Annotated in this window: 394 protein-coding genes, 1 tRNA gene, 3 rRNA genes, 4 pseudogenes and 2 riboswitches (2 of these 404 cut by a window edge); of the genes and pseudogenes, 259 read left to right on the top strand and 143 right to left on the bottom strand. The window is 73.5% G+C overall.

Features of this window, described 5'->3' with window-relative positions:
• Positions 1 to 858: the 5' portion of a benzoate/H(+) symporter BenE family transporter gene (locus GXW83_RS26885; RefSeq protein ID WP_182445646.1), read on the bottom strand. The gene continues 402 nt to the left of window position 1, outside the view; only the first 858 of its 1260 coding nucleotides appear in the window; it begins with the start codon at positions 856 to 858; its stop codon lies beyond the left edge, outside the window.
• A 71-nt stretch (positions 859 to 929) separates the two neighbouring features.
• On the opposite strand from GXW83_RS26885, the gene GXW83_RS26880 reads away from it, so the two are divergent.
• Both GXW83_RS26880 and GXW83_RS26875 read left to right on the top strand, forming a co-directional pair.
• The gene (locus GXW83_RS26880) at positions 930 to 1487 is read left to right on the top strand and encodes a helix-turn-helix domain-containing protein (RefSeq protein ID WP_182445645.1); all 558 of its coding nucleotides are present in this window, start codon (positions 930 to 932) and stop codon (positions 1485 to 1487) included.
• 126 nt (positions 1488 to 1613) lie between these two features.
• Entirely contained in the window at positions 1614 to 2465 is an 852-nt protein-coding gene (locus GXW83_RS26875; protein WP_182445644.1) for a phosphatase PAP2 family protein, read from the top strand.
• Positions 2466 to 2498: 33 nt separating this feature from the next.
• Here GXW83_RS26875 and GXW83_RS26870 read toward each other — a convergent pair whose 3' ends face one another.
• Positions 2499 to 5213: a SpoIIE family protein phosphatase gene (locus GXW83_RS26870; protein WP_182445643.1), complete on the bottom strand. Its 2715-nt coding sequence runs from the start codon at positions 5211 to 5213 to the stop codon at positions 2499 to 2501.
• A 326-nt stretch (positions 5214 to 5539) separates the two neighbouring features.
• Here GXW83_RS26870 and GXW83_RS26865 point away from each other — a divergent pair, with 326 nt between their 5' ends.
• The 9 genes from GXW83_RS26865 (at position 5540) to GXW83_RS26825 (ending at position 19306) form a co-directional block, all read left to right on the top strand.
• Positions 5540 to 10069, top strand: coding sequence for a HAMP domain-containing protein (locus tag GXW83_RS26865; RefSeq protein WP_182447587.1), 4530 nt, complete (start codon positions 5540 to 5542; stop codon positions 10067 to 10069).
• Between the two features lie 499 nt (positions 10070 to 10568).
• Positions 10569 to 11255, top strand: a complete 687-nt coding sequence (locus GXW83_RS26860; protein ID WP_182445642.1) for a two-component system response regulator — start codon at positions 10569 to 10571, stop codon at positions 11253 to 11255.
• Positions 11256 to 11348: 93 nt separating this feature from the next.
• The gene (locus GXW83_RS26855; protein WP_182445641.1) at positions 11349 to 14201 is read left to right on the top strand and encodes a DNA translocase FtsK; all 2853 of its coding nucleotides are present in this window, start codon (positions 11349 to 11351) and stop codon (positions 14199 to 14201) included.
• 235 nt (positions 14202 to 14436) lie between these two features.
• Positions 14437 to 15291 (top strand): helix-turn-helix domain-containing protein, encoded by an 855-nt coding sequence (locus tag GXW83_RS26850; RefSeq protein ID WP_182445640.1) that lies wholly within the window; start codon positions 14437 to 14439, stop codon positions 15289 to 15291.
• A 315-nt stretch (positions 15292 to 15606) separates the two neighbouring features.
• Positions 15607 to 17097, top strand: coding sequence for a 30S ribosomal protein S12 methylthiotransferase RimO (rimO, locus tag GXW83_RS26845; protein ID WP_182445639.1), 1491 nt, complete (start codon positions 15607 to 15609; stop codon positions 17095 to 17097).
• An 80-nt stretch (positions 17098 to 17177) separates the two neighbouring features.
• Positions 17178 to 17795, top strand: coding sequence for a CDP-diacylglycerol--glycerol-3-phosphate 3-phosphatidyltransferase (pgsA, locus tag GXW83_RS26840; RefSeq protein WP_225447556.1), 618 nt, complete (start codon positions 17178 to 17180; stop codon positions 17793 to 17795).
• A 17-nt stretch (positions 17796 to 17812) separates the two neighbouring features.
• Positions 17813 to 18397: a CinA family protein gene (locus tag GXW83_RS26835; RefSeq protein WP_370466897.1), complete on the top strand. Its 585-nt coding sequence runs from the start codon at positions 17813 to 17815 to the stop codon at positions 18395 to 18397.
• A gap of 64 nt (positions 18398 to 18461) precedes the next feature.
• Positions 18462 to 18818 (top strand): helix-turn-helix domain-containing protein, encoded by a 357-nt coding sequence (locus tag GXW83_RS26830; RefSeq protein WP_182445636.1) that lies wholly within the window; start codon positions 18462 to 18464, stop codon positions 18816 to 18818.
• A gap of 242 nt (positions 18819 to 19060) precedes the next feature.
• Entirely contained in the window at positions 19061 to 19306 is a 246-nt protein-coding gene (locus tag GXW83_RS26825) for a hypothetical protein (protein ID WP_182445635.1), read from the top strand.
• Here the strand turns inward: GXW83_RS26825 and GXW83_RS26820 are convergent.
• A pseudogene (locus GXW83_RS26820) lies at positions 19235 to 24033 on the bottom strand (ATP-dependent helicase). The gene GXW83_RS26825 and the pseudogene GXW83_RS26820 sit on opposite strands and share 72 nt — an antisense overlap.
• A 231-nt stretch (positions 24034 to 24264) precedes the next feature.
• On the opposite strand from GXW83_RS26820, the gene GXW83_RS26815 reads away from it, so the two are divergent.
• A complete protein-coding gene (locus GXW83_RS26815) occupies positions 24265 to 25740 on the top strand; it encodes a S8 family serine peptidase (RefSeq protein WP_182445634.1) in 1476 nt (491 codons plus the stop codon).
• 33 nt (positions 25741 to 25773) lie between these two features.
• Here the strand turns inward: GXW83_RS26815 and GXW83_RS26810 are convergent, their stop codons facing one another.
• The gene (locus GXW83_RS26810) at positions 25774 to 26427 is read right to left on the bottom strand and encodes a TetR/AcrR family transcriptional regulator (RefSeq protein ID WP_182445633.1); all 654 of its coding nucleotides are present in this window, start codon (positions 26425 to 26427) and stop codon (positions 25774 to 25776) included.
• Between the two features lie 171 nt (positions 26428 to 26598).
• Between GXW83_RS26810 and GXW83_RS26805 the strand changes: the two genes are divergently transcribed.
• From GXW83_RS26805 to rny, 6 genes are all read left to right on the top strand, one after another.
• On the top strand, positions 26599 to 28221 hold the full coding sequence (locus GXW83_RS26805) for an MFS transporter (RefSeq protein ID WP_182445632.1): 1623 nt from the start codon (positions 26599 to 26601) through the stop codon (positions 28219 to 28221).
• A 43-nt stretch (positions 28222 to 28264) separates the two neighbouring features.
• Positions 28265 to 28387 (top strand): hypothetical protein, encoded by a 123-nt coding sequence (locus GXW83_RS26800; protein ID WP_370466776.1) that lies wholly within the window; start codon positions 28265 to 28267, stop codon positions 28385 to 28387.
• A 37-nt stretch (positions 28388 to 28424) separates the two neighbouring features.
• Entirely contained in the window at positions 28425 to 28619 is a 195-nt protein-coding gene (locus GXW83_RS26795; RefSeq protein WP_182445631.1) for a DUF3046 domain-containing protein, read from the top strand.
• Between the two features lie 188 nt (positions 28620 to 28807).
• Positions 28808 to 29983: a recombinase RecA gene (gene recA, locus GXW83_RS26790; protein ID WP_182445630.1), complete on the top strand. Its 1176-nt coding sequence runs from the start codon at positions 28808 to 28810 to the stop codon at positions 29981 to 29983.
• 2 nt (positions 29984 to 29985) lie between these two features.
• Entirely contained in the window at positions 29986 to 30738 is a 753-nt protein-coding gene (recX, locus tag GXW83_RS26785) for a recombination regulator RecX (RefSeq protein ID WP_182445629.1), read from the top strand.
• A 152-nt stretch (positions 30739 to 30890) separates the two neighbouring features.
• Complete coding sequence (rny, locus tag GXW83_RS26780; RefSeq protein WP_182445628.1) at positions 30891 to 32291, top strand: ribonuclease Y; 1401 nt, start codon at positions 30891 to 30893, stop codon at positions 32289 to 32291.
• Positions 32292 to 32354: 63 nt separating this feature from the next.
• On the opposite strand, the gene GXW83_RS26775 is transcribed toward rny, so the two are convergent.
• From GXW83_RS26775 to GXW83_RS26760, 4 genes are all read right to left on the bottom strand, one after another.
• On the bottom strand, positions 32355 to 32858 hold the full coding sequence (locus tag GXW83_RS26775) for a rhodanese-like domain-containing protein (protein ID WP_182445627.1): 504 nt from the start codon (positions 32856 to 32858) through the stop codon (positions 32355 to 32357).
• A gap of 2 nt (positions 32859 to 32860) precedes the next feature.
• The gene (locus GXW83_RS26770) at positions 32861 to 33430 is read right to left on the bottom strand and encodes a cysteine dioxygenase (protein ID WP_225447275.1); all 570 of its coding nucleotides are present in this window, start codon (positions 33428 to 33430) and stop codon (positions 32861 to 32863) included.
• Positions 33431 to 33867: 437 nt separating this feature from the next.
• Positions 33868 to 35469: an FAD-dependent monooxygenase gene (locus GXW83_RS26765; RefSeq protein WP_182445626.1), complete on the bottom strand. Its 1602-nt coding sequence runs from the start codon at positions 35467 to 35469 to the stop codon at positions 33868 to 33870.
• A 158-nt stretch (positions 35470 to 35627) separates the two neighbouring features.
• On the bottom strand, positions 35628 to 36368 hold the full coding sequence (locus GXW83_RS26760) for an amino acid ABC transporter ATP-binding protein (protein ID WP_182445625.1): 741 nt from the start codon (positions 36366 to 36368) through the stop codon (positions 35628 to 35630).
• 262 nt (positions 36369 to 36630) lie between these two features.
• On the opposite strand from GXW83_RS26760, the gene GXW83_RS26755 reads away from it, so the two are divergent.
• Positions 36631 to 37425 carry a response regulator transcription factor gene (locus GXW83_RS26755; protein ID WP_182445624.1) on the top strand — a complete coding sequence of 265 codons (795 nt, stop codon included), beginning with the start codon at positions 36631 to 36633 and terminating at the stop codon, positions 37423 to 37425.
• On the top strand, positions 37425 to 38840 hold the full coding sequence (locus GXW83_RS26750; RefSeq protein ID WP_182445623.1) for a HAMP domain-containing sensor histidine kinase: 1416 nt from the start codon (positions 37425 to 37427) through the stop codon (positions 38838 to 38840). Before GXW83_RS26755 ends, GXW83_RS26750 begins: the two co-directional genes overlap by 1 nt.
• Here the strand turns inward: GXW83_RS26750 and GXW83_RS26745 are convergent.
• The 3 genes from GXW83_RS26745 to GXW83_RS26735 form a co-directional block, all read right to left on the bottom strand.
• On the bottom strand, positions 38815 to 40056 hold the full coding sequence (locus GXW83_RS26745; RefSeq protein ID WP_225447273.1) for a homoserine O-acetyltransferase: 1242 nt from the start codon (positions 40054 to 40056) through the stop codon (positions 38815 to 38817). The genes GXW83_RS26750 and GXW83_RS26745 overlap by 26 nt on opposite strands.
• Positions 40053 to 41435, bottom strand: a complete 1383-nt coding sequence (locus GXW83_RS26740; RefSeq protein ID WP_182445622.1) for a bifunctional o-acetylhomoserine/o-acetylserine sulfhydrylase — start codon at positions 41433 to 41435, stop codon at positions 40053 to 40055. The genes GXW83_RS26745 and GXW83_RS26740 overlap by 4 nt, the downstream gene beginning before the upstream one ends.
• 379 nt (positions 41436 to 41814) lie before the next feature.
• Positions 41815 to 42624, bottom strand: a complete 810-nt coding sequence (locus GXW83_RS26735; RefSeq protein ID WP_182445621.1) for a methyltransferase domain-containing protein — start codon at positions 42622 to 42624, stop codon at positions 41815 to 41817.
• Between the two features lie 209 nt (positions 42625 to 42833).
• Here GXW83_RS26735 and GXW83_RS26730 point away from each other — a divergent pair, with 209 nt between their 5' ends.
• Entirely contained in the window at positions 42834 to 43790 is a 957-nt protein-coding gene (locus GXW83_RS26730) for an alpha/beta fold hydrolase (protein WP_182445620.1), read from the top strand.
• A gap of 32 nt (positions 43791 to 43822) precedes the next feature.
• On the top strand, positions 43823 to 44671 hold the full coding sequence (locus GXW83_RS26725; protein WP_182445619.1) for a MerR family transcriptional regulator: 849 nt from the start codon (positions 43823 to 43825) through the stop codon (positions 44669 to 44671).
• On the opposite strand, the gene GXW83_RS26720 is transcribed toward GXW83_RS26725, so the two are convergent.
• The gene (locus tag GXW83_RS26720) at positions 44650 to 45675 is read right to left on the bottom strand and encodes a TAXI family TRAP transporter solute-binding subunit (protein WP_182445618.1); all 1026 of its coding nucleotides are present in this window, start codon (positions 45673 to 45675) and stop codon (positions 44650 to 44652) included. The genes GXW83_RS26725 and GXW83_RS26720 overlap by 22 nt on opposite strands.
• A gap of 95 nt (positions 45676 to 45770) precedes the next feature.
• Here GXW83_RS26720 and GXW83_RS26715 point away from each other — a divergent pair, with 95 nt between their 5' ends.
• Entirely contained in the window at positions 45771 to 46334 is a 564-nt protein-coding gene (locus GXW83_RS26715; RefSeq protein ID WP_182445617.1) for a PadR family transcriptional regulator, read from the top strand.
• On the opposite strand, the gene GXW83_RS26710 is transcribed toward GXW83_RS26715, so the two are convergent.
• The 3 genes from GXW83_RS26710 to GXW83_RS26700 form a co-directional block, all read right to left on the bottom strand.
• On the bottom strand, positions 46316 to 47227 hold the full coding sequence (locus tag GXW83_RS26710; RefSeq protein WP_182445616.1) for a DUF2797 domain-containing protein: 912 nt from the start codon (positions 47225 to 47227) through the stop codon (positions 46316 to 46318). The genes GXW83_RS26715 and GXW83_RS26710 overlap by 19 nt on opposite strands.
• 58 nt (positions 47228 to 47285) lie before the next feature.
• Positions 47286 to 47501, bottom strand: a complete 216-nt coding sequence (locus tag GXW83_RS26705) for a DUF397 domain-containing protein (RefSeq protein ID WP_182447584.1) — start codon at positions 47499 to 47501, stop codon at positions 47286 to 47288.
• Between the two features lie 116 nt (positions 47502 to 47617).
• Positions 47618 to 48673: a Scr1 family TA system antitoxin-like transcriptional regulator gene (locus GXW83_RS26700; protein WP_225447272.1), complete on the bottom strand. Its 1056-nt coding sequence runs from the start codon at positions 48671 to 48673 to the stop codon at positions 47618 to 47620.
• A gap of 173 nt (positions 48674 to 48846) precedes the next feature.
• Between GXW83_RS26700 and GXW83_RS26695 the strand changes: the two genes are divergently transcribed.
• The 5 genes from GXW83_RS26695 (at position 48847) to GXW83_RS26675 (ending at position 51856) form a co-directional block, all read left to right on the top strand.
• On the top strand, positions 48847 to 49077 hold the full coding sequence (locus GXW83_RS26695) for a hypothetical protein (RefSeq protein ID WP_182445615.1): 231 nt from the start codon (positions 48847 to 48849) through the stop codon (positions 49075 to 49077).
• Complete coding sequence (locus GXW83_RS26690) at positions 49074 to 49262, top strand: hypothetical protein (protein WP_182445614.1); 189 nt, start codon at positions 49074 to 49076, stop codon at positions 49260 to 49262. The genes GXW83_RS26695 and GXW83_RS26690 overlap by 4 nt, the downstream gene beginning before the upstream one ends.
• Before the next feature lie 41 nt (positions 49263 to 49303).
• Complete coding sequence (locus tag GXW83_RS26685; RefSeq protein ID WP_182445613.1) at positions 49304 to 49507, top strand: hypothetical protein; 204 nt, start codon at positions 49304 to 49306, stop codon at positions 49505 to 49507.
• Between the two features lie 97 nt (positions 49508 to 49604).
• Positions 49605 to 51098 (top strand): tRNA (N6-isopentenyl adenosine(37)-C2)-methylthiotransferase MiaB, encoded by a 1494-nt coding sequence (gene miaB / locus GXW83_RS26680; RefSeq protein ID WP_182445612.1) that lies wholly within the window; start codon positions 49605 to 49607, stop codon positions 51096 to 51098.
• A gap of 20 nt (positions 51099 to 51118) precedes the next feature.
• The gene (locus tag GXW83_RS26675) at positions 51119 to 51856 is read left to right on the top strand and encodes a class III extradiol dioxygenase subunit B-like domain-containing protein (protein ID WP_182445611.1); all 738 of its coding nucleotides are present in this window, start codon (positions 51119 to 51121) and stop codon (positions 51854 to 51856) included.
• A gap of 73 nt (positions 51857 to 51929) precedes the next feature.
• Here GXW83_RS26675 and GXW83_RS26670 read toward each other — a convergent pair whose 3' ends face one another.
• Entirely contained in the window at positions 51930 to 52184 is a 255-nt protein-coding gene (locus tag GXW83_RS26670; RefSeq protein WP_182445610.1) for an antitoxin, read from the bottom strand.
• A 126-nt stretch (positions 52185 to 52310) separates the two neighbouring features.
• Here GXW83_RS26670 and miaA point away from each other — a divergent pair, with 126 nt between their 5' ends.
• The 12 genes from miaA to GXW83_RS26610 all read left to right on the top strand — a co-directional run bounded on the left by miaA (position 52311) and on the right by GXW83_RS26610 (position 69165).
• Complete coding sequence (gene miaA, locus GXW83_RS26665) at positions 52311 to 53246, top strand: tRNA (adenosine(37)-N6)-dimethylallyltransferase MiaA (RefSeq protein ID WP_182445609.1); 936 nt, start codon at positions 52311 to 52313, stop codon at positions 53244 to 53246.
• Between the two features lie 160 nt (positions 53247 to 53406).
• The gene (locus tag GXW83_RS26660) at positions 53407 to 53847 is read left to right on the top strand and encodes a hypothetical protein (RefSeq protein WP_182445608.1); all 441 of its coding nucleotides are present in this window, start codon (positions 53407 to 53409) and stop codon (positions 53845 to 53847) included.
• Between the two features lie 48 nt (positions 53848 to 53895).
• Positions 53896 to 54777, top strand: coding sequence for a diaminopimelate epimerase (gene dapF / locus GXW83_RS26655; RefSeq protein ID WP_182447583.1), 882 nt, complete (start codon positions 53896 to 53898; stop codon positions 54775 to 54777).
• Positions 54778 to 54939: 162 nt separating this feature from the next.
• Complete coding sequence (locus tag GXW83_RS26650) at positions 54940 to 57372, top strand: bifunctional (p)ppGpp synthetase/guanosine-3',5'-bis(diphosphate) 3'-pyrophosphohydrolase (protein WP_182445607.1); 2433 nt, start codon at positions 54940 to 54942, stop codon at positions 57370 to 57372.
• Complete coding sequence (hflX, locus tag GXW83_RS26645; RefSeq protein ID WP_182445606.1) at positions 57369 to 58880, top strand: GTPase HflX; 1512 nt, start codon at positions 57369 to 57371, stop codon at positions 58878 to 58880. The genes GXW83_RS26650 and hflX overlap by 4 nt, the downstream gene beginning before the upstream one ends.
• A gap of 233 nt (positions 58881 to 59113) precedes the next feature.
• Positions 59114 to 60532: a diaminobutyrate--2-oxoglutarate transaminase family protein gene (locus GXW83_RS26640; RefSeq protein WP_370466896.1), complete on the top strand. Its 1419-nt coding sequence runs from the start codon at positions 59114 to 59116 to the stop codon at positions 60530 to 60532.
• Positions 60529 to 62004, top strand: coding sequence for a pyridoxal-dependent decarboxylase (locus tag GXW83_RS26635; protein WP_182445604.1), 1476 nt, complete (start codon positions 60529 to 60531; stop codon positions 62002 to 62004). The genes GXW83_RS26640 and GXW83_RS26635 overlap by 4 nt, the downstream gene beginning before the upstream one ends.
• Positions 62005 to 63873: an IucA/IucC family siderophore biosynthesis protein gene (locus GXW83_RS26630; protein ID WP_182445603.1), complete on the top strand. Its 1869-nt coding sequence runs from the start codon at positions 62005 to 62007 to the stop codon at positions 63871 to 63873. It begins immediately after the preceding gene.
• A complete protein-coding gene (locus GXW83_RS26625) occupies positions 63870 to 64547 on the top strand; it encodes a GNAT family N-acetyltransferase (RefSeq protein WP_225447271.1) in 678 nt (225 codons plus the stop codon). The genes GXW83_RS26630 and GXW83_RS26625 overlap by 4 nt, the downstream gene beginning before the upstream one ends.
• A gap of 106 nt (positions 64548 to 64653) precedes the next feature.
• Positions 64654 to 66072 (top strand): lysine N(6)-hydroxylase/L-ornithine N(5)-oxygenase family protein, encoded by a 1419-nt coding sequence (locus GXW83_RS26620; RefSeq protein ID WP_182445602.1) that lies wholly within the window; start codon positions 64654 to 64656, stop codon positions 66070 to 66072.
• Positions 66073 to 66078: 6 nt separating this feature from the next.
• Complete coding sequence (locus tag GXW83_RS26615; RefSeq protein WP_182445601.1) at positions 66079 to 66912, top strand: carbon-nitrogen hydrolase family protein; 834 nt, start codon at positions 66079 to 66081, stop codon at positions 66910 to 66912.
• Positions 66913 to 66951: 39 nt separating this feature from the next.
• A complete protein-coding gene (locus tag GXW83_RS26610; RefSeq protein WP_182445600.1) occupies positions 66952 to 69165 on the top strand; it encodes an ATP-dependent DNA helicase in 2214 nt (737 codons plus the stop codon).
• 77 nt (positions 69166 to 69242) lie between these two features.
• Here the strand turns inward: GXW83_RS26610 and lexA are convergent, their stop codons facing one another.
• Positions 69243 to 69980, bottom strand: coding sequence for a transcriptional repressor LexA (gene lexA / locus GXW83_RS26605; protein ID WP_370466895.1), 738 nt, complete (start codon positions 69978 to 69980; stop codon positions 69243 to 69245).
• Positions 69981 to 70639: 659 nt separating this feature from the next.
• On the opposite strand from lexA, the gene nrdR reads away from it, so the two are divergent.
• From nrdR to GXW83_RS26590, 3 genes are all read left to right on the top strand, one after another.
• Entirely contained in the window at positions 70640 to 71134 is a 495-nt protein-coding gene (nrdR, locus tag GXW83_RS26600) for a transcriptional regulator NrdR (RefSeq protein ID WP_182445599.1), read from the top strand.
• Between the two features lie 163 nt (positions 71135 to 71297).
• Complete coding sequence (locus tag GXW83_RS26595) at positions 71298 to 74219, top strand: vitamin B12-dependent ribonucleotide reductase (protein WP_182445598.1); 2922 nt, start codon at positions 71298 to 71300, stop codon at positions 74217 to 74219.
• A gap of 131 nt (positions 74220 to 74350) precedes the next feature.
• A complete protein-coding gene (locus tag GXW83_RS26590; protein ID WP_182445597.1) occupies positions 74351 to 74989 on the top strand; it encodes a histidine phosphatase family protein in 639 nt (212 codons plus the stop codon).
• Positions 74990 to 74998: 9 nt separating this feature from the next.
• Here the strand turns inward: GXW83_RS26590 and dapA are convergent, their stop codons facing one another.
• Positions 74999 to 75922, bottom strand: a complete 924-nt coding sequence (gene dapA / locus GXW83_RS26585) for a 4-hydroxy-tetrahydrodipicolinate synthase (protein WP_182445596.1) — start codon at positions 75920 to 75922, stop codon at positions 74999 to 75001.
• A gap of 125 nt (positions 75923 to 76047) precedes the next feature.
• Here dapA and GXW83_RS26580 point away from each other — a divergent pair, with 125 nt between their 5' ends.
• The 3 genes from GXW83_RS26580 (at position 76048) to GXW83_RS26570 (ending at position 78053) form a co-directional block, all read left to right on the top strand.
• Positions 76048 to 76527: a pyridoxamine 5'-phosphate oxidase family protein gene (locus GXW83_RS26580; protein ID WP_182445595.1), complete on the top strand. Its 480-nt coding sequence runs from the start codon at positions 76048 to 76050 to the stop codon at positions 76525 to 76527.
• A gap of 27 nt (positions 76528 to 76554) precedes the next feature.
• Positions 76555 to 77235 (top strand): ribonuclease HII, encoded by a 681-nt coding sequence (locus GXW83_RS26575; RefSeq protein WP_182445594.1) that lies wholly within the window; start codon positions 76555 to 76557, stop codon positions 77233 to 77235.
• Positions 77236 to 77564: 329 nt separating this feature from the next.
• Complete coding sequence (locus tag GXW83_RS26570) at positions 77565 to 78053, top strand: hypothetical protein (protein ID WP_225447269.1); 489 nt, start codon at positions 77565 to 77567, stop codon at positions 78051 to 78053.
• Positions 78054 to 78092: 39 nt separating this feature from the next.
• Here GXW83_RS26570 and GXW83_RS26565 read toward each other — a convergent pair whose 3' ends face one another.
• Positions 78093 to 78677 carry a hypothetical protein gene (locus tag GXW83_RS26565; protein WP_225447553.1) on the bottom strand — a complete coding sequence of 195 codons (585 nt, stop codon included), beginning with the start codon at positions 78675 to 78677 and terminating at the stop codon, positions 78093 to 78095.
• 423 nt (positions 78678 to 79100) lie between these two features.
• On the opposite strand from GXW83_RS26565, the gene GXW83_RS26560 reads away from it, so the two are divergent.
• The 8 genes from GXW83_RS26560 (at position 79101) to GXW83_RS26525 (ending at position 89440) form a co-directional block, all read left to right on the top strand.
• Positions 79101 to 81260: a RecQ family ATP-dependent DNA helicase gene (locus GXW83_RS26560; protein ID WP_182445592.1), complete on the top strand. Its 2160-nt coding sequence runs from the start codon at positions 79101 to 79103 to the stop codon at positions 81258 to 81260.
• Between the two features lie 125 nt (positions 81261 to 81385).
• Complete coding sequence (locus GXW83_RS26555) at positions 81386 to 82543, top strand: DUF4192 domain-containing protein (RefSeq protein ID WP_182445591.1); 1158 nt, start codon at positions 81386 to 81388, stop codon at positions 82541 to 82543.
• A 68-nt stretch (positions 82544 to 82611) separates the two neighbouring features.
• A complete protein-coding gene (locus tag GXW83_RS26550) occupies positions 82612 to 83358 on the top strand; it encodes an NUDIX domain-containing protein (protein ID WP_182445590.1) in 747 nt (248 codons plus the stop codon).
• A 131-nt stretch (positions 83359 to 83489) separates the two neighbouring features.
• Positions 83490 to 84578, top strand: coding sequence for an ATP-binding cassette domain-containing protein (locus GXW83_RS26545; RefSeq protein WP_182445589.1), 1089 nt, complete (start codon positions 83490 to 83492; stop codon positions 84576 to 84578).
• A complete protein-coding gene (locus GXW83_RS26540) occupies positions 84575 to 85372 on the top strand; it encodes an ABC transporter permease (RefSeq protein ID WP_182445588.1) in 798 nt (265 codons plus the stop codon). Before GXW83_RS26545 ends, GXW83_RS26540 begins: the two co-directional genes overlap by 4 nt.
• Before the next feature lie 87 nt (positions 85373 to 85459).
• Positions 85460 to 86422 carry a FadR/GntR family transcriptional regulator gene (locus GXW83_RS26535; protein ID WP_304940974.1) on the top strand — a complete coding sequence of 321 codons (963 nt, stop codon included), beginning with the start codon at positions 85460 to 85462 and terminating at the stop codon, positions 86420 to 86422.
• Positions 86423 to 86795: 373 nt separating this feature from the next.
• Positions 86796 to 88424 (top strand): RNA polymerase sigma factor, encoded by a 1629-nt coding sequence (locus GXW83_RS26530; RefSeq protein ID WP_182445586.1) that lies wholly within the window; start codon positions 86796 to 86798, stop codon positions 88422 to 88424.
• 179 nt (positions 88425 to 88603) lie between these two features.
• Positions 88604 to 89440 carry a trypsin-like serine protease gene (locus GXW83_RS26525; RefSeq protein WP_182447579.1) on the top strand — a complete coding sequence of 279 codons (837 nt, stop codon included), beginning with the start codon at positions 88604 to 88606 and terminating at the stop codon, positions 89438 to 89440.
• A 195-nt stretch (positions 89441 to 89635) separates the two neighbouring features.
• Here the strand turns inward: GXW83_RS26525 and GXW83_RS26520 are convergent, their stop codons facing one another.
• Entirely contained in the window at positions 89636 to 89866 is a 231-nt protein-coding gene (locus GXW83_RS26520; RefSeq protein WP_182445585.1) for a hypothetical protein, read from the bottom strand.
• 484 nt (positions 89867 to 90350) lie between these two features.
• On the opposite strand from GXW83_RS26520, the gene GXW83_RS26515 reads away from it, so the two are divergent.
• From GXW83_RS26515 to GXW83_RS26490, 6 genes are all read left to right on the top strand, one after another.
• The gene (locus tag GXW83_RS26515; RefSeq protein ID WP_182445584.1) at positions 90351 to 92492 is read left to right on the top strand and encodes a type IIA DNA topoisomerase subunit B; all 2142 of its coding nucleotides are present in this window, start codon (positions 90351 to 90353) and stop codon (positions 92490 to 92492) included.
• Positions 92493 to 92668: 176 nt separating this feature from the next.
• Positions 92669 to 93157, top strand: coding sequence for a CcdC protein domain-containing protein (locus tag GXW83_RS26510; protein ID WP_182445583.1), 489 nt, complete (start codon positions 92669 to 92671; stop codon positions 93155 to 93157).
• Positions 93158 to 93229: 72 nt separating this feature from the next.
• Positions 93230 to 94390 (top strand): sensor histidine kinase, encoded by a 1161-nt coding sequence (locus tag GXW83_RS26505; protein ID WP_182447578.1) that lies wholly within the window; start codon positions 93230 to 93232, stop codon positions 94388 to 94390.
• Positions 94391 to 94399: 9 nt separating this feature from the next.
• Complete coding sequence (locus tag GXW83_RS26500; RefSeq protein WP_182445582.1) at positions 94400 to 95110, top strand: response regulator transcription factor; 711 nt, start codon at positions 94400 to 94402, stop codon at positions 95108 to 95110.
• Between the two features lie 319 nt (positions 95111 to 95429).
• Entirely contained in the window at positions 95430 to 95906 is a 477-nt protein-coding gene (locus GXW83_RS26495; RefSeq protein WP_370466894.1) for a DUF485 domain-containing protein, read from the top strand.
• Positions 95907 to 95942: 36 nt separating this feature from the next.
• Entirely contained in the window at positions 95943 to 97547 is a 1605-nt protein-coding gene (locus tag GXW83_RS26490) for a cation acetate symporter (RefSeq protein ID WP_182445580.1), read from the top strand.
• Between the two features lie 151 nt (positions 97548 to 97698).
• Here GXW83_RS26490 and GXW83_RS26485 read toward each other — a convergent pair whose 3' ends face one another.
• From GXW83_RS26485 to GXW83_RS26480, 3 genes are read right to left on the bottom strand one after another with little or no spacing between them, the layout of a single operon-like run.
• Positions 97699 to 98610 (bottom strand): sucrase ferredoxin, encoded by a 912-nt coding sequence (locus GXW83_RS26485; protein ID WP_182445579.1) that lies wholly within the window; start codon positions 98608 to 98610, stop codon positions 97699 to 97701.
• Between the two features lie 25 nt (positions 98611 to 98635).
• Positions 98636 to 99097 (bottom strand): IucA/IucC family C-terminal-domain containing protein, encoded by a 462-nt coding sequence (locus GXW83_RS35450; RefSeq protein WP_370466775.1) that lies wholly within the window; start codon positions 99095 to 99097, stop codon positions 98636 to 98638.
• On the bottom strand, positions 99034 to 100275 hold the full coding sequence (locus GXW83_RS26480; RefSeq protein WP_370466774.1) for an IucA/IucC family protein: 1242 nt from the start codon (positions 100273 to 100275) through the stop codon (positions 99034 to 99036). The genes GXW83_RS35450 and GXW83_RS26480 overlap by 64 nt, the downstream gene beginning before the upstream one ends.
• 90 nt (positions 100276 to 100365) lie before the next feature.
• On the opposite strand from GXW83_RS26480, the gene GXW83_RS26475 reads away from it, so the two are divergent.
• Positions 100366 to 101913, top strand: a complete 1548-nt coding sequence (locus tag GXW83_RS26475) for an IucA/IucC family siderophore biosynthesis protein (protein ID WP_225447267.1) — start codon at positions 100366 to 100368, stop codon at positions 101911 to 101913.
• 108 nt (positions 101914 to 102021) lie between these two features.
• On the opposite strand, the gene GXW83_RS26470 is transcribed toward GXW83_RS26475, so the two are convergent.
• The gene (locus tag GXW83_RS26470; protein WP_182445578.1) at positions 102022 to 104472 is read right to left on the bottom strand and encodes a DNA topoisomerase (ATP-hydrolyzing) subunit A; all 2451 of its coding nucleotides are present in this window, start codon (positions 104470 to 104472) and stop codon (positions 102022 to 102024) included.
• Positions 104473 to 104752: 280 nt separating this feature from the next.
• Between GXW83_RS26470 and GXW83_RS26465 the strand changes: the two genes are divergently transcribed.
• From GXW83_RS26465 to GXW83_RS26445, 5 genes are all read left to right on the top strand, one after another.
• The gene (locus GXW83_RS26465) at positions 104753 to 106126 is read left to right on the top strand and encodes a pitrilysin family protein (protein ID WP_182445577.1); all 1374 of its coding nucleotides are present in this window, start codon (positions 104753 to 104755) and stop codon (positions 106124 to 106126) included.
• Positions 106123 to 107508 (top strand): pitrilysin family protein, encoded by a 1386-nt coding sequence (locus GXW83_RS26460; protein WP_182445576.1) that lies wholly within the window; start codon positions 106123 to 106125, stop codon positions 107506 to 107508. The genes GXW83_RS26465 and GXW83_RS26460 overlap by 4 nt, the downstream gene beginning before the upstream one ends.
• Before the next feature lie 326 nt (positions 107509 to 107834).
• Entirely contained in the window at positions 107835 to 108497 is a 663-nt protein-coding gene (locus GXW83_RS26455) for a TetR/AcrR family transcriptional regulator (protein ID WP_182445575.1), read from the top strand.
• Positions 108498 to 108606: 109 nt separating this feature from the next.
• The gene (locus tag GXW83_RS26450) at positions 108607 to 110115 is read left to right on the top strand and encodes an MFS transporter (RefSeq protein WP_182445574.1); all 1509 of its coding nucleotides are present in this window, start codon (positions 108607 to 108609) and stop codon (positions 110113 to 110115) included.
• Between the two features lie 372 nt (positions 110116 to 110487).
• On the top strand, positions 110488 to 111681 hold the full coding sequence (locus GXW83_RS26445) for an RtcB family protein (RefSeq protein ID WP_182445573.1): 1194 nt from the start codon (positions 110488 to 110490) through the stop codon (positions 111679 to 111681).
• Between the two features lie 88 nt (positions 111682 to 111769).
• Here the strand turns inward: GXW83_RS26445 and GXW83_RS26440 are convergent, their stop codons facing one another.
• From GXW83_RS26440 to GXW83_RS26430, 3 genes are all read right to left on the bottom strand, one after another.
• Positions 111770 to 112192 (bottom strand): DUF6299 family protein, encoded by a 423-nt coding sequence (locus tag GXW83_RS26440; protein WP_182445572.1) that lies wholly within the window; start codon positions 112190 to 112192, stop codon positions 111770 to 111772.
• Between the two features lie 111 nt (positions 112193 to 112303).
• On the bottom strand, positions 112304 to 113497 hold the full coding sequence (locus GXW83_RS26435) for a DUF6745 domain-containing protein (protein ID WP_182445571.1): 1194 nt from the start codon (positions 113495 to 113497) through the stop codon (positions 112304 to 112306).
• Positions 113498 to 113545: 48 nt separating this feature from the next.
• Positions 113546 to 113872 carry a hypothetical protein gene (locus GXW83_RS26430; protein ID WP_182445570.1) on the bottom strand — a complete coding sequence of 109 codons (327 nt, stop codon included), beginning with the start codon at positions 113870 to 113872 and terminating at the stop codon, positions 113546 to 113548.
• A gap of 186 nt (positions 113873 to 114058) precedes the next feature.
• Here GXW83_RS26430 and GXW83_RS26425 point away from each other — a divergent pair, with 186 nt between their 5' ends.
• The 5 genes from GXW83_RS26425 to GXW83_RS26405 all read left to right on the top strand — a co-directional run bounded on the left by GXW83_RS26425 (position 114059) and on the right by GXW83_RS26405 (position 119464).
• Positions 114059 to 115003, top strand: a complete 945-nt coding sequence (locus tag GXW83_RS26425; protein WP_182445569.1) for an STM4015 family protein — start codon at positions 114059 to 114061, stop codon at positions 115001 to 115003.
• Between the two features lie 8 nt (positions 115004 to 115011).
• Positions 115012 to 116151: an STM4014 family protein gene (locus tag GXW83_RS26420; RefSeq protein WP_225447266.1), complete on the top strand. Its 1140-nt coding sequence runs from the start codon at positions 115012 to 115014 to the stop codon at positions 116149 to 116151.
• Positions 116152 to 116242: 91 nt separating this feature from the next.
• Positions 116243 to 117064: an STM4013/SEN3800 family hydrolase gene (locus GXW83_RS26415; RefSeq protein ID WP_182447574.1), complete on the top strand. Its 822-nt coding sequence runs from the start codon at positions 116243 to 116245 to the stop codon at positions 117062 to 117064.
• Positions 117061 to 118539, top strand: a complete 1479-nt coding sequence (locus tag GXW83_RS26410; protein WP_225447265.1) for an STM4012 family radical SAM protein — start codon at positions 117061 to 117063, stop codon at positions 118537 to 118539. The genes GXW83_RS26415 and GXW83_RS26410 overlap by 4 nt, the downstream gene beginning before the upstream one ends.
• A 10-nt stretch (positions 118540 to 118549) precedes the next feature.
• Positions 118550 to 119464, top strand: a complete 915-nt coding sequence (locus GXW83_RS26405; RefSeq protein ID WP_182445568.1) for an STM4011 family radical SAM protein — start codon at positions 118550 to 118552, stop codon at positions 119462 to 119464.
• Here GXW83_RS26405 and GXW83_RS26400 read toward each other — a convergent pair.
• Positions 119424 to 120257: an SAM-dependent methyltransferase gene (locus GXW83_RS26400; RefSeq protein WP_182445567.1), complete on the bottom strand. Its 834-nt coding sequence runs from the start codon at positions 120255 to 120257 to the stop codon at positions 119424 to 119426. The genes GXW83_RS26405 and GXW83_RS26400 overlap by 41 nt on opposite strands.
• A gap of 178 nt (positions 120258 to 120435) precedes the next feature.
• Positions 120436 to 121254 (bottom strand): G1 family glutamic endopeptidase, encoded by an 819-nt coding sequence (locus GXW83_RS26395; protein WP_182445566.1) that lies wholly within the window; start codon positions 121252 to 121254, stop codon positions 120436 to 120438.
• Between the two features lie 310 nt (positions 121255 to 121564).
• On the opposite strand from GXW83_RS26395, the gene GXW83_RS26390 reads away from it, so the two are divergent.
• A complete protein-coding gene (locus tag GXW83_RS26390; protein WP_225447264.1) occupies positions 121565 to 122290 on the top strand; it encodes an alpha/beta hydrolase in 726 nt (241 codons plus the stop codon).
• Positions 122291 to 122357: 67 nt separating this feature from the next.
• Here GXW83_RS26390 and GXW83_RS26385 read toward each other — a convergent pair whose 3' ends face one another.
• Positions 122358 to 123527 (bottom strand): ATP-grasp domain-containing protein, encoded by a 1170-nt coding sequence (locus GXW83_RS26385; protein WP_182445565.1) that lies wholly within the window; start codon positions 123525 to 123527, stop codon positions 122358 to 122360.
• 314 nt (positions 123528 to 123841) lie between these two features.
• Positions 123842 to 124318, bottom strand: a complete 477-nt coding sequence (locus GXW83_RS26380) for a MarR family winged helix-turn-helix transcriptional regulator (protein WP_182445564.1) — start codon at positions 124316 to 124318, stop codon at positions 123842 to 123844.
• A 69-nt stretch (positions 124319 to 124387) separates the two neighbouring features.
• Here GXW83_RS26380 and GXW83_RS26375 point away from each other — a divergent pair, with 69 nt between their 5' ends.
• Positions 124388 to 125314, top strand: a complete 927-nt coding sequence (locus GXW83_RS26375; protein ID WP_182445563.1) for an alpha/beta hydrolase — start codon at positions 124388 to 124390, stop codon at positions 125312 to 125314.
• On the opposite strand, the gene GXW83_RS26370 is transcribed toward GXW83_RS26375, so the two are convergent.
• The gene (locus GXW83_RS26370) at positions 125301 to 127109 is read right to left on the bottom strand and encodes an AMP-binding protein (protein WP_182445562.1); all 1809 of its coding nucleotides are present in this window, start codon (positions 127107 to 127109) and stop codon (positions 125301 to 125303) included. The two genes, GXW83_RS26375 and GXW83_RS26370, sit on opposite strands and share 14 nt — an antisense overlap.
• Positions 127110 to 127432: 323 nt before the next feature.
• On the opposite strand from GXW83_RS26370, the gene GXW83_RS26365 reads away from it, so the two are divergent.
• Together GXW83_RS26365 and GXW83_RS26360 are read left to right on the top strand one after the other, a co-directional pair.
• Positions 127433 to 127606 (top strand): CsbD family protein, encoded by a 174-nt coding sequence (locus tag GXW83_RS26365; protein WP_182445561.1) that lies wholly within the window; start codon positions 127433 to 127435, stop codon positions 127604 to 127606.
• A 230-nt stretch (positions 127607 to 127836) separates the two neighbouring features.
• Positions 127837 to 129195 (top strand): aldehyde dehydrogenase family protein, encoded by a 1359-nt coding sequence (locus tag GXW83_RS26360; protein WP_182447572.1) that lies wholly within the window; start codon positions 127837 to 127839, stop codon positions 129193 to 129195.
• Between the two features lie 51 nt (positions 129196 to 129246).
• Here the strand turns inward: GXW83_RS26360 and GXW83_RS26355 are convergent, their stop codons facing one another.
• On the bottom strand, positions 129247 to 129525 hold the full coding sequence (locus GXW83_RS26355; RefSeq protein WP_182445560.1) for an HPr family phosphocarrier protein: 279 nt from the start codon (positions 129523 to 129525) through the stop codon (positions 129247 to 129249).
• 252 nt (positions 129526 to 129777) lie between these two features.
• Between GXW83_RS26355 and GXW83_RS26350 the strand changes: the two genes are divergently transcribed.
• From GXW83_RS26350 to GXW83_RS26335, 4 genes are all read left to right on the top strand, one after another.
• Positions 129778 to 132630, top strand: a complete 2853-nt coding sequence (locus GXW83_RS26350; RefSeq protein ID WP_225447263.1) for a GNAT family N-acetyltransferase — start codon at positions 129778 to 129780, stop codon at positions 132628 to 132630.
• Positions 132631 to 132724: 94 nt separating this feature from the next.
• Positions 132725 to 133315 carry a DUF5998 family protein gene (locus GXW83_RS26345; RefSeq protein ID WP_182445558.1) on the top strand — a complete coding sequence of 197 codons (591 nt, stop codon included), beginning with the start codon at positions 132725 to 132727 and terminating at the stop codon, positions 133313 to 133315.
• A 96-nt stretch (positions 133316 to 133411) separates the two neighbouring features.
• Positions 133412 to 134581 (top strand): alkaline phosphatase family protein, encoded by a 1170-nt coding sequence (locus tag GXW83_RS26340; RefSeq protein WP_182445557.1) that lies wholly within the window; start codon positions 133412 to 133414, stop codon positions 134579 to 134581.
• A gap of 38 nt (positions 134582 to 134619) precedes the next feature.
• The gene (locus GXW83_RS26335) at positions 134620 to 135459 is read left to right on the top strand and encodes a sulfurtransferase (protein ID WP_182445556.1); all 840 of its coding nucleotides are present in this window, start codon (positions 134620 to 134622) and stop codon (positions 135457 to 135459) included.
• A gap of 93 nt (positions 135460 to 135552) precedes the next feature.
• Here the strand turns inward: GXW83_RS26335 and sepH are convergent, their stop codons facing one another.
• Positions 135553 to 136770 (bottom strand): septation protein SepH, encoded by a 1218-nt coding sequence (gene sepH / locus GXW83_RS26330; RefSeq protein ID WP_182445555.1) that lies wholly within the window; start codon positions 136768 to 136770, stop codon positions 135553 to 135555.
• A gap of 496 nt (positions 136771 to 137266) precedes the next feature.
• Between sepH and GXW83_RS34480 the strand changes: the two genes are divergently transcribed.
• Positions 137267 to 138262: a hypothetical protein gene (locus GXW83_RS34480; RefSeq protein WP_225447262.1), complete on the top strand. Its 996-nt coding sequence runs from the start codon at positions 137267 to 137269 to the stop codon at positions 138260 to 138262.
• 45 nt (positions 138263 to 138307) lie between these two features.
• On the opposite strand, the gene GXW83_RS26320 is transcribed toward GXW83_RS34480, so the two are convergent.
• A complete protein-coding gene (locus tag GXW83_RS26320) occupies positions 138308 to 139654 on the bottom strand; it encodes a D-arabinono-1,4-lactone oxidase (RefSeq protein WP_182445554.1) in 1347 nt (448 codons plus the stop codon).
• Positions 139617 to 140852 carry an MFS transporter gene (locus GXW83_RS26315; protein WP_182445553.1) on the bottom strand — a complete coding sequence of 412 codons (1236 nt, stop codon included), beginning with the start codon at positions 140850 to 140852 and terminating at the stop codon, positions 139617 to 139619. Before GXW83_RS26315 ends, GXW83_RS26320 begins: the two co-directional genes overlap by 38 nt.
• A gap of 115 nt (positions 140853 to 140967) precedes the next feature.
• Between GXW83_RS26315 and GXW83_RS26310 the strand changes: the two genes are divergently transcribed.
• Both GXW83_RS26310 and GXW83_RS26305 read left to right on the top strand, forming a co-directional pair.
• A complete protein-coding gene (locus tag GXW83_RS26310; RefSeq protein WP_182445552.1) occupies positions 140968 to 142122 on the top strand; it encodes a ferrochelatase in 1155 nt (384 codons plus the stop codon).
• Between the two features lie 93 nt (positions 142123 to 142215).
• Positions 142216 to 143028 (top strand): inositol monophosphatase family protein, encoded by an 813-nt coding sequence (locus GXW83_RS26305; RefSeq protein WP_182445551.1) that lies wholly within the window; start codon positions 142216 to 142218, stop codon positions 143026 to 143028.
• A 314-nt stretch (positions 143029 to 143342) separates the two neighbouring features.
• On the opposite strand, the gene GXW83_RS26300 is transcribed toward GXW83_RS26305, so the two are convergent.
• A complete protein-coding gene (locus GXW83_RS26300) occupies positions 143343 to 143531 on the bottom strand; it encodes a hypothetical protein (protein ID WP_182445550.1) in 189 nt (62 codons plus the stop codon).
• A gap of 392 nt (positions 143532 to 143923) precedes the next feature.
• Between GXW83_RS26300 and GXW83_RS26295 the strand changes: the two genes are divergently transcribed.
• From GXW83_RS26295 to GXW83_RS26275, 5 genes are all read left to right on the top strand, one after another.
• Complete coding sequence (locus GXW83_RS26295; RefSeq protein ID WP_182445549.1) at positions 143924 to 144577, top strand: response regulator transcription factor; 654 nt, start codon at positions 143924 to 143926, stop codon at positions 144575 to 144577.
• A 3-nt stretch (positions 144578 to 144580) separates the two neighbouring features.
• Positions 144581 to 145810 (top strand): cell wall metabolism sensor histidine kinase WalK, encoded by a 1230-nt coding sequence (locus GXW83_RS26290; RefSeq protein WP_182445548.1) that lies wholly within the window; start codon positions 144581 to 144583, stop codon positions 145808 to 145810.
• Between the two features lie 271 nt (positions 145811 to 146081).
• Entirely contained in the window at positions 146082 to 147047 is a 966-nt protein-coding gene (locus tag GXW83_RS26285) for an acyl-ACP desaturase (RefSeq protein WP_182445547.1), read from the top strand.
• 456 nt (positions 147048 to 147503) lie between these two features.
• Positions 147504 to 147803, top strand: a complete 300-nt coding sequence (locus tag GXW83_RS26280; protein ID WP_030258984.1) for a DUF4193 domain-containing protein — start codon at positions 147504 to 147506, stop codon at positions 147801 to 147803.
• Between the two features lie 22 nt (positions 147804 to 147825).
• Entirely contained in the window at positions 147826 to 148587 is a 762-nt protein-coding gene (locus GXW83_RS26275; protein ID WP_182445546.1) for a hypothetical protein, read from the top strand.
• A 66-nt stretch (positions 148588 to 148653) separates the two neighbouring features.
• Here GXW83_RS26275 and GXW83_RS26270 read toward each other — a convergent pair whose 3' ends face one another.
• Positions 148654 to 149193, bottom strand: coding sequence for a DUF3093 domain-containing protein (locus GXW83_RS26270; protein WP_370466772.1), 540 nt, complete (start codon positions 149191 to 149193; stop codon positions 148654 to 148656).
• 129 nt (positions 149194 to 149322) lie between these two features.
• Between GXW83_RS26270 and GXW83_RS26265 the strand changes: the two genes are divergently transcribed.
• From GXW83_RS26265 to GXW83_RS26255, 3 genes are read left to right on the top strand one after another with little or no spacing between them, the layout of a single operon-like run.
• Entirely contained in the window at positions 149323 to 149907 is a 585-nt protein-coding gene (locus GXW83_RS26265; protein WP_182445544.1) for a PaaI family thioesterase, read from the top strand.
• A 20-nt stretch (positions 149908 to 149927) separates the two neighbouring features.
• Positions 149928 to 150425 (top strand): dUTP diphosphatase, encoded by a 498-nt coding sequence (dut, locus tag GXW83_RS26260; RefSeq protein ID WP_182445543.1) that lies wholly within the window; start codon positions 149928 to 149930, stop codon positions 150423 to 150425.
• Between the two features lie 2 nt (positions 150426 to 150427).
• Complete coding sequence (locus tag GXW83_RS26255; RefSeq protein WP_182445542.1) at positions 150428 to 151243, top strand: DUF3710 domain-containing protein; 816 nt, start codon at positions 150428 to 150430, stop codon at positions 151241 to 151243.
• Positions 151244 to 151353: 110 nt separating this feature from the next.
• Here GXW83_RS26255 and GXW83_RS26250 read toward each other — a convergent pair whose 3' ends face one another.
• Positions 151354 to 152784 carry an amidase gene (locus tag GXW83_RS26250; RefSeq protein ID WP_182445541.1) on the bottom strand — a complete coding sequence of 477 codons (1431 nt, stop codon included), beginning with the start codon at positions 152782 to 152784 and terminating at the stop codon, positions 151354 to 151356.
• A 249-nt stretch (positions 152785 to 153033) separates the two neighbouring features.
• Here GXW83_RS26250 and GXW83_RS26245 point away from each other — a divergent pair, with 249 nt between their 5' ends.
• The 4 genes from GXW83_RS26245 (at position 153034) to GXW83_RS26230 (ending at position 157570) form a co-directional block, all read left to right on the top strand.
• Positions 153034 to 155646, top strand: a complete 2613-nt coding sequence (locus GXW83_RS26245; protein WP_182445540.1) for a sensor histidine kinase KdpD — start codon at positions 153034 to 153036, stop codon at positions 155644 to 155646.
• Positions 155643 to 156326 carry a response regulator gene (locus GXW83_RS26240; protein ID WP_182445539.1) on the top strand — a complete coding sequence of 228 codons (684 nt, stop codon included), beginning with the start codon at positions 155643 to 155645 and terminating at the stop codon, positions 156324 to 156326. Before GXW83_RS26245 ends, GXW83_RS26240 begins: the two co-directional genes overlap by 4 nt.
• Before the next feature lie 65 nt (positions 156327 to 156391).
• Entirely contained in the window at positions 156392 to 156787 is a 396-nt protein-coding gene (locus tag GXW83_RS26235) for an OB-fold nucleic acid binding domain-containing protein (RefSeq protein ID WP_182445538.1), read from the top strand.
• Positions 156788 to 156793: 6 nt separating this feature from the next.
• Entirely contained in the window at positions 156794 to 157570 is a 777-nt protein-coding gene (locus tag GXW83_RS26230; protein ID WP_225447260.1) for a DUF3159 domain-containing protein, read from the top strand.
• 79 nt (positions 157571 to 157649) lie between these two features.
• Here GXW83_RS26230 and GXW83_RS26225 read toward each other — a convergent pair whose 3' ends face one another.
• Positions 157650 to 158342, bottom strand: coding sequence for a TrkA family potassium uptake protein (locus tag GXW83_RS26225; protein ID WP_182445537.1), 693 nt, complete (start codon positions 158340 to 158342; stop codon positions 157650 to 157652).
• Positions 158342 to 159004: a TrkA family potassium uptake protein gene (locus GXW83_RS26220; protein WP_182445536.1), complete on the bottom strand. Its 663-nt coding sequence runs from the start codon at positions 159002 to 159004 to the stop codon at positions 158342 to 158344. Before GXW83_RS26220 ends, GXW83_RS26225 begins: the two co-directional genes overlap by 1 nt.
• Positions 159005 to 159393: 389 nt before the next feature.
• On the opposite strand from GXW83_RS26220, the gene GXW83_RS26215 reads away from it, so the two are divergent.
• The 8 genes and pseudogenes from GXW83_RS26215 to GXW83_RS26180 all read left to right on the top strand — a co-directional run bounded on the left by GXW83_RS26215 (position 159394) and on the right by GXW83_RS26180 (position 167021).
• Positions 159394 to 161505, top strand: coding sequence for an APC family permease (locus GXW83_RS26215; RefSeq protein WP_182445535.1), 2112 nt, complete (start codon positions 159394 to 159396; stop codon positions 161503 to 161505).
• An 83-nt stretch (positions 161506 to 161588) separates the two neighbouring features.
• Positions 161589 to 162893, top strand: a complete 1305-nt coding sequence (locus GXW83_RS26210) for a class I SAM-dependent RNA methyltransferase (protein ID WP_225447552.1) — start codon at positions 161589 to 161591, stop codon at positions 162891 to 162893.
• A 148-nt stretch (positions 162894 to 163041) separates the two neighbouring features.
• Positions 163042 to 163275 (top strand): toxin-antitoxin system HicB family antitoxin, encoded by a 234-nt coding sequence (locus GXW83_RS26205; RefSeq protein ID WP_182445533.1) that lies wholly within the window; start codon positions 163042 to 163044, stop codon positions 163273 to 163275.
• Positions 163272 to 163634 (top strand): annotated as a pseudogene (locus tag GXW83_RS26200) (fic family toxin-antitoxin system, toxin component); the annotation flags it as partial. The gene GXW83_RS26205 and the pseudogene GXW83_RS26200, both read left to right, overlap by 4 nt.
• Before the next feature lie 211 nt (positions 163635 to 163845).
• Positions 163846 to 164679: a putative RNA methyltransferase gene (locus tag GXW83_RS26195; protein ID WP_182445532.1), complete on the top strand. Its 834-nt coding sequence runs from the start codon at positions 163846 to 163848 to the stop codon at positions 164677 to 164679.
• Between the two features lie 55 nt (positions 164680 to 164734).
• Positions 164735 to 165922: an AAA family ATPase gene (locus GXW83_RS26190; protein ID WP_182445531.1), complete on the top strand. Its 1188-nt coding sequence runs from the start codon at positions 164735 to 164737 to the stop codon at positions 165920 to 165922.
• Entirely contained in the window at positions 165919 to 166287 is a 369-nt protein-coding gene (locus tag GXW83_RS26185) for a nucleotide pyrophosphohydrolase (protein ID WP_182445530.1), read from the top strand. Before GXW83_RS26190 ends, GXW83_RS26185 begins: the two co-directional genes overlap by 4 nt.
• A gap of 149 nt (positions 166288 to 166436) precedes the next feature.
• A complete protein-coding gene (locus GXW83_RS26180; RefSeq protein WP_182445529.1) occupies positions 166437 to 167021 on the top strand; it encodes a DUF6099 family protein in 585 nt (194 codons plus the stop codon).
• Between the two features lie 23 nt (positions 167022 to 167044).
• On the opposite strand, the pseudogene dapD reads toward GXW83_RS26180, so the two are convergent.
• A pseudogene (gene dapD, locus GXW83_RS26175) lies at positions 167045 to 168045 on the bottom strand (2,3,4,5-tetrahydropyridine-2,6-dicarboxylate N-succinyltransferase).
• 151 nt (positions 168046 to 168196) lie between these two features.
• On the opposite strand from dapD, the gene GXW83_RS26170 reads away from it, so the two are divergent.
• Both GXW83_RS26170 and GXW83_RS26165 read left to right on the top strand, forming a co-directional pair.
• On the top strand, positions 168197 to 168757 hold the full coding sequence (locus GXW83_RS26170; RefSeq protein WP_182445528.1) for an isochorismatase family protein: 561 nt from the start codon (positions 168197 to 168199) through the stop codon (positions 168755 to 168757).
• Between the two features lie 7 nt (positions 168758 to 168764).
• A complete protein-coding gene (locus GXW83_RS26165; protein WP_182445527.1) occupies positions 168765 to 169688 on the top strand; it encodes a GlxA family transcriptional regulator in 924 nt (307 codons plus the stop codon).
• Here GXW83_RS26165 and GXW83_RS26160 read toward each other — a convergent pair.
• The gene (locus GXW83_RS26160; protein ID WP_182445526.1) at positions 169682 to 170779 is read right to left on the bottom strand and encodes a chemotaxis protein; all 1098 of its coding nucleotides are present in this window, start codon (positions 170777 to 170779) and stop codon (positions 169682 to 169684) included. The genes GXW83_RS26165 and GXW83_RS26160 overlap by 7 nt on opposite strands.
• 180 nt (positions 170780 to 170959) lie before the next feature.
• Here GXW83_RS26160 and argF point away from each other — a divergent pair, with 180 nt between their 5' ends.
• Both argF and acnA read left to right on the top strand, forming a co-directional pair.
• Positions 170960 to 171961 (top strand): ornithine carbamoyltransferase, encoded by a 1002-nt coding sequence (argF, locus tag GXW83_RS26155; RefSeq protein WP_182445525.1) that lies wholly within the window; start codon positions 170960 to 170962, stop codon positions 171959 to 171961.
• Positions 171962 to 172136: 175 nt separating this feature from the next.
• Entirely contained in the window at positions 172137 to 174845 is a 2709-nt protein-coding gene (gene acnA / locus GXW83_RS26150; RefSeq protein ID WP_182445524.1) for an aconitate hydratase AcnA, read from the top strand.
• Positions 174846 to 174902: 57 nt separating this feature from the next.
• On the opposite strand, the gene GXW83_RS26145 is transcribed toward acnA, so the two are convergent.
• Positions 174903 to 175655, bottom strand: coding sequence for a GNAT family N-acetyltransferase (locus GXW83_RS26145; RefSeq protein WP_182445523.1), 753 nt, complete (start codon positions 175653 to 175655; stop codon positions 174903 to 174905).
• 39 nt (positions 175656 to 175694) lie between these two features.
• Positions 175695 to 176348, bottom strand: a complete 654-nt coding sequence (locus tag GXW83_RS26140) for a TetR/AcrR family transcriptional regulator (RefSeq protein WP_182445522.1) — start codon at positions 176346 to 176348, stop codon at positions 175695 to 175697.
• Positions 176349 to 176455: 107 nt separating this feature from the next.
• Here GXW83_RS26140 and GXW83_RS26135 point away from each other — a divergent pair, with 107 nt between their 5' ends.
• The 9 genes from GXW83_RS26135 to GXW83_RS26095 all read left to right on the top strand — a co-directional run bounded on the left by GXW83_RS26135 (position 176456) and on the right by GXW83_RS26095 (position 188385).
• Positions 176456 to 177835 carry a GH1 family beta-glucosidase gene (locus tag GXW83_RS26135; RefSeq protein ID WP_182445521.1) on the top strand — a complete coding sequence of 460 codons (1380 nt, stop codon included), beginning with the start codon at positions 176456 to 176458 and terminating at the stop codon, positions 177833 to 177835.
• Between the two features lie 192 nt (positions 177836 to 178027).
• Complete coding sequence (locus tag GXW83_RS26130) at positions 178028 to 179248, top strand: ROK family transcriptional regulator (protein WP_304940989.1); 1221 nt, start codon at positions 178028 to 178030, stop codon at positions 179246 to 179248.
• A gap of 121 nt (positions 179249 to 179369) precedes the next feature.
• The gene (locus GXW83_RS26125; RefSeq protein WP_182445519.1) at positions 179370 to 180494 is read left to right on the top strand and encodes a sugar ABC transporter substrate-binding protein; all 1125 of its coding nucleotides are present in this window, start codon (positions 179370 to 179372) and stop codon (positions 180492 to 180494) included.
• A gap of 213 nt (positions 180495 to 180707) precedes the next feature.
• On the top strand, positions 180708 to 181496 hold the full coding sequence (locus GXW83_RS26120; protein WP_182445518.1) for an ATP-binding cassette domain-containing protein: 789 nt from the start codon (positions 180708 to 180710) through the stop codon (positions 181494 to 181496).
• Positions 181493 to 182782, top strand: a complete 1290-nt coding sequence (locus GXW83_RS26115) for a sugar ABC transporter permease (protein ID WP_182445517.1) — start codon at positions 181493 to 181495, stop codon at positions 182780 to 182782. The genes GXW83_RS26120 and GXW83_RS26115 overlap by 4 nt, the downstream gene beginning before the upstream one ends.
• A gap of 237 nt (positions 182783 to 183019) precedes the next feature.
• Complete coding sequence (gene dxs / locus GXW83_RS26110; protein ID WP_182447570.1) at positions 183020 to 184930, top strand: 1-deoxy-D-xylulose-5-phosphate synthase; 1911 nt, start codon at positions 183020 to 183022, stop codon at positions 184928 to 184930.
• 50 nt (positions 184931 to 184980) lie between these two features.
• A complete protein-coding gene (locus tag GXW83_RS26105; protein ID WP_225447259.1) occupies positions 184981 to 186579 on the top strand; it encodes a glycosyltransferase family 39 protein in 1599 nt (532 codons plus the stop codon).
• 90 nt (positions 186580 to 186669) lie between these two features.
• Positions 186670 to 187500, top strand: a complete 831-nt coding sequence (locus GXW83_RS26100; RefSeq protein ID WP_182445516.1) for a thioredoxin domain-containing protein — start codon at positions 186670 to 186672, stop codon at positions 187498 to 187500.
• 54 nt (positions 187501 to 187554) lie between these two features.
• Complete coding sequence (locus tag GXW83_RS26095; RefSeq protein WP_182445515.1) at positions 187555 to 188385, top strand: SAM-dependent methyltransferase; 831 nt, start codon at positions 187555 to 187557, stop codon at positions 188383 to 188385.
• 111 nt (positions 188386 to 188496) lie between these two features.
• On the opposite strand, the gene GXW83_RS26090 is transcribed toward GXW83_RS26095, so the two are convergent.
• The 5 genes from GXW83_RS26090 to GXW83_RS26070 form a co-directional block, all read right to left on the bottom strand.
• The gene (locus tag GXW83_RS26090; protein ID WP_182445514.1) at positions 188497 to 190626 is read right to left on the bottom strand and encodes a 3-hydroxyacyl-CoA dehydrogenase NAD-binding domain-containing protein; all 2130 of its coding nucleotides are present in this window, start codon (positions 190624 to 190626) and stop codon (positions 188497 to 188499) included.
• The gene (locus GXW83_RS26085; RefSeq protein ID WP_182445513.1) at positions 190626 to 191843 is read right to left on the bottom strand and encodes an acetyl-CoA C-acyltransferase; all 1218 of its coding nucleotides are present in this window, start codon (positions 191841 to 191843) and stop codon (positions 190626 to 190628) included. Before GXW83_RS26085 ends, GXW83_RS26090 begins: the two co-directional genes overlap by 1 nt.
• Before the next feature lie 157 nt (positions 191844 to 192000).
• On the bottom strand, positions 192001 to 193320 hold the full coding sequence (locus tag GXW83_RS26080; RefSeq protein ID WP_182445512.1) for an HRDC domain-containing protein: 1320 nt from the start codon (positions 193318 to 193320) through the stop codon (positions 192001 to 192003).
• Between the two features lie 115 nt (positions 193321 to 193435).
• Positions 193436 to 194152, bottom strand: coding sequence for a response regulator transcription factor (locus tag GXW83_RS26075; protein ID WP_182445511.1), 717 nt, complete (start codon positions 194150 to 194152; stop codon positions 193436 to 193438).
• Positions 194153 to 194521: 369 nt separating this feature from the next.
• Positions 194522 to 195148 carry a DUF3000 domain-containing protein gene (locus GXW83_RS26070; RefSeq protein ID WP_182445510.1) on the bottom strand — a complete coding sequence of 209 codons (627 nt, stop codon included), beginning with the start codon at positions 195146 to 195148 and terminating at the stop codon, positions 194522 to 194524.
• Between the two features lie 131 nt (positions 195149 to 195279).
• Between GXW83_RS26070 and hemE the strand changes: the two genes are divergently transcribed.
• Positions 195280 to 196323, top strand: coding sequence for a uroporphyrinogen decarboxylase (hemE, locus tag GXW83_RS26065; protein ID WP_225447551.1), 1044 nt, complete (start codon positions 195280 to 195282; stop codon positions 196321 to 196323).
• A 314-nt stretch (positions 196324 to 196637) separates the two neighbouring features.
• Here the strand turns inward: hemE and GXW83_RS26060 are convergent, their stop codons facing one another.
• Positions 196638 to 197708 carry a DUF4349 domain-containing protein gene (locus GXW83_RS26060; protein WP_182445508.1) on the bottom strand — a complete coding sequence of 357 codons (1071 nt, stop codon included), beginning with the start codon at positions 197706 to 197708 and terminating at the stop codon, positions 196638 to 196640.
• A 146-nt stretch (positions 197709 to 197854) separates the two neighbouring features.
• On the opposite strand from GXW83_RS26060, the gene hemG reads away from it, so the two are divergent.
• Together hemG and hemQ are read left to right on the top strand one after the other, a co-directional pair.
• A complete protein-coding gene (gene hemG / locus GXW83_RS26055; RefSeq protein WP_182445507.1) occupies positions 197855 to 199303 on the top strand; it encodes a protoporphyrinogen oxidase in 1449 nt (482 codons plus the stop codon).
• Positions 199300 to 200004, top strand: a complete 705-nt coding sequence (gene hemQ, locus GXW83_RS26050; RefSeq protein WP_182445506.1) for a hydrogen peroxide-dependent heme synthase — start codon at positions 199300 to 199302, stop codon at positions 200002 to 200004. Before hemG ends, hemQ begins: the two co-directional genes overlap by 4 nt.
• Here hemQ and GXW83_RS26045 read toward each other — a convergent pair.
• A complete protein-coding gene (locus GXW83_RS26045) occupies positions 199976 to 200506 on the bottom strand; it encodes a hypothetical protein (RefSeq protein ID WP_182445505.1) in 531 nt (176 codons plus the stop codon). The genes hemQ and GXW83_RS26045 overlap by 29 nt on opposite strands.
• A gap of 539 nt (positions 200507 to 201045) precedes the next feature.
• Here GXW83_RS26045 and GXW83_RS26040 point away from each other — a divergent pair.
• A complete protein-coding gene (locus tag GXW83_RS26040) occupies positions 201046 to 204180 on the top strand; it encodes a glycoside hydrolase family 15 protein (RefSeq protein WP_182445504.1) in 3135 nt (1044 codons plus the stop codon).
• A 91-nt stretch (positions 204181 to 204271) separates the two neighbouring features.
• Here GXW83_RS26040 and GXW83_RS26035 read toward each other — a convergent pair whose 3' ends face one another.
• Positions 204272 to 205345 (bottom strand): helix-turn-helix transcriptional regulator, encoded by a 1074-nt coding sequence (locus GXW83_RS26035; protein WP_182445503.1) that lies wholly within the window; start codon positions 205343 to 205345, stop codon positions 204272 to 204274.
• A 290-nt stretch (positions 205346 to 205635) separates the two neighbouring features.
• Here GXW83_RS26035 and GXW83_RS26030 point away from each other — a divergent pair, with 290 nt between their 5' ends.
• Positions 205636 to 206598 (top strand): radical SAM/SPASM domain-containing protein, encoded by a 963-nt coding sequence (locus GXW83_RS26030; protein ID WP_225447258.1) that lies wholly within the window; start codon positions 205636 to 205638, stop codon positions 206596 to 206598.
• Positions 206599 to 206611: 13 nt separating this feature from the next.
• Positions 206612 to 207760: a protein-L-isoaspartate O-methyltransferase gene (locus GXW83_RS26025; RefSeq protein WP_225447257.1), complete on the top strand. Its 1149-nt coding sequence runs from the start codon at positions 206612 to 206614 to the stop codon at positions 207758 to 207760.
• 20 nt (positions 207761 to 207780) lie between these two features.
• Here the strand turns inward: GXW83_RS26025 and GXW83_RS26020 are convergent, their stop codons facing one another.
• Complete coding sequence (locus GXW83_RS26020; RefSeq protein WP_182445501.1) at positions 207781 to 208770, bottom strand: YafY family protein; 990 nt, start codon at positions 208768 to 208770, stop codon at positions 207781 to 207783.
• A gap of 94 nt (positions 208771 to 208864) precedes the next feature.
• Between GXW83_RS26020 and GXW83_RS26015 the strand changes: the two genes are divergently transcribed.
• Positions 208865 to 209263, top strand: a complete 399-nt coding sequence (locus tag GXW83_RS26015; protein ID WP_182445500.1) for a VOC family protein — start codon at positions 208865 to 208867, stop codon at positions 209261 to 209263.
• Between the two features lie 69 nt (positions 209264 to 209332).
• Here the strand turns inward: GXW83_RS26015 and msrB are convergent, their stop codons facing one another.
• The 4 genes from msrB to GXW83_RS25995 form a co-directional block, all read right to left on the bottom strand.
• Positions 209333 to 209740, bottom strand: coding sequence for a peptide-methionine (R)-S-oxide reductase MsrB (gene msrB / locus GXW83_RS26010; protein ID WP_182445499.1), 408 nt, complete (start codon positions 209738 to 209740; stop codon positions 209333 to 209335).
• A gap of 52 nt (positions 209741 to 209792) precedes the next feature.
• On the bottom strand, positions 209793 to 211175 hold the full coding sequence (gene murC, locus GXW83_RS26005; protein WP_225447256.1) for a UDP-N-acetylmuramate--L-alanine ligase: 1383 nt from the start codon (positions 211173 to 211175) through the stop codon (positions 209793 to 209795).
• A gap of 154 nt (positions 211176 to 211329) precedes the next feature.
• Positions 211330 to 211797, bottom strand: a complete 468-nt coding sequence (locus GXW83_RS26000; protein ID WP_182445498.1) for an indole-3-glycerol phosphate synthase — start codon at positions 211795 to 211797, stop codon at positions 211330 to 211332.
• 102 nt (positions 211798 to 211899) lie between these two features.
• Complete coding sequence (locus tag GXW83_RS25995) at positions 211900 to 212712, bottom strand: pyrimidine reductase family protein (protein ID WP_182445497.1); 813 nt, start codon at positions 212710 to 212712, stop codon at positions 211900 to 211902.
• An 87-nt stretch (positions 212713 to 212799) separates the two neighbouring features.
• On the opposite strand from GXW83_RS25995, the gene zapE reads away from it, so the two are divergent.
• From zapE to GXW83_RS25970, 5 genes are all read left to right on the top strand, one after another.
• Positions 212800 to 213846 carry a cell division protein ZapE gene (gene zapE / locus GXW83_RS25990; protein ID WP_225447549.1) on the top strand — a complete coding sequence of 349 codons (1047 nt, stop codon included), beginning with the start codon at positions 212800 to 212802 and terminating at the stop codon, positions 213844 to 213846.
• Positions 213847 to 213972: 126 nt separating this feature from the next.
• The gene (uvrB, locus tag GXW83_RS25985; protein ID WP_182445496.1) at positions 213973 to 216081 is read left to right on the top strand and encodes an excinuclease ABC subunit UvrB; all 2109 of its coding nucleotides are present in this window, start codon (positions 213973 to 213975) and stop codon (positions 216079 to 216081) included.
• Between the two features lie 109 nt (positions 216082 to 216190).
• Complete coding sequence (locus GXW83_RS25980) at positions 216191 to 216769, top strand: TerD family protein (protein WP_182445495.1); 579 nt, start codon at positions 216191 to 216193, stop codon at positions 216767 to 216769.
• A 219-nt stretch (positions 216770 to 216988) separates the two neighbouring features.
• Entirely contained in the window at positions 216989 to 217972 is a 984-nt protein-coding gene (locus GXW83_RS25975) for a TerC family protein (RefSeq protein ID WP_182445494.1), read from the top strand.
• Between the two features lie 72 nt (positions 217973 to 218044).
• The gene (locus GXW83_RS25970) at positions 218045 to 218353 is read left to right on the top strand and encodes a putative quinol monooxygenase (RefSeq protein WP_182445493.1); all 309 of its coding nucleotides are present in this window, start codon (positions 218045 to 218047) and stop codon (positions 218351 to 218353) included.
• Positions 218354 to 218388: 35 nt separating this feature from the next.
• Here GXW83_RS25970 and GXW83_RS25965 read toward each other — a convergent pair whose 3' ends face one another.
• On the bottom strand, positions 218389 to 219339 hold the full coding sequence (locus GXW83_RS25965; RefSeq protein WP_182445492.1) for a LysR family transcriptional regulator: 951 nt from the start codon (positions 219337 to 219339) through the stop codon (positions 218389 to 218391).
• A gap of 142 nt (positions 219340 to 219481) precedes the next feature.
• Here GXW83_RS25965 and GXW83_RS25960 point away from each other — a divergent pair, with 142 nt between their 5' ends.
• Entirely contained in the window at positions 219482 to 220915 is a 1434-nt protein-coding gene (locus tag GXW83_RS25960; protein ID WP_182445491.1) for an MFS transporter, read from the top strand.
• A gap of 260 nt (positions 220916 to 221175) precedes the next feature.
• Here the strand turns inward: GXW83_RS25960 and GXW83_RS25955 are convergent, their stop codons facing one another.
• The gene (locus tag GXW83_RS25955; protein ID WP_034090356.1) at positions 221176 to 221379 is read right to left on the bottom strand and encodes a cold-shock protein; all 204 of its coding nucleotides are present in this window, start codon (positions 221377 to 221379) and stop codon (positions 221176 to 221178) included.
• A gap of 453 nt (positions 221380 to 221832) precedes the next feature.
• Here GXW83_RS25955 and GXW83_RS25950 point away from each other — a divergent pair, with 453 nt between their 5' ends.
• From GXW83_RS25950 to GXW83_RS25925, 6 genes are all read left to right on the top strand, one after another.
• A complete protein-coding gene (locus GXW83_RS25950; protein ID WP_034090357.1) occupies positions 221833 to 222036 on the top strand; it encodes a cold-shock protein in 204 nt (67 codons plus the stop codon).
• Between the two features lie 145 nt (positions 222037 to 222181).
• Positions 222182 to 222388: a hypothetical protein gene (locus GXW83_RS25945; protein WP_182445490.1), complete on the top strand. Its 207-nt coding sequence runs from the start codon at positions 222182 to 222184 to the stop codon at positions 222386 to 222388.
• A gap of 31 nt (positions 222389 to 222419) precedes the next feature.
• On the top strand, positions 222420 to 222665 hold the full coding sequence (locus GXW83_RS25940; RefSeq protein WP_182445489.1) for a hypothetical protein: 246 nt from the start codon (positions 222420 to 222422) through the stop codon (positions 222663 to 222665).
• A gap of 221 nt (positions 222666 to 222886) precedes the next feature.
• Entirely contained in the window at positions 222887 to 223090 is a 204-nt protein-coding gene (locus tag GXW83_RS25935; protein ID WP_182445488.1) for a cold-shock protein, read from the top strand.
• Positions 223091 to 223179: 89 nt separating this feature from the next.
• Positions 223180 to 223449 (top strand): antitoxin, encoded by a 270-nt coding sequence (locus GXW83_RS25930; RefSeq protein WP_370466770.1) that lies wholly within the window; start codon positions 223180 to 223182, stop codon positions 223447 to 223449.
• 110 nt (positions 223450 to 223559) lie between these two features.
• Positions 223560 to 223793: a hypothetical protein gene (locus GXW83_RS25925; protein ID WP_182445487.1), complete on the top strand. Its 234-nt coding sequence runs from the start codon at positions 223560 to 223562 to the stop codon at positions 223791 to 223793.
• Between the two features lie 131 nt (positions 223794 to 223924).
• Here GXW83_RS25925 and GXW83_RS25920 read toward each other — a convergent pair whose 3' ends face one another.
• Entirely contained in the window at positions 223925 to 225370 is a 1446-nt protein-coding gene (locus GXW83_RS25920; RefSeq protein ID WP_182445486.1) for a DUF2079 domain-containing protein, read from the bottom strand.
• Positions 225371 to 225501: 131 nt separating this feature from the next.
• Between GXW83_RS25920 and GXW83_RS25915 the strand changes: the two genes are divergently transcribed.
• Entirely contained in the window at positions 225502 to 225825 is a 324-nt protein-coding gene (locus GXW83_RS25915) for a hypothetical protein (RefSeq protein ID WP_182445485.1), read from the top strand.
• A 45-nt stretch (positions 225826 to 225870) separates the two neighbouring features.
• On the opposite strand, the gene GXW83_RS25910 is transcribed toward GXW83_RS25915, so the two are convergent.
• A complete protein-coding gene (locus GXW83_RS25910) occupies positions 225871 to 226524 on the bottom strand; it encodes an MBL fold metallo-hydrolase (RefSeq protein WP_182445484.1) in 654 nt (217 codons plus the stop codon).
• 5 nt (positions 226525 to 226529) lie between these two features.
• Positions 226530 to 227189 carry a maleylpyruvate isomerase N-terminal domain-containing protein gene (locus tag GXW83_RS25905; RefSeq protein ID WP_182445483.1) on the bottom strand — a complete coding sequence of 220 codons (660 nt, stop codon included), beginning with the start codon at positions 227187 to 227189 and terminating at the stop codon, positions 226530 to 226532.
• Positions 227190 to 227568: 379 nt separating this feature from the next.
• Here GXW83_RS25905 and uvrA point away from each other — a divergent pair, with 379 nt between their 5' ends.
• From uvrA to GXW83_RS25845, 12 genes and pseudogenes are all read left to right on the top strand, one after another.
• Positions 227569 to 230637 carry an excinuclease ABC subunit UvrA gene (uvrA, locus tag GXW83_RS25900; protein ID WP_182445482.1) on the top strand — a complete coding sequence of 1023 codons (3069 nt, stop codon included), beginning with the start codon at positions 227569 to 227571 and terminating at the stop codon, positions 230635 to 230637.
• Positions 230638 to 230784: 147 nt separating this feature from the next.
• A complete protein-coding gene (locus GXW83_RS25895) occupies positions 230785 to 231294 on the top strand; it encodes a Rieske (2Fe-2S) protein (protein WP_182445481.1) in 510 nt (169 codons plus the stop codon).
• Positions 231295 to 231337: 43 nt separating this feature from the next.
• The gene (locus GXW83_RS25890) at positions 231338 to 232420 is read left to right on the top strand and encodes a nitronate monooxygenase (protein ID WP_182445480.1); all 1083 of its coding nucleotides are present in this window, start codon (positions 231338 to 231340) and stop codon (positions 232418 to 232420) included.
• A gap of 152 nt (positions 232421 to 232572) precedes the next feature.
• Positions 232573 to 234582, top strand: a complete 2010-nt coding sequence (gene uvrC, locus GXW83_RS25885) for an excinuclease ABC subunit UvrC (RefSeq protein ID WP_182445479.1) — start codon at positions 232573 to 232575, stop codon at positions 234580 to 234582.
• 104 nt (positions 234583 to 234686) lie between these two features.
• Positions 234687 to 235517, top strand: coding sequence for an RNase adapter RapZ (gene rapZ / locus GXW83_RS25880; protein WP_182447564.1), 831 nt, complete (start codon positions 234687 to 234689; stop codon positions 235515 to 235517).
• 44 nt (positions 235518 to 235561) lie between these two features.
• The gene (gene yvcK / locus GXW83_RS25875; RefSeq protein ID WP_182447563.1) at positions 235562 to 236566 is read left to right on the top strand and encodes a uridine diphosphate-N-acetylglucosamine-binding protein YvcK; all 1005 of its coding nucleotides are present in this window, start codon (positions 235562 to 235564) and stop codon (positions 236564 to 236566) included.
• Positions 236557 to 237542: pseudogene (whiA, locus tag GXW83_RS25870) on the top strand (DNA-binding protein WhiA). Before yvcK ends, whiA begins: the two are co-directional and overlap by 10 nt.
• A gap of 236 nt (positions 237543 to 237778) precedes the next feature.
• Positions 237779 to 238783, top strand: a complete 1005-nt coding sequence (gene gap, locus GXW83_RS25865) for a type I glyceraldehyde-3-phosphate dehydrogenase (RefSeq protein ID WP_182445478.1) — start codon at positions 237779 to 237781, stop codon at positions 238781 to 238783.
• Positions 238784 to 238894: 111 nt separating this feature from the next.
• Positions 238895 to 240100, top strand: a complete 1206-nt coding sequence (gene pgk, locus GXW83_RS34470; RefSeq protein ID WP_182445477.1) for a phosphoglycerate kinase — start codon at positions 238895 to 238897, stop codon at positions 240098 to 240100.
• A gap of 3 nt (positions 240101 to 240103) precedes the next feature.
• Positions 240104 to 240907, top strand: a complete 804-nt coding sequence (gene tpiA, locus GXW83_RS34465) for a triose-phosphate isomerase (RefSeq protein WP_182445476.1) — start codon at positions 240104 to 240106, stop codon at positions 240905 to 240907.
• Between the two features lie 142 nt (positions 240908 to 241049).
• Positions 241050 to 241289 carry a preprotein translocase subunit SecG gene (secG, locus tag GXW83_RS25850; protein ID WP_182447562.1) on the top strand — a complete coding sequence of 80 codons (240 nt, stop codon included), beginning with the start codon at positions 241050 to 241052 and terminating at the stop codon, positions 241287 to 241289.
• Between the two features lie 355 nt (positions 241290 to 241644).
• Positions 241645 to 241932 (top strand): RNA polymerase-binding protein RbpA, encoded by a 288-nt coding sequence (locus GXW83_RS25845; protein ID WP_255431329.1) that lies wholly within the window; start codon positions 241645 to 241647, stop codon positions 241930 to 241932.
• Positions 241933 to 242008: 76 nt separating this feature from the next.
• On the opposite strand, the gene pgl is transcribed toward GXW83_RS25845, so the two are convergent.
• From pgl to tkt, 5 genes are read right to left on the bottom strand one after another with little or no spacing between them, the layout of a single operon-like run.
• A complete protein-coding gene (pgl, locus tag GXW83_RS25840) occupies positions 242009 to 242791 on the bottom strand; it encodes a 6-phosphogluconolactonase (protein WP_182445474.1) in 783 nt (260 codons plus the stop codon).
• Positions 242788 to 243918: a glucose-6-phosphate dehydrogenase assembly protein OpcA gene (gene opcA / locus GXW83_RS25835; RefSeq protein WP_182445473.1), complete on the bottom strand. Its 1131-nt coding sequence runs from the start codon at positions 243916 to 243918 to the stop codon at positions 242788 to 242790. Before opcA ends, pgl begins: the two co-directional genes overlap by 4 nt.
• Positions 243915 to 245462: a glucose-6-phosphate dehydrogenase gene (gene zwf, locus GXW83_RS25830; RefSeq protein WP_182447561.1), complete on the bottom strand. Its 1548-nt coding sequence runs from the start codon at positions 245460 to 245462 to the stop codon at positions 243915 to 243917. Before zwf ends, opcA begins: the two co-directional genes overlap by 4 nt.
• A 20-nt stretch (positions 245463 to 245482) precedes the next feature.
• Positions 245483 to 246613 (bottom strand): transaldolase, encoded by a 1131-nt coding sequence (gene tal, locus GXW83_RS25825; RefSeq protein WP_182445472.1) that lies wholly within the window; start codon positions 246611 to 246613, stop codon positions 245483 to 245485.
• Between the two features lie 31 nt (positions 246614 to 246644).
• Positions 246645 to 248720 carry a transketolase gene (gene tkt / locus GXW83_RS25820; RefSeq protein WP_182445471.1) on the bottom strand — a complete coding sequence of 692 codons (2076 nt, stop codon included), beginning with the start codon at positions 248718 to 248720 and terminating at the stop codon, positions 246645 to 246647.
• 371 nt (positions 248721 to 249091) lie between these two features.
• On the opposite strand from tkt, the gene GXW83_RS25815 reads away from it, so the two are divergent.
• Both GXW83_RS25815 and GXW83_RS25810 read left to right on the top strand, forming a co-directional pair.
• Entirely contained in the window at positions 249092 to 250033 is a 942-nt protein-coding gene (locus GXW83_RS25815; protein WP_225447253.1) for a heme o synthase, read from the top strand.
• Between the two features lie 88 nt (positions 250034 to 250121).
• Positions 250122 to 250490, top strand: a complete 369-nt coding sequence (locus tag GXW83_RS25810; protein WP_182445469.1) for a hypothetical protein — start codon at positions 250122 to 250124, stop codon at positions 250488 to 250490.
• Between the two features lie 72 nt (positions 250491 to 250562).
• Here GXW83_RS25810 and GXW83_RS25805 read toward each other — a convergent pair whose 3' ends face one another.
• From GXW83_RS25805 to GXW83_RS25775, 7 genes are all read right to left on the bottom strand, one after another.
• The gene (locus tag GXW83_RS25805; RefSeq protein ID WP_182445468.1) at positions 250563 to 251234 is read right to left on the bottom strand and encodes a TMEM175 family protein; all 672 of its coding nucleotides are present in this window, start codon (positions 251232 to 251234) and stop codon (positions 250563 to 250565) included.
• Between the two features lie 56 nt (positions 251235 to 251290).
• Positions 251291 to 252259, bottom strand: a complete 969-nt coding sequence (locus tag GXW83_RS25800; protein WP_225447252.1) for a heme A synthase — start codon at positions 252257 to 252259, stop codon at positions 251291 to 251293.
• A 101-nt stretch (positions 252260 to 252360) separates the two neighbouring features.
• Complete coding sequence (locus GXW83_RS25795; RefSeq protein ID WP_182445467.1) at positions 252361 to 253740, bottom strand: glycosyltransferase; 1380 nt, start codon at positions 253738 to 253740, stop codon at positions 252361 to 252363.
• A gap of 154 nt (positions 253741 to 253894) precedes the next feature.
• Entirely contained in the window at positions 253895 to 254071 is a 177-nt protein-coding gene (locus GXW83_RS25790) for a hypothetical protein (protein WP_182445466.1), read from the bottom strand.
• A 36-nt stretch (positions 254072 to 254107) separates the two neighbouring features.
• Positions 254108 to 255262: a non-hydrolyzing UDP-N-acetylglucosamine 2-epimerase gene (gene wecB, locus GXW83_RS25785; protein ID WP_225447251.1), complete on the bottom strand. Its 1155-nt coding sequence runs from the start codon at positions 255260 to 255262 to the stop codon at positions 254108 to 254110.
• A 203-nt stretch (positions 255263 to 255465) separates the two neighbouring features.
• Positions 255466 to 256230: an ABC transporter permease gene (locus GXW83_RS25780; protein WP_182445465.1), complete on the bottom strand. Its 765-nt coding sequence runs from the start codon at positions 256228 to 256230 to the stop codon at positions 255466 to 255468.
• On the bottom strand, positions 256227 to 257162 hold the full coding sequence (locus tag GXW83_RS25775; RefSeq protein ID WP_182445464.1) for an ABC transporter ATP-binding protein: 936 nt from the start codon (positions 257160 to 257162) through the stop codon (positions 256227 to 256229). The genes GXW83_RS25780 and GXW83_RS25775 overlap by 4 nt, the downstream gene beginning before the upstream one ends.
• A gap of 181 nt (positions 257163 to 257343) precedes the next feature.
• Here GXW83_RS25775 and GXW83_RS25770 point away from each other — a divergent pair, with 181 nt between their 5' ends.
• The 10 genes from GXW83_RS25770 to GXW83_RS25725 all read left to right on the top strand — a co-directional run bounded on the left by GXW83_RS25770 (position 257344) and on the right by GXW83_RS25725 (position 267567).
• Complete coding sequence (locus tag GXW83_RS25770; RefSeq protein WP_182445463.1) at positions 257344 to 258093, top strand: metalloregulator ArsR/SmtB family transcription factor; 750 nt, start codon at positions 257344 to 257346, stop codon at positions 258091 to 258093.
• The gene (gene sufB / locus GXW83_RS25765) at positions 258090 to 259502 is read left to right on the top strand and encodes a Fe-S cluster assembly protein SufB (protein ID WP_182445462.1); all 1413 of its coding nucleotides are present in this window, start codon (positions 258090 to 258092) and stop codon (positions 259500 to 259502) included. The genes GXW83_RS25770 and sufB overlap by 4 nt, the downstream gene beginning before the upstream one ends.
• 59 nt (positions 259503 to 259561) lie before the next feature.
• On the top strand, positions 259562 to 260800 hold the full coding sequence (sufD, locus tag GXW83_RS25760; RefSeq protein ID WP_182445461.1) for a Fe-S cluster assembly protein SufD: 1239 nt from the start codon (positions 259562 to 259564) through the stop codon (positions 260798 to 260800).
• The gene (locus GXW83_RS25755; RefSeq protein WP_182445460.1) at positions 260797 to 261132 is read left to right on the top strand and encodes a non-heme iron oxygenase ferredoxin subunit; all 336 of its coding nucleotides are present in this window, start codon (positions 260797 to 260799) and stop codon (positions 261130 to 261132) included. Before sufD ends, GXW83_RS25755 begins: the two co-directional genes overlap by 4 nt.
• A gap of 4 nt (positions 261133 to 261136) precedes the next feature.
• A complete protein-coding gene (gene sufC, locus GXW83_RS25750; protein ID WP_182445459.1) occupies positions 261137 to 261901 on the top strand; it encodes a Fe-S cluster assembly ATPase SufC in 765 nt (254 codons plus the stop codon).
• 20 nt (positions 261902 to 261921) lie between these two features.
• Positions 261922 to 263175, top strand: coding sequence for a cysteine desulfurase (locus GXW83_RS25745; RefSeq protein ID WP_304940987.1), 1254 nt, complete (start codon positions 261922 to 261924; stop codon positions 263173 to 263175).
• A 34-nt stretch (positions 263176 to 263209) separates the two neighbouring features.
• Positions 263210 to 263665, top strand: coding sequence for a Fe-S cluster assembly sulfur transfer protein SufU (gene sufU / locus GXW83_RS25740; RefSeq protein WP_182445458.1), 456 nt, complete (start codon positions 263210 to 263212; stop codon positions 263663 to 263665).
• A gap of 113 nt (positions 263666 to 263778) precedes the next feature.
• Positions 263779 to 264066 (top strand): metal-sulfur cluster assembly factor, encoded by a 288-nt coding sequence (locus GXW83_RS25735; protein ID WP_225447548.1) that lies wholly within the window; start codon positions 263779 to 263781, stop codon positions 264064 to 264066.
• Between the two features lie 222 nt (positions 264067 to 264288).
• On the top strand, positions 264289 to 265959 hold the full coding sequence (locus GXW83_RS25730) for a hypothetical protein (protein WP_182445456.1): 1671 nt from the start codon (positions 264289 to 264291) through the stop codon (positions 265957 to 265959).
• A gap of 447 nt (positions 265960 to 266406) precedes the next feature.
• Positions 266407 to 267567 carry a hypothetical protein gene (locus tag GXW83_RS25725; RefSeq protein WP_182445455.1) on the top strand — a complete coding sequence of 387 codons (1161 nt, stop codon included), beginning with the start codon at positions 266407 to 266409 and terminating at the stop codon, positions 267565 to 267567.
• Between the two features lie 7 nt (positions 267568 to 267574).
• On the opposite strand, the gene GXW83_RS25720 is transcribed toward GXW83_RS25725, so the two are convergent.
• A complete protein-coding gene (locus tag GXW83_RS25720) occupies positions 267575 to 269188 on the bottom strand; it encodes a helix-turn-helix domain-containing protein (protein WP_225447250.1) in 1614 nt (537 codons plus the stop codon).
• 184 nt (positions 269189 to 269372) lie between these two features.
• Between GXW83_RS25720 and pruA the strand changes: the two genes are divergently transcribed.
• The 9 genes from pruA (at position 269373) to GXW83_RS25675 (ending at position 274619) form a co-directional block, all read left to right on the top strand.
• Complete coding sequence (gene pruA, locus GXW83_RS25715) at positions 269373 to 271001, top strand: L-glutamate gamma-semialdehyde dehydrogenase (protein ID WP_182447556.1); 1629 nt, start codon at positions 269373 to 269375, stop codon at positions 270999 to 271001.
• Between the two features lie 118 nt (positions 271002 to 271119).
• A complete protein-coding gene (locus tag GXW83_RS25710) occupies positions 271120 to 272049 on the top strand; it encodes a proline dehydrogenase family protein (RefSeq protein ID WP_182445454.1) in 930 nt (309 codons plus the stop codon).
• Positions 272050 to 272186: 137 nt separating this feature from the next.
• Positions 272187 to 272387, top strand: coding sequence for a hypothetical protein (locus GXW83_RS25705; RefSeq protein ID WP_182445453.1), 201 nt, complete (start codon positions 272187 to 272189; stop codon positions 272385 to 272387).
• Positions 272388 to 272392: 5 nt separating this feature from the next.
• Entirely contained in the window at positions 272393 to 272926 is a 534-nt protein-coding gene (locus GXW83_RS25700; RefSeq protein WP_182445452.1) for a DUF6879 family protein, read from the top strand.
• The gene (locus GXW83_RS25695; RefSeq protein ID WP_182445451.1) at positions 272923 to 273765 is read left to right on the top strand and encodes a helix-turn-helix transcriptional regulator; all 843 of its coding nucleotides are present in this window, start codon (positions 272923 to 272925) and stop codon (positions 273763 to 273765) included. The genes GXW83_RS25700 and GXW83_RS25695 overlap by 4 nt, the downstream gene beginning before the upstream one ends.
• An 87-nt stretch (positions 273766 to 273852) precedes the next feature.
• Positions 273853 to 274056 carry a hypothetical protein gene (locus GXW83_RS25690; protein WP_182445450.1) on the top strand — a complete coding sequence of 68 codons (204 nt, stop codon included), beginning with the start codon at positions 273853 to 273855 and terminating at the stop codon, positions 274054 to 274056.
• Positions 274053 to 274262: a hypothetical protein gene (locus GXW83_RS25685; RefSeq protein ID WP_182445449.1), complete on the top strand. Its 210-nt coding sequence runs from the start codon at positions 274053 to 274055 to the stop codon at positions 274260 to 274262. Before GXW83_RS25690 ends, GXW83_RS25685 begins: the two co-directional genes overlap by 4 nt.
• Entirely contained in the window at positions 274243 to 274422 is a 180-nt protein-coding gene (locus GXW83_RS25680) for a hypothetical protein (RefSeq protein WP_182445448.1), read from the top strand. The genes GXW83_RS25685 and GXW83_RS25680 overlap by 20 nt, the downstream gene beginning before the upstream one ends.
• Positions 274419 to 274619, top strand: a complete 201-nt coding sequence (locus tag GXW83_RS25675; RefSeq protein ID WP_182445447.1) for a hypothetical protein — start codon at positions 274419 to 274421, stop codon at positions 274617 to 274619. The genes GXW83_RS25680 and GXW83_RS25675 overlap by 4 nt, the downstream gene beginning before the upstream one ends.
• Positions 274620 to 274975: 356 nt before the next feature.
• On the opposite strand, the gene GXW83_RS25670 is transcribed toward GXW83_RS25675, so the two are convergent.
• The 6 genes from GXW83_RS25670 to GXW83_RS25645 form a co-directional block, all read right to left on the bottom strand.
• Positions 274976 to 276100: a polysaccharide deacetylase family protein gene (locus GXW83_RS25670; RefSeq protein WP_225447249.1), complete on the bottom strand. Its 1125-nt coding sequence runs from the start codon at positions 276098 to 276100 to the stop codon at positions 274976 to 274978.
• Positions 276101 to 276342: 242 nt separating this feature from the next.
• Positions 276343 to 276597 (bottom strand): hypothetical protein, encoded by a 255-nt coding sequence (locus tag GXW83_RS25665; RefSeq protein WP_225447248.1) that lies wholly within the window; start codon positions 276595 to 276597, stop codon positions 276343 to 276345.
• Positions 276598 to 276777 carry a DUF1508 domain-containing protein gene (locus GXW83_RS25660; RefSeq protein ID WP_182445446.1) on the bottom strand — a complete coding sequence of 60 codons (180 nt, stop codon included), beginning with the start codon at positions 276775 to 276777 and terminating at the stop codon, positions 276598 to 276600.
• 121 nt (positions 276778 to 276898) lie between these two features.
• Positions 276899 to 277168, bottom strand: a complete 270-nt coding sequence (locus tag GXW83_RS25655; protein WP_182445445.1) for a hypothetical protein — start codon at positions 277166 to 277168, stop codon at positions 276899 to 276901.
• A 144-nt stretch (positions 277169 to 277312) separates the two neighbouring features.
• A complete protein-coding gene (locus GXW83_RS25650; RefSeq protein ID WP_182445444.1) occupies positions 277313 to 278806 on the bottom strand; it encodes a TerD family protein in 1494 nt (497 codons plus the stop codon).
• A 131-nt stretch (positions 278807 to 278937) separates the two neighbouring features.
• Positions 278938 to 279798 carry an NAD(P)-dependent oxidoreductase gene (locus GXW83_RS25645; protein ID WP_182445443.1) on the bottom strand — a complete coding sequence of 287 codons (861 nt, stop codon included), beginning with the start codon at positions 279796 to 279798 and terminating at the stop codon, positions 278938 to 278940.
• Between the two features lie 121 nt (positions 279799 to 279919).
• On the opposite strand from GXW83_RS25645, the gene GXW83_RS25640 reads away from it, so the two are divergent.
• Positions 279920 to 281173 carry a hypothetical protein gene (locus GXW83_RS25640; protein WP_182445442.1) on the top strand — a complete coding sequence of 418 codons (1254 nt, stop codon included), beginning with the start codon at positions 279920 to 279922 and terminating at the stop codon, positions 281171 to 281173.
• Positions 281174 to 281202: 29 nt separating this feature from the next.
• On the opposite strand, the gene GXW83_RS25635 is transcribed toward GXW83_RS25640, so the two are convergent.
• Complete coding sequence (locus GXW83_RS25635) at positions 281203 to 282018, bottom strand: IclR family transcriptional regulator (protein WP_182445441.1); 816 nt, start codon at positions 282016 to 282018, stop codon at positions 281203 to 281205.
• A gap of 100 nt (positions 282019 to 282118) precedes the next feature.
• Between GXW83_RS25635 and GXW83_RS25630 the strand changes: the two genes are divergently transcribed.
• From GXW83_RS25630 to GXW83_RS25620, 3 genes are all read left to right on the top strand, one after another.
• On the top strand, positions 282119 to 283648 hold the full coding sequence (locus tag GXW83_RS25630) for an aldehyde dehydrogenase family protein (protein ID WP_182445440.1): 1530 nt from the start codon (positions 282119 to 282121) through the stop codon (positions 283646 to 283648).
• Positions 283649 to 283722: 74 nt separating this feature from the next.
• Positions 283723 to 286221, top strand: coding sequence for an aminopeptidase N (gene pepN / locus GXW83_RS25625; RefSeq protein ID WP_182445439.1), 2499 nt, complete (start codon positions 283723 to 283725; stop codon positions 286219 to 286221).
• The gene (locus GXW83_RS25620; protein WP_182445438.1) at positions 286218 to 287306 is read left to right on the top strand and encodes an amidohydrolase family protein; all 1089 of its coding nucleotides are present in this window, start codon (positions 286218 to 286220) and stop codon (positions 287304 to 287306) included. Before pepN ends, GXW83_RS25620 begins: the two co-directional genes overlap by 4 nt.
• A 64-nt stretch (positions 287307 to 287370) precedes the next feature.
• Here GXW83_RS25620 and GXW83_RS25615 read toward each other — a convergent pair whose 3' ends face one another.
• Positions 287371 to 288114 carry a rhomboid-like protein gene (locus GXW83_RS25615; RefSeq protein WP_182445437.1) on the bottom strand — a complete coding sequence of 248 codons (744 nt, stop codon included), beginning with the start codon at positions 288112 to 288114 and terminating at the stop codon, positions 287371 to 287373.
• Positions 288115 to 288189: 75 nt separating this feature from the next.
• On the opposite strand from GXW83_RS25615, the gene GXW83_RS25610 reads away from it, so the two are divergent.
• Entirely contained in the window at positions 288190 to 288867 is a 678-nt protein-coding gene (locus tag GXW83_RS25610) for a uracil-DNA glycosylase (RefSeq protein ID WP_182445436.1), read from the top strand.
• A 241-nt stretch (positions 288868 to 289108) separates the two neighbouring features.
• On the top strand, positions 289109 to 290164 hold the full coding sequence (locus tag GXW83_RS25605) for an SCO1860 family LAETG-anchored protein (protein ID WP_182445435.1): 1056 nt from the start codon (positions 289109 to 289111) through the stop codon (positions 290162 to 290164).
• Between the two features lie 216 nt (positions 290165 to 290380).
• On the opposite strand, the gene cobC is transcribed toward GXW83_RS25605, so the two are convergent.
• From cobC to GXW83_RS25570, 7 genes are all read right to left on the bottom strand, one after another.
• Complete coding sequence (cobC, locus tag GXW83_RS25600) at positions 290381 to 291469, bottom strand: Rv2231c family pyridoxal phosphate-dependent protein CobC (protein ID WP_182445434.1); 1089 nt, start codon at positions 291467 to 291469, stop codon at positions 290381 to 290383.
• 2 nt (positions 291470 to 291471) lie between these two features.
• A complete protein-coding gene (locus GXW83_RS25595) occupies positions 291472 to 292380 on the bottom strand; it encodes a sirohydrochlorin chelatase (RefSeq protein ID WP_182445433.1) in 909 nt (302 codons plus the stop codon).
• 89 nt (positions 292381 to 292469) lie between these two features.
• Positions 292470 to 294224, bottom strand: coding sequence for a precorrin-3B C(17)-methyltransferase (gene cobJ / locus GXW83_RS25590; protein WP_182445432.1), 1755 nt, complete (start codon positions 294222 to 294224; stop codon positions 292470 to 292472).
• A complete protein-coding gene (gene cbiE / locus GXW83_RS25585) occupies positions 294221 to 295531 on the bottom strand; it encodes a precorrin-6y C5,15-methyltransferase (decarboxylating) subunit CbiE (RefSeq protein WP_370466768.1) in 1311 nt (436 codons plus the stop codon). Before cbiE ends, cobJ begins: the two co-directional genes overlap by 4 nt.
• Entirely contained in the window at positions 295528 to 296361 is an 834-nt protein-coding gene (cobM, locus tag GXW83_RS25580; protein WP_182445431.1) for a precorrin-4 C(11)-methyltransferase, read from the bottom strand. Before cobM ends, cbiE begins: the two co-directional genes overlap by 4 nt.
• Positions 296358 to 297086 (bottom strand): precorrin-2 C(20)-methyltransferase, encoded by a 729-nt coding sequence (gene cobI, locus GXW83_RS25575; protein WP_182447553.1) that lies wholly within the window; start codon positions 297084 to 297086, stop codon positions 296358 to 296360. The genes cobM and cobI overlap by 4 nt, the downstream gene beginning before the upstream one ends.
• Positions 297087 to 297218: 132 nt before the next feature.
• Positions 297219 to 297310: riboswitch (cobalamin riboswitch) on the bottom strand.
• Positions 297311 to 297361: 51 nt separating this feature from the next.
• Positions 297362 to 298744 carry an ATP-grasp domain-containing protein gene (locus tag GXW83_RS25570; RefSeq protein ID WP_225447247.1) on the bottom strand — a complete coding sequence of 461 codons (1383 nt, stop codon included), beginning with the start codon at positions 298742 to 298744 and terminating at the stop codon, positions 297362 to 297364.
• 703 nt (positions 298745 to 299447) lie between these two features.
• Between GXW83_RS25570 and GXW83_RS25565 the strand changes: the two genes are divergently transcribed.
• The 5 genes from GXW83_RS25565 to GXW83_RS25545 all read left to right on the top strand — a co-directional run bounded on the left by GXW83_RS25565 (position 299448) and on the right by GXW83_RS25545 (position 305349).
• Entirely contained in the window at positions 299448 to 300293 is an 846-nt protein-coding gene (locus GXW83_RS25565) for a glycosyltransferase family 2 protein (RefSeq protein WP_182445429.1), read from the top strand.
• Positions 300290 to 301714: a glycosyltransferase family 2 protein gene (locus GXW83_RS25560; RefSeq protein WP_225447246.1), complete on the top strand. Its 1425-nt coding sequence runs from the start codon at positions 300290 to 300292 to the stop codon at positions 301712 to 301714. Before GXW83_RS25565 ends, GXW83_RS25560 begins: the two co-directional genes overlap by 4 nt.
• The gene (locus GXW83_RS25555; protein WP_182445428.1) at positions 301704 to 302936 is read left to right on the top strand and encodes a hypothetical protein; all 1233 of its coding nucleotides are present in this window, start codon (positions 301704 to 301706) and stop codon (positions 302934 to 302936) included. The genes GXW83_RS25560 and GXW83_RS25555 overlap by 11 nt, the downstream gene beginning before the upstream one ends.
• Before the next feature lie 98 nt (positions 302937 to 303034).
• On the top strand, positions 303035 to 304498 hold the full coding sequence (locus tag GXW83_RS25550) for a lipopolysaccharide biosynthesis protein (protein WP_182445427.1): 1464 nt from the start codon (positions 303035 to 303037) through the stop codon (positions 304496 to 304498).
• Between the two features lie 29 nt (positions 304499 to 304527).
• Positions 304528 to 305349 (top strand): polysaccharide deacetylase family protein, encoded by an 822-nt coding sequence (locus GXW83_RS25545; protein ID WP_182445426.1) that lies wholly within the window; start codon positions 304528 to 304530, stop codon positions 305347 to 305349.
• 49 nt (positions 305350 to 305398) lie between these two features.
• Here the strand turns inward: GXW83_RS25545 and GXW83_RS25540 are convergent, their stop codons facing one another.
• The 11 genes from GXW83_RS25540 to GXW83_RS25490 form a co-directional block, all read right to left on the bottom strand.
• Entirely contained in the window at positions 305399 to 306481 is a 1083-nt protein-coding gene (locus tag GXW83_RS25540) for a glycoside hydrolase family 26 protein (protein WP_182445425.1), read from the bottom strand.
• Positions 306478 to 306885 (bottom strand): hypothetical protein, encoded by a 408-nt coding sequence (locus GXW83_RS25535; RefSeq protein ID WP_182445424.1) that lies wholly within the window; start codon positions 306883 to 306885, stop codon positions 306478 to 306480. The genes GXW83_RS25540 and GXW83_RS25535 overlap by 4 nt, the downstream gene beginning before the upstream one ends.
• Entirely contained in the window at positions 306882 to 309764 is a 2883-nt protein-coding gene (locus tag GXW83_RS34460) for a glycosyltransferase family 2 protein (RefSeq protein WP_225447245.1), read from the bottom strand. Before GXW83_RS34460 ends, GXW83_RS25535 begins: the two co-directional genes overlap by 4 nt.
• Positions 309765 to 309970: 206 nt before the next feature.
• Positions 309971 to 311374, bottom strand: coding sequence for a cobyrinate a,c-diamide synthase (locus GXW83_RS25525; protein ID WP_182445423.1), 1404 nt, complete (start codon positions 311372 to 311374; stop codon positions 309971 to 309973).
• Positions 311371 to 311967 (bottom strand): cob(I)yrinic acid a,c-diamide adenosyltransferase, encoded by a 597-nt coding sequence (gene cobO, locus GXW83_RS25520; protein WP_182445422.1) that lies wholly within the window; start codon positions 311965 to 311967, stop codon positions 311371 to 311373. Before cobO ends, GXW83_RS25525 begins: the two co-directional genes overlap by 4 nt.
• A gap of 2 nt (positions 311968 to 311969) precedes the next feature.
• The gene (locus tag GXW83_RS25515) at positions 311970 to 314042 is read right to left on the bottom strand and encodes a putative cobaltochelatase (protein ID WP_182445421.1); all 2073 of its coding nucleotides are present in this window, start codon (positions 314040 to 314042) and stop codon (positions 311970 to 311972) included.
• A 43-nt stretch (positions 314043 to 314085) separates the two neighbouring features.
• Positions 314086 to 317718 carry a cobaltochelatase subunit CobN gene (gene cobN / locus GXW83_RS25510; RefSeq protein WP_255431367.1) on the bottom strand — a complete coding sequence of 1211 codons (3633 nt, stop codon included), beginning with the start codon at positions 317716 to 317718 and terminating at the stop codon, positions 314086 to 314088.
• A gap of 161 nt (positions 317719 to 317879) precedes the next feature.
• On the bottom strand, positions 317880 to 319376 hold the full coding sequence (locus tag GXW83_RS25505) for a cobyric acid synthase (protein ID WP_182445419.1): 1497 nt from the start codon (positions 319374 to 319376) through the stop codon (positions 317880 to 317882).
• On the bottom strand, positions 319373 to 320380 hold the full coding sequence (locus tag GXW83_RS25500) for a cobalamin biosynthesis protein (protein ID WP_182447551.1): 1008 nt from the start codon (positions 320378 to 320380) through the stop codon (positions 319373 to 319375). Before GXW83_RS25500 ends, GXW83_RS25505 begins: the two co-directional genes overlap by 4 nt.
• A gap of 114 nt (positions 320381 to 320494) precedes the next feature.
• Positions 320495 to 320625: riboswitch (cobalamin riboswitch) on the bottom strand.
• 165 nt (positions 320626 to 320790) lie between these two features.
• Positions 320791 to 321141: a hypothetical protein gene (locus tag GXW83_RS25495; RefSeq protein WP_182445418.1), complete on the bottom strand. Its 351-nt coding sequence runs from the start codon at positions 321139 to 321141 to the stop codon at positions 320791 to 320793.
• A gap of 149 nt (positions 321142 to 321290) precedes the next feature.
• Positions 321291 to 322694, bottom strand: a complete 1404-nt coding sequence (locus tag GXW83_RS25490) for an FAD-binding oxidoreductase (RefSeq protein WP_182445417.1) — start codon at positions 322692 to 322694, stop codon at positions 321291 to 321293.
• Between the two features lie 231 nt (positions 322695 to 322925).
• Between GXW83_RS25490 and GXW83_RS25485 the strand changes: the two genes are divergently transcribed.
• The 6 genes from GXW83_RS25485 (at position 322926) to GXW83_RS25460 (ending at position 329638) form a co-directional block, all read left to right on the top strand.
• Complete coding sequence (locus GXW83_RS25485; RefSeq protein WP_182445416.1) at positions 322926 to 324110, top strand: S9 family peptidase; 1185 nt, start codon at positions 322926 to 322928, stop codon at positions 324108 to 324110.
• Between the two features lie 165 nt (positions 324111 to 324275).
• Positions 324276 to 325682: a hypothetical protein gene (locus tag GXW83_RS25480; RefSeq protein WP_225447243.1), complete on the top strand. Its 1407-nt coding sequence runs from the start codon at positions 324276 to 324278 to the stop codon at positions 325680 to 325682.
• Positions 325683 to 325735: 53 nt separating this feature from the next.
• Entirely contained in the window at positions 325736 to 327103 is a 1368-nt protein-coding gene (locus GXW83_RS25475; protein ID WP_182445415.1) for a glutamine synthetase family protein, read from the top strand.
• Positions 327103 to 328281, top strand: coding sequence for an amidohydrolase family protein (locus GXW83_RS25470; RefSeq protein WP_182445414.1), 1179 nt, complete (start codon positions 327103 to 327105; stop codon positions 328279 to 328281). The genes GXW83_RS25475 and GXW83_RS25470 overlap by 1 nt, the downstream gene beginning before the upstream one ends.
• 144 nt (positions 328282 to 328425) lie before the next feature.
• Positions 328426 to 329076 (top strand): NAD(P)-dependent oxidoreductase, encoded by a 651-nt coding sequence (locus GXW83_RS25465; RefSeq protein WP_182445413.1) that lies wholly within the window; start codon positions 328426 to 328428, stop codon positions 329074 to 329076.
• 70 nt (positions 329077 to 329146) lie between these two features.
• Positions 329147 to 329638: a MarR family winged helix-turn-helix transcriptional regulator gene (locus GXW83_RS25460; RefSeq protein ID WP_182445412.1), complete on the top strand. Its 492-nt coding sequence runs from the start codon at positions 329147 to 329149 to the stop codon at positions 329636 to 329638.
• Here the strand turns inward: GXW83_RS25460 and GXW83_RS25455 are convergent.
• Complete coding sequence (locus GXW83_RS25455) at positions 329610 to 330632, bottom strand: Lrp/AsnC family transcriptional regulator (RefSeq protein ID WP_182445411.1); 1023 nt, start codon at positions 330630 to 330632, stop codon at positions 329610 to 329612. The two genes, GXW83_RS25460 and GXW83_RS25455, sit on opposite strands and share 29 nt — an antisense overlap.
• A gap of 161 nt (positions 330633 to 330793) precedes the next feature.
• Between GXW83_RS25455 and GXW83_RS25450 the strand changes: the two genes are divergently transcribed.
• Positions 330794 to 332365, top strand: a complete 1572-nt coding sequence (locus tag GXW83_RS25450) for an MFS transporter (RefSeq protein WP_225447242.1) — start codon at positions 330794 to 330796, stop codon at positions 332363 to 332365.
• Between the two features lie 107 nt (positions 332366 to 332472).
• Here GXW83_RS25450 and GXW83_RS25445 read toward each other — a convergent pair whose 3' ends face one another.
• The 10 genes from GXW83_RS25445 to GXW83_RS25400 form a co-directional block, all read right to left on the bottom strand.
• Positions 332473 to 333345 carry a phosphatidylcholine/phosphatidylserine synthase gene (locus GXW83_RS25445; protein ID WP_370466767.1) on the bottom strand — a complete coding sequence of 291 codons (873 nt, stop codon included), beginning with the start codon at positions 333343 to 333345 and terminating at the stop codon, positions 332473 to 332475.
• Complete coding sequence (locus GXW83_RS25440) at positions 333332 to 333985, bottom strand: phosphatidylserine decarboxylase (protein WP_182445410.1); 654 nt, start codon at positions 333983 to 333985, stop codon at positions 333332 to 333334. Before GXW83_RS25440 ends, GXW83_RS25445 begins: the two co-directional genes overlap by 14 nt.
• A gap of 432 nt (positions 333986 to 334417) precedes the next feature.
• On the bottom strand, positions 334418 to 335629 hold the full coding sequence (locus tag GXW83_RS25435) for an acyl-CoA dehydrogenase family protein (RefSeq protein WP_182445409.1): 1212 nt from the start codon (positions 335627 to 335629) through the stop codon (positions 334418 to 334420).
• Between the two features lie 109 nt (positions 335630 to 335738).
• Positions 335739 to 336242, bottom strand: coding sequence for a MaoC family dehydratase (locus tag GXW83_RS25430; protein ID WP_182445408.1), 504 nt, complete (start codon positions 336240 to 336242; stop codon positions 335739 to 335741).
• A 2-nt stretch (positions 336243 to 336244) separates the two neighbouring features.
• Positions 336245 to 337204 carry a CoA ester lyase gene (locus GXW83_RS25425; protein WP_182445407.1) on the bottom strand — a complete coding sequence of 320 codons (960 nt, stop codon included), beginning with the start codon at positions 337202 to 337204 and terminating at the stop codon, positions 336245 to 336247.
• Positions 337205 to 337253: 49 nt separating this feature from the next.
• Positions 337254 to 339278 (bottom strand): protein meaA, encoded by a 2025-nt coding sequence (locus GXW83_RS25420; RefSeq protein ID WP_182445406.1) that lies wholly within the window; start codon positions 339276 to 339278, stop codon positions 337254 to 337256.
• Positions 339279 to 339282: 4 nt separating this feature from the next.
• Positions 339283 to 340620, bottom strand: coding sequence for a crotonyl-CoA carboxylase/reductase (gene ccrA, locus GXW83_RS25415; protein WP_182445405.1), 1338 nt, complete (start codon positions 340618 to 340620; stop codon positions 339283 to 339285).
• Between the two features lie 363 nt (positions 340621 to 340983).
• A complete protein-coding gene (locus GXW83_RS25410; RefSeq protein ID WP_182445404.1) occupies positions 340984 to 341865 on the bottom strand; it encodes a TetR family transcriptional regulator in 882 nt (293 codons plus the stop codon).
• Between the two features lie 53 nt (positions 341866 to 341918).
• Positions 341919 to 343706 carry a 3-hydroxyacyl-CoA dehydrogenase family protein gene (locus GXW83_RS25405; protein WP_182445403.1) on the bottom strand — a complete coding sequence of 596 codons (1788 nt, stop codon included), beginning with the start codon at positions 343704 to 343706 and terminating at the stop codon, positions 341919 to 341921.
• Positions 343707 to 344021: 315 nt separating this feature from the next.
• Positions 344022 to 344573, bottom strand: a complete 552-nt coding sequence (locus GXW83_RS25400) for an NUDIX hydrolase (RefSeq protein ID WP_370466766.1) — start codon at positions 344571 to 344573, stop codon at positions 344022 to 344024.
• Positions 344574 to 344756: 183 nt separating this feature from the next.
• Between GXW83_RS25400 and GXW83_RS25395 the strand changes: the two genes are divergently transcribed.
• The 10 genes from GXW83_RS25395 to GXW83_RS25350 all read left to right on the top strand — a co-directional run bounded on the left by GXW83_RS25395 (position 344757) and on the right by GXW83_RS25350 (position 357947).
• The gene (locus tag GXW83_RS25395) at positions 344757 to 345212 is read left to right on the top strand and encodes an SRPBCC family protein (RefSeq protein WP_182445401.1); all 456 of its coding nucleotides are present in this window, start codon (positions 344757 to 344759) and stop codon (positions 345210 to 345212) included.
• A gap of 209 nt (positions 345213 to 345421) precedes the next feature.
• The gene (locus tag GXW83_RS25390) at positions 345422 to 347941 is read left to right on the top strand and encodes an MFS transporter (RefSeq protein WP_225447241.1); all 2520 of its coding nucleotides are present in this window, start codon (positions 345422 to 345424) and stop codon (positions 347939 to 347941) included.
• Positions 347942 to 348108: 167 nt separating this feature from the next.
• Positions 348109 to 349284 (top strand): glycosyltransferase, encoded by a 1176-nt coding sequence (locus GXW83_RS25385; RefSeq protein ID WP_370466765.1) that lies wholly within the window; start codon positions 348109 to 348111, stop codon positions 349282 to 349284.
• Between the two features lie 187 nt (positions 349285 to 349471).
• Positions 349472 to 351025 (top strand): sugar transferase, encoded by a 1554-nt coding sequence (locus GXW83_RS25380; protein ID WP_182445400.1) that lies wholly within the window; start codon positions 349472 to 349474, stop codon positions 351023 to 351025.
• A 4-nt stretch (positions 351026 to 351029) separates the two neighbouring features.
• Complete coding sequence (locus tag GXW83_RS25375; RefSeq protein WP_182445399.1) at positions 351030 to 352412, top strand: O-antigen ligase; 1383 nt, start codon at positions 351030 to 351032, stop codon at positions 352410 to 352412.
• Positions 352409 to 354097 (top strand): lipid II flippase MurJ, encoded by a 1689-nt coding sequence (locus GXW83_RS25370; RefSeq protein WP_225447240.1) that lies wholly within the window; start codon positions 352409 to 352411, stop codon positions 354095 to 354097. The genes GXW83_RS25375 and GXW83_RS25370 overlap by 4 nt, the downstream gene beginning before the upstream one ends.
• Complete coding sequence (locus tag GXW83_RS25365) at positions 354094 to 354849, top strand: polysaccharide deacetylase family protein (RefSeq protein WP_182445398.1); 756 nt, start codon at positions 354094 to 354096, stop codon at positions 354847 to 354849. Before GXW83_RS25370 ends, GXW83_RS25365 begins: the two co-directional genes overlap by 4 nt.
• Positions 354846 to 356090 (top strand): glycosyltransferase, encoded by a 1245-nt coding sequence (locus GXW83_RS25360; RefSeq protein WP_182445397.1) that lies wholly within the window; start codon positions 354846 to 354848, stop codon positions 356088 to 356090. Before GXW83_RS25365 ends, GXW83_RS25360 begins: the two co-directional genes overlap by 4 nt.
• Entirely contained in the window at positions 356077 to 356817 is a 741-nt protein-coding gene (locus GXW83_RS25355; RefSeq protein WP_182445396.1) for a YveK family protein, read from the top strand. The genes GXW83_RS25360 and GXW83_RS25355 overlap by 14 nt, the downstream gene beginning before the upstream one ends.
• Positions 356814 to 357947 carry a GNAT family N-acetyltransferase gene (locus GXW83_RS25350; RefSeq protein ID WP_182445395.1) on the top strand — a complete coding sequence of 378 codons (1134 nt, stop codon included), beginning with the start codon at positions 356814 to 356816 and terminating at the stop codon, positions 357945 to 357947. The genes GXW83_RS25355 and GXW83_RS25350 overlap by 4 nt, the downstream gene beginning before the upstream one ends.
• On the opposite strand, the gene GXW83_RS25345 is transcribed toward GXW83_RS25350, so the two are convergent.
• On the bottom strand, positions 357936 to 359216 hold the full coding sequence (locus tag GXW83_RS25345) for a glycoside hydrolase family 26 protein (RefSeq protein WP_225447239.1): 1281 nt from the start codon (positions 359214 to 359216) through the stop codon (positions 357936 to 357938). The two genes, GXW83_RS25350 and GXW83_RS25345, sit on opposite strands and share 12 nt — an antisense overlap.
• 133 nt (positions 359217 to 359349) lie before the next feature.
• Here GXW83_RS25345 and GXW83_RS25340 point away from each other — a divergent pair, with 133 nt between their 5' ends.
• From GXW83_RS25340 to GXW83_RS25295, 10 genes are all read left to right on the top strand, one after another.
• Positions 359350 to 359682, top strand: coding sequence for a YnfA family protein (locus GXW83_RS25340; RefSeq protein WP_182445394.1), 333 nt, complete (start codon positions 359350 to 359352; stop codon positions 359680 to 359682).
• A 115-nt stretch (positions 359683 to 359797) separates the two neighbouring features.
• Positions 359798 to 360556 carry a hypothetical protein gene (locus GXW83_RS25335; protein WP_182445393.1) on the top strand — a complete coding sequence of 253 codons (759 nt, stop codon included), beginning with the start codon at positions 359798 to 359800 and terminating at the stop codon, positions 360554 to 360556.
• 54 nt (positions 360557 to 360610) lie between these two features.
• Positions 360611 to 362209: an ABC-F family ATP-binding cassette domain-containing protein gene (locus tag GXW83_RS25330; protein WP_182445392.1), complete on the top strand. Its 1599-nt coding sequence runs from the start codon at positions 360611 to 360613 to the stop codon at positions 362207 to 362209.
• Positions 362210 to 362572: 363 nt separating this feature from the next.
• On the top strand, positions 362573 to 362806 hold the full coding sequence (locus tag GXW83_RS25325; protein WP_182445391.1) for a helix-turn-helix domain-containing protein: 234 nt from the start codon (positions 362573 to 362575) through the stop codon (positions 362804 to 362806).
• 143 nt (positions 362807 to 362949) lie between these two features.
• Positions 362950 to 363765, top strand: coding sequence for an enoyl-CoA hydratase/isomerase family protein (locus GXW83_RS25320; protein ID WP_182445390.1), 816 nt, complete (start codon positions 362950 to 362952; stop codon positions 363763 to 363765).
• A 174-nt stretch (positions 363766 to 363939) separates the two neighbouring features.
• Positions 363940 to 364395: an Asp23/Gls24 family envelope stress response protein gene (locus GXW83_RS25315; protein ID WP_182445389.1), complete on the top strand. Its 456-nt coding sequence runs from the start codon at positions 363940 to 363942 to the stop codon at positions 364393 to 364395.
• Positions 364395 to 364574, top strand: coding sequence for a hypothetical protein (locus GXW83_RS25310; RefSeq protein ID WP_182445388.1), 180 nt, complete (start codon positions 364395 to 364397; stop codon positions 364572 to 364574). The genes GXW83_RS25315 and GXW83_RS25310 overlap by 1 nt, the downstream gene beginning before the upstream one ends.
• On the top strand, positions 364571 to 364945 hold the full coding sequence (locus GXW83_RS25305) for an Asp23/Gls24 family envelope stress response protein (RefSeq protein ID WP_225447238.1): 375 nt from the start codon (positions 364571 to 364573) through the stop codon (positions 364943 to 364945). The genes GXW83_RS25310 and GXW83_RS25305 overlap by 4 nt, the downstream gene beginning before the upstream one ends.
• On the top strand, positions 364942 to 365553 hold the full coding sequence (locus GXW83_RS25300; RefSeq protein ID WP_182445387.1) for a DUF6286 domain-containing protein: 612 nt from the start codon (positions 364942 to 364944) through the stop codon (positions 365551 to 365553). Before GXW83_RS25305 ends, GXW83_RS25300 begins: the two co-directional genes overlap by 4 nt.
• Positions 365550 to 366176, top strand: a complete 627-nt coding sequence (locus GXW83_RS25295) for an alkaline shock response membrane anchor protein AmaP (protein ID WP_182445386.1) — start codon at positions 365550 to 365552, stop codon at positions 366174 to 366176. The genes GXW83_RS25300 and GXW83_RS25295 overlap by 4 nt, the downstream gene beginning before the upstream one ends.
• Before the next feature lie 6 nt (positions 366177 to 366182).
• Here the strand turns inward: GXW83_RS25295 and GXW83_RS25290 are convergent, their stop codons facing one another.
• Genes GXW83_RS25290 through GXW83_RS25280 form a run of 3 tightly spaced genes read right to left on the bottom strand, consistent with a single transcriptional unit; the run spans position 366183 to position 370050 of the window.
• Positions 366183 to 367964, bottom strand: a complete 1782-nt coding sequence (locus tag GXW83_RS25290) for a glycoside hydrolase family 15 protein (RefSeq protein WP_182445385.1) — start codon at positions 367962 to 367964, stop codon at positions 366183 to 366185.
• A gap of 48 nt (positions 367965 to 368012) precedes the next feature.
• On the bottom strand, positions 368013 to 369002 hold the full coding sequence (locus tag GXW83_RS25285) for an SURF1 family protein (protein WP_182445384.1): 990 nt from the start codon (positions 369000 to 369002) through the stop codon (positions 368013 to 368015).
• 58 nt (positions 369003 to 369060) lie between these two features.
• A complete protein-coding gene (locus GXW83_RS25280; protein ID WP_182445383.1) occupies positions 369061 to 370050 on the bottom strand; it encodes a DEDDh family exonuclease in 990 nt (329 codons plus the stop codon).
• 101 nt (positions 370051 to 370151) lie between these two features.
• Here GXW83_RS25280 and GXW83_RS25275 point away from each other — a divergent pair, with 101 nt between their 5' ends.
• Positions 370152 to 371195: a zinc-dependent alcohol dehydrogenase family protein gene (locus tag GXW83_RS25275; protein WP_182445382.1), complete on the top strand. Its 1044-nt coding sequence runs from the start codon at positions 370152 to 370154 to the stop codon at positions 371193 to 371195.
• 82 nt (positions 371196 to 371277) lie between these two features.
• Here the strand turns inward: GXW83_RS25275 and GXW83_RS25270 are convergent, their stop codons facing one another.
• Together GXW83_RS25270 and GXW83_RS25265 are read right to left on the bottom strand one after the other, a co-directional pair.
• Positions 371278 to 372456, bottom strand: coding sequence for an acyl-CoA dehydrogenase family protein (locus GXW83_RS25270; RefSeq protein ID WP_182445381.1), 1179 nt, complete (start codon positions 372454 to 372456; stop codon positions 371278 to 371280).
• A 129-nt stretch (positions 372457 to 372585) separates the two neighbouring features.
• Positions 372586 to 372762 (bottom strand): hypothetical protein, encoded by a 177-nt coding sequence (locus GXW83_RS25265; protein WP_182445380.1) that lies wholly within the window; start codon positions 372760 to 372762, stop codon positions 372586 to 372588.
• A gap of 156 nt (positions 372763 to 372918) precedes the next feature.
• Between GXW83_RS25265 and moaA the strand changes: the two genes are divergently transcribed.
• Complete coding sequence (gene moaA / locus GXW83_RS25260) at positions 372919 to 373926, top strand: GTP 3',8-cyclase MoaA (protein ID WP_182445379.1); 1008 nt, start codon at positions 372919 to 372921, stop codon at positions 373924 to 373926.
• 9 nt (positions 373927 to 373935) lie between these two features.
• Here moaA and GXW83_RS25255 read toward each other — a convergent pair whose 3' ends face one another.
• From GXW83_RS25255 to GXW83_RS25240, 4 genes are all read right to left on the bottom strand, one after another.
• Positions 373936 to 374172: a hypothetical protein gene (locus GXW83_RS25255; RefSeq protein ID WP_182445378.1), complete on the bottom strand. Its 237-nt coding sequence runs from the start codon at positions 374170 to 374172 to the stop codon at positions 373936 to 373938.
• 223 nt (positions 374173 to 374395) lie between these two features.
• Positions 374396 to 374764, bottom strand: coding sequence for a DUF3099 domain-containing protein (locus GXW83_RS25250; protein ID WP_182445377.1), 369 nt, complete (start codon positions 374762 to 374764; stop codon positions 374396 to 374398).
• Between the two features lie 116 nt (positions 374765 to 374880).
• Positions 374881 to 376287 (bottom strand): metallopeptidase TldD-related protein, encoded by a 1407-nt coding sequence (locus GXW83_RS25245; RefSeq protein ID WP_182445376.1) that lies wholly within the window; start codon positions 376285 to 376287, stop codon positions 374881 to 374883.
• Positions 376287 to 377834, bottom strand: a complete 1548-nt coding sequence (locus GXW83_RS25240; RefSeq protein WP_182445375.1) for a TldD/PmbA family protein — start codon at positions 377832 to 377834, stop codon at positions 376287 to 376289. Before GXW83_RS25240 ends, GXW83_RS25245 begins: the two co-directional genes overlap by 1 nt.
• 159 nt (positions 377835 to 377993) lie before the next feature.
• Here GXW83_RS25240 and GXW83_RS25235 point away from each other — a divergent pair.
• The 3 genes from GXW83_RS25235 (at position 377994) to fabI (ending at position 379771) form a co-directional block, all read left to right on the top strand.
• Positions 377994 to 378067: transfer RNA gene (locus tag GXW83_RS25235), tRNA-Met, on the top strand.
• A gap of 226 nt (positions 378068 to 378293) precedes the next feature.
• Positions 378294 to 378998, top strand: coding sequence for a 3-oxoacyl-[acyl-carrier-protein] reductase (fabG, locus tag GXW83_RS25230; protein WP_182445374.1), 705 nt, complete (start codon positions 378294 to 378296; stop codon positions 378996 to 378998).
• A 5-nt stretch (positions 378999 to 379003) separates the two neighbouring features.
• Positions 379004 to 379771 carry an enoyl-ACP reductase FabI gene (gene fabI, locus GXW83_RS25225; RefSeq protein ID WP_182445373.1) on the top strand — a complete coding sequence of 256 codons (768 nt, stop codon included), beginning with the start codon at positions 379004 to 379006 and terminating at the stop codon, positions 379769 to 379771.
• 101 nt (positions 379772 to 379872) lie between these two features.
• Here fabI and GXW83_RS25220 read toward each other — a convergent pair whose 3' ends face one another.
• Entirely contained in the window at positions 379873 to 380538 is a 666-nt protein-coding gene (locus tag GXW83_RS25220) for a FadR/GntR family transcriptional regulator (protein ID WP_182445372.1), read from the bottom strand.
• 103 nt (positions 380539 to 380641) lie between these two features.
• On the opposite strand from GXW83_RS25220, the gene GXW83_RS25215 reads away from it, so the two are divergent.
• Genes GXW83_RS25215 through GXW83_RS25210 form a run of 3 tightly spaced genes read left to right on the top strand, consistent with a single transcriptional unit; the run spans position 380642 to position 382636 of the window.
• Complete coding sequence (locus GXW83_RS25215; RefSeq protein WP_182445371.1) at positions 380642 to 381913, top strand: MFS transporter; 1272 nt, start codon at positions 380642 to 380644, stop codon at positions 381911 to 381913.
• A gap of 43 nt (positions 381914 to 381956) precedes the next feature.
• Entirely contained in the window at positions 381957 to 382079 is a 123-nt protein-coding gene (locus GXW83_RS34950; RefSeq protein ID WP_255431328.1) for an SGM_5486 family transporter-associated protein, read from the top strand.
• 38 nt (positions 382080 to 382117) lie between these two features.
• Entirely contained in the window at positions 382118 to 382636 is a 519-nt protein-coding gene (locus GXW83_RS25210) for a histidine phosphatase family protein (protein ID WP_182445370.1), read from the top strand.
• Between the two features lie 140 nt (positions 382637 to 382776).
• Here the strand turns inward: GXW83_RS25210 and serB are convergent, their stop codons facing one another.
• Entirely contained in the window at positions 382777 to 384081 is a 1305-nt protein-coding gene (gene serB, locus GXW83_RS25205) for a phosphoserine phosphatase SerB (protein ID WP_182445369.1), read from the bottom strand.
• Positions 384082 to 384383: 302 nt separating this feature from the next.
• Positions 384384 to 385928: a streptophobe family protein gene (locus GXW83_RS25200; RefSeq protein ID WP_182445368.1), complete on the bottom strand. Its 1545-nt coding sequence runs from the start codon at positions 385926 to 385928 to the stop codon at positions 384384 to 384386.
• 187 nt (positions 385929 to 386115) lie between these two features.
• Here GXW83_RS25200 and GXW83_RS25195 point away from each other — a divergent pair, with 187 nt between their 5' ends.
• The 4 genes from GXW83_RS25195 to GXW83_RS25180 all read left to right on the top strand — a co-directional run bounded on the left by GXW83_RS25195 (position 386116) and on the right by GXW83_RS25180 (position 391854).
• A complete protein-coding gene (locus GXW83_RS25195; RefSeq protein ID WP_182445367.1) occupies positions 386116 to 388767 on the top strand; it encodes an FHA domain-containing protein in 2652 nt (883 codons plus the stop codon).
• A 272-nt stretch (positions 388768 to 389039) separates the two neighbouring features.
• On the top strand, positions 389040 to 389828 hold the full coding sequence (locus GXW83_RS25190) for an MHYT domain-containing protein (protein ID WP_182445366.1): 789 nt from the start codon (positions 389040 to 389042) through the stop codon (positions 389826 to 389828).
• Positions 389829 to 390077: 249 nt separating this feature from the next.
• Positions 390078 to 391202 (top strand): GAF domain-containing sensor histidine kinase, encoded by a 1125-nt coding sequence (locus GXW83_RS25185; protein ID WP_225447545.1) that lies wholly within the window; start codon positions 390078 to 390080, stop codon positions 391200 to 391202.
• A 7-nt stretch (positions 391203 to 391209) separates the two neighbouring features.
• Positions 391210 to 391854, top strand: a complete 645-nt coding sequence (locus GXW83_RS25180) for a response regulator transcription factor (RefSeq protein WP_182447542.1) — start codon at positions 391210 to 391212, stop codon at positions 391852 to 391854.
• 14 nt (positions 391855 to 391868) lie between these two features.
• Here the strand turns inward: GXW83_RS25180 and GXW83_RS25175 are convergent, their stop codons facing one another.
• A complete protein-coding gene (locus GXW83_RS25175; protein ID WP_182445364.1) occupies positions 391869 to 392678 on the bottom strand; it encodes a hypothetical protein in 810 nt (269 codons plus the stop codon).
• A 140-nt stretch (positions 392679 to 392818) separates the two neighbouring features.
• On the opposite strand from GXW83_RS25175, the gene GXW83_RS25170 reads away from it, so the two are divergent.
• The 6 genes from GXW83_RS25170 to GXW83_RS25145 all read left to right on the top strand — a co-directional run bounded on the left by GXW83_RS25170 (position 392819) and on the right by GXW83_RS25145 (position 398610).
• Positions 392819 to 393610 carry an ABC transporter ATP-binding protein gene (locus GXW83_RS25170; protein WP_182445363.1) on the top strand — a complete coding sequence of 264 codons (792 nt, stop codon included), beginning with the start codon at positions 392819 to 392821 and terminating at the stop codon, positions 393608 to 393610.
• Positions 393611 to 393671: 61 nt separating this feature from the next.
• Positions 393672 to 394103 carry an NfeD family protein gene (locus GXW83_RS25165; RefSeq protein WP_182445362.1) on the top strand — a complete coding sequence of 144 codons (432 nt, stop codon included), beginning with the start codon at positions 393672 to 393674 and terminating at the stop codon, positions 394101 to 394103.
• A gap of 69 nt (positions 394104 to 394172) precedes the next feature.
• Positions 394173 to 395141: an SPFH domain-containing protein gene (locus GXW83_RS25160; RefSeq protein ID WP_182445361.1), complete on the top strand. Its 969-nt coding sequence runs from the start codon at positions 394173 to 394175 to the stop codon at positions 395139 to 395141.
• 105 nt (positions 395142 to 395246) lie between these two features.
• The gene (locus GXW83_RS25155; protein ID WP_182445360.1) at positions 395247 to 396005 is read left to right on the top strand and encodes a sulfite exporter TauE/SafE family protein; all 759 of its coding nucleotides are present in this window, start codon (positions 395247 to 395249) and stop codon (positions 396003 to 396005) included.
• A 48-nt stretch (positions 396006 to 396053) separates the two neighbouring features.
• Positions 396054 to 396347 (top strand): 4a-hydroxytetrahydrobiopterin dehydratase, encoded by a 294-nt coding sequence (locus GXW83_RS25150; RefSeq protein ID WP_182445359.1) that lies wholly within the window; start codon positions 396054 to 396056, stop codon positions 396345 to 396347.
• A gap of 118 nt (positions 396348 to 396465) precedes the next feature.
• On the top strand, positions 396466 to 398610 hold the full coding sequence (locus GXW83_RS25145) for a PQQ-binding-like beta-propeller repeat protein (RefSeq protein ID WP_182445358.1): 2145 nt from the start codon (positions 396466 to 396468) through the stop codon (positions 398608 to 398610).
• 48 nt (positions 398611 to 398658) lie between these two features.
• Here the strand turns inward: GXW83_RS25145 and GXW83_RS25140 are convergent, their stop codons facing one another.
• Both GXW83_RS25140 and GXW83_RS25135 read right to left on the bottom strand, forming a co-directional pair.
• A complete protein-coding gene (locus GXW83_RS25140) occupies positions 398659 to 399159 on the bottom strand; it encodes an HNH endonuclease (RefSeq protein ID WP_182445357.1) in 501 nt (166 codons plus the stop codon).
• Positions 399160 to 399289: 130 nt separating this feature from the next.
• The gene (locus tag GXW83_RS25135) at positions 399290 to 399823 is read right to left on the bottom strand and encodes a YbhB/YbcL family Raf kinase inhibitor-like protein (RefSeq protein ID WP_182445356.1); all 534 of its coding nucleotides are present in this window, start codon (positions 399821 to 399823) and stop codon (positions 399290 to 399292) included.
• Positions 399824 to 399996: 173 nt separating this feature from the next.
• Here GXW83_RS25135 and GXW83_RS25130 point away from each other — a divergent pair, with 173 nt between their 5' ends.
• From GXW83_RS25130 to GXW83_RS25100, 7 genes are all read left to right on the top strand, one after another.
• Complete coding sequence (locus GXW83_RS25130) at positions 399997 to 400635, top strand: DNA-3-methyladenine glycosylase (RefSeq protein WP_182445355.1); 639 nt, start codon at positions 399997 to 399999, stop codon at positions 400633 to 400635.
• A 170-nt stretch (positions 400636 to 400805) separates the two neighbouring features.
• Complete coding sequence (gene tyrS, locus GXW83_RS25125; protein WP_182445354.1) at positions 400806 to 402068, top strand: tyrosine--tRNA ligase; 1263 nt, start codon at positions 400806 to 400808, stop codon at positions 402066 to 402068.
• A 650-nt stretch (positions 402069 to 402718) separates the two neighbouring features.
• Positions 402719 to 404237 (top strand): 16S ribosomal RNA (locus tag GXW83_RS25120).
• A gap of 312 nt (positions 404238 to 404549) precedes the next feature.
• Positions 404550 to 407673, top strand: a 23S ribosomal RNA gene (locus GXW83_RS25115).
• Between the two features lie 112 nt (positions 407674 to 407785).
• Positions 407786 to 407902, top strand: a 5S ribosomal RNA gene (gene rrf, locus GXW83_RS25110).
• The 16S, 23S and 5S rRNA genes sit together here, the layout of an rRNA operon.
• A 494-nt stretch (positions 407903 to 408396) precedes the next feature.
• On the top strand, positions 408397 to 409653 hold the full coding sequence (locus tag GXW83_RS25105; protein WP_370466764.1) for a hypothetical protein: 1257 nt from the start codon (positions 408397 to 408399) through the stop codon (positions 409651 to 409653).
• Positions 409653 to 410534 (top strand): hypothetical protein, encoded by an 882-nt coding sequence (locus tag GXW83_RS25100; protein ID WP_225447544.1) that lies wholly within the window; start codon positions 409653 to 409655, stop codon positions 410532 to 410534. Before GXW83_RS25105 ends, GXW83_RS25100 begins: the two co-directional genes overlap by 1 nt.
• Positions 410535 to 410664: 130 nt before the next feature.
• On the opposite strand, the gene GXW83_RS25095 is transcribed toward GXW83_RS25100, so the two are convergent.
• Complete coding sequence (locus GXW83_RS25095; RefSeq protein WP_182445353.1) at positions 410665 to 412014, bottom strand: DUF1015 family protein; 1350 nt, start codon at positions 412012 to 412014, stop codon at positions 410665 to 410667.
• Positions 412015 to 412079: 65 nt separating this feature from the next.
• Between GXW83_RS25095 and GXW83_RS35140 the strand changes: the two genes are divergently transcribed.
• Together GXW83_RS35140 and GXW83_RS25085 are read left to right on the top strand one after the other, a co-directional pair.
• Positions 412080 to 412529 carry a tetratricopeptide repeat protein gene (locus GXW83_RS35140; RefSeq protein WP_182445352.1) on the top strand — a complete coding sequence of 150 codons (450 nt, stop codon included), beginning with the start codon at positions 412080 to 412082 and terminating at the stop codon, positions 412527 to 412529.
• 13 nt (positions 412530 to 412542) lie between these two features.
• Positions 412543 to 413595: an HAD-IIA family hydrolase gene (locus tag GXW83_RS25085; protein WP_182445351.1), complete on the top strand. Its 1053-nt coding sequence runs from the start codon at positions 412543 to 412545 to the stop codon at positions 413593 to 413595.
• Between the two features lie 65 nt (positions 413596 to 413660).
• On the opposite strand, the gene GXW83_RS25080 is transcribed toward GXW83_RS25085, so the two are convergent.
• Positions 413661 to 414008 carry a sterol-binding protein gene (locus GXW83_RS25080; protein ID WP_182445350.1) on the bottom strand — a complete coding sequence of 116 codons (348 nt, stop codon included), beginning with the start codon at positions 414006 to 414008 and terminating at the stop codon, positions 413661 to 413663.
• Between the two features lie 180 nt (positions 414009 to 414188).
• Here GXW83_RS25080 and GXW83_RS35135 point away from each other — a divergent pair, with 180 nt between their 5' ends.
• From GXW83_RS35135 to GXW83_RS25050, 6 genes are all read left to right on the top strand, one after another.
• Positions 414189 to 415412 carry a hypothetical protein gene (locus tag GXW83_RS35135; protein ID WP_182447752.1) on the top strand — a complete coding sequence of 408 codons (1224 nt, stop codon included), beginning with the start codon at positions 414189 to 414191 and terminating at the stop codon, positions 415410 to 415412.
• Positions 415405 to 415713, top strand: a complete 309-nt coding sequence (locus GXW83_RS25070) for a hypothetical protein (protein WP_225447237.1) — start codon at positions 415405 to 415407, stop codon at positions 415711 to 415713. Before GXW83_RS35135 ends, GXW83_RS25070 begins: the two co-directional genes overlap by 8 nt.
• Before the next feature lie 170 nt (positions 415714 to 415883).
• Positions 415884 to 416696, top strand: coding sequence for a TlyA family RNA methyltransferase (locus tag GXW83_RS25065; protein WP_182445348.1), 813 nt, complete (start codon positions 415884 to 415886; stop codon positions 416694 to 416696).
• A 95-nt stretch (positions 416697 to 416791) separates the two neighbouring features.
• Positions 416792 to 417691 carry an NAD kinase gene (locus GXW83_RS25060; protein ID WP_182445347.1) on the top strand — a complete coding sequence of 300 codons (900 nt, stop codon included), beginning with the start codon at positions 416792 to 416794 and terminating at the stop codon, positions 417689 to 417691.
• Between the two features lie 286 nt (positions 417692 to 417977).
• Positions 417978 to 419696, top strand: coding sequence for a DNA repair protein RecN (recN, locus tag GXW83_RS25055; RefSeq protein ID WP_182445345.1), 1719 nt, complete (start codon positions 417978 to 417980; stop codon positions 419694 to 419696).
• 187 nt (positions 419697 to 419883) lie between these two features.
• Positions 419884 to 421080 carry a glycosyltransferase family 4 protein gene (locus GXW83_RS25050; RefSeq protein WP_182445343.1) on the top strand — a complete coding sequence of 399 codons (1197 nt, stop codon included), beginning with the start codon at positions 419884 to 419886 and terminating at the stop codon, positions 421078 to 421080.
• A gap of 25 nt (positions 421081 to 421105) precedes the next feature.
• On the opposite strand, the gene GXW83_RS25045 is transcribed toward GXW83_RS25050, so the two are convergent.
• Together GXW83_RS25045 and GXW83_RS25040 are read right to left on the bottom strand one after the other, a co-directional pair.
• Entirely contained in the window at positions 421106 to 421777 is a 672-nt protein-coding gene (locus GXW83_RS25045) for an HAD-IA family hydrolase (protein WP_182445341.1), read from the bottom strand.
• A gap of 77 nt (positions 421778 to 421854) precedes the next feature.
• Positions 421855 to 423849, bottom strand: coding sequence for a glycoside hydrolase family 15 protein (locus GXW83_RS25040; RefSeq protein WP_225447236.1), 1995 nt, complete (start codon positions 423847 to 423849; stop codon positions 421855 to 421857).
• Positions 423850 to 424216: 367 nt separating this feature from the next.
• Here GXW83_RS25040 and GXW83_RS25035 point away from each other — a divergent pair, with 367 nt between their 5' ends.
• The 11 genes from GXW83_RS25035 to GXW83_RS24985 all read left to right on the top strand — a co-directional run bounded on the left by GXW83_RS25035 (position 424217) and on the right by GXW83_RS24985 (position 438064).
• A complete protein-coding gene (locus tag GXW83_RS25035) occupies positions 424217 to 425947 on the top strand; it encodes a CTP synthase (protein ID WP_182445339.1) in 1731 nt (576 codons plus the stop codon).
• A gap of 96 nt (positions 425948 to 426043) precedes the next feature.
• Positions 426044 to 426709, top strand: a complete 666-nt coding sequence (locus GXW83_RS25030) for an NUDIX hydrolase (RefSeq protein WP_182445338.1) — start codon at positions 426044 to 426046, stop codon at positions 426707 to 426709.
• Between the two features lie 168 nt (positions 426710 to 426877).
• A complete protein-coding gene (locus GXW83_RS25025; protein ID WP_182445336.1) occupies positions 426878 to 429121 on the top strand; it encodes a tetratricopeptide repeat protein in 2244 nt (747 codons plus the stop codon).
• A gap of 221 nt (positions 429122 to 429342) precedes the next feature.
• Positions 429343 to 430458, top strand: a complete 1116-nt coding sequence (ald, locus tag GXW83_RS25020; RefSeq protein WP_182445334.1) for an alanine dehydrogenase — start codon at positions 429343 to 429345, stop codon at positions 430456 to 430458.
• Positions 430459 to 431125: 667 nt separating this feature from the next.
• The gene (locus tag GXW83_RS25015; protein WP_225447542.1) at positions 431126 to 432091 is read left to right on the top strand and encodes a ParA family protein; all 966 of its coding nucleotides are present in this window, start codon (positions 431126 to 431128) and stop codon (positions 432089 to 432091) included.
• Positions 432076 to 432672 (top strand): hypothetical protein, encoded by a 597-nt coding sequence (locus GXW83_RS25010; protein WP_225447235.1) that lies wholly within the window; start codon positions 432076 to 432078, stop codon positions 432670 to 432672. Before GXW83_RS25015 ends, GXW83_RS25010 begins: the two co-directional genes overlap by 16 nt.
• Before the next feature lie 162 nt (positions 432673 to 432834).
• Positions 432835 to 433722, top strand: a complete 888-nt coding sequence (locus tag GXW83_RS25005) for a ScpA family protein (protein WP_225447234.1) — start codon at positions 432835 to 432837, stop codon at positions 433720 to 433722.
• 62 nt (positions 433723 to 433784) lie between these two features.
• Complete coding sequence (gene scpB / locus GXW83_RS25000) at positions 433785 to 434582, top strand: SMC-Scp complex subunit ScpB (RefSeq protein ID WP_182447539.1); 798 nt, start codon at positions 433785 to 433787, stop codon at positions 434580 to 434582.
• 116 nt (positions 434583 to 434698) lie between these two features.
• The gene (locus GXW83_RS24995) at positions 434699 to 435865 is read left to right on the top strand and encodes a pseudouridine synthase (RefSeq protein WP_182445328.1); all 1167 of its coding nucleotides are present in this window, start codon (positions 434699 to 434701) and stop codon (positions 435863 to 435865) included.
• Positions 435866 to 435869: 4 nt separating this feature from the next.
• Positions 435870 to 436454, top strand: a complete 585-nt coding sequence (locus GXW83_RS24990) for a TetR/AcrR family transcriptional regulator (protein ID WP_182445326.1) — start codon at positions 435870 to 435872, stop codon at positions 436452 to 436454.
• A 116-nt stretch (positions 436455 to 436570) separates the two neighbouring features.
• Positions 436571 to 438064, top strand: a complete 1494-nt coding sequence (locus GXW83_RS24985) for a DHA2 family efflux MFS transporter permease subunit (RefSeq protein ID WP_182445324.1) — start codon at positions 436571 to 436573, stop codon at positions 438062 to 438064.
• A gap of 55 nt (positions 438065 to 438119) precedes the next feature.
• On the opposite strand, the gene GXW83_RS24980 is transcribed toward GXW83_RS24985, so the two are convergent.
• The gene (locus tag GXW83_RS24980; RefSeq protein WP_182445322.1) at positions 438120 to 438461 is read right to left on the bottom strand and encodes a DUF952 domain-containing protein; all 342 of its coding nucleotides are present in this window, start codon (positions 438459 to 438461) and stop codon (positions 438120 to 438122) included.
• A gap of 165 nt (positions 438462 to 438626) precedes the next feature.
• On the opposite strand from GXW83_RS24980, the gene GXW83_RS24975 reads away from it, so the two are divergent.
• On the top strand, positions 438627 to 439166 hold the full coding sequence (locus GXW83_RS24975) for a GNAT family N-acetyltransferase (protein WP_182445320.1): 540 nt from the start codon (positions 438627 to 438629) through the stop codon (positions 439164 to 439166).
• A 53-nt stretch (positions 439167 to 439219) separates the two neighbouring features.
• Complete coding sequence (locus GXW83_RS24970; protein ID WP_182445318.1) at positions 439220 to 440338, top strand: Xaa-Pro peptidase family protein; 1119 nt, start codon at positions 439220 to 439222, stop codon at positions 440336 to 440338.
• 128 nt (positions 440339 to 440466) lie between these two features.
• Here the strand turns inward: GXW83_RS24970 and GXW83_RS24965 are convergent, their stop codons facing one another.
• Complete coding sequence (locus tag GXW83_RS24965) at positions 440467 to 442482, bottom strand: glycosyl hydrolase family 18 protein (RefSeq protein WP_182445316.1); 2016 nt, start codon at positions 442480 to 442482, stop codon at positions 440467 to 440469.
• 166 nt (positions 442483 to 442648) lie between these two features.
• The gene (locus tag GXW83_RS24960; RefSeq protein ID WP_182445314.1) at positions 442649 to 444103 is read right to left on the bottom strand and encodes a PLP-dependent aminotransferase family protein; all 1455 of its coding nucleotides are present in this window, start codon (positions 444101 to 444103) and stop codon (positions 442649 to 442651) included.
• On the opposite strand from GXW83_RS24960, the gene GXW83_RS24955 reads away from it, so the two are divergent.
• The 4 genes from GXW83_RS24955 to der all read left to right on the top strand — a co-directional run bounded on the left by GXW83_RS24955 (position 444102) and on the right by der (position 448737).
• A complete protein-coding gene (locus GXW83_RS24955) occupies positions 444102 to 445202 on the top strand; it encodes a DMT family transporter (RefSeq protein WP_182445312.1) in 1101 nt (366 codons plus the stop codon). The genes GXW83_RS24960 and GXW83_RS24955 overlap by 2 nt on opposite strands.
• 139 nt (positions 445203 to 445341) lie before the next feature.
• Positions 445342 to 446433 (top strand): prephenate dehydrogenase, encoded by a 1092-nt coding sequence (locus tag GXW83_RS24950; protein WP_182445310.1) that lies wholly within the window; start codon positions 445342 to 445344, stop codon positions 446431 to 446433.
• A gap of 47 nt (positions 446434 to 446480) precedes the next feature.
• Positions 446481 to 447188 carry a (d)CMP kinase gene (gene cmk / locus GXW83_RS24945; RefSeq protein WP_225447233.1) on the top strand — a complete coding sequence of 236 codons (708 nt, stop codon included), beginning with the start codon at positions 446481 to 446483 and terminating at the stop codon, positions 447186 to 447188.
• A 94-nt stretch (positions 447189 to 447282) separates the two neighbouring features.
• Positions 447283 to 448737: a ribosome biogenesis GTPase Der gene (der, locus tag GXW83_RS24940; RefSeq protein ID WP_182445306.1), complete on the top strand. Its 1455-nt coding sequence runs from the start codon at positions 447283 to 447285 to the stop codon at positions 448735 to 448737.
• A gap of 73 nt (positions 448738 to 448810) precedes the next feature.
• Here the strand turns inward: der and GXW83_RS24935 are convergent, their stop codons facing one another.
• Together GXW83_RS24935 and GXW83_RS24930 are read right to left on the bottom strand one after the other, a co-directional pair.
• Entirely contained in the window at positions 448811 to 449143 is a 333-nt protein-coding gene (locus GXW83_RS24935) for a hypothetical protein (RefSeq protein ID WP_182447751.1), read from the bottom strand.
• A gap of 272 nt (positions 449144 to 449415) precedes the next feature.
• A complete protein-coding gene (locus GXW83_RS24930) occupies positions 449416 to 450276 on the bottom strand; it encodes a hypothetical protein (RefSeq protein ID WP_182445304.1) in 861 nt (286 codons plus the stop codon).
• A 576-nt stretch (positions 450277 to 450852) separates the two neighbouring features.
• Here GXW83_RS24930 and GXW83_RS24925 point away from each other — a divergent pair.
• Positions 450853 to 451596, top strand: a complete 744-nt coding sequence (locus tag GXW83_RS24925) for a transglycosylase family protein (RefSeq protein WP_182445302.1) — start codon at positions 450853 to 450855, stop codon at positions 451594 to 451596.
• A gap of 36 nt (positions 451597 to 451632) precedes the next feature.
• On the opposite strand, the gene GXW83_RS24920 is transcribed toward GXW83_RS24925, so the two are convergent.
• The 4 genes from GXW83_RS24920 to GXW83_RS24905 are packed head-to-tail and all read right to left on the bottom strand — an operon-like array spanning position 451633 to position 455657.
• Positions 451633 to 452376: an ATP-binding cassette domain-containing protein gene (locus tag GXW83_RS24920; RefSeq protein WP_182445300.1), complete on the bottom strand. Its 744-nt coding sequence runs from the start codon at positions 452374 to 452376 to the stop codon at positions 451633 to 451635.
• The gene (locus GXW83_RS24915) at positions 452366 to 453067 is read right to left on the bottom strand and encodes an ABC transporter ATP-binding protein (protein ID WP_182445298.1); all 702 of its coding nucleotides are present in this window, start codon (positions 453065 to 453067) and stop codon (positions 452366 to 452368) included. Before GXW83_RS24915 ends, GXW83_RS24920 begins: the two co-directional genes overlap by 11 nt.
• 13 nt (positions 453068 to 453080) lie before the next feature.
• Complete coding sequence (locus GXW83_RS24910) at positions 453081 to 455033, bottom strand: ABC transporter permease (protein WP_225447232.1); 1953 nt, start codon at positions 455031 to 455033, stop codon at positions 453081 to 453083.
• 3 nt (positions 455034 to 455036) lie between these two features.
• On the bottom strand, positions 455037 to 455657 hold the full coding sequence (locus GXW83_RS24905) for a hypothetical protein (RefSeq protein WP_182445296.1): 621 nt from the start codon (positions 455655 to 455657) through the stop codon (positions 455037 to 455039).
• 219 nt (positions 455658 to 455876) lie between these two features.
• Here GXW83_RS24905 and GXW83_RS24900 point away from each other — a divergent pair, with 219 nt between their 5' ends.
• Both GXW83_RS24900 and GXW83_RS24895 read left to right on the top strand, forming a co-directional pair.
• Positions 455877 to 456542, top strand: coding sequence for a hypothetical protein (locus GXW83_RS24900; protein ID WP_182445294.1), 666 nt, complete (start codon positions 455877 to 455879; stop codon positions 456540 to 456542).
• Positions 456533 to 457927, top strand: coding sequence for an ABC transporter substrate-binding protein (locus GXW83_RS24895; RefSeq protein WP_182445292.1), 1395 nt, complete (start codon positions 456533 to 456535; stop codon positions 457925 to 457927). Before GXW83_RS24900 ends, GXW83_RS24895 begins: the two co-directional genes overlap by 10 nt.
• Positions 457928 to 458053: 126 nt before the next feature.
• Here the strand turns inward: GXW83_RS24895 and GXW83_RS24890 are convergent, their stop codons facing one another.
• On the bottom strand, positions 458054 to 459181 hold the 3' portion of the coding sequence (locus tag GXW83_RS24890) for a hypothetical protein (protein WP_182445291.1). It continues 195 nt past the right edge of the window; only the last 1128 of its 1323 coding nucleotides appear in the window; its start codon lies off the right edge, out of view; its stop codon occupies positions 458054 to 458056.

Genomic DNA, 459181 nt, shown 5'->3' with positions numbered 1-459181 from the left:
CAGACCGGTGCCGAGCAGGATCGGGCGGGTCCTGGGCCGGTAGCCGAAGTGGGTGAGCACGGCCACGCCGGGGATGTTCTGCGACGCCATGGTGATCACGTACAGCGGCAGAGCGATGCTGACGACCGCGCCGACGCTGAACGCGGGCGCGGTCCAGGTCGGTGCGGGGAGCAGGCTGTCGGCGTGGCCCAGGTGCAGCGAGTGGTGGAGCAGGAGTGCGCAGAAGGCGGTGAGCAGGGCGCCGGGTGTGGCCCAGCGCCGGGCGGAGCGGGTCAGGACGGCCCAGGCGGCGATGGAGGGCAGGGCGAGCGCCGGCAGCTGGTCGGCGGCCCGTACCGGCGCGAGGCAGAGCGGCAGCAGGACGCCGGAGAGGAGCGCGGTGGCCAGGGGTGCGGGGATGGCCGCGACCCAGCGGCCGAGCCGCTGCCAGAGGCCGGTGAGGGTGATCAGCAGCCCGCTGATCAGGAACGCCCCGATCGCGTAGCGGTAGCCGCCGTGCTGGTGCCCGGCGTTGACGAGGAGTGCGGCGCCCGGGGTGGACCAGGCGATACTGACCGGCTGCCGGTGGCGCAGGCCGAACCAGATGGCGAGGCCGCCCATGGCCAGGCAGAGCAGGAGCAGGCCGGAGACGGCCTGGCGCGGGTCGGCGCCGACCGCCCGCAGGCCGCTCAGCACCAGCACGAAGGAGCTGCTGAAGCCCACGACGGCGGTGACCAGCCCGGCGGCGAGCGGCTGCGAGAGCCGTGCCTCCGGCAGCGGGTCCGGCGGATGGCCGGAGTCGGGCACATGCGCCGGGTCCGGCACATGTCCGGGGTCCGGCCCGGACGGGTGCGCGGTGGCGGGTTCGGTAGTGGACATGGCTCCCCCTGCGTGCTGCTGTTCGGGTGTTCCGTTTATGGAACGATAGCCGCTGGGGAATACTGGGCGCCATGGCTCAGGGATGGTCGGACGGCTCGGCTGCGGAGACAGGGCTGCGCATCCGCCGTCTCCGCAGTCAGCGCGGGCTCAGCCTCTCGGAGCTGGCCCGCCGGGCGGGCATCGGCAAGGCGACGCTCTCCGGTCTGGAGACCGGCACCCGCAATCCCACGGCCGGGACGCTGTACGCCATCGCCGGGCAGCTCGGGGTGCCGCTCGCGGCGCTGCTGACGACCCCCGGAGCCGCCCCGCCCGCCGTGCCCGACCTGCACGGGGACGCGATCACGGCGACGCTGCTGGAGGCGTTCACCGACGGCGGCGTCAGCACCGAGCTGTACCGGCTGCGGATCCGGCCCGGCCCGGCGCAGACCTCGCCCGCGCACGGGCCGGGGGTGGTCGAGTACCTCACCGTGTTCAGCGGTACCGCGCTGGTCGGTCCGGTGGGCGCGCCGGTCGTGGTCCGGGCCGGCGAGCACGCCTCCTGGCTCGCGGAGGGGCCGCACACCTATGCGGCGCTGGACGAGTCCGTGGTCGAGGCCGGCCTGCTGATCAGGCATCCGCTGGCGGAGTGAGCCGGGCCGAGGCCGGATGGTCGCCCTGGAGTGTCTCCTGTCAGTGGCGGACGCTACGGTGTGCCACAACGGCATGCCTGACGGTGTGCCCGCAGGCTGTGTCCGCACGGGGAGAGGCGGTTTGCCGTGCAGAATCTCACACTGTCCTGGCAGTCCGCCGGGGCGTTGAGCGTCGCGGTGTACGCGGGCTCGGTGCTGGTGCGCCGCAGCGGGCGGGCCCGTGCCGGTCTGGTGCTGCGCGAGGCCGCCACGGTGGTGGCGCTGTTCGCGGTGTGGCAGTTCGCGGGCCAGCTGTCGGTGATGGGGACGGACGACGCGGTCGCGCGCGGCCAGTGGATCTGGGACACCGAGCGAAGACTGGGCCTGCCCAGCGAGGCGGCGCTGCAACGATGGGTGCTGCCGCATCCGTTGCTGGTGGAGTCCGCCAACTACTACTACGCCGTCATGCACTTCGGTGTGATGATCGCGCTGCTGGTCTGGCTGTTCCTGTGGCACCGGGAGTCCTATCCCTGGGTCCGGGGCACGCTGGTGCTGGTCACCGCCATGTCGCTGGCGGTGCAGCTGATACCGGTGGCGCCGCCGCGCCTGCTGCCCAACTCGGGGATGGTGGACACGGCGGCCCAGTACGGGCAGTCGGTGTACGGGGCCACCATCGGCGGCCTGCAGGCCGACTCGTTCTCGGCCATGCCGTCGGTGCATGTGGCGTGGTGCGTGCTGGTGGCCGTGGCGGTGGTCCGGGTGGGCCGGAGCCGGTGGCGCTGGCTGATCCTGCTGCATCCGCTGATCACCGTGTCGGTGGTGCTGGTGACGGCCAACCACTACTGGTTCGACGGCCTGGCGGCGGTGGCGCTGCTGCTGCTCAGCTACCTGCTGCAGTGGGCGGCCGGGCGCGCGGCGGCCCACTGGCGGGCGCGGGCGGGGCGGCCGCTGCCGGCCCCGGCCGAACAGCCCGACGACATACCGGTCTCGACGGCATGAGCCGGAACCGGATGAGCCGGAACCGGGCGGGGGCTACTGCTCCGGCACGCGCAGCGCGAGGATCGCCATGTCGTCGGAGGCCGGCTCCGGCGCGAAGCGCTCGACTGCGCGCAGTACCCGGGCCGCGACCGCTCCCGCGGTGAGCCCGGTGCAGCCGGCCAGGACGTCCGCCAAGCCGTCGTCGCCGAGCATGCGGGTGCCCTCGCGGCGCTCGGTGACGCCGTCGGTGACGCAGAGCAGGACGTCCCCGGGGGCCAGCACGAAGCTCTCCTCGGTCAGCTCGAGGTCGTCCATGACGCCCAGCAGCGGCTGCGGTTCGGCGGCCGCGGTGACCGTGCCGTCCGGGCGCAGCCGGAGCGGCAGCGGGTGCCCGGCGCAGACCGAGCGGACCTCCACCGAGCCGTCCTCGTGCGGGGTCAGCTCGCCGTACAGCAGGGTCAGGAAGCGGCTGCGGGCGCCCTCGTCGAGGATGGCGGCGTTGAGCCGCTGGAGCACCTCGGGCGCGGAGAAGCCCTCGCGGGCGAGCAGTCGCAGCGAGTGCCGGGCCAGGCCGGTAACGGCGGCGGCCTCGGGGCCGGTGCCGCAGACGTCGCCGATGGCGAAGCCGTAGGTGCCGGGCCGGATCGGGAAGACGTCGTAGAAGTCGCCGCCGACCTCGTTGCCCTCGCCCGCCGCGCGGTAGATCACCTCGACCTCCAGGCCGGGGATCCGGGGCATCTCCGGCGGCAGCAGGCTGCGCTGCAGGGCCCGGCTGATGGCGGTGCGCTCGGAGTAGAGCCGGGCGTTGTCCAGGGCCAGCGCCGCTCGGCGGGAGAGGTCCTCGGCGAGTTCCAGGATCTCCCGGCGGAACTTCTCCTCGGCGGCCTTGCCCAGGGTGAGCATGCCGATGACCCGGTTGCGGGCGACCAGCGGCAGCACGACCGTCTCGCCGCCGACGGCGGTGGCGGTGGCGAGGGCGACGGCGGGCCCCGAGCCGGGCGTGGGGCTGGTGGTGCCCTCGCGGCCCAGGCTGCGCAGGGAGACCCGCATGGCGCCGTCGTGGGCCGCCAGCGCGGGCGCGCGCCAGCTGCGCGCTCCGGGCAGGTTCAGCGGCTCCGGCGGCGGGATCTGGGCGAGCAGCGCCCGCAGGCCGTCGATCCGGTCCTCGTCCTCGTGCAGGACGAAGGCGAGCTCCGGGGCGGACTGGTCGCTGATGGTGTAGACGGCGCACCAGGAGGCCAGGGTCGGCACGGTCATCTGGGCCATGAGCGCCAGCGTCTGGTCGCGTTCCAGCGTCCCGGCGAGCAGGTCGGAGGCCTCGACCAGGAACGACAGCGAGCCCCGGCGCAGCCGCTCCAGCTCGGTCAGCCGGGCGCTCTCCACCGCCAGCGCGATCCGATCGGCGGCGAACTGCAGCCGCAGCGCGTCCTCGTTGCGGTACTGGTCGGCGGCCTGCGCGGCGACGCCGAGGGAGCCGGTCAGCCGGCCCTCGACCTTCAGCGGCACGGTGACCACCGAGCGCAGGCCGGTGCCGGTGAGCAGCGGCACGGTTCCGGGCTGGGCGGTGAGGTCGTCGTGGACGGCGGGCAGTCGCGCGGAGCCGTAGCGTCCGCTCCCGGCCTCGACCGGGACGCGGGCGAAGCGCTGGCGGCCTGAGGGCAGGCCGCAGCTGGCCCGGACCTCCAGCTCGGTCTCGTCGTCGGTGGCCAGCAGCAGGTAGGCGGCGTCGCCGTCGAGCATGTCGCGGGCGCGTTCGACGGTGCGCTGCAGCAGGCCGTCGAGGTCGTCCGGGGCGGGGGAGCCGATGAAGGCGTCGAAGGAGCGGGCGAAGCCGTGCAGGTCGGCGCTGTGGCTGTCGGCGGGGACGGTGTCGCCGTGCTGGCTGCGGAACGGCGACTGGAGCACGGCGCGCTCGTGCTCGCGGACCAGCAGGCACACCGTGGAAGGCACGCCCTCGGCGTCCCGGACCCGCAGGTGCGAGCCGTAGACGGGCAGGACCCGTCCGTCGCCGCAGCGCAGCCCGTAGCTGCCCTCCCAGCGGGAGAGCCGCAGCGCCTCGTCCAGGCCGAGGCCGGTGCCGGGGGTCTGCGGCCAGGCCGCGTAGGCGCCCAGCGGCTGGCCGATGGTGCGGGCGGCGGGCACCGAGAACAGCTGTTCGGCGTCGGAGTTCCAGCTGCTGACCCGGCCGCCGCCGTCGACCTGGATGACGGCGACCCGCACTGCGGAGTCGGTGGCGGGCAGCTGGGCGTCCGGGGTCACCGGCCCGGCGAAGCGGGTACCGGCGGCGCGGGCGGGCAGGTCCAGCTGGAACCAGACGCGTTTGCGGGTGGCGGTGTAGTCGACGCCCCAGCTGGCGGCGAGGGCGGCGCACAGCAGCAGTCCGCGCCCTCCCTCGCGCTCCTGGTCGGCCCGGGAGGGGTCGGCGCGCACCGGGTCGTGGCCAGCGCCCGCGGGAGCCTCCGCGCCCGCGCACGGGTCGTCCTCGAGCGCCGGGTCGTACAGCGCGGTGTCGAAGACCGGCAGGGCGCGCTTGGGGTAGCGGTCGGCCACCTCGACCCGGACCGAGTGCTCGCGCCGCAGGCAGAGCACCTCGGCGGCGGTTCCGGCGTGCACCACGGCGTTGGTGACCAGCTCGCTGGCGAGGACCACCGCGTCGTCCACGACCTCGGAGAAGCCCCAGCCCTGGAGGGTGTCGCGGACGAAGGCGCGTGCGGACGCCACCGAGCGGCCGACCGGCTCGAACGTGGCGGTTGCCCGCGCGGTGACCACGAGGCGGCTCCTCTTCTCTGTGTTGGTGTCAACGTGTCGGTGTCAACGGGTGTCAGTCAACGGGTGTCAACGGTCGTACCGCCGCCAGGTTACTTTCCGCGGACCGCTGCTCGCGCCCGATCGGCAAGGCGATACCCAGCGCCAGCCCTCCCGCAACCACGTATGGTCGCTAGATTGTTTGTCGACAGCCGGTCCGCAACTCTGGAGGGACCCCGGTGGATTCGAGCAGGGCGACAGCGACGACGGCGGTGCGGGGCGGCAGAAGCCGCCACAACAGGGGCGCGGATGCGGCGGACCTGCGCAAGCTGCTGTCCGCGTTGACGGCGATGCGCGACGGGAACTTCCGCAGGCGGCTGACGGTCCCCGGGGATTCGGTGCTGGCCGAGATCGCCGCGGTCTTCAACGAGATCGCCGAGCGCAACCAGCACCTCACCGGGGAGATGGCGCGGGTCCGGCGGCTGGTGGGCCGCGAGGGGCGGCTGTCCGAGCGGCTGGAGACCGGCGCGGGCGAGGGCGCCTGGAGCGCGGCGATCGACAACTGCAACGCGCTGATCGACGACCTGGCCCGGCCGATGGCCGAGGTCGGCCGGGTGCTGGGCTCCATCGCCGAGGGCGATCTCGAGCAGCGGATGGAGCTGCGCGCCATCGGCTCGGACGGCGGCACGCACCCGCTGCGCGGCGAGTTCCTCAAGGTCGGGCGCACCGTGAACGGCCTGGTGGACTCGCTGTCGGAGTTCACCGACGAGGTGACCAGAGTCGCCATCGAGGTCGGCACCGAGGGCAAGCTGGGCGGCCAGGCCCGGGTGCGCGGCGTCTCCGGCAGCTGGAAGGACCTCACCGACTCGGTCAACATGATGGCCGGGCGGCTGACCGCGCAGGTCCGCGACATCGCCTGGGTGACCACCGCGGTCGCCAAGGGCGACCTGTCGCGCAAGGTGACCGTGCATGTCGCCGGCGAGATGCTGGAGCTGAAGAACACCGTCAACACCATGGTCGACCAGCTGTCGGGCTTCGCGTCCGAGGTGACCCGGGTGGCGCGCGAGGTCGGCACCGAGGGGCGGCTGGGCGGCCAGGCGACCGTGCCCGGCGTCGCCGGGACCTGGAAGGACCTCACCGACAACGTCAACCTGATGGCGACCAACCTGACCGACCAGGTCCGCAACATCGCCCAGGTGACGACCGCGGTGGCCAAGGGCGACCTGTCGCAGACCATCGGCGTGGACGCCCGCGGCGAGATCCTCGAACTGAAGAACACCATCAACACCATGGTGTACCAGCTGTCCGGCTTCGCCGACCAGGTCACCCGGGTGGCCCGGGAGGTCGGTACGGACGGCATCCTCGGCGGCCAGGCGGTGGTGCCGGGCGCGGCCGGGGTGTGGCGGAACCTCACCGACAATGTGAACTTCATGGCCGGGAACCTGACCGGCCAGGTGCGCAACATCGCCCAGGTGGCGACGGCGGTCGCCCGGGGCGACCTGTCGCAGAAGATCACGGTCGACGCCCGCGGCGAGATCCTGGAACTGAAGACGACCCTGAACACCATGGTCGACCAGCTCTCCGGCTTCGCCGACGAGGTGACCCGCGTCGCCCGCGAGGTCGGCACCGAGGGCACCCTGGGCGGCCAGGCGCTCGTCCCGGGGGTGTCGGGGACCTGGAAGGACCTCACCGACAACGTCAACTTCATGGCCAACAACCTGACCGGGCAGGTCCGCAACATCGCCGAGGTGACCACGGCGGTGGCGCGCGGCGACCTGTCCAAGAAGATCACCGTGGACGCGCGCGGCGAGATCCTGGAGCTGGTCACCACCGTCAACACCATGGTGGACCAGCTGTCGGTGTTCGCGGACGAGGTGACCCGGGTGGCCCGCGAGGTGGGTACCGAGGGCATCCTCGGCGGCCAGGCCCGGGTCAAGGGCGTCTCCGGGATCTGGCGCGACCTGGCCGAGAACGTGAACTTCATGGCGAGCAACCTGACCTTCCAGGTGCGCAACATCGCGCAGGTCGCCACGGCCGTGGCCGGCGGCGACCTGTCCAAGAAGATCACCATCGAGGCGCAGGGCGAGGTCGCGGCGCTCGCGGACACCCTGAACACCATGGTGGACCAGCTGTCCGCGTTCGCCGACGAGGTGACCCGGGTGGCCCGCGAGGTGGGCACGGACGGCACCCTGGGCGGTCAGGCCCGGGTCGCCGGGGTGGCCGGCATCTGGAAGGACCTGACCGACAACGTCAACCAGATGGCCAACAACCTCACCGGCCAGGTGCGGAACATCGCCCAGGTGACCACGGCCGTCGCCAAGGGCGACCTGTCGAAGAAGATCGACGTGGACGCCCGGGGCGAGATCCTGGAGCTGAAGACCACCATCAACACCATGGTCGACCAGCTGTCGGCCTTCGCCGACGAGGTCACCCGGGTCGCCCGCGAGGTCGGCACCGACGGCCGCCTCGGCGGCCAGGCCCGGGTGCCCGGCGTCGCCGGGACCTGGCAGGACCTCACCGAGTCGGTGAACGAACTGGCCGGGAACCTGACCCGGCAGGTCCGCGCCATCGCCCAGGTCGCCACCGCGGTCACCAGGGGCGACCTTTCGCTGCGGATCGACGTGGACGCGTCCGGGGAGCTCGACGAGCTCAAGGACAACATCAACCAGATGATCGCCAACCTGCGCGAGACCACTCGCACCAACCAGGAGCAGGACTGGCTCAAGACCAACCTGGCGCGGATCTCCGGCCTGATGCAGGGCCGCCGCGACCTGGAGGCCGTCGCCGCGCTGATCATGAGCGAGCTGACGCCGGTGGTCTCCGCCCAGCACGGCGCGTTCTTCCTGGCCCAGCCCGGGATGCGGCCGCCGGACCTGGTGCCGGACGAGGAGGCCGACGGCGATCTGGTGCTGCGGCTGATCGGCTCGTACGGCTACCAGCGGCGCGCCATGCCGACGACGTTCCGCCCCGGCGAGTCGCTGATCGGGCAGGCGGCGGTGGAGAAGCGGCCGATCCTGCTCACCTCCGCGCCGCCCGGCTACCTGAAGATCGCCTCCGGCCTGGGCGAGGCCGCGCCGATCAACGTCATCGTGATGCCGGTGCTGTTCGAGGGCCGGCTGCTCGGCATCATCGAACTGGCCTCGTTCAACGCCTTCACCAAGGTCAGCCTGGACTTCCTGGACCAGATCGCCGAGATGATCGGGGTCACCGTCAACACCATCTCGGTCAACACCAAGACCGAGGGGCTGCTGCTGGAGTCGCAGCGGCTCACCGCCGAACTCTCCATGCGCTCGGCCGAACTGGAAGCCCGGCAGGAGGAACTCCAGCGCTCCAACGCCGAGTTGGAGGAGAAGGCGGAGCTGCTCGCCACCCAGAACCGCGACATCGAGATCAAGAACTCCGAGATCGAGGAGGCGCGCCAGGTCCTGGAGGAGCGCGCGGAGCAGCTCGCGCTCTCCTCGCGCTACAAGTCGGAGTTCCTCGCCAACATGTCGCACGAGCTGCGCACCCCGCTCAACTCGCTGCTGATCCTGGCCAAACTGCTGTCCGACAACGCGGAGGGCAACCTCAGCCCCAAGCAGGTCGAGTTCTCCGAGACCATCCACGGCGCGGGCTCCGACCTGCTCCAGCTGATCAACGACATCCTGGACCTGTCCAAGGTCGAGGCCGGGAAGATGGACGTGCGCCCGGCCCGGATCGCCCTGGTGCAGCTGGTGGACTACGTCGAGGCGACGTTCCGGCCGCTGACCGCCGACAAGGGCCTGGACTTCGCGGTCCAGGTCTCGCCGGACCTCCCGGTGACCCTGCACACCGACGAGCAGCGGCTCCAGCAGGTGCTGCGCAACCTGCTGTCCAACGCGGTGAAGTTCACCGACTCCGGCGCGGTCGAGCTGCTGATCCAGCCGGCCGGGGGCAGCGGCTCGGAGCACCCGGTGCCGCAGCACATCCGCGAGCAGCTGCTGGAGAGCGGCGCCATCGGCGACCCCGACCAGCCGCTGATCGCCTTCTCGGTCACCGACACCGGCATCGGCATCCCGCAGAACAAGCTCCGGGAGATCTTCGAGGCGTTCAAGCAGGCGGACGGCACCACCAGCCGCAAGTACGGCGGCACCGGCCTGGGCCTGTCCATCAGCCGGGAGATCGCGCGGCTGCTCGGCGGCGAGATCCACCCGGAGAGCGAGCTGGAGCGCGGCTCCACCTTCACGCTGTACCTGCCGCTGGACTCCGGCGCCGACCCGATGGCGTCGCTGCCCGCCAACCCGGCGCAGGCGTGGGCCGACGAGGTCCGCGAGGCGGCCCAGGAGCGCCGCCGGGAGGCCGCCGCGCTGGCCTCCGTGCCCCGGCCCGCCGTGGACTACGCCGTGCCCGCCCCGGGCTCGCTGAACGGCGCGACCGGCAACAACAACAGCACGGTCGCCGACGGGCCCGGCAGCGGCCCGATCCAGCGCCCGGCCGGCGACCCCGGGCAGTTCGCCGCGGCGCCGTTCGGCGGCCAGTTCGACGGGCAGAAGGTGCTGATCGTCGACGACGACATCCGCAACGTCTTCGCGCTCACCAGCGTCCTGGAGCAGTACGGCCTGACCGTGCTGTACGCGGAGAACGGCCGCGAGGGCATCGAGGTGCTGGAGCAGCACGAGGACGTGTCGCTGGTGCTGATGGACATCATGATGCCGGAGATGGACGGCTACGCCACCACCGAGGCGATCCGCCGGATGCCGCAGTTCGCCGGGCTGCCGATCATCGCGCTCACCGCCAAGGCGATGAAGGGCGACAAGGAGAAGAGTCTGGCCGCGGGGGCGTCCGACCACGTCACCAAGCCGGTGGACACCAACTACCTGCTCGGGGTGATGGACCACTGGCTGCGGGCCCGGGAGGGATGATCGGCCGCGCGGCGGCCCCGGGGGAGGTCATCCGTCCAGATCCCCGGTCCGCCTGCGGTGATCCGTCCGCGATACGCTCCGGCGGCGGGCCCCGGAGGCGTTCCGGGGGCCCGCCCGGGTTGGCGGACGCTCCGGGCGGGCATCTGTCCGAAACCTGCTGTTGCTCGTGGTCCGCGCCGTGACCTCCCCGAGACTTGTAACCACTCGCAGGGGTGGTGGCCCTGTCGGAGGGGAACCGGATAGTGTCACTCGGCGTTGCTATGGGTACCGGCTGGGTCACCAGAGCGCCGTGTTCCAGACACGGATCGCCGGTGGCGTGGGTAGCGGGCAGTGAGGTGCGGCTAGCATGACCGTGACGGGTACGACCAGGACCGGCGGAACCGCCGGGATCGTGACAAGGCCGGACGGCGTGGGCGGAACCGTGGCAGGGGCGGTCGGGACACGAGTCCCGGCCGACGGGACGTCGACCGGAGCAGCTCCGGGGCGAGGAGGGCAGGCCATGGTGCAGAAGGCCAAGATCCTCCTGGTCGACGACCGGGCGGAGAATCTGTTGGCCCTGGAGGCCATCCTCTCCGCGCTGGACCAGACCCTGGTGCGCGCCGCCTCCGGCGAGGAGGCACTGAAGGCACTGCTCACCGACGACTTCGCGGTGATCCTGCTGGACGTGCAGATGCCCGGCATGGACGGCTTCGAGACGGCCGCCCACATCAAGCGCCGGGAGCGCACCCGCGACATCCCGATCATCTTCCTCACCGCGATCAACCACGGGCCGCACCACACCTTCCGCGGCTACGCGGCCGGTGCGGTCGACTACATCTCCAAGCCCTTCGACCCGTGGGTGCTGCGGGCCAAGGTCTCGGTCTTCGTCGAGCTGTACATGAAGAACTGTCAGCTCAAGGAGCAGGCGGCGCTGTTGCGGCTGCAGCTGGAGGCCGGCGCCTCCCGGGCGGCCAACGGCGAGGCCCTGCGCGGCGGTCCGGCCGGCGGCCTGCTGGCCGAGCTCTCGGCCCGGCTCGCCGCCGTCGAGGAGCAGGCCGAGGCGCTGACCAAGCAGCTGGACGACTCCTCGGACGCGGCGGCCGCGGCCACCGCCACGCACCTGGAGCGACGGCTCTCCGGTCTGCGCCGCGCCCTGGACGCGCTGGAGCCGGGGACGTCCGGCCCGGCGCACCCCGCCGAGAACTGACGCCCCGCCACCACCGCTCCGGCCGTCGACACGGCCGGAGCAACCGGGCCCACCGCATGTTGCGCCTCCGCTCACACCGGTAACCTGGGCCGCATGGCCACACGCACGTCCGGAAGCGGTTCGCGTACCCGAAGCGCCGGGACGGCGAAGAAGGCCGCCCCGGCCAAGAAGGCGGCGCCGGCGAAGAAGGCCGCCCCCGGGGCCAAGGCCCCGGCCAAGGCCGCCGCCAAGGCACCCGCAGCGGCGAAGAAGGCCGCGCCGCCAGCCAAGCCGCCCGCGCCGCCCAGGCCGATCGCCTACCGCGCGGTGCGCGGCAGTTGGCTCGGCATCGCGCACGGCGTGGGCGCGATGGCCCGAGGCGTCGGCAACGGCGCCAAGGGGCTGCACCCCGCGCACCGCAAGGACGGCCTGGCGCTGCTGCTGGTCGCGGTGGCGCTGCTGGTGGCGGCCGGCTCGTGGTCGGACCCGGAGGGCTGGCTGGGCATCGCGGTCACCAACGTGGTCAAGGGCGCCTTCGGGCGGCTCACGGTGGTGGTGCCGATACTGCTGGTCGGCATGGCGGTGCGGCTGATGCGCCATCCGGAGCGGCCCGAGGCCAACGGACGGATCGTCATCGGCCTGAGCGCGCTCAGCGTCGGGCTGCTCGGGCTGATCCACATCGGCTGCGGCGCGCCGGCCCTGCACGCCGGTGCGGCCCGCATCCGCGAGGCCGGCGGTCTGATCGGCCTGGTCGCCTCCCGGCCGCTGATGGCGGCGGCCGGACCGGCCCTGGCCGTGCCGCTGCTGCTGCTGGTCACCTTCTTCGGCCTGCTGGTGGTCACCGCCACCCCGGTCAACCAGATCATGCCGCGGCTGCGCCAGCTCGGGGTGCGGCTCTCGCTGATCGAGCCCGACCCGGCCGAGGTCGGCCACGAGGGCTTCGGCAGCCCCGAGGAGGACTACGAGGAGACCGACCTCGACGGCCTCGGCTTCGGCGAGTTCGAGGGCGAGCCGGGCACCCCCGCCGAGCGCGCGGTGCTGCTGAAGAAGCGCGAGCAGCTGACCCAGGAGGGCGCCGCCGTCCCGGCGCGCCGCCGTCGCCCGCGCGGACGCCAGGCCGCCGAGGCCGATCCGGCCGACCTGTCGCAGCTGGCGCCGGGCGGGCTGGACGCCATCGACGTCGCCGCCGCGGCCGCCGCCGCGCTGGACGGCGCGGTGATGCACGGCGTCCAGCCGACGCCGACCCTGGTCAACATGCTCAGCAAGGTCAAGGACCGCACCCCGCCGTCGGACGCGCTCCCGGCCGACGCCGTCGCCGCCCCGGCGCTCCCGGACGCCGCCGAGGACGCCGCTGAGAGCGCCGCCGGGAACGCCGCTGACGGGCCGTCCGCCGGGCCCGTCGCGGTCCCCGGCGCCCCGGAGGCGGCCGACGGCGCGGTCCCGCCCGCCCGGCAGGAGGACGGCGCGCCGCTGCGCTCCGAGCAGCTGCGGCTGTCCGCCGACAGCACCTACCAGCTGCCCTCGCCCGACCTGCTCACCCGGGGCGGCCCCGGCAAGTCCCGCTCCAAGGCCAACGACGACGTCGTCGCCGCGCTCACCAACGTCTTCGCCGAGTTCAAGGTGGACGCCGCGGTCACCGGCTTCACCCGGGGCCCGACGGTCACCCGCTACGAGGTGGAGCTGGGCCTGGCGGTGAAGGTCGAGCGGATCACCGCGCTCGCCCGCAACATCGCCTACGCCGTCGCCAGCCCCGACGTCCGGATCATCAGCCCGATCCCGGGCAAGTCCGCGGTGGGCATCGAGATCCCCAACACCGACCGGGAGATGGTCAACCTCGGCGACCTGCTGCGCTCGCCGATCGCCACCAACGACCCGCACCCGATGATCGTCGGCATGGGCAAGGACGTCGAGGGCCAGACCGCCGTGGCCAACCTCGCCAAGATGCCGCACATCCTGGTCGCCGGCGCCACCGGCGCGGGCAAGTCGTCCTGCATCAACTGCCTGATCACCTCGATCCTGATGCGAGCCACCCCGGAGGAGGTCCGGCTGGTCCTGGTCGACCCCAAGCGGGTGGAGCTGACCGCCTACGAGGGCGTCCCGCACCTGATCACGCCGATCATCACCAACCCCAAGAAGGCCGCCGAGGCGCTGCAGTGGGTCGTCCGCGAGATGGACCTGCGCTACGACGACCTCGCCGCCTTCGGCTTCCGCCATGTGGACGACTTCAACCGGGCGGTGCGCTCCGGCAAGCTCCAGCCGCCGCTCGGCAGCGAGCGGGTGCTCGCGCCCTACCCGTACCTGCTGGTCATCGTGGACGAGCTGGCCGACCTGATGATGGTCGCCCCGCGCGACGTCGAGGACTCCATCGTCCGCATCACCCAGCTCGCCCGCGCCGCCGGCATCCACCTGGTGCTCGCCACCCAGCGGCCCAGCGTGGACGTCGTCACCGGCCTGATCAAGGCCAACGTTCCCTCCCGGCTGGCCTTTGCGACCTCCTCGCTGGCCGACAGCCGGGTCATCCTGGACCAGCCCGGCGCGGAGAAGCTGATCGGCAAGGGCGACGCGCTGTTCCTGCCGATGGGCGCGGGCAAGCCGGTCCGGATGCAGGGCGCCTTCGTCACCGAGGAGGAGATCGCCGCCGTCGTCGACCACTGCAAGGCGCAGCTGGAGGCGGAGTACCGCAACGACGTCACGGTCGGCAGCGGCCCCAAGAAGGAGATCGACGAGGAGATCGGCGACGACATGGACCTGTTGGTCCAGGCGGCCGAACTGGTCGTCTCCACCCAGTTCGGCTCCACCTCGATGCTGCAGCGCAAGCTGCGGGTGGGCTTCGCCAAGGCCGGACGGCTGATGGACCTGATGGAGTCCCGGGGCATCGTCGGCCCCAGCGAGGGCTCCAAGGCCCGGGACGTGCTGGTGACCGCCGACGAAATCGACGGGGTGCTGCTCACTCTCCGGGGCGAATGAGGGCGGCGGGGCGCATCCGGGGCGCGGCCCCGGGCGTTGTCCTTGCGTCCCTCGCGTGCGCCCCCCTTTCGGCCCAGCCCGGCTTGTCAGGGTGCTGATCCGCGTTTTTAACTGATGATCAGCTGACACTCTCCGCTTCCGTCCCCGTGTGAAGGCAGCCCGCGAGAAGGCAGGTCGCGGGGCGGGGGAGGGGGAGGGTGTGGCAGCAGGCGGCCAACGCTCGAAAGGCTTAACTGTGACCAGCGGCACGTCCCTCTCCGGAGGTCCCGGCGGAACAGCCCTCACCGACACCCCGGTCGCGGACGGCGCACCGGGCCCCTCCACGCCGTCCAGCATCGGACACACCCTGGCCTCGGCCCGGCTCGCGGCCGAGCTGACCGTCGAGGAGCTCGCGGCGGAGACCAGCGTCCGGGCCCCGATCATCCAGGCGGTCGAGAACGACGACTTCAGCCGCTGCGGCGGCGACTTCTACGCCCGCGGCCACATCCGCGCGCTCGCCCGCGCGGTCGGCGCGGACGGCGAACGGCTGGTTGACCAGTACGACGACGCCCACGGCGGCGCCCCCGTCCTGCTGCGGCCGCTGCCGGTCTTCGACTCCGAGCAGCTGCGGCCGGAGCGGCGCCGGGCCAACTGGACCGGAGCGATGGTCGCGGCCACCATCGTGGTCGTCGCGGTGATCGGCTTCAACCTGGCCGACGGCCGGACCAGGGACGGCGCGGTGGTCGCGGTGGCGCCCACGACCAAGGCCAGCACGGTGGCGCGGCCCGCCGTGCTGCCGCCGAAGCCCACACCCAAGCCGACGCCCAAGGCGAGCGCGTCCGCCACCCCCACCTCGGTCAGCGTGAAGATCAGCGCGGAGGGCGGGGACAGCTGGGTCGAGGTGACCAACGCCGCAGGCAAGACCCTCTACCGCGACGACCTCACCGACGGCACGGCGCAGACCTTCACCGACGCCAAGCAGCTGACCCTGGTCCTCGGCAACGCCGGAGCGCTGCACCTGTGGATCAACGGCAAGGACGTCGGCAAGGCCGGCGCGGACGGCCAGGTCGTCAACGCCAACCTCACCCTCAAGGGCCTCCAGAGCGCCTGACCCGCCCCACCCGCAGGCCCCGCCCCCACCGGCGGGGCCTGCCGCCGTCGCGCCCGGTTGGGGCTGGTGGGGGCCGCTGTGCGGACCCTCGCGCCACCCGCGTCAAAACCTTGGTGCTCCATGCCCCGGGGGGCGACCCCCGGACCCCCGGTTGGGGCTGGTGGGGGCCGCTCTCGGGACCCTCGCGCCACCCGCGTCAAAACCTTGGTGCTCCATGCCCCGGGGGGCGACCCCCGGACCCCCGGTTGGGGCTGGTGGGGGCCGCTCTCGGGACCCTCGCGCCACCCGCGTCAAAACCTCGGTAATCTTGGCGTCATGTCCGAACGCCGCACAGTCGCCCTTGTCACCCTTGGATGCGCCCGAAACGAGGTCGATTCCGAGGAACTCGCCGGGCGCCTGGAGGCCGACGGCTGGGAACTCGTCCACGACGCCGCCGAGGCCGACATCGCCGTCGTCAACACCTGCGGCTTCGTCGAGGCCGCCAAGAAGGACTCCGTGGACGCCCTGCTGGAGGCGTCCGACCTGAAGGGCCACGGCCGCACCCAGGCCGTCGTCGCCGTCGGGTGCATGGCCGAGCGGTACGGCAAGGAGCTGGCCGAGGCGCTGCCGGAGGCCGACGCCGTGCTCGGCTTCGACGACTACGCCGACATCACCGACCGGCTCCAGACCATCCTCTCCGGCGGACGCCACACCTCGCACGCCCCCCGGGACCGCCGCAAGCTCCTGCCGCTGAGCCCGGTCGAGCGGCAGCAGGCCGCCGAGGGCGGGGCGGTCGCCGTGCCCGGGCACGGGGGCGCCGCCGAGACCCCGCCGGAGGCGCCGATCGCGGACCTGCCGGAGGGCGTCGCGCCGGTCTCCGGGCCGCGGACGCTGCGCCGTCGGCTGGACGACAGCCCGGTCGCCTCGGTGAAGCTGGCGTCCGGCTGCGACCGCCGCTGCTCCTTCTGCGCCATCCCCGCGTTCCGCGGGTCGTTCCTCTCCCGCCGCCCCTCGGACGTGCTGAACGAGGCCCGCTGGCTGGCCGGGCAGGGCGTCCGCGAGGTGATGCTGGTCAGCGAGAACAACACCTCGTACGGCAAGGACCTGGGTGACATTCGTCTCCTGGAGACGCTGCTGCCGGAGATCGCCGCGATCGACGGCGTCGAGCGGGTGCGGGTGAGCTACCTGCAGCCCGCCGAGATGCGCCCGGGCCTGGTCGAGGCGCTGACCTCGACGCCGGGCGTGGTGCCCTACTTCGACCTGTCCTTCCAGCACTCCGCGCCGGAGGTGCTGCGCCGGATGCGCCGCTTCGGCGACACCGACCGGTTCCTCGGGCTGCTGGACGACATCCGCGCCAAGGCCCCCGAGGCGGGGGCCCGGTCCAACTTCATCGTCGGCTTCCCCGGCGAGACCGAGGCGGACCTGGCCGAGCTGGAACGCTTCATCACCCACGCCCGGCTGGACGCCATCGGCGTCTTCGGCTACTCCGACGAGGACGGCACCGAGGCGGCGACCTACGAGGGCAAGCTGCCCGAGGACGTGGTCGCCGAGCGGCTGGCGAAGATCAGCCGCCTCGCCGAGGAGGTGACCGCGCGGCGGGCCGAGGAGCGGATCGGCAGCAGCGTGACGGTGCTGGTGGAGTCCATCGACGAGGAGGACGGCGTGGTCGGCCGGGCCGACCACCAGGCCCCGGAGACGGACGGCAGCACCACGCTGCTGTGCGCTCCGGACGCGGTGCGGGTCGGCGACCTGGTCGCCGCCAAGGTGGTGGCGAGCGAGGGCGTCGATCTGGTCGCCGAGCCGCTCGGTCTCGGGGTGGGCGCGTGACATCAGGCTCGGAGGGGGGAGCCAGAGGCCGCGGCCTCGCGGGCGGCGCCCACAACGGTGCGACCGCCGAACCGGAGGCCGTGGTACCCGTGGCCGTCGCCGCCGGGCCGTCCGGGACGCCACAGCCCAGCCTGTGGAACATCCCCAACCTGCTGACCATGGTCCGGCTGCTGATCGTGCCGGTCTTCGCGCTGCTGCTGCTCGCCGGCGGCGGGCACGACCCCAAGTGGCGCTCGGTGGCCTGGGCCGCCTTCGCCATCGCCATGATCACCGATCTCTTCGACGGCGAGCTGGCCCGGCGGATGAACCTGGTCAGCGACTTCGGCAAGATCGCCGACCCGATCGCGGACAAGGCCATCATGGGCACCGCCCTGGTCGCGCTGTCGGCGCTGGGCGATCTCGCCTGGTGGGTGACGATCGTCATCCTGGTCCGTGAGATCGGGATCACCCTGATGCGCTTCTGGGTGATCCGGCACGGCGTCATCCCGGCCAGCCGCGGCGGCAAGATCAAGACGCTGACCCAGGGCATCGCCGTGGGCATGTACGTGCTGGTGCTGACCGGCCCGCTGGCCACTGCCCGGGCCTGGCTGATGGGCGTGGCCGTGATCCTGACCGTGGTGACCGGCCTGGACTACGTGAAGCAGGCCGTGGAGCTGCGCCGGGCGGGCCTGGCCCGGGCCAGAGGCGAGGGCGCGTGACCGCCGACGCCGCCGGGGTGCTGGCCGCGCTGGAGCGGGCCGGGGCGACCGTGGCCGTGGCCGAGTCGCTGACCGGGGGCCTGCTGGCGGCGGAGCTGGTGGCCGTGCCGGGCGCCTCCCGCGCGTTCCGGGGCTCGGTGACCGCCTACGCGACCGACCTCAAGGCGTCCGTGCTGGGCGTGGACGCGGAGCTGTTGGCCGATCGAGGGGCGGTGGACGCGCGGGTCGCCGGGGAGATGGCCGAGGGCGTGCGTCGGCTCCTGGGCGCCGACTACGGCGTCGCCACCACCGGCGTTGCCGGTCCCGACCCGCAGGACGGGCAGCCGGTGGGCACGGTACACCTTGCGGTCGCTGGACCGGGGGGACTATCCCACTCTTCGCTCCGGCTGTCTCCGGGCCGTGCCACAATCCGACGAAGGGCTGTGCGGGCCGCCCTCGAACTTCTGGGCGATGCTGTGCGCTCCCCAGGGGTTAGTGGGAGTGGTCCCGCCGGGAATAGGACAAGTGACGCACCGGAAAGCTCCAGCGTCCATACCGCGAACATCAGGGGAGGGGCCATGGATACAGCCCAGAGTGAACACGACCGGGCTCCCCGCACGTGATGCGGCTCAAGCGGTACGGTGGGGCAGTGACGTGTCGAGCCGCGGTCCAAGGAGGGAGCCACCGATGATCCTGCTCCGTCGTCTGCTGGGTGACGTCCTGCGTCGGCAGCGCCAGCGCCAGGGCCGCACCCTGCGCGAGGTCTCTGCTGCTGCGCGGGTCTCCCTCGGCTACCTGTCCGAGGTCGAGCGCGGCCAGAAGGAAGCCTCTTCCGAGCTGCTCTCCGCCATCTGTTACGCCCTGGACGTGCGGATGTCCGAGGTGATGCGCGAGGTCAGCGACGAGTTGTCGCTCGCCGAACTCGCCGCGAGCGAGCCGGTCCGCCCGGTTCTGGTGGAGCCGGTGACGGTGCCCGCCGGGGCCTCCGAGCGGATGCCCTCGCTCATGCCCAAGGCCAGCGCGATGGATGTCGTCGCCGCCTGACCCCCTCCTCGCATCGTGTGCCGATGGCCCCCTCCCGAACGGGACGGGGCCATCGGTGCGTTGCGGGAGCGCTCGCTGAGGATTCTGTCCGGAGTGTCTCGCATGTCGGAATTGCCGGAATACGCTTAGGATGAAATTTCTGTCCCCGTGTCGGGTCGTCTCCGCGCCCTCGCACGGCGGGGGCCCGCCCCTGGACCGCGAGGTGGTGTGCTCTGTTGTGGTCCCGGAGGCTCCGACCGTCGGTGCGGCGCCGCCCGCTCGGCTGGGCGGCGGCGCTGCTGCTGACCGGCGGGCTGTGGTGGCTGCTGCTGGCGGGTGTGCTCGGCTCGCCGCACGGCGTGGGCCTGCTGTTCGCCGGCGGCTGGACGCTCAGCCTGCTGCCGATCCACAGCACCCGGCGGCTGGCCCGGGCCCGCTCAGCGCCGCAGCCTGAGCCCCTTGGGGGTGGGGTGGAACCCGGCGGCCTCGAAGGCGGCACCGAGCTCTGAGGTGAGCGCGGGCTCCCCGTTGATCCGCTCGATGGTGAGATCCGGCAGCAGGCCGTCCTGCAGGCCCCGGGCGAGCGCGGCGCAGGCCCTGGCCAGGGCCTGCGGGGTCGGCGCCCAGGAGAGCAGGGAGCGGCCGCCGCGTTCGAGGTAGCAGGTCAGCTCGCCGTCGAGGAGGACCACCAGCGAGCCCGCCTTGCGGCCCGGCTTGTGGCCGGAGGCAGCCGCAGTCGGGGCCTCCGGCCAGGGCAGGGCCGCACCGTAGGCGTTGGCCGGATCAGCAGCCGCCAGCACCAGCCCGGCCGCCCCCGCCTCCCCGGCCCGGCCGTACCCGCCGCTGCCACCGGCCCGGCCGAAGCCCCCGCTGCCGTCTCCGCCTGCGCCGAAGCTGTCCGGGCCGCTGCCGCCGTTGCTCGGGCCGCCGGGGCCGCGCTGTCCGCCGGTCCGGCCGAAGCCCTCGGGGCCGTAGCCGCCGGCGTCCGAACCGGTCGGGCCGGCCTCGGCGGCGGTGGTGAGGGCGGCGCTGACGGCGCGCAGGCGGTCGATGGCGCCGTCACCGGCGAACTGGGCCGCGCCCAGCCCCTCGACCACGTAGCCGCGCCGGACCCGGCCGTTCTCCTCGAACGCCGCCAGCACCCGGTAGACGCCCGCGAAGCCGCCCGGGGCCCGCTCCGCCTGGGCCGCGCCGCGGGTGACCACGCCGTGCCGGTCCAGCAGGGTCTGCGCCAGTGCGTGGGCCCGCTGCGTCGGGTCGGCCAGCGGCGCGGGCAGCAGCGACCAGCGCCCGGCGGTGGTGGGCAGCGCGGTGGAGCGCGGCGCGGGCCGGGCGGAGCCGTAGCGCGGGCGGGGCGCGGAGCGGGGCGCGCGGTGCGCGGTGGAGCCGGGCGTGCGCCCGGAGCCCAGCAGCGAGCGCAGCGGCGCCAGGGTGTCATTGGTGAGATGTCCGGACCAGGCGAGATCCCACAGCGCGGCGGCCAGCTCGGGCGGTGCGGGCGTCAGGCCCTGCTGCTGCACCTGCTCGGCCAGCTGCCGGAAGAACAGCCCGTAGCCGGGCGCCAGCGCCGCCAGCAGGGCCTGGTGCAGCGGGCCGAGCTCCAGCGGCAGCGGGGCGGGCCGCAGCAGTGGGGCGGAGTCCGCCGGGCAGAGCGACACCCAGCCGTCCTTGCCGGGCAGCGCCCCCGCGCCGGACCACAGCACCTCGCCGGAGGCGGTCAGCTCGTCCAGCAGCGCCGGGGTGTAGTCGCTCACCCGGGAGGGCAGCACGGTCCGCTCCAGCGCGGAGGCGGGCACCAGCGCGCCCTGGAGCTGCTCGACCACCCGCAGCAGCCCGTCCACCCCGCGCAGCCGGTGGCTGCCCAGGTGCTGCCACTGCGGCAGGAACGCGGCCAGCGCGCGCGGCGGCACCGGTTCGACCTCGTGCCGCAGCGCGGCCAGCGAGCGCCGCCTCAGGCGCCGCAGCACCTCGCTGTCGCACCACTCCGCACCTGCCCCGCCCGGCCGGAACTCGCCCTGGACCAGGCGGCCGGTGACGGCCAGCCGTTGCAGAGCGCCCTGCACCACGGCCGGGCCCAGGCCGAAGCGGGCGGCGGCCTCGGCTGCGGCGAACGGGCCGTGGGTGCGGGCGTACCGGGCCAGCAGGTCCCCGAGCGGGTCCTTGACCGGCTCGGTGAACGCCTCGGGGACGCCCACCGGCAGGGGGTGCCCAGGGCGTCGCGCAGCCGCCCGGCGTCCTCGACGGCGGCCCAGTGCTGTTCGCCCGCGATCCGCACGCCGATGATCCGCCGTGCGGACTCCAGCTCCCCGGGCCACGGCGGCTCGCAGCCGCGCTGCTCCAGCTCGGCGGGGGTCAGCGGGCCGAGCAGCCGCAGCGCGTCGGCCAGGCCCTCGGCGTCCTTGATCCGGCGCTCCGGGGTGAGCCGCTGCAGCTCGGCCTCCAGCTCGGCCAGGACGGCCGGGTCCAGCAGCTCGCGCAGCTCGGCCTGGCCGAGCAGCTCGGCCAGCAGCCGGGAGTCCAGCGCCAGGGCGGCGGCGCGCCGCTCGGCCAGCGGCGAGTCGCCCTCGTACAGGAACTGGGCGACGTAGCCGAACAGCAGCGAGCGGGCGAACGGCGAGGGCTCCGGGGTGGTGACCTCGACCAGCCGGACCCGGCGCGACTCGATGTCGGTCATCAGCTCGACCAGGCCGGGCACGTCGAAGACGTCCTGCAGGCACTCGCGGACGGCCTCCAGCACGATCGGGAACGAGCCGAACTCGGCGGCGACCTGCAGCAGCTGCGCCGAGCGCTGGCGCTGCTGCCACAGCGGGGTGCGGCGCCCGGGGTTGCGCCGGGGCAGCAGCAGGGCGCGGGCGGCGCACTCGCGGAAGCGGGAGGCGAACAGGGCGGAGCCGCCGACCTGCTCGGTGACGGTCTGCTCGATCTCCGCCGGGTCGAACACGGCGGCGTCCGCCCCGATCGGGGCCTCCTCGGCGGGCCCGGCGCCCCGGCCGCCGCCCGGGGCGCCGGGGTCGTCGTCCAGGTCGGGGAAGTCCAGCAGGTCGGCGTCGGGCAGCCGCAGGACGATGCCGTCGTCGGCGTGCATCACCTGGGCGTCCAGGCCGTGCCGCTCGGCCAGCCGCGCCCCCAGCGCCAGCGCCCAGGGGGCGTGCACCTGCGCCCCGAAGGGGGAGTGGACGACGATCCGCCAGTCGCCCAGCTCGTCCCGGAAGCGCTCCACCACGATGGTGCGGTCGTCCGGCAGGTGGCCGGTGGCCTGGCGCTGCTCGGCCAGGTAGGAGAGCAGGTTGGACGCCGCCCAGCCGTCGAGCCCGGCCGCGCCCAGCCTGGCCGTGGCGGCGGCCTCGTCCAGGCCGCCCAGCTCGCGCAGGAACGCGCCCACGGCCCGGCCCAGCTCCAGCGGGCGGCCCAGCGAGTCGCCGTGCCAGAACGGCAGCTTGCCCGGAACCCCGGGCGCGGGGGAGACCAGCACCTTGTCGTGGGTGATGTCCTCGATCCGCCAGGAGGACGTACCGAGGGTGAAGACGTCGCCCACCCGCGACTCGTAGACCATCTCCTCGTCCAGCTCGCCGACCCGGCCGCCGCCCTTCTTGGGGTCGGCCCCGGCCAGGAAGACGCCGAACAGGCCGCGGTCCGGGATGGTGCCGCCGGAGGTCACCGCCAGCCGCTGCGCCCCGGGGCGGCCGGTGACGGTGCCCGCCACCCGGTCCCAGACCACGCGCGGGCGCAGCTCGGCGAAGGCGTCCGAGGGGTAGCGCCCGGCCAGCATGTCCAGCACCGAGTCGAAGGCCGACTGCGGCAGCGCGGCGAACGGCGCGGCCCGCCGGACCAGCGCCAGCAGCTCGTCCACGTCCCAGGTGTCCAGGGCGGTCATGGCGACGATCTGCTGGGCCAGGACGTCCAGCGGGTTGCGCGGGATCCGCAGCGCCTCGATCGCGCCGGCCGCCATCCGCTCGGTGACCACCGCGGACTGCACCAGGTCGCCGCGGTACTTGGGGAAGACCACGCCGGTGGAGACCGCGCCGACCTGGTGCCCGGCCCGGCCGACCCGTTGCAGCCCGGACGCCACCGAGGGCGGCGACTCCACCTGGACGACCAGGTCCACCGCGCCCATGTCGATGCCCAGCTCCAGGCTGGAGGTGGCGACGACGGCCGGCAGCTGACCGGACTTCAGCTGCTCCTCGACGTCGGCGCGCTGCTCCTTGGAGACCGAGCCGTGGTGGGCCCGGGCCAGCACCGGTGGGGCCGCCCGGGACGACCCCGCCTGGGCCATCAGCCGGGCGGGCGATCCGGGGTGCGGCAGCGTCTCGCCGGTGGCCCGCTCGTGGGCGATCTCGTTCAGCCGCCCGCACAGCCGCTCGGCCAGGCGGCGGGAGTTGGCGAAGACGATGGTGGAGCGGTGCGCCTGGATCAGGTCGGTGATCCGCTCCTCGACGTGCGGCCAGATCGAGGACGACTGCTCCGGGTTCTCCTCGCCGGGGCGGCCGCCGGACAGCTCGCCCAGGTCCTCGACCGGGACCACCACGGACAGGTCGAAGCGCTTCTGCGAGGGCGGCTGAACGATCGTCATCCGGTGCTGCGGGTCGGGGCTGCCGCTGCGCAGCCACTGGGCGACCTCGTCCACCGGGCGGACGGTGGCCGACAGGCCGATCCGGCGGGCGGGCGCGGGCAGCAGTTCGTCCAGCCGCTCCAGCGAGAGCGCCAGGTGCGCGCCGCGCTTGGTCCCGGCGACGGCGTGCACCTCGTCCAGGATGACCGTCTCCACGCCGCGCAGCGCCTCGCGGGCGGCGGAGGTGAGGAGCAGGAACAGCGACTCGGGGGTGGTGATCAGGATGTCCGGCGGGTGGGTGGCGAAACGCCGCCGTTCGGCGGCGGGGGTGTCGCCCGAGCGGATGCCGACCTCGATCTCCGGCTCGGGCAGCCCGAGCCGGATGGCGGCCTGCCGCAGCCCGGCCAGGGGCGCGCGCAGATTGCGCTGGACGTCCACAGCCAGGGCCTTCAGCGGGGAGACGTAGAGCACCCGGCAGCGCTTGAGCGGCTGCGCGGGTGGTGGTGTGACGGAGAGCCGGTCCAGTGCGGAGAGGAACGCGGCGAGGGTCTTGCCGGAGCCGGTGGGGGCGACCACCAGCACGTCGGAGCCCTCGCTGATGGCCCGCCAGGCGCCCGACTGGGCGTCGGTGGGCGCGGGGAAGGCGCCGGTGAACCAGGCCCGCGCGGGCGCGGAGAAGCCGGCCATCGGGTCCTGCTCGACGGCTTCGGGCGGGCGGGGGGTGTGCCCGCGCGGGGTCTTCGGTCCGGCCATGCCTCCCATGGTGCACCGCACCACTGACAAGGCGACTGCTGACCGGGCGACTGCGGCGGTACCGGGCGGCGGCAAGCGCGAGCGTGATCACATATCCACCCATATTGTATGAATATCCCGGCCTGGGTCGGGAGTCCCGCGGGTTCCCGAGCAGTGGAGGCGTGAGTGCGGCCCAGTCAGCGAAGCCACTCCCTTCCGCTCGCCCGCTGCGGGATCGTGCTGGTGCTGGCGGTGCTCCTGCTCAGCGGCGCCGTGCCGTACATCGGCGGCACCGCCCGCGCCTACCTGCCCTACCTGGTGGTCGCCCGCGAGGACGGCCCGGCCGGCATTCCCGCCGCACAGGCCGCCGTCCAGGCCGCCGGCGGCCGGGTCGCCCGGACCTACCCGCAGATCGGCGTGGTGCTCGCGGACGGCCCCGGCGCCGGCTTCGTCACCCGGCTGCGCGCCCAGCCCGACATCGCCGCCGCCGGGGCCAGCCACACCGTCCCGCTGCCCGAACCGCAGGGCCGGGCCTGGGCGCGGCTGCCCGCGCCCGGGGTGCCGCGCCGGTCCGCCGACGGCAGGCCCGCGCCGCTGCTCCCGGCCGACGACGTGCCCGCCGCCGCCGATCCGCACGGACGCCCGCAGTGGGGCCTGCGGATGATGGGCGGGGCCTCGGCCGACCGCGCCCAGCTGCACGACACCGTCGTCGCCGTGCTCGACTCGGGCGTCGACGACACCCATCCGGACCTGCGCGCCGCCGTCGATCCCAGCCGCTCCGCCTCCTGCGCGACCGGTGCCCCGGACACCAGCCCGGGCGCCTGGCGGCCCGACCCGGCGGTGGGCGAGAGCGGCCACGGCACCCACGTCAGCGGCATCATCGCCGCCGACCGCCCTGGCGACGGGGTGGCCGGGATCGCGCCGGGCGTGCGGATCGCGGCGGTCCGGCTGCTCGGCGGCGTCGGGCAGTACTACGGCGAGAACATGGTCTGCGGCTTCCTGTGGGCCGCCGACCACGGCGCCCGGGTGATCAACGACAGCTACTTCGCCGACCCGTGGAAGTACAACTGCCCGGAGAACGCCGACCAGGCGGCCATCATCGCCGCCGTCGGCCGGGCCGTCGGCTACGCCCAGGGCCGGGGCGCGGTCGTGGTCGCCTCGGCCGGGAACGACGCGCAGAACCTGGGCGCGGCCCGCACCGACGACCGCAGCCCCAACGACCACGCGGACAGCGTCCGGCCGTCCGTCCGCCACCTGGGCCCGGAGTGCATCCGGCTGCCCGGCGGGCTGCCCGGGGTGCTGGACGTGACCGCCGTGGACCGCGACGGCAACCTGGCCGGATACTCCAACTGGGGTGCCGGACAGGTGCAGTTGGCCGCCCCCGGCGGCGACCCGGACGGCGGCCCGGGCCAGGCCGTGGTCTCCGACTGGCCCGGCGGCGGCTACGCGGCACTGGCCGGGACGTCCATGGCGGCGGCCGCGGTCAGCGGCGCGGCGGCGGTCGAGGCGGCGCTGCACCCCGGCGCGGGCAGCGCCGAGGTGGCGCACGACCTGGAGGCCGCGGCGCTGCGGGTGGACTGCCCCTCCGGCCGGCTCACCGGCCCGGACTGCCTGGGCGGGGCGTACTTCGGCTACGGGATGGTCGAGGTCCCGCGCCACTGAGCCGGGCTCGGGGCGGGCCCACGGGAGCGGCGGTCAGGGCAGGTCGAGCAGCAGGCCGAAGTAGCCCTCGAAGGTGAGCTTCAGCTCGGCGACGTAGGCCGGCCGGTCCTGCGGCGCGGAGGCCAGCACCAGCGGCATCACGCCCTTGAACATGTGCACCGCCACCTCGGCAGAGCGCTGCAGCCGCTCGGCCGGGAGCTGCGGGGCCAGCACGGCGAGCAGCGCCCCGATCCGCTCCAGCATGGCGGCGTGCAGCGGCAGGTGCAGCTCGGTGAGGTGCTGCGGCGAGTCCGGGCCGACGAACAGCACGATGCAGGCCGGGTGGGCGATGTGGAACGCGACCAGCGGGTCGATGATCACGTCCAGCAGCTCGGGCAGCGGCATCCCCTGCGGGGCGCTGCCGAGGACGCTGTCCATGACCGCGCGCAGCTCGGTGGTGTACTGCTCGGCGACCGCGTCGGCGATGGCGTCCTTGTTGGGGAAGTACTGGTAGAGCGTGCCGGGGGAGACGCCCGCCCGGGCGGCGATGGCGTTGGTGGTCGCGGCCGAGTAGCCGGACTGGGCGAAGACCTCGCCCGCCGCGCGCAGCAGCTCCGCCATCCGGCGCTCGCCGCGCGCCTGGCGCTTCCGGGGGGCGGCCGTGGCCTGGGGGCGCTCCGTCCGCGCGGTCTCCGCCTGCTGCGCCACGCTCTCCACCCGCCGCCTGCCCCCGCTCGTCCCTGGTCCGGCCCCTCGGGCCTGGCGCAATTCTAGGCGCATTGACTAATGCGAGCAATGACTCGTATTCTCGGCCCACTGAATGCGAGCGTTGACTCGCATTCTTCACCTCCTGCCGACGCACCCTCTAAGGGGACAGCCATGTCTGCCGTCACCACCTCCACGACCGCCGGGCCGCCGGTACCGGCGGACCCCGCACCGAGCGGAAACCGCTGGTGGACGCTGGCGATCGTGTCGATCGCCACCTTCATGCTGATGCTCGACCTCACCGTGGTGAACGTCGCCCTGCCCGACCTGCGCACCGCCCTGCACGCCGGCTTCTCCGACCTGCAGTGGGTGCTGGACGCCTACGCGCTCACCCTGGCCGCCTTCCTGCTCACCGGCGGATCGCTGGCCGACCGGCTGGGCCGCAAGCGCGTCTTCACCGCCGGATTCGCCATCTTCACCCTCTCCTCGCTGGCGGCCGGCGCCGCCCCCGGCATCCTCGCGCTCAACCTCGCCCGCGGCGCCCAGGGCGTCGGCGCGGCCGTGCTGTTCGCGGTCGGCCCGGCCCTGCTCGGACAGGAGTTCCGCGGCAAGGACCGGGCCATGGCCTTCGGGGTCTTCGGCGGCGTCTCCGGGCTGGCCATCGCCTTCGGCCCGCTCATCGGCGGCAGCCTCACCCAGGGGCTCAGCTGGCGGTGGATCTTCCTGGTCAACGTCCCGATCGGGATCGTCGCCATGGTCCTGGGCGGCCTGCGGTTGCGGGAGTCGGTCGAGCCGGGTGCGCACCGGGTCGACCGGGCCGGGCTGGTCACCTTCTCCACCGCCCTGATCCTGCTGGTCCTGGGCTTCCTGCGGGGTGAGGACCAGGGCTGGACCAGCGCCCCGATCCTGGCCATGTTCACCGGCGCGGCGGCGCTGCTGGCGCTGTTCGCCGTCATCGAGCGCCGGGCCGGGGAGCACGCCATGCTCGACCTGTCGCTGTTCCGCATCCGCACCTTCAACGGCATCTCCGCCGCCACCCTGCTCTCCAACGCCGCCGGGATGTCGGCGATCTTCCTTCAGGTCTCGTACATGCAGAACGTGCTCGGGGCCTCGCCGCTGACGGCGGGCGTGCGCTACCTGCCGATGACGCTGACGCTGTTCGTGGTCGCCGCCGTCACCGGCAGCCTCACCGTGCGGATCGCGCCGCGCATCCTGGTCGGGGTGTCGCTCACGCTGATCGCCGCCGGGCTGGCCCTGGTCTCGCTGGTCACCGTCGACAGCTCGTGGACGGCGCTGCTGCCCAGCATGATCGTCACCGGCGCCGGAATGGGCATGTTCAACCCGCCCCGGGCCTCGCTCTCCATCGCCGTCGTCGAGCCCGGCCGCGCCGGGATGGCGGCGGGCATGGGCGAGACCTTCCAGCAGGTCGGCATCGCCATCGGCATCGCCGGGCTCGGCGCGCTCTTCCAGTCCCGGGTGACCAGCCAGTTCTCCGCCTCCGCGGCCGGGCGCGAGCTGGGCCCGCAGGCCCGTGCCGCCGGCCGGGCGGTGGCCTCCGGCGGCGGCGACCAGCTCGCCCGCACCCTGCCCGCGCGGATCGCCCGGCCGGTGGCCGAGGCCGCCCGGACCGCCTTCGTCCACAGCCTGGACCAGGTGCTGATGGTCGGCGCCGGCATCGCCGCCGTCGCCGCCGTCATCGGCTTCCTGCTGATCCGCCGCAGCGACCTGCACGCCAGCGCGCTGGCCGGCTCCGAGGACGGCGCCGACGCCGGTCCGCGGCCGGTGCCCGCGCACTGACCGGCCTGTCGGCAGCGGTGCGAGGATGCAGGCAGGAGGGCCGATGACCCTGGACGCCCGCGCGCTCGGCCTGGCCGCCGCCGGGGTGGCGCTGTGGCGGTGCGCGCCGTTCCTGGTCGTGGTGCTGGTGGCGGTGGTGGTCACCGCCCTGGTCCGGCTGGTCTGACCGCCGGGCTGTCCGTGGGCTCGCCTACCATCGGACCATGCGTCTGACGGAGTTCTGGAAGAAGATGAACGACCACTTCGGCTCCTCCTACGCCGACAGCTTCGCCCGCGACCACGTCATGACCGAGCTGGGCGGACGCACCGTGTGGCAGGCCCTGGACGCCGGCTGGGAGGCCAAGGACGTCTGGCGCGCGGTGTGCACGGCCATGGATCTGCCCGCCTCGCAGCGCTGATCGCCCGGGCCGGGGCCCGACACGGAGCGGTCCGGACGGTCGGCGGCCGCTGATTCGAACTGATGTTCCTTATACTGGGCGGCGGCGAGTTATCCACAGGCTCAGGCCCCTTCGGGGACGATTGTCAGTGGCGCGCGCTAGCGTCTTTGGTGATGAAGCGCTCAGCACAGACCCCCAGGGTGGAATCAATGGCAGCGAACGACCGCGAGCGGGCTCTTGAGACCGCGCTCGCCCAGATTGAACGGCAGTTCGGCAAGGGCTCCGTCATGCGCCTCGGCGACGAGTCGCGCGCCCCGATCGAGGTGATCCCCACCGGATCGATCGCCCTCGACATCGCCCTCGGCGTCGGCGGCCTGCCGCGCGGCCGGGTGGTCGAGGTCTACGGACCGGAGAGCAGCGGTAAGACGACCCTCACACTGCACGCGGTCGCCAACGCGCAGAAGGCCGGCGGCATCGTCGCCTTCATCGACGCCGAGCACGCCCTCGACCCGGACTACGCCAAGAAGCTCGGCGTGGACACCGACGCGCTGCTGGTCTCCCAGCCGGACACCGGCGAGCAGGCGCTGGAGATCACCGACATGCTGATCCGCTCCGGCGCGGTCGACCTGATCGTGATCGACTCCGTCGCCGCGCTGGTGCCCCGGGCCGAGATCGAGGGCGAGATGGGCGACTCCCACGTCGGTCTGCAGGCCCGGCTGATGAGCCAGGCCCTGCGCAAGATCACCGGCGCGCTGAGCCAGTCCAAGACCACCGCCATCTTCATCAACCAGCTCCGGGAGAAGGTCGGGGTGATGTTCGGAAGCCCGGAGACCACCACCGGTGGCCGGGCGCTGAAGTTCTACGCCTCCGTCCGGCTGGACATCCGCCGGATCGAGACGCTGAAGGACGGCACCGAGGCGGTCGGCAACCGGACCAGGGTGAAGGTGGTCAAGAACAAGGTCGCCAGCCCCTTCAAGCAGGCCGAGTTCGACATCATCTACGGCCAGGGCATCAGCCGCGAGGGCGGCCTGATCGACATGGGCGTGGAGCAGGGCTTCGTCCGCAAGGCCGGTGCCTGGTACACCTACGAGGGCGACCAGCTCGGGCAGGGCAAGGAGAACGCCCGCAACTTCCTGCGCGACAACCCCGACCTGGCCGACGAGATCGAGAACAAGATCAAGGAGAAGCTGGGCGTCGGTCCGCGCAAGCCGGCCGCCGACGCCGACGGCGCGCCGACGGTGAAGGAGATCACCCCGGTGGTCAAGTCGGTCACCACGCGCGCCAGCAAGGCGAAGGCGGCCGCGGCTGCTGCCGCCGCCCCGGCCGAGCCCGCCGCCGCGGCGGCCCCGGTGGTCGCGGCCGAGCCCGCGGCGGCCAAGGGCTGACGGTGGCACAGGACGCCTGGGGGCCGCTCGACTGGTGCGCCAACGGCGTCGGCGGGGAGGAGCTCACCGCCCTCCCCGCCGACGGAGACGACGGCTTCGAGGAGCCGGAGGGCTTCGAGGAGCCCGACGGCTTCGACCGGCCCGGGCCGGAGCCCCGGCCGGAGCGCCGGTCACAGCCTCGGTCGGGGTGGCGGTCGGAGCGCCGGGTGGAGCCGCAGTCGCCGCCGGAGGCGCGGGGGCCGGTCGATCCGGCGGAGCGGGCGCGGGCGATCTGCCTGCGGCTGCTCACCGGGTCGGCCAAGACCAGGGGGCAGCTCGCCGAGGCGCTGCGCAAGCGCGACATCCCGCAGGAGGTCGCCGACGAGGTGCTCTCCCGCTACCAGGAGGTCGGGCTGATCGACGACGCGGCCTTCGCCGGGGCCTGGGTGGAGTCCCGGCACCGGGGCCGGGGGCTGGCCCGCCGAGCGCTGGCGACCGAGCTGCGCAGCCGGGGCGTGGACAACGCGGTGGTCGCCGAGGCGGTCGCCCGGCTCGATCCCGAGCAGGAGGCGGCCACGGCCCGGGCGCTGGTGGAGCGCAAGCTGCGCTCGACGTCCGGCCTCGACCGCCAGGTGCGGATCCGTCGGCTGGCCGGGATGCTCGCCCGGCGCGGCTACTCCGAGGGCCTGGCGCTGCGGGTGGTCCGGCAGGCCCTGGACGAGGAGGGGAACCCTGACGAGGGCCTGCCTGACGAGGGCCTGGGAGAAGGCTGGTAACAGTCGATCAGATTGGGTCGTTATCTTGACCGTTTCGTAACCTGGACCTAGTCTCACCCGTAGTGAGGGATCACTGCGGGCGCTGCTGAGCTGGGATGTGTTCCTTCGGCATGCCCGCGATCCCTTGGAGGAGCGAAGCAGGGGGATGGCCGATGGAGATCGCGCTTGCTGCGGGCACGGTCGTCCTCGTGGCCGTGCTGCTGATGGGCTGGCTGCTGCTGCGCGGTGCACGCGAACGGGTCGCCGAGTGCGAACGCCGTGAGCAGCGCGGCGCCGAGCGGGAGGCGATGCTCGATGCCGAGCAGCGGCGGTTGCGCGAGAGCGCCGTCGAGACGGCCGAGGCGCAGGCGGCGCTGGCCCGCCGGCGCGAGGAGCTGCGGGCCGAGCAGGCCCGCGCCGAGACCGAGCGGCGGCTCGAACTGGAGCGCATCGCCGGGCTGACGGCCGCCGCCGCGCGCGCCGAGCTGGTCCGGACGATCGAGGAGCAGGCCAAGCGCGAGGCGGTGCGCAGCGCGCGGGAGATCGAGTCGCGGGCGCAGGCCGAGGCGGAGTCCCGGGCGCGCGAGATCGTCGCCACGGCGGTGCAGCGGGTCGCGGTCGAGCAGACCGCGGATGCGGTGGTGACCGCGGTGCGGCTGCCCGGCGACGACATGAAGGGCCGGATCATCGGCCGCGAGGGCCGCAACATCCGCTCGTTCGAGGCGGTCACCGGGGTGAACCTGGTGATCGACGAGACGCCGGAGCTGGTGGTGCTGTCCTGCTTCGACCCGGTGCGCCGCGAGGTGGGGCGGCTGACGCTGGAGGCGCTGATCTCGGACGGCCGGATCCATCCGCTGCGGATCGAGGAGATGTACGAGCGCAGCCTGGTCGAGGTGGAGCGGGTCTGCTCGCGCGCGGGGGAGGACGCGCTGGAGCAGGTCGGCATCACCGACATGCACCCCGAACTGGTGCGGCTGCTGGGCCGGTTGCGCTTCCGGACCTCGTACGGGCAGAACGTCCTGGGGCACCTGCTGGAGTCGGCGCACATCGCCGGGATGATGGCGGCGGAGCTGCGGGCCGACGCCGCGCTGGTGCGGCGCTGCACCCTGCTGCACGACATCGGCAAGGCGCTGACGCACGAGGTGGAGGGCAGCCATGCGCTGATCGGCGCCGAGCTGGCCCGGCGCTACGGCGAGTCCGAGGACGTGGTGCACGCGATAGAGGCGCATCACAACGAGGTCGCGCCGCAGACCCTGGAGGCGGTGCTGACGCAGGCGGCCGACGCCTGCTCGGGCGGCCGTCCGGGGGCGCGGCGGGAGTCGCTGGAGCTGTACACGCGGCGGCTGGAGCGGCTGGAGTCGATCGCCCGGGGCCACCAGGGGGTGCACAAGGTGTTCGCCATGCAGGCCGGGCGCGAGGTCCGGGTGATGGTGCTCCCGGACGCCGTGGACGACCTGCAGGCGCAGGTGATCGCGCGGGACGTGGCCAAGCAGGTCGAGGAGGAGCTGACCTACCCGGGCCAGATCCGGATCACGGTGATACGCGAGAGCCGGGCGACGGAGTTCGCCCGCTGAGCCGCACCGCCCCGGCGGTGCCAGGCCCTGGCCATGGCGCCAGGCCGGGCCCGGCCCGGCGGATCAGCTCGCAGACCAGCCGCTGATCGGCGCGGACAGCGGGACCGGCGCTCCCGGCACCGGGGCGGTGACCGGCAGCCCGGCCGCCGCCCACGCCTGGAAGCCGCCGACCAGGTCGGTGGCCCGGTGCAGGCCGAGGGCGTGCAGCGAGCGCGCGGCCAGGCTGGAGGCGTAGCCCTCGTTGCAGACCACCACCGCCCACAGGTCGTCCCCGGTGGCCTCGGGCAGCCGGTGGTCGCCGCGCGGGTCGAGCCGCCACTCCAGCTCGTTGCGTTCGACGATCACCGCCCCGGGGATGGTGCCGTCCCGGTCGCGGAGCGCGGCGTAGCGGATGTCCACCAGCAGCGCGCCGTGCGTCCGGACCGCCTCGGCGGCCTGCTGCGGCGTCAGCCGGTCGAGCCGGGCGCGCTCCCGCTCGATCAGCCCGTCGATGCCGCGCGGTTCGGTGCCGCGCGGTTCGGTGCCGCGCGGTTCGGTGCCGCCCGGCGGCGTGCCTGGCTCGGGCACGGTCACCACTCCTCGGGGATCTCGACCTGGGACAGCCGCAGCACGTCGCCGCTGCGGGCGTAGCGCCGCATCTTGGGCAGCGGTGGGTAGTAGCAGTGCACCGAGACGGCGTGCCGGTCGTCCGAGGGGTTGACCACCTGGTGGACGTGGTGCGCGCCGAAGGCCCGGCCGGTGCCCGCGGGCAGGCTGCGCTGCCGGTCGACGCCGTCCTCCAGCTCCAGGCTGCGCCAGCCGTCGGTGGGGATGGGCACGCCCAGCGAGAGCTCGCTGAGCTCGCCCTCGGCGGTGACGAACGCGCCGCTGGAGCCGCCGTGGTCGTGCCAGCCGGTCTCGGAGCCGGGCGGCCAGCCGATGAGCCATGCCTCGCAGCCGCCCGGGCCTTCGAGCCGTACCCAGGTGCGCTCCTCGGGGTGGAGCGGGAGCCGGCTGATCACCTCGGGGTCGGCCGCGGCTGCCCGGGCGAAGGCGAGCATGTCGGCGAGGGCGGGGACGTCCTCCCGGGCGGGGCGGTCGGCGGCGGCGGGCTGGTCCGCTTCTGGCGCGGAATCCGCTCGGGTGAGGGTCTCGGACAAGGCAGAGTCCTTCGGCGATGGCGTTCGGGGTGTGCCGGACTGCCCAGGGGCGTGTGGGCGCGGGTGCACGGTCGCGCAGCCGGTCGCGCGCGGCGCTGCGCGGTGGCTGTGCGGGGGGTGCGGATACGCGGACGCCCGCGCGGATGCGCGGTGCCGTGCGGTGAAGGCGCGGGTGAAGGGGGACGGGCCCGGCCGCGCAGAGGGCGCGGGGGCTCGTCGGCTAGCGTTCGGCTAGCCGGGTGTACAGAGCGAGCCGAGGTACCTGACCAGGTCCAGATGGGTGCGACGCACCAGGACGATGCCGGTCAGGGGGCTCGCGGACAGCATGCCTACATCCCGGGGGGCGACGCTTGAGCCCTCCGCCGAGACACCGAGTGGCCGGAGCCACCTGTACTGCTGCCGCATGGGCGCCAGTGAAGCACGGGCCTGCAAGATCGTCAAGGGCGGTCGGCGGGGACGCGGGCGGCGGCGACGGTGTCGGTGCGCGGCAGCGGCAGGTCGGCGGAGCCGCCCCGGGCGCGGTCGGCCAGGGTCCACAGGTCGTCCGGGTGGCAGCCGCGCAGCGCGGCGACCAGGTGCCCGTCCGGGCGGATCAGCAGCACCGTGTGCGGGGCCGCGGTCGGGTACTCCTCGGTCACCAGCAGCTCCGCCGGCAGCGGCAGCGCCCGGGTGGCCTCGGTGAGCTGCGGCATCAGCCCGGCGCCGAGCCAGTAGTCGCTGGCCCACACCGCCGTGCCCGGGGCGACCAGCACCACCAGGAAGCCGCGTCCGAGCCTGGCCCGGAGCCGGTCGGTGGCGCCGTCGGCGGTCACCACCGGGACGTCGGGGACGAGCACCCCGGGGCTGGTCGGCGGCAGGTTCGGGCTGAGCGCGGCCCGCCCGGCGCCCGGGTAGGCGGGGGCCGAGCCCAGCCGCCCGGTGCCCAGGCTGCCGTCGGAGAGCAGGGTGGCGTTGCGCCGCAGCGAGCCGGAGAGGACGCTGCGGCGCACCTCCAGCAGCGGGGTGCTGGGCTGCAGCAGCGGCCTGGCCTGGTCCGCCGAGCGCAGCCGGGCGATGACGGCGGCGCGCCGCTCCTGCTGGTAGCTGGCGAGCAGCCGCTCGGTGGCGCAGTTGTGCCAGACCAGGGCGAGTTTCCAGGCGAGGTTGTCGGCGTCGCGCAGGCCCTCGTCCAGGTTCTGCATGCCGAGCGAGCCGAGCAGGTGCGCGGCGTCGCCGGCCAGGAAGGCGCGGCCGAGCTGGAAGCGGGTGGCCAGGCGCTGCTGGACGACGTGGTCGGCGGTGGAGATCAGCTCGTACGGCGGCACCGCGCCGTCGTTCCAGTCGGCCAGGGCCGAGCGCAGGTGTTCGATCAGGGCGTCGGGGGTGAGCGGCGCCTGGCGCACCGGCAGCCGCCAGTCGAGCCTCCAGACGCCGTCCGGCAGCGGCCGGGCGGTGACCTCGCGCGCGCCCGGGGAGCGGGGCGGGTCGCGGTGCAGCCGGGCCTCGCCGGGCAGCGGCAGGTCGGCGCGGATGGTGGCGACGGCGTAGTGGTCGGCGGCGGCGTGCCCGGGGAAGCGCACCTTGAGCTGCTTGCGCACGCCCGAGCGCGGGCCGTCGCAGCCGACCAGGTGGCTTCCGCGCCACCAGGTGCGCGCGGTACGGACGTTGACGCCGTCCTGGTCCTGCTCGAACTCGACCACGGCGGAGTCGTGGACCAGCTGGATCAGCGGGGTGGCCGACACCGCGTCCCGCAGCCCGCGTTGCAGCCGGTGCTGCGAGAGGTGCACCGCCTCGCCGGGGGCCAGCGGCAGGTGGATCAGCTCGCGGCCGCGGCGCTGGGTCCGCCAGCCGGTCCAGCCGCGTCCGTCGGCGGCGACCCGCTGGTAGCCGACGCGGGTGAGCAGGGCGGCGGTGTCGGCGCGCAGCACGCTGGAGCGCACGCCCTCGGGGCAGACCCCGCTGCCCTCGTCCAGGACGATGCTCGGCACCTGGTGGCGGGCGAGCGCCAGGGCCAGGGTGAGTCCCACCGGCCCGGCGCCGACGATGATCACGGGGTCCACGGACGTCCCTCCGTGGACCTGCGGGTTTCGCCCAGGGCTGCGCCAGTCATACCGAGCACTGCAACAGATCAGCTGGTGTGGCGTCAAGCAGCGTCGGTTGTACGCCGGTTCGTGGCGCGCCAGGCCCGCGCGCCCTCGGCGGGCGGACGGGAAGGGGGTCAGCTGTCGTGGGCGCGGGCCAGGAAGTCCCGGGCCCGTACGGTGCGGGGCACGGTGAAGAACTCGCTCGGCGGGGACTGTTCGAGGATCCGCCCGCCGTCCATGAAGACCACGCGGTCGGCTGCGGAGCGGGCCAGTGCGGGCCGGTCGGTGGCGAGCAGCAGGCCGAGGCCGTCGTCGGCCAGGCTGCGGGCCAGCTCTGCCGAGAGCGCCGGGTTGGGCCCGTCGAACAGCATCAGCTTGGGGTCGCGGGCCAGGGCCCGGGCGGTGGCCACCCGCTGCTGCTGCTCCTCGGACAGCTCCCACGGGTACTTGGCCGCGTGCTCGGCCGCCCCGACCCGCTCCAGCAGCGCGTCGGCCCGGCGGCGGGCGCCGGGCGCGGCCGCCTTCCACCAGGCCAGCCGCCCGGCGGTGACGTTCTCCAGCACGGTGCGGCAGGCGACCAGGTTGAACGGCTCGAAGACCCCGCCGATGCCCGCGCGGACGCGCGCCAGCTCCCGGCCGCGTCGGGGCAGCGGCTGCCCGTCGACGGTGATCCGGCCGGAGTCGATCCGCTCGGCGCCGTTGATGGCGCGGCAGAGCGTGGACTTTCCCGAGCCGGCCGGGCCGAGCACGGCCACGATCTCGCCCCGGGCCAGGTCCAGGTCGATGTCGTTCAACACCTGCACCATGCCGACGTGCTTGTTGACGCCCCTCAGCTGCACCAGCATGGGGGCATCGGCAGCAGCACGCTGCGCCATGCGGGCCCCCCGTGACAGGTCGCGGGGCCGGCATGTCATGAGTGCCCCTGGCTGTTCCTCCTGACAACCATATGCCTGCTCAGCGATCACCCCGAATGATCTGAGCTGGATTTGAGGATGCCCCGGGTGCGGTTGATCGCAGCTGCATAACGGTAGGCCGGGCAGCAGGGGGCAGCCCTTGACCTGGAGGCGCTCGGCGCGGTGGGCTTCACAGGCCGTATGTCCACAGCCCATTCCACCGCAGACCGGAAGAGGAGGCGACGTGCGCCTGCTGCTCGTCGAGGACGACGACCATGTGGCCGCCGCCCTGGTGGCGGTGCTGACCAAGCACGGCTTCGAGGTCCGGCATGCCCGTACCGGGAACGAGGCGCTGGACGCGCTGGTTCCCGACGGCCGCGGACCGTACCGGGTGGTGCTGCTGGATCTGGGGCTGCCGGACCGGGACGGCTTCGAGGTCTGCGGCCAGATCCGGCTGCGCGGCGGGATACCGGTGATCATGGTCACCGCCCGCTCCGACATCAACTCCCGTATCCACGGCCTGAATCTGGGCGCGGACGACTACGTCGTCAAGCCGTACGACATGGGCGAGCTGCTGGCCCGCATCCATGCCGTGGCCCGGCGCGGCACCGCCCCGGCCGCGGTGGCGGACGGTCCGGGCGCGGCCGGCTCCCGGGCCGAGCGGCTGCTGGCCCGCTGCGGCCTGGTGCTGGACACCTCCGCCCGCCGGGCCACGGTCCGCGGCCGGGAGGTGGCGCTGACCCGCAAGGAGTACGACCTGCTGGCGCTGCTGGCGCAGAGCCCGGGCGTGGTGATCCGCCGCGAGCAGATCATAAGCGAGGTGTGGCGCAGCAGTTGGGAGGGGACGGCGCGGACGCTGGAGGTCCACGTCGCCTCGCTGCGGCACAAGCTGGCGGTGCCCGCGCTGATCGAGACGGTCCGGGGCATCGGCTACCGGCTGGTCGTCCCGGAGGACCCCGCCGCCACCGCTGACCCCGCCGCCACGAAAGCCGGTCCCGAACAGGGCGCTCCCGCCGCCGGCCCGGCGGACGCGGGCTGATGCGCACCCGGCTCCTCGGGATCCTGCTCGCCCTGATGGCCTGCGTCCTGGTCGCCCTCGGGCTGCCGCTTGCGGTCAGCGAGGCCGCCGCCGAGCAGCAGCAGACGCTGGTCGACCGGATCGACGACACCGCCCGCTTCGCCGAACTGGCGCAGAACCCCATCGGCCAGTCCGGCACGCCGACCGCCGACGAGCAGATCCGCACGCTCCAGTCGGAGATCCAGCGCTACTACGAGGTGTACGGCGGCCGGGTCGGGGTGTTCCAGCTGAGCGGCCGCCCGCTGACCGACCAGCCCGCCGACTGGACCGACGCGGCGCGCGGCATCTCCGCGCAGGCGTTCAGCGAGGCGCTGGACGGCCGGCGCAGCAGCAATCCGGCGCAGGTGTGGCCGTGGCAGACGGGGCGGCTGATGGTGGTGGCCTCGCCGGTGGTCTGGGACGGCGACGTGGTGGCCGTGGTGGTGACCGAGTCGCCGACCGGCGGCCTGGGCGCGCGCATCCTGCACCGCTGGCTGGTGCTGGCCGGGGGCGAGGCGGCGGCGGTGCTGGTGGCCGTGGCGGCGGCGGTGATGCTGACGGCGTGGGTGCTGCGCCCGGTGCAGGATCTGGACAAGGTCACCCACGACATCGCCACCGGCCGGCTGGCCTCCCGGGTCGCCCCGGCCGGCGGCCCGCCGGAGCTGCGCCGGCTGGCCCAGGCGTTCAACGAGATGGCGGACCATGTGGAGGCCGTGCTGGACCAGCAGCGGGCGTTCGTCGCGGACGCCTCGCACCAGCTGCGCAATCCGCTGGCGGCGCTGATGCTGCGGATCGAGGCCATGGGCATGGAGCTGCCCGAGGGCCACGAGCAGGAGCTGGCCGGGGTGCGGGTGGAGGGCAGGCGGCTGGCCCGGGTGCTGGACGACCTGCTGGGTCTGGCCGTGGCCGAGCACTCGGGGCCGAGCGCGGAGCCGACCGACCTGGTGCGGCTGGCGGAGGAGCGGGCCGGGGGCTGGCGTCCGCTGGGGCGGGAGCGCGGGGTCGAGCTGGTGTGCGAGCTGCCGCCCGCACCGGTGATGGCGCTGGCCGATCCGGTGGGCTTCGGCAGCGCCCTGGACGCGGTGATCGACAACGCGCTGAAGTTCACCCCGCCCGGCGAGCGGGTCACGGTGGTGCTGACGGCGACGGCGGAGCAGGTGGCGGTGGCGGTCACCGACGCCGGGCCCGGCCTCACCGAGGAGGAGACCCAGCGGATCGGCGACCGCTTCTGGCGCAGCCCGCGCCACCAGAACGTCCAGGGCTCGGGCCTGGGCCTGTCCATCGCCCGGACGCTGATGGCGGCGTCCGGCGGCTCGCTCGGCTTCACCCCGCGCACGCCGGAGGGTGTCCCCGGCCCGAGCGGCCTGACCGTCACGCTGTCGGTGCCCCGGGCCTAGCCGCTACCGGGAAGCCCTGGGGCCGTGCTGGGCCCGGCGCCGGGGTCGGTGCCGGGCCAGTCAACTCGCCGACCAGGGCGGCTAGTTGCTCCACCTCCAGCAGGAACCCGTCGTGCCCGTGGGCCGAGCGGATCACCCGCAGCCGGTCCGCGCCCGGTAGGGCGGCGGCCAACTCCCTTTGCAGCGGCAGCGGGTAGAGCCGGTCGGAGTCGACTCCGGCGACCACGGCGGGCATGGTGGCCCGGCGCAGCGCCGCCCGGGTGCCGCCGCGCCCCCGGCCGACGTCGTGGCCGTTCATGGCCTCGGTCAGGGCGGCGTAGCTGCCCGCGTCGAAGCGGCGGACCAGCTTGTCCGCGTGGTGGTCCAGGTAGGAGCCGACGGCGTAGCGGCCGCTTCGGGCCGGGTCCTCGCCGTCCTGCGGGCGGGCGCCGAACCGGCCGTCCAGCTCCGCCGCCGTGCGGTACGTCAGCTGCGCGATCCTGCGGGCGGTGCTCAGCCCGGCGTGCGGGCCGCGCCCGGGCTCGGCGTCGTGGTAGTCGCCGCCGTGCCAGCCGGGGTCGGCCCGGATCGCGGCCAGCTGGGCGTGCGCCCAGGCGATCTGGTCCCCGCCGGAGGCGGCCGGGCAGGCGGCCAGCAGCAGCGCGCCGACCCGTTCCGGCCGCCCGGCCGCCCACTCCAGCGCGCGCATGCCGCCCATGGAGCCGCCCAGCACCAGGGCCCAGCGGTCGACGCCCAGGGCGTCGGCGAGCGCGGCCTCGGCGTCGACCTGGTCGCGCACGGTCAGCCGGGGGAAGCGGCTGCCCCAGGGGGCGCCGTCGGGGGCGGCCGAGGACGGCCCGGTGGTGCCCTGGCAGCCGCCGAGGACGTTGGGCGCGACCACGTACCAGCGGTCGGTGTCGACCGCCCGGCCGGGCCCGACCAGCCCCTCCCACCAGCCGGGCGTGGGGTGGCCCGGTCCGGCCGGGCCGAGGACGTGGCTGTCGCCGGTCAGCGCGTGCAGCACCAGCACCGCGTTGGAACGGTCGGCGGCGAGGGCGCCCCAGGTCTCGTAGGCGATCCGCACCTGCGGCAGCTCGCCGCCGTACTCCAGCGGCAGCGACTGCGGCAGCCGCGCCCACTGCCGGTGTCCGTCGGGGTCGCCGGGCCGCCAGGCCCCGGTGGCGGGCGGCAGCGCGCCGCCCGCCACCGGGCCCGGTGGCCCCGGGCGTTCGGTCAAGACGTCCCCTTGGCCGCGCGGAACCCGGCTTCGAGGTCGGCCTTGAGGTCGGTCAGGTTCTCGATGCCCACGGACAGCCGGACCAGGCCGGGCGTCGCCCCGGTGGCCGACGCCTCCTCCTCGCTGAGCTGGCTGTGCGTGGTGGAGGCCGGGTGGATGATCAGGCTGCGGACGTCGCCGATGTTGGCGAGGTGGCTGAACAGGCTGACCCCGTCGACGAACCGCTTGCCCGCCTCGATGCCGCCGCGCAGCTCGAACGCCAGCACCGCGCCCGCGCCGCGCGGCAGGTAGCGCTGCCCGGCCTCGTACCAGCGGCTGGACGCCAGTCCCGGATAGTGGACGGCGCTGACCTCGTCCCGGCTCTCCAGCCACTCGGCGATGGCCTGGGCGTTGGCGGTGTGCCGCTCGATGCGCAGCGACAGCGTCTCCAGGCCCTGGAGGATGAGGAAGGCGTTGAACGGCGTGATGGCCGGACCCAGGTCGCGCAGCAGCTGCACCCGCAGCTTCACCGCGAACGCGATCGCGCCCAGGTCGGGCCAGTAGCGCAGGCCGTGGTACGAGGGGTCGGGCTCGTTGAAGCCGGGGAAGCGCTCGGCGTGCGCGCCGAAGTCGAAGGTACCGCCGTCGACCACCGCGCCGGCGATGGCGGTGCCGTGGCCGCCCAGGAACTTGGTCGCCGAGTGCACCACGATGTCGGCGCCGTGTTCGATCGGGCGCAGCAGGAACGGCGTCGGCACGGTGTTGTCGACGATCAGCGGCACCCCGGCGGCGTGCGCCACGTCCGCCACGCCGCGTACGTCCAGCACGTTGCCGCGCGGGTTGCCCAGCGTCTCGGCGAACAGCGCCTTGGTGTTGGGGCGGACGGCGGCGGCCCAGGCCTCCAGGTCGTCGGGGTCGTCCACGAAGCTGACCTCGATGCCGAACCTGGGCAGGGTGTGCCGCAGCAGGTTGTAGGTGCCGCCGTACAGCGAGGTGCTGGAGACGATGTGGTCGCCCGCGCCCGCGAGGGTCAGGATCGCCAGGGTCTCCGCCGCCTGCCCGGAGGCGGTGGCCACCGCCGCGACGCCGCCCTCCAGCGCGGCGATCCGCTGCTCCAGGACGTCCTGGGTGGGGTTGTGGATGCGGGTGTAGATGTTGCCCGGCTCGGCGAGCGAGAACAGGTCGGCCGCGTGGGCGGTGTCGCGGAAAACGAACGAGGTGGTCTGGTAGATGGGCACGGCGCGGGCCCCGGTGGCCGGGTCAGGCACCGCCCCGGCGTGCACCTGCTTGGTCTCGAAGGACCAGGCGGATGCGGCGGCCTCGGCCGAGGCGTCCGCCGAGGCGGTGGCGAGGACGAGGTCGGGGTCGACCGGGCTTGCGGGGTCGATGGTCTGGCTCATGCGGATGACTCCAGGTCACAGGGCGCGCGGGGGCGCGGGCAGCGTGGGGTGCGCGGCGCCGGGCGCCGGCGGCTCGGCCGGGGAGGGGGCCTCGCCGCAGGGCGCGCGGGAGCGCTGCGGTACGTGGGCGGCAGGTCTGCCGGGGGACGGGCGTGGCGTGCGCGGGGCGGCTGCGGCCGTGCCCCGGCGTCCGGTCAGCTGGGGCTGCTACAGCCGGTGCTGGTGCTGCGCCCGTAGTCCACGTGGCGGCGGCTGACAAGGACGGTCATGGCGGTGAGCATAGACCGCGACGCCGCTTTTGCGCTGCCCTGCGGCCCTTTCCGGCCACGGCTTCACGTACTCGCAGCACGCCCGCAACAACCACCGCCCGCGCTCGCCGTCAGGGGCGGCACAGCATCTCGCCGTGCGGGATGGTCAGCCAGCCGTCCGGGTCGGCCGCCCAGGCGCGCCAGCCTTCGGCGATCCGCTGCAGGTCGGCGGGGGTGGCGAAGCCGCTGCGGACGGCGTGCGCGGCGAACGGCGAGACCGTCGCCCGCTCCGCCCACAGCTCGCCCCACCAGGTGCGCTCGGCCTCGGTGGCGTACGTCCAGGTGCTGCTGCCGGGGGTGACGTCGGTGAAGCCCGCCTCCCGGGCCCAGGCGTGCAGCCGCCGCCCGGCGTCCGGCTCGCCGCCGTTGGCGCGGGCGGTGCGCTCGTACAGCCGCAGCCACTCGTCCAGCGCCGGGATCTGCGGGTACCAGAAGAAGGCCGCGTAGTCGGCGTCGCGGACGGCGACCACCCCGCCCGGGCGGCACACCCGGCGCATCTCGCGCAGCGCCTGCACCGGGTCGGCGACGTGCTGCAGCACCTGGTGGGCGTGGACCACGTCGAAGGAGTCGTCGGCGTAGGGCAGCGCGTGCACGTCGGCGACCTCGAACACGGTGTTCTCCGCGCCCGCCTCGGCGGCGTTGTACGCGGCCTGCTCCAGGATGCCGGGGGTGTTCTCGACGCCGGTGACCCGGCCGGGGGCGACCAGGGCGGCCAGGTCGGCGGTGATCGTGCCGGGGCCGCAGCCGACGTCCAGCAGCTGCTGGCCGGGGCGCAGCTCGGGCAGCAGGTACTCGGCCGAGTTCCGGGCCGTGCGCCAGGTGTGCGAGCGCAGTACCGAAGCGTGGTGGCCATGGGTGTAGACGGCGTCCTTGGGTGTCACGGAGTGCCTCCTGGCGGTGGGTCAGCAGCGTTGCCGGTAGCTGCGACTCTAGGAGACGTCTCGCCCAGCGAGAAGAACTGTCTCGCATGATGGTCGCCGAACGGGTGGCCGGGGGTGGGGGTTCGGTCCAGGTCATTGACCGTGCCAGTGGTCACTGACACATTGACGGGTGAGAGCGTCGGCGAGGGAGCCGGCGGGGGAGGAGCCCGATGATCGCCGAGGCCAGGGAGTACCGGGTCAGCTCCGGGGACGTCGAGCTGGCCGTGGTCGAGGCGGGCGATCCGACCCGGCCCACGCTGCTGTTCCTGCACGGCTACCCGGACACCAAGGAGGTCTGGGAGCCGGTGATGAGCCTGCTGGCCGCCCGCTACCACGTCGTCGCCTACGACGTGCGCGGCGCCGGGCACTCCACCGCGCCCGCCCCCCGCGCCGACAGCTACCGGCTGGAGCGGCTGGAGGACGACCTGCTGACCGTCCTCGACGCGCTCGCCCCCTACGGCCCGGTCCACCTCGTCGGCCACGACTGGGGCTCGGTGCAGGGCTGGGAGTTCGCCACCTCGCCCCGGCTGCGCGGCGGACTGGCCTCCTTCACCAGCGTCTCCGGCCCCTGCCTGGACCACGTCGGCCTGTGGCTGGGCGAGCGGCTGCGCCACCCCACCGCCGCCCGGCTGCCGCAGCTGCTCGGCCAGGGCCTGCGCTCCTGGTACGTCTACGCCCTGCACACGCCCCGGCTGCCGGAGGCCCTGTGGCGCGGGCCGCTGGGCCGCCGCTGGCCCGCCCTGCGCCGATCCGTGGAGGGGCTCGCCGCCGCCGACGACCGCAGCTCGCCGACGCTGCCCGAGGACGCCGCCAACGGCGCCTGGCTCTACCGCGCCAACGTCCGCGAGCGGATGCGCCACCCCCGGCCGGACCGGATCGCCACCGTCCCGGTTCAGCTGGTCGTGCCCACCCGCGACCCCTACCTGTCGCCCCGGCTGTACGACGACCTGGACCGCTGGGCCCCGGTGCTGCGCCGCCGCACGGTGGACGCCGGGCACTGGCTCCCGCTCACCCGCCCGGCCCAGCTCGCCGACTGGATCGGCGAGTTCGTCGACGCCGTTCGAGCCGGAAGCATCCCCTCCGTCTCGCCCGGCACCACCCCGGCGGTACGCTCAGTGCCGCACTGAGCACGGGTACGGCAGCGGGGGGAGGGCTCGGCGTGACCACTGTGCCGCAGCAGCGCACGGAGTACCGCATAGACGATCTGGCACGGGCCGCCGGGACCACGGTCCGCAATGTCCGCGCCTACCAGGATCGCGGACTGCTGCCGCCCGCCGTACGGCGCGGCCGGGCCAACGTCTACCGCCAGGAGCACCTGGACCGGCTGCACATGGTCGCCCAACTCCTGGACCGGGGCCACACCCTGGCCGGGATCAAGGAACTCCTGGACGCCTGGGACAGCGGCCGGGGCCTGGGCGGCGTGCTCGGCCTGGTCTCCGAGGTCACCGCCCCCTGGACGGACGAGGAGCCGGTGCGGCTCACCCGCGCCGCCCTGGTCGCCTCCTTCCACGGCGTCGAGGACGAGCAGGCCATCGCCGCCGCCGTACGGCTCGGCGTGCTCCAGCCGGAGGAGCCGGACTCGTTCGTGGTGCCCAGCCCCGGGCTGCTCGCCGTCGCCATGGAGCTGCACGAGCTGGGCGTCCCGCTGGCGGCGATCGTGGCGCACCTGGAGGAGCTGCGCGGCGACATCGACCATCTGGCCCGGCGCTTCGTGGAGTTCAGCGCCGTCCACATCTTCGTCCGCTATGCGGGACACCAGCTCACCGACGAGGAGGCGGCCGAGGCCGTCGGCACCGTCCGCAGGCTGCGGCCGCTGGCGCAGTCCGTGGTCGACGCCGAGCTGGCCCGGGCGATGCGCAGCGAGGCCACCCGGCTGCTGGACGCCGCCGTCGCCGGTCCGCTGCGGGAGCTGGTCGGCAAGGAGCTGGGCGGCCGGGAGTCGGCCGTGCGGGAGCCGGCCGTGCGGGAGTCGGGCGGGCCCGCCCGTCAGGGCTTGACGGAGACGTAGTACCGGCGCGCGCCCTCGGCCAGCGGCAGCGGGTCGGTGTAGATCGCCGAGCGGATGTCCACGGTCTGCGCCGAGTGCACTTGGACGCCGATCTCGTCCCGGCTGTCGAGCAGCACCCCGGTCATCCGCTCGACCAGCCCGGTCGGCACGTCCGCGCGGGTGACCATCAGATTGGCCACGGCCAGCGTCTGCACCGCCTCGTCCGGCACGGTCGCCGGGTAGGCGCTGGTCGGCATGGTGGAGCTGCGGTAGATCTGGGTGTCCCGGGCGCCCGGGTCCTCCGCACCGGCCAGCGCGTCCATCGCGGGCGCCAGCTGCCCCAGCGGGATCAGCCGCACGTGCATCTGCTTGGACAGCAGGGCCACCGCGCTGCTGGGCAGCCCGCCGGACCAGAAGAAGGCGTCGATGTTGCCCTCGCGCAGCTGCGTCGCCGAGTCGTCGATGCCCAGCGGCAGCGGGGTCAGGTCGCCCTTGCTCGGATCCAGGCCGGACACCTGGAGCACCCGCTGGGCGATCAGCATCACCCCGGAGTCCGCCTGGCCCACCCCGACCCGCTTGCCGCGCAGGTCCTGCACCGAGTGGATCGGCGAGTCGCTGGGCACGACCAGCTGCACGTAGTCGTCGTACAGCCGCCCCAGCGCCCGCAGTCGGCCCGCGCCGGGCCCGGTGAAGTGCGCCACCGCGTCCGCCGTGGCGATGCCGAAGTCGTCCTGGCCCGCCAGGATGCGCTGCAGGTTCTGCGGGCCGCCCGCCGTCGGGTCCAGCTGCAGCCTGACCCCCGGCATCTCGCGCTGCACCACCGGCTTCAGCAGCTTGCCGTACAGCGCGTAGACGCCCCCTGCCGAGCCGGTGGCCATGCCGAACGTCCCGGTCGGGTAGGCCACCCCGTCCGGGGCCGCCAGCCACCAGGCCAGCCCCGCTGCGGCCAGCACCGCCAGCGCCGTCACCACCCGCACCAGCCGCGACTGCAACGCGTACCGGACGATGGCGGAGGCGGTCGACATGCCGCGATCCTGCCAGCCCCGCAGCCCGAACGGAACCCGCGTCTCGCCGAAGCACGCCTGCTCGACCTGTCAACAGTGGAAGATACGATGGCGGCATGAGCCTTCGACATGCGCTGCTGGGCCTGCTCAACGACAAGCCGGCGAGCGGGTACGACCTGATGCGCACGTTCGACACCACGCTCGCGCACACCTGGCCCGCCACCCAGAGCCAGGTGTACGGCGAGCTCAACCGCCTCACCGAGGCGGGGCTGCTGTGCGTCAGCGCGGAGGGCCCCCGGGGCCGCAAGGAGTACTCGATCACCGACTCCGGCCGCGCCGAGCTGGTCCACTGGCTCGCCGACACCGAGCCCAACCGGGTACGCCGCAACGAGACGCTCCTGCGGATCTTCTTCCTCGGCAACCTCACCCGCGACCAGGCCGTCGGCTACCTCGAACAGGAGGCCGAGGTGATCAGCCGCCGCGACGAGCGCTTCCGCGAGATCGAGCGCACCGCCGACTGGGAGGCGGACGACCTCGCCGTCCACGGCCGGCTCGCCCTCGAGTACGGCCTCCGGCTCGACGCCATGCACCGCGAGTGGACCGACTGGGCCGTCGCCCAACTGAACGCCCGCGACGCCGCCCGCCGCCCCGCCGGGTCGGGTCAGAACAGCGCGTCCTGATCGTCCGGACGATCGGGCGCCGCGCAGGGTTCGAGCGGGACGGTGAGGGCTGCGCCCGGCTCGGCGCGGCCCAGCGCCCACCCGGCCAGGAGGCGGGTGTCCAGCAGCACCAGACCCGGTTCCGCGTCGAGGTAGAGATCGGAGCCGATCCGGCAGGCGATCCGCCCGGCGATCACCTCGCCGGGGCCCGGTGGCAGCATCGCGGCGACCGGCTGCAGCCCGCGCGCGGGCAGGCCGTAGGCGGCGGCGTGGTCGGCGACCAGCGGTTCCCGGCGGGTCTGCCCCTCCGGCCAGGTCAGGGCCTGCGTGCGCTCGGCTGCGGCGAGCAGGTCCGCAGCGCGCTCGGCAGCCGTACCGGGGCGGACCCGGGCCGCCCGCTTGCGCGTGGCGCTCATCCGGTCGGGCAGGCCCAGGGCCGCGCCCAGCAGGTTCTCCACCCGGCGGGCGGCAGTCAGCGTACCGCTGGAGATGACGGCGGAGGCCAGCGCGCCCTGTTCCAGCAGCCGGGCATCGCCGCGCTCGACCGCCGTGATGCCGACCTTGACCGCGCCGCCGTGGTGGGCCAGGTACACCGCGAAGGGGCGCGGGTCATGCAGGCGGGTGTCGGCGGCGATGGAGTCGGCGCGGTCGATCGCCTGGCAGGCCGGGCACTGCGCGCTGCGGGCGGACGCTGCCAGGTGCGCGCCGGTGGGGCAGCCGTGGCGGCGCCCCGCGCGCCACACCCCGGTGCACAGCCGGTCGGCCCCGGTGGTGAAGGCCAGCTCGGCGCCCAGGTCCAGGCGACTCGACCGGGGTGCGCCCCCGCCGGGAGCCCACCACGTCAGCACCGCCGCCCCATCACGCCAGGCGACCCCGACCGCCCGCCAGACGGCCGGCGCCACGTCGCTGACCACTGCTCTCCCCTCGCGCCCGGCCCATGCCCTCGACCTGCACGCTACCGCCGCCCGCCCATCAGGCGCCGGGGAACTCGCCCGCCCTGACCGCCGCGACGAACGCGGCGAACGCGTCGGCGGGGAAGACGAGGGCGGGGCCGTGGGGGTCCTTGCTGTCGCGGACCGGGACGGCGTCGGGGAGGAAGCCGGGCGCGACCTCGATGCAGTCGCCGCCGTTGTCGCCGCTGTGGCTGGACTTGCGCCAGGGGGCGTTGCTCAGATCAGGCTGACTCATGTGCGAACTCCTTTGGCTGGGCCGGGGGTTCATCACCCCCAGTCTGTGGCCGCCGGAGCGGTTCGTACAGAGGCCCCCGAGCGTATCCGGGGGCCTCTGTGGTGCGTTGGTGCGGGTCAGGCGGTGGGGAACTCGCCTGCCTTGACTGCGGCGACGAACGACGCAAACGCATCGGTGGGGAAGACCAGCGCGGGGCCGTTCGGATCCTTGCTGTCGCGGATCGGGACGGCGCCGGGGAGGAAGCCGGGGGCGGCCTCGATGCAGTTGCCGCCGTTGTCGCCGCTGTAGCTGGACTTGCGCCATGGGGCGTTGTTCAGGCTGGGGTAGTTGTTCATGTTGATGTGCCCTCTCATAGCTTCCCTGATGACAGCGGCAGATTCGCGGGCCGGTAGCGCGTCCGCACGCAACAGATCATAGGTGCGTTGGTGCTTGGCGAGCACGTTCGGATGCTCGCTGAAGTGCCCTCCGTCCAGCGATTCCGAGTACACGTAGCGTGTGTCATCGGGCATGGCGATCAGGGACATAGGCGTGTTCGGCACCGCCACATGCGAGAGGCCGTACGGGATGATCTGGATGCGGATGTTGGGCAGCTCGCCGACGGCGATCAGGTGTTTCAGCTGACGGTACATGACGTCTCGGCTACCGATGATGTTGCGAATGCAGCTCTCATCCAAGAGCACGATGTAGGTAGGCCCGTCCGGTTCCAAAAACCGCGTCTGTCGACTGATTCGACCCTTGACCTGATCGTTGACCGTAGTGCCGTCCGAGTGGGTTGCCCTGGTGAACAGGGCATGGGCGTACTCCGTCGTCTGCAGCAATCCTGGGATCAACTGCGTCTGGTACTCGAGCAGTTCGACGAGCTTTGCGTCCATGTCGGCGCGGCGCTTGAACCAGTCGGGGTGGTAGTCGAGTTCGGGGTACCAGTTGACCCCGTGCCACATCTCCTCGATCAGGCCCTCGGTCTTGAGGATCACGTCCATGGCCCGGACCAGGGCCAGGGCCGGAACCTGTTTGCCGGTTTCGACCTTGACGTAGCGGGTGCGGTCGTAGTGCAGCTCCTGCGCCATGCGGACCTGCGAGTACCCGGCTGCCTCGCGGCGGCGGCGGACGAACATGCCGAACAGTTCGGCTGCCGTGTCCGCTTCCCCGGACTCCCCGTTACGGCGGCTCATGAAAACCCCCTGATACGTGCTGTGCTGACGTTCCGTCAAGGTGTGCAAGTGTTGCCCCGTACTCATGTGCAGCCGGGGCACTGGCAGCTAGTCAATACTGTTCCTCGCCGTTCCGCAGGGCAATCCTTGGATTACAGACAGTTATCCGCAATCAGTGGATGCGAGGCGGAACGATGGACGAGAATGCACGGCGCCACCCCCTCGGCGCGTTGGTGCGCGACACCCGGCGGGATCGCGTCGGGGTGGTGCAGGCGCACCTCTTCGGAATGGTTTTCCTGCGGCCCAAGGGCGGCGGCTGCGAGTGGGAGGCCCGGCCGGAGGACGTGGCGCCGGCCGACGAGAGGGACGACTTCCGGGCCCGGCTGGCCGACCTGAACGCGGCGAGCAGCGGGGGCGTGCTGTGATCGGCGACGAGCCCGGCTCGGACGAGTTCCGCTACTTCCCGCTGCCCGCGCCGCAGCCCGCGCCCGGGTGCGCCGAATGCCTGCGGCTCAAGGCGCAGGAGAGGGCTGCGGCCCGCGCGCGCGACCAGTCCGCCGCTGCGGACGCCCGCGTCCACCTGCGACGGCATCTGGGGCGGGCGCACTGATGGGGGACACGCAGACCTACCTTTCCCGGAGTTTCATGATCATGGCTGACCCGATGAGCGTCCCGACGTACCAGGCGACCTGTGTTTCCGGCGAGGAGGCCGAGTGCGGCGAGCAGTCCGAGGCCGCCTTCAGCGTCGCCGAACGTGAGCAGTGGATCGAGGACCACTTCCTGCGGACCCGCCACGCCCGATACCTGCACACAGTCTCCGACTACCGCGTCGTCCTCCCGGGCGAGTGGCCGTGACCGGAGGGACCGAACGTGTCGGGCGACCGTAGACTCTTGGGAGAGACGCTCTCCGAGCGCGGCCTAGGCGACACTCTCGACCGTTTGATGTGGATCTATGACGAGCATGGTTGAAACCCCACGGACCTATGAGATCCGTACCCACGGATGTCAGATGAACGTCCACGACTCCGAGCGGCTGTCCGGCCTGCTGGAGGACGCGGGGTATCTGCGCGCACCCCGGGGGGCCGACGCCGACGTCGTGGTGTTCAACACCTGCGCGGTGCGGGAGAAGGCCGACAACCACCTCTACGGCAACCTCGGCCAGCTCGCCTCGGTGAAGGCGGTCAAGAGCGGGATGCAGATCGCCGTGGGCGGCTGCCTCGCGCAGAAGGACCGCGACACCATCGTCAAGCGCGCCCCCTGGGTGGACGTGGTCTTCGGCACCCACAACATCGGCCACCTGCCCGCGCTGCTGGAACGCGCGCGGGTCCAGGAGGAGGCCCAGGTCGAGATCCTGGAGTCGCTGGAGGTCTTCCCCTCGACGCTGCCCACCCGGCGCGAGTCGGCGTACGCGGCGTGGGTGTCGATCTCGGTCGGCTGCAACAACACCTGCACCTTCTGCATCGTCCCGGCGCTGCGCGGCAAGGAGAAGGACCGGCGGACCGGCGACATCCTCGCCGAGGTGCAGGCGCTGGTGGCCGAGGGCGTGGTCGAGGTGACCCTGCTCGGGCAGAACGTCAACGCGTACGGCCAGGACATCGGCGACCGCCAGGCGTTCAGCAAGCTGCTGCGCGCCTGCGGCGAGGTCGAGGGCCTGGAGCGGGTGCGGTTCACCTCGCCGCACCCCAAGGACTTCACCGACGACGTCATCGCGGCCATGGCCGAGACCCCGAACGTGATGCACCAGCTGCACATGCCGCTGCAGTCCGGCTCGGACGCGGTGCTGCGGGCGATGAAGCGCTCGTACCGGCAGGAGCGCTACCTCGGGATCATCGAGAAGGTCCGCGCGGCCATGCCGGACGCGGCGATCTCCACCGACATCATCGTAGGCTTCCCCGGCGAGACCGAGGAGGACTTCGAGCAGACCATGCACGTCGTCCGGGAGGCCCGGTTCGCGCAGGCGTTCACCTTCCAGTACTCCAAGCGTCCCGGCACCCCGGCCGCCGAGATGGAGGGGCAGATCCCCAAGGAGGTCGTCCAGGAGCGGTACGTGCGCCTGGTCGCGCTCCAGGAGGAGATCTCCTGGGAGGAGAACAAGAAGCAGGTCGGCCGGACCGTGGAGGTGCTGGTCGCCGAGGGCGAGGGCCGCAAGGACCAGCACACCGACCGGCTCTCCGGCCGCGCGCCGGACAGCCGGCTCGTCCACTTCACCCGCCCGAGCGAGCCCGTCCGGCCGGGCGACATGGTCACCGTCCAGCTCACCTACGCCGCCCCGCACCACCTGCTCGCCGAGGGCGCCCCACTGGCCGTGCGCCGCACGCGCGCGGGTGACGCCTGGGAGAAGCGGCAGAGCGAGGCGGCGGCCAAGCCCGCCGGGGTGATGCTGGGCCTGCCGGGCATCGGCGTGCCCGCGCCGCTGCCGCCGTCGGACGCTCCGGCCTGTCGCTGACGCCCGGTAGGGTCGTCCTCATGCTGGTCGCCGCTGCCGTCTGCCCCTGCCCGCCGCTGCTGGTCCCCGAGGTCGCCTCGGGCGCCGCACCCGAACTGGACGAGCTGCGCGCGGCCTGTGACGCGGCGCTGCGCACGGTGCTCGCGGCCGGGCCGCAGCTGATCGTGGCGGTCGGGCCGGGGGCCCGGCACGAGACCTTCGAGCAGGGCGCGCCGGGCGGCTTCCAGCCGTTCGGCGTGGACCTGCCGGTCCGGCTCGGGGCCGGTGCCGCCGCCGGGCAGGCCGATCCCGGGTCGGACGCCGCCGAGGCGCTGCCGCCGTCGCTGGCGGTCGGCGCGTGGCTGCTGGAGCGGGCCGGCTGGGCGGGCGCGGTCCGCGCGCTGGCCGTCCCGGACTACCTGGAGCCGCGGGTGTGCGCCGAGAACGGCCTGCACCTGGCGGACTCCGCCGAGCGGGTCGGGCTGCTGGTGCTCGGCGAGGGCAGCGCCCGCCGCTCGGTGAAGGCCCCCGGCTACCTGGACGAGCGGGCCGAGGGCTTCGACGCGCGCATCGCCCGCAGCCTGACCAGGACCGACCCGGACGGCGGACTGGCCTCGCTGGACGACGAGTTGGCCTTCGAACTGATGGCCTCCGGCCGCGCGCCCTGGCAGGTCCTGGCCGGTGCGGCCGGGCCGGACGACGCCGGGCGGCTGAAGGCCGAGCTGCTGTACGAGGCCGCGCCCTACGGCGTCGGCTACTTCGTGGCCGCCTGGAGCTGAGCCGCCCGGAGCCGAGCTCTGGGACGGCGAGGGCGCGCCCCGGAGTCCGGGCCGCGCCCCCTTGCCGCTCGGGTCAGGGGGACTCGGGCGGGGTCACCGTCTCGCCCGGCACCACGGGCTTGTCGGCGGCCAGGTTGTCCAATGCGTGCTTGGCCTTGTCACGACCGCTGAGGATCTGGTCGCTGTACTTGCCCTTGGTCGCCTTGTCGGCCATCTCACCGACCTTGTCCAGGCCCGAGTCGATGGTCGAGCTGTGCTTCCCCGCGAGCTCGGTGGCCTTGTCCTTGGCCTGGCCCAAGGCGTCCTTGAGGCTGTCGGAGATGCCCATGGCGGCTCCTTCGTAGTGGGTCCGGGTACCGCCGCGAAGCGGGCAAAGCACCCCTAGTCGGTCATAGCGTACGAGCCGTGCCTGATCCGTGCACTGGATGAATCGTTGATTTGCGAGACTGTCCCGGTGAACATCCCCCGTATCCCGCGTGTCATCACCGTCGTCGGCGCAACAGCCGCCGGAAAGTCAGATCTCGGCGTGGCCTTGGCGCTGGAACTCGGCGGCGAGGTGGTGAACACCGACTCCATGCAGCTCTACCGGGGCATGGACATCGGCACGGCGAAACTCACGCCGCAGGAGCGCCGGGGAGTGCCGCACCACCTGCTCGACGTCTGGGACGTGACCGTCGCCGCCAGCGTCGCGGAGTACCAGCGGATGGCCCGCGAGGTGATCGACGCGCTGCTCGCCCAGGGCCGGACGCCGGTGCTGGTCGGCGGCTCCGGGCTCTACGTCCGGGCAGCCGTGGACGAGTTGGAGTTCCCCGGCACGGATGCGGAGGTCCGGGCGCGGCTGGAGGCCGAGCTGGAGGCCGAGGGCTCCGGCGCGCTGCACCGGCGGCTCGCCGAGGTCGACCCGCCGGCGGCGCAGGCGATCCTGCCCAGCAACGGCCGCCGGATCGTCCGGGCACTGGAGGTCGTGGAGATCACCGGCAAGTCCTTCACCGCCAACCTGCCCGGCCACCAATCGGTGTACGACACCGTGCAGATCGGGGTGCAGCTGCCCCGGCCGGAGCTGGACGAGCGGATCGCGCTGCGGGTCGACCGGATGTGGGAGGCCGGGCTCGTCCAGGAGGTCGAGGCGCTCGCGGCGGTGGGCCTGCGCGACGGGCGCACCGCCTCCCGCGCCCTCGGCTACCAGCAGGCCCTGGCCCAGCTCGACGGGGAGTGCAGCGAGCAGGAGGCGCGCGCCGAGACCGTGCGCGCCACCCGGCGATTCGCGCGCCGTCAGGAGTCCTGGTTCCGCCGCGACCCCCGGGTGCACTGGCTCTCCCGGAGCGCCGACGAGCATCCATCTGTGCTGGTGGGGCGGGCTCTCGAACGGGTGCACGTGAGCGGGCGGTAGGTGGGGTGTTACGGCCTGATCACGTCATGGCCACGGATCACCGCCGAGGCCCGTACGAGCCCCGAGAGATGAGGTGCACGTGCCATCATCAATCATCGAGATTCAGCAGACCGGGTCGCAGCGGCCGTCGGTCACCAGCGCACAGGGAGGCCGCGTGTCCATGGATACCGGCCCCGAGATCCATCGGCTGCACGGCGACCCGTTCGGGCCCGACGGCCTCGACTCCGAACCGCTGCCCGGCCAGGGCCTGGAGATCGGCCCGGTCACCGAGCGCGAGCTGCGCCCCGTAGGGCGTCTGAGGCTGTGGCAGATCATCCCCATCATCGCGGTCGCCACCATCGGCTCGCTGATGTTCGCCTTCCCGCTGGCGTTCGAGTCCGGCGGCGGCGGCGCGGTCGTCGGCATGCTCGGGCTGCTGCTCACCGCCGCCTCGGCCGGCTGGGCCGCCATGGCCACCCGGCGCGCCGGGTACGCCTGGCCGGGTCTGCCCCGGCAGGGGTCCGGCCGCGCGGCCGACTGGCGGGCGCTGCTGGCGTACACCGCGATCGCGGCGTTCCTGCTGGCACTGGCGGTCTGGCGGGTCGCCCGCATCAACGGCTGACCGGCCGCCGCGCCGGTACCGCCCCCGTAGGATGGGCGGGTGAGCGAGATGCTGAAGGGCCTGCGGTTCCTCAAGGGGCACGGCACCGAGAACGACTTCGTCATCGTGCCCGACCCGGACGGCCGGATCGAGCTGGGACCGGCCGCCGTGGCCCGGCTGTGCGACCGCCGCGCCGGGATCGGCGGCGACGGCCTGCTGCGCGTCGTCCGCTCCGCCGCCCACCCGGAGGCCCGGGCCATGGCCGACGAGGCCGAGTGGTTCATGGACTACCGCAACGCCGACGGCAGCATCGCCGAGATGTGCGGCAACGGCGTCCGGGTCTTCGCCCGCTACCTGGTCCTGGCCGGGCTCGCCGAGCCGGGCGAGCTGGCCGTCGCCACCCGGGCCGGAATCCGCCGGGCCCGGCTCGCCGCCGACGGCCCGGACGGCCCCGCCCCGGTCACGGTACGCATGGGCCGCGCCGACCTGCCCGGCCCGGACGGCATCCGGGTGACCGTCGGCGAGCGCAACTGGCCCGCACTCAACGTCAACATGGGCAATCCGCACGCGGTCGCCTTCGTGGACGACCTCGACCACGCGGGCGACCTGCTGACCGCCCCGCCGGTCGCCCCGGCCGGGGTCTACCCGACCGGCGTGAACGTTGAGTTCGTGGTCGACCGGGGCCCGCGCCACGTGGCCATGCGGGTGCACGAGCGCGGCTCCGGCGAGACCCGCTCCTGCGGCACCGGCGCCTGCGCCGTCATGGTCGCCGCCGCCCGCCGCGACGGCCTGGACCCCGCCGTCACCGGGCAGCCCGCCAGCTACACCGTGGACGTCCCCGGCGGACGCCTGGAGATCACCGAACTGCCGGACGGCACGGTCGAGATGACCGGCCCGGCGGTGGTCCTGGCCGAGGGCGTGGCGGACGCCGACTGGCTCGCCGCCGGCTGACGCCGCAACCTCAAAGCCTTGCCACTTCGCAAGCGTTTCAAATCCCCCGAATGGGTGATCAAGGTGACGTTGGGAATACACGGCGTCGCCCAGCGTGCTCCACTCGGTAGGATGGACCATCGGGGTGCCTGCCCACTCCGGTGATCGCTGCCGGAGGTGCGCATGAACATCAATGCCGGTGATCTTCCCGTCATCCCGCCCGTCATCCCGCTGGACGGCCGCCGGGCCGTCTCACCGCCGACCGCCGCGCCGCGCGGCGGCGGCGCCCTGCGCCGCGCCCGGGCCCGCTCCGGGCTGGGCCGCGCCGGTTTCGCCGCGCTGCTCGCGGGCGGCCCCAGACCGCAGCTCGCGGACGCCATGGAGCCCGTCGTCCGGGCCCACCGCAGCCACCACCCCGGGGCCGACATCGCCCTGCTCGGGCGGGCCTACGAGGTTGCCGAGGCCTCCCACCGCGGGCAGACCCGCAAGAGCGGCGAGCCCTACATCACCCATCCGCTCGCGGTCACCATGATCCTCGCCCAACTGGGCGCGGAGACCACGGCGCTGGTCGCCTCGCTGCTCCACGACACGGTCGAGGACACGGCGGTGACCCTGGATCAGGTGCGCGCGGGCTTCGGCGACGAGGTCGCCTATCTGGTCGACGGCGTCACCAAGTTGGAGAAGGTCGACTTCGGCGCCGCCGCCGAGGCCGAGACCTTCCGCAAGATGCTGCTGGCCACCGGCGAGGACGTCCGGGTGATGGTCATCAAACTCGCCGACCGGCTGCACAACATGCGCACCATCCGGCACATGAAGCCCGCCAGCCAGGTGCGCATCGCCAAGGTCACCCGGGACGTCCTGATCCCGCTCGCCGAACGGCTCGGCATCCAGGTGGTCAAGACCGAGCTGGAGGACATCGTCTTCGCCACCCTCCACCCGGAGGAGTACGCCCGCACCCAGGAGCTCCTCGCCGCCCACGAACGCGCCGAGGCCGATCCGCTCGGCGAGTTCGCCGGGCTGCTGCGGCGGCAGCTGCGCGAGGCCCGGATCCAGGCCGAGGTCACCGTCCGCCCCCGGCACTGCGTCTCGGTGCACCGCGCCCTGCTCCACCGCACCGAGCTGACGCCGTGCGACTTCGGCCGGCTGCTGGTCGTGGTCGAGGAGAACGCCGACTGCTACGCCGTCCTGGGCGAGCTGCACACCTGCTGGACGCCGCTGCCGGGGGAGTTCAAGGACTTCATCGCCGGTCCCAAGTTCAACCTCTACCAGTCGCTGCACACCGCCGTCACCACCGGCCCCGGCCAGGTGGTCGAGGTCCTGGTGCGGACCGAACACATGCACCGGGTCGCCGAGTTCGGCGTGGTCGCGCTGGACACCCCCGGGGGCGGCACCGCCGAGGAGCAGCCCGCCGAGGGCGGCGACGGCGCCGGGCCCGGTTCCACGCCCGAGCGGGACGAGCTGGACCGCACCGACCCGGCCCGGCCCGGCTGGCTGGCCCGGCTGCTCGACTGGCAGCGGGAGACCCCGGACGCCGACACCTTCTGGTCCGCCCTCACCGCCGACCTCTCCGGCGACGGCGAGCTGACCGTGGTCACCGAGGGCGGCGGCACGCTCCAGCTGCCCTCCGGCTCCAGCTGTGTGGACGTCGCCTACGCCCTCGGCGAGGACGTCGGCCACCGATGTATCGGCGCCCGGGTCAACGGCCGGCTCACCGCCCTGTCCACCCTGCTGCGCGACGGCGACGCGGTGGACGTCCTCACCGAGTCCGGTGAACCGGGCGAGCCCGGCGGCGAACCGGGCGGTCCCGATCCGGAGTGGCTCGCCCACGCCCGGACGCCCTCGGCCCGCATCGCCATCGAACGCTGGCTGGCCGAACACCCGGCCGCCCCGCAGCCCCCGGCCGACCAGGAGCACCCGCCGTCCGGGCCCCCGGCCGCCGCGCCCAGAACTGCCGCGCCCCGGGCGTCCGCGCCCAGAGCCGCCGCCTCCGCCGCCGAGGCGCCCCGGCAGTCGCAGTCGGCGGCGGTGGTCGCTGCCGGGCTGCCGGACGCGCCGGTCCGGCTCGCCCGCTGCTGCACCCCGGTCCCGCCGGACGCCCTGGTCGGCTTCGCCATCCGCGGCGGCGCGGTCGCCGTGCACCGCCGGGACTGCCGCACCGGCATCGGCATGGCCGTCGGCGGCCGCACCCCGGTCCAGGTCGCCTGGGCCCGGGACGCCGCCCCCAGCGGCTACCGGGTCACGGTCCAGGCCGACGCCCTGGGCCGCCCCCGGCTGCTGGCCGACCTGACCGCGGCCATGTCCGCCACCGGAGTGGACATCGTCTCCGCCTCCGTCGAGCCCCCGCAGGAGCTGCGGGTCCGGCACACCTACACCGTGGAGCTGCCCGACGCCGGGGCGCTGCCCGAGCTGATGCGGGCCATGCTGCGGGTGGCCGGGGTGTACGACGTCTACCGGGCCGGGCCGCAGGGTTCGGACGGGCCGGAAAATGGGGATGACCCCGCCGGAGCGGGCATGCGACCATCGTCAGCGGGAACGACGGGAATGAGCGGTGAGCCCGCGGCGTTTTCCCCTGCAAGCCCGCATCCGAGCGGATCGCCGACCCTAAGGACACAATGACCTCCACGTTCGAACCCCGCGACACCGCCGAGCCCCGTCGGGCTGAGGCACTGATGGACGAGGACCTCGCGGGAGGACTCGGGCTGGGCATGGGCGGCGGTTACCGCGACAACGACTACGACGGTGACCAGTACGACCGGACCGACCGTGCCGCCCTGCGCCGCGTCACCGGGCTGTCCACCGAACTGCAGGACGTCACCGAGGTCGAGTACCGGCAGCTCCGACTGGAGCGCGTCGTCCTCGTCGGCGTCTGGACCGACGGCACGGCCGAGGAGGCGGCGAACTCCCTGGCGGAGCTGGCCGCCCTCGCCGAGACCGCCGGATCGCAGGTGCTGGACGGCGTGATCCAGCGCCGCGACCGGCCCGACCCGGCCACCTACATCGGCTCCGGCAAGGCCCGGGAGCTGCGCGACATCGTCCTGGAGACCGGCGCGGACACGGTGGTCTGCGACGGTGAGCTGAGCCCCGGCCAGCTGATCCACCTGGAGGACGTGGTCAAGGTCAAGGTCGTCGACCGGACGGCGCTGATCCTGGACATCTTCGCCCAGCACGCCAAGTCCCGGGAGGGCAAGGCGCAGGTCTCGCTCGCCCAGATGCAGTACATGTTGCCCCGGCTGCGCGGCTGGGGTGCGTCGCTCTCCCGGCAGATGGGTGGTGGCGGCGGCTCCTCGGCCGGCGGCGGCGGTGGCATGGCCACCCGCGGTCCCGGTGAGACCAAGATCGAGACCGACCGGCGGCGGATCCGCGAGAAGATGGCGAAGCTCCGCCGGGAGATCGCCGACATGAAGAAGGGCCGCGACACCAAGCGGCAGGAGCGGCGCCGCCACCAGGTGCCCTCGGTGGCCATCGCCGGGTACACCAACGCGGGCAAGTCCTCGCTGCTCAACCGGCTCACCGGGGCCGGGGTACTGGTCGAGAACGCGCTGTTCGCCACTCTGGATCCGACGGTCCGCCGCGCGGAGACCCCGGGCGGTCGGGTCTACACCCTGGCCGACACCGTCGGCTTCGTCCGGCACCTGCCGCACCACCTGGTCGAGGCGTTCCGCTCCACCATGGAGGAGGTCGCCGACGCCGACCTGATCCTGCACGTGGTCGACGGCTCGCACCCCGAGCCGGAGTCCCAGCTGGCCGCCGTACGGCAGGTCATCGTGGAGGTCGACGCCCAGCAGGTCCCGGAGATCGTGGTGATCAACAAGGCGGACGCGGCCGATCCCGACGTGCTGCAGCGGCTGCTCCGCCGCGAGCCGCACGCCATCGTGGTCTCCGCCCGCACCGGGCAGGGCATGGACGAGCTGCTGCGGCTGCTGGAGGACCAGCTGCCCCGGCCCTCGGTGGAGCTGGTCGCGCTGGTCCCGTACACCCGCGGCGACCTGGTCTCCCGGGTCCACCAGGAGGGCGAGGTGCTCTCCGAGGAGCACACCAACGACGGCACCCAGCTCACCGCGCGGGTCCTGCCGGATCTCGCCGCCGAGCTGGAGCGCTTCGCGGTGGCGGCCCACACCGGCTGACACCCGTGAGCGCTGTCGCAGACGGCCGCCGACCGCCCCTCCCGCCCGGAGGGGCGGTCGGCGGCCGTTTTGTGTGAACTATGTGTGCTCCCCGGTTGATGCGTGATCAACGCGGCCCTGGGTCGTTTGACCAAGTGGGCGTCATTCCAAAGGAGTGCATGGCCCGGGGACCTGGAGGGGTCCTCACCCGTGAGGCTGCCCCCTCTGTCGTGAGGAGATGCGAGCCCGTGCACCTGCCCGTCGTACCGCCGCCCGCCGAGAACGCCCCCAGTGCCGCGCCCGGCGAGACCGTCGCCGAGGCCGTCCTGGCCCGCCAGGCCGCCCGCGAGTCCGCCGCCCGGACGTACGCGCGCTCGCTGCCCGTCGTCCCGGTGCGCGCCCAGGGCATGACCGTCGAGGGCGCGGACGGCCGCCAGTACCTGGACTGCCTCTCCGGCGCCGGCACCCTCGCCCTCGGCCACAACCACCCGGTGGTGCTGGCCGCGCTCCGCCGGGTGCTGGACTCCGGTGCGCCGCTGCACGTGCTGGACCTGGCCACCCCGGTCAAGGACGCCTTCACCACCGAGCTGTTCGAAAGCCTGCCGCCGCGCTTCGCCGACGGCGCCCGGATCCAGTTCTGCAGCCCGGCCGGGACCGACGCGGTCGAGGCCGCGCTGAAGCTGGTGCGCACCGCCACCGGCCGCAGCGGCCTGCTGGCCTTCACCGGCGCCTACCACGGCATGACGGCCGGCGCGCTGGCGGCCGGCAGCGACACGGCGGTCCGGGCCGGGCTCGGTGGAACGGTTCAGCAGCCGGTGCGGCTGCCCTTCCCCTACGACTACCGCTGCCCGTTCGGGGTCGGCGGCCCCGAGGCCGCCCGGCTCTCCGCGCACTGGACCACCACCCTGCTGGACGACCCCAAGGCCGGCATCGAACCGCCCGCCGCCATGATCGTCGAGGCGGTCCAGGGCGAGGGCGGGGTCGTCCCCGCGCCCGACGACTGGCTGCGCGAGCTGCGCCGGATCACCGCCGCCCGGGACATCCCGCTGATCGTGGACGAGGTGCAGACGGGCGTCGGCCGGACCGGGATGTTCTGGGCCGTCCAGCACTCCGGGATCATCCCGGACGTCATGGTGGTCTCCAAGGCCATCGGCGGCAGCCTGCCGTTGGCCGCCATCGTCTACCGGGGCGAGCTGGACGTCTGGGCCCCCGGCGCGCACGCCGGGACCTTCCGGGGCAACCAGCTGGCCATGGCCGCCGGTGCGGCCACCCTGCGGCACATCCGCACCGAGGGCCTGGCCGCCCGCGCCGCCGAGCTCGGCCGGCGCCTGCTCGACCGGCTGCGCGCCCTGGCCGGGGAGCAGCCCGCCATCGGCGACGTCCGGGGGCGCGGCCTGATGCTCGGCGTCGAACTGGTCGATCCCGAGGCCGAGCCCGACCCGCGCGGCACCCGCCCGGCTGCACCCCGGCTCGCCGCCGAGGTCCGGGCCCAGGCGCTGCGCCGGGGCCTGATCGTGGAGCTGGGCGGCCGGCACAGCAGTGTGGTGCGGCTGCTGCCGCCGCTCACCATGACCGACGAGCAGGCCGCCGCCGTCCTGGACCGGCTGGCCGACGCCGTCGCCGCCGCCTGCGCCGCACCCGGCGGCGTCCCACCCCAGGGGGAGAACCGATGACCGCCCGCACCCCGGACCAGGAACCGCCCGCGCCGCTGCCACCGCTGGCCGGCGGCGCCGACGGCCCGCAGGCACTCGCACCGCTGGTCGCCACCGTGCTGGACGCCCTGGGCGCCGGAGCGGCCCGGCGCGGCGGCCCGCTGCCCGCAGGCGGCCCGGACGCCGTCGCCGCCGGTCTCGCCGGGCTGCTCACGTCCGGCGCGCTGCTGCCCGACCACGGCGATCCGGACGCCCTGCGGCTGCTCACCGAGGCCCTGGCCGCCACCGCCGCCGACCCGGCCGACCCCGCCTGCGCCGCCCACCTGCACGCGCCGCCGCTGGCCGTCGCCGTCGCCGCCGACCTGGCCGTGGCCGCCGTCAACCCCTCGCTGGACTCCTGGGACCAGGCCCCCGGCGCCACCTCGGTCGAACTGGCCGTCCTGCGCACCCTGGTCGAGCTGGTCGGCTTCCCCGCCTCCGGTACCGGCGTCTTCACCACCGGCGGCTCCGAGTCCAACCTGACCGCGCTGCTGCTGGCCCGGGACGCGGTCTCGCGCGAGCAGCAGCGCGGCGGCCGGTTCAGCGTCCACTGCTCGGCCGACGCCCACTTCTCGGTGGGCCGCGCCGCCGCCGTGCTCGGGCTGGGCCCGGACGCCGTCGTCCCGGTCGACACCGCCCCCGACGGCCGCATGGACCCGCGCGTCCTGGACTGGGGCCTGGCCGACGCCCGCGCCGAGGGCCGCCCGCCGCTCGCCGTCGTCGCCACCGCGGGCACCACCGACCGGGGCGCCGTCGACCCGCTGCGCGCGGTCGCCGCCGTCGCCCGCAGACACGGCACCCGGCTGCACGTGGACGCCGCCTACGGCGCGGGCGCGCTGTTCTCCCGCCGCCTGGCGCCGCTGCTGGACGGGCTGGAGCTGGCCGACACCATCGGCCTGGACCTGCACAAGCTCGGCTGGCAGCCGGTCGCCGCCGGAGCCCTGCTGGTGCGCGATCCCGCGCTGCTGGCCCCGCTCGGGCAGCGCGCCGCCTACCTCAACCCGGCCGACGACGAGGAGGCCGGATACACCTCGCTGCTCGGCCGCTCGCTGCGCACCACCCGCCGTCCGGACGCCTTCAAGGTCGCGGTCACCCTGCGCGCCCTGGGCCGCGCGGGCCTGGGCGCGCTGGTCGACCGCTGCCACGACCTGGCCCGCCACGCCGCCGCCGGGATCGCCGCCGAGCCCCGGCTGGAGCTCACCGCCGAACCCGTCCTCACCAGCGTGCTGTTCCGGTACCTGCCGCAGACCCCGGACGCCCCGGCGGACGCCGTCAACGCCGGGCTGCGCCGCCGCCTGCTCGCCGCCGGTCAGGCCGTCGTCGGCCGCACCGAGCTGGCCGACGGCAGCGTCCGGCTCAAGCTCACCCTGCTCAACCCGCACACCACCGAAGCCGACGTGGACCGCCTGCTGGCGCTCGTCCTCGCGGCCGGAGCACAAGAGGAGCACTCCTAAGTGAGCACTGCCGCCGCCAGCGGACTCCCCGCCCAGGCCCGGGACGCGGGCGACTCCGAGGACCCGCTGCTGCACCCGGACCCGGCCGTCGCCGCCGACTGCGCCGGAACCGAGAACCTGCTGCGCTGCTGGGTCCGCGAGACCGGCCTCGGCGAGCCGCCCGGCGGCCTGCTCACCCTCGCCCTCGGCGACGGCCTGCGGCTCACCGTGCCCGTCCGGCACTGGTCGCCCAGCGGCTGGCACCGCTTCGGCCGGGCCCGGCTGCGGCCCGACTCCGGCCCCGGCCCGGGCCACCCGGTGGACGCGGTCACCGTCGCAGCCCTGCTCGCCCGAGGCCGGGGCACCGACGCCGGCTCCCCCCGCCACACCGCCGAACTCGCCGGGCGGGTCGCCGACTCGGTGCGCCGCACCGCCCGCTTCATCGCCGACCGCCGGGACGCGCCGCTGCCCGCGCCCGGCACCACGCCCTTCCTGGCGTCCGAGCAGGACCTGCTGCTCGGCCATCCGCTGCACCCCGCGCCCAAGAGCCGGGAGGGCCTCGGCGAGGCCGAGACCGCCGCCTACTCGCCCGAGCTGCGCGGCGCGCACCCGCTGCACTGGTTCGCCGTGGCGGCCGAACTCGCCGCCGGGGACTCCGCCCTGCCGCAGGACGCCGCCGCCGTCACCGCCGCGCTCGCCCCGGAACTGCCGCCGGGCACCGTCGCCCTGCCGCTGCACCCCTGGCAGGCCCGCGAGCTGGCGCACCGGCCCGACGTCCGAGCGCTACTGGACGCCGGGCAGCTGCATGACCTCGGCCCGCACGGCCCGCTGTGGTACCCGACCTCCTCGGTGCGCACGGTCTACCGGCCCGACTCGCCCTGGATGCTGAAGCTGTCGCTGGGCCTGGCCATCACCAACTCCCGCCGGGAGAACCTGCGCAAGGAGCTGCACCGGGGGCTGGAGGTGCACCGGCTGCTGGAGTCCGGCCTCGGCCGGGAGTGGCACGCGGCGCACCCGGCGTTCGACATCGTCCGCGACCCGGCCTGGATCGGCGCGGACCTGCCCGGCACCGGGCCCGCTGCCTCCGGCCTGCCCGCCGCCGGCCTGGCCGCCGGGCCGGTGCCCGGCCTGGACACCGTCGTCCGGCAGAACCCCTTCGGCCCCCGGGAGCGCGTGCACTGCGTCGCCGGGCTGGTCTCCGGCACGCCCACCCGCTCCCGCCTGGGCGGCCTGGTCCAGGCGCTCGCCGACCGCACCGGCCGCCCGGCGGCCACCGTCTGCGCCGAGTGGTTCCTGCGCTACCTCGACGCCGTGGTCCTGCCGCTGCTCTGGCTCGACGGCCGGGCCGGGATCGCCCTCGAAGCGCACCAGCAGAACAGCCTGGTGCTGCTGGACGCCCAGGGCTGGCCCGTCGGCGGGCGCTACCGCGACAACCAGGGCTACTACTTCCGCGCGTCGCACACCGAGGCGCTGCGCTCCCGGCTGCCCGGCCTGGGCGCGCTCAGCGACACCTTCGTCCCCGACCGGGTCGCCGACGAGCGCTTCGGCTACTACCTCGGCGTCAACCACCTGCTCGGCCTGGTCGGCGCGTTCGGCGCGCAGGGCCTGGTGGACGAGCGGGTCCTGCTGGCCGCGCTGCGCCGGTTCCTCGGCGGCCCGGCCGCCGCGGCCACCGGCTCGCGCCTGCCGGAGCTGCTGCTGGACGCGCCCACGCTGCCCTGCAAGGCCAACCTGCTCACCCGGCTGCGCGGCCTGGACGAGCTGGTCGGCCCGGTCGAGACCCAGTCCGTGTACGTGGCCCTCGCCAACCCGCTCGCCCCCGGCGCGTCCGCCGCCGGTGCCCGCAGCGCCGACCGGCACCCCCGCCAGGCCGCCGGGGCGACCCCGTGAACCACCGGCACCGCCCGCACGGCTCCCTCGACGCGCCGCACCCGCCGGCCTTCCCCGCGCAGGAGCCGCGCGCGCAGGCGCCGCGCCGGCCGCTGCCCGCCCTGCGCCGCCAGGGCGCGGACCTGCTGGACGGCGTGGCCCGCTGGGGCGTCATGGAGACCCGGCTCGGCGCGTTCCGGCTGCAGCCGGTGCGGCTGCCGCGCGATCTGCGGCTGCTGCTGCAGTGGATGAACGACCCGGTCGTCGCCGCCTTCTGGGAACTGTCCGGGCCAGCGGAGTTGACGGAGCGTCATATCCAGTCCCAGCTCGACGGGGACGGCCGCAGCGTGCCCTGCCTGGGCCTGCTCGACGGCACGCCGATGAGCTACTGGGAGATCTACCGGGCCGACCTCGACCCCATCGCCCGGCACTACCCGGCCCGCCCGCACGACACCGGCGTGCACCTGCTGCTCGGCCCGCCCCAGCAGCGCGGCCGGGGCACCGGCGGGGTGCTGATCCGGGCCGTGGCCGAACGGGCGCTGCGCGAACGGCACTTCGCCCGGCGCGTGGTCGCCGAGCCGGACGTCCGCAACGTCCCCTCGATCCGGGCGTTCCTCAAGGCGGGCTTCCGCTACGACCGGGACCTGCCGCTGCCCGGCAAGCACGCGGCCCTGCTGGTCCACGACCGCCACTGAACCGGTCCACCCCCCGCCGAGCCCGCCCGCCGAAGCCCGCACCCCGCCGAAGCCCGCCCGCCGCCCCCGTTTCGTCCAGAGCCGCCCGAGAGAGACCCCGCCGCCCATGCCCGAGCCCACGCCCGCCGCGCCCCGCACCCCGGCCGCCCCCGGCCCCGCCGACGCCCCCGCTCCGTACGACCTGGTCGGCGTCGGCCTCGGTCCGTTCAACCTCTCGCTCGCGGCGCTCGCCGACGGCGTCCCCGGGCTGCGCAGCCTCTTCCTCGAGGCCAAGCCGCAGTTCAGCTGGCACCCGGGGCTGCTGCTGGACGGCGCGCGGATGCAGGTGCCCTTCCTGGCCGACCTGGTCAGCCTGGTGGACCCGACCAGCCGCTGGTCCTTCCTGGCCTACCTGCGCGCCCACGACCGGCTGTTCCCGTTCTACTTCAGCGAGCAGAGCCACCTCTCCCGGCGCGAGTACGAGCACTACTGCCGCTGGGTCTCCCAGCAGCTGCCGCACTGCCGCTTCGGCAGCCCGGTCCAGGCCGTCTCCTGGGACGGCCGGGCCGGGGTGTTCCGGGTCGCCCTGCCGGACGGCGCCCGGGTGGCCGCGCGGAACCTGGTCCTCGGCGTCGGCACCGAGCCGGTGGTCCCGCCCGCCCTGCGCGAGCTGCATCGCAGCGGGCTGGTGCACCACGCCGAGGAGTACCTGCACGTCCGGCACGCCCTGTCCTCCGCCGCCGACATCAGCGTCCTGGGCTCCGGCCAGTCCGGCGCCGAAGTCTTCCTGGACCTGCTGCGCACCCGCGGCGACCTGCCGGAACAGCACCTGCGCTGGATCACCCGCACCCCCGCCATCGCCCCGATGGAGTACTCCAAGCTGGGCCTGGAGCACTTCACCCCCGACTACACCCGCTACTTCCACGCCCTGCCCCAGGACGTCCGCGACCGGCTCGTCCCCGAGCAGTGGCAGCTCTACAAGGCCGCCAGCGCCGAGACCCTGGCCGAGATCCACGCCGCCCTGTACGAGCGCACCACCGGCGGCGCCCCGGCCGACGCCGAGATCCTGCCCGGCACCGAGGTGCGCGGCGCCCGCGCCGGGGCCGACGGCGGCCTGGAACTGCACTGCCGGCACCGGCAGACCGGGGCCGCCCACACCGTGCGCACCGATGCCCTGGTCCTGGCCACCGGCTACGCCGCCCGCCGCCCCGCCCTGCTCGACCCGCTGGCCGACCTGGTCGACTGGGACGACCAGGGCCGCTACCGGGTCGGCCTGGACCACCGGGTCGGGCTGCGCCCCGACGTCACCGCCGGGCTGTACGTGCAGAACGCCGAACTGCACACCCACGGCGTCGGCACCCCCGACCTGGGCCTGGGCGCCCACCGCGCCGCCGTCATCCTGAACGCCGTCGCCGGGCGGACCGTCCACCGGCTGCCCGGGCGCACCGCCTGGACCACCTTCGGCCCGCCCCGGCACCGCACCCCGGGCCGACCGGGCACCGCCCGGCCCGGCCCGGAGCTGGTGCCCCAGGCACCACTACGCTGACGGCCCATGGACGCCCTCACCGTCACCGCCGCCCAGGCCGCCTGCGCCCCGCTCGACGTCGCCGCCAACGCCGCCACCGCCGCCGCGCTGCTGCGCCGCGCCGCCGACCGGGGCGCGGACCTGGTGGTCCTGCCCGAGCTGTTCCTCACCGGCTACGAACTGCCCGCGGTCGCCGCCGACCCCGACCGGCTCGCCCCGGCCGCCGACGACCCCCGGCTGGACGCCCTGGCCGCCGCCTGCGCGCAGACCCGCACCGCGGTCGTGGTCGGGACGCCCGCCCGGGACGCCGACACCGGCGCGCTGCACATCTCCGCCCTGGTCCTGGACCGTACCGGCCGCCCCGCCGCCCGGTACGACAAGCAGCACGCCACCCCCGCCGAGCGGGCCGCCGGATTCGCCCCCGGCAGCCGGGGCTGCACCCTCACCCTCGACGGCTGGCGGCTGGGCCTCGGCATCTGCTGGGACAGCGGCTTCCCCGAGCACGCCCGCGCCGCCGCCCTGGACGGCTGCGACGCCTACCTGGTCGGTGCGATGTTCGGGCGCGGCGGCGGGGCCCGGCAGCGGGCCGTGGTCTTCCCGGCCCGGGCCCTCGACAACACCTGCTACACCGTGCTGGCCAACCACAGCGGCCGCTCCGGCCCGTACCAGGGCTGCGGCGGCAGCGCGGTCTGGGGCCCCGACGGCGGCCTGCTCGCCGACGCGGGCAGCGACGACCCCGGGCTGGCCACCGCGCGGCTCGACCCGGCCGTCCTGGCGGCGGTCCGCGCCGAGGAGCCGGTGCTGAACGACCCCTCGCTGACCGCGCCCCGGCGCGCGCGCAGCAGCCACACGCTCGGCTGATCTCAGGATGTCAGCGGCTGCGTCTACCCTGGGCAGGCCATGACTACTCTGCCTTCTCGGGGCACCGCCCCCGAACCCTCAGCCGACCCCCTCGACGATCCCTCGGACGCGGCCCCCGCCGAGGCCGGTCCCGAGGACAACTCCCCGGCGGCTGAAGGGCATCCGGACGAGAATCCGGACGGGATTCCGGGCGGCGGCGCGGACCGGCCGCAGGCCGTGCCGGGGTCGCGCCTGCGGGAGCTGTTGCACGCCGCCGTGACCTCGGTCGGGGGCGTGGAGCGCCCCGGGCAGGTGGCCATGGCCGAGGCCGTCGCCGCCGCCGTCGACTCCGGCGAACAGCTGCTGGTCCAGGCGGGCACCGGCACCGGCAAGTCCCTCGCCTACCTCGTCCCGGCGCTGGCGCACGGCGACCGGGTGGTGGTCGCCACCGCCACCCTGGCCCTGCAACGGCAGCTGGTGGAGCGGGACCTGCCGCGCACGGTCGAGGCACTGCGGCCGCAGCTGCGCCGCCGCCCGCAGTTCGCCATGCTCAAGGGGCGCTCCAACTACCTCTGCCTGCACCGGGTGCACGAGGGCGCGCCGAGCGACGAGGGCGAGGGCCTGTTCGATCCGGCCGAGGCCCTGGGCGGCCCCAGCAGCAAGCTCGGCAAGGACATCCTGCGCCTGCGCGACTGGGCCGACGAGACCGAGTCCGGCGACCGCGACGACATGTCCCCGGGCGTCTCCGACCGGGCCTGGGCGCAGATGTCGGTCAGCTCCCGGGAGTGCCTGGGCGCCGGCAAGTGCCCCTACGGCGGCGAGTGCTTCGCCGAGGCCGCGCGCGAGCGCGCCAAGCTGGCGGACGTGGTGGTCACCAACCACGCGCTGCTCGCCATCGACGCCCTGGAGGGCGCGCCGGTCCTGCCCGAGCACGAGCTGTTGATCGTGGACGAGGCGCACGAGCTGGTCTCGCGGGTGACCGGGATCGCCACCGCCGAGCTCACCACCGGGGCGGTCAACCGGGCGGTCAAGCGGGCCGCGAAGCTGGCCAACGAGAAGGCCGTGGACGCGCTCCAGGCCGCCGCCGAGAACTACCACGGCCTGATGGAGATCGCCCAGCCCGGCCGTCTGGAGGAGCTGCCGGAGAACATCGGCTACGCCGTCGCCGCGATCCGCGAGGCGTCCCGTGCGGTGATCACCTCCATCGGCGAGATCCGCGACAAGGGCGTCAGCGACGAGGACGCCGTCCGCAAGCAGGCCCTGGCCTCGGTGGAGAACATCCACGACACCGCCGACCGGATGCTGGAGGGCTCCGAGTACGACGTGCTGTGGATCGAGGACCGGGACCGCTTCGGCCCCGGAGCGGCCTCGCTGCGGGTCGCCCCGCTGAGCGTCTCCGGGCTGCTGCGGGAGAGCCTCTACAAGGAGCGCTCGGTGGTGCTGACCTCGGCCACGCTCAAGCTCGGCGGCGACTTCACCGGCGTGGCGCTGTCGCTGGGCCTCGGCCCGGACGGCCGGCTCCCGGACGACCGCGCCCAGGCTCCCGCCGCGGCCCCCGGCCTGTCCGGCGCGGGCGAGCCGGTGCCGCTGTGGCGGGCGATGGACGTCGGCTCGCCGTTCGACTACCCCCGGCAGGGCATCCTGTACGTCGCCAAGCACCTGCCGCCGCCCGGCCGCGAGCCGGACCGCCCAGCCATGCTGGACGAGCTGGCCGAGCTGATCCAGGCCGCCGGCGGCCGCACCCTGGGGCTGTTCTCCTCGATGCGGGCCGCGCAGGCGGCCGCCGAGGCGCTGCGCGAGCGTGTCCCCGGGGAGATCCTGCTCCAGGGCGAGGACACCCTGGGCGAACTGATCAAGACCTTCTCGGCCTCCGCCGAGAGCTGCCTGTTCGGCACGCTGTCGCTGTGGCAGGGCGTGGACGTCCCCGGCTCGGCCTGCCAGCTGGTGGTCATGGACCGGATCCCCTTCCCCCGGCCGGACGACCCGCTGATGAGCGCCCGCCAGCGGGACGTCGAACAGCACGGCGGCAACGGCTTCATGGCCGTGGCGGCGACCCATGCGGCGCTGCTGATGGCGCAGGGCGCAGGGCGGCTGATCCGGGCGGCGGACGACCGGGGGGTGGTCGCGGTGCTGGACTCCCGGCTGGCCACGGCCCGCTACGGCGGGTTCTTCCGCTCGTCCATGCCGGACTTCTGGTTCACCACCGACCGCAACCAGGTGCGCCGCTCGCTGGCGGCCATCGACGCCTCGGCGCCGCCCCCGCGCAGCCGCTGACGCCCGCAGCCCGCGAACCCCGGCCGGGGCCGCGACCGTAGGTCGGCGGCCCCGGCCGGGGTGGTTGCCGTCGTTGCTCAGAGCCGGCGCAGCACCGCGACGACCTTGCCCAGGATGGTCGCGCTGTCGCCGGGGATGGGCTCGTACGCCGCGTTGTGCGGCATCAGCCAGATGTGGCCGTCCTCGCGCTTGAGGCGCTTCACCGTGGCCTCGCCGTCGATCATCGCGGCGACGATGTCGCCGTTCTCGGCGACCGGCTGGCGGCGGACGGTGACCCAGTCGCCATCGCAGATGGCGGCCTCGACCATGGAGTCGCCGCTCACTTTGAGCACGAACAGCTCGCCGTCGCCGACCAGCTGCCGGGGGAGCGGGAAGACGTCCTCGACCGACTGCTCGGCCAGGATCGGCCCGCCGGCGGCGATCCGCCCGATCAGCGGCACGTAGGAGGTGGCCGGGCGGCCGGTGGTGCTCTCCGGGACGGGGCGCACGACGTCCATGCCGCGCACCTCGTACGCGCGCGGACGGTGCGGGTCGCGGCGGAGGAAGCCCTTGCGCTCCAGCGCCATCAGTTGGTGGGCGACGGAGGAGGTGCTGGACAGGCCGACGGCCTGGCCGATCTCGCGCATGCTCGGCGGGTAGCCGCGCCGCTGCACGGAATCCCGGATGACCTCGATCACCCGGCGCTGGCGCTCGGTGAGCCCGGCCTCGTCGGTCCGGATGCCCGGTGGACGGCCGGGCAGCGAGCGCGTCGGAGCCTGATCGGCGAGATCGTCGACGAGTGCGGGATTCAGAGCCGGATCATCTGCAGTGCCCAAGGAGAGTCCCGAGGAGTGCGGAGCGGAGGCGCCCGAGACCTGTCCCGGGACGAGCCCGGCGGCGGATTTCCGGAGGTCTTCCTGGCTGCCATGGTGGGTGCTGTACAGCTGGCCGTTCTGGGAGCGTTCCTGCACCGGGACGGTGCTACTTTCTGCGCTGGTCACGGCGGCCCCTCTCGATGGACGTTCTCCCTTGAATAGGCCAACGGTAGGTCCTATCGAAAGGTTGCGCCAAACACACGTTCGAGTGAATTATTGCCCGAATGCCTGACGTGATCAAGGTTGTAGGTGTACGGCCGCATGTGCGAAGCGCTCGTTTGTTCGAGCGGCAGCGTCTCATGAAACCCCCGCGCATGGACCGGCAAGCCCGAAAATTCACCCCGCCCGGGCTGCTCCGGGCCATCCGGGTGAGCTTGCCGCAGGCGCTCCGCGTTGACCTGCGATGATCGCTGGGCGTGAGTCCGGGACTACCGACACGCGATGGCCGAAGCTTGCCAGGCACCCTAGATGTAGTGGTTACATAGGTCCTCGGAGGCCACAGGTTGTGGTCACCCGGGGGTGAGTCACCCCTGGGCATCACCTAGACTTAGCTGCGGCGCGCCAGTCGGCAGAGCCTGATCCGGGCATCCGGAGCGTTGAACGAGGAGGGGTTGAAGGACATGCACTGCCCCTTCTGTCGCCACTCGGACAGCCGGGTCGTCGACTCGCGCACCACCGACGACGGCACCGCCATTCGCCGCCGCCGCCAGTGCCCCGACTGCAACCGCCGTTTCAGCACGGTGGAGACGGCCGCACTGATGGTGGTCAAGCGCAGCGGCGTGACCGAGCCGTTCAGCCGGGAGAAGGTGATCAGCGGGGTGCGCAAGGCGTGCCAGGGCCGCCCGGTCACCGAGGACGCGCTGGCCCAGCTCGGCCAGCGGGTCGAGGAGGCGCTGCGCGCCACCGGCAGCGCCGAGCTGTCCACCCACGACGTGGGCCTGGCCATACTCGGCCCGCTCAAGGATCTGGACGTCGTCGCCTACCTGCGGTTCGCCTCGGTCTACCGGGCCTACGAATCGCTGGAGGACTTCGAGGCTGCGATCGCCGAGCTCCGTGCCGGACCGCTCACCGCAGCCGAACCGGGCGCGCCCGCGTCCGCCCCCGCGTCGCAGTAGCCCGACCGCTGCACGCCCACAGACCATCAGGACCCCCGAGCAGGACGTACGGCGGACACCCCTCAGCGGGCTGCCGCCTGCGTGGAACGAAGAAGTGCGGACACGACGGGCGACCCCGGGAAGCAGTGGGGCGCTCAGGGCGTTTGCCCAGGAGGAGGCGGCAATGACGGACACCACCAGCGGGACACGTGCAGGCAAGGGCGGTACGGCCAAGGGCGGCAAGCCCGGGGCCAAGGCCGGCGGCGCGGGGACTGGTGCGGGCCTTCGTGTCGAGCGCATCTACACGACCCCCGGCGTCCACCCGTACGACGAGGTGACCTGGGAGCGCCGCGACGTCATCATGACCAACTGGCGCGACGGCTCGGTCAACTTCGACCAGCGCGGCGTCGAGTTCCCCGACTTCTGGTCGGTCAACGCCACCAACATCGTCACCAGCAAGTACTTCCGCGGCGCGCTCGGCACCCCGCAGCGCGAGTGGAGCCTGAAGCAGATCATCGACCGGGTGGTGCTGACCTACCGCGCCGCCGGCGAGAAGCACGGCTACTTCGCCTCCCCGGCCGACGCCGAGATCTTCGAGCACGAGCTGACGCACGCCCTCCTCCACCAGGTGTTCAGCTTCAACTCGCCGGTCTGGTTCAACGTCGGCACCCAGCAGCCGCAGCAGGTCAGCGCCTGCTTCATCCTGGCTGTGGACGACTCCATGAACTCCATCCTGGACTGGTACAAGGAAGAGGGGATGATCTTCAAGGGCGGCTCCGGGGCCGGCCTGAACCTCTCCCGCATCCGCTCCTCCAAGGAACTGCTCACCTCCGGCGGCAACGCCTCCGGCCCGGTCTCCTTCATGCGCGGCGCGGACGCCTCCGCCGGGACGATCAAGTCGGGCGGCGCCACCCGCCGCGCCGCCAAGATGGTCGTCCTGGACGTGGACCACCCCGACGTCGAGGCGTTCATCGAGACCAAGGTCAAGGAGGAGCAGAAGATCCGCGCCCTGCGCGACGCCGGCTTCGACATGGACCTCGGCGGGGACGACATCACCTCCGTCCAGTACCAGAACGCCAACAACTCGGTCCGGGTCTCCGACGAGTTCATGCACGCGGTCGAGGACGGCGGCCAGTTCGGCCTGCGCGCCCGGCTCACCGGCGAGGTCATCGAGACCGTCGACGCCAAGGGCCTGTTCCGCAAGATGGCCGAGGCCGCCTGGGCCTGCGCCGACCCCGGCATCCAGTACGACTCCACCATCAACCACTGGCACACCTGCCCGGAGTCCGGCCGGATCAACGCCTCCAACCCCTGCTCCGAGTACATGCACCTGGACAACTCCAGCTGCAACCTGGCCTCGCTCAACCTGATGAAGTTCCTCCGGGACGACGACACCTTCGACGCCACCTCCTTCGCCAAGGTCGTCGAGCTGGTCATCACCGCGATGGACATCTCCATCTGCTTCGCCGACTTCCCCACCGAGAAGATCGGCGAGACCACCCGCGCCTACCGCCAGCTGGGCATCGGCTACGCCAACCTGGGCGCGCTGCTGATGGCCACCGGCCACGCCTACGACTCCCAGGGCGGCCGCGCGCTGGCCGGCTCCATCACCTCGCTGATGACCGGCACCGCCTACCGGCGCGGCGCGGAGCTGGCCGCCATCGTCGGCCCGTACGACGGCTACGCCCGCAACGCCGAGCCGCACCAGCGGGTCATGCGCCAGCACGCGGACGCCAACGCCGTCGCCGAGCACGCCGACGACCTGGACAGCCCGATCTGGGCCGCGGCGACCGAGACCTGGCAGGACGTGCTGCGGCTGGGCGCGCAGAACGGTTTCCGCAACGCCCAGGCCAGCGTGCTCGCGCCCACCGGCACCATCGGCCTGATGATGGACTGCGACACCACCGGCGTCGAGCCCGACCTGGCGCTGGTCAAGTTCAAGAAGCTGGTCGGCGGCGGCTCCATGCAGATCGTCAACGGCACGGTGCCGCGGGCGCTGCGCCGCCTCGGCTACCAGCCGGAGCAGATCGAGGCCGTGGTCGCGCACATCGCCGACCACGGGGTGGTCGTCGGCGCGCCCGGGCTGAAGACCGAGCACTACGAGATCTTCGACTGCGCCATGGGCGAGCGGGTCATCTCCGCCATGGGCCACGTCCGGATGATGGCCGCGATCCAGCCGTGGATCTCCGGCGCCATCTCCAAGACGGTCAACATGCCCGAGTCCGCCACCGTGGACGAGGTCGAGGAGCTCTACTTCGAGGCGTGGAAGCTGGGCGTGAAGGCGCTCGCCATCTACCGCGACAACTGCAAGGTCGGCCAGCCGCTGTCGGCCAAGACCAAGAACGACGGCAAGGCCGAGGCCAAGCCCTCCGCCCAGCCCGCCGCCGAGGCCGAGGCGGCCGCGCAGAAGGTGGTCGAGTACCGCCCGGTCCGCCGCCGCCTGCCCAAGGGCCGCCCGGGCATCACCACCTCCTTCACGGTCGGTGGCGCCGAGGGCTACATGACGGCCAACTCCTACCCGGACGACGGCCTCGGCGAGGTCTTCCTGAAGATGTCCAAGCAGGGCTCGACCCTCGCGGGCATGATGGACGCCTTCTCCATCGCCGTCTCGGTCGGCCTGCAGTACGGCGTCCCGCTGGAGACCTACATCTCCAAGTTCACCAACATGCGCTTCGAGCCGGCCGGCCTGACCGACGACCCGGACGTGCGGATGGCGCAGTCGATCGTGGACTACATCTTCCGCCGCCTGGCCCTGGACTTCCTGCCGTTCGAGACCCGCTCGGCCCTGGGCATCCACTCCGTCGAGGAGCGCCAGCGCCACCTGGAGACCGGCTCCTACGAGCCGACCGCCGCGGACGAGGCGGACACCGAGTCGCTGGCCCAGTCCGCCCCGCGCACCGCCCAGGCGCCGATCCCGGCCCCGGCCCCGGTGGTCATCCAGACCGCTCCGGCGCACCACGCCCCGCACAACTCCACCGAACTGCTGGAGATCCAGCAGGGCATCAACTCCGACGCCCCGCTCTGCTTCTCCTGCGGCACCAAGATGCGCCGCGCGGGAAGCTGCTACCTCTGCGAGGGCTGCGGCTCCACCAGCGGCTGCAGCTGACAGCAGCCGCCGCCCGTTGAACCGGGGGGAGCCGGTCCGCCGGCTCCCCCCGGTCCTGTGATCTCCGCTGCGGCCGAGGAACGGCGGGGTGCTGCGCGGACCGGCGGGGCGGCTGGACTACCGTGGCCGACATGGCGCGTCCACAACGCATTGTCCTGGTCAGACACGGTGAGTCCGAGGGGAACACCGACGAGACGATCTACGAGCGGGTGCCCGACCACGCCCTGGAACTGACCGAGCGCGGCCGCAAGCAGGCCATCGCGGCCGGGGAGGAGCTGCGGGCCGTCCTCGGCGCCGAGCCGGTGCAGGCGTACGTCTCGCCGTACCTGCGCACCCGGCAGACCTTCGAGCTGCTGGCGCTGCACCGCTCCTCGCTGCGGGTGATGGAGGAGCCGCGCCTGCGCGAGCAGGACTGGGGCAACCTCCAGGACGTCGAGGACATCCACCGCCAGCGCCAGGCCCGGGCCGCCTACGGGCACTTCTTCTACCGCTTCACCCAGGGCGAGTCGGGCGCCGACGTCTACGACCGGGTGGGCGCGTTCTTCGAGACGCTGCACCGCAACTTCGAGCGCCCCGACTACCCGCCGAACGTGGTGCTGGTCACCCACGGGCTGCTGATGCGGCTGTTCTGCATGCGCTGGTTCCACTGGAGCGTGGACGAGTTCGAGGCGCTGTCCAACCCCTGCAACGGGGAGTCCCGGACGCTGCTGCTGGGTGCGGACGGCAAGTACACCATGGACCGGCCGTTCGAGCGCTGGTCCTGGGGCTGACGGCCGCCGTCAGCGGGCGGCAGCCTCCGGCAGGGCGGCCTCGTGCGGCGCTGTGTCCGGCAGGGCCGCGGTCAGCGCTCCGGCCAGCGCCGCCGCCAGCTCCGGTCCGGCGTCGAGCAGCGGGCGGCGGACCGGTCCGCCGGGCAGCCCCAGCCGGCGCAGCAGCGCCTTGGCCGTGACCGTGCCCGGATCGGTGGTCATCATCGCCTCGATCAGCGGCAGCAGCCGCTGGTGCAGCGCTAGCGCGGCGGCGTTGTCGCCCCGGGCGTGGGCCTCCAGCACCGCCCGGGTTCCGCCGGGGGCGACATTGGCGACGGTGCTGACCGCGCCCACCGCGCCGACCGCGTACAGCGGCAGGTTCAGCTCGTCCGCGCCGGAGTAGTAGTGCAGCCCGGTCTCGGCGATCACCCGGGCGCTGCCCAGCAGGTCGTAGGCGGCGTCCTTGACCCCGGCCACCCGGGGGTGCTCGGCCAGCCGCAACAGGGTGTCCCGGCTGAGCCTGCTGCCGGTGCGGGCGGGGATGTCGTAGAGCATGACCGGCAGCCCGGTGGCGTCGGCCGCCTCCGCCAGGTGGCTGCGGATGCCCTCCTGGCCCGGCCGGTTGTAGTACGGCGTGACCACCAGCAGGCCGTCGGCCCCGGCGCGTTCGGCGGCCCGGGCCAGCTCCAGCGTGTGCCGGGTGTCGTTGCTGCCGACGCCCGCGGTGACCGCCGCCCGGTCGCCGACGGCCTCGAGGACGGCCCGCAGCAGGGCGTCCTTCTCGGCGTCGGTGGTGGTCGGCCCCTCACCGGTGGTGGCATTCAGGACCAGGCCGTCGCAGCCGGAGTCGACCAGGTGCGCGGCCAGGCGCTGCGCGCCGTCGGCGTCCAGGGCGCCGTCGGGGCGGAAGGGGGTGACCATGGCGGCGGCGACACGTCCGAAGGGCAGTTGCATGCCGCTGAGCCTGCCGCCCCTGGCACTGAAGCACCAGCACCGTGTTCTTCATGGAACCCTTCAGCCTTGCTGAACGGTTGCGCCGCCGCGGGCCGAGTGTCAGACCCGGGGGCGACGATGGGGTCATGAGTACCTGGAGTGAGACCGAGGCGGTCGCGCCCGAACTCGCAGCCGCGGTGCGCGGCCGGTTCGAGGCGCACGGAATGGGCCTGCTGGCCACGCTGCGGCGGGACGGCTCGCCGAGGATCAGCGGAATCGAGCCGTTGTTCGCACTGGGCGAGCTGTGGCTGGGGATGATGCCGGATTCGCTCAAAGGGGCGGACCTGCGCCGCGACCCCCGGCTGGCGCTGCACAGCGCGACCGAGGACAAGGACGTCACGCACGGCGACGCCAAGATCGCCGGCCGGGCGGAGGAGGTCACCGACGAGGGCCGCTGCCAGGCATACCTGGACGCGCTGAGCGCGGCCACCGGATTCGAGCCCGAGGAGTGCCAGGTGTTCCGGGTGGAGGTGACCGGCCTGTCCTTCGTCCAGCCCGCCGGCGACCACCTGGACATCCGCGCCTGGCGCGAGGGCGGGGAGGTGCGCCTGGTCGAGCGAAGCTGACCCCCGGGGGCCGCGTAGGCTTGGGCCATGCCGATCGCACCCCCCACGCACAGCGTCGAACGCTCGCTCCGCCGGGCCGGCGCCCAGCTGGTCGCCGGGGTGGACGAGGTCGGCCGGGGCGCCTGGGCCGGTCCGGTCACCGTGTGCGCCGCCGTCACCGGGCTGCGCCGCGCCCCCGAGGGGCTGACCGACTCCAAGCTGATCACGCCGCGCCGCCGCGCCGAACTCGCCCCGCTGCTGGCGGACTGGGCCCACGCCTACGCGCTCGGCCACGCCTCGCCGCTGGAGTGCGACGAACTGGGCATGACCGCCGCGCTGCGGCTGGCCGCCGTCCGCGCCCTGGAGGCGCTGCCGCAGCGGCCGGACGCGGTCATCCTCGACGGCAAGCACGACTACCTGGGCGGCCCGTGGCGGGTGCGGACGGTGATCAAGGGCGACCAGTCCTGCGTCAGCGTCGCCACCGCCTCGGTCATCGCCAAGGTCCGCCGGGACGCCATGATGGCCGAACTCGGCGGCCAGTACCCGGCGTTCGCCTTCGAGGCCAACGCCGGCTACCCCTCGCCGGTGCACCGCGAGGCACTCTCCGAGCTGGGCCCGACGCCGCACCACCGGATGTCCTGGGCCTATCTGGACGACCTCCCGGCCTGGCGGCACCTGAAGACCACCCGCAGCCAGGTCGACTCGGAGCAGTTGTCGCTGGGTTTCTGACGGTCCGTCGCCTCCCGGGCGGGCTTCGTACACGGTGAGTTCGCGGCCTGTTCGCGGTCCGTTCGCGGTCCGTGCGAAGGCTTGTCGCAGGCCAGGCCAACGATCGGACCGCCCCCCTACCGGCCGTTCGACGGCAGCGAGTAAGCTCTGGGCGCTGTGCGACGCCATCCGGTGTGCCGCCAGATTCTGCCGAGGAGCTGGAGATCCACAAGACCGCCCCGGGCCCCTGCGTAACGTCCAACGACGAGACGGACACGACGGCCCGCACCACGCCTTCCGTATCACCTGTCGCACCCGTCATCCCTTCTCCTGCCGCTACCTCTCCACGGGTGGCCCCGCGTCCGGGTCCGCCGGTCCGGCGCCCCGACTCGGGCCCCGCGCGCATCGTTCCCAAGCCCGGTCCCGCGCCGCGCAGACCGGCTGCCCCCGTCGTCGAGCAGGCCGCCGCCCCCGCCTTCCCGGAGGTGGAGGTCCAGCGCGTCGCCGCCCGGCCCGACACCGCCCTGGAGCGCGCGGACGAGGTCCTCGACCTGCTGCTCGAAGCCGGACGCGTCCCGGGCCAGGTCCTGGTGCTGACCACCGGCCCGCGCCACCCGTGGCAGCAGCACGAGGAGTCCTTCGGCGCCGAGCGCTACTGGGCGCAGCTGGACGAGGCGCAGGACGTCTTCTACGCGGACGCCGCGAGCTGCCGTCCGGTCCGCCGCGAGGTCGTCGTCCTGGTCGTCAACGGTGGCTCCGCCGCCGCTGTCCAGCGGGCCGTCGCCGCCGCGCGCGGCCATGCCGCGAGCCTGCTGGTGATCTGCGGCGACGCCCGCTAGCCCGCGCCCGGGTCCGGCCTGCGGTTCCGGCCCGGCCGGTCAGCGGGTGCCCGCGCGTACCGCGCCGGGTGCGCCGTGCGCCCGGACGGCGCCGCCGATGGCCCGCACGGGCAGCGCGCTGACCGTGCGGACGGTCTCGTGCGCCCAGGAGCCGGCGTGCGGGGTGCGACCGCGGCGTCCGTCGCCGAGCACCTGCCAGCCCTCGTCGGTGAGCGTGACGTAGGCGCCGCAGCGCAGTCCGTGCAGGGTGCTGGCGTCGTGCAGGGCCCACATCCAGGCGCCGTCCTCGGCGGTCCAGTTGCGGCCGCCGCGGCGGCACAGCATCAGCACCGCGGTGCGGACCGGGCTGGGGCGGCGCAGGTCGTGCGGGATGATCCGGCGCAGATGGGCCAGCAGGGCGTTGCGGTACTGCCAGCCGTCGCCGCCGCCCGGACGCTGGCTGCCCTGCGCCGCCGGGAACGAGGCCCCGGCCGCCACGCGTCCGAGCTGGTCCAGCACCCCGACGACGACCGTGCCCGGCGCGGGGCGGTGCACCCGGTGCAGGTCGGCGACCAGGGCCCGGGGGTCGCGGAGCATGGGCGAGCCGACCTCGGCCCAGCTCGCGGCGGAGAGCGACCGGTTCATCGCCGCGGATTCCACGGCGGTGGAGACGATGATCAAGGCCACTCCTTCCCCGTACCCGCGCAGGGCACCTCGGTGCCCCGGAAGGGCGATCAGCACCACCGGAACACGGCACAATTCTCACGTCCCGGGCGCGGATGCGGCAACGGCGGGTCTGTCGGAGATGTCCTTGATCACGTGCTTTGACGGTTATATTCCAGCACTGTTCTGGATCATGATGCCGGAGGCGCTCCCGAGAACGCCCCGCCCGGCCCCCGGCCCCGGCGCGCCCTGGTACCGGCTGCGGAACGCCCTGCGCAGCGCCCCGCCGGGCGGCCGACAGCCATCGTTCGGCGGCACTGGGCCGTTCGCGTCAGCCGGGCCCCGCAGCCGTGCGGCGGGCCCGCCGGTTCGCGCGATGTCGGTGCCGTCCGGTTGCATGGGGGCATGAGCGATCTGGGGTTGCGTGCCGAGGCCGATGCCGTGCTTGCCCGTCTGGTGGGGCGCCCGGGCGATACCGCGCGGCTGCGCGAGGACCAGTGGCAGGCCATCGAGGCGCTGGTGGTGGACCACCGCCGGGCGCTCGTGGTGCAGCGCACCGGCTGGGGCAAGTCTGCGGTGTACTTCGTGGCCACCTCGCTGCTGCGCAAGCGCGGGGCCGGACCGACGGTGATCATCTCGCCGCTGCTGGCGCTGATGCGCAACCAGGTGGAGTCCGCCGCCCGGGCCGGGATCGCCGCGCGGACGATCAACTCGGCCAACCCGGAGGAGTGGGACGCCGTGCAGGCCGAGGTCGAGGCGGGCACGGTGGACGTGCTGCTGGTGAGCCCGGAGCGGCTGAACTCGCCGGACTTCCGCGAGGCGGTGCTGCCCCGGCTGGCCGCCACCACCGGCCTGCTGGTGGTGGACGAGGCCCACTGCATCTCCGACTGGGGGCACGACTTCCGCCCCGACTACCGGCGGCTGCGCACCATGCTGGCCGAGCTTCCGGCCGGCGTCCCGGTGCTGGCCACCACGGCGACCGCCAACGCGCGGGTCACCGCCGACGTCGCCGAGCAGCTGGGGACCGGCGGCGCCGAGGCGCTGGTGCTGCGCGGGCCGCTGGACCGGGAGAGCCTGCGGCTGGGGGTGCTCCAGCTGCCGGACGCGGCCCACCGGCTGGCCTGGCTGGGGGAGCGGCTGGGGGAGCTGCCCGGATCGGGGATCATCTACACGCTGACCGTCGCCGCGGCCGACGAGGTCGCGGCCTTCCTGCGCCAGCGCGGCTACCCGGTCGCCTCCTACACCGGCCGGACCGAGAACGCCGACCGGCTGCAGGCCGAGGAGGACCTGCTGGCCAACCGGGTCAAGGCGCTGGTGGCGACCTCGGCGCTGGGGATGGGCTTCGACAAGCCGGATCTGGGGTTCGTGGTGCACCTCGGCTCGCCCTCGTCCCCGATCGCCTACTACCAGCAGGTCGGGCGCGCCGGGCGCGGAGTGGACCACGCGGATGTGCTGCTGCTGCCCGGCCGGGAGGACGAGGCCATCTGGGCGTACTTCGCCTCGGTGGGCTTCCCGCCCGAGGAGCAGGTCCGGCGTACCCTGGCCGCCCTGGAGCAGGCGGGGCGCCCGCTGTCGCTGCCCGCGCTGGAGCCGCTGGTGGACCTCCGCCGCTCCCGGCTGGAGACCATGCTGAAGGTCCTGGACGTGGACGGCGCGGTCCGGCGGGTCAAGGGCGGCTGGACCGCGACCGGGCAGCCCTGGACGTACGACGCGCAGCGGTACGCCTGGGTGGCCCGGCAGCGGGAGGCCGAGCAGCAGGCCATGCGGGACTACGTGGCGACCACCGGCTGCCGGATGGAGTTCCTGCAACGGCAGCTGGACGACGAGAAGGCCGCCCCCTGCGGCCGCTGCGACAACTGCGCCGGGCCCTGGCTCGACCCCGCCGTCACCCCCGGCGCCCTGGCCGGCGCCGCCGGCGAGCTGGACCGCCCGGGCGTGGAGGTCGAACCGCGCCGGATGTGGCCCTCGGGCATGCCCGCCGTCGGCGTCGACCTCAAGGGACGCATCCCGGCGGACCAGCAGGCGGCCACCGGGCGCGCGCTGGGGCGGCTGTCGGACATCGGCTGGGGCAACCGGCTGCGCCCGCTGCTGACCTCGCCGGTGACCGACGGGCCGGTCCCGGACGACGTACTGGCCGCCGTGGTGACCGTGGTGGCCGACTGGGCCCGCTCGCCCGGCGGCTGGGCCGGCGGCGCCCCGGACGCCATGGCCCGCCCGGTGGGCATCGTCGCCATGCCCTCCCGCACCCGCCCCGCGCTGGTGGCCTCGCTGGCCCAGGGCCTGGCCCGGGTCGGCCGGCTCCCGCTGCTGGGCAGCCTGGCGTACACCCCGCAGGCCGACGAGCACGTCGCGTTCCGCAGCAACTCCGCCCAGCGGCTGCGCGCCCTGGCCGCCTCGTTCGCCGTCCCGGACGACCTCGCCGCCGCCCTGGCCGCCACCCCCGGCCCGGTGCTGCTGGTGGACGACTACACCGACTCCGGCTGGACCCTGGCCGTCGGCGCCCGCCTGCTGCGCCGGCACGGCGCCGGACAGGTGCTGCCCCTCGTCCTGGCCCTGGCCGGGTAGCGGCCGTCCTCACCCTGCGGGTGACGGTCACTCCTGCGGGTGACGGCTTTGTCCACAGGGCCGGTTCTGTCCACAGATCGCGGTCGACGGCCATGTCGGGCGGCCCCGGCCGACATGCTCGACGCATGAACGAACACGCACCCGCCCCCGCCTCGTCCTTCGAACACCCCGTCGTGCGCATGCGCACCCCGGCCGACATGGTCGACGCCCTGCCGTACCTGCTCGGCTTCTTCCCCAGCGACAGCGTGGTGGCCCTCGGGCTGCAGGGGCCGCGCCGACGGCAGGGCGGCACGGTCCGGATCGACCTCCCGACCGCCGACGCCTGGCCGGCCGCCGCCGAGGAGGTGGCCCGCTTCCTGGTGGCGCTGTCCGAGCACCGCGACCGCAGCCCGGACGCCGTCATCCTCTACCTGTGCCGCGATCCCGCCCCCGGCCAACAGGCCGCCGCCGTCGCCGAGGAGCTGCGCCCGCTGGCCGAGCAGCTCACCGCCGCCTTCGCCGCCGTCGGCATCCCCGTGCACGAGGCGCTGTGCGTGTCCGGCGGGCGCTGGTGGTCCTTCAGCTGCCGCGATCCGCGCTGCTGCGACCCCGGCGGCACGCCGGTCGACCGCCCGGGCACCACCTCCACGATCGCTGCCGCCGCCGCGTACGCCGGGGTCCGGGTGCGCGGCAGCCTCAAGGAGCTCCAGCGTGAACTGGACCCGGTGGGCGCCCCCACCGCCGAGAGCCAGCTGGCGGCCTTCGAGCAGGCGGTGCCCGCACTGGTCGAGGAGCTGCTGCGCAGCGGCGGGCGGGAGGCCGTCCGCGAGCGCACCGCCGAGCTGGTGGACGCGGCGGTGGCCGCCTTCCGCGCCGGGGCCGAGGAGCTCCCCGAGGCCGACGCCGCCCGGCTGATCCTCGGGCTCCAGGACCGGATGGCCCGCGACCGGGCGGCGGAATGGCTCGACCCGCCCGACGTCGAACCCGCGCAACGGCTGTGGCGGTTCCTCGCCCGGCGCTGCGCCGTCCCCTTCGACAGCCACGCGGCCGCCCCGCTGGCCCTGCTCGGCTGGACCGCCTGGGTCACCGGCGACCAGGTCACCGCCCGGATCGCCCTCGGCCGGGCCCTGGTCGCCGACCCGGACTACACCTTCGCCCAGCTGCTGCACGAGGCCGTCAACAGCGGCGCCGAGCCCCGTTCGCTGTGCGCCACCCTGCGCGCCGAGCGCCGGGCCCGGCAGCGCCGCAGCAGGCGCCGACCGGAGCGCAGACGGGTGCTGGGCGGGCAGAGATCCGGCGGCTGAAACCGCTCCGCCGCAGGGAGCGGCGTCGGCGGAGGTGTTTATCGTCATTGAGACGACTAAGATCCCCCATGTCGCGTTACGATCCGTCGGCCTTCCCCCCGTTCGCGGTCACGGTAGACCTGGTGGTGCTGACCGTCCGTGATCACGCCCTGTGCGCGTTGATGGTGCGCCGGGGCGAGCCCCCCTTCCAGGGCTTCTGGGCGCTCCCGGGCGGATTCGTGCGCCCCGACGAGGGGCTGATCGAGGCCGCCGCGCGGGAGCTGGCCGAGGAGACCGGCCTGCGCACCCACGGAGCACCCGGGCAGGGGCCGGGGGTGGGCGCGCACCTGGAGCAGCTGGCCACCTACGGCGATCCGCAGCGCGACCCCCGGATGCGCGTGGTCAGCGTCGCCCATCTGGCGCTCGCGCCCGACCTGCCCACCCCGCGCCCCGGCGGGGACGTCCGCAGCGCCCGCTGGGCCCCGGTCGAGGAGCTCCTCGGCAGCGGCAAGGACGACGGCCTGCTACTGGCCTTCGACCACACCCGCATCCTGGCGGACGGCGTGGAGCGCGCCCGTTCGAAGATCGAGTACTCCTCGCTGGCCACCGCCTTCTGCCCGGAGGAGTTCACCGTCGGCGAGCTGCGCCGGGTCTACGAGGCGGTCTGGGGCGTCGTCCTGGACCCGCGCAACTTCCACCGCAAGGTCACCGGCACCCCCGGTTTCCTGGTCCCGGCGGGCGGCACCACCACCCGCCAGGGAGGGCGCCCCGCCCAGCTGTTCCGGGCCGGGGCGGCCACCGTGCTCAACCCGCCGATGCTGCGCCCGGAGAGCTGACCGCCGGGCGCGCGCCGCCCGGGGCGGCGTCAACGCGCCGTGTACGGCAATGCCACGCAACGTCACCGTGCCCGTCTATGGTGCTGGCTACAGGGGGGCGACTTGTGCACGGCATCGTGAGGTGAAGCTCTGTGTTCCAGGCGATCGGACTGACCAAGAGCTATCGCCGGGGGCGTCCCCCAGCTGTGCTCGATCTCTCCTTCGACGCCCGTGAGGGCCAGGTCACGGCCCTGCTCGGGCCGGTCGGCTCCGGCCGGACCACGGCCCTGCTGCTGGCCCTCGGGCTGGAGCGGGGCCAGGGCACGGCCCTCTTCGACGGCCGCCCCTACCGCCGGATCAGGCAGCCGGAGCGGGAGGTCGGGGCCGTCCTGTCCGAGCAGGAGCACTGCCCGCGCCACCCCGGCCGCCGGGCCCGGGCGCACCTGCGGATGGTCGCCGCAGCCGCCGGGGTGCCCCTGCGCCGGGCCGACCAGCTGCTGGAGCAGACCCGGCTGGCTCCCGCCGCCGAGCACCGGCTGCGCACCTTCTCGCCGGGCATGCACCGGCGGATGGCGCTGGCCGAGGCCATGCTCGCCGACCCGGGCACGCTGCTCCTGGACGAGCCCACGCACGAGCTGTCCCCCAAGAACGCCGAGTGGTTCCACGCGGTGCTCCGCTCCTTCGCGGCCGGCGGCGGGACGGTCCTGGTCACCGTGCGCAGCCCGCACGAGGCCGCGGTGCTGGCCGACCGGGTGGTCACCGTGGAGCAGGGCCGGCTGCTGGCCGACCAGCCGGTCGCGGAGTTCCTGCGCACCCGGCTCCAGGGCGAGGTGTCGGTGTCCGGCCCGCAGGTGGGCCGGTTGGCGGACCTGCTGACCGAGGCCGGGGCCCAGGTCCGCCGGGAGAGCGGCACCCGGATCGCGGTGACCGGCGCCGCCCGCACCGAGATCGGGGAGCTGGCCTACCGGCACGGCGTCCTGCTGCACGAGCTCACCGACCAGGTGGTGACCCGCCCCGCACCCGGCTCGCCGCCCGTGCCGGTGCCGGTGGCCGCGCCTTTGTCCGTCCCGGTGTCCGCCCCGGTAGCGGTGTCCGTGCCGCCGACCGGGCCGGCCGGGGCCACGGCGGCTCCGGCCCGGCCGGGCGAGACCGTCGTCCTGCTCACCCCCGGCGCTGCGGTCACCGCCTCGGTGGTGGCCCAGCAGTCCGCCCAGCACCAGACCGTCGGAGGCGACGCGTGAACGCACTGGCCTACGAGCGGCGGCGGCTCACCGGCGTCCGCTCCACCTGGGCGATCATCCTCGCCGCCCTCGCCCTGGACGCGGCCGTGGCCGCGATGACCGTCCGCGAGCACGCCTTGGCCGAGCCGGTGCGGGTGCTCACCGCGGGCGTCCCGCTGCTCCCGCTGCCGCTGGCGGCGCTGGCCGCGGGCGCGCTGGGGGCGCTCTCCTACGGCCAGGAGGTGCGCTACCCGGCCCTGCGGCCGCTGCTGACCCGGCCGCGGCGCAGGCTGGCCCTGCTGGCGGCCAAGCTCACCGTGACCGGCGTGGTCTCGGCGCTGCTCGCACTGGCCACTCTGGCCGTCGACGGCGTCGTCCTGCACGTCTCCGGTCGAGCATGGGCCTTCGAACACGAACTGCTGCACGGCCGCTTCCCCGCTGCGCTCGGTGGCTTCGCGGCGCTGGTGGTGGCCGGGGGCTGGATCGGGCTGCTGGCGGCCGGGCTGCTGCGCAGCGCCGCCGCCGGGCTGCTGGCGCTGGTGGTGCTGCCGGTCTTCGTCGAGCCAGCGCTGAGCCTGCTGCGCCACCGGGCCGGACTCACCGGCTGGGGCCGCCGGGGCCGGGCGCTCGGGCTGCCCCGGCTGGGGCGGCTGTTCCCGGTGGACCAGCGGCACGCCTGGTTCTACGGGCCGGTCAGCGGCCTGCACGGGGCCCTGCCGCTGTCGCCGGTGGAGCTGGCCGTGCTGATCCTGGCCCCGGTCCTGCTGCTGCTCGCCGGGTACGCCCTGCTGATCTCGCGCCGCCGAGAGGTCTGAACGGCCCAGCGGCGGGACGCGGACCGGTTGTAGGCGATACATCCGGAATGACGTCAATTATGCAGGGATGAGCGATCACCCTTTCGTGTGCTTTTCACGAAAGTCCTCAAGGCGCGGCGCGCGAAGGCCGACAAAGGAGATGTGAGTACCGTTGCGCATCCCCCCATGACCACCGCCCGCATGTCCGACACGCCCCGTCCCGGCATCGGCGAGCTGGACCGATTCCCGGTCGGCGAACGCACCGCCGACCGGGCCTTTCCCGAGCGCGGCACCCCCGGACCCTCGCCGCGCTGGGACAGCCCCGAGCCCGACATCAGCCGCGCGCCGCGCCGTACCCCGGGCAGCCGGGGCAGGGGCCTGCACGGCCAGCTGGTCCAGCAGCTCGGACAGATGATCGTCTCCGGTGACCTGGGCGCCGACCGACCCCTCGTCCCCGAGGAGATCGGCCAGCGCTTCGAGGTGTCCCGCACCGTCGTCCGCGAATCCCTGCGCGTGCTGGAGGCCAAGGGCCTGGTCAGCGCGCGGCCCAACGTCGGAACCCGGGTGCGCCCGGTCGCCGACTGGAACCTGCTGGATCCCGACATCATCGAGTGGCGGGCCTACGGGCCGCAACGCGACGACCAGCGCCGCGAGCTGTTCGAACTGCGCTGGGCCATTGAGCCGCTGGCCGCCCGGCTCGCCGCCGGCCACGGGCGGGACGAGATCCACCAGCGCATGGTCGACATGACCGAGATCATGGGCCACGCCGCCGACCAGGGCGACCAGGTCACCTTCAGCCGGGCCGACAGCGAGTTCCACACCCTGCTGCTGGAGCTCTCCGGCAACCGGATGCTGGAGCACCTGGCGGGCATCGTGGGCTCCGCGCTCAATGTCTCCGGCGGCCCGATCACCGCCTGCGAACGCCCGTCCGAGCCGTCCGTCGGGCTGCACACCCGGCTGGTGGACGCCCTGGGCACCGGCGACGGCACCGCCGCCGAGGCAGCCATGCGGGCCCTGCTGACCGTCCACCCCGAGATCGACCATGTGGTCCCGGCGCCGCGCGAGCACTGACACCCGAACGGCCCCCGAGGAGACCGCCGCCCTGAACCTCAGGCGGCGGTCTCCCGCGTCTCCGCAGGCCCGCCGCACCGGGCGTACCGCCGGGCCCGCCGGTGTCACTGAATCGGGCGACCGACGGAATGAGAGCCCGTCGAGGAGTGTTGTTCGGGGTATGCCTACGACAGGAGTGTGACCTGCGCCACGAAAACCGGGCGTAACACTTCTCTCCGCACAGCGATGTGTACGGAGGTGGCACACGGAGGGCGCACCCCTTCGGGCGTCGCCGCCGCACCACTCCAGCAGTACTCCAGCAGTTTGTTCCGTAGTTTTCCAGAACCTGCCCCTCTCGGGCGGGTTCTGTCCACTCACGTCCGAGAGGTTGTTCGTGTCGGCCAGCACATCCCGTTCGCTCCCCCCCGAAATCGCCGAGTCCACCGCGCTGATGGCACTCATCGAGCGGGGCAAGGCACAGGGGCAGATCGCCGGCGATGACGTGCGCCACGCCTTCGAGGTGGACCAGATCCCGGTCACCAAGTGGAAGAACGTCATGCGCAGCCTCAACCAGGTCCTCGACGAGGAGGGTGTGACGCTGATGGTGAGCGCGGCAGAGTCCTCTGCCCCCAAGCGCCCCCGCAAGAGCGTCGCGGCGAAGACGACCGCGACCAAGGCCACGGCTACCAGGGCCGTGTCCTCGCGCACGTCTCCGGTCGCGGCCCCGGCCACCACCACGACCCGGCCGGCGGCTCCGCGTGCCGCCGTCCCGGCAACCGCGGCCCCGGTCGCGGTGACCTCCCTGAGCCCGGTGGACGACGACGCCGCTGTGGCCCAGCTCGACGCCGCGGACGCCGCCCCGGCCAAGAAGGCCGTCGCCAAGAAGACCGTGGCGAAGAAGGCGGCCCCGGCCAAGAAGACCGCGGCGAAGAAGACCGCGGCGGGCAAGGCCGGCAAGTCCGACGACGAGCTGGGCGGCGAGGACGAGGTGGTCGAGGAGACCGCCGTCAAGGCCGACGTCGAGCCGGTCGAGGGCGAGGAGGAGTCGCAGGGCTTCGTCCTGTCCGACGACGACGAGGACGACGCCCCGGCGCAGCAGGTCGCCGTGGCCGGCGCCACCGCCGACCCGGTGAAGGACTACCTGAAGCAGATCGGCAAGGTCCCACTGCTCAACGCCGAGCAGGAGGTCGAGCTGGCCAAGCGGATCGAGGCCGGCCTCTTCGCCGAGGACAAGCTCGCCGCCGCCGACAAGCTGGCCCCCAAGCTCAAGCGCGAGCTGGAGATCATCGCCGAGGACGGCCGCCGCGCCAAGAACCACCTGCTGGAGGCCAACCTCCGACTGGTCGTCTCGCTGGCCAAGCGCTACACCGGCCGCGGCATGCTCTTCCTGGACCTGATCCAGGAGGGCAACCTGGGCCTGATCCGCGCGGTGGAGAAGTTCGACTACACCAAGGGCTACAAGTTCTCCACGTACGCCACCTGGTGGATCCGCCAGGCCATCACCCGCGCCATGGCGGACCAGGCCCGCACCATCCGCATCCCGGTGCACATGGTCGAGGTCATCAACAAGCTCGCCCGCGTGCAGCGGCAGATGCTCCAGGACCTGGGCCGCGAGCCCACCCCGGAGGAGCTGGCCAAGGAACTCGACATGACCCCGGAGAAGGTCGTCGAGGTCCAGAAGTACGGCCGTGAGCCGATCTCGCTGCACACCCCGCTCGGCGAGGACGGCGACAGCGAGTTCGGCGACCTGATCGAGGACTCCGAGGCGGTCGTCCCGGCCGACGCGGTCAGCTTCACCCTGCTCCAGGAGCAGCTGCACTCGGTCCTGGACACGCTCAGCGAGCGCGAGGCCGGCGTCGTGTCGATGCGCTTCGGCCTGACGGACGGTCAGCCGAAGACGCTGGACGAGATCGGCAAGGTGTACGGGGTGACCCGCGAGCGCATCCGCCAGATCGAGTCCAAGACCATGTCGAAGCTGCGCCACCCGTCGCGTTCCCAGGTGCTGCGCGACTACCTGGACTGATCGCACGCCCCCACCGCAGGCCCGGAGCCCCAGGCTCCGGGCCTGCGGCCGTTCGTGCGTCCGTCACCCCTCGAAGCCGTGTGCTCACCCGTCTGGTGGTGCGTCAATTGGACGCGCGGGGTGACCGGGCAACTACGCTGTGGCGTCCGGTCGGCGGAGGGGTGAAGCGGGTGGCGGTCATGAAGTGCGGGACGAGGTCCGATCGAGCGGCGGGGCGCAGGGTCCTGCTGGTCCTCCTCGCGGCGCTGCCCGCGGCCCTGGCGGTGGGGCCGACCCCGGCCCATGCCATCGTCGGCGGCGGCCCGGTGACCACTGCGCGCTACCCGTGGATGGTGGCCCTGGCCAGCCGCTCGGTGTACGGGGACACCCGCTCCGGGCAGTTCTGCGGCGGCACCCTGGTGGCGCCGAACAAGGTGGTCACCGCCGCCCACTGCCTGTACGACGAGACCACCATGCAGCCGGCCGACCGCCCCGACCTGCGGGTGATCGTCGGACGCACCGACCTGACCTCGGACGACGGCGCCGAGGTGCCGGTCTCCCGGGTGTGGATCGACCCGGACTACTCGATGCGCAGCAACATGTGGGACGTGGCCGTCCTGACGCTGGCCGAGCCGCAGCCCGGCCGGGAGGTGCTGCCGATGGTCGCCCAGGGGCAGCAGGGCGCGTACCGGGCCGGGACGGCCGGCACCGTCTACGGCTGGGGCGATCTGGAGGGCGACGGCCAGTACGCGCTGGACCTGCACGCGGTGCAGGTGCCGGTGATCGCCGACGCCACGTGTGCGCGCGACTACCCGGGGGGATCGGACGGCGCCTTCCGGAGCAGCGCCATGGTGTGCGCCGGGGAGCAGAGCGCCGGCGGCCGGGACGCCTGCCAGGGCGACAGCGGCGGGCCGCTGGTGGTCGCCGGGCGGCTGGTCGGCCTGGTCTCGTGGGGGACGGGCTGCGCGGAGGCCGGACACCCGGGCGTCTACACCCGGCTCGCGGCGATGGCCAGCGCGGTCCGCGCCCAGCTGTGAACGGGTGTCCCGCTGCCGTGACCGGTCCAGCCGCGGCGGTCACCCTCCGCAGCTGAAGCGATGTGGCCTGTGACACAGTCAGGTCGGGCGGCGAACCTGTGTGGTTCGCCGCCCGACCTGACTGTCATGACGACTGGTGTCCCGCTCGGCGCCTCCGCGGCGGGGGTGCCGACGGGGTGGGCCCTGGGGCGGCCGTCAGCGGTCCTCGTCGCTCGCGGAGGCGGGTGCGGCCGTCAGCCGGCCGGTCTCGTCCTGTATGTCAGCTGCGATCTTCTTCAACTCCGGCTCGAACTTGCGGCCGTGGTGAGCGCAGAAGAGCAGCTCGCCGCCGGATGCCAGCACAACGCGCAGGTAGGCCTGAGCGCCGCACCGGTCGCAGCGGTCTGCTGCGGTCAGCGGGCTCGCGGGGGTCAGAACTGTAGTCACGTCGCCTCTTCTCTAGCTCGACGAGCTGTCGTACCAGGGTCAACATCCAACCAGGCCGAAAACGTTCCCGCTCGCGGCTTTTCTTTTGTGGTGCTTCCGGGGTGCGGGGTCGGCCCGGCTGCTGTGCCGGGGGTCGGAGGCGGCGATGTCGCTGCCGCTGTTTACATTCTCTTGTCAGAGAGGACGTGCCCGGACTGCATGCGGTTCATGCCTGCCGCCGAATGTGGTGTGCGCTTCACTCGAACGTGATATCGAACGTCCGTGCGAAGTGCGCGTAGCATAAGCCCCGCGCAGGTCGGAGCAGAAGCCCCAGCCCGCCCACCGGTACCCTGCAACCCGGCAGCATTGACGCCATGGTGCACCGGCCGCACGACCGGAAGCCAGGGAAAGGGCCCGTGTTCGCGCTCCGCGTAGCGCCGGGCGGCTGACAAGTCGGCAGAGCAGCAGTCGGACCAGACGGACCAGACCGAGGAGAAGTGCCCGCGTGACCGCCGAAACGACCGTGCAGACCAGCAGCGCCCTGCGGGGCAGCGGCGGTTCCAGCAACGACGGCTCCAACTACACCGCGCGGCACCTCCTCGTCCTCGAGGGCTTGGAGGCGGTCCGCAAACGCCCCGGCATGTACATCGGCTCCACCGACAGCCGGGGCCTGATGCACTGCCTGTGGGAGATCATCGACAACGCGGTGGACGAGGCCCTGGCCGGCTACTGCGACCACATCGACGTCCTGCTGCACGCCGACAACTCGGTCGAGGTGCGCGACAACGGCCGCGGCATCCCGGTCGACGTCGAGCCCAAGACCGGACTGTCCGGCGTCGAGGTGGTGATGACCAAGCTGCACGCCGGCGGCAAGTTCGGCGGCGGCTCCTACGCGGCCTCCGGCGGCCTGCACGGCGTCGGCGCCTCCGTGGTCAACGCCCTCTCCGCCCGCCTGGACGTCGAGGTGGACCGCAGCGGCCACACCCACGCCATCAGCTTCCGCCGCGGCGCCCCCGGCAGCTTCGCCGGCGAGGGCCCGGAGAGCGGCTTCACCCCGGCCTCCGGCGGCAGCGGCGGCCTGGCCAAGGTCCGCAAGGCCACGCGCGGCCGCACCGGTACCCGCATCCGCTACTGGGCGGACCGGCAGATCTTCCTGAGGGACGCCCGGCTCTCGCTGGAGAACCTGCACGCGCGGGCCCGGCAGACGGCGTTCCTGGTGCCGGGGCTGACCATCGTGGTCCGTGACGAGCGCGGCATCGACGGCGCCGCCGCCGACGAGCAGACCTTCCGCTTCGACGGCGGCATCGCCGAGTTCTGCGACTACCTCGCGCCCGACAAGGCCGTCTGCGACACCCTGCGGCTGTCGGGCACCGGCAGCTTCAAGGAGACCGTGCCGGTCCTGGACGAGCTCGGCCACATGACCCCGACCGAGGTCACCCGGGAACTGGGCGTGGACATCGCGCTGCGCTGGGGCACCGGCTACGACACCACCCTGCGCTCCTTCGTCAACATCATCGCCACCCCCAAGGGCGGCACCCACGTCTCCGGCTTCGAGCGCTCGCTGACCAAGACCCTCGGCGAGGCGCTGCGCACCGCCAAACTGCTGCGCGTCGCCGAGGACGACATCACCAAGGACGACGCCACCGAGGGCCTGACCGCCGTGGTCACCGTCCGCCTGGCCGAGCCGCAGTTCGAAGGCCAGACCAAGGAGGTCCTGGGCACCTCCGCCGCCACCAGGATCGTCTCGGCCGTCGTCGCCCGCGAGCTCAAGGCCTTCCTCACCTCGACCAAGCGCGACGACAAGGCCCAGGCCCGCGCGGTCATGGACAAGGTCGTCGCCGCCGCCCGCACCCGGGTCGCCGCCCGCCAGCACAAGGAGGCCCAGCGCCGCAAGACCGCGCTGGAGACCAGCTCGCTGCCGGCCAAGCTCGCCGACTGCCGCAGCGACGACGTCGACCGCAGCGAACTGTTCATCGTCGAGGGCGACTCGGCCCTGGGCACCGCCAAAGTCGCCCGCAACTCCGAGTTCCAGGCGCTGCTGCCGATCCGCGGCAAGATCCTCAACGTCCAGAAGGCCTCCGTCTCGGACATGCTGAAGAACGCCGAGTGCGCCGCGATCATCCAGGTCATAGGAGCCGGCTCGGGCCGCACCTTCGACATCGACCAGGCCCGCTACGGCCGCATCGTGCTGCTGGCCGACGCCGACGTCGACGGCGCGCACATCCGGATCCTGCTGCTCACCCTGTTCCAGCGCTACATGCGGCCCATGGTCGAGGCCGGTCGGGTGTTCTCGGCCGTGCCGCCACTGCACCGGATCGAGCTCACCAACCCCCGCAAGGGCCAGGAGAAGTACCTCTACACCTACTCGGACAGCGAACTGCGCAACACGCTGCTGGAACTCCAGCGCAAGGGCCAGCGCTGGAAGGAGCCGGTGCAGCGCTACAAGGGCCTGGGCGAGATGGACGCCGACCAGCTCGCGGAGACCACCCTGGACCCCCGGCACCGCACCCTGCGCCGGATCAACATGGGCGACCTGGAGGCTGCCGAGCGCGTCTTCGACCTGCTGATGGGCAACGACGTGGCACCCCGCAAGGAGTTCATCGTCGACTCCGCCGCCCTGCTGGACCGCTCCCGCATCGACGCCTAGAACCGCTGGTACCGCCCGGCCGACACCGCGGTACGAGGCCCTCCACCCATGGGTGGAGGGCCTCGCCCGTGGGTCTCCTACCGCCGGTCAACCCTGGCTCCGACGCTGTGAGCAGCGCGTATCCGTAACTTCAACGGTGTGCAGAAGCACACCGCCCGAGTCACGGAGGCAAGAGAATGTCCAGCGCAGCGAACGTCGTACTGATCATCGCGGTCGTCGGCTACGTCGTCGCACGCCAGTTCAAGGCCCGCCAGTTCAGCGGAAACGCCCGGCGGATGCTGATCCTCCCGGCGGTCCTCGCCTTCCTCGCCCTGGACAACCACGACCTGTTGGACCGGCACCACCAGACCACCTCCGCCGCGCTGCTGGTGATCGGCGTGGTGGTCGAGGTCGGCATGGGCTGCGTCTGGGGCTTCACCACCCGGGTCTGGCGGGACGAGAACGGTACGATCTGGGCCAAGGGCACCAAGGCCACCGCCTTCGCCTGGCTCGGCATGGTGCTGATCCGGGTCGGGCTGATCGCCCTCGGCAGCGCCCTGGGCGTGGCCTCGGGCGAGGGCGCGATCATGCTCTCGCTGGCGGCGCTGCTCCTGGTGCGCTCCGCCGTGGTGACCTGGCGGGCACGCGAGATCGCCCCGGCGTACCGTGTGCCTGTCGCGGGCTGACCGGTGAGCCTCATGAGCCTCCCCCTCGTCCGGTCGGCGGCGGCAGCGGCCGACTCGGCGAGGGGACCGTACGTGGAGCAGGACGCCTGGACGAGCTGGCCGTCCCAGGAGGCGCTGGAGCGCCGGGGGATGACCCCGGCCCGGCGCGCGTTCGGGCTGCTCGGCCGCTACTTCGCGCTGACTGTCGCGGTCTGGCTGACCTTCGTCGGCACCGGTCTGCGGGGCGGCCACGCCTGGATCGTGGTCGGGACGACCGCCGCGGGCTCGCTGGCCTTCGCCGGCTTCCTGCGGTCGTCGACGCGCAAGCGCGTCCTGCCCTGCCTGCTGTGGCTGGCCCTGGTGCTGGCCGCCTCCCTGGTGGCGCTCCACTTCGGCGGCCAGGCCGTCGCCATCCTGCTGCTCTGCGGCATCGCCATGGGCTCCATGCAGCGGCTGCCGCCGGTGGTCGGGATGCCGGTCACGGCGATCTCGGCGGTGCTGTACATCCTGCTGGTGCCCGCCTCGGGGTGGCTGGGCGACCTCGGGCCGGTGCTGGGCCTCGGCGCCCTCGGCTACGTCGGCCGGCTGGACTGGGAGTCCCGGGCCGGGACCTTCCGGCTGCTGGCGCAGGAGCGCGCGGCCCGTGCCGCCGAGGCCGAGTCGGCCGCGCTGGCCGAGCGGGCCAGGATCGCCCGGGAGATCCATGACGTCCTCGCCCACAGCCTCTCCGCCCAGCTGGTCCACCTGGAGGCGGCGCGGCTGATGCTGGACGCCGGGGCCGACCGCGAGCAGCTGCGCGAACGCATCGTCTCCGCCCGGCGGATGGCCCAGGACGGCCTGGCCGAGACCAGGGCCGCGCTGTCGGCGCTGCGCGGCGAGTTCGTGCCGGTGAGCGAGTTCCTGGCGAGCCTGGCCGGAAACGACGGCGCCACACTGGCCGTCGAGGGCAGCGTCCGGCCGTTGCCCGCCGAGGTCGGGGTGGCGGTGCGGCGCACCGCGCAGGAGGCGCTGACCAACGTCCGCAAGCACGCGCCGGACTCCGCCTGCGCGGTCCGGCTGTCCTACCTGGACGGTACGGTCGAGCTGGAGGTCCGCAACGGCCCGTCGCCGCACGCCGGGGGAGAGCTCGCCGCCAGCGGCAGCGGCTACGGCCTGCTGGGCATGCGGGAGCGGGCCGAACTGCTCGGCGGCTCGCTGCTGGCGGGCCCCGAGGAGGGCGGATTCCGGGTGCTGCTGAGCGTGCCGACGCCCTAGGCTGGCACGATGAGCGAGAACGTCGTGCGGGTGCTGGTCGCGGACGACCAGAAGATCGTCCGCGAGGGCATCGTGATGCTGCTCGGGCTGCTTCCCGGGATCGAGGTCGTGGGGGCGGCGGCCGACGGCGAGGAGGCCGTGCGGATGGTCGCCGCACACGCCCCGGACGTCGCGCTGATGGACCTGCGGATGCCGCGCTGCGACGGCGTCGAGGCGACCCGGCGGATCCGCGCCGAGCACCCGGGCACCGAGGTCGTCGTGCTGACCACGTACGCGGACGACGACTCGCTGTTCCCGGCGCTGGCGGCGGGCGCGCGCGGCTACCTGACCAAGGACGCGGGCGGCGAGGAGATCGCCCGGGCGATCGCGGACGTCCGCTCCGGCGCGGCCGGGCTCTCCCCGCAGATCCAGGCCCGGCTGCTGGAGCACCTGGCCCGGTCCGGCGCGGCGGCGGCCCCGGCGCCCGCGCCCACGGCCGCGCCCTCGCCGAGCGCCTCGGCTGCCCCGGCCGCGCTGCCGGACGGTCTGACGGCCCGTGAGGCGGAGGTGCTCGGTCTGATCGCCGACGGGCTGTCCAACACCGAGATCGCCGCCCGGCTGTTCGTGAGCATGGCCACGGTCAAGACCCACATCAACAACCTCTTCGCCAAGACCGGCGTGAGGGACCGCGCCCAGGCGGTCGGCTACGCCTACCGGCACGGCCTCTCCAGGGGCGCGTGACCGGGTCACCTGATGGGGTGAACGTCCGCACACCGGACCCCAGGAGCGGGCGGGGATCACCATGCTGGATGCCGACGGGCGATGGGTCACCGGGGGTGCGCCCGCCACTCCATCCAGCGCGGGAGCACAGTTGTTGAGACACCGGGAACCTATCGAGACGCCTCCGGACGGCCTGCCCCCGACGGGCGGGGGCCCGCCGCCGGAGGCAGGCGTACCAGGGCAGGGCTCGCCGGAGGGCGGGTTCGACTGGTGGACGCCCCCGCGCGCCCCGCAGGACCGCTCCCCGGCGGCCGGGGCCGGCGCCGCGCCGGCCGCAGCGGTGCTGCTCGAGCCCGCGCCCGGCGCGGAGGCCCAAGCGGAGGCGGAGGCCGAAGCCGGGACCACGACCCGGCCCGGGCCCGAACCGGACGCCGGACCCGGGCCCGGGCCCGACCCCGAGCCGCAGGACGCCGCCGGGGCCCGGCTCGCCGAGGAGCGGGCCGCGCACGCCGAGGTGTACCGGAACGTCCACCAGGGCGAGCAGTTCCAGGAGATCCGCCGCACCTACCGCCGGTTCGTCTTCCCGGCCTGCGCGGTGTTCCTGCTCTGGTACCTCGGCTACATCGTCGCCGCCGTCGCCCTGCCCGGCCTGATGGCGCGGCCGGTCGCCGGGCCGTTCAACGTGGCCTGGCTGCTCGGGCTGCTGCAGTTCCTCAGCACCTTCGTGATCACCTGGCTCTATGCCCGGCATGCCCGCCACCGGCGCGACCGGGCCGCGCTCGGCCTGCGCTGGGAGACCCAGGACCGGCTCCGGTGATCCTTCCCAGCAGTCCTCCCGAAGGGGGAGCGGACCGTGTCCGTTGACAGACAACACACCCTGGCCGTCGGCCTGTTCACGCTGGTGGTGCTGGTCACCCTGGGGATCACCTTCTGGGCCGGGCGCAGGGGGCGCGCGGCGGAGGAGTTCTACACCGGCGGACGCGACTTCAGCCCGATGCAGAACGGTTTCGCCATCTCCGGCGACTACATGTCGGCCGCCTCCTTCCTCGGCATCACCGGGCTGATCGCCCTGTACGGCTACGACGGCCTGCTCTACACGGTGGGCTTCCTGGTGGCCTGGCTGCTGGTGCTGATGATGGTGGCCGAACTGGTCCGCAACTGCGGCCGCTACACCCTGGCCGACGTGCTGGCGATGCGGATGCGGCGGCGTCCCGTCCGCGCCGCCGCCGGGGCCTCGTCCATCGTGGTGACCCTGCTCTACCTGGTGGCGCAGATGGTCGGCGCGGGCAGCCTGGTGTCGCTGCTGCTCGGGCTGGACTCCAGCGCCGACCGGGCGTGGGGCATCGTCGGGATCGGCGCACTGATGATCGTCTACGTGACGGTCGGCGGCATGACCGCCACCACCTGGATCCAGATCGTCAAGTGCGCGGTGCTGATGGCCGGTACCGCGCTGCTCTGCGTGCTGGTCCTGGTGCGCTTCCACGGCGATCCGGGCGCGCTGCTGCGCTCCGCCGCCGCGCACAGCGGCTACGGCCGCCGCTACTACGTGCCCGGCCTGCGGTACGGCGCCAGCGCGGTGAGCCGGCTGGACTTCGTCAGCCTGGGCCTGGCGCTGGTGCTGGGCACGGCCGGTCTGCCGCACATACTGGCCCGCTTCTACACCGTGCCCACGGCCCGGGCCGCGCGCCGCTCCACGGTGTGGGCGATCGGCCTGGTCGGATCGTTCTACCTGATGACGATCGTGCTGGGGCTGGGCGCGGCGTCGATCGTCGGCACCGCGGCCGTCCGGACGTCCAACGACGCCGGGAACACGGCGGTGCCGATGCTGGCGCAGGCGCTGGGCGGCGGTTCGGGCACGGTCGGGGGCACCGTCCTGTTCGCGGTGATCTCGGCGGTGGCCTTCGCCACCATCCTGGCCGTCGTCGCCGGGCTCACCCTGGCCTCCTCGGCGGCCTTCGCGCACGACCTGTGGGCGCGTGCCTTCCGCCCGGCCGGGGAGGAGCCCCCGACCGAGCACCAGGAGGTGGTGGTGGCGCGGATCGCGGCGGTGGTGATCGGCGCCCTGGCCATCGTGCTGAGCCTGGGCGCGCAGAAGCTCAACATCGCCTTCCTGGTGGGGATCGCGTTCGCGGTCGCCGCCTCGGCGAACCTGCCGACGCTGCTGTTCAACCTGTTCTGGCGGCGCTTCACCACCAGGGGCGCCACCTGGTCGATCTACGGCGGGCTGGTCACGGCAGTGGTGCTGGTGCTGTTCTCGCCGGTGGTCTCGGGCAGCCCGACCGCGATCTTCAGCGGGGTGGACTTCCACTGGTTCCCGCTGGAGGACCCGGGCATCGTCTCGGTGCCCTGCGGGTTCTTCTTCGGCTGGCTCGGCACGGTCACCTCGCCGGAGAGCGCCGACCCGGACGCCTACGCGGAGCTGGAGGTCAGGTCGCTGACGGGGGCGGGCGCGGTGTGACCCGTGCGGCCGATCGAGGCTCCCGGGCGCGACGGGGGAGGCGCGCCCGGGAACGATCCCCACCCTAGCCGCAACCGGGTGAACACGGAGGCGGGAAAGGATTGTTGGCACAGAACGGGGCGTATGGAGCCGATCCGGTCGTTCCCGGTCGTCAAACCGGAACCAGAGCCGGTCTGATCGTACGAATTTCGTAGCGAGCGGGGGTCACCAGTTCGGCTCCGCAGCTCTGGCTCCGGGGCGGTTCCGAGACCCCGGCCTGGACCTCCACCGTCCAGACCCGGCCGTCGCGGTGCGCGACCGTCACCGTCCAGCCGTCCGGGACGGCCTCCTGGTGCAGGGTGAGCGCGTCCGCCCGGTCCTCGCCGACGGCCTGGCGTATGGCCAGCTCGGCGGCCTGGCTCGCGGGCTGCCAGAAGGAGCGGCCCCGGCACCACTCGGGGACCATCCGACCCTCGTGGGTGGCGGTCAGGATCTCCTTGGCGGTGTTCGCCGACAGCCGCCCGTAGGCGTAGCCGTAGGGGAACACCAGCATGGTGGGGGAGAAGCGGTGTCCACCCAGATGGGTGGTCTCCCAGACCGTCGAGTGGCCGTCGGCCGCCAGCTCGGCCGCCAGCGGCCGGCCCAGCACCGCGCAGCAGCGGTCGCGGCGGCCGTTGGTGCACACCAGGGCGAGCGGTTCGCCCCGGTAGTCCGATCCGGTGCCGCCGTGGTCGCCTGCGCCCAGCGCGGCGAAGTCCAGCGAGAGCAGCTCGGCCGGGTCGGCCACCTCGGTCTCGCGGACCCAGGGGTGGTCCGGGCTGGTGTGGGCGAGGTAGACCCGACGCGAGGAGCGCGGCGGGCGTTCGGCGTGCCGCCCCGGGCGGCGGATCAGCGCCACCCGCAGCCCTGTGCCCTTGCTCCGGGCCTCCAGGGCGCGGCCGACGGCCGGGTCGAGGTGGCTCTGGGTGAGGGCCCGGGCGCCCCAGGGGCCGGACTGCTCCAGGAGCAGCCAGGTGGCCCCTGTGGTGGCGGAGCCGCCCAGGGGTTCGGCGAGGACCCTCGAAAGGGTGGTGCACGTGCTCACATTGGAAAGGTTAGCCTTACTTTCCCTAGATGGATTCACGGAGCCCCCAAATTGCCGGTTCTGCCGCCCCGCCCATCAGCGGGTTCGGCAGCTGCGTCCACTCGTCGCCCGGGGGCCGGCCGGACAGCCGCATTGCGGTCAGGGCCTTCGCCGGCAGTGCCTCCCACAGCAGCGCCTGCCCGTCCTCGGCGGACAACACCTCTTTGGCCGCCACTTCTGCCTCATCGGTGACTGCCGCCCACAGCAGTGCCTCCCGGTCGCGGTCGCCCCGGCCCAGGGCCGAGACCAGGGCGCTGAAGGTGCCGCCCAGCAGCGAGCCGAACAGCTTGCGGCGCAGCGCCACCGGATCGTCCTCCAGCACGTGCCCGCCGAGGACGGCCAGCGCGGCCGGGCGGATTCCCTGGGCGTCCAGCCGCCGCCGGCTCACCCGGACGTCCGCGAGATCCCGGTAGACCAGCCGCAGCGGGCGCCGCCGCCGGTCCAGCACGACCAGCAGGTTCTGTCCGTGGGCCTCCAGCGCCACCCCCAGGACAGCAGCCGCAGCAGCGGCGTCCAGGCCAGCGCGGCGAAGGCGCGCAGCCAGTCGGCCGGATCGGCCCCCGCCGCCGGATCGGCCCCCGCCGGACCGGCCACGGTCGCCGGGTGCTCGGCGAGGGCGGCCAGCGGCACCACCTGCTCGCCCGGCCCGGCGTACACCTCGGGGGACTCCCGGACCAGCACCGCCAGATCCCGGCTCGGCGCGCCGCCCGGCAGCAGCGCGCTCGCCGCCGCCAGGTTGCGGGTGACCAGCAGCCCGCCGCCGAGCCGGGCGCACACCTCCTCCAGCAGCGCGGACAGCGGCGCGCTGTTGACCACCGACTCGCCGGAGATGTCCCGCACGGCCGAGGTCATCCGCAGCGACAGCGAGGTCTTCAGGTGCGGGCCGCCGTCCACCGGGGCCAGCGTGCGCACCGCCATCAGCGGCTGCGCCGGCAGGCTCTCCCCGGTCCCGGCGAAGCCGAGGCCCGGCAGGACCTCGCGCAGCTGCCACGGGTGCGTCGGCAGCAGCAGCCGGTCGCCGTCCCGCAGCGCCTGCGGCCAGTCGCCGACGGCGAGGCAGTCCGCGGAGTCCACCGCGACCAGGCCCAGCGGCACCCGCTGCCGGTGCTCGGGCGCGTAGGCCAGCTGGTCGGCGACGGTGAAGCCGGGGCGGCTGCGGCAGCAGGGGTGGTAGGGGTGCCCGTCCACCACGCTCTGCTCGTGGCCGACCAGGCCCGGGCCGGACTCCCGGCCCGCCGCCGGGCCGAGCGCCGCGCCGCTGCTCCCGGCGCGGGAGAGCGCCAGCGAGGCCACGCTGTGGTCCAGCTCGGCGACCAGGCCGGAGCTGCCGGGCAGCTCCAGCGCCGCCAGCAGCTCGGCGGGGTGGGCGATCTCCCGCCCGGCCAGCCGCACGCCCCCGCCGGAGCGCGGAGCGCCCACGTCGTACGCGTGCGCCGGGGGCCCCTGCAACAGACCGCGCAGCCGCTCGGGGACGGCCTCGGCCAGCTGCCGCTCGAACAGCAGCGCGCGCCAGAGCCTGGCCAGCACCGCCGCCCTGGCACCCGGCAGCGCTGCGGCGAACCCCTCGGCCAGCTCCGGCCGCAGCGCCTGCAACTCGGTGGCGACAGCGGATTCCTGGGGACGCATATGGTGAGGCATGAGCTGACTCCTACCCTGCGTGTGCGCGGTGTGATCGCGGACGGAGCTCTCAGCGAATTCCGACGAAGGGGGCGTTCCGTGACTGATCCTGTGGACGAGACGAGCAGCCGGGCGGACGCCCTCACCATGACGGCGGTGCTGAACTGCCTGATCCGTGAGCTGGCGCGGCCCGAGGGGGCAGCGTATCTGCTCCCGGCGGCCGGGGAGCGGTTCCGGGTCCGCGAAGGCCGCCGGCCCGCGCACCCGGAGCTGTCCACCGCCGACGGCTGGCGCCCGCTGGACCTGGACGGCCTGGTGCAGCTGGCCTGCCGCGAGCTGCGGGCCCGCACCGGGGTGGACAACCGGCTGCTGCCGGAGGAGATCCGCGACAGCCGGGACGTCGCCGCCGCCGTCCTGCGGGCCCGGGGCGGGCAGAGCGCCCCCGGCGCCGACCCGTACCTGCGGTCCGAGCAGGCGCTGCTCGCCGGGCACCGCCACCACCCCGCGCCGAAGACCCGCGGTGGCGGCCCGCCGCAGAGCTGGCTGCCGTACGCGCCGGAGGCGGGCGCCGCCTTCCCGCTGCAACTGCTCGGCGTGCCGGAGGAACTGCTGGCCGGGGCGGGCGACACCGCCGCGCTGGACGGCCTCTGGGGCGACCGCGCCCCGGCCGGGTACCGGGTGCTGCCCGCCCACCCCTGGCAGCTGGAGCTGCTCGGGGACCGGCCCGCCCTGCGCGACGGCCGGGTACTGCGGCTGGGAGCGACCCGCGAGCGCGCCTGGGCCACCTCCTCGCTGCGCACGGTGTACCTGCCCGACCACGACCTGGCGCTGAAGTTCAGCCTGGACGTGCGGGTCACCAACGACATCCGCCGGCTGTGGCTGCGCGACCTGCGCTGGCTGGAGCCGATCGACGAGCTGGTCGCCAAGGCGTTCGCGGACGGACCGCCGACCGCCTCCATGCTGGCCGACCGGGGCTACCGCACGCTCACCGGCCCCGGCGGCGAGGACGACCACGAGGCGTTCGCGGTGCTGCTGCGGGACGGCTTCGGCCCGGGCCCGCGCCCGCTGCTCTCCGCCGGGCTCAGCGAGGGCTTCCCCGGCAGCCCGCTCGACGGAGCGGCGCCCGGCCGGGCGCTGGAGTGGTGGCGGCGCTACGTCGAGCAGGTCGTGCCCCCGGTGCTGCACGCCTACGCCCGGCACGGGGTGGTGCTGGAGTGCCACCTGCAGAACGTCCTGGTCGGCATGGACCGGGAGGGCTACCCGGACCGCGCCGTCTTCCGCGACCACGAGGGCGTCAAGCTGGTGGCGGAGCGGCATGCCGCGCTGCTGGCGAGCCTCGGCCCGGACGCCCCCACCCCCGGCGTCCCGGCCGACTACGGCTGGCAGCGGCTGGTGTACTGCCTGGTGACCAACCATCTGCTGGAGATCGCCGGGGCGGTGGCCGAGCAGTGCCCGTCCGTGGCGGGGGAGCTGTGGCCGTCGGCCCGCGAGGTCTTCGCCCGCTGGGGCGACCAGCCGGAGGTCGCCGAGCTGCTGGCCGCCCCGACCGTCCCGGCCAAGACCAACCTGCTGCTGCGCTGGCTGGACGCGGACGGCGGGGACTCCGCGTACACCCCGCTGCCCAACCCGCTGGCGGCCCCGCGCTGACGGCCCGGCTCCACGCCCACGGGCCCGGCGCAGCCCGGCCCGGCCCGGCGCAGCTCGGCCCGGCCCGGCGCACGGGGGTGTGCGGGCCGGGCCGGTGGGAGGAACCGGTCAGGCCGGTCCGGCGACCGCGGCGATCTCCTTCGCCAGCGGCACGCCCGAGCCGTCGCGGCGCGGGTCGCGGCCCGGCAGCTCGGCCGGGGAGCCGTTGGCCGTGGCCGCCCGGGCGGGCGCGGCCCCGGCCCAGGCCAGCACCAGGGCGCTCTCGCCCTTGAGGAACCGCTGGCAGCGGACCCCGCCGGTGGCCCGGCCCTTGCGCGGGTACTGGTCGAACGGCGTGGCCTTGGCGGTGCTCAGCGCCAGGCCGTCCAGGGTCTCGGCAGCCCCGGCGACGGTGACCACCACCGCGTCCACCGAGGGGTCGACCGCGGTGAAGGACAGCACCCGCGCCCCCTCGCCCAGCTTGATACCGGCCATGCCGCCCGCCGGACGCCCCTGCGGCCGCACCTGCGACGCCTGGAAGCGCAGCAGTTGGGCATCGGTGGTGATGAACACCAGCTCCTCCTCGCCGGTGCGCAGCTCCACCGCGCCGACCAGCCGGTCGCCGTCCTTCAGCGCGATGACCTCGAACTCGTCCTTGTTCTCAGGCCAGTCGGGGACGACCCGCTTGACGATGCCCTGCTCGGTGCCGAGCGCCAGGCCCGGCGAGGACTCGTCCAGGCTGGTCAGCGCCAGCACCTTCTCACCGGCGTCCAGCTTGAGGAACTCCGACACCTGGGCGCCGCCGGACAGGTTGGGCGCGCTGGAGCTGGGCGGAAGCGACGGCAGGTCGATCACCGGCAGCCGCAGCACCCGCCCGGCGGTGGTGACCGCGCCGATGTCGGCCCGGGCGGTGGCCGCCACCGCCGACACGACCACGTCGTGCCTGGTCCGGCCGCCCTCGGCGTCCACCGCCTGCACCGCGTCGGCGGTGCGGGCCAGCAGGCCGGTCGAGGAGAGCAGCACCCGGCACGGGTCGTCGGCGACCTCCAGCGGGACCGAGGCGACGGCGACGGCGCCGGACTCCAGCAGCACCGTGCGCCGCTCGGTGCCGAACTTCTTGGAGACGGCCGCGAGTTCGTCCGACACCAGCTTGCGCAGCACGGTGTCCGACTCCAGGATCTCCGACAGCTCGGTGATCTCGGCCCGCAGCCGGTCCTGCTCGGCCTCCAGCTCGACCTGGTCGAAGCGGGTCAGCCGGCGCAGCGGGGTATCCAGGATGTAGACGGTCTGCGTCTCGGACAGCCCGAAGCGCTCCATCAGGCGCTCCTTGGCCATCGCGGTGTTGTCGCTGCCGCGGATCACGGCGATCACCGCGTCGATGTCCAGCAGCGCCACCAGCAGGCCCTCGACCAGGTGCAGCCGGTCCTGGCGCTTGGTGCGGCGGAACTCGGAGCGGCGCCGGACGACCTCGAAGCGGTGGTCGACGTAGACCTCCAGCAGCTCCTTCAGGCCCAGCGTCAGCGGCTGGCCGTCCACCAGCGCCACGTTGTTGATGCCGAAGGACTCCTCCATCGGCGTCAGCTTGTAGAGCTGCTCCAGCAGGGCCTCCGGCACGAAGCCGTTCTTGACCTCGATGACCAGGCGCAGGCCGTGCGAGCGGTCGGTGAGGTCCTTGACGTCGGAGATGCCCTGCAGCTTCTTCGCGTTGACCAGGTCCTTGATCTTCGAGATGACCTTCTCCGGGCCGACGTTGAACGGCAGCTCGGTGACGACCAGGCCCTTGCGGCGCGGCGTGACGTCCTCGACCGTCACCTTGGCGCGGATCTTGAAGGTGCCGCGGCCGTTCTCGTACGCGTCCCTGATGCCGGCCAGGCCCACGATCCGGCCGCCGGTGGGCAGGTCCGGGCCGGGGATGAAGCGCATCAGCGTGTCGAGGTCCGCCCCCGGATGCTTGATCAGGTGCCGGGCGGCGGCCACCACCTCGCCCAGGTTGTGCGGCGGCATGTTGGTCGCCATGCCCACGGCGATCCCGGTCGCGCCGTTGACCAGCAGGTTCGGGAAGGCCGACGGCAGGACGCCGGGCTCCTGCTCGCTGCCGTCGTAGTTGGGGGCGAAGTCGACGGTGTCCTCGTCGATGGACTCCACCATCGCCATCGACGCGGCCGTCAGCCTGGACTCGGTGTAGCGCATCGCGGCCGGCGGGTCGTCGTTGCCCAGCGAGCCGAAGTTGCCGTGGCCGTCGATCAGCGGCAGGCGCATCGAGAACGGCTGCGCCAGCCGCACCAGGGTGTCGTAGATGGACGCGTCGCCGTGCGGGTGCAGCCGGCCCATCACCTCGCCCACCACGCGCGCGCTCTTGACGTACCCGCGGTCCGGGCGCAGGCCCATCTCGTTGGCCTGGTACAGCACCCTGCGGTGGACGGGCTTGAGGCCGTCGCGGGCGTCGGGCAGGGCCCGGGAGTAGATCACCGAGTAGGCGTACTCCAGGAAGGAGCCCTGCATCTCGTCCACGACGTCGATGTCGAGGATGCGCTCCTCGAAATCCTCTGGCGGTGGTGTCTGCGAACTGCGGCGGGCCATCGCGGCGGCGCTCCCTTGCGATTACAGATGCGAATACAGGCGGGTACGAGACTACGGACGGCGTGCGGCCGGCCGACACGGCGGTGTACGGGCGGCGGAATACAGACGGCGGAGTACGGACATGGTTCGGACAAGCGGGACGGGACGTGCGACGGCACCCATTCTGGACCCTGGGACCGACAATCCGGATTCGGTCGCGCCCTCCAGCACTGTCCGGCCGTCTCGCTCGTTGCAGCACAATGAAGATCCGAGCAGCAACCGACCGGAAGGACGAGAGCGGATGGCCGACCAGGCCCCCAGTTCCACCAACGGATTCGTCGTCAGCGAGCACACCCTGGGCAACGGGTTGCGCGTGGTGCTCTCCGAGGACCATCTCACCCCGGTCGCGGCGGTGTGCCTCTGGTACGACGTCGGTTCCCGGCACGAGGTCAAGGGCCGTACCGGCCTGGCCCACCTCTTCGAGCACCTGATGTTCCAGGGCTCGGCGTCCGTGCCCGGGAACGGCCACTTCGAGCTGATCCAGGCCGCCGGCGGCTCGCTCAACGGCACCACCAGCTTCGAACGCACCAACTACTTCGAGACCATGCCGGCCCACCAGGTGGAGCTCGCGCTGTGGCTGGAGGCCGACCGGATGGGCTCGCTGCTCAGCTCGCTCGACCTCACCGGCCTCGACAACCAGCGCGCCGTCGTCAAGAACGAGCGCCGCCAGCGCTACGACAACGTGCCGTACGGGACGTCCTTCGAGCGGCTGGTCGCCATGGCCTTCCCGGACGGTCACCCCTACCACCACACGCCCATCGGCTCGATGGCGGACCTCGACGCGGCCACCCTCGCCGACGCGCAGGAGTTCTTCACCACCTACTACGCGCCCAACAACGCGGTGCTGGCCGTCGTCGGCGACATCGACCCCGAGCAGACCCTCGCCTGGATCGAGAAGTACTTCGGCTCCATCCCCGGGCACGACGGCAAGCGCCCGCCGCGCGACGGCTCCACCATCGTCCGGGACGGCTCGGCGCCGCTGCGCGAGCACCTGGTCGAGGAGGTCCCCTCGCGGGCGATGATGGCCGTGTACCCGCTGCCGCTGGACGGCACCCGCGAGGCCGACGCCGCCGACCTGGCGCTCACCATCCTCGGCACGGGCGAGTCCAGCCGTCTCTACAACCGCCTGGTGCGGCGCGACCGCAGCGCCGTCACCGCCGGATTCGGGCTGCTGCGGCTGGCCGGTGCGCCCTCGCTGGGCTGGCTCGACGCCAAGACCTCCGGCGACGCCTCGCTGGCCTCGGTCGAGGCCGCCGTCGACGAGGAGCTGGCCCGCTTCGCCGCCGAGGGCCCCACCCCGGAGGAGCTGGAGCGCGCCCAGGCGCAGATCGAGCGTGAGTGGCTGGACCGCCTCGACACGGTCAACGGCCGCGCCGACGAGCTGTGCCGCTACGCCGTGCTGTTCGGCGACCCCAAGCTGCTGAACTCGGCCCTGGACAAGGTCCTGGACGTCACCGCCGAGGAGGTGCAGGCCGTCGCCGCACGGTTCCTGACACCGGACAACCGCGTCGTGCTCACCTACGAGCCGTCCGTCCCCGACGACGGCGACGACGCCGAAGACGCCGATGCCGCCGCAGCCGTTTCCGACGACGCCGATGAGGATGTCCACGCATGACCATCACCCCCGCCATGACGTTCCATCCCCGCCCCGAGCCGGGCCCGGCGACCCCCTGGGCGTTCCCCGCGCCCACCCGCAGCACCCTGCCCAACGGGCTGACCGTGCTGCGCTGCGACCGCCCCGGGCAGAAGCTCGTCGCCGTCGACCTGCTGCTGGACGCCCCGCTCGCCGCCGAACCGGCCGGTCTGGACGGCGTGGCGACCATCCTCGCCCGGGCCTTCTCCGAAGGCACCGAGACGATGACCGCCGAGGAGTTCGCCGCCGAACTGGAGCGCGCCGGGGCCACCCTGGACGCCCACGCCGACCACACCGCGCTGCGGATCTCGCTGGAGGTCCCGGCCTCCCGCACCGAGCGCGGCCTGCGGCTGCTCGCCGACGCGGTGCGCGCCCCGGCGCTGCCCGCCGACGAGATCGAGCGGCTGGTCGCCAACCGGCTGGACGAGATCGTCCACGAGCTGGCCAACCCCTCCCGGCGCGCCGCGTTCGCGCTCTACGGCGAGCTGTTCGACGCCGCCGACCGGATCTCCCGGCCCCGGGCCGGCACCGCCGACACGGTCAAGGGCATCGACCGCGCGGCGGTCGCCGACTTCTACGCCGCGCACGTCCGCCCGGCGACGGCCACCGTCGTCATCGTCGGCGACTTCTCCGCGGTGGACTTCGACGCGGTGCTCGCCGACACCCTCGGCGCCTGGACCGGCAGCCCGGCCGAGGCCTCCGTCGCCGGAGCCGTCACCGCCGACGACACCGGCCGGGTCGTCATCGTCGACCGCCCCGGCTCGGTGCAGACCCAGCTGCTCATCGGCCGGGTCGGCCCCGACCGGCACGACCCGGCCTGGGCCGCGCAGATCCTCGGCACCTACTGCCTCGGCGGCACCCTCACCTCGCGGCTGGACCGGGTGCTGCGCGAGGAGAAGGGCTACACCTACGGCGTCCGGGCCTTCGCCCAGCCGCTGCGCTCGGCGCCGGACGGCAGCGGCCGGGCCATGCTCGCCATCTCCGGCTCGGTCGACACCGAGTCCACCGGACCGGCGCTGGCCGACACCTGGACGATCCTGCGCGCCCTCGCCGCCGAGGGGCTCACCGATGAGGAGCGCGACGTCGCCGTGCAGAACCTCGTCGGTGTGGCCCCGCTGCGGTACGAGACCGCCGCCGCGGTCTGCTCCACCCTGGGCGACCAGGTCGAGCAGGGCCTGCCGGACGACTACCAGGCGCAGACCTACCGCCGCCTGGCGGAGACCACCACCGCGCAGGCCACGGCCGCCGTCGCCGCGGCCTTCCCGCCGGACCGCCTGGTCACCGTCCTGGTCGGCGACGCGGCCGCCATCTCCGGCCCGGTCAAGGAGCTGGGCATCGGCGAGGTCACCGTCATCAGCGCCTGACAGCCCGGCAAGCCGACAATCTGACAACTGACACCACCGGCCGGGGCCGGGGCCGCGTTTCCGGGCCCGGGCCCCGGCCGCTTCCTGTAGTGCTGCCCGGCCCTGCTGCGGCCCGCCGATACCATCACCAGCGCGTCAGGCCAAGGGTGCGGACAGTGAGCAGGCCGCCAAAACCGGGCAAGTGTGACGGGCGTCACATCAATCTGGGGACTTTCCGGGGAGCTGTTCCCCGTTTAGCTGATTGACTGAGTAAGCGGGGGACCTTTCCCCGGTTCTTCGCAGGCACGGCACCCGTCCGGACCGTACGAGCAGCTAAGGAGCGCGCCATGACCGACCTCATCGCCAAGACCGGCGCCCCGCGGCTGCGCGCGGACGCCACCCGCAACCGCGAGCGTATCGTCGCCGCCGCGCAGGAGGTGTTCGTCGAGTTCGGGCCGGATGCCCCGCTGGACGAGATCGCCCGCAGGGCCGGGGTCGGGAACGCCACGCTGTACCGGCACTTCCCGGACCGGCGGGAGCTGTCGCGCAGCGTCGTGCTCTCCGTCTTCGATACGATGGCGACCCAGGCCGAGGTGATGATCGCCGAGGCCGACCAGGCGTTCGACGCCCTGGAGCAGGTCGTCCACGGCGCGGTCGAATGGAAGGTCGGCGCGCTGTGCCCGATGTTCGCCGAGTGGATGGATCCGGCCGAACCGGAGCTGCTCGCCGCGCAGAACCGCCTCGACAGTGCGGTCGAGGCCATCATCGAGAAGGCCCAGGCGGAGGGCGGCCTCCGTACCGACGTCGGCGCCGGTGACATCCTCACCGTCGCGGCCCAGATGGCCCGGCCGCTGCCGGGGTCCGACTCCACCGACCACGACCTCTTCGTGCACCGCAGCCTGCAACTCTTCCTCGACGGGCTGCGCGCACCCGGCCGGTCCGCCCTCCCCGGGCGTCCGGTCACCCTCATGGACCTGCGCCGCGACTGCACGGCGCTGTCGGAACGTTGAACACCGACCGACGAACACTCGACCACTGAACAACTCATATTCGACAGGCACACATTGACGGTGTGTCAGTCGTGATTCGCCCACTGACACACAGACCTGGGAAACACCCATGCCCGAGACCGGTTCGTCCGTACCAGTCCAGCCGCACCCGCAGCGCTGGAAAGCACTGGCCTTCATAGCCATCGCCCAGCTCATGGTGGTCCTCGACGCCACCGTGGTGAACATCGCCCTGCCGCACGCCCAGGCGTCGCTGCACATCTCCAACGCCGACCGGCAGTGGGTCATCACCGCCTACAGCCTGGCCTTCGGCGGCCTGCTGCTCTTCGGCGGACGCATCTCCGACCTGTGGGGACGCAAGCGCGCCTTCATCATCGGCCTGGTCGGCTTCGCCCTGGCCTCCGCGCTCGGCGGCTCCGCCGTCAACGAGGCCATGCTGCTCGGCGCCCGCGCCCTGCAGGGCGTCTTCGGCGCGCTGCTCGCACCGGCCGCGCTCTCGCTGCTCGCGGTGACCTTCACCGAGGCCAAGGAGCGCGCCAAGGCGTTCGGCATCTTCGGCGCCATCGCCGGTGCCGGCGGCGCCGTCGGCCTGATCCTCGGCGGCGTGCTCACCCAGTACGCCAACTGGCGCTGGGCCCTGTTCATCAACATCTTCTTCGCCGTGATCGCCGCCATCGGCGCGGTCGCCTACATCCACGAGCCCGAGGGCTCGCGCAACCGCAACAAGCTCGACATCCCCGGCGTGGTGCTCGCCACCACCGGCCTGGTCGCGCTGGTCTACGGCTTCACCAAGGCGTCCACCAACGGCTGGGGCGCCGGCATCACGCTCGGCATGTTCGCCGCCTCGGTGGTCCTGCTCGCCGCCTTCGTCCTGGTCGAGGCCAAGGTCAAGGCCCCGTTGCTGCCGCTGCGCGTGATCACCAACCGCAACCGCGGCGGTGTCTACCTCTCGCTGGGCCTGGCCATCATCGGGATGTTCGGCCTGTTCCTCTTCCTGACCTACTACCTGCAGCAGATCAAGGGCTACAGCCCGGTCATGACCGGCGTCGCCTTCCTGCCCATGATCGCGGGCATGATCACCGGCTCCACCCAGATCGGCGCCCGGCTGATGACCCGCGTCCCGCCGCGCCTGCTGATGGGCCCCGGCTTCGTCGTCGCCGCGGTCGGCATGCTGATCCTCACCCGGCTCTCGGTCACCAGCTCCTACGCGTCGGTGATCCTGCCCGGCCTGATCCTGCTCGGCCTGGGCATGGGTACCGCCTTCATGCCCGCCATGAGCCTGTCCTCCTACCGGGTCCAGGCCGCGGACGCGGGTGTCGCCTCGGCGATGATCAACACCTCGCAGCAGGTCGGCGGCTCGATCGGGACCGCGCTGCTCAGCACGGTCGCGGTCAACGCCACCACCAGCTACCTCAAGGCCCACGGCGGCAACCCGGCCCTGATCAACCAGGCCTCGGTGCACGGCTACGTCGCCGCGATCTGGGTCGCGGTCGGCATCCTGGTGGTGGCGGCGGCGATCGCCCTCACCCTGGTCAACGTCGGCCGCGAAGCGGTGGCCCCGGTCGCCGGCGGTGTCGGCGAGGAGATCGGCGACGCCTCGGTGCCGATGGTCCTGCACTGATCCACCCCTGAACACCCAACCGGACTGACGCGGCGTCACATCTGCTGCGACCGGCCGGACCACGGCAGCGGCCCCCGCCTCGAACACAGAGACGGGGGCCGCTGCCGTGCGCGGAAAACGCGTTGCACCGCCCTTCTGCGGCGTGGCTAGATAGTGCCTGCGACCGGCATTCGAGCCGGTCCCCGGCGGTGGAGAGGAGGCATCACCATGCGGGTCGAGTCGATACGCGGACGCGTCAGCGTGCGCACCTCCCCCGGGCGACGCCCCTCCGCCGCCACTCCACAGAGCTGAGCACCCGCCTCACCCGCGCCGTACCGGTCGTTCGTACGGCAACAGACGTAGACTTTCACCGACCCCGGAGGTCGAAGCACCATGTCGTACACCCAGGTCCCCGGCGTCCGCGTACCCATACGGATGTGGACCGATCCGGCTGCGGTCGAGAGCCAGGCCATGCAGCAGCTGCGCAACATCTCCACCCTGCCGTGGATCCAGGGCCTGGCCGTCATGCCCGACGTCCACCTGGGCAAGGGCGCGACCGTGGGGTCCGTCATCGCCATGAAGGGCGCCGTGTGCCCGGCCGCCGTCGGCGTGGACATCGGCTGCGGCATGAGCGCGGTCAGGACCTCGCTCACCGCCCGCGACCTGCCGGACAACCTCGGCCGGCTCCGCTCGAAGATCGAGGAGGCCATCCCGGTCGGCCGGGCCGCCCACGCCGAGGTGGTCGACCCGCGCACCCTGCACGGCTACCCGACCGCCGGGTGGGACGACTTCTGGTCCCGCTTCGACGGCATCGCCCCGCAGGTGCACGGGCGCCGGGAGCGCGCCATGGCGCAGATGGGCTCGCTCGGCAGCGGCAACCACTTCGTGGAGTTCTGCCTCGACACCAGCGGCTCGGTCTGGCTGATGCTGCACTCCGGCTCCCGCAACATCGGCAAGGAACTGGCGGAGCACCACATGAACGTGGCCCGTTCGCTGCCGCACAACCAGGGCCTGGTCGACCGCGACCTCGCCGTCTTCATCTCGGACACCCCGCAGATGGCCGCCTACCGCCAGGACCTCTTCTGGGCCCAGGAGTACGCCAAGCACAACCGCGCCCTGATGATGGCGCTCTTCCAGACCGTCGTCCGCAAGGAGTTCGCCCGCGCCAAGGTCACCTTCGACCAGGTCATCAGCTGCCACCACAACTACGTCAGCGAGGAGACGTACGACGGCCAGGAGCTGCTGGTGACCCGCAAGGGCGCGATCCGCGCGGGCTCCGGCGAGTTCGGCATCATCCCGGGCTCCATGGGCACCGGCTCGTACATCGTCAAGGGCCTGGGCAACGAGGCCGCCTTCAACTCGGCCTCGCACGGCGCGGGCCGGAAGATGTCCCGGACGGCGGCCAAGAAGAAGTTCGGCGTCCGCGACCTGGAGGAGCAGACCCGCGGCGTGGAGTGCCGCAAGGACTCCGGCGTCGTGGACGAGATCCCGGGCGCGTACAAGCCCATCGAGAAGGTCATGGCCCAGCAGACCGACCTGGTCGAGGTCGTCGCCCAGCTCAAGCAGCTCGTCTGCGTCAAGGGTTGAGTTGCGTGCCCGCTGGGGGGCGCGTCGGCCGGGTGCGGGGCCCGGACAGGGGAGGGGCGCGGGGCCGGCCGACGGCGCGGGGGCGGGGTCAGCCGGCGGTGGGGACCAGGGTGACCTGTTGGCGCTGGTCGGCCAGGCGGTCGATCTGCGGGATGAGGGAGGACGGCGTCCACTGCAGCTGGACCAGGGACACCTCCACCGTGACCGGGCCGGCCGAGGCCGCCGGGAAGGGCTTGCCCGTGTTCTGCCAGGTGTGCTCCGCGCCGTCGCAGACGGCGGGCGCGCTGCCGCCGATGCTGCTGTAGGTGGAGCCGGAGACGAGCGTGCTGCTGACCACCGTTCCGGTGGACGACTCGCACTGGTACGTGCCGGACAGGGTGACCGTCCCGTCCTTGGCGATCACTCCGGTGGGGTTGGCCGACACGGTGTCGCCGACCTCCGCGCCCGCCGGGCCCGCGGCCCAGACGACCAGGACCCCGACGGCCCCCACGACAGCAAGACGACCTCGCACGACTACCTCCTGTTTGACGGTGTGTGCGCATACAGCTACCGTGCGCGGGGCCGGGAACCCGGCACCCTCACCCGCACGGCGGCGAGTCGCCGCCGATCGCCGCGCCCGTGGTCAGGTCTGGAGCGCGGGCTGGTACTCCTCGGCGGTGAGGCCGAAGGTCCAGGCGACGCCCTCGCGGGCGGTGCGGGTGCGCGGCGGCACCCGGAGCCAGTAGACCCGGTGGCTGCCGTCCGGCTCCGGAGTGGAGTTGACCACCTCGACCGTCACCACTGCCTCGTCCCCGGGCAGTTCTATCCGCCACAGCACGCCGGTCTCGTCCCGGTGGACCGGGGTGGCGCCGGACTCGGCGAGGTAGCGCTCGTAGCCGTAGTACTCGAGCATGACCCGGCGCAGCTCCGCATTGGCCTCGGTGCGGATGTCGGCTGCGGTCAGCGCGGCCAGGCGGTCCAGGAAGCCCGCCGGGACCGGCATGCCCCGCCAGGCGTGCAGGGCGAAGCCGTCCGGGAAGGCCAGCGCGGGGCCGTCGGCGCAGTGCAGTCGGCCCGGTTCGTCCTGGTGCAGGGCGATCGGACGCTCCGTCAGCAGGACCACATCGCGGTAGGGCCACCACCAGCCCGCGGCGGCGGCCGTGCGGGCCAGGCCGTCCAGTTCGGGGGCCTCGGCCAGGGCGGACAGCCAGGCGGCGTCGTGCTGACCGCAGAGCGCGTCCAGCATGGCCAGGCGCACGGCCGAGCGGGCCGGGCCGACCGGTCGGGTCGGATCGTCCGGGCCGCCCAGGCGGTCGGCCACCGCGCCGCGTATGCGCTGGGTCAGATCGCTGATGCGGAGCCAGAGCTCGCCGCCGGTCCGGGACCAGTGCTCGGACCAGTCGGTCGGCCCCAGGGCGGTCAGGCTGCGGCGGCGCGCGGCCTCCCACGGGGCGGTGCGCAGGGCCTCGCGGACGCTGCCGCCCGCAGCGCCCGGCTCGGCGGCGACGCCGTGCCCGGCGAGGATGCGTGCCGCCTCGGCCAGCACCCGCTCGGCGTCGGCTCCGGCTCCGGTGTCGGCACTGTCGGCCGGTGCGCCTGTCGCCGGGTCGCGGACGACGGCCTCGCGGACGACGGCGTCGGCTCCGGTCAGCAGCAGCGCGGCGGCCGTCGCCTGCAGCGGTGAGTCGAACCAGACCACCGTGCAGGGCTCGGCCAGCCCCGCCGAGCGGTAGGCGGCGCGCACACCGGCCTCTGCGGCGGCCCGGTCGGCGGGCCCGGTGCGCAGCGCCACGGCCCGCCAGTCGGTGCCCGTGTGGGTAGAGGTCGAACCGCTCATGCGTCATCTCCTTCGATCCGGCAGTTCTGCGTGGTGGTTGTCGGCACGTCAGTCCGCGACGACGCGGAGGCTTCCCGGGGTGTACTCGCGCTGCCTGACGATCCGGTACCAGCCCCGGGCCAGCGCTATCGCCGCGTGCTCCTCGTGCACCACCCGGCCGCCCTCGGCCAGGTGCAGCCACGCCTGGCCGAACTCGTCCGACTCGCGTGCCAGCGAACCGGGGCCGACCACGGCGTGCGTGTGCCCGGTCGCCTCGCCCCGGGCCAGCACGAGCCGACCGCGGCCGTCCCGCGCCTGCTGGGGGAGGGCGTGCACCAGCGGCGGCACCGCCCCCTCCGCGATCGGAACCAGGAGTACGTCTCCCTGTCGGAACATGGCTTCCCCTTCCGCTACGGCCCGCTGAGGGTCCGTCGGCTCCATGTCCCGGACACTACGAGGCGCCACTGACAACCGGCCGCGCGGCCGCCCCCGACTCCCCTTCGCCAGGCCCCTGAAACCGCGATGTCAGTCACACCTGATAGGAACAGGGCCACTGTCCGACCATGCGAGGGAGCCGCCGCCATGTACGCACAACACCTGACCGAGCTGAACGGGCTGCCGGTGTACGACCTGCCCTCGGTCATCATCCCGGACGACCTGCCGGCCCCGGACGAGGTCGCCTGGCGGATCCGCTACGACTGGAACTCCGACGACGGCATCGGGCAGATCTGGGAGCGGTTCCTGGCCCATGTGGACACCACCAGGGTCACCGCGCTGGTGCTCGGCGCCTGGGGCGAGGACCTGTACGAGGACAGCCTCGGCCCCGAACTGCAGCGCGTGATCGACCTCAAGGACCGCTTCCCGGCCCTCAAGGCGTTCTTCCTGGCGGACCTCATCTCGGAGGAGAACGAGATCTCCTGGATCGAACAGACCGACCTGGCACCACTGCTGGTGGCCTACCCCGAGCTGGAGGTGCTCGGTGCCCGCGGCGGTCACCGGGAGTTCACGCCGGTGCGGCACGCGTCGCTGCGCACCCTGCGGCTGGAGTCCGGCGGCATGTCGGCGGCGGTGGTGCGCGGCATATCCGACAGCGAACTGCCCGCCCTGGAGCGCCTGGAGCTGTGGCTGGGCGCCGAGGAGTACGGGGCCGACACCACCGTCGCCGACCTGGCCCCGCTGCTCTCCGGGGTCCGCTTCCCGCGGCTGCGCCACCTCGGGTTGCAGGACAGCGATATCGAGGACGCCATCGCCGAGGCCGTCGCCCACGCCCCGGTGGTGCCCGCGCTGGAGACGCTGGCCCTGTCCATGGGCGTGCTCACCGACGCCGGGGCCGAGGCCCTGCTGTCGGGCCAGCCGCTCACCCACCTCAAGCGGCTCGACCTGCACCACCACTTCCTGAGCGACGGGATGGTCGAGCGGCTGCGGCAGGCCCTGGAACCGGCCGGGGTCGACGTCGACCTCAGCGAGCAGGAGAAGCCGCAGGACTACAACGGCGAGTTGTGGCACTACGTCGCCGTCGCCGAATAGGCGCCGTCGTGCACGCCCAACGCCCGCCCGGCGAAACGCACTTCACCGTGGTCGGCAACCCCGGCAGTCGACGCGTCGAGCTGTTCCGCGCGGCCGTGCGCCGGGCCGGCTGCCCCGACCCTGCCGTCCTGGCCTGGCAGGCCGTGCTGCGCGGTGACGTGGCCCTGGCAGAGGGCACGCTGCTGCGGATCGACTCGCCGGGCGAGGACGACGAGGTCGACCGGCTGCTGCGCGGTCCGGAGCTCGGCGCGGGCTGGAACCCGGCCCGGGTCGAGGGCGGAGCGCCGTGGTACCGCCGCTTCACCTCCGCGCTGCGGGCCCTCGCCGCAGCCGCCGCGACCACCCCGGGGTGCACCCTGCTCGGGGAGGCCGAGGAGATCGCCGTCATGTTCGACAAGCGGCGCGCGCACGCGCTGCTCGGCGCGGCGGGCGTGCCCGTGCCCGCCGCGCTCGACCAGGGGAGGGAGGCCCTGTCCGGTTGGGAGGACCTGCGGACCCGGCTGGCGGACGCCGGGATGCGGCGGGTCTTCGTGAAGCCCGCCCACGGCTCGTCCGGCTCGGGCGTGGTGGCGCTGGAACTCGGCCCGGACGGCCGGGCCCGCGCCACCACCTCCGTGGAGCCGACGCGCTCCGACGGCGGTGCGGTGCAGCTGTTCAACTCGCTGCGGGTGCGCAGCTACACCGAGGAGCCGCAGCTGCGCGCGCTGTTCGACGCCCTCGCCCGCGAGCCGCTGCACGTGGAACGCTGGCTCCCCAAGGCCACCCAGCACGGTCGGCCCGCCGACCTGCGGGTGGTGGTCACCGCCGGGCGGGCCACCCATGCCGTGCTGCGCACCAGTCGGCACCCGATGACCAACCTGCACCTGGGCGGGGCGCGCGGCGATCTCGACCTGGTCCGCGCAGCCGCCGGCCCGCACTGGCGGAGCCTCCTCGACACCAGCGAGGCGGCGGCGCGGTGCTTCCCGAACAGCCCCACCGTGGGCGTGGACGTGCTCCCCGGCATCGGCTGGCAACGCCACGCCGTGGGCGAGGTCAACGCCTTCGGCGACCTGCTGCCCCGCCTCACCGGCCTTCCCGGCTCCGCCGCCGAGGGCCAGGACACCTACGCGGCGTTCGTCGCCGCCGCACTCCGAGCAAAAGCCGCCTGAGCGCAGCCGAAGGACCGCACCTGTGAACATCCCGCCCGCAACGACCCCGCCCGCAACGACCCCGCCCGCAACGACCCCGGCCGCGCCCGACATGCGGTCGATCGTCGGCACCCACGACATCCTCATGGTCACCCTGGACACCCTGCGCTACGACGTCGCCGTCGAGCTGGCCGAGGCCGGACGGACGCCGAACCTGGCCGCCGTCCTGCCCGGGGGCCGCTGGGAGCGGCGGCACACCCCCGGCAGCTTCACCTACGCCGCCCACCAGGCGATCCTCGCCGGATTCCTGCCGACCCCGGCCGAGCCAGGCGGCCCGCACCCACGGCTGTTCGCAGCGAGCTTCGCGGGCAGCGAGAGCACGGCGGGGACCACCTTCGTCTACGACACCCCCGACCTGGTCTCCGGGCTGGCCGCCGTCGGCTACCGCACGGTCTGCGTCGGCGGCGTCGGCTTCTTCAACAAGCAGGGCCCGCTCGGGTCCGTGCTGCCCGGCCTGTTCCAGGAGAGCCACTGGGCACCGGAGCTGGGCGTCACCTCGCCGACGTCGTTCGAAGCGCAGGTGGCGGTGGCCGAGCAGGTCTGCGCCGAGCAGCCCGCCGGACAGCCGCTGTTCCTCTTCCTCAACGTCTCGGCGCTGCACCAGCCGAACTGGTTCCACCTGCCCGGCGCCACCCGCGAGCACGGGGACGACCGGGCGTCGCACGCGGCCGCGCTGGAGTACGTCGACCGGCACCTGCCGCGGCTGTTCGCGGTGATGCGGCGCAGGCGTCCGTGCTTCGCCGTCGTCTGCGCCGACCACGGCACGGCCTACGGCGAGGACGGCTACACCGGGCACCGCATCGGCCACGAGGTCGTCTGGACCGTCCCCTACGCGCAGTTCACGCTGCCCGCCGCCGAAGAAGGTCCCGCATGAGCGCCATGAGCACCGCCGCCCTGTCCCCGGCCGACGGCCCCGACACCGGCATCGGTACCGGACCGGGCCCGGCCGCCGAGCCGTACCGGAGCCCCTACCAGAGCTACGTCTACGCCTATCCGCACAAGACGGCGTACCGCCCGCTGCAGCCCCGGCCGCGCCTGGCCGAGCTGTGGGCGCAGGAGCCCAAGCAGGCGCTGTCGTTCTACGCGCACATCCCCTTCTGCGAGGTGCGCTGCGGTTTCTGCAACCTGTTCACCCGCATCGGCGCCCCGGACGGCCTGACCACCGCCTACCTGGACGCGCTCGACCGGCAGGCCGCCCGGGTGGCCGCGGCGGTCGGCGCGGAGGCGCGGTTCGCGCAGGCCGCGTTCGGCGGCGGTACGCCCACCTTCCTCACCGCCGCCGAGCTGGAGCGCCTCTGCGACATCGTCGAGACCCGGATGGGCGCCGACCTGCGGGCCATTCCGCTGTCGGTCGAGGCGTCCCCGTCCACCAGCACCAGGGACCGGATGGCGGTGCTGGCCGAACGCGGGACCACCCGGCTCAGCCTGGGCGTGCAGAGCTTCGTGGAGCACGAGGCCCGGGCCGCCGTGCGTCCGCAGCGCCGGGCGGACGTCGAGACCGCCATCGGCCTGGTCCGCGACGCCCGGATACCGGTGCTCAACCTCGACCTGATCTACGGCATCGACGGCCAGACCGAGGCCAGTTGGCGCTACTCGCTGGACGCCGCGCTCGCCTGGGAGCCGGAGGAGCTGTACCTCTACCCGCTCTACGTCCGCCCGCTGACCGGTCTGGCCCGGCGCGAACAAGCCGACGCCGCACGGGAGTCCGCCACGGCCGCACCGACCGCTGACGCACCGACCGCTGACGGACCGGCCGCCGCCGATCCGGAGTGGGACGCCCGGCGGCTCGCCCTCTACCGCAGCGGCCGCGACCAGCTGCTGGCCGCCGGCTACGAGCAGGTGTCCATGCGGATGTTCCGGCGCGCCGCCTCGCCGCAGGCCGGGGGCACCGAGTACTGCTGCCAGACCGACGGCATGATCGGCCTGGGCTGCGGCGCCCGCTCCTACACCCACGCCCTGCACTACTCCTTCGACTACGCGGTCTCCATGACCGAGATCCGCGGCATCGTCGACGACTACGTCGCCCGCCCCGCCGAGGACTTCGACCGGGCCGAGGTCGGTTGGGCCATGGACGCGCAGGAGGCCCGGCGGCGACACCTGATCCAGTCGCTGCTGCAGAACGAGGGCCTGGACACCGCCGGCTACCGGGAGCGCTTCGGCACCTCGGCGGCCGAGGACTTCGCCGCCGAGCTGGAGCGCCTGCACGACCTCGGCTGGCTGGACGACGCGGTGACCGTGCCCGGGCGGCTGCGGCTGACGCCCGAGGGGCTGGCGCACTCCGACGCGGTGGGGCCCGCGTTCTTCTCCTCCCGGGCCGCCACCGCCATGGCCGCCTACCAGGCCAGGTGAGCGCGCGGCCATGGATCTGACCATCCTCTACCGGGGTCCGCTCGCCTCCTGCGACTACGACTGCCCGTACTGCCCCTTCGCCAAGCGCCGCGACAGCCGGGAGCAGCTCACCGCCGACCGGGAGGCGCTGGCGCGCTTCGCCGGCTGGGCCGCCGACCGGCACGGCGACCGGCTCTCACTGCTGTTCACCCCTTGGGGCGAGGGCCTGACCCGCTCCTGGTACCGGCGGACGCTGGCGGAGCTGAGCAGGCTCCCGCACGTCAAGCGGGTGGCCGTGCAGACCAATCTGAGTCACCGGACCGCCTGGGTCGAGCACGCCGACCCGCGCACGCTGGCGCTGTGGACCACCTACCACCCCGGCCAGGTCGGCCACGACCGGTTCCTCGGCAAGTGCCGCGAGCTGGACGCCCGCGCGGTCCGCTACAGCGTCGGCGTGGTCGGCGACCCGCAGCACCTGGAGGCGGCCCGGCGGATGAGGGCGGCGCTGCCGGACCACGTCTACCTGTGGATCAACGCGCAGGAGGGGCGCGGCTACACCGACGCCGAGGCCGAGCAGTGGACCGCGCTCGATCCGCTGTTCGACTACAGCCGCCGCCCGCACGCCAGCGCGGGCCGCCCGTGCCGCACCGGCGAGTCCGTCGTCTCCGTGGACGGCGAGGGCACGGTGCGCCGCTGTCACTTCGTCAAGGAGCCCCTCGGCAACCTGTACGACGGCAGCTACCGCGCGGCGCTGCGCCCCCGGCCGTGCCCGCTGGCGGTGTGCGACTGCCACATCGGCTATGTGCACCTGGAGTCGCTGCCGCTGTACGACGTCTTCGCGGGCGGGGTGCTGGAGCGGATACCGCAGGCGTGGCCGGAGCGGCGGCCGGGCGGCCTGCCGGTGGTCAGCGCTGCGGCAGGCGGCCTGCCGCGCCCAGCCAGCTGAGGTCGCCCGGGATCTCCTCGTCCGCACGCCACTTGAAGATGGAGGTGATGCCCGGGTCGAGCAGTTCGAAGCCGCTCAGCCAGCGGGCCACGTCGGCGCGGGAGTGCAGCACCAGCGGCGAGCTGGACTTCTGGTAGGTGGCCTCGAACCGGGCCACCGCCTCCGGGCTGTGGCCCTCGGAGGAGCCGCTGGAGACCACCAGGTGGCTGCCGGGCACGAGCGGCCGGACCAGCCGGTCGACCAGCTCCTCCGGGTACTCGTCGTGCCGGATGAAGTGCAGCACCGCCACCAGCAGCAGGCCGACCGGCTGGGAGAAGTCGATGTGGTCGGTGAGCTGCGGATCGGCCAGGATGGCCTCCGGCTCGCGCACGTCGCCCTCGATGGCCACCACCCCGGGCGCGGACCGCAGCGCCCGGGTGTGGGCCAGGACGACCGGGTCGTTGTCGACGTAGACCACTCTCGCGCCCGGGTGGGACCGCTGGGCGACCTCGTGGGTGTTGGGCGAGGTGGGGATGCCCGCGCCGATGTCGATGAACTGCCGCACCCCGGCCTGGGCCAGCGCCTCCACCGCGCGCACCATGAACCGGCGGTTCCCCCGGGCCCCGGCCAGCACCACCGGGTGCGTGGCGATCATGGTGTCGGCGACCGCCCGGTCCGCCGCGTAGTTGTCCTTCCCGCCCAGGTAGTAGTCGTACATCCGGGCGGGGCTGGCGACGTCGGGATCGAAGCGCAGGTCGGGTTCGACCGTCTCGTCCGATATCGGCAACAACGAATCCTGCGGCTTGCCGGTCATGCCCCGCCCCCAGTCGTACTCGCGTGCGCGTGTGAACTGGCGCCCAGTGTAGGGCGGTTGTCCGCGGAGTGACGCCGTGTCCGGCGGCAGCGGACGCGGGCAGCGCCTGGGCGGGAACCCCGGGCCGTACCGGGTGGGGCCGGTGCGGCCCGGGGAGGTCACCCCGGGTGCGGGGTGGTCATTCGGCGTTCTCCCAGGTGTCGGCGAAGGAGCCGTCGGAGATCGCGCCGGGCTGGGCGGTGGTGTCGCCGCTGTCCTGGTTCTGCATGACGATGCCGGTGGGCGCGTAGCTGTCCAGGGCGTTGCCGTCGGCGTCGGAGCCGGTGAAGTCGACCGTGCCGAAGTCGGACAGGTCGGCGATCTGGCCGTCGACCTGCGTGGCCTCGGCGATGACCTCGGCCGAGCTGTCCTGGTAGCCGGAGGAGCCCTGTTGGGTGGTGGTCTGGTTCCAGCCCTGGGTGCCGTCGGACAGCGTCATGGTGAAGGTGCCGTCGCCGTTGTCGGTGACGGTGGCGGTCATCTGGTCGCCGGGCTCGACGTCCACCGACCACGGCGACTCGGACGCGGGCAGCACCTCCCACCAGGCGCCGTACTGGGCCTGGCCGTTGATGCAGTCGGCCTCGGTCCCGGTCTGCTCCAGGGCGGAGTTGTCGTAGCCGTCCAGGCCGACCCAGAAGGAGGAGTAGGTGTCCTGGGAGCCGCAGCTCACCGAGGGCTGCACCCAGGAGGAGGTGACGGAGGTGTAGCTGCCGGACGAGCCGGTGGCCGCGTAGCCGGACCAGTTGCCGGAGGTGACGGTGTCGTTCCTCCTCGTCCGGTGCCGCAGGCGTAGGTTGTGACTCTCGCGGCGCGCCAGCGAGGCGCTGACCTGGGCGGCGTGCCGGTGGTGCGCGGCGGGGCCGGGCTGGGCGGCGTGCGCGGCGGGTGCCGCCAGGGCGGCGGCGGTGATGATGCCGGTGGCTATGGCGAGCAGGCGGGCAGGGGTTCTCTGGGACATGGGGGTCTCCCTGGGCTGGGACGCCGGGTGGCGCCGTGCGGCCCGGTCGGGCGCCGACTGTTGTGGTCCGTGATCCCGGGCGGCGGACACAGCCTGCATGAGCCTTCGCGTTCATGACAAGAGTTCGGAAGTGCTCATTCCGGGGAGATTCCTGTGAACATCCTGAACTCACTGACAGCATGGCCGTTCCGTGCACTGTCAGCGATCGGGCGGGTCCGTCCGCGTGACCACGGCCCCCGTGAGTGCCGCTGCGCCCCACCGGCATTGTTTCCGGGGCATGACGTCGCAGCAGGTGGGAAAGGACAGGGGCATGAACGACGTGATGGAGAAGTCAGCCACGGTCGGCTACGGGCCCAGCGGCAAGCTGTTGGACGTGCACCGCCCGCACGGCCGCCCCACCGGGACGGTGCTGCTCTGGCACGGTCGCGGCAAGGACGAACGGGACGTCCTCGCGTCGCTCGCCGGGCAGGCCGCCGCGCTGGGGCTGCTGGTGCTGGTGCCCGACTGGCGCTCGGACGAGCCCGACGGCGGCTGGACCCACCTGCACGAGTCCGTGGACTTCCTGCGCGCCCGCGCCGCCGACTGGGGCGGCGATCCCGACCGCGCCGTCCTCGCCGGATGGTCCCTCGGCGCCCGGGCGGCGATGGCCACGGCGCTGCGCCCGGCGCGGGACGGCTGGCGTCCGGCGGCGGTCGTCGGCCTCGCCGGAAACTACCTGACCTCCTCGGACGTCCGGATGGGCCCTGCCGCGATCGACGACATCGCCGTCACCCGGCAGGCGCCGGTGCCGCTGTGGCTGCACCACGGGACGGCCGACGCCGTCGTGGACGTACGCTCCGCGCGGGAGTTCACGCCGTTCGCCCGGGCCTGCGGCTGGCCGGTCAGCTACACCGAATCCCAGGGCGACCACGCCGGGGTCGTCCTGGCCGAGTACGACCCCGGGCTCGGGCGCTGCCGCCCGGCCACCGCCGAGCACGCCGTCCGGGCCGGACGCACGACGGCCGACCTGCTGGCCGAGGCCGCCGCCGGCTGCTGACCGGCGAACAGGCCAGCAGGGCGGTCTCGCGCAGGACGGGCCCCGCGGGGCCCGAACTGGCGTTGCGTCAGGCCAGTGCGGCGGGCGCCTCCGGCGCGAGGTCGACGACCGGGACGCGCGGTGCCGGTATCGGCAACGCGTGCCCCGGCTCCGGCTCCTGGACGAAAGCCGCAGCGGCCGGGGCCGGGACGGCGATCGGCGCGAGCGCCGGGTAGGGGGTGGAGATGAGCGTGTAGTCCCCGCCGAGGACCGGCGAGTCCAGCCCGACCGGCTCCCGCCCGAGCGCCAACTGCACGGCGGCCCAAGGGAAGTTGACCCCGCAGCGGGAGAGCTGGTGCAGCCCGCCGGACGGCCGGGTGTTGATGTCAAGCAGCACCGGAACGCCCCGGTGGTGCCGGAACTGAATGTTCGTCAGATAGCTCAGGCAGAAGCCCTCGGCCAGCTCGGCGGCCGGGGCCAGATAGGCCGGATCCAGGGTGAAGCCCCGGCGGCGGCCCTCCTTGGTGCGGCCGATCGCCCCGCGCAGCCTGCCCTCGGGGTCGACCAGGCAGTCCACCGACACCTCGGGCCCGGCCAGGTGCGGCATCACCAGCCAGTCCACCGGCGGTACGCCCGGGGTGAGTTCGGCGGCCCGGTCGAGCGCTTCCAGCACCTGGTCCAGGCCGACGCTCCAACTGGGCGAACCGGCCAGCCGGGCCAGCGAGAAGGGCTTGCGGGAGAGCATCCGGAAGCCCTCGCCGCCCGCGCCGGTCACCGGCTTCAGGCAGGGCGTGCCGCCGTCCGCCTCGATCTCCTCCACCGCCGCCAGCAGCGCTGCCGAGTCGCGCACCCGCCACCACGGCGGCACCGGCAGGCCGGCCGCCGCCAGCGCCTCGTAGGCGGTGGCCTTGTCGCTGAACAGCTCGATCGCCGAACTGGGCGGGCTGACCACGGTCGTGCCCGCCGCCGCGAACTCCGCGCGCTGTGCGGCCACCGCCTGCTGGTGCAGTCGCGGCAGGAACAGGTCGATCCGGTGCCGGGTGCAGTAGTCCAGCGCGAACTCGACGTAGGCGGCGGGCGAGAGCTGGTCCGGTTCGAGGGAGGAGACGTCCGCTGCGCGCAGGACCGGGGAGTCGGGATCGACGTGGGTGGCATGCACCTCGACGTCGACCTGGTCGGCGTTCTCGCGCAACAGGGCGACGAAGAAGGCGTTCTCGGCGTAGGTACGGTTCAGCCAGATGCGCAGCGGGTCGTTCAACGCGGTGTCTCCAGGACGAAGGCCAGTAGGACAGGGCGGGGCTTCGTGGTGACACTGGCCGACGGCGCCCACCTGTGCGTGGGGCCGTGGCCATGGTCAGGTGCGGCCCGGGTGGTTGCGGGGCTGGAACACCGCTGCGCCTGGGTCGTGGGCGTATCAGATCATGCCGGAGGCCGGTTGCGCGAGTGGCGGGGTACGCCGGGGTCGTCCCGTCATCGCCTGTTAACACATGGCCGGGGCCGTGCGGGCGTTCGGCGCCCCGGCGCGGCGGTCGCGGGGGCGCCCGTACCGGGCCGGAAAGGGTGTGGAACGCGTCAGCCGGTGGGCGTGCCGATCTGCTCGCGCTCCAGGAAGGTGCGCAGCTCGGAGAGGGTCTGTGCGGCGGCCGCCACGGGGGACGTCCGGAGTGCGCCGGTGATCAGCTCGGCCAGCCGCTCGGTGAAGGTCGCCTCCGCCGCGTCGGCCAACTGCACGCCTTCGTCGGTCAGTTCGAGAAGGGACGACCGGCGGTCCGCCGGGTTCGGCGTGCGGGCGACCCAGCCCTGCCGCTCCAGCCGGTCGATGCCCTTGCTGGTGGCCCCGATGCCGATGGCGAACTCGGCCGCCAGATCCGCCACCCGGGCTCCGGGGTGGTCGCGGAGGTGGCGCAGGAACTCGAACTGCGAGGTGACGATCCCGTGCCGCTCGCGCAGGCGGTCGTTGAGGGCGTTGTACAGACGCGTCTCGCATCGGACGAGGTCAGCGAAGAAGCCCGGGAGGTCGTCCGTCTCACCGCTCACTTTGGATGCCATGGCATATAGTCTACGTTAGATGCCACGGCATATAGTGCTGTAGAAGCTACTTCGGCAGGAGTGGACACCATGAGCAAGGAACAGCGCGCGCGGATCGACGCGATGGTGCGGCAGCCCCGGCCCGACGGCCCCCAGTCGGTCGAGGCGATCCGGGCCGGATTCCGGGCGATGATGGCCGAGGTGGCCGTCCCGGACGGCCTGCGCACCACGCCGACGACGCTCGGCGACCGGCCGACGCTGTACGTCGAGCCGGGCGGCCGGACGCGCACCGGCGGGACGATCCTGTACTTCCACGGCGGCGGCTTCGTCTTCGGCTCCCCGGAGACGGCGATGTCGCTGACCGGGAACCTGGTGGCCAGGACCGGGTTCCGGGCGTACTCGCCGGACTACCGGCTCGCCCCCGAGCATCCGTTCCCGGCCGCCGTCGAGGACACGCTGAGCGCCTACCGCGCCCTCCTCGACAGCGGCGAGGACCCCGCGGCCATCGCCTTCGCCGGCGACTCCGCCGGCGGCGGGCTCAGCGTCACCACCTGCCTCGCCGCCCGCGAGGCGGGCCTGCCGATGCCCGCCGCGATCGTGGCCTTCTCGCCCGGCCTGGACGCCACCCGAACGGGTGAGTCCATGGACGCCAAGGCGGGCGTCGATCCGTTCTTCACCCGCGAGAGCCTGGGGCACACCGGGGCCATGTACCTGGCCGGAGCCGACCCGTACCAGCCCATGCTCAGCCCCGCCGTCCTCGCCGACCTGACCGGCTTCCCGCCGATGCTGCTCCAGGCGGGCGGCAACGAGATGCTGCTGGACGACTCCACCCGCCTGGCCGCCCGCGCCCGGGCCGCCGGGGTGGACGTGATCCTCGACGTCACCGCCGACGTGCCCCACGTGTTCCAGGCCTTCGCCGGTGTCCTCGACGAGGCCGACCAGGCACTGGACCGGGCGGCCCTCTTCCTCACGCAGCACGTCCGGGTGCCCGGCGCAGAACCCGTCAGGCGTCCTTGAGGCCGGGGAAGTCCTCCTCCCAGAACTCCCGTTCGCCCCGGGCCGGGGCCGGGGCCGCGGCGGCGGGGGCCGCAAGGGTGTCGGAGCCGGGGAGTTCGGGCCCGGCGTGGTGCAACTCCTGTTCGCGGTCCCGTAGTTCGACGCGGCGGATCTTGCCGGAGATGGTCTTGGGGAGGTCGGAGAATTCCAGGCGGCGGATGCGCTTGTAGGGGGCGAGCCGGGTGCGGGCCCAGGCGAGGATGGAGCGGGCGGTCTCGGCGTCGGGCGCGTGGCCCGGGGCCAGCACGACGTACGCCTTGGGCACGGAGAGCCGCAGCGGATCGGGGGAGGGGACGACCGCGGCCTCGGCCACCGCCGGGTGCTCGATCAGCACGCTCTCCAGCTCGAAGGGCGAAAGCCGGTAGTCGCTGCTCTTGAACACCTCGTCGCCCCGGCCCACGAAGGTGTAGTAGCCGTCGGCGTCGCGGAAGGCCACGTCCCCGGTGTGGTAGCGGTCGCCGGCCATGGACTCGGCCTGGCGCTCGGGGTCGCCCTGGTAGCCGGTCATCAGGCCCAGCGGCGCGCTCGCCAGGGGCAGGCACAACTCGCCCGCGACCCCCTCGTCGGTGATCTCGGCGCCGGTCACCGGGTCCACCAGGACCACGCTGTAGCCGGGCAGCGGGCGGCCCATGGAGCCCGGCTTGACCGGCTGGCCCGGCGTGTTGCCGATCTGCGCGCTGGTCTCGGTCTGCCCGTAGCCGTCCCGCAGGGCCACCCCCCAGGCCCGCTCGATCCGTTGCACCACCTCCGGGTTCAACGGCTCGCCGGCTCCGACGAGTTCGCGCAGCGGCGGCTGCCACCGGGTCAGGTCCTCCAGCAGCAGCATCCGCCACACCGTGGGCGGCGCGCAGAACGAGGTGACCTGGCAGCGGACCAGGGCGTCGAGCAACGGCCCTGCGGAGAACCGGGGCTGATTGACAATCAGGATCTCGGCCCCGGCGTTCCAGGGCGCGAAGAAGTTGCTCCAGGCGTGCTTGGCCCAGCCGGGCGAGGAGACGTTGAGGTGGACGTCCCCCGGGCGCAGCCCGATCCAGTACATGGTGGACAGGTGGCCCACCGGGTACGAGCGGTGGGTGTGCTCCACCAGCTTGGGCCGGCTGGTGGTGCCGGAGGTGAAGTACAGCAGCAGCGGATCCTCGGCCCGGGTGGGCCCGTTCGGCGTGAAGTCAGCACTGAAGCCCGCTGCCTCGGCGTAGTCGAGCCAACCGGGGACGGGTTCGCCGACCGCGATCCGGCTCCAGTCGCCCTCCTGGCCGGCGAAGCCGGGGGTGAGCGGGGACTCGGCGATCACATGCCGCACCCGGCCGCGGTCCAGCCGGTCGGCCAGGTCGTGCGGGGAGAGCAGGGTGCTGGCCGGGATGACCACCGCGCCCAGCTTGATCGCCGCGAGCATCACCTCCCACAGCGCCACCCGGTTGCCGAGCAGCAGCAGCACCCGGTCCCCCCGGGCCACGCCCTGGGCGCGCAGCCACCCGGCCGTGCGGTCGGAGCGCTCCCGCAGCTCGGCGAAGGTCAGCGCGGTCTCGCCGAGCAGCGAGCCGTCCGCGTCCAGGTCGACCACGCGCAGGCCCACCGCGTGGTTGTCCTCGGCCTGCACGTCGCACCAGTCCAGGGCCCAGTTGAAGTACTCGCCCGAAGGGCGCGGGAAGTCCCGGGCTGCCTCCAGGTCGCCGCGGTGCCGCAGGAGGTGGTCGCGGGCGGCGCGGAAGTCGCGGTACGCGGCGGAATCCCGTGGAGCCGTGGTGCTCGGTGCCATGCGTTCGTCCCCTGTCTGTGCCCGGCCGCTCTGTCGGTCCGGCTCGGTCCGGCTCGGTCCGGCGGTGGTCGAGCGGCACGGTAGGCGTGGCTGAGGCCGCGGGCAAGGCTTTCGCGGCCCCTGCCCTGCTTCCTGCACCTACGTTATCCGGCAGACGCCGGCCCAGGCGCTGTGTCGGAACCGTCGCGCAGGCGATGGGGGCGCGGCAGCGGGCACGGAAGCGGCTCGCGGAGGGATTCGTGGGGCCGGTTCGCGGTGGTCCGCCGCTGACGGGGTAGGCGCGGTCACAGGACGATGATCGTCGTGGACGTGAGGAGAGCATCATGGGTACGGACGACAAGGCCGCCAACATGGGCGAGAAGGCCAAGGGCAAGGTCAAGGAGGCCGCCGGCAAGGCGACCGGCAACGAGCGCCTCGAGGCCGAAGGCAAGGGCGACCAGGTCAAGGGCGACGCCAAGCAGGCCGGCGAGAAGATCAAGGACGTCTTCAAGCACTGAGATGCTGCGCCTCGCGGGGCTCCTCCCGGTTCGGGGGGAGCCCCGCAGCGCTGCGCCGGGCGACAGCGCCGTCCGCGTGGTAGGGCTGGAGTACGGCATGACCGGCCGACCGCGCGCCCTCGCCGGAGATCCCTCCGCCGAAACGGGAATGCCCCCGCATGGGCGAAAGGTTGGTAAGTACATCGAGTTAAGTTGCTCGTGAAGATCAACCATGAAGACCATTCGTGAAGATCAAGCCGACTCCGCATCGAGATCGAGGCACCGTGAACCAGCCCACCCCCGAAAAGCCCGCCGAGATCGTGGCCCGGCTGCGCGCAGCCTTCGGCACCGGCCGCACCAAGCCGGTCGAATGGCGTACCGCCCAGCTGCGCCGCCTGCGCGAGATGCTCACCGAGCACGGCGCCGACGTGGCCGCGGCGCTCCATGCCGACCTCGGCAAGAGCTCCACCGAGGCGCACCGCACGGAGATCGACTTCACGGTGCGCGAGATCGACCACACCCTGGAGCACCTGGAAACCTGGCTGCGCCCCGAGCCCGCCCCGGTTCCGGCCCGCCTCGGGGACGACGCGCGGGCCTGGACGCAGTACGATCCGCTGGGCGTCGTCCTGGTGATCGCCCCCTGGAACTACCCGGTGCAGCTGCTGCTGACCCCCATGCTCGGCGCGCTGGCCGCGGGCAACGCGGTGGTCGCCAAGCCGAGCGAGCTGGCCCCGGCCACCTCCGCCGTGCTGGCCCGGCTGCTGCGGCAGTACCTGGACACCGAGGCGGTCGCCGTCGTCGAGGGCGGCGTCCCGGAGACCACGGCGCTGCTCGAGGAGCGCTTCGACCACATCTTCTACACCGGCAACGGCACGGTCGGCCGGGTCGTGATGCGGGCCGCCGCCGAGCACCTCACCCCGGTCACGCTCGAACTGGGCGGCAAGTCCCCGGCGTTCGTCGACCGCGACACCGACCTGGCGGTCGTGGCCGGGCGCCTGGCGTCCGGCAAGTTCCTCAACGCGGGGCAGACCTGCGTCGCCCCCGACTACGTGCTGACCGACCTGGAGACCGCCCGCGCCCTGGAGCCCGCCCTCGCCCGCGCGGTGGAATCCCTCTACGGCTCCGACCCGGCGGCCTCCGGCGAGTACGGGCGGATCATCAACGAGCGGCACTTCGACCGGCTCTCCGGGCTGCTCGACTCCGGACGGGTGGTCATCGGCGGCGACACCGACCGGGCGACCAAGTACATCGCCCCGACCGTCCTCGCCGACGTCGCCCCCGAGTCGCCGGTGATGCAGGAGGAGATCTTCGGACCGATCCTGCCGATCGTCACGGTGCCGGGCCTGGACGAGGCGATCGACTACATCAGCGAGCGGAACAAGCCCCTCGCCTTGTACGTCTTCACCGAGTCCGCCACCACCCGGGACCGGTTCGCCGCCGAGACCTCCTCCGGCGGCCTGGGCTACGGCCTGCCGCTCGCCCACCTCACCGTCTCCGACCTGCCGTTCGGCGGCGTGGGGGAGAGCGGCACGGGCAACTACCACGGCCGCTACTCGATCGAGACCTTCAGCCACCGCAAGGCGGTCCTGGAGAAGCCGCTGAGCGCCTGAGGCGGCGCAGCCGTACGGCGCCCGGCGCAGCCGTACGGCGGCGCGGCCGGGTCAGGCCGGGGGCAGCTCGCTGAGGCCCTCGCCGACCAGCCGCGCCAGCCGGTCCAGTGCGCTGTCCGCGCCCTCGGCGTCCGAGGCGAGCACCACCTCCTCGCCCGCCTCCGCGCCGAGGCCGAGCAGCGCCAGCATCGAGGCGGCGTTCACCGGGGTTCCGCCTGCCTTGGCGATGGTCACCGGGATGCCGACGGCCCCGGCCGCGCGGACGAAGACGGAGGCGGGGCGGGCGTGCAGGCCCTCGGGCCAGCCGATGGTCACGTGGCGCTCGGCCATGGTGGGTGCCTTTCACGAGGAGACACGAGGAGAGGTGCGGGGCGGCGACGTCCGAGAGCGTGGTCCGAACGGGTGAGCGAGGGCGGGTGGGGGTGCGCGGCGCCGGCCCGGACGAACCGGATGTGCCCCCACTGTGCCCGGCCCTCCTCCCTCCCGCACGCGGATTCCCGCAAGGACCCGCACGCGGATCCGGACGCGGACCCGGACGCGGACCCCACGCGGACCCCGCGCCGAAGACGTAGCCTGACGCATGTGTACCCGGCCAGCGACCCACCCGACACGGCGCCCGTCCACTGGGAGGCCGATGTCGTGCTGCGCGACGGCGGCACCGCCCGGGTCCGGCCGATCACCCCCGACGACGCCGACCGGCTGGTCGCCTTCTACGCCGGGGTCTCCGACCAGTCGAAGTACTTCCGCTTCTTCGCGCCCTACCCCACGCTCTCCGCGCGCGACGTCCGGCTGTTCACCCATCATGACTACGTCAACCGGGTCGGCCTGGCCGCCCTGGTCCGGGACGAGTTCATCGCCACCGTCCGCTTCGACCGGATCGACGAGCGCGGACGCCCCTCCGGCAGCGGGACCGACGCCGAGGTCGCCTTCCTGGTCCAGGACGGCCACCAGGGCCGGGGCGTCGCCTCGGTGCTGCTCGAACACATCGCCGCCGTCGCCCGGGAGCGCGGCATCCGCCGCTTCATCGCCGAGGTGCTGCCCGACAACCGCAAGATGGGCAAGGTCTTCACCGACGCCGGATACACCCAGAACCACAGCTTCGCCGACGGCGTGATGCACTTCGAGCTGGATCTGGAGCCCACCGAGAAGTCGCTGGCGGTGATGCGCTCCCGCGAGCACCGCGCCGAGGCGCTCTCCACCAAGCGGCTGCTCGCGCCCCGCTCGGTCGCCGTGGTCGGCGCCGGGCGCGGCGCTGTGGGCGTGGGCCGCAGCGTCCTGCGCAACCTGGGCCGGGCCGGGTTCACCGGCGCGCTGTACGCGGTCAACCGCCGGGCGGCCGGCTCCGACTTCGACGGCGTGCCGGTGTACGCGTCGATCGGCGACATCGCCGAGCCGGTGGACCTGGCCGTGGTGGCCGTCCCGGCCGACGAGGTCCCGGCCGTGGTCGCCGCCTGCGGGGCGCACGGCGTGCAGGGGCTGGTGGTGATCACCGCCGGGTACGCCGAGACCGGGGCGGAGGGCCGCGACCGGCAGCGGGAGCTGGTGCGCCAGGCCCGGGCGGCCGGGATGCGGGTGATCGGGCCCAACGCCTTCGGCCTGATCAACACCGATCCGGCGGCCGCCCTCAACGCCTCGCTGTCGCCCTGGCTGCCCGCCCGCGGCGGCCTGGGCATCTTCAGCCAGTCGGGCGCCATCGGCGCCGCCCTGCTGGAGACCGCCGACCGGCGCGGCCTGGGCATCTCCTCGTTCGTCTCGGCGGGCAACCGCGCCGACGTCTCCGGCAACGACCTGCTGCAGTACTGGGAGGAGGACGAGGCCACCCGGGTGGCCCTGCTCTACCTGGAGTCCTTCGGCAACCCCCGGAAGTTCGCCCGGCTGGCGCGCCGGCTGGCCGCCGCCAAACCCCTGGTGGTGATCAAGGGCGGGGTCCACAGCGGCAGCATCCCCGCAGGCCACGCGGGCGCGCTCACCCGCATCCCGGACACCACCGTGGACACCCTGTTCCAGCGGGCCGGGGTGATCCGGGTGGACACCATCACCGAGCTGTACGACGCCGCCGACCTGCTGGTGCACCAGCCGCAGCCGCGCGGCGACCGGATCGCCGTCGTCGGCAACTCCGACTCCCTGGGCCTGCTCACCCACGACGCGGCGCTCAGCGCCGGGCTGCGCCCGCTGCCGCCGCAGGACCTCACCACCGGGGCCACCCCGGAGGACCTGGCGGCGGGGCTCGCCACCGCCGTCCGGGCCGACGACAACGACGCCGTGGTCGCGGTGGTCATCCCGCCGATCGGCACCGGCGGCTTCCCGCTGTTCCCCGGCTCCGGCCTGCTCACCCCGGGCGGCGCGGACGGCGCGGAGGACACCGCGCCCTTCGCCGACGCGCTGAACGCCGCCGCCGCCCAGGCGACGGCGGCGGGCAAGCCGCTGCTGCTGATCCACCTGGCCCTGCCGGAGCTGGTCGAGAGCCTGCGCGGCAGCGTCCCGGCCTATCCGCGCCCGGAACGCGCCGTGCGCGCGCTGGCCCACGCCGTCCGCTACGCCGCCTGGCGCCGGGACGCCGCCGACGCGGGCACCGTCCCGGAGCTCGAACGCATCGCCGAGGCCCCGGCCCGGCGGCTGGTCGCCGACGCCCTCACCGCGACCGACGCCCGCACCGCGACCGACACCTACACCGCCACCGACGCCCGCCCAGCCGCCCCTGAAGCCGCCCCGGACGCCCTGCCGGACGCCGCCCCGGACGCCGCCGCCCCGCTGCTCCGCTCCACCCGGCTGGACGAGGACGCCACCGCCGCGCTGCTCGGCCACTACGGCATCGACGTGGTCCGCTCCCTGCCCGCGCCGGGCGAGGCGGACGCCGTCCGGGCCGCCGACGAGCTGGGCTACCCGGTGGCCCTCAAGGCCACCAGCCCCAGCCTGCGCCACCGCGCCGACCTGGGCTCGGTCCGGCTCGACCTCACCAACGAGACCGAGCTGCGCCGTGCGCACCAGGAGAGCACCGCGCTGCTCGGCCCGGACGCCCGGCTGGTCGTCCAGCGGATGGCCGCGCGCGGGGTGGACACCAACATTTCGGCGACCGTCGACCCCGCCGTCGGCGCGATCCTCTCCTTCGGGCTCGCCGGGGCCGCCTCCGAGCTGCTCGGCGACGTCGCCCACCGGCTGATCCCGGCCACCGACCGCGAGGTGGCCGGGCTGATCCGGGAGATCAAGGCCGCGCCGCTGCTGTTCGGCTGGCACGGCGCGGAGCCGGTGGACACCGACACGCTGGAGGAGCTGCTGCTGCGGGTCTCCCAGCTGGTCGACGACATCCCCGAGGTCGCCTCGGTGGAGCTCGAACCGGTGGTGGTCGCCCCGCGCGGGCTGTCGGTGCTGGGCGCGGCCGTCCGGCTCGCCCGGCTGCCCGCCCGCACCGACCTCGGCCCGCGCGCCCTGGGCTAGTCCGGGGGCCCGGCCCGGCCGGGGCGCGCCGGGGGAGCGCTCCCGTACCGGCACGGTGGCGCACAGTGTCGTCGGTCCGTGCCAGGATGGAGCCATGGCGAAGACCGGCATGACCACCACCCAGGGGCTGCGCTCCGCGATCGAGCGCAGCGGCTACTATCCGACCCTCGTCATCGAGGCGGTCGAGTCGGCGGTCGGCACCGAGCCCGTCTCCGCCTTCCTGGTGCACCAGGAGACGACCTTCGACGCCAACGAGGTCCGCCGCCATGTCACGGTGCTGGTGCTCACCGGCAGCCGGTTCATCGTCAGCCACACCGACGAGCAGGGCGCGGACGACACCTCGCCGGTGCCGTACACCACCACCTCCACCGAGAGCGTCCGCATCGACCGGATCTCCTCGGTCGTCGTCAGCCGGGTCGTCGCCAACCCCGAGACGTACACCCCGGGCACGCTGCCGCGCGAGGTGGTACTGACCATCGGCTGGGGCGCGGTCTCCCGGATCGACCTGGAGCCCGCCGCCTGCGGCGACCCGAACTGCGAGGCCGACCACGGCTACACCGGCTCGGCCACCGCCGACGACCTGTCGTTGCGGGTCAGCGAGGCCGGGGACGGCCCGGAGACGGTCGCCCAGGCGCTCACCTTCGCCCACGCGCTCTCCGAGGCCACGGTGGCGGCGGGCGCCTGACCGTGCGGGCCCCGCAGCCGCCGGACGCCCGCACGAACGCCCCCGCACGCCCTGGAACGCCCCGCACGCCTCCGCGAACCCTGTGAAGAAGAGCCGATGACCACCCCCGCCACCACGCTCGACCCCGCCTCCGCGCCCGCGCCCGCGTACGGCAGTGCCTCGCTCAGCGACCTGCTGCCCGCCGTCGCCACCGGGCTCGGGGTCGAGGGGCTGCCCGCGACCGGCCTGGTGCTGCCGCCGGCCGACCGGGTCTGCGTCTTCCTGGTGGACGGCCTCGGCTGGGAGCTGCTGCGGGCGCACACCGACGAGGCGCCGTTCCTCGCCTCGCTGCTGGAGTCTTCGCTCGCGGGCACCGGCCGCCCGCTGACCGCCGGGTTCCCGGCCACCACCGCCACCAGCCTGGCCTCCGTCGGCACCGGCCTGCCGCCGGGCGCGCACGGCCTGGCCGGGTACACCGTGCGGATACCGGGCGACCGGCGGCTGATGAACCAGCTGCGCTGGCAGCCGCACGTCACCCCGCGCACCTGGCAGCCCTACCCCACCGTCTTCCAGCTCGCCGACCGCTCCGGCGTGGCCACCTTCCAGGTCTCCTCGCCGAAGTTCCAGTACACGCCGCTGACCGAGGTCGCCCTCTCCGGCGGCCTCTTCCTCGGCCGGCTGTCCGGCGAGGAGCGGATGGACCTGGCGGCGGAGCGGCTGGCCGGGGACGAACGGACGCTGGTCTACACGTACTACAGCGAGCTGGACGCCATGGGCCACCGCCACGGCGTGGACTCCGACGCCTGGCGCGGGCAGCTGATGGCCGTGGACCGGCTCGCCCAGCGCCTCGCCGAGCAGCTGCCGCCGCGCTCCGCCCTCTACATCACCGCCGACCACGGCATGATCGACATCGCCCCCGGCGACCGGGTCGACTTCGACCAGGACGCCGAGCTGCGCGCGGGCGTCGCCCTGCTCGGCGGCGAGGGCCGGGCCCGGCACGTGTACGCCGCCCCCGGCGCCGCCGCCGACGTGCTGGCCGGTTGGACCGCGCTGCTGGGCGACCGGATGTGGATCGCCGGCCGTGACCAGGCCATCGCCGAGGGCTGGTTCGGACCGGTGGTCGACGACCGCGTCTACGAGCGGATCGGCGACGTGGTGGCCGCCGCTCGGGAGGACATGGCGGTGATCGCCTCCCGCCGCGAGCCGGGGGAGTCCGCGATGATCGGTCTGCACGGCTCGATGACCCCGGTGGAACAGCTGGTCCCGCTCCTCGAAGTCCGCCGCTGACCCGCCGCCGGGACGCGTCGGTCCGTCAGAATGTCGCCATGGACACCACGCTGATCACCGCTCTCGACCTCGCCGCCGCGCTCGACGGCGAGCACCCGCCCGCCGTGCTGGACGTCCGCTGGCAGCTCGGCGGCCCGCCCGGGGAGCAGGACTACGCCGAGGGGCACATCCCCGGCGCGCACTTCGTGGACATGAACCGCGATCTGGCCGCCGCGCCCGGCCCGCGCGGCAGGCACCCGCTGCCCGACCCGGAGGTGTTCGGCGCGGCGCTGCGCCGGGCCGGGGTGCGGGCCGACCGCGAGGTCGTGGTCGTGGACGCGGCCACCTCCGCCGCCGCGGCCCGCGCCTGGTGGCTGCTGCGCTGGGCGGGCCACCGCCGGGTGCGGGTGCTGGACGGCGGGGTCGCCGCCTGGGCCGCCGCCGGGCTGCCGCTGGAGCAGGCCGCCCCGCCCGCCGAGCACGGCGACTTCACCCCGGCGCCGGGCGCGCTGCCCACCCTGGACGCGGACGCCGCCGCCGCGTTGGCCCGCACCGGGGTGCTGCTGGACGCCCGCGCGGGCGAGCGCTACCGGGGCGAGACCGAGCCGATCGACGCCCGGGCCGGGCACATCCCGGGCGCGGCCAGTGCGCCGACCACGGACAACCTGCTGCCGGACGGACGCTTCCGGCCGGTCCAGCAGCTGGCCGACCGCTTCGCCGCGCTCGGCGTGAAGCCCGGCACGGAGGTCGGCGTCTACTGCGGCTCCGGCGTGACCGCCGCCCATGAACTGCTCGCCCTGCACCTCGCCGGTGTCGACGGTGCGCTCTACCCGGGCTCCTGGAGCGAGTGGTCGGGGCAGCCGGACCGCCCGGTGGCCACTGGCGCCGAGCGCGGCTGACAGGAACATTGACGCACCGTCAGCAAAGGCCCGCCCGCCGTCGTCGGACGGCGGGCGGGCCCTGGTGATGCGCACAGGGTGAGTGACGGACCGTCACTCCTGTTTCTTGCGGCGGGTCCCGAAGACGATCTCGTCCCAACTCGGCACGGCGGCACGGCGTCCGGGGCGGACGCCGTCGGCCTCGGCCTGCCGGTCGGTGCTGCCGATCAGCCGGTCCCGGTGCGGCGCGGCCGCACGCGGCATCAGGATGTCGGCGTACGCCGAGCCCGCCCCCACGGCAGCCGCCGGGGCCTCCGGCTCGACGGTCTGCTCCTCGCTGGGCGCGGCGGGCTGGGAGGGGACGACGTCCATCAGGCTGGTCAGCGGGTCGCGCTCGACCGAGGTGGCGGTCGGGGCGGCGGCAGCGGCCGCGGCCGGCTCGGCCACCGCCGGTGGCTCGGCCAGCCGCTCCGGCACGGCCCGCTCGGGGCCGCCGCGCTCGGAGCCGAGCCGTTCCGCACCGATCCGCTCCGGGCTCAGCCGGTCCGGGCTCATCCGCTCCGCGCCGAGCCGGTCCGCACCCAGGCGCTCGGCGCCGAGCCGCTCGCCCGGGCCCATCCGGCCGACCGGCGGACGCTCCGGGGCCATCGGGCGCATGCCCATGCCCCGGTCGGCTCCGGGCAGCCGGGCGATCCTCGGCACGAACGGGAAGGTCGGCTCCTCGCCGACCCGCTCCGGGGTCTCGCCGATCAGCGACCGCGCCTCGTCGTCCATCGGCTGCACCAGCCGGCGCGGCGGATCGTACGTCCAACGGGCCTGCTGCTGCTGGCCGTCGGCGCGGAACAGCAGCACGATCTCCCAGGTGTTGTCGTCCCGCCGCCAGGAGTCCCAGACCGGGCTGTCCTTCTCCGCGCCGCGCAGCAGCAGCCGTTCCGCGACGGCGTCGCCGAGCTGCGGTCCGGTGCTCTCGCCCTGGCGGCGCACGGTGGTCTTGCGGGCGCGCTCGGCCATGAAGGCGCGCTCGGCCAGGACCGGGCCCTCGAAGCGGCGGACCCGTTCCACGGAGATTCCGGCGAGCTGGGCGACCTCCTCGGCGCTGGCGCCCGCCCTTATCCGCGCCTGGATGTCCCGGGGGCGGAGGTGGCTCTCGACGTCGATCTGGCCGAGCCTGGGGCGGTCGCCGCGTACGGCGGCACGCAGCCGCTCATCAATCGGAAGGAAGTATTCCGTCGAGTCGGCGGCCTTGAGCACCAGTCGTGAGCCGTCATTGCTGACAGCCACGACACGCAGTTCGGGCACGGTTACCTCCCGGGTGGTGCCTGCCGACGTCACCTGCGTCGCTGCTCCCGTAACGAGTGTGGCCTGCCGACGGGCGACGGGCCACAGCATTGCAGAGTTACCCGGTGTGTCGGCCCTTATCCGCGACCCACCGTTATGGCACGGTTATCTCTTTGCGCACTGCCGGCTCTCGGCACCGCGTGTCCTGCCCCGGTCGCGTGTCGCCTGGCGGCCGCCCCGGGACGAGCACCTCAACCGCGCCCACCCGCTTCGTGGAGTCCGTCAGGAGATCCACCAACAGAGTGGCACGCCGAGGCGGCCCGCGGCCAGGCTCCACGAACGGTACTCCATTTGTGGCATCCAGGTGGGGCGGCTCGCGTCCTCAGTCTGCCCCGAACCGCCGGAATCTCAAGGGTCGCCACTCCGATGGCGGCGGACCGATCGGCGGACAGTGATCATCTTCACATCTACTGGCCGGGTGGAACCAGACATTTCTTCGATTAGTCGTTCTTCGTGCAAGATGGGGAAAGGCGTATATCGAGGGGCATTGATGGAGGATCTGGATCATTCGGACCGGCCGCCGAAGCGGCGGTCCCTGGACCTGAGCGTCACACAGGTGGCCGCGAGTTCGCTGGCGGCCGTGGCCGGCGCGGTGCTCGCCTCCGAACTCGGCGTCTACGGAACGCTGCTGGGTGCGGCCGTGGTCAGCGCCGGTGCCACCACCGGCAGCGCGCTGTTCCAGCACGCCTTCAGACGGACCGGCGAACAGCTGCGCGACCTGGCCTCGACGCCCCCGTCCGCGATCCCGAGCCAGCGTCCGCGCAGCCGCCGCCGACAGTTGAACCTCGAGGAGCTCAAGGGTGAACCGTCCGCCACCGGCCTGACCGCCACCGGCCCGACGCCTACCGGCCCGCCGCCGACCGGCCCGTCCGTGGCAGGCCCGGCCCGGGCCGGTTCCGCCGCCGGTTCGACCGCGCCGTTCGACCCGTTCGACCCCGGCGGCGAGCACACCCGGATGATGGCGGCCGTCGCACCCCCGGCCGGGGACGAGTCGGTCGCCACCTACCGGGGCCGCACCACCTGGAAGCCCCGGAGCCGCAAGAGCTACGCGCTGATGGCCGTTCTGGTGTTCGTCCTGGCCATGGGCACGGTCACGGTGGTGGAGCTGGTCGCGGGCAAGCCGGTGGCCGCCATCGTCAAGGACGAGCCGGGCAGCGGCACCTCCTTCGGCGGCACCGTGCACCGCTCCGGCGGCTCCGGCGGCTCGGGCGGTACCGATCCGGCCACCGGCCCGTCCGGCGCGGCCTCCGCCCCGGCCCACCGGCCGAGCGGATCGGGCGAACCGTCAGCACCGGACGCGGGTGGGGCATCCGGCGGCGCCACCGGCGGGCAGTCGAGCAGCAGCGCCGACCCGACCCCGAGCAGCACGCCCACCCCGACCCCGAGCACCGCGCCGGACACCGGCGACAGCCACCCTGCCCAGCCGGGCGGCTCCGGCGCACCGGGCGACGGAGCGGAGACCCCCTCCGCACCGGCTGCCCCCTGACCGGCGGCCCTGACCGGCGGCCCTGACCGGCGCTCGCAGCGCGCTTCAGGCGCCAAGCACCCGGCGCAGGTAGTCGTTGCCGAAGCGGCGCTCCGGGTCGACCTTGTCCCGCAGCGCGGTGAAGTCGGCGAAGTGCGGGTAGGCGGCGGCCAGGTACTCGGCGTCCCGGGTGTGCAGCTTGCCCCAGTGCGGGCGGCCCTGATGCGCCGTCATGATCTTCTCGACCTCGGTGAAGTAGCCCTGGTCGCGGGTGCCCCGGTAGAGGTGGACGGCGATGTAGGCGGTGTCTCGGCTGCTCGCGGTGGAGAGCCACAGGTCGTCGGCGGGCGCGACCCGCACCTCGACCGGAAAGCTGATCTGCCAGTCGTTGCGTTCCACCAGCGACTTCAGCTCGCGCAGCACGGTGGTCGCGGCCTCGCGCGGCACCGCGTACTCCATCTCGGTGAAGCGCACCCGGCGCGGGCTGGTGAAGACCTTGTAGGAGACGTCGGTGTAGGTCCGCTCCGACCAGGCCCGGCTGGCGATCTTGGCTATCCCGGGGACGACCTTGGGGAAGCGCCGCCCGACCCGGCAGGCGCCCTCCCAGACGGTGTTGGAGAGGAACTCGTCGTCCAGCCAGTGCCGGAACGGCGTCAGCGGGGCCAGCGGGGCCTGGCTGCGGTTGTTGCGCTTGGTGCTGCAGCCCTCGGTGTGCGGGAACCAGTAGAACTCGAAGTGCTCGTTCTCGCTCGTCAGCTCCTCGAAGCGGCCGGTGACCTCGTCGAAGCCCATCGGCTGCTCGTGCGCGGTCAGCTGGAACGCCGGTTCGACGCCGAAGGTGAGCGCGCTGACCACGCCGAGCGCGCCGAGGCCCAGCCGGGCGCCGGCGAACAGCTCCGGGTTCTCGGTCGGCGAGCAGGTGGCGACCGTACCGTCGGCCAGGACGATTTCCAGCGCCCTGACCTGCGCCGCCAGCGAGGCCGAGGAGCGGCCGGTGCCGTGCGTGCCGGTGCCCACCGCCCCGGCGACGGTCTGCACCATGATGTCGCCCATGTTGGTGAGCGCCAGACCGGCGTGCTCGAGCAGCAGGTTCAGCCTCTCCAGCGGCAGCCCGGACTCGACCGTGACGGTGCCGCCGCGGTGGTCGACCTCGCGGATCCCGGTCAGCCGGTCCGGCCGGACCAGGACGCCGTCGGTGGCCGCGATCGCGGTGAACGAGTGGCCGGAACCGACCGCCTTGACCGGCAGCCCGTCCTCGGCCGCCGCGCGTATCGCGGCCGACAGCTCCTCGGTCGAGCCGGGGCTGACGCTGCGGCGCGGGCGGGCGCTCTGGTTGCCCGCCCAGTTGGTCCACACAGGGCTGCCGGTCCCGCTGCTAGCCGGGTTGGTGCTGCCACTGGTCGTCGTCGACATCTGCACGCTCCTGTTCCGGTGCCGACCGCAGTCGGCGTGCCCCGAGGAACGCCGCGGCGGCGGCGAGGACGGCGGCGGCGACCGTGACCCGGAAGCCGGCTGCCGCGCCCTCGCCGTCCACCACCCACCCGCCGGCCGAGGAGCCGAGGGCCACGCCCACGGCCAGGCCGGTGGTGGTCCAGGTCATCCCCTCGGTGAGCTTGGAGGCGGGGACGATCCGTTCCACCAGACCCATGGTGGTGACCATGGTCGGGGAGATGGACAGCCCGGCGACGAACAGTGCCGCCGCCAGGGCCACGAGGTTCTTCACGAATAGGAGGGGCAGCATACTCACCGCCATGCAGATGATCCCCACCAGGAAGCGCCGGGACAAGGGGCCGTGCAGCCGCAGCGCGCCGAAGACTATTCCGGCGACGCAGGAGCCGAGCGCGTAGACCGCCAGCACGATGCTGGACAGCGCCTTGTGGTGCAGGTGGTCGGCGAAGGCGACGGTCACCACGTCCACCGAGCCGAAGACCGCGCCGACCCCGACGAAGGTCAGCACCAGCACCCACAGCCCGGGGGTGCGGATGGCCGAGCCGCTCCCGCTGTGGTGGGCGGTCGGGTGCAGCGGCGGCTCGGTCCGGCGCTGGGCCGCGAACAGGACCACGCCCACCGCCAGGCAGCCCGTCGCCACCAGCGGCCCGGCCTCGGGGAAGACGGCCGTGCACAGCCCCACCGACAGGATCGGGCCGATGATGAAGACGATCTCGTCCATCACCGATTCGAACGCGTAGGCGGTGTGCAGGGTGGGCGAGCCCCGGTAGATCAGCGCCCAGCGGGCCCGGACCAGCGAGCCCATGCTCGGCATGCAGCCCGCCACCGAGGCGGAGGCGAACAGCGTCCAGTCCGGGGCGCCCCAGTGGGCGCAGAGCAGCAGGACGCCCATGGCGGCCACGGTGATCCCGGTGGCCCGCAGGATCACCCGGGCCTGCCCGTGGCGGTCCACCAGCCGGGACACCTGCGGCCCGAGCACCGCCGAGGACAGCGCCAGCGTCGCCGACACCGCCCCGGCCAGGCCGTAGTCGCCGCGCAGGGTGGACAGCATGGTGACGATGCCGATGCCGATCATCGACAGCGGCATGCGGGAGACGAAGCCGGCGGCGGAGAAGGCCAGGCTTCCGGGCGCGTCGAAGATTCGGCGGTAGGTGGACAGCACACGTGCTCCGTAAGGGACGTTGGGAACGTTCACAGCTTACGTGCAGCGGCAACCGATTTCCCCGCCCCGGGGGTCGTACCGCGACCCGGCGTCGGGCGGTGGCAGGATCGTTCCCATGTCAACCGCCCATGCCCCGATCGCCCGCCCGTACGATGCCCTGCTGCTGCTCTCCTTCGGCGGCCCGGAGGGCCCCGAGGACGTGGTGCCGTTCCTGGAGAACGTCACCCGGGGGCGCGGCATCCCCCGCGAGCGCCTGGCCGAGGTCGGGCAGCACTACTTCCTCTTCGGCGGCGTCAGCCCGATCAACGCGCAGAACCGGGAGCTGCTGGCGGCGCTGCGCGCGGACTTCGCCGGCCACGGCGTGGAGCTGCCGGTGTACTGGGGGAACCGGAACTGGGCCCCCTACCTGGTCGACACGCTGCGCGAGATCGCCGCGGACGGCCACCGCCGGGTGCTCACCCTGGCCACCAGCGCGTACGCCAACTACTCCGGCTGCCGCCAGTACCGGGAGAACCTGGCGTCCGCGCTGACCGAGCTGCGCGAGGAGGGCGCGCCGGGCGCGGCCGGGCTGCGCCTGGACAAGCTGCGGACGTTCTTCAACCACCCCGGCTTCGTCCAGCCGATGATCGACAGCACCCTCGCCGCCCTGGCGGAGCTTCCCGAGGGCGTGCGCGCCGGCGCGCGGCTGGCCTTCACCACCCACTCGATCCCCAACGCGCTGGCGGATACCTCGGGCGCCCCCGGCGATCCGGCGCGCGGCCGGCCCGGCGGGGCGTACGTGGCCCAGCACCTGGAGACCGCCCGGCTGGTCGCCGCGGCCGTGGCCGAGGCCACCGGCGTCCCCGACCGGCCCTGGGAGCTGGTCTACCAGAGCCGCAGCGGCTCGCCGCAGACGCCCTGGCTGGAACCGGACATCTGCGACCACCTGGAGGCGGTGCACGCCGAGGGCGCCCCGGCGGTGGTGATGGTCCCCATCGGCTTCGTCTCCGACCACATGGAGGTCGTCTTCGACCTCGACACACAGGCCCGGGAGCAGGCCGAGAAGCTGGGCCTGCCGGTCGCCCGGGCCGCGACCGTCGGCGCCGACCCGCGCTTCGCCGCCGCCGTCCGCGACCTGGTGCTGGAGCGTGCCGCCGCCGAGCGCGGCGAGCACCCGGCGCGCTGCGCCCTGGGCGCGCTCGGCGCGAGCCACGACCTGTGCCCGGTCGGCTGCTGCCCGGCCGCCCGCAACCCGCTCCCGGCCGCCGCCGGGGCCGACTGGACCGACTGACCGGCCGCCGACGCCACCGGCCCGGGCGCAGAGCGCCCGCCGCCCAGCGCCACCGAACGACACCGCCCCGACACCGACCGAGAGGCTGTCGCCGTGCCCCCGCTCACCGACCCCGCACTCCCGCAGGACCTGCTCGACCTCGCCCTGGAGGCCGGCCGCCGGGCCGGTGCGCTGCTGCGCGACGGCCGCCCGGCCGATCTCGGCGTCGCCGCAACCAAGACCAGCCCGATCGACGTGGTCACCGAGATGGATCTGGCCGCCGAGAAGCTGATCACCGAGCTGATCATGGAGCGCCGCCCCGAGGACGGCCTGCTGGGCGAGGAGGGCGCGGCCACCGAGGGCACCAGCGGCGTCCGCTGGGTGATCGATCCGCTCGACGGCACGGTCAACTACCTGTACGGGCTTCCCTCCTGGTCCGTCAGCATCGCCGCCGAGGTGGACGGCCGGACGCTGGTCGGGGTGGTCGAGGTGCCCTCGCGCGGCGAGACCGCGCACGCGGTGCTGGGCGGCGGGGCCTACCTGAACGGCCGCCGCATGCGCTGCCGGACCGCGCCGCCGATGGAGCAGGCCCTGGTGGGCACCGGCTTCGGCTACCTCCGCGAGCGCCGGGTGCAGCAGGCCGCGGTGGCCCGCGAGCTGATCCCACGGCTGCGGGACGTCCGGCGCGGCGGCTCCGCCGCCATCGATCTCAGCGACGTCGCCGCCGGACGCCTCGACGGCTACTACGAGCGCGGCCTGAATCCGTGGGACCACGCCGCGGGGGTCCTGCTCGCCAGTGAGGCGGGCGCGCTGGTCGGCGGTCGGCCGGGCCGGGCGCCGTCCGGCGAGCTGACCGTGGCCGCGCCCGCCGGGCTGTTCGAGCCGCTGCAGCAGGCTCTGGAGGAACTCGGCGCCTGGCACGACTGAAGGCCTGGCACGACTGAAGCCGGGCGTGCAGACAGGGAAAAACAGGGCAGGGGAGAGCAGGGACGGGGAACTGCGGGTGGACGGTGGGTGACCGCCGGGTGACTTGTGCCGGACCCGGCCACCGCCCTGCAGGGCGCGGTCGGCGGTCCGGCGGTCTAGGAGCAGCGCCCGGGGCCCGCGCCGTGGTGCGGGGGCCGTCCTGGGCGCTGCGGGGTGCTGGTCGGTGCGGGTGGGTGCGTGGTGCGGTGGTGCCGGTCGCTCGGGTGGTGCGAGTCGTGCCGGTCGTTCGGATGGTGCGGGCGGTGCGGTGCCGGTCAGGCCGCGGTGGTGCGCGGCATGGCCGGGCTGACCTGGATGCCGTGCTCGGCGGCCAGGCGGTGCAGGTCGTCGAGCTCGGACTGCTCGATCTCGGCCAGGAAGTCGTCGCCCGACTCCAGAGCCGCGCGCAGATCCGATTCGGCTGCCCTTATGCGCTGCAGAATGCCGGCGGTGAAGGCGTCCATGAGGCAAGACCCCCTTGCTGTGTGTCGGGCGACCCCGGGCGGAGCCCAGTGCGGGCGGTCGCACGTAGGGCGGGTGCGAATCCACGCGGCGGAGCAAGCGTGGTCGCGGGTGTACAGAGCGTCCTCCCCTTGCCCGTGCGCGGGGAAACCTGGTCAACCCTGGGAATTCCGGCCTCCGTTCCTGGGAGCCGTCCGGGCCCCGGCGGGGGCCGCCGACCGCCCTCCGGGGGCGCCCGGCGACCCCCGCACGCCCCTGCGTCGGCGTCCCGCTTACCACTGCTTTACGCACCGACGAGGCAGGATGGACCGACGATGAGCGGACCCGCGCCCGGGCTCCGTGCCGCCTCCCGGGATCTGCGCGCCCCCGGGGCCCTCTGGAAAGGACCACTTCGTTGCGGGTTCTCGTGGTCGAGGACGAGCAGCTGCTCGCCGACGCCGTCGCCACCGGCCTGCGCCGCGAGGCGATGGCCGTGGACGTGGTCTACGACGGCCAGGCGGCCCTGGACCGGGTCGGGGTGAACGAGTACGACGTGGTCGTCCTCGACCGCGACCTGCCCCTGGTCCACGGCGACGACGTGCTGCGCCGGGTGGTGGAGGAGGGGCTGGCCACCCGGGTGCTGATGCTCACCGCCGCCGGCGACATCAGCGACCGGGTCGAGGGCCTGGAACTCGGGGCGGACGACTACCTGCCCAAGCCTTTCGCCTTCAGCGAACTGGTCGCCCGGGTGCGTGCCCTCGGCCGCCGCGCCACCACCCCGCTGCCGCCGGTGCTGGAGCGCGCGGGCCTGAGCCTGGACCCGGGCCGCCGGGAGGTGCTGCGCGAGGGCAAGCCGGTGTCGCTGGCGCCCAAGGAGTTCGCGGTGCTGGAGGTGCTGATGCGAGCCAACGGCGGCGTGGTCTCGGCCGAGCAGCTGCTGGAGAAGGCGTGGGACGAGCACACCGACCCGTTCACCAACGTCGTCCGGGTGACCGTGATGACGCTGCGCCGCAAGCTGGGCGAGCCGCCGGTGATCATCACCGTGCCGGGCTCCGGATACCGGATCTGAGCGATGACCACGCGTGCCAACGACAACCACCCCCGCACCTGGCCGGGGACCGAGATCCACCAGTCGATACTCCCGTTCCGGCCGACCCTGCGGATCCGGCTGACGCTGTTCTACGGCGGCATGTTCCTGCTGGCCGGCCTGGTCATGGTGCTGGTCATGTACGTCTTCGTGTCGCAGGCGTTCCACGTGGTCAGCCACACCCAGTACCCGCAGCTCGGCCCGGACGTGCAGGTGGTGAACCCGGTCACCGGCCAGGCGCTGACCAAGGCCGACTACGACGCGCTGGTGGCCGCCCGGGAGGCCGCCACCTCGTCCGACGCCCTGCACACCCTGGTGCTGAAGTCGATAAGCGCGCTGATCGCGCTGCTGATCCTGGCCGTCGCCTTCGGCTGGGCCATGGCCGGGCGGGTGCTGCAGCCGATCGGCCGGATCACCCGCACCGCCCGGCAGGTGGCCGGTTCCGACATGCACCGGCGGATCGAGCTGGACGGCCCGGACGACGAGCTCAAGGAGCTGGCCGACACCTTCGACGAGATGCTGGAGCGGCTCGACCGGGCGTTCGAGTCGCAGCGGAAGTTCGTCGCCAACGCCTCGCACGAGCTGCGCACCCCGCTGGCGATCAACCGCACCCTGCTGGAGGTCCAGCTCTCCGATCCGGGCAGCTCGGCCGACCTGCAGCAGCTGGGCAAGACCCTGCTGGCCACCAACGAGCGCAGCGAACAGCTGGTGGAGGGGCTGCTGCTGCTGGCCCGGAGCGACAACGAGCTGGTCGACCGGCGCCCGGTGGATCTGGCCGAGGTGGCCCGGCAGGCGCTGGAGCAGACCCGGGCCGAGGCCGCCGAGCTGGGTGTCCGGCTGACGGACGAGCTGCAGTCGGCCACCGTGTCCGGAAACGGTGTGCTGCTGGAGCGGATCGCGCTGAACCTGATCCAGAACGCGGTGCGCTACAACCTGCCGCAGGACGGCTGGGTGCGGCTCTCGGTGCGCACGGTGGACGGCGCGGGCGAGCTGGTGGTGGCCAACGCCGGGCAGGTCGTCCCCGGCTATGAGCTGGAGCACATCTTCGAGCCGTTCCGCCGGGGCAAGGGCCGGGAGCGGACCCGCAGCGACAAGGGCGTGGGGCTCGGTCTGTCCATCGTCCGCTCGGTGGTGCGGGCCCACGGCGGCACCATAGAGGCCGTCGGACGGCCGGAGGGCGGCCTGGAGATGCGGGTCCGCATTCCGGGCCTCTGACCGGCCTCTGACCGGCCCCTGACCGGCTCTCTGACCGGCCCCTGGCGGGCTCCCGGCCGGTTCCGGGGGCCCGGCCCGCACCCTTGCGTCATACAACCGTCCCCGTCGGCCTTTTGCCAGGTCGGCGGGGTTCCTCGGGCTGTCCGCCGTCCGCCCGGCCAGGTGTGCCGTGCACGTATCCGGATGGCCTTGCCATCGGTCGCCGCAACAACCTACGGTGGCGTAACCTACGGAGGCGTAGGTGTATTCGCCGTACCGAGAGTTGGATGCCGTGACCATCGCCCCCTCCCGCCCCGCCTGGACCGACACCCAACTGATCCACGCCCTCGAAGAGGTCGTGGAGCGCGAGCTGAACCGCCACCTCGGCGTCGCCAAGGAGTGGATGCCGCACGAGTACGTTCCGTGGAGCCAGGGGCGGGACTTCGACGGGATCATGGGCGGCGAGGCGTGGGCGGTCGACCAGTCCCCGGTGACCGACATCGGCCGGGTCTCGCTGGTGGTCAACCTGCTCACCGAGGACAACCTCCCCAGCTACCACCACGAGATCGCCACCATGTTCGGCCGCGACGGGGCCTGGGGCACCTGGGTGCACCAGTGGACGGCCGAGGAGGGCCGGCACGCCATCGTCATGCGCGACTACCTGCTCACCGCCCGCGCGGTGGACCCGGTGGCGCTGGAGCGCGCCCGGATGACGCACATGGCCGAGGGGTTCGAGTCAGACAACAGCCACTCGATGCTGCACTCGGTCGCCTACGTGGCCTTCCAGGAGCTGGCCACCCGGATCTCGCACCGCAACACCGGCCGCCACTCCGGCGACCCGATCTGCGACCGGATGCTGGCCCGGATCGCCACCGACGAGAACCTGCACATGGTCTTCTACCGGAACCTGCTCAAGGCCGCCCTGGAGATCGCCCCGGACCAGGCCATGCGCGCCGTCTCCGACGTGGTCACCGGCTTCCGGATGCCCGGCCACGGCATGCCCGGCTTCGAGCGCGCCGCCGCCCAGATGGCCATCGGCGGGATCTACAACCTGCGCATCCACCACGACGACGTGCTGCAGCCGGTGCTGCGCCACCTCAAGGTGATGGAGGTCTCCGGGCTCGGCCCGGACGGTCTGCAGGCGCAGCAGGAGCTCGGGATGTACCTGGACGGGCTGGACGCCCAGGCCACCCGCTTCGACGAGCGTCGCGCCGCGCTGCTGGCCCGGCGCGCCGCCAACCAGGCGGCCAAGGGCTGAGACACGGGTCACAATCGGTGCGTCTTGTACCGCTAAGTCAGGACTTTTCAAGACAGTGACGAAGGTCACATTTCCCGCCATACGAGTGAACATTTCAGACGATCACCCTGTGTCACCTTACCGTCGATGGTGACGCAGGGTAGTGGCTGCCGGTCGGCGGCGGCTTTCCGGCTGCTTCCGCCGTTTCCGTGCGGCGCAAGGGGCACGCCCGGTCACCACGGGACGTTTCCGCAGCCCATGATCACGGTAAGTGCCCATGGGGACGGGAGGCACAGCTGCCCGTCCGACCCCGGGGAACGCCCTTCCGGTCACCTCTTCGGGGGACGGAACGGGTGTCGATTGAGTAACGAGCCTTGAAGTAAGGCAAAATCTCGCCCTCGGGTCGGGCACAAGTCCGGCTCCCCGCGCGTTACGTGCGCTGGAGATACCCGCAGACACCCAAAGGGGGAGAGCGACATGGCTACTGACTACGACACCCCACGCAAGACCGATGACGACCTCAACGAGGACAGCATCGAGGAGCTGAAGGCCCGCCGGAACGAGAAGTCGACCAGCTCGGTCGACGTCGACGAGTTCGAGGCCGCCGAGGGACTGGAACTCCCCGGCGCCGACCTCAGCAACGAGGAGCTTTCCGTCCGGGTGCTGCCGCGCCAGGCGGACGAGTTCACCTGCATGAGCTGCTTCCTGGTGCACCACCGGAGCCAGCTCGCCAGTGAGAAGAACGGCAACCCCATCTGCCGGGACTGCGCGGCCTGACTTTTCCGGGTAGGAGGGTCCTATGAGACCGTTCCGCAACCGAACCCGTACGGCACCGAGCAGTACTCAGCAGAAACGCAGTGACCAGCGCGGCGGCGACCCGGCGGACGAGTTCGTCCGCGTCGCCGCCGAGCTGGACGTCCTGGACGGGTCCGCACCGGCGGACCCCGTCCCCCAGGGCGGGCGCGGAGGCCGACTGGCCGTGCTCACCAACAGCCTCATCGACACCGCCCCGCGCATCCCGGTGCGGGACCTGGCCGCCCTGCGCGCCCAGCACCCCAAGGCGCGCACCCCCGAGGACCTCGCCGACAGACTCGCCTCCGGAGCCGCCAAGGCCAGCGGAGTGATCGGCGCCGGGGTCGGCGCGGCCGCCATGCTCCCGGTACCGCCCGCCATCCCCCTGGAGATCGCCGGGGAGATGCTCGCCGTGGCCGCCGTGGAGATCAAACTCATCGCCGAGCTGTACCAGGCGTACGGCCAGCCCGTCTCCGGCAGCGCCGCCCAGCGCGCCGCCGCCTACCTCTCCGTCTGGTCCCAGCGCCGGGGCCTGGACCTGAGCCGTCCCGGCACCGTCATGGTCCTCGGCGGCAGCGCCGAACTGCGCAGACAGCTGCGCCGACGGCTGGCGCGCAGCGGGATCAGGAAGCTGCCCTCGCTCGCCCCGATGATGGTCGGCGCCGGAGCCGGGGCCTACGTCAACCGCCGCGACACCGCCAAGCTCGCCGAGGAGATCCGCCGCGACCTGCGCAGCCGCCCGCCGGTCGATCCCGACTACTGGGCCTGAGCCCGCGCCGCGCGCCGGGCGGCCCCGGTGCGCCACCGGTGGCGCGGGCGGGCCGCTGCGGGCGGGCTAGGCCGTCTGCGGGGCCGTCGGAGCGGCGTCGGTGGGTGCCTCGGCCGGTGCCGCCTCGGCCTGCGCCGGGACGGTCTGCGCCGCGTCCGCCTGCGCCGCCTCGGCCTTCGCGGCCTCGACGGCCTCGGCCAGCCGCTCCGGGGTCCGGGTGGAGAGGTACAGGTAGGGGGTGGGGTCGGCCGGATCGGTGACCATCACCCGGAGGCCGGTCGGGATGTAGGAGCGCAGCAGCATGAACGCCCGCCCGTTGGCCTTGTGGGTGCGCCAGGCCAGGCACTCGTCGCGGTCCATGGCGAAGGACTCGCCGAGGGCGCCCACCGGTACCCGGGCCTCCCCGGCGACCAGCAGGCCCTGCACGACGCGGATGCGCGCGGAACCGTAGGAGCTGAGCAGCACCGCTGCCCCGGCTCCGCCGGCAACCAGGCCGATCAGGCCCGGTACCGCGCCGAAGATCATAAAGACGAGTCCGAAGGAGATGCCGCTGCCGACCGGGAGCAGCCACATGAGGGGCGGGGCCGTGAGGCGTTCGTCGTACATGACTCCCATTGTGGACGCGGCTCCTGGGAGCCTCCGCACAGGGTTGCCGGTTCGGCTCAGCCCGCCGCGTTCTGTAAGGTCGCGGGCGTGACCGCGCACCCTTCACCCTCCCTGGATCGGGGGCCCGACATGCCCGCAGCCCGGCCGTCGCTCACCCCGCCCGCCGACGCGGTGGCCCCGGTGCGCCATCCGGACGCCCCGGCGCCCGGCCAGCTGATCGACCCGCACTACGAGCACTGCTTCGGCTGCGGTCCCAGCCAGCCGCACGGCCTGCACCTGGCGGCGCGGGCCGGCGAGGGCGTGGAGGTGCACGCCGAGTTCACCGTCGCCCCCGCCCACCAGGGCGGCCCCGGGCTGGCCCACGGCGGGGTGCTGGTCACCGCGATGGACGACGCGCTGGGGACGCTGAACTGGCTGCTGCACACGGCCTCGGTCACCGCCCGGCTGGAGACCGACTTCCGCCGCCCGGTTCCGGTCGGCTCGACGCTGTACATCCACTCCCGGGTGGACGCCGTGCGCGGGCGCAAGATCTACTGCAGCGCCGAGGGCAGGCTGGACGCCCCGGACGGGCCGGTGGCGATAGCCGCGCAGGCCCTGTTCGTCCAGGTGAAGCTGGACCACTTCACCACCCACGGCCGCCCCGAGGACATCGAGGCCGCCATGAACAACCCCGACGTCTTCAAGCGCGCCCGCGCCTTCGAGGTGAACCCGTGACCAGCCCTTCGAACAGCCCCGTGGACGTGCTGCTGCAGCGGCTCGACCCCGGCGTGCCCGCCCCCGGCTACGCCCATCCCGGCGACGCCGGGGCGGACCTGCGCACCACCGTCGACGCCGAGCTGGCCCCGGGCGAGCGGACGGTGCTGCCGACCGGCGTGGCGATCGCCCTCCCGGACGGCTACGCGGCCTTCGTGCACCCCCGTTCGGGCCTGGCACTCCACTGCGGTCTTGCCATCGTGAATGCCCCTGGAACGGTCGATGCCGGGTACCGTGGTGAGATCAAGGTGATCGTCGTCAACCTCGACCCGCGCGAGCGGGTGGTCTTCCGCCGCGGGGACCGGATCGCCCAGCTGGTCGTCCAGCGGGTCGAGAAGGTCCGCTTCCACGAAGTGGAGGAACTGCCGGGGTCGGCGCGCGCCGCAGGAGGCTTCGGGTCGACGGGCGGCCATGGCGCGGTTAGCATTCCCGCGGCCGGGCAGGAAATCTCATCGGTACCCGACCGGGAAGGACAGTGACCGTGTTCCGTCGTCGCGCCAAGAGCGAGGACGCTGTCGATCAGCACGACGGCCTTGACCAGGACGCCCTGGACGAGGACGGCGTGGAGGGTTCCGCAGACAGCGAGGACATCGCCGGTGTCGGCTCCGACAGGGAGGACGACGCCGAGGAGGAGTGGGTGGCCCTGCCGCCCGCGCCGCGCCCCGACGGCCCCTGGGACTCCACCGAGGTGGAGAACGCCGCGGAGGGGCGGGTGGACCTCGGCGGTCTGCTCGTACCGGGCGTGGAGGGCATGGAGCTGCGGGTCGAGGTCGCGGGCGATTCGATCGTCGCGGCCACCCTGGTCCTGGGCAGCAGCGCCATCCAGCTGCAGGCGTTCGCCGCGCCCAAGTCCGAGGGGATCTGGGGCGAGGTCCGCAAGGAGATCGCCACCGGCATCACCCAGCAGGGTGGCGTCGTGGACACCGAGGAGGGCCCGCTGGGCTGGGGCCTGCGCGCCCAGGTCCCGGTGCAGCTCCCGGACGGCACGCACGGCGTGCAGCTGGTCCGCTTCGTCGGCTGCGACGGACCGCGCTGGTTCCTGCGCGGCGTCATCTCCGGCCAGGCCGCCGTGCAGCCGGAGGCGGCGCAGGTGCTGGAGCGGGTGTTCCGGGAGACCGTGGTGGTCCGCGGCGAGCAGCCGATGGCCCCGCGCGACCCGATCGTGCTGAAGCTGCCCGAGGACGCCCAGATGGTCGCGGACGGCCTGCCGCAGCAGTCGGCCGCGGAGGAGAACCGCTTCAGCGGCGACCCGCTGAACCCGTTCGACCGCGGCCCGGAGATCACCGAGATCCGCTGACCGGCCGCGCACAGCCGTACCCGAGGGGCCCCGCCGAGCGGGGCCCCTCGCGCGTTCCCGGCTCCGACCAGCGGACCACCGGATCACCGGCTCATCGGAGGTTCACCGGCTCACCAGAGCGGCGGCTTGCGGTCGGCCCACGGCCGGGCCCGCTCCAGCTGCCCGGAGAGCGAGACCAGCGTGGCCTCGTCGCCGTAGCGCCCGCCGAGCATCACCCCGATCGGCAGCCCCTCCCCGGTCCAGTGCAGCGGCAGGCTGACCGCCGGCTGCCCGGTGGCGTTGTACAGCGGGGTGAACGGGGTGAAGGCGGTCAGGTTGTCGAACTCCCGCGCCGGGTCGGCGTCGTCCCGCAGCGCGCCGACCGGGGCCGGCGGCTGGGCCAGCGTCGGGGTGAGGATCACGTCGTACTCCGCCTGCAGCGAGGCCACCAACGCCCCCACTGCGCGGAAGGTGTACAGCGCGGTGGCGAAGTCCGGGCCGCTGACCTGCGCGCCCAGGCGGCGCAGGTGCCGGGTGAGCGGCATCAGCAGCTCCTCCCGCTCCGGCGGGACCGGGCGCTGGGCCGCCATCACCGCCCACACCTGCTCGAAGACCCGGCGCAGGGTGTCGTCGGCGGGCAGCTCCAGCGGCTCCACCCGGTGCCCGAGCGCGGTCAGCAGCTCGGCGGCGCCCTCGGTGGCCGCCACGCAGTCCGGGTGGACGTCGACGCCGGGCACCGGCGGGGTGGTCAGCAGCGCGACCCGCAGCGGCTGCGGGTCGCGGCCGGCGTAGTCGAGGAAGGTCTCGCCGGTGGGCAGCGCCGGCGCGGTGGAGGAGTCCCCGGGCATGGCCCCGGCCAGCACGTCCAGCAGCGCGGCGGCGTCGGCGACGGTACGGGCCAGCGGGCCGCTGGTGCTCAGCCCGCTGACGTCGTACAGGGTGGGGCCGCTGCTGACCCGGCCCCGGCTGGGCTTGATGCCGAACAGCCCGCAGACGGACGCCGGGATGCGGATCGAACCGCCGCCGTCGCTGCCGTGCGCCACCGGCGCCAGCCCGGCGGCCACCGCCGCGCCCGCGCCGCCGCTGGAGCCCCCGGCCGAGCGCTGGAGGTCCCACGGGGTGCGCGCGGGCGGGGCGATCTGGTTCTCGGTGTAGCAGGGCAGCCCGAACTCGGGGGTGTTGGTCTTCCCGGTCATGATCGTCCCGGCCCGGCGCAGCCGGGTGACCACGTGGTCGTCGGTGTCCGGGACGTGCTCGGCGAAGGCGGCCGAGCCCAGGGTCGCGCGGACCCCGGCGACGAAGTTGAGGTCCTTCACCGGCACCGGCACCCCGTGCAGCGGCGACAGCGCCCGCCCCTCCCGGCGGGCCGCGGCGGCCTCCTCCTCCGCGGCCGCCGCCTGCCTGCGGGCGGACTCCGGGGTGACCGTGACGAAGGCGCCCACGGTGGCGTTCAGCCGGCCGATCCGCTCCAGGTAGTGGTCGGTCAGCTCCACCGGGGAGAGCTTCCCGGTGCCGATCAACTCACCCTGTTCCAGCGCGGTCAGGTCGTGGAGCTGCGTCATTGCGGTCCCCTCGGGTCGTGGACGATGCGTGTTCCGCGACCGATCCTGGCACCGCCGCCCCGCACCGGCCAGACCCCCGCACCCCGGAACGGTCCCGGACGACAGGTGTCGTGCGGACTCGTCAAGATGTCGCTAAAGGCGCTCCGGCAGCAGGTCCGACCTGGGCCGGGAGTCGGAACCTTCCCGTACGCTCGGCTGGGAGAGCCGTGCCGACCGGCACGGCCCCCGGACGGAGCGGGGCGGACCGGCATGGCGCGCGGCAGGCTGCGGATCTACCTCGGGGCTGCCCCCGGGGTCGGCAAGACCTGCGCCATGCTCGGCGAGGGCCACCGCCGGGCCTCGCGCGGCACCGACATCGTCGTCGCCTTCGTCGAGGACCACGGCCGCGCCTACACCCGCGAGCAACTGCACGGCCTGGAGACCGTCCCCCGGCGCACCCTGCCCTACCGCGGCGGCGAGTTCACCGAGATGGACGTGGACGCGGTGCTGGCCCGCAGGCCCGCCGTCGCCCTGGTGGACGAGCTGGCCCACACCAACATCCCCGGCTCCCGCAACGCCAAGCGCTGGCAGGACATCCAGGAGCTGCTGGAGGCCGGGATCGACGTCGTCTCCACGGTCAACATCCAGCACCTGGAGTCGCTGGGCGACGTCGTCCAGGGCATCACCGGCGTCCGCCAGCAGGAGACGGTGCCGGACGAGGCGGTCCGCCGCGCCGACCAGATCGAGCTGGTGGACATGGCCCCCGAGGCGCTGCGCCGCCGCCTGGCCCACGGCAACGTGTACGCGCCGGAGAAGGTCGACGCCGCGCTGTCCAACTACTTCCGCCCCGGCAACCTCACCGCCCTGCGCGAGCTGGCGCTGCTGTGGACCGCCGACCGGGTGGACGAGTACCTGCAGCGCTACCGGGCCGAGAACCACATCGACTCCACCTGGCAGGCCCGGGAGCGGATCGTGGTCGGCCTCACCGGCGGCCCCGAGGGCCGGACGCTGATCCGCCGCGCCGCCCGGATAGCCGCCAAGGGCTCCGGCAGCGAGCTGCTGGCCGTGTACGTCGCCAAGAGCGACGGCCTGACCGGGGCCTCGCCGGAGGAGCTGACCGTTCAGCGCGGCCTGGTGGAGGATCTCGGCGGCTCCTTCCACTCGGTCCTGGGCGACCGCGCGGCCGAGGCGCTGCTGCAGTTCGCCCGCGGCGTCAACGCCACCCAGATAGTCCTCGGCAGCAGCCGCCGCAAGCCCTGGCAGTGGGTGCTCGGCCCGGGCGTGGGCGCGACCGTCGCCCGCGACTCCGGCGACATCGACGTCCACATCGTCACCCACGAGCACGTCGCCCGCGGGCGGGTGGCGCCGATCCGCCGGATCACCCGGCTGGGCGTGGCCCGCAGCGCCGCCGGGTGGCTGATCGGGGTGGCCGGGCCGGTGCTGCTGACCGGGTTGATCGAGTGGATGCACAGCGGCCGCAACCAGCAGACCGACATGCTGCTCTACCTGGGCCTGACCGTCGGCGCCGCGCTCACCGGCGGCCTGTTCCCGGCGCTGGCCTCGGCGGCGGTCGGCTCGCTGCTGGTGAACTGGTACTTCACCCCGCCGCTGCACACGCTGACCATCTCCGACACCGCCAACATCATCTCCATGGGGGTGTTCCTGGCGGTCGCCCTGTCCGTCGCCTACGTGGTGGACCTGGCCGCCGCGCGCACCGCCCAGGCCGCCCGCAGCCGGGCCGAGGCGGAGACCCTGAGCTTCCTCGCGCAGAGCGTGCTCAGCGGTGAGAAGGCGCTGCCCGCGCTGCTGGAGCGGGTGCAGGAGACCTTCCAGATGGAGTCGGTGGCGCTGCTCGAACGCGAGCAGGACTTCGGCCCGTGGAACTGCGCCGCCGCCGTCGGCCCGCACCCGGTCGGCCGCCCCGAGGACGCCGACGTGGACGTGCCCGTCGGCGACCGGCTGGCGCTGGCGCTCTCCGGCCGGGTGCTGCCCGCCGACGACCGCCGGGTGCTGGGCGCGTTCGCCGCCCAGGCCGCGGTGGTGCTGGAGCGCCGCAGGCTGGGCGAGGCCGCCCGCGAGGCCCGGCGGATGGCCGAGGGCAACCGCATCCGCACCGCGCTGCTGGCCGCCGTCTCGCACGACCTGCGCACCCCGCTGGCCGGCATCAAGGCGTCCGTCTCCTCGCTGCGCGCCGACGACGTCACCTGGACGCCGGAGGACGAGGCCGAGCTGCTGGCCGGGATCGAGGAGGGCGCCGACCGGCTCGACCACCTGATCGGCAACCTGCTCGACATGAGCCGGCTGCAGACCAACACGGTCGTCCCGCTGGTCCGGGCGTTCGACCTGGACGAGGTGGTGCCCTTCGCGCTGCGCGGGGTGCCGCCGGAGTCGGTCCGCACCGACATCCCCGAGGGGCTGCTGATGGTCTCCGGCGATCCCGGCCTGCTCGAACGCGCGCTCGCCAACGTGGTCGAGAACGCGGTCAAGTACAACGGCTCCGGCCGGGTCCTGGTCTCCGGCAGCATCTTCCGGCTGCCCGGCCGGGGCGACCGGCTGGAGGTGCGCGTCGCCGACCACGGCCCGGGGATACCCGACGGCGCCAAGGAGAAGGTGTTCGAGCCGTTCCAGCGCTACGGCGACGCCCCGCGCGGCGCCGGGGTCGGCCTGGGCCTGGCCGTCGCCCGCGGCTTCGTCGAGGCCATGGACGGCAGCCTGACCGCCGAGGACACTCCCGGCGGCGGCCTGACCATGGTGTTCACCCTGCCTGCCGTCCCCGCCGCCCCGGCCCTTGAAGCCCCGGCCCCCGAAGCTCCGGCCCTCGAGGCCGCCGAGGCGGGCGGGCTCACCGCCGCCACAGAGACAGAAGCGAGAGGCAACGCATGACCCGGGTCCTGGTAGTGGACGACGAGCCGCAGATCGTCCGAGCCCTGGTGATCAACCTGCGCGCACGCGCCTACGAGGTGGACGCCGCGCACGACGGCGCCTCCGCCCTGGACCTCGCGGCCGCCCGCCACCCGGACGTGGTGCTGCTGGACCTCGGCCTGCCCGACATGGACGGCACCGACGTCATCCGGGGCCTGCGCGGCTGGACCAAGGTCCCGATCATCGTGCTGTCCGCCCGGCACGCCTCCGACGAGAAGGTCGAGGCGCTGGACGCGGGCGCCGACGACTACGTCACCAAGCCCTTCGGCATGGACGAGCTGCTGGCCCGGCTGCGGGCCGCGGTCCGCCGGGCCGATCCGGTGGGCGCGGACGCGGGCGAGGCGGTGGTCACCACCGCCTCGTTCTCGGTCGACCTGGTCGCCAAGCGAGTCACCCGCGGCGACGCCGACATCCGGCTCACCCCGACCGAGTGGCACCTGCTGGAGATCCTGGTCCGCAACGCCGGGCGGCTGGTCAGCCAGAAGCAGCTGCTCAAGGAGGTCTGGGGGCCCGCCTACGGCACCGAGACCAACTACCTGCGGGTCTACCTGGCCCAGCTGCGCCGCAAGCTCGAAGTGGACCCGGCGCACCCGCGCCACTTCATCACCGAGCCCGGAATGGGATACCGGTTCGAGCAGTAGCGGCAACGTCCGAGCGCGGTACGGGGAGGTGGGAGCGGGGCCCCGGGACCGGTACCCTCGGGGGCATGAGTGACATCCGCAGCGACCGGCAGCAGGGGCGCCTGCGTCGCATGTTCAGCCGTCTCGCCGCCAGCAGTGAGGACCTCCACGCCGAGGAGCTCCGCCAGAGCATCGAGGCGACCGGCTGCACGCCGATAGCGTCCTGCCAGGACCGGCAGGAGGTCAGCGTGAGCGGCACGCTCCGCGCCGTGACGTTGCGCCCCCGCGCGGGCGTACCGGCGCTGGAGGCGGAGCTGTTCGACGGCAGCGACTCCCTGGACGTGGTGTGGCTCGGCCGCCGCTCCATCGCCGGCATCGAACCGGGCCGCCGCCTGGTCGCCCACGGCCGCATCAGCCACCAGCGCGGCCGCCGGGTGCTGTTCAACCCCCGGTACGAGCTGCGTCCTGTCGGATCGGAGTAGCCCCGCGTGAGCAGCGGCAAGCACGGGGGCGGCCAGGGCGGCAGGCCCGCGGTCGACACCTCCCTGATCGACGCCTTCGGCGGGGTCCGCGGCATGGTCGACATGACCGTGCCCGGCTTCGTCTTCGTGGTGGTCTTCACCGTCACCAAGAACCTCAGCGTCTCGTCCTTCTCCGCCTTCGGCGTGACCCTGCTGCTGGCACTCGTCCGAGTGGTTCGCAGGGAGACCCTGAAGCACGCCTTCGGCGGGGTGCTGGGCGTGGGCATCAGCGCCTACATTGCGATGAAGTCGGGCAAGGCCCAGGACTTCTACCTGCCGTCGATGATCTACGGCGTGGCGCTGGGCGTCGCGTACGCGGTCTCGGCGCTGGTCCGCTGGCCGCTGATCGGCGTGTTCCTGGGCCCGCTCCTGGGCGAGAACATGACCTGGCGGACGCAGAACCCCGGCCGTCTGGCCGCCTACACCAAGGCGACCTGGGTCTGGGTGGCGCTGTTCGCGCTGCGGGCGGCCATCCTGTTCCCGCTGTACTGGGCCGGGAACGTGACCTGGCTGGGCGTCGCCAAGATCGGCCTGGGCGTCCCGCCGTGGCTGGTGGCGATCTACCTGTCCTGGCTGATCCTGTCCAAGGCGCCGCCGCCGATCAAGGTGGTGCCGGACGCCGACGAACAGCCGGAGGCCGAACAGCCGGGCGCCGAGCAACCGGGCGACCGGCAGCCGGGCACGGTGCCCGGTCCGGAGCAGCCGGCCGGGCGCGACGCGCTGGCCGATCTCGACCAGCGCTGAGCCGCGGCACAGCGCCCGGGCAGGACGAGGGAGGGGCCGGTGACGACGTCACCGGCCCCTCCCTCGTGTGCGCGGACCGTCAGGCGTCGGTCCCGGCGCCCTGCTCGGCGCCCTTCTCCCCGGCCAGCAGCGACTCCAGTGCGGACTCGCGCTCGGCGGTGGCCACGAACAGCAGCTCGTCGCCGCCCTCCAGGGTGTCGCTGCCGCTGGGCACCAGCACCCGGCCCTCGCGGATGATCGTCACCAGCGCGGTGTCCTCGGGCCACTCGACGTCGCTGACCCGGGTGCCGACCACGTCGGCGTCGGCCGAAAGAGTGAATTCGACCAGGTTGGCGTCGCCCTGGCTGAAGCGCATCAGCCGGACCAGGTCGCCGACGCTCACCGCCTCCTCGACCAGGGCGGACATCAGGCGCGGCGTGGACACGGCCACGTCCACCCCCCATGCCTCGTTGAACAGCCACTCGTTCTTGGGGTTGTTCACCCGGGCGACGACCCGCGGCACGCCGTACTCGGTCTTCGCCAGCAGCGAGACCACCAGGTTGACCTTGTCGTCCCCGGTCGCGGCGATGACCACGTTGCAGCGCTGCAGCGCGGCCTCGTCCAGGGCGGTGATCTCGCAGGCGTCGGCCAGCAGCCACTCCGCCCGCGGCACCCGCTCCACCGAGATGGACTTGGGGTTCTTGTCCACGAGGAGGACCTCGTGGCCGTTCTCCAGCAGCTCGCCCGCGATGGAACGTCCCACCGCACCGGCCCCGGCAATGGCTACCCGCATCAGTGCTCCTCCGGGCCCTTGGCGAAGACGGCCTCGACGGCCTTCAGATCGGCGGCACGCATCATCATGTGCACCAGGTCGCCCTCCTGCAGCACCATCTCCGGGGTCGGCAGGGTGCCGACGCCCAGACGGGTGATGCAGGCGACGCGGACCTCGGCGGCCTGCTCCAGCTTGGACAGCCGCTGGCCGATCCAGGCCGCGGCCACCGGGACCTCGGCCAGCTGCACGGCGCCGCTCGGGTCCTGCCAGTGCGGCTCGACCTCGCTGGGCAGCAGCCGCCGCAGCATCTGGTCGGCGGTCCAGCGGACCGTGGCGACGGTGGGGATGCCCAGACGCTGGTACACCTCGGCCCGGCGCGGGTCGTAGATCCGGGCCGCGACGTTCTCGACGCCGAAGGTCTCCCGGGCCACCCGCGCGGCGATGATGTTGGAGTTGTCACCGCTGCTCACCGCGGCGAAGGCGTCGGCCTCTGCGATCCCCGCTTCGCGCAGCGTGTCCTGGTCGAAACCGACCCCGGTGACCCGCTTGCCGACGAAGCCCGAACCGAGACGGCGGAATGCCGTGGGGTCCTGGTCGACGACGGCGACCGAGTGACCCTGCTTCTCGAGGGTGCGCGCGAGGGCAGAACCCACCCGCCCGCAACCCATGATGACGATGTGCACGACCGTCCTTCCGGTGTGGTGTCTCGGCTCGATCCTGGCACCGCCTCAGCGGGTGCCCGCACCAGGGTCGCACTCCCGCGCGTGAATGGCACAACCGCCGTACCCGTGCAATCGGGGCGTATCCCCCAGGAGCCCCGCCGACCCTGCCGAGCAGGGCTGCCGTGACACTTCCCACGTGCAGAAATTCACAAGCGGCGGTTGCCAATCCGTAACGGAGTCGAGATCTCGCCGGGTGGGATGCATGGCCCGACACCCCATCTGACCTGCGAATCGCAGGAAAATGGCGGAACTGACAGATCAAGCTCATGGCTATCGACGCCCTGTGCCCTGGTCGTTCAGGGGGGAGGGCCATCAAGATGACGTTAAGATCTGGGCCTACCATCCTGAGCGTGTCCAAACTCACCGGCTTGCCCAAGCGCATCCTGATCGGTCGCGCCCTCCAGAACGACAGACTCGGCGAGACGCTGCTCCCCAAGCGGATCGCTCTGCCAGTCTTCGCCTCCGACGCGCTCTCCTCCGTCGCCTACGCCCCGGAGCAGATCTTCCTGGCCCTCTCCGTGGCCGGGATCTCCACCATCCACTACTCGTGGTGGGTCGGTGGGGTGGTGGCGCTGGTGATGCTCGTGGTCGTCGCCTCCTACCGGCAGAACGTCCACGCGTATCCCAGCGGCGGCGGCGACTACGAGGTGGCCACGGTCAACCTCGGGGGCAATGCCGGTCTGACCGTCGCGGCCGCGCTGATGGTCGACTACGTGCTCACCGTCGCCGTGTCCACCACCTCCGGCGTCGCCAACCTGGTCTCGGCCGTGCCCTCGCTGCACGGCCACGAGGTGGCGATCTCGGTGACGCTGGTCGTCCTGCTGATGGGGATGAACCTGCGCGGGGTGCGCGAGTCGGGCACGGCCTTCGCCATCCCCACCTACGGCTTCATGATCGGCATCCTCGGCCTGACCGGCTACGCGGCCATCCGGCACTTCGGCTTCGGCACCAACATGCACGCCGCCAGCTCCGGGTTCCACCTGGTCGCCGAGCCCGGCCACAGCAACCTGGCCGGCCTGGCGATGGTGTTCCTGCTGCTGAAGACCTTCTCCTCGGGCTGCGCCGCCCTCACCGGCGTCGAGGCGATCAGCAACGGCGTCCCGGCCTTCCGCAAGCCCAAGAGCAAGAACGCCGCCACCACGCTGCTGATGATGGCGGTGATGGCGGTCATCATGATGATGGGCATCATCTGGATGGGGAACCTGACCGGCCTGAAGATGGCCGGCAGCAACAGCCAGCTGCTCGGCGCCCCGTCGGGCTACCAGCAGAAGACCGCGCTGGCGCAGATCAGCCAGGCCGTCTTCAGCAACTTCACCCCCGGCTTCTACTTCATCGCCGCGGTCACCGGCCTGATCCTGGTGCTGGCCGCCAACACCGCGTTCAACGGCTTCCCGGTGCTCGGCTCGATCCTCGCCCAGGACCGCTACCTGCCGCGCCAGCTGCACACCCGCGGCGACCGGCTGGCGTTCTCCAACGGCATCATCGCGCTGGCGGCCGTGGCCATCGTCTTCATCATCGGCTACGGGGCCAACCCGGACCGGCTGATCCAGCTGTACATCATCGGCGTCTTCGTCTCCTTCAACATGAGCCAGACCGGCATGATCCGGCACTGGACCCGGCTGCTGAAGACCGAGACCGACCCGGCCGTGCGCCGCCGGATGATGCGCAGCCGGGTGATCAACAGCATCGGCCTGACCTGCACCGCCTGCGTGCTGGTGGTCGTGCTGAGCACCAAGTTCCTGGCCGGCGCCTGGATGTCCTGCCTGCTGATGGTGGTGTTCTTCATCCTGATGAAGGCCATCCGCAAGCACTACGACCGGGTCTCCGCCGAGCTGGCCGCCGCCGAGGAGCGCCCGGACGAGGCGCTGCTGCCTTCGCGGGTGCACTCGGTGGTGCTGGTCTCCAAGCTGCACAAGCCGACCCTGCGGGCGCTGGCGTACGCGCAGCTCAGCCGGTCCGCCAAGACCTCCACGCTGGAGGCGCTGACGGTCAGCGTCGACCAGGGCGACACCGCCGCGCTGCGCGCCGACTGGGAGCGCCGCGGCATCGAGATCCCGCTGAAGGTGCTGGACTCGCCCTACCGCGAGGTCACCCGCCCGGTCGTGGAGTACGTCCGCAACCTGCGCCGGACCAGCCCGCGCGACGTGGTCACGGTCTACATCCCGGAGTACGTCGTCGGCCACTGGTACGAGCACCTGCTGCACAACCAGAGCGCGCTGCGGCTCAAGGGGCGGCTGCTGTTCACCCCTGGCGTGATGGTGACCTCGGTACCCTGGCAGCTGGAGTCCTCCGAGCGGCGGCGCAAGCCGGTCGAGTGGAGCGCCCCCGGGCAGATCCGCCGGGGGAGCCCGAACCGCCTGCAGAACCGGGACGCGCACCGCGCCGGCCGCGGCGTGGGCCAGGACTCCGGCCAGAGCACCAGTCAGAGCACCAGCCAGAGCAGCAAGGACAGCAACGAGTGACGAACCGACGTCCCACCCCCGCCGCGACCGCGACCGCGTCCGCCCCGGCCTCCGCACCCGCCGAGGCGCCCGGAGCGGACTCCCTGGTCGGACAGCGGTACGAGGTGGAGGTGGGGCCGGTCGCCCACGGCGGCCACTGCGTGGCCCGCCACGAGGGCCGGGTGCTGTTCGTGCGGCACGCGCTTCCCGGTGAGCGCGTCGTCGCCGAGGTCACCGACGGCTCGGCCTCCTCGCGCTTCCTGCGCGCGGACGCGGTCGAGGTGCTGACCGCCTCCAAGGACCGGGTCGAGCCGCCGTGCCCGTTCTCCGGCCCGGGCCGCTGCGGCGGCTGCGACTGGCAGCACGCCGCCCCCGGCGCGCAGCGCAAGCTCAAGGTGCAGGTGGTCACCGAGCAGCTGCGGCAGCTGGCCAAGCTGACCCCGGCCGAGGCCGGCTGGGACGGCAGCGTCGAGCCGGTCGGCGGCAAGCTCCCGGCCGGCGTGGTGCCCCGCTGGCGCACCCGGGTGCAGTACGCCGTCGACCCGGCCACCGGCAGGGCCGGGCTGCGCCGCCACCGCTCGCACGAGGTGCAGCCGGTCGACGGCTGCCTGATCGCCGCCGAGGGCGTGGCCGAGCTGGGCGTGGAGTCCCGCTCGTGGGACGGCATGGCGACGGTGGAGGCGGTCGCCGCGAGCGGATCGTCCGACCGTCAGATCATCCTGACGCCGCGGGACGACGCCCGGCTGCCGATCGTGGAACTGGACCGGCCGGTGTCGGTGATGCGGATCGACGGGCACGGCGGGCTGCACCGGGTGCACGGGCGGTCCTTCGTGCGCGAGCGGGCCGCCGGGCGCACCTGGCGGGTCGCCGACGGCGGCTTCTGGCAGATCCACCCGGACGCCCCCGACCTGCTGGTCTCCGCGGTCCTGGAGGGCCTGGACCCGCAGGAGGGCGAGAACGCGCTGGACCTGTACTGCGGCGTCGGCCTGTTCGCCGGGGCGCTGGCCGACCGGCTCGGCGAGCAGGGCGCGGTACTGGGCATCGAGTCGTCCAAGCAGTCCGTCGCCGACGCCCGGCACAACCTGGCCGACCTGATCGGCGACGGCCGGGTGCGGATCGAGTGCGACCGGGTCGAGCGGCTGCTGCCGCGCACCGGCATCACCGAGACCGACCTGGTGGTGCTGGACCCGCCGCGGGCCGGAGCGGGCCGGGACACCGTCCGCCACCTGGCCGGCCTGGGCCCGCGCCGGATCGCCTATGTCGCCTGCGACCCGGCGGCGCTGGCGCGCGACCTGTCGTTCTTCGCGGCGGTCGGCTACCGGCCGGTCAGCCTGCGGGCCTTCGACCTATTCCCGATGACGCACCACGTGGAGTGCGTGGCCGTCCTGGAGCCGGTCGCGGCCCGGTAGCCGCCCGACGACACCCGAGGCCCGGGGGGCGCGCGCTTGCCGCGCTCGCGCCCCCGGGCCTTTTCGATGCGCCCCCAGGGGGGTATCCCCTCCAAGTCCGCCCCCGCCGGGGCCTTGCGTGCTAGCGGAATCGCGCTAGCGTGAAGGTATGACTAAGAAGCAGCTGAACGTCCGGGTGGACGCCACCACTGCCGAGATCGCCCGGTCCAGGGCCGAAGAGGAGGGGATCAGCATGAACCAGTACATCGAGAAGCTGGTCCAGCAGGACATGGGCGAGGTCGGCCGCTCCTTCGTGGACGCCGCCGCCCAGTTCATGAAGGAGTACGAGGCGGCGTTCCTCGCCGAGTTCGGCGAGCACGAGGGGACGGGCGGGCGCCGTTGAACGTCGAGATCGACCTGTCCTGGCTGCTCATGGTCGCCGAGCAGTACACCCCCGGAGACCCCCGGGTCACCGACTACGGCTCCCTGGTCGCGGCCGTGACCCGGCACCAGGCCGAGATCTTCGACGTCCTGGTCTACCCCGAGCCGGAGGACCGGGCGGCGGCGCTCATGCACCAGCTCATCCGGGTGCCCGCGCTGGAGCGCAACAACGAGCTGTTCGCCACCGCCGTCGCCTTCGCCTACCTGGTCTCCGGCGGCGCCAGCGTCGCCACCACCACCCGCGAGATGCGCAGCCTGGCCCGTGGCGTGCAGGACGGCCGCCTCGGCGTGGAGGCCACCGCCGAACGCCTGGCCGGATGGATCGTCGACCAGCTGCCCGACGGCGCTGACGGCAACGGCGGCGACGGCGGCGTCGACGACCTGGGCGGCCCGGACGGTCTGGACGGCTTGGACGGCGGCGAGGACGGGGACGGCTCGGACGAGGACGGCGCCGGGTCGTAGCCTGTCCTCGCGCGGGCGGCCCGGCTTCCTGCGGGCCCCCGAACGACCGGACGACCGAGGATCGGTGCACGTGCTGCAGGACATCGTGGAGTACCTGGCCTGCCCCCACTGCGGGCAGCCCCTGGCGCTCGCCGACGGCGGCGGCCCGCTGCACTGCCCCGCCCGGCACACCTTCGACGTCGCCCGCCAAGGCTACGCCAACCTGCTGCCCGGCGACGCGCACACCGGCACCGGCGACACCGCCGCCATGGTCGCCGCCCGCCAGGAGTTCCTCGGCGCGGGCCACTACGCGCCGATCGCCGCCGCGCTGGCCGGGGCCGTGCCCCGGGACAGCGACTGCGTCGCCGACCTCGGCGCCGGAACCGGCTACTACCTGGCCGCCGTGCTGGAGGCGCTGCCGCAGGCCCGGGGGCTGGCGCTGGACATCTCCAAGTTCGCGCTGCGCCGCGCCGCCCGCTCCCACCCCCGTACCGGCGCCGTGGTCTGCGACGCCTGGCGGCCGCTGCCGCTGCGCGACCGGTCCGTCTCGGCGGTGCTCAACGTGTTCGCTCCGCGCAACGGCCCGGAGATCCGCCGGGTGCTGCGGCCCGGCGGAACCCTGCTCGTGGTCGCGCCGACCCCGCGTCACCTGGGCGAGCTGGTCGGCGAACTGGGGCTGCTCGGGGTGGACGACCGCAAGCAGGAGCGGCTGTCCGCCACCCTCGGCCCGCACCTGGAGTACCAGGGCAGCAGCGAGCACACCTTCCCGATGCTGCTGGACCACCCGGCCGTGCGCACCGTGGTGGACATGGGCCCCAGCGCCTGGCACACCGACCCGGCCGAGCTCGACCGCCGGATCGCCGCGCTGCCGCTGCCCGCCCCGGTCACCGCCTCGGTCACGCTCAGCGCGTTCACTCGTTCGTAGACAGCCGCAGGTCGCACCGGGCACCGGGACACCCGGCGGCAGTAGCGTCCCCGGTGTGATCGATCAACACCTGCCCTGCCCCCCGCCCCGCGCCACCGTCCAGGAGCTGCGGCTGTCCGCCTTCAAGTCCCATACCGGCTCGGCGCTGCCGCTGGGCCCGGTCACCCTGCTGCACGGCGACTCCGGCGCGGGCAAGTCCAACGCCCTGGACGCGCTGGTCGCCCTGTCCGGGCTGGCCGGCGGCGGGGAGCTGGAGGAGGCCCTGTCCGGGGTCCGCGGCGGCCTGCCCGGCTGCGTGCCGCACGGACGCCAGGGCTTCCGGCTCGGCTGCTCGGTCGGCACCCCGCAGGGGACGGTCGGCCTCGACGTCACGGTCCGCACCGACGGCCGCCCCCGGGTGGCCGCCGAACGGCTGGACCTGGACGGGCACCCGCTGCTGCGCACCGGCGAGGAGGACCGGGCCCGCGGCCGGATCAACGCCGCCTGGTTCAGCGGCGGGCGGCAGCGCGACATCCAGGCCCCGCTGTCGGCCTCCTCGCTGCTCACCGCGCAGCTGCCGCTGCGGGTCGCGGGCGCCACGGCGGGCGAGCGGCAGGTGCTCACCGCCGTCGAGCAGCTGCTCACCGCGCTGCGCGAACTCTTCGTCATCGATCCCGTCCCCGGGCTGATGCGCGGCTGGGACCAGGAGCTGGACGACGCCCGGCTGCGCAGCTCCGGGGAGAACCTGTCGGCGGTGATCGCCCGGCTCCAGGGCGAGTGCCGGATCCGCTACGGCAAGCTGGTCCGGGCCGTGCGCGCGGGCAGCCCGCACCCGGTGGTCGGGCTCGGGGTGCTGCGCGAGGCCGCGACCGGTGCCGCCCGGGTGACCGCCGCCCTGGACGAGGGCGGCGGCCGCTGGACCCCGGCGGCGCTGCTGGGCGCCGGGACACTGCGCCGGCTGGCCTTCGCCACCGTGCTGCTGACCGGCCCCGAGGTGCTGCAGATGCGCTCGGCGGCCGAGGTCCCGGACGCCGACCGGCTGCTCACCGTGCTGGCCGAGGACCTCGACCCGGACCTCTACCCGGTGCTGCTGCCGCTCGCGGACGAGGTGGCCGCCCGCGGCCATGTGCGGCTGCTGGCCACCGGCCGCGCACCGGCGGAGCTGCCCGGCGTGCTGGACGTCCACTGCCGCCGCGATCCGGTGACCGGCGGCAGCGACCTGGTTCCCGCCGCCGCGGCGGCGTCCGCGACAATGGCGCCATGAGTGATCACGCTGAGGCCGGGGGCGGCCTGGACGTACCGGAGCTGCAGCAGCGGCTGCGCGCCTTTGCGACGGCACGGGACTGGGGGCCTTTCCACACCCCGAAGAACCTGGCGGCGGCGCTGAGCGTGGAGGCGTCCGAACTGCTGGAGATCTTCCAGTGGCTGACGCCGGAACAGTCCGCGGCCGTGATGAGCGACCCGAAGACGGCCCACCAGGTCGAGGACGAGGTGGCGGACGTGCTCGCCTACCTGCTGCAGTTCTGCTCGGCGCTGGACGTCGATCCGCTGACGGCGCTGGCCGCCAAGATCGAGCGCAATGAGCTGCGCTTCCCGGTCGGCGGCACCCCGCCGCTGGACGGCTCCTGACCGGACCGTCCCTCGTCCGGGTGACGGAGTTGTCCACACCCGGGGTTTCGTCCACAGCTGAGGGCTGACCGCCGCCGGCCGTCGGCGCGGCGCGCCACGCTGGTCCCCTGACGGGACGTCCGTCAGCGGACCAGCGGGGGAGCGGCGCCATGGACGCACAACGACTGATCACATCCACCCGGCACGCCCTCGCCCAGGCGCGGTCGGTGCCCCCGGCGCTGGCCGAGGCATGGCAGGCGTGCGCGGTGGTGGAGGCGGTGGCCTCGCTGGCGGCGGTCCGGCTGGCCCAGCAGGCCGAGCCGAGCCGCTACGGCAGCGGCGTGGTCGAGATCGCCGGGGCCCTGGTCGAGGCGGCCGGGCACGCCGCCGCCTGCGTCGGCCGACCACCGGACGACGGCGGCGGGGCGGCCCGGGCCCGGCGGCTCACCGCGATCCGGGACGTCGAGGGCACCGTCCGCGATCTGCGGACGCTGATCCACGAGACGGCGGAGGCGCTGATCGTGCTCGCCTGCGGGGCCGGTGAGCAGGAGCTGTACTGGCGCTGCATCGACTCCGTCGACGCGGTGTCCGAGTGCCAGGACCTGGCCGCCGACCTGCTGCGGGCGGTCACCGCGGCCCGCCCGCCCGCCGACCCCGGCGCGGACACGGGGGACGCACCTGCGGATGCTGTTGCCGACGCCGCTGCGGACGCCGCTGCCGATCCCGCCGGTACCGGCCTCGGCGGCGGGTCATGACCGCCGCCTCGGCCGGTGCGCCGTCAGTTGTGCGCGTGCAGGGCGGTGTTCAGCCCGCCCCAGGAGCCGGTGCGGGCGATGACCTCGACCGCGCCGCTCTGCGAGTTGCGGCGGAACAGCAGGTCCGGCAGGCCGGACAGGTCCACCGCCTTGACGATCTTGCCGTCCGGCAGGGTCACCCTGGTCCCGGCCGTGACGTACAGCCCGGCCTCCACCACGCAGTCGTTGCCCAGCGAGATGCCGATCCCGGCGTTGGCGCCCAGCAGGCAGCGCTCGCCCACGGAGACGACCTGCTTGCCGCCGCCGGACAGGGTGCCCATGATCGAGGAGCCGCCGCCGATGTCGCTGTTGTCGCCGACCACCACCCCGGCCGAGATCCGGCCCTCCACCATGGAGACGCCCAGCGTCCCGGCGTTGAAGTTGACGAAGCCCTCGTGCATCACGGTCGTCCCGGCCGCCAGGTGCGCGCCCAGGCGCACCCGGTCGGCGTGGGCGACGCGGACCCCGCTGGGGGCGACGTAGTCGGTCATCCGGGGAACTTGTCGATGCCGAAGACGGCCAGCTGGCCGCCCTCGGAGCGGACCGCCAGCCGGGCGGCCTCCACCCGGTCCACCGGGACCGGGCCGATGCTGGTCCAGGCGACGTTGGCGAGCAGGCCGAAGAGGCCGTCCAGGTTCTGGCCGTGCGGCTGCACCAGCCGGTGGCTCAGCAGGTGCAGGCGGAGGTAGGCGTCGTGGGCGTCGGTGGGGGCGTCGTCCAGCGAGGCGATGACGGTGCGCACGGCCACGACCTCGACGCCGCGCCGGGCGTCGGTGCGCAGTGCGCCGGCCACGGCCGGGCCCAGCGCGGCGGCGGCCTCCTCGGCCGAGAGCCGTACGGTCCCGGCCGCGCCGGGGGCTTCGCTCAGCTCGGGGGCGGGGAACCAGGTGTCGAGGACGGTGCCGTCGGCGGCGATGCTGGCCAGACCCGCGGCGACGGCGCCGCGAGCGGTACGGGAGTCAAGGGGTGCGGTCTCGTTGGTCACCCCTGCACGCTAGCCAATCCGGCCCCGGGACGCCGAACCGTACCGACACCCGGACGGTCCCCTCCGCCGCCCGCAAGGTGACCGGATCGGTCCGCATCGAGACCCGATCAAGCCTGCCCGGCCGCTGTCTGCGCAGGCCAGACTGGGTCACATGAGTCGAGCACTGATTGTCATCGATGTCCAGGATTCCTTCCGCGTGCGTCCGGACTGGGAGCACACCAACAACCCGGGGATCACCGACAAGGTCAACCGCCTGGTCCGGCTCGCCCGCGACGCCGGGGACACGGTGGTCTGGGTGCTGCACTCCGAGCCCGGCAGCGGCGACGTCTTCGACCCGGCCCTGGGCCACGTCCGGCTGATGGCCGGGCTGGAGCAGCACGAGGACGACCTGGTCGTCCTGAAGACCAGCCACAACGCCTTCACCACCACCAACCTGCAGCAGGAGCTGACCCTGCGCGGCGTGCGGGAGCTGACCACCTGCGGCATCCGGACCGAGCAGTGCGTCGAGACCACCACCCGGGTCGCCTCGGACCTCGGCTACCAGGTCACCTTCGTCAGCGACGCCACCGGTACCCACCCGATCACCCGCGACGGCGTCACGCTCCCGGCGGAGGAGATCGTGCGCCGCACCGAGTTCGTCCTGGCCGACCGCTTCGCCACCGTCACCACCGTCGACGCACTGGAACAGCGCGCCCGTGAGGAGGCACGATGACAGCACCATGAGCCGCATCCTGTTCCTGCTGCTGCCCGGCGTGCACCTGCTGGACCTCGCCGGGCCCGCACAGGTCTTCTCCACCGCCGCCGACTTCGGCCTCGGCTACACCCTCCAGTACGTCGCCGAGCAGCCGCTGGTCACCAGCGCCCAAGGGCTGCCGCTGCAGGCCGGGACCGACTGGCCGCAGCTGGCCCCGGACGACCTGGTGCTGGTGCCGGGCTGCCGCGCGCCCACCCTGGCGCGCGGCCCGCAGCCCGGGGACTGGGCGGCCCGCCGACTGCGGGACCACCACGACCGGGGCGGCACCGTCGCCAGCGTCTGCGCCGGGGCCGAGACGCTGGGCGCCGCCGGGCTGCTCGACGGCCGCCGCTGCACCACCCACCACGACCTGCAGGAGGAGCTGGCCGCCCGCTACCCCCGAGCCGCGGTCGTCCGCGACGTGCTGTTCACCGTGGACGACCGGGTCGTCACCTCGGCCGGGATCGCCAGCGGCATCGACCTGGCGCTGCACCTGGTCTCGGCCCGCCACGGCCCGGCCGCGGCGGCCCGGGTCGCCCGGGACATGGTCGTCTACGCCCGGCGCAACGGCCACGAGCAGCAGGACAGCGCCATGTTCCGGCACCGCGCCCACCTGGACGACACCGTCCATCGGGCGCAGGACGCCATCGACGCCGGATTCACCGAGCGGCTCCCGCTGTCCGGCCTGGCCGCCTCGCTCGGCGTCAGCGAACGCACCCTGACCCGGCTCTTCGGCCGGGCCACTGGCCTCACCCCGCTGCGCTACCAGCAGACCCTGCGGCTGGAACGCGCCGAACACCTCATCGCCCACGGCTCCACCGTCGAGGCCGCCGCCAGGGCCGTGGGCTTCGAGGATCCCCGGATGCTGCGCCGACTGCGCAGCCGGTCCGGCCCGGCGGTCGGTCAGTAGCGCAGCACGGCCGCGATCTGCCCGGAGTCGGCCAGCTCGCCGTCCGGGACGAAGCGCACCTGCGCCCCGGTGTCCAGGGCCTGCTCGACCACCTCGTCCACCATGTCCTCGCGTGCGCCCTGCTCGCCCGGGTCGGCGTGGACCAGGTGCTCGCCGTCCTCGCGGACGGTCACCTGGTAGTTCTCCTCGACCGCCAGCAGCGCCACCCGCCCGGTGCTCACCTTCTGCCACACCTCGTCGATCCCGGCCGCGAACTCCTTGCGGCTGCGGGCCCGGTCCAGCTCGCCGAGCGCGGCGGCGTCCTCCTTGGCGGACTGGGCCTCGACCGCCGGGCGGACCGTCTGCCACACCGCCTCGGCCGGGCCCTGGGCCAGGCCGCCGTGCGGCACCCGGGCGGCGGCCCCCTTGGCCGCCGTGCCGACGTCGCCCAGCAGCGCCAGCGCGGCCGCCTCGCCCACCACGTACAGCGGGCGGGATTCGGTGCCGAGCACGGTGCCCACGGCGACGTCCACCTCCCGCAGGAACTGCCGGGTCAGCTCGTCGGTGTAGGTGCTGGGCAGGTCGCCGATGCGCTCCTTGCGCTCCGAGTCCGGGTCCTCCAGGCTGCGGGAGAGCGGGAAGGCCCCGTCGGTGTGCTCGGCGACGCGCTCCGGGCCGCCGCTCCACAGGCTCGCGTGGTCGGCGGAGACGACCAGCACCCAGTAGGGCTGGTTGTACGCCTGGGTCGCCACCAAATTGCGGGTCAGGAAGGTCTCCGCGATCACCACCCGGGGCGGCACGCTGCGGCTGAGCGACCACACCTGGTTCTCGCCGGGCGCCACCAGGATGGCCAGCCCCTCGTCCGCGTGCACCAGGTCGACCTCGGCCAACGCCTTGTCCAGCTGCGCGGAGACGTCGAGCCGGTCGGCCCGGGAGACGTCCGGGTCGGCGTGCACCCGCTCCTTGGCCTCCGCCACCAGGTTGCGCAGCCGTACCGGGTCCTGGGCGTTGTCCGGCTCGCGCCGGTGCGTCGGCATCAGGATCGACACGGCGGGGTAGCGGCGAGGACGACGCAGCTCGGCGAGGGTGGCGGGAGTGAGAGCGCGGTACATGGAGACCCTTTCCGGAGGGGGTGTGCCTTCCTTGGCCTGTTCCCGGCGAGACCCGAGATAAATCGGTTATATCCGACAAATGCCAGTGGCAGCACCCGGAGCGAGGTTCCTGCATAAAAATGTCAATCGACGTATAGACTTGCCGGGTCAATCGACCGTCCCGTCATCCAGGAGCCCGGCATGGCCTTCAATCTGCGGCATCGGCACTTCCTCAAGGAGCTGGACTTCACCCCCCAGGAGTTCCGCTTCCTGCTCGACCTGTCGGCGCAGTTGAAGGCGGCCAAGTACGCCGGTACCGAGCAGCCCCGGCTGCGCGGCCGGAACATCGCGCTCATCTTCGAGAAGGGCTCCACCCGCACCCGCTGCGCCTTCGAGGTCGCGGCGGCGGACCAGGGCGCGCACACCACCTATCTGGACCCCAGCGGCTCGCACCTGGGCAGCAAGGAGTCGGTGAAGGACAGCGCCCGGGTCCTCGGCCGGATGTTCGACGGCATCCAGTACCGGGGCTTCGGGCAGGAGGTGGTCGAGGAGCTGGCCGCGCACGCGGGCGTGCCGGTGTGGAACGGGCTGACCGACGAGTGGCACCCCACCCAGATGCTGGCCGACGTCCTCACCATCGAGGAGCACAGCACCAAGCCGACGGCCGAGGTCGCCCTGGCCTACCTCGGCGACGCCCGCAACAACATGGGCCACTCGCTGCTGGTCACCGGCGCGCTGCTGGGCATGGACATCCGCGTGGTCGCCCCCCGGCGGCTGTGGCCGGCGGCGGAGGTCCAGGCGCAGGCGCAGGCGCTGGCCGCCCGCACCGGCGCCCGGATCACCGTCACCGAGGACGTCCCGGCCGGAGTGCGCGGCGCGGACTTCCTCTACACCGACGTCTGGGTGTCCATGGGCGAGCCCAAGGAGGTCTGGGACGAGCGGATCGAGCTGCTGACGCCGTACCAGGTCTCCATGGACACCGTCCGGGCCACCGGCAATCCGGCGGTGAAGTTCCTGCACTGCCTGCCGGCCTTCCACGACCTGGGCACCGAGGTGGCCCGGCAGCTGCACGCCACCACCGGCCTGACCGAGCTGGAGGTCACCGACGAGCTGTTCGAGTCCCCGCACTCGATCGTCTTCGACCAGGCCGAGAACCGGCTGCACACGATCAAGGCGGTCATGGTCGCCACCCTCGGCGACTGACGGCCGCCGACCCCCGTGCCCGCGTCGCTCCCGGAGACGGGATGCACTATGGTTATCTCGACGTCAAGATATCCTCGGCACGATCGCGTGGATAGGCGCGTAGAGGGCCGCTCGCACCTTCTGCAGACCGCGCGTCCAGAGCCTGTGCGCATTGAGAAACATTAGGGAGACAGTCGTGTCCGCCAACAGCTTCGACGCCCGCAGCTCGCTGCAGGTGGGCGACGAGTCGTACGAGATCTTCACGCTGGACAAGGTCGAGGGCTCCGAGCGCCTTCCCTACAGCCTGAAGGTGCTTCTGGAGAACCTGCTCCGCACGGAGGACGGCGCGAACATCACCGCCGACCACATCCGCGCGCTCGGCAACTGGGACGCCACCGCGCAGCCCAGCCAGGAGATCCAGTTCACCCCCGCGCGCGTGATCATGCAGGACTTCACCGGCGTCCCGTGCGTGGTCGACCTCGCCACCATGCGCGAGGCCGTCAAGGAGCTGGGCGGCGACCCGGCGAAGATCAACCCGCTGGCCCCGGCCGAGCTGGTCATCGACCACTCCGTCATCGCCGACAAGTTCGGCACCAAGGACTCGTTCACCCAGAACGTCGAGATCGAGTACGGCCGCAACCGCGAGCGCTACCAGTTCCTGCGCTGGGGCCAGACCGCGTTCGACGAGTTCAAGGTCGTCCCGCCGGGCACCGGCATCGTCCACCAGGTCAACATCGAGCACCTGGCCCGCACGGTCATGGTGCGCGGCGGCCAGGCGTACCCGGACACCTGCGTCGGCACCGACTCGCACACCACCATGGTCAACGGCCTGGGCGTGCTGGGCTGGGGCGTCGGCGGCATCGAGGCCGAGGCCGCGATGCTGGGCCAGCCGGTCTCCATGCTGATCCCGCGCGTGGTCGGCTTCAAGCTGAACGGCGCGCTCCCGGCCGGCGCCACCGCCACCGACCTGGTGCTCACCATCACCGAGATGCTGCGCAAGCACGGCGTCGTCGGCAAGTTCGTGGAGTTCTACGGCGAGGGCGTCACCTCGGTGCCGCTGGCCAACCGCGCCACCATCGGCAACATGTCGCCGGAGTTCGGCTCCACCTGCGCGATCTTCCCGATCGACGCCGAGACCATCAACTACCTGAAGCTGACCGGCCGCAGCGAGCAGCAGCTGGCGCTGGTCGAGGCGTACGCCAAGGCCCAGGGCCTGTGGCACGACCCGTCGGCCGAGCCGGTCTACTCCGAGTACATCGAGCTGGACCTGGCCACGGTCGTCCCCTCGATCGCCGGCCCCAAGCGCCCGCAGGACCGGGTCGTCCTGGCCGAGGCGGCCGAGCGCTTCCGCCACGCCGTGCGCGACTACATCGCGGAGGACGACGAGTCGGGCAAGGAGTCCTTCCCGGCCTCCGACGCCCCGGCGGTCAGCAACGGCATCCACAAGCCGACCCTGGTCACCGCCCCGGACGGCTCGACCTACGAGATCGACAACGGCGCGGTCGTGATCGCCTCGATCACCTCCTGCACCAACACCTCCAACCCGTCGGTGATGCTGGGCGCGGCGCTGCTCGCCAAGAAGGCCGTGGAGCGCGGCCTGCGCGCCAAGCCGTGGGTCAAGACCACCCTGGCCCCCGGGTCCAAGGTCGTCATGGACTACTACGAGAAGGCCGGCCTCATCCCCTACATGGAGAAGCTGGGCTTCAACCTGGTCGGCTACGGCTGCGTGACCTGCATCGGCAACTCCGGCCCGCTGCCGGACGAGGTCTCCGCCGCCGTCAACGAGCACGACCTCGCGGCCGTCTCGGTGCTCTCCGGCAACCGCAACTTCGAGGGCCGGATCAACCCCGACGTCAAGATGAACTACCTGGCCTCGCCGCCGCTGGTGGTCGCCTACGCCATCGCGGGCAACATGAACGTCGACATCACCCGGGACGCGCTGGGCACCGACGCCGACGGCAAGCCGGTCTACCTGGCCGACATCTGGCCGACGGAGCAGGAGATCGCCGAGGTCGTGGCCTCCTCCATCGACCAGGACATGTTCACCAAGGACTACGCGGACGTCTTCGCGGGCGACCAGCGCTGGCAGTCGCTGCCGATCCCCACCGGCGACACCTTCGAGTGGGACGCCGAGTCCACCTACGTCCGCAAGCCCCCGTACTTCGAGGGCATGGCGCACGAGCCGAGCCCGGTCACCGACATCACCGGCGCCCGGGTGCTGGCCAAGCTGGGCGACTCGGTCACCACCGACCACATCTCCCCGGCCGGCAACATCAAGGCGGGCACCCCCGCCGCGCAGTACCTCACCGAGCACGGGGTGGAGAAGCGCGACTTCAACTCCTACGGCTCGCGCCGCGGCAACCACGAGGTGATGATCCGCGGCACCTTCGCCAACATCCGCCTGCGCAACCAGATCGCCCCGGGCACGGAGGGCGGCTACACCCGCGACTTCACCCAGGACGGCGCGCCGGTCGCCTTCATCTACGACGCCGCGCAGAACTACCAGGCCGCCGGCGTCCCGCTGGTGATCCTGGCCGGCAAGGAGTACGGCTCGGGCTCGTCCCGCGACTGGGCCGCCAAGGGCACCGCGCTGCTGGGCGTCAAGGCCGTCGTCGCCGAGTCGTACGAGCGCATCCACCGCTCGAACCTGATCGGCATGGGCGTGCTGCCGCTGCAGTTCCCCGAGGGCGCCAGCGCCGACTCGCTCGGCCTGACCGGTGAGGAGACCTTCTCCGTCACCGGCGTGACCGCGCTGAACGACGGCGGCATCCCGGCGACGGTGAAGGTGAAGGCCGGCGACGTCGAGTTCGACGCCAAGGTCCGCATCGACACCCCCGGTGAGGCCGACTACTACCGCAACGGCGGCATCCTGCAGTACGTGCTGCGCTCGCTGATCGCCAAGTAGTCGTATCCGCAGAGCAGTTCGGGGCTCCTTCCGCGCTGCGGGAGGGGCCCCGACGCGTCAGTCGCCGCGGGTGAAGGTGTGCGAGCGGCCGATCTCGGCGAACCCCCGCCGGGCGTACCAGTGCTGGGGCCAGTCGTCGGCGTCGGCGACCAGGAAGCGCAGCGGGCAGCCCTCCGCCTCGGCCCGGTGCAGCGCGGCGGCCAGCACCGCGTCGGCGTGGCCCCGGCGCAGCAGCGCGCTGTCGGCGACCACCTCCTCGATCTGGGCGATGCCCGAGGCCGGGTCCAGGTAGAGGTCGCACCAGGCGGCGATCCTGCCGTCGGCGGTGCGCGCGGCCAGGAACAGCACCTGCGCGGCGCCCCCGCTCCGGGCCTCCCGCCGGTCGGCCAACTGCCGGACCACCTCGGCGTCGTGGTCCGGCATCCACAGCCGCAGCTGCCGCAGCACCGGCTCCCGCAGCTCCTCCGGCCGCACCTCGGCGGCGCGGCCCGGGGCCGGGTGCGGGACGGGCCCGGTGTGCGCCATGACCACCTCGGAGCTGTGCCGGTAGCCGGCCAGCCGCAGCGGCTCGGCGCAGAGCCGGCCCAGGGCGTCGTCGTAGACGGTGACCTGCGGGTGGCCCGGGTACAGCCCGAGCACGGTCGGCAGGTCCACCGGGGCGTCCACGATCAGCTGGTTGTGCTCGAAGGAGTGGCGGAACCGCTCGTCGGAGACGGTGAAGCCGCCGCGGACCGGCACCACCCGTACCGCCTGGCCGCGGGCGAAGGCGCTGCGGAAGGCGTTCACGCGCTGCAGTTCGCTGTCGGCCACCCTGCGATCATAGGTCGGCCCCGTGCGGGACGCCGGGCTTCAGGCCAGGTAGCGGCGGAGCAGCCGGCGGCACTCGTCGATCAGCGCCGGGTCGCCCTCGGGGTCGGTGCGGAAGGCCAGCCGCAGCACGGCGTCGGCGCACTCCAGGGCGACCCGCAGGGCCAGCCGGGGATTGCCGGCCGGGTCGGCGGCGGCCGGATCCCGGGTGGCGAGGAGGGCGTCGCCGATGACGGACCAGAGCCGGTCGGCGGCGACGGTGTTGTTGTCCCGGTCGGCGTCGATCAGGTGCATGCTGCCGGTGTCCTCCATGCCGATCGCGCCGAAGTCGACCACGCCGAAGCCGGGCACCGAGCGGTGCATGGCCACGTACTCCTCCACGGCCAGGTCGACCAGGTCGCCGGTGTGCCCGGGCGGATCGGCGAGCAGCCGCTGGGCGAGGCGGTCGGCGTAGTGCTCCAGGTTGCGCTCGGCCAGGGCGCCCAGCAGCCCCTCGATGCCGGGGAAGAACTGGTAGAGCGTGCCGATGGGCACGGCGGCCCGGCGGGCGACCTCCTTGGTGGTGAGGCCGGTGTAGCCGACCTCGTCCAGCAGCTCGGCGCAGGCGTCGAGGATCCGTCCGAAGCGCTCCAGGCTGCGTCGCTGGACCGGTCGGCGGCGGACGGCGGAGCCCGGCGCGGGGGCGGGAGTCGGCATGGCCCCACTGTGCCGGATCGGGGGTGGCGTTGGCGAGCAGATAACGCGAGTATGGCTCATGTTCATTCGTCCAGGAGGAATGCCCAGGAACAGGAGCAGCCCCGCCCATGCCGCTGTCCGAACCGCTGACGACCCCGCCGACCGAGCCCGCGCTGCCGGCGGGCTTCCGCTGGGGGGTGTCCACCTCCGCCTACCAGATCGAGGGCGCCGCCGCCGAGGACGGCCGGGGGGTGTCGATCTGGGACACCTTCACCGCCCGGCCCGGCGCGGTCCGCGACGGCCACACCGGCGCCACGGCCTGCGACCACTACCACCGGTACGACGAGGACGTGGCGCTGATGCGCGGCCTCGGCCTGGACGCCTACCGGTTCTCGATCTCCTGGCCCCGGATCCAGCCCACGGGCGGCGGGACGGCCAATCCGGCCGGGCTCGCCTTCTACGACCGGCTGGTGGACGCTTTGCTCGGCGCCGGCATCACCCCACTGCCCACGCTCTTCCACTGGGACCTGCCACAGGCCCTGGAGGAGGACGGCGGCTGGCTGACCCGCGAGATCGCGTACCGCTTCGCCGAGTACGCCGAGATCGTCGCGGACCGGCTGGGGGACCGGATCCCCGCCTGGATCACGCTGAACGAGCCCTTCGTGCACATGGTGTACGGCTACGCGCTGGGGATCCACGCCCCGGGCCGCACGCTGATGCTCGACGCGCTGCCGACCGCGCACCATCAGCTCCTGGGGCACGGACTGGCGGCTGCGGCACTGCGTGAGCGCGGTCATGAGGTGATGATCGCGGACAACCTCACCCCGGTGTGGCCTGCGAGCGACGCGGAGGCGGATCTGGCGGCTGCCGCGGCCTACGACGCCCTGCACAATCGGCTGTTCACCGATCCGCTGCTGCTCGGGCGCTATCCGGACCTGAGTGCGTACGGCATCGGCGAGGACCTCGGCGGGTGCGTGCGGCCGGGGGACCTGAAGCTGATCGCCGCTCCCGGGCTGGACGGCCTCGGTGTCAACTACTACAACCCGACCCGGATCGCCTCCCCGACCGAGGCCGACGGCCTCCCGTTCGCGCAGGCCGAGATCGAGGGCGTGCCGCGAACGGCCTTCGGCTGGCCGGTGGCCCCGGACGGACTGCGCCAGCTGCTGGTGGGCCTGCGAGACCGGTACGGCGCCGCGCTGCCGCCGATCACCGTCACCGAGAACGGCTGCTCGGTGGCCGACGAACCTGGCCCCGACGGCGCCGTCCACGACCAGCCGCGCATCGACTACCTGGCCGGCCACCTCGACGCCCTGGCCGAGGCGGCGGCGCAGGGGGTCGACGTCCGCGGCTACTTCACCTGGTCATTGATCGACAACTTCGAGTGGGCCGAGGGGTACCACCAGCGCTTCGGCCTGGTGCACGTCGATTTCCGTACCCAGGAGCGCACGCCCAAGGACTCCTACGCCTGGTACCGGGACCGGATCGCCCGGCACCGGAGCCCGCGCTAGAGCCTCCGGCGTGTCCGTTTCCTCCGTTTTCGCGGCATAGGTTTCGCAACGATCGGCCTTCAGCCTTGACGGGAGATGACCCCATTGGCTGAGCTTAGGGTTCATTAGTTGTAGCTGGGCTCCGCCGCAAGGACGCGGCAGGACCCTGGTGGACCGTCGAGTCGCCGGGGTTCGGGAGGGTGGAACATGTCCGTGGATACGCCGGGATCGCAGTCTTCGCTGCATCGGGCCAATCTGGAACGCGTGCTGAGGGCTGTCCGGATGGCCGGCTCGCTGACCCAGGCCGAGATCGCCCGCAGCACCGGCCTGTCGGCCGCGACGGTGTCCAACATCGTCCGCGAGCTGAAGGAGGTCGGCACGGTGGTGGTCACGCCGACCTCCTCCGGCGGCCGGCGGGCCCGCAGCGTCTCGCTGAGCGCCGACGCGGGCATCGTGGTCGGCGTCGACTTCGGCCACTCCCACCTGCGGGTCGCCGTGGGCAACCTGGCGCACCGGGTGCTGGCCGAGGAGAGCGAGCCGATCGACACCGACGCCTCCGCCGACCAGGGCTTCGGCCGGGCGGAGCTGCTGGTCACCCGGCTGCTGGAGCAGACCGGCTTCCGCCCGGAGAAGGTCATCGGGGTGGGCCTGGGGGTGCCCGGTCCGATCGACGGCGAGACCGGCGCGCTGGGCTCCACCGCCATCCTCCCCGGCTGGACCGGCATCGCCCCCGGGCAGGAGCTGTCCAGCCGCCTCGGCATGCCCGTCTACGTCGACAACGACGCCAACCTCGGCGCGCTGGGCGAGCTGGTCTGGGGGGCCGGGCGGGGCCTGTCGGACCTGGCCTACATCAAGGTCGCCAGCGGCGTCGGGGCCGGCCTGGTGATCGCCGGTCAGATCTACCGGGGGCCGGGCGGGACGGCCGGGGAGATCGGCCACATCACCCTGGACGAGTCCGGCCCGGTCTGCCGCTGCGGCAACCGGGGGTGCCTGGAGACCTTCGTCGCCGCCCGGCACATCCTAAGCCTGCTGAACGGCAGCCACGGCGTGGATCTGACGGTGCCGCGCGTGGTCCAACTGGCCCAGCGCGGCGACCTCGGCTGCCGCCGGGTCCTGGCCGACGCCGGACGCCAGATCGGCACCGGCGTGGCCAACCTCTGCAACCTGCTGAACCCGCGCCGGGTGATCCTCGGCGGAGACCTCGCCGAGGCCGGTGACCTGGTACTTGACCCGATACGGGAGTCCGTCGCCCGGTATGCGATCCCCAGCGCCGCCAGGCAGCTCTCGGTGGTCCCTGGCACCCTGGGAGGGAGGGCCGAAGTCCTTGGAGCCTTGGCGCTGGTGATGTCCGAAATGGGTGACTCTGGGGCATTGCCCGCCACCGAGGGTAGGGATTCAGGACGTTCGGTTGCAGTCCTGCCTTCAGGAAGATAACGAATAGGTTCGGATTGGCGACACGGCAGCTTTACTTATTGACGTCATCCTTGTCAGGACGGTTGACTCCCTGACACCTCGGTCGCAAAGTAGCGGCCGCGTCAGGGAGGCACCTCACATCATGAACACAACTCTCCGCCGCACCGTTGTCGCCACTGCTGCGGTCTCCATGGCCCTCGGCATGGCGGCCTGTGGCAAGGCCGGCTCCTCCAGCTCCTCCTCCTCCGCTTCCTCCTCCGCCTCGGGCGGTTCCTCCGCCGCCGCCGGCGGGGCCATCGGCCTGCTGCTCCCCGACAACGTCACCGCCCGCTACGCGGCCTTCGACAAGCCCCAGATCACGGCCGAGATCAAGACCCTGTGCTCGACCTGTACGGTCGACTACGCCAACGCCGCCGGCAGCGCCGCCACCCAGGCGCAGCAGATGTCCACCATGGTCGCCAACGGCGACAAGGTGATCATCCTGGACGCCGAGGACGGCGCCGGCATCAAGTCCACCGTCCAGGCCGCCGTCAACAAGGGCGTCAAGGTCGTCGCCTACGACCGCCTGGCCGAGGGCCCGGTCTCCGCCTACGTCTCCTACGACAACGAGAAGGTCGGCGAGCTGCAGGGCGCGGCGCTGCTGACCGCGCTCGGCGCCAAGGCCGTCCCCTCCACCAAGATCGTCGAGATCGACGGCGCCGCCTCCGACCCGAACGCCGCCCAGTTCAAGGCCGGCTTCCAGGAGGCCGTCAAGGGCAAGGTCGACATCGCCTACGACCAGAGCGGCAACTGGGACGCCCCCACGGCCAACCAGGAGACCACCGCCGCCATCCAGCAGCTCGGCAAGGCCAACGTCGCCGCCGTCTACTCCGCCAACGACGGCATGGCCGCCGGTGTCGCCGCCGCGCTCAAGGGCGCCGGCCTCTCCGGCATCCCGCTGACCGGCCAGGACGCCCAGATCGACGGCATCCAGCGGATCCTCGCCGGCACCCAGTACGTCACCATCTACAAGGCGCCGACGCCCGAGGCCCAGGCCGCCGCCAAGCTGGCCGTCGCCCTGCTGAACGGCACCCCCGCCGTCAACACCATCGCCACCGGCACCCAGACCAGCGGCTCGGGCAACACCGTCCCGTCGCTGCTGCTGACCCCGGTCGCGGTCACCAAGTCCAACGTCGAGTCCGTCATCGTCAAGGGCGGCCTGTACACCCCGGCGCAGATCTGCACCCCGGAGTTCAAGGCCGACTGCACGGCCAACGGCATCCAGTAGCACCCACGGCACGCGAGAGCATGCAGTCGCCCCGCGCGGGAGTTCCCGCGCGGGGCGCAGCGCGGGACCATGGCAGTGGCTGTCTCTCACTGGTCCGGCGCCCAGGGGCAGGTTATGTGTGTCGTCCCGGACGGCATTCCCCAGAGCACTTCGCACGACAACTGCGCCCGGGACGGCGCGGCAACCCACCCGAGGCACCGGGTGGTTAAGGAGTTGGTTCACGTGACAAGCGCACCCGTACTGGCGTTGCGCGGGGTCTCCAAGCGGTTCGGAGCCGTGCAGGCCCTGACCGACGTCGAGCTCGAGGTCGGCGCCGGAGAGGTGGTCGCCCTGGTCGGCGACAACGGCGCCGGAAAGTCGACGCTGGTCAAGACCATCGCCGGGGTCCACCCGATCGACGAGGGCGTCATCGAGTGGGAGTCGCGGCCGGTCAGCATCAACCGCCCGCAGGACGCCCAGCACCTCGGCATCGCCACCGTCTACCAGGACCTCGCCCTGTGCGACAACCTGGACGTCGTCGGCAACCTCTACCTCGGCCGCGAGCTGCGCCGCTTCGGCGTGCTCGACGAGGTCTCGATGGAGAAGAAGGCCCGCGAGCTGCTCAGCACGCTGTCCATCCGCATCCCGAGCGTCCGCATCCCCATCGCCGGCCTCTCCGGCGGCCAGCGCCAGGTCGTGGCCATCGCCCGCGCCCTGATCGGCGAGCCCAAGATCGTCATCCTGGACGAGCCCACCGCCGCCCTCGGCGTCGAGCAGACGGCCCAGGTCCTCGACCTGGTCGAGCGGCTCCGCGAGCGCGGCCTCGGAGTCATCCTGATCAGCCACAACATGGCCGACGTCAAGGCCGTCGCGGACACCGTCGCGGTGCTGCGCCTCGGCAAGAACAACGGCGTGTTCCCCGCCCGGGAGACCACCCACGAACAGATCATCGCCGCGATCACCGGAGCCAGCGACAACGCGGTGACCCGGCGCGAGGCGCGCACGGCGGAGGCAGCGAAGTGAGCAACGACACCACCACCCAGAGCGACCCGTCCGCGCCGCAGACCGCGCCCGCCGCCATCGACCCGCGGCTGCTGGTCCGCGAGGAGGGCATCAAGGGCTACATCGCCGACGTCAAGCGGAAGATCAGCGGCGGCGAGCTGGGCTCGCTGCCGGTCGTCGTCGGCCTGATCGTCATCTGGATCGTCTTCGGCCTGCAGAACAGCAAGTTCCTGCAGCCCGCCAACATCGGCGAGATCTGCTTCTTCCTCGCCGCCACCGGCATGGCCGCACTGGGCCTGATCTTCGTGCTGATCCTCGGCGAGATCGACCTGTCCGTGCTGTCCGTCAGCGGCCTGTCCGCCGCCGTCTTCGGCTGGCTGGCCGTGGTGCACGGCATAAACGCGACCCTGGCCGTGCTGCTCGCCATCGGCAGCGGCGTCGCCATCGGCGCGCTCCAGGGCTTCTTCTTCGCCAAGGTCGGTGTCCCGGCCTTCGTGGTCACCCTGGCCGGCAACCTCGGCTGGTTCGGCGTGATGCTGTGGCTGCTCGGCAGCGGCAGCGTCGGCGGCAGCATCACCCTGAACGACTCGGGCTTCATGCACGAGCTGGGCCAGAACGCCTACTTCCTCGGCGGCGACATCGCCGGCGGCTACCTGCTGGCCGCCCTCGCGGTGGCCGCCATGCTCGGCAGCTCGCTGCTGGAGCAGAACCGCCGCCGCAAGGCGGGCGTGCCGTTCCGGCCCACCGCCGAGATCGCGCTGCGCACCGGTGTCCTGGCCGTCGTCTCCTTCGCGGCGGCGTACGAGCTGAACCAGGCCAGCGGCGTCCCGATGACGCTGGTGTTCTTCCTCGCCGCACTGGTCATCTGCGACCTGGTGCTGCGCCGCACCAGCTACGGCCGGAAGATCTTCGCGGTCGGCGGCAGCATCGAGGCCGCCCGCCGGGCCGGTATCAGCGTCCCGGCGATCCGCATCTCGGTCTTCGCCATCTCCGGCGGCTTCGGCGCGCTGAGCGGCCTGTTCTACGCGGGCTGGAGCTTCAGCGCGCAGGAGAGCGCCGGACAGGGCGCATGGCTGATGCTGGCCATCGCCGCCGCCGTCATCGGCGGCACCAGCCTCTTCGGCGGCCGCGGCAAGGCCTGGTCGGCGCTGCTCGGCATGCTGGTGATCCAGTCGATCACCACCGGCCTCCAGCTGCTCGGCCTGCAGTCCGACGTCGAGTACATGATCACCGCCGTGGTGCTGCTGGCCGCCGTGGTCATCGACTCGGTGTCCCGCAGGACCCAGAAGTCCTCCGGCCGGGCCTGACCGCCCGACGGCACCAGGACTGCCGACCCTGGACGGACCTCTTGAGGGGGAGATCCGCCCGAGCCGGGTCGGCATGCACAGACTGCCCGGCACCGTACCGCTCCGGTGCCGGGCAGTCGCATGTGCGCGGACGTCCGGGGCCGCGCCGGGAACCCCTGACGGCGGACGCTTCCCGCTCGCCCCACTAGACTCAGGTCCCTTAGCCCGCACAGTTCAGCGTTGACGAAGGAGGAACGGGTGGCGCTGCTGACCCGCATTCGGGGACCCCGCGACCTGGACCGCCTCACGCCCGGGCAGCTCACGGCCCTGGCCGAGGAGATCCGGGGATTCCTGGTCGACGCCGTCTCCAAGACCGGCGGCCACCTCGGCCCCAACCTGGGCGTGGTCGAGCTGACCATCGCCCTGCACCGGGTGTTCGACTCGCCCAAGGACCGCATCCTCTTCGACACCGGCCACCAGAGCTACGTGCACAAGCTGCTCACCGGCCGGCAGGACTTCTCCCGGCTGCGGGTCAAGGGCGGCCTGTCCGGCTACCCCTCGCGGGCCGAGTCCGAGCACGACGTGATCGAGAACTCGCACGCCTCCACCGTGCTCGGCTACGCCGACGGCCTGGCCAAGGCCAACGAGATCCAGGGCCTGGACGACCGGCACGTGGTCGCCGTCATCGGCGACGGCGCGCTGACCGGCGGCATGGCCTGGGAGGCGCTGAACAACATCGCCGAGGCCCAGGACCGGCCGCTGATCATCGTCGTCAACGACAACGAGCGCTCCTACTCGCCGACCATCGGCGGCCTGGCCAACCACCTGGCCACGCTGCGCACCACCCAGGGCTACGAGCGCTTCCTGTCCTGGGGCAAGGACGCGCTGCAGCGCACCCCGGTCGTCGGCCAGTCGCTGTTCGAGACGCTGCACGGCGCCAAGAAGGGCCTCAAGGACTTCATCGCCCCGCAGGGCATGTTCGAGGACCTCGGGCTGAAGTACGTCGGCCCCATCGACGGCCACGACGAGCAGGCGCTGGAGTCCGCGCTGAAGCGCGCCAAGGGCTTCGGCGGCCCGGTCATCGTCCACTGCCTCACCCAGAAGGGCCGCGGCTACAGCGCCGCCGAGCAGAACGAGGAGGACCGCTTCCACGCCGTCGGGGTGATCCACCCCGACACCGGCCTGCCGGTGAAGACCGCGGGCCAGGACTGGACCTCGGTCTTCGGCGAGGAGATGGTGGCCCTCGGCCGCGAGCGGGAGGACCTGGTCGCCATCACCGCGGCCATGCTGCACCCGGTCGGCCTGGCGCCGTTCGCCCGCGAGTTCCCGGAGCGGATCTTCGACGTGGGCATCGCCGAGCAGCACGCCGCAGTGAGCGCGGCCGGGCTGGCCACCGGCGGGCTGCACCCGGTGGTGGCGGTCTACGCGACCTTCCTGAACCGGGCCTTCGACCAGGTGCTGATGGACGTGGCACTGCACCGCTGCGGCGTCACCTTCGTCCTGGACCGGGCCGGGGTCACCGGCACCGACGGCGCCAGCCACAACGGCATGTGGGACATGTCCATCCTGCAGGTCGTCCCCGGCCTGCGGCTGGCCGCCCCGCGCGACGCCGACCAGCTCCGCGCCCAGCTGCGCGAGGCGGTCGAGGTCGAGGACGCGCCCACCGTCGTCCGCTACTCCAAGGGCGCCGTCGGCGCCCCGATCGAGGCAGTCGGCCGGATCGGCGGCATGGACGTGCTGCGCGAGGGCCCCGAGCCCGCCGGACGGGTCCGCGCGGACGTGCTGTTGGTGTCCGTCGGCGCGATGGCCCCGACCTGCCTGGAGGCGGCGGAGCTGCTGGCCGCCCAGGGCGTCAGCAGCACCGTGGTGGACCCGCGCTGGGTCAAGCCGGTCGATCCGGCGCTGCCCGCGCTGGCCGCGGAGCACCGGCTGGTGGTCACGGTCGAGGACAACGGCCGGGTCGGCGGCGTCGGCGCGGCCGTGGCGCAGACCCTGCGCGACGCCGGGGTGGACGTGCCGCTGCGGGACTTCGGCGTCCCGCAGGAGTTCCTGGACCACGCCAGCCGCGCCGAGATCATGGAGCAGATCGGCCTGACCGGCCCGGCGATCGCCGAGCGGGTGGCCGCCCTGATCGCCAAGCAGGACCGGGCGGAGTCGCTGGCGCCGTGACCGGCCGGGTCGGCCCGCGCGGCCACCGGCCGAGCGGGTAGCGTGGCCCCGTGGTCAACCAGCCGTCGAACCAGCGCCGGGGGACGATGCCGCGCACCGGAAGCTCCGCCCTGGCCCTGCCGATCGGCCGGACCGGCCCGGCCGACCTGGTCGACCGGGCCCGCGAGGCCCTGCGCACCGGCTACTGGACCAGGCTGGTGCCGGTGCTGGCGGCGCTGGCCACCGTCACCCACCTGCCCTCGTTCGCGCGCACCGTGTGGAGCCCGGACGAGGGCTACCTGGCCACCGAGGCCCGGATGCTGGAGGGCGGCGGCGTCCTGTACAACACCGTGGTCGACCGCAAGCCGCCGCTGCTGCCGTGGCTGTACGACGCGGCCTTCGACGTCTTCGGCTCCACCTCGCTGTGGCCGCTGCGGGTGCTGGCCATCGGCGCGCACCTGACCACGGCGGTGCTGCTGGCGGCGGTCGCCCGCAAGCGCTGGGGCAGCCGGGCCGGGGCGGCGGCCGGGGTGCTGTACCTGCTGGTGTCGATCGGGCTGTCCCCGGAGGACAGCCAGGCCGCCACCTTCGAGGTGTTCATGCTGCCCGCCACCGCCGCCGCGTTCTGGTTCGCGCAGAACCGCCGCTGGGGCCCGGCCGGGGCGGCCACCGCGGTGGCCGCGCTGACCAAGCAGACCGGCGGCGCGGTGCTGGTGCCGCTGCTGTGGATGGTCTGGCGGCGCAAGGGCATCTCCGTGCGCGAGGGGCGCCGCCGCCCGCTGGCCGCGCTGCTGTTCGGCTTCGGGCTGCCGGTCGCGGTGGTGGCGCTGTCCACCGGCGTCAGCAGCTTCTTCTTCTGGGTGGTCACCGGCAGCAGCGACTACGCCTCGCTGGACGGCGCCTGGCTGAACATGCTGGCCCGGGCGCTGGGCAACAGCGCCATCCTGGCCGCCGCCTCGCTGGGGCTGCTGGTGCCGCTGGCCCGGCGCCGACGGCAGCTGCGCGAGGACGCCGACCTGTGGGTGTGGTTCGGCTCCTCCTGGCTCGGGGTGATCACCGGCTTCCACTTCTTCGGCCACTACTACCTGCAGCTGGTGCCGCCGCTGGTGCTGCTGGGCGTCGGCGCGGTCGCCCGGGGCGGCGCCCGGTGGCGTCCGGTGCTGGCCTACACCGGCCTGGCCGGGACGGTCTTCCTCGGCCTGGGCTTCCTGTGGCCGTACCAGGCGGTGCAGCACGCGGTGTCGGTGGCGGCCGTGGTGACCAAGGACACCACCCCCGAGGAGTCGGTGCTGGTGTGGGGGATGCACCCGGAGATGTACTGGCTGGCCGACCGCAGACCGGCCACCAGGTATCTCACGGCTGGATTTCTCACCAACTTCTCAGGCGGCCGCGACGGCCGCGGCGTGGGCGTCGACAAGGGCGTCGCCTCGGCCTGGAAGGTGTTCGACGCCGAGATGGCCAGGCAACTTCCGGAGGTGATCGTGGACGACTCCGGCACCGCCCCCTACTCTCCCGCCCATATCGCCCCGATCAGGGCACTGCTCGCGGCCCACTACGATCGGGTGGGGCAGGACGGCACCGCGGTGATCTACCGCCTGCGCGCCGGCGGCGGCACGCCGCCCGTGGCGGAGCGCCCCCCGGGACGCTTCCGGGGCATCACCGCGGGATGACCCCGGGGCGGCCATTCCCGGACAGCCGTGCCATCCTGTCGGTTTGCAGCGCTTGCATGTGCAGAGCTTGAATTCGGAAGAGGACCCCCAGTGAAGCGTTCTGAAGGCAAGAACCGGAAACCCCGCGGCACCGAGGCCCAGGGGAACGGCGGGGCGACCGGATCGAACTCCGTGCAGGAGGCCAACCACTCGCCGGTGCTCCGCTGGGTGGTCATCGGCGGCATGGTGCTGGCCGTGTTCATCGTGGCCGGCCTGGTCGGCTCCTTCGTGCGCGGCTACAAGGAGCGCAAGCTCGCGCCGCCCGCCTCCGCGGCCGGCCCCAGCGCGCTCGCCGTCCCGGTCTACGGCCACGCCTCGGTGACGCTGACCGTGTTCGAGGACATGCAGGACCCGGCGAGCCTCCAGTTCTCGCAGACCTACGACCCGACCCTGGCGCACCTGATCGCCTCCGGCACGGTCAACGTCTACTACCGCGAGGTCGCCGGCATGGACGCCACCGAGGGCGGCAGCGGCTCGCTGTACGCCGGAAACGCCCTCGCCTGCGCCCAGGACGCCAAGGACTTCCCGCAGTACCGCACCGTGCTGCTGGCCAACCAGCCCGCCGGCGGCACCACCTTCACCAAGTCCCACCTGATCGAGCTGTCCAAGCAGGTCCCGGGCCTGGACACGGACGTCTTCCGGGCCTGCGTGAACGCCGGCACCCACAACGTCTGGGTCAAGGACTCCACCTCGGCGTTCAAGAAGCTGGACCAGGGCGGCGTGCCGGTGCTGACCATGTCGGTGCTGCCGCAGACCACCGACCAGTACACCGCCATCCTCAGCTCCACCCTGCCGCTGACCACCAAGCAGCTGGAGGACAAGGTCTACGCGGCCGCGCGGACCGCGCCCACCACCTCGCCCTCGGCGACCCCCTCCTCCTGACCGGCTCCGCCTGAACCGGTCCTGCCGGGCCGACGCCGCCGGTAGCGTGGCGGCATGACCACAGTCGAACCGTCCGGAGTCTGGGCGACCGCCGTCGGGGTCGCCCGGGTCCGGGCCCGGGAGAGCAGCCGCCCGGACGCCCTCTTCCACGACCCGCTGGCCGCCGCCTTCGCCGAGGCCGCAGGCCCCCCGCCGCCGCTCGACGCCGTCTGGGACGACCCGGAGCGGCGGCGCCGCTGGGCCGGGGTGGCGCTGTCCATCGTGGTCAGGACCAGGTTCCTGGACGACCTGCTGGCCGGGGCCGCCGCCGCGGGCTGCCGCCAGGTGGTGCTGCTGGGCGCGGGCATGGACAGCCGGGCGTTCCGGCTGGACTGGCCGCCGCGGACCCGGCTGTTCGAAGTCGACACCGCCGAGCCGCTGGCGTTCAAGCAGGCGGTGCTGGACGCCCGGGGGGCCCGCCCGCGCTGCGAGCGGCTGCCGGTCGCGGTGGACCTGCGCGAGGACTGGCCGACCGCGCTGGCCGCCGCCGGGCACGACCCGGCGCTGCCCACCGCGTGGATCGCCGAGGGCCTGCTGATCTACCTGCCCCAGGAGGCCGTGGAACGGCTGCTGGGACAGGTCGGGGCGCTGTCCGCGGCGTCCAGCCGGATGGGCCTGACCCTGGGCGCCCAGGGCACCCTGGAGCGCTTCTCCGGCGACACCGGCACCGCCGCCGACATGTGGCTCTCCACCATGCCCGAGGACCCGGTGGGCTGGCTCTCCGGCCTCGGCTGGGAGGCGCAGACCTTCACCGTCCGCGAGCGCGCGGCGGCGTACGGGCGGCCGGTCGGCGGGCCCGTACGGGCGCAGGGGCCCGGCGGGCTGGTCTCGGCCGTCCGCCGCTAGCCCCCGCCCGGTCCCGCTCCCGGCTCCGCCACGGCGAAGGCCGCCCGCCCCGCGTGCTGCGGGACGGGCGGCCTTCGCCGTAAGTCGGCCCTCGCCGGGCCTGCCGGGGTGCTACGCCGGGACGCTGGCGACGCCCGGGGCGAGGAACGGCTTGCCGTTCACCCGCTCCGAGACGCCCGAGCGGTCCAGGTAGGGGGTGATCCCGCCGAGGTGGAAGGGCCAGCCCGCACCGGTGATCAGGCACAGGTCGATGTCCTGCGCCTCGGCGACCACGCCCTCGTCCAGCATCAGCGCGATCTCCTGCGCGACCGCGGTCAGCGCCCGGTCCAGGACCTGCTCCGGGGTCAGCACCGTGTCGCCGGTCTGCAGCAGCGCGGCGACCTCGGGGTCGATCTCCTGCTGGCCGGAGGCCCAGGTGTAGAAGCCGCGCTTGCCGGCCTTGACCACCCGGGCCAGGTTCTCCGAGACGCCGAAGCGCTCCGGGAAGGCCGCGTGCAGGGTCTCCGAGACGTGCAGCGCGATGGCCGGGCCGACCAGCTCGATCAGCACGATCGGGGACATCGGCAGGCCGAGCGGCTCCACGCCCTTCTCGACCGCGTCGATCGGGGTGCCCTCGTCGATGACGGTCTGGATCTCGCCCATGAAGCGGGTGAGGATGCGGTTGACCACGAACGCCGGGGCGTCCTTGACCAGCACACCGGTCTTCTTCAGCTTCTTGGCCACGCCGAACGCGGTGGCCAGCGAGGCGTCGTCGGTGCGCTCGCCCCGGACGATCTCCAGCAGCGGCAGCACCGCGACCGGGTTGAAGAAGTGGAAGCCGACGACCCGCTCGGGGTGCTCCAGCTTGGAGGCCATCTCGGTGACCGACAGCGAGGAGGTGTTGGTGGCCAGCACGCAGGTCGGCGAGACCACGGCCTCGACGTCCGCGAACACCTGCTGCTTGACGCCCATCTCCTCGAAGACGGCCTCGATCACGAAGTCCGCGTCGGCGAAGGCGGCGGCCTTGTCCAGCGAGCCGGTGACCAGCGCCTTGAAGCGGTTGGCGGTGTCGTGGTTGATCCGGCCCTTGTCCAGCAGCTTGTCGATCTCGCCGTGGACGTAGCCCACGCCCTTGTCGACGCGCTCCTGGTCGATGTCGGTGAGCACCACCGGCACCTTGAGCTGCCGCACGAACAGCAGCGCCAGCTGAGAGGCCATCAGGCCCGCGCCGACGACGCCGACCTTGTTGACCGGACGGGCCAGGCCCTTGTCCGGGGCCCCGGCCGGGCGCTTGCCGCGCTTCTGCACCAGGTTGAAGGAGTAGATGCCGCTGCGCAGCTCGCCGCCCATGATCAGGTCGGCCAGCGCCGCGTCCTCGGCGTCGAAGCCCTGCTGGTAGTCGCCGTTCTTGGCGGCGGCGATGATGTCCAGCGCCCGGTAGGGGGCCGGGGCGGCGCCGTGCACCTTGGAGTCGGCGACCGCGCGGCCGTGCGCGACGGCCTGGTCCCAGGCGTCGCCGCGGTCGATCTCCGGGCGCTCGACGACGGTCTCGCCCTTGATCACGGTGGCGGCCCAGAGCAGCGACTGCTCCAGGAAGTCGGCCGGGGCGAAGATCGCGTCGGCGATGCCCAGCTCGAACACCTGCTTGCCCTTGAGCTGGCGGTTCTGCGAGAGCGAGTTCTCGATGATGACCGAGATCGCCTTCTGCGGGCCGATCAGGTTCGGCAGGATGGTGCAGCCGCCCCAGCCGGGCACCAGGCCGAGGAAGCACTCGGGCAGCGAGAACGCCGGGACGCCGGTGCTGACCGTGCGGTAGTCGCAGTGCAGGCCGATCTCGACGCCGCCGCCCATGGCCGCACCGTTGTAGAAGGTGAAGGTGGGGACGGGCAGCGCGGCGATCCGCTTGAAGACGTCGTGGCCGCCCTTGCCGATGGCCAGCGCGTCGCTGTGCTCCTTGAGCACCTCGACGCCCTTGAGGTCCGCGCCGACGGCGAAGATGAAGGGCTTGCCGGTGATGCCGACACCGGCGATCTCACCGGCCGCGGCCTCCCGCTCGACCTGCTCCAGCGCCTCGATCAGCTTAGCCAGCGAGCCCGGGCCGAAGGTGGTGGGCTTGGTGTGGTCGAAGCCGTTGTCCAGGGTGATCAGCGCGAAGCGGCCCGCGCCGAGCGGCAGGTCCAGGTGGCGGACGTGGGCGGTGGTGACGACCTCGTCCGGGAACAGCTCGTGGGCGCGCTTGAGCAGCGCTGCGGTGTCGGTCATCACTTGCCGCCTTCGAAGTTCGGGTTCTCCCAGACGACCGTTCCGCCCATGCCCATGCCGATGCACATGGTGGTGATGCCGTAGCGGACGTCCGTGCGCTCCTGGAAGCGGTGGGCCAGCTGGTTCATCAGGCGCACGCCGGTGGAGGCCAGCGGGTGGCCGAAGGCGATCGCGCCGCCGTACGGGTTCACCCGCTCGTCGTCGTCGGCGATGCCGTAGTGGTCGAGCAGCGACAGCACCTGGACCGCGAACGCCTCGTTGATCTCGAAGGCGCCGATGTCGTCGATCGACAGCCCGGCCTTCAGCAGGGCCTTCTCGGTGGCCGGGACCGGGCCGATGCCCATGACCTCGGGCTCCACACCGGCGAAGGCGTAGGAGACCATGCGCATCTTGACCGGCAGGCCCAGCTCGCGGGCGACGTCCTCGGCGGCGACCAGCGAGGCCGTCGCACCGTCGTTGAGACCGGCCGCGTTGCCCGCGGTGATCCGGCCGTGCGGGCGGAACGGGGTCTTCAGGTTGGCCAGCGACTCCAGGGTGGTGCCCGGGCGCATCGGCTCGTCGGCCGTGGCCAGGCCCCAGCCGGTCTCGCCGCCCTCGGCGTTGGTGCGCCGGATGGCCACCGGGACCAGATCGGGCTGGATGTGGCCGTTGGCGTACGCCTTGGCGGCCTTCTCCTGGCTGCCGACGGCGAACGCGTCGCAGCGCTCCTTGGTCAGCTGCGGGAACCGGTCGTGCAGGTTCTCCGCGGTCATGCCCATGAACAGGGCCGACTCGTCGACCAGCTTCTCGGAGAGGAACCGCGGGTTGGGGTCCACGCCCTCGCCCATCGGGTGCCGGCCCATGTGCTCCACGCCGCCGGCGATGCCGATGTCGTAGGCGCCGAAGGCGATGCCGCCCGCGATCGAGGTGACCGACGTCATGGCGCCCGCGCACATGCGGTCGATGGAGTAGCCGGGAACCGACTTGGGCAGGCCCGCCAGCAGCGCGGCGGAGCGGCCCAGGGTGAGGCCCTGATCGCCGATCTGGGTGGTGGCGGCGATGGCGACCTCGTCCACGCGGGCGGGGTCGAGGCCGGGGTTGCGGCGCAGCAGCTCGCGGATGGCCTTGATCACCAGATCGTCGGCGCGGGTCTCCGCGTAGATGCCCTTCGGTCCTGCCTTGCCGAACGGGGTGCGGACGCCGTCGACGAAGACGACGTCCCTCGCGGTACGAGGCACGGTGGCTCTCCTCCCAAGTCCCCAACGTAGGGGGCCCAAATGTCGTAGCGGCCCAGCTGGACCGGTGCGGGCCGTCGGCGGCGGGTGAGTCGTCGGCGTCCCAGAGGAGATGCTACCCGCTAGTAACTAAGTTGCCCAGACGCGGCCCGCCGTGACGTTACCGGCCGGTACCGGGCACGGCGGCCGCCCCCGCCGTACGCGCCTCGACGAAGGCCCGGGCGATCACCGGGGAGACCAGCTCCACCTGCCAGGCACGCGCTCCGTGCCCGGTCAGGGCCGCCGCCACGGCCTCCGGCGCGGGATCGGCCGGCGGCGCCCAGGCCACCCGGCGCACCGCCTCCGGCGAGACCAGGTTCTCCTGCGGCAGGTTCAGCGACTCGGCCAGCGCGGTCACCGCGGTGCGCGCGGCAGCCAGCCGGGCAGCGGCCACCGGGTCCTTGTCCGACCAGGAGCGCGGCGGCGGCGGGCCGTCGTGCGGCGCGGTCGCCGGCGGCAGCTGCTGCTCCGGGATCACCCGCGCGGCGTCGATCGCGGTCATCCACTGCTCCAGCGCCCGCCGGTGCACCCGCGGCCCGAAACCGGACAGCGCCTGCAGCGCGGCGGCGTTGGCCGGCATCGCGGTCGCGGCGGAGATGATCGCCGCGTCGGAGAGGATCCGGCCGGGGGAGACGTCCCGCTCCCGGGCCACCCGGTCGCGCAGGTGCCACAGCTCCCGGACGGCCGCCAGCTGGCGGCGGCGGCGGATCTTGTGCACCCCGGAGGTGCGCCGCCACGGGTCCACCCGCGGCGCGGCGGGCGGCGCGGCGGCGATCGCCGCGAACTCCTCCAGCGCCCACTCCAGCTTGCCCTGCGCGGCCAGCTCGGCCTCCAGCGCGTTCCGCAGGTCGACCAGCACCTCGACGTCCAGCGCGGCGTAGCGCAGCCAGGGCTCGGGCAGCGGGCGGGTGGACCAGTCCACCGCCGAGTGGCCCTTCTCCAGCGAGAGGCCCAGCACGTTCTCCACCATCGGGCCCAGGCCCACCCGGGGGAACCCGGCGATCCGGCCGGCCAGCTCGGTGTCGAACAGGGCGGTCGGGCGCATGCCCAGCTCGGCCAGGCAGGGCAGGTCCTGGGAGGCGGCGTGCAGCACCCACTCGGTGTCCGCCAGGGCCTCGCCCAGGGCCGACAGGTCGGGGCAGCCGACCGGGTCGATCAGGGTGCTGCCGGCGCCCTCGCGGCGCAGCTGCACCAGGTAGGCGCGCTGCCCGTACCGGTAGCCGGAGGCCCGCTCGGCGTCGATGGCCACCGGGCCCGTCCCGGTGGCGAACCGGGCCACTATGCCGGCCAGGGCTTCGGCGTCCGCGACCACCGGGGGGATGCCCTCCCTGGGGTCGAGGAGCGGGACCGGGCCGCCGGATTCGGAGACGTTCGAGGAGTCGTCGGCGGCGACGCTCGGGGCGTCGGCGGTGTCGGAGAGGGCTTCGCGGGCGTCGGTCACGCCCCAAGACTACGCCCGCGCATCCGGCCGGTAGAGCCGTGCGCGGGCGTCGTCCGCGGCTGCGCCCCGCCGTCGGAAGAGGAACGTTCCGTCGTACGGCCGGACGCGGTTCGAGCTAGTGAATGATCCCGGTGCGCAGGGCCACCGCGACCATCCCGGCGCGGTCGCCGGTGCCCAGCTTGCGGGCGATCCGGGCGAGGTGGCTCTTGACGGTCAGCGCGGACAGGCCCATGGCCACGCCGATGGCCTTGTTCGACTGCCCCTCCGCGACCAGCCGCAGCACCTCGACCTCACGGCCGGACAGCTCGCGGTAGGCGGGCGGCGCAGGGGTGCCGGGGGCCCCGTTGGCGCCCGGTGCGGCTCCGGGCATGCCGGGCGCGCCGGGGCGGCGCAGCTGGCCGCCCATGGGCCGCCCGCTCATCGGGTTCATCCCGTTCATGCCGGGACGCTGCTGCATGCCGGCGGTGACCCTGGTGCCGGTCACCACATAGCCCTTGACGCCGCCGGCCAGGGCGCTGCGGACCGCGCCGATGTCGTCGGCGGCGGACAGCGCCAGGCCGTTGGGCCAGCCCGCCGCCCTGGTCTCGGCGAGGATGGCCAGTCCGGAGCCGTCGGGAAGGTGGACGTCGGCCACGCAGATGTCGCGCGGGGTGCCGACGCGGGGCCGGGCCTCGGCGAGGGAGGACGCCTCGATCACGTCGCGTACGCCCAGTGCCCACAGGTGGCGGGTGACGGTGCTGCGAACGCGCGGGTCCGCTACGACCACCATGGCAGTGGGCTTGGTCGGACGATAGGCGACCAGGTTTGCGGGGTGTTCGAGAAGTACAGACACCAGGCCTCCTGGGGGGATGGCGCGGGGACCCGGGGAGACACAGATGGGGAGGGTCCTCGTGTGGAAAGGGTCACTGACTGCTTCGGCACGATGGGTGCCCGGCTTTAGCGAAAGATCACGATTGAGTGAGTAATCCCGGGGCAATTCGTGCATTGTGGACTGCTTGACCGAGCGTAAGTCACCCATAAGTGATCAAAAGTGATCGACGCGCCCGGTTAAGCCACCCTTCCGGGGGAATCTCAAGCCGCTTCGACGGGGTATCACGGCTGCGGTGCGTGGCCGGGGGTCACGGTGCGTGCCCGCACCCCGCGCGCCCCACCGGGGCCGGGCGGCGTGGATCAGCGGGGGTCAGCGGGGGATCAGCGGGGGTCAGCGCGGGTGGCGGCGGGTGGGCAGCGGGACGGTCTGGCCCATGGCCGCGCCGGGGGTGAACGGCGGCAGCCCGGCGCACAGGCACAGCAGCTCGCACCAGGCCCGCAGGTGCCCGGCGAAGTCCGCCGCCGACGACACCGCGGGCGTCCACGACGCCCGGATCTCGATGTCGGTGGTGGCCGGGCGCTCGGCCAGGCTGCCGAAGAACTGCGAGGAGCAGCGCGACACCGTGCCGCTGGGCTCCCCGAACCGGGCGCCCTGCTGCGCCAGCGAGTCCATCAGCCAGGACCAGCCGACCTCGGACAGCAGCGGGTCGTGCGCCATCTCCGGCTCCAGCTGGGCGCGGCCCAGCGACACCAGCCGGAACTCGCCCTGCCACGCCTCGTGGCCGCCGGGCTCGTGCAGCAGCACCAGCCGCCCGTCCGCCAGCTCCTCGCCGTCCACCTCGACCGAGGCGGTCAGCGCGAAGGCGTACGGGGCCAGCCTGCGCGGCGCCGGGGTGTCGGCGACCACCACCTCGGGCCGCAGCCGGGTGGCCCGCAGGGCCTCCACGGCCTCGCGGAAGGCCGACGGTTCGCCGGGCGCTCCGTCCTCACTCGCTGGGTGCCCGCTGACCGCTGCCATGCCGGAAGACTAGGACGCCGGCACCTTCCGGTGGCGGAGGCACCACGGCGGGTCTCGGCGGCCCGGGTGCACATGCGAAGATTTCACCCGTGAGCGAGAGCAGCGGGCCGGGCACCGGCCGCACCGAAGACCTGAAGAACTCCCCCGTGCACGACTCCGCGTTCCTGCGGGCCTGCCGCGGCGAGGCGGTGCCGCACACCCCGGTGTGGTTCATGCGGCAGGCCGGGCGCTCGCTGCCGGAGTACCTGAAGATCCGCGAGGGCGTGGCCATGCTGGACTCCTGCATGATGCCGGAGCTGGTCAAGGAGATCACCCTGCAGCCGGTGCGCCGCCACGACGTGGACGCCGCCATCTACTTCAGCGACATCATGGTGCCGCTCAAGGCGGTCGGGGTCGACCTCGACATCAAGCCCGGCATCGGCCCGGTGGTGGCCAACCCCATCCGCAGCCGCGCCGACCTGGAGCAGCTGCGGCCGCTGGAGCCCGCCGACGTCTGGTACGTCACCGAGGCCATGGGGCTGCTCACCGCCGAGCTGGGCGCCAAGCCGCTGATCGGCTTCGCCGGTGCGCCGTACACGCTGGCCAGCTACATGGTCGAGGGCGGCCCGTCCAAGAACCACGAGCACACCAAGGCGCTCATGTACGGCGACCCGGAGCTGTGGCAGGAGCTGCTGGACCGGCTGGCCGCGATCACCTCGGCCTTCCTGCGGGTGCAGATCGAGGCCGGGGCCTCGGCCGTGCAGGTCTTCGACTCCTGGGTCGGCGCGCTGGCGCCCCGGGACTACCAGCGCCACGTCATGCCCGCCAGCAGCACGGTGTTCGACGCGGTCGCCGAGTACGGCGTGCCGCGCATCCACTTCGGCGTCGGCACCGGCGAGCTGCTCGGGCTGATGGGCGACGCCGGAGCGGACGTGGTCGGCGTCGACTGGCGGGTTCCGCTGGACGAGGCCGCCCGCCGGGTCGCCCCCGGCAAGGCCCTCCAGGGCAATCTGGACCCGACGATCCTGTTCGCTCCGGAGGCCGTGGTCCGCGCCAAGGCCGACGAGGTGCTGGAGGCCGCTGCGGCCTCCGGGCGCGGGCACGTGTTCAACCTGGGCCACGGCGTCCTGCCGAGCACCGACCCGGACGCGCTGACCCGGCTGGTCGCCCACGTGCACGAGCGCACCGCGGGCTGACGCCCGCGCGCTGAGGCTGGGCCGTGCGCTGAGGCTCGGCGCCGCGCTGGGGCTGGGCCGTGCGCTAAGGCTGGGCCCCCGCGCTGAGGTCCAGCTCCGCAATGAGGCTGGGCTCCACGCTGAGGCTCGGCTCCGCGCTGGGGCTCGGCTCCGCGCTGGGGCTCGGCTCCGCGCTGGGGCTCGGCCGTGCGCTAAGGCTCGGCTCCGCGCTGGGGCTGGGCTCTGCGCTGAGGTCCGGGTCCGCGCTGAAATCCGGCCGCGCGCTGGGGCTCGGCTCCGGGCTGAGGCCCGCCGCCCGTTCCTCGCGTCGCGGGTCAGTCCTGCGGCGGGCCCGACACTGCGTCGGCGGGCGCCGGGGGGCGCGGCCGGCGCAGTCGGCGGGTCAGCCACAGGGCCGGCCCGCCCAGCGCCGCCAGCAGCACGGCGAAGGGCAGCACCGCCGCCAGCGCCACCAGCAGCGCCCGGAACGTCAGGTACATCCCGTGCCAGCCGTCCTTGAGCGCGTCCAGCGCCGCCGTGCCCGCGCCGTGGCGGTGGACGGCCGGGGCGGCCTGGACCGGCGGCTCCTCGAAGACCTGCACCGTCACCGTGGACATCGCCGTCTGCGCCTGCAGCGCCTGCTGCTGGGCCTCCAGCGACTCCAGATCCGACTCGCGCTGGGTCAGCGCCGCCTCCAGCGCGACCACGTCGCCGATCGACTGGGCCCGGTCCATCAGCGCCCGCACCCGGTCCACGCTGGCCTGCTGCGTCTTCAGCCGGCTGGCGACGTCCACCACCTGCTCGGTGACGTCCTGCGATGCCCGCTCCTGGCCGAGGACGGTGCCGAGGCCCAGCAGCCGCCGGTACACGGTGGCGTACGAGCCGACCGGGATGCGCACCACCAGCTGGGCCGCCTCCGCGCCGACCGCCGTGGGCTCCGGCAGGGTCTGCAGCGGCAGCGAGGTGTCGGCGGTGGCGCTACCGGTGGCCTGGGGCTGGTCCAGCGGCAGCCCGCCGACCGGGCCGGTCACCTCCGAGTCGACAAATCCACCTGAGGCGCCGACCAGCTGCTCCGCCTGCGCCACCACCGCGTCCACGCCCGGCGTGCGCAGCTGCATCTCGCCGGTGTAGACCAGCGCCCGCCCGCCGGTCGGCAGCGCGGCGGTGCCGCCGGTACCCGTCGTCCCGGTCCCGGTCCCGCCGCCGGTGCTCGTGCTGCCCGTGCTGCCGCTGCCGGGGGCCGTCGCGGCCTGCGGCGCGGAGCCGCCGTACTGCTGCACCCGGGACCTCGCCCCGGCGCTGCTGGCGTGTTCGCCCCCGGCCTGGCCGCAGCCGCCCAGCGCCAGTACGGCGACCACCGGCACCCCCAGCGCCGCCGCGGCCCGTCGTCCCCTCGGTCCTGCCATGATCCGCTCCCCTCGGTCCGCGCCCGGGGCCTCCCCGGCGGCGGTTGGACCGGCCGGGGGCGGCGCCGGTTCCCGACGGGACGTCAAGAACCGGTAACGGCCGGGCAGTGGAGCCGCCCACCCGGCCGTGTGCGAGAGTGAAGGCCATGCACAGCAGCACAACCGCGCCCGCGCACCGGGCGCTCCCGCACGTCGTCGTCGTGGGCGGCGGCATCGCCGGGCTGGCCGCCGCCGCCCGCCTCAGCGGGGCCGACGGCGAGGCGCCGCCCGCCGCGCGGGTCACCCTGGTCGAGGCCGGGCCCCGGCTCGGCGGCAAGCTCCACGCCTCCGCCCTGGAGGGCATCCCGGTCGACCTGGGCGCGGAGTCGGTGCTGGCCCGGCGGCCCGAGGCGCTGCGGCTGGCCCGCGCCGTCGGCCTCGGCGAGGCGCTGCAACCGCCCACCACCGCCCGCGCCGCCATCTGGACCAGGGGCGCGCTGCGGCCCATGCCCGCCCGGCAGCTCATGGGCGTGCCCGCGGACCTGGACGCGCTGGCCGCCTCCGGGGTGCTCTCCGCGCAGGGCCTGGCCCGGGTCGCCGAGGAGCCCTCGCTGCCGCCCACCGAGGTCGGCGCCGACGTCTCCGTCGGCGGCTACGTCGCCGCGCGGGTCGGCCGGGAGGTCGTGGAACGGCTGGTCGAACCGCTGCTGGGCGGCGTCTACGCCGGGAACGCCGACCGGATCTCGATGCGCATGGCCGTCCCGCAGCTGCTGGCCGTGGCGCAGCGCGGCGGCTCGCTGACCGAGGGCGTACGCGCACTGCTGGCCGCCGCCCCGGCCGACCCCGGGCCGGTCTTCACCGGCATCGACGGCGGCATCGGCCGGCTCCCGCTCGCCGTCGCCGACGCCTGCCGCGCCGCCGGCGTCGAGCTGCTCACCGGCACCCCCGTCACCGGGCTGCGCCGCACCCCGGACGGCTGGAGCTGCGTCGCGGGCGGCCGCCGGCTGGAGGCCGACGCGGTCGTCCTGGCCGTCCCCGCGCCCGCCGCCGCCGCGCTGCTGGCCGACCAGGCCCCCGCCGTCGCCGCCGAGCTGGCCGGGATCGAGTACGCCGGGATGGCGCTGGTCACGCTCGCCTTCCGCCGCTCCGAGCTGGCCGTGCCCGAGGGCAGCGGCTTCCTGGTGCCGCCGGTGGACGGGCAGCTGATCAAGGCGTCCACCTTCTCCAGCAACAAGTGGGGCTGGCTGGCCGCCGCCGCCCCCGACAGCTTCGTGCTGCGCACCTCCGTCGGCCGCCACGGCGAGGAGGGCGACCTCGACCGGGACGACGCCGACCTGGTCGCCGGCTCACTCGCCGCCCTGGGCGCCGCCGCCGGGATCACCGCCCGCCCGTACGCGTCCACGGTGACCCGCTGGCGCGGCGGGCTGCCGCAGTACCCGGTCGGCCACGCCGACACGGTGGAGCGGATCGGCGCGCTGGCCGCCGCGCTGCCCGGGCTCGCCCTGTGCGGCGCGGCCTACCAGGGCGTCGGCATCCCCGCCTGCATCGGCAGCGGCTGGCGGGCGGCGGACCTGGTGCGGGGAGCGCTGGGAGCGGAAGGGACAATGAGCGCATGACCGAGAGCACCGAACCGAAGAAGAAGGCACGTGACCTGAACCAGGTCATCCGCTACACCCTGTGGTCGGTCTTCCGACTGAAGGACGTCCTGCCGGAGGACCGCGCCGCCCACGCCGCCGAGGTCGAGGAGCTGTTCGCGCAGCTCGCCGAGAAGGACGTCACCGTCCGCGGCACCTACGACGTCTCCGCGCTGCGCGCCGACGCCGACCTGATGATCTGGTGGCACGCCGAGGACAGCGACAGCCTGCAGGAGGCGTACAACCGCTTCCGCCGCACCGCGCTCGGCCGGGCCCTGGAGCCGGTCTGGTCGAACATGGCGCTGCACCGCCCGGCCGAGTTCAACAAGTCGCACATCCCGGCGTTCCTCGCCGACGAGACGCCGCGCGACTACGTCTGCGTCTACCCCTTCGTCCGCTCCTACGAGTGGTACCTGCTGGAGGACGCCGAGCGCCGCCGGCTGCTGATGGAGCACGGCATGCTGGCCCGGGGCTACCCCGACGTCCGCGCCAACACCGTCGCCTCGTTCGCGCTCGGCGACTACGAGTGGCTGCTGGCCTTCGAGGCCGACGAGCTGTACCGGATCGTCGACCTCATGCGCGACCTGCGGGCCTCCGAGACCCGCAGGCACGTCCGCGAGGAGGTCCCCTTCTTCACCGGCCGCCGCAAGCCGATCAGCGAGCTGCTCGCCGGTCTGGCCTGAACCGCGTCCTGCGCCCGCCGCACGCCGCCGTCCCGGGCGCGGGGCCGACCACCGGCCCCGCCGCCCCGGACCGCAGCGCCGCACAGCTCTCGGGCAGCGGCGCGGGCGGGGGAGCGGGTGCGGGTGTCGGTTTCGGAGCATTCAGGGGTACCGGCGCGGGCATCGGCCGGGGGCGCGGCGACCAGGACGCGCGGGCGTTGGCGGCGATGGACACCGCGATCCCGGCGGCGAACTGCAGCAGCGGCCACAGCAGCGGCGGCGAGGCCGACGCCGCCGAGCCGTCGATGCCGGCCTCGGCCCACAGCAGCGTGGCGACCGTTCCCAGCAGCAGGTTCACCAGCAGCACCAGCGCCATCAGCCGGTTGGCCAACCGCATCCAGCGCATCGCGGCCGGCCGCGCCGACGCTCCGGCCGCGCGCATCCGCTCCGCGCGCCACAGCTGCCCGGCCGCGGCCGGGACCAGCAGGAACAGCGCCGCAACCGACTCCGGGTCGAGATCCACCGACCACCTCCGGACAGCATGAGGAGCCGGGTCCCCCGCTCCCGGCTCCATCAGCTGAGCATCCCCCGCCCGGCGCACGGGGGGAAGACTCACCCCTGATTACCAGAGCTAGATTTGAGGTTTCCGGGCGCGCCGAAGCGCCCCGGGGGCGGCCGCCCGCTCGGGCCGGGGGCCCGCCGGGGCGGCCACGGTTCAAGACTTCACTCCAGCACCCGGGCGCCGGACCGTATCTGATGATATGTCACCACGCTTGCGCCAACAAGTAAAACCAGTGCGACCGCATCCCTGGCGCGGTCCCACGGGCTCCGCTACCTTCCACTCAGCCGCAGGAAGCGGCCAGCATCGGCAGAGATCCCTCCCAGGCCCTCGTCCTCGGAGCCGGAAGTCCAGCGCCACCGGCCACACCGGCCGTCTCCCATGACCGCGTCGGCACCGCTGTGGGTTCGCCCAGTGAAGACAGCCGACGCCATGGTTGCCGTGCGACCGAAAGTCAGGTCGGCCGCACGTACCCCACCGCAGGCAGGTAGGACTGATCAAGGATGATCTCCACCACCCCGGGACGCAGCCCCCTCGGCAGGATCCTCGCCGTGGCCGCCACCCTGGCCGTGAGCCTCGGGCTCTCCCTCACCGCCGCCGCCCCCGCCCTGGCCGCCACCGCCACCGGCGGCCCCGGCTCGACGCCCTACTGGAACGAGGACGGCGGGGTCCAGGGCTTCGCCACCGCGCTCAGCGCCTCGTCCAAGGTCTGGTACACCCTCGCCGACGGCGCGCTGCAGAACGCCTACTACCCGCAGACCGACCAGCCGGACACCTACGGCCTGCAGTACCTGGTCACCGACGGCTCCGGCTTCACCGACAGCGAGACCAGCGCCACCACGCACGCCGTGGCGCTGGCCGACCCCACCTCGCTGACCTGGACCCAGACCAACACCGCCACCAGCGGCAAGTACAGCATCACCAAGACCTACGTGGCCGACCCGGCCCGCTCGGTCGTGCTGGTGCAGACCACCTTCACCAACAACACCGCCACCCCGCTCCACCTCTACGCCGACTACCAGCCGTACCTCGCCGACCAGGGCGACGGCAACACCGGCTCCACCGACACCGCCTCCGGCGACCTGGTCGCCGAGAACGGCTCGGTGGCCAGCGCCCTGTCCGCCTCCACCGGCTTCACCGCCGCCAGCACCGGCTACGTCGGCACCGCCACCAGCGGCGCGGCCCAGCTGGCCGCCGACCACACGCTGGCCACCAGCTACTCCGGGGTGTCCGGCAGCGGCCACATCGACCAGGTCGCGCAGATCCCGGTCAACGCCTCCGGATCGACCAGCTTCACGCTGGCGCTGGCCTTCGACACCACCGAGGCGGCCGCCGTCACCGACGCGTCCTCCTCGCTGGCCGGCGGCTTCGGCGCGGCCGAGAACGCGTACGAGTCCGGCTGGCACACGTGGATGTCCGGCCTGGACGCGCCGCCCGCCTCGGTGGCCTCCAGCCCCGCGCTGCTGCAGCAGTACCGGATCTCGCTGATGGAGGTGAAGGCCGACGAGGACCGGACGTACACCGGGGCCTTCGTCGCCGCGCCCAGCGTCCCCTGGGGCGGCAGCGTCAGCGCGGCCAGTGCCGGAGCGCACGGCTACCACCTGGTGTGGACCCGCGACGAGTACGAGATGGCGACCTCGCTGATGTCGGCCGGGGACACCGCCGACGCCAAGGCCGCGCTCGCGTACCTGCTCCAGTACGAGGTCACCTCCAGCGGCTACGTCAAACAGAACAGCTGGCTCAACGGCACCCCGGAGTGGAGCGGCCAGCAACTGGACGAGGTCGCCGACCCGATCATCCTCGCCTACCAGTTGGGCGTCACCGACGCCACCACCTGGGCCACGCTCAAGGAGGAGGCCGGCTACCTGGTCAGCAACGGCCCGGTGACCGGCGAGGAGCGCTGGGAGGAGATCGGCGGCTACTCGCCCTCCACCATCGCCGCCGAGATCGCCGGACTGGTCTGCGCCTCCGCCATCGCCACCGACAACGGCGACAGCGCCGACGCCGCCACCTACCTGGCCACCGCCAGGACCTGGGCCGCCGACGTCGACAGCTGGACGTACACCACCACCGGCAGCTACGGCAACGGCGACTACTTCCTGCGGATCACCCAGGACGGCAATCCCAACTCCGGCGCCACCATCTCGCTGGCCAACGGCGGCGGCAGCTACGACGACCGCGCCGTCACCGACGCGGGCTTCCTGGAACTGGTCCGGCTCGGCATCAAGTCCGCCTCGGCCACCGACATCACCGACTCGGTCGCCGCGGTGGACGCCAGCATCAGGACCACCACCCCCGAGGGCCCGGTCTGGCACCGCTACACCCACGACGGCTACGGCGAGACCTCCACCGGCGCGGACTACACCGGCGCCGGCGTCGGCAACCCCTGGCCGGTACTGACCGGTGAACGCGGCGAGTACGACGTGGCGCTCGGCGACACCGCCGACGCCCAGGCCATGCTGCAGACCATGCAGGGCGCGGCCACCCCCGGCGGACAGATCACCGAACAGGTCTGGGGCAACAGCACCCCCTCCTCCGTCAACGGCTGGACGCTGGGGCAGCCCGACAACTCCTCCACCCCGCTGATGTGGGCCATGGGGCAGTACGTGCGGCTGGCCAACGACATCTCCCACGGCAGCGACCTGGACACCCCCGGCATCGTCTGCACCACCTTCGGCACCTGCGCCGCATTCACGCCCACCACCCCGACCGGCCTGACCGTCACCGGCACCACCCCCACCACGGCCAGCCTGAGTTGGAGCGCCTCCGGCAACTCCCCGACCGGCTACCGGATCCTGCGCAACGGCGCCCAGGTCGGCACCAGCACCGGTACCGGCTACACCGACACCGGACTGACCGCCGGCACCTCCTACAGCTACACCGTCGAGTCCTACAACTCGGCCGGGACGTCCGCCCCTTCGGCCGCCGTGACCGCCACCACCGGCAGCGGCCACACCCAGACCGTGGACGTCACGGTGCCGGTGAACACCGCCGCCACCGGCGACGGCGTCTACCTGGACGGCAACTTCTCCGTCCTCGGCACCGGAGGCACCGACTGGGCGGCCTCCGGCATCGCCATGACCAAGGTCGACGACACCCACTACACCGCCACCGTCGTCGCCACCAGCCGCGCGGCGCTCTCCTACAAGTACGTGCTGGGCGCCTCCTGGAGCAACGTGGAGAAGACCGCGGGCTGCGCCGACACCGCCAACCGCGCCCTCACCGTCGCCGACGGCACCACCGCCGACACCGTCCTCAACTGGGGCGGCCCGAACACCTGCGGCAGCGCCGAGGCGGTCATCGACGTCACCGTGCCCTCCGACACCCCGAGTTCGGGCACCGTCTACATCGCCGGCGCCTTCTCCGCCCTGGGCACCGGCATGCCCTCGTCCGCCGACTGGTCGGCCGGCCTCTACCCGATGACCCGGACCGGCACCGACACCTGGCAGGCCGTCGTCCCGGCCGTCCCGGGCACCACCCTGGCCTACAAGTTCGACCTCAACGGCACCTGGACCAACGCCGAAGAAGCCCCCTCCTGCGCCACCCAACCCAACCGCAGCTTCTACTTCAACGGCGCCGGCACCACCTACACCGCCACCGACACCGTCTCCGACTGGTCCGGCCTGAACGGCTGCTGACTAGGCGTCAGGGCCGACTAAAGGGGCTCGCCGACAATCCCAACGAACGTCAGGCCGTGGGGATTGTCGGCGGTCGGGACAACTGCTCTGCTCAAGCGGTGACGTACTTCTCGCCGGCGGGGAACTCGCCTGCCTTCACGGCCGCGACGAACGAGGCGAAGGCCGCTGTGGTGAACGGCAGAACGGGCGAGGCGAGTCCCAGCGTGGTGTCCACGACGGGGGCCAGGCCGGCGGAGACGAGATCACGGGTCGTGCCGACGCATCCGGCGTTCCCGCCGGAGTAGGACGACTTGAAGACAGAGACCTTGGACAGATCGATAGCGGGCGTCATGTTGACCAGCTCTCCCATTGCGCGGCGGATCACTTCGCGGGACTCGTGTGCCGACAGTGCTGAGGCCCGAACCCGATCGTAACGGGCGACGGTACCTTGTACCGCTGCTGGCTCTTTGGTGACCCAACCCCTGTCAAGTGCCTCCGCATAGGACCACGTTTCGCCATCAGGCATCCCGACGAGCGCCACGGTGCTGTCGAGCCACGTGAGGAGGGGTGCCTGTGCGGGTACCACTTGCACGGTGACGCTGGGAAGACAAGTCATGCGCAAGAGATGGGCGAGCTGATGTGCCATCACCTTGGGTCCGCCTACTTGATTGTGGAGGACCGACTCGTGCAGGACGGCGAGCACTCGCAAAGGGGTCGTTCCCCGGAGTAGCTCTTGCCTGGACAGTCGGGCCTCGGTCAGCTCGTTCACCCGCTCCGGGCTGTGTCCCCACAGCGCAAGTTGGTGACGCATGTACAGCTCGGTCTGCAGCAGGCCTGGCATGCTCATGGGATACCACTCGTGCAAGGTCACTGCCTGTGCTTCAAGCGCGACGTACTGTTTGAACCAATCGGGATAGAACCCGCTGGTGGCCTCCCGCACTACGTACTTGAGGCTTCGCAGCAGTACTCCGCCGGTACCCAGCGCACCATCGATCTGTGTAGCAATGGCCGCTGTGGCCACGGCCTTCCCATTCTCAAGGCCAGAGATCCAGGACTGGTCACAAGGGATCCTCGCAGCCAGTTGGCCTTGGGTCAGACCGGCTTGGCTACGCCAGAACTGGAGTTCCTCACCCCACAGGACTGCCGCGCCATTCGGCGGCGACTGCGGCTTCTTCGGCCGTGCCAACGCGCATCCTCCCTATGAATGACAATGCGCTCATATATGAGCGATCGAGCGCTCATACGCAGGGCCTTGGTCTCTGAGCGACGGCTCCCTGACACTGAGTGAGCGTCACATCAGGACATGCCCCGGCAGGGGCTGGCGCGAAACCGGTAGCTGGCTCAGGTCACCGCTCGCCTGAGCAGAGAGTGCCTCACCGCACGCCGGCCGAAGGCGTCCCACGATCTGCCCGGGCATCCTGAAAACCCCCAATGGGCGCTCAGGGTTGCACTACTCGTCAGAAGGAGCACGTGACAGTGATCACGACCAATGAAGCGGCGCAGACCGGAGCGAGCAGGACGACCCGGTTCCTCGCACTGGACATCACGCGCATGTGCCAGGCTCAATGTGCACACTGCTACAACTCGTCCGGGCCGAGCGGCACGGACGGGGATATGACCCGCGACGACTGGTTGGGCGTGCTGGACCAGGCCGCCGACTTGGGTGTGAACCAGATCCAGTTCATCGGCGGCGAGGCCACCCTGCATCCTGACCTGCCTGAGCTGGTGAATCGCGCCGTCGACCAGGGTATGGCCGTGGAGGTATTCAGCAACCTGATCCACATCCGGCCCGAGGTGTGGTGCGTACTGCGCCGGCGTGGGGTGACGCTGGCGACCTCGTACTACAGCGACCGGGCCGACGAGCACGAACGCATCACCAAGCGCCGGGGTTCCTATGCGAAGACCAAGGCGAACATCATCAGGGCCCTGGACTACGGCATTCCGGTGCGGGCAGCGCTGGTGGACATGCGGGAGGGCCAGCGGAGCGAAGAGGCCCAAGCCGAGCTGCGCGCACTCGGCGTGACCAGCATCCGCACCGACCGCATGCGGGGCATCGGTCGCGGAGCCGAAACGGGCGAGGGGCAGGATCCGGCTGAGTTGTGCGGAAACTGTACGCGCGGCCGGGCAGCCGTCATGCCGAACGGCGACGTGGCCGGGTGCGTGATGTCGGCCGGGATGATGACAGCTGGCAACGTGCACGGCATGCGGCTGGCGGACATCCTCGACAGTCAGGCGTGGCGAAACATCGCCGTCCGCGTCCCGACTCTGCAGGCGAACGGGGCGTGTGCGCCCGACTCCTGCACACCGAAGGAGGATTCGTGCCAACCGTCTCCGGGCGTCGACCCCTGGGAGGACTTCCGGGCGACCGCGTGCAACCCGAACAGCGACGGCAGTGACTGCTCCCCGGCGGAAACTCCGGCCTGCAATCCGAAGTACTGAGAGGTTGATGAACATGGGCGTTGTCCTGGACTGGGAGCCGCGCGCGGCGGCGCTGGCGGACGAGGTCGTGCACCCCTCGTCGCCGTGGCACGGCGCCGTCGCCGCGACCCCTCGGCATCTGCTGGTGCCGCGCTGGTGGCGGTACCTGGCGGACGAGGGCGGCATGGCGCTGCGAGTGGGGGCGGACGACCCCGCGCGGTGGCTCAACGCCGCGTACAGCAACCGGACATTGGTCACCCGGGTCGGCAGCGCCCACGCCGACGCTGCCGGGCCGGACGACCACCCGGAGGGCCTGCCCACCTCGTCCAGCACGCTCCCGGCCCTGGTGTTGTCGATGTTCGAGCACGCGCTGATCACCGACACGACCGAGGTGCTGTGCGTCACCGGCAGCGGCTACGGCACCGCGCTGCTCGCCCGCCGGCTCGGTGACCAGCAGGTCACCAGCGTGGACGTGGACCCGTACCTCGTCCGGGCCGCCTCCGGCCGGCTGGATGCGCTCGGGCTGCACCCGACGCTGGCGGTCTGCGACCTCACCGGGCCGCTGCCAGGGAGGTACGACCGGATCGTGTCCACGGTCGGCCTGCCCGGCGTTCCCGCAAGCTGGTTGGCGGCGCTCAGGGACGGCGGCCGGCTGGTCACCAACCTCGCCGGGACCGGCCTGGTCGTCACCGCCGACAAGGCGCCCGACGGCAGCGCGCGGGGAAGGGTCACCTGGGAGCGCGCGGGGTTCATGGCCACCCGCTCGGGTGACGACTACCCGCCGTCGCCCGGCACCCGGCGCGCCTGGACCGACGAGGGCGAAGAGGTCGGCCCCGGCCGGTACCCCGTCGTCCACGTTGCGGAGACCTGGGAGCTGCTGTCGGCGTTCGCCCTGACGACCCCCGGTGTGCAGCACGGCTACCGGCAGGACGCGGACGGCGTGCGGACGGCGGTCATGGTCCATGCCGACGGTTCATGGGCGCGGGCCACCGGCCGCCACGGTGAGCCGCCGACCGTCCACCAGGCGGGGCCCAGGCGGCTGTGGGACGTCCTGGACGGCATCCGCCATGACTGGCTGTCGGAGGGGGCGCTCCCCGGGTACGGGGCGGCGGTCACCATCACCCCGGACGGGCGGACCGTGCTGTCGCGGGGCGGGTGGCGCGTCAGTGTCGGGCGGGCCTGAGGTGGTGGGGGAGGGGGCGGTCAGGTCTGGCGGGCGTGGGAGGAGAGGCGGTCGGCGAAGGCGAGGACCAGGGTGCGCAGTTCCTCGGGGCGCTCGATGACGAACGGTCGGTCGAGCGAGGCGAGCAGCGGCGGCAGCCAGTCGAGTGCCTCCGCCCGGAGCTCGACCCGGTGCCAGCGCTCGGCCGCCGGATCGGCGCCCCCCTCGGGTGCGGGCTGCTCCAGGGCCGCGACGGCGGCCGGGAGGCGGGCGCGGATCTGCTCGACCGTCCCGTGGATCCGCACGGTCACCTCGTACCGGTAGGCGGCCGTGGCGAAGCCCGACAGCACCCGCTGGGCCGGATCGAGCCCGGCCGGGGCCTCGAACGAGCCCGGCAGCGCCCGCACGCCCGCGATCCGGTCCAGCCGGAAGGTCCGGTCCTCGCCGATCCCGGGGTCCGTGCCGGTGACGTACCAGCGGCCCGCGTGGGCGACGATCCCGTACGCGTGCAGCGGCCGTTCGCTGCGCCGGCCGTCGCGGTCGGTGTAGCGGATCGAGACCGGCCGCCGGTGCCGCACCGCGTCGGCGAGGGTGAGCAGGACCTCGGCGTCCGGGGCGGCGGAGGCGCTGGGCAGGGCCGTGAACGCCAGGGATCCCAGGAGCGTGTCCAGCCGACCGGCCAGGCGTTTCGGCAGCACCCGGCGGATCTTGGCCGCCGCCGTCTCGCTCGCCGTGTCCGTCGTGGTCATCAGGCCCGCCCGGCGGCCGGCGACCAGGCCGAGCAGCACCGCGAGCGCCTCGTCGTCGCTGAGCATCAGCGGCGGAAGCCGGTAGCCGGGGGCGAGCCGATACCCGCCGTAGCGGCCCCGCACCGTCTCCACCGGCAGGTCGAGGTCGACCAGCTGCTGCACGTACCGCCGCACGGTCCGCCCGTCGACGCCGAGCCGCTCGGCGAGCTCGGCCACCGTCCGGACGCCGCCCGACTGCAGCAGCTCCAGCAGAGTCAGCACGCGCCCGGTAGGTCGAGACATGGGCCGAGCCTAACCCGGATACCGGACCGGTTCTGTCCTCTATCCGTCCTAGCCTGCGGAGCACAGCCCAAAGACACCCACCTGGGAGAACACCATGGACCTGGTTTCGATCCGCATCATCACCGGCGACATCGCACGCCTCGTCGGCTTCTACGAGAAGGCCACCGGCGTTCCGGCGGCCTGGGCCACCGAGGACTTCGCCGAACTCACCACCCCGCGCGCCACTCTGGCCATCGGCAGCACCCGCACTGTCCCGCTGTTCGCCCCGGGCTCCGCCCGCCCGGCGGACAACCACAGCGTGATCATCGAATTCCTGGTGGACGACGTGGACCGCGTCCACGCGGACCTGGCCGGCTTCGTCCCCGACTTCGTCACCGAGCCCACCACCATGCCCTGGGGCAACCGCTCGCTCCTGCTCCGCGACCCGGACGGCAACCTCGTCAACTTCTTCACCCCGGTCACCCCGGCCGCCATCGCCAAGTTCGCCCGCTGACACCGGCAACCCCCGGACGCGGCACAGCCCCCGGCGGCCGAGCGGGTCGCCGGGGGCTGGGGGGTGTGGTCAGCTCTCTGCGGGGTGGAGCTTCAGGGAGATGGAGTTGATGCAGTAGCGCTGGTCGGTGGGGGTGTTGTAGCCCTCGCCCTCGAAGACGTGGCCGAGGTGCGAGCCGCAGCGGGCGCAGCGGACCTCGACCCGGCGCATGCCCATGGTGGTGTCCTCGATGTACTGGACGCGGTCCTCCGCCAGCGGGGAGAAGTAGCTGGGCCAGCCGCAGTGGCTGTCGAACTTGGTCTCCGAGCTGAACAGCTCGTTGCCGCAGGCGCGGCAGGAGTAGGTGCCGACGGTCTTGGTGTCGGTGTACTCGCCGACGCCGGGGCGCTCGGTGCCGGCCTCGCGCAGCACGTGGTACTCCTGCGGGGTCAGCTGGTCCCGCCACTCGGCTTCGGTCTTGTCGATCTCGTAGGACATGGACTTCCTGCCTTTCGGGCGAGACGAGCGGGCGTTCAGGCGGGGCGGGCGTTCAGGCGAGGCGGGCGAGGATCTCCGGGCCGAGGGTGGTCACGTCCCCGGCACCCATGGTGAGAACAAGGTCACCGGGCTTGGCCATTCCCGCGATCAGCTCCGGGACCTCGGCCAGGGTGTGCGCCTCGGTGGTGTCCGCGCCGTGGCTGCGGGCGGCGTCGATCACCAGGGCGCTGGTGATGCCGGGGAGCGGGTCCTCGCGGGCCGGGTAGATGTCCAGCACGACGACGGCGTCGGCCAGCGCGAGCGCCTCGCCCATCTCCGCGCCCAGCTGCTGCGTCCGGCTGAACAGGTGCGGCTGGAAGACGACCAGGACCCGGCCGTCCCCGGCGGCCTGGCGGATGGCCTCGAGGTCGGCGGCGATCTCGGTGGGGTGGTGCGCGTACGAGTCGATGACCTGGACGTCCTGGGCGGTGCCCTTGAGCTGCAGGCGGCGGCGGACGCCGGTGTAGCCGCCGAGCGCGCGGGCCAGCTCGACGGCGGGGACGCCGAGGGCGGTCCCGGCGGCGAGGGCGGCGACGGCGTTGTGCGCGTAGTGGCGGCCGGGGACGGCCACGGTGAAGGCCAGCTCCGCGCCGTCCACCAGGACGACGACCTCGCTGGTCATGCCGCGCGGGGTGATCCGGACGATGCGCACGGTGGCGTCGGCGGACTCGCCGACGGTGACCACGCTCAGTCCGGGGCGGGCGCCGATGCGGGCGGTCAGCTCGCGGGCGCCGCTCTGGTCGGCGGAGACGACCAGGGTGCCGCCGGGGACGATCCGGTCCACGAACGCCTCGAACGACTGGTGGATCTCTTCCATGGAGCCGTAGTTGGCGTGGTGGTCCAGCTCCACGTTGAGGATGATCGCCACCTCGGGGGAGTACTTCTGGAAGCTGCGGTCGCTCTCGTCGGCCTCGGCGACGAAGATCTCGCCGGTGCCGTTGTGGGCGTTGCTGCCGGGCTCGTCCAGGTCGCCGCCGACGGAGTACGAGGGGTCGGCGCCGAGCGCGGTGAGGCTGACCGCCAGCATGCTGGTGGTGGTGGTCTTGCCGTGGGTGCCGGCCACGGCGAGGGTGCGGTAGCCCACCATGATCGCGGCCAGCGCGTCCGCGCGGTGGATCACCGGCAGGCCGCGCTCGCGGGCGGCGACCAGCTCCGGATTGCTGTCGCGGATGGCGCTGGAGACCACCACGCAGCTGGCCCCGGCCGGGAGGTTCTCGGCCGCGTGGCCGACGAAGACCTTGGCGCCCAGTCGTTCGAGCGCGTGCACCGTCGCCGAGTCCTTGGAGTCGCTCCCGGAGACGGCCGCTCCGCGCAGGGCCAGGATCTTGGCGATGCCGGACATCCCCACGCCGCCGATGGCGATGAAGTGGGGTGCGGAGAGGTCAGGTGCGCTCACGGGTGGCTCTCCCGGGGTCGGGCCTACAGCTGTCGGCACCGATTCTGCCGTACCGGAGCCACCGGGTCCGACAGCACGCGTGCCGCCCGCTCCGACAGCACGCGTGCCGCCCGGTCCGGCGGCCCCGGCGGCGGTGGCCGCCGGGGCCCGGGGATCAGTCCTGCTGGGCGAAGAGCTGGAGCACCGGGACGCCCACCTTGTGCCGGGCCTGCGAGGCCCAGTCGCGGTGGAACAGGCCCTCGATCCACTGGGGGGCGGCCAGCACCACCACCTCGTCCGCGCCCACCTGGTCGACCAGCTCGGTCAGGCTGCGCAGCGGGTCCTCCTCGACGACCTGGCCGGTGGCCTCGGCGCCGGCCGCCCGCAGCTGCTCCAGCGTGTGCCGGAGCTCGGCCGCGGCGGCGGTCACCGCCTCCTCGCCGCGCGGCTCGTCGTGCTCGTGCAGGGCGCGGTCGAGGTAGCCGAAGGCCACGTCGTCCACGGCGCGCAGGAGTTCGTCCTGCTTGCCCCGGGGCTGCATGAGGACGTGGAAGGTGACCTTCTCGTCGCCGTGCAGCGAGGTGATCAGGTTGAGGTCCGCGTTCGAGAGGGTCTTCTCGATCAGCAGTACGGTCGTGAACACGTGTGTCCCTATCTGCTCGGCCCCCGGCTCCGGCAGGCCGCGCGGCGGGCCGCGTGCTGTCCGGTGACGAGGGTCTCCTGCCGCTCGGAGGATCGGCTTCCGTTATGCGGCACCAGTCACGCTACGGGTGTAGCGCGCAAAGAGGAAACCTTTCTCCTCGAGTAGCGCAACAAGATCCATCTGTTCGGCCGCTGCCGCGGCTCCCGGGCCCGCTGCCCCGTGCGCGATCCGCGGCGAGTCGCCGACGGCCAGCAGCGGGGCCAGCGACAGGCACAGCTCGTCCAGCACGCCCGCCGCGACGAACTGGCCCAGCAGGGTCGGCCCGCCCTCGGTCAGCTGCCGGGTCCAGCCGCGCTCGGCCAGCGCCGCCACCGCCAGGGCCGGGTCCACCCGCTCCTCCCCGGCGATGATCACATCGGCCGCCGCGCGCACCGCCCGCAGCGCCTCGGCCGGTGCGTTCGCGCAGGTCACCACCGTCGTCGGCACCAGCGGCGCGGTGAACAGCGGCAGCGTCAGATCCAGATCCAGCCGGGCCGAGACCACCGCCACGGCCGGTGCCGGGCCCACGCCCCGCGCGGCCCGGGCTGCCGCGAACTGCTCGCGCGCCCGCGCCGGGCGGTAGCCCTCGGCCCGCACCGTCTCCGCGCCCACCACCACGACGTCCGCCAGCGCCCGCAGCACCCCGAAGATCCGCTTGTCGGCCGCCGAGGACAGGCCCTCGGAGAGCCCGTCCAGCTGGGCCGCGCCGTCCAGGCTGGAGACCATGTTGCCGCGCAGCCAGGGCGTGCCCGGGCGCGGTGCGCCGTCCGGGCCGGTGCCGCCGCCGGTGGCCTCGGGGTACGCGTACGCCTGGGCCAGCCCCTCCAGGCTGGTGAGGTCCGTCACATCGGGGTGCTGGGGAAGCAGTCGGCGCATGGTTGGGAGTCTTCCACGAGGACGCGGACCGTACGCTTGGGGACTGTGCCTCCCGCTGACCTCCCTGCCGACCGTCCCGCTGAAGCGATATCCCTGAGCGCGCGGACGCCGGTGGTGCCCGCCGACCGCCTGGTCGCCGAGATGGTGCCGCCGCCGCGCTTCATGGAGGCGCGCTTCGCCACCTACCTGCCGGATCCGGCGCAGCCCAGCCAGAGCGAGGCCGTGACCGTCCTCGAAGGCTTCGCGGCCACGCTGGGCCGATCCGGTGGCGCCGGCGGCTCCGGTGCGGGCCGCAAGCGCTGGTTCGGCCGCAGCGCCCCGGCCGCCGGCGGCCCCGGCGGCATCTACCTGGACGGCGGCTACGGCGTCGGCAAGACCCACCTGCTGGCCTCGCTGTGGCACGCCGCGCCGGGCCCCAAGGCGTTCGGCACCTTCGTGGAGCTGACCAACCTGGTCGGCGCGCTCGGCTTCCAGCACGCCGTGCAGGCGCTCTCCGGGCACAGCCTGCTCTGCATCGACGAGTTCGAGCTGGACGACCCGGGCGACACCGTGCTGGTCTCCACCCTGCTCAGCCGGCTGGCCGAGGCCGGGGTCAAGCTGGCCGCGACCTCCAACACGCTGCCCGGCAAGCTCGGTGAGGGCCGCTTCGCCGCCGCCGACTTCCTGCGCGAGATACAGGGCCTGTCGTCGCGCTTCCGCAGCGTCCGCATCGACGGCCAGGACTACCGGCACCGCGGGCTGCCCCAGGCCCCGCCGCCGTACGGCGACGCCGAGGTCGCCGGGCTGGCCGCGCGGCTCGGCCCGGGCGTCTCCTTCGACGGCTTCGGCGAGCTGCTGGCCCACCTCGCGGTGGTCCACCCCAGCAAGTACGGGGCGCTGCTGGACGGCGTGGAGACGGTCTGCCTGACCGGCGTGCGGCCGGTCGAGGACCAGAGCACCGCGCTGCGGCTGGTGGTGCTGGCGGACCGGATGTACGACCGCGAGCTGCCGGTGATCGCCTCCGGCGCCCCCTTCGACGCCGTCTTCAGCGAGGAGATGCTGAACGGCGGCTACCGCAAGAAGTACCTGCGGGCGGTGTCGCGGCTGGTGGCGCTGGCCCGGGAGGGCGGCCGGGCGGCCACCCCGGCCTCCTAGGCCCGGCCTCCTAGGGCCCGGCCTCCGGCGCAGAGCCCGGTCTGCGCCGAAGGCCGGGCAGGCCCTCCCGGGCCCGGGGAGCCGTTCGGGCGGGGATTGTCAGTGGCAGGTCGTACGGTTGATTGCGTGAGACCCATCACCGATCTTGAGCGAACCGTGGCGCCCTTCGAGGTCGTCAGTCCCTACCAGCCCAGCGGCGACCAGCCCACCGCCATCGCCGACCTGGAACGCCGCATCCGCGCGGGCGAGCAGGACGTCGTCCTGCTCGGCGCCACCGGCACCGGCAAGTCCGCCACCACCGCCTGGATGATCGAGAAGCTCCAGCGGCCGACCCTGGTGATGGCGCCGAACAAGACGCTGGCCGCGCAGCTCGCCAACGAGTTCCGCGAGCTGCTGCCCAACAACGCCGTCGAGTACTTCGTCTCGTACTACGACTACTACCAGCCCGAGGCGTACATCGCCCAGACGGACACCTACATCGAGAAGGACTCCTCCATCAACGAGGAGGTGGAGCGGCTGCGCCACTCCGCCACCAACTCGCTGCTCACCCGGCGCGACGTCGTGGTGGTGGCCTCGGTGTCGTGCATCTACGGCCTGGGCACCCCGCAGGAGTACGTCGACCGGATGGTCCGGCTCCGGGTCGGCGAGGAGATCGACCGGGACGCCCTGCTGCGGCGCTTCGTGGACATCCAGTACGCCCGCAACGACGTCGCCTTCACCCGCGGCACCTTCCGGGTGCGCGGCGACACCATCGAGATCTTCCCGGTCTACGAGGAGCTGGCCGTCCGGATCGAGATGTTCGGCGACGAGATCGAGGCGCTGACCACGCTGCACCCGCTCACCGGCGAGGTCATCAGCGAGGACCGCGAGCTGTTCGTCTTTCCGGCCTCCCACTACGTGGCGGGCCCGGAGCGGATGGAGCGCGCCATCGCCGGGATCGAGGCCGAGCTGGAGCAGACGCTGGCCACCATGGAGAAGCAGGGCAAGCTGCTGGAGGCCCAGCGGCTGCGGATGCGCACCACCTACGACATCGAGATGATGCGGCAGATCGGCACCTGCTCCGGCATCGAGAACTACTCCCGGCACATCGACGGCCGCGACCAGGGCTCCGCGCCCAACACCCTGATGGACTTCTTCCCGGAGGACTTCCTCCTGGTCATCGACGAGTCCCACGTCACGGTCCCGCAGATCGGCGCCATGTACGAGGGGGACGCCTCGCGCAAGCGCGCCCTGGTCGAGCACGGCTTCCGGCTGCCCTCGGCCATGGACAACCGCCCGCTCAAGTGGGAGGAGTTCCTGGAGCGCATCGGCCAGACCGTCTACCTCTCGGCCACCCCTGGACCCTTCGAACTGTCGCGCGGAAACGGCCAGGTCGACCAGATCATCCGGCCCACCGGGCTGATCGACCCGGAGGTCGTGATCAAGCCCACCGAGGGCCAGATCGACGACCTGATCCACGAGATCCGGCTGCGCACCGAGCGGGACGAGCGGGTACTGGTCACCACGCTCACCAAGAAGATGTCCGAGGACCTCACCGACTACATGCTCAACCTCGACATCCGGGTCCGCTACCTGCACAGCGACATCGACACGCTGCGCCGGGTCGAGCTGCTGCGCGAGCTGCGGGCCGGCGAGTACGACGTCCTGATCGGCATCAACCTGCTCCGCGAGGGCCTGGACCTGCCCGAGGTCTCGCTGGTCTCGATCCTGGACGCCGACAAGGAGGGCTTCCTGCGCTCCGGCACCTCCCTCATCCAGACCATCGGCCGCGCCGCCCGCAACGTCTCCGGCCAGGTCCACATGTACGCGGACCGGATCACCCCGGCGATGGAGAAGGCCATCGACGAGACCAACCGGCGCCGCGCCATCCAGCAGGCGTACAACGCCGAGCACGGCATCGACCCGCAGCCGCTGCGCAAGCGGATCGGGGACATCCTGGACTCCATCGCCCGCGAGGACGTCGACACCGGCGAGCTGCTGAGCAGCGGCTACCGGCAGAGCGCCAAGGGCGGCGTCCGGGGCGGCCGGGCCCCGGTGCCCGCGCTGGGGGCGTCCGCCAAGCGCGACAGCAAGGGGCTGCCCGCCGCCGAGCTGGCCGACATCATCACCGAGCTGACGGAGCGGATGCACACCGCCGCCGCCGAGCTGCAGTTCGAGGTCGCCGCCCGGCTGCGGGACGAGGTCAACGAACTCAAGAAGGAGCTGCGGCAGATGCGCGAGGCGGGCGTGGCCTGACCCCCGGCGGCACGGCCGGAACCGACGGGCCCTCGGACTGCGTAAGGTTTCCCCGGGAAGCCTTGATGAGAAGAAGCAGCGGTACCGAGGGCTGGGGAGGCCGTCCGTCATGTCGGTGAGCCTGAGCAAGGGACAGAGCGTCAGCCTGCAGAAGTCCGGCGGCGGTTCGCTCTCCGTGGTGCGGATGGGCCTGGGCTGGCAGGCTGCTCCGCGGCGCGGGCTGTTCGGCAGCAAGTCGCGGCAGATCGACCTGGACGCCTCGGCGGTCATGTTCGCCGAGCGCCAGCTGGCCGACGTGGTGTTCTTCCAGCACCTGGTCAGCAACGACGGCTCGGTCCGGCACACCGGGGACAACCTGACCGGCGGCGCCGGCGGGGAGGACGACGAGTCGATCGTGGTCGACCTGGCGCGGGTTCCCGAGCACGTCACGCAGATCGTCTTCACGGTGAACTCCTACACCGGGCAGACCTTCGCGGAGGTCCGCCAGGCGCACTGCCGGCTGGTGGACGAGAGCAGCGGCCAGGAGCTGGCCCGCTACAGCCTGAGCGGCGGCGGCGCGCACACCGGCCAGGTGATGGCCAAGGTGATGCGCGACGCCGACGGCGGCTGGCAGATGGCGGCGATCGGCGCCCCCGCGCGCGGCCGGACGTTCCAGGACATGCTGCCCGCCATCACGCCCTACCTCTGAATCCTTACCCCGCCTTTACCCTACTGTTATCCTGTGAAGCAGCGGAGGGGAGTACCCCCGCTGCCCTCACCGGCAGCGTGACGTCCTCGTCAGCACGGCGGACCGGCCTGCGGCCCGCCCGGTGGCGTCGGCCCAACCGCGCCAGGGAGTCCGTCCCCGGCGCGCTCGGGTGGAGGAGACCTCCGGCAGCCCGTTCCACTGCCGGAGGAGCAGCACACCATGGACGTCTCCATGGCCCTGTGGGCCACCACGATCGCGGTGCTGGTCGCCCTGATCGCCGCCGACTTCTTCATCGGCGGGCGCAAGCCGCACGAGGTCTCCCTGAAGGAGGCCGGAATCTGGACCGGCGTCTGGATCGCCCTGGCGGTCGCCTTCGGTGGCTTCCTGTGGTGGCACTCCGGGGCCACTCCGGCCGGGCAGTTCTTCGCCGGGTACATCACCGAGAAGTCGCTGAGCGTCGACAACCTCTTCGTCTTCGTGCTGATCATGGCGAAGTTCGCGGTGCCCGCCGCCTACCAGCAGCGGGTGCTGATGATCGGCGTGCTGATCGCACTGGTCCTGCGGGCGGTCTTCATCGCCGCCGGGGCCGCGATCATCGCCGGCTTCTCCTGGGTGTTCTTCATCTTCGGCGCCTTCCTGATCTGGACCGCCTGGAAGCTCATCAAGGAGGCCCGGGCCGAGCGGAGCCACGACGCCGGCGCCGAGCCGGAGGCCTACCAGGAGAACGCGGTGCTGCGGGCCGTCGAGAAGCGCTTCCCGGTGGCCGACCGCTACCACGGCACCAAGCTGCTGATCAGGAAGAACGGCCGGCGGATGGCCACGCCGATGCTGATCGTCATCCTGGCCGTCGGCACCACCGACGTGCTGTTCGCCATGGACTCCATTCCGGCGATCTTCGGTCTCACCCAGGACCCGTACATCGTCTTCACCGCCAACGCCTTCGCGCTGATGGGGCTGCGCCAGCTGTACTTCCTGATCGGCGGGCTGCTGAAGCGGCTGGTGCACCTCTCCTACGGGCTGTCGGTGATCCTCGGCTTCATCGGCGTGAAGCTGCTGCTGCACGCCCTGCACGAGGCGGGCGTGCACGCCGCGCCGGAGATCGGCATCCCCTTCTCGCTGGCCTTCATCGTCGTGGTCCTGGCGGTCACCACCGCCACCAGCCTGGTCGCCTCGCGCCGGGAGCAAGCCGCCGAGCGGGACTAATCCGGTACGCGGCCGTTGTTGCACCGGCGGAGCCCGGCCCTGTCACGCACCCCCCGTACCAAGGAGCACACCATGAGCGTCGTCCTCACCGCGACCGTCCACCCCGCGCCCGGACGGTTGGACGAGGTGCTGGCTGCTTTCGCCCGCCATGTCGGCACGGTCCACCAGGAGCCCGGCTGCGAGCTGTACGCGCTGCACGTCAGCGGCGACGACATCGTGCTGATCGAGAAGTGGGCCGGTGAGGAGCAGTTGCAGCGCCACAGCCAGGGCGCGGCCCTGGCCGCGCTGAACGCGGAGCTGACCGGTCTGCTGGCCGGCCCGGCCGATCTGGTGCAGCTGACCCCGCACCCGGCGGGGGAGCCGGCCAAGGGCGCGCTGTAGGGCACACCCCGGGGCCAGCGGTCAGGGGCCTGCGGTCAGGGAAGGGGAAGGGCGGGCGCCGTCGCTGCGTCCCTCCCCGCCATCAACTCCCGGGCCGTGCCGATGACCACCTCGCGCAGCCACCGGTGCCCCGGGTCCGCCTCCAGCCGCAGGTGCCAGGCCATGCCCAGCTCCATGCCCGGGAGTTCCAGCGGGGCGTCCAGCACCGCCAGCGGCATCGCCCGCGCCGCGCGCTCGGCGAACTCCCGTGGCAGCAGCGCCAGTACGTCCGACTCCAGGGCCAGGAAGCAGGCCGCGCTGTGGGTCGGCACGGTCGCCAGCACCAGTCGGCTCAGGCCGAGTTCGGCCAGCCGCTGGTCCACCACGCCCCGGGCCCGGCCCCGGCGTGAGACCGCGACATGCGGCAGCGAGACGAACTGGTCGAGCGTCATCTCCCGTTGCCCGTCGGTGAGGCAGGGGGAGTCGGCGCGCAGCACCACCGCGTGCCGGCCGCTGCGGTACAGCACACAGCTGCGGACGTCCGGCGGCAGCTCCGGCAGCGCGCCGAGGTCCAGATCGATCCGGTCGCGCAGGTTTGCCGGATCCTCCGTGCCCTCCGGCAGGATCCTCAGCCGCACGCCCGGGGCCTCCCGGGCGATCCGCGCGGTCATCGCCGGGCCCAGCACCACCAGCACCGCGTCACTGGCCCGGACGGCGAACTCCCGCTCCAGGGCGGCGATGTCGACCGGCACCGGCGGCTGCAGCGCCGCCAGTGCCTGGGCCAGCGCGGCCTCCACCCGGGGGCGCAGCTCGCGGGCGCGCGGGGTGAGCGCCAGCCCCCGCCCGGCCGGCACCAGCAGCGGATCGCCGACCACCCGGCGCAGCCGCCCCAGCGTCCGGCTCATCGCCGACGGCGAGACGTTCAGCTCGGCTGCGGCGCCGGTGACGCTGCCCTCGCGCAGCAGGGCGTCCAGGGCGGGCAGCAGGTTCATGTCCGGGAGTTGCACGAAACGCAATCCTAGTCTGACAACGGGGAACTTGTAGTCAGCAATGGCGGACGCCAGCATGGAACCGTGCCCGGATCCGGGCTCCGCAGACACCTGGCCGCAGACACCTGGCCCACCCGCACACACCTGGTTGAGGGACTACATGATCGACACTCGGCGCCGGCGTACGGCCCTGCTCGTCGCCGGCTGCTTCTTCATGGAGATGCTGGACGGCACCATCGTCTCCACCGCCGCGCCGCAGATCGGGGCCTCGCTGCACACCGCCCCGGCCTCGGTCGGGCTGGTGATCACCTCCTACCTGCTGACCGTGGCCACCCTGATCCCGCTCAGCGGCTGGCTGGCGCTGCGCTTCGGCCCCCGGCGCATCCTGCTCGGCGCGATCGCCCTGTTCACCCTCGCCTCGCTGGCCTGCGCGGGCTGCGACAGCCTGGGCCAACTGGTGGCCATGCGGGTGCTCCAGGGCGTCGGCGGCGCGATGATGGTCCCGGTCGGACGCATGGCGGTGCTCGGCCGGGCCGAGAAGCCGGACATACCCCGGCTGATGGCCTACATCGTCTGGCCCGGCCTGGTCGCCCCGGTGGTCGCGCCCCTGGCCGGCGGGGTGATCACCACCTACGCCGACTGGCACTGGCTGTTCCTGGTGAACCTGCCGCTGGGCGCCGCCGCCTTCGCCGTCGCCTGGCGGCTGGTCACCCCCGGCCCCCGGCAGAGCCCGCCGCCGCTGGACTGGGCCGGGGTGCTGCTCAGCTGCGCCGGACTGGCCGGGGCCACCTGGACCGCGCACCTGTTCTCCGAGAGCCGCACCCCCTGGGCGACCGCCGCCGCCCTGGCCGCGCTCTCCGCACTGGCCCTGGCCGCCGCCGCCCGGCACCTGCTGCGCACCCCGCACCCGCTGGTCAACCTGCGCGTCCTGGCCGACCGGGGACTGCGCTCCTCGGTCGTCGGCGGCTCGCTGTACTGGCTGGTGGTCGGGGCGGTGCCGTTCCTGCTGCCGCTGCTGTTCGAAGAGGTCTTCGGCTGGAGCGCGGTGAAGTCCGGCGCGGTGGTGCTGTTCGTGTTCGTCGGCAACATCGGCATCAAGCCCGCCACCACCGGCCTGCTGAACCGCTACGGCTTCCGGCCGCTGCTGGTCCTCAGCACCGCGTGCCTGGCGGCGACCGTGGTCGGCTTCGCCTTCCTCACCGCAGGCACACCGGTGGCGCTGATCGCGGCGCTGGCCGCGGTCAGCGGCGCGGCCCGCTCGGTCGGCCTGACCGGCTACTCGGTGCTGGCCATGAGCGAGATCCCGCCGGAGCGGATGAGCGACGCCAACACCCTCTCGGCGACCTTCTCGCAGACGGCGGCCGGATTCGGGGTCGCCGTCGCCACCGTCGGGCTGCGGCTCGGCGGCGAGATCGGCTCCGCCCCGGGCACCGCCTACGGAACGGCCTTCGGACTGCTGGCGCTGCTCGCCCTGCTGGCCACCGCCGACGCGGTCCGGCTGCACCCAACGGCCGGGGACGCCGTCCGTCACCGCGCCGCAGGATCAGCCCCGCAGCCGGCCGCCGAACCCCGCCCCACCGGCGCGGGCGGGTAGCCGCGCTGCGGGCCGCCCGGATCTCGCCTAGCGTCGGAAGGGGGACGCGAGCGGGGGCCGAGGAAGGGTGAGGCTCATGGTGGTGCTGAAGATCCTGGCGTTCTCGGTGATCGTGATCGCCCTCGTGGTCGGGCTGGTGCTGGGCATGATCGGCGGGCCGAACTACCGCAGGCGCTAGCCCCGCGCACGGCAGCGGCGCCCCGCTCCGGAGAAACCGGTGCGGGGCGCCGCCGACACGCAGACGTCAGCTGACGAGAACGTCAGATGACGCGGATGTTCTCGGCCTGCGGGCCCTTCTGGCCCTGGGTGACCTCGAACTCGACCTTCTGGCCCTCGAGCAGCTCACGGAAGCCCTGCGCGTTGATGTTCGAGTAGTGAGCGAAGACGTCAGCGCCGCCGCCGTCCTGCTCGATGAAGCCGAAACCCTTTTCGGCGTTGAACCACTTCACGGTACCGGTGGCCATATTGGTCTCCTTCTGTCAGGGGCTGGTGCCAGAACCCGCCCTGTGCGGACTCCGTGTCGCCGGGATGATCACCCTGGTCATTGAAGAGACCTGCAAAAGCACGAACGCCCGTGATCGCGATCACGGGCGGCCAAACTTAGGGAACCACGCACTGCAACTGATCACCAGAATACAGGGCCCTGCCCGGGGCGCGTCAACAGATCCCGAGGATCGGACACACGACTCGGGGAGCCCGCCGACCGGGCCAGGACTGCCCCGCGTGGTCGGCGTCGCGCCCATCGTGTACGGTTTTGACCTGTAGTAGTCGTGGTTCTCGACGTTTGTACGCCCGTGATCCCGATCGCGGGCTTTTTTTCCTGTCCGCGGTCCTCCGGAGCACTCCCCGGCGTGCAGATCCGACACTCGAGTCCGCACGGTGCGGCTCCTGCACGACTACAGAGGAGAACGAGAGACATGGCCACCGGTACCGTCAAGTGGTTCAACGCCGAAAAGGGCTTCGGCTTCATCGAGCAGGACGGCGGCGGCGCCGACGTCTTCGCCCACTACTCGAACATCAACGCCCAGGGCTTCCGCGAGCTCCTCGAGGGCCAGAAGGTGGAGTTCGACGTCACCCAGGGCCAGAAGGGCCCGCAGGCCGAGAACATCCGCCCGCTGTAAGGCCGCTCGGCCTCGCGTGCGCACCACAGCGCCCCCGTCCGGTTCTCCGGGCGGGGGCGCCGCGCGTCCGGGGGTGCGCGGCGCACCGGCGCGTGCTTCTGTGGAGCCCGGGGGCCGGGAGCGGGGGGTCGTGTGAGGAGACCGCGTGGACGGCAGCCCGTACCCCCTGAGGATCAGCCCCTCCGGCAGCTCGCTGGTGCACGTCGCCGCCCGCAGCGGCACCAGCGCCCGGACGCCGTGCGGCTTCACACCGGCCGCCGGCTACTACACGGTGCTCTCCGCCGCCCCGGTGACCTGCCCCCGCTGCCTGGACTTCGTGGACGCCGGGCCGCCCCCCGCCCGCCGAACGTGACCTGCGGGGCCCGGCCCGCGTTGAACCGGGCATGAACCAGCACGGTGCCCTGCTCGAAGACCTGGCCGGCGAGCTTCTCCGCGAGTTCCCGGAGGAGGGCAGGGAGGCCGCGCTCACCCTGCTGCGCACGATTCGTGACGCCCCCTACGCCTGGCCCCACGCGGCCGACGCGGCCTGCTCCGAGGACGTCCGCGAGGCGCATTTCGGCTGTTGCTGGATGCAGTACGCGCTCCGGTCCGAGCAGGTGGAGATCCTGGAGATCGGCTGGCTCGGCTGAGCCTCCGGCGCCCGGCCCGCCGATGCCGGCCCCAACACCTAGTAGCCGTACGAACGCAGATCCGATAACTTTCCTGCTAGCAGTCGTGGTTCGCAGGTCGACGCCGGCGCTCGCGCCAAGGGCGTTGTGCTGTCTGGCAGTTGTCGGAGGACCAGGGCGATCACCTCATCACCCGGGGGAGCTGAACCGTCAGTTCCCCATTCCCCGACAGGGAGCAGCACATGGCCAGTGGCACCGTGAAGTGGTTCAACGCCGAAAAGGGCTTCGGCTTCATCGCCCAGGACGGCGGCGGCGCCGACGTCTTCGCGCACTACTCGAACATCAACGCGCAGGGCTTCCGCGAGCTGCAGGAGGGCCAGAAGGTCGAGTTCGACGTCGCGCAGGGCCAGAAGGGCCCGCAGGCCGAGAACATCACCGTCATCTGACGCGTGGCAGCAGGCCCCGCACCGCCGAGGTGCGGGGCTTCGCCATTGACGGGCGCTGCCTGGAGATGCGGCGCGGGGAAGGTGCACGGATGCTGGAGGGGTCAGCATTCCGCGAGGAGGTCGTCATGTCGGTGATGGACAAGCTGAAAGACATGCTCAAGGGCCACGAGAGCCAGGCCCACCAGGGAGTCGAGAAGGCCGGGGACATGGTCGACAAGAAGACCGGCGACAAGTACAAGAGCCAGGTCGACATGGTCCAGGGCAGGCTCGACCAGCAGATCGGCGGCCAGCCCCCGGCGGCCCAGCCCCCGACCGGCCAGCCTCCGGCGGCCCAGCCGCCGACCGACCCGCAGCCCTAGCCGCTGTCCGGGCGAGCGGCTTGCCCACCTTCGAGTGAGTTGCCGGGCTTCGCCGGAAGCGCCGGATTTGATCTCCAGGACCGACCTGCTTCAACCAAGGAGATCGAATCGTGCGCACCAACCTCCGTACGTCCGTCGTGGCAGTGATGGCGACGCTCTGTGTTGCGATGGGCGCGGGCACTGCCCTTGCCGACTGCGTGCCCTCGCTGCCGACCGTCACCAGCGGTGGCGCCGTCTTCGGTGCGGCGGCCGCCAACGGCGACGGGGTGGCCTACGACGGCCCGTCGGGTCACGCGGTGCTCGTCCACCACAGCGTGGCCGGGGTGTTCGCCGCCCGCGGCTGATCCCTGCCGCGCCCCATCCGGCTGTGCGGCCCGTGCCCGACCGACCGGCACGGGCCGCACAGCCGTGTGCTGCCACGGTCGTGTGCTGCCGCCGTCGTGTGTTGCCGCCGCCCGGTGCTTCCGGGGCGCTCTCAGCCGACCCGGCGCAGCACCACCACCTGCTGCTGGTCGAAGGTCTGGACGTAGACCGAGCCGCGGTGGGCCATCTCCGCGTAGGCCACCGGGGTCATCCCCGGCGACCACCAGGCCAGGTCCAGGGTGATGTACTGCGGGGCCACCGGATCGCCGCCGGGCCAGAACACGGTGCAGCGCGAGGCCAGCGCGGCCAGCTGCGGATTGCCGGTCTCCACCGTGGCGCCGTCCGGGATCAGCCGGTCGGCCGCGCGCAGTGCCGCCGCGTGCGCGCCGCCCTGGTACGTCGCCGGGTCGGCCAGCTCCGACAGCGTCAGCGACATGGCGGCGCTGACCGCCACCGCCGCGCCGACCATCAGCGGCACCCCCTGCCGCGCGTAGGCGCGCGCCCAGGGCGGGCCGGACCGCTCCAGCCGGACCATGCCGTCCACCGCCGCCAGGAACACCACCGGCATGAGCACCGCGCTGTAGTGCCAGGCGGTGCCCCAGTACGACTGGTCGGAGGAGGCGAAGCGCCAGCCGAGCGTCGGCAGGGCCAGCACCATCAGCGGGGAGCGCAGGCAGAGCAGCCCGGTGATGCCGACCACCCAGGCCACCGTGCGCCACTTGACCACCGGCCACACCAGGCCCAGCAGCATCGAGCCGAGGTGGGCATGGGCGGCGCTGCCGCCGGGCAGGGCGGTGAAGTAGGCGTAGTGGTGGTCGGGGGCGAACCAGGGGATCACCCGGTAGACGATCACCGACACCGCCGCGACCCCGCCGGAGACCAGCAGCGCGCCGCTCTGCCAGCGCCGGTTGAGCAGCAGCAGCACGCCCACGGCGGCGACGGTCAGCCCCATGTCCTCCTTGACCAGCAGCAGCGGCAGCGACCACCAGGCGGCCCGGTCCCAGCGCTTCAGCAGCAGCTGCCGCGCCACCACGGCGATGATCGGGACGGCGAAGGCGATCTCGTGGAAGTCCGCGTCCACCGCGCGCTGCAGCCCCCAGGAGAGCCCGTACGCGGCACCGACCGCCAGCCCCTTGGCGCGGGTGGTCAGCTGCTCGGCGGTGACGGAGACCACCACCACGGAGACGGCGAACAGCACGGCCTGGGCGACCAGCAGGGTGACCGCGGACGGGAACACCCGGTAGAACGGGGCCAGTACCGCGATGATGGGCGAGAAGTGGTCGCCCAGCAGGCTGAAGCCGGGGCCCTTGATGTCGGAGACCGGCGCTCCCAGGTGGGCGTAGCCGCGCACGCCCTGGGTGAAGATCGCCAGATCCCACTCCTGGGCCCCGAAGCGCAGGTAGCGGGCGACCGAGAGCACGGTCCAGGCCGCGCAGAACGCCGCGCCGAGCGCCAGGTGCGGCCACCGGCCGACGGCGCGCTCCCGCAGGCGCCCGGGCGGTGAGGTGTCGATGGGCGGAGCCGTGTCCGCCCCGGGTATGTTCACGGTGGTGCCCATGCCAGTCATCACTCCCGGTCCGCCGTGGATTCCAGCAAAATACCGGTCACAAGTCGTCAGGTGTACGACAGAAGTGAAACTGCCGCTCCGCAAACCGGATGCCGGGTGCGAACCATGGGTAGTGCGGCTGCATGACTGAGGTACTGATCGAAGAGAACTTCGTGCACATCGACGGCACCGACATGAATGTGATCCTCGACCTCCTCGACCGGCTGGGCCTGGAGGCGGAGCCCACCGCGCCGCGCCACATCAGCGAGCGTCGCCATTGGAGCCTCTCCCTGCACTGGCTGACGGAGGGCCAGCTCCCGGACCGGGTCGCCGCGGTGCTGCCCGGGGTGCTGGTGGAGGTCAGGCGGCACTTCGCCGACACCGGGAAGGTGCCGCCGGACCGGATCGCCCTCTACGGCCTCGACGGCTCACCGCTGGGCACCGTCGAGCCGGAGGTGGCCGCCTAGCCGGGCCGTCTGGCCGGGCCGTCTGGCGGGGTCGCGGCCGCGGGGCTACCAGCCCCGGGCGCGCCACTCGCCGAGGTGCGGGCGCTCCGCGCCCAGGGTGGTGTCGGCGCCGTGGCCCGGGTACACCCAGGTCTCGTCCGCCAGCGGCTCGAAGACCTTGGCCTCGATGTCGCCCAGCAGACTGGCGAAGGCGGCCGGGTCGCCCCAGGTGTTGCCCACGCCGCCGGGGAACAGGCAGTCCCCGGCGAAGACGTGCGCGTGGCCCTGCGGGTCGTCGTAGACCAGCACGATCGCGCCCGGCGTGTGCCCGACGATGTGCCGGACGGTCAGCGCGCACTCGCCCACGCGCAGCGTGTCACCGTCGTCCAGCAGCAGGTCGGTGCCGACCTCGATGCCCTCGGCGTCGATCCGGCCGGCCGCGGTGCGCGCGCCGGTGGCGGCCACCACCTCGGCCAGCGCCCCCCAGTGGTCCTGGTGCCGGTGCGTGGTGACGACCGTGGCCAGGCTGTGGCCGACGGTCTCCAGCAGCACCGGCGCGTCGGCCGCGGCGTCGATGAGTAGCTGCTCGTCGGTGGCGCGGCAGCGCAGCAGGTAGGCGTTGTTGTCCATGGGCCCTACGGCGACCTTGGTGATCACCAGGTGCGCCAGCTCGCGCACGTCGGGAGTCCCGCCGACCTTCACCGCTCCGTGGTACGACATGCCGCTCAGCTTAGCGGGGGGAGCGTCGGCAGGGCGGACACCGGGACGCCCAGGCCCGCACCGTCCGAGCGGCCGGACAGCCAGGCCAGCCGGGCGTGGCCGGGGGCGGCGGCGATCGCGTCCCGCAGCGCCCCGGTGAGCGCGCCGGCGCGCAGGTGGCGGTCGGTGAGCGGCTCCAGCTCGTGGTCGACGAAGTCGGCCGGCCACTGCCCCGGGGTGTAGTCCAGGCCCAGGTCGACGTGGTGGTACTCGACCTCGTTGTAGCGCTTGCGCGGCACCCCCGAGGCGGGGAAGGCGCCCAGGCGGTGCGGGACCTCGACGGCCCAGGCCGCCTCCGGCATCGCCGCCGCCGCGGCGGCGAACCGCTGCCCGGCCGCGCGCAGGTCGGCCAGCTGCTCGTCCAGCGGGCGCCCGGCCCCGGCCTCGATGTCGCGGTCCCGGGCCTCGGCGGAGGGGTACATCGGGACGGGCGTGCCGGTCCGGGCCCCGGTGAGCAGATTGACCAGGGCGTCCGCGTTGCGGGCCAGGTGGGTCAGCACATGGCCCCTGGTCCAGCCGGGCAGCGCGGACGGCTCGAAGACCTGCTCGGGTCGCATCCGCCCGACGGTGCGCAGCAGCCGTTCCTCGGCGGCGGCGACGGTGGCGGGCGGTACGGGGTCGGTCATCAGCGGTCTCCCGTCGGCTGGGGCGTCTGCATGAAGCTGGCTGCACGGGGGCGTCTGCATGGGGACGGGTTCCGGGGGCACGTGTCCCCCGGGCTGTCCCGATCGTTCACCGGGTGCGGCAGGGATCACGCTACCGTCGCGGTGAACGCTCGCCCGCGTCACTCGTTCGGGTGAGGCTTCTCGATTGCCCTGAAAATCGAACACGTGCTCCCATAGTCTCAGTACCGCAGCACCCGCGGCGGCCGGATGCCTACCATGGTGGGCATCACCCGGTCCTGCGCGCGCCTGCGCCGCCCCCGCATCATCCCCATGTACGTCGGGCGGCCCCGGATCGCCCCATCCAGGACCGCCCGACACCCGCTCCGGAAGGTCCAGAAGCGTGGCAGACCGCCTCATCGTCCGCGGTGCTCGCGAGCACAACCTCAAGAACGTCTCGCTCGACCTGCCCCGCGACTCGCTCATCGTCTTCACCGGGTTGTCCGGATCGGGTAAGTCCTCGCTTGCCTTCGACACGATCTTCGCCGAGGGCCAGCGCCGCTACGTCGAGTCGCTCTCCTCGTACGCCCGGCAGTTCCTCGGGCAGATGGACAAGCCCGACGTCGACTTCATCGAGGGCCTCTCCCCGGCCGTCTCCATCGACCAGAAGTCGACCTCGCGCAACCCGCGCTCCACCGTCGGGACCATCACCGAGGTCTACGACTACCTGCGGCTGCTCTTCGCCCGCGTCGGCCACCCGCACTGCCCCGAGTGCGGCCGCCCGATCGCCCGGCAGTCGCCGCAGCAGATCGTGGACAAGGTCCTGGAGCTGCCCGAGGGCACCCGGTTCCAGCTGCTCAGCCCGCTGGTCCGGGCCCGCAAGGGCGAGTTCGTGGACCTCTTCGCCGACCTGCAGACCAAGGGCTACTCCCGGGCCCGGGTCGACGGCGCCACCGTCCAGCTGACCGAGCCGCCGGTGCTCAAGAAGCAGGAGAAGCACACCATCGAGGTGGTGGTCGACCGGCTCACGGTCAAGGCCTCCGCCCAGCGCCGGCTCACCGACTCGGTCGAGACCGCCCTGAAGCTCTCCGGCGGCACCGTCGTGCTGGACTTCGTGGACCTGCCGCAGGACGACCCCGAGCGTGAGCGGATGTACTCCGAGCACCTCTACTGCACCTTCGACGACATCTCCTACGAGGAGCTGGAGCCGCGCTCCTTCTCCTTCAACTCGCCCTTCGGCGCCTGCCCGGAGTGCACCGGCATCGGCACCCGGATGGAGGTCGACCCTGAGCTGATCATCCCGGACGAGGAGAAGACCCTCGAAGAGGGCGCCATCCACGCCTGGTCGCTCGGCCACACCAAGGAGTACCACCTGCGGCTGATGAAGGCGCTCGGCAAGGAGCTGGGATTCCGCACCGACATCCCCTGGGCGGGGCTGCCGCAGCGGGCCAAGAAGGCGCTGCTGTACGGGCACAAGACCCAGGTCGAGGTGCGCTTCACCAACCGCTTCGGGCGGGAGCGCTCGTACGTCACCGGCTTCGAGGGCGTGGTGCCCTTCGTCCAGCGCCGGCACGCGGACTCCGAGACCGACAGCAGCCGCGAGCGCTTCGAGGGCTACATGCGCGAGGTGCCCTGCCCGGCCTGCCGGGGCACCCGGCTCAAGCCGGTGGTGCTGGCCGTCACCATGGCCGGGAAGTCCATCGCCGAGGTCGCCGGGATGTCCATCAGCGACTGCGCCGAGTTCCTGGGCGCCATGCAGCTCTCCGAGCGCGAGCGGACCATCGCCGAGCGGGTGCTGAAGGAGGTCAACGAGCGGCTGCGGTTCCTGGTCGACGTCGGCCTGGACTACCTCTCGCTGAACCGCGCGGCGGGCACCCTCTCCGGCGGCGAGGCCCAGCGCATCCGGCTGGCCACCCAGATCGGCTCCGGCCTGGTCGGCGTGCTGTACGTGCTGGACGAGCCCTCCATCGGCCTGCACCAGCGGGACAACCACCGGCTGATCGAGACCCTGGTCCGGCTGCGCGACCTCGGCAACACCCTGATCGTGGTCGAGCACGACGAGGACACCATCCGCACCGCCGACTGGGTCGTGGACATCGGCCCGGGCGCCGGTGAGCACGGCGGGCACGTCGTCCACTCCGGCTCCCGCGAGGGGCTGCTGGCCAACAAGGAGTCGCTGACCGGCGCCTACCTCTCCGGCCGCCGCTCCATCCCGACGCCCGAGGTGCGCCGCCCGATCGACCCCAAGCGGCAGATCACCGTCCACGGCGCGCGCGAGCACAACCTCAAGGACGTGGACGTCAGCTTCCCGCTGGGGATGTTCACCGCGATCACCGGCGTCTCCGGCTCCGGCAAGTCCACCCTGGTCAACGACATCCTCTACACCCACCTGGCGCGGGAGCTGAACGGCGCGCGCAGCGTGCCCGGGCGGCACACCCGGGTCACCGGCACCGAGCTGGTCGACAAGGTGGTGCACGTCGACCAGTCGCCGATCGGCCGCACCCCGCGCTCCAACCCGGCCACCTACACCGGCGTCTTCGACCACGTCCGCCGGCTGTTCGCGGAGACCACCGAGGCCAAGGTCCGGGGCTACCTGCCGGGCCGGTTCTCCTTCAACGTCAAGGGCGGGCGCTGCGAGAACTGCGCCGGCGACGGCACCATCAAGATCGAGATGAACTTCCTGCCGGACGTCTACGTCCCCTGCGAGGTGTGCCACGGCGCGCGCTACAACCGGGAGACCCTGGACGTCCACTTCAAGGGCAAGTCCATCGCCGAGGTGCTGGACATGCCGATCGAGGAGGGCCTGGAGTTCTTCGAGGCCGTCCCGCCGATCGCCCGCCACCTGCGGACGCTGACCGACGTCGGGCTGGGCTACGTCCGGCTCGGCCAGTCCGCGCCGACCCTGTCCGGCGGCGAGGCGCAGCGCGTCAAGCTCGCCTCCGAACTGCAGAAGCGCTCCACCGGCCGCACCGTCTACGTCCTGGACGAGCCCACCACCGGGCTGCACTTCGAGGACATCAGCAAGCTGATCAAGGTGCTCACCGGGCTGGTGGAGAAGGGCAACACGGTCATCGTCATCGAGCACAACCTCGACGTGATCAAGACCGCCGACTGGGTCATCGACATGGGCCCCGAGGGCGGCAACGGCGGCGGCATGGTCGTCGCCGAGGGCACGCCGGAGCAGATCGCGGCGGTGGGGGAGAGCCACACCGGCAAGTTCCTCCGGGACATCCTCGGCGACCGCGTCTTCGACGGCCCCGAGCCGGTCGCGGCCACGGGCCGGCGCAAGGCCGCCGCCAAGAAGCCGGCCGCCACCAAGGCCGCGACCAAGGCCGCAGCCACCAAGGCGGCGACCAAGGCGACCGCGACCAAGGCCGCCGCCAAGCCCGCTGCCACCAAGGCCGCCGCCAAGCCGACGGCCAAGAAGGCAACGGCCAAGAAGACCGCCGCGGGCCGCAAGGCGACCGGCTGAGGCGGCCCCGGACCGGGCGCCCCTACCGGGCGCTCATACCGGACGCATATATCGGGCGCATAAGGTGCACCCGGGGCCGCAACCGGCTCCGGGTGCCGGGCGTTGTGCCGGGTGCACCCCAGCCGACCGCACGGAGCAGACAGAGCCATGGCGCAGCCCAGCACGCCCCTGACCGACCCCGCCCCCGTGACCGACCCCGCCGCCCCCGACGGCCAGGCCGCCGCCCCGGCCGACTGCGGCGCCTGCTGCTCCGGCGCCACCCGCCGCGGCCTGCTGCGCGGCGCGGCGGCGGTCGGCGTGGCCGGGGCGGCCGGTCTGGCCCTGGCCGCCTGCTCCAGCGGCTCCTCCGGCTCCACCGCGAGCGGCCCGACCACCCTCGGTCCGAGCACGGACGTCCCGGTGGGCGGCGGCAAGCTGTACCGCTCCGACAAGGTCGTGGTGACCCAGCCCACCGCCGGGGTGTTCAAGGCGTTCAGCGCCATCTGCACCCATGCCGGCTGCACGGTGGACGGGGTGACCCACGGCGTCATCCAGTGCCCGTGCCACGGCAGCCAGTTCGACATCAGCACCGGCGACGTGGTGACCGGCCCGGCCACCGCCCCGCTGCCCGGCAGGACCCTGGCCGTCACCGGCGGAAAGATCGTCGTCACGCTCTGAAGCACCCAGCCCGGGCGGGTGGGCGCTGTGGCACGATGCCGTCATGGACTCCGCCGTGGCCTCACTCAGTCGCTACCCGGTCTGGCAGGCCCCCATGGCCGGGGGCGGCTCCTGCCCCGCGCTGGCCGCGGCCGTGTCCGAGGCCGGCGGCCTCGGCTTCCTGGCCGCCGGGTACAAGACGGCCGAGGCCGTGCGGCTGGAGATCGAGGCGCTGCGCGGGCTCACCGGCCGGAGCTTCGGCGTCAACCTGTTCCTGCCCCAGCCCGCCCCCGCCGACCCGGCGGCGGTCCACCGCTACGCCCGTGAACTGGCCGGGGAGTCCGCCGCCTACGCGACCCCGCTGGGCGATCCGGAGCACGGCGCGGACGACGACTACCGGGCCAAGGTGGCGCTGCTGACCGCCGATCCGGTGCCGGTCGTCTCGTTCACCTTCGGCTGCCCCGAGCCCGAGGTGCTGGCGGCCCTGGCGGGCGCGGGCAGCACCACCGTGGTCACCGTGACCGGGGCCGAGGAGGCCCGGGCGGCGCACCGGGCCGGGGCGGACGCCCTGTGCGTCCAGGGCATCGAGGCGGGCGGCCACCAGGGCACCCACCGCGACGACCCGCTCCGCGACGGCTCCGGCCTGGGGCTGCTGTCCCTGCTGGCCGCGGTCGGCGAGGCCGTCCCGCTGCCCGTGGTCGCGGCCGGCGGGCTGATGCGCGGCGCGCAGATCGCCGCCGTGCTGGCGGCCGGGGCCTGCGCCGCGCAGCTGGGCACGGCGTTCCTGGCGTGCCCGGAGTCCGGGGCCCACCCGCTGCACAAGCAGGCCCTGACCGACCCGGGCTTCCCCGGGACGGTGCTCACCCGGGCCTTCTCCGGCCGCCCGGCGCGCGGCCTGGCCAACCGCTTCATCGCCGAGCACGGCGCGCACGCCCCGGCGGCCTACCCGCAGGTGCACCACCTCACCTCAGGCCTGCGCCGGGCCGCCGCCCGGGCCGGGGATCCGCAGGGCATGGCGCTGTGGGCGGGCCAGGGCCACCGGCTGGCCCGGCCGCTGCCCGCCGCCGAGCTGGTCCGGCTGCTGGCGGCGGAGCTGGACGCCGCGGGCGGGCGGCTCGGGGGCGACGCCGGGGCCGCGCGCCGCTGACGGCCGCCGCCGCGGGGGCCGGGGCCACGGGTCGGCCGCGAGCCCGACGCCCTGTCGTAGCCGGGCGCTAGTGTTTCAGTAACTCGGCACCTCCGTCTCCAGGGGAGTACTCGCATGTCACGAACTCGTGTGCGCCGGGCGGGGGTGTCCTGATGGCCGACCCGTCCACCTACCGCCCCGCGCCCGGGCAGATCCCGGCCTCGCCGGGCGTCTACAAGTTCCGTGACGCCGACTCCCGGGTGATCTACGTCGGCAAGGCCAAGAGCCTGCGGCCCAGGCTCAGCAGCTACTTCCAGGACCTGGCCAACCTGCACCCCCGGACCAGGCAGATGGTCACCACGGCCGCCTCCGTCGAGTGGACGGTGGTCGGCACCGAGGTCGAGGCGCTGCAGCTGGAGTACAGCTGGATCAAGGAATTCGACCCGCGCTTCAACGTCAAGTACCGCGACGACAAGAGCTACCCGTCGCTGGCGGTCACGCTGAACGAGGAGTTCCCGCGGGTCCAGGTGATGCGCGGGCCGAAGAAGCGCGGGGTGCGCTACTTCGGCCCGTACGGCCACGCCTGGGCGATCCGCGAGACCGTCGACCTGATGCTCCGGGTGTTCCCGGTGCGGACCTGCTCCACCGGGGTGTTCAAACGGGCGGAGCAGGTGGGCCGGCCCTGCCTGCTGGGCTACATCGGCAAGTGCTCGGCGCCCTGCGTCGGCCGGATCTCGCCCGAGGAGCACCGCGAACTCGCCGAGGAGTTCTGCGACTTCATGGCCGGGCGGACCGGCGCCTACCTGCGCCGGCTGGAGCAGGAGATGAAGGCCGCCGCCGCCGAGATGGAGTACGAACGCGCCGGGCGGCTGCGGGACGACATGGAGGCGCTGCGCCGCGCCATGGAGAAGAACGCCGTCGTCCTGGCCGACGGCACCGATGCCGACCTGCTGGCCGTCGCCGAGGACGAGTTGGAGGCGGCCGTGCAGATCTTCCACGTGCGCGGCGGCCGGGTGCGCGGCCAGCGCGGCTGGGTCACCGACAAGGTCGAGAACGTCGACACCGCCGGGCTGGTCGAGCACGCCCTGCTGCAGTTGTACGGCGAGGAGAGCGGCGAGGCGGTGCCGCGCGAGGTGCTGGTCCCGGCGCTGCCCGAGCCGGTCGAGCCGATCGCCGAGTGGCTGGCCGGCCGCCGGGGCAGCCGGGTGGACCTGCGCATCCCGCAGCGCGGCGACAAGCGCGAGCTGATGGTGACCGTGGGCCGCAACGCCGCCCAGGCGCTGGCGCTGCACAAGACCAAGCGGGCCTCGGACCTGACCACCCGCAGCGTCGCGCTCCAGGAGATCGCCGACGCGCTGGGCCTGGACACCGCGCCGCTGCGGATCGAGTGCTACGACATCTCGCACCTCCAGGGGCAGGACGTGGTGGCCTCCATGGTGGTGTTCGAGGACGGCCTGGCCCGCAAGAGCGAGTACCGCCGCTTCGCCATCAAGGGCTTCGAGGGCCAGGACGACGTCCGGTCCATGCACGAGGTGATCACCCGCCGGTTCCGGCACACCGAGCAGCCCGCCGAGCGGGACGAGGAGACCGGCCGCCCGCGCCGCTTCGCCTACCCCCCGCAGCTGATCGTGGTCGACGGCGGCGAGCCGCAGGTGGCGGCCGCGCAGCGGGCGCTGATGGAGCTGGGCGTCACCGACGTCGCCCTGTGCGGCCTGGCCAAGCGGCTGGAGGAGGTCTGGCTGCCGGGGGAGGACGATCCGGTGGTGCTGCCCCGCAGCAGCGAGGGCCTGTACCTGCTGCAACGGGTCCGCGACGAGGCGCACCGCTTCGCCATCGCCTACCAGCGGCAGAAGCGCGCCAAGCGGCTCACCACGGGCGGCCTGGACGACGTCCCCGGCCTCGGCGAGAGCCGCCGGCAGGCGCTGCTGAAGCACTTCGGCTCGCTGAAGCGGCTGAAGGCGGCGACGGTCGAGGAGATCTGCGAGGTCCCCGGCGTCGGCAGGCGCACGGCGGAGGCTGTTGCCGCAGCGTTGGCCTCCAGGACACCCGCCGCTCCCTCGGTCAACACGGCCACCGGGGAGATCATCGGGGGTGATGTCACTCATGCGGGTGACACAGGGAAGCCGCAGGCACCCGCGAGCGTTGTCTGTACTGATGCGACCGAAAGCGGGGATGAGAAGTGAGCGTGTCCGGTAGTGCCCCCAGCGGCCCCGCCCCCGGCGGCGGCCCGTCCGGCTGTACCCCCGAGGCATCGGGGACGGTGCCCGAGCTGGTGATCATCTCCGGCATGTCCGGCGCCGGCCGCAGCACGGCCGCCAAGTGCCTGGAGGACCTCGGCTGGTTCGTCGTGGACAACCTGCCGCCGTCGCTGATACCGACCATGGTCGACCTCGGTGCGCGCTCGCAGGGCGCGGTGGCCCGGATAGGGGCCGTGGTGGACGTCCGCGGCCGCAGTTTCTTCGACGACCTGCTGGCCTCGCTGGAGGATCTGGAACGGCGCGGCGTCCGGCTCCGGGTGGTCTTCCTGGAGGCCTCGGACGACGCCCTGGTCCGCCGTTTCGAGAGCGTCCGCCGCCCGCACCCGTTGCAGGGCGACGCCCGCATCGTGGACGGCATCGCCCAGGAGCGCACCCTGCTGCGGGACCTGCGCGGCGAGGCCGACCTGGTGATCGACACCTCCAGCCTGAACGTCCATGAGCTGCGCGCCAAGATGGACGCCCAGTTCTCCGACGACCAGGAGCCGCAACTGCGGGCCACGGTCATGTCCTTCGGCTTCAAGTACGGGCTGCCGGTCGACGCCGACCTGGTCGTCGACTGCCGGTTCCTGCCCAACCCGCACTGGGTGCCCGAGCTGCGCTCCCGCACCGGCACCGACGAGGAGGTCGCCCGCTACGTCTTCGACCAGCCCGGGGCCAAGGAGTTCCTGGACCAGTACGCCGATCTGCTGCGCATCGTCACCGAGGGCTACCGCCGGGAGGGCAAGCGCTATATGACACTTGCCGTAGGCTGCACCGGAGGCAAGCACCGCAGTGTCGCCATGTCGGAGCGTCTGGCCAAGCGCCTGATCGCCGACGGACTGGAGACTGTCCTGGTGCACCGCGACATGGGCCGCGAGTAGCCGCACGGCAGATCAGCAGAGGGGCACGGGTGGCGTCACACATCATGGGTGGGCGGCAGACCCGCCGCCGTCGCGGGGCCCCGAGGATCACGGCACTGGGCGGCGGCCAGGGACTGTCCGCCTCCCTGTCGGCGCTGCGCCGGCTCACCGGCGGGCTGACGGCCGTGGTCACCGTGGCCGACGACGGCGGCTCCAGCGGTCGGCTGCGCGCCGAGTTGGGCGTGCTGCCCCCGGGCGACCTGCGCAAGGCGCTGGCCGCGCTGTGCGGGGACGACGAGTGGGGCCGGACCTGGTCCGAGGTGATCCAGCACCGGTTCCAGAGCGACGGCGACCTGCACGGCCACGCGGTGGGCAATCTGCTGATCGTGGCCCTGTGGGAGAAGTTGGGCGATCCGGTCGAGGCGCTGGAGTACGTCGGCCGGCTGCTCGGCGCGCACGGCCGGGTGCTGCCGATGTCGGCGGTGCCGCTGGACATCGAGGCCAGCGTGCGCGGCCTGGACCCGGCCCACCCGGACCGGCTGGACACCGTCCGCGGGCAGGCCGAAGTCGCGGTCACCCCGGGCGAGGTGGAGGCGGTGCGGCTGCTGCCGCAGGACCCTCCGGCGGCGCCGGAGGCGGTCGCCGCGGTGCTGGACGCGGACTGGGTGGTGCTCGGCCCGGGCTCCTGGTTCACCAGCGTGCTGCCGCACCTGATGGTGCCGCAGCTGCGCACCGCGCTGGTCGAGACCCGGGGCCGAAAGGTCCTGGCGCTCAACCTGGTTGCCCAGCCCGGCGAGACCGAGGGCTTCTCGCCGCAGCGGCACCTGGAGGTGTTCCAGGAGCACGCGCCGGAGCTGGGCGTGGACTTCGTTCTGGCCGACAAGGCCGCGGTGGCCGATCCGGAGGCGCTGCGCAGCGCGGCCAAGCGTCTCGGGGCCGAACTCGTGCTCGACGACGTCTCGGTGCCCGACGCCGCCGGGCAGCCCTCCGGGCGACACGACCCGGAGCTTCTGGCCGCCGCGTACGACCGGATCTTCAGAACGCATGGAAGGATCGCGCCATGGCGATGACGGCAGCGGTGAAGGACGAAATCAGCCGGCTCCCCGTCACCCGGGCATGCTGCCGCAAGGCGGAGGTGTCGGCGATCCTGCGGTTCGCGGGCGGTCTGCACATTGTGAGCGGACGCATCGTGATCGAGGCGGAGCTGGACACCGGAGTCGCGGCACGGCGACTGCGCAAGGATCTGCTGGAGATCTTCGGACACTCCTCGGAGCTGGTGGTGATGGCCCCCGGCGGTCTGCGGCGCGGCAGCCGGTACGTGGTGCGGGTGGTGAAGGACGGCGAACTGCTGGCCCGGCAGACGGGTCTGGTGGACGGGCGCGGGCGCCCCATCCGGGGTCTCCCCCGGCGGTGGTGTCCGGGGCGACCTGCGACGCCGAGGCGGCGTGGCGCGGGGCGTTCCTGGCGCACGGCTCGCTCACCGAGCCCGGCAGGTCCTCCTCGCTGGAGGTCACCTGCCCCGGTTCGGAGGCGGCGCTGGCCCTGGTCGGCGCGGCCCGGCGGCTGGGCATCCCGGCCAAGGCCCGCGAGGTGCGCGGGGTGGACCGGGTGGTGATCCGGGACGGCGACGCGATCGGCGCGCTGCTGACCCGGCTGGGCGCGCACGAGTCGGTGCTGGCCTGGGAGGAGCGGCGGATGCGCCGCGAGGTCCGGGCGACGGCCAACCGGCTGGCCAACTTCGACGACGCCAACCTGCGCCGCTCGGCGCGGGCGGCGGTCGCGGCCGGGGCCCGGGTGCAGCGGGCGCTGGAGATCCTCGGCGAGGAGGTCCCCGAGCACCTGGCGGCGGCGGGCCGGCTGCGGATGGAGCACAAGCAGGCGTCGCTGGAGGAGCTGGGCTCGCTGGCGGATCCGCCGCTGACCAAGGACGCGGTCGCGGGCCGGATCCGGCGGCTGCTGGCGATGGCCGACAAGCGGGCGTCCGAGCTGGGGCTGCCCAGCACCGAGCACAACCTGTCGGAGGCCGAGGAGATGGTCGCCGGCTGACGGGCGCCGCCCCGGGGCCGGCCGGCTCCGCAACGGCCCTGCCGGGCAACGGCGTCGGTCCGGCAGGGGTCGTGACCGGCCCCGCGCGGGCCGGGCGCGGGGCCGTCGGCACGCGGTTCCGGGGCAAGCCTGATGTGCTCTACGCCACGCTCGCGGGGTAGGGTTTCAAGCGGTCGGGGACATCCCATTCCAGCTCGTCGGCCCATCCGCCGGCGTATCAGCGAGGAGATCGGTTCGTGACGATCCGGGTAGGCATCAACGGGTTCGGCCGCATCGGCCGCAACTTCTTCCGTGCGGTTCAGGCCCAGGGCGCGGACATCGAAATCGTCGGTGTCAACGACCTGACCGACACCAAGACCCTGGCGCACCTGCTCAAGTACGACTCGACCCTGGGAACCCTGCAGGCCGAGGTCTCCCACACCGCCGACACCATCACCGTCGACGGCAAGACGTTCAAGGTCACCGCCGAGCGCAACCCGGCCAACCTCGGCTGGTCCGAGCTGGGCGCGGACATCGTGATCGAGTCCACCGGCTTCTTCACCAAGGCCGAGGCCGCCAAGCAGCACATCACGGCCGGCGCGAAGAAGGTCCTGATCTCGGCTCCGGCCTCGGACGAGGACATCACCATCGTCATCGGCGTCAACGACGACAAGCTCGATGTCAGCAAGCACAGCGTCATCTCCAACGCCTCCTGCACCACCAACTGTGTGGCGCCGATGGCGAAGGTCCTGCACGAGTCCTTCGGGATCGTCAAGGGCATGATGACCACCGTCCACGCGTACACCAACGACCAGGTCACCCTGGACTTCCCGCACAAGGACCTGCGCCGCGCCCGCGCCGCCGCCCTGAGCATCATCCCGACCTCCACCGGTGCCGCCAAGGCCACCGCGCTGGTGCTGCCGGAGCTCAAGGGCAAACTGGACGGCACCTCGCTGCGCGTCCCGGTCCCGACCGGCTCGATCACCGACCTGGTGGTGGACCTGGAGCGCGAGGTCACCAAGGACGAGGTCAACGCGGCCTTCCAGAAGGCGTCCCAGGGCGCCCTCAAGGGCATCCTCTACTACAACGAGGACGAGATCGTCTCCCGCGACATCGTCAACTCGCCGTACTCCTGCATCTTCGACGCCCCGCTGACCATGGTCCAGGGCAACCAGGTGAAGATCTTCGGCTGGTACGACAACGAGTGGGGCTACTCCAACCGCCTGGTCAACCTGACTACCCTCGTGGGTGGCCAGCTCTGACGAGCACAGCACAGGTGAGCTGAGGGCAGGGTCCGGACGGGCGTCCGGGCCCTGCCTGCGTGCCTGCGACCCCACTCCGCCGTCCCTTCCTCCCACAGGAGCTTCCAGACCGTGCAGACCATCGACGACCTCGACGTCGCCGGCAAGCGGGTATTCGTCCGCGCCGACCTCAATGTGCCGCTGTCCGGCACCACCATCACCGACGACGGCCGGATCCGCGCCGTCGCCCCGACCCTCGCCAAGCTGGTCGCCGCGGGCGCCCGGGTGATCGTCGCCTCGCACCTGGGCCGCCCCAAGGGCAAGCCCGACCCGCAGTTCAGCCTGGCCCCGGTGGCCGTCCGGCTCGGTGAGATCCTCGGCCAGGAGGTGGTCTTCGCCGCCGACACCGTGGGCGACAGCGCCCGCGGCGCCGTGGACGCCCTCGCCGACGGCCAGGTCGTGCTGCTGGAGAACCTCCGCTTCAACCCGGGCGAGACCAGCAAGGACGACGCCGAGCGCGGCGCCTTCGCGGACAGCCTGGCCTCCCTCGCCGACCTGTACGTCGGCGACGGCTTCGGCGCGGTCCACCGCAAGCACGCCTCGGTGTACGACCTCCCGGCCCGGCTGCCGCACGCGGTGGGCCTGCTGATCGCGGCCGAGGTGGCCGTGCTCAAGCGCCTCACCGAGGAGGTCGAGCGCCCGTACGTGGTGGTGCTGGGCGGCTCCAAGGTCTCCGACAAGCTGGGTGTGATCGACAACCTGCTCGGCAAGGCCGACCGCATCCTCATCGGCGGCGGCATGGCCTTCACCTTCCTCGCCGCCAAGGGCTACGAGGTCGGCAGCAGCCTGCTGCAGGCCGACCAGATCCCGACCGTGCTGGAGTACCTGGAGCGTGCCGAGAAGAACGGCGTGGAGTTCGTCCTGCCGGTCGACGCCGCCGTCTCCGGCAGCTTCCCCGACCTGAAGGCGCAGGCCCCGGTCGAGGACTTCGAGGTCGTCCCCGCCGACGCCATGCCGGCCGGCAAGGGCGGCCTGGACATCGGCCCGGCCTCCTGCGAGCTGTTCGCGGCCAAGCTGGCGGACGCCCGCACCGTCTTCTGGAACGGCCCGATGGGCGTCTTCGAGCACCCGGCCTTCGCCGAGGGCACCCGCGCCGTGGCCCGGGCGCTGTCCGAGGGCGACGCCTTCTCCGTGGTCGGCGGTGGCGACTCGGCCGCCGCCGTGCGCATCCTGGGATTCGACGAGAAGACGTTCGGCCACATCTCGACGGGTGGCGGCGCCAGCCTCGAATACCTGGAGGGCAAGACCCTCCCCGGCCTCGCCGCACTGGAGAACTGAGAGATGAGCACTGTGTCGAACCCGGGCGCGCGTACCCCGCTGATGGCGGGCAACTGGAAGATGAACCTCAACCACCTCGAGGCCATCGCGCACACCCAGAAGCTCCACTTCTCGCTGACCGACAAGGACTACGCGGCCGTCGAGGTCGCCGTCCTGCCGCCGTTCACGGACCTGCGCTCGGTGCAGACCCTGGTCGACGGCGACAAGATGAAGATCAAGTACGGCGCGCAGGACGTCTCGGCGCACGACTCCGGCGCCTACACCGGCGAGATCTCCGGCCCCATGCTGGCCAAGCTCAAGTGCACCTACGTGGCCATCGGCCACTCCGAGCGCCGCCAGTACCACGGGGAGAACGAGGCCGTCGTCAACGCCAAGGTCAAGGCCGCCTTCAAGTGGGGCGTCACGCCGATCCTGTGCGTCGGCGAGGGCCTGGACGTCCGCAAGGCCGGCAACCAGGTCGCCTACACCCTGGCGCAGCTCGACGGCGCGCTGGAGGGTGTCGAGGCGGAGGACGCCGAGACCATCGTCGTCGCCTACGAGCCGGTGTGGGCCATCGGCACCGGCGAGGTGGCCACCCCCGAGGACGCGCAGGAGGTCTGCGGCGCGATCCGGGTCCGGCTGGCCGAGCTGTACAGCCAGGAGCTGGCCGACAAGGTCCGGGTGCTGTACGGCGGTTCGGTGAAGTCCTCGAACGCCGCCGGGATCATGGCCAAGCCCGACGTGGACGGCGCGCTGATCGGCGGGGCCGCGCTGGACGCCGAGGAGTTCGTGAAGATCGTCCGCTACCGGGACCAGGCGGTAGGCTGACGGACCCTTCCCGTCGTAGTCTAGGGCCGGAGCAGTGGCGGGTGCCGCTGCTCCGGCCCTGCCGCGCGGGGCCGGCAGCACCGAGCACCACCCGCACCACCCGCAGCAACGCCAAGCATCCACACAAGAGATTGGTTCCGCCGTGATCCTCGGCTTCTCGATCGCGTTGATCTTCTTCAGCGTGATGATGGTCGTCCTGGTCCTGCTCCACAAGGGCAAGGGCGGCGGCCTGTCGGACATGTTCGGTGGCGGCGTGTCCTCCACCGGCGGCGGCTCCGCCGTGGCCGAGCGCAACCTGGACCGCATCACCATCTTCATGGGCGTCGGCTGGTTCGCCTGCATCGTCATCCTGTCGCTGCTGATGAAGGCCAAGAACGGCTGACGAAGGCCGAGAAGGGCTGACGAAGGCCCGGTGACGGCCGTGCCCGCCCAGCGTGCCCGCTGGGCCGGGCGGTTCGGGCCGTCCCGTCCGGGTGACAACTGACGGGGCGTCGCCCGGCCGCCTATCATGGTGGCTGTTGTCGTCAGTGCCGGTCACGGAGCGTACCCATGCGGTCCGTGGGCCGGTACGTGCCCGTCGGCGGTCCACAGCCTGCGGGGGCGGCCGGAACACCGCGGGGGCCGGGCTTCACAGCGCGGGGAACTCCCAGGTGGCCTACGCATTGCACCATCACGCAGGGAGTCACACTGTGGCAAGTGGCAACGCTATCCGTGGCAGCAGGGTCGGCGCAGGACCCATGGGCGAGGCCGAGCGCGGCGAGTCCGCCCCTCGGCTGCGGATCTCCTTCTGGTGTGCCAACGGGCACGAGACCCGTCCGTCCTTCGCCTCCGACGCGCAGATCCCGGAGACCTGGGACTGCCCCCGCTGCGGATTCCCGGCGGGCCCGGACGAGGAGAACCCCCCGGCGCCGCCGCGCACCGAGCCGTACAAGACGCACCTCGCGTACGTCCGCGAGCGCCGCAGCGACGCCGACGGCGAGGCCATCCTCGCCGAGGCCCTGGCCAAGCTCCGCGGCGAGGTCTAGCCGCAGCCCGCACAGCCGTACGGAACGCCGACGGCCCCGCTCCCCGACGAGGGGTGCGGGGCCGTCGGCGTCGCGGTCAGGCCGAGGCCGGGGGGTAGAGCTGCGGCGGGAGCTTGGCCGCCGCGGCCCTGTCCAGCAGCCACAGCGTGCGCTGCTGACCGCGCGCGCCGGAGGCCGGGGCCTGGATCTCGCCGGGCTCGGACAGTGCCAGGGCGACCGCCTCGGCCTTGTCCTCGCCCGCCGCCAGCAGCCACACCTCGCGGGCCGCCCGGATCGCCGGGAGGGTCAGCGAGATCCGCGTCGGCGGCGGCTTGGGCGCCCCGCGCACACCGACGACGGTGAGCGCGGTCTCGCGGACGCCCGGGAGCTCCGGGAACAGCGAGGCGATGTGGGTGTCCGGGCCGACGCCCAGCAGCAGCACGTCGAAGGACGGCACCCCGGCATGGTCGCCGGGCCCGCACGCCTTCGCCAGCTCGGCGGCGTAACGTTCCGCCGCCGCCTCCGGGTCGTCGCCGTCCGGGCCGTCCGACGCCGGCATCGGGTGCACCCGGGCCGGGTCCAGCCCCACCGCGTCCAGCAGCTCCGCCCGGGCCTGGGTGTCGTTGCGCTCCGGATCGCCCTCGGGCAGGAACCGCTCGTCACCCCACCACAGCTCCAGCCGCGACCAGTCCACCGCGTCCCGGGCCGGGGACGAGGCCAGCGCCGCCAGCAGCCCGTTGCCGTTGCGCCCGCCGGTCAGCACCACTGAGGCGCTGCCCCGCGCGGACTGCGCGTCGACGATCCGGGTGATCAGCCGGGCCGCCGCGGCCTGCGCCATCAGCTCCTTGTCGCGGTGGACGACCAGCTGCGCGGCGGTCATGAGGAGCCCGACTTGCGTCCCTCGGCCTTCGGCGCCGCCTTGGTCCGGGTCGCCGAGGCGACCGGGCCGGTCTGCGGCAGCTTGGGGGCCTTCTCCTCGGCCTTGTCCTCGGACTTGTCCGAGCCCTTCTCCGACGCCTTCTCCGGGGCCTTCTTCCGGCTCCCGGACGCCGGGGCCTCGACCGTCTCCGTACCGTCCGCGCCCTGGTGCAGGTTGTCCACGCCGTACTTGACCGAGGTCGCGTAGATGTCGTCCGGGTCGAGCCGGCGCAGCTCCTCGGCGATCAGCTCGGCCGTGTCGCGGCGCTTCAGCGCCACCATCCGGTCCGGCTGGTCGGGCATGGAGAGCTTGGCCAGCAGGCCGTCGCTGCGGTCCAGCGTGACGTCGCCGCCGGCCGTCCGCAGCCGGACCGCGGTCAGCCCCGGGCCGTCGGTGACCACCCGGTCGACGTCGATCTTCAGCCGGCTGGCGAGCCACAGCGCGAGCAGTTCCGCGCTGGGGTTGTACGACTCGCCCTCGACCACCGCCGACTCGACCTCGGCGTGCCGCTGGTCCAGCGCGGCCGCCAGCATGGAGCGCCAGGGGGTGATCCGGGTCCAGGCCAGGTCGGTGTCGCCGGGGCTGTAGGTGACCGCCCGGGTCGCCAGCTGCGCGACCGGGGACTCCGCCGAGACGGCGTCGGTGATCCGGCGCTGGGCCAGCGCGCCCAGGGGGTCCTTGGCCGGGTTCTCCGGGGCGTTCTCGGGCCACCAGACCACCACCGGGGCGTCCGGCAGCAGCAGCGGCAGGACGACCGACTGGGCCTGCGAGGCCAGCTCGCCGTGCAGCCGCAGCAGCACCGTCTCGCCGGTGCCCGCGTCGGAGCCGACCCGGATCTCGGCGTCCAGCCGCGCCTCGGCGCGGGCCCGGGGCGAGCGCCCCGGGCGGCTGATCACGGCCAGGATGCGCGAGGGGTGCTCGCGCGAGGCCTCCCCGGCCGCCTTCAGGGCGTCGTAGGCGCTGCCCTCGTCGGTGACGATGACCAGGGTCAGGACCATGCCGACGGCCCCGGCGCCGATCGAGCGGCGGGCGTCGATCAGCCCGGAGTTGATCTTGCTGGAGGTGGTGTCCGTTAGATCGATCTTCATGGCCGGCGCCAGCTCCTACCGTCTCGTGCGAGCATCTCGTCCGCCTCGGCCGGGCCCCAGGTGCCGGCTTCGTACGGGGCGGGCTTGCCGTGCTTGGTCCAGTACGCCTCGATCGGGTCGAGGATCCGCCAGGACGCCTCCACCTCCTGGTGCCGCGGGAAGAGGTTGGCGTCGCCCAGCAGCACGTCCAGGATGAGGCGCTCGTACGCCTCCGGGCTGGACTCGGTGAAGGACTCGCCGTAGGCGAAGTCCATGCTGACGTCGCGGACCTCCATCGAGGTGCCGGGCACCTTGGAGCCGAACCGCATGGTCACGCCCTCGTCCGGCTGCACCCGAATGACCAGGGCGTTCTGCCCCAGCTCCTCGGTGGCGCTGGAGTCGAACGGCAGGTACGGCGCGCGCTGGAAGACGACCGCGATCTCGGTCACCCGGCGCCCCAGCCGCTTGCCGGTGCGCAGGTAGAACGGCACGCCCGCCCAGCGGCGGTTGTTGATCTCCAGCTTCACCGCGGCGTAGGTGTCGGTGGTGGACTCGGGGTCGATGCCCTCCTCCTCCAGGTAGCCCGGCACCTCCTCGCCGCCCTGCCAGCCGTGCGTGTACTGGCCGCGCACGGTGTGCCGCCCCAGGTCCCGGGGGATCTTGACGGCGGAGAGCACCTTGAGCTTCTCCGCCACCAGCGCCTTGGGGTGGAACGAGGCCGGCTCCTCGATGGCGGTGAGCGCCATCAGCTGCAGCAGGTGGTTCTGGATGACGTCGCGCGCGGAGCCGATGCCGTCGTAGTACCCGGCCCGGCCGCCGATGCCGATGTCCTCGGCCATGGTGATCTGCACGTGGTCCACGTACGACCGGTTCCAGATCGGCTCGAACATCGAGTTGGCGAAGCGCAGCGCCAGGATGTTCTGGACCGTCTCCTTGCCCAGGTAGTGGTCGATCCGGAAGACCTCGTCGCGCGGGAAGACCGAGTGCACCACCCGGTTCAGCTCGGTCGCGCTCTCCAGGTCGTGCCCGAAGGGCTTCTCGATGACGGCGCGCCGCCACGAGCCCTTGGGCGGGTCGGCCAGGCCGTGCGCCTTGAGCTGCTCCACCACCTGCGGGAAGAACTTGGGCGGGACCGACAGGTAGAAGGCGAAGTTCCCGCCGGTGCCCTGGGCCTTGTCCAGCTCCTCGATGGTCTCGCGGAGCTTCTCGAAGGCGTCGTTGTCCACGAACTCGCCCTGGACGAAGCGCATGCCCTTGGCGAGCTGCTGCCAGACCTCCTCGCGGAAGGGCGTCCGGGCGTGCTCCTTGACCGAGTCGTGGACGACCTTGGCGAAGTCCTCGTCCTCCCAGTCGCGCCGGGCGAAGCCGATCAGCGAGAAGCCCGGCGGCAGCAGCCCCCGGTTGGCCAGGTCGTAGACGGCCGGCATCAGCTTCTTGCGGGACAGGTCGCCGGTCACACCGAAGATGACCAGCCCGGAGGGGCCCGCGATGCGCGGCAGCCGGCGGTCGGCCGGGTCGCGCAGCGGGTTGAGCCAGGCGCTGACCTCGCCCGGCTCCTCCTCCAGCACCGAAGAGGCGTCGTCGCTCACTTGGCTGAGCCCCCCTTCACGGTGAACTTCTGCAGGGAGGCGGAGACCGTGTCGAGCAGCTCCTTCCAGGACGCCTCGAACTTCTCCACGCCCTCGTCCTCCAGCAGCTGGACGACGTCGTCGTAGGAGATGCCGAGAGCGGCCAGGGCGTCCAGCTCGGCCTTGGCTTCCGCGTAGCTGCCCTTGACCGTGTCGCCGCGGACCACGCCGTGGTCGGCGACGGCGTCCAGGGTGGCCTCGGGCATGGTGTTGACGGTGCCGGGGGCGACCAGCTCCACCACGTACATGGTGTCGTCGTACGCCGGGTCCTTGACGCCGGTCGAGGCCCACAGCGGGCGCTGCGGCTTGGCGCCGGCGGCCTGCAGCGCCTTCCACCGGTCCGAGCTGAAGACCGCCTCGTACGCCTCGTACGCCAGCCGGGCGTTGGCCACGGCGGCCTTGCCCTTGGCGGCCCGGGCGGCGTCGCTGTCGATCTTGTCCAGCCGCTTGTCGATCTCGGTGTCCACCCGGGACACGAAGAAGGAGGCGACCGACTCGATCTGGGACAGGTCGTGGCCGGCCGCCTGGGCGCGCTCCAGACCGGTCAGGAAGGCGTCCATCACGCCCCGGTACCGCTCCAGCGAGAAGATCAGCGTGACGTTGACGCTGATGCCCTCGCCGATGACGGTGGCGATGGCGGGCAGCCCGGCCTTGGTCGCCGGGATCTTGATCAGGGTGTTCGGGCGGTCCACCAGCCAGGCCAGCTGGCGGGCCTCGGCGATGGTCGCCTCGGTGTGGTGCGCCAGCCGCGGGTCCACCTCGATGGAGACCCGGCCGTCGCGGCCGTTGCTGGCGTCGTAGACCGGGCGCAGCACGTCGGCGGCCTCGCGGACGTCGGCGGCGGTCATCATCCGCACCGCCTCGTCCACGGTGACGCCGCGCACGGCGAGGTCGCGCAGCTGCTGGTCATAGGCGTCACTGCTGCCGCCGATGGCCTTCTGGAAGATGGTCGGGTTGGTGGTGACCCCGACGACGTGCTTCTCACGGACCAGGTCGGCAAGATTGCCGCTGGTCAGGCGCGTGCGGCTGAGGTCGTCCAGCCAGATCGCCACGCCTTCGTCGCTGAGGCGCTTCAGAGCGTCAGTCATGGTGGTGCTTCTCCTCTGGAATGTGTGCGGTTCAGCGGTTGGCGTCGGCGAGGGACTCGTGGGCGGCGGCGACCACGGCCTCGGCGGTGATGCCGAACTCCCGGTAGAGGGTCTGGTAGTCGGCGGAGGCGCCGAAGTGCTCCAGGCTGACGGTGCGTCCGGCGTCGCCGACGTAGCGGTACCAGGTCAGCGCGATCCCGGCCTCGACCGAGACCCGGGCGCGGACCGCGGGCGGCAGCACCGTGTCGCGGTAGGCGCGGTCCTGCTCCTCGAACCACTCGACGCAGGGCATGGACACCACCCGGGTTGGGATGCCCGCGGCCTGCAGCGTCTCGCGGGCCTCGACGGCCAGCTGCACCTCGGAGCCGGTGCCGATGAGGATGACCTGCGCGGCGCCGCCCTCGGCCTCGGCCAGCACGTAACCGCCCTTGGCGGCGAGCGGGTTGGCCTCGTAGGTGGGGACGTTCTGCCGGGTCAGCGCCAGGCCGTGCGGGGCGGGCTTGCTCGCGTGCCGGCGCAGCACCTCGGCCCAGATGATCGCGGTCTCGTTGGCGTCGGCGGGGCGGACCATGTTCAGCCCCGGGATGGCGCGCAGCGCGGCCATGTGCTCGACCGGCTGGTGGGTGGGGCCGTCCTCGCCCAGGCCGATGGAGTCGTGCGTCCAGACGTAGGTGACCGGCAGCTTCATCAGCGCCGCCAGCCGCACCGCGCCGCGCATGTAGTCGGAGAAGGTCAGGAAGGTGCCGCCGTAGACGCGGGTGTTGCCGTGCAGCACGATGCCGTTCATGACCGCGCCCATGGCGTGCTCGCGGATGCCGAAGTGGATCGTCCGGCCGTACGGGTCGGCGCCCGGCAGCGGGTTTCCGGTCGGCAGGAACGAGGAGTTCGCGTCGATGGTCGTCAGGTTGGAGCCGGCCAGGTCGGCCGAGCCGCCCCACAGCTCCGGGACGATCGGGCCGAGCGCCTTGAGCACCTCGCCGGACGCCTTGCGGGTGGCGACGTCCTTGCCCGCCGCGAACACCGGCAGCGCCTTCTCCCAGCCGTCGGGCAGCTCGCCCGAGGCGATGCGGTCGAACTCGGCCGCGCGGGCCGGGTTGGCCGTCCGCCAGTCCTGGTAGCGCTTGGTCCACGCGGCGTGCGCCTCGCGCCCGCGGTCGCCCACCGCGCGGGCGTGCGCCAGCACCTCGTCGGCGACCTGGAAGGACTTCTCCGGGTCGAAGCCCAGCACCCGCTTGGTCGCGGCCACCTCGTCCTTGCCCAGCGCGGAGCCGTGCGACTCCTCGGTGCCCTGGGCGTTCGGCGCGGGCCAGGCGATGATGGTGCGGGCGGCGATGATCGAGGGACGCTCGGTCTCGGCCTTGGCGGCGGCCAGCGCGGCGTGCAGCTGCTCCAGGTCGAAGTCGCCGCTCGGCGCCTGCGAGATGCGCTGCACGTGCCAGCCGTACGCCTCGTAGCGCTTCAGCACGTCCTCGGAGAAGGCGGTCTCGGTGTCGCCCTCGATCGAGATGTGGTTGTCGTCGTAGAGGAAGACCAGGTTGCCCAGCTTCTGGTGGCCGGCCAGCGAGGACGCCTCACCGGAGACGCCCTCCTCCAGGTCGCCGTCGGAGCAGATGCCCCAGATGGTGTGGTCGAACGGGGAGGTGCCGGGGGCGGCGTCCGGGTCGAACAGGCCGCGCTCGTAGCGGGCCGCCATCGCCATGCCGACCGCGTTGCCGACGCCCTGGCCGAGCGGTCCGGTGGTGGTCTCGACGCCGGCGGTGTGGCCGTGCTCGGGGTGACCGGGAGTCAGCGAGCCCCAGGTGCGGAAGGACTCCAGATCCGCCAGGGTCAGACCGTAACCCGACAGGTACAGCTGGATGTAGAGGGTGAGGCTGGTGTGGCCGGGCGACAGGACGAAACGGTCGCGGCCGGTCCACGCGGGGTCCGCCGGGTCGTGCTGGAGGAAGCGCTGGAACAACAGGTACGCGGCCGGGGCCAGCGACATGGCCGTGCCCGGGTGGCCGTTCCCGACCTTCTGCACGGCGTCCGCCGCCAGAACGCGAACCGTGTCCACCGCCCGCTGGTCGAGATCGGTCCACTCAAAGGTAGTGCTCGGCGTCGTACTCACCCTGAATCAGGGCTCCTTCCGTTTCGTCATTCGACCCGGTGGCCGGGGACCGTCGACGGTGGCGGACCTGGTCACAGAGCGTTGACCCGCTTGACGGGATCGAGCCTACCGCTCATGCGTACGCTCATCCCCGCGACCGCCCAACCAGCGGACATCCGAGCACCTGCCCGAGGCGTAAGGACCCACACGCACGGTGCCAGCCTGATGGATCGCCGAGCGGTCCGCCCGCTGAACGGGGCAACACGGTTACCTGAACCAGGACCCGGCGCAGGAGCGGACATATGCAACGTCTAAGGTGGCGTGGTACGCGCAGGACCGCCCCGGGAACGCCAGGACCGGTGCCTGCGGATCTCCATCAACCAGGGGTGTTCGTGACCGCCGTCGAATCCCGCCCAGCCGGGCTGGTCAAGGCGAACCCCGGGCACCGGCCGTTTGCGGCCCGTGCCGGGGCGTTCGTCGCACTGACCAAACCGCGGATCATCGAGCTGCTGCTCATCACCACCGTCCCGGTGATGTTCCTGGCCCAGCACGGGGTGCCGAACCTGCTGCTGGTGCTGGAGGTCGTGTTCGGCGGCTACCTGTCGGCCGGTGGCGCCAACGCCCTCAACATGTACATCGACCGCGACATCGACGCGCTCATGCACCGCACCGAGCAGCGCCCGCTGGTCACCGGCATGGTGTCGCCGCGCGAGTGCCTGGTCTTCGGCATCTCGCTGGCGGTCGGCTCGACCGTCTGGCTCTGGCTGCTGGTCAACCCGCTGTCGTCGCTGCTGGCGCTCAGCGCCCTGCTGTTCTACGTCTTCGTCTACACCCTGGGCCTCAAGCGCCGCACCGCGCAGAACATCGTCTGGGGCGGGATCGCCGGCTGCATGCCGGTGTTCGTCGGCTGGGCCGCCGTCACCAACTCGCTGTCCTGGGCGCCGGTGGTGCTGTTCCTGGTCATCTTCTTCTGGACGCCGCCGCACTACTGGCCGCTGTCGATGAAGGTCAAGGACGACTACATCAACGCCGGCGTCCCGATGCTGCCGGTGGTCGCCACCAACGAGGCCGTGGCCAAGCAGATCGTGGTCTACAGCTGGGTGATGGTCGCGGTGTCGCTGGCGCTGTGGCCACTGGGCCACACCAGCTGGCTGTACCCGGTCGCGGCGGTGGCGCTGGGCGCGCTCTGGCTCAAGGAGGCGCACGGGCTGCTGGCGCGCGCCAAGGCCGGGGTGGTCGGCGCCAAGCTCAAGGAGATGCGGCTGTTCCACTGGTCGATCACCTACCTGACGCTGCTGTTCGTCGAGATCGCCATCGACCCCTTCCTCAAGTAGCCCTCTGCCGCTCTCTGCGACCCGGTGTGCCACGCAGCACACCGGGTCGCTGTCGTCAACCGGGCTACCGCTCGGTAGCATCAGCGGCATGAGCGAAGAGACCCCCACCGCCCCGGCCGCCTCGTCCGCCTCCGCGAGCGACGAGCGCCGCGCCAAGCGCATCGCCAAGCACATCCGCGCCTTCGCCGCCGCGCACGGCGGCAGCGCCGACGGCGTGGTGGAGTACGTGGGCCGGATCTCCACCCGCATCGTCCTGGTCGGCGCGGACGGCGCCTGGGGCGACCAGGTCGCCCCCACCCCCGCCGTCGCCACCCGCGCGGCCGAACTCTCCGGCATCACCCTGCACGACGCCTTCGACGGCGACCTCGCCCTCAAGGTCCGCACCAGCCCCTACGAGTGGCAGCGCATGGCCGGCCTCCAACTCGGCGGCACCCAGCCCCACACCCCCGCCGCCTGACCCCCACCCCGCCCGGAGCCGGCCGAAGGCAGCCGCAAGTCCGCCCAGGGGATGGGAAGTTGCCCGGGAGGGTCAGGCGGCCGGGGCGGGGACGGTTTCGGGTGCGTCGGTGGTGGGGGTGGTGCGGTGGCGGGTGGTTAGGGCGCCGGCGATGCCGCTGATGACCATCAGGACGACCAGGACCACGATGCCGTGGCGGGGGAAGAGGTAGCCCGAGGGCACGGCCAGGACGAGTGCGACGAGGTCGAACCAGATCTCCAGCTCGCTCGGGTGGGGGCGGGCGTCGCGGGAGAGGCCGCGGAGCCGGGCCTCGTGGCGGATCAGCAGCAGGGAGACCGTGGCGAGGATGTTGACCCCGGCGTAGACGGCGATGGCGATGCCGTCCTGCGAGCCGTACCTGCCGAGCAGGCCGGTGGCGAACGGGAGCGTGCACACCAGCAGCAGGAGCGGGATGGTGCGTGCCAGCAGGGCCGGGTGGCCGGCGTGGACGGTGCGCATCTCCGCGTTGTGGCGGCGCCAGTAACCGGCGATCACGTAGAAGCTGAGCCCGAAGGCCAGGTAGCGCGGGCCCAGGGCGAGCAGGGCCTTGGTCAGTGCGTGGTCGCTCGCGTGCCCGCTCGGGAGGTCCGGCACCTGGAGGTCCAGCGCGAGCAGGGTCATGGCGATGGCGAACACGCCGTCGGACAGCCCGAACAGCCGCCCGGTCTCCCGCTCGTTGACCTGCTCCTCCGTCAGGGTGCTCATGGCGGACCATGATGGCACAGCGGTTCGACCGCCCGCCGGGGCGCAGGCGGGCGCGGTCAGACGGCGGCCAGGTCGGCCATGGTCTCGATGCCGGGCGGGCGGGTGAGGGCGCCGGGCTCGGGGCGGGTGCGCAGCGACAGGTGCAGTCGCAGCACCGCGACCCAGACCAGGGCCGCGCCCAGCAGGTGGACGCCGACGACGAGTTCTGGCAGGTGGGTGAAGTACTGGACGAAGCCGATGACGGCCTGGGCCAGCAGCACCACCAGGAACTCCCGGGCGCGCCTGCGCGGTTGGTGCGGGGCGTCCACGGCCAGCAGGACGAAGACCATGGCCAGCGCGAGGCCGATGGTGACCATGGCGAAGTCGGCGTGGAACTGGGTGACCTTCTCCCAGTCGAAGGGCATCCGCTTGACCGCGGTGCCGTCGCCGGAGTGCGGGCCGGTGCCGGTGGCCAGGGTGCCGGCCACGATCAGCAGCGCGGTGACCGCGATGGTCAGCCGGGACAGGTGCTGGATCGGACGGCCGACGGTGCGCACCGGCTCGCCGTCGCCCTCGCGGGCGCGCTGCCACATCGCCAGCGCGGTGAGGATCAGCAGCATCGAGGTGAGGAAGTGCACGGCCACCACGAACGGGTTCAGGTGGGTGAGCACGGTGATGCCGCCGAGCACGGCGTCCACGACGATGATCCAGAACTGGGCCCAGCCGAGCCGGGAGACGCTGCGCCGCCAGGGGCTGCCGCAGCGAGCGGCGATGATGGCCAGGCCGACCACCACGCAGACGACGTCGGTGAGCATCCGGTTGGTGAACTCGATGATCCCGTGGATCCCCATGGCCGCCGTGGGCGCGAGGTCGCCGCCGGTGCAGGTGGGCCAGGTGGGGCAGCCCAGGCCGGAGCTGGTGAGCCGGACCGCGCCGCCGGTGACCACGATGAGCACGCTGGCCACCAGGGTGGCGAGGGCGGTCCAGCGGATCACCCGGTCGGGGACGGTGACCCGCTCGGCGAGGAGGGAGAAGGGAGTACGCACCGAATCATCGTAGATTGCCCGGTTACGGATCTTCGCCCAGGGTCCGACCGGGCGCGAACCGGGCCGCCCCGGGCCCGCGCCGCGCGTCCCCGCTCCGCCGGTCAGGCCTCCTTGGCGACCGGGCCGGTGACCGCGCGTTCCGCGTTGCGGCGGGTCTTGGCCCAGCCGTTGCGGCCCATGACGATGCGGCCGACCGCGCGCCAGGAGACCACGTACAGCGAGAACAGGTAGACCGGGTAGACGAAGCCCCAGCCCAGGGCGCGCCAGAAGCCGCTCTCGGGCTCGCACTTGCGGCGGTAGATCGGGCCCCAGATGACGAACTGGCCGAAGGCCATGGCGACGTAGAGCGTCAGTCCGCGCCAGCCGCCGGAGGCGAGGTACGTGGCGGCCGTGCCGGGGTGCCGGGCGTACGAGGTGAGCAGGGCGATCATCGGGATCGGGTACAGCAGTGCGCCCAGCAGCTGCAGCCAGGGCTGGACCAGGAAGAAGGTCAGCTCCAGGAAGCCGAGGTTGGGGATGAGGTCGGAGCGCCAGACCGAGCCGATGTAGCGCAGGCACTGCATCACGCCCTGGGCCCAGCGGGTGCGCTGGGTGAGGAAGCGCTTGGTGTCGAACAGCGCCTCCTGCTCGACGTAGGTGTCGGCGCAGAAGCTGTTGATCCAGCCGGCCAGCAGCAGGTGCATGCCCAGCTCGAAGTCCTCCAGCAGCCGGCCGGTCCAGGGGCGGCCGCGGGCGGCGGTGAGGTCGTCCAGCGCACACAGCCGGGCGAACTGGCCGTTGCCGCCGAGGCAGACGCTGCGGGAGGTCTTGCGCGCGTGCTGGAGCGCGGCCACCGGGGCGCGGAACTCCAGGTCCTGCATGCGTATCAGCAGCCGGGCGTAGAGGTTGCGCAGGCGTCCGGCGTCGGGGTGCGGGCGGTGCTCGACCCGGTTCATCATCCGCACCTCGATCTGCACCCCGCCGACCTCGGGGCGGCCCAGGAAGCGCCGGGCGGCGACGTGGTCGAGGCAGCCGGGCTCGGGGCGGCCGTCGGCGTCGAACACGCCGACGATGGTGCGGGCCCGGTCGGCGCCGGGCGGGAGCCAGGCGTTGAGCATCCGGTAGGCGGCGTTCAGGGCCTCGCCCTTGCCCTGCCGGGCCTCCGGGCGGCGGCGCTGCACCAGGTGGATGCCGTGGTCGCGCTGCGCGGCCCAGCGGACGATGTCGCCGGTGGCGTCGTCGGAGTCGTCGTCGATCACCCAGATGTGCGCGGTCGGGCAGGCGGCGCGCAGGTACTCCAGGGTCTGGCCGATGACGGCCTCCTCGTCGCGGCAGGGGACGAAGAGGTGCCAGTCGTAGTCGCTCGCCCGGCCGGGTCGGCGGCTGCGGCGCACCAGCAGCGGGAGCACCAGGCCGACCAGGTACAGCGGGAAGAGGAAGCTGAGGACCAGAGTGATCTGGGAGACCAGGGAGAGCAGGCCGGAGGAGGCGGGGGCGGTCATGGGCTGGTACTTCCAGATCAGGTTCCGGCGGGTGGGGGTGGTGCGGAACGCCGCGGGCGCCGCCGGGGCGGGCCTGGGGGAGCGGTGGGCCCGACCGCCAGTGCGGTCGGGCCCGGTGCGCGGGTGCGCGGGTGCGCGGGTGCTGCGGGCGCGGTCAGCGCTTGGCGCGGGCGACCCGGGCCGAACGCATCATCAGCAGTCCGGCCAGGACCAGGCCCACGGCCAGCACGGTGATGGCGACGCCGGGCAGTCCGAAGCCGGTGTCGGCGAGCTGCGCGCCGCCGAGGACTGCGCCTGCGCCGACGGCACCCTTGCCTGCGGTTCCGTACATGGTGCTCCTCTCAGTTCATCTGGTGGGGGGTGTGGTTCAGCTGCCGGTGGCCGACAGCGGCTGGGGCAGCGGTTCCGGTACGGGCGCTCCGTCGGCCAGCGCCCGGGCGATGGCGCTGATCCGGACCGAGGCGGTGCCGTCCCCGTAGGGGGAGGCGGTCGCGGCCAGCCGGTCGCCGAGCCCGGCGTCGGCGAGCAGGCGGCGCGCGGTGGTGAGCAGCTCGCGGCCGGGCTCGACCAGGTGGGCGAAGCCCGCGCGGACGGCCTCGGGCCGCTCGGTGCTGGTGCGCACCACCAGCAGCGGCTTCTTCAGCACGGTGGTCTCCTCCTGGACGCCGCCGGAGTCGGAGACCAGCAGCCGGGCCCGGCCGGCCAGGGCGAGGAAGGTCGGGTGGTCCACCGGCTCCACCAGCAACAGCCGCTCGGCGGCCGGCTCCAGGCCGAACTCCTTGATCTTGGCCCGGGTGCGCGGGTGCAGCGGCACCACGGCGGGCAGTCCGAGGCCGGCCAGCGACTCCAGGACGGCGGCCAGCCGGACCGGGTCGTCGGAGTTCTCCGGCCGGTGGAAGGTGGCCAGGACGAAGGCGTCCGGGATGTCCAGCCGGGCCAGCAGCGCGTCCACGGCCTCCGGGCGGGGGAGCGAGCGCAGGGTGGCCTCGACCACGGTGTTGCCGGTGATCCTGATCCGTTCCGGGGCGACGCCCTCGGCCAGCAGGTTGTCGGCCGCCTCGGGGGTGGCCGCGCAGTGGATGTCGGCGATGACGCCGACGACCTGGCGGTTGATCTCCTCCGGCATGGAGCGGTCGCGCGAGCGCAGCCCGGCCTCGACGTGGACCACCGGGATGCCGCAGTAGTGGGCCGCCTGCGCCCCGGCCGAGGTGCTGTTGGTGTCGCCCTGGACGATGACCGCGCGCGGCGGCGCCAGGGTGAACTCCCGGGTGAGCTCGGCGATCAGGGTGCCGACCTGGTGGCCGCGGCCCCAGGGGCCGGTGGCGCCGTCCAGCAGCAGGTGCGGCTGGGGCAGGCCGAAGTTGGCGAAGAAGGCGCTGGAGAGGGCGTTGTCGTAGTGCTGCCCGGTGTGGACGATCCGGGCGCGGTCGTCGAGCTCGGTGATGATCCCGGCGAGCTTGATGATCTCCGGCCGCGTCCCGAAGACGACGGCGATGTCGCGGGGTGAATCGTTGAGTGGCACGAACGTACGTCCCCGCTAGGCATGGATCGGAGCTGCAGGCGAGGGGGCGTCCCCCCGACTGCGCTGATGCTAGAGGCGGGGCCCTGGCGCCGAACACGGTGCGCGGGAGTTATGGAGAAAGCGTTTCCCTATTGTGATGATCCTATTGGCATGGCCCCGCCGTCACCCTCCAGGGCCGCACCGTCACCTCCAAGGCCCCGCCGTCACTCCCAGCGGAAGAAGCGCCCGGCCGCGGCCAGCCCCAGCACCGCCCAGGCCGCCAGGATGCCCAGATCCGACCACGGCACGGCCGCGCCCTGCTGCAGCACCGTACGCAGGCCGTCGGAGAGCGCGCTGATCGGCAGCGCCTCCAGCACCGGGCGGACCCCGGCCGGGTACCTGGCCATCGGGACGATCACCCCGCCCGCCAGCAGCAGCAGGACGAACACCAGGTTGGCGGCGGCCAGCGTGGCCTCCGCGCGCAGCGTACCGGCCATCAGCAGGCCGAGGCCGGAGAAGGCGGCGGTGCCCAGCAGCAGCAGCGCCACCACCGCCGCCGGGTCGCCGTGCGGGTGCCAGCCGAGGGCCAGCGCGATCACCGACAGCAGCGCCACCTGCAGCACCTCGGTGGCCAGCACGCTGCCCGTCTTGGCGGTCATCAGCGCCCAGCGCGGCAGCGGGCTGGCGCCCAGCCGCTTCAGCACCCCGTAGCGGCGCTCGAAGCCGGTGCCGATGGCCTGGCCGGTGAAGGCGGTGGACATCACCGCCAGCGCCAGCAGCCCCGGCGCGAGGAAGTCCACCCGCGCCCCCGGGCCGGTGGTGCTGACGATGTCCACGGCGCTGAACAGCACCAGCAGCACGCTCGGGATGACCACGGTGAGCAGCAGCTGCTCGCCGTTGCGCAGCAGCATCCGGGTCTCCAGCGCGGTCTGCGCGCGGAGCATCCGGCCGATCGGCGCGGCGCCCGGCCGGGGGGTGTAGGTGGTCATCCGCGCAGGTCCCGTCCGGTCAGTTCGAGGAAGACGTCTTCGAGGGTGTTGCGTTCCACGGCGAGCCGCTCCGGCATCACCCCGGACTGGGCGCACCAGGTGGTGACGGTGGCCAGCAGCTGCGGATCGACCGCGCCCTCGACCAGGTAGCTGCCGGGGGCGGGCTCGCTGACCCTGCTGCCGTCGGGCAGCGCCTTCAGCAGCGAGGCGATGTCCAGCCCGGCGTGGGCGCGGAAGCGGACCGTGTTGCCGGCGTCCGACCGGCACAGCTGGTCCGGGCTGCCCTCGGCGATCACCCGGCCGGCGTCCACGATGGCGACGTGGTCGGCGAGCTGCTCGGCCTCGTCCATGTGGTGGGTGGTGAGCACCACGGCGACGCCGTCCGCGCGCAGGTCGCGGACCAGCTCCCAGGTGGCGTGGCGGGCGTGCGGGTCGAGCCCGGCGGTGGGCTCGTCCAGGAAGACCAGCTCCGGTCGGCCGACGACGGCCATGGCCAGCGCCAGCCGCTGCTGCTGCCCGCCGGAGAGCCGGCGGTAGGCGGTCCGGCCGCAGGAGCCGAGGCCGAGCCGCTCGGCCAGGGCGTCCACGTCCAGCGGGTGCGCGTGCAGCCGGGCGGTGTGCCGGAGCATCTCCAGGGCGCGCGCGCCCGGGTAGATGCCGCCGGACTGGAGCATCACGCCGATCCGCGGGCGCAGCCGGGCGGCGTCGGCGACCGGGTCCAGGCCGAGGACGCGGACGGTGCCGGCGTCGGGACGGCGGTAGCCCTCGCAGGTCTCGACGGTGGTGGTCTTGCCCGCGCCGTTGGGGCCGAGCACGGCGGTGACCGCGCCACGGGCCACGGTGAGGTCCAGCCCGTCCACGGCGGTCTTGTCGCCGTAGCGTTTGACCAGGCCCCTGATCTCGACTGCGGCCTCTGCGGCATCGGAGTGCATGGGGGCGAGTCTACGAAGCGGGCGCGGCCGCCGGTGCGCCGGGGAGGATGTGCGCGTCTGCGGAATTCAGCAAAAGCGCAGGTGAAGTTAGGTAATCCTTAGTGACCGATCAGACAGGGGGCGGCTTCCCGGGGAGTTGTCGGCATGGAATGAATTACGCAACAATGGCGTTGTGAAAAACATGCGTGAGCGGAATGAGAGCCAGGAGGCCGTACCCGCGGCCCCCCACGGCCCCGTGCCCTCACGCGACCGGGTGGCCCGCTCCATCCTGGACCACGGCCCCAGCAGCGCCGCCGACCTCGCCGACCGCCTCGGCATCACCCAGGCGGCCGTCCGCAGGCACTTGGACGCGCTGCTCGCCGCCGGGCTGGTCACCGCCCGTGAGCAGAAGGTGTACGGGCACCGCGGCCGGGGCCGTCCGGCCAAGGTCTTCGCGCTCACCGACTCCGGCCGGGACGCCTTCTACCAGGCGTACGACCAGCTCGCCGCCGACGCCCTGCGCTTCCTCGCGGAGGCGGCCGGGGGCGGCGAGGCCGGGCGGCAGGCGCTGGCCGCCTTCGCCCGCTCGCGGCTGGCCAAGGACGCCGACCGCTACCGCGCCGAGATCGCCGAGGCCGCCCAGCCGGGCGAGTCCACCCCCACCGAGGCGCTCGCCGGCGCGCTGTCCGGCGACGGGTACGCTGCCACGGTGCGGCGTGCCCCCCTCGGAGAGCAGCTCTGCCAGCACCACTGCCCGGTGGCGCACATCGCCGAGCAGTTCCCGCAGTTCTGCGAGGCCGAGACCGAGGTCTTCTCGCAGCTGCTGGGCACCCATGTGCAGCGGCTGGCCACCATCGCCCACGGCGACGGGGTCTGCACCACCTTCGTGCCCGCCCCCGCCGTACCGCCATCCGCCGCCACCACCGAAGTCTCCGGGAGGAACCCCGCATGACCACGACCGCTCACCCGGAGCTTGAAGGCCTGGGAACGTACGAGTTCGGCTGGTCCGACCCCGACACCGCGGGCGCCGCCGCCAAGCGCGGCCTGTCCGAGGCTGTCGTCCGCGACATCTCGGCGAAGAAGTCCGAGCCGGAGTGGATGCTGAACCTGCGGCTCAAGGGCCTCAAGCTGTTCGCCAAGAAGCCCATGCCGACCTGGGGTTCGGACCTCACCGGCATCGACTTCGACAACATCAAGTACTTCGTGCGGTCGACCGAGAAGCAGGCGGAGTCCTGGGAGGACCTGCCCGAGGACATCAAGAACACCTACGACAAGCTGGGCATCCCGGAGGCGGAGAAGCAGCGCCTGGTGGCCGGCGTCGCCGCCCAGTACGAGTCCGAGGTGGTCTACCACCAGATCAACCAGGAGCTGGAGGCGAAGGGTGTCATCTTCATGGACACCGACACCGCCCTCAAGGAGCACCCGGAGATCTTCCAGGAGTACTTCGGCACCGTCATCCCGGTCGGCGACAACAAGTTCGCCTCGCTGAACAGCGCCGTGTGGTCCGGCGGCTCGTTCATCTACGTGCCGAAGGGCGTGCACGTGGAGATCCCGCTGCAGGCCTACTTCCGGATCAACACCGAGAACATGGGCCAGTTCGAGCGGACGCTGATCATCGTCGACGAGGACGCCTACGTCCACTACGTCGAGGGCTGCACCGCCCCGATCTACTCCTCGGACTCGCTGCACAGCGCCGTGGTGGAGATCATCGTGAAGAAGGGCGGCCGCTGCCGCTACACGACCATCCAGAACTGGTCGAACAACGTCTACAACCTGGTGACCAAGCGCGCCGTCGCGTACGAGGGCGCCACCATGGAGTGGGTCGACGGCAACATCGGCTCCAAGGTCACCATGAAGTACCCGGCCGTGTACCTGATGGGCGAGCACGCCAAGGGCGAGACCCTCTCCATCGCCTTCGCCGGTGCGGGCCAGCACCAGGACGCCGGGGCCAAGATGGTCCACATGGCGCCCAACACCTCGTCCAACATCGTCTCCAAGTCGGTGGCGCGCGGCGGCGGCCGGACCTCCTACCGCGGGCTGATCGAGATCGGCGAGGGCTCCAAGGGCGCCAAGTCGAACGTGCTCTGCGACGCGCTGCTGGTGGACACCGTCTCCCGCTCGGACACCTACCCCTATGTGGACGTCCGCGAGGACGACGTCTCCATGGGCCACGAGGCGACGGTCTCCAAGGTCAGCGACGACCAGCTGTTCTACCTGATGAGCCGGGGCATGACCGAGTTCGAGGCGATGGCGATGATCGTCCGCGGCTTCGTCGAGCCGATCGCCAAGGAGCTGCCGATGGAGTACGCCCTGGAGCTGAACCGGCTGATCGAGCTGCAGATGGAGGGCTCGGTCGGCTGACGGCCCGCCCCCCTTTCGCAACCAGACGTCCGTTACGAAAAGAGAGCAGTTCATCAGCTATGGCTGAGGTCTCAAACACCCCCGGCGGCTCGACCACGGCCGGATCGATCGAGGTCGGCACGGCCGGCGCCGGAGCGCAGCTGGCCGGGCCGGGCACCGGCCGCGAGGAAGCCGCCGCCCACCCGGTGGACGCCCGGCTCGCCGCCGTCGCCTCCTACGACGTCGAGGACTTCCCCGTCCCCACCGGGCGCGAGGAGAACTGGCGGTTCACCCCGCTGGCCCGCCTGCGCGGCCTGCACGACGGCTCGGCCAAGGCCGACGCGGACGCGGTCAAGGTGGACGTCAGCGCGCCCGCCGGGGTGGTCGTGGAGCTGGTGGAGCGCTCCGACCCGCGCGTCGGCAAGGCCGGCAAGCCGGTCGACCGGGTCGCCGCCCAGGCGTTCAGCGCCTTCGAGCAGGCCGGGGTGGTCTCGGTGCCGCGCGACACCCGGCTGCCGGAGCCGATCCGGATCGCCGTGCACGGCCAGGGCGGCACCGCCTACGGCCACCAGGTCGTCGAGCTGGGCGCGTTCTCCGAGGCGACGGTCGTCATCGAGCACACCGGCGACGCCGTGCTGGCCGCCAACGTCGAGTACCTGATCGGCGACGGCGCCAAGCTCACCGTGGTCTCCATCCAGGACTGGGAGGACGGCGCCGTCCACGTCGCCCAGCACACCGCGCTGATCGGCCGGGACGCCTCGTTCAAGTCCGTGGTGGTCACCGTCGGCGGCGACCTGGTCCGGCTGCACCCGCGGGTGGTGTACGGCTCCACCGGCGGCGAGGCCGACCTGTTCGGCGTCTACTTCGCCGACTCGGGCCAGCACCTGGAGCACCGGCTGTTCATCGACCACGACACCCCGCACTGCCGCAGCAACGTCGCCTACAAGGGCGCGCTGCAGGGGCGGGACGCGCGGGCCGTGTGGATCGGCGACGTGCTGATCCGCGCCGCCGCCGAGGGCACCGACACCTACGAGCTCAACCGCAACCTGGTGCTCACCGACGGCGCCCGGGTGGACTCGGTGCCCAACCTGGAGATCGAGACCGGCGAGATCGTCGGCGCCGGCCACGCCTCGGCGACCGGCCGCTTCGACGACGAGCAGCTGTTCTACCTCCAGTCCCGCGGCATCCCCGCCGACGAGGCCCGGCGCCTGGTGGTGCGCGGCTTCTTCGCCGAACTGGTGCAGCAGATCGGCCTGCCCGAGCTGGAGGAGCGGCTGATCGCCACGATCGACGCCGAGCTGGAGGCGACGGTCGCATGACCACGGAAACCACGCAGGGCTACGTGCGGGTCGCCGCACTGAGCGAGCTGGAGGCCGACACGCCCAAGCGGGTCGAGGTCGGCGGAGTCCCGGTGTCGCTGGTGCGCACGGAGGGCGAGGTCTTCGCCATCCATGACATCTGCTCGCACGCCAACGTCTCCCTCTCCGAGGGCGAGGTGGAGGACTGCGCCATCGAGTGCTGGCTCCACGGGTCCACCTTCGACCTGCGCACCGGCAGGCCCTCCGGGCTTCCGGCCACCCGCCCCGTCCCCGTGTACCCCGTCAAGATCGAAGGGGACGATGTGCTCGTCTCCGTCACCCAGGAGTCCTGAGCCCATGGCAACCCTTGAAATCAACGACCTGCACGTCTCCGTCGAGACCGAGACCGGCCCCCGGGAGATCCTGCGCGGCGTCGACCTCACCGTGAAGCAGGGTGAGACCCACGCCATCATGGGCCCCAACGGCTCGGGCAAGTCCACCCTGGCCTACTCGCTGGCCGGGCACCCCAAGTACACGGTCACCAGCGGCACGGTCACCCTGGACGGCGAGGACGTCCTGGCGATGACCGTGGACGAGCGCGCCCGGGCCGGGGTCTTCCTGGCGATGCAGTACCCGGTGGAGATCCCCGGCGTGTCGGTCTCCAACTTCCTGCGCACCTCCGCCACCGCCGTCCGCGGCGAGGCACCCAAGCTCCGCACCTGGGTGAAGGAGGTCAAGGAGACCATGGCCAGCCTGCAGATGGACCCGGCCTTCGCCGAGCGCAACGTCAACGAGGGCTTCTCCGGCGGCGAGAAGAAGCGCCACGAGATCCTGCAGATGGAGCTGCTCAAGCCCAAGGTCGCCATCCTGGACGAGACCGACTCCGGCCTGGACGTGGACGCGCTGCGGGTGGTCTCCGAGGGCGTCAACCGGGTGCGCGGGACCGGCGAGGTCGGCACCCTGCTGATCACCCACTACACCCGCATCCTGCGCTACATCACGCCGGACTACGTGCACGTCTTCTCGGCCGGCAAGATCGTCAAGTCGGGCGGCCCGGAGCTGGCCGACGAGCTGGAGAACGAGGGCTACGAGAAGTACGCGAAGGGTGGCGCGTCCGAGTGATCCACACCCCCCGCCCCGGCCTGACCGTGCCCGCCCCGCTGGACGTCGACGCCATCCGCAAGGACTTCCCGATCCTGCAGCGGCTGGTGCACGACGGCAAGCCGCTGGTCTACCTGGACAACGCGGCCACCTCGCAGAAGCCCCGTCAGGTGCTCGACGCCATGGGCGCCTACTACGAGCAGCACAACGCCAACGTCCACCGCGGCGTGCACACGCTCGCGGAGGAGGCCACGGCGCTGTACGAGGGCGCCCGCGACAAGGTCGCGTCCTTCGTCAACGCGCCCAGCCGGGACGAGGTGGTCTTCACCAAGAACGCCTCCGAGTCGCTCAACCTGGTCGCCAACATGCTGGGCTGGGCCGACGAGCCCTACCGGGTCGGCCCCGACTCCGAGATCGTGATCACGGAGATGGAGCACCACTCCAACATCGTCCCGTGGCAGCTGCTGGCGCAGCGCACCGGCGCGAAGCTGAAGTGGTTCGGCCTCACCGACGGCGGCCGGCTCGACCTGTCCACCATCGACGAGGTCATCACCGAGAGGACCAAGGTCGTCTCGTTCGTCCTGGTGTCCAACATCCTGGGCACGGTCAACCCGGTCGAGGCCATCGTCCGGCGCGCGCAGGACGTCGGTGCGCTGGTGGTCATCGACGCCTCGCAGGCCGCGCCGCACATGGTGCTGGACGTGCAGGCGCTGGGCGCCGACTTCGTCGCCTTCACCGGGCACAAGATGCTGGCCCCCACCGGCATCGGCGTGCTCTGGGGCCGTCAGGAGCTGCTGGAGGACCTGCCGCCGTTCCTGGGCGGCGGCGAGATGATCGAGACCGTCTCGATGAGCTCCTCCACCTACGCCCCGGCGCCGCACAAGTTCGAGGCGGGCACGCCGCCGATCTCGCAGGCCGTCGGCCTGGGCGCGGCCATCGACTACCTCACGGCGGTCGGCATGGACGCGGTCGCGGCGCACGAGCACCGGATCACCGAGTACGCGATCGAGCGGCTGCGGGAGGTGCCCGAGCTGAAGATCATCGGCCCGGACACCGCCGAGGGCCGGGGCGCGGCGATCTCCTTCACGCTCGGCGACATCCACCCGCACGACGTCGGCCAGGTGCTGGACGAGCAGGGCGTCGCCGTCCGGGTCGGCCACCACTGCGCCCGGCCGGTCTGCCTGCGGTACGGAATTCCGGCGACCACGCGGGCGTCGTTCTACCTGTACTCCACGGAGGCGGAGGTGGACGCCCTGATCCAGGGCCTGCACCAGGTCCGCAACTTCTTCGGATAGCCGGAGCTTTGGTCGAGAGAGGAGGCGCGACGCGATGAAGATGGACTCCATGTACCAGGAGATCATCCTGGACCACTACAAGCACCCGCACGGCAAGGGGCTGCGCGACGGCGACGCCGAAGTGCACCATGTCAACCCGACCTGCGGCGACGAGATCACCCTGCGGGTGCGGCTGGACGGCGGCACCGTCGCGGACGTCTCGTACGAGTCGCAGGGCTGTTCGATCAGCCAGGCCAGCGCCTCGGTGCTGAACGACCTGGTCGTGGGCAAGCCGGTCGGTGAGGCGCAGCGGATCCAGGAGGCGTTCCTGGAGCTGATGCAGAGCAAGGGCCAGTCCGAGGGCGACGAGGAGGTGCTGGAGGACGCGATCGCGTTCGCCGGCGTCTCCAAGTACCCGGCGCGGGTCAAGTGCGCCCTGCTGAGCTGGATGGCCTGGAAGGACGCCACCGCGCAGGCGCTGGCCGACACACCCGTCAAGGAGAGCGCATGAGCGACACCGCGCAGAGCGAGCAGGCCCCGGCCGAGGCGGCTGCCGCCGCCGGGAGCGAGGCCGAGAGCACCTTCGTCGGCACCACGGCGGGCACCGTCGCCGTGGACGACCTGATGGAGGCGCTGCTGGACGTCGTCGACCCGGAGCTGGGCATCGACGTCGTCAACCTGGGCCTGATCTACGGCGTCCACATCGACGAGTCGGACGTGGCCACCATCGACATGACGCTCACCTCGGCGGCCTGCCCGCTGACCGACGTCATCGAGGACCAGGCCCGTACCGCCACCGACGGCCTGGTCCAGGATCTGAAGATCAACTGGGTCTGGATGCCGCCGTGGGGCCCGGACAAGATCACCCCCGACGGCCGCGACCAGCTGCGCGCCCTCGGCTTCAACGTCTGACCGCGGCTCCGCCGCACCGCGCCGCGCCGTCCGCCCCCGCTCCGGGGCGGGCGGCGCGGCGTCGTCCTGCCCGGCGTCCGGTCCTGCCCGGGGCCGCCGCCGACCGGCGACGCGTCCGGCGCGACAGTGCCCCGCCGGAGAGCCGGTGCGGGATAGTGTCGTCGGGCAGAGCGCGACGGCGGGTACCGCCGCCTCGCGGGACCGGTGAGGGAGAGCACGGCCATGGCGGGTTCGAGCCGTAAGAAGAACGACAGCTCGGCGGGATCGCTCCCGGCCGACGTCGACCTGGAGACCCTGTACGGGGCCGTCGCCAGGGGTGAGGACCCGGTCGACGACGAGGACGCCGAGCTGATCGTCGTACCGCCGGTGCGGCTGCTGCCGCGCGAGGAGCTGGCGGCGGCCGCGCTGCGGGTGCCGCTGCTGTCGGACGCCATCCGGCTGGCCCGCTGGGTCGCGCCGTTCCGCCCGGTCGACCAGTGGGGCGAGCTGGGCGCGGAGCTGGAGACCCAGGCCGCGCTGGCGCTGGACCTGGTGCCGGACGACGGCGACGCCGACGTCGCCCTGGGCCGGATCGCCGCCGCCTGGTCGCTGGCGGTGGACCTGGAGCTGATCGAGGTCGGCGACGCGGTCGAGGGCGAGAGCATCGACGGCGAGGCCGTCCAGGGAGAGGTGGCCCGCCCCGGCACCGGGCTGGAGGCCCTCGGCTCGCCCGAGGGCGCCGACCCGGACACCGTGCTGGAGGCGTGGGAGACCGCCGCCTCCATCGTCGCCGGGACCGCCGTCGAGGCCGAGATCGACCTCGGCGTCCCGGACGACCCGGAGAAGGTCTCCGAGGACGAGAGCGAGGCCGAGTACGCGCAGCTGGAGGAGGACCGCGAGGAGACCCAGGGCCTGCTCGACGACGCCCTGCAGGTGCTCTACGAGGCCCGGGCCTTCGCCGCCACCGAGGCCGAGCAGACCGTCTCACTGGGCGTGCTCGCCGCGCTGCTGGTCACCCCGGACGGCCAGGAGCCGGATGAGGAGATGCTGGGCGACATCACCGCGGTCATGGTCACGCTCGACCCCATGCTGCAGGACCTGGCCGGGATCGGCATGGTCGACTACAGCCCGATCGACCCCACCCTGTTCGAGGAGGCCGAGGGCGGCGAGGGCGCCGAGGAGGCCGGTGCCCCCGGCGGCCCGGACGCGACCCCGGAGGCCGACGCCGCGCAGGCCGCCCGCTTCGGCATGGCCCGGCTCACCCCGCTCGGCGTGCACGGCGTACGCCAGTGGCTGCTGGAGGACGGCTACGACGCCCCGCTCGTCGGCGAGCACGCCCGCGGCGACGCGGTCGAGCTGCTCACCGGCATCTGCGGCTCGGCCAACGTCCTGCCGGAGGAGGAGATCGGCGAGTGGCTGGCCGGGCGCGAGCCGCAGGCCGCCGCCGCCGAGCTGCTGGCCGCCTCGCGCGGCAACGACGTGGTGGCGCCGGTCCGCCGGATGTTCTGCCTGGTCGCGCTGGACCGCCTGGGCGAGCCGGCCGAGCCGTCCGTACGGGCGGTGCTGGACGATCCGGAGCTGGCCGGGATGGCCACCGGCTGGCTGCTCGGCCGGGGCGCCCAGGGGCTCCCCGAGCTGAGCCGGTCGGTGCTGCTGTGGAGCCAGATCGACTCCCTGGCCGCGCAGTTGATCGACTCCTCGGCGCAGGACGACCTCTTCCGCGAGCTGATCCAGCACCTGACCGAGGGGCAGCAGATCGATCTGCTCTTCGCCGACCTGTGGCGGGTGGACCACCCGTACACCACGGCGGTGCTGGAAGCCGTGGGCGAGCTCCACCCCGACCGGCCCACCGCGAAGGAGGCCCGCAAGGCCGCCTACAAGGCCCGCTCCCGCGCCGGCTCCCAGGACAACTGACGACCGCCGCCGCCGGCGGGGGCGCCGTTGGGGTCGCGGCTGCCGTGGCCGGTCCTGCCCGGCTGCCCCCGCAGCACGGCCGGGGCCGTCAGATCCGCTGCCCCGGCGCAGTCGCCGTCGCGGCCGGTGACCGTGCCTTCGCCCGCTCCCGGTCACCGGTGGCGGGCAGCGCCGCCCGCGCCCCCTGCCGCCGGGGCGCGCCGATCGGGGGCCCGGCACGTGTCGGCCTGCGGGCCGGGCCGGGCCGGGCGCGGCGGGCGGGGCCGGGACGGGCGATGCCGGGAGGGGCGGTACCGGGCGACCGGGGTGCCTCCGCCGGTAGGCGTAGACCACCCGGCCGGGCGGGGGCGTCCGGGCGGGGACGCCCACGGCGCCGCACCGCCTTCCGTACGCTGGAAGCCGCACGACCGGTGCCAGGGGGGTGGCCGGGCCTGGAGGGGAGTCGGCGTGAAGGTTCAGGACAGCGACTGGGGACAGGACGAGCCGCGCGACATCTGGCGGGAGCTGGCCGAGGCCGCCCTGCGGGATCTCGACGGCCGACGCTTCGGCCTGTACGCGCCGACAGCGGGCCCGCTCGGGCTGGAGCCGCCGTGGCTGGCCGCCACCGAGCGGCAGAACGACGTCCTGGTCAAGGTCGTCCTCGGGCACGGCTCGCTGTTCGCAGCCGAGGGGCCGTACCTCGCGGTGGAGACCGCCGCCGCCGAGGCCGCCGAGAGCGCCGTCTGCTACCCGCTGAGCGAGGTGGTCGAGGACGAGCGCGACCGGCTGTTCGACCACGCCGGGATCGACGAGGACGGCAGCGGCGGGGAGGGGGTCGAGTCCGAACCCTCGATCAGCGTCGACGGCGTCCCGGTCCGGGCGCTGCTGCGGGTCGAGGGCGGGCTGTGGGCCGCCCGGCTGCACCTCGACGGCGTGGAGCCGCCGTCGGCGGGCGTCCCGCTGACGCTCACCCTCACCGGGCGCGGCGTTCCCCCGGACCGGATCGAACTGCACACCGTCGAGGAGTTGGCGCCCTACGCCGTCGGCCGCCGAAGGAACCTGGCCGCCCTGGCCGCCCGCACCGAGCCGCGCACCGACGTCCGCGAACGCGAACTGCCCCCGGCCGCAGGGCTGGACGCGCACCGCCGACTGGTGGAGCACTCGGTCCTGGAGACGCTGGCCATCGAGGCCGCCGTCCGCTCCGGCGCCCGGCCCCGGCGTCCGCGCAGCGGCCGGGTGGACGAGGCGCTGTTGTGGGAGAGCGCGGTGCGCCAGCAGATGCGGCTGGCCGGGGAGGACCGCGACACCGCCAACGAGGCGGTGACCATCCTGGTCAACCAGATGACCCTGCTGGCCCAGCGGGTGGACTGGTTCCCCGGCTCGCCCGGCGCCGCCAGTGCGGTCGAGGAGAGCATCCGGCACACCGTCTTCGACAGCGCCGTGCCCAGCGTCGAGGCACAACTCGCCTGGAGGGCCGAGTGGTTGCGACGGACGGCCTGGCACGGCCGACAGCGCCACGGCGATCCGGAGTCCATCCGGGGGCGGGTCCGGGAGCGGGTGGACGCCGAGGCCCGCTGGCTCGGCCTCTGGCAGTCCTGGTACGAACGCTCTCTCAGGAACAACAGTTGACGCGCCGTCAATCCGTGTCGTCCGTCGATCGCGGTACCGGCAGCCGCAGTTGCAGCATGGCCAGCAGGCGCTGCTCCGGGCCGGAGAGGTCGATGCCGGTGAGCTGCTCGGCCCGGCGGATCCGGTAGCGCAGGGTGTTGGGGTGGATGTGCAACTCCTCGGCCGCCGCCCGGACATCCCCGAAGGCGTCCAGCCAGGCCAGCACCGAAGCCGCCAACTGACGCTTTTTCGAGGCCAGTTCGGTCAGCCGTGGATCGCGGACGGCCGGGCTGCCGGCCAGCAGCGCCAGCGTCTCCCCGAGCAGCACCTGGGCCAGCACCTCCGGCAGCGCCGCCACGTCCGCCGCGACCCGGCCGGAGGCCATGGCGTCCAGCACCCGGTCCGTCTCCCGGCGCGACTCCGCTGCCCGCGCCAGGGTCGGCACCACCCGGCCCACCGCCCCGCGCAGCGGCGCGGCCAGGTGCCGCCGGGAGGCGTCGGAGATCTCCTGGACCCAGCCGACCAGCGTGGCCGGGGCGGCCCCGCGCAGCAGCTCCGGCAGCAGCACGTACACCCGGTCGCCGATGGTGGTCACCAGTGCGCTGCGGTGCCGGGCGGCCGCGTGCACCGACACCAGGCTGACCGTCTCGGTGCGGGCCGGGTCCAGCGGCCCGGGCAGGGCGAAGCCCAGCACCGCCACCGGGCGGTCCGGGTCCAGCCGCAGGTGGCCGGCGAGCGACTGCGGCCCGGTGGTGCCGTCCAGCACCCCCGCCAGCAGCGCCTGCGTCAGCCGCAGGTCGGCACTGGGCTCGCGCCGGGGCCGGACCAGGTGCAGCGCGGCCACCCGGGCCGCGCCCAGCAGCGCCTGCTCGGCGCGCTCGGCCAGCGGCAGCGAGCCCTCCTGCACCCAGATCGTCCCCAGCTGGCGCTCGCCGGAGCGGATGCCCACCGCCAGCCGCCGCCGCAGCCCCAGCTCCGGATGGGCGTCGATGGCCACCACCGCGTCCGAGGCGCGCAGCTGCTGGAACACCCCCCAGGCCCGCAGCTGCGCCAGGTACGGCTCCGGCCCCTGCCAGCCCAGGATGGTCAGCCGGCGCAGGTCGTCCAGCTCGTCGGAGTCGGCCGAGCGCGAGTACGCCAGGATCCGGTTGGCGGTGTCCTCGATGCTGACGATGCCGCCGGTGAGCACCGCCGTGGTCTGCGCCAGCGCGAACAGGTCGGCCTCCTCCAGGCCCTCGCCCGGACGGGCCGGCTGGGCGCTGCCCAGCGCCGCCCGGGCCAGCGCGTCCAACTGCCCCCAGCGCGCCTCGGCCCGTACCGACAGCAGCGCCACGCCCGACTCCTCGGCGGCCTCGCGCAGCGAGTCGGCCTGCGCGCCGGGCGCGTGCTTGACCGCCACGGCCGTCGCCCCGTCCCGTCCGGCGGCCCGCAGCACCGGCAGCGCGGCCCGTCCGCGCACCCCCAGGGCCAGCACCAGATCACCCGGACGGGCCCCCGGGGGCTCCTCAGGATCGGCCAGGGACACCCCGCTGACCTGCACATCCAGCCCGGCGGGGGCACACTGGAGCTCGGCCAGGGGTTCACCGAGGGACATCAGCAGCTGGCGCAGGGTGATGCCGAGCGCCGGCGGTTCGCTGCTCACGGCGACTCCCGGGTTGGGCCTGCGGACACGCAGGACATTTGGCCGACAGGACAAGAGTAGGCCCCAGACATGGGCTGACCGGACAGGGATTCCGGAGCGTGCGCGGCCGTACGGTTCTGCTGACGCGCGATCCGCGCACCCCTCTCCCCCCAGACCCCCCATCGCCCCAAGGAGAACGCGCGTGTTGGACGCTGTGACCCAGATTCCCGCGCCGGTGAACGAGCCCGTGCACAGCTACGCCCCCGGCACCCCGGAGCGGGCGCGGCTGGAGGCCGAGCTCAAGCGCCTGGGCAGCCAGGAGCCGGTCGAGCTCACCATGGCCGTCGGCGGCGAGCGCCGCCTCGGCCGGGGCGAGCCGATCGACGTCGTCCAGCCGCACCGGCACGCCGCCGTCCTCGGCACCCTGCGCAACGCCACCCGCGAGGACGCCCAGGAGGCCGTGGACGCCGCCCTGGCCGCCGGCCCGGCCTGGCGCGCGCTCTCCTTCGACGACCGCGCCGCGATCTTCCTGCGCGCCGCCGACCTGGCCTCCGGCCCCTGGCGGGAGACGCTGGTCGCAGCCACCATGCTCGGCCAGTCCAAGACCGCCCAGCAGGCCGAGATCGACTGCCCCTGCGAGCTGGTCGACTTCTGGCGCTTCAACGTCCACTTCGCCCGGTCCATCCTGGCGGAGCAGCCGCAGTCCTCGCCCGGCGTGTGGAACCGCAGCGACCACCGGCCGCTCGAGGGCTTCGTCTACGCGATCACGCCGTTCAACTTCACCGCCATCGCCGGCAACCTGCCGACCGCGCCCGCGCTCATGGGCAACACCGTCGTCTGGAAGCCGTCCCCCACCCAGCAGTTCTCGGCGCAGCTGCTGATGGACCTGCTGACCGAGGCCGGGCTGCCGGCCGGCGTGATCAACATGGTGACCGGCGACGGCCTGGCCGTCTCCGAGGTCGCGCTGGCCCACCGCGACCTGGCCGGCATCCACTTCACCGGCTCGACCGCCACCTTCCAGCACCTGTGGCGCACCGTCGGCGAGAACATCACCGGCTACCGCAGCTACCCGCGCATCGTCGGCGAGACCGGCGGCAAGGACTTCCTGGTCGCGCACCCCTCCGCCGATCCGGCCGTGCTGCGGACCGCGATGACCCGCGGCGCCTTCGAGTACCAGGGCCAGAAGTGCTCGGCGCTGTCCCGCGCGTACATCCCGGCCTCGGTCTGGGCACAGGTCAAGGACGGCTTCCTGGCCGAGGTCGACGCGCTGACCGTGGGCGACGTCACCGACCTGGGCAACTTCATGAGCGCCGTCATCGACGCCCGCGCCTTCGCCAAGAGCAAGGCCGCGATCGACCGCGCCGCCGCCGACCCGCAGGTGGAGGTGGCCGCCGGCGGCAGCTACGACGACACCGAGGGCTACTTCGTCCGGCCCACCGTGCTGGTCTGCGCCGACCCGGCCGCCGAGTACTTCCGCGACGAGTACTTCGGCCCGATCCTCGCCGTCCACGTCTTCGAGGACGAGCGCTACGACGAGGTGCTCGACCAGCTGGACTCGGTCTCCTCGTACGCGCTGACCGGCGCCGTCGTCGCCCGCGACCGGGCCGCCATCGCCGCCACCATGGAGCGGCTGCGCTTCGCGGCCGGCAACTTCTACATCAACGACAAGCCGACCGGCGCCGTCGTCGGCCAGCAGCCCTTCGGCGGCGGCCGGGCCTCCGGCACCAACGACAAGGCGGGCGCCGCGCAGAACCTGATGCGCTGGACCTCGACCCGGTCGATCAAGGAGACCTTCGCCCCGCCGACCGACTACCGCTACCCGCACATGGGCTGACCACCCCTCCTCGGGCCCTCGGGCCCCCGGCCGCCGCGCCCCCACCCCTCCGGGGCGCGGCGGTCCTCCCTGACCGCCACCCCGCTCGCACCACGCAGCACCTGCCCCAGGAGTCCACATGCTCCGCACCACCCTCCTTGCCGCCTCCCGCGCCCCCCGCGCCCGCCAGGTCATCGAGCAACTGCCGCCCACCCGCGCCATCGTCAAGCGCTTCGTCGCCGGGGACCACCTGGACGAGGCCGTCGCCGTCACCGACGAACTGGTCGGCGCCGGGCGCCGGATCACCCTCGACCACCTCGGCGAGGACACCCGCGACGCGGGCCAGGCCGCGGACACCGCCGCCGCGTACGAGAAGCTGCTCGCCGCGCTCAAGGAGACCGGCCTGGCGCACCGCGCCGAGGTCTCGGTGAAGCTCTCCGCGGTCGGCCAGTTCCTGCCGCAGGACGGCACCCGGATCGCGCTCGACAACGCCCGCCGCATCTGCGAGGCCGCCGCCGACGCCGGGACCACGGTCACCCTCGACATGGAGGACCACACCACCACCGACTCCACCCTGGGCATCGCCCGCGAGCTGCGCGCCGACTACCCCTGGCTGGGCGTCGTCCTGCAGGCGTACCTGCGGCGGACGGAGGCCGACTGCGCCGAGTTCTCCGCCTCCGGCTCGCGGGTCCGGCTGTGCAAGGGCGCCTACCAGGAGCCCGAGTCGGTCGCCTTCCAGAGCCGTCAGGAGGTGGACCGCTCCTACGTCCGCTGCCTCAAGGTGCTGATGCAGGGCAAGGGCTACCCCATGGTCGCCTCGCACGACCCCCGCATGATCCGCATCGCCTCCCAGCTCGCCCAGTGGCAGGGCCGCGACCTCGACAGCTTCGAGTACCAGATGCTCTACGGCATCCGCCCCGAGGAGCAGCAGCGCATCGTGGACACCGGCGCCACCATGCGCATCTACCTCCCCTACGGCGGCGAATGGTACGGCTACTTCATGCGCCGCCTCGCGGAGCGCCCCGCCAACCTCACCTTCTTCCTCCGCGCCCTCGCCACCCGCACCTGACCCGCCCCGCCCGGGCGGTTGTCAGCGCGGAGGAGAACGGAGCGGCGGGGCGGGGCGGTCTTCTGGGTCTTGCCGTTCGGCTACTACGGTGCCAGCAGCCGCGGCGAACGGCCGGGCGCGAGCGAAGGGTGACCACCATGAAGCTCAGGTTTGTCGGCACCACGTCGAAGGACGGCGACTGCCCCACCCTGTACGAGACGGAGGACGGACGCTACGTGGTCCAAGGGGACCGCTTGACCGACCCCGAGGCGCTGGAGCAGCTGCGGGACGTCAAGGACGCAGAGACGTTCGTCGTCGTCCCGCGCGAGCTGCTGACGCGCTTCGCGCCGAAGGAGTAGTCGGCGTGCCCGACCTGATCAGCGGCCCGGCCATCACGGACTTCTTCCGCTCCGGCTTCGAGCACACGGCTTGGCGTTGGGAGACCCGGCGCGCGTACGGGGTGGCAGCCGAGAGCGACGCGCTGCGGGCCTTTCTGCGCGGGGAAGACGTCTCTGATCCCGGGCGCCCCTGGTTGGCGTTGATGCGTCAGCTCCGGGAACAGGGCAAACTCGTGGGCCGCGTACGGCTCGTGGACGACCCGCCGACGGACTACCAGCGCTTCCTGCTCGCTGATGTGACCGACAGCGTCGAGGCCGGGGAGGACATCCGGTATCTGCAACGCGCCGAGGCGCAACGCCGTGGGCTGCCGGAGTACGACTTCTGGATCTTCGACTCCCACACCATCGGAATCTTCCGGTTCGACGGTGACCGCTCCCTCGGCATGGCGCTGACCGAGGACCCGGCCGAGGTGCTCCGAGGCTGCCAGATCCGCGACGCCGCCGTGCACTTCGCCATCCCCGCCCAGGAGTTCATTGCGCAGGTACCGTCAGTGAGGTGAGCACCGACTTTCAACAGGCCCGGATCGCCCTCGGTGCGCGGCTGCGCGAGCTGCGTACCGAGGCCGGGCTCACCGGTCGCCAACTGGCGGCCAACCTCGGATGGCTGCCGTCCAAGGTCAGCAAGCTGGAGAACGGCAAGCAGACACCCAGCATCGCCGACCTGGAGGCCTGGGCGGGCGGTGTGGGAAACCCCGAGTCCGCCGCCGAGTTGAAGGGCAGGCTTCGCGGCTTCGAGACCCGGTACCGCTCGTGGCGCCGGCAACTGGCCGGTGGCCACCGCGCACGCCAGGAAGCGGGGATTGTCGAACTGTCCCAGACGCGGGTGGTGCGCGGCGCCGAGTTCGGCGTGATCCCCGGGATCTTCCAGACAGCCGAGTACGCCCGCGCCGTCCTCAACCGGTACGTGGAACTGCGCGGTACGCCCCGGGACGTGGAGCCTGCGGTGAGTGCCCGGATGCGCCGACAGGAAGCCCTGTACGAACCTGGCAGGGAGTTCCACGCCCTCATCTGGGAGGGCGCGCTGCGGGTGCTGATCTGCCGCCCCGACGTCCTGGTCGGTCAACTGGACCGCCTCGTCGGACTGTTGGGCCTGGGCACGGTCTCGCTCGGCATCATCCCCTTCGAGGCCCCCATGAGGATCGCCCCAGGCGACGGGTTCTGGATCTACGACGACCGGCTTGTGATCTCCGAGACGTGGAACGCTGAGATGTGGCTCGACGACGCCGCTGAGGTCGCCCTGTTCACCAAGATCTGGGACACCCTCAACGAGTCGGCCTTCTACGGCGCACAGGCGCACCGTTTGATCGGCCGCGCCCGGGCTGCCCTGGACCTCATGTAAGCAACTTCCGGCACCTGTCAGGCCGACGCGAGCAATCCCGAGCAACTCCGGCTCGTTGCGGCAACACTGCCCCCTACCGTCGGTGACATGGCGAACACGACGGGATGGCCACCGCTTGCCCTGCCGGTGGACGGCGCGACGCTGGTCCGGTTGCAGGGCAGGGCGTGCATCAGCTGCGGCAGCACCGAGCCGCCGCTGATACCGGTCGGGCACGCCGAGACGTCCAGCGGCGGAGCGGTACTGCGGTGGGCTGTCGTCGCCTGCCCGGACCATGTCGGCGTCGGCCCGTGACCGCGCAGGCGAAGCCCGCGCCGGGGTATCTGACGCCGAACTGCCGCACCGCCGCGCACCCCGGCGTCCCCGACGACTGGAAGTACGGCCATCCCGCCTGCGAGCACCCCGGCTACCGGCACCCGGCACTCGGGTGGGTGCCCGTCCTGTGCGCCTGCGCCTGCCACTCCGGAAAGGACAGCTCCCATGAGCACATCACCACCTGAAGGCACACCGGGCCGCTGCGCGTACTGCGGGCAGCCCTCGCGCCGGCTCGTCCAGGCCGAGCCGGGCGACCCCGCCTCGCCGCTGCTCGGCGCCGAGCACGACGCGTGCTTCGACTGGCATGCCGACGCCACGATGGCCCGAGAGGCGGGCCGGTGGTGACCGGCGGCGGGGACGGGGACCGTGATGCGGCGGAGCACGCCTGCGGGTACTGCCACGTCTGCTCTCAATACACCGCCCGGGGCCGGGTCGTCGGCAGCGTGGACCAGGGGTCCGGGCCCGGCTACCTGGTCCTGGCCTGCGCGGTCTGCGACCGGCTCACCCCGGCCGCCGCCCGGGCACGCGCGAGGCGTCGGTGACGGCCCCCCGAGCGAGGGGGTCCGTTCTCCCTCCTTCTGGCGATGCGTGTCCGGTGGTGCTGGGCGTCGTCGGGCTGCTCACCTCGATCGTCTTCGTCGGCGGCCTGCTCGGCGTCGTCGGCCTGGTCCTGGGCGTCCTCGCCCTGAGGACGGCCAGGCGGACCGGCGCGGGCCGGGGCAAGGCCGTCGCCGGCACGGTGATGTCGTCCCTTGCGATCGCGGTGTCCGTCCTGGTCGCGGTCGGCGCCTGTGGTTCGCCCACAAGGCGCAGAGCTGCTACCAGTACCACCAGGCCCAGCGTTGGGAGCGCTGCGTCCACCAGCAGTTCGCCCGGAACTGACGGGCGAGGGGGCGGGTCAGAGGAGTTTGAAGCTGCGGAGGGTGCCGGTCTGTTCGCTGCCGGGGGTGAGGGTGGCGGTGCGGTGGGTGCAGTCGGGGGTGTCGTACATGGCGACGTCGTGGCCGGTGGTGTTGCGGATGGCGAAGGCGGCCTCGTCCGGGCTGGTGGCGTGGGGCGGGAGGGTGTCGTGGCACTGGCCGGAGTGCAGGCCGTGCTCCAGGGTGCCGGCCTCGGAGGGGCCGGTGGGGGAGTGGGTGGCGTAGCGCCACAGGACGGTACCGGCGGCGGCGTCGGCGGTGTCCTGGTCGGCGGTGGGCGGGGTGGCGTGCCAGTTGCGGGAGTCGGCGTCGGGGCGGGCGGCGGAGTCCCGGTCGCGGTAGACCGAGCCGGGGTCGAGCCGGGTGCCGGCGAACAGCTGGGGGACGGTGACCAGGGTGTATCCGGACGCCCGGAGGTTGCGGATGAGCTGCGGGACGGCGGCCAGGGTCTCCGGCTGGGTGTCGTGCATCAGGATGATCGAGCCCGGGCGGATCCCGGCCGCCGCCCGGCGCAGCACCATCGCCGGGTCGTGGTGCGACCAGTCCATGCTGTCGACGTCCCACACCACCAACGGCAGGCCGAAGGAGCGCACCGCGGCGCTGTACGAGCCGTACGGCGGACGCATCAGGGTGGGGCGCACGCCCGCGGCCTTGAAGACCGCGTCCTGGGTGTCGGCGAGCTCGTCGTGCACCTGGTCCGCCGTCAGCGACGCCAGCACCGGGTGGGTGAAGGTGTGGTTGCCGATGGCCTGCCCGTCGGCGACCTCGCGGCGCAGCTGCTCCGGGAACGCCTGGACCTGCTGGCCGACCACGAAGAAGGTGGCCTTCGCATGGGCGGCGTCCAGGTGGTCCAGCAGCGCCGAGGTGGCCTCGGACGGGCCGTCGTCGAAGGTCAGCGCCACGCAGGCGAGCCGGGAGCAGTCCGGCCCTGAGGGTGAGCCGTCGGCGCTCAGCCGGGCCCGCGCCGGGTGGGCCGCCGCCACCTGGGCCGAGGCCGAGCGCGTCGGCGCTCCGCCGTGCTCCGCCAGGGCGGTGATCGGCCACACCAGGCCCGCCGCGCACACGCCCACAACCGCCGACCACAGTCGCACATTTGCTCGCATGCGGTCACGCTAACGAGGGACGGCCGCGCCGGGCGGGAGGCGCGGTCGGGCACCCATCCGTTCGGCCCAAGCGGCGGGCGGGGCGGGCGGCGTCGCTCGGCGTCGCTCGGCGGCGGTCGGATCCCGTGTGTCGGGTCCGGCCGCCGCCGTCGCGCGGCTGCCGCCGCCGGAGCGGCGGTCCGGTGCGCACATCCTCAAGGTACGGCCCGGCACTGACAGTTCGGCGGCCGAAGCCGGGCCGGTCAGGACCAGCGGTCCGGGTCGCCACCGCGCCAGGCGACGATCGTCGGGTCGGCGCGGACGAGGTCGGCCAGCCCGGCGCGGTCGATCAGCCGCTCGACGTCGGCGTAGTTCCTGGCGCTGCCGATGACGGTCCCGCCGACCGCCACCGGGCGGCCGGGGCCGTCCGGCCCGCTCTCCACGGCGAAGACCACCACCAGGGCTTCACCGGCCGCACCGGGTGCGGCCTCGCTGGTGCGCAGGGCCTCCGTGCTCACTCAGGCCGCCTGCTTGATGTCGGCCTCGGCCGCCGCCCGCTTCACTGCCTCGCAGCCCTTCTCCGCGCCGGACCTGGTCGGGTAGGACTCGCCGACGGCCACGACCTCGCCATTTCCGGCCTTCAGTCGGAAGCGCCACATGTGCGCCTTGTCCTCGTAGACCTCGAAGTGTGCCGCCATGACCGTCACCTCACCAATCAGGATGAATGCTGATGTATTGGCACGGTACGTCGGCTGTGCCGACTCGGCATCCCGGACTGCGGCGGCCTGCGCGGGGCTCTGCGCGAGCCCTGCGCGGGGCTTAGGCGGCTGCCTGCTGCGGGTCGTCCTGGGCCGCCCGGGCCAGTGCCCGGGCGGCGGCCGCCCAGCGTCGGTCGGCGATGGCGGCGGCCATCACCGGGTGCTGCTCGACCTGGCGGCGGGCCTGTTCCAGCGACTCGCGCAACCGGCGGTAGCGGGTCTGCCGGGGCAGCGGCCAGCAGCCGACGGGTGTGTCGGGCCCGGACAGCACGAAGTCGCGCGACGCCGCCTCGTACGCCCACACCCGCTGCTGGGCGCGTACGAGGTCCACCGGAAAGCGGGCTCCTGACACGTCATCATCATCGCAGCGGGCACTGACAGTCCGGGCCCGCTGCGGATGAACGTCCCATGAGGATCGCGCGGACCGGCGTCGCGGACCGGATCAGCATGGGCCCCGGATCAGCGCGGGCCCCGATCAGCGCAGGGCGTCGGCTCCCGCCTTCACCATGCCGCGCACGGTCTTGGAGTCGACATACTCCTCCAGCGCGGTCATCACCCACTCGCCGGAGCGCATCTTCACCAGCTTGCACATCAGCACGCCGGTGTGCGGCTCGGCGTGGGTGAGGTCGAAGCGGACCAGCTCCGCGCCGCTGGTGGCGTCCAGCAGTCGGCAGTACGCCTTGGCGACCTCGGTGAAGCGCTGCCCCGAGTACGAGTTCACGGTGAACACCAGTGCGGTGACCTTGGCCGGCAGCGACTGCAGGTGGACGGTGATGGCCTCGTCGTCGCCCGCACCCGCGCCGGTGAGGTTGTCCCCGGCGTGCTGGATGGAGGCGTCGAACGCCTTCAGGTTCATGAACCAGACCTTGTCCAGTTCCTTGCGGTGCTTGTCGTAGGCGATGACCGAGGCGTCCAGGTCGACGCTGCGGCCGCCGAACGCGGGCTCCCAGCCGAGGCCCATCCGGACCGAGGTGAGCAGCGGCTGCCCGTTCTTGACCAGCGAGACCGAGCTGCCCTTGGTCAGCGACACCCGGCCCTTGTCGAGCGTGACCCGGCCTCCGGTGTCCGCAGGCGCGGCAGCGGTGGGCGGCGGCGTGGCGGCGGCGGGCGCAGGCTGGGCCAGTTGCCAGGAGTCCGGCTCGGCCGGGAGCTGGGGCTGGGACTGGGGCTGCGCGGCGGGCACCGACGCGGGGATCCAGCCCTGCGAGACCGGCGGGTTCGGGTAGGCGCCGGGCTGGGCGGGCGGCTGCGCCGGGGGCTGGTAGGGCAGGTTCTGGTACGGCGACGGCGGCGCGGGCGGCTGCGCCGGGGCCTGGTACGGCGGGTTCCCGTACACCGGGGAGCCGGGGGTCTGGACGGGTGCGGGCGCCGCCGGGGGAGCGTACGGCGCGGCCGGGGCCTGCGCGGCGACGGGCTGCGCGGGGGCAGGAGCAGCGGGAGCGGGCTGGGCGGCGTGCGTGGCGGGCGCGGCGGCGGGGCCGGGGTCGTCCACCGAGACGCCGAAGTCGGTGGCGATGCCCGCCAGCCCGTCGGCGTACCCCTGGCCGACCGCGCGCAGCTTCCACTGCTCGCCGCGCCGGTACAGCTCCACCACGATCAGCGCGGTCTCCGGGCCGAGCCGGGGCGGGGTGAAGGAGGCCAGCGGCTCGCCGGTGGCGGAGTCGCGGACGGTCGCGGTGGGCTCGGTCCCGGCGAAGGTGGCCGCCGGGTCGTCCAGGCTGGCGGTGACCACGACCTTGTCGATGCCGGGCGGCACCTGGGCGGTGTCCACGGTGATGCCGGAGGCGGAGTAGTGGACGCCCGGGCCCTCGGGGGCGTTGAAGAAGACGAAGTCGTCGTCGGAGCGGACCTTGCCGGAGGCGGTGACCAGCAGCGCCGACACGTCGAGGGCCTTGGCGGCGGCCACCTCCACGGTGACCCGGCCACTGGTCAGCGGCGTATTGCCGCCCGGGGTGAGGACTGCGGACACGGTGTCCCTCCAAGGCTCGTCGGTTCGCCCGGCCGGGGGAGCGCCTCTGCTCCCCCGCGCGCGCACCGCCCACCGTAGCCGCAGCCGCCGCCCCTGCGGAGCCCGGTCGGCGGCGCAGCTGCCCCGACCGCTCAGCGGCGCTGCGGCTCGGCCCGGGTGAAGGCCCCGCCGAGGTACCGGAACTCCGGGCTGTCCGGGGCCAGTTCGCCGTGCTCGGCCAGGACCTCGGCCGCGTGGACCTCGGCGTCGTCCTGCGGCCGGTAGCCCAGGGCCCGGGCCGGGGCCAGGTCCCACCAGCCCCGGGTGTTGGCGGAGATGCCGTAGACCACGCTGTGGTGCACGTCGGGCGCGGTGAGCGCGGCGTGGACGAGCCTGGCGGCGTCGGCCGGGCTGAGCCAGGTGGCCAGCATCCGGGTGTCCCGGGGGCGGGCGTAGCAGGAGCCGAGGCGGATGGAGACGGTCTCCACACCGTACTTGTCCGCGTAGAGGGAGGCGAGCGACTCCCCGAAGCACTTGGACAGGCCGTAGTAGGTGTCCGGCCGGTGCGGCGTCTCCACCGGCAGCGGCTGCTCGGGCTGCTGCGCGGGGCGGGGGACGAAGCCGATGGTGTGGCTGCTGCTGGCGAACACCACCCGGCGCACGCCCTCCAGCCGGACCGCCTCGTACAGGTGGTACGCGCCGCGGATGTTGGCGTCCAGGATGCGGTCGAAGGTGTCCTCCACCGAGAGGCCGCCCAGGTGGACGACGGCGTCCGTGCCGCGGACCGCCTCGCGCACCGCCTCCGGGTCGCGTAGGTCGACGGTGAGCGCCTCCGGGTCGTCCGGCACCGGCACCAGGTCGGTGCAGCGCAGCCGGTAGCCGTAGCCGGGCAGGCTCGCCCGCAGGAAAGTGCCGACGCCCCCGGCGGCCCCGGTGAGCAGCACGGTGCGGGGCGCGGGGTGCGCGGAGCGGGGCTCGGCGGTGGCGTGCGGTGCCGGGTCAGGTGCGGTCATGCGTGCCCCCAGGCGGGAGAGAGCAGAAAAGAGCTGTCATGAATGTGGATGCTATTCACATATATGGCTAGCCTAGGAGCGCCACGTCGGACCGTCAACAGCCGCCCCCGAGGAGTACCCCTTGCGCAGCTCCGCCTTCCTCTATCCCTGGGACGTCCTCGGCGACCCCGCCGCGCCCGCCCGGCTGCGCGACCTGGGGGTGGACGGCGTGACGCTGGCCTCGGCGTACCACAGCGCCCGGGCGCTGACCCCGCGCCACCCGGCCACCCGGATCGTCACCGCGCCGCACTCGGCGGTGTACTACCCGGCCGCGAGCGCCCGCTGGTCCGGCCACGACCTGCGGCCCTACCAGCAGGAGTGGCTGCCCGGCGACGACCCCTGGGGCGAGGCGGCCCAGGCGCTGCGCGACGTCGGCCTGGAGGTCTCCAGCTGGGTGGTGCTGGCGCACAACTCCCGCCTGGGGGACGACTTCCCGGCCAGCTCGGTGTGCAACGCGTACGGCGACCGCTACCCGTGGGCGCTGTGCGCGGCCCGGCCGGAGGTGGTCCGCTACTGCACCGAGCTGGCCGCCGAGGCCGGGGCGCGGCCCGGGGCGGTCGCCGCCGAGCTGGAGTCCTGCGGCTGGTACGGCCTGGCCCACCTGCACGCGCACGACAAGACCGGCGGGGTGCAGCTGGACGGCGCGGCGCAGTACCTGATGTCGCTGTGCTTCTGCGACGTCTGCTCGGCGGCCTGGGCGGACGCCGGCGCGCCGGACCTGGACGCCGCCGTGCGCTCCGCGCTGGAGCCGGTCTGGCGCGGCGGCGGTACCCCGGCGGGAGGTCCGGCGGGAAGTCCGGCGGGCGGTCAGGGGAGCGGTCAGGGGAGCGCAGGTGCGGGCGGGTATGCGGACAGGGCCGAGGAGTGGGCGGCGGTGGAGCAACTGCTGGGCGCCGACCTCGCCCGGCTCACCCTGGACCACCGGGCCGCGCGCGCCCTGGAGTTGCAGCGCGGCTGCGTCTCCGCGGTCCGGGCGGCCGCCGGGGAGGGCTTCCGGGTGTACCTGCACGCCGACCCGGCCGTGCACCGGGTCGGCGCCAACGTCGGCGTGGACGTGGCGCGGCTGGGCCGGGGCCCGGCCGCGCCGGACGGGCTGGTCCTGCCCTGCACCGGGCCGGACGGCCTGGGGAACGCGCTCCCGGAGCTGGCCGCCGCCTGGCCCGGCGGGCGGCTGGCCGCCAACCTGACCGTGGTCTCCGGCCTGGGCGGCGACCCGGCGCTCCCCGCCACCGCCCCGCCCGCCGCCGACGAGCTGCGGCTCTACCACGCCGGCCTGGCCTCGGACCCGGATCTCGTGGTACTGCGGCAGGCCCTGGCCGGGGCCGCCGGGCGCTGACGCCGGGGGCGCCCGGCGCTGACGCGGGTCTACAGGTGGCGGGTGGCGGTGGTCAGCCGGTCGCGGGCGGCGAACAGGGCGTCCCGGATCATCTGCTCGCGGCCCGGGGTGAGCCGGGCGACCGGGACCGAGCAGCTGACCGCGTCGCGCGCGGGGGTGCGGTAGGGGATGGCGATGCCGAAGCAGCGCAGGCCGACCGTGTTCTCCTCGGCGTCTATGGAGTAGCCGCGCTCGCGGATCTCGTGCAGGTCGGCGAGCAGGGCGTCCAGGTCGGTGTGGGTGTGCTCGGTCAGCGGCTCCAGCCGCTGCGGCAGCAGGGCCCGGACCTGGTCGTCGGTGTGGGTCGCCAGCAGCGCCTTGCCCAGCGAGGTGGAGTGCGCCGGGAGCCTGCGGCCGACCCGGGTGAAGGGCCGCAGGTAGTGCTGCGACTGGCGGGTGGCCAGGTAGATGACGTCCGCGCCGTCCAGCCGGGCCAGGTGGATGGTCTCGGTGGTGTCGTCGGCCAGCCGGTCCAGGGCGGCCCTGGCGGCGGCCACGACCTCGTCGCCGTCGATGTAGGAGGTGCCGACCAGCAGGGCGCGCACGCCGATGCCGTAGCGGGTGCCGGTGGGGTCGGTCTCCACCCAGCCCAGCTCGACCAGGGTGCGCAGCAGCATGTAGAGGCTGCTCTTGGGGTAGCCCACGGCCTGCTGCACCTCGGCCAGGCTGTGCATGCCGGGGCGCCCGGCGAAGTACTCCAGCAGCTCGACCGTCCGCACGGCGGACTTGACCTGGGCGCCGCCCGCGCCGCCGGCGTCGGGGGTTCCGGGCGCGTCGGCGGCGGTGCGCGGGTTGCTCTGGGCCATCGCGGGTTGACCCCTTTTCTCGGGGAGACGTATCGTCGGAGGCGTTCAGCATAATGGACAGCGTTCAGGATATGGAATGCTCGCATGCGGAGGCCGCCCAGTGAACACCGTCCCAGTGTGGAGCGTCGACGCCCGTAGCGGCGCCCCGGCCGTACGCGTCACGGTAGAGACGGCCACCGACGCCGTCGACCGCGCGGTACGGGCCGCGCAGATCGCCCTGCCCGCGCTGGCGGACCGCCGGGCCCGGGCCGCGCTGCTGCGCGCCGCCGCCGAGCGGCTGGAGGCGCGCGGGCCGGAGCTGATCGCCGCCGCCGACCGGGAGACCGCCCTCGGCACCCCCCGGCTGACCGGCGAGCTGGCCCGCGCCGCCTACCAGTTCCGGGCCTTCGCGGACGCGGTGGACGAGGGCGCCTTCCTCGACGTCGTCATCGACCACGCGGACCCGCAGGCCGCCCCCGCGCCCCGGCCCGACCTGCGCCGCTGGAAGGTCCCGCTGGGCGTGGTCGCGGTCTTCGCCGCCAGCAACTTCCCGTTCGCCTTCAGCGTCCCCGGCGGCGACACCGCCAGCGCCCTGGCCGCCGGGTGCCCGGTCGTCGCCAAGGCCCACCCGGACCACCCGCAGACCTCCGAGCTGGCGGCCGAGGCCCTGCGCGAGGCCGCCGAGAGCGTCGGCCTGCCCGCCGCCGTCCTGGCCCTGGTGCACGGGCGGCAGGCCGGGGTGGACCTGGTCCAGCACCCGCTGATCGCCGCCGCCGGCTTCACCGGCTCCATCCCCGGCGGACGCGCCCTGTACGACCTGGCCGCCGCCCGGCCGGTGCCCATCCCCTTCCACGGCGAGCTGGGCAGCCTCAACCCGGTAGTGGTGACCGAGCGCGCGGCCGACGCCCGCGCCGAGGAGATCGGCTCCGGCCTCGGCGGCTCGTTCACCCTCGGCATGGGCCAGTTCTGCACCAAGCCGGGCCTGGTCCTGGTCCCCGCCGGAGCGGCCGGGGACCGGCTGGAGCAGGCCCTGGCCGCAGCCGCCGGACAGGCCCCGGCCGGGGCACTGCTGGACGCCCGGATGCGCGCCGGCTTCCTCGAGGGCTTCGCCGAACGCGCCGCCCTGCCCGGCGTCGACACCCCGGTCGCCGCCGGGGAGCAGCGGGCCGAGGGCCTGGAGCAGGGCGTCCGCCCCGGCTACCTGAGCCTGCCGGCGGCGCTGCTGGCGCAGCCGGAGTACCGGCCGCTGCTGGAGGAGTGCTTCGGCCCGGTCACCGTCGTCGCCCGCTACCAGGGCCCGGACGAGGTCGCCGCCGTCCTGGCCCGCCTCGGCGGCAACCTCACCGCCACCCTGCACGCCGAGCCGGACGAGCCCGACGCCGCCGCCCTGCTGGAGCGGCTCACCCCGCTGGCCGGGCGGATCCTCTTCGGCGGCTGGCCCACCGGCGTCGCGGTCGCCCCCGCCATGCACCACGGCGGCCCCTACCCGGCCACCACCGGCACCGGCACCTCCGTCGGCGGCACCGCCGTCGACCGCTGGCTGCGCCCGGTCGTCTACCAGAACACCCCCCAGCAGCTGCTCCCGCCGGAGCTCCACGATGCCAACCCCCTCGGCATCCCCCGCCGCCTCGACGGCGCCCTCCAGCGGTAGCCGGGCGGGTGCGCCGGGCAGGGGCGGGGCGAGGTGGGGGAAGGTGCTCGTGCTGGGGGCGGGGATGAGGCAGCATGATCCTCATGCCTGCAATGACGCGCGCCGAAGCCGTTGACCGCCGCCGCCTCCTGGACGTCCACAGCAGCAGCGTGGATCTGGACCTCACCCGGGGGGCCGAGGTCTTCGGCTCCACCACGGTGATCAGCTTCGCCTGCACCGAGCCCGGCGCGGCGACCTACGTGGACGTCAAGCCGTCCGTGCTGCGCTCGGCCCGGCTGAACGGCCGCGAGCTCGACCCGGCGGCGCTCGCCGACGGGCGGCTGCCGCTGGACGGCCTGGAGGCGGAGAACGAGCTGCGGATCGAGGCCGACATGGCCTACTCGCACACCGGCGAGGGCATGCACCGCTTCACCGACCCCGCCGACGGCGAGGACTACGTCTACAGCCAGGCGTTCCTCGACGACGGGCCGCGCATCTTCGCCTGCTTCGACCAGCCCGACCTCAAGGCCGTCCACCAGGTGAGCGTGACCGCCCCCGAGGAGTGGACCGTCGTCGGCAACAGCGTCGTCGCCCGACGCGAAGGCGGACGCTGGGAGTTCGCGCCCACCCCGCCGATCAGCAGCTACCTGGTGGCGGTCGTCGCCGGGCCGCTGCACTCGGTGCTCAGCGAGCACGACGGCATCCCCCTGGGCCTGCACTGCCGCCGCTCGCTGGCACCCTACCTGGACGCCGACGCGGCCGAGATCCTCCAGTTCACCCGGCAGAGCTTCGACCACTACCACCGGATCTTCGAGCACCGATTCCCCTTCGACTCCTACGACCAGTGCTTCGTACCGGAGTTCAACGCGGGCGCCATGGAGAACCCCGGCTGCGTCACCTTCCGCGACGAGTTCGTCTTCCGCTCCGCCGTCACCGAGAACGAGCGCGAGCAGCGCGCCATGGTGGTCGCGCACGAGATGGCGCACATGTGGTTCGGCGACCTGGTCACCATGCGCTGGTGGGACGACCTGTGGCTGAACGAGGCGTTCGCCGAGTACCTCGGCCACCAGACCGTCTCCGAGGCCACCCGCTTCACCGGCGTCTGGACCGGCTTCGCCTGCGCCCGCAAGGCCTGGGGCTACGACGCCGACCAGCGCCCCTCGACCCACCCGGTCGCCCCGGAGGACGTCGCCGACACCGCCGAGGCCCTGCAGAACTTCGACGGCATCTCCTACTCCAAGGGCGCCTCGCTGCTGCGGCAGCTGGTCGCCTACCTCGGCGAGGAGGACTTCCTCAACGGCCTGAACGAGCACTTCCGCCGGCACGCCTTCGGCAACGCCACCCTGGACGACCTGCTGCGCTCGCTGGCCGGGGCCACCGACCGGGACGTCCAGGCGTGGGCCGCCAGCTGGCTGCGCACCACCGGCGTGGACACCCTGCGGGTCGAGGGCACCGACATCCTGCACAGCTCCGCCGACGGGACGCTGCGGCCGCACCGGATCACCGCCGGGGAGTTCGACCGGGCGCCGGACGGCCGACTGATCGCCGCCTCCCGGATCCCGCTGGACCTGCCCGCCGAGCCGGTCCACCGCTGGCGCGAGACCGGCACCGCCGAACCGGCCCTGCTGCTGCTCAACGACACCGACCTGAGCTACGTCAAGATCCGCTTCGACGAGCGCTCCTGGCGGACCGTCAGGGACTCGCTGAACGAGGTCCCCGACGCGCTGGCCCGCGCGGTGGTCTGGAACGCCGCCCGGGACCTGGTCCGCGAGGCCGAGATCGACCCGGCCGAGTTCCTGGAGCTGGTCGCCGCCCACCTGCCCGGCGAGGAGTCCTCGCACATCGTCCAGGCCGTGCTGGGCTACGCCCGCGACACGGTCGCCGACTGCTACACCGTTCCGGAGCAGCGGCCCGCCGCGCTGGCGGTGCTCGTCGGCGTCTGCCGGGCGCTGCTGCGCCGCACCGAGGGCGGGCCGGACGAGTCCGGGCTGCGGCTGCTGGCCGTGCGCGGCCTGATCGACTCCACGTACACCCCGGTCGAGATCGCCGAGCTGCAGCAGTGGCGGGCGGAGGACACCGTGCCCGGCGGCCCGGTGCTCGATCCCGACCTGCGCTGGCAGATCCTGGCCCGGCTGTGCGTGCTGGGCGCGGCCGGCACCGCCGAGATCGACGCCGAGCTGGTCCGCGACCCCAGCGCCATCGGCGAGCGCGGCGCGGCCCGCTGCCGGGCCTCGCTGCCCGAGGCGGACGCCAAGGAGGCCGCCTGGCAGCTGCTCTTCCACAGCGACGCCTCGGCCTACATCATCGCCGCCACCGCACGCGGCCTGTGGCAGCCCGAGCAGGCGGAGCTGCTGGGCGAGCTGCCGCTGCGCTACTTCGAGGACGTGGTCGCCACCGGTTCCCGGCGCGGCCCGGCCATCGCCCGGGCCCTGGGCCGCGCCGGCTTCCCGGCCTACGCCGCCACGCCGCAGACCCTGGCCGCCGCCGAGGCGTGCCTCGGCCGGGACGACCTCACCGCCGCCACCCGTCGGGTGCTCGAGGACGAGGTCGACGACCTGCGCCGGGCGCTGCGGGTGCGCGGGGCCGCCCGGTGAGCGGCGAGGCCCTGCACGTCCGGGGCCGGGTGCTGGTCGGCCCCGAGGACGTCCGGGACGAACTGTGGGTGGTCGGCGGCCGGGTGTCGTTCGAGCGCCCGGCCGGTCTGCGGGAGGTGCGGACGCTGCACGGCTGGGCGCTGCCCGGGCTGGTGGACGCGCACTGCCATGTCGGCCTGGACGCCCACGGCCCGGTGGACGACGCCACCAGCGAGAAGCAGGCGCTGACCGACCGGGACGCGGGCGCGCTGCTGCTGCGCGACGCCGGATCGCCGTCCGACACCCGCTGGGTGGACGACCGCGACGACCTGCCGCGGATCATCCGGGCGGGCCGGCACATCGCCCGCACCCGCCGCTACATCCGCAACTACGCGCACGAGATCGAGCCCGGCGACCTGGCCGCCTACGTCCGGGCCGAGGCCCGGCGCGGGGACGGCTGGGTCAAGCTGGTCGGCGACTGGATCGACCGGGGCAGCGGCGACCTGGAGCCCTGCTGGCCGCGCTGGGCGCTGGACGAGGCGATCGCGGCGGCCCACGCCGAGGGGGCCAGGGTCACCGCGCACTGCTTCAGCGAGAACTCGCTGGCCGACCTGGTCGGCGCCGGGATCGACTGCATCGAGCACGCCACCGGCCTGACCGGGGAGACCATCCCGCTGTTCGCCGAACGCGGGGTGGCCATCGTGCCGACGCTGGTCAACATCGGTACCTTCCCCGGGATCGCCGACCGGGGCGAGGCCAAGTTCCCGGCCTACGCCGCCCACATCCGGGAGCTGCACCGGCGCCGCTACGCGACCGTGGCGGCGGCGTACGAGGCCGGGCTGCCGGTGTTCACCGGTACCGACGCGGGCGGCTCGTTGCCGCACGGGCTGGTCGCGCAGGAGGTCGCCGAGCTGGTCCGGGCCGGGCTGCCGCCGGTGGCGGCGCTGTCGGCGGCCACCTGGGGCGCGCGGGAGTGGCTCGGCCGCCCCGGGCTCACCGAGGGCGCCCCGGCCGACCTGGTGGTCTACGGCTCGGACCCGCGCGCGGACGTCCGGGTGCTGGCGGACCCGCTGGCGGTGGTGCTGCGCGGCGCGGTGGTGGCCTAGCGGCGGCCCGGGCGCGGGTGCGTGCGTGGGTGCGGGCGCGTGCAGGCGGGCCCGGGCGGGCGGTTCAACGGCCGTGCCTGCGCTCGTGCCCGGCCCGGCGGTTGCGGCGGTGCCGGCTGCGCTGGGCGCGGAGCCACGCCAGCGGGTGCAGCGTCGCCGGATCCCAGGGCCCGCCGCGGCCCCGGGTCAGCGGGTAGCAGGCCAGGCCGAGCAGCGCGGCGGTGAAGTGGCCGACGTCGGTGAAGGTGCGGCCGGACACCAGGGCGCTGCCGTACCAGAGCAGCAGCCCGGCCAGGTAGCCGTACCGCCAGGGCGGCGCGATCCGGTACACCAGCACCGCCTGCGCCCCGGCGAGGGCGTAACTGACGCCCACGTCCAGGGTGTTGACGGCGGAGTGGGGCGCGCGGCCGTGCTGGATGCCCCAGTACAGCGCGCCCTCGCTGATGTAGGTGGCGCCGACGTGCGCGAGGGCGATCACCAGGAACCAGCGCAGGGTGCCCAGCCAGCGTTCGGCCGGCACCTGGAACAGGTTGTAGAGGACGAAGTAGCCGAACCAGCTGCCGCCGTCCAGCCACAGCGTGCTGGCGGCGAGCACCCGGACCGGGTCGATCGCCAGCTGGTGCAGGTTGGTGGAGCGGCGGCGCAGGAAGTCGTCGGTGAAGGCCGGATTGATGTGGTGCATCAGGAAGGTCGTGAACAGCAGGGCCAGCAGCCACAGGTAGGTGCCGGGCGCCCGCCGGACGTAGGCCCAGACGGTGGGGAACAGGCCGCCCGGCGGGTGCAGCGGCTGCTCGTGCTCGGCGACCATGGGGACATTCTGTCGGCTATGGGAGTCTTTGTCGTGGATTCCCGGAAGGCTCCATGGTCCATTAGGGTGACGCCTATGGCTGCACGTCCCTTGAGTGAGATCGTTGAACCAGGCTGGGCCAAGGCGCTCGAGCCCGTGGCCGGACAGATCGCCGCGATGGGCGACTTCCTGCGGGCGGAGGTGGCGGCCGGGCGGACCTACCTGCCGTCCGGGGTTCATGTGCTCCGCGCCTTCCAACAGCCCTTCGACGACGTCCGGGTGCTGATCATGGGTCAGGACCCCTACCCGACACCGGGCCACGCGGTCGGGCTGAGCTTCGCGGTGGCGCCCGAGGTGCGGCCGCTGCCGGGCAGCCTGGTCAACGTCTTCCAGGAGTACCAGCGGGACCTGGGCCTGCCCGCACCGGCCAACGGCGACCTCACGCCGTGGACCAGGCACGGGGTGCTGCTGCTCAACCGGGCGCTGACCACCGCTCCCCGGCAGCCCGCCGCACACCGCGGCAAGGGGTGGGAGGCCGTCACCGAGCAGGCCATCCGGGCGCTGGCCGCGCGCGGCAAGCCGCTGGCGGCGATCCTGTGGGGGCGGGACGCCCGCAACCTGCGCCCGCTGCTGGGCGACTACCCCGCCATCGAGTCGGCGCATCCCAGCCCGATGTCGGCCGACCGCGGCTTCTTCGGCTCCCGGCCGTTCAGCCGGGCCAATGATCTGCTGGTACGACAGGGAGCACAGCCGATTGACTGGCGACTGTCCTGAACTGCCGTGATTTTCCGGGCAACTGAGGTTATCTCACTCGTTCGGGTGAACTCACTGTGTGTGCTTCCAGAGTGACGGATGGTTCGCAAGGATAGGCCGGGTCCGAGATCACGTCCGGGCGCTCCGTTGTATCGCCGCGTGTGTACCGCTGCATGGGGGTGAGCGCCCCGACCCGTCCCATGAGACCCGCGCGTCCTCTTGCGTACCTGCGTGTCCCGTTACTTTTGTGGGGGTTTTCCACATGCATGCCATTCGCCGTCCCGCCGCCGCCCTGGGCGCCTTCGTCGCGGCCTCCGTGTTCGCCGCCGCACCCGCGCAGGCCGCGGCTCCCGCCCGGGCGACGGGCGGCGGGCACGGCTCGGCGGTCGGCAGCGCCTCGGCCACCACCGCCCGCCTGGGCCTGGACGTCAAGCTGCTGAACAGCACCGTGGACGTCCCGGTCGACCTCTCGCTCAACGCCATCCAGGCGCCCGGCAGCCAGGACGGCAGCCTGTTGACCGCCGACGTCGACGGCGTCGGCAGCGGCGGGCCGCTGACCCTGGTCCGGGCGAAGCTCGCCCACAGCAGCGCCACCGCCGACCGCACCGGCGCGCACGCCCTGGTGGACCTGGTCAACGCCCGGGTGGACGTCCCCGGGCTGCTCGGAACCGGCCTGATCACCCTGGACCAGGTCCACGCGCAGGCCGACTGCCCGGCCGACGGCAGGCCCAGCGCCCGGGTGGACGTCCTCGGCGACGTCGGCATCCTCGGCGAGCGGGTCTCGCTGAGCGCCGCCGGGCCGACGCTGGTGTCGGTGCCCGGCATCGGCAAGGTCAGCCTGTGGCTGTCGCGGAAGACGGTCGGCGACGCCTCGGCGGCGGCCACCGCGCTGGAGCTGCAGGTGTCGATCAACCCGTTGCAGCTCAACGTCGCCGAGGTCACCGGCAGCGTCGAGATCGCCGCGGTGAGCTGCCACGAGGGCGCCGGAGACCCGGGCGGCGCGGCGCCCTCGGCCCCGGCCGACCCGTCCGGCGGGCCGTCCTCGGCGCCCTCCGGCAGCGCCGCTCCCGGCTCGGGCGGCGGCGCGTCCGCCACCCCGTCCGCGCCTGCCTCCGGCACGCCGTCGACCGGTCCCAGCGCCTCGCCCGGCTCCGGCAGCACCGCCCAGCCCGCTGCGGCGGCCACCCCGCTCGGCGGCACCACCAGCCTGGCCGAGACCGGTGGCGGCAGCGACGCCCCGATGATCGGCGGCGTCGGCCTGGCGCTGCTGGCCGCGGGCGCGGGCGGGGTCTGGGCAGCCCGTCGGCGCCGGTCCTGATCGGGCGGCTGTCGCGGGGGGCGCGGCTGCCGGGGGGCGGTCGCGGCGCGACAGCCGCACCCGGCGGGGGCAGCGGGCGGCAACCGCCCGGTGCTCCCGCGCCGCCGGTGCTCACGGAGGGGAGAGCACCCGTGGTGAAGGCAGGCTGGCCGCCGGGCAGGCCGCTGGGCCGGGGTGGCGGACGGCGGTGACCTGCTCCGCCGCCCCGGCCCGGCGCTACCGGGCGGCTTCCAGGGCCTTCAGGAAGCCGTCCACGGTCGCCCGGTCGCGGACCGCGATCCGCAGCCAGTCCCGGCCCAGGCCGGGGAAGGTGTCGCCGCGGCGGACCGCGAAGCCCAGCCCGCGCAGCCGCTCGCGGACCGCGTCCGCGCCGTCCAGCCGGACCAGCACGAAGGACGCCCGCGGCTCGCCGTGGACGCTCACCCCCGGGATCCGGGCCAGCCCGCGCAGCAGGTGCTCGCGGTCGGCGGCGGTGGCCCGGGCGGCGGCCTCCGCCTCGGCCAGGGCCGCCGGGGCGCAGCACGCCTCGGCCGCGACCAGGGCCGGGGCCGACACCGGCCACAGCGGCTGCGCCGCGCCCAGGGCGGCGACCGTTCCGGGCTCGGCCAGCACGTAGCCGATCCGCAGACCGGCCAGCCCCCAGGTCTTGGTGAGGCTGCGCAGCACCACCAGGCCCGGCAGGTCGCCGCGCCCGGCCAGGCTCTGCGCCTCGCCGGGGACGGTGTCCGCGAACGCCTCGTCCACCACCAGGGTGCGGCCGGGGCGGGCCAGGGCGGCCAGGTCGGCGGCCGGGTGCAGGACCGAGGTGGGGTTGGTCGGATTGCCCACCACCACCAGGTCGGCGTCGTCCGGCACCCGCGCCGGATCGAGCCGGAAGCCCTCCTCCGGGCGCAGCAGCAGCCGCTGCACGGCGTGCCCGGCGTCGCGCAGCGCCGCCTCCGGCTCGGTGAACTGCGGGTGCACCACCACCGCCCGGCGCGGCCGCAGGACGCGCGCCAGCAGCACGAACGCCTCGGCGGCGCCCGAGGTGAGCAGCGTCTCGCCGACCGGTCGGCCGTGCCGTCGGGCCACGGCCGCGCGCGCGGCTGTGCCGTCCGGGTAGGCGGCCAGGCCGTCGAGCGAGGCCGCCAGCCGCTCGCGCAGCCACGGCGGCGGCGTGCCGGTCCGGACGTTGACCGCCAGGTCGGTCAGGCCGCCGCCGACCTCCCGGTCGCCGTGGTGCCGCAGGTCCGGCTCGGCCGCTGACGGGTCGACCACCGGCGGATCGACCGCCGACGGGTCGGCTGAGGTGGGGTCGCCGGGCATGGTCAGTGCGCGTGGGTGTGCGTGTGCGGGCCGTGGGAGTGCGGGCCGTGCGTGTGCGCGGGGTCGTCCGGGTGGTGGTGCGGGCGCTGCTCCGCGCCGACCCGGTCCTCGAAGCCGGGCATGGCGATCCGGTAGACGCAGGTGTCGCAGTTCATCCGGACGTCCCCGGCCAGCGCCTCGCGGTAGCGCTCGACCACCAGTTCGGCCAGCTCGTCGGTGGCGCCCATCACCCCGGCCTGGCGCACGTCCAGGTCGGGGTGGTCGGCGGCCCAGGCGGCGGCCTGCTGCTCGACCCGGGTCGGCAGGATTCCGGCGAACAGGAAGTACGGCAGCACCACGATCCGCCGCGCGCCCAGCAGTCGGCAGCGCTCCAGACCGGCCGGGACGTCGGGTGCGGCCAGCGAGACGAACGCGGTCTCCACCCCGGCCAGCCCCCGGCCCTCCCACAGCAGCCGGGCCACCTTGGCGACCTCGGCGTTGGCGTCCGGGTCGGTGGAGCCCCGGCCGACCAGCAGCACGGTGGTATCGGCCCGGTCCTCGCGCGGCAGCACCTCGTCCAGCCGCCGTTCCAGGACGGTCAGCAGCGCCGGGTGCGGGCCCAGCGGGCGCCCGTAGCCGAAGGAGGTGCCGGGGTGGCGTTCGCGCTCGCGCACCAGGGCGGCCGGGATGTCGCCCTTGGCGTGCCCGGCCGAGACCAGCACCAGCGGGACGGCCGCGAAGCGGGTGGCTCCGGCCGCGACCAGCTCGCTGACCGCGTCGGCCAGCGGCGGCGGGGACAGCTCGATGAAGCCGCCGCCGACGGGGGTGTCCGGCAGCCGGTCGCGCAGCCCGGCGACGAAGGCGCGGAACGCCTCCGCGCCTTCGTCGTCGCGGGTGCCGTGGCCGACGACCAACAGGGCTGGGGGGGTCACGAGGGCTCCTCGGGTTGCGGTTCGCAGGGAGTGCGCGGTCGGGTCGGTGGGTGGTGCGGAGGGACGGGGGTCGTGCGGGGCGGGGCCGTTCACCCCTGCCACCGGTAGCCGCGCGGGGTGACCATCCGGCCCGCGACCGCGCGGGAGGCGGTGTTGCCGACGACCACCACGGTCGTCATGTCCACCGTGGTCACGTCCACCTCGGCCAGGGTGGTGACGGTGCACCACTCGTCGGGCCGGGAGACCGCGTGCGCGACGCCGACCGGGGTGGTCGCCGGGTCGCGGTGCTCAGCGAGCAGCGCCAGCGCCTTGGGCAGCTGCCAGTCGCGGCCCCGGCTGCGCGGGTTGTAGAAGGTCACCACCAAGTCGGCCGAGGCGGCGGCGCGTACCCGGCGCTCGATCACCTCCCAGGGCGTGTGCAGGTCGGAGAGGCTGATCGAGACGTGGTCGTGGCCCAGCGGCGCGCCGAGCAGCGAGGACGCCGCCAGCGCCGCGGTGACCCCGGGGACGCCGACCACGTCGATGTCCGGGCCGGCCTCGGCCAGCGCGGGGGAGGCCATGGCGTACACGCCCGCGTCGCCGCTGCCGATGAGCGCGACCGCGAGGCCCTGCTCCGCCAGGCGCACGGCGCTGCGCGCGCGCTCCTCCTCCGCGCCCAGGCCGGTCTCCTCGATCCGGACGCCGGGCCGCAGCAGGTCGCGGATCTGGTCGACGTACTGGTCCAGGCCGACGACGACCGACGCCCGGCGCAGCTCCGTGCGGGCGCGCGGGGTCAGCAGGTCGCGCGCGCCCGGGCCGAGGCCGATCACGGCCAGCCGTCCGCGCACCGGGCGGCGGGCCACGGCGACGGTGCACATGGCGGCGCGGCCCTCGGGGGCCGACTTCCGCTTGGGGACCAGCAGCTCGCCGCCGCCCGCGGCGACCACGGCGGCGGCCTCGGCCACGCTCGGGGTGCCGACCGCCGCCAGCGGGGCGGCCGACGGGTTGGGCACCGGTACGGCGGCGAGGGCGTCGGCGGTGAAGGTCACCAGCTCCACGCCGAGGGTGCGGGCCGCCTCGACCAGGCCCGGTTCGTCGGCCTTGGCGTCCACGCTGGCCAGGCAGGCCACCGCGTGCGGGCTGAGCCCGGCGTCCGCCAGCGCGGCCGCGACCAGGTCGAGCACCTCGGCGGCGGCCACGCCCCGGCTGGCGCCGACGCCCACGGCCAGGCTGCGCGGGTGCAGCACCACGGACGGCCCGGACGGCGCGCCGCCCTCCGCCGCCCACGGCGCCAGCCGGTCGCTGACGTAGACGGTGGCGGCGGGAGCGTCGGCCGCCTTCACGGAGCCGGTCGCGGTCGGCGGCCAGGGGCGGACGTTGTCCGGCAGGGCGGGCAGCGGGTGCACGGCGTCGGCGACCAGCCGCACCGGGGAGCCGTCCAGCACCGCGCGGCCGACGGCCGCGACCTCGCCGGTCACCGGCCAGCCCAGGGTGTCCAGCCCGGGCACGCCCACCGCGTCGGTGGCCGTGGTCAGCACCGGCTGCGCCTCCAGCGCCTCGGCGGTCCGCTCGGCCAGCGCGTTGGCGCCGCCCGCGTGCCCGCCGACCAGGGCGACGGCGAAGCGGGCAGCCTCGTCCACGCAGACCACGCCCAGGTCGGTGTGCTTGTCGGCGAGCAGCGGCGCGATCAGGCGCACGGTCGCGCCGGTCGCCAGGAAGCAGACCAGCTGGTCGCACTCGCTCCAGGCACGGCGCAGCGCTTCGCCGACCGACGCCTCCTGGTACACCCGGCAGTCGCCGAGCGCTTCGGCGAGCCGGGCGGCGGCCCTGCGGCCTGCGGCGGTGGCCGCGATCAGGCCAATCACAACGAATCTCCTGACGGATCGACAACTCTCAAATGCCGCACGGGTATCCGGGTACCCCAGAGCACGAACACGGGATTGGTGGCGGCCAGTCGGCTCACCTCGCCGGGCAGCGGGGCCAGTCGGGCCGCCGAGAGCTGCACGCCCTCGGCGGTGAAGCCCGCCGCCAGCAGGGCCGCGCGGACGGCGGGCACCCGGTCCAGCGCCGCCAGCGTGACCACGACGGTGCGCCGGGCGCGCGCGGCGCAGGCGGCGACCACGTCCGGCAGGTCCGCGCCGCCGCCGCCGACGAACACCGCGTCCGGCGCGGGCAGCCCGGCGAGCGCCCCCGGCGCGCTTCCGTGCACCACGCTCACGTCCACACCGTGCGCCCGCGCATTGGTGCGCACCCGACGCACGCCGTCCTCGGCGCGCTCCACGGCCACCACCGCCGCGCCCAGCCGGGCGCACTCGACGGCGACCGAGCCGCTGCCCGCGCCGATGTCCCACACCAGCTCGCCCAGGCGCGGGCCGAGCCGGGCCAGGGCCAGCGCCCGGATCTCGGCTTTGGTCACCATCGAGTCGCGGTGATCGAACGCGTCCTCGGGCAGCGCCCAGCCGCCGTCCGCGCCGTCCGCGCCGTCCGCGCCGTCCGCGCCGTCGGCGGCCCCGGCCAGCGCCCGCATGGCGCCCACGCCCGACCCGTCGGCGGCCAGGCAGAGCACCACGTGCACCCCCGGCCAGTCCCGGGCCGCGGCCTCGGCCGGGGTCACCTGCTCGACCCGCTCGGCCGGGCCGCCCAGGTCGGAGGCGACCACCAGCCGCCGTTCGACGCCGGGCACGGCCAGCAGCGCCGCGCCGATCTCGGCCGGCCCGGCCCCCGGGGCGGTCAGCACGGCGGTCTTCCGCCGCGCCCGGCAGACGTTGAAGGCGGTCCGCGGGTCGCGGCCGTGGGCGCTGACCACCACCGCGTCGTCCCAGGGCAGGCCCAGCCGGGCGAACGCCTCGGCGACGCTGCTGGTGCCGGGCCGGACGTCCAGCGCCTCCGGCCCGAAGCGCTCGGCCAGCACCCGGACGATCCCGAAGAACCCCGGGTCGCCCGAGGCCAGCACCACCACCCGCGCGTGTGTAGGGGCGTGCGCCACCGCGTCGAGCGCGGGCGCGAGCGGGCCGAGGACCAGCGCGCGGCCCTCCGGCACGCCCGCCGCGTCCAGGTGCCGCCGGGCGCCCAGCACCAGGTCGGCGTCGGCGATCAGACCGCGGTGGTCGGCCGCGAGTGCCGCGCCGAGGACGGTGATCCGCCCGGCGCGGGGAGTGTCGGAGCCGGTCACTGCTTCGCGGCGGCACGCAGCGCGCGGCGGGCGTCGGGATCGGCGCGGCGGTAGCCGTGGAAGTGGCCCGGGTGGTACAGGTGCGAGCGGGTGCCGGCGGCGGCCAGCGCCGGGCCGACCAGGAACAGCGTGTGCTTCCACAGCCGGTGCTCCCTGACCTGCGCCTCCAGCGTCTCCAGGGTGCCGTGCAGGACCAGCTCGTCCGGCCAGGTCGCCTGGTAGGCGATGACGACCGGGGTGTCCGCCGGGTAACCGCCCTCGGTCAGCTCCTCGACCAGCTGCTTGGCCCGGGCCGCCGACAGGAAGACCGCCATGGTGGTGCCGTGCCGGGCGAAGTCGCGCACCTCCTCGCCGGGCGGCATGGGCGTCTTGCCGCCGCCGAGCCGGGTGAGGATGACGCTCTGCGCCACCTCCGGGATGGTCAGCTCGCGCTGGGCGATGGCGGCGACCGCCGCGAACGAGGAGACCCCGGGCACGATCTCGGTGTCCAGGCCCAGCTCCCGGCAGCGGTCCAGCTGCTCCTGCACCGCGCCCCACAGCGAGGGGTCGCCGGAGTGGATCCGGGCCACCCGGCGGCCCTCGGCGGCGGCGCGCTCGTACACGGCCAGCACGTCCTCCATCGGGACCAGCGAGGAGTCCAGGATCTCGGCGCCGTCACGGGCGTGCTCCAGGACCTCCTGCTGGACCAGGCTGGCGGCCCAGATCACGGTGTCGGCCTCGGCGATGGCGCGGGCCGCACGGAACGTCAGCAGGTCGGCCGCGCCCGGCCCGGCGCCCACGAAGGTGACCTTGCCCGGCTGCCGCGTGCCGTCGGCCTGGTGCGTGCTCACAGCTTGCCTCCACGGGTGGTGCGGGTCGCCGGGGCGATGAGGGTGGACAGGTAGGGCAGCGGGCCGTCCAGGGGCTCGCCGACGGGCCGGATCTGCTCGTCCGGCAGGCCCAGCGAGGCCCCCCAGACAGCGGTGGTGTCGCGTCCGGTCCCGGACAGCGCCTCGGCCACCTCGGCCGCGTGCCGCCCGAACTTGTAGGCGACGACGGTCCCGCTCCCGGTCAGCGCCTCGCGCAGGACCGCGGAACCGGCGGTGACCGGCACCAGGGTGAGCGGCTCGGTGCCCTCGGCCAGGACGGTGCCGCTGCGCGCGGCCAGGTCCTGCATGGCGGTGATCCCGGGGACGGTCTCCACCACCAGCCCCGGCACCAGGGCGGTCAGGGTCTGCGCCAGATAGGTGAAGGTCGAGTAGATGTTGGGGTCGCCGATGGTGGCGAAGGCCACCAGGCCGTGCTCCCGCAGCAGTTCCGCCACCCGGGCCCCGGCCGCATCCCAGGCCGCCTCGCGCCGGGCGCGGTCCTGCCGCTCGTTCAGCGCGAAGACGATGCGCTCGATCTTGGCCGCACCGGTGTGGTGCAGCACGGTGGCCTCGGCCCGGCCGGTCTCGCCGCTGTCCAGCACCGGCACCACCACCACGTCGGCCTCGGCCAGCAGCCGGACCGCCTTGACCGTGACCAGTTCCGGATCGCCGGGGCCCATGCCCAGGCCCACCAGGCGCGGGCCCAGCTGGCGCGGGCTCACCGAGCGGCCGGGGCAGGCACCGGAGCAGCAGGCAGGGGGAAGGGCGGGGGCGCGGCAGAGCGCATGGCGGCAGTCCTCACTCGGGGTCCGCGCCCCGTTTCGTGGTGACGGCGGCCAGAGTTCCTGGCTCGCGGACGGGCCGACGGTGTGCGCCGGGCCGCCCGGTGACAGTGGCGGGACCGCGCCGGAATCGCACCGGACTTCCTCATCAATGCCGCCGTATCAGGCCCCGGAATCCCACCACGCGCCGCGCGCGGCAGTCAACCGGAGGGGGTGTGTCCTGTCCCACGTCGGGGCCCGCGCCGGGCCGCGCCCCGCAGCGAACCGGCTGCTCCGCGCAGCCGGTGCACGGCCGGACCGGCCGAGCGGACCACCGCCGACAGCGCGGGCAGCGGATCGTCCGCGGCGCTCCAGGCCAACTCCCGCAGCCGGCCCCGGCCCTGCGCGGCGCCGCCGGCCGGGGCGTCCCCGGGCAAGGACCCGGGTGCGTATTCGGGTGCGGACTCGGGGGCGGCCTTCGGCGGCTCGGGCAGCTGCGCGGAGCGTTGGCCGCGGCGGGCGGCGATCCGGGCCGGGCCGTCCAGGATCTCCACGGTGAAGCGGCGGCCCTCCAGCTGCCCGCCCTCGGGCAGGCTCCGGCCGGTGAGGTCCAGATGCATGGCCCGGACCAGGTCGATTCCTGGGCCGGTCTCGAACAGCCGGAACTGCGCGCCCAGCCGGGGGTTGAAGTCCAGCAGCTTGTAGCGGCCGTCGCGGCGGTCGAAGCGCCAGTCCAGGTCGCAGATGCCGTGGAAGCCGACGGCGCGGCAGAACCGGGCGCTCTCCCGCGCCAGTTCGGGGTTGGCGGTGGTGTAGGCGTGCGCGGTGACCCCGCCGCGCGGCGGCCAGGCGCGCACCTTGACGCCGGTGAAGACCAGCTCCGCGGCGTCCTCGCGGGCGCGGTCGCCGCAGTACAGGTGGGCGATCCAGTCCTCGGAGTGCTCCACCGGCAGGTACTCCTGCAGCAATACCCGGGGCAGGGCGGGGCCGGTCCAGCCCGCGGCCAGCCGGTCCAGCGCGGCCCGGTCCGCCAGCACCGTGGTGGAGCCGACCGCCGGATCACTCAGCCGCGCGTACGGGTCGGCGTTCTTGGCCACGATCGGGAAGACCAGCTGGGCGGCGGCGGCCTCCAGCTCCTCCCGGGTGGCGGGCCGGGCCGAGCGCGGGGTGGCCACGCCGTGCTCCAGGCAGAGCCGGTGCAGCGACTGCTTCCCGGCCAGGGCGCGCGGCAGCCCCGCCTCCACCCGCGGCATCAGCAGGTACGGGGCCAGCTCCTCGGCGTGCTCGGCCAGCAGCACCGCGGCCTCGTCGTCGGTGGGCAGCGCGATGCAGCGGCGGCCCTCGCGCTCCAGGATCCGCCGGCCGATCCGGGCCAGGCCGTCCACCAGGTCGGCGGCGGGCTCGGCGCCGGTGGTGGGCCAGACGAAGCGTCCGCGCAGGAAGCGGGAGAGCGCCGCCGGGGTGTAGCGGTCCTCGGCGACGGCGTAGACCGGCACACCGGCCCGGCCCAGGCTGCGGATCGCGCCGACGCCGCCGTGGTGCAGCGGGTAGTGGCCGATCTTGACGACCAGTACGGGTGTGTCCCGGTCCAGACCTGTGTCCAACGCGCAGCCCCCCTGCTCGGTCCCTGGTGCGCACCATGATGCCCGGGGCCGGGGTGCGCGGATCGCGTTTTGCCAAGTCCTCCTGGGAGGATCCGGTCGATCCGGTCGATCTCCTGACATCGGTGCCCTTCCGTAGCAGCATGGGTCGGGACTGCGTGGGGACTGCGTGGGTCCGGCTGACGATGGGCCATGTCCCGGCGGCCGCCGGGCGGACGCGGCCCCGGCCCCCGCTGCGGCGGCGCGCTTCGCGGCCGGGAGGGCCCTCCCGGCGCCCCGGTGGAGCACCTGGCCACAGCGGAGGCCGAGCGTCCGATTGAGGTCCTCGTTGGCAGAGAGGGTAAAGGAGGTGTTGAGACGGCTGATTTCCGGCGACTCGGGAATTCGGGCAGCGACTGCCGCGAAATGTCTTACGCGGGCACTCGGGCCCGGGTACGGTTTCCCTGAGGGCGCCGACGGCCGAGGGGGTCGTGTCCCGTTACGTGGCGGGTGCCCGTGAGCACGTCTGAATGATCACCGACGAGTGATCACCCGGGAATCAAGTACGTTTCAGTCCGACTAATGTGACGCGAAGGCAGGGGGACCTCTGCGTGCCGACCGTGGGGGATCGGCCCGCAGAGCAGATGTCATGACCGAACATACGGACGTTCGAATGTCGCGGCTGGCTGCCGTGGGGGGAACCGAGGTGCCGTTCATGAATGTGCCAATGTCAAACGCCGCCGGCCGCTCGACCGGCCTGGCCGAGCGCTGGGACGTCGACGAGACCGGCGGGGTCGACCGGACCGGCCGGGCCGGAGCGCCGGTCGGCGCGGACGCGGTCGGCGCCGTCGACGCCGTGCCGCTGCTCGCCGGGGGGCCCTCCCGCGGCGGCGTCAGCCTGATCGTCCCGGCCCGCAACGAGGCCGCCAACATCGGCTGGGTGCTCAACCGCATCCCCGACTGCGTGGACGAGGTCATCCTGGTCGACGGCGAATCCACCGACGCCACCCTGGAGATGGCCCGGGCCACCCTGCCCTCGCTGCGGATCGTGCCGCAGCAGGGCCCCGGCAAGGGCAACGCCCTGCGGACCGGCTTCCTGGCCGCCAAGCACGAGTACATCGTGATGATCGACGCCGACGGCTCCATGTCGCCGCGTGAGATCCCGCGCTACATCCACTTCCTGGAGAGCGGCTTCGACCTGGTCAAGGGCTCGCGGTTCACCGGCGGCGGCGGCTCACTGGACATCACCACGCTGCGCAGGATGGGCAACCGCGGGCTGCTCGCCCTGGTCAACGTGATGTACCAGAGCAGCCTCACCGACCTCTGCTACGGCTACGTCGCCTTCAACCGCAACATCCTGGACCAGCTCGACCTCCAGTCCTCGGGCTTCGAGATAGAGACCGAGATCGTGGTCCGGGCGCTGCTGGCCGGGCTGCGGGTGGCCGAGGTGCCGACGCTGGAGCTCCCGCGCCGCACCGGCCAGTCCAACCTGCGCACCTTCCGCGACGGGCACCGGGTGCTGCGCACCCTGCTGCGCGAGCGCAACGGCCGCCCGGTGGGGGCCGCACGGTGAGGCAGACCGCCCTGCGGCCGTCCACCGAGGAGGCCGAGGAGGCCGAGGCGGCGGCCGCGCCCGGGCCGCCGCTGCGGCTCGACCCCGACCAGGCCCCCGTGGACGTGGTCGAGCTGGAGCTCGGCGACGGCGCCCGGGCCCCGGAGCTGCGCCGGGTCGGCGAGAGCGGCGCCGTCCCGCCCGGCCCGGTGCTGGCCCTGGCCCGGGTCCACGGCCGACCGGTCGGCCTGGTCCAGGCCGTCGTCGGCGCCGGGGAGGACCCGGCTCCGGTCCTCGCCGAGGCCGCCCGCCGCGAGCTGGGCCCCGCCGTGCGGCGCGCCACCGCCGCCCTGGCCCGGGCCGGGGCGGACGCCGGTGCGGCTGGGCCCGATCCGGCCCCCGGCTACGCGCCGCTGATCACCGTCGTCATCGCCACTCGTGAACGCCCCGAGCTGCTGGCCCGCTGCCTGGCCTCGGTCCGGGCGCTGCGCTACCCGCGGATCGAGGTCGTGGTGGTGGACAACGACCCGGTCACCGACGCCACCGGCACGCTGATCCGCGACACCTGCGCCGACCTGGTCCGCTACGTGCGCGAGCCGGTCCGGGGGCTGGCCGCCGCCCACAACCGGGGGCTGGCCGAGGCCCGGGGCGAGATCGTCGCCTTCACCGACGACGACGTCGTCCTCGACCCCGACTGGCTGCGGGCGATCGCGGCCGGCTTCGCCGACGCCGACGGCGCCGCCGCCGACCCCCGGGTCGGCTGCGTCACCGGGCTGATCCTGCCCGCCCGGCTGCGCACCCGCACCCAGGTCATGCTGGAGGCCCACGGCGGCTTCACCAAGGGCTTCGAGCAGCGCCGGTGGCGGCTGGACCAGCCCCCGGCCGACGAGCCGCTGTTCCCGTTCACCGCCGGACGCTTCGGCTCCGGCGCCAACATGGCCTTCCGCGCCGAGGCGCTGCGGCGGCTCGGCGGCTTCGACCCGGCCACCGGCACCGGCACCCCGGCCAAGGGCGGCGACGACCTGCTGGCGTTCTTCCGCGCCGTGGTCAACGGCCACCACCTGGTCTACCAGCCGGAGGCCGTGGTCTGGCACCACCACCGGGAGCGCCCGGAGGACCTCGACAACCAGGCGTTCGGCTACGGCGCGGGCCTGGGCGCCTACCTCACCGCGGCCGTCGCCCGGGAGCCCCGGATGCTGCCCGCGCTGCTGCGCCGACTGCCCGGCGGCATACGCTACGCCCTGCGCGACACCGGCGCCCGGCCCGACCCGGCCGACCCCTCCGGGGACGGCGGCGAGGCGCGGCACGCCCACGCCTGGCCCGCACGGCTGTCCCGGCTCCAGCGGCGGGGGCTGCTCTACGGCCCCGTCGGCTACCTGCGCAGCCGCCGCCTGGTCCACGGAACACCACCGCCCTGGGAGGCGCGCCAGCATGGTCACTGACCAGCGGATCAGCCCCGCACCGTATCCGCCCGCCGTCCAACTGCGCACCGTGCTGCAGCGGCTGGTCGCCGCCGCGGACGGCGGGCAGGCCCTGGACGCCTTCCTGCACGCGGCCGGCGCCGCGCAGATCGTCGCCGACCGGCTCCAGGGCGTCTCCGCGCTGCCGGTGCAGCCGCCCCTGCGGCTGATACCGCCGCGCGGCGGGATCGGCGCGGCGCGGCGGCTGCTGGAGACCTCGCTCACCGCCGCCCGGGGCAGGCTCGGCCTCTCCGCGTGGCACGTGCTCCTGCGCGACCTGGCCAACGTCCTGGCCGAGGCCGTCCTCGGGGACACCGAGGAGGACGTCGCCGGGGTGCTGCTCAGCGTCCGGACGGCGGTGGAGGGCCTGCGCTCCGGCATCCCGCCGCACACGGCCCGGATGCTGGCCGGGGCCCAGCTGCACGACCCGTCCAGCTTCCGCGAGCTGGACCTGCGCCCGGAGGACGTGGTCGCCCTCGCCGAGCGCTTCGCCGAGCTGAACCCCGACCGGGAGCGTCCGCTGCTGGTGCTCGGGCTGCGCTCCTCCGGCGGCTACCTGGCGCCGCTGGCCGCCGCCGCCCTCGGGCGGCTGGAGTACCAGCACGTCGTCGCCCGCACCACCCGGCCCGGCGGGCCGCTGCTGCCCGAGGAGCCCCGGCTGCCGGATTCGGTGCGCCGGGTCAGCGGGCTGGTCATGCTGCTCGGCGGGCCGCCGCGCTCCGGCGCGGCGCTGGCCTCGGTCGCCGCCCGCTTCACCGACGCCGGGTTCGCGCCGGACCGGATCGTCCCGGTGTACCCGGCGCTGGACGACGCGGCGCAGCCGCCCCGGCTGCTGCGCCGCCACCCGGCGGTGGTGCTGCCGGCCTCGCAGTGGCGGATCAACCGGCTGCTGGACCGCGAGGGCCTGGCCCGCTCGGTCGCCGAGGTGCTGCCGGACGGCTCCGAGCTGCTCTCGGTGGACGACATCGCCCCGCTCGCGCCGCCCACGCCGCGCGGCCACCGGTCGGTGGAGTTCACCGCGCTGGTGCGGGAGGCCGACGGCGAGCGCCGGACGCTGCGGCTGGCCGCCCGGGGGCTGCCGTTGGGCCACCGGCCCGCGAACGCCCCGGAGCGGCCGGGGGGCCCGCGCCGCCTGGGCGTCGTCGACGGGGTGCTGATCAGCGAGCGCGCCTACGAGCCCGCCCTGGCCGACGGCGGTACCTGACCCGCCGCAGCAGGACCGGGGGCACAGCCAGGCAGGGGGGACGATTCGACATGGGCAAGAGCCGGACCATTCGTACACCAGGCCGACTCGCTCGGGCAGTGGGCGGCCTGCCGCTGATCGGGCGCTTCCTGGGCGGGGATCCACTGCTGCGCAACGGCGTGGTGCTGACCCTGGCCTCGCTGGCCTCCTCGGTGCTGGGCGCCGCCTACTGGTCCGTGGTCGGGCCGGGGCTGCACTACTCCACCGGCACCGTGGGCCGGAACTACTCCGCCGTCTCCATGGTGATGTTCCTCGGCGGGGTGTCGCAGCTGAACCTGGCCGACGTGATGGTCAGGTTCGCCCCTTCGGCGGGGCGCGCCACCCGGCGCATCGTCTCCCGGGCGTACCTCGCCTCGATCACCCTGGCGCTACTGGTGTCGGTGGGCTTCGTGGTGCTGATCCCCTGGATGTCGCCGGGGCTGGACTTCCTGCACACGCCGCTGATGGGCGGGGTGTTCGTGCTGGCGGTGGTCACCTACGGGATCTTCATCCTCCAGGACGGGGTGCTGACCGGGCTGCGCCGCACCAACTGGGTGCTGGGCGAGCAGATGCTGTTCTCGGTCACCAAGCTGGTCGCGGTCGGCGTGTTCGCGCTGTTCGCCCGGGGCTCCGGCATCCTGCTGTCCTGGACCGTGGCGCTGGTGCTGGCCCTGGTGTACGTCAACACCTACCTCTTCCGCGCCGCCATCCCGGCCCGGGAGCGGGAGGTGAGCCGGATGGAGCGGCGGCCCTCCTGGGCCCGGGACGCCGCGGCGGGGGACGTCACCGGGATGCACCTGATCCCGATGGAGTCCACCAACGGCCTGGTCCGGTTCACCGCCACCACCTACGTCGGCGGGCTGTTCTGGCTGGCCGCGGCCACCCTGCCGCAGGTCCTGATCCTGGACACGCTGGGCGCCCGGGACAGCGCCTACTTCTCCATCAGCTGGGTGATCACCACCATGCTCTACGTGATCAGCACCAACATGGGCTCCTCGATCGTGGTCGAGTCGGCGGGGGATCCGCGGCGGCTGGTCGCCGCCGTGCGGACGGTGCTGCGCAGCACCGGGGCGCTGCTGCTGAGCGGCACGGTGGTGCTCGTCCTGGCCGCGCCGCTGGTGCTGCGACTGTTCGGCTCCGACTACCCCGGGCACGCCACCGGCCTGCTGCGGCTGCTGGCGCTCTCCGCGGTGCCCAACCTGATCACCGCGACCGCGCTGGCGGCGTACCGGGTCCGCCGCAAGGCCGGCATGGTCGTGGCGGTGTACGCGGCGGTCTGCGTCCTGGTGTTCGGGCTGTTCCAGCTGTTCGTGCCGGAGCTGGGGCTGTCCGGCATGGGCATGGCCTGGCTGGTCACCCAGGTGCTGGTGGCGGGCGCGCTGCTGGTGTTCCGCAGCTCCTGGCTGCCGGCCGAGCCCCGGATCCGGATGCCGCGCCCCGGCGCGCCGCCGCGCCCTGGGGTCGCCGAGGCGCCGGTGGAGACGGTCTCCCTGATGACGATTCCGCGGAAACGTGAATGGGCGCGGGCGGAGGAGGAACACTGACACCAGGGCAGAGTGAACGGGGGACGGCGATGGCCGCGTCGGGCGAGCGGATTCCGGTGAGCGCGCGGATCCCCGTGCTGCTGTACCACGCCGTGACGGACGATCCGCCGCCGTGGATCGCCCGGTTCACGGTGCGTCCGCGGCAGTTCCTGGCGCAGCTGGACGCCATCCGGGACAGCGGCCGGACCCCGCTCACCGCCACCGGGCTGACCGAGGCGCTGGCCGGCCGGGCGCCGCTGCCCGAGCGTCCGATCGTGGTCACCATCGACGACGGCTTCGCCGACCTGCCCCGGTTCACCGCCCCGGCGCTGGCCGAGCGCGGCATTCCGGCCACCGCGTACCTGACCACCGGGGCGCTGGCGGCCGACCCGCGGTGCCTGCTGCCGCCCGCGCCGATGATGACGCTGGACCAGGTCAAGGAGGTCGCCGACTGCGGCCTGGAGATCGGCGCGCACACGGTGACCCATCCGCAACTGGACACCCTGTCGACGGCCGAGGTGCTGCGCGAGCTGCGCACCCCCAAGGCGGTCCTGGAGGACGTCCTGGGCGAGCCGGTCCCGGCCTTCGCCTACCCGCACGGCTACAACTCCGGGGCGGTCCGGCGGCTGGTCAGGGCCACCGGCTACACCTCGGCGACGGCGGTCCGGGACGCCCTCAGCTCCACCCGGGACGACCCCTTCCGGATCGCCCGGCTGATGCTCAAGAGCACCGACACCACCGCCGAGCTGGCGTTCTGGCTGGAGGGGCTGGGCGCGCCGGTGGCCCCGTACCCGGACCGGCTGCGCACCATCGGCTGGCGGGCCTACCGGCGCTCGCGGGCGATGCTGCACGGGCCGTCTTTCGCCGGCTGACCCGCTGACCCGGCGGCCCGGCTGCGGTCGTCCGGTCGGCATCGAGTGGTCAGGGCAGTGGTTGCCGCAGGTAGCTGCTGCGGCCGGCCTCGGCGAAGCCGGCCAGCGCGGGCGGGGTGTCCAGCGACAGGTCGCAGTCGGGGCCGGGCACCGAGGAGTCCCACTGCACCACCGCCTTCACCCCCGGCAGCTGCCGTTGCAGCACCCCGGGCACCTGCTGGTACCACTGCTGCTGCGCGGCCGGGTCGGCCGCGTCCACGGCGGTGCTGTACTCGGCCAGCATCAGCGGCTTGGTGGCGGAGATGTGGGCGCGCAGCCAGGTGTAGGCGGGCAGCTCGGCCTGGGCGAAGGACAGCCAGTGCGGATCGCGCTTGCAGCCGTAGTAGTTGTACTGGTCGTAGCCGATCCAGTCGACGTAGCCGTCGCCCGGGTACATGGCGCTGAACAGCCGGGTGTGCGCCATGTAGCCGGTGATCGTCCACACCCAGCGGACATTGTCCGCGCCCAGCTGCCGGAACCGGTCCACCACGTGCCGGTAGGCGGCGACGAAGTCGGCGGGGCTGCCGTCGGCCGGGGTGCGCGAGTCCATCTCCTGGTCGAGGGCGATCAGCACGGTCCGGCCGTACGCCTTGACCCGCTCGGCCTGCGGGTCGATCACGGTGGCGTCGTAGTCCCCGGCGGCGATCTTCGCCCAGCCCAGCGGGGTGGAGGCGCTGCCGCCGTCGTCGTCCGACCAGACGTCGGACTCCCAGGAGAGCATCAGCAGGTGGTCCCGGCCCAGCTGTTGCTCGGCCGGGTCCAGCAGCTGCCCGTCGGTGCCGCCGCCCATGTCGTGGTAGGTGTAGACGAGGTCCAGTCGGCGGCCTGTCCGCTGCTCCAGCGAGTCGACCGAGGCCACCAGCCCGTCCGGGCCGGTCGGCACGTAGGCGCCCCACCACGCGCCGCACGGCGGCACCAGCAGCGCGTCGGCGGCGCAGGGGTCGGCGGCCCGGCCCCGGGCGTGCACCGCGCCCGGCAGCGGGACGAACAGCAGCAGCCCGAGCAGCAGCACCAGCCCGGCCCCGATCGCGGTCAGTGTCCGGCGGCGCGCCGCCGGCAGTAACTCCCTCAGCCGGTGCCCGGCCCCGGTCATCCCCGGACCGGCCCCGGGAGCGCCGGGCACAGGGCCGCGACGCTGGTGACGGCGGCCAGCACGACCAGGGTGGCGCCCCCGCTGAAGGCCCCGGCCAGCATCAGCGCGGTGGAGGCCAGTACCAGCGCGGACAGGCTCAGCATCACCAGCAGCAGCAGGTTCTGCGTGGCCTCGCCGGTGTGCGGCTCGGGCCGCTCCAGGCTGTACGGGGCGGTGGCGCCGGAGGCGGGCGCGGCCGGGCGCAGGGCGGGCCGCAGCGGGCGCAGCAGTGCCGCGCCCGGCCCCAGCAGCAGGAAGACCGAGACCACGGCGATCCGCAGCGGCGCGGCGTCCGCGATCAGGGTGGTGACCAGCAGGGTGAACCAGCCGGTGGCGGCCAGCGGGAGTCGGGCGAGCACGGTCATGGGGCGCTCCCTGCGGAGGTGCCGTCGTCGGGCGGCAGGACCTGGTAGACGATTCCGTCGGCGTTCTGCAGGATCACCTTGAAGCGGGAGGAGCCGTCCAGGGACCTCTCGATCCGCTGGATCGATCCGGCGGGCAGCAGGCCGTCCATGGCGACGTCGGCGAACTGGGCCCGGGTGAAGATCACGTAGGAGTAGGCGCGCGGGTTCTGCTGGTGGATCCAGCCGGTCTGTTTCTGCCCGGTGAGGAAGCCGGCCGGGTCCGCCAGCAGCTCGTCGGTCCCGGCCAGGTCGTTGTCGGAGAGCCACCACAGCGTGTACTTGTCGTAGTTGCGGTAGGCGTCGGGGAAGTTGGGCGTGGCCGCGATGATCTGCGAGCCGGGCGGCGCGATCGCGTAGAGCCGGTCCACCAGCTGGATCTCGCCGGGGGGGAAGTAGTTGACCGCGTCCTTGCCGTAGTAGCTGGGGTAGAAGGCGGCCATCAGCGCCCCGAGCACGCCCACGCCCAGCGCGGCGGTGCGCAGCCGCTGCACCGGGGCGAAGGTCACCTGCCGCCCCCAGGAGGTGGTGCGGCCGTTGGGCGGGCTGGGCTGGAGCGCGGCGGCGGCGAAGAAGGACAGCCCGGGCAGGGCGAACATGAACACCCGGAAGATCATCTCGCCGCCGTAGTTGTTGGCCACGGCCATCGGTATCGGCGACACCCCGAGCAGCAGCAGCGGCAGCCCGGCGCGGCGCAGCGGCGGGTGCCGCAGCAGCCCGACCACAGCGAGCAGGCCGACGACGCCGGACAGCCCCCGGTCCAGGTAGGAGACGGTGACCGGGCCCGGCCCGGTGGGCGTCGTCCCGGCGCCGGCCTGGGAGTTGGCCAGCAGGTTGCCGAAGGTCTGCTCCATGGACGGGAGTTGCAGCTTGAAGAAGTCCAGCGCGGAGGTGAAGTCCCACAGCGCCGGGATGGCGCAGGCGATGGCGGCCAGCCACAGGTTGCGGTAGCGCCGGGTGAGGCAGATGGCGGCCAGGCCCACGGCCAGCATCACCGGGGTGAGCTGGTGCGCGGCGGCGATGGTGACCATGATCGGCACCAGCAGCAGGATCCACAGCCGCCGGCTGCGGCGGTCCAGCGGCTGGGCCGGCTGCACCCCGAGCGGGTAGCCCGCGTCCAGCGCCGAGAGCAGCCCGGGCGGGCTGGGGCGGGCCAGCTTGCGGAAGACCACCGCGAGCACGCCCAGGTACAGGAAGAAGCCGAACGCCTGCGGGGAGAAGTAGTCCTGGCCGACCCAGTTGCCCAGGAAGAACACCCACACCGCGGTCCACACCAGCCGTTGGTCCCGGCTGAAGCAGCGGAAGATCAGGTACAGCGGGGCGATCAGCAGCAGGCTGGAGGCGAACGGCGCCCAGGCGGCGTACGACAGCGCGGTGTTCAGGCCGAGCAGCCGGATCAGCGCGGTGTTGGCGGCGAAGAAGCCGGCCCACTGGTCGTACGGGGCCATCGCGCCCAGCTGGTTGCTGAGGTTCAGGTGGCCGCCGTTGGCGAGCAGCCGGTCGATGATGTCGATGTGCTTCCAGGTCCAGGCGTACAGCAGGGTGTGGTAGACCAGCGCCGAGGTGGCGCGCTGCACCACCAGCAGCGCCACGGTGTACGCGGCGGGCCACACCGGGTGCCGGCCGCGCCTGCGCAGCGCGCCGACGAAGCCGAGCAGCAGCAGCACCAGCGAGACCCAGTAGCTCCAGGGCAGTTGCGCGGGCAGCCCGAAGCCGCCCAGGTGGCTGACGTCCACGTGGCGGAGGGACCAGGCCCACAGGCCGATCGCGCCGACCAGCGGCGCCAGCAGTCCGACGGCGGTGCGCCCCGGTCGGACGGCCGCGTCGGGGTCGTCCCCGGCGGCCGCGCCGTCGTGGTCGGCGGTGGGCTGGAGCAGCTGCCGGGAGCGTCCGGCGAGGTAGCCCAGCGCGGTCAGCACCACCCCGAGCACCAGCGCGGGCAGGATCGACGGCGGGTAGCGGTCCGCGCCGGGGCGCAGCGCCCGGCCGACCGCGCGCGGGATGGTGCTGCGCAGGTAGGCGCGCTCGGAGGCGAGGGCGAGCTGCGGGCCGGTCATCCGGCTGACCGCGGCCTTGGAGAGGCCCTCCTTCAGGCAGCGGTCCAGGAAGTAGCGCCAGGTGCCGCGGGCCGCCCCGACGTGGTGGCGGACGACGGCGTCGGGCAGGTAGAGGATCACGCCGTCCTGGTAGTGGCGTCCGGCGCGGATGCACAGCTCGGTCTCCTCGCAGCCGAGCGGCAGCGTGCCGGTGCGGCCGAGGTCGTGGCTGAAGCCGCCGACGGCGCCGAAGACCTCCCGGCGCAGCGACATGTTGGCGCCGATCATGTTCCTTATCGGAGCCGGAGTCTGCGGCAGCCCGGTGTAGGTGCAGCCGACGACCCAGTCGAACTCGGCGGGGAACCAGGTGGGGCGCCCGGCCTCCCACTGCGGCTCTATCCAGCCGCCGACGCCGATCACCTTCGGATCCCGGTAGCCGGCCAGGATCTTCCCGGCCCAGTCCGGCGCGGCGGCGGCGTCGTCGTCCAGGAACGCCACGACGTCCCCGCGGGCGGCGGCGATCCCGGTGTTGCGCGCGCCGGAGAGGCCCTGCCGCTCGGTGCTGGGGATCACCTCCACGTCCGGGAAGGCCCGGCCGGCCCGTTCCAGCAACTCCTCGTTGTGGTCGGTGACCAGCACGATCTGGTCCGGGAGGCGCTGCTGGTCGCGCAGCGACTGGACGGACTGGACGATGTCGTCCCACCGGTCGAGCGTGTAGGCGCACACCACGACCGTCAGCGTCAGCCGGCCCGTGGGGTCGTCGGGTCCGGACTGGTCGACCGCGCGCCCGGGCGTCTCGGACATCATCTCTTGCACTATGTGTTTCCCCCCATAGGCATGGCAACCCACCCCCCCGCAGCACAGCATACGGAGCGGGATGGGCACGCGTACCTGGTCCACTCGCAATAGTGGTGGTGCATCGTATGGGTAAACCAGGGACGCGCACCGAATTCCCAGCGAACCCGCAGCCGGACCGGACGCGGCCGGTCAGCGCCCCCGGCCCGGGGTCCGGCTCATCCCCCTTGGCGGCGAGCAGAGTTGGCGCTCGCGGCGGCGTGCCGGACCAGGCGCAGCGGCAGCTCCGGCGCGCCCGACCAGTGCAGGTGCAGGTAGGAGGCGTGCACCGAGGCGCCGGTGAAGCCCTCGGTGCGCGGCCCGTCCGCCGCACGCCAGCCCCAGGCCGGGGCCGCCCCCGCCGACGGCTCGCAGACCGTCCGGTGGAACTCGTGGCCGTGCACCCGGGTTCCGGCGGCGGCCAGCGGACTGTCCGACAGCGCCACCGCCTCGCGGTAGCCCAGCGTCAGCCGCCCGCTCATCCGGGAGTCCGCCGCCAGCACCCCGCACATCGGCTGCCCGTCCAGCGACCGCCCCAGGTACAGCAGCCCGGCGCACTCGGCCGCCAGCGGCGCGCCGGAGGCGGCCAGCGCCGCCACCTCGGCGCGCAGCGGCGCATTGGCCGACAGCTGCGCCGCGTACACCTCGGGGAAGCCGCCGCCGATCACCAGGCCGCGCGCCCCCTCGGGCAGCCGCTCGTCCCGCAGCGGGTCGAACGGCGCCACCTCGGCGCCGGCCGCCGCCAGCAGCTCGGCGTTCTCCGCGTACGAGAAGGAGAAGGCCGCGCCCGCCGCCAGCGCCACCACCGGGCGGCCCGGCACCGGCCCGCCCAGCGCGGCGATCTCCGCCTCCGCGCTCCACGGCCGGTCCGGCAGCGGCGGCGCGGAGCGGGCCAGGGCCAGCACCGCGTCCAGATCCACGCCCGCCCCCACCAGGGCGCCCATGTCCCGCACCGCCCGCACCGCCTCGGCGTCCCGCTCCGCCGCCGGGACCAGGCCCAGATGGCGGCTGGGGGTGGCCGCCTCGGCGCTGCGCCGCACCGCTCCCAGCACCGGTACGCCGCCGCCCTCCTCCAGCGCCTCGCGCAGCAGTTGCTCATGCCGGTCCGAGGCCACCCGGTTGAGGATCACCCCGCCCAGCCGCACCTGCGGATCCCAGGAGGCGAAGCCGTGCACCAGCGCCGCCACCGAGCGGCTCTGCGAGGAGGCGTCCACCACCAGCACCACCGGCGCCCGCAGCACCTTGGCCACGTGCGCGGTCGAGGCGAACTCGCCCCGCCCGGCCGCGCCGTCGAACATCCCCATCACGCCCTCGACCACGGCCACGTCCGCCCCGGCCGAGCCGTGCAGCAGCAGCGGCGCCAGCCGTTCGGGCCCGGCGAGGAACGCGTCCAGGTTGCGCCCCGGCCGCCCGGCGGCCAGCGCGTGGTAGCCGGGGTCGATGTAGTCCGGCCCCACCTTGTGCGGCGACACCCGCAGCCCGCGCCCGGTCAGCGCGGCCATCAGCCCGGTGGCGACGGTCGTCTTCCCGCTGCCGGAGGCGGGCGCGGCCAGGACGATCCTGGGCACGGCCCCGGCCGTCACCACTCGATGCCGCGCTGGCCCTTGCGGCCGGCGTCCATCGGGTGCTTGACCTTGGTCATCTCGGTCACCAGGTCCGCCTCGTCCAGCAGCGCCTGCGGCGCGTTGCGGCCGGTGATGACGACGTGCTGGTTGCCCGGGCGGTCCCGCAGCACGGCCAGCACCTCGGCGGTGTCGATCCAGCCCCAGTGCAGCGGATAGGTGAACTCGTCCAGCACGTACAGCCGGTAGGTCTCCGCCGCGAGGTCGCGCTTGACCTGCTCCCAGCCCTCGCGGGCGGCCTCCTCGCTGTCGGCGATGGTGCGCTGCACCCAGGACCAGCCCTCGCCCATCTTGTGCCAGGCCACCGGGCCGCCCTCGCCGCTGGCGCCCAGCACCCGCAGCGCGTTCTCCTCGCCGACCTTCCACTTGGCGGACTTGACGAACTGGAACACCCCGATCGGCCAGCCCTGGTTCCAGGCCCGCAGGGCCAGCCCGAAGGCGGCCGTCGACTTGCCCTTCCCCGGACCGGTGTGCACGGCCAGGATGGGCAGGGTACGGCGCTGACGGGTCGTCAGTCCGTCCTCGGGTACGGTGGTCGGCTGTCCCTGCGGCATGGCTACGCCGCCTCCTTCCGGATGGTCTGTACGAGTCGGGTGACGCTGTCGGCGGCCAGCTCGTCCAGCCGGACCGCCGTTCCGCCGAGGTGCCCGGCCAGTTCGGCGGCCAGGCCGAGCCGCACCGGACCGCTCTCGCAGTCCACCACGATCGCCGCGGTGCCCTGCGCGGCCAGCAGCTGTGCCGCCCGCCGGGCGTCCGCCAGCGCACTGCCGCCCGCCTGCGGGCGGCCGGTGGCCCGGCCGTCGGTGACCACCACCAGCAGCGCGCGGCGGCGCGGATCGCGCAGCCGCTCCAGCCGCAGCGTCTCGTGGGCGCGCAGCAGACCGGCCGCCAGCGGCGTACGGCCGCCGGTGGGCAGCTGCTCCAGCCGGGCCGCGCCGACCTCCACCGAGGAGGTCGGCGGCAGCGCCAGGGTGGCCTCGGCGCCGCGGAAGGTGATCAGGCCGATCTTGTCGCGCCGCTGGTAGGCGTCCATCAGCAGCGACAGCACCGCGCCCTTGACGGCGGACATCCGCTGCCGCGCCGCCATCGACCCGGAGGCGTCCACCACGAACAGCACCAGGTTGGACTCCCGGCCCTCGCGCACCTGCTCCCGGAAGTCGTCCCGGCGCAGCCGCAGCGCTCGGCCGTCGCGCCCGCGGGCCAGCTGGTGCGGGGCGGCGGCGGTGAGCGTGGCCACCAGGTGCAGCCGTTGCAGCGCGCCGGTGGGGCGGGCGGCCCGGATGGTGTGGCCGCCCGCGTCGGTGCGGGCCCGCGAGCGGCGGCCGGCCGCGCCCTCGCCGGTGCCGGGCACCTGGTACAGCCGGGTGCGGTAGGGCTCGGCGGCCGGTGCGGCCGGGGCGTCGCCGCTGCTGCCGTTGCCGGGCTGCTTCTTCTCCGACGTGGCGTCAGTTTCCTTGCTGCTGCCCGGATCGGCGGGTGCGTCCGGGCCGGAGCCGTCCTGGCGGCCGTCCTGCGGGCCGCCGCTGTCCGGGCCGCCCTGGGGGCCGCCGCCGTCGGGCGGGCCGTCCGGGTCGGTGTCCGGGTCGGTGTCGTCCGGGTCCTGGCCGGCCGACTGCTCCAGGGCCTGCTCCAGCTTCTCCTCGTCCAACCCCGGTGCGTCGAAGGGGTTGCGCCGGCGCCGGTGCGGCAGCGCCAGCTTGGCCGCGGTGCGGACGTCCTCGGCCAGCACCGTCGTCCGGCCCGCCCAGGCCGCCAGCGCGACCGCGGTGCGCGCCATCACGATGTCCGCGCGCAGCCCGTCCACCTCGAACGCGGCGCAGGTGGCCGTGATCTGACGCAGCGCCACATCGCCGAGCACCACCTGCGGCAGCAACTCCTGTGCGACCACGATGCGCTGGGCAAGCGCGCGCTCCTCCTCGGCCCAGCGGGCGGCGAAGCCCTCCGGGTCGGCGTCGTAAGCCAGCCGCCGCCGCACCACCTCGGCGCGCTGCTCGGGCTCGCGGGTCGCGGCGATCTCCACGGTCAGCCCGAACCGGTCGAGCAGCTGCGGCCGCAGCTCGCCCTCCTCCGGGTTCATCGTCCCGACCAGCAGGAAGCGGGCCGCGTGCCGCACCGACACGCCCTCGCGCTCGACGTAGGAGCGGCCCATCGCGGCGGCGTCCAGCAGCAGGTCGACCAGGTGGTCGCCGAGCAGGTTGACCTCGTCGATGTAGAGCACGCCCCGGTGGGCTGCGGCGAGCAGCCCCGGCTCGTACGCCTTCACGCCCTCGGCCAGCGCCCGCTCCAGGTCCAGCGAGCCGACGATCCGGTCCTCGGAGACCCCGACCGGCAGCTCCACCAGCCGGGTCGGCCGCACGCCGCCGGGCCCGGAGGCGCCGCTCGCGGGTTCGTGCGGGCCGTCCGGGCACTGCGGGTCGGGCGCGGCCGGGTCGCAGGCGAACCGGCAGCCGTCGACCACCGCGAGCGGCGGCAGCAGCCCGGCCAGGGCGCGGACGGCGGTGGACTTGGCGGTGCCCTTCTCGCCGCGCACCAGCACCCCGCCGACGGCCGGGGAGACGGCGTTGATCAGCAGCGCGAGCCGCAGGTCGTCCATGCCGACGACGGCGGTGAAGGGATAGCGGTTGCTCATCGTGCGCCTCCTCGGCCGGTACGGGTGGGGGTCGGTCGCCCGCTCATTCGCCGCCCTCCAGATCGCCTTCGAGCTCCAGGTAGACCGCGCGCAGCCGGTCCAGGGTGGCCTGGTCCGGCTCGGCCCACAGCGAGCGGTCGGCCGCCTCCAGCAGCCGCTCGGTGATGCCGCGCAGCGCCCACGGGTTGGACTGCCGCATGAACTCCTGGTTGTCGGCGTCGAAGACGTACTCGGTCGCCAGCTTCTCGTACATCCAGTCGTCCACCACCCCGGCCGTGGCGTCGTAGCCGAACAGGTAGTCGACGGTGGCGGCCATCTCGAACGCGCCCTTGTAGCCGTGCCGGCGCATCGCGGCCATCCAGCGCGGGTTGACCACCCGGGCCCGGAACACCCGGTGCGTCTCCTCGCCCAGGGTGCGGGTCCGCACCTGGTCCGGGGTGGCGCTGTCGCCGACGTACGCCTCGGGCGAGGCGCCGGTCAGGTGCCGGACCATGGCCACCATGCCGCCGTGGTACTGGAAGTAGTCATCCGCGTCGACCAGGTCGTGCTCCCGGGTGTCGACGTTCTTCGCCGCCACCGAGATCCGCCGGAACGCCTGCTCCATGTCGCCCCGGGCGGCGCGGCCGTCCAGGCCGCGACCGTAGGCGTAGCCGCCCCACACCGCGTACACCTCGGCCAGGTCGGCGTCGGAGCGCCAGTTGCGGGCGTCGATCAGCGGCAGCAGGCCCGCGCCGTACGCGCCGGGCTTGGAACCGAAGATCCGGGCGGTGGCCCGGCGGCGGTCGCCGTGCTCGGCGGTGTCCTGCTCCACGTGCGCCCGGACGTAATTGGCCTCCTCCGGCTCGTCCAGCGCGGCCACGGCCTGCACCGCGTCGTCCAGCAGCGCCACCACATGCGGGAAGGCGTCGCGGAAGAAGCCGGAGATACGGACCGTCACATCCACGCGCGGGCGGCCCAGTTCGGCGGCCGGGACGATCTCGAAGCCGGTGACCCGGCGGGAGGCGTCGTCCCACACCGGGCGGCAGCCGAGCAACGCCAGGATCTCCGCGATGTCGTCGCCCTGGGTGCGCATGCAGGAGGTGCCCCACACGGTGAGCCCCACCGAGCGCGGGTAGCCGCCGTTGTCGGCCAGGTAGCGGGCGACCAGCGAGTCCGCCAGGGCCTGGCCGACCTCCCAGGACAGCCGCGAGGGAATGGCCTTGGGGTCGACCGAGTAGAAGTTGCGCCCGGTCGGCAGGACGTTGACCAGGCCGCGGGTGGGCGATCCCGAGGGGCCGGCCGGGACGTACCCGCCGCGCAACGCCCGCAGCACGTGCGTCAGTTCGTCGGTGGTGCGCTCCAGTCGGGGCACGACCTCGGTCGCGGCGAACTCCAGCACCGCTACCGCGTCCGGGATCTGACGTCCAGTCACTTCAGTGACCAGTTTCCCGGCGGCGGCCGTCGTCCAGCCGGCCGCCTCCATCCCCTCCGCCAGTCGGCGGCACAGCTGCTCCAGCAGGTCCACCGCGTCCGAGCCGGTCCGCGACGGCCCGGCGACCAGCCCGGTCAGCTCGGCGGGGACCGTCACCGGCGCCCCCGGCTCGGCCAGCAGGGCCTTCTCCGACAGTCCGAACTCCCGTGCCAGGCTGGCCCGCAGGCCCGGCAGGGCGTCCGCCTGGCCGCCCCACACCTGCGCCGAGCGCAGCACTGCCAGCACCAGGTTGACCCGCGCCTCGCCGACCGGGCCGCCGCCGAGGATGTGCAGCCCGTCGCGGATCTGCACGTCCTTGATCTCGCACAGGTAGCCGTCGATGTGCATGACGAACTCGTCGAACGCGTCCTCGTCCGGCTGGTCGTCCACATGCAGGTCGTGGTGCAGCTCGGCGGCCTTCACCAGGGTCCAGATCTGCGCCCGCACGGCCGGGGCCTTGGCCGGGTCCAGGTCCTTGACCAGGGCGTACTCGTCCAGCAGCTGCTCCAGCTTGGCCAGGTCGCCGTAGGTGTCGGCGCGGGCCATCGGCGGGACGAGGTGGTCCACCACGGTGGCGTGGCCGCGCCGCTTGGCCTGGGTGCCCTCGCCGGGGTCGTTCACGATGAACGGGTAGACCAGCGGCAGCTCGCCCAGCACCGCGTCCGGGGCGCACCCCGCCGACAGGCCCAGGCCCTTGCCGGGCAGCCACTCCATGGTGCCGTGCTTGCCCAGGTGGATGACGGCGTCCGCGCCCCAGGACTGCTCCAGCCAGCGGTAGGCGGCCAGGTAGTGGTGCGAGGGCGGCAGGTCCGGGTCGTGGTAGATGGCGATGGGGTTCTCGCCGAAGCCGCGCGGCGGCTGGATCATCAGCACCACATTGCCGAACTCCAGCGAGGCCAGCACGATCTCGTCGCCGTCCACGTACAGGCTGCCCGGGGCGTCCCCCCAGTGGCTGCGGATGCCCTCGCGCAACTCCCCTTCCAGGGAGTCGAACCAGCCCTGGTAGTCGGCGAGCGGCACCCGCGCCGGGGCGGCCCGCAGCTGCTCCTCGGTCAGCCACTCCACGTCGTGGCCGCCGGCCGCGATCAGACGGTGGATCAGTTCGTCCCCGCCGGAGGGGTAGTCGCTGACGCCGTAGCCCGCCCCCCGCAGGGCGTCCAGGAGTTGCACGGCGGAGGCCGGGGTGTCCAGCCCGACCGCGTTGCCCACCCGGGAGTGCTTGGTGGGGTAGGCGGTGAAGACGACCGCGATCTTCTTCTCGGCGTTGGGCTTGTGCCGCAGCGCGGCGTGCCGCAGGGCGATCCCGGCGACCCGGGCGGCCCGCTCCGGATCGGCGACATAGCCGGGGATGCCGTCCTCGCCCAGCTCCTTGAAGGAGAAGGGCACGGTGATGATCCGGCCGTCGAACTCGGGGATGGCCACCTGCATGGCCGCGTCCATGGGGGAGAGGGCCGCGTCGGAGGCCTCCCAGGCGGCTCGTCCGGTGGTCAGGCACAGGCCCTGGATCACCGGGATGTCCAGCTCGGCCAGCGCGCCGGTGTCCCAACTCTCCTCCGCGCCACCGGCGGAGGCGTCGGCGGCCACCGTGCCGCCGGAGGCGAGGACGGTGGCGACCACCGCGTCGCACCGCCCCAGCAGCTGGTACAGCCCGGCGTCCGCCCCTCGGAGCGAACCGCAGAAGACCGGCAGCGCGTTGCCGCCGCGGGCCTCGACCGCGTCGCAGAGGGTCTCCACGAACGCGGTGTTGCCGGAGAGTTCGTGCGCCCGGTAGAAGAGCACTCCGACCGTGGGGCGGCCGTCGGTGAACCCGCGCTGCCCGCTGACGCCGTACTGCGGCATCGGCTGGGGCGCGGCGAAGCCCTCGCCGGTGAGCAGCACCGTGTCGGAGAGGAACCGGGCCAGCTCGCCGAGGTTGGCCGGGCCGCCCTCGACCAGGTACGCCAGCGCCTCGGCGACGACGCCCGCGGGCACCGAGCTCATGCCCATCAGCTCGGCGTCGGGCACGGCCTCGCCGCCCAGCAGCACAGTCGGCACGCCGGAGGCGGCGATCACTGCCAGCCCGTCCTCCCAGGCGCGGCGGCCGCCGAGCAGCCGGACGACGACGACGTCCGCGCCGTCGAGCAGCGCGCGCAGCTCCGCGCCGGTGTCCAGCCGGGTGGGGTTGCCGATGCGGTAGTCCGCACCGGCGGCGCGGGCCGCCAGCAGGTCGGTGTCGGCGGTGGACAGCAGCAGGACCGTCGCGGTGTGCGGCGCTCCCGACGGCCGGGTCGGCTGGTCCTGCTCGGCCTGCGTGGCCACGGTGGTCTCCCCTGTCGGTGGTGAGGATGGTGAGGACGGCGTCGGTGGTGAAGCGGGTGAAGAGGGCGGGGGTGTGCGAGGCGGGGCGGTCACGGTGCGCCCGGCGGTACGAACGGCAGCCCGGTCGGCACGCCGCCCTCGATCAGCCGCAGCAGCGCCGCCGTGTCGGCGTGCTCCTCGATCAGGTCCGCGAGCCGGTCCAGCCGGTCCTCGCGGGCGGCGGCGAAGCAGGTGTCCGGCGCGGGGGTGAAAGCGCGCCCGGCCAGCTGGGCGACCTCCCGCAGGAAGGCCCGGCGGAAGCCGTCGTTCTCCAGCGCGCCGTGCCAGGTGGTGCCCCAGACCGCGCCGGTGCGGCAGCCGTCGAGGAACGGCTCGCCGCCCTCCACGGTGGCCACCCCGTGGTGGATCTCGTACCCGGCGACGGTCTGCCCGTACGCCTCGCCGACCGGGCGGGCCAGGGTCTTCTCCCGGGCGAACTCCACTCGCACCGGGAGCAGTCCGAGTCCGGGGACGGCCCCGGCCCGGGACTCGACCTCGTCCACGACCTCGCGCGCCAGCATCTGGTAGCCGCCGCAGACGCCGAGCAGCGGCTGTCCCTGCGCGGCCCGCCGGGCCAGGGCCGCGTCCAGGCCGCGCTCGCGCAGCCAGGCCAGGTCGGCGACGGTGGCGCGGCTGCCGGGCAGGACCACCAGGTCGGCGTCGGCCAGCTCCTCCGGCCGGGTGGCCCAGCGGACCAGGACGCCGGGCTCCTGGGCCAGGGCGTCGACGTCGGTGAAGTTGGACAGCCGGGGCAGCCGCACCACCGACACCCGCAGCACCTCCGCGCCGTGGGCGGGGCCGCTCGGGGCCCGGTCGACCAGCCCGGCCAGGTCGAGCGAGTCCTCGGCGTCCAGCCACAGGCCCTGCAGCATCGGCAGTACGCCGACGGTGGGGCGCCCGGTCAGCTTCAGCAGCATGTCCAGGCCGGGCTGGAGCAGCCGGACGTCGCCGCGGAACTTGTTGACGATCCAGCCGCCGATGTGCCGCTGGTCCTCCGCCGACAGCAGCGCCAGCGTCCCGTACATGGAGGCGAACACCCCGCCCCGGTCGATGTCGCCGACGACCACCACCGGCAGTCCGGCGGCGGTGGCCAGGCCCATGTTGGCCAGGTCGCGGTCGCGCAGGTTGATCTCGGCGGGGGAGCCCGCGCCCTCGCACACCACCACGTCGTGGCGGCGGCGCAGGTCGGCCAGGCAGTCCAGGGCGATCCGCAGCAGCGCGGGCTTGCGCTGGTGGTAGTCGAGCGCGCCGACCTCGGCCACCGGGCGGCCCAGCACCACGACCTGGCTGCGGCTGTCCGAGCCGGGCTTGAGCAGCACCGGGTTCATCGCCGCCTCCGGCTCGATCCCGGCGGCCGCCGCCTGCATGGCCTGGGCCCGGCCGATCTCCGCGCCGTCGGCGGTGACGAAGGAGTTGAGCGACATGTTCTGCGCCTTGAACGGCGCGACCGAGACGCCGGTGCGGGCCAGCCAACGGCAGATGCCCGCGGTGACCACGCTCTTGCCCGCGTCCGAGGTCGTCCCCGCGACCAGCAGTGCACCCGTCAACGCCGTTCCCTCCCACGTCCGCCGAGGCGTTCCCGGAGCAGGACCGCCGCGACCGCCGCGCCGACGGCCAGCAGCCCCACCCGGCGCGACAGCACGCACGCCCGTTCGATGTCGCCGACCGCCACCGGACGGCACTCGGCCGCCAGCACCGGCCGGTGCTCGGTCCTGGTCCCGTACGCCAGCGTCCCGCCGAGGCGGACGCCGAGTGCGCCCGCGAAGGCCGCCTCGGCCTGGCCGGCGTTGGGGCTGGGGTGGGCCGAGGCGTCGCGCCGCCAGACCCGCCAGGTCTCCGCGCGCCGCCCGGGACCGGCGGCGGCGACGGTCAGCAGCGCGGTCAGCCGGGCGCCGGGCCAGCCCGCGACGTCGTCCAGCCGGGCCGAGGCCCAGCCGAAGCGCAGGTAGCGCGGCGAGCGGTGGCCGACCATGGCGTCCAGGGTGTTCACCGCCCGGAAGGCCAGCAGCCCCGGCGTGCCCGCCAGCGCGCCCCAGACCAGGGCGTTGACCACGGCGTCGGCGGTGTTCTCGGCGACGGACTCCACCACCGCGCGGGCGATCTGCTGCTCCGTCAGCCCGCGCGGGTCGCGCCCGCACAGGTACGGCAGCCGCGCGCGGGCGGCGGGCAGGTCCCCGGCGTGCAGCGAGCCGCCGATCGTCCGCGCCTCGCGGACCAGCGACGCGCCGCCGAGCACGGTCCAGGTCGCCGCCCCGGCCAGCAGCATCCGGCCCGCCGACGCCAGGCCCGGGGAACGGACGGAGGAGCCGCCGCCCGAGGGCCCGCGCACCGCGCGCTCGGCGGCGATCGCCCCGGCCGCGACCGTCCCGACGCACAGGGCGGTGAAGGCCGCGCCGACCGCCCGGTGGTCACGCCACAGCCGTCGCTCCAGCGCCCCGGCCGCCCGGCCGAACCCGGCCACCGGGTGCCCGCGCCGGGGGTCGCCGAAGGCGGCGTCGGCGGCGTATCCCGCCGCGACGCCCAGGGCCGGTGCGCTGCGCACGGCGGTCAGCGGAGCGGCTGCGGGACGGTGGGGGCGGCGTGCGGGGGTGGCAGGCAGGGGACGCGCATGGCGTGGGATGTCCTCACTCAGGGTCCGCGCCCTGGATCGACGTACCGGGGGCGAGAGTCTCCTGGCTTCCGGATCGACGCGCTTCCGGGCCTTCCCGCAGCGGTACCGCACTGCCGTGGCCGTCGTTCGAAAGCGCTCCCCGGTGACAGTGGCGGGACCGCGCCGGATTCGCACCGGCTTCCTCTGCATGCCTCCGTTTGGCGCAATGATCCCACCACGCTGCCGGACCGACCGTCAACACACGGCCCGGCGACTCTTCTCACACCCGGCGCCCGCCCCCCCGGCCGGACGCGAGGACGCCGAGCCCGCGCCGGGTGCGGCACGGGCTCGGCGTCCTCGCGTCGGGCGGCTCAGGCGGCGCTGTCGCGGCCGCCCGCGCCCGGCCGCTCGGCGGTGCGCCGAGGCTGCAGCCTGACCAGGCTGAGCAGCTCCGCCGTGCCCTGGGCGACCTGGGCGACCTGGGCGACCTTTCCGGCCTGGGCCGCCTGCGCGGCCTTGGCGGCCTGGGAGATCTGGGCGACGGGGTTGGACCGACCGGTGGCCCGGCCGCGCCGCGCGGGCGCGACTGTCTCCGTCTGGCGTTGCAGCACCTGGTCCGCCGGGCTGGCCGGCGGGCGCAGGACGGTGTCCTCGAACCAGGCGAGGCCGAGGATCAGAAGCAGCCCCAGCGGGGCGATGAGCAGCCAGGCAAGGACAGACATGGGCACCCCAAGGTCGTTGAGTGCTGCGGTCCGGTGGAACCCCCCGGAGTCCAGCGTCCGCTCCGGCGGGCGTTTCCGCATCTCGGAGCGCCCACGCCCGGTCACTGCCTGTCAGTGACGCGTGTCAGCAATGCCTGTCGGTGACCGTGTCAGTGCCGCCCGGAGACCACGTCCGCCAATCGGGCGATCGGCGAGGTGGTGGTCCGGCCGCCGCGTTCCTGCCGGTCGGCGGCGTGGTAGGCGGCGTACATGCCGTGCACGCCGATCCAGCGCAGCGGCTCCGGCTCCCAGCGGCGGACCTGGTGGCCCACCCACGGCAGGCCGGTCAGCTCGCTGCCGTCCTCGCGCAGCACCAGGTCGCGCAGGGTCCGGGCGGCCAGGTTGGTGGTGGTGACGCCGCTGCCGACGTAGCCCCCGGCCCAGCCCAGGCCGGAGGCCCGGTCCAGCTCGACGGTGGAGCACCAGTCGCGCGGCACCCCGAGCACCCCGGACCAGGCGTGTGCGATCCGCACGTCCCGCGCGGCCGGGAAGAAGCGGACCATGATCTCCCGCAGCTGGTCGACGGTCTGCTGTGCGGTCCGCCCGTCGTTGTCGGTGCGCGAGCCGAAGCGGTACGGCACCCCGCGCCCGCCCAGCGCGATCCGGTCGTCGGCGGTGCGCTGGGCGTACATGTACGCGTGCGCCATGTCGCCGAGGGTCTCCCGGCCCTCCCAGCCGACCGAGTCCCAGAACTCCCGGGGCAGCGGCTCGGTCACCACCATGGACGAGTTCATCGGCAGCCAGGAGCGCCGCTCGCCGCGCAGCGCCGAGGTGAAGCCCTCGGTGGCCCGCAGCACGTACCGCGCCGACACGGTCCCGGTCGCGGTCACCGCCCGGGCCGGGCGGCCGTCGGCGGCGGGCAGGATCTCCCGCACCGCCGTGCCCTCGTGCACGGTCACGCCCAGCGCCCGGACCACCCGGGCCAGCCCCCGGGCCAGCTTCGCCGGCTGGATCCGGGCCCCGTGCGGCGTCCAGCTGCCGCCCAGCGTCCCGGCGACGCTGATCCGCGCGGCTGCCTCGGCGGCGCCGAGCAGCACCTGGTCCGTCTCGCCGTAGGCGTGCTCGGTGGCGACGTACCCGCGCAGCCGGTCCAGCTGCGCCGGGGTGTAGGCGACCTCCATCATGCCGCCCTTGACGATGTCGGCCTCGATGCCCTCGGCCGCGCAGACCTCGATCACCTCGTCCACGGACCGGTTCATCGCCTGCTGCATGGCCACCGCGCCGGGCTTGCCGTACCGGCGGGCGAAGGCGCCGCGCCCGGCGAAGCCGTTGTAGAGCCAGCCGCCGTTGCGGCCTGACGCGCCGTAGCCGCAGAAGCGCTGCTCCAGCACGGTGATCCGGAGCCCGGGATCGGCCTTCTTCAGGTAGTACGCGGTCCACAGCCCGGTGTAGCCCCCGCCGACGATGCAGACGTCGGCCTCGGCCGAGCCGTCGAGGGGCGTGCGCGGCGCGGGGACGCCCGCCTCCGCGTACCAGAACGAGACACCGCCGTTGGCGATGGCGGACGTGCCCATCAGGAGGACCTGCTTCCGCGAGGAGTGGGTTTTCCGGACCGTACCCATCCGCCGCGAGCAGCGGCAATGCGCACTCTGTCAGCCTCCCGCCGGGAAACGGGACACAGCGTCGGACGGACGGGCGTTCCGGGCGTCCGCCGGATGGCCGCGCCCGGCTGGCGCGCGCCGTGCATGGGCACTGGGATGGCGGGGAGGAGTACCGAGCGGGCACCGCCGAGCGTGGGGAGCGACATGCGTTGGGGAAGGGCAGCAGCCGTGGCCGCCGCAGCCGCCGTCGGAGCCGGTGCGGCGGTGCTGGCGGCGAGCCGGGCGGCCTCCGATTTCTCGGTCCGGCCCCGGGAGACGCCTCCGGCCGGGGGCGGTGGGCTGCGGGTGCAGGCCTCCGCCGACGGCCGGATCGAGCTGACCCGCAGCGGGGAGACGCTCCGCCCGGGCCGCTACGCCCTGGAGTGGGGCCCGGACGGCTCCGGTCCGGACGGCACCGGCCCCGTCGCCGGCTCCGTGCCCGCCGCCGGCCTGGGCTCCGGCCGCTCCGGCCGGGCCGTGGTCGGCGAGGTGATCGGCACCACCGACCGCACCGTCGTCCGCCGGCTGGAGAGCGGCACGGCGCCCCCCGACGGCACCGCCGTCCGGATCACCCCGCGGGTGCTGGTCGGCGACCCGTCCACCGCGCTCGGGCTGGACTTCACCGAGCCCCTGGTCCGCGGCGAGCTCGGGCCCATGCCCGCCTGGTACCTGTCCGGCGCCCGCGACCTGTGCGTGGTGGCCGTCCACGGCCCCGGCGAGGACCGACAGCAGGTGCTGCCGCTGCTGCCGCTGCTGACCCGGCTCAAGGTGCAGGTGCTGGCCGTGACCTATCGCAACGACGAGGGCGCGCCGCGCTCGCCGGACGGCCTCTCGCATTTCGGCGAGACCGAGTGGCGGGACGTGGAGGCGGCCGTCCAGCTGGCCCTGTCCGGCGGCTTCGGGCGGGTCCTGCTCCACGGCTGGTCGATCGGCGCGACCACGGCGCTGCACTTCCTGGAGCGCTCCCCGTGGCGGGACAGCGTGCGCGGCGTGGTGCTGGACTCCCCGGTGCTGGACGTCCGCGGCGCCGCCCGCCGCCAGGCCGCCCGGCGCGGCGTGCCGGACGCCCTGGCCGTCCTGGGGGCCCGCGCCGCCGAGGGCCGCGCCGGGCTGGACGGCGCCGCCGCGGACCGGCTCGCGCTGGGCCTCGGGCTGAATGCCCCGGTGCTGCTGATGCAGAGCCCGGACGACACCGTCGCCGACCCGGGACCGGCCCGCAGGCTGGCCGCGAGCCGCGAGGACCTGGTGCTGTACCGGGAGTTCCCCGGGGCTGAGCACGCGGCCCTGTGGAACGCCGATCCGGCCGGTTACGAGGAGACCCTGCGCAGGTTCCTCACCCCCCTCCTGTGACCCATCCGTCACCATTCCGGGACACGTTGGAAGCCCGTGTACCTGAGGATGTGACAACTACACCGTCCACGGGGAAGACTGCACGGCGTGACGTCCCGGAATTCGCGCGACCGTGATGCCCGACCTGTGGGTGGCACCGCTCAGGTGACCAGGCTGCCCACGGCTGTGCTTCCCACGCAGCCACGCAGCAGCGCCCCGCCCCGACCTTCGACCCAAGCCCGCCGCACTCCACCGGCCGGGCTGCCAGGACCCGCCCAGCTCGCTCCGCTCGCCCGGCGGCTGCTCGCCGACGCGGTGCGGATCGCCCGCTGGGCCGGGGAACTCCCCAGCGTCGACCGGCGCGGGGACCTCCACGAGGCGGACGCCCACGCCGCCGGGCGGGCGCTGGCCCTGACCATGCCCGCCGCCGCCGAGGCGTGGGAACGCGCCCGGCTGACCGGCCTGATCGAGCTGCGCGGCAGCGGCGCCGGCCCCGGCTGGCGGCTGCACGCCTGGGAGCACGACGACGAGGCCGTCCTGCGCGGCTGGGCGGCCCTGTTCGACGCCTGGACGCTGCTGGTGCCCGTCCCGGACCGGGCGCTGACCTCGCTGGCCGGCCTGGCCGTCGACCACGCGCCGCAACTGCTCTCCTTCCTGCACCTGGTGGACGATCCGGTTCCGCTCACCGAGCTGCGGGAGCTGTTGAGACGCGGCCTGGAGGAGCAGTGGCACGGCGGGGTGCATCCGGCCCTGGGCGCCCCCGTCCCGCACGCCGCCTGGGCGGTCTCCGCCGTGCGCGGCGACAGCGCCCTGGCGCTCACCCTCACCCCCGGCCCGGCCGAGGTCGCCGGCGTCCTGGACTGGATGCTGGACGGCTTCGCCGCCGTCGGCGCGCTGGTCCGGCACGCCGAGTGCACCGGCCCGGACGGCGCCGACGCAGCCGACGGCTGCGCCGAGCTCACCCCCCTCGGGCACTGGGCGGTCCGCGCCAAGCTCGAAGAGATCTGCATGGTCGCCCAGACCGCCGCCGGGCACATCGAGCAGTCCGCGCTGGAACTGCTCACCGCCTGCGCCCGCTACTCGCCCGGCCCGGCCCGGGCCGAGTACCGGGCCTGGCTGGCCGCCCGGCAGACCGACCGCGCCGTCGCCGACCTGCTGGCCGTGGCCCGCGGCGAGGACGCCCTGCTGCGCGGCCTGGCCTTCGAGGCCCTGCGCGTCGCTGGGCACCCGGCCGAACCCGCCGTGCGAGACTGCGTGGACGAGCCGCTGCTGCGCCCGTACGCGCTGCTGTGGCTGGCCGAGCAGACCGACGAGGGCGTCCTGCCCTCGGACGTCCTCGGCCAGGACGACGCCGCCTGGCTCTGGGTGGACACCGGCGCCGCCGTGCTGGAGCACGGGGACACCGCGATGCTGGTCCGGCACGTCCAGGGCGCGGCCGACGGCGATCCGGGCCGGCTGTTCGCGCTCGCCCGACGGGTCGGGCACCCGCGCGCCGGGCAGGTCCTGGCCGCGGTCGCCTCGGCCCACCCCGACCCGGGCGTCGCCCGAGCCGCCCGCCGCAGCGCCTTCAGCGTCCACGACGGGGGCGCGTAGCCGCCCCGGAGCACCGTCGGCCCACCGTCGGCCCCGGAAGGAGACCTGAGCCCATGGCGCAGCCGCCCGAGCCCCCGGCACAGCCGTCCGAGGAGCACCCCCGGGTCACCGCCGCCCGCCTCGGCGGTGAGGGGGTGGTCGGCGTCGCCCTGGGCTGGGTGGACAACGCCGGGGTCGGCCGGGTCAAGGCGGTCCCGCTGGCGCGGCTGGCCGACGCCGCCGACCAGGGCGTCGGCATGTCGCCGGTGTTCGACACCTTCCTGGTGGACGACTCGATGACCTCCGGCCGCTGGCTCGGCGGCCCCGACGGCGACCTGCGGCTCCTCCCCGACCTCAGCCGGGCGGTGGCCCTGGCCGCGCAGCCCGGCTGGGCCTGGGCCCCGGCCGACCGCTACCGGCAGGACGGCACGCCGCACCCGGCCTGCCAGCGGCAGTTCGCCGCGCGGATGGCCGAGCGGGCCGCCGCCCGGGGGCTGGCCCTGCGGGCCGCCTACGAGACCGAGTGGATCGTCCAGCGGCCGGACGGCGGCTATCCCACCGACGGCCCGGCCTACGGGATGAACCGGCTGACCGACCTCTCCGACTACCTGCGGGACATCCTCTCCGCCCTGGCGGAGCAGGGCCTGACGGTGCAGCAGATCCATCCGGAGTACGCCGAGGGCCAGTTCGAGGTCTCGGTGGCGCCGGAGGGGCCGGTCGGCGCGGCCGACACCGCCGTCCTGGTCCGGCACACCCTGCGGGCGGTCTCCGCCGCGCACGGCCTGCGCGCCTCGTTCGCCCCGGCGTTCGCCCCCGGCGGCGTCGGCAGCGGCGCCCACCTGCACCTGAGCGTCTGGCGCACGGGGCCGGACGCGGCGCCGCAGAACCTGCTGACCGGCGGCCCCGGACGGCACGGGCTGACCGCGCAGGGCGAGGCGTTCCTGGCCGGGGTGCTGGCGGAGCTGCCCGCGCTGCTGGCGCTGGGCGCGCCCGGCCCGTCCAGCCATCTGCGGCTGGTGCCCTCGCACTGGGCCGGGGCCTTCCAGTGCTGGGGCCCGGAGAACCGCGAGGCCGCGCTGCGGCTGGTGCCGGGGCTGCCGGACCGGCCGGAGAGCGCCAACGCCGAGGTCAAGTGCTTCGACGGGGCGGCCAATCCGTACCTGGCGGTGGGCGGGGTGATCGCGGCCGGTCTGGCCGGGATGGACGCCGGAGCGGTGCTGCCGCCGGAGGTGCGCGGCGATCCGGCCTCGGCCGACGGCGTCCCCCGGCTGCCGACCGGCCCCGAGCAGGCGCTGGCGGCGTTCGAGGCGTCGGCGGTGCTGCGGGAGGCCCTGGGCGAGGTGCTGCACGACACCGTCGCGGCGGTCCGCCGGGCGGAGGCCGCGGCCTTCGCCGGGCAGCCGCCCGAGGCCGTGATCGCCGCCACCCGCTGGCGCTACTGATGGCCTTCCGGCTGCCGCCGGGGCTGCTGCTGCTGGACCACCACTGCCACAGCGTCACCGCCGCCGACCTGTCCGACGACGCCTTCGGCTCGCTGCTGACCGAGTCCGACCGCCCGCAGCCGCCCGGCACCAGCGCCTGGGACAGCGCGCTGGGCCTGGCGGTACGCCGCTGGTGCCCCCCGGCGCTCGGCCTGGAGCCGCACGCCCCCGCGGCGGACTACCTGGCCCGCCGCCGCGAGCTGGGCCCGCAGCGGGCCACCGGGGCGCTGCTGCGGGCCGCCGCGCTGGACGCCTGCCTGGTCGACACCGGACTCACCGAGGCGGCCGGGGCCCCGCTGCTGGACCTCCCGGCGTTGGCCCGGGCCGGCGGCGCCCGGGTCCGCGAGGTGGTGCGGCTGGAGCAGGTGGCCGAACGGCTGCACAGCAGCTCGGACGGCGGCTCGGACGGCGGCCCGGACGGCGGCCCGGCCGGGGGCAGCGGCACCACCGCCGCCCGCTTCGGCGCGGACGTCGCCGAGGCCCTGGCCGCGACCGTCCGGGAGCGGGACGCGATCGCGGTCAAGTCCGTCGCCGCCTACCGCCACGGTCTGGAGCTGGACCCGGCCCGCCCGTCCGCCGCCGAGACGGCCCGGGCGGCCGGGGAGTGGCTGGCCGCCCCGGCCGCCCGGCTGGACCACCCGGTGCTGCTGCGGCACCTGCTGTGGACGGCGGTGGACCTGGGCCTGCCGATCCAGCTGCACACCGGCTTCGGCGACCCGGACCTGACCCTGCACCGGGCCGATCCCTCGCTGCTCACCCCGTTCGTCCGCGCGGTCGAGCCGAGCGGCGTCCCGCTGGTGCTGCTGCACGGCCACCCCTACCACCGGCAGGCCGCCTGGCTGGCCCAGGCGTTCCCGCACGTCCACTGCGACCTGGGGCTGACCCTGTCGTACACCGGGCCGGGCGCGGTCCGGGTGCTGGGGGAGTTCCTGGAGCTGGCGCCGTTCGGCAAGGTGCTGTTCTCCACCGACGCCTTCGGCCTGCCCGAGCTGTTCCTGACCGGCGCCGCCGCCTTCCGGCACGCCCTGGGCGCGCTGCTGGCCGACTGGATCCGGGAGGGGGCCTGCGGCCCGGCCGACGCGCACCGGCTGGCCGCGATGCTGGCCTCGGGCAACGCCCGCCGCCTCTACGGCCTCTGACCCGGTTTCTGACCCGGCCTCCGACCCGCCCTCCGACCCGGCTCCGCAAAGCTGCGGCGCGGCCCGGCGCGCCCCGGAAATAAATCTGACGCGTCAGGGATTATCACCGGTACAGCCACCACCATCCACAGAAGGGCAGCCGTCATGGCCAGCATCGCCGTCATCGGAGCAGGCGGAACCATCGGCCGGGGCATCGTCAGCGAGGCGCTGTCGCGCGGCCACCGGGTCACCGCCGTCGTCCGGGATCCGTCCGGCTACACCCTGCGGGCCGAGGGCCTGACCGTCGCCGCCGGGGACGCGCTCGACCCGGCGGCCGTCGCCCGGGTCGCCCAGGGGCAGGACGTCCTGGTCAGCGCCGTCGGCGGGGGCGACGGGCCGGGCCACGCCGCGCTGATCGAGCCCGCCGCCCGGGCCCTGGTCGAGGGGGTGCGCACGCTCGGCGCGGCCGCACCCCGGCTGATCGCCGTCGGCGGCGCGGGCAGCCTGGAGGCCGCCCCCGGCGTCAGGGTCTGGGACAGCCCGGGCCTGCCCGAGGGGCTGCTGCAGATCATGCACGCCCACGGCGACGCCCAGGACTACTACAACGGCGTCGAGGACGTCCGCTGGACCGTGCTCAGCCCGGCCGCGACCATCGAGCCCGGCGACCGCACCGGCAGCTACCGCACCGGGACCGAGCAGCTGGTCACCGACGACGAGGGCCGCAGCCGCATCAGCGTCGAGGACTACGCGGTGGCGCTGGTGGACGAGATCGAGACGCCCCGGCACATCGGACGCCGCTTCACCGTCGCCCACTGAGGGCCGCGCTGGGCTACCGTGGCAACCGGCGGGTAGCGAGGCCGACATGCAAGCAGGGCCGGGGGCGGGGATGGCAGAGCGTCAGCGCATCGACAGCGCCGCCGACGCGGTCGCCGACGACCGGATCCAGGCCCTGGGCGTGGTGCTGACCACCGCCAGCCGGCTGGAGCGGCTGCTGGGGGCCGCCATGGAGCGTGCCAGCGGCCTGTCCCACCCCATGTTCGAGGTGCTGCTGCTGGTCGGCGCCAGGCCCGGGGGCGTCCCCATGGGCGAGCTGTCCCGGCAGCTGGTGCTGACCAGCGGCGGCGCGACCCGGCTGGTCGACCGGATGGTCGAGGCCGGGCTGGTCGCCCGCGAACGCTCCAGCGGCGACAAGCGGGTGCAGGTGGTGACGCTGACCCCGGCCGGGGAGGCCCGGCTGGTCGAGGCCGCCCGGCGGCACGCGGACGAGCTGGACCGGCACGTCCTCGGCATCCTCGCGCCGGAGCGGCTGGCGGCCGTGGTGGAGGGCCTGGACGAGCTGGGCCGGCACGTCAGCGACGTGCTGCCGCCGCTGGGCTGAGCCGCGCGGCCCGCAGCGGGCGGGCCGGGAGCGGGCTGGCGCCCTTCACCTGGCGCATGATCGGCGTGGTCTCCACCTGCCGGATCGCCGGAAGCGAGGCGATCCGGGTGGTCAGGTAGGTGTACAGGGAGGTGGTGTCCGGCGCGAACACCACCGCGTGCACATTGGTGGCGCCGGTGGTCGCGCAGGCGTACGCCACCTCCGGGTGCTCGGCCAGCGCCTCACCGGTGGCGGCCAGCTCGGCCGGGGCGACCGACAGCCAGAGCAGCGCCCGGGCGGTCAGGTCGAAGATCCGGCGTTCGAACTCCATGTCGAAGTAGAGCGCCCCGCTGTCGTGCAGCTCGGCCATCCGCCGCCGCACCGTGCTCTGCGACCAGCCGGTGGCCGCCGCCAGCTCGCCGAGGCTCGCCCGGCCGTCCTGGGCCAGCACCGCCAGCAGCCGCTTGTCGCCCTCGTCCAGTCGGACCGGGCGCTCGGCGCCGCGGCTCGGCGGGGGCGGCGTCAGCAGCGCGACCTGCTCCGGGGCGAGCGTGTCCCACTTGGTGACCAGGCTCATCGCACCGCCGAAGAAGGTGTGCATCACGCAGTGCGCGGTCACCCCGACCACGCTGGGCGTGCGCGGCAGCCGCTGCAGCAGCAGCGCGTGCTCCTCCTGGTCCACTCCGGCCCGGGCCACACAGCTGATCTCGGTGCCGCCCGAGTTGAGGCTGACCCAGGTGGTGTCGTCGCGCCGGGCCAGCGCCTCGGCGATGGCGGAGGCGGCGTCCGGGGTGCACTGCACCCGCACCATCCAGCGGTCCTCGCCCAGCACCTCCGGATCGGTCAGCCCGAGGACCCTGATCAGCCCCTCGGTCCGCAACCGGGAGTAGCGGCGGGCCACCGTCTGGTCGGAGACGCCGAGCACCGACGCCAGCCGGCTGAAGGGGATGCGCGGGTCGAGCTGCAGGGCGTTCACCAGTTGGCGGTCCAACTCGTCGAAACTGTCGGATCGCATCATCCAAGGCTAGGCCATGTCGGAATCCGCCGCATCCAGGTTCCCGGCTGGGGCCGGAGCCGCCCGGGCGGGCAGTATGCCGAGGGTAGGCCGCAGCTGGACGCTCACCGTGGAGCAGGTCCTCCGGTCGCCGCCGAACCGTACGAAGGAAGCCCCGCACTGTGAATCCGCCCGCCTCCACCCCGGAGAACGCCATGCGCAAATGGATACCCCTGGTGGCCATCTGCCTCGGCACCTTCATGCTGCTGGTCGACGTCAGCATCGTGAACGTCGCCCTGCCGCAGATGTCGACCGACCTGCACTCCTCGTTCACCTCCCTGCAGTGGGTCGTGGACATGTACGCCCTGGTCCTGGCCGCCCTGCTGATGGTCGTAGGCACCCTGGGCGACCGCCTCGGCCACCGCCGGCTCTATCTGATCGGCCTGGTCGTCTTCGCCCTGGCCTCCCTGGCCTGCGGCCTCGCCCCCAACGCCGGGGTGCTGATCGCCTCGCGCGCGGTGCAGGGCATCGGCGGCGCGGCCATGCTGACGTCCACCACCTCGCTGCTGAACGGCTCGTACCACGGCCGGGACCGGGGCACCGCCTTCGGTGTCTGGGGCGCGGTCAGCGGGGCCGCCGCCGCCGTCGGCCCGGTCCTCGGCGGGCTGCTCACCGACTCGATCGACTGGCGGGCGATCTTCTTCGTCAACCTGCCGATCGCGGCCGCCGCCGTGGTGATGACCCTGCGCTACCTGGCCAACGACGAGGGCCGGATCTCCGGCCGGCTGGACTACCCGGGCGCGGTCTGCTTCACCGTCTTCGCGGGCGGCCTCACCTACGGCCTGATCGAGAGCGCCGGCGACGGCTGGGGCAGCGCCACGGTGCTGGTCTCGCTCGGCGTGGCACTGGTCGCGCTGATCGCCTTCGTCGCCGTCGAGAGCCGCAGCGCCAACCCGCTGCTCGACCTGTCGCTGATGCGCAACCGCAGCTTCGTCGGGCTCAGCCTGGCCGCGCTGATGCTCAACGCGGCCGCCTTCGCCCACCTCACCTACACCTCGATCTGGCTCCAGTCGGTGCTGAACCTCAGCCCGATCCAGGCCGGCCTGGTGGTCTGCCCGCTGGCCGTCTCCGCTTTCGTGGTGGCCTCGCTCAGCGGACGCTTCTTCCACAAGTTGGCGCCGCAGTGGCCCATCGGCATCGGGCTGATGCTGATCGGCGCGGGCGCGCTGCTGCTCACCCTGGTGTCCGCCGGCTCCTCGTGGACGGTGGTCCTGCCCGGCATGATCGTCACCGGCCTCGGGGTCGGCCTGGCCACGCCGATCATGATGTCCTCGGCCATGGCCAGCGTGCCGCGGCAGCGGGCCGGTATGGCCAGCGGCGCCATCAACACCGGGCGCCAGCTCGGCTACGCCCTGGGCATCGCGGTGCTGGGCACCGTCTTCGCCCGGCGGATCACCAGTTATGTCACCGCCAGCGGCAAGGTCCCCGATCCGCAGGCGGCCTCCTCGGCGCTGAGCGGCGGCCGGGCCGGAGCGGTGCTGGCGCAGACCCCGGCCGACCACCGGGCCGCCGCTGAGCAGCTGGTGCACGCCGCCTTCGCGGTCGGCCTGGACCGGGTCTACCTGACCGCGGGCATCGTCGGCCTGGTGGCCGGGGTGCTGGTGCTGCTGCTGGTCCGGCGCTCGAACGCGCCGGCGCCGTGGGAGGCCCAGAACGCCGGGAAGCCCACCGCCGGGGCCGCGTCCGCGCACTGACCGTGCGCGCCCGACGGTGTGCGGACAGACGACAGCGCCCGTGACCGGTCTCCGGTCACGGGCGCTGTGCGGGCCAGGTGCCTGGTGCCAGGCCCTGGCGCGAGGGGCTAGTGGGTGATCCGCGACTCGGCGCGCCGGGCGCGGACGTCGCCGACCTTGCGGCGGATCACCATCAGCGGCGCCATCAGCGCCAGCGACACCTGCAGGCTGGCGCCGATCTGCAGCAGGGTGTGCCCGCCGGGCACACCGGTCGCCCAGGCGGCCAGGCAGCCCATGCTGACCACGATCCAGCTCAGCGTCGCGGTGGCCAGCACCCCGTGCGGCTTGGGGTACTCGACCTTGCTGACCATCAGCGCCGCCACCGCCACGATGCCCAGCACGGCGGGAATGAACGGCGGGTTCAGCAGCACGATCGAGATGACCGTCATCGCGCCCATCGGGCACGGCATGCCCTGGAACACGCCCGGCCGCATGGTGGTGCAGGAGAAGCGCGCCAGCCGCAGTACGACCGCGAGCAGCACCACGATGGCGATGCCGGCCGACAGCCGCTGGCTGGCGCCGTTGGTGACCATGCCCCAGACCACCACGAAGTAGGCCGGGGCGATGCCGAAGCTGATCAGGTCCGCGAGGTTGTCCAGCTCGGCGCCCAGGGCGGAGCTGCGCAGCTTGCGGGCGACCAGTCCGTCGAACAGGTCGCACATGGAGCCGATCAGCAGCAGCGTCACCGCGGCGGCGGCGCTGCGCCGGTCGCCGCCGCTGGCCTCACCGGTCAGGTGCGGGATCAGCACCCCGGTGGTGGTGCAGTAGATCGCCAGGAAGCCGCACACCGCGTTGCCGAGTGTGAAAACGTCGGCGGTGGAAAGGTGCTGCGGGGAGCGGGGGGCGCGCAGTTCGCGGTCCCGGGCCCAGCGCAGCCTGCGGGCGGCGTGCTCGCCGTCGGTGTCGGACTCCTGCACGGTCTCCGGATCAGTCACGGTCAAGGCGAGTCACCCCTGCCGTGGTCCGCTGGCCGACCACCACGCCGGGCTCGACGCCCTGCGGGAGGTAGGTGTCGACGCGCGAGCCGAAGCGGATCAGCCCGACCCGCTCGCCCTGCTCGACCTTGGTGCCCGCGGGGACGTAGGGGATGATGCGCCGGGCCACGGCACCGGCGATCTGCACGACCTCCAGGTCGCCCAGCTCGGTGTCGAAGTGCCACACGACCCGCTCGTTGCGGTCGCTGTCCTTGTTGAACGCCGGGACGAACCCACCGGGGACGTGCTCGACCGAGGTCACGGTGCCGGCCAGCGGGGCCCGGTTGACGTGGACGTTCAGCGGGCTCATGAAGACCGCCACTCTGGTGCGCCCGTCCGGCCAGGCGTCGATGCTCTGCACCACGCCGTCGGCGGGGGAGATCACCCGACCCTCGCCGATGGCGCGCTCAGGGTCGCGGAAGAACCACAGCATCCCCGCGCCGAGCGCGGAGGCGGGGACTGCCGCCACGGCCCACGTGCGGCTGCGCCGGGTGAGGGCGGTGCAGGCGGCTGCGGTGAGCACGGTGGGTACGAGCCAGGGCGAAGCGCCGCGTGCCAGCGTGACACGGGGACGGGTCGCGGATCGTTGGGACGGACTGAGGGGCATCGAAGACCTTTGTCGCGGGGGCCCGGAGCGTGGCTGACGCCGGAGGGTTCCGGCGCGGCGACCGCGCGATGGGGCCGCGTGATCGAGGGGTTCGGGGACATGACTGTCCTCGGGGATGCTATCGGCAGCGGACGGTGCTCAGGCAACCCTCGGGTGCCCGGAGTACTGCCCTCGGTCGTACCCCTGCTATCGAACGTAGACGCGTCAGCCCGCCCCGGCCAAGGGTTTCGCCGGAACGGTGACAACTCTCTCAGGGATGACCTGGGATCTTACAGGGACACGTCAGGGGGAGGGCCTGAGTATCCCGTACCGATCGCATGCTGTGGGCGGAATGACGAAAACGGCCGGATCTTATCGGATCCGGCCGAATTTCGGCGTACCTGACCGCCACTTGATCGGCCGCTTGACCGCCCGAATCGGGCAGTGGCGGTCCTACTCGGCGAGCTTGTAGTCCTCCAGCAGCCGCCGACCGATGATCATCTTCTGGATCTCCGCGGTGCCCTCGCCGATCAGCAGCATCGGCGCCTCCCGGTACAGCCGCTCGATCTCGTACTCCTTGGAGAAGCCGTAGCCGCCGTGGATCCGGAACGAGTCCTCCACGACCTCCTTGCAGTACTCCGAGGCCAGGTACTTCGCCATCCCGGCCTCCAGGTCGTTGCGCTGCCCGGAGTCCTTCTTGCGGGCCGCCATCACCATCATCTGGTGCGCCGCCTCGACCTTGGTGGCCATCTCCGACAGCTTGAACTGGATCGCCTGGTGCTGCGCGATCTTCTTGCCGAAGGTCGAGCGCTGCTGGGCGTAGCGGATGCCCAGCTCGAAGGCGCGCTGCGCCACCCCGCAGCCGCGGGCGGCCACGTTCACCCGGCCCACCTCGACGCCGTCCATCATCTGGTAGAAGCCCCGGCCGGAGACCCCGCCCAGCACCATGTCGGCCGGCACCCGGACGTCCTCCAGCACCATCTCGGTGGTGTCGACGCCCTTGTAGCCCATCTTCTCGATCTTGCCGGGGATGGTCAGCCCGGGGACGGTCTCGTTCGGGCCGAAGCCCGGCGTCTTCTCGATCAGGAAGGTGGTCATCGACTTGTGCGGGGCCGCGCCCTCCGGCTGCCCCTCGTCGGTCCGGCACAGCACCGCGACCAGGGTGGAGGTGCCGCCGTTGGTCAGCCACATCTTCTGGCCGTTGATCACGTAGTCGTCGCCGTCCCGGACGCCCTTGGTGCGGATCGCGCCCACGTCCGAGCCCAGCCCGGGCTCCGACATCGAGAACGCGCCGCGCACCTCGCCGGTCGCCATCCGCGGCAGGAAGTGGTCCTTCTGCGCCTGGGTGCCGTGCTGGGCGATCATGTAGGCCACGATGAAGTGCGTGTTCACGATGCCGGACACCGACATCCAGCCGCGGGCGATCTCCTCCACCACCAGGGCGTAGGTCAGCAGCGACTCGCCGAGCCCGCCGTACTCCTCCGGGATCATGAGCCCGAACAGGCCCATCTCCTTCATCCCCTCGACGATGTCGGCGGGGTACTCGTCCCGGTGCTCCAGTTCGGTGGCGACCGGGATGATCTCCTTGTCGACAAAGTTCCGGACGGTGGCGAGGATGTCCTGCTGGATCTCGGTGAGACCTTCGGTCTGGGCAAGGCGTCCCATGGCTGGCTCCTGGGAGGTGAGTGGGGGTGGAAGGTGCCCCGCGGCTGTGGCAGTAGCCACGGGGCACCCCGTCAAAGGGGACTGGACAACGAACGGTCGTCGGGCGCCGTCAGCTCAGCGGCTCGGGCCGCCCCGGCTGCTCCCCGCCCCGCTCCTTGATGTACGTCTCGGTCGGCACCATCACCTTGCGGCGGAACACGCAGACGACCGTGCCGTCCTGCTTGTAGCCCTTGGTCTCGACGTGGACGATGCCGCGGTCCGACTTGGACTTCGACGGGGTCTTGTCCAGCACCACGGTCTCGCCGTAGATGGTGTCGCCGTGGAAGGTCGGCGCGATGTGCCGCAGCGACTCGACCTCCAGGTTGGCGATGGCCTTGCCGGAGACGTCCGGCACCGACATGCCGAGCAGCAGCGAGTAGACGTAGTTGCCGACCACCACGTTCCTGCCGAAGTCCGTCGTCCTCTCGGCGTAGTTGCTGTCCAGGTGCAGCGGGTGGTGGTTCATGGTCAGCAGGCAGAAGAGGTGGTCGTCGTACTCGGTGACGGTCTTCCCGGGCCAGTGCTTGTAGACCGCGCCGACCTCGAACTCCTCGTAGGTGCGTCCGAACTGCATGGTCAGGCCTCCGGGATCTCGAACTTGGTGGTGCGCTGCATGCCCGCGTTGCGGCCCTTGCCCGCGACCACCAGCGCCATCTTGCGGCTGGCCTCGTCGATCATCTCGTCGCCGAGCATCGCCGAGCCCTTCTTGCCGCCGGCCTCCGAGGTGCACCAGTCGTAGGCGTCCAGGATCAGCTCGGCGTGGTCGTAGTCCTCCTGGGTGGGGGAGTAGACCTCGTTGGCCGCCTCCACCTGGCCGGGGTGCAGCACCCACTTGCCGTCGAAGCCCAGCGCCGCCGAGCGCCGGGCGACCTCGCGGTAGCCGTCGACGTTGCGGATCTGCAGGTAGGGGCCGTCGATGGCCTGCAGGTCGTGCATGCGGGCGGCCATCAGGATGCGCATCAGGATGTAGTGGTAGGCGTCGGCGCCGTAGCCCGGCGGCTGCTCGCCGACCACCAGGGACTTCATGTTGATGGAGGCCATGAAGTCGGCCGGGCCGAAGACGATGGTCTCCATCCGCGGCGAGGCCCCGGCGATGGCGTCCACGTTGACCAGGCCCCTGGCGTTCTCGATCTGCGCCTCGATGCCGATCCGGCCGACCTCGAAGCCCATGGTCTTCTCGATCTGGGTGAGCAGCAGGTCCAGCGCGACGACCTGCTGCGCGTCCTGGACCTTGGGCAGCATGATGCAGTCCAGGTTCTGCCCGGCGCCCTCCACCACGGTCACCACGTCGCGGTAGGTCCAGTGCGTGGTCCAGTCGTTGACCCGCACCACACGGGTCTTGCCGGTCCAGTCGCCGGTGTTGAGCGCGTCCACGACGGTGTGGCGGGCGCCCTCCTTGGCGAGCGGCGCGCAGGCGTCCTCCAGGTCCAGGAAGACCTGGTCGGCGGCCAGCCCCTGGGCCTTCTCCAGGAAGCGCGGATTGCTTCCGGGGACGGCCAGGCACGAGCGGCGGGGGCGCAGGCGATTGACAGTCATTCGGTCCTCTTCAGTGGTGAGGGTGGGTGGTGCGGGCGGTGCTCCGACTCTAGGGGGCGACCGGCACGCGGCCCTTCCAGGGCTCCAGCTTGTTGGCGAGCCGGATCTCGTCGACGATCCGGCCGATGATGGTGGTGATCCCGAAGTCCTTGGGCGTGAACACCGCCGCGACGCCCCCGGCCAGCAGCGCCTGCTCGTCGGCGGCCGGGATGATCCCGCCGACGATCACCGGGACGTCCTCCACCCCGGCCCGGCGCAGCCGCCGCAGCACGTCCGGGACCAGCTCGGCGTGCGCGCCGGAGAGGATCGACAGGCCCACGCAGTGGACGTCCTCGGCCACGGCCGCCGCCGTGATCTGCTCCGGGGTCAGCCGGATGCCCTGGTAGACCACCTCGAAGCCGGCGTCGCGGGCGCGCACCGCGATCTGCTCGGCGCCGTTGGAGTGCCCGTCCAGACCGGGCTTGCCGACCAGCAGCCGCAGCTTGCCGGCGCCCAGCTCCTCGGCGGTGGCGGCCACGGCCTCGCGGACGGCCAGCAGCTCCGAGCCGCTGTCGCCGCCCACGGCGCCGGTGATCGGCGCGCCGCCGACGCCGGTGGGGGCGCGGTACTCGCCGAAGACCTCGCGCAGCGCGAAGGACCACTCGCCGGTGGTGACCCCGGCCCGGACGCACTCCAGCGTCACCGGGACCAGGTTGGCGTCGGTGGCGGCCTGCCGCTTCAGCTCGGCCAGGGCGGCCTGCGCGGCCGCCTCGTCGCGCCCGGCGGTCCACTGCGCGAACGCCTCGGCGACGGCCCGCTCCGAGTCCGGGTCGACCTGCATGATGGCGGTGTCCAAATCGGCGGTGAGCGGGCTGGGCTCGGTGGTCTCGAAGCAGTTGACGCCGACCACCTTGTCCTCGCCGGACTCGATCCGGGCCCGGCGCTCGGCGTGCGAGCCGACCAGCGCGGCCTTCAGGTAGCCGGTCTCGACGGCCGGGACCACCCCGCCCATGCCCAGCACCTTCTCGATCTCCGCCCCGGCCCCGGCCACCAGCTCGGCGACCTTGGCCTCGACCACATGGCTGCCGTCGAACAGGTCCCCGTACTCCAGCAGGTCCGACTCGTACGCCAGCACCTGCTGGATGCGCAGCGACCACTGCTGGTCCCAGGGCCGGGGCAGGCCCAGCGCCTCGTTCCAGGCGGGCAGCTGCACGGCGCGGGCCCGGGCGTCCTTGGAGAGGGTCACTGCCAGCATCTCCAGCACGATCCGCTGGACGTTGTTCTCCGGCTGCGCCTCGGTCAGGCCGAGCGAGTTGACCTGCACGCCGTAGCGGAACCGGCGCTGCTTGGGGTCGGCGATGCCGTAGCGCTCGCGGGTGACCTGCTCCCAGATCCGGCCGAAGGCACGGAGCTTGCACATCTCCTCGACGAAGCGCACCCCGGCGTTGACGAAGAAGGAGATCCGGGCGACCACCTCGCCCATCCGCTCCGGGGCCACCTGGCCGCTGTCGCGGACCGCGTCCAGCACCGCGATCGCGGTGCACATGGCGTAGGCCAGCTCCTGCACCGGGGTGGCCCCGGCCTCCTGCAGGTGGTAGCTGCAGATGTTGATCGGGTTCCACTTGGGGATGTTCGCCACCGTGTAGGCGATCATGTCGGTGGTCAGCCGGATGCTGGGGCCGGGCGGGAAGACGTGCGTCCCGCGCGACAGGTACTCCTTGACGATGTCGTTCTGGGTGGTGCCGGTGAGCTTGGCGATGTCCGCCCCCTGCTCCTCCGCGACGACCTGGTACATCGCCAGCAGCCACATGGCCGTGGCGTTGATCGTCATGGAGGTGTTGGTGCGCTCCAGCGGGATGCCGTCGAACAGCGCCCGCATGTCGCCCAGGTGGCTCACCGGGACGCCGACCCGGCCGACCTCGCCCTTGGCCAGGACGTGGTCGGGGTCGTAGCCGGTCTGCGTCGGCAGGTCGAAGGCGACGGAGAGACCGGTCTGGCCCTTGGCCAGGTTCTTCCGGTAGAGCGCGTTGGACGCGGTCGCCGACGAGTGTCCGGCGTAGGTCCGCATCAGCCAGGGGCGGTCTCGCTCAGCCATGTCGTCACTCGCCTCGGAATCGATTGATGGCAGGCAGGTGCTTGGCGCGCAGCTCCGGGTCGCGGACCCCGAGGCCCTCCTGCGGGGAGAGGCAGAGCACGCCGACCTTGCCCTGGTGCTTGTTGTGGTGGACGTCCAGCGCCGCCTGCCCGGTCTGCTCCAGGCTGTACGTCCGCGACAGCGTCGGGTGGATCTTGCCCTTGGCGATCAGGCGGTTGGCCTCCCACGCCTCGCGGTAGTTGGCGAAGTGCGAGCCGACGATCCGCTTCAGCGACATCCACAGGTAGCGGTTGTCGTACTGGTGCATGTACCCGCTGGTGGAGGCGCAGGTGACGATGGTGCCGCCCTTGCGCGTCACGTAGACGCTGGCGCCGAAGGTCTCCCGGCCCGGGTGCTCGAAGACGATGTCCACGTCCTCGCCTCCGGTCAGCTCGCGGATCTTCGCGCCCAGGCGCTTCCACTCGCGCGGGTCCTGGTTGTTCTCGTCCTTCCAGAACTTGTACCCCTCGGCGCTGCGGTCGATGATCGCCTCGGCGCCCATGGCCCGGCAGATGTCGGCCTTGGCGTCGTTGGAGACCACGCAGATCGGCGTGGCGCCGCCGGCCAGCGCGTACTGGGTGGCGTACGAGCCCAGGCCGCCGCTGGCGCCCCAGATCAGCACGTTGTCGCCCTGCTTCATGCCCGCGCCGTTGCGGCTGACCAGCTGCCGGTAGGCGGTGGAGTTGACCAGGCCCGGCGACGCGGCCTCCTCCCAGGTCAGGTGGGCCGGCTTGGGCATCAGCTGGTTGGACTTGACCAGGGCCAGCTCGGCCAGGCCGCCGAAGTTGGTCTCGAAGCCCCAGATCCGCTGCTCCGGGTCGAGCATGGTGTCGTTGTGGCCGTCCGCGCTCTCCAGCTCCACGCTCAGGCAGTGCGCGACGACCTCGTCGCCGGGCTTCCAGGCGTGCACGCCGGGGCCGGTGCGCAGCACCACGCCGGCCAGGTCCGAGCCGAGCACGTGGTACGGCAGGTTGTGCCGCGCGCTCTCCGGCGACAGCCGCCCGTAGCGCTCCAGGAAGCCGAAGGTGGAGACCGGCTCGTAGATCGAGCTCCACACGGTGTTGTAGTTCACGGCACTGGCCATGACCGCGACCAGGGCCTCGCCGGGGCCCAGCTCGGGCACGGCGACCTCGTCGAGGTGCAGGGACTGGCGCGGGTCCTTGTCGCGGCTGTCCAGGCCGGCGAACATCTGCTCCTCGTCCTTGTGGAGCGTGACCGCCCGGTAGGAGTCGGGGACCTTCAGCGCGGCATAGTCGGCCGGGCTGGTGTCCTCGTTGAGGATCGCGTCGAGGATTTCCTTCATGGCTGCCTCCGGCGGCGGACCTGTCGAGGGAACAGGGTGCGTCGAGATGGGGGTAACCGGGAGCGGACACCGGTTGGGGATGGGGGGCTTCAGTCGTCAGGATGAGGCTGTTTGTCGCTCTCCGCACAGGGGTGGCGTACGGAATCCGGGCAGGGCGCGCCAGGTGGGGAGCCGCGGCGCCACGACCGGTGGGTAACAACGTACTGGCACCCTGTGCCACTCGTAAAGACACTGCGTGCCAGTAATTATCACCCGCGACACGTGAGCGTTGTCACGTGGAAACCTCCGCGCACACCTGCCCCAGAACGCCCGTGGGCCCGCCCCGAACTGCCGGGGTGGGCCCACCTGAACCGCTGTGACCTGCTACGGAGCCCCGCTGGGGACGCCCAGGGCGGTGCGGATGCTCTGCAGCACCTCGTCCAGAGGTGCGTCCGTTCGGGCGACGGTGATCAGCACCTCGCCCGCCGGTGTCGCACTGACTGCGCTCTCCACCGCGCTGCCCAGGGTCTCTGCCGAGCCGCTCATGGCACTGGGTGCCACCACGCGTGCCCCGGCCCGGTCCTCCGGTCTGGCCGGGGCATTGCCCCAGAAGGTCCGCTTGATGACCTCGAAGGCGTGGTCCAGCTGCGGCTCCACCTCGCCGTTGCCGCCCGAGCGCAGCCAGCGCCGCAGCACGTGGTTGTGGGCCGCGACCACCGCCGCCGCCGACACCTCCGCCAGCATCGCGTCGTCGCCGACGCCCCGCTCCCAGCCGCCGGACGCCTGCCCGGCGGTGTCGAAGCGGCCCAGCAGGTAGCGGGTGAACAGCCGCTCGTAGCGGGCCACCACCGCGATCTCCCGCTCGCGCAGCGTCGGCACCTGCCGGATCAGCCGGTAGCGCGCCACCGAGACCCCGGGAGTGGCCGCGTACATCCGCAGCACCTCCTTGATGCCCCGGCACACCACGTCCAGCGGGTGCTCGGCCGGATCCGCCCCGGCCAGCAGGTCGGCCACCCGGACCAGGGTGTCGTCGTGGTCCGGGAAGATCGCCTCCTCCTTGGACCGGAAGTACCGGAAGAAGGTGCGCCGGGCGACGCCCGCCGCCGCCGCGATCTGGTCGACCGTGGTCTCCTCGTACCCCTGGTTCGCAAACAGCTCCATCGCCGCCGCCGCCAGGTCCTGGCGCATCTGCTGGCGCTGCGCTGTCACCCGGCGACCGGCGCCCGCGGCGGCGGTGCCCGGCTGCTGCGGTTCTTCCCCATCCATGGCGCGAACGCTACACGCCGGACGCGGTCTGCCCGGTGCGCTCACCCGCCCGGTCACTTGCGTGCGTGGTCGCGGAAGCCCCGGCCGGACTTGCGCCCGAGGCACCCGGCGGCCACCAGGTGCTCCAGCAGCGGCGCCGGGGCCAGGCCGGGCTCGCGGAACTCGGCGTGCAGCACCTTCTCGATGGTCAGCGAGACGTCCAGGCCGACCACGTCCAGCAGCGCGAACGGGCCCATGGGGTAGCCGCAGCCCAGCCGCATGGCGGTGTCCACGTCGTCCACCGAGGCGTAGTGCTCCTCGATCATGCGCACCGCGTCGTTCAGGTACGGGAACAGCAGGGCGTTCACGATGAAGCCGGCCCGGTCGCCGCACTCCACCGGGTGCTTGCGCACCCGCGCGCACAGCTCCAGCACGGTCGCGGTGACGTCCTCGGCGGTCAGCACCGTGCTGACCACCTCGACCAGCCGCATCGCCGGGGCCGGGTTGAAGAAGTGCATGCCGACCACGTCCTGCGGGCGGGAGGTCGCCATGGCGCACTGGACCACCGGCAGGCTGGAGGTGGTCGTCGCCAGCACCGCGCCCGGCCGGCAGATCTTGTCCAGCGCCGCGAACAGCTCCCGCTTGACCGCCAGGTCCTCGGCGACCGCCTCCAGCACCAGGTCGGCCGGGGCCAGGTCCTCCAGCGAGCCGGAGGCGGTGACCCGCGCCAGCGCCGCGTCCCGGTCCGCCGCGTCCAGCCGGCCCTTGGCCACCATCCGGTCCAGCGACGCCGCCAGGGCGGCCCTGGCCCGGTCCGCCTTCTCCTGGCTGCGGGCCACCAGCAGCACCGGGTAGCCGGCCTTGGCGAACACCTCGGCGATGCCGGTGGCCATCGTCCCCGAGCCGCACACGCCCACGCTGCGCACCTCGCGCCCGGCCGGACGGCCCGCGCCCGCGTGCTCCGGTTCGGCCACCACCTGGGCGGAGCCGGGGGCGGCGTAGCTGTAGAAGCCGCGCCCGGTCTTGCGCCCCAGCAGCCCGGCCGCCGCCAGCTGGCCCAGGATCGGCGCGGGCGCGTGCAGCCGGTCGTGCGACTGCGCGTACATGGCCTCCAGCACCGTCCGCGCGGTGTCGATGCCGATCAGGTCCAGCAGCGCCAGCGGGCCCATCGGCAGGCCGCAGCCCAGCCGCATGGCCGCGTCGATGTCCTCCCGGGTGGCGTACCGGGACTCGAACATGGCCGCCGCCTGGTTCAGGTAGGCGAACAGCAGCCCGTTCACGATGAAGCCCGGACGGTCACCCGCCGCCACCGGCGACTTGCCCAGGCTGCGGGCGAACTCCGCCGCCTCCTCGGCCGCCCCGGCGCTGGTCAGCACCGTCCGCACCACCTCCACCAGCTGCATCACCGGCGCCGGGTTGAAGAAGTGCAGCCCGATCACGCGCTCCGGGCGCTGGGTGGCAGCCGCGATCCGGGTCACCGACAGCGCGGTCGTCCCGGTCGCCAGCACGGTCTCCGCCGGGCACAGCCGGTCCAGCTCGGCGAACAGCTCGCGCTTCAGCTCCAGCACCTCCGGGACCTCCTCGATCACCAGCTGCGCCTCGGCGGCCGCGGCCAGCTCGTGCGTGAAGGTGAGCCGCCCGAGCAGGTCGGCGCGCTCGTCCGGGGTGATCCGGCCGCGCTCCACGGAGTGCGCGGTGGACTCCTCGATCCGCGACCGCGCGGCCTCGGCGGCGGCCCGGTCCAGCTCGACGCCGATCACCCGGCGGCCGCTGCGCGCGGTGATCTCGGCGATCCCGGCGCCCATGGTGCCCAGGCCGACGACGGCGACGACCGGGAAGGGCAGAGGGGTGTGCTCAGTCATGACATGACTCCTCGGGGAGCGCCGCGCTACCGGTCCGCTCCGGCGTCGCGCGGCAAGAGATGCGGGGGAGCACGGCGCGACTGAGGTCGCCGTGTGAAGAGGGGTGAACCTGCGTGACCGGGTGCTCGCTGATGCGCGGCGTGCCACGTGCTGAACCGACCCGCCCGTTGCTGCGGCTCCCGACGCCAACGGGGGTGGTCGTCACACACTACCCGGCCCGGGGGCCGACGGGAAGAGGAGCGGCCCGGGCCGGGGGACTGCCGGGCCGGTGCGCTGTTCGGGCCGGGTACTGCCCGGGCCGGGTGCGCTGCCGGGTCAGGCCCGGCCGGGGGCGGACCGCCACAGGGTGAGCCGCTGCCAGGCGGCCAGGCCGTCCGGCACCCAGGGCCACGCGTCGAGCCGGTCGGCCAGCTCCGCCTCGGTCAGGAAGGAGTGCCAGGCCACCTCCTCGGCCTGCGGCTCGACCGCGGCCGGGGTGCGGGCCTCGTACACCGCGGACCACCAGGTGTGCTCGGCCGACTCGTACAGGAAGCGGAACAGCGGCGCGGGGGAGAGGCCGTGGACGCCCAGCTCCTCCTCGGCCTCGCGCCTGGCGGCGTCGTCGTAGGACTCGCCCGCGCCGACCACCCCGCCCACGAACATGTCGTACAGCGAGGGGAAGACCAGCTTCTCCGGCGTCCGGCGGTGGACGAAGATCCGGTCGTCGGCGTCGCGGGCGAGGACGAAGACGCAGCGGTGCCGGAGCCGGCGGGCGGTGGCCTCGCCCCGGGACGCCTGGCCGACGACGCGGTCCTGGGCGTCGACGATGTCGAGCAGTTCATCCGCGTTCAGCGGCTGGGAGGTCCCCGGTGCGCTCATGGCGTCCATCCAAGCACGCGCCGCTGTCGGTGTCAGGCCGCCGGACGCGGCGCACCGCGGTGGACCCGGCGGCGTACCCCGACCGTTCGTCCGGCCCCGGGTTTGGCCGCCGGGGCGGGCGGTGGTTGGCTTGGCCGTACGCGTGCGGACCCCGCCCGCGGGTGCGGCGCCAGGATGTTGAGGAGTACGGCCATGGGCCAGGTTTACGCGGTCAGCGAGCGAGTGGTGGACGCCTCGCCGGAGCAGGTCTTCGCGGCCTTGGCCGACTACGAGAAGACCCGCCCGGGCCTGCTGCCCTCGCAGTACAGCGACTACGAGGTCCGCGCGGGCGGTCAGGGCGCCGGGACGGTCGTGCACTGGCGGCTGCAGGCGACCGAGAAGCGGGTCCGGGACTGCCTGCTGACCGTCACCGAGCCCTCGCCCGGCCGGCTGGTGGAGACCGACGCCAACTCCACCATGGTGATCACCTGGACGGTCACCCCGGCCGGCGAGGGCCGCTCCAAGGCCGTGGTGGAGACCACCTGGACCGGCGCCTCCGGCATCGGCGGCTTCTTCGAGCGGACGTTCGCCCCCAAGGGCCTGAAGCGGATCAACGACGAGGTGCTGGAGCGGCTGGCCACGGCCGTCACCGGGAACACCGCCGGCTGATCCGGCCGTCCGAGCGAACGAACGTGTGTACGGGCCGCCTCCCGGACGGGTGAAACTTCCCGGTGGGCGGCCCGCGGTCATTTTCCCCGCATGTCGACATACCGCCACAACGCCGCTGGTGACCGACCTGCCGACCGGTCAACAGGCGTGCCCGGACGACGATATGACCGGTTCGAGGCTGATGCGTGCCCGCTGCAATGATCCGGTCCATGTCCGTGATCGAGGCGGCCCGAACGGCCCCGGTACAGCAGAGCGATACCCCCGCCGGCCACAGCCACGCCCCCCGGGGCCCGGAGGCCGGTCCGGCCGGCGGCGGTGACCGATCGGAACTGAGCACCCGTCAGACCCGGCTGGTCTTCGCCGGGTTGATGATGGCGCTGCTGCTCGCCGCCCTGGACCAGACCATCGTGGCCACCGCCCTGCCGCGGATCGTCGGCGACCTCAACGGACTCGAGCACATGTCCTGGGTGGTCACCGCCTACCTGCTGGCGGCCACCGTGGGCCTGCCGGTCTACGGCAAGCTCGGCGACCTGCTCGGCCGCAAGTCGGTGTTCCAGTTCGCCATCGGCGTCTTCCTGGTGGGCTCCGCGCTCTCCGGATGGGCGCACAGCATGGACGAGTTGATCGCCTTCCGGGCCGTGCAGGGCATCGGCGGCGGCGGGTTGATGATCGGCGTCCAGGCCATCATCGGCGACCTGGTCCCGCCCCGGCAGCGCGGCCGGTTCATGGGCCTGATCAGCGCGGTCTTCGGGCTGGCCTCGGTGGCCGGGCCGCTGCTGGGCGGCTGGCTCACCGACGGCCCCGGCTGGCGCTGGTGCTTCTACGTCAACCTGCCGCTGGGGCTGGCCGCCTTCGTGGTCATCGGCCTGGTGCTGAGGTCGCCGCGGCGGGCCCGCGGCGAGGGCGGGGCCCGCCCCCGGCTGGACGTCCTGGGCGCGCTGCTGCTGGCGGTGGTCGGCGTCTGCCTGGTGCTGGCCACCAGTTGGGGCGGCAGCCAGTACGCCTGGGGCTCGCCGGTGATCCTCGGCCTGCTCGGCGGCACGGTCGCCGCGCTGCTGCTGTTCGTGCTCGCCGAGTGGCGCGCCGCCGAGCCGGTGATCCCGCTGCACCTGTTCCGCGACAGCGTGTTCACCGTCTCCGGCGCGATCAGCCTGGTGGTCGGGGTGGCGCTGTTCGGCGCGGCCAGCTACCTGCCCAGCTTCCTGCAGATGGTGGACGGGGCCAGCGCCATGGGCTCCGGGCTGCGGATGCTGCCGATGATGGGCGGGGTGGTGCTGGCCTCGGTCGCCTCCGGCCAGCTGATCAGCCGCACCGGCCGGTACCGGCTGTACCCGCTGCTGGGCGGCGCGCTGTCGACGGTCGGCATGGTGCTGCTCGGCCGGCTGACCGCGCACACCTCGTACCTGTGGCAGAGCGTGGCCATGGCGGTGCTCGGGCTGGGCATCGGCCTGGTGCTGCCGGTGCTGGTGCTGGTGGTGCAGAACTCGGTGGACCGGCGCGACCTGGGCGCGGCCACCTCCGCCAACAACTACCTGCGGCAGATCGGCGGTTCGGTCGGCGCGGCGGTCGTCGGCACGCTGTTCAACTCCCGGCTCGCGCACCAGCTGGCGCACCGGCTGCCGCACACCGGCGCCCTTCCGGCGGTCGACTCGCTCACCCCGCAGCTGGTCCGCGCCCTGCCCGCGCCGATCCGGGCGGCGTACGTCGACTCCTTCGCTGCCGCGCTGCCGCGCGTGTTCCTCTACCTGGCGCCGGTCCTGGCGCTGGGCTTCCTGTTCGCCTTCCTGCTCAAGGAGACACCCTTGGTCACCCACGCGGCCCCCGAGCCCGGCGCCGAAGCAGCCGCCGGCCTGCTGACCGTCGAGATCTCCGACGCGCCGGTCCCCGCCCCGGCCGCGACGTCCCCGGCCCAGCCGCACGCCGCGCCGCACACCTCCGGGCACGCCGCGCCGCACGCCCAGCCGTCGGCCGGGGTGCCGGTCGCCGGGGCGGTGCTGGAGCCCGACCGCGCACCGGTGCCCCGGGCCGTGCTCACCCTGATCGACATGGACGGCCGCCAGGTCGCCCGCACCGGCAGCGGCTCCGACGGGCGCTGGGCCCTGGCCGCGCCCAGGAGCGGCAACTACGTGCTGATCGCGGCGGCCCCCGGCCACCAGCCGCACGCGGTGACGGTCACCGTCGGCGGCCGGCCGGTCGACCTGGACGTGGTGCTCGGCGGCACCGGCCGGCTCAGCGGCGCGGTCCGCAGCGCCGAGGGCGCCCCGGTCGCCGGGGCCGCGGTGACCCTGACCGACGCCCGGGGCGAGGTGGTCGCCACCGCGCACGCCGACACGGACGGCGCGTACCACTTCCGCGACCTGGTCTGCGGCCGCTACACCCTGGCCGTCAGTGCCCGGGCCTACCGCCCGGCGGCGATCGCGGTGGAGGTGGCGGCCAGCGGCGAGACCCGCCAGGACGTGGCGATGGCGGGCAGCGGCACGCTGCGCGGCACCGTCCGCACCGTCGGCGGCCACGCCGTCGCCGAGGCCCGGGTGACCCTGCTGGATTCGGCCGGGACGGTCGTCGCCGCGGTCACCACCGGCGCCGACGGGCACTTCCGCTTCACCGACCTGGAGCCGGGCGAGTACACGGTGATGGCCAGCGGCTACCCGCCGGTCGCCACCGCCCTGCGGATCGAGGACGGCCACACCGAGCGCGACCTGCACCTCTCGCACCGCCTGGACGACTAGCGCCGGACGACTGGCGCCGGACGACTGGCAGCGCCGGACGGCCGAACGGCGGCGGTCACGGCCGGTCGCTCGCACGAGTGGACCTTGTCGGCCACCCGAGTGAGCGCGTCCCCGGTGTTCGATCCGGGCGGCCTAGGTTGATCGCCGTGCCCCTGACGATCCTTCATGTGTCCCAGCCCGCCGACGGCGGCGTCGCCCAGGTCGTGGCCGACCTGGTGCGCGGCCAGGTCGCGGACGGCCACCGGGTGGTGCTGGCCTGCCCCGCCGAGGGGCGGCTGGCCCCGGTGGCCCGCGCCGCCGGGGCGCAGCTGCGCGGGTGGTCGGCGCGCCGGGCGCCGGGCCCGGGCCTGCCGGGCGAGGTGGCGGCGCTGCGCCGGATCGTCGCCGACACCGATCCGCAGCTGGTGCACCTGCACAGCGCCAAGGCCGGGTTGGCGGGCCGGCTGGCGGTCCGCGGCGCCCGGCCGACCGTGTTCCAGCCGCACGCCTGGTCGTTCGCGGCGGTGGGCGGCCCGACCGCCCGCGCGGCCCGGGCCTGGGAGCGCTGGGCGACCCGCTGGACCGACCGGCTGCTGTGCGTCAGCGAGCAGGAGCGGCGCGAGGGCGAGGCGGCCGGTCTGCGCGGCCGGTGGGCGCTCGCGCCCAACGGCCTGGACCTGGACCGCTACGACTCCGCCCGGCTGCCCGTGCAGGCGCAGGCCCGGACCGCGCTGCGGTTGGAGCCGCAGGGCCCGCTGGCGGTCTGCGTGGGCCGGCTGTGCCGGCAGAAGGGCCAGGACGTGCTGCTGCGCGCCTGGGCCGGGGTGCCCGGCCGGGTGCCCGGGGCGCGGCTGGCGCTGGTGGGCGACGGGCCGGACCGGGCGGCGCTGGAGGCGCTGGCCGGGGCGCTGCCCGATCCCGGCAGCGTGCTCTTCGCGGGCCACGCCGAGGATCCGCGCGACTGGTACGCGGCGGCCGATCTGATGGTGCTGCCCTCCCGCTGGGAGGGGATGGCGCTGGCCCCGCTGGAGGCGATGGCCTGTTCCCGCCCGGTGCTGCTGACGGACGTCTCCGGCGCGCGCGAGTGCCTGCCGCAGGGCTCGCCCGCGCCGCTGCCGGTGGAGGACCCGGACGCGCTGCGCGAGGCCCTGGTGCAGCGGCTGTCCGACCGCGAGGCGTGCCGCCGGGAGGGGTTGCGGGCCTGGCTGGACGTCTTCGACCGGCGGGATGTGCGGCTCACCCGGCAGCGGGTGGCCCGGGTGTACGACGAGGTGCTGGGCGAGGCGCGGGACGCTTCGCGGCAAGCCTCGCCGAACGCCCATCAGCACGTAGATGGACATAAAGATATGACTATTAGTCATTAGGGTGAATATTCGGGCTGCTCGCGGGAATTCACCAGCTCTGTGTCTGTAATGTCCAATTTACCTGCTTATTTCCCTTGGTGAGCCGAGCCGGGTGCCGGGCGCGGCGGCAGGTGCCACCTCGACCCCGCCCGCGGCAGCAGGCGGCCTTCCGAAGCCACGGACATAGAGCAGGGGAGTACGTGCGCGGATGACCACCATCGACAACGACGAACTGCCGCGCGCCGGCATCGCCGCCACCACCTCCGGCCAGGGACTGCTCGCCCTCGCCCGCAAGCCCCCGGAGGCCGTGCCGGGGCTCCCCGCGCCGGTCGGCGTCCCCGCCGGACCGCGCCGCGAGCCGCCCGGCGCCTCCGTCCCCGCCGCCCTGCTGGCCGTCGACGGGCTGGCCGTGCTCGCCGGAGTCGCCGCCGTCGGCCGGTGCGACCTGCTCGGCGCGGTCTGGGCGGCCAGCGGCCTGTTCCCGCTGCTGGTCCTGGCCAACTCGGCCGGCGGACTGTACCGGCTCCGGCTCGCCCCCTCCGTCCTGGACGAGATCCCCGGGCTCGCCGGGCGGGCCGCCGCCGCGGCCGCCTTCGCGCTCACCCTGGACCGCTGCCTGCACGGCCTGTGGCCGTCGGCCGTCCCCGCCGACGGCCGGCTGCTGCTCGGGCTGCTGCTCTGCCAGCTCTCGCTCGACCTCCCCGGCCGCGCCGCCGTCTACGCCCTGCTCCGCCGCGCCCGCCGCCGCCGGCCCCGGCCCACGCTGATCGCCGGGGCCGGGCAGATCGGCCGCAGCGTCGGCGCGGCCCTGCTGGCGCACCCCGAGTACGGGCTGCGGCCGGTCGGCTACATCGACTCCGAGCCCTCGTTCCGCCCGGCCGAGGCCCCCGCCCCGACCGGGGCCTCGCTCCCGGCCGTCGTCCCGGTCCTCGGCGGCCCCGACGCGCTCGACCTGGAGATCGCCGGACAGGACGTCACCGACGTCATCATCACCAGCGGCGGCGGGGACGACGCCGAGGCGGCCCGCACCCTGCGCACCGCCACCCGGCACGGCTGCGAGGTGTGGTTCGTCCCCGGCGTGCCCGACTTCGGCGCCTTCGAGTTCGGCAACCGGCGCGCCGCGACCGGCGACCACCTCTGGGGCTTCCCCTGCCTGCGCCTCGGCCAGTCCGCGATGCACCGCCCCACCTGGGCGGTCAAGCGCTGCGTGGACGCGCTGCTGGCCGGCTGCGGCCTGCTGCTGGTCGCGCCGGTGCTGGCGGCCTGCGCGGTGGCCGTGCGGATCGACGGCGGCCCCGGCGTGATCTTCCGCCAGGAGCGGGTCGGACTGGACGGCCGGACCTTCACCGTGCTCAAGTTCCGTACCCTGCGCCCCGACGACGACCACGAGTCGGCCACCCGCTGGAACATCGCCCACGACCACCGGCTCGGCCCCACCGGGCGCTTCCTGCGGCGCACCTCCCTGGACGAGCTGCCGCAGCTGTGGAACGTGCTGCGCGGCGAGATGAGCCTGGTCGGGCCGCGCCCCGAACGCCCCTACTTCGTGGCCCGGTTCAGCCACGCCTACCAGCAGTACGGCGACCGGCACCGGGTGCCGGTCGGCATCACCGGCTTCGCGCAGGTCCACGGGCTGCGCGGGGACACCTCGATCGAGGACCGGACCCGTTTCGACAACTACTACATCGAGAGCTGGAGCCTGTGGCAGGACGTCAAGATCCTGCTGCGCACGCTCGCCTCGGTCCTTCGCCCCGGCGGGAGCTGACCCGATGACCCTGCTCACCACCCCACGCCCGGCCGCCGTCCCGAGGGCGCTGCCGCCCGCGGCCGCCCGGCTGCGCCGGGTGCTGCCCGAGGAGCGCGTCCCGGCCGCCCTGGCCGCCGCCACCGTGCTGCTGGTGTGCCTGCCCACCGGCGGCGACCAGGACGTCACCGCCGCCGTCCACGTCACCCCCGCCGACGTCGCCTCCGTCGCCCTGGTCTGCCTGTGCGCGCTGCGCGCCGCCGCCGGACTGCGCCGCGGCGGCCCCGGACCGCTGCCGGTGCGCGCCGCCGTGCTGTTCTCCGGGGTGCTGCTGGCCGTGGCCGCCGCCACCGCCGCCTCCCAGGACCCGGCGCAGAGCCTGTCCGGCTTCGTGCGGATGGTCCAGGTGTTCGTACTGGTGCCGCTGGCCGTAATGCTCTGCCTGCGCGACCGCCGCGACCTGCGGCTGCTGCTGGCCGCGCTGGTCGGCGCCGCCCTGGTGGAGGGCGCGGTCGGGGTCGAGCAGTACCTCACCGGCACCGGCGCCTCCTACGACGGCGGCACCGTCCGCGCCGTCGGCACCTTCGGCGCGCAGGACGTCATGGCGATGTCCGCCGTCGTCAGCTACGGCCTGATCGCCGCCCTCGGCCTGGCCCTGGACGCCCGCGCCGCCGGCCGCCGCCGCGCCGCCGCGCTGTACGGCCTGGCCGCACTGGCGCTGGCGCCGCCGCTGGCGCTCTCCTTCAGCCGCGGCAGCTGGATCGCCACCGGCTGCGCCGTCGGCGTCGCGCTGCTGCTCACCGACGTCCGCCTGCTGCTGCGCGGCGCGCTGTACGGGCTGGCCGCCGCCGTGCTGCTGGTCGGCGGCCTCGGCCTGGGCGGCGGCAGCGTGCTGAACCGGCTCGGCAGCATCGCCTCGGTGACCGGCGCGCCCGACCACTCCGTCAGCGACCGCTACGACCTGTGGGCCACCGCCGCCGCCATCTGGCGGCAGCACCCGGCCACCGGCGTCGGCCCCAAGGAGTTCCCGCAGTTCCGGGACGCCCACGCGCCACTGCGGCTCTCCTCCGGCAGCGACACCGCCGGGGCGGGCGCCGGCTTCAGCCGCGAACCGCTGCTCTCCCCGCACAACATGTACCTGCTGGTCCTCAGCGAGCAGGGGCTGATCGGGCTGACCGCCTTCGGGGCGCTCGTCCTCGGCCTGCTCTCCGGCGCCGCCCGGGCCGCCTGGAGCCGCCGCACCGGCCTCGGCGCGGCCCTGCTCGGGCTGCTGGTCTGGCAGCTCGTCGACTTCCTGTACGCCGACATCGGCGGCCCCACCACCGTCCTGGTCTCGTTCGTCCTCGGCCTGGCCGCCCACGGCGCGCTGCGCGGCCCGGGCGCGGACGGCGGGGCCGCCGCGCCGTGACGCTCACCGCACCCCGCCCCACCGAGGAGGCCCCGCGCGCCGCGAGCAGCTTCCTGGCCCGGGCCTTCGGCATCACCGCCCTGCTCAGCGCCGGCGGCTCACTGCTCGGCCTGGTCCGGGACCTGTTGCTGGCCCGCTTCTACGGCGCCGACCAGGGCACGGACGCCTTCCTGGTCTCCTGGACCGTCCCGGAGACCGCCGCGCCGCTGCTGATCGAGGACGCCATGGCGTTCCTGATGGTGCCCGCGTTCAGCCTCGCCCTCTCCGCCCGCACCGCCCGGCAGGAGGACCGCCCCGACCGGCTCGTCCCGGTCCGAGGCCCGCAGCAGCGGCGCGACCCGGTCCGCGAGCTGGTCGCCGCCACCCTGCCGCCGCTGGCGCTGCTGCTGGCCGCGCTCTCCGCCGCCACCGCCCTGGGCGCGCCGCTGCTGGTGGAACTGCTCGCGCCGGGCCTGCCCGACCGCTCGCTGGCGGTGGTCTGCACCCGGCTCACCGCGCTCACCGTGCTGCCCTTCGGCCTCACCGGCTACCTCAGCGCCGGGCTGCGGGCACACCACCGCTTCACCGGCCCCGGCGCCGTCTACATCGTCTACAACACCGGCATCCTGACGGTGATGGTGCTGCTGCACGGCAGCCTCGGGGTGCGCGCCGCCGCCGCCGGGGTCGCCTTCGGCAGCGTGCTGATGACGGCGCTGCTGCTGCCGCTGTTCTCCCGCCACTGCGGGCGGCTCACGCCTGGTCGGCGCGGCGGCGCGGGCCCGGCGCTCGCCATCAGCCCGCTGGCGCTGCTGCCGGTGGCGTTGTTCACCCTCACCCGGCAGGCGCAGGTCTTCGTCGAGCGCTTCCTGGCCTCCTCGCTGGCCCCGGGCACCATCTCGCACCTGAACTACGCCGAGAAGGTCGCCCAGATGGCGATGACGCTGGGGATGATGGTGTGCACGGTCACCTTCCCGCTGGTCGCCCGGGCCCTGGCGGACGGCGACACCGAGGCCGCCCGGCGCCGGGTGGAGAAGGACCTGGAGCTGGTCGGCGCGGTCGTGCTGGCCGGGACCGCCCTGCTCGTCGCCTGCGCCCCCAGGATCGTCCAACTGCTGTTCCAGCGCGGCGCGTTCACCCCCGCCGACACCGCCGCCACTGCTGCGGTGATGCGGGTCTACAGCCTCGGACTGCTGGGCCAGGCCATGGTCGGGACGCTGGTGCGGCCGTTCTTCTCGGTCCGCCCGGCGGTGACCCTGGACGGCCCGGTGCTGCGCCGCGAGCGCAGCGACTGGTACCCGATCGCCGCCATGGGCCTCGGCCTGGTGGTCACCGCCGTCGTCGGGGCCGCCACCGCGCCCCGCTTCGGGGCGCTCGGGCTGGCGGCCGCCAACGCCGCCGGGATCACCCTCACCGCCGCGCTGCTGCTCGGCGCGCTCCGGGCCCGCGGCGTCCCGGTCCGGGTCCCGGCCGTCCTGCTGGCCCAGGGCCGGCTGCTGCTCGCCGCCGCCGTCGCCACCGGGGCGGCCGCCGCCGCGTCCGGCCTCGCCGGGGCCGACCCGCTGCTCGCGGTGGTGCTGGGCACCGCCGCCGGGCTCGGCGCCTTCGCCGCGGTCCTGGCGCCGTTGGCCGGCCGGCTGCGGGGCACCGCCGCGGCACCGCAGAGCACAGCCGCGGCACCGCAGAGCAAAGGAGAGATCGGGGCATGACCGCTGAACTGCACCACGAGGTCCACCCGCGCCGGGCTCCGTGGACGCTGATGTACCACTCCGTGGACGACAGCCGCGAGGACCCCTACCAGCTGACGGTCACCCCGGCCCGGTTCGCCCGGCAGATGGCCTGGCTGCACCGGACCGGCCTGCGCGGCGTCGCCATGGCCGAGCTGCTGGCCGCCCACGCCCTCGGCCGGGCGCGCGGACTGGTCGGCCTGACCTTCGACGACGGCTACGCCGACTTCGCCCACCAGGTGCTGCCGGTGCTGGAGGGCTACGGCTTCACCGCCACCGCCTACGTCGTCGCCGGACGCCTCGGCAGCCACAACACCTGGGACGCCGACGCCCCCCGCAAGCCGCTGATGAGCCCCGAGCAGGTGCGCGCGGTCGCCCGGCGCGGCGTCGAGATCGGCTCGCACGGCCTGAACCACCGCCCGCTGCGCGGCCTCGACCCGCAGCAGCTGGCGCTGGAGGCCGGGCGCAGCCGGGAGGTCCTGGAGGACCTGCTGGAGCGCCCGGTGGCCGGTTTCTGCTACCCGTACGGCGCGCTGGACGCGCAGGCCGTCGCGGCGGTGCGCGACAGCGGCTACAGCCACGCCGTCGCCATCGACCACTCCGCCCTCACCGGCCGCTGGGCCCTGCCCCGCAGCTACGTCGGCGACCGCGACGGGGCCTGGCGGCTGCGCGCCAAACGCGCCCGGCACCGGGCCCGGGCGATGCGCCGCAACGATCGAAGGGGCACCGCATGACGCACGTGAAGGTCCTGCACCTCATCACCGGGCTCGGCGCCGGGGGAGCCGAGCAGCAGCTGCGGCTGCTGCTGCGGCACCTGCCCCCCGAGTACCACTGCGACGTGGTCGCGCTGACCAACCCCGGCATCGTCGCCGCCGGGCTGCGCTCGGACGGCGTCCGGGTCGGCAACCTGGCCATGCGCGGCAACCGCGACCTGAGCGCCCTGCCCCGGCTGGTCCGGCTGATCCGCCGGGAGCGCTACGACCTGGTCCACTGCCACCTGTACCGGGCCTGCGTGTACGGCAGGATCGCCGCCCGGCTGGCCGGGGTGCGGGCCGTCGTCACCACCGAGCACTCGCTGCTGGCGCACACCCTGGAGGGCCGCCGGATCACCCTCGGCGTCCGCGCCCTCTACCAGGCCACGGAGCTGCTGGGCAGCGCCACGGTCGCGGTCTCCGACGCGGTCGCCGACCGGCTGGCCGACTGGGGCGTGCCCGAGCGCCGGGTCCGGGTCATCCCCAACGGGGTGGAGGCCGCCCGCTACCGGCAGCCCGCGCCGGTCCGGGCCGCGACCCGGCAGGCGGTCCGCGCCGAACTCGGCCTGCCGCAGGACGCGTTCGTCTTCGGCGGGGTGGGCCGGCTGGTGCCGGGCAAGCGCTTCGACATCCTGGTGGACGCGCTCAGGCTGCTGCCGCAGACGCCGGACGCGCCCGCCGCCCGGCTGCTGCTGGTCGGCGACGGCACCGAGCGCGCCGCGCTGGAGCGGCAGGCCCGGACGGTCGGGGTCGCCGACCGGGTGGTGTTCGCGGGCGAGCGCGACGACGTCCCCGAACTGCTCACCGCGATGGACGCGCTGGCCGCGCCGTCCACGGTGGAGACCTTCGGGCTGGCCCTGCTGGAGGCGCTGGCGGCCGGGCTGCCGGTGCGCTGGTCGTCCGGACCGGCCCTGGCCGAGCTCCCGGCCGCCGCCGCCCCCGGCGCCCGGCGCACCCTGGCCGACCCCGCCGCGTACGCGGCCGAGCTGCAGGCGCTGCGCACCGGCCGCCGACGCTCCCCGGGCCGCGCCCTGGCCCAGCCGGACGCGGTCCGGCACTACGACATGGCCCGGCTGGCCCTCGAGGTCGCCGGGCTCTACCGGCAGGTCGCCGACCGGACGCCGTCCGCGCCGGCCGTTCCCGCCCCGCACGCCGCCGCACCCCGGCCCCGTGCCGCCCACCCGACCGTGCCCGTTCCGGAGGAGTCCCATGTTCAACACTGACCGCAGCCTGCGCCACTGGTGGCCGATGCTGGCAGCGGTGCCGCTGGGGGCGCTGTGCGGCGGCGGCTACGCCCTGGTCGCCCCGGCCTCGTACCAGTCCAGCGCCTATGTGATGGCCGTGCCGCAGAGCGGCGCCGACAGCGCCGCCGCGGTGGACTTCGCCCAGGCGTACGGGCGGATCATCGCCCAGCCGGAGATCCTGCTGGCCGCCGCCGCGCGGACCGGCGTCCCGCTGTCCGAGCTGACCGGCCGGGTCGAGGCGGTCACCTCGCCGGACGCGCCGATGATCCAGATCACCGGCACCGCCGGACGCGCCCGCCTGGCGGCCCAGGAGGCCAACGCGGTGGCCCGCTCGCTGGTGGCCTTCGGCAACGCCACCACCGCCCAGACCGGCGTGAAGCTGCTGCCCTTCGCCACCGCCGCGGCCCCGGCCGGGCCGAGCTCGCCCTCCCGCTCGATCGACCTGGCGGTCGGCACGGCGGCCGGAGTGCTGCTCGGCGGCCTCGCCCTGATGGCCCGTCAGCGAGGCGGCCCGGCAGCGGAGTCGGACGTCGAGAACGCCGTCGGCACCGACGCGGCGGACGCCGCAGTCGCGGCCGGGGGCGGGGCCGGGTCCGAGGGCGGGGGCGGGGCCGAGCTGCCGCAGCCCCGGCCGCTGGCCGATCGGGAGGACGAGCCGGAGCGGGGGGCCGCGCGCGAACGCCCCACTGCCAAGGCCCGCCGGTGACCGCCCCGGTCCAGTGGACCACCGAGGTCCACCGCGACACCGCCGCCTTCGAGGCGCTGGCCGAGGAGTGGGACGACCTGCTCGACCGCTGCGCCCCGGCCACCCCGTTCCAGAGCCACGCCTGGCTCTGCTCCTGGTGGCAGTCGTACGGAAGGCCCGGCACGCTGCGGCTGGTGACGGTCCGTCGGGGTGAACTGCTGGTCGCAGCAGCCCCGCTGATGGTCCGTCACCGACTGCTGCCCCGGCTGGTGCCGATCGGCTTCGGGCTCACCGACTTCCTCGACGTCCTGGTCGACGACGAGCACGCCGACCAGGCGGCGGCGTTCCTGGTCCGCACGCTGGGGCGGGAGTTGGGCCTGACCCGGCCCTGGGCGGTGGTGGACCTGCGCGAGCTGCGCCCGGACGCCGCCGCGCAGCACCTGGTCGCCCACTGGCCGGGCGCGGCCCGCACCCTGCCCGACTCCATGTGCCAGCACCTGCCCGGCGTCCCGGTCGAGGAGTTGCTCGGTCGGCTGCCCGGACGCACCGCCCAGCGCACCCGGGTCAAGCTGCGCCGGCTGGTGGAGGCCGGGGTCGAGACCCGGCAGGTGCCGCCGGAGGAGGTCCCCGCGGCCGTCGGCGAACTGCTGACGCTGCACGAACTCCAGTGGCGCGGACGCGGGGCCACCCCGGAGCACCTGCGCGACCGCTTCGCCGAGCACCTGCGCCGGGCAGCCGGACGGATGACCGCGACCGACCGGGCGCTGATCCGGCAGTACCGGCTGGACGGCCGGCTCATCGCCAGCGACCTGCAACTGCACGGGCCCGACCTGGCCGCGCTCTACTTCTACGGGGTGCACCCCGAGGCCCGCGACCGGATCGACATCGCCGGGATGCTGTTCCGCGAGAGCCTCGCCGACGCCGCCGAGGCCGGCCGCAGCGAGGTCAGCCTGCTGCGCGGGGACGAGCCCTACAAGCAGCGCTGGCGTCCGGACCGGGCCGGGAACCAGCGGCTGCTGCTCGGCGGCGGCCCGGCCGTGGCCCTGTACGCGGCCGGTGCCCGGCTGCGCCGCACGGTCCTGCGGTCGCTGCGGGCCCGGGCGCCCTGGCTCGCCGCCGTCCGCGCCCGGCTGCGCACGCTACGCGGCTGACGACCGCGTCGGGCCCGCCCCGCCGGGCGTGCCCGACGCGCCCGGGCCCCCGGCGGGGGCCGAGGCCGCCGACGCGGGCGAGGGAGTCGGCGTCTGCGTCCGGGCCGGAGCGGGAGCCGCCGTGCCCGATCCGGACGCGGAAGCCGATGCCGACGCCGACGCGGAAGCCGATCCCGACGCCGATCCCGATCCCGACGCCGACGCCGATCCCGAGGCCGGTGCCGATCCGGCGGCGGAAGGCGTCGGGGTGGCGCTGAGCATCCTCCGGAACACCCCGCTGGCCTGCGGGTTGCTCGGGCAGCGCCACACGCCGTGCGGGCAGTAGTCGGTCACGGTCTGGTACAGCGTGTCGTGGGTGCCGATCCAGTCCAGCATCCGCTGGACGTAGGCCGGGTCGTCGCCCCGGTTGTACATGCCCCACTCCGGGTACGACACCGGCTTGCCGTGCTGCCGGGCGAAGCGCACCTGCGCCAGCAGGCCGTACGGCTCGTGGATGTAGGAGTCGAAGTCCGCGGTGGCGTCCGGGTCGTCGGCGGCCATGTCGTAGCTGTCCATGCCGATGACGTCGGTGACGTCGTCGCCGGGGTAGCAGTCCGGCCAGGGGTGGGCGTCGGCGCCCCGGGTGGGGGTGAAGTCGAACCTCAGGTGCTGTCCGGGGACGGAGCGCATCGCGGTGACGATCCTGCGCCAGTAGCTCTTCCAGGCGTCGGGGTCGGGGCCGCAGCGGCTGGTGTAGGTGGTGCCGTTCATCTCCCAGCCGAGCGTCAGCACCGCGTCGGACAGGCCCAGGGCCACCAGCCGCCGGGAGAGGGTGGTGAAGTGCGCGTCGTTGTCGCCCTCCGCGCCCTGCCGCAGCAGCCGCCGGACCTGGTCGTCGTCCAGGCCGCCCTCGTTGTCGGGGAGCATCGGCGTACCGATCACCAGCAGCCGGTCCGGCGTCTGCGCCTTCCACACGGCCCAGGCGCCCAGCAGGGACGGGCTGCCCTCGATGTCGTTCCAGTAGTTGCCGGGCAGGTAGGTGTGGCCGACCCGGATCGGCGCGCCGCCCAGCCACTGGCTGACCATGGCCTCGGCCGAGTCCGACTCGTCCGAGCCGAGGAACAGCCCGAACGGCACGGCGTGCGGCGGCAGCGCGGTCTCGTCGGGCCCGTCCGAGCTGTCCTCGGCGATGCCCGGCGGCGCCTTGGGGGCCCCGGTGGTCAGCGCCACCAGTCCGAGCCCGGTGCACAGTACGGTCAGCAACGTCAGCAGCACCCGCCACCGCCGCATCGGCCCTCCATCGCTCGCTCGCCCCTGGCCCGGCCTCCCACCGTAGGCGGCGTCACCGCCGCCACCTCGCAGGACACTCCCGTGACCGCCGGGCGGCGGAGCCCGCGCCGGGCGCTGCGCCTAGGCTGGCGGGGTGACCCTCGTACGTTCGATCCTGCTGTTCGTCCTCGCCGCCCTGGCCGAGATCGGCGGCTGCTGGCTGGTCTGGCAGTCCGTCAGGGAGCACCGCGGCTGGCAGTACGCCCTCGTCGGGGTGCTGGCCCTCGGCGCGTACGGGTTCGTCGCCGCGCTCCAGCCGGAGGCCGCCTTCGGCCGGGTGCTGGCCGCCTACGGCGGGGTGTTCGTGGCCGGTTCGCTGGCCTGGGGCATGGTCCTGGACGGCTTCCGGCCCACCGCCTGGGACCTGACCGGCGCCTGCGTCTGCCTGGCCGGGGCCGCTGTGATCATCTGTCAGCCCCGCGCCTGACCGCTCCCGTCCGCTCCCGAGGACCGCACCCGACCGGCCCGCGCCGCGCGCCGCACCCGACCGGCTTATGTGGGCAAAGCGGTTCATATGCCCTGACACCGCCTAACGTCGATCCATGCGCACCGCCCTCCTCGGCTTCCTCGCCCCGCTGGCGCTCCTGGCGACCGCGCTGCTCGGCAGCGCCGTCCGGGACCACCGCCCGGCGCCGTTCGGCGACGACCTGGTCGCTCGCTCCGCCGACGCCGCCTCCGCCGACGCCCTGCGGCCGGGGCGCTACGGCTCGGTCCAGGCGTACGACCGCCGCAGCGGCCGCTCCGCCTGGTCCTACCGCCGGCCGGGCCGCACCCCGCTGCGGCTGGTCGGCATGGCCGGGACGACGGTGGCGGTCTGGGACGACGGCATGCTCACCGGGATGAGCCCGGACGAGCCCGCCGTGCGCTGGCACCGGTTCGTGCCGGGCCTGGCCGGGTGGCTGGCGGAGCTGCGCCGCAGCCGCGCCGGCGGGCCGGGGGTGCTGCTGGCGCCGTTCGACGCCGGACGGGAGTTCCTGGTGCTCACCCCCGGCCTGGTGGTGACGTACACCACATCGGACGGGGCGATCCGCACCGACACCCTGCCGCCGCCGGGCTGCGGGTACGACCCCGGCCGGGCCCGGCTGATCGGGCAGACGGTGGTGGTGTCCCGTCCCTGCGCTGCCCACGGCACGGTCGAGGGCTTCGGCCGCGACGGCCGCCGCTGGCAGATCGTGGCGGACCGGCCCGCCGGGCCGCCGTCCGCGCCCGGGGCGGCGGGCGCGGCGCCCGGGCTCCCGCCGCCGCACCCGCGCCCGCAGGGCGGTGACAGCGGCCCGCCCCCGGTAGACTGGGCCCCTTGAGCTGGGCCCGGTGTCGACGGCCCGCGCCAGTGCCGTCCCGGGAGTGACCTCACCATGATCGCCGCCAACGCCATCGAACTGCGCGCCGGCGCCCGCATCCTGATCGAGTCGGCGACCTTCCGGGTCGCGCCCGGGGACCGCATCGGCCTCGTCGGGCGCAACGGCGCCGGGAAGACCACGCTGACCAAGGTCCTCGCGGGCGAGGGCTCCCCGGCCGGGGGCACGGTCACCATCAGCGGCGAGGTCGGCTACCTGCCGCAGGACCCGCGCACCGGTGACCTGGACGTCCTGGCCAGCGACCGCATCCTGTCCGCCCGCGAGCTGGACTCGGTGCTGCGCAAGATGCGCATCGCCGAGGAGAAGATGGCCACCGGCAAGGGCGCGACCCGCGACGACGCGATGAAGAAGTACTCGCGGCTGGAGACCGAGTTCCTCACCAAGGGCGGCTACGCCGCCGAGGCCGAGGCGGCGACCATCGCGGCCAGCCTGGGCCTGCCGGACCGCATCCTGGCCCAGCCGCTGCACACCCTCTCCGGCGGCCAGCGCCGCCGGGTGGAGCTGGCCCGCATCCTCTTCTCCGACTCCGACACGCTGCTGCTGGATGAGCCCACCAACCACCTGGACGCCGATTCCATCGTGTGGCTGCGGGACTACCTGAAGACGTACCGCGGCGGCTTCATCGTCATCTCGCACGACATCGAGCTGGTCGAGACGGTCGTGAACAAGGTGTTCTATCTGGACGCCAACCGCACCTGCATCGACATCTACAACATGGGCTGGAAGCTTTACCAGCAGCAGCGCGAGGCGGACGAGAAGCGGCGCAAGCGCGAGCGCGCCAACGCCGAGAAGAAGGCTTCGCAGCTTAACTCCCAAGCTGACAAGATGCGCGCGAAGGCGACCAAGACCGTCGCCGCGCAGAACATGGCCCGGCGCGCCGAGAAATTGCTCTCCGGGCTGGAGGCCGTGCGCCAGAGCGACCGGGTCGCCAAGCTCCGCTTCCCCGACCCGGCGCCCTGCGGAAAGACCCCGCTGACCGCCTCCGGCCTGTCCAAGTCCTACGGCTCGCTGGAGATCTTCACCGACGTCGACCTGGCCATCGACAAGGGCTCCAAGGTTGTCGTGCTGGGCCTGAACGGCGCGGGCAAGACCACGCTGCTGCGGATGCTCGCGGGCGTGGAGCAGCCCGACACCGGCGAGGTCATCCCCGGTCACGGCCTGAAGATCGGGTACTACGCCCAGGAGCACGAGACCCTGGACAACGACCGGACCATCCTGGAGAACATGCGCTCCGCCGCGCCCGACATGGACCTGGTCGAGGTGCGCAAGATCCTCGGCTCCTTCCTGTTCACCGGGGACGACGTGGAGAAGCCGGCCGGGGTGCTCTCCGGCGGCGAGAAGACCCGGCTCGCCCTGGCCACGTTGGTGGTCTCCAGCGCCAATGTGCTGCTGCTGGACGAGCCCACCAACAACCTCGACCCGGCCAGCCGGGAGGAGATCCTGGGGGCGCTGCGCTCCTTCACCGGCGCGGTGGTGCTGGTCACCCACGACGAGGGCGCGGTGCGCGCGCTGGAGCCGGAGCGGATCATCCTGCTGCCGGACGGCGTCGAGGACCTGTGGAACGAGAGCTACGGCGACCTGGTCTCGCTGGCCTGACGCCCGGCGGCGGCCCTACCCGGCCGCCGTGGTCCCCCGACTGCTCCGTAGTCGGGGGATCATGCATCTGGACCAGAAGAGTTCATATCGCCCGGCACTTCGCCGGATCGGCCTACGGGCCCGTTTTCCGTGCCGTCCGACAATCAAGTGCATTCGCCATTTACCGCTGCTGATCAGCATTTTCACTTGCCCCCCACAGTTCTCACAGGGGGCGCGAAGGCGGACGACGGGCGCTCAGCCTGCACGCGGGAACGCCCCTTCGATCGGAATTTCCCGGTATTGACCTTGCGGAATGGGTGGCCAGGACGCCCCCCATGGGTGATCATGGGATTCCGACAGAGCACTTGCTACGAGGAGGCACGGGTGGCCGAGACTCTGAAAAAGGGCAGCCGGGTGACTGGTGCCGCACGGGACAAGCTCGCAACCGAGCTGAAGCGGAAGTACGACTCCGGTGCGAGCATCAGGGCACTGGCGGAGGAGACGGGCCGTTCCTACGGATTCGTCCACCGCATGCTCAGCGAGTCCGGGGTTTCCCTTCGCGGTCGCGGCGGCGCCACGCGCGGTAAGTCCAAGGCTGTCACGGCAGCCGGATCCTGACCCAGGTCACGGTCCGAACGATCGACCCCGGCGCTCGGCGGTTGGGGGAGTGACCGGTTCTGCGGCCTCCCACCCGGCCGCCGAACGTCGTGTCACGGGTATTACTCTTCAGTAGCTTACATACCCTGCTGCTGGAGGTACCCGTGTCCAGTCCCGCCCGCACCACGCAGCCCGGCCCCGGTGCCGACCCCGCCGAGTGGGAGCAGACCGGCGTACGGCTGGAGGTCGCCGACGCCGTCGCCACGGTGACGCTGTGTCGGCCCGAGCGCCGCAACGCCCAGTCGCCCGCGCTGTGGCGGGCCCTGGCCGCCATCGGCCGGGCTCTGCCCGGCAGCGTCCGGCTGGTGGTGCTGCGCGCCGAGGGCATCTCCTTCTCGGCCGGCCTGGACCGGGCGATGTTCACGCCCGAGGGCATCCCCGGCGAGTCCAGCCTGCTCGACCTCGCCACCGGCGACGGCGACGCGGCCATCGCCGGCTTCCAGCAGGCGTTCACCTGGTGGCGCCGTCCCGACATCGTCAGCGTCGCCGCCGTCCAGGGCCACGCGGTGGGGGCCGGCTTCCAGCTGGCGCTCGCCTGCGACCTGCGGGTGGTCGCTGACGACGTACAGTTCGCCATGCGCGAGACCGTGCTCGGCCTGGTCCCCGACCTGGCCGGGACCAAGCCCCTGGTGGACCTGGTCGGCCCCGCCCGCGCCCTGGAGATCTGCGGCACCGGCCGCTGGGTCCAGGCCGAGGAGGCGGTCCGGATCGGCCTGGCCAATGTGGCCGTCCCGGCCGCCGAGCTGGACGCCGCCGTCGCCGACCTCTCGGCCGCGCTGCTGGCCGCCCCGCGCGACGCGCTGGTGGAGACCAAGGCGCTGCTCCAGGGCGCGGGCGGGCGCAGCCACGAGGAGCAGCAGGCCGCCGAGCGGGCCGCGCAGGTCCGCCGGCTGCGCGACCTGGCGGGCGTGGGGGAGTGACCCCGCGCGGGGGTCACCGCTGAGGGCTCCGGCCGGGTTCACCCGTTCGGACCGTCCGCTTGGCCGGCCTTCCGCGGCGCTCCTAGGGTTGCCGTGACTTGCCTGGTCAGTGCCGTCGCGCCGCCGCGCGCCGGGCGGCGCTGGCCGGGCGGACCGCCCGACGAGGGAGCCCTGATGACCGACATCGCCAAGCCGACCCCCCACAGCCCCGGTACCGGGGACTCCGCCCCGTCCACGCCGCCCGGTGACCGCGGCCGCACCACCATCGCGGTGGGCGTGGTCGAGAAGATCGCCGGGATGGCGGCCCGCGAGGTCGAGGGGATCCATGCGCTCGGCAGCGGCTCGCGCGGCTTCGGCGCCGTCCGCGAACGCGTGCCCGGCACCCGGCCCAACGTCTCCAAGGGCGTCAAGGCCGAGGTCGGCGAGAAGCAGGCGGCGCTCGACATCGACCTGATCGTCGAGTACGACGTGCCGATCCACACGGTGGCCCGGTCCGTCCGCAGCCATGTGATCGAGGCGGTCGAGCGGAGCACCGGCCTCCAGGTGGTCGAGTGCAACATCTCGGTCAACGACGTGCACCTGCCCGACGAGCAGGACGAGGACGAGTCCTCCGAGAGCAGGGTCCAGTGATGCTGCCCGCGTTCGGAACCGCCGTCGGCATGGCGCTCGCCTTCGCCGGCTACTTCGGCGGCTTCGGCGCCTTCCTGCTGGTCGCCGCGCTGGGCGCGGTCGGCTTCGTGGTCGGCCGGCTGCTGGAGGGCGACCTGGAGTTCGGCGACTTCATCCGGACCAGGGACCGGAAGCGGTGACGGCGGCCTCTCCCGCCCTGCCGCTGACGGCCGCCGAGTACCCGGCGGCCGACCGCGGCGCACTGCACATCGCCGACCGGGTGCTGGCCCGGATCGCCGCCCAGGCCGCGAACGAGGCGCTGGCCGAGCACGCCCCCGAGCCGGACCGGCTGGCCTACCCCCGGGCCTCGGCCGCGCGCGGTCGGCGCGGGCGCGGCGTGCGGCTGCGGCTCGGCCTGGACCTGCCCTACCCGGTGGACATCGCCGAGGCCACCGGCGCGGTGCACCGGCGGGTGGTGCACCGGCTGGCGCAGCTGGCCGGGGCCGAGGAGCCCTCGGTGGCGCTGGTCGTCGAGCGGCTGGTCCGCCCCGAGCCCCCCGAGCTGCAGTGAGCACCCCGGTCACCCCGGCGCCCCCGGCGGCCGACGCGCCGCCGGCCGACGGCCGGGGCGCGGCCCCGGCCCGGCCCCGGCGGTACTGGTCGGTGCGGCGCAACGCCTCGGCGGTGGTCGCCCTGGTCGGGCTGTTCCTCGCCGGAGCGGTGCTCTACGAGGAGATCTACGTCCACACCGGGCACGCCGCGCACAGCTGGCGCAAGGCCGTCACCAACTACCTGGCGGAGCACACCCTGAACGACTCCTGGGTGATCGCCGGCGCGGCCGTGGCCTGCGTGCTGGGGCTGTGGCTGCTGGTCCTGGCCGCCACCCCGGGCCTGCGGGCGCTGCTGCCGATGGACGCGGCCGGGACCACCGGGATGCGGGCCGCCCTGGACCGGGGCGCGGTCGCCTCGGTGCTGCACCGGGCGACGCTGGAGGTGCCCGGCGTCAGCTCGGCCGCCGTTCGGGCCGGGCGGCGCAAGGCGGTGATCCGCGCCGGGGTGCGCTTCGGCGAGCACGAGCAGGCCAGGGACGCCCTGGTCAGCGTCCTCTCGGCGGAACGCGACCGGCTCGGCCTGGTGCGACCGCCGACGATCAAGGTGAGGGTCAGGGGCAGTCGATGACGCGTACCGCGGTGAACCGCATCCTGCTGGGCCTCGCCGGGATCGTGCTGCTGGGCGGCGGGGTGCTGGCGCTGATCGGCGGCCTGGACCTGAACGCGCACTGGAACCTGGGGCTGCCCCGGGGCTGGCCGTGGACCGATCCGCACCAGGCGGTGCTGAACGCCGCAGAGCGCACCCGCTGGCGCGGCCGGTCCTGGTGGTGGCCGGCGCTGTTCGCCGCGCTGGCGGTGGTCGCGCTGGTCTGCCTGTGGTGGTTGCTGGCCCAGCTCGGCCGGGGCCGGGCCGGCGACCTGCCGATCGCCGCGCCGGAGCGGGCTCCGGCCAGGAAGAAGAAGCAGCGGTCCGCGACCCTGGTGCGCGGCACCGCGCTGGCCGAGGCGGTCGGGGCCGACGCCGAGGAGCTGCCCGGGGTCGCCCGGGCCCGGGCCCGGCTGCTGGGCCATCCGCGCAAGCCGCAGCTGCGGCTGGCCATGACGCTGGAGCCGGGCGCCGCCCCCGGCGAGGCGGTGCGCTCGCTGGGCACCGGGCCGGTGGCCCGGGTCCGCGCCGCCGCCGGGCTGGCCGACATGCCGGCCGAGGTCCGGATCCGGGCCGAGGGCGGTCGGCGCAGCCGGGTGCGCTGACCGGCGTCAGCCGCCCTCGGCCAGCCGGAACGCGGTGTTCACCAGGGCCACATGGGTGAACGCCTGCGGGGTGTTGCCCAGCTGCCGGCCCTCGTGCGGATCCCACTCCTCGGAGATCATCCCGAGGTCGTTGGCGATCGCCGCCACCCGCTCGAACAGCTGTCTGCCCTCCTCCCGGCGGCCGATCGCCACCAGCGCGTCCGCCAGCCAGAAGGAGCACGCCAGGAACGCGCCCTCCTCCCCCTGGAGGCCGTCCACCATCGAGTCCTCGGCCTGCCCGGTGGTGTAGCGGAGGATGAAGCCGCCTTGGTCGAGCCGGGTGCGGACGGCCTCGACCGTGCCCACCGCCCGCGGGTCGTCGGGCGGCAGGAAGCCGGTCTTCACCACGAACAGCGTCGCCGCGTCCAGCTCGGTGCCGCCGTAGTACTGGGTGAACGCGCCGATCTCCGGGTTGTAGCCCTTCTCGCAGACCTCGGCGTGGATGGTGTCGCGCACCGTGCGCCAGCGCTCGACCGGCGCGGGCAGCCCGCTGGCCTCGGCCATCCTCACCGCCCGGTCGAAGGCCACCCAGCACATCACCTTGGAGTGGACGAAGTGGCGCCGACCGCCGCGCACCTCCCACAGGCCCTCGTCCGGCTCGGACCAGTTCCGCTCCAGGAAGTCCATCAGGGCGCGCACTATCCCCCAGACGTGCCGCTCCATCGGGATGCCGGACTCCATCGCCAGGTAGAGCGTGTCCACGACCTCGCCGTAGACGTCCAGCTGCAGCTGGTCTACGGCGGCGTTGCCGAAGCGCACCGGGACCGAGCCCTCGTAGCCGGGCAGCCAGTCGGCGACCACCTCCGGCAGCCGGCGCTCCCCGGCCACCCCGTACATGGTCTGCAGGTCGGCCGGATCCCCGGCGATGGCCCGCAGCAGCCAGCCGCGCCAGGCCGCGGCCTCGCTCAGGAAGCCGCCGCCGAGCAGCGCCGACAGGGTCATGGTGGAGTCCCGCAGCCAGCAGAAGCGGTAGTCCCAGTTGCGTTCCCCGCCGATCTGCTCGGGCAGCGCGGCGGTGGCAGCGGCGACCATGCCGCCGGTGGGCTCGTAGGTCAGGCCCTTGAGGATCACCAGCGAGCGCAGCACCGCCTCCCGGTACGGGCCCTGGTAGCGGAGCGTGGACGCCCACTCCTGCCACTGCTCCAGGGTCTCCCGCAGCGACCGCTCGGCGTCCTGCCGGGGCGGGTGGGTGTGGTGCGAGGGCAGCCAGCTGAGCACGAAGCGCACCCGGTCGCCCGCGTTCACGGTGAACTCGGAGACCGTGGCCAGCTTCTCGCCGAAGGTGTGCACGCCGGGGTCCGAGCGCAGCCAGACCGAGTCCGGTCCGGCGACCGCCACCCGGTGGTGGTCGGTGCGCCGCACCCACGGCACGACCCGGGCGTAGTCGAAGCGCAGCCGCAGCTCGCCGCGCATCGGGACGCTGCCGGAGACGCCCTCGACGATCCGGACCACGTCCGGCGTCCGGTCCCGCTGCGGCATGAAGTCGATCACCCGGACCGTCCCGGTGGGGGTCTCCCACAGGGTCTCCAGGACCAGGCTGTCGCCCTGGTAGCCGCGGCTGCTGCACAGCTCCGCGCCCTGCGGGGCCAACCGCCAGTTGCCCTGTTCGTCACCGCCCAGCAGCGCGCCGAAGCAGCTGGGGGAGTCGAACCGGGGCAGGCACAGCCAGTCCACCGAGCCGTCCCGGCCCACCAGCGCCGCGGTCTGCAGGTCTCCGATGAGCGCGTAGTCCTCGATACGTCCGGGCACGGAGCGGATCCCTTTCCAGGGTGGGCGACAGGGCAGATCGCCCCGACGCTACTCCCTGCCGCCACCGACCGAGGCGGTCGGGGCCCCTGTGTCGGCCTGCGTCTGCCCCTCGGACCGCTCTGACCCCTCGGACTCCTCGGCGTCCTGCTGCTCGGCGGCGGCAGCGGCCGCCTCCTGGGCCGCGCGGCGCTCGGCCATGTACTCGGCCACCGTCCGCACCGGGACCGGCTCGTCCACCGAGGCCGCCTTGGCCTGCTGGTCCCTGACGTCCCGTCGGAGCAGGAAGAACCAGCCCACCGGCACCATCAGCGCGAACAGCCACCACTGGATGGCGTACGGCAGGTGCACGCCCTTGCCGACCACCGCCATGTCGTCGGTGGACTGCGCGTCGGCGTTCGGCCCGGGCACCACCTGGGCCGAGTCGGCCGCGCTCATCGCCGGGACGCTGGAGACGAGCTCCATGTACCCGGCCACCACCGGGCGGTGCATCAGCTTCGCCTGCTGCCCGCTGTTGATCATCATGAACTGGTGCGGCGGCAGCCCGACGACGGTGTGGATGCCGGTCAGCGCCGTGGTCTCGTCCGGGCGCAGCCGCCCGAAGACGGTGACCGTGCCGGTCGGGGTGCGCGGCACCGGCGGGTACGCCGCCGCGTTGACGCTGTTGGGGCTGACCCAGCCCCGGTTCACCAGCACCACGTCGCCGTCGGCCATGACCAGCGGGGTGACCAGGAAGTAGCCCTCGATGTCACCGGAGGAGTCGGTGCGGTTGCGGACCACGAACTGGTCGGCGGTGTCGAAGGTGCCGCTCGCGGTGACGTGCCGGTACATCAGGGTGTTCGGGACGGTCCCGCCCGGGTGCGAGATCTCGTCCATGGGGACGGGCGTCGCGTCCAGGTTGGCCGAGACCAGCCGGTTGCTGCTGTTGGTCTGCTGGTAGCGGTGGAACTGCCAGACGCCCAGGAAGTACATGACCGGGACCAGCGCGAAGAAGACCAGGGTCAGGACCACCCAGCGCCGGGTCATTAGGATGCGAAGCACGCCACTGACGGTACCTCCGCACTGTTTGCTCCCTTTCGGCGGGTCTCCCCGCGGCGTGTCAGCCCTGCTCGGACCGGTGCGGCGCGACGTCCCGGAGCAGCTGCAGGAACGCGGCCTCGTCCACGACCGGCGTGCCGACCTCCCGGGCCCGCCGGGCCTTGGTGGTCCAGCCGTCGGGCTGGTTGGTGACCAGCAGGCTGGTGCGGCTGCTGACCGAGGTGGCCACGTGCAGCCCGGCCTCGGTCAGCCGGTCCTCCAGGACCTCGCGGTCGGTCGCGGTGTCCCCGCTGATCGCCACCCGCATGCCCTGGACCAGCGGCGACTCCGGCTGCCAGCGGCCCGGGTTGGGGTACGGGCAGGCGGGTCTGCGCCGGGCCGGGCGGTACGGGCTCCAGCCGCCGGTGCGCGGGGGCGCGCCCGCACCGCCGCGCGCCGGCACGGGCTCGTCCTCGCCCAGGTCGGTCGGCGGCACGCACGGGGTGAGCGGCAGCGGCAGGCCCGCCTCCACCGCCAGCCGCAGGCTGGGCTGGAACACCTCGGCCAGCACCCGGGCGTCGTCCAGCGCGTGGTGGGCCTGGCGCGGGATCACCCCGAAGTGCCCGGCCAGGGTGCCGAGCTTGTGGTTGGGCAGCGGCAGCCGCAGGTCCCGGGCCAGCACTATGGTGCACAGCCGCTGCTCCACCGGCACCCGGGCGCCCATCCGGGCGTACTCACGGGAGATCATCGACCAGTCGAACAGGGCGTTGTGGGCCACCAGCACCCGCCCGGCCAGCCGCCCGGACAGCTCGTCGGCGATCTCCGCGAAGGTCGGCGCGGCCGAGAGCACCTCGCTGGTCAGGCCGTGGATCCAGACCGGGCCGGGGTCGCGGCCGGGGTTGACCGGGGTGTACCAGTGGTCGAGCACCTCGCCCCGGGGGTCGAGCCGGTACACGCCCACCGACACCACCCGGTCGGTCCGGCCGAGGCCCGTGGTCTCGACGTCGACGACGGCCCAACCGCCCGCGGGGTAGGGGTGGGTGCCGCGGTACGCGTCCGTGCTCGTTTCCATAGCGGCTCAGAATACGGTGTGCCCCTGACAGCCCCGGCCGGAATATCACCGGACGGGGAATCGTCATATGGTGCGACCTTTGCACCGAGAGATGAGAGTCCATGCGCGCCACCGTCATCCACGCCCCCAACGACATCCGGATCGAGGAGGTCCCCGACCCGGTCGTCCGCAACCCCACCGACGCGGTCGTCCGCACCGTGCTGGCCTGCATCTGCGGCAGCGACCTGTGGGCCTACCGGGGCGTCGCCGCGCGGGAGCCGGGGCAGCGGATCGGCCACGAGTTCCTCGGGGTGGTCGAGGCGGTCGGCTCCGAGGTGCGCGGGTTCCGGCCCGGCGACCTGGTGGTGGCGCCCTTCGTGTGGTCCGACGGCGTCTGCGCGTTCTGCCGCGAGGGGCTGCACACCTCCTGTCCGCACGGCGGCTTCTGGGGCAGCGTCGGCTCCGACGGCGGCCAGGGCGAGGCGGTCCGGGTGCCCTTCGCCGACGGCACCCTGGTGCAGCTCCCGAAGGACGCCGCCTCCGACAGCCGGCTCCTGACCGCGCTGCTGGCGCTGTCCGACGTGATGTCCACCGGCCACCACGCGGCGCTCGCCGCGGGCGTGCGCCCCGGCGCGACGGTCGCCGTGGTCGGCGACGGCGCGGTCGGCCTGTGCGGCGTGCTGGCCGCGCGGCGGCTGGGCGCGGAGCGGATCATCGCCCTGGGCCGGCACGAGGACCGGACCGCCATCGCCCGCACCTTCGGCGCCACCGACGTCGTCGCGGCCCGCGGCGAGGAGGCGGTGGCCGCCGTCCGCGAGCTGACCGCGGGGGTGGGCGCGCACGCCGTGCTGGAGGCGGTCGGCACCGAGGAGTCCATGCGCACCGCCGTCCGCATCGCCCGGGACGGCGGCGGCGTGGGCTACGTCGGGGTGCCGCACGGCGGCAGCGCCGGGGTGGACATCCAGGAGATGTTCGACCGCAACGTCTCGCTGCGCGGCGGCGTGGCCCCGGCCCGCGCGTACATCCCGGAGCTGCTGGCCGACGTGCTGTCCGGCCGGATCGACCCCTCGCCGGTGTTCGACGCGGCGGTGGACCTGGACGGCGTGCCCGGCGGCTACCGGGCCATGGACGAGCGCACCGCGCTCAAGGTCAAGATCGCTTTCTGACGCCGCAGCGCCGCAGCGCCGCCGCCTGCCGGAGCACCCCTGCCTGCCGGAGCGCCTGACGCCCCGGCAGGCGGCGGCGTCGTCAGCGGAAGGCGCTCTGGCCGGTCAGCAGCTGGCCGATGACCAGCTGGTGCATCTCCACCGTGCCCTCGTAGGTGAGCACGCTCTCCAGGTTGGCGGCGTGCCGCATCACCGGGTACTCGTAGCTGATGCCGTTGGCGCCCATGATGGTCCGCGCGGTGCGGGCGATCGAGAGCGCCTCCCGGACGCTGTTCAGCTTGCCGTAGCTGACCTGCTCCGGGCGGAGCGTCCCGGCGTCCATCCGGCGGCCCAGGTGCAGCGCCAGCAGCAGGCCTTTGTTCAGCTCCAGCGACATGTCGGCCAGCTTGGCCTGGGTGAGCTGGAAGGCGCCGATGGGCCGGCCGAACTGCTCGCGGCCGATGCTGTACTCCCGGGCGGCCTCCAGGCAGCTGCGGGCCGCCCCCAGCGCGCCCCAGGCGATGCCGTACCGGGCCTGGTTCAGGCAGCTCAGCGGCCCCTTGAGGCCGCGCACCCCGGGCAGCACGGCGTCGGCGGGCAGCCGTACGCCGTCCAGCACCAGCTCGCTGGTGACCGAGGCGCGCAGCGACGCCTTGTGCTTGATCTCGGGCGCCGAGAAGCCGGGGGCGTCGGTGGGGACGACGAAGCCGCGGATGCCGTCGTCGGTCTGGGCCCACACCACGGCGACACCGGCCACCGAGCCGTTGGTGATCCACATCTTGCGGCCGTCCAGCACCCAGTCCGAGCCCTCGCGCCTGGCGCGGGTGCGCATGGAGGCCGGGTCGGAGCCGTGGTCCGGCTCGGTCAGGCCGAAGCAGCCGATGACCTCCCCGGCGGCCATGCCCGGCAGCCACTGCTGCCGCTGCTCCTCCGAGCCCCACTGGTGGATCGCGTACATGGCGAGCGAGCCCTGGACCGAGACCAGCGAGCGCAGGCCGGAGTCGGCGGCCTCCAGCTCGACGCAGGCCAGGCCGTACTGGACGGCACTGGCCCCGGCGCAGCCGTAGCCCTCCAGGTGCATGCCGAGCGCGCCGAGCGCGCCCAGCTCCCGGGCCAGCTCGCGGACCCCGGGCAGCTCGCCGCGCTCGTACCAGTCGGCGATGTGCGGCAGCACCCGGTCCTGGCACCAGGCGCGGACGGTGTCGCGGACGGCCAGCTCCTCGGCGTCGAACAGGTCGTCGAGGCCGAGCGGGTCACGGGGGTCGAGGGTGGGGCGGCTCATGCGGGGGACCTCACTGTCGGCTCGCTGCTGCTTCGTCGGGCTGCCCATACTTCCAAGATCACGGGGGCGGCGGAATAGGCCCCGCCGGTGAGATGCGTCATCCGGCGGCCGGGGCCGGCAGCGCCGCAGCTAGCGCGGCGGGCGCAGCCCCTCGATGCTGAGCACCGGCAGCGGGACCGAAGGGCCGGGGTGGCTGGCCGGGAGCCGCCGGGCGTGCGCCGGTCTGGGCGCGGGCGGCACCGGCTGCGGCAGCCGCACGGACCCGAAGGGCCGGCGTACCGGCCGGTCGTCACGTGGTGTGGTCATGTCATGCCTCTGCGGTGCTCGGTCGTCGGCGTCCTGGGTGCGAAGGGCTTCACGCTGAGAACGACGCGCACCCCTCCCGGGTAGCGGTCCCAGGTGCGGTCGGGGCCCCGCGCCGCCCGGTCTAAGCTGGAGATCGAACCAGGGGAAGTGGACGCCGTGCTGATGGACACGTTCGGACGCCGCGCGGTCGATCTGCGGGTGTCACTGACAGACCGCTGCAACCTGCGCTGCAGCTACTGCATGCCCGAGGAGGGGCTGCAGTGGCTGGCCAAGTCCAGCCTGCTCACCGACGACGAGGTGGTCCGGCTGGTGCGGGTCGCGGTCGGCCTGCTCGGCGTCACCGAGGTCCGCTTCACCGGCGGCGAGCCGCTGCTGCGCCCGGGCCTGGTCGGCATCGTCACCGCCTGCGCCGCGCTGGAGCCGCGCCCCGAACTGTCGGTGACCACCAACGCCGTCGGGCTGGCCCGCACCGCCGAGGCCCTGCGCGCGGCCGGGCTGGACCGGGTGAACGTCTCGCTGGACACCCTCGACCGGGAGGCCTTCCACACCCTCACCCGGCGCGACCGGCTGCCCGACGTCATCGCCGGACTGGCCGCCGCCGACGCCGCCGGACTGCGCCCGGTGAAGATCAACACCGTGCTGATGCGCGGCGTCAACGACCACGAGGCCGCCGACCTGCTCGACTGGTGCCTGGCCCGGGGCTACGAGCTGCGGTTCATCGAGCAGATGCCGCTGGACGCCCAGCACGGCTGGCGGCGCGACTCCATGGTCACCGCCGAGGAGATACTCGACCGGCTGGCCGCCCGCTTCGAGCTGGTCCCCGAGCCCGCCGCCGGACGCGGCGCCGCCCCCGCCGAGCGCTGGACCGTCGCCGGGCACACCGCCCCGGACGGGCAGCCCGCCCGGGTCGGCGTGATCGCCAGCGTCACCCGGCCCTTCTGCCGGGCCTGCGACCGCACCCGGCTCACCGCCGACGGGCAGGTCCGCAACTGCCTCTTCGCCACCGGCGAGACCGACCTGCGGAGCGCCCTGCGCGCGGGCGCGGACGACGAGCAGCTGGCCGGGCTGTGGCGGGCCGCGATGTGGGGCAAGAAGGCCGGCGGCGGCATAGACGCCCCGGACTTCGCCCAGCCCGAGCGGCCGATGTCGGCCATCGGCGGCTGAGACGTCCGGTCAGCCCCCGGCCGCCTGCTGCGACCCGTGCTCGGACTCCCACTGCGCCAGCGGCACCACGTCCTTGAGGAAGCCGCGCAGGCTGAGGAAGTCCGCCAGGTGGGTGCGGTGCTCCTCGCAGGCCAGCCAGGTCTTGCGGCGCTCGGGGGTGTGCAGCTTGGGGTTGTTCCAGGCCAGGACCCACAGGGCGGGCGCGCGGCAGCCCTTGGCCGAACAGGGCGGGATCTCGGTGCTCATGGGTGAAGTATCGCTGCTGCCGGGGCCCGGCGGAGCGGGCGCCAAGGCCGCCGGTACAGGCCGCTCGGGGGCGGCCCCGGGACATGGCGACGCCGGGCAGCCACGGGGGGAGCTGCCCGGCGTCGGTCCGTCGCTCCGACGGGGGATGCGGAGCGCGTAGGCAGTATGGCACGCGTGCAGGCCCCGGCGACCAGAGATCGGGCGGAAACTTCTTCAGGTTCTCTTAAGGTTGCGGGCCCGGCTCGGGGGCGGCCCCCTGCGCCGGGATGCCCGGGCCCGGCTCCAGCATCGGCGGCGGCTGGTAGCCGATGAAGGTGTCCGGCAGGCCCGGCACGGTCTCCCGCCCGGCGTTGGCGTACACCACCGCCAGGTAGGGGATCAGCGTCCCGCCGACCAGCGCGATCACGGCGATGACCCGCGACTCCTTCCAGAGCACGATCGCCAGGATCACGCACAGCGTGCGCACGGCCATGGAGAGCATGTAGCGGCGCTGGCGGCCGCGGACGTCCTCGGTGAGACCGGCCCGTGCGCCGGTGATGCGTACGACCGTGCCCGGACGACCGGGCCTGCGCCTGCCTGTGAACTTCCCCATGCGCTTCACCGTACGCCGCCGGATCCGGCGGCTCGAGGGTGGGGCACCCGGTTTCGAGGGAATTCTCCCCCGGCGCGCACCGGGCGCCCCGCCACCGCTCAGCCGCCCCGCCGGAGTCAGGACGCCTGGCTCACCGAACTCATGTTGAAGTCGGAGATCCGGACCGGCGGCATGGCCGCGCGGGTGAAGTAGTCGCCCCACTCGCGCGGCAGGCACCGCTCGGTGCGCCCGGCCTCGGTGATCCGGCCGAGCATGTCGACCGGCGACTCGTTGAAGCGGAAGTTGTTCACCGCCCCCTTCACCTCGCCGTCCTCGACCAGGTAGACGCCGTCCCGGGTGAGCCCGGTCAGCAGCAGTGTCGCCGGGTCCACCTCGCGGATGTACCACAGGCAGGTCAGCAGCAGCCCGCGCTCGGTGCGGGCGACCATCTCGTCCAGGGTGGCGGTGCCGCCGCCGTCCAGGACGAGGTTGTCGACGGCGGGGCGGACCGGCAGCCCGGTGAGGCCGGCCGAGTGCCGGGTGCTGACCAGGTTGGCCAGCTCGCCGTCCCGGATCCAGTCGGTGCGCTCCAGCGGGAGGCCGTTGTCGAAGACCGAGGAGTCGCCGCCGGAGGAGTGCGTCAGCGCGAACGGCGCGGCCTCCAGCCCGGCGTGGGCCGGGTCGCCGTACATCCGCAGCGGCAGCCGGGCCAGCCGGTCGCCGATCCGGGTGCCCCCGCCGGGCTTGGAGAAGACGGTGCTGCCCTCGGCCGCGTCCCGGGCGCCCGCCGACCAGGTCAGGTAGATCATCAGGTCGGCCAGGGCCGAGGGCGGCAGCAGCGTCTCGTACCGGCCCGCGGGCAGCTCGATCCGCCGCTCGGCCCAGGCCAGCCGCTGCGCCAGCTGCTCCTCCATCGCGCCCGGGTCGACGTCGCGGAAGTCCCGGGTGGCCGCGCCCGCCCAGGCCGAGCCGGTGAGGTCGGCGGTCTTGGCGTTCAGCTCCAGGGTGCCGGTGGGCTGGTCGTGCCGCAGCCGCAGCCCGGTGGAGCTGCCCAGGTAGGTGGAGGTGACCATGTGGTTGGCGAAGCCGTAGAGCAGCCGCCCGCTCTTGCCGGACCGGGCGAAGGCCTCGCCCAGAGCGGGGGCGAAGTCCGCGAAGACGCCGATGTCGGTCTCGTCGGGGCCGGCCGTGAAGTCCGCCGAGGGGCCGCCGGAGGGCTGCACCAGCGGCTGGGCGTCCTCGGCCGGACCGGCCTCGCGGGCGGCCGCCTCGGCGGCCCGGACCAGCGACTCCAGCTCGCCCACGGTCACCGCCTCGCGGGAGACCACCCCGGCGGCGGTGCCCTCGGCGCCGTCCACGGTGGCGATGACGGTCAGCGTGCGCCCGCGCGTGACGCCGTTGGTGGTGAGCGCGTTGCCGGCCCAGCGCAGGTTGGCGCTGGACTCCTCGTCGGCGATGACGACGCAGCCGTCGGTGCGCGAGAGCTCCAGCGCGCGCTCGACGATCTCGTGGGGGGCTGCCGCCCGAAGGGTCTGGTCGGACATCAGTGACCCGCCTCCTGCTGGGTGTTGAGCACGTTGACGGAACGGAACAGCGCCGAGGGGCAGCCGTGGGAGACCGCCGCGACCTGGCCCGGCTGGGCCTTGCCGCAGTTGAAGGCCCCGCCCAGGTGGTACGTCTGCGGGCCGCCGACGGCCTCCATCGAGCCCCAGAAGTCGGTGGTGGTGGCCTGGTAGGCGACGTCCTTGAGCTGCCCGGCCAGCCGGCCGTTCCTGATGGCGAAGAACCGCTGCCCGGTGAACTGGAAGTTGTAGCGCTGCATGTCGATGGACCAGGAGCGGTCCCCGAGGATGTAGATGCCGTTCTCGACCCCGGCGATCAGCCCGGCGGTGTCCGGGCCGTCCGCGGCGGGCTGCAGCGAGACGTTGGCCATCCGCTGCACCGGGACGTGCGCGGGGGAGTCCGCGTGGGCGCAGCCGTTGGAGCGGCCCAGGCCCTTCAGTCGGGCCATCCTGCGGTCCAGCTGGTAGCCGACCAGGGTGCCGTCCTTGATCAGGTCCCAGGACTGGGTGCGCACGCCCTCGTCGTCGTAGCCGATGGTGGACAGGCCGTGCTCGACCGTGCGGTCCCCGGTGACGTGCATGACGTCCGAGCCGTAGCGCAGGCTGCCGAGCCGGTCGAAGGTGGCGAAGGAGGTCCCGGCGTACGCGGCCTCGTAGCCCAGCGCCCGGTCCAGCTCAGTGGCGTGGCCGATGGACTCGTGGATGGTCAGCCACAGGTTGGTGGGGTCCACCACCAGGTCGTAGCGGCCCGCCTCGACGCTGGGCGCCTTCATCTTCTCGGCCAGCAGCGTCGGCAGCTCGGCCAGCTCCGCGTCCCAGTCCCAGCCGGTCCCGGTCAGGTACTCCCAGCCGCGCGCGGCCGGAGCGGCCAGGGTGCGCATGGAGTCGAAGGCGCCGGTGCGCTCGTCCACCGAGACGGCCTCCAGCTCCGGGTTGAGCCGGATGCGCTGCTGGGTGGTGACCGTGCCCGCGGTGTCCGCGTAGAACTTGTTCTCCTGCACGGTCAGCAGGGTGGCCGTGACGTGGGACACCCCCTCGGCCGCCAGCAGCCGCCCGCTCCACTCCGCCAGCAGCGCCGACTTCTCCGCGTCGGACACCTCGAACGGGTTGACCTCGTACGCGGAGACCCAGCTGACGTCCCCGTACACCGGCTCGTCCGCCAGCTCCACGACGTCCTCGGTGCCCGAGGAGGCGCTGATCCCGGCGCTGATCCGGGCCACGGCCACGGCCTGCTCGGCGACCCGGGCGGCGGCCTCGGGGGTGAGGTCCACCCCGGCCGCGAAGCCCCAGGCGCCGTCCCGGACGACGCGCACGGCGTAGCCGAGCTGCAGCGTGTCCGAGGACCCGGACGGTCGGGCGTCGCGCAGCCGCCAGGAGGCGCTGCGGATGCGCTCCAGGCGGAAGTCGGCGTGGCTCGCGCCCAGCGCTCGGGCGCGGGCCAGCGCGGCGTCGGCCAGGCCGCGCAGCGGCAGCGCCAGGAACGCGGGATCGATGGCTGCGCTTGACGGGGACGAGGGTGTGTCCGGCATCGAACTCCTCCGTGGGACGGATGCAGGCGCCCGGGTACGGGCACCGCTTCGCATCCTGCCCTGTGCCGAGCCCCCGCGCACGATGTTTGCCCCGCGCCGGACGCACCTGGCGCGATTCGCTTTCCGCGCGGCCGCCGGGGTACGGTGGGGACACAACGACGCGGGGTGGAGCAGCTCGGTAGCTCGCTGGGCTCATAACCCAGAGGTCGCAGGTTCAAATCCTGTCCCCGCTACTCCTTGTCGTAGGGCCCGGTGCAGTCACTGCACCGGGCCCTACGTGCGTTCCCGGCCGTCCGCCCGGGGACTGTGGGAAACCCACAGTCCGGCGGCGGTCTCGCTGTCGCCAGCGGATTGGCCGGTTCCGAGCGAATCCGGATAGCGTCGCCCGTGTGTGCGCATGTCGCAGCCATTGCGGCGCTGCTCCCATTCGGACGTCACCCAGCAGAGAGAGGTGCACTGTTGAGCCGCTCGGTTCTCGTCACCGGAGGCAACCGGGGCATCGGCCTCGCCATCGCCCGGGCCTTCGCTGAGACCGGCGACAAGGTCGCCGTCACCTACCGCTCGGGGGAGCCGCCGGAGGGGCTGTTCGGCGTCAAGTGCGACATCACCGACGCCGAGCAGGTCGACCGCGCCTTCACCGAGGTCGAGGCGCAGCACGGCCCGGTGGACATCCTGGTCGCCAACGCCGGGGTCACCCGGGACACGCTGCTGCTGCGGATGACCGAGGACGACTTCACCTCCGTCCTGGACACCAACCTGACCGGCGCGTTCCGCGTGGTGAAGCGGGCGTCGCGGCAGATGATGCGGGCCCGCAAGGGCCGGGTCGTGCTGATCTCCTCGGTGGTCGGCCTCACCGGCTCCCCGGGCCAGGCCAACTACGCCGCGTCCAAGGCCGGGCTGGTGGGCTTCGCCCGCTCGCTCGCCCGTGAGCTGGGCGCGCGCAACATCACCGTCAACGTGGTCGCCCCCGGCTTCGTGGACACCGACATGACCGCGGTGCTCAGCGACGAGCGCCGCGCCGAGATCGTCGCGGGCGTGCCCCTCGGCCGCTACGCCTCGCCGGACGAGATCGCGTCCACCGTGCGCTTCCTCGCCTCCGACGAGGCCGCATACATCACCGGAGCCGTCATTCCCGTCGACGGCGGATTGGGCATGGGTCACTGACCATCATGAGTGGAATCCTCGAAGGCAAGCGCATCCTGGTGACCGGGGTGCTGATGGAGTCCTCCATCGCGTTCCAGGTCGCCAAGCTGGCGCAGGAGCAGGGCGCGGAGATCATCCTGACCGCCTTTCCGCGGCCCAGCCTGACCGAGCGCATCGCCAAGAAGCTGCCGAAGCCCGCCAAGGTGCTGGAGCTGGACGTCACCAACCAGGAGCACCTGGACGGCCTGGCCGAGCAGGTGCGCGAGCACCTCGGCGGCCTGGACGGCGTGGTGCACTCCATCGGCTTCGCCCCGCAGGACGCCCTGGGCGGCAACTTCCTGAACACCCCGTGGGAGTCGGTGGCGACCGCGGTGCACGTCTCGGCGTTCTCGCTGAAGTCGCTCACCATGGCCTGCCTGCCGCTGATGACCGAGGGCGGCTCGGTGGTTGGCCTGACCTTCGACGCGACCATCGCCTGGCCGCAGTACGACTGGATGGGCCCGGCCAAGGCCGCGCTGGAGGCCACCTCCCGCTACCTGGCCCGTGACCTGGGCAAGCAGGACGTCCGCTGCAACCTGGTCTCGGCCGGTCCGATCAAGTCCATGGCCGCCAAGTCCATCCCCGGCTTCGACACCCTGGCCGACACCTGGAACGTCCGCTCGCCGCTGAGCTGGGACGTCACCGACCCCGAGCCCGCCGGGCGCGGTGTGGTGGCGCTGCTCTCCGACTGGTTCCCGAAGACCACCGGCGAGATCGTCCACGTCGACGGCGGGCTGCACGCCATCGGCGCCTGACCCCCACCGCCACCGGCCCGCGCGGGGCCCGCGCCCTCCCCCGGGGAGCGGCGCGGGCCCCGTCCGCGTCCGGGCGCTGTGCTGCGCCGTGCGGGAGCGGGTCAGGCGCGGCAGGTGGTGAGGACGGCCACGGCCTGCTGGGAGGCCTTCTCGCCGTCGCCCTCGCGGATGCCCGCCAGGATGCCGTCGTGGGCCACGTAGCGGTGCTCCGCGAGCACCGGCCCGACGGTCTGCCGCAGCTCGCTGCGCATCACCTCGCCGAGGTCCGCGTACAGCGCGGACAGCACGTCGTTGTGCGCGGCGGCGATCACCGCCTGGTGGAAGGCGGTGTCGGTCTGGATGAAGTGCTCCACGTCGCCCGAGCGCCAGGCGTCCTCGCGCCGGGCCAGCGCGGTATCGAGCAGCTTGAGGTCCCGGGCGGTGCGGCGGGAGGCGGCGAGCCGGGCCGCCGCCGCCTCCAGCGCCCCGCGCAGTTCGGTGACCTGCTCCCACGGCGCGCCGGCGAAGCGCCGGTGCATCACCCCGGCCAGTTCGCTGGTGGCCAGCACGTACGTCCCCGAGCCCTGCCGGATGTCCAGCAGGCCGTTGTGCGCGAGCGCCCGGACCGCCTCGCGGACGGTGTTCCGGGCCACGCCCAGCTGTTCGACCAGCTCCACCTCGGTCGGGATGCGCGATCCCACCGGCCACTCGCCCGAGGTGATCTGCGCCCGCAGCTGCGCGATCACCTGGTCTGCCAGGGGCTCGCGCCGGGGCGAGGTCAGCGTCATGACACTCCTACAACTGCGGTCGGGGAACGGTCTGGATTCCATCATCCCGCGCCGGTGACCCGGGCAGCGTGGCCGAGTCATCCCATCATTCTATGATGGTGCCATGTCTGCCACGGAGACCGGTCCCGACACCGTCACGCCCCCTGCCGCGCCAGCCGTACAGCCGGCGGTGCCCGCCCCCGCCGTCGGGCGCGCCCGGACACTGCTGCTGCTCGCCATCGCCGCCGCCGCCTTCAACCTGCGACCGGCCGTCGCCGCCCTCGGGCCGATGCTCGACCGGATCTGGGACAGCCTGCACATGAGCGCCGCCGTGGCCGGCGTCCTCACCGCGCTGCCCTCGCTCTGCTTCGCCGTCGTCGGCCTGCTCGCCCCGGCCCTGGCCCGGCGGATCGGCCCGGCCGCGACCGTCTGCGCCGGGATGGGCGCGGTGGCGCTGGGCCTGGCCGCGCGCGCCCTGGCCCCCGGCAGCGCGCTGTTCCTGCTGCTCAGCGCGGTCGCGCTGGCCGGGATCGCGGTGACCAACGTGCTGATGCCGGTGCTGGTCAAGCGCTACTTCCCGGACCGGGTCGGCCCGGTGACCGGCCTGTACTCGATGTCGCTGGCGCTCGGCACCTCCGTCTCCGCCGCCTTCGCCGTGCCGCTCACCAGCGCGCTGGGCGGCAGCTGGCGGGTCGGCCTGGCCGTCTGGTCGCTCGCCGCCGTCGCCGCCCTGCTGCTGTGGCTGGCGCAGCTGGCGCTGGCCCGCCGCAGCGGACTCGGCGAGACCGCCGTCCCGGCCGCCGAGCGGCGCGCGGCCTTCCGGATCTCCCGCAGCCGCACCGCCTGGGCGCTCACCCTCTTCTTCGGGCTCCAGTCCACCGCGGCCTACGCGATCATGGGCTGGATGCCGCAGATGTTCCAGGACTCCGGCATCTCCGCCACCGAGTCCGGGGTGCTGCTGGCGGTCACCATGCTGGTCAGCGCGCCGCTCAGCTTCGTCATCCCCAGCCTCGCGGCCCGCCGCCCCGACCAGGGCCGGATCGTGCTGGTGCTGGCCGGCTGCGGAATGGCCTCCTACGCGGGCCTGGCCTTCGCCCCGGCCGCCGCGCCCTGGCTCTGGGCGGTACTGGCCGGATTCTCCGGCTCCGCCTTCCCGCTGCTGCTCACCATGATCGGCCTGCGCGCCCGCTCGGCCGAGGGCGTGGCCCGGCTGTCGGCCTTCTGCCAGGGCCTCGGCTACCTGATCTCGGTCCCCGGGCCGATCCTGATCGGCGTCCTCTACCAGCGCGAGCACGGCTGGTACGGGCCGCTGGCGCTGCTGGCCGTGCTGCTGGTGGCGCAGGCGGTGGTCGGCCTGCGCGCCGCCCGGCCGCGGCAGATCGAGGACGAGGTGTGAACCCCTGCGCCGGGCGCTCATCAGGGGATGGCACACTCAGCCCATGCCTTATCTCGATGAGAACCCCACCGGGGGCCAGAAGAAGCTGCTGCAGATGTTCGGCGTGATCGGGGGCATCCTGGTGGTCATCGCCATCGTCGCCACCATCGCCGCCAACATGGGCTGAGCAGTACCCACTGCTCCGTTTTCTGCGAAGCTGGCTGTATGAGCGTCGATACGTCCCGCAGGATCATCGTCCTCCGACACGCCAAGGCCGACTGGCCCGACGTGCCCGACCACGAGCGGCCGCTGGCCGACCGGGGCAGGAGGGACGCCCCGGCCGTCGGGCACTGGCTCGCCGGTCAGGGGCTCGTCCCCGACCTGGCTCTGTGCTCCACCGCCGAGCGCACCCGGGAGACCTGGAAGCTCGTCGCCCACGAGCTGCCCACCCGCCCGCGCACGGTCTACGAGGAGCGCCTCTACGAGGCCGTCCCCGGTCGGCTGATCGAAGTCCTCCAGGAGGTCCCGGAGGAGGTCGGCACGGTGCTGCTGGTCGGCCACAACCCCGCCGTTCAAGGCCTCACCGAGGTCCTCGCGGGCGGGCACGAGGACGACACGCTGCCCCGGCTGCGCGCCACCGGCTTCCCGACCGCCGCCGTCGCCGTACTCGCGGTGGAGGTCCCCTGGAAGGCGCTGGAGCCGGGCGCCGCCCACCTCACCACCTTCCACGCGCCCGGCGACTGAGTCCGCCCGGCGACTGAGTCCGCAGGACGGCCGGGCCGAGCGGCCCCCCGGGCGCAACGGCCGTGGGGCGCGCGAAGGATCTCGCGCGCCCCACGGTACGGCCGCCGCCGGAGCCGACGCGGCCGCCGCCCGGAGCTGCTTCAGGTCGAGGCCGGCGCGCCGCCGTCGGCGTCCTCGACCTCCTCGCGGGAGATCCCCAGCAGGTAGAGCACGGTGTCCAGGAACGGCACGTTCACCGCCGTGTCCGCGGCCTCGCGCACCAGCGGCTTGGCGTTGAAGGCCACCCCGAGCCCGGCCGCGTTCAGCATGTCCAGATCGTTGGCGCCGTCGCCGATGGCGACCGTCTGCTCCAGCGGCACCCCGGCCTCCACCGCGAACCGCTCCAGCATCCGGGCCTTTCCGGCCCGGTCCACGATCTCCCCGACCACCCGGCCGGTGAACCTGCCGTCGGCCACCTCCAGGGTGTTGGCCGCCGCGAAGTCCAGCCCCAGCCGCTCCACCAGGTCGTCGGTGACCTGGGTGAAGCCGCCGGAGACGATCGCCACCTGGTAGCCGAGCCGCTTCAGCGTGCGGATCAGCGTCCGCGCGCCCGGCGTCAGCCGGACCGACGCCCGGACCTTCGCCACCACGTCCGCGTCCAGCCCGGCCAGCAGCGCGACCCGGGCCCGCAGCGACTCGGCGAAGTCCAGCTCGCCGCGCATCGCCGCCGCCGTGACCTCCGCGACCTGCTGCTCGCAGCCCGCGTGCGCGGCGAACAGCTCGATCACCTCGTCCTGGATCAGGGTCGAGTCCACGTCCATCACCACCAGCCGCTTGGCGCGGCGCTGCAGCCCGGAGCGGACCACCGCCACGTCCACCCGCTGCGCGGCGGCCTCCTGGGCCAGCGCGGCCCGCAGTATCTCCGTCGGCACCCCGGAGACGGCCAGCTCCACCGCGGTCACCGGGTACTTCGCCAGCCGGAACACCCGGTCGATGTTGCCGCCGCAGGCGGTCACCCGGGCGCTCAGCGCGGCGACGGCCGCGGCCGTCAGCGGGTGACCCAGCACCGTCACATGGGAGCGGCCCTCGCCGCGCGGACGGTTGTCGCCGGTGCCGGAGATGACCTCGGCCTGCAGCCGCTGCCCCTCCGCCCACTGGTGCAGGTGGGCCCGCAGCTCGCCCTCCAGGCTGGGCGCGGTGACCAGCGCGCACAGCACTATCCGGCCCCGGGTCACCACCTGCTCGAAGTCGACGACGTCGACCCCGTATTCGGCGAGGGTGGTGAACAGCCCGGTGGTGATGCCGGGACGGTCCTTGCCGAAGACCTTGACCAGCAGGGTCCTCGGCTCCGGGAGGGCGTGCTCCGGGGCAGCGTGCTCCGGGGCGGGCGGCGCCGGAACGTGCGCCGTCGCAGCGGCGGAGGTCTCAGCGGGGGAGGCCGCGCGGGCCGGGGGCGAATCGCTCATGGTGGACCCCACGCTACCGGGCTCGGCAGGCCGTTCCGCAGACCGTCCCGCTCCCCGGACAGGTCGCACCACAGCCGTCGCCCGGACGGCCGCGACGCCGCCCCGGCGGGCTTCGACAGGGGCCGGCGGCCGAGGCTGGACGGCGGGTGCGGGCGGCGGGTGCCGGGCGGCGCGGCTCGGCGGTGCGGGGCCGGCGGCCGGGGCTCGGCAGCGTGGCGTGGCGGCCCCGGCTCCAGGGCCACGGCTCGGTGGCCGCGCGGGGCGGCGGTGCGGGGCCGGCGGCCTGGGCTCCCGGCCCGGGGTCAGTGGCCTGGTGGGGTGGGGGGTGGGGGCGGCTGCTGGGCCGGGCCGCCGGAGTACGGGTTGACCGGGGGCCCGGGCGGGGCCGCGTAGGGATTGCCCGACGGCCCGGGCCGCTGCGGTGGCTGCGGACGGCCCGGCAGCGCGTCGTACGGGTGCGCGAGCGGGGGAGCCGCCGCCGGTCCGGCGGGTCCGGCAGGCGCGGCCGGTTCCGCCGGGGTGGCCGGTCGGCGCTGGGCGTCGGCGAAGCGGCGCACCAGCAGTGCGCCGAGGAATCCCAGGACCGCCCCCTCCAACAGCCCGAGCCCGGCCCCGGCCGCCAGGTTGCCGCTGATGCTCAGCCCGGCGCCGATCGCCGAGAAGCCGAACACCGAGACGTCCGCGTTGACCGACACCTCCGCCAGGCCCAGCAGCACCGGCACCGTCACCGCCAGCACCACCCCCAGCCGCAGCCCGGCCTCGGCCGCCTCCCGCAGCGCGCCCCGGGGTGCCGCCGGGCGCGGCGTCCGCACCGCGGCCAGCACCCCGGCGGCCAGCAGCATCAGCGCCACCGCGACCGGCAGCAGCCAGACCCTGCCGTCCATCCCGGCCAGCCGGGAGAGCGTGATCGACTGCCCGCCGCCGCCCTTGAGCAGCTGGTTCACCGGCGCGGGCAGGAACTGCGCCAGCGGCCCGGAGGCCTTGCCGTTCAGCGGGACGGCCATGCCCAGCGGCAGCGCCAGGAACACCCCGTTCGGGGTGCCCAGCAGCACCCCGCCGACGGTCTTCGCCCCGCCGTTGCCGGTGAGCCCCACCACCAGCCCGGACACCGCCCCGGCCAGCACCGCCCCGCAGACCACCGTCACCACGGCGGAGACCGCCGGGCGGACGTCCCGGCGCAGCACGGTCCAGCCGTGCGGCAGCGGCACCCGGCGGGACGCGATCAGCGCCAGCGCCAGCACGGCCAGCGCCCACAGCAGGCCCAGGCCCAGGGTGGGCAGCAGGTCCACGGTGAAGCCCACCGTGGGCTTGGTGCTGCCGCCGACCACGCCGCCGATCAGGCCGCCCAGTCCGCCCAGCGACCCCAGCGGCCCGCTGCCGCCGCTGCTCCCGCTGCCGCCGCCGGTGACCGAGTCCAGGTTGATCGCCACCGTGCCGTTGCCGGACCAGGCCACCACCCAGAGCAGCAGCAGGAACCCGACCAGGGCCCCGGCCAGCCGGGACAGCAGGACCGGGAGGTCCAGCACCGGCAGTCGGCGCAGCGGCCGGACGAACAGCGTGCCGAAGACCACCGCGCCGACGAAGGACACCCCCAGCGGCACCACCCCGATCGCGCCCTGCGCGCCCGCGGCCTGGAGTCCGAACACCGACAGGTCCCCTGACGGGCTGACGGTTCCGCCGGTCGCCATCGCCACCAGGGCGGCGGTGGCCGGTCCGATCGCGGCGTAGCGGTCGAGGCCCAGCAGGTGCACGCCGAGCGCGGCGACCGCGCCCATGGCGGCAAACGCCCAACTGGCGGTCGTCGCCGCCAGCACCGCCCCCACCAGCAGTCCCCGCGGACGTCCCATGCCCCTGGCCGCACGCTGGTGCCCGTACACCGTCATCGCTCGCCCCCAGTCGAATGGCTGTCAGGTTGCCACACGGTCACGGTCTCCGCCTGCGGTTCACCGCAGTCGGCGGGACCTGGAATGATTCCCCCCGGCGTACGGCATCTCTAAACTTCCCTCGTGGTAAAGGGACTATTCGGGGGACTACATGGTGGGGCAGGCAACAGTGCCGCAACTGGTACTTGAATTCAACGGAAGACGGACGACCTTGGACCCGGGGCGGAGCTACACCCTGGGACGCGACCCCCAGTCAGATGTGACGGTCGACGACTCCCGGGTCTCCTGGCGGCATGCCACCATCGCGTTCCAGGGCGCCGGGTGGGTGCTCACCGACGTCGGCAGCACCAACGGGACGTACGCCGACGGGCGCCGCTCCACCACCGTCCCGCTCGCGGAGGGCGCGGTCGTCGTCCTCGGCAACGCGGAGAGCGGTCCGCGGCTGACCTTCTCCGGCGTGCCGGGCGCGGCGGCCGGGCCGATAGCGGGCGCGGCGGCCGGTGCGGGGGAGGACTGGTACGGCGCGAGCACCAGCCGCTACACCCCCGGCGCCCCGCAGGGCGGCCACCCGGTCCAGGGCCGTCCGCAGCCGCAGCCGCAGGCGCCGTACCAGCAGCCCCCTTACCAGCAGCAGCAGAGCCCGTACCCGCAGCAGGGCGCCCACCCGCAGCAGGGCCAGGCCCGGCCGGCGTACGGCCAGGGCGTCCCGGCGCAGGCCGGAGCCCAGGGCGGCGGGTACGCACCGCCGCCGCAGGCCGCCTCCCCGCAGGAGCCGGTGTACGCCTCGCGCAACCCCACGATGATCCGCAACCTGGCGGGCGGCCTGCGGACCATCCGGATCGGCCGCGGGCTGGACAACGAGCTGGTCGTCTCCGACCTGTCGGTCTCGCGCCACCACGCCGAACTGCGTCAACTCGCCGACGGCCGCTACGAGATCGTCGACCTCGACAGCCACAACGGCACCTATGTGAACGGCCAGCCGGTCTCCCGGGCGCCGCTCGGCCCGCAGGACATCGTGGGCGTCGGCCACTCGACCTTCCGGCTGGTCGGGGACCAGCTGGAGGAGTTCGTCGACACCGGCGAGGTCTCCTTCTCCGCCCGCCACCTGCAGGTCAAGGTGGAGCACAAGGGCACCGAGAAGATCCTGCTGAACAATGTCAGCTTCGGCGTGCCGGAGAAGTCCCTGGTCGCGGTCATCGGCCCGTCCGGCTCGGGCAAGTCGACGCTGCTGCGCGCCCTCACCGGCTACCGCCCGGCCGACAACGGCGACGTCCTCTACGACGGCCGCAACCTCTACAAGCAGTTCGCCGAGCTGCGGCAGCGCATCGGCCTGGTGCCGCAGGACGACATCCTGCACTCGCAGTTGACGGTCCGCAACGCCCTGCGCTACGCCGCCGAGCTGCGGTTCCCGGGCGACACCGAGGCGTCCGAGCGCGCCCGCCGGGTGGAGGAGGTGCTGGTCGAGCTGCACCTGGAGAAGCGCGGCGACAACCGCATCACCGCGCTCTCCGGCGGCCAGCGCAAGCGCGTGTCGGTGGCCCTGGAACTGCTCACCAAGCCGTCGCTGATCTTCCTGGACGAGCCCACCTCGGGCCTGGACCCGGGCATGGACCGCGACGTCATGAAGATGCTGCGGGACCTGGCGGACGAGGGCCGCACGGTGCTGGTGGTCACCCACTCGGTGGCCGAACTGGCGCTCTGCGACCGGCTGCTGGTGATGGCGCCGGGCGGCTCGGTGGCCTACTTCGGCCCGCCCAAGGAGGCCCTGCACTTCTTCGGCTACGAGACCTGGGCGGACGTCTTCCAGGCGTTCGAGAACTACCCGGACCACGACTGGGCCGGGCGCTTCCGCGGCTCGGTGCACTACCAGATGTACTCGGCGGACGTGGAGGCCGTGCAGGCGCAGTCCTCGCCGATCCAGCAGCACCAGAGCCAACCCCCCAAGCAGCAGGGCTGGTTCTCGCAGCTGTCCACGCTGATCCGGCGCTACCTGGCGGTGATCGCCTCGGACCGGGGCTTCATGGTGCTGTCGGTGCTGATGCCGGCCGTGCTCGGGGTGGTCAGCATGGTCATCCCGGCGCCCGCCGGGCTCGGCCCGGGCACCGCCGCGCACAACGGCCTCAACGGCGACGCCCCGACCATCCTGCTGATCATGGCGGTGGGCGCCTGCTTCTCCGGTGCCGCCAACTCGGTCCGCGAGTTGATCAAGGAGCGGGTGATCTACGAGCGGGAACGCGCGGTCGGTCTCTCCCGCTCCGCGTACCTGATGTCCAAGGTGATCGTGCTCGGCGCGATCAGCGTGGTGCAGGGCGTCATCATCGGCGGCATCGGCTTCTCGACGCGCAAGCTCCCGGCCCACGGCCTGATCGTCCAGGGCGCGCCCATCGTCGAGATGACCATCGCGCTGGTGCTGCTGAGCTTCGCCTCGATGATGTTCGGGCTGGTCATCTCCTCGCTGGTGAAGACCTCCGAGAAGACCATGCCGCTGCTGGTGATGTTCGCCATCGTGCAGGTGGTCTTCACCGGCTGCCTCGGCTTCGCCATCGCCGGGAGCCCCGGGCTGGAGCAGGTCGCCTGGCTGATGCCGTCGCGCTGGGCCGTCGGCGCCATCGCCACCACCACCGACCTGGGGCACCTGCTCGGCCCGTTCCAGACCTCGCCGCACTTCGACCCGATGTGGCAGCACACCGCCGCCCAGTGGTACACCGACTGCGGCGCCCTGCTGGTGCTCAGCGCCCTGCTGGGCTTCACCGTGCTGCGGCTGCTGCGCCGACACGAGCCGGAGGTCATGCGCTCGCGCTGACCGCACCGCCTGGACCAGATGCCGCCCGGGGCCCGCTCTCTGACGCTTCATCAGAGTGCGGGCCCTTTAGCGTCGTTGAGATCGCCGCCGGGTGCGTGCCCGGTGACGCTGGGTAGTACTGGAGTCGTCGGTTCATACCAATTCGGTATCCGTAGAAAGGAGTTACGCTCTCTGTCGGTAACGTGACATGTACCGCCTCTAACATTTCGTGCACGCCCGGATGCGCGTGGCGGCAACCGTCAGCAGAACCCGACGAACGGACACACTCCCCCATGGCACACATGGACGGCTTCACCTACGGCTGGGTGAACCCCTTACTTGCCTACCTGGTCGCCTGCGTGGGGGCGGCCCTGGGGCTGCGCTGCACGGTGCGGGCGCTGGCCCTGCCCCGGGAACGCCGCCGGAACTGGCTGCTGCTCGCCGCCAGCACCATCGGCTGCGGCATCTGGACCATGCACTTCATCGCCATGATGGGCTTCTCGGTCACCGGCGCCAGCGTCGTCTACGACATCCCGCTCACCCTGGCCAGCCTGGCGGTGGCCATCGTGGTCGTCGGCTTCGGCGTCTTCTACGTCGGCTACCGGCCGCCCTCCGTGCTCACCCTGCTCGTCGGCGGCACCCTCACCGGCCTGGGCGTCGCCGGAATGCACTACCTGGGCATGGCCGCGATGGACCTCAACGGCACGGTCAGCTACGACCCGGGCATCGTCGCCGCCTCCGTCGGCATCGCGGTGTTCGCCGCCACCGCCGCGCTGTGGATGACGCTCAACATCCGGCGGCTGTGGGCCAGCGCCCTGTCCGCGCTGGTCGCCGGGGTGGCCGTGTGCGCCATGCACTACACCGCGATGCTGGCGGTCTCGGTCCGGCTCAACCCTGACGACGCCGCCGGCGGCGTCCCGGCCGCCCAGTTCGTGCTGCCGCTCGCCGTCGCCATCGTGGTGTTCCTGACCGTCGTCGCCATCGTGGTGGCGCTGTCGCCGGAGACCCGCACCCGGCGCCCGGTGGAGGCCCCGCAACAGGAGCGGATCGAGGTCAACCTCTTCGACGGCAGGCTGCGCTGAGGCAGGCCCCGCCCCCCGCGCCGGCCGGGCGCGGGAGGCGGGGACCTGCGACCTACGCCGTCCGGACCGGCCGAGCAGCGGCCCGCGACCGATGCCGCCGGTGATCACCGGCGGTACCGTGGCCCCATGCCCGAAGCCGCACCACCGCCCGCCGCCGCGGGCCGCCCGCCCGAGAGCGCCTGCGCCCCCGCGCCGCCGGACGGCGCCTGCCTGGGCGGCATCGAGGCGATCAGCGCCGCCGTGCTCGCCATGAGCAAGCACCTGGAGGTGCGCGAGGTGCTGCAGCGCATCGTCACCTCCGCCCGCACCCTGATCGGCGCCCGCTACGCCGCCCTCGGCGTCCCCGACGACACCGGCGGTTTCGCGCAGTTCGTCGTGGATGGCATCAGCGACGAGGAGTGGCGCGCCATCGGCCCGCTGCCCCGGCAGCACGGCATCCTCGCCGTGATGCTGCACGAGGCCACCCCGCAGCGGCTCGGCGACGTCCGCAAGGACCCCCGCTTCGGCGGCTGGCCCGCCGCCCACCCGGAGATGAGCGCCTTCCTCGGCGTCCCGATCGTGGACGAGGAGGAGATCCTCGGCGCGATCTTCCTCGCCGACAAGGAGCCCGCACCCGGCGCCGCCCCGGCCAGCGGCCCCGGTGCCGACCCCGAGCCCGGCTTCACCGCCGAGGACGAGCACCTCCTGCGGATCCTCGCCGCCCACGCCGCCATCGCCCTCACCAACGCCCGGCTCTACGAACGCAGCCGCGAGCTGACCCTGGTCGGCGAGCGCGCCCGGATCGCCCACGAGCTGCACGACGCCGTCTCGCAGAAGCTGTTCTCGCTGCGCCTCACCGCACAGGCCGCCTCCGCGCTGATCGCCCGCGACCCGGACCGGGCCCGCGCCGAGCTGGCCCAGGTCTCCCGGCTGGCCGCCGAGGCCGCCGACGAGCTGCGCAGCGTCGTGGTCGAGCTGCGCCCGGCCGCGCTGGACGAGGACGGCCTGCTGCCGACCCTGAAGTCCCACGTCGAGGTGCTGGACCGGGCCCACAGCGCCGGCGTCAGCTTCCGCCACGACCGGGTGGCCGCGCTGCCGCCCGCGCAGGAGGAGGCGCTGCTGCGGGTCGCCCAGGAGGCCCTGCACAACGCCCTGCGCCACTCCGGCGCGGCGGCCGTCCAGGTCGAGCTGCTGGCCGCCGGACCGGGGCGGGGCGCGCGGCTGCTGGTCCGCGACGACGGCCGCGGCTTCGAGCCGGAGCAGGTCAGACGGGCCGGGAGGCACCTGGGCCTGGTGTCCATGCGGGACCGTGCGGCCGGTGTCGGCGGCACGCTGCGGATCGAGTCGTCCCCCGGCCGGGGGACCGTGGTGGAGCTGGAGGTGCCCGGTGGCTGAGCCCAGGATCGCCGAGACCAGGATCAGGGTGCTGCTCGTCGACGACCACCAGGTGGTCCGCCGCGGCCTGCGGACCTTCCTGGAGGTCCAGGACGACATCGAGGTCGTCGGCGAGGCCGCCGACGGCGCCGAGGGCGTCCGGCTCACCGAGGAGCTGCGCCCGGACGTGGTGCTGATGGATGTGAAGATGCCCGGCACGGACGGCATCGAGGCGCTGCGGATGCTCAAGGAGGCCGGCAACCCGGCCCGGGTGCTGGTGGTCACCAGCTTCACCGAGCACCGCACCCTGGTGCCCGCGCTGCGGGCGGGCGCCGCCGGGTACGTCTACAAGGACGTCGACCCGGAGGCGCTGGCCGGCGCCATCCGCTCGGTCCACGCCGGGCACGTGCTGCTGCAGCCCGAGCTGGCGGGCGCGCTGCTCGCGGACGACCCGGTCCGCCCGCCGCAGGGCCGGGGCGGCACGCTGACCGAGCGCGAGCAGGAGGTCCTCGGGCACATCGCCGACGGCCGCTCCAACCGCGAGATCGCCCGGGCGCTGCACCTCTCCGAGAAGACGGTGAAGACGCACGTGTCCAACATCCTGATGAAGCTCGACCTCGCGGACCGCACCCAGGCCGCGCTCTGGGCCGTCCGCAACGGCGCCGCCCGCTGACCCGGCGGCGGCGCTCAGCGCAGCGTCGGCTCGTCCACCATCGCGTTGTACGCCGCCACCTGCGCCCGCCGGACCGTCCGCCCCAGCGGCCGCAGCGCCTCGTTCCGGGCCGCCATCTCCGCCGCGCTCACCGCCGCCCCCTCGGTCACCGAGGCCAGCGCCAGCAGCGCCGCCACCTGCCGGGCCGACTCCAGCACCCGCACCGCGCGCGGCGGGTAGCCCGGCGCCAGCAACTGCGGCGTCCGGCGCCTGCGGTACGACTCCAGCGCCCGCTGCACCGCCGGGCCGCCCCCGGCGACGTCCAGCCGCAGCATCGCCGCCGTCGCCTCCCGCAGGCCCTCGGCCAGCTCCCGCTCGGCGTCCCGCAGCTGCGGCACGTCCGCCGGGACGCCCTCGTTCACCGGCTGCGCGTGCCACACCACCCGGGTCAGGCTGTCGCCGCTGGACCCGTGCACCACCGCCTCCGGCACCAGCCCCAGCGGCGGGCCGCCGACGGTCAGCACCGCCTCACCGGCCTCCAGCGCGTGCTGGTTGAAGGAGGCGGGCCCGGTCAGCCCCAGCGGATGCCCCGGTACCGGCCGCGCCAGCCGCAGCCCGCTCACCCCCAGCGCCCGCAGCCGCCCCAGCGCCAGCGTCAGCCCGGCGCCCTCCGCGCCCGCCACGCCCCGCACGGTGTGGCTGTCGTCCGCCGCCCGGACCGCCTCGGCCGCGTCGTCGGGCGAGGCAGCGCCGCCGAGCACGGCATTGCCCCAGGCGACCAACCGGCCGGATCTGGGTTCGTCGAATACGTCATCAGGACGGCCTGCGCCGGGGATCTCCACCATGAGGCCAAGCCTACGAAGAAGTCGGACAGCCGGGTGGCGTAGGTTTTCCCTGTGCCGTCCGCAGTGCTGCCACCCGTGCCGTGCTCGTGACGCCCGATAGACGACAAAAATCGTACTCTGCATTGGGGAAGGCGTACGCAATGAGCGACGTGCTCGAGCTGGTGGACGTATCCGTGGTCCGGGACGGCCGCGCGCTGGTGGAGCAGGTGTCCTGGGCGGTCGCCGAGGGCGAGCGCTGGGTGATCCTCGGACCCAACGGCGCCGGCAAGACCACCCTCCTCCAGGTCGCCTCCTCCTACCTCTTCCCCTCCACCGGCACCGCCGCCATCCTCGGCGACAAGCTCGGCGGGGTGGACGTCTTCGAGCTGCGCCCGCGGATCGGCCTGGCCGGCGCCGCCATGGCCGACAAGCTGCCGCGTCGGCAGACCGTGCTGGAGACCGTCCTCACCGCCGCCTACGGCATGACCGCGCACTGGCGCGAGCAGTACGAGCAGACCGACGAGTCCCGCGCGCTGCTGCTGCTCGACCTGCTCGGCATGGCCGACTACACCACCCGCCGCTTCGGCACCCTCTCCGAGGGCGAGCGCAAGCGCACCCTGATCGCCCGCGCCCTGATGACCGACCCCGAGCTGCTGCTGCTGGACGAGCCCGCGGCCGGACTGGACCTCGGCGGCCGCGAGGACCTGGTCCGCCGGCTGGGCGCGCTGGCCCGCGACCCGCAGGCCCCCGCCATGGTGATGGTCACCCACCACGTCGAGGAGATCCCGCCGGGCTTCACCCACGTGCTGATGATCCGCCAGGGCAAGGTGCTGGCGGCCGGTCCGCTCGCGGACACCCTCACCCCGCGCAACCTCTCCCTGTGCTTCGGGCTCCCGCTGACCCTGGAGCACCACGACGACCGCTGGTCCGCTCGCGGACTCCCTTTGCGCTAGCCGCTGTTACTCGGGACGACCTGGGGAAACCCCTCTCCGGGCGCACCGTTGCGCGCATACGATGGGATGCGTGGAGAACTGGATGTGGTGGCTGATCGTCGGGGCGGCGCTGGGCGTCCCCCTGGTGGTCACAGCGCTGCCTGAGTTCGGCATGTTCGCGGTCGGGGCGGCTGCCGCGGCACTGACGGATGCTCTCGGCGGGGGCACGGTCGCGCAGTTCGTGGTCTTCCTCGTGGTCTCCGTCGCGCTGCTGGTCTTCGTCCGCCCTGTCGCCCTGCGCCATCTGCGGCAGGGCCCCGGGGTGCGGATGGGCATGGACGCCCTCACCGGCGCCTCCGCACTCGTCCTGGAACAGGTCGACGAGCACGACGGCCGGATCAAGCTGCAGGGCGAGGTCTGGTCGGCGCGCTCGTACGAGCCCGGGCAGGTCTTCGCCCCCGGCCAACAGGTCAGCGTCGCCCGGATCGACGGCGCGACAGCGCTGATCCTCTGACGCAGGCGCGCCACCCGTCACAACGGCCGCCCCGGAAGGCGGCCGAGGAACCGCAACGAGGGAGTCCTTGTGCAACCCGTGATCATCGTCCTGATCATCCTGGTCGTGCTGGCGTTCATCGCACTGATCAAGACCATCCAGGTGATCCCGCAGGCGAGCGCGGCGATCGTGGAGCGCTTCGGCCGCTACACCCGCACCCTCAACGCGGGCCTCAACATCGTGGTGCCCTTCATAGACACCATCCGCAACCGGATCGACCTGCGCGAACAGGTGGTGCCCTTCCCGCCGCAGCCGGTGATCACCCAGGACAACCTGGTGGTGAACATCGACACCGTCATCTACTACCAGGTCACCGACGCCCGCGCGGCCACCTACGAGGTCGCCAGCTACATCCAGGCCATCGAGCAGTTGACCGTCACCACGCTCCGCAACATCATCGGCTCCATGGACCTGGAGTCCACCCTCACCTCCCGCGAGACCATCAACGCCGGGCTGCGCGGCGTGCTGGACGAGGCCACCGGCAAGTGGGGCATCCGCGTCAACCGGGTGGAGCTCAAGGCCATCGAGCCGCCCACCTCCATCCAGGACTCGATGGAGAAGCAGATGCGCGCCGACCGGGACAAGCGCGCCGCGATCCTCACCGCCGAGGGCGCCCGGCAGGCGTCCATCCTCACCGCCGAGGGCCAGAAGCAGGCCGAGGTGCTCCGCGCCGAGGGTGAGGCGCAGGCCGCGGTGCTCCGCGCGGACGGTGAGGCGGCGGCGATCCGGACCGTCTTCGAGGCCATCCACGAGGGCGACGCCGACCAGAAGCTGCTGGCCTACCAGTACCTGCAGACCCTGCCGGAGATCGCCAAGGGCGACTCCAACAAGCTGTGGATCATCCCCAGCGAGGTCGGCGACGCGCTCAAGGGCCTCGGCGGGGCCTTCACCGGCCTCGCCCCCAAGGGCGCCGCCCCCGCGCCCGCGCCGGTGGACGCCAACGGCTCCGCGCTGCGGATGGACAAGCGCCGCGAGTACCCGGAGCTCGACCCCGAGTAGCCGCCCGGCGGTTCCGGTCCCGGATGGCGGACCCGACGCCCCTTCGACCCGACCGGTCGTGCATGATCTGATCTGCACACCAACCGAGAGCGAAGGGGCACGGCCATGTCACCGTGGGAGGCAGTGGGCGTCTTTGCGGCGGGCATCGGCGCCGGGGCCATCAACGCCGTCGTCGGCTCCGGCACCCTGATCACCTTCCCGGTACTGCTGGCCGTCGGGCTGCCCCCGGTCACCGCCAACGTCTCCAACACCCTCGGGCTGGTCCCCGGCTCGCTCAGCGGCGCCTACGGCTACCGCGCCGAACTGGGCGGCCAGCGGGACCGGTTGATCCGCCTGGGCACCGCCTCGCTGTTCGGCGGGATCCTCGGCGCGGTGCTGCTGCTGATCCTGCCCGCCGACGCCTTCCAGGCCATCGTCCCCGTCCTCATCGGCATCGCGCTGCTGCTGGTCGTCCTCCAGCCCTGGCTGGCCAAGGTGGTCGCCGCCCGGCGCACCGGCCCGGCCCGGGCCGAGGGCGGCATCGCGCTGATCCTCGGCGTCTTCGCCAGCGGCGTCTACGGCGGATACTTCGGCGCGGCCCAGGGCGTCCTGCTGCTGGGGCTGATGGGCCTGCTGCTCGCCGACGACCTGCAGCGGATCAACGCCACCAAGAACATCCTGGCGATGATCGTCAACGGGGTCGCCGCCGTGGTCTTCCTCATCGACGGCCGGATCGACTGGACCGCCGCCGGGCTGATCGCCGGGGGCTCCGTCATCGGCGGCCAGATCGGCTCCCGGGTGGGCCGACGGCTCCCTCCGGTGGCCCTACGCGCCATCATCGTCGTCGTGGGTCTCGCAGCCATCGTCAAACTTCTGCTTGGCTGACCGGAGGGGCCCGACCGGGGCCCGCCCGAGCCCGACAGGAGCGCGCACATGAGCGGACGACTCAGCGACGAGCAGATCACCGGCGGCCTGGAGCACCACCCGGCCTGGCACCGCGAGGGCGACACCCTCAAGCGGGTGGTGGAGGCCGACGACTTCCCGACGGCCATCCGGATCGTGGTCGCCGTCGCCGACATCGCCGAGTCCATGGACCACCACCCCGACATCGACATCCGCTGGCGCACCCTGCACTTCGCCCTCAGCACCCACTCGGCGGGCGGCATCACCCAGCTCGACCTCGACCTGGCCGCCCACATCGACGCCGTCGCCGACTCCCGGTTGTGACCTGCGCGACGGACCAATGCGGACGATGTGTGAGGAACCCCCCGGAGCGGACGGTGAGCCACGGCAACCGTGAGATGCTGGCTGGCGAATCGTGAAGCCGGCGGGAGCAGACGGAGCCATGGACAGCGAACCCGACTACGGTCAGTACTGGGGGCCTGACGGCCAGTCGGCGCAGGGCCACGCCCAGCCGCAACCCGGTTTCGAGCAGCCCGGGCACGGGCAGTCCGGCTACGAACAGCCGGGCTACGGCCAGTCCGACCACGGGCAGCCGCAGGGCGCCCCGCAGCCGGACTACGGGCACGCCGACTACGGGAACGCGGACTACGGCCACGCCGACTACGGGCAGCAGCACCTCGACCACGGCCAGGCCGGGTACGGTCGGCAGCAGGGCGGGCACGGCGGCTATCCGCAGCAGGCCGGGTACCCGCAGGACGGCGACTACCAGCACCAGCCCGGATACCCGCAGTCGTACGACTACTCCGGCTACCAGGGCTACCCCGAGCAGCAGCAGTACGACGCCTCGGCCGGGCACGGCCACACCGCCCCGGCCGAGGCGGACGGCCAGCCCGGGCAGCACGACCCGCACGCCCCGAACGACCCGCACGGCAGCTCCGGCCACCCCGGGCACCCCGGCACCTCCGCCCAGGAGCAGGCGTCCGAATCCACCGCGGCCTGGTCCGCGACCGAGATGTACCAGGCGGCCTTCGCCGCAGGCGCCCCCACCGGGGCTCCCGGGGCGTCCGGCGCCGAGGCCGCCGCCGACGGGCCGTCACCCTCCGGCGCCCCCGGCGGCTCCGGCCGCCGCTCCGACCGGCGGTCCGGGCGCGACCAGGGCGCCGCCGGGGCGGGCGCGGCGCCCGCCGCCGACGGACCGCTCCTCTCCCGGCTGCTGGCTGCGGCCACCGGCCGCGCGCCCGGCACCGACCGCAAGACCTTCGCCGTGCGCGCCGTCCTCGGCGCCGCCGCCCTGGTCGTCCTCGGCGCGGCCGGCTTCGCGGTCGCGGGCGGCGGCTCCGGCAGCAGTTCCGCCAAGCCGTCCGGCGCCGCCGCGCCCTCGGTCGATCTCGCCTCCGCGCACACCAAGGCCTGGTCCGCACCGGCCGACGCCGGATCGGCCAACGGCAACGACGGCCTCATAGGCTCCTGGCTGCTCGCCTCGGCGGTGGTCCGCGGCGACGGCATGGGCGTCACGGCGTACTCCGCCGCCAGCGGCAGCAAGCTCTGGACGGTCGCCCCGCCCACTGCGGGCGCGGTGCCCTGCGCCATGTCGTCCACGGTCGGCTCCACCGGCGTGGGCGCAGTGCTGTTCCAGGCCAAGCCGGGCAGCGGGCAGGCGTGTTCGCTGCTGGTGGCCGTGAACACCGCCACCGGCCAGGCCAAGTGGACCGCCACGGCCGCCACCGCGACCGCCGGCCCACCGGCGTCGGTGATGGTCAACGACACCCAGGTCGACGTCGTGGGCGCGTCCGGCGCGGTCGGCTACGCCGCCGCCACCGGCAAGCAGGACTGGACCTACGCCGGACCGGGCAAGTACTGCGTCCTCGGCGGCAACGGGACGGCCGGCACCCTGCTGCTGCAGAGCGTCTGCGCCGACACCACCCCCAAGCAGCAGGTGGTGGCGCTGGACGCGGGCACCGGCAAGCTCAGCTGGTGGCGCGGCCTGCCCGCGACGGCGGCCTCCTACACGGTGCTGTCGGCGACCCCGGCCGTGGTGTCCGTCCACATGGCGGACCCGACCAAGGACACGCTGATGTCCTTCAGCGCCCAGGGCGACAGCCAGGCGACCATCCCGGTCGCCCAGGTCGGGGGCAGGCTGGACGCCGTCCACGGCAGCTTCGACGCCGATCCGGCGCTGTTCTTCCAGGGCAGCACCATGCTCGCCGAGCTCAGCCCGACCGCCGCCGGCTCCGGCGCCTCGGCCGCGCCCGCCGGCTCCGGCGTGGTCACCGCCTTCGACCTGGCCACCGGCAAGCAGGTGTGGCAGACCGCGCCCGCCGAGAAGGGCCAGTCCGCCCTGGTCGGCGTGGACGCCTCGGGGGCCGTGGTGGCCACCGAGGAGCGCCTCGGCCAGCCCGCCCGGCTCAGCCACTTCGACCTGGCCACCGGCAAGGAGTCGCCCGGCGGCGCCTTCCCGCAGGCCACCGGCTCGCTGCTGACCGCCGGCCGGGTCCTCTACCAGGGCAACCTGGTGGTCGTCGTCCCGCAGTTCACCAGCACCTACGCCACCTCGGCCACCGCGTACTCGATCGGCAGCGGCGGCTGAGGCGGCCGTCGGCCCGGACCCCGGTACCGGGCCGACGGCACGCCCGCCTCACGCCGGCACCGCCAGCCAGTCCGGCAGGTCGTCCCGCTCCGCGCCGAGCGCCAGCATCAGCGTCGCCTCCGGCGTCGGCTCGAACGGCGTGAACAGCAGGGCCATCCCGGCCTGGTCCGGGGTGCGGTCCGCCTTCCGGTGGTTGCAGCCGGAGCAGGCCGCGACCGTGTTCAGCCAGGTGTCCAGGCCGCCGCGGGACCGGGGCTGCACATGGTCGATGGTGGTGCCGCGCCGCCCGCAGTACGCGCACCTGTGCCCGTCCCGCACCAGCACCCCGCGCCGCGACCACGGCGCCCGTTGTCGGAACGGCACCCGGACGTACCGGCGCAGTCTGATCACCCGGGGCACCGGCAGCTCCACCGAGGCCGCGCGTATCCGGTACACCGGGTGCGCGTGCTCGACCAGAGCCTTGTCCTGCAGCACCAGCACCACGGCGCGTTGCAACGACACCGCCGCCAGCGGCTCGTAGCCCGCATTCAGAACCAGTGCACTGCGCATCCCGACCACCTCCGCAGACCGCGACCGCCCCCACGGCGGTGATCCCACTGTGAGGGCCGTGCGGTCCGCAGACAACGCAATTTCCGGTGACCAAATGCACTGTCCGGGTGGCCGGTGGATGGCCGGTGGATTACGAGCGCTGCTCGTACTCCGCGATCACCTGGGCCCGCCCCAGCGCGTGGAAGCGCAGGTTGAAGCCGATGACGGCGGGGGTGGCGTCGCTATCCGGCCCGAGCTTCTCCTGATCCACGGCGTAGACGGTGAACACGTAGCGGTGCGGGCCGTCTCCGGGCGGCGGCGCGGCCCCGCCGTAGTCCCGCGTCCCGTAGTCGTTGCGGACGTGTACGGCCCCGCGCGGCAGCCCCTTGAAGTCGCCGCTCCCGGCGCCGGTGGGCAGCTCGGTGACGTCGGCCGGGATGTCGAACACCACCCAGTGCCAGAACCCGCTGCCGGTCGGCGCGTCCGGGTCGAAGCAGCTCACGGCGTAGCTCTTGGTCCCGACCGGCGCGCCGGACCAGCTCAGCTGCGGCGACAGGTTGTCCGCGGCGAAGGTGTGCGCCTGCGGCAGGGTCGCGCCGGGGACGAAGTCCGTGCTGGTCACCTCGAACGCGGGAACGGGCGGATGGTACTCGTGCGGGAGCGGCCGCCGCTGGGATTCCGACACTTCGTCAACCTCCGGTATGAGGGGCGTTTTCGCCGACCACACTAACCCTGCCGGGCATTCCCCCCGTGGCACCCCGGGGGCGGCGATTCCACTACCCTCGAAGGCTGCCGTCAGCTGGAACCGCCAGCAGTCCCGTGGCAGTCGCGTAGAACGCGTAGAAGGGGAGCAGGAGCATGACCCGCGTCGGAGAGCTGGTGCCGCGCGCGTTCCTCGCGCGCCGGGCCCACCTGGTCGCCCCGGAGCTGCTGGGCCTGGTCCTGGTCCGCCGCGAGCCGGAGGGCACCATCGCCCTGCGCATCACCGAAGTGGAGGCGTACGAGGGCGCGATCGACCCGGCCTCGCACGGCTACCGCGGCCCGACCCCGCGCAACGCCACCATGTTCGGCCCCGCGGGCCACCTGTACGTGTACTGGATCTACGGGATGCACCACGCCGCCAACATCGTCTGCGGCACGGTCGGCGAATCCCAGGCCGTACTGATCCGGGCGGGCGAGGTGATCGAGGGCCAGGAGCTGGCACTCGCCCGGCGGCCGACCGCCAAGCACCCGCACGAGCTGGCCAAGGGGCCGGGCCGGCTCGCCCTGTCCCTGGGCTTCGACCGCAGCCTGGACGGGACTGACGTCTGCGCGCCCGATACGCCGGTCAGCATCCACCAGGGCGAGCCCTGCCCGCCGGACGCCGTCCGCAGCGGGCCCCGGACCGGCGTCTCCCAGGGGCACGAGACGCCGTGGCGGTTCTGGGTGGCCGACGACCGCACGGTCAGCGACTACCGCCGGCACGTCCCGCGCAAGCGCCGCAAGCCGACCGGCTGACCCGGCCCGATCCGCTGACCCGGCCCGCCGCCGCGCCGCCGGACGGATCAGCGCGGACGGGGTGATCCGGCCCGCGCCGCAATGAAGTGGCCTCCACCCCGTACCCTCGGACACGCTGAGCACATCCGCCGGTGGCTTTCCCCGGCGTGGATCTAAGGAGAAGCGAGATCGTGACGGACATCGTCGACGAGCTGAAGTGGCGCGGGCTGATCGCCCTGTCCACCGACGAGGACGCACTGCGCAAGGCATTCGCGGACGGTCCGGTCACGTTCTATTGCGGCTTCGATCCCACGGCCCCCAGCCTGCACATGGGCAACCTGGTGCAGCTGCTCACCATGCGCCGCATCCAGGACGCGGGGAACTTCCCGCTGCCCCTGGCCGGCGGCGCCACCGGGCTGATCGGCGATCCGCGCCCCACCTCCGAGCGCACCCTGAACGACCCGGAGACGGTCGCTGCCTGGGCGACCCGCTTCCGGACCCAGTTCGAGCGCTTCCTCGACTTCGAGGGCCCGTACGCGGCCCGTATCGTCAACAACCTGGACTGGACGTCGGGCCTGTCGGCGATCAGCCTGCTGCGCGACATCGGCAAGTACTTCCGGGTCAACAACATGATCGCCAAGGAGGCCGTCGCCCGGCGGCTCAACTCCGATGCGGGCATCAGCTACACCGAGTTCAGCTACCAGGTGCTGCAGGGCATGGACTACCTGGAGCTGAACCGCCGGTACGGCTGCACCCTGCAGACCGGCGGCAGCGACCAGTGGGGCAACCTCACCGCGGGCACCGACCTGATCCGCAAGGCGGACGGCAAGTCCGTGCACGCCCTGGGCACACCACTGATCACCAAGGCGGACGGCACCAAGTTCGGCAAGACCGAGACCGGGACGGTCTGGCTCGACCCCGAACTCACCACCCCGTACGCCTTCTACCAGTTCTGGCTCAACTCCGACGACCGGGACGTGGCCAACTACCTGCGTATCTTCACCTTCCGCAGCAAGGAGGAGATCGAGGAGCTGGAGCGGCTCACCGTGGAACAGCCGGCGGCGCGCGCCGCGCAGCGCGCGCTGGCGGAGGACGTCACCACGCTGGTGCACGGCGAGGAGCAGCTGGCCCGCGCCGTCGCGGCCTCCAAGGCGCTGTTCGGCCAGGGCGACCTGGCGGACCTGGACGCACCGACGCTGGGGGCTGCCGTCGCCGAGCTGCCGAACGCCAAGATCGACCAACTCGGCCTGATCGTCGACATGTTCGCCGCGACCGGGCTGGTCGCCAGCAAGTCGGCCGCCCGCCGCGCGATCAAGGAGGGCGGCGCCTACCTCAACAACGCCAAGGTCACCGACGAGGAGGCGGTGCCTACCGCAGCCGACCTGCTGCACGGCCGCTGGCTGCTGCTGCGCCGGGGCAAGCGCAGCCTCGCCGCCGTCGAACTGACGGGCTGACGGCTGCTGCGCTGGTCAGCGGGCCTGCTGGCTCTGGCGTCGAACGTCCGTGGTAGGGATCCCAAAAGATCTTCGCCACGGATGTTTGACGTTGCGCGCGGGACCGTCTAGTGTTGAGCGAGTCGCTTGATTCGGGTTGTTGCGACGTACGGGGCATCGCCTCGCCGCATCAACCCTCACGTGGCCAGACACTGCAGAAGCCTCTTCACTCAACCAATCTGATCCGCTCGACATCGATATTGTGTCTCGATTGTCGGGGGTCTCTTTTTGGCGTGCGAATAGGTGACCGATTTTCGGGCCTCCGAAATTTGCGGTAACGTAGTGCCGGTCGCCGAGCGACAACCCCGCTCCGGCGGGGAGCGGAAAGATTACGACCGGTTCGCCGGTGGAAATCGGATCTGCTAGGCTCGACAACGAAGAACGAAGTGCCCGGAGAGACCGGTGAAAGGGTCTTGAAGGAAGCGTCCGTTCCTTGAGAACTCAACAGCGTGCCAAAAGTCAACGCCAGATATGTTGATACCCCGTCCATTTTTGGACGTGGTTCCTTTGATGCACAAAACACTAGCGAGGACGCAGTGCACGAGGTCGGCTGTTCCGCTGACTGTCGTGCCGCTCTTTCGCGGGTGTGCTCCGGTTATATCCGGAATACATTCACGGAGAGTTTGATCCTGGCTCAGGACGAACGCTGGCGGCGTGCTTAACACATGCAAGTCGAACGGTGAAGCCCTTCGGGGTGGATCAGTGGCGAACGGGTGAGTAACACGTGGGCAACCTGCCCCAGATTCTGGGACAACACCGGGAAACCGGTGCTAATACCGGATACGACGCATCTCCGCATGGGGTGTGCGTGGAAAGCTCCGGCGATCTGGGATGGGCCCGCGGCCTATCAGCTTGTTGGTGGGGTGATGGCCTACCAAGGCGACGACGGGTAGCCGGCCTGAGAGGGCGACCGGCCACACTGGGACTGAGACACGGCCCAGACTCCTACGGGAGGCAGCAGTGGGGAATATTGCACAATGGGCGAAAGCCTGATGCAGCGACGCCGCGTGAGGGATGACGGCCTTCGGGTTGTAAACCTCTTTCAGCAGGGAAGAAGCGCAAGTGACGGTACCTGCAGAAGAAGCACCGGCTAACTACGTGCCAGCAGCCGCGGTAATACGTAGGGTGCGAGCGTTGTCCGGAATTATTGGGCGTAAAGAGCTCGTAGGCGGCTTGTCGCGTCGGATGTGAAAGCCCGGGGCTTAACTCCGGGTCTGCATTCGATACGGGCAGGCTAGAGTGTGGTAGGGGAGATCGGAATTCCTGGTGTAGCGGTGAAATGCGCAGATATCAGGAGGAACACCGGTGGCGAAGGCGGATCTCTGGGCCATTACTGACGCTGAGGAGCGAAAGCGTGGGGAGCGAACAGGATTAGATACCCTGGTAGTCCACGCCGTAAACGTTGGGAACTAGGTGTGGGTCACATTCCACGTGGTCCGCGCCGCAGCTAACGCATTAAGTTCCCCGCCTGGGGAGTACGGCCGCAAGGCTAAAACTCAAAGGAATTGACGGGGGCCCGCACAAGCAGCGGAGCATGTGGCTTAATTCGACGCAACGCGAAGAACCTTACCAAGGCTTGACATATACCGGAAACGGCCAGAGATGGTCGCCCCCTTGTGGTCGGTATACAGGTGGTGCATGGTTGTCGTCAGCTCGTGTCGTGAGATGTTGGGTTAAGTCCCGCAACGAGCGCAACCCTCGTTCTGTGTTGCCAGCGGGTTATGCCGGGGACTCACAGGAGACTGCCGGGGTCAACTCGGAGGAAGGTGGGGACGACGTCAAATCATCATGCCCCTTATGTCTTGGGCTGCACACGTGCTACAATGGCCGGTACAATGAGCTGCGATACCGCGAGGTGGAGCGAATCTCAAAAAGCCGGTCTCAGTTCGGATTGGGGTCTGCAACTCGACCCCATGAAGTCGGAGTTGCTAGTAATCGCAGATCAGCATTGCTGCGGTGAATACGTTCCCGGGCCTTGTACACACCGCCCGTCACGTCACGAAAGTCGGTAACACCCGAAGCCGGTGGCCTAACCCGCAAGGGAAGGAGCTGTCGAAGGTGGGACCAGCGATTGGGACGAAGTCGTAACAAGGTAGCCGTACCGGAAGGTGCGGCTGGATCACCTCCTTTCTAAGGAGCACTTCTTACCGCCTCTCGGCGGTCAAGGGGCCAGTTCATCGGCGAATGTCCGGTGCTGGTTGCTCATGGGTGGAACGTTGACTATTCGGCACGATCGGCTTGTCGCCGCTAGTACTGCATCTTTCGGGGTGCGTGGAACGCGGGGTCGGGTGGATCGGGTCGGGCACGTTGTTGGGTCCTGAGGGCACGGCCGCAAGGCTGGTCTTCAGCGCCGGCCCCAGTGAACTCTGTGAGCGTGTGCTCGTGGGGGTGATGGGTGGCTGGTCGTTGCTTGAGAACTGCACAGTGGACGCGAGCATCTGTGGCCAAGTTTTTAAGGGCGCACGGTGGATGCCTTGGCACTAGGAACCGATGAAGGACGTGGGAGGCCACGATAGGCCCCGGGGAGCTGTCAACCGAGCTTTGATCCGGGGGTGTCCGAATGGGGAAACCCGGCAGTCGTCATGGGCTGTCACCCGCTGCTGAACACATAGGCAGTGTGGAGGGAACGCGGGGAAGTGAAACATCTCAGTACCCGCAGGAAGAGAAAACAACCGTGATTCCGAGAGTAGTGGCGAGCGAAATCGGATGAGGCTAAACCGTTGTGGTGTGAGACCCGGCAGGGGTTGCCACTTCGGGGTCGTGGGAGAATTCTTGACCGGTCTGCCGGCCGGTCGGAGAGTCAGAAACCGTATGGGTAGTCGAAGGACATGCGAAAGGTCCGGCGTAGAGGGTAAGACCCCCGTAGACGAAACCTGTGCGGCTCTCTTGAGTTTTTCCCAAGTAGCACGGATCCCGTGAAACTCCGTGTGAATCTGGCGGGACCACCCGCTAAGCCTAAATATTCCCTAGTGACCGATAGCGGACAGTACCGTGAGGGAATGGTGAAAAGTACCGCGGGAGCGGAGTGAAATAGTACCTGAAACCGTGTGCCTACAAGCCGTGGGAGCGTCGCCAGCGTCACTTGTGATGACTGGTCGTGACTGCGTGCCTTTTGAAGAATGAGCCTGCGAGTTTGCGGTGTGTTGCGAGGTTAACCCGTGTGGGGTAGCCGTAGCGAAAGCGAGTCCGAATAGGGCGACATAGTAGCGCGCCCAAGACCCGAAGCGGAGTGATCTAGCCATGGGCAGGTTGAAGCGCGGGTAAGACCGTGTGGAGGACCGAACCCACCAGGGTTGAAAACCTGGGGGATGACCTGTGGTTAGGGGTGAAAGGCCAATCAAACTCCGTGATAGCTGGTTCTCCCCGAAATGCATTTAGGTGCAGCGTCGTGTGTTTCTTGCCGGAGGTAGAGCACTGGATAGGCGATGGGCCCCACCGGGTTACTGACCTTAGCCAAACTCCGAATGCCGGTAAGTGAGAGCGCGGCAGTGAGACTGTGGGGGATAAGCTCCATGGTCGAGAGGGAAACAGCCCAGAACACCGGCTAAGGCCCCTAAGCGTGTGCTAAGTGGGAAAGGATGTGGAGTCGCAGAGACAACCAGGAGGTTGGCTTAGAAGCAGCCACCCTTTAAAGAGTGCGTAATAGCTCACTGGTCAAGTGATTCCGCGCCGACAATGTAGCGGGGCTCAAGTACACCGCCGAAGCCGTGTCATTGCAGTATCAACCCCTAACGGGGGCTGTGATGGGTAGGGGAGCGTCGTGTGCCGGGTGAAGCGGCGGCGGAAGCCAGTCGTGGACGGTATACGAGTGAGAATGCAGGCATGAGTAGCGATACAAGAGTGGGAAACTCTTGCGCCGATTGACCAAGGGTTCCTGGGTCAAGCTGATCTGCCCAGGGTAAGTCGGGACCTAAGGCGAGGCCGACAGGCGTAGTCGATGGACAACGGGTTGATATTCCCGTACCCGCTTTGAAGCGCCAACGTCGAACCCGGTAATGCTAAGCCCGTGAAGCCGTCCCGGAGTCTTCGGACAAAGGGAAGTGGTGGAGCCGGTGAACCGAGCTGGTAGTAGGTGAGCGATGGGGTGACGCAGGAAGGTAGTCCAGCCCGGGCGGTGGTTGTCCCGGGGTAAGGGTGTAGGACGAACGGTAGGCAAATCCGCCGTTCACATAGTCTGAGACCTGATGCCGAGCCGATTGTGGTGAAGTGGATGATCCTATGCTGTCGAGAAAAGCCTCTAGCGAGTTTCATGGCGGCCCGTACCCCAAACCGACTCAGGTGGTCAGGTAGAGAATACCGAGGCGTTCGGGTGAACTATGGTTAAGGAACTCGGCAAAATGCCCCCGTAACTTCGGGAGAAGGGGGCCGGTTGTGGTGATGGGGTTTACCTCCGGAGCTGTGGCCGGCCGCAGAGACCAGCGAGAAGCGACTGTTTACTAAAAACACAGGTCCGTGCGAAGCCGTAAGGCGATGTATACGGACTGACGCCTGCCCGGTGCTGGAACGTTAAGGGGACCGGTTAGCTGCGCTTCGGTGTGGCGAGGCTGAGAACTTAAGCGCCAGTAAACGGCGGTGGTAACTATAACCATCCTAAGGTAGCGAAATTCCTTGTCGGGTAAGTTCCGACCTGCACGAATGGCGTAACGACTTCTCGACTGTCTCAACCATAGGCCCGGTGAAATTGCATTACGAGTAAAGATGCTCGTTTCGCGCAGCAGGACGGAAAGACCCCGGGACCTTTACTATAGCTTGATATTGGTGTTCGGTTCGGCTTGTGTAGGATAGGTGGGAGACTGTGAAGCGGCCACGCCAGTGGTTGTGGAGTCGTCGTTGAAATACCACTCTGGTCGTGCTGGATGTCTAACCTGGGTCCGTGATCCGGATCAGGGACAGTGTCTGGTGGGTAGTTTAACTGGGGCGGTTGCCTCCTAAAATGTAACGGAGGCGCCCAAAGGTTCCCTCAGCCTGGTTGGCAATCAGGTGTTGAGTGTAAGTGCACAAGGGAGCTTGACTGTGAGACCGACGGGTCGAGCAGGTGCGAAAGCAGGGACTAGTGATCCGGCGGTGGCTTGTGGAAGCGCCGTCGCTCAACGGATAAAAGGTACCCCGGGGATAACAGGCTGATCTTCCCCAAGAGTCCATATCGACGGGATGGTTTGGCACCTCGATGTCGGCTCGTCGCATCCTGGGGCTGGAGTAGGTCCCAAGGGTTGGGCTGTTCGCCCATTAAAGCGGTACGCGAGCTGGGTTTAGAACGTCGTGAGACAGTTCGGTCCCTATCCGCTGCGCGCGCAGGAGTCTTGAGAAGGGCTGTCCCTAGTACGAGAGGACCGGGACGGACGAACCTCTGGTGTGCCAGTTGTCCTGCCAAGGGCATGGCTGGTTGGCTACGTTCGGGAGGGATAACCGCTGAAAGCATCTAAGCGGGAAGCCTGCTTCGAGATGAGGACTCCCACCACCATCGAGTGGGTAAGGCTCCCAGTAGACGACTGGGTTGATAGGCCGGGTGTGGAAGCCCTGTGAGGGGTGGAGCTGACCGGTACTAATAGGCCGAGGGCTTGTCCATAGTTGCTACGCGTCCACTGTACAGTTCCCGGGTTGCGAACAGCCCCGGTGACAGTGCCACATCTGTGGCACATCACAATTGAAGAGAGTGTTCGCTGAACACCCGATAGGGTTTCGGTGGTCATAGCGTGAGGGAAACGCCCGGTTACATTCCGAACCCGGAAGCTAAGCCTCTCAGCGCCGATGGTACTGCAAGGGGGACCTTGTGGGAGAGTAGGACACCGCCGAACAATCATTCAGAGCCGCGGCCCCAGCGATGTGCTGGGGCCGCGGCTTTTTGTGTTTGCGTGGACTGATGTGCCCGTGGCATGTCACCCGTACGCGCCAGTTGGCGGAGTGCGGGACAATGGAGTGGTGGTGATCGTGCCCGCATGGCCGACACCCCGGATGTTTCAGTGATCAGAAGGAGTCGAGTCAATGTCGAACCCCCCTCAGGGCCGCCCAGAGCGCCGTTCGGGCGACGGATCGCAGGGTGCTGGGGGCGGCGCTGGTCGGCGTGACTCCCGTGGTGGCGGCTACAGCCGCGACGACCGGCCGCGTCGGGACGACCGTCCCAACAGCGGCGGCGCCGGCTACCGCCGCGACGACCGCCCCTCCAGCGGCAGCTACAACCGCGACGACCGCCCGCGCAGCGGCGGCGGCTTCAACCGGGACGACCGTCCGAGCAGCGGTGGTGGCGGTTACCGTCGGGACGACCGCTCCTCCAGCGGTGGCGGCTTCAGTCGTGACGACCGCCCGCGTAGCGGTGGCTTCAACCGCGATGACCGTGGTCCCCGTCGGGACGACCGTCCCTCCGGTGGCGGCTTCAACCGCGACGACCGCCCGCGCAGTGGTGGCTTCAACCGCGACGACCGTGGCCCGCGCCGCGACGACCGCCCCTCCGGTGGCGGCTTCAACCGCGATGACCGTCCCCGTAGCGGCGGATTCAACCGCGATGACCGTGGCCCGCGCCGCGACGACCGCCCGAGCAGCGGTGGCGGGTACAACCGTGACGACCGTGGTCCCCGTCGGGACGACCGTCCCTCCGGTGGCGGCTACAACCGCGACGACCGCCCGCGCAGTGGTGGCTTCAACCGCGATGACCGTGGTCCCCGTCGGGACGACCGTCCCTCCGGTGGCGGCTTCAACCGCGATGACCGCCCGCGTAGCGGTGCGTTCAACCGCGATGACCGTGGCCCGCGCCGGGACGACCGCCCCAGCAGCAGTGGTGGCGGCTACCGTCGGGACGACCGGCCGAGCGGTGGCAGCTTCAACCGCGACGACCGCCCGCGCAGTGGTGGCTTCAACCGGGACGACCGTGGTCCGCGTCGGGACGACCGCCCGAGCGGCGGCGGCGGCTTCAACCGCGATGACCGTCCCCGTAGCGGCGGCTTCAACCGCGATGACCGTGGTCCGCGTCGGGACGACCGCCCGAGCGGCGGCGGCGGCTTCAACCGTGATGACCGTCCCCGTAGCGTTGGGTTCAACCGGGATGACCGTGGTCCGCGCCGGGACGACCGCCCCAGCAGCAGTGGTGGCGGCTACCGTCGGGACGACCGGCCGAGCGGTGGCAGCTTCAACCGCGACGACCGCCCGCGCAGTGGTGGCTTCAACCGGGACGACCGTGGTCCGCGTCGGGACGACCGCCCGAGCGGCGGCGGCGGCTACAACCGCGATGACCGTCCCCGTAGCGGCGGGTTCAACCGCGATGACCGTGGTCCGCGCCGCGACGACCGCCCCAGCAGCAGTGGCGGCGGCTACCGTCGGGACGACCGTCCCTCCGGTGGCGGCTACAACCGCGACGACCGCCCGCGCAGTGGTGGCTTCAACCGGGACGACCGTGGTCCGCGCCGGGACGACCGCCCGAGCAGCGGCGGCAGCTACAACCGCGACGACCGCGGTGGGTACGGCGACGATCGGCGGAGTGAGCCGGTTCGCCGGCTGCCGGTCGACGAGGACGTCACGGGCCAGGAGATCGACGCTGATGTTCGTCAGGAGCTGATGAGCCTGCCGAAGACCCTTGCCGAGGACGTCGCCAAGAACCTCGTCATGGTCGCCCGGCTGCTCGACAGCGAGCCGGAGGAGGCGTACGCCTACTCGCGCGTCGCGCTGCGGCTGGCGTCCCGCGTCGCCGCGGTCCGCGAGGCGGCCGGGTTCGCGTCCTACGTGACCGAGCGCTACTCGGAGGCGCTGACCGAGTTCCGTGCCTCGCGCCGGATGACCGGATCGGCCGAGCTGTGGCCGGTCATGGCCGACTGCGAGCGCGGGCTGGGACGCCCCGAGCGCGCGCTGGAGATGGCGGGCGCGCCCGAGGTCAAGCAGCTGGACAAGGCCGGACAGATCGAGATGCGTCTCGTGGCCGCCGGCGCCCGCAGCGACATGGAGCAGTTCGACGCGGCCGTGGTCACGCTCGAGTGCTCCGAGCTGGGCTCGCACTCGGTGCAGCCGTGGACGGCCCGGCTGCGCTACGCCTACGCCGACGCGCTCATCGGCGCCGGCCGCGCCGACGAGGCCCGCGACTGGTTCGCCAAGGCCGCCGAGGCCGACCAGAACGGCTCGACCAACGCCGCCGAGCGCCTCGCCGAGATCGACGGCATCGAGTTCGTCGACACGCTCGACCCGGACGTCGAGGTCGACGACGACGCCCAGGAGGACGCGGCCAAGCAGGCCAAGGTCAAGGCCGAGGGCGACGCGGACCTTCAGGACGCGATCGACGCGGACGACGAGGACGACCACGAGGACGGCGACGACGCCGAGTTCGCGTCCGGCGGCGGCGAGGACTACTACGACGACGATGAGGAAGAGGACGAGGAGGAGGGCTTCACCGCCCCGTCCACCTCTCCCTTCCTGGAGCCCGATGCCGAGCGCGAGCCGCGCGCCTGACCTCGGCTGATCAGGCTGATCACCGGTGCTGAGCACGCCGGAGCCGTATGCGGCTGTGGCCCGCACCTGGGAGACCGGGTGCGGGCCACAGCTGTTTTCCCGGCCGGATCAAGGCCGGATCAGGGCCGGATCAGCCCAGCAGCAGGCTGCGCAGGACCAGGCCGGTGGCGGGCTTCGGCCCGAAGGAGGTCGACTTCCGGGGCATGGTGACGCCCTGCTCCGCCAGCCGCCGCACGACGCCCTCGGCCACCGGGTGCAGCAGCACCGCCGTCCCGCCGCTGGACCGGGCCTCGCGGACGGCGGCGGCGGTGTCGTGGACGTAGCCGATGTGCTCGGGGGCGTCGGGGACGTTCCAGACCCGGTCGAGCAGGATGGCGTGCAGGACGGTGGCGTCCAGCCGGCGGTACTCCTCGGGGCGGTCGGCCGGGACGGCCGCGTCCACGGTGGCCTTGTCGGGGCCGGTGAGCAGCCGGAACCGGCCGTCGCCGGCCAGTACGAAGGCGTTGAGCCCGGCGGCCTTGGCGGCCTGCAGGGCGTTCATGGCCGCCTCCTGGGTCCGGCCGGGCTCGGTGACCGTCCAGGCGTCGCCGAGCGGCGTCAGCGCGGCGAGGGCCTGCTCCGGCGGGAGCTGGTGCAAGACCCGGTGGATGGCGCGCACCCGCAGCGGGTAGCGGGCGGTGTCCACCAGCAGGACCAGGCCCCGGTCCCAGGGGCTGTGGGCCAGGTAGCGGTGCTCGCGCTGGAGGCGCAGGTACATGGCCCAGCGGTGGTGTCCGTCGGCGATCAGGGCCCGGCAGGTGGCGAGGTCCTTGGAGACGGTGGCGAGGTCGCGCTGTGCGGTCACCGACCACAGCCGGTGGGTGGTGCCGTCGCTGGTGGTGGTGGTCAGCAGCGGCGGCTGTTCGGCGGTGCGCTCGATGACGGCGGCGGCGCTGCCGTCGCCCCGGTAGGTGAGCAGGATGGGTTCCAGGTTGGCCTTGGTGGTGCGCATCAGGCCGACGCGGTCGGCGACCGGGCGCGGCATGACGTCCTCGTGCGGCAGCACCACCCCGGCCTGCGGGCCGCTGACGGCCAGGGCGCCGATCAGGCCGCGCTGCAACGTCCCGCCGTCCTCGTCCGGGCTGCGCTGCTCGTAGACGTACAGCGCGGGGGCCGGGTCGGCGGCGAGGACGCCGCTGCGCTGCCAGGCGGCCAGCAGGGCGGCGGCGCGGCGGTAGCCGCTCTCGGCGGTGGGCTCCGGGCGGGGCAGGATCAGGCGTACGACGTTGTGCGGGTCGCCGGTCTCCAGCCGGACCCGGCCGTCGGCGTCGACCACGTCGTAGGGCGGTGAGGTGACCGCCGCCAGCGAGCTGACGCGGCCGGGGTCGTAGCGCAGCCCCCGGAAGGGCGCGAGTGACAGCCCGGCTGCGGCCACCCGGCCCGCGTCGCCGTATCGGGATTCTCCTGCGTCGTCTGCACTGACTGCGCTCACCCTGGGCATGTTAATCGGGTATGCCGGGTTGACTGATCATCGGTTGGCGACCGGTTGACGGAGAGGGGTCGCAGATGTGGGAACGGGCACGCTACGACGAGGGCGCTCCGAGCGGCGACGTGTACGAATGGTTCAGGCGGGGCAGCGAGCTGCTGGCGGGCGGGCATCCGAGCGCCGCCGTGCAGCTGCTGGTGCGGGCGGCGGAGGCCGAACCCGGCTCGACGGCGATCCGGGAGACGCTGGCGCGGGCGCAGTTCGACGCGGGGTCGTACGCGGCGGCGCTGGAGAACTTCCGGGCGGTGGCGCAGTCCGACCCGTCGGACGACTACGCGCAGTTCGGCTGGGGGCTGGCGGCGGCCCGGACGGGGGATTTCGAGGAGTCGGCGGTGCACCTGGCGCTGGCGGTGGCGATGCGTCCCGAGCTGAAGCACTACCGGGCGGCGCTGCGGCAGACACGGGCGACCTTGAAGGCCCGGGCCGGGGGGTTCGGTACGGTCAGGGGTATGCACGACCAGGACGAGTAGAGAGATCGGACTCATGCCAGACCTTCCCGACCTTCCCGCGTCGCAGGACCAGCAGTCGGACGGCCCGCTTCCGCTGAGCCGGAAGTACGACACCGCCCTGCTCGACCTGGACGGCGTGGTGTACGCCGGTGCCAAGGCCATCGACCACGCCGTGGACTCGCTGGCGCAGGCCCGGGAGGACGGGATGGGGCTGGCGTACGTCACCAACAACGCCTCCCGGACACCGGACGCGGTCGCGGAGCACCTCTCCGAGCTGGGCGTCCCGGCCGAGCCCACGGACGTGATCACCTCGGCGCAGGCGGCGGCGCGGCTGGTCGCGGACCGGGTGCCGCCGGGCTCGGCGGTGCTGGTGGTCGGCGGCGAGGGCCTGGTCGAGGCGCTGCGCGAGCGCGGCCTGAAGCCGGTGCGCTCACTGGACGACGAGCCCCGGGCGGTGGCCCAGGGCTACCACCCGACGGTCGGCTGGGAGCAGCTGGCCGAGGCCTCGTACGCGGTCGCGCGGGGGCTGCCGTGGGTGGCGTCCAACACGGACCTGACCATCCCCACCGCGCGCGGCACCGCCCCGGGCAACGGGACGCTGGTCGCGGCGGTGCGCGCGGCCACCGGGGTGGACCCGGAGGTCGCGGGCAAGCCGCTGCCGCCGATGCACCGGGAGACGATCATCCGGACCGGCGCCAAGCACCCGCTGGTGGTCGGTGACCGGCTGGACACCGACATCGAGGGCGCGTTCAACGGCGGCGTCGACAGCCTGCTGGTCTTCACCGGGGTCAGCAAGCCCGAGGAGCTGCCGACCGCCCCGCCGCAGCAGCGGCCGACCTACCTGGCGGCGGACCTGCGCGGGCTGCTGCGGGCGCATCCGGAGCTCGTCCGCGACGACGACGCCTCGTACCGCTGCGGCGGCTGGACGGCGACCGTGCACGACGGCGTGCTGAGCCTCGGCGAGGCGCGCGGCGACGACCCCTACGACGGGCTGCGGGCGCTGTGCGCGGCGGTCTGGGAGGTGGCGGACTCGACCCGGGGCGACGCGCCCAGCTGGGGCAAGGCGCTGAGCGAGCTGGGTCTCTGAGCTGCTCCGGGCTCGGCGCGGGCCTCGGGTTCGGAGCGGCTTCGGGCTCGGAGCCCGCTCCGGGCTCAGAGCAGTTTGCGCAGCTGCAGCAGGTCGCGGATGCCGGCCTCGAGCTTGACCCGTCCGGACGCCCAGGCCGAGGCGAAGTTCAGCGTGCCGCCGACCAGGGCCACCAGGTCGTCGCCCTTCATGGCGAGCCGGATCTGGGCCCGCTCGGCGGGCTTGCCGGGAGCCTGGGTGATGTCCTGGATGCTGCCGTCCCGGAGGCGTCCGGAGAAGGTCAGGTCGAGGTCGGTGATCCAGCAGCTCAGCGAGCGGTCCATGGCGGCGGCGGTGCGGACGTCGCCCTGCGCCTTGCCGAGGTTCTCGCTGAGCTGGGTCAGTGCCGCCCGGCACTCGGCGGGGTTGGCCATGGCGCGGTGTGCTCCTGTTGCTGGGGCGGGACGTGCTGGGACGGGCCTTGCTGCCTGCCGACGCTACCGCAGCGTCGGCACCGGGCGCGGATACCGGGCGGGGCACGGTGAAGCGGTAGCGTCATTGTGGGACGGTCCCACGGGACGACGGTACGACGGGATGCGGAGAGGGAGGGCCGGATGCGCGACATGCTGCGTGACTACCTCAAGCTGGCGGTCGGCGCCGCGGAGGAGCTGGCGGGGGAGGTCCGGGCACGCCTGCCCGAACCCGTCCAGTCGCTCGCAGAGGAGGTCGTGTCGGCCGGACGGACCAATTCCGAACTGCTGATCGGCCTGTTCCGCTCCGAGGCGGAGAAGGCGTGGAGCCGGATCGGCGACGGGATGGTCCAGGTCGGCGTCGTGCTGGAGTTCCTGGAGCAGCAGGTACGGCACCTCCAGGGCGGCGCGGACGACGAGCGGCCGGACGCGGAGGGCGGGCGCGCGGCCGAGGCCGAGGCGGACACGTCGGAGGGGGAGGCGCCGGCCGGAGCTCCCCGGGCGGAGCAGGCGTTCCCGGCTCCGGCCCGGCGTCCCGCCCCGCGCCCGGTGCGGGTGGTCGTGGACGAGGACGCCGACGCGGGTGCGGCGGAGGCCGCAGCGGCGGCAGCGGCCCGGCGCCGGGCCGCCGTCCCGGGGATGCGGAAGGTCGCTGCCAAGAAGGCGCCCGGCGCCCCGGCGGCTGCGGCTGCGCCTGCCCCTGCAGCGACGCCGCCCGCTCCGGCCAAGAAGGTCCCCACCGCCAAGAAGGCGGCCCCGGCGGCGAAGAAGGCTCCCGCCAAGAAGGCCCCGGCGAAGCCCGCAACCCACCCGGCCGAGCCGCCCGCCGCCGCGAAGAAGGCCCCCGCCAAGAAGCCTCCCGCGAGGCAGAACCCGTCCGCGCAGCCGTCCGCTCCCACGCCCGCCACGCTTGCGCCTGCGCCCGCTCCGGCGAAGAAGGCCCCGGCCAAGAAGACCGCTGCTGCGCAGGCTGCCGCCGCGCCTGCCCCTGCTCCCGCGAGGCAGACCCCGTCCGCGCAGCCGTCCGCCCCCACGGCTGCCGCGCCCGTGCCTGCCCCCGCTCCGGCGGCCCCGGCCAAGAAGCCCTCGGCGACGCAGGCTTCCGCGCCTGCGCCTGCGCCTGCCAAGCGGGCCCCGTCCGCGCAGCCGTCCGCTCCCACGCCCGCCACGCTTGCGCCTGTGCCCGCTCCGGCGAAGAAGGCCCCGGCCAAGAAGACCTCGGCCGGGCAGGCTGCGCCTGCGTCCGTTCCGGCGAAGAAGGCTCCGGGCAGGAAGACGGCTGTGGCGGGCGCTGCCGGTGGGGGCGCTCCGGCGAAGAAGACGGCGGCGCGCAAGAGCGCCTCCCGGAAGCCCGACGCCGGTGAGTGAGGCGACGCCGGTGTCCGCGTCCGCGCCGGTCCCGGCTCCGCCGCCGAGGCCGGGGACGCCGGTCCCCGGCCCTCCGGGTGCGGGCCCGGGCCTCGCCGCCGGGCCGCCGCCGAGGCTCGGGCCACCCCTGGTCGCCGACGCGCCCGGCGCCGCCGAGACCGGGCATGCGGCGGTGGATGCCGCGCTGGCGCGGCTGGACGGGCTGGCCGAGGTGCCGACCGAGGCGCACGCCGCGCTGTTCGAGGGCGTGCACGAGCAGCTGCGGCAGACCCTGGCCGCGCTGGACCAGCCCCGGCCCTAGGCCCTCGCCTCCGCGGAACTTGCCGGGCTCCCGCGCCGCCGGGCAGGATCGCCGGAACGCACCGGCGGGCCGTCCCCGTACGGACCACGTACGACCCCGCGCGGGGACGATCGCGTCCGGCACGCCTTTCCCCTCTCCGCCCGCACCACCCATCAGGAGCTGAACCGCACGTGGCAGTCGCACGACGCCGTCTGGACGCCGAACTGGTCCGCCGCAATCTGGCCCGCTCGCGGGAGCACGCCAGCGAGCTGATCGCCGCCGGGCGGGTGAGTGTCGGGGGCGCGACGGCGACCAAGCCCGCCACGCAGGTGGAGACCTCGGCGGCGGTGGTGGTCGCCAAGGACGACAACGACCCCGACTACGTGTCCCGGGGCGGGCACAAGCTGGCGGGCGCGCTGGCGGTGTTCGTGCCGCAGGGGCTGGCGGTCGAGGGGCGGCGCTGCCTGGACGCGGGCGCGTCCACCGGCGGGTTCACGGACGTCCTGCTGCGCGCCGGGGTGTCCGGGGTGCTGGCGGTGGACGTCGGCTACGGGCAGCTGGCCTGGTCGCTGCAGAGCGACGAGCGGGTGACGGTGATGGACCGCACCAACGTCCGGGAGCTGTCGCTGGAGCAGATCGGCGGGGTTCCGGTGGATCTGGTGGTGAGCGACCTGTCGTTCATCCCGCTGGGCCTGGTGCTGCCCGCCCTCGCGGCCTGCACCGCGCCCGACGGCGACCTGGTGCTGATGGTGAAGCCGCAGTTCGAGGTGGGCAAGGAGCGGCTCGGCAGCGGCGGGGTGGTGCGCAGCCCGCAGCTGCGGCTGGAGATGATCGAGAAGGTGGCGGGGCAGGGCGCGGCACTGGGCCTGGGGGTGCGCGGGGTGACGGCGAGCCCGCTGCCGGGGCCGTCCGGGAACGTCGAGTACTTCCTCTGGTTCCGCCGGGACGCCGATCCGCTGGACCCCGCGGACGCGAGTCGAGCGGTTTCCGAGGGCCCGCAGTAGCCAACCGGTAGGGTCGGATTCCGTCGTCTTTCAGCGCTCGCTACGAGGGGGAGGCGCGGCCGGATCAAGGATGACCTGTCGCGCTGGAGGATTCCATGACTGACCGCACTGTCTTCCTGCTCGCTCACACCGGCCGTGAAGAGGCCCTGCTCAGCGTCGAGTCCCTGGTCGAGGGGCTGCTGAAGGCGGGGATAAGGCTCCGGGTGCTGGCTGCGGAGGCGCCCGACATGGGGTTCCCTGCCGGAGTGGAGGCGGTGCCGACGGGTCCGGGCGCGGTGGCGGGCTGCGAGCTGATCCTGGTGCTGGGCGGCGACGGGACGCTGTTGCGCGGCGCGGAGCTGTCGCGGGAGTCGGGCGTGCCGATGCTGGGGGTGAACCTGGGCCGGGTCGGCTTCCTGGCGGAGGCGGAGCGGGACGACCTGGCGAAGGTGGTGGAGCGGGTCGTCGACCTGGACTACGAGGTCGAGGAGCGGATGACGCTGGATGTGGTCGTTCGCACGGACGGTCGGGTCGTGCACACCGACTGGGCGCTGAACGAGGCGTCGGTCGAGAAGGCATCCCGCGAACGGATGATCGAGGTGGTGACCGAGGTGGACGGCCGTCCGGTCTCCACCTTCGGCTGCGACGGCGTGGTCTGCGCGACGCCGACCGGCTCCACGGCGTACGCGTTCTCGGCGGGCGGCCCGGTGGTCTGGCCCGAGGTGGAGGCGCTGCTGATGGTGCCGATCAGCGCGCACGCGCTGTTCGCCAAGCCGCTGGTGACCTCGCCGAACTCGGTGCTGGCCGTCGAGGTCCAGCACAAGACGCCCAACGGCGTGCTGTGGTGCGACGGGCGGCGGACGGTGGAGCTGCCCGCCGGGGCCCGGGTGGAGGTCCGCCGGGGCCGTACGCCGGTGCGGCTGGCCCGGCTGCACCGGGCGCCGTTCACCGACCGGCTGGTGGCCAAGTTCGCGCTGCCGGTCACCGGTTGGCGCGGGGCCCCGCAGCAGCGCTGATGCGCCCGGGCGGCCCGACACCGCCGGGGCCCCCGGCTCCCCGCGCGGCGACGCGCTACCGTCGGCAGTGCGTGTGAGCGCCGTGCCGGGGGCGGGAGGACCGCTCTTTCACCTCGGACCACTACGCTCACGTCATGCCGGATGCGGGTGAGCCGCGGCAAGGAGCCGCGGACCGACCGTTCCCGGCGGCCGAGGAGGGGCGGGAGGAGCATCCCCGAACCCCCCAGCAAGCGGGAGAAGCAGAGTGGATCAGGCTGAGCGGCAGGTCAAAGGGGCTGGGCGCGGGATGCTGGAGGAAATGCGGATACGCGCACTCGGCGTGATCGACGACGCCGTGGTCGAGCTGTCGCCCGGGTTCACGGTGGTGACCGGCGAGACCGGCGCCGGCAAGACCATGGTGGTGACCAGCCTCGGACTGCTGCTCGGCGGGCGCGCGGACGCCGGCCTGGTGCGCAACGGGGCGGATCGCGCCGTGGTCGAGGGCCGGGTGGTCCTGCCGCCGGGCTCCCCGGTGGCCGAGCGGGCGCTGGAGGCCGGCGCGGAGCTGGACGAGGGCGCGCTGCTGCTCAGCCGTACGGTCTCCAGCGAGGGGCGGTCGCGGGCGCACGTCGGCGGCCGGTCGGTGCCGATGAGTCTGCTGGCGTCGCTCGGCGAGGACCTGATCGCCGTCCACGGCCAGACCGACCAGCAGCGGCTGCTGCAGCCCGCACGCCAGCGCGGCGCGCTGGACCGCTACGCCGGTGACGCCGTGGCCGTGCCGCTCGCCGCCTACCAGGACGTCTACCGGCGGCTGCGCGAGGTGTCGGCGCTGCTGGAGGAGCTGACCACCCGGGCCAGGGAGCGGGCGCAGGAGGCCGACCTGCTGCGCTACGGCCTGGACGAGGTGGCCGCCGCCGAGCCGGTCGCCGGGGAGGACGTGGAGCTGGCGGGGGAGTCGGAGCGGCTGGGCCACGCGGACGCGCTGTCGTCCGCCGCCAACCTGGCGCACGGCGCCCTGGCCGGGGAGCCCTCCGACCCGGACGCGCTGGACGCGGGGACGCTGCTGGCGCAGGCCCGGCGCGCGCTGGAGGCGGTGCGCCACCACGACCCGAGGCTGGCGGCGCTGGCCGACCGGCTGGGCGAGGTCGGCTACCTGCTCGGCGACATCGCCGGGGACCTGGCCGGATACGCCGACGACCTGGACGCGGACCCGGCCCGGCTGGCGGCGGTCGAGGAGCGCCGGGCGGTGCTCGCGCACCTGGTGCGGAAGTACGGCAGCGCGGACGGCGGCCTGGCCGAGGTGCTGGAGTGGGCCGAGGAGGCCACGGTCCGGCTCACCGAGCTGGACGGCGACGACGACCGGATCACTGCTCTCGAAACGGAGCGGGAGTCACTGCACGAGCAGGTGGCCGGGCTGGCCGCCCAGCTCACCGCCGCCCGCCACGGCGCGGCCGAGGACTTCGCCGCAGCCGTCACCACCGAGCTGGCCGAGCTGGCCATGCCGCACGCCCGGGTCAGCTTCGGCATCACCGCCGCCGACGACTTCGGCCCCTTCGGCGTGGACGAGGTGGAGGTGCTGCTCGCGCCGCATCCCGGGGCGCCGCCGCGTCCGATCGCCAAGGGCGCCTCGGGCGGTGAGCTGTCGCGGGTGATGCTGGCGGTCGAGGTGGTCTTCGCCGGGGCGGACCCCGTCCCCACCTACCTGTTCGACGAGGTGGACGCGGGCGTCGGCGGCAAGGCGGCGGTCGAGGTCGGGCGCCGGCTGGCCCGGCTGGCCCGGACCTCGCAGGTGATCGTGGTCACGCACCTGCCGCAGGTCGCGGCCTTCGCCGACCGGCACCTGGTGGTCGAGAAGACCGTGGACGGCTCGGTCACCCGCAGCGGCGTCACCACGCTCTCCGACGAGCAGCGGGTCCGGGAGCTGTCCCGGATGCTCGCCGGGCTGGAGGACTCCGAGCTGGGCCGCGCCCACGCGGAGGAGCTGCTGGCCGCCGCCCGCACGGGAGTGGTGCCACCGAACGGGTGAGGGGCCCCGCAGCGCTGACGCCGACTGTCCAAGACCCCGGCTGAGCTGGCATCGTGGAGCAGCCGCGCCCCGCGCAAATCGAACCGAAGTGATCCGCACGAACTGAACAGCGCCAACCGGGGCAGTACTGACCGGGTAGCGCGACGACCGACGCGTGCGACCGAACGAGAGGGAGACGACGCCGACCGTGGACCACACCTCTGCAGCCACCGGCCAGCTGCATGCCGTCCTCGTCCTCGCGGGCAGTTCGGGCGGCATCGGCGCGCACGTCCGCTCGCTGGCCCAGGGGCTGAGCGCGCACGGCCTGGAGGTGACCGTCTGCGGCCCGGCCGAGACCGACGGGCTGTACGGCTTCTCGGCCGCCGGGGCGCGGTTCCACCCGGTGGAGATCACCCCGACGCCCGGCCCGCGCACGGACGCGGCCGCCGTCGGCGAGCTGCGGCGGGCGTTCACCCGGGCCACGCTGGTGCACGCGCACGGGCTGCGCGCGGCGCTGCTGTCGGATCTGGCGCTGCGCACCGCCCGGACGGGCACCGGGACGCCGCTGGTGGTCACCTCGCACCAGGCGAACCTGGCGACGGGGATGGAGCGGAGGGTGCTGCGGCTGATGGAGCGCCGCGTGGCCCGGGCGGCGGATCTGGTGCTCGGCGTCTCCTCGGACCTGGTGGCCCGGGCCCGGACGCTGGGCGCGGCCGACGCCCGGCTGAGCCCGGTGGCCGCGCCGCCGCTGCCCGGCCCGGCGCCCGCGGGCCGCCGTGAGGAGGTGCGCCGGCAGCTGATCGCCGCCGGTGACGGCGCGGGCGGCGACTCGGCTGCGGGCTCGGGCGCGGGCGAGCGGCCGGTGGTGCTGGCGGTGGGGCGGCTGGTCCCGCAGAAGAACTTCCACCTGCTGCTGGACGCCGCCTCCGGCTGGCGGGCCGGCGGCTGGCCCGGCGGCGCCGAACCGCTGGTGGTGATCGCCGGGGACGGCACCGAGCAGGAGGCGTTGCAGGCGCGGATCAGGACGGAGCGGCTGCCGGTGCGGCTGCTGGGCCACCGCACGGACGTCCCGGAGCTGCTCGCCGCCGCCGACGTGGTGGTGATCTCCTCGCGCTGGGAGGCGCGTTCGCTGGTCGCCCAGGAGGCGCTGCGGGCGGGCGTGCCGCTGGTGGCGACTGCTGTCGGCGGGCTGCCGGAGCTGGTCGGCGATGCGGCGGTGCTGGTCCCTCCGGGCGACCGGGCAGCCCTTGCTGACGCCGTGTCAGCTCTACTGGCGGACTCCGCCCGGCATGCCGAACTGGCGGTGGCGGGCCCGCAGCAGGCCGCGACCTGGCCGGACGAGGCCGCGACCGTCGCCCAAGTCCTGAGCATCTATGACGAGTTGACGACGGCCGCCGACCGCTGAGCCCGGCCTGCGGATTGACGCTCCGTCAGTTGACGGTGACGCTCAGCGTTCCGTCGGCGTCGGCGGTGACGCGCACCTGCGCCAGGCTGTCCACGGTGACGGTCGCGCCGTAGCGGGCGGCCTGGGCGCCGATGCCTATCACCCGCATCCCGGCGGCGAGACCGGCGGCCACCCCGGCTTCGGAGTCCTCGAAGACGATGCAGTCCGCGGGGTCGGCGCCCAGCTGTGCCGCGCCCCGCAGGAAGCCCTCGGGGTCGGGCTTGCTGGCGCCGACGTGCTCGGCGGTGACCGCGACCGGGGGCAGCTCCAGCCCGGCCGCGCCCATCCGGGCCCGGGTCAGGGCGTCGTCGGCGGAGGTGACCAGCGCGTGCGGCAGTCCGGCCAGCGAGGCCAGGAAGGCCGGCGCGCCCTCGATCGGCACCACGCCCTCGGTGTCGGCGGTCTCCTCGGCCAGCATCCGCCGGTTGTCGGCGTGGTTGAGCTCCATCGGGCGGTCCGGCAGCAGGACCGCCATGCTGGCGAAGCCCTGTCGGCCGTGGACCACCCGCAGCACGGCGTCCCCGTCCAGCTCGTGCTCCGCGGCCCAGCGCCGCCACACCCGCTCCACGGCCGGGCCGGAGTCGACCAGGGTGCCGTCCATGTCGAGCAGCAGGGCGCGGGCGGCGAGCACGGTCGGGGCGGTGGTCGAGGCAGGCATGGCGCTCCTTGGTGGGACCGTTGTTTGTTCCTCAACTATACAAACAGGGGTCGGTCCCACCCGGACGGGTCCTGCGCTCAGATCCCGGGCACGCCTCCGCAGGCGGTGAGGCGGAGGGCGGTGTCGATCAGCGGCACGTGGCTGAACGCCTGCGGGAAGTTGCCGATCTGCCGCTGCGCCTTCGGATCCCACTCCTCGGCCAGCAGGCCGACGTCGTTGCGGATCGCCAGCAGCCGGGCGAAGAGGTCCCGGGCCTCGTCCAGCCGGCCGATCATGGCCAGGTCGTCCGCCAGCCAGAACGAGCAGGCCAGGAACGCCCCCTCGTCGCCGGGCAGGCCGTCCAGGCCCTCGCTGTCGCCGCTGGTGGGGTAGCGGCGGACGAAGCCGTCCGGGGTCATCAGCTCGCGCTGGATCGCCTCGATGGTGCCGATCACCCGCTTGTCGTCCGGCGGCAGGAAGCCCACCTGCGGGATCAGCAGCAGCGAGGCGTCCAGCGCCCTGGAGCCGTAGGACTGGGTGAAGGTGTTGCGCTCCGGGTCGAAGCCGCGCTCGCAGACGTCCTCGTGGATGGCGTCCCGCAGCTCGCGCCAGCGCTCCAGCGGGCCCTCGTGCGGGGTCTCCTCGATCATGCGGATGGTGCGGTCCACCGCCACCCAGGCCATCACCTTGGAGTGGACGAAGTGCCGGCGCGGGCCGCGGACCTCCCAGATGCCCTCGTCCGGCTCGCGCCAGTGCTGCTCCAGGTAGCTGATCAGCCGCAGCTGCAGCACGTGGGCGTGGTCGTTGCGGACCAGCCCGGTCATGTGGCCCAGGTGCAGCGCCTCGACCACCTCGCCGTAGACGTCCAGCTGGAGCTGGTCGGCCGCGCCGTTGCCGATCCGCACCGGGGTGGAGCCCTCGTAGCCCGGCAGCCAGTCCAGGGTGGCCTCGGTCAGCTCCCGCTCGCCCGCGATCCCGTACATGATCTGCAGGTTCTCCGGGTCGCCGGCGACCGCCCGCAGCAGCCACTCGCGCCACGCCCCGGCCTCGTCGCGGTAGCCGGTGCGCAGCAGCGACGACAGGGTGATGGCGGCGTCGCGCAGCCAGGTGAAGCGGTAGTCCCAGTTGCGGACGCCGCCGATGTCCTCGGGCAGCGAGGTGGTGGGCGCGGCGACGATGCCGCCGGTGGGGGCGTAGGTGAGGGCCTTGAGGGTGATCAGCGAGCGGACCACCGGCTCCCGGTAGGGGCCCTGGTAGGTGCACTGGGCCACCCACTCCTGCCAGAACTGCTCGGTGTCGGCCAGGGCCTCCTCGGCGTCCGGCTGGTCCGGGGCGCCGAGGTGGGACGCCTGCCAGGTGAGCGCGAAGGCGATCCGCTGGCCCTCGGAGACGGTGAAGTCGGCGTAGGTGGTGAGGTTGCGGCCGTAGGTGTCGGCCTCGCCGTCGAGCCACACCGAGTCCGGGCCGGCCACGGCGACGGTACGGGTGGAGGCGCCGTCCTCGACCTTGTGCACCCACGGCACGACCCGCCCGTACGAGAAGCGCATGCGCAGCGCGGACCGCATCCGGACCTGGCCGCTGACGCCCTCGACGATGCGGATCATCTGCGGCTCGGTGGTGCCGCCGGAGAGCGGGCCGCCGGAGACGTGCCGCGGCGGCATGAAGTCGATCACCCGGACGGTGCCGCGCGGGGTGTCCCACTCCTGCTCCAGGATCAGCGAGTCGCCCCGGTAGCGGCGCCGGGTGGCGGGCTGGACCGGCGCGGCGGCGGTGGGCGGCAGCACCCGCATCTCGCCGCTCTCCTCGAAGCCGGGCCCGGTGCCGCTGCCGGGGCCCGGGTCGGAGCCGTGCGAGCCGCCGTCGGTGCCGCCGTCCGCGCCCGGGCGGGCCGCGGCGGGGTCGCCGAAGGGCCGGCCCGGGTCGGCCGGGCCGATCCGCCAGAAGCCGTGCTCGTCGGTGCCGAGGAGCCCGGCGAAGACCGCCGGCGAGTCGAACCGGGGCAGGCACAGCCAGTCGACCGCGCCGTCCCGGCTCACCAGGGCGGCGGTCTGCATGTCGCCGATGAGTGCGTAGTCCTCGATACGGGCGGCCACGGGGATCTCCTTCGCAGGGGGTGCGCCGGTGTCGCCGGGCGCGTGCGCGGGCGGGCCGGGGAACGGGCCCGGGGGCCCCGGCACCCGGGACGGGGGCGGCGGCTGTGCGGTTCCTGGCTCTTCCCGGGTGCTCCGGGCGTCGCGGACCCGTTGCGCGATACGTCCGTGCAGGATACGTCGCTGTCGGCGCGGGCGGTGACCATGGTGATCTCGGCACGCCGGGCGGGCACCGGCCGCGCGGCGGGCGAGCGCGGTCCCGGTGGCTCACTGATACCCTGGTACCCCGTGGACAGGTGCGCTGCACCGCCGCTGACCCGCCCCCTCAGGGACCGCCGGGTACTCAAGACGCGACCACGGGAGCCCCCTCTTGGCACAGCCCCATTCCGGTACTCGGAACAGCACGACGACCAAGCACCTCTTCGTCACGGGCGGTGTCGCCTCCTCGCTCGGCAAGGGGTTGACCGCGTCCAGCCTGGGGGCCCTGCTCAAGGCACGTGGCCTGCGGGTCACCATGCAGAAGCTCGACCCGTACCTGAACGTCGACCCGGGCACGATGAACCCGTTCCAGCACGGTGAGGTGTTCGTCACCGACGACGGCGCCGAGACCGACCTGGACATCGGCCACTACGAGCGCTTCCTCGACACCAACCTGCACGGTTCGGCCAACGTCACCACCGGCCAGGTGTACTCGACCGTCATCGCCAAGGAGCGCCGCGGCGAGTACCTGGGCGACACCGTCCAGGTCATCCCGCACATCACCAACGAGATCAAGTCCCGCATCCGGCGGATGGCCACCGACGACGTCGACGTGGTGATCACCGAGGTCGGCGGCACCGTCGGCGACATCGAGTCGCTGCCGTTCCTGGAGGCCGTCCGGCAGGTCCGGCACGAGGTCGGCCGCGACAACGTGTTCTTCGTCCACGTCTCGCTGCTGCCCTACATCGGCCCCTCGGGCGAGCTGAAGACCAAGCCGACCCAGCACTCGGTGGCCGCGCTGCGCAGCATCGGCATCCAGCCGGACGCGGTGGTGCTGCGCGCCGACCGCGAGGTCCCGCAGGCCATCAAGCGCAAGATCAGCCTGATGTGCGACGTGGACGAGGAGGCCGTGGTCGCCGCGATCGACGCGCCGTCCATCTACGACATCCCCCGGGTGCTGCACGGCGAGGGCCTGGACGCGTACGTCGTCCGCCGGCTCGGCCTGGCCTTCCGCGACGTGGACTGGACCGTCTGGGACGACCTGCTGCGCCGCGTCCACGAGCCCGAGCACACCGTCAAGGTGGCGCTGGTCGGCAAGTACATCGACCTGCCCGACGCCTACCTGTCGGTGACCGAGGCGCTGCGGGCGGGCGGCTTCGCCAACCGTGCCAAGGTCGAGATCAAGTGGGTCGCCTCCGACGACTGCAAGACCCCCGAGGGCGCGCGGCAGCAGCTCGGCGACGTGGACGCGATCTGCATCCCCGGCGGCTTCGGCGACCGGGGCGTGGACGGCAAGGTCGCCGCGATCACCTACGGCCGGGAGAAGAAGATCCCGCTGCTGGGCCTGTGCCTGGGCCTGCAGTGCGTGGTCATCGAGGCCGCGCGGAACCTGGCCGGCCTGCCCGAGGCCAACTCGACCGAGTTCGACCCGGCGGCCAGGCACCCGGTCATCTCCACCATGGCCGAGCAGTTGGAGATCGTCGACGGCAAGGGCGACCTGGGCGGCACCATGCGCCTGGGCCTGTACCCGGCCAAGCTGGCCGAGGGCTCGATCGTGCGCGAGGTGTACGCCGGGGAGCAGTACGTCGAGGAGCGCCACCGGCACCGCTACGAGGTCAACAACGCCTACCGCGGCGAGCTGGAGAAGACCGGGCTGGTCTTCTCCGGGCTCTCGCCCAAGGGCGACCTGGTGGAGTACGTCGAGTACCCGCGTGAGGTGCACCCGTACCTGGTCGCCACGCAGGCGCACCCGGAGCTGAAGTCGCGTCCGACCCGCCCGCACCCGTTGTTCGCGGGGCTGGTCGCGGCGGCCGTGCGGCGGCAGCAGGGCGAGGGCTCGGCGGCCGATGCGCAGCCGGTCGGTGCCCAGCCGGTCGGGGCTCGGCAGGCCGAGGCGAAGTAGCAGGTCCCGGGTGCGGGCGCGGCGGTTCGGCCGCGCCCGCACCCGGCGCGGTTGCACGGCTGGTCAGGCGGGTTGGCGCGAGCGGCGGGAGCGGTCATGGCGGGGCAGGGCGCGGAGCAGGCGGCCGGGCGGGGCGCGGAGCGGATCAGGGACGTCCCGGAGGAGTGGGAGGTCCGGACGTCCCAGACGTCCTTCGCCGGACGCATCTGGGACATCCGCACCGACGAGGTGGTGATGCCCGACGGCGCGGTCGCGGCCCGCGACTACCAGCAGCACCCGGGCGCGGTGGGCGTGCTGGCCCTGGACGAGCAGCGCCGGGTGCTGCTGGTCCGCCAGTACCGGCACCCGGTGCGGCACCGGCTGTGGGAGCTCCCGGCGGGGCTGCTGGACGTCCCCGGGGAGAACCCGCTGCACGCCGCGCAGCGCGAGCTCTACGAGGAGGCGTACACCAAGGCCGGCGACTGGCGGGTCCTGATCGACTTCTACGCCTCGCCGGGCGGCTCCTCGGAGGCGCTGCGGATCTTCCTCGCGCAGGATCTGGCCGACGCCGACGGCGCGCGCTTCGAGGCGGAGCACGAGGAGCTGGACCTCCAGGTGGACCGGGTCGACCTGGACGAGCTGGTGCGGCTGGTGCTCGCCGGGGAACTGCACAACGGCGCGCTGGTGTCGGCGGTGCTGGCGGCCCGGGTGGCGCTGGACGGTCCGGGCCTGGACGGGCTGCGGCCCGCCGGTGCGCCCTGGCCCGCCCGTCCGTTCGAGTGAGTTTCCCGGTAATCGCATCGCCAATCGCACGGTCGTCGGCAGTGCCCTCCCCGATCTGAACTACGCTGCGTCAAGGGGCCCCGCGGGGCCCCTTCCCGGGCCGGAACCGCCTCGCGCTCGCCGCCCGGTCCAGGCCGCAGGCAGGTCCGTTGGACGGGAGTGGCGCACGTGGCTGCAGCACAGACGGCACGTCAGTTCGGGGCGGCGCTGCCCCCGGCCCCGCCGTACTTCGCCGGGCGGCAGACCGAACTGGCCCGGCTGCGCGAGGAGGTGGATCGGCCCGCGTTCGCGGCCCGCGGCGGCGAGCCCGGCGACGGCCCGGACGCCTCCGCCACCCGGGTGCTGGTCGTCGCCGGCCGCCCCGGCTCCGGCCGCACCTCGCTGGCGCTGCGCTTCGCCCACGACATCGCCGCCGACTACCCCGACGGGCAGTTCTTCGTCCGCCTCGGCGAGCCCGGCGGCGGGCCGGTCCCGGCCGGGCGGATCGCCCGCCGACTGCTGGCCGCCCTCGGCGAGCCGCCCGCCCGCCGCCCGCTCGCCGGACACGACAGCGCGGCCGACGCCGACGCCGACGCCGAGCACCCCGACTGCGCGGCGCTGCGCAGCGCGCTCTCCGGGCGCCGCGCGCTGCTGCTGCTGGACGACGTCCGCACCTCCGACCAGCTGGCCGCGCTGCTGCCGCAGGCCCCCGGCTGCCTGGTCGTGGCCGTCACCGCCGGACCGCTGACCGGCATCGCCGACGCCCGGCCGTGCGTCCTCGGCGGCCTGGACGTGCGCACCGCGCTGGCCCTGATCACCTCCCTGGCCGGGGACACCCGGATCGTCTGCGACCCGGTCGCCGCCCGCGGCCTGGTCGAGGGCCTGGCCTGCCACCCGGCCGCGCTGCGGCTGGTCGGCGGCTGGCTGCGGACCCGCCCCGGCGCCTCGGTCGCCGACGCCCGGCAGCTGCTCGCCGAGACCCCGCAGCGGGTCAGCCTGCTGAAGCAGCCCGGCGCCGCGCTGCGCGACACCGACCCGCTGCGCCGCGCCTTCGACCTGGTCTACGAGGGGCTGACCGCGCCCGCCGCCCGGCTGCTGCGGCTGCTCACCATCGCCCCGGACGGCCGGGCCGAGCCCCGGACCGCGGCCGCGCTGCTCGGCTGCCCGGTCGACACCGCCGCCGGCCACCTGGCCGCCCTGGCCGAACAGCAGCTGCTCAACCCCCGCGTCCCGGCCCGCACGCACCCCGACGCCGGAACCGACGCCGGAGCGGTCGGAGCCGACGCCGACCCGGGGGCCGCAGCCGCCGCCCGGGCCGCCGAGCACGCCGGGTACGAGCTGCCCGAAGCCCTGCGCGCACCGCTCGCCGGGCTGCTCGCCGCCGACCGCACCGCCGAGACCGAGCTGGCCCGCGCCCGGATGCTGGAGCGCCTGGTGCGGCTGCTCACCGCCTGCGTCCACCGGATCGCCCCCGGCTCCGGCCCCGAGCCCGAGCCGCTGCCCGCCTCCATGCGCTTCGCCACCGCCGCCGACGCCTGGCGCTGGCTGGACGACGAACTGCCGGTGCTGCGTGCCGCCGTCCGGATCGCCCTGGCCGACGGCGGGCTGGACGGCCTGGCCATGCGGCTGGCCACCACCCTGGTCCGGGCGCTGCCGCTGTGGGCGGGCGGCGCCCAGCCGGTCGCCGCCGACCTGTACGAGCTGCACGGCGCCATCCTGGAGCTGGCCGCCCGTGGCGGCCGGGCCCGGCAGCAGGCCGCCGCCCTGGTCAACCTGGGCGATCTGCACGCCCGCGCGGGCGAGCACGCCCGGGCGCTGGAGCGCTACCGGGCCGCTCTCGGCCCGGCCCGGGCCGTCGACGACCAGATCGCGGTCGGCCGCATCCTGGAGGCCGTGGCCGGGGCCTACCGCGCCTCCGGCGACCTGGTGCGCGCCGCCGACTGGTACGGCCGGGCGCTGGCGCTGCGCCGCAGCCGGGGCGAGCGCGCCGAGGAGCTGCGGCTGCTGGGGCGGCTCGCCGCCGTGCACACCGCCCAGGGGCGGTTCGGCGAGGCGCTGCGCGACTACCGCGCGGCGGTGGGGCTGCACCGCAAGCTCGGCGACGGGCTCGGCGCGGTCGCCGCGCTGCTCGGCGTCGCCCGGGCGCAGGAGCTGTCCGGCAGCACCGAGCAGGCGCTGCGCACCCAGCGCGAGGCGCTGGCCGCCGCCCGCGCGCTGGACGACGGCCGCACCGGCGCCCGGCTGCAGGCGCAGGTGCTGGTGCGGATGGCGGAGGCGCTGGAGCGGGCCGGCGACCCGGCCGGGGCCCGGGCGCAGCGCGAGCAGGCGGTGGCGCTGGGCCTTCCGGCGACCCGCGCGGGCGGTGCGGCGGAGGCCGCCGGGGCGGTTGCGGCGGGGGTGCGGGCCGAGGTGACGCCGCCCGGTTCGGAGTGAATGATAGTAGGTGAGTGTTTCATCTGCTATGTGGCGAATCGCGGCAATGCAACCTGCACAAGCCTACGAAACTGCCAACCGAAGAGAAACAATTGGTCAGATTGGAAGGCTGGCGCATCGCTCCGGCTTCATTACACTCGGAAGTGCCGCAACCAGTGCGCGGCCGCCCGACGGCGTGTCCGTCGTCGGGGTACCCCCATGTGCAAGGGACGTGTTTAGCCGTGAAGGTCGGCATCCCCAGCGAGGTCAAGAACCACGAGTACCGCGTTGCCATCACGCCCGCGGGCGTCCACGAACTGGTCCGCAACGGCCACGAGGTCTTCGTCGAGAACAACGCCGGGGTCGGCTCCTCGATCCCGAACGACGAGTACGTGTCCGCCGGGGCGACCATCCTCGACACCGCCGACGAGGTCTGGGCCACGGCCGACCTGCTGCTCAAGGTGAAGGAGCCGATCGCCTCGGAGTACCACCGGCTCCGCAAGGGCCAGACCCTCTTCACCTACCTGCACCTGGCCGCCTCGCGGGAGTGCACCGACGCACTGCTCGCCTCCGGCACCACCGCCATCGCGTACGAGACCGTGCAGCTGGCCAACGGCGCCCTGCCGCTGCTCGCCCCGATGTCCGAGGTGGCCGGCCGGCTCGCCCCGCAGGTCGGCTCGTACCACCTGATGCGCCCGGCCGGCGGCCGCGGCACGCTGCCCGGCGGCGTCCCCGGCACCCACGCGGCCAAGGCCGTGGTCATCGGCGGCGGCGTCTCCGGCTGGCACGCGGCCACCATCGCCATCGGCATGGGCTACGACGTGACCCTGCTGGACCGCGACATCAACAAGCTGCGCGACGCCGACAAGATCTTCGGCAACCGGATCAAGGCCATCGCCTCCAACGCCTTCGAGCTGGAGAAGGCCGTCCTGGACGCCGACCTGGTCATCGGCGCGGTGCTGATCCCCGGCGCCAAGGCCCCCAAGCTGGTCACCAACGAGCTGGTCTCGCGGATGAAGCCGGGCTCGGTGCTGGTCGACATCGCCATCGACCAGGGCGGCTGCTTCGAGGACTCGCGTCCGACCACGCACGACGACCCGACCTTCCAGGTCCACGACTCGGTGTTCTACTGCGTCGCCAACATGCCCGGCGCGGTGCCCAACACCTCCACCTACGCGCTGACCAACGCGACGCTGCCGTACATCGTCGAGCTGGCCAACCGCGGTTGGAAGGAGGCCTGCGCCCGTGACGCCGCGCTGGCCAAGGGCCTGAACGCGCACGAGGGCCAGCTGACCTACGCCTCCGTCGCCGAGGCGCACGGCCTGGGCTCGGTCGCCCTGGACACCGTCCTGGCCTGACCGGCTCCCGCCGCCCGGCCCGAACGGGCCGCAGTACCCGCCCGCCGGGGGCGGGGTGACGCACCGACAGTGCGCGTCACCCCGCCCTCGGCTTCGGCATATGCCGGTATTGACGAAAAGTCAACATGTCGCCGATCACGTCACCCTGGCTCGGATGTGACCGACATCGCCCGACGTGCTGTTCCCGGGGCCGTGCGGGCCGTGGTGGCACGGGAGAGCGGTGTGCGCGGGCGACCGTGGGGCAACGGTTCAGTGGGCTAGTCATATCGACATGTTGGTTCGTGCATCGCTGGTGTGGTGGTTGACGCTACTGTGTCGTTGCTAGGCTGCGGCACGGCACATGCCGCCCAGTGGAGGGGGCACAGCCCCAGAGCCCCCCATAGATCCGGTGTCAACGGCGGTCGCCAAGGAGGTAAGACGACTTGTGAATGAGTCGACATTTGCTCCCGGGGGTGGTCAGCCTGGACTGGTGCAGCAGCACACCGCCGGTCGCTCCGGGGAGGACGAGGTCCGCACCTTCGACGCCCGGCAGCAGCCCGGCCACCCCGGCACGGCGCACAGTCACGAACACGCGGGCTCCGAGCCCGGCACGGCCCGCTACGACAACGGGGCCTATGACAACGGGGCGTACGACAACGGCCCGCAGGACGCGGCGGCCTTCGACGCCATCGAGCCCGGCCTGGCCCAGAGCAACCTGCCGGAGGGTCAGTTCTACGACCCCGACGCCGAGTACGAGCCCGACCCCGAGTACGCCGCCACCCTGGCCCCGGACGCCGCCAGACAGCGCCGCGAGCGCGTCGGCCCCACCGGCCGCCCCCTGCCGTACTTCCCGATCCCCTCGCCGCTGACCGAGCACGGCCCGGCGAAGATCGTCGCCATGTGCAACCAGAAGGGCGGGGTGGGCAAGACCACCTCGACCATCAACCTCGGTGCGGCGCTGGCCGAGTACGGCCGCCGGGTGCTGCTCGTCGACTTCGACCCGCAGGGCGCGCTGTCGGTCGGCCTCGGCGTCAACCCGATGGAACTCGACCTCACGGTCTACAACCTGCTCATGGAACGCGGCCTGACGGCGGACGAGGTCCTGCTCAAGACCGCCGTGCCGGGCATGGACCTGCTGCCGTCCAACATCGACCTGTCGGCCGCCGAGGTCCAACTGGTCAGCGAGGTGGCCCGGGAGTCGGCGCTGGCGCGGGCGCTCAAGCCGCTGCTGCCCGACTACGACTACGTCATCATCGACTGCCAGCCCTCGCTCGGGCTGCTCACCGTCAACGCGCTGACCGCGGCCAACAGCGTCATCGTCCCGCTGGAGTGCGAGTTCTTCGCGCTGCGCGGGGTCGCGCTGCTCACCGAGACCATCGAGAAGGTCTGCGAGCGGCTCAACCCGGAGCTGCGGCTCGACGGCATCCTGGCCACCATGTACGACTCCCGCACGGTGCACAGCCGCGAGGTGCTGGCCCGGGTGACCGAGGCGTTCGGCGAGCACGTCTTCCACACCGTCATCGGCCGTACCGTGCGCTTCCCGGAGACCACGGTGGCCGGCGAGCCGATCACCACCTACGCCTCCAACTCCGTCGGCGCCGCCGCCTACCGCCAGCTCGCCAGGGAGGTGCTCGCCCGGTGCCCCGTCGAGTGAGCCTCCCGGGCGCGGACGAACTGTTCCGGACCACCGGTGGGACGTCGCTCACCCCCGCGCCCCGCGCGCCCGACTCCCTGCAGAACCGCGAGGCCCGCGAGGCACGGGAGGCGCGGGAGGGGCGCGAGTCCCGGGACGGGCGCGAGGGCCGACCGGCCGACCCGGCCGGGGAGCACGGCGCGGCAGCCGCCGTCGAGCCCGCCGAACCCGCCGCACAGGCCGCCGGCCAGTACAACGGCGCCCCGCACAACGGAACCCCCCGTACCAATGCGCAGCAGCTCCCCGGGCCCCGCCCGGCCGGGCCGCAGCCCCCGGCCGGCGCCGACCCGGCCCGCCGCAAGCCGCGCGGCGCGGGCCGCTCCCGGCCCACCGGGCGCGAGCGGCACGAAGAGAAGATCACGGTGTACGTCTCCGCCGAGGAGCTCATCGACCTGGAGCACGCCCGGCTGGTCCTGCGCGGCGAGCACGGCCTGGCCGTCGACCGCGGCCGGATAGTGCGCGAGGCCGTGGCGGTCGTCCTGGCCGACCTGGAGCAGCGCGGCGAGGCCAGCATCCTGGTACGGCGGCTCCGCGGCCGCTAGGGGCCCCTCCCGGGCGTCCGACGGGGCCCCGGGGGAGCGGCGGCGGTCAGGTCGTATGGTGATCGGACGATGCCGCCGGGACGGTGTCCCGGAGCCCGCGTGCAGCGTGTCGGCACCCGCCCGGGCACGTCCGGACGCCGCCGCCGACCACGATGGACCCTGATGAGCACACCCACCCAGCCCGAGGAGCGGGCAGCGGCGCCCGACGCCGCCGAGCCCGGGGCCCCGCCCGCCGGGGGCTTCCAGGTGCGGCTGGACAACTTCGAGGGCCCGTTCGACCTGCTGCTCAGCCTCATCGCCAAGCACAAGCTCGACGTCACCGAGGTCTCGCTGTCGCGGGTCACCGACGAGTTCATCGCGCACATCCGGGCCATGGGCCCGGACTGGGACCTCGACCTGGCCAGCGAGTTCCTGGTGGTCGCGGCGACCCTGCTGGACCTCAAGGCGGCCCGGCTGCTGCCCGTCGCCGAGCTCGAGGACGAGGAGGACCTGGCCCTGCTGGAGGCCCGCGACCTGCTGTTCGCGCGGCTGCTCCAGTACCGGGCCTACAAGCGGATCGCCGCGCTGTTCACCGAGCGCTGGGCGGCGGAGCTGCTCAGCCGCCCGCGCACGGTCGGCCTGGAGCCGCACCACGCCGAGCTGCTGCCCGAAGTGGTCATCCGGCTCGGCCCGGAGGGCTTCGCCCGGCTCGCGGCCAAGGCGATGGAGCCCAAGCCCAGGCCGGTGGTGTACGTCGAGCACATCCACACCTCGACGGTGAACGTCCGCGAGCAGGCCGAGCTGGTCATGGAGCGGCTGCGGGAGCTGGGCGGCGCCAGCTTCCGCACGCTCACCGCGGACGCCCCGGACGTGCTGACCGTGGTGGCCCGGTTCCTGGCGCTGCTGGAGCTGTACCGCGAGCGGGTGCTGCTCTTCGACCAGCCGGAGGCGCTGGGGGAGCTGCTGGTGCAGTGGATCGGCGCGCGGGACGCGCAGGTGCGGCTCACGGACGAATTCGACACACCGGCGACGGAGGTCCGGGCCGAGCCCGGGGAAGGCAGGCACCCATGAATTCCGCCCCCGACGACGACAGCAACGGCGGCACCGGCGGCGCCCCCCGCCGCCGCCTCGGCATGCCCGGCCGCCCCCGCCCCGGCGAGTACCTCGAAACCGTCCTCCGCGACCCCGCCCCCGTAACGGCCGACCCCGCCCCCGCCGTCCCCGGGCCTGCGGCGGAGCCCGCCCCAGCGCCCGCGCCCTCTCCCCCTGGGCCTGCGGCCTCCGTGCCCGCCCCCGCCGTCCCCGCGCCCGCGGCGGAGCCCGCGCCCGCGGCGGAGCCCGCGCCGCATCTGGGGGTGCCGTTGAAGGCGGCGCTGGAGGCGATTCTGATGATCGTGGACGAGCCCGCGACCGTCGCGCACCTGGCGGAGGTGCTGGAGCGGCCCAAGCGCGCGGTCGCCGCGGCCCTGGCCGCGCTGGCGGAGGAGTACACCGCCCAGGGCAGGGGCTTCGACCTGCGCTTCGTCGCCGGGGGCTGGCGTTTCTACAGCCGCGCGAGCTGCGCCCCGGCCGTCGACCGGTTCGTCCTGGACGGCCAGCAGGCCCGGCTGACGCAGGCCGCGCTGGAGACTCTGGCGGTCATCGCCTACCGGCAGCCGGTGTCCCGTTCACGGGTATCGGCCGTCCGTGGTGTGAACTGTGACGGTGTCATGCGTACCCTTGTGCAGAGGGGTCTGGTCGAGGAGGCCGGGTCCGAGCCGGAAACAGGAGCGATCCTCTACCGGACGACGCAACAATTTTTGGAACGGATGGGGCTGCGCGGCCTGGAAGAGCTGCCGGAGCTGGCCCCCTTCCTGCCTGAGGCCGACGATGTGGAACCGGACTCGCAGGAGGGCTCCGCGATCGCCGAGGCGGTCGCCGCACAGAGCTAGCGCAGTGCTGGCTGCGGGTGCGGCGAACGGTTGGGCGGGCGGACGGAGCAGGTGATAGGCAGTGACACCCGCCCTGGGACGCGGCCCCGACGACGGATTCGACAACGGACTTCTTGATGCGTAGCGGTAGTAGCGGTAACAGCAGCAACGGTAGGAACGGCAACGGCGGCGGTGGCGCCGGAGGTGGCCAGCGCGGCGGGAGCCAGCGCGGCGGCAGTGGTGCGGGCGGCCGGGGCGCGAGCAGCCGGGGCACGGGCGGCGGGCGCAGCGGCGGCCAGGGCGGCCAGGGCGGCGGCCAGCGCCGCAGCGGCAGCGGCTGGGAGAAGGAGGCGCCGCGTCCGGAGCAGCGCTCCTACGACCGTCCCGAGTTCGGGGCGCGCACGCCCAGCGCGGGGCGCTCGGTCGGGCAGATCCGCCCCGGCGCGCTGGGCGGCGGCGGGGGCGCGCGGCGCGGCCCGGCCAAGCCGGTGCGCTCGCGCGAGCTCCAGGCCAAGGTCGAGGACGCGGTGCGGGCGCGGCACGACAAGCCCGCGGTGAAGCTGCCGAAGACCCACGGCGAGCCCGAGGGCGAGCGGCTGCAGAAGGTCCTGGCCCGCGCGGGCATGGGCAGCCGCCGCGCCTGCGAGGAGCTGATCGACCAGGGCCGGGTCGAGGTCAACGGCAAGACGGTGCTGGAGCAGGGCAAGCGGGTCGACCCGGTGAACGACGAGATCAAGGTGGACGGCCTGACCGTCGCCACCCAGTCGTACCTGTTCTTCGCGCTGAACAAGCCCGCCGGCGTGGTGGCGACCATGGAGGACCCGGACGGCCGCCAGTGCCTGGGCGACTACGTGAACAACCGGGAGACCCGGCTGTTCCACGTGGGCCGGCTGGACACCGAGACCGAGGGCATCATCCTGCTCACCAACCACGGCGAGCTGGCGCACCGGCTGACCCACCCCAAGTACGGCGTGGTCAAGACGTACCTGGCGGCGATTCAGGGCCCGATCCCGCGCGACCTGGGCAAGCAGCTGGCGAAGGGCGTGGAGCTGGAGGACGGCTGGGCGCGCGCCGACAGCTTCAAGGTCGTCCAGAACGTCGGCAAGAACTACCTGGTCGAGGTGAGCCTGCACGAGGGCCGCAAGCACATCGTCCGCCGGCTGCTGGCCGAGATGGGCTTCCCGGTGGAGAAGCTGGTGCGGGTGCAGTTCGGCCCGATCGCGCTGGGCGACCAGAAGTCGGGCTGGCTGCGGCGGCTGACCAACCCCGAGGTCGGCCAGCTGATGAAGACCGTCGGGCTGTAGTCCGATGACCGCGACGGCGCGCCGGAGCCGCCTCAGTACCGAGCGGGAGGCCGAGCTGTACCAGGCCGTCATCGACCTGGTGCACGAGGTCGGGTACGAGGGCATGACGATGGACGCCGTCGCGGCCCGCAGCCGCTCCAGCAAGGCCACCCTGTACCGGCAGTGGCAGGGCAAGCCGCAGCTGGTGGCGGCGGCGATGCGGCACACGACCTTCGTCACGGTGTCCGACATCGACACCGGCACGCTGCGCGGCGACCTGCACGCGACCGCGCGGCGGATCGGCTCGGACGCGGAGAAGGACACCGTCTTCCTGAGCGCGATCGGGCACGCCGCGCACCAGAACGCCGACCTGGCCGCGGCGCTGCGGGAGATGCTGATCGAGCCCGAGCGCGAGGTGCTGTACGCGCTGCTGCAGCGCGCGGTGGACCGGGGCGAGGTCCGGGCGGACGCCGCGGCGGCGGAGTTCTTCGTACACATGCTGTTCGGGGCGCTGCCGTCGCGGAAGATCCTGGAGGACCGCTTCGCGGACCCGGAGTACCTGATCCGCTACATCGACGCGGTGGTCCTGCCCGCGCTGCAGCACAGCTGAGCTGCGGCCCGGCCGACGTGTCTTCCCCCGACCCGCCTAACGAAACTTTTGCGTTTCGATAAGCCTGGGCGTAGCGTTCTCTCGTACGAAACCGTTTCGTTCAGAGAGAGACGCCCATGAGCCAGACCGCCGTCGACGCCCGCGTCGACCCCGTACCGGGCGCGGAACCCGCCCCTGCGCACCGCTGGTGGGTGCTGGCCGTCATCGGCCTCGCCCAGCTGATGGTCGTCCTCGACGCCACCATCGTGAACATCGCCCTCCCCTCCGCGCAGAAGGCCCTGGCCTTCTCCGACAGCGACCGGCAGTGGGTCGTCACCGCCTACTCGCTCGCCTTCGGCAGCCTGCTGCTGCTCGGCGGACGCCTCGCCGACCTGGTCGGACGCAAGATCGTCTTCCTGACCGGGGTGGCCGGGTTCGCCCTCTCCTCGGCCCTCGCCGGAGCCGCCGGAAGCTTCGAGGTGCTGGTCACCGGCCGCGCCCTGCAGGGCCTGTTCGGCGCGCTGCTGGCCCCCGCCGCGCTCTCGCTGCTCAACACCACCTTCACCGAGGCCAAGGAGCGGGCCAAGGCGTTCGGCATCTTCGGCGCCATCGCCGGAGCGGGCGGCGGCATCGGCCTGCTGCTCGGCGGCCTGCTCACCGAGCACCTCAGCTGGCGCTGGACCCTCTACGTGAACCTGTTCTTCGCGGTCGTCGCCTTCGCCGGCGGCCTGCTGCTGCTGCGGCGCGGCAAGCCCGCCCACCGGCCCAAGCTCGACCTGCCGGGGACGCTGCTGGTCTCGGCCGGCCTCTTCGGCCTGGTCTACGGCTTCTCCAACGCCGACACCCACCACTGGTCCTCGCCGATGACCTGGGGATTCCTGGTCGCGGGCGGCGCCCTGCTGGCCGTCTTCACCTGGTGGCAGACCCGCGCCGCCAACCCGCTGCTGCCGCTGCGGGTGCTGCTCGACCGCAACCGGGGCGCGTCCTTCCTGGCCGTCGCCATCTCCGGCGCGGGCATGTTCGGGGTCTTCCTGTTCCTGACGTACTACCTCCAGGCGTCCCTGGGCTACACCCCGGTCCGCACCGGCCTGGCCTTCCTGCCGATGATCGGCGCGCTCATGGTCACCGCGCAGCTCTCCACCAACGTGCTCATCCCCCGGCTCGGCCCCAAGCCGGTGGTGCCGCTGGGCATGGCGATGGCGGCCGGCGGCATGGTCTGGCTCACCGGCCTCGGCCTGGGCAGCGCCTACGCCGCCAGCGTCCTGCCCGCGCTGATCGTCACCGGCCTCGGCCTCGGCCTGGTGATGCCCCCGGCGATGAGCCTGGCCACCGCCGGGATCAGCCACGAGGACGCCGGTGTGGCCTCGGCCGCCGTCAACACCATGCAGCAGATCGGCGGCTCCATCGGCACCGCGCTGCTCAACACCCTGGCCGCCAGTGCGGCCACCGACTACCTGGCGGGCAAGCGGCCCAGCCCGCAGCTGGTGGCCCAGGCGCAGCTGCACAGCTACTCCACCGCCTACTGGTGGTCGGCGGGCTTCTTCGTGGTCGGCATGCTGCTCACCGGCGTGCTCTACCGGCGCGGCCGGGTCGTGCAGGACCCGGACGCCCCGGCCGCCGTGCACATGTGAGCAGGCCGGACGCGCCACCCGCGGCCCGGGCGACACCGCCCGGGCCGCGACGGCGTCAGCTCCACAGGGCGAGCTTGGCCCAGCGGCCCTCGGCGTCCCGCTCGACCTCCAGCATCCCGGCCACGGCCGAGCGGTTCACCGGGCCGTAGATGTGCGGGAACAGCGGGCCGTCCGGCTCGGCGGCCTCCCAGCGGACGGCGGAGTCCAGCGCGTCCTCCTCGATCAGCAGCACCATCAGCGGACCGGGGGTGCGGGCGAAGCGGTCGTTGGCCACGGCCAGGACCTGCTCCTCGTCCGCCGAGCAGTGGATGAAGCCCTCCAGCGCCAGCGTGGCCGTGGCGTAGGGGCGGTCGGGGTGCGCCAGCCAGCCGTCGAGTGTCGTCAGGTGGAGAAGCATGCACTCGTTGTACCCGATTGCGGGCCCGTGGTCACCCGTCCTGCCACCGTATTCGCGGGTGGCCCCGCACCGGCCGGTCCCGGAGGTCGGCTCCGCCGCGCCGGGCCGCAGCGCCGCCTCGGTATTGCGTGGTGGCGGGCGCCCGGCCCGGGCCAGGATTGACGGATGATCAGGATCGAGACGCCACGGCTGGTGCTGCGCCGCTGGAGCGACGAGGACGTCCACCCGTTCGCGCGGATCAATGCCGATCCCGAGGTGATGCGCTGGATCGGCGACGGCTCGGTCCGCGACGAGGAGCAGGCGCGGCGGCTGGTCGAGCAGGTCGAGGGCCTGTGGGAGGCCGAGGGCTACGGCCTGTTCGCGGTCGAGCTGCGGGAGACCGGCGAATTCGCCGGGTTCGCCGGCCTTGCGGTGCCGCACTTCCTGCCCGAGGTGCTGCCGGCCGTCGAGATCGGCTGGCGCCTGGCCCGCCCGCTCTGGGGCCGGGGCCTGGCCACCGAGGCCGCCCGCGCGGCCCTGCGGTACGCCTTCACGGACGGCGGGCTGGAGCGGATCGTCAGCATCTGCCAGATCGGCAACACCGCCTCCGAGCGGATCATGGTCAGACTGGGCATGCGGCCGGACCGGGACACCGTCCGCCCCGGCACCGACCGCCCGACCCGGGTGTACGCCATGACCCGCGCGCAGTACCAGGCCCAGCACTGACCCCGCGCACCGGCGGGGCTGCGCCGGGGGCGGCGGGATGGTGGACTGGGGGCATGGCACATGACCCGAACCTGTATCCGGCGGACCGCGTGGTCCGCGCCCAGAAGGCCGCGGCGGAGGCCGGGCTGGACGCGCTGCTCGTCTCGCCCGGCCCTGACCTGCGCTACCTCACCGGCTACGAGGCGCAGCCGCTGGAGCGGCTGACCTGCCTGGTGGCGCCCGCCGAGGGGGAGCCGTTCCTGGTGGTGCCGCTGCTGGAGCGGCCCGCCGCCGAGGCGTCGCCCGCGGGCGGCCTGGGGATCGAGATCGTCGGCTGGCGGGAGACCGACGACCCGTACGCGCTGGTCGCCTCCCGGCTGCCGTCCGGGCTGGGCCGGATCGGCCTGGACAACCACATGTGGGCGGAGAAGGTGCTGGCGTTCCGCGAGGCGCTGCCCGGGGTGGAGCAGGCGCTGGCCGGGCAGGCGCTGGGGGAGCTGCGGATGCGCAAGTCGGACGCCGAGGTGCGGGCGCTGAGCGAGGCCGCGTCGGCGATCGACGCGGTGCACCTGAACGTCGGCGAGTGGCTGAAGCCGGGCCGGACCGAGCGCGAGGTGGGCCGGGACATCGCCGACGCCATCATCGCCGCCGGGCACGCGAGGGTGGACTTCGTCATCGTCGCCTCCGGTCCGAACGGCGCCAGCCCGCACGCCGAGGTGTCCGACCGGGTGATCCAGCCCGGCGACCCGGTGGTGGTGGACATCGGCGGCACCATGCCGTCCGGCTACTGCTCCGACTCCACCCGCAACTACGTGGTGGGCCAGGCCCCGGAGGAGTACCTGCGGGCCTACGGGGTGCTGCTGGCGGCGCAGACCGCACAGACCGAGTCGGTGATCCCCGGCATCACCTCCCAGCAGTTGGACGCCATCGGCCGCGACCTGATCGAGGGCGAGGGCTACGGCGACTACTTCATCCACCGCACCGGCCACGGGATCGGCCTGGAGACGCACGAGGAGCCGTACATCGTGGCCGGTTCGCAGCGGACGCTGGAGCCGGGCATGGCCTTCTCGATCGAGCCGGGCATCTACATCCCGGGCGCGTACGGGGCGCGGATCGAGGACATCGCGGTGTGCACCCGCACCGGCGGCGAGCGGCTGAACCGGGTCACCCGGGAGCTGCGGGTGCTGGCCTAGCCCCGAGGGCGGGCAGAGGTGGGGGCGGGTCGCCGGGCGGCGGCCGGACCGGGGTCGCGGACGCGCTGCCCGGCGGCCCGCCCCCGGGTGTGCTCAGGGCGTGCTGCCGTGCTGAGCGGGGCCGGCGCTCAGCTCACGCTGAGGTCGTCGGCGTAGACGTTGCCCTGGCCGTACCAGCCGTGGACGTAGACGGTGACGGTGCCGCTGGAGCCGGTGGTGAAGGCCACCTTGAGCTGGTTCCAGGAGCTGTTGCTGGACCAGGTGCTGGCGGTGGCACCGCCGCTGACGCCGAGGTAGGCGTAGCTGCCCTGGATCCAGCCGCTGAGTGTGTAGCTGTGGTTGGGCTGCAGGGTGAGGGTCTGGTCGCACTCCCCGGTGGTGGAGGAGCTGGCCGTCACCTGGAGGGCGTGGCTGCCGGAGTGGACCGGGGTGCTGACCACGGCGCTGCCGGTCTGGCAGGTCCACGGGCTGAGGCTGCCGGTCTCGAAACCGCCGTTGACCAGCGAGCCGCCGGACGGCGGGGGTGTGGTGGGCGGCGGCGTGGTGGGCGGGGGAGTCGTGGGCGGAGGTGTGGTCGGCGGCGCGGTGGGCGTCGGCGTCGGCGTGGGGGTGGCCGACGCAGTCGGGGAGGCCGTGGGCGAACCGGTGGGCGGCGCCGTGCAGGAGGCCGCGGAGCCGTTGATGTCGCTGACCGCGTCGTTGAACAGCGTGGTCGCCGGATCGAGGTCGTAGAGCGAGAACATCATGAACCCGTCCAGGCCGTTGCAGTGCGCGTAGTCGGCCCTGGCCTGGATGGACTTGGCGTCCTCGCCGCCGTAGAAGTTGGTGCCGTCGTAGAAGTACGCCGAGTCGGTCACCGGATCCCAGTACTGGTCGGCCGGGTTGGCGACGGTCCCGCTGATCTCCTTGTACATGGCCACGCCGGGCACGTTCCCGGAGTAGGTCTGGCCCGCCGACGCGCCGGTCGCGGTCTGGTAGAGGCCGTGCTGCGAACCGGCCGGGACGCCGGTCCAGCCCCGGTAGTAGAACGGCAGGCCCAGGTTGAGCTTGTTCGCGGGGAAGCCGCCGGGGATGCTGTACGCCGGATCACCGACTGTCCAGGCACGGACGGCGTTGTCGATGCTGAAGGTCTCCTTCCCAGGCGCTACCGGCGCCTCCGGCGAGTTGGGGTTGGCGTACAGCGGGTCCTGCTCGTCGGTCGGGCCGGTGGCGTTCCACGCCCCGTACATGTCGTAGCTCATCAGGTCGCCGAAGGTCAGGTACTGGGCGATCTGGTTGGTCTGGATCAGGTCGATGTTGTCCTGACCGGACGGCAGGGCGGCGGACAGCGCGTAGGTCTTGCCGTCGGCCGCGCCCTGGGTGTTGAGCTCGCTGCGGAACTCGGCCAGCAGCGCCGTGTAGTCGGCGGTGTCGGCGGTGGAGTAGTGGTTGCCGAGGTGCCCGTTGGGCGAGCCCGGGTACTCCCAGTCGATGTCGAAGCCGTCGAAGATGCCCTTGGCGGTGCCGTTGCCGCCGAAGCCGCCCTCGGACGGCAGGTTGCCGTCGATGAACATGTTGATGCAGGAGGAGACGAACTTCTGCCGCGAGGCGGCGGTGGCCGCGACGTCGGAGAAGTACTTGGAGTAGGTCCAACCGCCGATGGAGAGCAGGATCTTCAGGTTCGGGTACTTCGCCTTCAGCTCCTGGAGCTGGTGGAAGTTGCCCGCGATCGGCTGGTTGTAGACGTCGGCCGTGCCGCTCACCGAGTTGGCGGCGGAGTACTCGTCCTGGTAGTCGGCGTACGCGTCCTCGGCGCCGTCACCGGCGTTGGGGTCGGTCTCGCCGCCCGGGTCGGGGTCGGTGGCCTTGGTGTTCTCGAAGCAGGTGAGGTTGGTCGGGTCGATGTTCTCGAAGTCGTAGATGAGGTAGTCGACCTTGCCCGCGATGCCCTCGGTGTCCAGCGCCTTCGGGTAGAAGCCGTTCTGGTATATGGACCACTGGTCGTAGTAAGCGACCTTCAGCCCGCCGCTGGTGGCGGCGGCCCCGGTGGTGTTGGTGGCGGCGGTGGCCGCTCCGGCACTCGTCCCGAGCAGGGAGGTGGCGAGGCTGAACACGGCTATCACCGCCCCGGTGAGCGTTAGGCCGAGCCGTCTGGATGGTGGCACAGTACTGCCTCCCGATAGTCAGGTACCCGTCACATGAGAGATTGGTACGTACCAAGGAGGGCGTCAAGGGTCTGGACCAATTTTGGCTGACGGATCATCAAGTAGGCAGCTCAGGGCGGTTTTTGGATCATGCGGGACAAAACTGTGCAGCTTTGCTGAGGGTGCGTCAGGGTGTCTGCGGGGTTGCGGAATCGGCGCAGGCCCGGCCCAGCAGCCGGATGCCGTCGGTGATCCGGGAGAGGTCCGGGGCGGCGGCGTAGCTGAGGCGCAGGTGCGGGGCCGGGGGCTCGGCGGGGAAGTAGGCCCGGCCGGGGGAGATCGCCGCGCCCAACCGCCGGGCGTCGGCCGCGATCCGCTCCGGATCGCTGCCGTCGGGCAGGCGCAGCCACAGGTGGTAACCCCCATGAGGAATATGGCGGAGCGTCAGAAAATCATGCAGGCGCAGCAGTTCGGTGGCGGCGAGCTGTCGGCGCTGCTGCAGGGCGAGCGCGGTGCGGCGCAGGTGCGCCCGCCAGGCGGGCGCCGCCACCAGCTCCAGGGCCGCCTCCTGGAGCGGGCGCGGCACGAAGAAGCCGTCCACCACCTGGGCGGCCCGCAGCCGCTCCCAGGCCGGGCCGCGCGCGGTGAGCGCGCCGACGCGCAGGCTCGGCGAGGCGGCCTTGCTGAGCGAGCGGATGTGCACCACCACGCCGTCCGGATCCTGCGCGGCCAGCGTCGACGGCAGCGCCGGGGCGTCCGCGTGGACCAGGTGGCGGGCGAAGTCGTCCTCGACCACGAAGGCCCCGGCCGCGCGGGCGATCCGCAGCACCTCGGACCGGCGGGCGGCGGAGAGCACCGCGCCGGTCGGGTTCTGGAACAGCGGCTGGCAGACGAACAGCCGGGCGCCGGTCGCCTCGAAGGCGTCGGCAAGCAGATCCGTACGGACGCCGTCGGCGTCGACCGGGACCGGGACCGGCCGCAGCCCGGCCGCCCGGGCGACCGCCAGCGCCCCCGGGTAGGTCGGCGACTCCACCAGCACCGGCGCCCCGGGCGCGGCGAGCGAGCGCAGGGCGGTGGTCAGCGCGCCCTGGCCGCCGGCGGTGACCAGGACGTCGGAGGCGGCCAGCGGATGCCCGGCGTCCCGGCCGCCGCCGACCGCATCGGCGAACCAGGCGCGCAGATCCGGCAGGCCCTCCACCGGCGGCCGCCCCCACGCCCCCGGCCGCCGCCCGGCCCGGGCCAGGGCGGCGGCCAGCGCCTGCTCCGGTTGCAGCGAGGGGTGCAGGTAGCCGCCGTTCAGGTCGATCACGTCGTCCGGCGGCACGGCCAGCATCGCCAGCACATGCGCCGCGCCGACGCCGCGTGCGCCCGCGTCCGCGCTCAGTGCCACCTCCTGCCAGGAGGCGTCCCCGGCCGGGGCGGCCGGGCGGCCCGGCTCGGCCCGGTAGACGCCCGCGCCGGGGCGCGAGACCACCAGCCCCTCGGCGGCCAGCACCGCGACCGCGCGCGACAGCGTCACCGGGCTCACCTGGTGCAGCCGCACCAGCTCCCGGCTGGACGGCAGTCGCTGGCCGACGGAGTAGCGCTGCAACTCGCTCCGCAGGGATGCCGCGAGTTCCGCCACACTGCTACGCTCATTCATGAGAAACAAGGATAGCGCTACTGATCGGATCGGGATAGCGGAAAGCGGCGTGCTGCTGGCCGCCCTGGGCGTGCTCTGCTTCTCCTTCAGCTTCCCGGCGACCGACTGGGCCCTGGACGGCTTCGGCCCCTGGGCGGTGACCGGCATCCGCGGGCTGCTGGCCGGACTGGCGGCGCTCGGCTGCCTGGCTATCGGGCGCGTCCCGCTGCCGGAGCGCCGACACTGGCGCGGCCTGGCGGTGGTGGCCGGGGGCTGCGTCATCGGCTTCCCGCTGCTCACCACCATCGCCCTGCAGACCTCCAGCACCGCCCACACCGCCGTCGTCACCGGCGCGCTCCCCCTGGCCACCGCCGCCGTCTCGGCCGCGCTGACCGGGGCCCGGCCGCCGCGCCGCTTCTGGGCCGCCGCCCTGACCGGCGCCGCCGTCGTCATCGGCTTCGCCCTGGCGCAGAACCACGGCCGTCCCGCCCCCGGCGACCTCTGCCTCTTCGGTGCGCTCGCGGTCTGCGCCGCCGGATACGCCGAGGGCGGGCGGCTGGCCCGGGAGATGCCCGGATGGCAGGTGATCGGCTGGGGCGTGGTGCTGGCCATGCCGGTCTCCGCGCTGATTACGGCGTCCGCGCTGGCCACCGAGCCGGTGCACCCCACGGTGCGGGCGCTGACCGGTGTGGTCTACCTGGCCGCCGGCTCGCAGTTCGGCGGCTTCGTGGTCTGGTACCGGGGGATGGCCCTGATCGGGGTGGTCCGGGCCAGCCAGCTGCAGCTCGCCCAGCCGCTGCTCACCCTGGCCTGGTCGGCGCTGCTGCTGGGCGAGCGGCTGACGCCGCTGGTGCTGGGCGCGGCGTCGGCGGTGCTCGGCTGCATCGTGGTCACCCAGCGCACCCGGGTACCCGAGCCCGTACGGTCGGCGCCCCCGCTCGGCGACGACGACGGCGGCGACGGCGGCGATGACGACGGCGGCGAAGGTGTGGCGCCTGCCCCGGCCGGCCTGTCTCAGCTGGTGGAATGCGGATTCCGGATGGTGGGCGTCATGGCTAGGGTGGCCCGGCAGGACGAGGCGGGGCGGTACCGCGCGGGGGGTGCCGCGCCGCCGCGCTGATCGGGTCGGCCTGCGCCCCGGCCCGATCGGCCGCCGTCCCCCCGGCCCCGCCGCAGCGCGCGCCCAGGCGCAGGAACATGCGGGATCATGGGGTCCGACGCCTCGGCACCGGACGCCTCAGCAAAGGACACAGCCCGCCATGCGCACTGCCGCCGTGATCGGCACCGGACTGATCGGCACCTCCGCAGCGCTCGCCCTGACCGCGCGCGGGATAACGGTGCACCTGCGGGACGCCGACCCCGACGCCGCCCGGACCGCCGCCTCGCTCGGCGCCGGCACCACCGACGAGCCCGACGGCCCGGTCGACCTGGCGATCATCGCCGTCCCCCCGGCACTGATCGCCTCCGTGCTGGCCGACGCCCAGCGGAACGGCCTGGCCCGCTGCTACACCGACGTCGCCAGCGTCAAGGCCGGGCCGCGCCAGGACATCGCCGCGCTGGGCTGCGACACCGTCCACTACATCGGCAGCCACCCGATGGCCGGGGCCGAGCGCACCGGCCCGCTGGCCGCCCGCGCCGACCTGTTCGAGGGCCGGACCTGGGTGCTGACCCCGACGCCGGACACCGACACCGACACCCTGAACGCCGCGCTGGAGCTGGTGGCGCTCTGCGGCGGCGTGCCGGTGGTGATGGACGCCGCCGCGCACGACCGCGCCGTCGCCCTGGTCTCGCACACCCCGCAGCTGCTGGCCAGCCTGGTCGCGGCCCGGCTGGAGCACGCCGAGGAGAGCGCCGTCCGGCTGGCCGGGCCGGGCATCCGGGACACCACCAGGATCGCCGGCTCCAACCCGAGGATGTGGGTGGAGATCCTCAGCGCCAACGCCGGAGTGGTCGCCGACATCCTGGAGGAGCTGGCCGCCGACCTGCTCGGCACCGTCGCCGGGCTGCGCTCGCTGGAGGCCGCCGACGAGGGCAAGCGCCGCGAGGGCGCCACCACCGTCGAGGACGTGCTGCGCCGCGGCAACGCGGGCCGCTCCCGGATCCCCGGCAAGCACGGAGCGCCGCCGACCCGCTACGAGACCGTGGCCGTGCTCATCGGCGACCAGCCGGGCGAGCTCGCGCGGCTGTTCGCCGAGGCCGGACGGGCCGGGGTCAACATCGAGGACGTGCTGATCGAGCACTCCACCGGGCAGCAGGCCGGCCTGGTGCAGCTGATGGTCGCGCCCGCGTCCGCGGCCTTTCTGAGCGATGCGCTGAAGGAACGGGGATGGAGGGTCCGCACGGACCGGTAACCTTGTGGGTGACCCCTGCCGCCACGCCACAGAGAAGGACCTCCACCGTGGAAACAGCCGACCGCTCGGATGCCCCGGTGATCGTCGTCCTCGACGGCCCCGCCGGCACCGGAAAGTCCACCGTCTCCCGCGAGATCGCCGCCCGGCTGGGCCTCAGCTTCCTCGACACCGGCGCGATGTACCGGGCGATGACCTACTGGCTGCTGCAGAACGGCGTCGACGTCGACGACCCCGAGGCCGTCGCGGTGGCCTCGGCCAAGCCCGTGATCCGCTCCGGCACCGACGCCGCCGGGCCCACCATCACCGTGGACGGCCGGGACGTCTCCGGGCCGATCCGGGGCTCCGAGGTGACGGCGGCGGTCAGCGCCGTGTCGGCGGTGCCCGAGGTACGGGTCCGGATGGTGGAGCTGCAGCGCGGCTCGGCCGCCTCCGCGCCGGTCGGGATCGTCGCCGAGGGCCGCGACCTGGGCACGGTGGTCTTCCCCGACGCCGACCTCAAGGTCTTCCTGACCGCCTCGGCGAGCATCCGGGCCGTCCGGCGGGCCGCGCAGCTGGGCGTGGCCGACCCCGCCGGCATCGCCGAGATCCACGCGGACATCGAGCGGCGGGACGCCGCCGACTCCGGCCGCGCGGCCTCGCCGCTGGCCAAGGCCGCCGACGCGGTCGAGGTCGACACCACCGAGATGTCCCCGGACGAGGTCATCGGCCGGATCATCGACCTGGTGCGCGAGCGTGCCGCCGTCCCGGCCCGCTGACCGGCCGCGCGGCCGCGCCCCCCTGAGCGGCCGCACCCCCATTGAGCTTTGAGCGCCCCCCTGGGCGACGACGAACGAGAGTTGGCACGGGTACATGAGCAACGAGATCGACGACAGCAACGTCGGCAACGACGGGCTGGACGCGGCGGACTACGCCGAGTTCCTGGAGCTGGCGGCCGAGGAGGGCTTCGACGCCGACGAGATCGGCAACCTGGACGACCTCGGCCCGATGCCGGTGCTGGCCGTCGTCGGCCGCCCCAATGTCGGCAAGTCGACCCTGGTGAACCGGATCATCGGCCGCCGCGAGGCCGTCGTCATGGACGAGCCGGGCGTCACCCGCGACCGCGTCGAGTACGAGGCCACCTGGAACGGCCGCCGCTTCAAGCTGGTCGACACCGGCGGCTGGGAGATCGACGTCTTCGGCCTGGACGCCATGGTCGCCGCCCAGGCCGAGCTGGGCATCCAGAACTCCGACGCGGTGCTCTTCGTCGTGGACACCACCGTCGGCGCGACCGACACCGACGAGGCCCTGGTCAAGCTGATCCGCAAGTCCGGCAAGCCGGTGGTGCTGTGCGCCAACAAGGTGGACGGGCTGGCCGGCGAGGCCGATGCCGCCATGCTGTGGTCGCTCGGCCTCGGCGAGCCCTACTGCGTCTCCGCGCTGCACGGCCGAGGCTCCGGCGACCTGCTGGACGCCATCCTCGCCAAGCTGCCGCCCGCGCCCGAGCAGACCTTCGGCGGCGAGCCGATCGGCGGCCCGCGCCGGGTCGCGCTGATCGGCCGCCCCAACGTCGGCAAGTCCAGCCTGCTGAACAAGGTCGCCAAGGAGGACCGGGTCGTCGTCAACGAGATGGCCGGGACCACCCGCGACCCGGTCGACGAGCTGATCCAGCTCGGCGGCAAGACCTGGAAGTTCATCGACACGGCCGGCATCCGCCGCCGGGTGCACCACACCGTGGGCGCCGACTTCTACGCCTCGCTGCGCACCGCCGCCGCGCTGGAGAAGGCGGAGGTCGCGGTCGTCCTGATCGACGCCAGCGAGACCATCGCCGAGCAGGACACCCGGATCATCAGCATGGCCGTGGAGTCCGGCCGCGCCGTCGTCGTCGCCTACAACAAGTGGGACCAGATCGACGAGGAGCGCCGCTACTACCTGGAGCGGGAGATCGAGCAGGACCTGGTGCAGGTCCAGTGGGCGCCCCGGGTCAACGTCTCCGCGCTGACGGGCCGTCACATGGAGAAGCTGGTCCCGGCGATCGAGACCGCGCTGGAGGGCTGGGAGACCCGCATCCCCACCGCCCGGCTGAACGCCTTCCTCGGCGAGCTGGTGGCCTCCCACCCGCACCCGGTGCGCGGCGGCAAGCAGCCCCGCATCCTCTTCGGCACCCAGGCCGGCTCGAAGCCGCCGCGCTTCGTGCTGTTCGCCTCGGGCTTCATCGAGGCCGGATACCGCCGCTTCGTGGAGCGCCGGCTGCGCGAGGAGTTCGGCTTCGTCGGCACCCCGATCGCCATCAGCGTCCGGGTGCGCGAGAAGCGCGGACGCAAGTAGCCCCGGCCGCAGCCGCCGGAGACAGCAGGCAGGCCCCGACGCGCGTGCGTCGGGGCCTGTCTGCGTGATGCGCTCAGCCCTGGCCGGGCGGCAGCGAGAGGTAGCCGCGGTGGCGCCCGCTCAGGCCGTACCCGGCCGCCTGCCCGCCGCTGTAGCCGCCCGCGTGCCCGCTGCCGTACGCGGGCGCCGGGGGCTGTGCCTGGGGGTGGCCCGGGGCGGCGTACGCCGGTGCCAGCTCCCAGGGGCCGTAGCCGGTGGCGCTGCCGTAGTATCCGAAACCGGTGAAGTGCAGCCCCTCCTCGCCCTCGCGGTCGCCCGGCAGCGCCCGGAAGCGCCGCCGGAACTCCGAGTAGAGCGCGTCGAAGATCGGCGTGGCCGAGGGCTCGCCCTCGTACGCCGGGCGCATGGCCGGGATGTGCTGCGCCGGGCCCGGGGCGTCCGGCCCGGGCGCTGCCGCCGACGGGTACGGGGGCGGGTAGTCGGCGGTGCGGCGCGGGGGAGGAAGGTGTCGTAGGTCTGCACACCATGGCCAACGACCGGCCGCCCGCCGGGATGCGGCCGGGGGCGCTGCGGTCCGGCGTTCACACCCGGCACTCATACGCCGTGCACCCTCACGCCGTGCACCCTCACGCCCGCCCCCCGCTCCATGCCGGTACCGGCGGTGCCGGTGGTGCCGGGTCAGGTGCCCGCGAGCGGCAGCACCGCGCCGAGCAGCAGCCCGCGCCGGGCCGCACTGTCCAGGGCCTGGCGCAGCAGGTCCTCCCGGGGCTGGCGGCCGATGCTGCCGGCCGGTGCGGCGAACATGATCACCTCGCCCTGGTTGCTGGCGGCCGACCGCCAGGCGTCGGTGACCTGGAGCGGCTGGTGCGCCTGCCACCAGGCGATCGTGCTGCCGCCCTGCGAGGGCTGCAGCACCGCGTGCAGCTGGCCCATCGCCATCAGCACGGACCAGCCGCGCAGTTCGGCGGGCGGCTGGTTGACGTCTGCGACCTGGGCGAAGCCGTGCTCGAGCAGCAGATCGGCGAAATGGTCCCGCCCGGTGGCGCTGCCCGGGCGTCCCACCGGCCCGGTCGGCTCCACCACCAGCGCGGCGCGCGGACTGCCCGCGTGCGGGCCGTACTTGCACAGCACCAGCCCGCAGGTGACGCCGAGGACAGCCGCAGTGGTCTCCACGGCGGCGGGCTGCGCCGGGACCGGCCCGGGCGCGGGGGCCGGGGCGGCGTACTGCCCGGGCGCCTGGTACGCGTCCATGGGCTCCCCGGGCGCCTGGTTGATACTGCGTACCGCGCCCAGGAGTTGCTCCTCCGCGACCGGCACCACCTGGGAGGGGATGCAGCGGGAGTGCGCGAAGGCGAGCACCGCCGTCTCCTCGCCGACGAACAGGACGGTCGCGGTCGGGTCGAGGGTCGCGTCACCGGGAGCCCGGCAGGATGTGCAGTCGTACCGGTCGGGGGCTGTCGCCCCGGTGAGCAGGCGGTCGGCCTCGTCGTCACCGATCTCGGCACGGACCTCGTCGCTGACATCGATCAAGCGCGGCACGAAGACTCCTTGGGTTGCGCGAGCGGGGGCCGAGGGCGGGACTGCCTCAGCCGTGATGACAAACGGACCAGGTGTGCTCCGGGTCACGGTTGACGACGATCGAGTCACCGGAGTCCAAGATCGACGGCTACTTTCGGCTGGCACATCGTCACTGATGGTCGACGGTGTGGGATGGCTCACCCGTACTTTTGTGTGGCGCAGGTCACGCAGGGCGTCGGCGGTGGTGGTGCAAAGACGTCAAATGTCGCTTATATTCCCGGAATTCCTCGATCGATACCCGCGGTAACCTCCATCTGACCTGCGATGTCGCTGAACTGTTTGTCAGCGCGCGATCCGTTGCCTACGTTCAGACATCGGTGCAACGAGCACCACCCGGGTTCGCCCTCCTCCGCACGGTCTCGGCTTGTCCACGAGAACGTGCCCGCCGCCTGCCAGGGGCCGGTGGCGAGTGGGGGGCGCCGGGACGGACCGGAGCGCGTCAGCGTGAACCGAGCCGTCCCGCGCAACGCAGCAGTGAGGCGAAGCGCGCCGAGCGCGCCCTTCACCCTGCCGTCCGGGGCTGTAGAGAGGGATTAAATGATCTTCCGCCGCGAGAACGACGCCGCCCGCACCACCACCACCGCCAACGACGGTGGCAGCAAGCGCAACCGCCGCATCCGTGCGGCTCTGGTCACCGGTGTGGTCGTCGCCGCCCCCGTCGCAGGTCTGGTCACCGCCACCACCGCGTCCGCCGCCTCGGTCTCCACCTGGGACGCCGTCGCCCAGTGCGAGAGCACCGGCAACTGGTCGATCGACAGCGGCAACGGCTACTACGGTGGCCTGCAGTTCTCCGCGTCCACCTGGGCCGCCTACGGCGGCACCCAGTACGCCCCCACCGCCAACCTGGCCACCCAGGGCCAGCAGATTGCGATCGCCGAGAAGGTGCTCGCCTCGCAGGGCCCCGGCGCCTGGCCGGTCTGCGGCCCCCGGGCCGGCCTCACCTCGGGCGGCGCCGCCGCCGACGTGAGCACCACGTCCAGCTCCTCCGGTTACTCCAACTCCCACTCCTCCCGCGCCGTTTCGTCCACGGCCGACCGGAGCAGCCACAGCCGCACGCAGAGCAGCGCCCCGGTGCAGTCCAGCGCGCCGGTGCACAGCAGTGCCCCCGCGACCACCCACAGCGCCTCCGGCGACACCTACACGGTGAAGTCCGGCGACACCCTGAGCGAGATCGCGTCCGCCCACGGCGTCGACTGGCAGAAGCTGTACGCCGAGAACGCGAGCGTCATCGGCTCCGACGCCGACCTGATCCTCCCCGGGCAGGTCCTCAGCATCGGCTGATGCACCGTCAGCACGGCTTTGGCGCGGCCCCCTTGCTCAAGGGGCCGCGCTGCGGCCGTCCCCGGCGGCGGCGGGCGCGCCGCGCTCCGGTTCGCCTGCGAACACCACCGCGCCCTGGCGCAGCACCCAGACCAGATCCGGCAGCACCGGCCCCGGCGGCAGCGCCTGACCGGCCAGGACCACCGTCCGCCCGTCGGCCACGGCCGCCGCCAGCGCTGCGTGCAGCCGGGCCACCACCGGCTCGGCCAGGCCGCGCCCCGGCTCGTCCAGCAGCAGCAGACGGGCCGGACCGGCCAAGGCCCGGGCCAACGCCAGCATCTGCTGCTCGCCGCCGGACAGCCGTCCGGCCGTACGCCCCAACAGCCGTGCCAGTTCCGGGAAGAGGGCCAGCGCCGCGTCCTTCCGCGAGCGGCCGGCCAGGCCCAGCTGCTCGCCCACGGTCAGCGAGGGGAACACCGCGCGCCCGGACGGGACCAGGCAGATGCCCAACCGCGCCCGGCGGTAGGCCTCCCACCGGGTGATGTCGCGCGGCCCCGCGCCTGATGCCGTGCCCTCGGCGCCCTCCCCGGCTCCGCCGGACGCGCCGCCGTGCCAGAGCACCCGCCCGGCGGAGAGCGGCACGGTACCGCTGAGCGCGTGCAGCACGGTGCTGCGGCCGGAGCCGTTGCGGCCGAGCAGCAGCGTCAGCCGTCCGGAGGGAATCCGCAGATCCACCCCGTGCAGGGCCTCCAACGGGCCGTAGTGGACCCGGGCATGGTCCAGGCTGATCTCAAGCGCCACCGTCCGGCCTCCCGTCGGCGCCGGGGAGCCGCCGGGCCCGCCCGTCCTCCATCACCAGCACCGCATCGGCCAACCGGTCGACCAGCGCGTGGTCGTGCTCCACGAGCAGGACGGCCAGACCGTCGTCCGCCAACGCCCGCAGCAGCAGCATGAAGCGCCGGGTCTCGGCTCGGTCCAGACCGGCGGCGGGCTCGTCCAGCAGCAGGACGCCCGGGTCGGCGGCGAGCGCGCGGCCCAGTTCGACCAGCCGCAGGGTGCCGCTGGGCAGCGCCCAGGCCGGGCGGTCGCGCACCCCGGCCAGGCCGAGCAGGGCCAGCGTGCGCTCCACGGCGCTCCCCGCCTCGGCCGGGCGGCGGCGGCCCGCCTGCTCCGCGCCGACGCGGAGGTTCTCGGCGACGCTGAGCCGGGGGAACACCGCGATCTGCTGGAAGGTCCGGGCCAGCCCGAGCCGGGCCCGGCGGTGCTCCGGGAGTCGGGTGATGTCGCGCCCGGAGAGCAGGATCCGGCCCGCGTCGGGGCGCTGCGCGCCGCTGAGGCAGTCGAAGAGGGTGCTCTTGCCCGCGCCGTTGGGGCCGGTCAGCGCGGTGATCCGGCCGGGCACGACCCTGAGGCTGACCTGGTCCACGGCGGTGACCCCGCCGAAGCGCCGCACCAGCCCGCGCGCGGTCAGCCGCCCGCCCCCGCCGTTCACGCGCGCCCGCGGTTCACGTGCCGCCGCCCGGTGGCAGCGGCCCGCTCGCGGTCGGGGGAGCGCCACCGATACGGGCGGCCAGGCTGCGTCCCAGCGGGCTGAGCCGCAGCTGCTGGCGCTCGTCGGCGGACTGATGGTCTGTCATATATACCCCGGGAATCCAGCCCCGGAGGAGTGCCAGGATGCCGATCGCCGCCGTGGAGGCGCCGGGCAGGCTCGCGGCGTCCAGGGCGGTCAGGACCGCCGCCGCCAGCACCGCGCCGAGGGCGCTGTCCGCGCCCGCGACGACCACGGCGGCGAACCAGATCAGCCCGTACACCGGATCGAAGCTGTCCGGGTCGAACGCCTGCACCCCCAACCCGAGCAGCCCGCCACCGAGCGCCGCCAGGGCCGCGCCCACGGTGAACGCCAGCAGTTTGACCCGTGCGACGTCCACCCCGGCGGCTGCTGCCGCCGGTTCGTGGTCGCGCACCGCCCCCAGCGCCCTCCCGGTGCGGCCCCGGTGCAGCGATCGCACCAACAGCAGGGCCGCGCCCAGCAGCAGCAGTTCCAGCAGGTAGAAGACGCGGTCGTGGGCCATCAGCCCGGTCCGGTCCAGCGCCAACCGGGTTGCGGCAAAAGGCTGCTGGAAGAGGAGTCGGCTCAGTGCGGTGCCCACGGCGAAGGTGGCCAGGGCCAGGGCGAGCCCTCTGCGGTGGATCGTCGGCCGCCCGACCAGTAGCGCCAGCAGCGCGGCGAGCAGTACGCCCGCAGCCAGCCCCACCAGACCGGGCAGGCGCGGCAGCCCCGGAACGCCCCCGCCGGCCAGCACTCCGGTGACCAGTGCGCCCAACCCGGCGTACCCGGCCTGGCCGAGCGAGATCTGACCCGCATATCCGGTGACCACCACGACGGAGAGCAGGATCAGCGCCAGCGCGGGCATGTGGAGGGCGACGCGCAGATCGTCCGCGCGCAGCGCCAGCGGCAGCAGCAGGCCCAGGCCTGTCACGAGGGCGACCCTCGGCCCCGATCCCGCTTTCATCGGCCATGACTGACGTATGGTCAGTGCCGATTCGTATTCCTCGCGCGTGATCGAGGGCAGCAGGCGCGGCAGCAGCGCGGCCGACAGCAGCGCCAGGACGAACAGGTTGGCGCCGGTCGACTCCACCAAGGGCTGCGCCAGACCGGTGAGATGAATTTGCGTCAGCTCGCTCTGCGCCACGCCGAGAGCCAGTGCGGAGGCTATGGCCGCCGGAAGGCTGCGCAGCCCGGCGAGGACGGCGACGGCCATGGTCTCCATGACCAGCAACGGCAGCCCGTACGGGTCGAGTTGCAGATTCGGCGCAAGCAGTACGCCGCTGAGCCCGGCGGTGAAGGAGCCGAAGGCCCAGCCCACCGAGGAGACCATGTCCGCGTCCAGGCCGCCGAGTTCGGCCAGGCGGCGGTCGTCCACGACGGCGCGCAGACTTGTCCCGAAGCGGGTCCGGCGGGTGACGGCGCCCACCAGCAGGGCCAGGACCAGGACGGTCCCGAGTTCCACCACGGTGTCGAGCTGCAGATCCAGCCCGCCCATGTCGGCGATCCGCAGTCGCGGCAGCAGTGCGGGGGCGTCCGCGCGCGGCGTGGGGCCCCAGACCAGGTAGGCCACGCCGATGAGCAGGACGAACACGCCCAGCCCGGCGACGAGGGTCTCCCCGGCCCCGGCCCGGCGGCGCTGCAACGGCCGGAACACCAGGACGTCCAGCAGCACACCGAGCCCGGGTGCGAGCAGCAGTAGGCAGCAGGGGGCGGCCAGGGCGCGCGGCCAGTGCCACACCACCACAGTCTGCCGCAGGGCATAGGCGACGATCATGGCGATCGCGCCCTGGGCGACGTTGAGCACTCCGGTGGTGCGGTAGCAGGCGACCAGGCCCATACCGGACAGGGCTGCGGCACCGCCCACGGCCACCCCGGCGACGGCCAGCTCCAACGCGAGCGGGGCGGTCACCGCTCACCCCTCCGGCGCGGACGGCGGCTCGCACAACGGGCACGGCCGCAGAGCGCGTTGGACGATCGTGCCGGGAGCGGCGGGCTGCGGGTCGTCCCGGCCCTGGAGCAGCAGGCACTCGGCCAGGTGGTAGGTGCCGCCGCCGGGTACGGCGAACAGCACCGCGCCCGCCGCCGCCGTCGTCGTCTTCGCTGTCTCCGTCGCCGCGCTGCCCGCCTGCGGCCGCTCCGCCGTCGGCTCCCTCGGGGCGTCCGCTGCCGCCGCCTCCGTCAGCAGCCGGTACAGCAGCTCCAACTGCCGCAGGATTCTTTCCTGTTGGAGTGATCGGGCGTCCCCGTCGCCGTTGCCGAGCAGGATGGTTCCGCCCAGCAGCAGCGCTACGCCGGGCGCGGTCGCGGACGCCAGGTAGGGGAGCTGCCGGGCGGTGTATCGCTCGCCGGAGACGCCGTACCAGCCGAGGAAGCACAGCCCGGCTCCGAGTGCCACCGCGATCCAGCCCGTGCGCACCCGGGCAACCCGCCGTGCGCGCAGGGCTCGTACGTCGCGCAGGGCGGCGAGGGTGCGTGCGGCGAGAGCGCGCGGTGCTCGCGGGGAGCGTGGAGCGGCGTCGCGTGTGTTCGCCATCGTCTCCCCCGTCGCCGGTGGTCCCCCCTCAGGAAAGCACAGGGGCCGCTCCGGCTCCATGCCGCTGCAGCGAATCCTCGTGGTGGTCTCGACGCTGAGCGGAGGGTCACATTCCGCCATCGATTGACTGCACAGTCGGCTCTGCTTCCGGCAGGAGCCGCTAGCGTATTCATAACTGACGGTTAGTCAGATTGAGTGTGGAGACGGCGGGAGGCTTCCATGGCCAGAGATTCCAGGACAGCGGGTGCACGGCGCTCGGCGCAGCGGTCTGCGGCGGCGCATCCGGCGACGCCGCTCGCGGCCGTGGTGCGGCGGCGCGGCGCGGTCGGCCTGGGTGCGGCGGCCGTCCTGCTGTTCGCGGCGGCGTGCAGCAGCAGCGGATCGACCACGTCCACGGCCTCCGCCGCGAGCAGCACCGCGCCCGCCGCGCCCACGACCGCTGCGGCGGCTCCGACCACGGCGGGCGCCGCTCCGGCCGCCTGTACCACGGTGATCGCCCCGACCGTCAGCGGCAGCGGCCCGGCCGACACCGCCTCGGCGGCCACGGCCGTCGCCACCTCCTTCCAGAAGTTCTTCGACCCGGCCACGCCCGCCGCCTCCAAGCTGGCGCTGCTGCAGAACGGTCCGGCCTTCGCGCCCGTCCTGCAGGGCTTCGCCAGCAACAAGCTGGCGAGCGCCGCCACGGTGACCGTCACCGCCGTCGACTTCACCGGAGCCGCGGCCGCCGACGTCACGTTCAACCTGTGCGAGAGCGGCGCGGCCGTACTGCCCGGCTCGGCGGGCAAGTCGGTGCTGGCCGGCGGGGTCTGGCAGGTGGCCGATGCCACCCTGTGCGGCCTGGTCAAGCTGAACAACGGCGGCGCTGCCGTCCCCGGATGCTCCTGAACCGGCCGGTCCGGGCGCGGCGCGGGCGCAGTCGGTTGCTCTGCGCCCGGTCGTCCCGGCGGGCGGTGGCCGTGCTGGCGGTGCTGCTGCTCGCTGCGCTGCCGCTGGCCGGGTGCGGCAGCCGCTTGCCCGCGCGCGACTTCGGCGGCCCGGCCGGGGGAGCAGCGGGCGCGCCCGCGTCCGCAGCCGGGCCGCCGGTGACCGTCGGCATCGTCACCTCGGTGTCCAGCCCGCTCGGCGTCGACGCCTTCAGCGGACCGCTGTACGGCGCGCTGGCCCACTTCCGCGCCCTGAACGCCTCGGGCGGCCTCGACGGCCACCAGATCCACGTCGTGACCTGTGACGACAGCGGCGACGGCGGAGGCAACCAGACCTGCGTCCATCGGCTGATCGACCAGGACCACGTGGTCGCCCTGGTCGCCGGCAGCGAACTCGACTACGCCGGAGCCGCCTACGTCAGCGCCCAGCACGTGCCCGACATCGGCGGCGAACCCATCAGCACCGCCTACGACCAGTACCCGTACCTGTACCAGATCGACGGCAGCTCGGAGCCCAGGACCGGGGCGTCACCCGGCTGGAACGGCACCGAGTACCAGACCACCGAGGTGTACCAGTACTTCCGGCAGAAGCTCGGCCTGCGCCGCGCCACCGTCGTCGCCTACGACCAGGCGGACTCGGCCCGCTACGCGGCGGAGCTGACCCAGGGGCTGCGCGCCGACGGCTACCAGGTGCAGAGCGAGACCGTGGACTTCGCCCTGCCCGACTTCGCCGCCGTCGCCGCCGGGATGAAGGCGCAGGGGACGCAGCTGCTGATGGACGCCATGGACACCCGGGGCAACATCAGCCTGTGCCAGGCCATGGCGGCGGACGGGGTCACGGTGGCCGCCAAGGTGACCAACGTCCAGAACTGGTCGCAGCAGACGGCGCAGGACTACGCCGCCGTCCCGGGCTGCCGGGACGTGCTGTGGGCCACCGCGGGCAGCCGCAACTACGAGGACGTCCGCTACCCGGCGGTGGCGGCGTTCCGGGCGGCCATGCAGCTCTACTACCCGGCGCGGGCCGGACTGATGTCGCAGTGGGAGCTGGAGGGCTGGGCGGCGGCGCAGTGGTTCGCAGACGCGGCCCTGTCCTGCGGCGGCGAGGTGGACCGCGCCTGCGTCAACAGCTTCATGGAGCGGCCGCAGCCGTACGACGCCGACGGGCTGCTGATTCCCACCGGCTTCACGGCCGGGCCCGCGCCGACCGGCCTCCAGCGGGCCTGCCTGGACGTGGCCCGCTGGGAGGACTCGGCGACGGTCCAGGGTGTCCGGGGCGCCTGGGTCACCCAGGTGCCGGACATGGACACCGACTGCTTCGAGGTGCCCGCGCTGCCGTTCAGACCGTGAGCACTGCTCTCGCCCCGGAATGGCGCTCGCGTCGCAGACCGGATCGGCACTCTCGCGGCAGAGCACCGCTCTCGCCCGTGAGCGCCGATCCCGATCCCGATCCCGATCTGCGCCGCCCCGGCCGGATCACCGCGCGCCGGCCTCGACCGACCGGTCGTTCCGCGACGAGCGATGCCGCTCGCCGGACTTCGCCCGGGCCACGGCCCGGGCTTTCGCCTGCGCCGCCGCCTGCCGCTCCTTCGCCGCCTGCCGCTGGAGCGCCGTCACCGTCTCCGGATCCGGGCCGATGCCGATGAGCTGCGTGGACAGCGTCATCGGGTCCGGCGTCACCGCGCGCAGCAGGATGCGGTCGGTGATGCCCGGCGCGCCGACCCCGCTCAGCGGCGCGGCCAGCTCGTACGTCGCGCTCTGCCCGGGCGCGATCACCGCGGGCCCGGCCAGCACCTGCCAGTACGCCGAGGTGGTCGCCCCGGTGCTGGTGGCGAAGTGCGGGCTCAGCGGGTCGCCGGAGGTGTTGGTCACCTCCACCGTCAGCTTCTGCAGGTCGCTGCTGAGCGCGAGCACGCCCTCGCCGGCGCTCCCGGCCATCTGGGTGATCCGCATCCGCAGCGGCGGATGCGTCAGGACCGCGCCGAACAGCGACAGCATGGCCGGGGCGAGCAGCAGCGGCACCAGCAGCGTGCGCGCCGTCCGGGTGCGCAGCAGCCGGGGACGCGGATGCCAGGCCCGGTCGAACTCGACCGAGCTGACGGTCGCGGCGGCCATCACCCACAGCGGGACGGTCAGGTCGAAGTAGTCCTCCTGCGAACGCGTGGACAGGTAGAACACCAGCCAGGGCATCACCGTGACGGCCAGCCCCAGCCGCCGGGGGAAGACCACCAGCATGATCAGCATCGCCGCGCCGAGCAGCAGCCCCGCATCGCTGTACAGGCTGAGGTTGCCGCTGCCGGAACGGAAGTAGTACGAGATGCCCACCAGCCCCTGCCCGCTGGGGATCGCCTTCTGCAGTATCGGCGCCAGCACCCCCCGCAGCCAGGGCTTGGGCCCCTGCAGGATGAAGGGCAGATTGATCACCAGGGCGACCCCGGCGGTGATGCCGACGTAGCGGCCCACCACCCGGGCCGCGTCCCGGGCGGGCATCTCGCCGCGCCGGATCAGGTACAGCCCGACCACCAGGAACGGGGCCAGGAACCAGGTCAGCTGGTGCAGGCAGCAGGCGATCCCCAGGCACACCGCCTGGACGGTGCCCCAGCG

Source organism: Streptacidiphilus sp. PB12-B1b (genome assembly GCF_014084125.1).
Taxonomy (GTDB): domain Bacteria; phylum Actinomycetota; class Actinomycetes; order Streptomycetales; family Streptomycetaceae; genus Streptacidiphilus.
The sequence above is the reverse complement of the archived record's forward strand: the minus strand, read 5'-3'. Positions and strand labels throughout refer to the sequence as shown.

Coding starts and splice junctions, on each gene's coding strand:
- GXW83_RS26880 (WP_182445645.1), top strand. CDS start 930: ATGGCTCAGGGATGGTCGGACGGCTCGGCTGCGGAGACAGGGCTGCGC.
- GXW83_RS26865 (WP_182447587.1), top strand. CDS start 5,540: ATGCGCGACGGGAACTTCCGCAGGCGGCTGACGGTCCCCGGGGATTCG.
- GXW83_RS26860 (WP_182445642.1), top strand. CDS start 10,569: ATGGTGCAGAAGGCCAAGATCCTCCTGGTCGACGACCGGGCGGAGAAT.
- GXW83_RS26855 (WP_182445641.1), top strand. CDS start 11,349: ATGGCCACACGCACGTCCGGAAGCGGTTCGCGTACCCGAAGCGCCGGG.
- rimO (WP_182445639.1), top strand. CDS start 15,607: ATGTCCGAACGCCGCACAGTCGCCCTTGTCACCCTTGGATGCGCCCGA.
- GXW83_RS26830 (WP_182445636.1), top strand. CDS start 18,462: ATGATCCTGCTCCGTCGTCTGCTGGGTGACGTCCTGCGTCGGCAGCGC.
- GXW83_RS26805 (WP_182445632.1), top strand. CDS start 26,599: ATGTCTGCCGTCACCACCTCCACGACCGCCGGGCCGCCGGTACCGGCG.
- GXW83_RS26800 (WP_370466776.1), top strand. CDS start 28,265: ATGACCCTGGACGCCCGCGCGCTCGGCCTGGCCGCCGCCGGGGTGGCG.
- GXW83_RS26795 (WP_182445631.1), top strand. CDS start 28,425: ATGCGTCTGACGGAGTTCTGGAAGAAGATGAACGACCACTTCGGCTCC.
- recA (WP_182445630.1), top strand. CDS start 28,808: ATGGCAGCGAACGACCGCGAGCGGGCTCTTGAGACCGCGCTCGCCCAG.
- rny (WP_182445628.1), top strand. CDS start 30,891: ATGGAGATCGCGCTTGCTGCGGGCACGGTCGTCCTCGTGGCCGTGCTG.
- GXW83_RS26760 (WP_182445625.1), bottom strand. CDS start 36,368: ATGGCGCAGCGTGCTGCTGCCGATGCCCCCATGCTGGTGCAGCTGAGG.
- GXW83_RS26750 (WP_182445623.1), top strand. CDS start 37,425: ATGCGCACCCGGCTCCTCGGGATCCTGCTCGCCCTGATGGCCTGCGTC.
- GXW83_RS26740 (WP_182445622.1), bottom strand. CDS start 41,435: ATGAGCCAGACCATCGACCCCGCAAGCCCGGTCGACCCCGACCTCGTC.
- GXW83_RS26730 (WP_182445620.1), top strand. CDS start 42,834: ATGATCGCCGAGGCCAGGGAGTACCGGGTCAGCTCCGGGGACGTCGAG.
- GXW83_RS26720 (WP_182445618.1), bottom strand. CDS start 45,675: ATGTCGACCGCCTCCGCCATCGTCCGGTACGCGTTGCAGTCGCGGCTG.
- GXW83_RS26715 (WP_182445617.1), top strand. CDS start 45,771: ATGAGCCTTCGACATGCGCTGCTGGGCCTGCTCAACGACAAGCCGGCG.
- GXW83_RS26705 (WP_182447584.1), bottom strand. CDS start 47,501: ATGAGTCAGCCTGATCTGAGCAACGCCCCCTGGCGCAAGTCCAGCCAC.
- GXW83_RS26700 (WP_225447272.1), bottom strand. CDS start 48,673: ATGAGCCGCCGTAACGGGGAGTCCGGGGAAGCGGACACGGCAGCCGAA.
- GXW83_RS26695 (WP_182445615.1), top strand. CDS start 48,847: ATGGACGAGAATGCACGGCGCCACCCCCTCGGCGCGTTGGTGCGCGAC.
- GXW83_RS26685 (WP_182445613.1), top strand. CDS start 49,304: ATGGCTGACCCGATGAGCGTCCCGACGTACCAGGCGACCTGTGTTTCC.
- miaB (WP_182445612.1), top strand. CDS start 49,605: ATGACGAGCATGGTTGAAACCCCACGGACCTATGAGATCCGTACCCAC.
- GXW83_RS26675 (WP_182445611.1), top strand. CDS start 51,119: ATGCTGGTCGCCGCTGCCGTCTGCCCCTGCCCGCCGCTGCTGGTCCCC.
- GXW83_RS26670 (WP_182445610.1), bottom strand. CDS start 52,184: ATGGGCATCTCCGACAGCCTCAAGGACGCCTTGGGCCAGGCCAAGGAC.
- GXW83_RS26660 (WP_182445608.1), top strand. CDS start 53,407: ATGGATACCGGCCCCGAGATCCATCGGCTGCACGGCGACCCGTTCGGG.
- dapF (WP_182447583.1), top strand. CDS start 53,896: ATGCTGAAGGGCCTGCGGTTCCTCAAGGGGCACGGCACCGAGAACGAC.
- GXW83_RS26650 (WP_182445607.1), top strand. CDS start 54,940: ATGAACATCAATGCCGGTGATCTTCCCGTCATCCCGCCCGTCATCCCG.
- hflX (WP_182445606.1), top strand. CDS start 57,369: ATGACCTCCACGTTCGAACCCCGCGACACCGCCGAGCCCCGTCGGGCT.
- GXW83_RS26635 (WP_182445604.1), top strand. CDS start 60,529: ATGACCGCCCGCACCCCGGACCAGGAACCGCCCGCGCCGCTGCCACCG.
- GXW83_RS26620 (WP_182445602.1), top strand. CDS start 64,654: ATGCCCGAGCCCACGCCCGCCGCGCCCCGCACCCCGGCCGCCCCCGGC.
- GXW83_RS26615 (WP_182445601.1), top strand. CDS start 66,079: ATGGACGCCCTCACCGTCACCGCCGCCCAGGCCGCCTGCGCCCCGCTC.
- GXW83_RS26610 (WP_182445600.1), top strand. CDS start 66,952: ATGACTACTCTGCCTTCTCGGGGCACCGCCCCCGAACCCTCAGCCGAC.
- nrdR (WP_182445599.1), top strand. CDS start 70,640: ATGCACTGCCCCTTCTGTCGCCACTCGGACAGCCGGGTCGTCGACTCG.
- GXW83_RS26595 (WP_182445598.1), top strand. CDS start 71,298: ATGACGGACACCACCAGCGGGACACGTGCAGGCAAGGGCGGTACGGCC.
- GXW83_RS26590 (WP_182445597.1), top strand. CDS start 74,351: ATGGCGCGTCCACAACGCATTGTCCTGGTCAGACACGGTGAGTCCGAG.
- dapA (WP_182445596.1), bottom strand. CDS start 75,922: ATGCAACTGCCCTTCGGACGTGTCGCCGCCGCCATGGTCACCCCCTTC.
- GXW83_RS26580 (WP_182445595.1), top strand. CDS start 76,048: ATGAGTACCTGGAGTGAGACCGAGGCGGTCGCGCCCGAACTCGCAGCC.
- GXW83_RS26575 (WP_182445594.1), top strand. CDS start 76,555: ATGCCGATCGCACCCCCCACGCACAGCGTCGAACGCTCGCTCCGCCGG.
- GXW83_RS26565 (WP_225447553.1), bottom strand. CDS start 78,677: ATGAACCGGTCGCTCTCCGCCGCGAGCTGGGCCGAGGTCGGCTCGCCC.
- GXW83_RS26560 (WP_182445592.1), top strand. CDS start 79,101: ATGAGCGATCTGGGGTTGCGTGCCGAGGCCGATGCCGTGCTTGCCCGT.
- GXW83_RS26555 (WP_182445591.1), top strand. CDS start 81,386: ATGAACGAACACGCACCCGCCCCCGCCTCGTCCTTCGAACACCCCGTC.
- GXW83_RS26550 (WP_182445590.1), top strand. CDS start 82,612: ATGTCGCGTTACGATCCGTCGGCCTTCCCCCCGTTCGCGGTCACGGTA.
- GXW83_RS26525 (WP_182447579.1), top strand. CDS start 88,604: ATGAAGTGCGGGACGAGGTCCGATCGAGCGGCGGGGCGCAGGGTCCTG.
- GXW83_RS26510 (WP_182445583.1), top strand. CDS start 92,669: ATGTCCAGCGCAGCGAACGTCGTACTGATCATCGCGGTCGTCGGCTAC.
- GXW83_RS26500 (WP_182445582.1), top strand. CDS start 94,400: ATGAGCGAGAACGTCGTGCGGGTGCTGGTCGCGGACGACCAGAAGATC.
- GXW83_RS26480 (WP_370466774.1), bottom strand. CDS start 100,275: ATGCGTCCCCAGGAATCCGCTGTCGCCACCGAGTTGCAGGCGCTGCGG.
- GXW83_RS26470 (WP_182445578.1), bottom strand. CDS start 104,472: ATGGCCCGCCGCAGTTCGCAGACACCACCGCCAGAGGATTTCGAGGAG.
- GXW83_RS26465 (WP_182445577.1), top strand. CDS start 104,753: ATGGCCGACCAGGCCCCCAGTTCCACCAACGGATTCGTCGTCAGCGAG.
- GXW83_RS26460 (WP_182445576.1), top strand. CDS start 106,123: ATGACCATCACCCCCGCCATGACGTTCCATCCCCGCCCCGAGCCGGGC.
- GXW83_RS26455 (WP_182445575.1), top strand. CDS start 107,835: ATGACCGACCTCATCGCCAAGACCGGCGCCCCGCGGCTGCGCGCGGAC.
- GXW83_RS26450 (WP_182445574.1), top strand. CDS start 108,607: ATGCCCGAGACCGGTTCGTCCGTACCAGTCCAGCCGCACCCGCAGCGC.
- GXW83_RS26445 (WP_182445573.1), top strand. CDS start 110,488: ATGTCGTACACCCAGGTCCCCGGCGTCCGCGTACCCATACGGATGTGG.
- GXW83_RS26435 (WP_182445571.1), bottom strand. CDS start 113,497: ATGAGCGGTTCGACCTCTACCCACACGGGCACCGACTGGCGGGCCGTG.
- GXW83_RS26430 (WP_182445570.1), bottom strand. CDS start 113,872: ATGTTCCGACAGGGAGACGTACTCCTGGTTCCGATCGCGGAGGGGGCG.
- GXW83_RS26425 (WP_182445569.1), top strand. CDS start 114,059: ATGTACGCACAACACCTGACCGAGCTGAACGGGCTGCCGGTGTACGAC.
- GXW83_RS26415 (WP_182447574.1), top strand. CDS start 116,243: ATGCGGTCGATCGTCGGCACCCACGACATCCTCATGGTCACCCTGGAC.
- GXW83_RS26410 (WP_225447265.1), top strand. CDS start 117,061: ATGAGCGCCATGAGCACCGCCGCCCTGTCCCCGGCCGACGGCCCCGAC.
- GXW83_RS26405 (WP_182445568.1), top strand. CDS start 118,550: ATGGATCTGACCATCCTCTACCGGGGTCCGCTCGCCTCCTGCGACTAC.
- GXW83_RS26400 (WP_182445567.1), bottom strand. CDS start 120,257: ATGACCGGCAAGCCGCAGGATTCGTTGTTGCCGATATCGGACGAGACG.
- GXW83_RS26395 (WP_182445566.1), bottom strand. CDS start 121,254: ATGTCCCAGAGAACCCCTGCCCGCCTGCTCGCCATAGCCACCGGCATC.
- GXW83_RS26390 (WP_225447264.1), top strand. CDS start 121,565: ATGAACGACGTGATGGAGAAGTCAGCCACGGTCGGCTACGGGCCCAGC.
- GXW83_RS26380 (WP_182445564.1), bottom strand. CDS start 124,318: ATGGCATCCAAAGTGAGCGGTGAGACGGACGACCTCCCGGGCTTCTTC.
- GXW83_RS26375 (WP_182445563.1), top strand. CDS start 124,388: ATGAGCAAGGAACAGCGCGCGCGGATCGACGCGATGGTGCGGCAGCCC.
- GXW83_RS26370 (WP_182445562.1), bottom strand. CDS start 127,109: ATGGCACCGAGCACCACGGCTCCACGGGATTCCGCCGCGTACCGCGAC.
- GXW83_RS26365 (WP_182445561.1), top strand. CDS start 127,433: ATGGGTACGGACGACAAGGCCGCCAACATGGGCGAGAAGGCCAAGGGC.
- GXW83_RS26355 (WP_182445560.1), bottom strand. CDS start 129,525: ATGGCCGAGCGCCACGTGACCATCGGCTGGCCCGAGGGCCTGCACGCC.
- GXW83_RS26345 (WP_182445558.1), top strand. CDS start 132,725: ATGGCGAAGACCGGCATGACCACCACCCAGGGGCTGCGCTCCGCGATC.
- GXW83_RS26340 (WP_182445557.1), top strand. CDS start 133,412: ATGACCACCCCCGCCACCACGCTCGACCCCGCCTCCGCGCCCGCGCCC.
- GXW83_RS26335 (WP_182445556.1), top strand. CDS start 134,620: ATGGACACCACGCTGATCACCGCTCTCGACCTCGCCGCCGCGCTCGAC.
- GXW83_RS34480 (WP_225447262.1), top strand. CDS start 137,267: ATGGAGGATCTGGATCATTCGGACCGGCCGCCGAAGCGGCGGTCCCTG.
- GXW83_RS26320 (WP_182445554.1), bottom strand. CDS start 139,654: ATGTCGACGACGACCAGTGGCAGCACCAACCCGGCTAGCAGCGGGACC.
- GXW83_RS26310 (WP_182445552.1), top strand. CDS start 140,968: ATGTCAACCGCCCATGCCCCGATCGCCCGCCCGTACGATGCCCTGCTG.
- GXW83_RS26300 (WP_182445550.1), bottom strand. CDS start 143,531: ATGGACGCCTTCACCGCCGGCATTCTGCAGCGCATAAGGGCAGCCGAA.
- GXW83_RS26290 (WP_182445548.1), top strand. CDS start 144,581: ATGACCACGCGTGCCAACGACAACCACCCCCGCACCTGGCCGGGGACC.
- GXW83_RS26280 (WP_030258984.1), top strand. CDS start 147,504: ATGGCTACTGACTACGACACCCCACGCAAGACCGATGACGACCTCAAC.
- GXW83_RS26275 (WP_182445546.1), top strand. CDS start 147,826: ATGAGACCGTTCCGCAACCGAACCCGTACGGCACCGAGCAGTACTCAG.
- GXW83_RS26270 (WP_370466772.1), bottom strand. CDS start 149,193: ATGTACGACGAACGCCTCACGGCCCCGCCCCTCATGTGGCTGCTCCCG.
- GXW83_RS26265 (WP_182445544.1), top strand. CDS start 149,323: ATGCCCGCAGCCCGGCCGTCGCTCACCCCGCCCGCCGACGCGGTGGCC.
- GXW83_RS26250 (WP_182445541.1), bottom strand. CDS start 152,784: ATGACGCAGCTCCACGACCTGACCGCGCTGGAACAGGGTGAGTTGATC.
- GXW83_RS26245 (WP_182445540.1), top strand. CDS start 153,034: ATGGCGCGCGGCAGGCTGCGGATCTACCTCGGGGCTGCCCCCGGGGTC.
- GXW83_RS26240 (WP_182445539.1), top strand. CDS start 155,643: ATGACCCGGGTCCTGGTAGTGGACGACGAGCCGCAGATCGTCCGAGCC.
- GXW83_RS26235 (WP_182445538.1), top strand. CDS start 156,392: ATGAGTGACATCCGCAGCGACCGGCAGCAGGGGCGCCTGCGTCGCATG.
- GXW83_RS26225 (WP_182445537.1), bottom strand. CDS start 158,342: ATGCGGGTAGCCATTGCCGGGGCCGGTGCGGTGGGACGTTCCATCGCG.
- GXW83_RS26205 (WP_182445533.1), top strand. CDS start 163,042: ATGACTAAGAAGCAGCTGAACGTCCGGGTGGACGCCACCACTGCCGAG.
- GXW83_RS26185 (WP_182445530.1), top strand. CDS start 165,919: ATGAGTGATCACGCTGAGGCCGGGGGCGGCCTGGACGTACCGGAGCTG.
- GXW83_RS26180 (WP_182445529.1), top strand. CDS start 166,437: ATGGACGCACAACGACTGATCACATCCACCCGGCACGCCCTCGCCCAG.
- GXW83_RS26170 (WP_182445528.1), top strand. CDS start 168,197: ATGAGTCGAGCACTGATTGTCATCGATGTCCAGGATTCCTTCCGCGTG.
- GXW83_RS26165 (WP_182445527.1), top strand. CDS start 168,765: ATGAGCCGCATCCTGTTCCTGCTGCTGCCCGGCGTGCACCTGCTGGAC.
- GXW83_RS26160 (WP_182445526.1), bottom strand. CDS start 170,779: ATGTACCGCGCTCTCACTCCCGCCACCCTCGCCGAGCTGCGTCGTCCT.
- argF (WP_182445525.1), top strand. CDS start 170,960: ATGGCCTTCAATCTGCGGCATCGGCACTTCCTCAAGGAGCTGGACTTC.
- GXW83_RS26140 (WP_182445522.1), bottom strand. CDS start 176,348: ATGCCGACTCCCGCCCCCGCGCCGGGCTCCGCCGTCCGCCGCCGACCG.
- GXW83_RS26135 (WP_182445521.1), top strand. CDS start 176,456: ATGCCGCTGTCCGAACCGCTGACGACCCCGCCGACCGAGCCCGCGCTG.
- GXW83_RS26125 (WP_182445519.1), top strand. CDS start 179,370: ATGAACACAACTCTCCGCCGCACCGTTGTCGCCACTGCTGCGGTCTCC.
- GXW83_RS26095 (WP_182445515.1), top strand. CDS start 187,555: ATGACCACAGTCGAACCGTCCGGAGTCTGGGCGACCGCCGTCGGGGTC.
- GXW83_RS26090 (WP_182445514.1), bottom strand. CDS start 190,626: ATGACCGACACCGCAGCGCTGCTCAAGCGCGCCCACGAGCTGTTCCCG.
- GXW83_RS26070 (WP_182445510.1), bottom strand. CDS start 195,148: ATGGCAGCGGTCAGCGGGCACCCAGCGAGTGAGGACGGAGCGCCCGGC.
- GXW83_RS26060 (WP_182445508.1), bottom strand. CDS start 197,708: ATGGCAGGACCGAGGGGACGACGGGCCGCGGCGGCGCTGGGGGTGCCG.
- hemG (WP_182445507.1), top strand. CDS start 197,855: ATGCACAGCAGCACAACCGCGCCCGCGCACCGGGCGCTCCCGCACGTC.
- hemQ (WP_182445506.1), top strand. CDS start 199,300: ATGACCGAGAGCACCGAACCGAAGAAGAAGGCACGTGACCTGAACCAG.
- GXW83_RS26040 (WP_182445504.1), top strand. CDS start 201,046: ATGATCTCCACCACCCCGGGACGCAGCCCCCTCGGCAGGATCCTCGCC.
- GXW83_RS26025 (WP_225447257.1), top strand. CDS start 206,612: ATGGGCGTTGTCCTGGACTGGGAGCCGCGCGCGGCGGCGCTGGCGGAC.
- GXW83_RS26020 (WP_182445501.1), bottom strand. CDS start 208,770: ATGTCTCGACCTACCGGGCGCGTGCTGACTCTGCTGGAGCTGCTGCAG.
- GXW83_RS26015 (WP_182445500.1), top strand. CDS start 208,865: ATGGACCTGGTTTCGATCCGCATCATCACCGGCGACATCGCACGCCTC.
- msrB (WP_182445499.1), bottom strand. CDS start 209,740: ATGTCCTACGAGATCGACAAGACCGAAGCCGAGTGGCGGGACCAGCTG.
- GXW83_RS25995 (WP_182445497.1), bottom strand. CDS start 212,712: ATGCGCCGACTGCTTCCCCAGCACCCCGATGTGACGGACCTCACCAGC.
- GXW83_RS25980 (WP_182445495.1), top strand. CDS start 216,191: ATGTCGGTGAGCCTGAGCAAGGGACAGAGCGTCAGCCTGCAGAAGTCC.
- GXW83_RS25975 (WP_182445494.1), top strand. CDS start 216,989: ATGGACGTCTCCATGGCCCTGTGGGCCACCACGATCGCGGTGCTGGTC.
- GXW83_RS25970 (WP_182445493.1), top strand. CDS start 218,045: ATGAGCGTCGTCCTCACCGCGACCGTCCACCCCGCGCCCGGACGGTTG.
- GXW83_RS25960 (WP_182445491.1), top strand. CDS start 219,482: ATGATCGACACTCGGCGCCGGCGTACGGCCCTGCTCGTCGCCGGCTGC.
- GXW83_RS25955 (WP_034090356.1), bottom strand. CDS start 221,379: ATGGCCACCGGTACCGTGAAGTGGTTCAACGCCGAAAAGGGTTTCGGC.
- GXW83_RS25950 (WP_034090357.1), top strand. CDS start 221,833: ATGGCCACCGGTACCGTCAAGTGGTTCAACGCCGAAAAGGGCTTCGGC.
- GXW83_RS25940 (WP_182445489.1), top strand. CDS start 222,420: ATGAACCAGCACGGTGCCCTGCTCGAAGACCTGGCCGGCGAGCTTCTC.
- GXW83_RS25935 (WP_182445488.1), top strand. CDS start 222,887: ATGGCCAGTGGCACCGTGAAGTGGTTCAACGCCGAAAAGGGCTTCGGC.
- GXW83_RS25930 (WP_370466770.1), top strand. CDS start 223,180: ATGCTGGAGGGGTCAGCATTCCGCGAGGAGGTCGTCATGTCGGTGATG.
- GXW83_RS25920 (WP_182445486.1), bottom strand. CDS start 225,370: ATGGGCACCACCGTGAACATACCCGGGGCGGACACGGCTCCGCCCATC.
- GXW83_RS25915 (WP_182445485.1), top strand. CDS start 225,502: ATGACTGAGGTACTGATCGAAGAGAACTTCGTGCACATCGACGGCACC.
- GXW83_RS25910 (WP_182445484.1), bottom strand. CDS start 226,524: ATGTCGTACCACGGAGCGGTGAAGGTCGGCGGGACTCCCGACGTGCGC.
- GXW83_RS25905 (WP_182445483.1), bottom strand. CDS start 227,189: ATGACCGACCCCGTACCGCCCGCCACCGTCGCCGCCGCCGAGGAACGG.
- GXW83_RS25895 (WP_182445481.1), top strand. CDS start 230,785: ATGGCGCAGCCCAGCACGCCCCTGACCGACCCCGCCCCCGTGACCGAC.
- GXW83_RS25890 (WP_182445480.1), top strand. CDS start 231,338: ATGGACTCCGCCGTGGCCTCACTCAGTCGCTACCCGGTCTGGCAGGCC.
- uvrC (WP_182445479.1), top strand. CDS start 232,573: ATGGCCGACCCGTCCACCTACCGCCCCGCGCCCGGGCAGATCCCGGCC.
- rapZ (WP_182447564.1), top strand. CDS start 234,687: ATGTCCGGCGCCGGCCGCAGCACGGCCGCCAAGTGCCTGGAGGACCTC.
- yvcK (WP_182447563.1), top strand. CDS start 235,562: ATGGGTGGGCGGCAGACCCGCCGCCGTCGCGGGGCCCCGAGGATCACG.
- tpiA (WP_182445476.1), top strand. CDS start 240,104: ATGAGCACTGTGTCGAACCCGGGCGCGCGTACCCCGCTGATGGCGGGC.
- GXW83_RS25845 (WP_255431329.1), top strand. CDS start 241,645: ATGGGCGAGGCCGAGCGCGGCGAGTCCGCCCCTCGGCTGCGGATCTCC.
- pgl (WP_182445474.1), bottom strand. CDS start 242,791: ATGACCGCCGCGCAGCTGGTCGTCCACCGCGACAAGGAGCTGATGGCG.
- opcA (WP_182445473.1), bottom strand. CDS start 243,918: ATGAAGATCGATCTAACGGACACCACCTCCAGCAAGATCAACTCCGGG.
- tal (WP_182445472.1), bottom strand. CDS start 246,613: ATGACTGACGCTCTGAAGCGCCTCAGCGACGAAGGCGTGGCGATCTGG.
- GXW83_RS25810 (WP_182445469.1), top strand. CDS start 250,122: ATGAGCGAAGAGACCCCCACCGCCCCGGCCGCCTCGTCCGCCTCCGCG.
- GXW83_RS25805 (WP_182445468.1), bottom strand. CDS start 251,234: ATGAGCACCCTGACGGAGGAGCAGGTCAACGAGCGGGAGACCGGGCGG.
- GXW83_RS25795 (WP_182445467.1), bottom strand. CDS start 253,740: ATGACCGCCCCCGCCTCCTCCGGCCTGCTCTCCCTGGTCTCCCAGATC.
- GXW83_RS25790 (WP_182445466.1), bottom strand. CDS start 254,071: ATGTACGGAACCGCAGGCAAGGGTGCCGTCGGCGCAGGCGCAGTCCTC.
- GXW83_RS25780 (WP_182445465.1), bottom strand. CDS start 256,230: ATGACCACCTACACCCCCCGGCCGGGCGCCGCGCCGATCGGCCGGATG.
- GXW83_RS25775 (WP_182445464.1), bottom strand. CDS start 257,162: ATGCACTCCGATGCCGCAGAGGCCGCAGTCGAGATCAGGGGCCTGGTC.
- GXW83_RS25770 (WP_182445463.1), top strand. CDS start 257,344: ATGCGTGAGCGGAATGAGAGCCAGGAGGCCGTACCCGCGGCCCCCCAC.
- sufB (WP_182445462.1), top strand. CDS start 258,090: ATGACCACGACCGCTCACCCGGAGCTTGAAGGCCTGGGAACGTACGAG.
- sufD (WP_182445461.1), top strand. CDS start 259,562: ATGGCTGAGGTCTCAAACACCCCCGGCGGCTCGACCACGGCCGGATCG.
- GXW83_RS25755 (WP_182445460.1), top strand. CDS start 260,797: ATGACCACGGAAACCACGCAGGGCTACGTGCGGGTCGCCGCACTGAGC.
- sufC (WP_182445459.1), top strand. CDS start 261,137: ATGGCAACCCTTGAAATCAACGACCTGCACGTCTCCGTCGAGACCGAG.
- sufU (WP_182445458.1), top strand. CDS start 263,210: ATGAAGATGGACTCCATGTACCAGGAGATCATCCTGGACCACTACAAG.
- GXW83_RS25735 (WP_225447548.1), top strand. CDS start 263,779: ATGGAGGCGCTGCTGGACGTCGTCGACCCGGAGCTGGGCATCGACGTC.
- GXW83_RS25730 (WP_182445456.1), top strand. CDS start 264,289: ATGGCGGGTTCGAGCCGTAAGAAGAACGACAGCTCGGCGGGATCGCTC.
- GXW83_RS25710 (WP_182445454.1), top strand. CDS start 271,120: ATGCTCCGCACCACCCTCCTTGCCGCCTCCCGCGCCCCCCGCGCCCGC.
- GXW83_RS25705 (WP_182445453.1), top strand. CDS start 272,187: ATGAAGCTCAGGTTTGTCGGCACCACGTCGAAGGACGGCGACTGCCCC.
- GXW83_RS25690 (WP_182445450.1), top strand. CDS start 273,853: ATGGCGAACACGACGGGATGGCCACCGCTTGCCCTGCCGGTGGACGGC.
- GXW83_RS25680 (WP_182445448.1), top strand. CDS start 274,243: ATGAGCACATCACCACCTGAAGGCACACCGGGCCGCTGCGCGTACTGC.
- GXW83_RS25670 (WP_225447249.1), bottom strand. CDS start 276,100: ATGCGAGCAAATGTGCGACTGTGGTCGGCGGTTGTGGGCGTGTGCGCG.
- GXW83_RS25660 (WP_182445446.1), bottom strand. CDS start 276,777: ATGGCGGCACACTTCGAGGTCTACGAGGACAAGGCGCACATGTGGCGC.
- GXW83_RS25645 (WP_182445443.1), bottom strand. CDS start 279,798: ATGACCGCACCTGACCCGGCACCGCACGCCACCGCCGAGCCCCGCTCC.
- GXW83_RS25635 (WP_182445441.1), bottom strand. CDS start 282,018: ATGGCCCAGAGCAACCCGCGCACCGCCGCCGACGCGCCCGGAACCCCC.
- pepN (WP_182445439.1), top strand. CDS start 283,723: ATGATCCTCATGCCTGCAATGACGCGCGCCGAAGCCGTTGACCGCCGC.
- GXW83_RS25615 (WP_182445437.1), bottom strand. CDS start 288,114: ATGGTCGCCGAGCACGAGCAGCCGCTGCACCCGCCGGGCGGCCTGTTC.
- GXW83_RS25610 (WP_182445436.1), top strand. CDS start 288,190: ATGGCTGCACGTCCCTTGAGTGAGATCGTTGAACCAGGCTGGGCCAAG.
- GXW83_RS25605 (WP_182445435.1), top strand. CDS start 289,109: ATGCATGCCATTCGCCGTCCCGCCGCCGCCCTGGGCGCCTTCGTCGCG.
- cobC (WP_182445434.1), bottom strand. CDS start 291,469: ATGCCCGGCGACCCCACCTCAGCCGACCCGTCGGCGGTCGATCCGCCG.
- GXW83_RS25565 (WP_182445429.1), top strand. CDS start 299,448: ATGTCAAACGCCGCCGGCCGCTCGACCGGCCTGGCCGAGCGCTGGGAC.
- GXW83_RS25555 (WP_182445428.1), top strand. CDS start 301,704: ATGGTCACTGACCAGCGGATCAGCCCCGCACCGTATCCGCCCGCCGTC.
- GXW83_RS25545 (WP_182445426.1), top strand. CDS start 304,528: ATGGCCGCGTCGGGCGAGCGGATTCCGGTGAGCGCGCGGATCCCCGTG.
- GXW83_RS25540 (WP_182445425.1), bottom strand. CDS start 306,481: ATGACCGGGGCCGGGCACCGGCTGAGGGAGTTACTGCCGGCGGCGCGC.
- GXW83_RS25535 (WP_182445424.1), bottom strand. CDS start 306,885: ATGACCGTGCTCGCCCGACTCCCGCTGGCCGCCACCGGCTGGTTCACC.
- GXW83_RS34460 (WP_225447245.1), bottom strand. CDS start 309,764: ATGATGTCCGAGACGCCCGGGCGCGCGGTCGACCAGTCCGGACCCGAC.
- cobO (WP_182445422.1), bottom strand. CDS start 311,967: ATGCCGCAGGGACAGCCGACCACCGTACCCGAGGACGGACTGACGACC.
- GXW83_RS25515 (WP_182445421.1), bottom strand. CDS start 314,042: ATGAGCAACCGCTATCCCTTCACCGCCGTCGTCGGCATGGACGACCTG.
- GXW83_RS25495 (WP_182445418.1), bottom strand. CDS start 321,141: ATGTCTGTCCTTGCCTGGCTGCTCATCGCCCCGCTGGGGCTGCTTCTG.
- GXW83_RS25490 (WP_182445417.1), bottom strand. CDS start 322,694: ATGGGCACGTCCGCCATCGCCAACGGCGGTGTCTCGTTCTGGTACGCG.
- GXW83_RS25485 (WP_182445416.1), top strand. CDS start 322,926: ATGCGTTGGGGAAGGGCAGCAGCCGTGGCCGCCGCAGCCGCCGTCGGA.
- GXW83_RS25475 (WP_182445415.1), top strand. CDS start 325,736: ATGGCGCAGCCGCCCGAGCCCCCGGCACAGCCGTCCGAGGAGCACCCC.
- GXW83_RS25470 (WP_182445414.1), top strand. CDS start 327,103: ATGGCCTTCCGGCTGCCGCCGGGGCTGCTGCTGCTGGACCACCACTGC.
- GXW83_RS25465 (WP_182445413.1), top strand. CDS start 328,426: ATGGCCAGCATCGCCGTCATCGGAGCAGGCGGAACCATCGGCCGGGGC.
- GXW83_RS25460 (WP_182445412.1), top strand. CDS start 329,147: ATGGCAGAGCGTCAGCGCATCGACAGCGCCGCCGACGCGGTCGCCGAC.
- GXW83_RS25455 (WP_182445411.1), bottom strand. CDS start 330,632: ATGCGATCCGACAGTTTCGACGAGTTGGACCGCCAACTGGTGAACGCC.
- GXW83_RS25440 (WP_182445410.1), bottom strand. CDS start 333,985: ATGCCCCTCAGTCCGTCCCAACGATCCGCGACCCGTCCCCGTGTCACG.
- GXW83_RS25435 (WP_182445409.1), bottom strand. CDS start 335,629: ATGGGACGCCTTGCCCAGACCGAAGGTCTCACCGAGATCCAGCAGGAC.
- GXW83_RS25430 (WP_182445408.1), bottom strand. CDS start 336,242: ATGCAGTTCGGACGCACCTACGAGGAGTTCGAGGTCGGCGCGGTCTAC.
- GXW83_RS25425 (WP_182445407.1), bottom strand. CDS start 337,204: ATGACTGTCAATCGCCTGCGCCCCCGCCGCTCGTGCCTGGCCGTCCCC.
- GXW83_RS25420 (WP_182445406.1), bottom strand. CDS start 339,278: ATGGCTGAGCGAGACCGCCCCTGGCTGATGCGGACCTACGCCGGACAC.
- ccrA (WP_182445405.1), bottom strand. CDS start 340,620: ATGAAGGAAATCCTCGACGCGATCCTCAACGAGGACACCAGCCCGGCC.
- GXW83_RS25410 (WP_182445404.1), bottom strand. CDS start 341,865: ATGGATGGGGAAGAACCGCAGCAGCCGGGCACCGCCGCCGCGGGCGCC.
- GXW83_RS25405 (WP_182445403.1), bottom strand. CDS start 343,706: ATGACTGAGCACACCCCTCTGCCCTTCCCGGTCGTCGCCGTCGTCGGC.
- GXW83_RS25400 (WP_370466766.1), bottom strand. CDS start 344,573: ATGGACGCCATGAGCGCACCGGGGACCTCCCAGCCGCTGAACGCGGAT.
- GXW83_RS25395 (WP_182445401.1), top strand. CDS start 344,757: ATGGGCCAGGTTTACGCGGTCAGCGAGCGAGTGGTGGACGCCTCGCCG.
- GXW83_RS25390 (WP_225447241.1), top strand. CDS start 345,422: ATGTCCGTGATCGAGGCGGCCCGAACGGCCCCGGTACAGCAGAGCGAT.
- GXW83_RS25380 (WP_182445400.1), top strand. CDS start 349,472: ATGACCACCATCGACAACGACGAACTGCCGCGCGCCGGCATCGCCGCC.
- GXW83_RS25375 (WP_182445399.1), top strand. CDS start 351,030: ATGACCCTGCTCACCACCCCACGCCCGGCCGCCGTCCCGAGGGCGCTG.
- GXW83_RS25365 (WP_182445398.1), top strand. CDS start 354,094: ATGACCGCTGAACTGCACCACGAGGTCCACCCGCGCCGGGCTCCGTGG.
- GXW83_RS25360 (WP_182445397.1), top strand. CDS start 354,846: ATGACGCACGTGAAGGTCCTGCACCTCATCACCGGGCTCGGCGCCGGG.
- GXW83_RS25355 (WP_182445396.1), top strand. CDS start 356,077: ATGTTCAACACTGACCGCAGCCTGCGCCACTGGTGGCCGATGCTGGCA.
- GXW83_RS25345 (WP_225447239.1), bottom strand. CDS start 359,216: ATGCGGCGGTGGCGGGTGCTGCTGACGTTGCTGACCGTACTGTGCACC.
- GXW83_RS25335 (WP_182445393.1), top strand. CDS start 359,798: ATGCGCACCGCCCTCCTCGGCTTCCTCGCCCCGCTGGCGCTCCTGGCG.
- GXW83_RS25330 (WP_182445392.1), top strand. CDS start 360,611: ATGATCGCCGCCAACGCCATCGAACTGCGCGCCGGCGCCCGCATCCTG.
- GXW83_RS25315 (WP_182445389.1), top strand. CDS start 363,940: ATGACCGACATCGCCAAGCCGACCCCCCACAGCCCCGGTACCGGGGAC.
- GXW83_RS25310 (WP_182445388.1), top strand. CDS start 364,395: ATGCTGCCCGCGTTCGGAACCGCCGTCGGCATGGCGCTCGCCTTCGCC.
- GXW83_RS25295 (WP_182445386.1), top strand. CDS start 365,550: ATGACGCGTACCGCGGTGAACCGCATCCTGCTGGGCCTCGCCGGGATC.
- GXW83_RS25280 (WP_182445383.1), bottom strand. CDS start 370,050: ATGGAAACGAGCACGGACGCGTACCGCGGCACCCACCCCTACCCCGCG.
- GXW83_RS25275 (WP_182445382.1), top strand. CDS start 370,152: ATGCGCGCCACCGTCATCCACGCCCCCAACGACATCCGGATCGAGGAG.
- GXW83_RS25270 (WP_182445381.1), bottom strand. CDS start 372,456: ATGAGCCGCCCCACCCTCGACCCCCGTGACCCGCTCGGCCTCGACGAC.
- GXW83_RS25265 (WP_182445380.1), bottom strand. CDS start 372,762: ATGACCACACCACGTGACGACCGGCCGGTACGCCGGCCCTTCGGGTCC.
- GXW83_RS25255 (WP_182445378.1), bottom strand. CDS start 374,172: ATGAGCACCGAGATCCCGCCCTGTTCGGCCAAGGGCTGCCGCGCGCCC.
- GXW83_RS25250 (WP_182445377.1), bottom strand. CDS start 374,764: ATGGGGAAGTTCACAGGCAGGCGCAGGCCCGGTCGTCCGGGCACGGTC.
- GXW83_RS25245 (WP_182445376.1), bottom strand. CDS start 376,287: ATGTCCGACCAGACCCTTCGGGCGGCAGCCCCCCACGAGATCGTCGAG.
- GXW83_RS25240 (WP_182445375.1), bottom strand. CDS start 377,834: ATGCCGGACACACCCTCGTCCCCGTCAAGCGCAGCCATCGATCCCGCG.
- fabI (WP_182445373.1), top strand. CDS start 379,004: ATGAGTGGAATCCTCGAAGGCAAGCGCATCCTGGTGACCGGGGTGCTG.
- GXW83_RS25220 (WP_182445372.1), bottom strand. CDS start 380,538: ATGACGCTGACCTCGCCCCGGCGCGAGCCCCTGGCAGACCAGGTGATC.
- GXW83_RS25215 (WP_182445371.1), top strand. CDS start 380,642: ATGTCTGCCACGGAGACCGGTCCCGACACCGTCACGCCCCCTGCCGCG.
- GXW83_RS34950 (WP_255431328.1), top strand. CDS start 381,957: ATGCCTTATCTCGATGAGAACCCCACCGGGGGCCAGAAGAAGCTGCTG.
- GXW83_RS25210 (WP_182445370.1), top strand. CDS start 382,118: ATGAGCGTCGATACGTCCCGCAGGATCATCGTCCTCCGACACGCCAAG.
- serB (WP_182445369.1), bottom strand. CDS start 384,081: ATGAGCGATTCGCCCCCGGCCCGCGCGGCCTCCCCCGCTGAGACCTCC.
- GXW83_RS25200 (WP_182445368.1), bottom strand. CDS start 385,928: ATGGGACGTCCGCGGGGACTGCTGGTGGGGGCGGTGCTGGCGGCGACG.
- GXW83_RS25195 (WP_182445367.1), top strand. CDS start 386,116: ATGGTGGGGCAGGCAACAGTGCCGCAACTGGTACTTGAATTCAACGGA.
- GXW83_RS25190 (WP_182445366.1), top strand. CDS start 389,040: ATGGCACACATGGACGGCTTCACCTACGGCTGGGTGAACCCCTTACTT.
- GXW83_RS25185 (WP_225447545.1), top strand. CDS start 390,078: ATGAGCAAGCACCTGGAGGTGCGCGAGGTGCTGCAGCGCATCGTCACC.
- GXW83_RS25175 (WP_182445364.1), bottom strand. CDS start 392,678: ATGGTGGAGATCCCCGGCGCAGGCCGTCCTGATGACGTATTCGACGAA.
- GXW83_RS25170 (WP_182445363.1), top strand. CDS start 392,819: ATGAGCGACGTGCTCGAGCTGGTGGACGTATCCGTGGTCCGGGACGGC.
- GXW83_RS25165 (WP_182445362.1), top strand. CDS start 393,672: ATGGGATGCGTGGAGAACTGGATGTGGTGGCTGATCGTCGGGGCGGCG.
- GXW83_RS25155 (WP_182445360.1), top strand. CDS start 395,247: ATGTCACCGTGGGAGGCAGTGGGCGTCTTTGCGGCGGGCATCGGCGCC.
- GXW83_RS25150 (WP_182445359.1), top strand. CDS start 396,054: ATGAGCGGACGACTCAGCGACGAGCAGATCACCGGCGGCCTGGAGCAC.
- GXW83_RS25145 (WP_182445358.1), top strand. CDS start 396,466: ATGGACAGCGAACCCGACTACGGTCAGTACTGGGGGCCTGACGGCCAG.
- GXW83_RS25140 (WP_182445357.1), bottom strand. CDS start 399,159: ATGCGCAGTGCACTGGTTCTGAATGCGGGCTACGAGCCGCTGGCGGCG.
- GXW83_RS25130 (WP_182445355.1), top strand. CDS start 399,997: ATGACCCGCGTCGGAGAGCTGGTGCCGCGCGCGTTCCTCGCGCGCCGG.
- GXW83_RS25100 (WP_225447544.1), top strand. CDS start 409,653: ATGAGCCTGCCGAAGACCCTTGCCGAGGACGTCGCCAAGAACCTCGTC.
- GXW83_RS25095 (WP_182445353.1), bottom strand. CDS start 412,014: ATGCCCAGGGTGAGCGCAGTCAGTGCAGACGACGCAGGAGAATCCCGA.
- GXW83_RS35140 (WP_182445352.1), top strand. CDS start 412,080: ATGTGGGAACGGGCACGCTACGACGAGGGCGCTCCGAGCGGCGACGTG.
- GXW83_RS25085 (WP_182445351.1), top strand. CDS start 412,543: ATGCCAGACCTTCCCGACCTTCCCGCGTCGCAGGACCAGCAGTCGGAC.
- GXW83_RS25080 (WP_182445350.1), bottom strand. CDS start 414,008: ATGGCCAACCCCGCCGAGTGCCGGGCGGCACTGACCCAGCTCAGCGAG.
- GXW83_RS35135 (WP_182447752.1), top strand. CDS start 414,189: ATGCGCGACATGCTGCGTGACTACCTCAAGCTGGCGGTCGGCGCCGCG.
- GXW83_RS25060 (WP_182445347.1), top strand. CDS start 416,792: ATGACTGACCGCACTGTCTTCCTGCTCGCTCACACCGGCCGTGAAGAG.
- recN (WP_182445345.1), top strand. CDS start 417,978: ATGCTGGAGGAAATGCGGATACGCGCACTCGGCGTGATCGACGACGCC.
- GXW83_RS25045 (WP_182445341.1), bottom strand. CDS start 421,777: ATGCCTGCCTCGACCACCGCCCCGACCGTGCTCGCCGCCCGCGCCCTG.
- GXW83_RS25030 (WP_182445338.1), top strand. CDS start 426,044: ATGGCGGGGCAGGGCGCGGAGCAGGCGGCCGGGCGGGGCGCGGAGCGG.
- GXW83_RS25005 (WP_225447234.1), top strand. CDS start 432,835: ATGAGCACACCCACCCAGCCCGAGGAGCGGGCAGCGGCGCCCGACGCC.
- scpB (WP_182447539.1), top strand. CDS start 433,785: ATGCCCGGCCGCCCCCGCCCCGGCGAGTACCTCGAAACCGTCCTCCGC.
- GXW83_RS24995 (WP_182445328.1), top strand. CDS start 434,699: ATGCGTAGCGGTAGTAGCGGTAACAGCAGCAACGGTAGGAACGGCAAC.
- GXW83_RS24990 (WP_182445326.1), top strand. CDS start 435,870: ATGACCGCGACGGCGCGCCGGAGCCGCCTCAGTACCGAGCGGGAGGCC.
- GXW83_RS24985 (WP_182445324.1), top strand. CDS start 436,571: ATGAGCCAGACCGCCGTCGACGCCCGCGTCGACCCCGTACCGGGCGCG.
- GXW83_RS24980 (WP_182445322.1), bottom strand. CDS start 438,461: ATGCTTCTCCACCTGACGACACTCGACGGCTGGCTGGCGCACCCCGAC.
- GXW83_RS24975 (WP_182445320.1), top strand. CDS start 438,627: ATGATCAGGATCGAGACGCCACGGCTGGTGCTGCGCCGCTGGAGCGAC.
- GXW83_RS24970 (WP_182445318.1), top strand. CDS start 439,220: ATGGCACATGACCCGAACCTGTATCCGGCGGACCGCGTGGTCCGCGCC.
- GXW83_RS24955 (WP_182445312.1), top strand. CDS start 444,102: ATGAGAAACAAGGATAGCGCTACTGATCGGATCGGGATAGCGGAAAGC.
- GXW83_RS24960 (WP_182445314.1), bottom strand. CDS start 444,103: ATGAATGAGCGTAGCAGTGTGGCGGAACTCGCGGCATCCCTGCGGAGC.
- GXW83_RS24950 (WP_182445310.1), top strand. CDS start 445,342: ATGCGCACTGCCGCCGTGATCGGCACCGGACTGATCGGCACCTCCGCA.
- der (WP_182445306.1), top strand. CDS start 447,283: ATGAGCAACGAGATCGACGACAGCAACGTCGGCAACGACGGGCTGGAC.
- GXW83_RS24935 (WP_182447751.1), bottom strand. CDS start 449,143: ATGCGCCCGGCGTACGAGGGCGAGCCCTCGGCCACGCCGATCTTCGAC.
- GXW83_RS24925 (WP_182445302.1), top strand. CDS start 450,853: ATGATCTTCCGCCGCGAGAACGACGCCGCCCGCACCACCACCACCGCC.
- GXW83_RS24905 (WP_182445296.1), bottom strand. CDS start 455,657: ATGGCGAACACACGCGACGCCGCTCCACGCTCCCCGCGAGCACCGCGC.
- GXW83_RS24900 (WP_182445294.1), top strand. CDS start 455,877: ATGGCCAGAGATTCCAGGACAGCGGGTGCACGGCGCTCGGCGCAGCGG.
- GXW83_RS24895 (WP_182445292.1), top strand. CDS start 456,533: ATGCTCCTGAACCGGCCGGTCCGGGCGCGGCGCGGGCGCAGTCGGTTG.